The organism is Halobacillus naozhouensis, from assembly GCF_029714185.1.
Classification (GTDB): domain Bacteria; phylum Bacillota; class Bacilli; order Bacillales; family Halobacillaceae; genus Halobacillus_A; species Halobacillus_A naozhouensis.
In genome coordinates, this window is record NZ_CP121671.1 from 1153431 (window position 1) to 1614803 (window position 461373).

Consider the following 461373-nt stretch of genomic DNA (forward strand, 5'->3'; position numbering starts at 1 on the left):
TGAGTTTTTCTTTTGCCATGGCATGAAGGAGGCAAAAGCGCTTATAGCGGAAGCGGACGTCCTGATTACATATGGGGAGGATGTGACCCCTGAGATGATAGGTGAAGCGGTGAACCTCAAGTGGATCATGGTTCTTTCTGCCGGAATGGATCAAATGCCTTTTGAGGAAATCGAGAAGCGGAACATTGTGGTAACAAATGTTCGCGGGATCCACAGGAAACAGATGGCTGAATACGCCATATCCATGCTTTTGCAAGTGTATCGACAGGCGAAAACGATGATTGAATCAGAACATAACCATGAATGGAATCGGCGGATTTCGATCAGAGAGATAAATGGACAAACGATGGTTTTGCTCGGCACAGGTGCCATTGCTCAAGAGACAGCCCGGATTGCAAAGGCGTTTCGCATTAAGACAATTGGGGTATCGAAATCTGGAAAGGCGAAGGATTATTTTGATGAAACCTTACCAGTAGACAGGATAGAGGAAGCTTTGCCAAAAGCTGATCTAGTCGTCGCAGTCTTACCAAGCACACGGGAGACCTCCTATCTATTAAAGGAAGAACATTTTCAGCTTATGCCTGATCATGCGGTTTTCCTTAACATGGGCAGAGGCGACTTAGTTGCTTCACACGTAATCTTAAAGGCTGTGAGGAACCATCAAATCGGTCATGCCGTTTTAGATGTATTTGAAGAAGAACCTCTCCCAGAAGACCATACATTTTGGGGTGAAAAAAATATTACCGTTACACCGCATTTTTCAGGGAAATCACCACAGTACATTCCACGCGGGTTTGATCTGTTTGAACAAAACCTGCAGTCATTTTTAAATCGAGATGGGGAAATGAAGAATCTTATTGATCCTAAACGGAGGTATTAAGCATGCGTATTTATACAAGATCAGGGGACAAGGGGCAGACATCACTAATTTATGGAGACCGCGTTGATAAGAGTGATCTAAGAGTAGAAGCGTATGGAACGTGTGATGAGGCCAATTCGGCGATAGGTGTGGCCTTAAGCCATCTTATTCGTGAGAAATGGGAAGGAAAGACTGAATTTCTTTCCTCTATGCAAAAAATACAAACGATCCTCTTCCATGTTGGTGCTGAACTGGCTACACCTAAAGGGAAAAAGGTTACGTGGGAATTAAAAAAGGAGCATATTGACGAGCTCGAACAATATATTGATAAATGGGACGCTGATTTGGCAGAGCTAAATAACTTTATTCTGCCTTCTGGGCATGAAGCATCAGCCGGTTTGCATATGGCACGTACGATCGTAAGAAGGGCAGAACGGACAGCTGTCGCGCTGGGAGATGAGGTTAATACACTTGTAGTCTCTTATTTAAACCGATTGTCCGACTTGCTTTTTGTAGCAGCACGATACGTAAATCAGCATTTAGGAGGTAAAGAGCTGCCATTGCACCCGGATGTCTAATGAGATAGAAGGCAGTTCAGTTATGGGTATTTATTGACAATACTATTGCCAACAGGTTAAACTGATTATAAAGATTCTAATTTAATAATTTTCTAATTGAGAGAATTAATATATGAAAGCGAGGTGCATGACGGTGTCTGAACAACGACTGCAAGAAGCAATTGATACACTAAAAAGTTCTGGAGTTCGAATTACACCACAACGTCATGCGGTGCTTGAATACCTGCTGAATGCAATGACTCACCCGACAGCTGATGATATTTATAAAGCATTGGAGAGTAAGTTCCCAAATATGAGCGTCGCAACAGTGTATAACAACTTGCGCGTCTTCAGGGAAATTGGACTTGTAAGAGAACTTACTTATGGCGATTCATCAAGCCGCTTTGATTGTAACACTTCTGATCACTACCATATTATTTGTGAAACCTGTGGAAAGATCGTTGATTTTCACTATCCTAAGTTAAATGAAGTGGAAGCATTAGCTGAACAGGTGACTGGATTTACTGTAAGTCATCATCGCATGGAAGTTTACGGGACATGTTCACAATGTAAAGCGAAAACTGCTCACTAGAACTGGAAGCCTACGCTTTCAGTTTTCTTTCTATATAAAAGGGACCTGCTGTTATAGCAGGTCCCTTTTATGCTGGCATATAAAATTATAAAAACATTTAAATGTGGATAAACCTGCTTGAAGTTAGTCACGTCTAGCTCCAGCGCCCAGACACTCGAGACATAAGTCAATCGCCTCCCGGAGGAAAGTCAACTCCACTGCGCCGCTTGTCTTATGCTTGTCGTGTCTACTAGGGCGCTTGCGCTTTTGTCCTGAGCATTTATGATTGATGCTCGGCATTTTGTTTTTTATAACGCTTCGAATTATACTTCTCGTCGAATTCTTTCCCCTCAAGTGTCTTGTCCAAAGTAAGGGGCTGTTTACAGTGCATACAGGCATCTACACGCCCGAGCATTTTCGTTGGCTTCTCACAGGACGGACAAACAATTTGAATCGTCCTTGTCGAAAGCATTCCGATCCAAAAATATACTACTGTACTTAAACCAATAAACAGCATTCCGAGGATCATAAAGAGCGCCATAGCCCAAGCTGTTTCTTTAAATAATAGACCAATATACATAACACCAAAACCGGCAAAAATCAGCCAGAAAGCAAAGGAACGTATTTTATTAATTTTACTGGTGTACTTTAACTCCATCTAAGGTCCCTCCTAGATACTCTACAAAGGTAGTATAGCATATTTTACCTGGCAAATTATAATTCGAAAAAAGGATTTTAGCAAAAAGTATCGAATAAAAAAGTGAACCGAATAATGATGTGGGGGATAAATCATGGAAGATCTACTGCGCCCAATTTACCAAGAGAGGGCGAGCCAAGCGAATACATTGGGAATTCTTCTGTTAGAAAAGAAGAAACCAAACAGTCCGGTAACCGATAATTTTGACGTTATTCTATTTATTATTGTTAAAGACACAAAAGAACTCTGGTACGTGAAACATTATGAGTTCGACGACCAGTCCGCTGCTATGCATATTGTAGATGAAACCCTCTTGCAAAAATGGATTGATACAAGTTCTTATCGGAGAGCTGTCGAGTGGGTGATCAATGGAATGATAGTTTTTGAGAGAAACGACTATGTTACAGACCTCAAGGAACGGTTAAGAACTTTTCCTACCCATAAGAGGGATTTAAAGAAAGCTATCGAGTTTGCGAAATTAATTAGAAGCTATAGTGAATCCAAAGATTTATTCGAATCAGGCCAATTTCTAGATGCGTTTAGCCGGATGGTTCACTCGCTGCATTATTTAGCACGGTTAGCGGTGATTGAAAAAGGATTCCATCCAGAAGTTACCGTATGGAATCAAGTGAGGAGAATTGAGCCGGAAGTGTATAAGCTTTATCAGGAGCTTATTGAAAGTAAGGAGGATATTGATAAGCGAGTTCAGCTTATGATCCTCGCTGTAGAGCACGCCGTTAGTGTAAGGTCGCGAACTAGTGCCAAGCATTTACTTATGCTCATGGAAAGTAAAGAGGGGCCGTGGTCTTTCGGGGAGCTTAAAATACATCCGGAAATTCAAGAATACGCACTTGATTTGTCTTCAATGGTAGAATACTTGGTGGATAAGGGACTCATAGAGGTTGCCCCCCAAGAAACAAAAGGGGCAAATATATACCATAGAATGTATCAAGCTGTTCCAATAAGTTAAGAATGAATAACGGATGCCTTGCCCTTTCTTATTTGTAACAAGAGAGGGTTTTTTATTCTTTTTTAAGGAAAGTTAAAAAATACTCTTTAAAAGTATTGACTCATATTTTATAACCGTGGTATATTATTAAACGTCGCATTAAGCGAACAGAACACATCGCTTTTTGAAGAACAACATCATGAAAAAAGTTATTGACTTAACTTATTAACCATGATATATTAATTAGGTCGCTGTTTTGAAGCGGCACTCAACATTTTGATCTTTGAAAACTGAACGAACCAACCAGTACGTCAACACATTCTTTCTATTATATAGAGGGAATACAAACAAGCACATTCGGTGTGCAAAGAGTCAAAGGATCTTCAACTAGGTTCGCAACGTCCTGTTGCAACGTTGGAGGCAGTGCATCCGTGCACAAGCAAACTTAACTTTTATGGAGAGTTTGATCCTGGCTCAGGACGAACGCTGGCGGCGTGCCTAATACATGCAAGTCGAGCGCAGGAAGCAGGCAGATCCCCTTCGGGGGTGATGCCTGTGGAATGAGCGGCGGACGGGTGAGTAACACGTGGGCAACCTGCCTGTAAGATCGGAATAACTCCGGGAAACCGGGGCTAATGCCGGGTAATCTTTTCCCTCGCATGAGGGAGAAGTAAAAGATGGCCTTTGGCTATCACTTACAGATGGGCCCGCGGCGCATTAGCTAGTTGGTGAGGTAATAGCTCACCAAGGCGACGATGCGTAGCCGACCTGAGAGGGTGATCGGCCACACTGGGACTGAGACACGGCCCAGACTCCTACGGGAGGCAGCAGTAGGGAATCTTCCGCAATGGACGAAAGTCTGACGGAGCAACGCCGCGTGAACGATGAAGGTCTTCGGATCGTAAAGTTCTGTTGTTAGGGAAGAACAAGTACCGTGCGAATAGAGCGGTACCTTGACGGTACCTAACGAGGAAGCCCCGGCTAACTACGTGCCAGCAGCCGCGGTAATACGTAGGGGGCAAGCGTTGTCCGGAATTATTGGGCGTAAAGCGCGCGCAGGCGGTTTCTTAAGTCTGATGTGAAAGCCCACGGCTCAACCGTGGAGGGTCATTGGAAACTGGGGAACTTGAGGACAGAAGAGGAGAGTGGAATTCCACGTGTAGCGGTGAAATGCGTAGATATGTGGAGGAACACCAGTGGCGAAGGCGACTCTCTGGTCTGTTTCTGACGCTGAGGTGCGAAAGCGTGGGTAGCAAACAGGATTAGATACCCTGGTAGTCCACGCCGTAAACGATGAGTGCTAGGTGTTAGGGGGCTTCCACCCCTTAGTGCTGAAGTTAACGCATTAAGCACTCCGCCTGGGGAGTACGGCCGCAAGGCTGAAACTCAAAGGAATTGACGGGGGCCCGCACAAGCGGTGGAGCATGTGGTTTAATTCGAAGCAACGCGAAGAACCTTACCAGGTCTTGACATCCTTGGACCACCCTAGAGATAGGGTTTTCCCTTCGGGGACCAAGTGACAGGTGGTGCATGGTTGTCGTCAGCTCGTGTCGTGAGATGTTGGGTTAAGTCCCGCAACGAGCGCAACCCCTAATCTTAGTTGCCAGCATTTAGTTGGGCACTCTAAGGTGACTGCCGGTGACAAACCGGAGGAAGGTGGGGATGACGTCAAATCATCATGCCCCTTATGACCTGGGCTACACACGTGCTACAATGGATGGTACAAAGGGCAGCGAAGCCGCAAGGTGTAGCAAATCCCATAAAACCATTCTCAGTTCGGATTGCAGGCTGCAACTCGCCTGCATGAAGCCGGAATCGCTAGTAATCGCGGATCAGCATGCCGCGGTGAATACGTTCCCGGGCCTTGTACACACCGCCCGTCACACCACGAGAGTTGGCAACACCCGAAGTCGGTGAGGTAACACATTATGTGAGCCAGCCGCCGAAGGTGGGGCCAATGATTGGGGTGAAGTCGTAACAAGGTAGCCGTATCGGAAGGTGCGGCTGGATCACCTCCTTTCTAAGGAACTATGGAAGGCGGACACAACCTTCGGGTTGATGGATGCTGATCCATACGGAAGACGCACTGGTTGGTTGTTCAGTTTTGAGAGATCAAACGATCTTCTCAATGTGAACCTTGAAAACTGGATAAGATATTTCAGAACGTGTTTGATCGCAAGATCAACACGGGATGACAAGACATCAAACATCAATTTTCAAACGTCTTTTCACAGATAGTTAAGTGAATAAGGGCGCACGGTGGATGCCTTGGTACTAGGAGCCGATGAAGGACGGGACTAACACCGATATGCTTTGGGAAGCCGTAAGTAGGCTGTGCACCGAAGATTTCCGAATGGGGAAACCCCCTGCTCGTAATGGAGTAGGATCGTTTACTGAATTCATAGGTAAACGAAGGCAGACTCGGGGAACTGAAACATCTCAGTACCCGGAGGAAGAGAAAGCAAACGCGATTTCCCGAGTAGCGGCGAGCGAAACGGAATCAGCCCAAACCAGAAAGCTTGCTTTCTGGGGTTGTAGGACACTCCATTGGAGTTACCAAAAAAGAAGATAGATGAATCGATCTGGAACGATCAGCCAGAGCGGGTAAGAGCCCTGTAATCGACATCTTCTTTTCTCCGGAGTGGATCCTGAGTACGGCGGAACACGAGGAATTCCGTCGGAATCCGGGAGGACCATCTCCCAAGGCTAAATACTCCCTAGTGACCGATAGTGAACCAGTACCGTGAGGGAAAGGTGAAAAGCACCCCGGAAGGGGAGTGAAAGAGAACCTGAAACCGTGTGCCTACAAGTAGTCGGAGCCCATTGATGGGTGACGGCGTGCCTTTTGTAGAATGAACCGGCGAGTTACGACTGTATGCAAGGTTAAGCATCAGAAGCGGAGCCGCAGCGAAAGCGAGTCTGAACAGGGCGCGTGAGTATGCGGTCGTAGACCCGAAACCGTGTGATCTACCCATGTCCAGGGTGAAGGTCAGGTAACACTGACTGGAGGCCCGAACCCACGCAAGTTGAAAATTGCGGGGATGAGGTGTGGGTAGGGGTGAAATGCCAATCGAACACGGAGATAGCTGGTTCTCTCCGAAATAGCTTTAGGGCTAGCCTCAGAATAGAAAGTCTTGGAGGTAGAGCACTGATTGGACGAGGGGCCCCTACCGGGTTACCGAATTCAGTCAAACTCCGAATGCCAACGACTTTGTTCTGGGAGTCAGACCATGGGTGATAAGGTTCATGGTCGAGAGGGAAACAGCCCAGACCGCCAGCTAAGGTCCCTAAGTGTGTGTTAAGTGGAAAAGGATGTGGAGTTGCTTAGACAACCAGGATGTTGGCTTAGAAGCAGCCATCATTGAAAGAGTGCGTAATAGCTCACTGGTCGAGTGACTCTGCGCCGAAAATGTACCGGGGCTAAACACACCACCGAAGCTGCGGATTGATCCGAACGGATCAGTGGTAGGAGAGCGTTCTAAGGGCTGCGAAGTCAGACCGTAAGGACTGGTGGAGCGCTTAGAAGTGAGAATGCCGGTATGAGTAGCGAAAAAAGAGTGAGAATCTCTTTCACCGAAAGCCCAAGGTTTCCTGAGGAAGGCTCGTCCTCTCAGGGTTAGTCGGGACCTAAGCCGAGGCCGAAAGGCGTAGGCGATGGACAACAGGTTGATATTCCTGTACCGCCTCCTTTCCGTTTGAACGACGGGGGGACGCAGGAGGATAAGGAGAGCGCACCATTGGATGTGTGCGTCCAAGCAGTAAGACGGTCGAGGCAGGTAAATCCACTCGGCAACGTCAAGCTGTGATGGGGAGGGAACTAAAGTACCGAAGCTCCTGATTTCACACTGCCAAGAAAATCCTCTAGTGAGGAAAGAGGCGCCCGTACCGCAAACCAACACAGGTAGGCGAGGAGAGAATCCTAAGGTGAGCGGGAGAACTCTCGTTAAGGAACTCGGCAAAATGACCCCGTAACTTCGGGAGAAGGGGTGCTCCTCTGCCGAGGAGCCGCAGTGAAAAGGCCCAAGCGACTGTTTACCAAAAACACAGGTCTCTGCGAAGCCGTAAGGCGAAGTATAGGGGCTGACACCTGCCCGGTGCTGGAAGGTTAAGGGGATGCGTTAGCGCTTTTGGCGCGAAGCGTTGAACCGAAGCCCCAGTAAACGGCGGCCGTAACTATAACGGTCCTAAGGTAGCGAAATTCCTTGTCGGGTAAGTTCCGACCCGCACGAAAGGTGCAACGACTTGGGCACTGTCTCAACGAGAGACCCGGTGAAATTATACTATGCGTGAAGATGCGCATTACCCGCGACAGGACGGAAAGACCCCGTGGAGCTTTACTGTAGCCTGATATTGAATGTTGGTACAGCTTGTACAGGATAGGTGGGAGCCTGAGAAACCGGAGCGCTAGCTTCGGTGGAGGCGCTGGTGGGATATCACCCTGGCTGTACGGACATTCTAACCCAGGACCGTGATCCGGTTCGGAGACAGTGTCAGGTGGGCAGTTTGACTGGGGCGGTCGCCTCCTAAAGAGTAACGGAGGCGCCCAAAGGTTCCCTCAGAATGGTTGGAAATCATTCGCAGAGTGTAAAGGCACAAGGGAGCTTGACTGCGAGACTTACAAGTCGAGCAGGGACGAAAGTCGGGCTTAGTGATCCGGCGGTACCGTATGGAAGGGCCGTCGCTCAACGGATAAAAGCTACCCCGGGGATAACAGGCTTATCTCCCCCAAGAGTCCACATCGACGGGGAGGTTTGGCACCTCGATGTCGGCTCATCGCATCCTGGGGCTGTAGTCGGTCCCAAGGGTTGGGCTGTTCGCCCATTAAAGCGGTACGCGAGCTGGGTTCAGAACGTCGTGAGACAGTTCGGTCCCTATCCGTCGTGGGCGTTGGAAATCTGAAAGGAGCTGTCCTTAGTACGAGAGGACCGGGATGGACACACCGCTGGTGTACCAGTTGTTCCGCCAGGAGCATGGCTGGGTAGCTACGTGTGGACGGGATAAGTGCTGAAAGCATCTAAGCATGAAGCCCCCCTTGAGATGAGATTTCCCCTTACGCCAAGTAAGTAAGATTCCTCAGAGACGATGAGGTCGATAGGTCCGAGGTGGAAGCGTGGTGACACGTGGAGCTGACGGATACTAATCAATCGATGACTTAACTAACATAAAAGCACAGACGACCGTTTATGGGAGTCAAAGCTAGATTTCAAACGTAGAAGATGATGTTTGTCTTGAGTGTCTTATCCAGTTTTGAGTGTTTTCAAAAAAACTCTTGAAATTTTCCTTCAAGGATCTTATAATATATCTTGTCCTTGAAAAAGAATTACAGCAGAGATCTGGTAACGATAGCGAAGAGGTCACACCTGTTCCCATGCCGAACACAGCAGTTAAGCTCTTCAGCGCCGATGGTAGTCGGGTCGATCCCCGTGAGAGTAGGACGCTGCCAGGTTTCGCACTTATTCCACCGTAGCTCAGTGGTAGAGCAATCGGCTGTTAACCGATCGGTCGTAGGTTCGAATCCTACCGGTGGAGCCATTTACGGAGAGCTGTCCGAGCTGGCCGAAGGAGCACGATTGGAATTCGTGTAAACCGTTTTCGCGGTTTCGAGGGTTCGAATCCCTCGCTCTCCGCCATATCGAAGATATTCGTTTGGCCCGTTGGTCAAGTGGTTAAGACACCGCCCTTTCACGGCGGTAACACGGGTTCGAATCCCGTACGGGTCACCAAAAAACGCATGAAGTACATATTCACCTTACTCATGCTTTGGCACATTCCTTTTGTGGAGGATTAGCTCAGCTGGGAGAGCACTTGCCTTACAAGCAAGGGGTCGCAGGTTCGAGCCCTGCATCCTCCACCATTTATTTTCATGATAACTAGATAATAGTTATTACATTATCGCGGGGTAGAGCAGTTCGGTAGCTCGTCGGGCTCATAACCCGGAGGTCGCAGGTTCAAATCCTGCCCCCGCAACCAAAATATGGTCCGGTAGTTCAGTTGGTTAGAATGCCTGCCTGTCACGCAGGAGGTCGCGGGTTCGAGTCCCGTCCGGACCGCCACTGATTACATATTTACATACAATAGTAGATTGATCTGGCTCGGTAGCTCAGTCGGTAGAGCAACGGACTGAAAATCCGTGTGTCGGCGGTTCGATTCCGTCCCGAGCCACCATTTCAGCTTGCCGGCCTAGCTCAACTGGCAGAGCAACTGATTTGTAATCAGTAGGTTGGGGGTTCAAGTCCTCTGGCCGGCACCATTCATTTAATATGGAGGGATAGCGAAGTTGGCCAAACGCGGCGGACTGTAAATCCGCTCCCATCGGGTTCGTAGGTTCGAGTCCTACTCCCTCCACCACTTTTATAGGGGTATAGTTTAATGGTAAAACTACGGTCTCCAAAACCGTCAATGTGGGTTCGATTCCTACTACCCCTGCTTTTCTATCATTTATCATTATGGCGGCTATGGCGAAGGGGTTAACGCACCGGATTGTGGTTCCGGCATGCGTGGGTTCAAATCCCACTAGTCGCCCCATTTTTTAAAAAGAATGTTGTTGGGCCATAGCCAAGCGGTAAGGCAACGGTTTTTGGTACCGTCATGCGCTGGTTCGAATCCAGCTGGCCCAGCCATTAAATGCGGGAGTAGTTCAGTGGTAGAACACCACCTTGCCAAGGTGGGGGTCGCGGGTTCGAATCCCGTCTCCCGCTCCATTTTATATTCATAATATTGAATAGTCTGTATAGAATGTAATATGGCGGCATAGCCAAGCGGTAAGGCAGAGGACTGCAACTCCTTTATCACCGGTTCGATTCCGGTTGCCGCCTCCATGCCGGTGTGGCGGAATTGGCAGACGCGCACGACTCAAAATCGTGTTCCTCACGGAGTGCCGGTTCGACCCCGGCCACCGGTATTAAAAATGAGGGTTAAAGCCCATGAAAACAGTGCTTTGAGTAAATCAAAGTACTGTTTTTTTTATGTATAAAATTAATTAACTCAGTGCCTAATCGTGTGGACAACAAATACGGTTATTGAATGCCTTTTAAGCCTAATTATCTTAAAAGGAGCTGTTACAATGGCAAAGTTAAACAAACAAAATTTCGAGAAACGAACAAAGACTGTAAATGAATTTTATGAAGACTTTCAGTTAGGAAATAGAGTGAAAAACCTTTCTGAAATGACAATTCTTTATTACGAGCAAAACCTATCTTATTTCTTTGATTACTTAAGCGAAGTGGGTATTGAGTTATTAGAAGACATTAGAAAGTCTCATATCGACCGTTACATTATGTGGTTAAGAGATAAAGGCTTGAAGGACACGACTATTAATACTTATTTGAGAGCTGCCAGAGCGCTTCTTTATTTTGCAATGAGAGAAGACCACTTAGAGAGCTTTAGTATAAGCCTTATAAAAGCTAATGCAGAGCAAAAAGAGCCATACAGTGATGAAGACATTAAGAAACTGATTAAGAAACCAGATATGAAGTCTATTGGCTTTGTTGAGCATCGAAACTGGGTAATGGTTAATTATTTGTTGGAAACTGGGAATAGATTAAATACATTGCTTAACATAAAGATAGAGGATATTGATTTAGAGAACGGGATGGTAGTCTTAACTACCACTAAGAACAGAAAAGTACAGTATAATCCTATAAGCGAATATCTAGTCCTGATACTTAATACTTATATTAGGAGTTATAACCTTGATAAGGATGATAATTTATTTGTCAATGAAGTGAAGGAGCAACTAACTAGAAACTCTGCTCAGCATGCAATAGCACGTTTTAATAAAAAAAGAGGTGTTAAGAAGACATCGATTCACGCTTTCAGGCACACCTTTGCTAAGCATTATATTACAAGTGGTGGAGATGCTTTTAAACTGCAACGGTTATTAGGGCATTCCACCTTAGATGTCACAATGAATTATGTTAATTTATATTCCAGTGATTTAAAAGAAGGATTCAACGAGCATAGTGTATTAAACAATTTTAGGAAGAGTGATAGGTTGGAGAGAGGTAAAAGAAAGTTATAGAAGCTTCTAAGAACGATTCTTTTTTTCTGTATAAAGAACACCAGAGAAAAATTAGTTGTTAGCTAGACATTCAAAGATAGAGGTAACTAAACAGTATATATGATACTTCCAACATGAATTAAAGAAGTATTGGATGAGCATGACCCACTGAGAGGACTTTTATAAAAGGGCGATTACCGCCCTTTTATTTTTATTTACCGCTTTTGACTTGATTGCAAAACCTGTGCATCAGGCGAGCGTTTTCTGGTATTGTTTCTCCACCTTTCCAGTAAGCTACATGGTGGTCTACTACACTATCATCTATTGATTGAATCCTTTGTTTGCAATAATTACAAGTTGGAACCCTTTTAAACAATTGTTCCTTAATTTCATAACTGAAACTTCTTGGGCTCTTATTACTATTAATTATTGCTTGAAGTTCTCCGTTCCATATGTTGAACCTATACCGAACATTAGCCTTAGATACTGTACCGTCTTGTGGCAAGAACTTAGGGTCATTGAGGATAATGTTAATTAAAGCTTCTCTTATAGAATCGCTGTTTGGTACAATCTCATGTTTTGAATACTGTGCGAAACTGGTAGTTATCAAGTCAAATAAAGCTTTGTTAGGTCTGCTCCATACTAATCGTTTGTTCTTAATTGATGCAGTCTTAAATGCTTTATCACCAAAGACGATATTTGTTAGCTCTAAGGATTTTAAAAAGTCCTTTTTGTATTTCTCTAATGTTTTCTCACTATCTTCTTTTCGTTCCTTGTCAAATATGATTCTGTTATCTTTCATATGTGAATTTAGGAATTGTTTGAGGCTACCATTATAGCTAGCAACTCCATTAAGGTGAAATGAGAGGAATCTAAGTACCATTTCTGAATCGACCATTCTTTTTGTAGACCTTCCGCTGAACATCATTGTATGCAGAAGCTTATTTTTAGCCATCTTCTTAATGAATTCGTTATAGTTTCCTCTATATACACAATTTCTTAGTTCTTGGTCATTAAGATTTGCTGAGCCACTATTTATTCTCTCAAAAATTTCAAACTTTACTTCTTCGTCAGACTCAGCAGATACTTTAATCACTGAGAGAGGGTATCTAGAAATTTTTAGTTGGAATTCTCTATCAAGTTGAGAATAGGTTTTCCCATTTAACTCATGAAATATTTTCAAGCCACTAAGTTGGAATTCTCCATCCATGAAGTTGAACGTTGATGTTAGCCGTTGTTGCCCGTCAATAACTAGCTCAGTTCCCGTTTCTTTATCTTCAGCTGTGTATATTAGGGGGATGGGGACGTTCAGTAATATTGATTCAATCAGTTGAGATGCCTTATTGTTGTTCCAAACATAGTTGCGCTGGAAGTAAGGTTGTTTATCTAGCAGGCCGTCTGATTCATCATTTTTTAAATCTCTAATTCGTCTTTCAGACCTATTAAAATCAATTTTCCTACCGATTATAAATATACCATCATCTTCTTGCCCCCCTTCCTCGGTCTGTTCGTTTGTTTCTTCAGTTGCTTCTACTTCTTCTTCTATGTCTTCACTAATCTTTTCAGAAATGCTATTACTAGTTCCAACAGTTGTATCTTCAGCAGATTCGAAAAAGCTTATTTGTCTATCATTTTCCAAGAGTATTCCTCCTTTAAAGATATGCTATCAGTATAATGGCACATCATTTATTTTACTACCAACAATTGGATGGATTTTTTCTACAGTAAACAGTAAAACAGTTTTTTTGTTAGACTACTGTACTGGCAGTCCCTTTATTTGTACAATAGTTATTTCAAGACCATATATTAGAAAGTTGACCTTCTTACGAATAACAGTAAGGGGGATTTTTTATGTTAATTGAAATGAGCTTTAAAGAGCTAATTACGGAGAAAAGGTTTCAAGGGTTAACTGAGAACAGTGTGAGGTCATATGAGAATTTGGCAGGACATTTTGGTAAGTGGCTACAGTCGAATGAGGTCTATCATACACAAGACCTAACCTCTCAAACTGTTAAGTCCTACTTAATGTATTGTAAGGATAACGGAAACAAGCCAAAGACATTTAACAGTAAGCTTAAGCTTATTAGAGCTTGGGTAAGGTGGATGTTAGATGAAGAGATTATAGATAAAGGCCTATGTAAGAATATCAAGCTGGTTAGAGAAGATGATTCACCTAAGATTGTTTGAGAAGAGGATATACAACTTGCTCTTAGGCCCTTGAGGAGAAAGAAACGAAGAGAAGACAGTCTTTATTCATTAGGAATCATACAATAATGATTACGCTTATAGGTACAGGGTTAAGGGTTACAGAGCTTGTAAGCTTAAATTGGAGTGATATTGACTTCAATGATTGGCTAAATTACTATCCAGAAGAGTAAAAGCAGGAGAAGCGGCTCTGTGCCACTCTCAGAGGCTCTTGCAAAAGAATTAAAAATGTACAAGAGCTATGTAGATAACCATTTTAAAGAAGTGCCAGAAGCGGTTTTTGTGAATACTCAAGGTGAACGATTGACTAAGAATGGTGTGCAACTATTTATTAAGCGGTTGAAAAAGGATTTGGGTATTCACAGTACGTTTTCACCCCATGCTATGAGGAACGTGTTCATTAAAAGGTTATTAATGAATAAGGCTAATTTGAGGGAAATACAGTTGCTAGCTAGACATTCGAAGATTGAGGTAACTAGTATATTGGTTATTTTCAACATGAGTTAAAAGAAGTATTGGACGAACATGACCCTCTAAGAAAATTAATTTAATTTTAAAGAGTGCTTTTTTACGCATTCTTTTTTTTATGGCTACTTTTACTAGCCTATATGAACTAACTGGGTTATAAAACATATATTACCTATTAGCTATGTTACAATATATTAGTAGTTTGTGGTGCTGATGTATTGTGAGGTGGTTAATAATGAAGAAGGATTATAAGAATATAGATATAGTTGGGGAAGTAAATCACAAAATCAAAACCTTGGATATAACCAGATATAATCGAATTTATATGAGTCAACGATTAAGCAAATACAGTGAAGAGTGGAAGTTTGTTTTCTTTTTATTAAATATTGAAGCTATAATATTCGTAACACTTAGCTTAACTGGGGTGTTTGATGGAGTAGCATTTAATGCATCTTCTGGAATCTTCTCGATTTATGTAATTCTAGCACAATATTATATTAACGGTCTTAACTACAACGAGCGCTCTTTAAAAATGCACTATCACCAATTAGATATTGAAGATTTAATATTGAGGTTAAAGAATTTATTACTGAAATATAATAGTGATGTCGAAAAGTATGAACTGGATGATATGCAAAAAGATTATGAGCTTATCATGAACCAATATCAAACAATCTTAAAAAACAATGAGAATCATGACCCTGTTGATAATCAAAAAAGATTAACCTTAAATACCAAAAGTGAAGCACAAAAAGGTGAAGTATCTGAAATGCGCAATAGAGAAAACTGCAACAGTTCTGGTCAATCATCTCAAACAAACTCAAAGGGATTAGAAAGTGAGGGAGATTCTAAAGGGAATGGTTCTAAGGGGAATGTAAAATCCACAATTGACGATAAAATACTATTCCTGAATCGAATGGTTATATGTCTAATACCCATTGTGATTCTCCTATTTATTTTGCAAGGATGGTAAATAGTGATTTTAAGTGATAATAAACTTTCAGAGCTGGTTTATGATTATGTATTCGAAATGTCTATGAGCAAACAATATAACCCGCAAACTATTGCAAACATAAATGTTCTAAATGAAATCGGAAAAGAAAAATTTGTGAAAAAGATTAACACTTCGCCCTCAGATTTTTTTGAAAGCAATCCTGTTGATAAAGTTTCTGACTTTGTATTTAAGAGTGACTCTTTTACACCGAGGGAAATGTACTTAATCAACCCTATGTGTTATTGCTATTATACATTTTTGGTATTCAAAGTTGCTAGAGATTATTTAAAGTCAAGTGGCTTATTGGATTTTTCTCGAGAAAAAATGGACGTTTTTTATTCAGGAATATTAGACCTTGATAGTAAAGAAGTTGATATCAAAGAAAAAGCATCTTTTAACAAAAGCTATAATAACTTTCAAAAGTCTAAACAGGAAAAGTTTGGTCATGAAGCAGTAAAAGTTGACTTAAAAGACTTTTTTAATTCTATAATAGTCTCAGAATTAATTAGTAAACTCAGAAATATTGTTCAGGAAGAAAAGCATGTTAACGATTTGAAAGAGTTTTTTGAATTCTGTCCCTTTAACACATTACCTCAATTACACTATTCAATAGCTTCTTCGATACTGTCTCAATTTTATTTGAATAGCTTTGATGATAGCTTATCCCAAATTCTCAATAGAGAAAACCTTCACTTAATAAGGTTTGTAGATGATATGTATATTATCTTCTTGGAGGATTCTAGTGCCAGAGAAAAAAACATTCTGATAGATGAACTTAATTCCTTGTTATGGGATGATTCACTCATATTAAACACTAATAAAACGATACTTCTTAGTGCAGATGATTTTGAAAATGGTCATGAAACATTTGTAACTGATTATGGCGAAAGAACATCATTCTCTATAGAGAAGCAAGTAGACGAGAAAACGAAGTCTATTATTGAAAATGGGCTACTGGTGAATTTAATACAAGAGTTAAACGATTTAGAGGACTCAGAAGGTATAAATTTAAATGCGTACAATAACCTTGTGAAGAAATATCTGTCTATCAGTGGAGAAGATGCAAGTAAAGTTCTCACTCATGTAGCAAACAAAATAGTGAAAATGGATGCAGGCGACTTGCTTGAAATTGTACATGATTGGAGATTCATTCTATTCAACCCTAGGACGTTTACAATACTATATATTAAAGTATATAGATTATTGGAGAGAAGAAAGATAGTTACTGATAATGGTAAGAGAATACGCAAAATGCTGAACTATCTGTTTAACAAAAGAATATTTACTTTTCGGGACAGTGTTGTTTCAATGAATTATCTACTTCAGAGCAACTTAAGACATTCAGACTTATTGAATAAGATAGAAACTATCAATGAAGACTATGTTAAATTTATTGAAAATTATCTGGTTAAAAAAACGTAAAATATAGTAAAGACCACTCTACAGAATATAGAGTGGTCTTTTTAATTCTTGGACTGGCAATAAGGATTAAATTACATTTATTAATATTATAGAAATCAAAATAAGGTAAATTGATTCAAATTATTTCGAAATATAGGGTAGAAATATATAAAACATACATTTTACTCCTGTTTTATCCTGTTTATTGCTTATTTCTAACCTACTGTATACGTGGTTAAGTGAAAATCGCTTTTGATACTATAAAAACATTCTAGATGAAGGCAAGGAATTAGTACTAATAGCAAAAAATATGGAGGTATGTATATGGCTGAGTGGGAATCGATTACAAAGTTGAATGTGAAAATTCCAGAAGATGAACCAGAGGTGACACGTGAAACATATAAAAGTACACAGAGAAGAAGTGGAATATATAAAATATTTAACCAGGATGAGGAGTTAATGTATGTTGGACAAACAACAAATATTAGAAGGAGATTATATGAACACTTTTATGGTAAAAGAAAAGGGTATTTTATTGAGAAGGTCCGTTATTTTTATGTAGACTATAATGACGAATTCATAGAACAATCCTATTTAAATTTGTATGAAACATATTTAATACGAGATTTGAAACCAAGGTATAATGTACATCAGACTGCACCTATGAGGTACCTTAAGTGAATATCAAAAGTGAAGAGGAAAAAGGAGTGATTGGGCAAAGTTGCTGTATATATAAGGTATGCAAAATATGCGGAGTACTGAAATGGTATAAATCCTTTCCCGCAAAGGGTAGAAGTAGGAGAAGAACACATTGTAGACGGTGTCAAAAAAGTACTCAAAGACTAAGAAATTCGTTATTCTCACAATATACCTACGATACTAGTATTTTAAGAAATGCTGACATAAAAGTCCGTTTAAAGGTACCTTACAGAAAGAAAAGAATAGAATACAAGGTTTCGTATCAACAAGCTGTCCAAATGGTTGAGGAAGGAATGGCAGGAATTGTTCACGAAAAGTTAATTCATAAATATTACAACGAAAAAACTTTTAAAACTCTAATTTTACAAAGAGACAATAGAAAGTGCTATTTATGCGGAAAATACGGAGATACTATCGACCACATTATCCCTAAATCAAAGGGGGGTATATCAAGTTTTCAAAATTGCTGTTGTGCTTGTGAGGATTGTAACAGGAGCAAAGGTAATCTTTCTCTGGAGAGGTACTTATATTATATTAGAAACTTTAGGGAAGCTAGTTATCACTAAAACAAGCGTGTGAGCAGCAGCTTATAAAATACCTTGTAGAAACGGTGGAGTTTGAGTTAATAGAATCAATCTGAAGCAAGAACATTGGAACTTTGCCAGAAGTGTGTTTTGCAATAGAAAAGTACATAATAATGCAATGAAAAATACATAAGCTTGCCAGCCGATTTTGTTCAGTTGTTTTGCCTTGATAAAGCATGGCTGACTCTGTAACTATCTCCCGCAAATGTAAGTACATGGGCATGATGTATAACCCGGTCAACCAAAGCTGCCGTAAGTCTCGAGTCCACAAAAATACGATTCCATTGACTAAATTCCAGGTTTGAAGTGATTATGATGCTCTTCTGTTCATACCAATCGGTGATGAGTTGAAAAAGCAGCTCGGCTCCTTCTTTACTAAATGGAATGTATCCCATCTCATCTAAAATGATTAGATCCACTTTTTTAAAGCGATTCCTAAACTGTTGGAGCTTTCCTTCTCTCCACATTCTTTCTAACATATCAACTAGATCAGACACTCGGTAGAATCGGACCTCATAGCCTTTCTTACACGCCTCCCGGCCTAACCCTGTCGCTAAATGAGTCTTCCCTGTACCTGGAGAACCTGTTAGAACTACATTCTCTTTCTGAGAAATAAAGTGTAGATCTATCAATTCAGTACGATCTAGCTGAGGAGGAAACCTTATTTGATCTCCCCATTGAAAATCCGCAAGGTTTTTATAATTAACGAACTTTGCTTTTTTAATCAGACGTTCAGCTTTTGCTTCTTCTCTTAATTCAAATTCCTTACGGAAGAGTGCTTCTAAGTATTGCGTTTCATTTTCAAATGGAATTTTTTCGTAAATGTCAGCTACATAAGCCAATCGTAAGCTTTTACACATATCCCTAATGTTCATATTCGCTGCTCACCATCCTCTTTCGCGCTTGGTTGTAATAGGTCGTATTTGGACCAATCAACGTCGTAAGGATGGGAAGTAGAATCAGAGATTCTTTCAGGTTGGTGTTGGAGGAGATCATAAAACCTTTCATTAATTTCCTCCATATCATGATTGATTAATAGGTTGATCAACCAATGCAATCGTTCTTTTCGTAAAGTAAGTGATTCAATATTTAGATAAGCTGCTATGCGCCCTGGCAAATATGGGTTATATCTTGAATAAGGAACTGATCTTGGTTTGGACGCCCAGGCTCTCATAATGGAAAGCCAAGGAATATTTCGACTTTTGTTCATATATGGACGAAAGTCCGAGTGCAGAATTTCTCCGTAAGGAGAGACCACTTTATAACGGTCCCAATAAAGTACTAGATGAAGATAACTAAAATTATATCCTTTAGGAATATGCTCTTTCTTGCTGTCTATAGTGATTTCTCCATACTTGTTAGCCGTCACCTTCATTTCTTTAAATATCGGATAATCTTCCTCCGGCAGAGCTAGGGCATGGTTCATTTCTTCATCAAGCAATTCTTGAATACGGACTTCCTTTGAGTAGTGAATTCGCTGACGATCTTGTACTAGTTTTTCATTTAAGATATTGGTTAGATCCTCATAGCTTTCTATGATTGGAGAAGGAGTAACGAAGTTATATCTTACATATCCTACTTTATTTTCAACGTGCCCTTTCTCATTCCCCTTACGCACATTACACGCTTGGATTTCAAATCTATAGAAATTAGCGAACTGAAGAAATTCATCTGTAAAGATGGCTTCGCCATCCTTATCCCTTGCTTTAATAACGGCGGCTTTCAAATTATCGATTCTAAGCTTTCGCGGTACTCCACCCAGTCGCTCGAAGATCTTCTTTAACCCGTATAAAAAGCATTCCTGATTTTCCCCCGGGAGAGGAACAGTTAAAGCTGCATTACTATAAGGTAGGCTCATCACTAAACAATGAACATCGATAAATTTACCGTCTTTAACAGCTTCAGTTATTCCAAAGTCCACTTGGGCTTCAGCCGGGGGGTGATTTAACCTTTCACTATTTTTATCTTTAATTTCCTCTGAATTATTCTTTCCTTCTTTCCACTCAGCAATGAAATAACAGACGGTCCGGTAGGACCCTTCAAACCCATGACCTTGAAGTTGTTGAAATATGGTCTTATTTTTCCTTCTCAGTTTTAGCTTTAGTTTTCGATCTTCTATAAGCCAGTCCGTTACGATTTCTCCCCAATGTTCCTCATACATCATTCCTTTTCGAGCCATCTGTTTTTCTTTTGGGACTTGCTCTTCATCCGCATATTTCTTGGCGGTACGCCAATTCACTTGAGCTCGATTAGCGATTTCATTAATAGAAACGTCTTCATGATTTCGTAAAGTTTTGATATGATTGATTTTAGTCATTGCTAGCAATCCTCTCGACCTCCACTGTGTTTGATTCGACACCAATTACAGTAGAGTTATATTGGATGGCTGGCAAGGCTTTTTTTTATCTAAAAAAGAAGTGCAGAGTTATGTACGTTTTCATTGCACATCTCTGTACTTCTATATTGCACTACACAAGAAGGTTATGTATGTAGAAAGCGAGTAAAATAACATTGAATATTTAATGTTCAAGCTTAAGATACTCTGTTTGAAAATAAGCAACAACGTGGCTACCTTACTCTTTCCAAAAAAGGGGGCTTGTTTATCACATTTTACACCGTGTTGGTGGAGATGGCACTCTCATCTCCACCAACACGGTGTAAAAAACACCGATTCGAGTCACATATTTGGTGCTTTTTAACCGATAAAAACATTAAAACTATAAGTAATTCTAATGCAATTCTCGAGACACTTACCGTTATCCTTTTATATTTCGTAGGGTAATCAAGAGTGGTAAATAAATGTAGCTTTAATGAATCTATTTAATTATAAGATGAGAAGTAGTATAATTTTAAAGGCGAAAATTTATAGTTGAATTAAGCATTAACCAATAAACTGTAAAGAGTGGAATTTACATGGAACCGCCTCGCCTCATAAGGAGACACACTGATTCCTTATGCTTATGACGTAATCATAGGGAGGGCAAATTTTATTCCTATATTGGATAGGGTAAAGTGTGCTTTCTAAAGTGACAAGTTTGTCAATAACAGAGCAGATTGATAAACTCGTACAGATGTCCAAGGGTATAACCTTGAACCAGATTTAATAAAGGTGAAAAAGTAACCCCTAAAACATCAAAACAGTTATTAAAAACAAGGTGAAGCTAAGGCAATAAAACAGTGCAAGCTTTGTCCCTATATGCGTATTTTTTACACAGTAATTAGAGATAAATCTTGCACAGAAATTTATGGTCAAAATCATCAATGAAAATCAAGGGAAAGTAGGTGAAAAGGTGGCAAAAAAATGGACAGTACCAAATGCGGTTAAAAAGTTTAAACCTCATCAGAAAGGCTCATTGGATAAGAACAATGGGAATTTGAACGCACGTCAATTAGATTCTCTTATCAAAGAAATGAAATGCTATTATGAAGTTGTTGAAGTTAATGGGAAAGGTAAAAATCGAATTATCTTCACAGATAAGAAGCGAAAAGTAAAGGCTAAAAAAGAAGACAAACGACAATTCAATAAAGGAATAGCGCCGCCTCATTCAAAGCATTTAGCACTCATGGTTATGAGTAAGATAAATAGCATCGATAATATGGCAAGGACTAGAAATGGTTGGGCGACCTATTTTGGACTCGTATCCCCTGCTGAGCAAGATATCATGAAGGGCATATACAGTGTGGAAGCACTCAAGCCATACAAAAAAATTATGATTAGTTTAGACATCCTAAAGGAACACGAAGAGAAGATATTCCAAGACCTTGCTCACACATTAACCAAGGTTGCCAAAGGACATTTAGAGACCGTACTTAACCAAGCGGAAAAAATGAAGTTGATTAGAGTAATTTCTTCATGGAAGGGTAAAGTGAAAGATTCCAAAGAGCCAATTGATATAGATAAAGTCATGGCGATAGAAATCAATAACATGGAAGCTGAGTTGCTCAAAAAACATGAAATCTCTAAATCATATTCACTAATGTTTAAGAACTCCTCAAAGACCAAAGCATTTAAAGCTGAGTGGCTTGAATATATCGAGAATGTGGTAGATGTAGACGACGATGCAATGAACTTGCAGTATATCTATGAGGTGTTTCGAATTGAAGTATTAAATAAATCTGCATTTGACGAATATATCAAGGCACATTATCCTTCTGAGGCTCATTCATTCAATTTGTTTCAAAATGAAAAGGCATACCACACCAAGTTACTTGATTATGTTATAGCTAATGCCCAAAAGAAGCATGAAAATTACATGGGAAAGAAACATGATAGGGTGGTTCAGTCTGAAGAAGGTTTAAAAGAGTTTTGGATAGAGATTGGTATGTCTGAAGAAGAAGCTGTTGAATATTCTAAGCAATCGAGGGTAGAGGATGCATATATAAAAGAACTAGAATCATCACCTTACACGGCTTTACTTGAAAGTGATGTATATGTTGATTGCATTAGAAATCTTCATATTCAGTTGCATGGTATGAGTTTTATTGAATCAGGAAAAATCAAAAATGTACAACAAAAGAATGATGAACAAAAGTGGGAAGAACTTGAACGTCTAGGATTATCAAACCCAGTAGAGGAAGAGAGTAAGACAACTGTTAAGAATCAAATTCGTAATAATGATGATTCCAGACTTAATGCTATGGAGCAACAAAAGGAACTAATTAAGAGGGAACAAAGTAAGCAACATCAAGTTAATGAACCCGCCAAGAAGATTATATTAGAAAACACTTTAGAAAAAAGAGTTACCACTGCAGCCGAGTCAAATATCGAACCTTCCAATCACTATAATGAAATACAAGATGATGAATATCAAGCAGCAATGGAGGATATAAGAAACGAGATTCGTGAGTATGAAGAAAAGTATGGCGATAAAGCCATGGAATATATCAGGTTTGATTCAGTTATTAGGGAGTTGACAAGGGAAGTTACAGAAGAGAGCATAGATGAGTTTAAACAGAAATTACAACGTGAAAAGGAACGAGAGAGGAAGGAATGGGAGAAACTGTTCGAGAGAGGGCAGCCAGTTAAATGGAAACGAACCACAAACCATCCTCTAGAGGTATTTCAAAGGATTAGAGACAGTGGTATTGATAAGGAGGACTCATGATTGAGGCTCTCCTTATTTCATATTTTAGGGACGGATTCCGTAATTTACGACATCAGTTTATACAAACTAATAAAACCCTTCTTTTATTTATCTGCTTTTGTGCAATAACGTTTTGGTCGAACTGAATGAAGATATACAGAATCAGTCATTCTTTATAATTTAATAATCAGTATTCTGCGTTATCAGCAATTTTTTTATTAAACGTACAGTGGTTGGGCGTTATAATTTGTAAATTGACTCTATAAGGAAGTAATATCAAAGATGATGAAAAAATCTAGCATTTATGATTACATGACAGAAACAGACACACCTTATCGATGAAAAAGGTATGCTTATTCAAACATCAACGCCAAATAAACGGTAGTATATTCAATTTATCTTAAGAATAAGATATGTGGAAAACAAAATAAGGGGGAAATTGGATGGGCAGGATTTTCTTTTATTTAATGGTGGCTTTATTTTTGTTTTCTGGTTGTGGACTTAATACAGAGGTAGTTGATTCAGTTGAAGATAAGTTGAAAAATAATGATGAAATCGCAAAATATGTAGACTCGATTGACATAAAACACAGGAGCAATGGAAGTCATGAGGGGTATTCATTTATCGACTTTAGCGTTTACGCCTCAGCGAACGATGATTTTCTAAGTTTATCTGATAAAGAAAAGTACGATATCCTGTCTAAAGTTGATAATATACTATCTGAAGGTGCGGAGATAAGCTATCAATTTGAATGTGGTAAAAAGAAAATTTGTACATTCGAAGATATAATATTTGAAAATGGTCAAGATACATATTCCTTTAATACTCTTGAATGGTCTGATGAATTAGTAATGAATCATAATGGTGAGAGGGCGTATCCAACTGTTAGTGAAACTGTAACTACTACACCTGACGATGATGATAGTGAGTTTGATAATACAATAGTTAATAAAGAGGCTGTCTATAATTTTATGGAAAACAAGTACAAAGAAATCACGAATAACGGTGAAAATTATGTTCCTGAGACACATGACCCACTAGTGGCGCAATTAGCAAGCAAAAGGTTTGGAATCTCAGCAGAAGAAGCAGGGCAGATATATGTTGAGGTGTCTTTGGGACAATAGGCATAACGGGTACTAAATACCGAGTGGGATTGGGACAAACTCACCTAGTATGGAGGGGATATATTCCCACACTTTTAGGCTGTCTCTTATAGAGATAGGGGTATAGTTGGTTTATCCACACGCCATGAAATAAAAAAAGATAGCCAAGGGCTGCTCTTTTTTGTAATGTGTGTGGTATTATTTTCCTGAACAGATATGCCAAGTAAGAAACTTTTTTGTATTTTATAAGTATGTTGTATTTGATTAAAAGCTAAACACTCATTTAGGCAGAGGTGCTTAAAAATGCCGATACCAAAAAATATTAATACGGAGCATGTCGTAAAGGCTGTTCAAAAGATTGATAGAGAGGGAGTGCCATGGAGAAGGCAATCAACAAGGTACAGCCTTTTTTATGAAAATGAATATTATCCACCCAAATATGTATTATCTATTGCTAACTTGTTTGCCAATGGAGAAGAATATTCATCTTACGATTTTAGTGGTGGAGATGAAACTAACATCTTCCTTGAAAGACTAGGGTTTGAAATTGTTGGAAATAAAAAATCAGATGAAAATAGTTTATTTAATGTTTCAGAACTTGCACCTGTATCTCGTTCAAGGGAATATAATCTTTATAGTGATTCAATAAGAGATAAGGTTGTTTATGAATCTCTTTTTAATTCTAGAACTCGTCGCTGGCTTGATGAGCATGTCATAGGTTTAAATCCAATTGAAAGTCGTGGATACCAAGCAATGGGAATTCTACATTTTATCGGATTAAAAGATAAACACAAAGCAATTTTTAAGGATTTAAGTATAAATGAAGCTATACAATTGTTAAAGAAGCAGAATTCTGACTTTAGTTTAGTTATTGAATCTCTACAAAGGTATGCCCAACAAGATTACGATGGACGAGACAAAGAAGATATGTCTTCAGCAAACGAATATATTGAACTTGAATCAATTATAACAACTGCTCCAGAACAAATTAACATAACAGAGACTGAACAAGAACAACTCATTAAGTCTAGAATAGGCCAATCAACGTTTAAAAAGGCGTTACTAAATATTGAAAAGAAATGCAAGTTATGTGGTGTTTCTGATGAGCGTTTCCTTGTAGCTAGCCATATAAAGCCTTGGAGTCAATCTAATAATCAGGAGCGGTTAGATGTTAATAATGGGTTATTGCTATGTCCTAATCATGATACTTTATTTGATAAGGGGTACGTAAGTTTTGATAAGGACGGAACAATAATGATTTCAGATAGTCTTGACGAAGCAACTAAGGTTTTTCTAAATATCAATGAAACTATGAATTATAAAATGCATGAGAGTCAACAGCAGTATATAAAATGGCATAGGGAGTATATGTTCATAAATTGATTAATCGGAAAGTTGGTTAAATGTATATTTATTTTTTCTGAATTTCTTAGAATAAAGGAGGATTGTTGCTATTGGATGAATTGATTAAAGATGTTGTATATTCTTCCATCAAGAATCTCTTTCATAATCAACCAGATATATTTGTTAATACTAGATACACAAATTTTACAGAATGGAATCTGAGTTATCATTTATCTAACGAAATTGCAAAGTATATCTTTTGGTTAGATGTTGATTTAGATGTAACAAAACGTAATTACAATAATAGAAGGCCAGATATTATTTTTCATAAGAGAAGGACGAATTCTTTGAATTACTTAGTAGTTGAATTAAAAAAAATAAAAAATGATAATCAATCTGATATATGTAAGTTAAAAGAGGACTGGATGAGAGAACCATTAAATTATAAGTATGGAGTATATATTAATATTTGGGGTAAAGATAGATTCAAAGCAATAGTATTAAGAGATGGGGAGAGACAAGAAATAAATGACTCTTGCAATTACATAAGTGTACCAAGTGAGAGTAAGAGATTTCTAAATGAATATGATAAAATTTTAAAAGAAATTATTCAAACAAAAGAGACACCTAATTCACTTGATAACCTAATACTGGAAACTTACGAAAGAAATACATTTACTAATACATAATACTTTCTAATCCAAGAAAAATTTAATGAATTTTTGATATAATTCTTTGAAGAAGGAGGGCATAAATGGAGGATGTTAACTTTTTTTGTCTAAGATGTGGCAAAGCTAACGAGATAATGGATTTCTTTGAAAATGAGAATATCGAATTATGGGAACTTGATAATATACCTATAAGGATAATAGGTTTTAAAGAATATGGGAAATATATTTGTGATTTATGTGACAGTGACTTTGAAATAGAAGAGTACTTTGCTGATTCTATAGCTGATTATGAACAATTTATTGATATATGTGCTGAAACAATCGGAGAATTTTTATCAACAAAAGTTGAGAAGTGTAATAAATGCTCTGACGGAGAAATTATTGAGAGTTTTCATTGGGCAATGAATAAGGAGGATGGAACAGATAATTATACAGGTACGACATTTTATGACTTCATAGGGGACTATGGAATATCTGATTTTAGTTTAAAAGAAACAATATTACAATATATCCAGTGTTCTTCATGTGGATATGGGGCAGACTTTGATAAAGATGATTTTAGAATATTTGATATAAACGATAAAGTTCTAAGTGAACATGAAATAAGTGAATTTTTTGGAGATGAATATGGTCTTGATTTTACACAATTAAACAGCATATCCAACAATTACGGAATTGAATTAAGTAAAAGCGAAGTAGAAGATTTTATTAATAAAATAAGTGAGAATCCTATGTTGGCTTATCAGTATGAAACTGGAGTGAAACTATATAACTTGTTTAAAAAGATTTTCTATAATGACAAAGTATTTATTCTTGAAAGTGGAACGAAGATATTTAGGGGAAGGAATAGGAAGAAGGACGAAGATAAGTTATCGAACACCCAACTTTGGAGTCCTCCAATAGGGAACGCTGGTCACGGAAGATATAATTTAATAGGAATTCCAGTTCTCTATTGCAGTAATATAACAGAGGGTATACCTTATGAACTAAATCCTCTAAATAATGATTACATTGATATAGGAACATTTCAAATAAATACCCCCTTAAAATTATTGGATATTTCAGAAATGTTCAATGAAGAATTTGGCGAATATATAAGTTCCGTAAATAACGAGAGTAAGAAGCTAAAAAGAGGATATTTGTTAACAAACTTTATTAAAGATTGCTGTGCTTCTATAGGATTTAATGGTATTAGATATATGGGTGTTGGAAAAGAGAACTATTACAACTATGCCTTGTTTAACTATGAACAAGATAGAGAAATAAAAGTATTGGATGATGTAATGACTTTTGATTGCATTATTAGTTATTCCATTCGAAAAGCAAAAGTATAGAAGAAGTTATTATTATATTACATAACTATTATAATATATAAAAGAAAAGGGTAGCGCTAAATAGCTACCCTAATAACTTAAGAAACGCAGGAAAAACATTAGTAAAAGGTTAGACCAGACATTAATGAAGGAATACCTAGAGATTATATTGAACAACAAGTCGTACTTTGAAATTGCTTGAACCATGGTTTCCCATTCGACGTTTTGTCTTCAAAAAGCTAGTAGGGCAAGCCTGTTATGTTATAGTAACGTTAGAAAGAGGAGAATATATGTCAGGGATTAAATTCTATTCTGCATATGATATAGCTTGTGGTGAAGAACTTGAGAAAATTGTAGAGAAAATAAGAAATGAGGATATTGACTCTGAATGGAGTGTCAATGATTTATTAGACTTTCATAATGTAATAAAATACATGAGAGTTGAAAGGTTTTGCGATATTATCGTTCAACAGACAAATACTGATTTAACAACTTATAAAAAGAATATAAAACAGAAAATCGGTAAATTCTTAGGGAGTCATAAGGATGACTTCATTAATCAATATGATGAAATTGACCTCGAATTCGCAGATGACTTCTTAGAAATTATTGAAATTTATAATTTATATCAAAAAATTGAAGGGAAGAATTTCAAACAACTTCTTGAAAAGGAAAATGTGCATATTTTAGAGGTGCTAAAGTTCAAGAGATTGACTGAGTACTTTGATGAAACAGTAAAAGATTTGTTATTATCTGATTCTATGAATGCGGAGACTATTCTGTCAAAGTATCTAAACGAAGATGAATTATTTTTGCCACCTTCTTTAACAGCAGCAGATAAGTTAAGTTTGATTGATAGGTATATTGATTCGCCATTAGTTAATATCAATGTATTGAGAAGAATTATTCATTTTCCAAAGAATAAAAAGTTAAAGATACCTGATAAAATCAAATTGCATGCACAGAGAAAAGCTAAAGAAGAGGAAGAAAAAATCTTCAATGATGGAGTAGGTATTCAATCAGGAGTAAAGATTTCTTATCCGTATAACCAAGGTGATGCTATATTACTTTCTATGGAAGGTCGAACGGCAGACATTAAGGTAAGTCGAGATTGGATTGAAGAAAATCTAGATTTTCCAACACTTTGGAACAATTTTATTTATCTATTTGGATTTGTTGATGGAACGATGAGATTAGAATTTGATTCAAAAAAGAATGAAAGTAGTACGCTAGAGTCAGTATTAAGACCACAAGCAGAACACTTGTATTACCAATCTACCTCATTTAATTACAAAGAAATGTTGTCTGATGCTGAAATAAATAGTTATGTTAATGTGTTAAATGTCCTTGATATAAGATTGGAAGATATGATTGAATGGTTTTTTGGTGTATATCTTAATGACGAATTTCAAATATCCGATTTCATCGTTAAAATGCCTTCGAGCGAAGCCTCATTTTTCGAAAAATGTAGAACTATTCTTCCTGAGATAGATAGAATTCTTAAACAATATGATGCTTTAATTGAAGATGGGACGATAGACCAAGAATTAATTCAAATGTCATCTTCGAGTTTGAGATTTAAAGATGTTAAGTCGTTCAATAAAATGAAATATGTTTACTCCTCTAGTGATTGGTATAAAACCGCTTCATACTTATTGTTTTCTGACCAGAGTAGCATATTTTACCTACCCACTAAACAAGTGCAATATAAGAATTTCTTTAATTTAATGGTTTCTGAAGAATTAACCAGCGGTGATTTTCGAGAGCATCAATTGAGAAGAATGCAATGGTTATTTGATAAGAACTTAATTTGGGAAAATAATAGAGGCTATTTTGAGTTCGTTGACCATGGTGTCATATATGTTCTTAAAGAATTATATTATAAAGAAGTAATGAGTTTTTGGCATTATCCTGATGAAATAAAAGGATTAATTGAAGGATTAAGTGTCCAAAATCTTGTTAGTTTTGATAGAAGCTTGTTTTCAAGAAATGAACAAGACTATATTGATTATTATCTTAATAAATCAAAATTCACCAATGGTCATGATATTCGAAATAAATACTTACATGGGACAAACACTAATGATGAAGAACAGTATATAAGAGATTACTACTCAATTCTTAAGCTGTTCGTCGTAATAGTCATTAAAATAAATGATGACTTGTGTATAAAGAGTATGGATGACAATAAATGAAATGGCATTAGTGGAGTATGATTTAGTATTATTGTTTACTGTATTGGGTACAAGGATGCTTTATTGAAGGGGTTATCCATACAAAGGATAACTGAAATGAAACTTGACATTTTGGTAACATACAAGTACTTTAGTTGTAGGTATTCAATAATCGTATGGACAACTACACAATTAAGGTTGAATAATATTACTCAAAACACTAATATACCAACGTTTTATACGTGCATCGAACTAAGCACGACTCAAAATCGTGTTCCTTCAGGAGTGCCGGTTCGACCCCGGCCACCGGTATTAATTTATTCAGTGATAGGAAGGCTTCTACTCAAAGTAGAAGTCTTTTTTTGTGTTTTTATAACGCACGGTATTTCCTTTCTAAGTCGTGTACTCCATGTCGTACGCTCCATAGTTGAAAGGGGGTGTGAAAATGGGAAGACGAAGCAATTTCTTCTCTGCAAGTGAACTCTCAGCTCCTTGCATATGAAAGAGCTTGGCTTGAAGACTGTCACAATCAATACACGCTTGAGAGCGATACGCGAATATACCGAGAAACGCAAGGCTAATAAAAAGGCACCGAAGCGGTTCGTTTGTAGTATTTTCGAAAGGAACTAAGTGCAATGCCGTGATAGGGACGTATGAGGGGCGTCACGACAAATTAGGTTTAGTGTAGGTTTAGTAAATGAGGTTGCAGAATTCTACAGGCGATTACAAGCCGAGATCCCGATAAGATATGTAGGTGTCACAGTAATCTGAGCGAATTTAGTTAGAAGTAGTGGTTTAATAGGTGTATAGTTTAAGGAAGTAGTGGAGAGAGAAGAGGTTTTTCAGGTTTCGTTGAGCTTCTTCAACAATCTCAGAGTGGTTCCTCAAATCTTTGAGGATACATAAAGGTAACGATCATAATTTAGTGGTTTTAAACTGGAATAATTTACACCTTTCTGCGACTTTGTTACGATATTATTACAGTTATTAATGAGAATAAAGGGGGTATTGTGATAAAAATGACTTTCAAAAGAACTATGTGGACTCTTGGAATTATTGCTTTCCTGGTATTAGGTGTGTTTGTTTATCTAGTAGTCTCCGACATTATGACGAAAGAGGAAGTGGCAAGCGAATCCAACCAAACTGAGGAAGCGGAATCCGGGAAAGTTTCAACAGAGAAAATTGAAGAAACACAAGCAACAGTCGGGGAAGACAATAAAGATGTTGGTAAGTTTGTATCAAAGACCCATGATTTTTATAATGATACTACAGGTTATGGGGCCATTAATTCTTTGGATTGGAAGAAGCAGAGGGAAAAAGCAAGGACAATTCTTTCAGAGGTCAAATCGTTAAAAGCAAATGTTACCTCGGAGAGTCTTATAGTTGATTTGGAAGAGATTGAATCCTATGCATCAGCAGCTCTCGAAGAAAAAGATAAGGAAACGATCCGAAATCTTCATCGAATGTTTCACGATCTGGATATTGCGTTAAATTCTTATAGTGGAACCGACAAAGTTTGGGGGATTACCGAAACGTTGGAAAGCGCCCAATAAAGTTCTCTGCACATGGTATTTTTAACATAATTATAAAGAAAGCGAATTCATAATGTCTTGATTTGTCTAATTTTATCTTCCTTTGTCAAAAGCATTTACATAAACCATATAATCCTAGATAATAATGTCTGGTTGTGACAAAAACATATAGGAGATGTGGGGAATTGTTGAATGTAAGACAGGTAATAAAATGGTGTATCGATAAAAAGAGAATTGAAATGATGGAGCTTGGCATGGAAAAGGGACTTACCAACAAAGAAGTCATTAAATGCAGTCAGCAGCTGGATGAGCTGCTCAACGTATATAATAAGGTGATGGGTGAGAGTCAGCTTACCTCTTCTGTATAATTTCGTATAAGGGGATAACGTTGCAGACAGCTGATAATGATTAAACATAATTCAAGTATGAATGTACTTATAAATAATAGTTTCTGATCACAAGGTTTTCTGACGGTGCGTAGGTCTGGAAACCTTGTTTATTTTTTCATGTAGTTGAGTTCAGCACCGATAGACTGTAAGATTTCTTTCTTAAGTTCTCGCTTCTGTTCTAAAACTTCTCTGCTATAACCAGGGGCCAAATGGTTGATATACTTATTAAGATCCTCTAAGTCAGACTGTGCTTCTGTTTTTAATTCTTCAAGGTTGGTGATCCTCTTGTGTAATGGTTCGTTCCAATTTAACATGTAGCTCAGCTCCTGAAAAAATAAATATTTTGATCTAGTATATCCAGCTTTGCTGCTAGAATATACATTTCCGGCAGCTCACTTCTGAATAATAGATAAAAAAACGACCTGACACTCCATTGAGCGTTAGGTCGTTTTCTGGTCTTTTTCCTCAGCACCCATTTCTTTTCCTAAGAGTACGATCGATTGATTGATCCTCCATACATAGTATAGATGGTGGACGAGGTCACTTTCGCTTCCGTTATGGGCAGGCGCGTATTGTTCGATCTGTTTTCTCTCTTCATTCATATTATATGTGACTCCGCTTCGGTCTCCTGTCGACATCATGTGAGTTAAAGTCTCTATATTGTACTTGAATTTATTCTCCATTGACGTAAAGACGGCCTCGAACTCTTGCGGATAAGTAAAATGCTTTTGATAAGAAGAGGCTAGCAGATGTTTCGCGTAATAGTTGGTCGCTGTGAAAATGGTGATCCATCGCGGAAGTTCTCGATGTCTTAAGGCTCCCGGTCGTTGAAGAAGTGATTTAGATTCGTCTTTGATCGCTTGAACCTTCTCATCCATTTTAAAGGCAAGGTCCGCTAACTCCTTAATGTCCATAGGTTCATGAAAACTGCGAATGTACTGCGTAACGTATGAACTGAGTTCCTCAAGATAGTCATTAAAGGCTTCTGATACCTTTTCCATCGTTTTTTTGGGAAAAATCAAAGCCGCAATGGTTAGGGCAATGGCAGCTCCTGCAATGGTGTCAATCACGCGTGCGCCTAATAGAGTGAAGCTGATTCCGCCTAGTAATAGGTCATACATAAAAGCGATGAGCAATGTGATGAACATACTCATTAAGGTGTAAGATACAGCAAAAATATAAAAGGATAAAAATACAACGATAAAAAGAAGAACAATTTCTATTACAGAATGTCCTGAAACAGCTTTGGCTAATATAAATCCAAGTACGGCTCCAATGACTGTTCCTACTGATCGTTGCAAACCTTTCATATAAGTACGGCCAACTGTCTCTGTACCAAGCTGAACAATAAAGGTAGTTAGCAATACCCAGTAGGGCTGAACGGGTGAGATGATATGCCCGACAATAATTGCGATCGTGCCGGCAATTAACGACTGGTAGGCCTTCTTTGTAGATGGCTTTAACTTCTGACTTTCTTCTTCATCTTTGTCGTCCGTATCGCTCGTCTCATCTTTCTCTTTTGGTACATGTGTTTGACCTGATTGCAGTGACTGTTGGATGGCTAACGCTCCATTCGTTACATGTTTAGCAATCGATTCGATTCGACGTATTAAGTAGAGCCATCCCTCAGGTTGTGAATGTTGTCTCGCAAACAGATTGTTTATCATCTGGCGCAACTCTTCGGTAGCTTCTTGAGCCACTGTAAGGTTTTGTACTTCATAATCTTGTGAAAGGACTTCTGCTTTGTGGAGGGCAGTAATGACCTTAATTAAGAGTTCTCGTAATTCTTTCGCTTCTAATGCCTCCCCCTTTTTCAACTGTTGGAGGGAGTCTGTCAGGGTTACAACGAGCATCGATGTATCAAATACATACAACCTTAACTGTGCTGTAGTAAGACCAGGCCAGACTTCTTTGACATCCTGGGTGTTAAGGTCTGTTGCGACATGACTTGCATATTCCCTGAGCTTGCTGACGTTATATTGTAGTTTTTTTATACGAGAATCACTGGTCTTTGGGTCCTGAATGGTTTCAATTAAAAGACCGAACGTTAAGTTTGCCTGAATATGAAAAGAACGCATGCTTCTTTTTAACAACTGGGCTGAATCTTTAAAAATGATAAAGTTATATAAGAAAGCGAAAGATGTCCCGATTACAATTCCTAAATAAAACCAGGGGAATTGGCTAGGTGCCAGTCCTAAAAAAGAAGATAAATAAACAGTCATAAACCCAATCATGCCAAGGGAAAAATAGCGGCTCCCGAAACGTGAAAAGTAAAATCCACAAAAAATAATCAGAATCATGAGAGCGGAGACTAGGTAAGCGTTCGAGGCTAACAAAGAACCTGCCGTCACTCCGCATGCAGCTGATACTCCCAGCAGCAAGGTGGTTACTTTCTTCTTCTCTTTAGTATCATCCATAACCGTCATAATACCGAGCATACCTGTGATTCCTGCCACAATAGCCGGCATCAGCGGAGGTTGTCCTAATAAACGCAGGACAAAGATAACGGTAACGACAGAGGAAATTAAACTAATTGTCGCTTTTCCAGCCTGATTGAGCCGTTTTCTGCCAGGGTCTGAGGCGAGAAAACGGCTGATCCAATAATTCTTTCTTTGTAATAGCTTCAATGTTTCATCAACCTCTTTAATAAGTATCGCTTTTTCTACTCTCCTAATCGTAAGTCTCCTTGCCGGTCAATTCAACTGTTTTAGCTTAAAAAACTGTGATAAATACCTGTGCTTAGCAGGTAGAGGGTAATTAGAGTAAACACGAGAAGGAGGGTGAAGAATTGTTTTTTTGACAAGGAAACGATCAGGGCATTATTTGGATCGAATACATAACTCCAAATATAAAGGCCAATTACGACAAGCATGACCAACCCAATCGCTAAATTAATCATGTGAACTCTCCTCATAAGAAATAATTTATGAAAATATAGAATAGTGTATAAATTGGCAGGAGAACTACTATACTAGTAATAGATAGGGAAGAAAAGGTATGACTATTCGACAAAAATCGATAGATTCGTCTTGCATCCTCTGTATAGGGTTGTTATAATTTGAATTACGGTTTTGAAATAAGAATGAGTTTGCAGGTGTAGCTTAATGGTAAAACCTCAGCCAAGAGCGATACTTCATTGAGTATGCTTCGAGTTGCCCGCCCCGATTAGCTTCTTTGAATGGGCTAGCAGAGGTAAGGGCATGTTAAAACGCGGTTAATGAAAACATATACCATGCGGGTGTAGTTTAGTGGTAAAACCTCAGCCTTCCAAGCTGATGACGAGGGTTCGATTCCCTTCACCCGCTCCATGATTACCAATTGGGTAGGAAGCTATTATTACTAAATATGTGAGCCAACGCAGTGTTTCGTTTATTTAACTAACGAAGCATTGCGTTTTTTAATGAAACTGATAGGATACATAGATAGTAAGGAGTGACGTGCTATGAAAAAATTAAGAAGTATGCTGCAACAAATAGACGGTAAGAGTTATAAAGGTTATAAGCAAATCCAGGGGCGTTATTTTTTTTCATCTTATGAGTTGATGATTGACTATGTTCAAGGGGATCCATTTGCGGCCCCTTCAAAAATCCGGCTACGCATCCCGGATAAAACACGTAAGATCGACAAGGAATGGACGTCGACGAGGAAGCGAAAGGTTTTTGCTGAAGATGTCGTGACGAGAAAAGTAGCTGCAGTGATTGGCCAATCCAACTCTGATGTGCGCGGTTCGGGGAAAAGCGGCCTAGTTGCCATTGACCGGCCTGGGCAGGAAGTGTTAGAGCGGACAGCGGTCAGTTTTGAAAATGGGTACACAACTGTTTGCTTAACAGTTGGTCTGCCCGCAAACGGCCGCAGAATTAATGGAAAGCAGGCGGAGAAATTATTTTTCCAACTGCTTCCTGACCTCATAGAAAAGTCTGTTCTAAGTATAACAGATCAGGAAATAACAGAAGCGGTAAAATTAGCAGATCAGCATGAGGCGATTTTGAATAAAATGAAGGAAGCAGGCTACATTTCGTTTGTGGCAGATGGGGCTATTTTACCTCGTGCGAGCGGGGTAAGCGACAAACCGATGAAGGACGCGGTAGCTTTTCAAAGTCCTGAAGCCAACCGAATTTCGATTGATTTGCCGCACCGTGAACAGCCGCTGACAGGAATGGCGATTCGTAAAGGAATTGTGCTTATTGTTGGTGGAGGTTATCATGGAAAAAGTACGTTATTAAAAGCGATCGAGCGCGGGGTTTATCCGCATATTAAAGGGGACGGCCGCGAATATGTGGTGACAGATCCACAGGCTGTTAAAGTCAGAGCTGAAGATGGTCGTCAGGTGAGCAATGTTGACATTTCACCTTTTATTAAAAATCTGCCTCACGGCGTGGATACGACGCAATTTTCAACAGAGAATGCCAGTGGCAGTACTTCACAGGCCGCGAATGTGATTGAGGCGATTGAAGCTGGTGCAGATACGCTGTTAATCGATGAAGATACAAGTGCCACCAACTTCATGATTCGGGATGAGCGCATGCAGGAGCTTGTTGTTCGTGAGAAGGAACCGATCACCCCGTTTATTGATAAAATAAGGCAGATGCGTGATGAACTTGATGTATCTACCATACTAGTGATGGGCGGCTCTGGAGATTATTTTCATGCGGCTGATGAAGTTATTATGATGGATCAATATGTTCCACATCAGGTAACAGAGCAAGCCAAACAAATTGCAGCCAAATATCCAAGTAAACGAGAATCAGTAGCTGAGTCGTTTGGAACGCTGCCAGCCAGATCGTTTGAACCTCAATCCATTCAAGCGAGAAAAGGGAAGAAAGAGAAAGTGCAGGCGAAAGGCAGAACGCTCATTTTAATGGGAAGAACAGAAGTGACGCTCGATGCTGTTGAACAACTGGTCGATACATCACAAACGAGATTAGTGGCCGATCTTTTGTTACATTTAGATAAAAAAGGTTGGTTAAAGCAGAAGCAGCCTTTACATGAACTGCTGAATAAAATTGACCAACAGCTTGATGAGCAGGGACTTGCATCGTTTGCTCCTTTTAAGGATCAGCATCCAGGGGAATTAGCACGTCCCCGCCGGTTTGAAATTGCAAGTGCGCTTAATCGGCTGCGTACGGCTAAAGTAAACGATATAAGATAAATGGTTAGAAAGGAGGTAGTCAAGGTGGACATTCGCACATTCAAAGAAGAAGTCGTTGCATACAGTAAAGAAGTTGGCATAGACAAAATCGGTTTTGCCTCTGTCGATGTATTTGGAGAACTGAAAGCAAGACTGAAGAGACAACAAGACCTTGGCTATCAATCCGGATTTGAGAAAGGTAGTCTTGAGGAGCGGACTGAACCGAATCGCTTGCTTCCAGGAGCTCAATCGATCATTTCCGTTGCGCTTGCCTATCCTTCGAAAATGCACGATGCTCCCCGCAGTGTGAAAGGAGAACGGCGTGGGATTTTTTGTCGTGCTTCTTGGGGCAGGGATTATCATGATGTGCTGCGGGACCGTTTGCAGAAATTAGCTGCGTTTATTAAGGAACGTTTTCCAGAAGCAGAACTGTCTTCTATGGTTGATACGGGCGAATTATCTGATCGAGCTGTGGCCGAACGTGCTGGGATTGGTTTTAGTGGAAAAAATAGTGCAATTATTACCGAAGAATTCGGCTCATACGTGTATTTAGGCGAAATGGTGACGAACATTCCGTTTGAACCCGATGAACCAGTTGATGACAGTTGTGGGGATTGCAATATATGTGTAGATACGTGTCCAACTGGAGCACTTGTGGAGGGCGGTCAGCTGAATGCCCAGCGATGCATTGCCTTTTTAACGCAGACGAAAGATTTTCTTCCTGATGAATTTAGAACTAAACTCGGGAACAGGTTGTATGGGTGTGATACCTGTCAGACGGTTTGTCCGAAAAACAGGAAGAAAGACTTTCATAATCATAAAGAATTTGAACCGGACCCAGAAGTGGCTAAACCAAAACTGATTCCATTGCTCTCGATTTCAAATCGTGAATTTAAAGAAAAGTTTGGCCCGGTGTCGGGATCATGGCGTGGGAAAAAACCAATTCAGCGAAATGCGATTCTGGCTCTAGCTCATTATAAAGACAAAACGGCAGTAGATGAGTTGATTCGCTTGATGAAAGATGATCCGAGACCTGTTATTAGAGGAACAGCTGCTTATGGACTTGGGAAAATCGGAACAGCAGCATGCTACGCTGCCATTGAGGAAGCGCAAGCTGCAGAAGAAAATGAAGATGTGCTTTTTGAAATGGAAAAGGGCCTGCAATTTCAAAATCAATAATATAGTATACCTTTTCATTTAGAGATAGATTATTGTATAATAGAAAAAAATGTTAATAAGGGGACTATCTATGAATCATCCATCTTATTTGTATTATGACGTGTTTGATTCCCCTGTGGGCCCGATAACTGTGTTGGCTGATGACAAAGGGGTAAACCGGATTGATTATGGACAGTTTGAAGAACGAATAACATTTTACCAGGCATGGACGAAGAGGCATTTTTTAAGAGGTGAGTTTAAACAAGACGCCGAGCACCAATATGTGAAGCAAACTAAGATGGAGATTAATGAATACTTCAGTGGTGACCGTAAACAGTTTACAATTCCGCTTAATTGTTATGGTACATCTTTTCAAAGAAGTGTGTGGAGAGCACTGCTTTATAAGATCCCTCATGGCGAGGTGAAATCTTATAAGGAGGTTGCTGAAGTATTGCAGGCTCCAAAGTCAGTTCGGGCAGTAGGCGGTGCTGTCAACAAAAACCCTTTCTCTATCGTTGTTCCTTGTCACCGGGTGATTGGGAGTAATGGGAAGCTGGTAGGTTATGCTGGCGGATTAGATAAAAAGCAGAAGCTGCTGGAATGGGAAGGAAATCCACAGCTTCAGCAAGCTAAATAGTAGAATTTTTTAAAAAAGATGCGCCTGGCGCATCTTTTTTTGTGAGCGCAATAAGAGGAGAGTGAACATCGGCAAACAAAGCAATGCTCATGGTTTTAAATTTTCGCTCATAACTTAGTAAAAAGGGGCGATGTGAATGGAAGCTTTAAAGAAGTACTGGGAAGACATCATGAAGCGGTTAATGGATCAGCAGGAGGAACCTTGGCTGGAACGCAAAGTTACAAACTTGCATGAAAGAGGACAGCAAGTTAAACGTGCTACGTTCGGTGTAAAGCCTTATCATAGAGTGCGGTATGAGAATGATAGTAATATTTCATATATGTTGTCTTTGTCTCTCCTTATTAAAGATCGGCAGAATTATTACTTAGAAGAAGGGGTTTATCCATGTAAGGCATTTTTAAATGAGGGGAAGTTAATAAAACAGGTAACCGAAACTGAAACAAGTAGAGTTGGGGAAGAGCGGCTCGCGTCAGCCTTTATGAATAAGCATCAAGATCAGCGGCTTCCTTTCAAATATGATAGGAGGGCGGCTGTTCAGTATGCTGAACGATGGTGGGATAGTTACAATCCAGCTTACAAACATTTTGACGTAGATTGCACCAACTATGTTTCTCAATGCCTTCGTGCTGGCGGCGCTCCAATGTGGGGGCAGTCGAATCGTGGGAGGGGCTGGTGGTATTCAGGTTCTAGCTGGAGTTACAGTTGGGCTGTTGCCCACTCGCTTCGTTGGTACTTAAGCGGGGCAAGGCAAGGATTGACAGCAAAAGAAGTAACAGATGCAGCTCTGCTATCACCAGGTGACGTCATTTGTTATGATTTCGAGGGAGATGGGCGTTTTGATCATAATACGATTGTAGTAAAAATGACAAGTAAAGGTCTGCCTTTAGTTAATGCCCATACGACTAACAGCCGGCACCGGTATTGGGATTATGAAGATTCTACAGCCTATACTCCCTCTATTCAATATAAATTTTTCAAGATAGGAGCAGAATGAATATGGTATAATAGTCAGGTTGATTCTGTACACAACGAGGTGAACAAAATGGCTAACCATATCGTATTATTTCAACCAGAAATCCCTGCAAATACAGGTAATATTGCTCGAACATGTCTAGCTACGGATACTCAGTTGCATTTGATTCGGCCGCTTGGCTTCTCAACGGATGACAAGATGCTTAAAAGAGCTGGTCTTGATTATTGGCATGATGTGACAATAAACTATTATGATTCAATTGAAGAGCTTTATGCATCGTATCCGAACGGGGAATTTTACTATATTGAGAATTTTGGCACTCGGTCATATGCTGACTTTGATTTTAGCAATGAGGAACAAGAGTGGTTTTTCGTATTTGGAAGGGAATCAGATGGCATACCTATGGTGTTGCTGGAAGGATTAGAGGATCGCTGTTTGCGAATTCCTATGACGGAAAAAGTCCGGTCATTAAATTTAGCGAACACAGCATCAATCATACTATTCAATGCTTTAAAACAGCAGAGTTTTCCTGGTTTAATTAAATAGGATTTTTTCATGAAAAAATCGCATCCCGGTCAGGGGTGCGATTTTGTACATACATTACTTTTTAGGTCTACCTGCTTTCGTGTCATATCCTGATGAAAAAATAGATACTAAGTACGTCACACAAACCAAAATAATTAATGTTAATTTCATGTATGTCGGCCTCCTTTAAAGTCTATAAAGACAAGCATGCTGTTGTTTATTATACCCCATAACCTGATTAATGTGAATCGCTTGTCTATGGAATATCTTAAGAAATTACCAATGGCTGGGTTAAATGCCTACACAATAGGATTTTTCCCCACATAGATTGAAACGTAGGTGAATAACCAAGGTTGAAATGGAGGAATAGTAATGGATCAGTACCAGCCCTATCCTTATCAGTATGGGTATTATGATGAGGAACATGCACGAATTGCTGATCAACAGATATTTGGATATGAACACGGCTATGATGAAGATCGATTTTTTGGAGGACCTTTTTTCGGAGGTCCATTTGTAGGAGGATTCCTTGGTGGTTTGTTAGGAAGCGTCATCATCCCGCCTGGGGGATATGGAGGATATTATGGTCCTGGTCCAGGACCTGGGCAAGGGCCTGGCTACGGTCCGGGATATGGATACGGCTATGAATATCCACCGCCATATGGACGTCCGCCTTATTATGGATCTCCATGGTAAAAATAGTTGCAATAGCCGTCGAATAGGCGGCTATTTTCTTATATTATGGTACAATATGTATATATTATAAGACCAATTTATTGATATTAGGGTAATGAAAAGGAGAGTAGGTACTGTGAAGGCTGTCATGATGTCGTTCTTGTTGGGAAGCTTTTGTTTGTCTCTGGCTGCGTGCGATCATGCGCAGGGGGAAGAAGAACAAGCCAAAGATCCGATAACCGTTACTCTTGAGAAAAAAGAGGACAAGGATCAGGAATCTGACAAAAAAGTAAACAATGAAGCAAAAGAGAAAGAGGATGTTAATAACCAATCTGATGAAGAAAAAAATCCACAATCTCAAGAAACAGATGATGAACTGCTCCTGCAAGGCACCGAAGACAACCAGAGTTTAAACACTGCTGAACCAGACTACTCAACTGGCTCAACAGAGAGCAATTATACATATCAAGAAAGTGACAGGTCTGATTATAGTTCACCATCTTATAGTTATTCTGAAGAGCGTTCTCAAAGTGGAACCCCAACGACTACACCCTCTTATGACTATACAGAAAATAAGAGTGGCAGTAGTAAAACAGAAGAAGCTGACCAGAGTTCAACTGAGGAAGAGGGGAGGGAGAAGGATCCTGAGAAGCCACAAAAACCACAAAATCCAGAAGATCCTAAAGCTCCGGATACTGGAGATAAGAAAGAACCTGAACCCCAACCCGAATCAGATCCAAGCGACCAGACAGGTGGGGAGACCGGTTCCAATAACGGTACAGAAGAAGATAAAGAACAAGAAACAAGTGATGACTCTCAGGAAGCAGATAAATCAGGTGATTCCTCTGAAGAGAACCCTTCAACTGAGGAGAGCTCTTTAAATGAAGATCCGGAAAATAAACGAGAAAATTAATCAATAAAAAAGTCGCCCGATATGAAGTGAAGTGACCCCATAAAGTTAGACAATTATTTATTAAGCAGCTTGCTGGGCATGAGTTCTGAATTGTATGGGACTCATGCCTAATTTTGCTTTGATTCGTTTGTTATTGTAATAATCCATATACTTATCTAATTCTTCCTTAAAATGATCTATACTTTCAAATTCATTCCGGTAGAAAAATTCAGACTTCATAATTCCAAAGAAGTTCTCAATGACGGCGTTGTCATAACAGTTTCCTTTACGTGACATACTTTGTGTTATCCCACGTTTCTTTAAGGTATGGTGATATTCTTTCATCTGGTAATGCCAACCCTGGTCAGAGTGGATCATTAAGTTGTCATCTCCTGTTAATCGTTCAAATGACATTTCTAACATGGCTGAGACTAACGAGTAAGACGGCCTGGAAGGGATGGTATAGGTGATAATTTCTCCATTAAACAAATCAAGAATAGGAGATAAGTAAAGCTTTTCCCCGAATAATCTTATACTGCGCGGGGTAGTTTGTATAGTTCTTTACAAATACATCTTCACCAAAAGCCTCATATTGTTTTATCCATTGATGGAGGTTACTATGATGTGCACCAATGGATTGGGTAATAGCGCCCCCGCTTTCGTTGCCATATAGATATCGCTTTACGGCTTGTACTTTGTCTTCTGGAGAAAATTTCACCATAAAAAACTGCACCTCCAATTTGTTAGTTGTGTCTAACAATTGGGGTGCAGTTCAATAGAGGCGACTTTTTGCTATTAAATGTTTGTTGTATTTAACGTTTCTCCTTGAGATTCGTATCCTTTCATATACTTAATGCGACGCTGAGCAGAGGTCTCATTAACTTGCTCGTCAGCGTGATAGGAGGAACGGACCATTGGGCCTGCTTCACAATGTTTGAAGCCTTTTTCCATGGCAATTTTCTTTAATTCTTCAAACTCATCCGGGTGATAATAACGTTCGACGTTCAAGTGCTTTTTCGTTGGCTGCAAATATTGACCGATCGTCATGATATCAACGTTATGGGCAAGAAGATCATCCATAGCCTGGACAATTTCTTCTTTTGTTTCTCCAAGTCCGACCATGATACTTGATTTTGTTGGTGTATTTGGACGAATTTCTTTCACGCGTTTCAGTAATTCGAGCGAACGGTCGTACATTGCACGGGCACGAACTTTTTTAGTTAAACGGCGGACTGTTTCGATGTTGTGGTTAAAGATGTCCGGTTCACCATCCATTAGAGTGTGCAGGCTTTCGTAGTCACCTTTCATATCAGAAGGCAGGATTTCAACTGTACAGCCTGGGACTTTACGACGGATCGCCTTTACGGTTTCGCCAAAAACAGCAGCACCGCCATCTTTTAAGTCGTCGCGGGCTACTGCTGTAACGACAACGTGTTTAAGTTGCATGATTTCCACAGATTCAGCTACTCGTTCTGGTTCGCCCCAGTCTAGCTCGTTTGGCAGGCCTGTCTTAACAGCGCAGAAGCGGCAGCCACGTGTACATGTGTCTCCTAAAATCATAAAAGTAGCTGTTTTTCTTTCACTCCAGCACTCGTGAATGTTTGGGCAGCGTGCTTCCTCGCATACCGTATTTAGCTTCTTATCACGCATGAGTTTCTTTAGACCCGTGTAAGACTTGTTCGTGTTAATTTTAATTTTCAGCCAATCTGGTTTTCTTATGTAATCCTGATTCTTCTTTGCCATGATCGATCCACTCCTCAGAAGGTGATTTTTTATTTTTATATTATCGGGAATAATTCCACTTGTCATTGCTGTATTTTTCTTCAGCAATTTGATTCACTTCAGACCATTGTTCTTCATTTAAATGAAACGGCTCAAGATGCAAGTTTAATCCTTTTTCGAATCCCTTTTGAAAAGCTGCTTTTACTTCAGAATACGACCTTTTAACGGGACTCAAATTGTTAATGGAAATGGCTTTATCACTAAAGGCTTTACGAGCTCTCTCCTTGATTCGCTCATTCTTGTAAATAAACATATCGAAAAGTTTAGTTTCATCGACTTCTATTGGAATCGATCCGTGTTGGAGGATGATGCCTTTTTTCCTCGTTTGAGCACTGCCGGCAGCTTTCTTACCATCTACGATCAGTTCATACCACGAGGGTTCTTCAAAACAAACTGCCGAACCATTTGTGTCGGGTTTCCCTTCAGGGATGGCAAATTCAGCGGCGATGTCGAGTTCCTTAAAACCTTCCAATAATCCTTGTGAAATAACTAAGTAAGCCTCTTTTACAGAAGCAGGCATATCAGGGTGTTGTTCTGAAACAATGACGCTGTATGTAAGTTCATTGTCATGAAGGACAGCACGACCACCCGTTTGCCGGCGGACAAGATCATATCCATGGCTTTTCACGCTGTCCACATCAATCTTTCCGTGAACTTTTTGAAAATAACCAACGGATAGACCAGCTGGATCCCAGCCATAAAAGCGTAAAACAGGAGGAATTTTTCCTTCCCGATGCCAATTCATCAATGCTTCATCCAAAGCCATATTTAAGGCTGGAGTGAGGTGATTAGAATCGACATAATACCATGTTTCCATCATGTTAGCCTTCTTTCCACTATAAAATTCTTTACCAGGTTAAAATATTCAAGACAATTCTAACAAGGGGCAATATGTAAGTCAAAATATGTATTGAATAAAAGTAATACATTTATTAGTCAGTGTACACCCTTGTCCAATGAATGGCTAGGCTTGTACTAATCTTCATGATAACAAGTTTTAAAGACTTTCTAAATGTTCTGCGAGATTCATTTTTTTATAAGGTGGGGCATAGAATGAAATTAACTTCTGGTTGTTACGACGAGGGAGGTCGTTAAGTGGATATTTTAAAAAGAATCCAGGAACGAAGAGAGCAAGAAGAGGAATTGAAGTGGGAAGGTACCTTTCGAGAATACTTGGATCTATTAAAAGAAAAGCCGCATTTAGCCCAGTCCGCTCACTCGCGTGTATATAATATGGTTACACAAGCTGGTGTAGAAGAGGAAGAAAATGGTCATAAGAAGTATGCTTTTTTTGACGAAGATATTTATGGGCTGGATGAGGCAATGGAACGACTCGTGGAAGAGTATTTCCATCCGGCTGCCAGAAGGTTAGATGTAAGAAAAAGAATCCTATTATTAATGGGACCTGTAAGCGGCGGTAAATCAACCCTTGTAAATTTATTAAAACGAGGACTTGAAAAGTATTCGTATACTGATGATGGAGCTGTATTTGCGATTAAGGGATGTCCGATGCACGAGGACCCTCTTCATATGATCCCACATCATTTAAGGGATGAATTTAGAGAGGAGTATGGCATTCGAGTTGAAGGAAGTCTTTCTCCATTAAACACGATGCGTCTTGAGCAAGATTACGAAGGTCGTATGGAAGATGTATTGGTGGAGCGAATTTTCTTCTCGGAAGATAAACGAACGGGGATTGGTACGTTTAGTCCATCCGATCCGAAGTCCCAGGATATTGCAGATTTGACAGGCTCTATTGACTTTTCCACCATTGCTGAATACGGGTCAGAGTCTGATCCGAGGGCGTACCGTTTCGATGGGGAATTGAATAAGGCCAACCGAGGCATGATGGAATTCCAGGAGATGTTAAAGTGTGATGAGAAGTTCCTTTGGCATTTGTTAAGCCTGACACAGGAAGGAAATTTTAAAGCGGGTCGGTTTGCCTTGATTTCAGCCGATGAGCTGATCGTAGCCCATACTAACGAAGCGGAATATCGCTCTTTTATAGCCAACAAGAAAAATGAGGCACTCCATTCTCGGATGATTGTCATGCCTGTTCCATATAACCTGAAAGTCACACAAGAGGAAAGAATTTATGAGAAAATGATTCGCGAAAGTGATATACGTAACGTCCATATTGCCCCACATACATTGAAAGTGGCCGCGATGTTTACGATCCTAACACGTTTGAAAGAATCGAAGAAAGCATCAGTCGATGTGTTGAAGAAGATGTATCTATACGACGGGGAAAGTGTCGAAGGCTTTAGTGATGTAGATGTCGAGGAACTGAAGAAAGAATTTTCGGATGAAGGAATGAGCGGGATTGACCCACGTTATGTCATAAACCGAATTTCCTCCACCATTATTAAAAAAGAAATGACTTCCATTAATGCACTTGACGTCCTTCGTTCTCTTAAAGACGGGCTGGATAGTCACCCGTCAATTTCTAAGGAAGATAAAGAGCGGTATTTAGAATTTATTTCACTTGCCAGAAAGCAATATGATGACCTGGCTAAGAAAGAAGTTCAAAAAGCATTCGTTTATTCCTATGAAGAGTCTGCTCGAACACTTATGGATAATTATTTGGATAATGTCGAGGCTTATTGCAATAAGGCTAAACTAAGGGATCCGCTGACAGGGGAAGAATTGAATCCAGATGAGCGGTTGATGCGCTCGATTGAGGAACAAATCGGTGTCTCTGAAAATGCAAAAAAAGCTTTCCGGGAAGAAATCCTTATCCGAATCTCAGCTTATGCACGTAAAGGCAAGAAGTTCGATTATCAATCTCACGAACGGCTTCGTGAAGCGATTCAGAAAAAACTATTCGCTGATCTTAAGGATATTGTCAAGATTACGACTTCTACGAAGACACCAGATGAACAGCAGCTGAAGAAGATTAATGAAGTGGTAGCGACTTTAATTGATGAGCATGGGTACAATTCAACTTCAGCTAATGAACTATTAAAATATGTAGGAAGTTTATTAAATCGGTAACCAAGCTAAGGCAAAAGCCAGGCCATCGACTTTCAGATGGTCTGGCTTAACTTTTTAACCCCATGGTGGCGAACACCATTCCCTTTCCTTCATTGGAAATCCGGTTCAAGCGAACTTGTTTTTTATTATCCTCCAAACATCTAATCCAATAACTCCTACAATGCCATCTTATTCAGATGGACATCCTTTTTACTTTTCTAGTAAACAGGTTTTACATATTATAAAAATGGGAATAATAAGGAGCGGCAATCCTAGTCGTCTAGTCAAAATTCGACAACATCAGCGAGGTGGATGTCTTTTTACAATGGGTCGAGTAATAACTGAAAATATTGAATATTCCCATTACATCGCTTTAGTAATAAAAAGTGAAAAAGGCACCCCATTGCTGCATCTTTCTTGTTATAATAGAAGTGTTGTTTAGGCTTCAAAAAATAAGTGCTATATGTTGAATTTCGAGACGTTTCGACACTATAATAGAATGTGTATTTGCAAACGTTTACGTTCTAGCATTGGACAACAACTACTTGTGGGGGTATTTAGACGTGTCAAAACAAGGCTCCAGTGAAAGCTTTTGGGAAAAATTTCACGGCCCCAATATGGGGTATATTGAGGAACAATATGAGTTATATCTAACAGATGCAAATTCTGTCGACGCTACATTAAAAGAACTATTTGATGCTCACGGTGCACCAGCATGGATGAGTACATCAGCGTCTCCAGCAACGAATGGAGAAGCACAAGCTTCTTCAGAAGATATTATTAAAGTGACCTCAGCATTGAAACTTGTTGAGGCTATTCGTCGTCATGGACATCTAGAGGCAAACATCTATGCTGTAGGCGGTAAGGACCGTCAGGAATCACAGCTGACAGACATTGAGAATTATGGATTGACTGAGGATGACTTAAAGAGAATTCCGGCTGAATGGATATGGCCAGAGTCCCCTGTCAAACTAGATAACGCTTTAAATGTTGTCCGCACACTCAAAGAAAGGTACTCAGGTACAATTTCCTTTGAGTATGACCATGTAAACAATGATGATGAACGAATGTGGCTGCAAAATAAAGTAGAGTCAGCGGCCTTTCAAGTGAATTTAGGAAAAGAAGAGAAGAAACAGCTTCTTAAAAGGCTGGCCGATGTAGAAGGTTTTGAGAACTTCCTGGCTAAAACGTTTGTTGCACAAAAACGTTTCTCTATTGAAGGCCTGGATGTAATGGTCCCGATGTTGGATCACCTCGTCCAAGCTGCTTCTGCTGATAAAATTAATCATATTATGATGGGTATGGCCCACCGAGGAAGATTAAATGTGCTTGCTCATGTATTAGGCAAGCCTTACGATCGGATTTTTTCTGAGTTTCATCATTCTCCAAATAAAGAACTGGTACCTTCAGAAGGATCTACAGGCATTAACTACGGATGGACAGGCGATGTGAAATATCACTTTGGTGCCCGGCGCGAAATTGGTGATGGAGAGCAAAAGAGCACTCGTGTCACACTAAGTCACAACCCATCTCACTTAGAGTACGTAAATCCTGTGGTTCAAGGTTTTACCAGAGCCGCTCAAGATGATCGTTCAAAACCGGGATATGCTCAAATGTATGAGGACGAAGCATTCGGTGTGCTCATTCATGGTGACGCTGCCTTTATTGGTGAGGGTGTTGTCGCTGAAGGGCTGAATATGAGTGACTTACCTGGGTATCGGACAGGTGGAACTCTCCATATTATTGCTAATAACTTAGTAGGTTTCACAACGAACAGACGTGATGGCCGTTCAACAAGATATGCAAGTGATCTGGCTAAAGGGTTTGAAATTCCTGTTATTCATGTGAATGCGGATGATCCTGTAGCTTGTTTATCTGCCATCTCACTAGCTTATGAGTATCGTCAGAAGTTTCATAAGGATATTTTGATTGATTTAGTTGGTTATCGTCGTTATGGTCACAATGAAATAGATGAGCCACGCTCCACACAGCCGAAGCTTTATAAGGAAATCGATGATCACCTGACAGTGGCTAATTTATTTGAAGAGACGCTTGTGGGTGAAGGTTATGTTGAAGAAGGAACTCTTTCACAAATGAATGAGGAAATTGAGAAAAACCTTCGTGAAACTTATAATAATATGAAAGAAAATGAGAACGAAGAAGCTGATGTAAAAGGTCGGCCAGGTGGTGTTGAGCGTCCGCTTGACGAAATCGAAACGAAAGTAGACGTTGACCGTCTGAAACAGTTGAATCAGGGTCTGCTCAAACGACCAGAAGGATTTAACGGGTTTAAAAAATTAGAAAAAATTCTACAGCGCCGAAGCAATATGCTGGATGACGGAAATAAGGTAGATTGGGGTGCGGCGGAAGCTCTCGCTTTTGCATCGATCTTAGAAGATGGAACTCCAATAAGAATTACGGGACAAGATACGGAGCGAGGAACATTTGCCCATCGACATATGGTTCTTCATGATATTGAAACGGATGAAACATACAGTCCGCTTCATGGATTAGAACAGGCTAAGGCGTCCTTTGATATTTATAATAGTCCGTTGTCTGAAGCTGGCGTGCTTGGCTTTGAATATGGATACAGTGTACAAGCTGCTGAATCCCTTGTTATTTGGGAAGCGCAATTCGGTGATTTCGCTAATGCGGGTCAGGTTATTTTTGACCAGTTTGTTGCAGCCGGCCGGGCAAAATGGGGAGAGAAATCAAGTATGATATTCTTGCTTCCTCATGGATATGAAGGTCAGGGTCCTGAACACTCTAGTGCGAGACTGGAACGTTTCTTACAATTAGCTGCTGAAAATAACTGGACAGTGGCAAACGTGACGTCTTCAGCTCAATATTTTCACTTGCTAAGGCGCCAGGCAGCGATAAGTAATAAAGAAGAGGCTAGACCATTAGTGGTCATGTCACCTAAGAGTCTGCTTCGTAACCAGAGAGTGGCTGTAGAAGCGGAACGTTTTAGTGATGGAAGCTTCCAATCGATCTTAAGACAGCCTGGTTTAACGAAAGAGGGCAAAGCGAAGGAAAAAGTAAAATCATTGCTCATTGGCAGTGGTAAAATTATGGTCGAAATTGAAGATGCAGTGGAAAAGGCAGAAGACGGTAAGTTCGATACCATCGATGCAGTAAGAATTGAACAGATTTACCCATTCCCTGACAAGGCACTGGCTGAGATTCTGGAAACCTACCCAAATCTAGAAGAGCTTGTATGGGTCCAAGAGGAACCGCAAAATATGGGAAGCTGGTATTTTGTAGAAGGAATCCTTCACAAGCTGCTTAAAGAAGGACAAATTCACCGTTACGTAGGTAGACCGCATCGTGCATCTCCTTCCGTAGGTGAGCCAAACATTCATAAAACAGAACAAAACAGAATCATCCAGGAAGCATTACAGATGTCTAAAGGAGGAAAATCAAATGAAGGAAATTAAAGTTCCTGAATTAGCTGAATCCATTACAGAAGGCACGATTGCCGAGTGGCTCGTAAAAGAAGGAGATCAAGTAGAAAAAGGAGATCCAGTACTCGAGCTAGAGACAGATAAAGTAAATGTGGAAGTGAACGCTGATGCCAGCGGCGTAATCGCAGAACTTTTAAAAGAAGAAGGTGATGACGTAGAAGTCGGGGACGTGATCGCGAAAGTGGATGAGAACGGAGAAGCTGGCGGTTCTTCTGATGATAGCTCTGATAAAAAGCAAGAAGAAAAACAGGAAGAACCTAAAGAAGAAAAACAAGAACAGCAACAAAGTACTGCTGCAGAGCAAAAAGAAGAGAAGAAACAAGAAAGCAGTGAACAAGAAGGATCTAAAGGCGATGTGATTGCCACACCTGCAGCGCGTAAACGTGCGCGTGAGCTAGGGATCGATTTAAGTGAGATTTCTGCACGCGATCCATTAGGCCGAATTCGCCCGGAAGATGTAGATACTGCGGCTAGCAGCAAGAAAGAGAAAAAAGCAGCTCCTAAGCAGGAGAAGAAAGAAAGCAAGAAAGAATCAAGTGAAAAGACAGAATTTGATAAGCCGGTAGAGCGTGAGAAGATGTCCCGCCGCCGCCAAACGATCGCTAAGCGCCTGGTAGAAGCGCAGCAAAACTCTGCTATGCTTACAACGTTCAACGAAGTAGACATGACGAATGTAATGAATCTTCGTAAAGAACGTAAAGATTCGTTCTTGAAAAAGCATGATATTAAACTAGGATTCATGTCCTTCTTTACAAAGGCTGCTGTCGGGGCTCTGAAAGAATTCCCACTGATTAATGCTGAAATTCAAGGCAATGAAATTGTGAAGAAGCAATTCTATGATATCGGTATGGCTGTTTCAACAGAAGAAGGTTTGGTCGTTCCGGTTGTCCGCGATGCTGACCGTCTTGATTTCGCTGGCATTGAAAAAGGAATTGCTGATGTAGCTACGAAAGCTCGTAATAAAGAGCTTCAGCTAGAAGACTTGCAAGGCGGGTCCTTCACGATCACAAATGGTGGAATTTTCGGTTCTATGTTGTCTACACCAATCTTAAATTCACCACAAGTTGGTATCCTTGGCTTGCACAATATCGAGAAGCGAGCTAAAGTTATGCCTGATGATACGATCCAGGCGCGTCCGATGATGTACATTGCTCTTTCCTATGATCACCGAATCGTTGATGGTAAAGATGCTGTACAATTCCTACGCCGAATTAAAGAAATGATTGAAGATCCTTACGACTTATTATTAGAAGGATAAGAGATAGAAGGAAAAGCACCTTACTACTTGATGTAGTGAGGTGCTTTTTTTGCGTTTGTTGACTTTTTATCGAGGGGGCAGTGCGAATTCATGGTAATTCTACTGAAATCCGTTAGTATTCTGACAAACCCTGATAGAATTCTAGTAAGACCTTCAAAAAGTCCTGTCATAAGGAAGGGGGTTTTGACGCTTTATAACTCTGACCTTACTGCCTATCATTTTTTATTGGCCCAATGGTCGGTTTCTTACTTTAAAAAATAGGCATACATTTCTTTTTTCAGAAATAATCAAACCTTCGTTGATTTCGCTTCATCCATTGACATGGACCTGCATACGATAGAGTAATACTCAAAGCTAGGAGGGGAATTTGTAAATGGATGATAAGAAAAGTTTCGTAATTGCTGAAGACGACTGGTCCCTCCACCGGAAAGGCTATGATGATCAGCGCCGGCATCAGGAAAAAGTAAAAGATGCAATGAACAAACAGCTTCCTGATCTAATTACGGAAGAAAACATTGTGATGTCTAATGGGAAGAAAGTTGTAAAGATACCGATTCGGTCACTTGATGAATATAAGATTCGCTACAATCATGATAAGAATAAGCACGCAGGGCAAGGGGACGGAGATAGTGAAGTTGGAGATGTCTTAGGCAGGTCACAAGAGAAACAGGGCAAGCCCGGGCAAGGAGAAGGTGCTGGAGACCAGGCTGGAGAAGATTATTATGAGGCAGAAATCAGTCTCGCTGAGCTGGAAGAAGCATTTTTTAAAGAGTTGATGCTCCCGAACTTAGCTGAAAAGGAGAAAGACACGATTATTCATGAAGATATTGAATTTCGTGACATCCGTAAAACGGGTCTAACAGGAAATATCGATAAGAAGCGGACGATGTTAGAAGCGTATAAACGTAATGCGCTTGGCGGCAAAGCAACTTTTGCACCGATATACCCCGAAGATATTCGCTATAAAACGTGGACGGATCAGGAAAAGCCGGAATCAAAAGCAGTCGTTATCGCTATGATGGATACGAGTGGATCGATGGGTCAATGGGAAAAGTATATGGCCCGAAGCTTTTTCTTCTGGATGAATCGTTTCTTGAACAAAAATTATGAAACTGTTGATGTAGAGTTCATTGCACATCATACGCAGGCTAAAGTGGTCAGTGAAGAAGATTTCTTTTCTAAAGGAGAAAGCGGTGGAACGATTTGTTCCTCGGCCTATCGTCGAGCCCTTCAGCTTATTGACGAAAAATATTCGCCGGAACGTTATAATATTTATCCTTTTCACTTTTCCGATGGCGATAACTTGACTTCTGATAATAGACGGTGTATTTCATTAATTAATGACTTAATTGAAGTATCGCAAATGTTTGGGTATGGGGAAGTAAATCAATATAATCGCTCCTCCAGTTTGATGCAGGCATATAAATCCATTGATCATCCTAAATTCAGACATCATATTTTAAGAAAAAAGGTCGATGTGTTTCATGCTATGAAAGCGTTTTTTAATGATGAGGAAAGTGTAAAAGCTATGAGCTAAAGATGAGGAAAGTGTAGAAGCTATAAGCTAAAAGGGGGAGCCAGGTTCTAATGGAGCCTGGCTTCTTCGTATTTTATTAAGAAAAGGTTTTCTTTTCCACCAAAATGGGAAAGAGATAGGTACGCTGGCTCGTGGAGTTATTTGATAGAAAATAACTCACGAAAAAAGCTGAGCTTGAAGGCAGCTCAGCTTTTTTCGTAGCAGCTATGATATTTGTTGTGGTTCGTTATGATATGAAGAATACACTGTTAATTATAGTAAAGCAGGTTGAATTTGTAAAGGCTTTATCGAAAAAATTAATCCATTCCCCTTTCTAAATGGTTAAGTGATTGTAGTAGAAGTAATATTCGGATACAATGAGAGTCACAAGAAAGGGGTGTTGTGCGTGGATAAACAAATAGGTTTCCTGGGCTGCGGCTCGATGGGGCAAGCTATGATTCAAGGGATGATCCAGTCGAATGTGGTGAAGCCGGAGCAAATTGCGGCAACGGCTGTAACTGATGAAACCATTGATTTCGTCGGTGAAGAGTATGGGATTCATATCTCTACTGATAATAAAAAATTGGCACAGGAAAGCGACATTTTGTTTCTGGCTGTGAAACCGTATATCTATCAAGGCGTTATCCAGGAAATAAAGTCATCTATTCATGACCATACCGTCATTGTTACTATTGCAGCTGGAATAACGCTGGATCAGGTAAAAGAATCATTTGGATCACAAGTTAAGGTAATTCGGTCCATGCCTAATACACCATCACTCGTGGGTGCTGGAATGAGTGTCCTTTGTCCGAATGATTTCATAACAGAAGAGGATCTTCATGATGTGAAAGAAATCTTCGAAAGCTTTGGGGCAGCAGAAGTGATAGACGAGCAGTTAATGGATGCTGTGCCGGCAGTGAGCGGTTCTTCGCCAGCTTTTGTGTATATGTTCATTGAAGCGATGGCAGATACAGCCGTTCAGCAAGGCTTTCCAAGAGATAAGGCGTATAAGCTTGCCTCACAGGCGGTGCAAGGGGCTGCCAGAATGGTGCTTGAAACAGGAAGGCATCCTGGTGAGTTAAAAGATGCGGTATGTACGCCTGGCGGGGTTACTATTGAAGGTGTGAATATGCTGGAACAAACGGGGTTGAGAAGTTCTGTAATTCAAGCCATGAATGCTTGCACCAATAAAGCAAAAGAATTATCCAGTGATTCATAAGCAACGTAAAATCCAGGCTTTTTTGGCCTGGATTTTGTAACGGGTGAAACCTGATGGAGGGATCGCTCGTAAAAGATACTGCAGAGAGAGAAGGGGGTCTGTTCATGAATGCACCTAGAAAGCAAATCTCTAAACGTGCCCTTTCATTGTGGAGGGTGCATGGGGGTATCAGCACGGGGATCAGTGTCCTCGTAGCTATTGCGGTTATCATTTTAACTAACTTGTTTTCATGGCCTATCTGGCCAAGTCTTGTGATTGGGGCAGTTATCCTGTTAGAAATGATCTTTTCCATCTGGCTGATCCCTTCGATCAGATGGGAGCGGATTAGATATGAAGTGAGAGAACAGGAAATAGACTATCAATACGGTCTATTTATTGTGAAACGCACGTTAATACCAATGGTTCGTGTCCAGCATGTTGATACAGAGCAAGGACCATTGCTGCGCAAATACCGGCTGGCCACGATTAGTATTTCCACCGCTGCCACTGTACATAAAATACCAGCACTGGATGAAACAGAAGCCGAAAATCTCAGGCACTCGATTTCATCACTAGCACGGGTGGCTGAAGATGATGTCTGAACCGAAACGCCTTCATCCCATTTCAGCTGTCCTTAATTTTGCAAAAGGGTTAAAAGAAGCGATTCTGCCGATCGTGGCGATCTTCTTTTTTAATGGGAATGGCGGTGATGGGTTTCTTGCCTGGCTGCCGCTTATCCTATCAGGAGCATTTTTATTGATAATATTACTGGCTGGTTTTCTGAAATGGCTTCGTTTTTCTTATTGGATTGATGAAGGGGAGCTGCGAATCGAGCATGGGTTACTGTTTCGGAAAAAACGTTATATCCCGCTGGAACGCATTCAAAGTCTGGATTTCTCAGAGGGCATTTTGCATAGGCCTTTTCAGCTTGTCAAAGTATCGATCGAAACGGCTGCTTCCTCTGGTTTAGAGGCTGAAGCGGTACTAACCGCAATCAAACGAGTGGACGCGAAAGAGCTTGAGAAAACCATTTATGAAGGAAAATCGGAGCAGTCGTCATTTGAAAACGATGCAGAAATGCCAGAGGAAAATGACCGTTCCCTCGTTTACCAGATGAGTACTAAAGACATAATCCTTATGGCTGTAACGTCTGGTGGTGCTGGCGTGGTGATATCAGGAGTTGCTGTCTTCCTATCACAGTTTACCGAATTTTTACCGATTGAAGCCATTTATGAGGAGGTCGTGGACTGGCTGCAATTTGGTATATTCATTGTGGGGATCCTAGCGGCGTTTGTTTTGGTCATCGCCTATGGAGTAGCTGTAATTTTAACGGTTCTGCGTTTTGGAAACTTTTCTGTTTTTCATGACGGAGATGATTTAGTTATTACTCGTGGACTACTGGAAAAGAAGCAAGTCACGATCCCGCTGAATCGAATTCAGGGAATCAGAATTGATGAGAACTTGATCAGGCAGCCTTTAGGGTACGCTACGGTGTCGATCATTAGTGCCGGGGGATCGATTAAGGGAGGGGACGAGCAGCAGTTTAAGGTACTTCCTTTTATTAAGCGTAAACAAATCGAAACCGTGCTGACTGGCATTTTACCTCAGTATGCGCTTGATGTTTCTCCTGAAAGGCCTCCAAAGCGTTCCAAACTGCGTTATGTTATCAGATGTTTATGGTTACCTTTGCTCGTTTCAATTGCAGTGAGTGTGTTTTTCTGGCCGCTGGGCTTACTGTCGTTACTTATAATTCCTGCCCTTATTGGTCTGGGATTGTTAAATTATCGTGATGCGGGCTGGAATATTCGTGAAAAACAATTAATGCTTAGTAATCGGTTCATTACGAAGCAAACTTATTTTGTGAAAAAGCATCGCATTCAATCATGTGGGTATTCCATGTCAATTCCTGAACAGCGCAGCAGACTTTCTTCCATTGAGGTTATGGTCAAGACCGGGGCTGGGAAGACAAGGGCGCGTTGTCTTTACCTGGATGAAAATGATACGAAAACCATTATGAAGTGGTTTCAAACTTAATGATAGTTTAAGTGATCGATTCCTGCACCTGACACGGGAATCGATTTTTTACTAAAAGACGAACAATTCATGGTTGATACTTGAAATTTGTTCGTAAAACGAATATTATTAAGGATGTTGTGATTTTTCATTCGGAAAGTAAGGTGTTGGTGATGTTGAAGATGTTTCGTTTACAAGAAAACAATACAACCGTCCGCACAGAGCTGCTGGCAGGTCTGACTACGTTTCTGACTATGGTTTACATCGTTGTCGTTAATCCGGCAATTCTATCAGCTGCTGGTTTGCCATTTGAGCAAGTCTTTATGGCGACTGTCATTGCGGCGATTATTGGTACGTTAATTATGGCACTTGCTGCCAACTATCCAATTGCTATTGCACCAGGAATGGGCATGAATGCTTACTTTGTAACAGAAGTTGTTCAGCAGGATGTCAGCTACTCCGTAATTTTAGGTACCGTTTTCCTGGCAGGAATCTTATTTGTCATCTTAAGTTTAACGAGGTTAAGAGAAATCCTGATTATGGCCATTCCTCCTTCGCTCAAATATGGAATTACGTCTGGGATTGGTCTTTTTATTGCCTTTTTAGGGCTGCGTATGTCAGGAATTATTGTTGCAAGTGAATCAACATTGGTGACAATGGGGGATTTAACGGCACCTGGGACCGTGTTAACGATTGTCGGTTTATTTGTCACACTTGGTCTCATTGCCCGTCGTGTAACAGGAGCGCTATTTATTGGCATGGCCATAACAGCCTTGTTGGGTGTATTTACCGGCCAGCTTGAGTTTGAGCAGGGTTTCACTTCTGTACCGCCAGCACCTGTATTTTGGGATATTGATATAGCGGGTGTTTTTAGTAATGGACTTTATACGGTTATTTTTGCTTTTTTACTCGTGACCATTTTTGATACGACAGGAACGATGATTGGCGTTGCAGAGCAAGCTGGTTTTATCCGGAAAGATGGCAGCCTGCCGAGAGCACGAGCGGCTTTGATGGCTGATGCCACTGCCACCACCGCTGGTGCTATGTTTGGAACCAGTCCTTCCTCTGCTTATATTGAATCCTCTTCTGGTGTGGCTGCAGGAGGAAGAACGGGGTTAACCACCGTTGTAGTGGCAGGGTTATTTTTCATTTCTATCTTTTTCTCTCCACTGGTAGGAGCGGTTTCCAGCTTGTCCGCGATCACAGCGCCTGTATTGATTATCGTTGGCTGCTTTATGATGGAAGGGTTAGCAAAGATTAACTGGCAGGCGTTTGATGAAGCATTTCCGGCCTTTATAATTATCTTATCGATGCCGCTTACTTCTAGCATCGCAACCGGTATTGCTTTTGGATTTATTTCTTATCCACTCTTGAAAATCATGTCTGGAAGAGCGAAAGATGTTCACTGGATTCTGTACCTATTCGGTTTTATATTCATCTTACAAATGATCTTCTTCCCTGGCCATTAACCATCCACAACCACCACTGCATCCCTGCAGTGGTGGTTTTTTACATAAACTCCATCTCAGGTCATCCAGTTTTTGGGTGCGGATGCATATTTGATCATTTTTGGTGCACTCTATTTTTAGGTGATGAATATGGGATTCTTTAAAAAATTTCTAGTTGGAAAAAGTGAGCAAGGTAACAAGCAAGATGAATTAATAACATCTGAACAACCTCAGAAGCCACATTACGCTCAACCTCAACAGATGAGCTCATCTGCTCGATTATCAGAAAATATCGACTACCTTTTTTCACAGTGCAAACAGACAGGTGATTTAAAGGTTAGAGCCTTAGATGACGGTCGTGCAGCTCTGGTGTTCTACGAGACTCTCGTTGATCATGAAAAAATGCAAAACAAAATATTTTCTCCCATTGAAATGGGACATGTTGAACGGATACCGGATGTTCCTAATTCCAGAGAAATCACAAATTTAGATGAAGCTTTAAAAAAATTGTTAAGCGGCCATGTGCTGTATTTTGAAGAAGACAGCACACGAATTACTTATTTCGCCGTGACCTCGTCTTTTAATCGTAATGTAGATGAACCGGTTAATGAAAAAGTGGTCCGAGGCTCACATGAAGGCTTTGTCGAGAACATTAAAACCAATATCAATTTAGTTCGCAAGCGTATTGAAGATAAGAACTTGGTCGTTAAATATTTGAAAATCGGAAAGAAAACGAATACGAATATTGCTATTGTGTACATGGATGGGCTTGCTGATATGGATATTGTTCGTAAAATTGAACAAAGGATTAATGACATTTCGGTAGATATGGTGCAAAGCCCAGGTTTCATTGAAGAGTTTATCGAAGATTCTACCTCATCGCCTTTTCCGCAAATGCTTAATACGGAACGGCCAGATCGGGTGTCTGCAAACATCATGGAGGGGCGCATTGCGGTGTTGGCAGAGGGAAGCCCAACGAGTTTAATAGCGCCTTCTACCTTTTTTATGTTTTATCAATCTCCTGATGATTATAATATGCGTTGGTTTACCGGGACATTTATTCGTTTAATCAGATTGACTAGTTTCTTGATTGCTATTGGGCTGCCGGCTTTTTATATAGCCGTCGTCAGTTTCCATTTCGAAGTGATTCCTGATGATTTGATTATTCCTGTCAAAAATTCTATCAATCAAATTGCCTATCCACCGCTTGTAGAGGCTCTGGTTATGGTTATCATTATCGAGCTGATACGTGAAGCGGGGATAAGGCTGCCCTCCCCAGTTGGTCAAACGATCGGGATCGTAGGAGGTTTGGTGATCGGAGATGCTGTGGTACGAGCAGGTCTCATTTCAAACCTGATGATTATTGTCGTCGCCTTAACAGCTATTGCTTCCTTCGTAGTGCCTTCGAATGAACTGAGTACCACGCTAAGGCTGTTAACCTTTCCGCTCATTTTCCTAGCTGGGACTTTAGGGTTTGTGGGGATCATGTTTGGATTATTGTTTATCGCGATTCATTTAACAAAACTCGAATCTTTCGGAGTCCCTTACTTTGCCCCCATTGCTCCGTTGAGCTTTAAAGATTTAAAAGATACGTTTGTAAGAATCCCGCTTTATAAAATGAATAAACGTCCTAAAGGTGCTCGACCAGCCAAGCGGAAAGCAATGGAGGAATCGAGGGAGTGGAAGAAAAATGAGCAGTCAAAGTAAACCAATGATCTCCCGGCGGCAATTTTTTTTCATTATCGTTCAAACCCAGATTGGTGTAGGGATCTTATCGATGCCTCATGAACTTCATCGCATCGCTAAACAAGATGGTTGGATATCGCTGCTTATAACGGCTTTTTCCTTACTAATCGTGCTTTTCTTTTTGTGGATGCTTGCAAAACGTCATCCTGCTTCTAACTTTTTTCAAATTTTAGAACGCGTATTCAGCAAATGGCCTGGCAAATTCATCACAGTTGCTTATATCATCTATTTCACATGTGTCTCTGTGTTAATTTTGCTGTTATTTGGCAGGATGCTTAGTCTCTGGGTATTACCGAGTACCCCTTTTTGGGTATTATCTTTTTTAATGGTAGCAGTTTGTTTGTATTTAACAGCGAGCGGACTGAAAATGATCGCTCGTTTATATACGAGTCTCTCGCTTTTTTTATTTATTTTGATTGTTCTAATGTTGTTTTGTTTTGCTGAATTGGAGTTCCTCTACATCCTGCCCATAGCACAGTCAGGTTGGGGGAATATCATCAAAGGCGCGAACGAGGGACTGCTGTCTTATTTTGGCTTCATTGTCACGCTCGTCATTTATACGTATGTAGAAGGAAAACCGAAAGATAAATTCAAAACCGTCTTTTGGGCTCACTGCTTTGTTACTTGCTTCTACTTATTTGTTGTCATCGTTAGTTATACATTCTTTAGTACGAAGGAAATAGCACTCGTTCAAGAACCGGTTCTTTATATGTTAAAATCATTCCAGTTTCCTATTATCGCAAGAATCGATTTATTCTTTCTTTCGATTTGGGTGGTTTCGGTAGCAACATCATTTGGAACTTATCTGTTTATGACAGGGGTGGGGCTGCAATCTGTTTTTCAAAAAAAATCCAGTGTTCCGATTACGCTGGCAGCCATCAGTATCTTCATTCTTTCGTTATTCTTCGGCTTTGAAAGTGAACGAGTCGATATGTTGGGGAATGTAGTCGTTATTCTTGGGTATGCATTCGGGATTTTAATTCCAATTTTCACGTTATGTATAAGTGCTCTCAGGTTTAAAGCTGAGAGGGAAAGGGGGAGGCATGAAGTATAAGATATTGTGCGTAATGCTCTCTCTGTTAGTGCTGACTGGATGCTGGGACCAAAGACAATTTAAGAACTATAATCTCGCTCTATCTGTTGGCTTCGATCAACTAGAGGGAGGGAGAATTCGTGAAACAGTTTCCATTCCTACGATTATGGGTGGCCCACAAGGTCCCCGGGAACAAAAAGTGCAAATCGTTTCATCAAAGGCCCCTACGACTTTAGATGCCAGGGAAAAGATCGACCAAAAAATCTCTGCCTCCTTCGATCCTTCCAAAATACAGGTAGTTCTGGTGGGTGAGAACTTGGCGAAGCGTGATATCTATCCGGTACTGGATGGGTTTTACCGCAATCCGAATAGTAATCTAAACGCACAGTTAGCCCTTGTTGAAGGATCAGCACAAGAAGCTATTTCCATAAAAACACCAAACGAGGCCAGGGTCAGTCAATATTTAACGGGTTTACTTGAAGGAGTTGTGTCAGGCACCTATTCTACCGGTGAAAATCTCCAACTGATTAGCGCAGAGTTAATGGAGCCAGGAGAAGACTTCTCACTTCCGATATTGAAAGTAGAAGGGGATAAGCAGATGATTAAATATAATGGTTTGGCTCTTTTCAATAATCGTTCTTATACAGGGGAGAAAATTAAGCCGGAGGACGCTGTCTTGTTCATATTGCTGCAAGGGCAAAAAGGGAAGAGGGCGCGGATTACAAGGAAAGTCAATAATGACAAAGAGAATGAGCCATTAAACTATGTCACCATTAAAGTAATGAAAATAAAAAGGGATTTAAAGGTCACCGTTCAAAATGGTGAAGTGAAAGCGGATTTATCTCTGAAGATTTCAGCTCGGGTCCTGGAGTATCCGCATAATCAGCTTGTATCATTGAAGATTGTTAAAAATCTATCCGAGCGATTAACTCGTGTTTTAACAAAAGATGCGAAAGAAATCATCGCCAAAACGCAAGCCTCAAACAGTGACGTTTTTTCGATTGGAAGGCGCGTGAAAGGGTATTACCCTGAGGTATGGAAACAATTAGACTGGATTAAAGCCTATCCACAAATTACGATTACTCCAAAAGTAGAAGTGGATGTAAAACAGCATGGGATTATAAATTAATAAGGAGAATTGCTGATTTTTGAAACCTATGGCTCTGTTTTGTCGTCTAATAGGTAAGAATCGCTTTAAAGCGTTAGAGAATATGCTTTCGAAGTACTATCGTTTTACTGGCTAGTTGGATGAACAGGACGTTATGACAAAGACGCTCCTTTCATTATAAAAATGATATACCTCCCCTTAGGTATAGCACCTTTCGGTTGACCGCCGGAAGGTGCGTTTTAGTGTGTTCGCATGGAAGTTCAGGCGATAATAGAGACGAGAGGAAAATAATTTTTCAAATTACTCGTGAAAAATTCCTCGATTTCTAGATGAATTTATACCGTGTAAATGCTGTTATTTAGGGAATAATGTCCATATATGAGGATAAAGATCTATTTTATGAAAATTCTTTTTATTCGATATCTATTGCAAGACGTCTGACAACCTGTTAAAATCCTTAATAGAAACAGGTCATGAAAGCATTTTCATTTTGTGATTCTGACGACTTATTATTTTTGAGGGGGAACCTAAGCGTGGATATTGTAGGTATCTTATTGGGCATTTTGGGTATTGTTGTTATTCTTGGAATCGCTTTTATAATGTCTAATGATCGTAAAAATATAAATTATTTTGGTGTCGGTGTCATGCTTTTGGCTCAGCTTATAACAACCTTTGTTATGTTCGAGACAGAAGTAGGAGCCTGGCTCATTAATAAAGTTTCCTGGGTTTTTAACAAACTCATTGAATACGGAACCGTCGGGGTGAACTTTGTACTAGGCGGGGTAGCGACAGAAGATGGAGCATCTGTCTTCTTCTTTAATGTATTACTGCTTATTATTTTCTTCGCAACTATTCTTTCTGTGCTTACTTATTTAAAGATTCTTCCATTTATAATTAAATATTTGGGTCAGTTTCTATCGTATATTACTCGCCTTCCTAAGATCGAATCGTTTAACGCTGTAAACAGTATCTTTTTTGGACAATCTGAGGCAATCATAGCGATTAAATCACAGTTTAAACATTTAAGTGATAATCGTCTTTATATTGTAAGTGCTTCGGCGATGGGATCTGTATCTGCATCGATTGTAGGGGCGTATATTGGAATTCTGCCTGCTGAGTATGTTCTTGTCGCACTTCCATTAAATATGTTCAGTGCACTAATTGTTGCTTCCTTGATTGCCCCGGTTAAAGTGGCTAAGGAAGATGACTACGTAGATATTCACGATGTATCTGGTTCGAAGAGTATTTTTGAAGCGATGGGGAATGGCGCCTTAGACGGTGGTAAAATTGCTTTGATCGTAGCAGCCATGCTGATTGCGTTTATTGCTTCACTCGAATTAGTGAACGCCTTGTTCTCCTTCTTGTTTGCAGGCTTTACCTTACAGGAAGCACTTGGATATATCATTGCTCCAATCGGTTTTCTAATGGGGATCCCTGCATCGGAAGTAGTTGATGCTGGTGCCATTATGGGAACGAAGATTGTGACAAACGAATTTGTTGCTATGCTTGAATTCCAGGGTATGGTTGATCAAGTATCAGAAAAAACAGTCGGTATTGTTACTGTATTCCTGACTAGTTTCGCTAACTTCTCCTCTATTGGAATTATTGCTGGAACGGTGCAAGGTATTGACGCCGATAAAGGTGCAAGGGTATCAGGTTTCGGTATGAAACTACTGATCGGTGCAACACTTGGTTCTATGCTTTCTGCAACAATGGCTGGTTTATTTTTATAAAAAGTTTATGGACAAACCTGGACAGAGAGAATCTCTCTGTCCAGGTTTTTTGTATGGATAAGTGTTCTCTTCCCAATCTTTACGCTTTCTAAACATTTCGTTCAGCTGTTCTATTTTCTGTTATGGGTGTTTACACGGGGACGAAAAAGGCTATATTCCCTATAGATTCCATTTTGAAAGGGAGTATGTATCGTGGTGAAACAATTTAAATTATATATAGATGGTCAATGGGTAGGAACGAATGAGCTAATAGATGTAGGAAATAAATATACGCAAAACACGTATGCACAGGTAACCAAAGCTTCTGAAAAAGAGGTAGACCGGGCAATTAGTGCAGCTGAACGAGCTTTTCAAGGAGAGCCATTAACTCCTTATAAGCGTTATCAGGTGCTTAAGCGTGTGAGTGAACTGTTGCAGGAAAACAAAGAGGAGTTTGCTCAAACTATTGTGAGTGAAGCGGGAAAACCTCTTAAACAAGCCCGTACTGAAGTGGATCGTGCAACACAAACAATTGAGATTTCAGCAGAAGAAGCGAAGCGAATCCATGGCGAGGGAGTGCCAGTTGAATCCGCCCCTGGCTCTGAGAATCGCATGGCTTTTACGATCAAAGTGCCGGTAGGTGTTGTCGGTGCGATCAGCCCGTTTAACTTTCCTCTGAATCTTGTGTCCCATAAGATCGCTCCTGCTATTGCGGCGGGAAATGCTGTGGTGTTGAAGCCTGCCAGTAAAACACCTATTGCTTCATTAATGTTAGCTGAAATGTTTCATGAAGCTGGACTGCCAAAAGGGTTCTTTAATGTCGTTGTTGGCTCTGGGTCAACCGTTGGCAATCAAATGATGGAAGATGAACGCATCCAGCTTTATACGTTTACGGGAAGTGCTGAAGTCGGTCTGAAATTAAAACAAAATACTGGTCTCAATAAACTGATCCTTGAGCTCGGAAATAATTCGCCGGTTATTGTTGATAAAGAGGCAGATATTGATGCGGCTGCCCAAAACACGGCAGCTAAAAGTTTTGCTTTTGCCGGACAAGTCTGTTTATCTGTGCAGCGCCTTTATGTGCATGAGGAAGTTCGCGAGGAGTTTCAAGAGAAATTTATTAAAGCGGTCAAGGAACTGAAAGTCGGTGATCCGAGCGATGACCAAACAGACGTTGGACCGATGATTAGTGAAGATGAGGCAGAACGTGCTGAGCAGTGGATATCGGAAGCAAAGGATGCCGGAGCTGCGGTTGTTCATGGTGGGAAACGAGAGGGGGCACTTTTACACCCGACTGTGCTTCAGGACGTAGCCAATGATATGAAAGTTGTCTGTGAGGAAATCTTCGCTCCTGTTGTCAGTCTGATTCCTTTCACAGATATCAAAAAGTGTATTGATGAGGTGAATCAATCACAATATGGATTACAGGGTGGTGTTTTCACACAGAACCTTGACACTGCATTTTATGCAGCTAAACATGTCCAGGTAGGTGGCATGATGATCAATGATTCTTCCCAATATCGCGTGGATCTTATGCCATATGGCGGTGTGAAAGATAGCGGTTCTGGCAAAGAAGGTCCTAAATATTCCATTGAGGAAATGACTGAGGAACGCTTAGTTGTAATGAATTTGGATCAGTAAAGAACAAAAGGTGGTGGAGCCGCGTCCTACGGGAGCCACCACCATTTTAGTTTTGGTATCGTGTTAAATTTTTTCGCTGCAGGTAGAGCATACGCAGCATCAATGTGAGCGCCCCGGCAGTTAATCCGATAATTAAGCTCATCCAATATCCATAGGGACCAAGATCAGTGTAATTGGCCAGGAGATAGCCGCTGGGTAAACCAATCACCCAATAGGAAATAAACGACATGAGGAGCGTAATCGTGACGTCTTTGTAGCCTCGTAAAATTCCTTGGATTGGAGCACCGAAACCATCTGATAGTTGAAAAAAGATAGCGAAGAGGATAAAGTTTTTCGTCAATTCGATAACGTGTTCATTGGAACTGTAAAGACGTGCAACAGAGTCGTCAAAGATATAAAGTATGGCTCCAGCCACCACGGACATACAAACCGCAAGTGAAATCCCCAAGTAGGAGTAGGTTCTGGCATCAGTGAAACGCTTCGCTCCAACTTCATAGCCGACTGTAATCGTCAGGGCAAAAGCCACACTCAACGGCATCATATAGACAAAAGAAGCAAAGTTAATTGCGGCCTGATGTGCTGCAACTGTATAAGTATCATAGGCAGTCATAAAAAAAGTAACGGCTGAAAAGATACTGGTTTCGAAAAAGACAGCAAAGCCAATGGGAATGCCAATTTTCAGTTGTTCCCACCAGCTTTTAAAGGAAGGTGTGACCCAGCTTCTAAAAATTCCGTACGTTCTTAATGGGTAAAGTTTGTGAATCACAACGGCAATAATTGCAAAAGCCACCCAATAAGTTAAAGAGGTTGCTAAACCTGCTCCAATACCACCAAGCTCGGGAAAGCCCCATTTTCCAAAAATCAATACATAATTAAAGAAGATGTTTGTCGGTAGTGTAAGTAAAATGATCATCATCGATATTCTTGTGTGCCCAAGTGCATCGATAAATGAACGGAGTATATTAAACAAGAACAAAGGAATGATCCCTGTACCAAGAGTAATCAAATAATATTTGGCAATGTGCTGCACAGATTCTTCAAGTTCCATTAAGGATAAAATAGGGTCAATTAAAAAGAAGCCGATTCCGGCGATCACAACAGCAATGGCAATCGATAAATATACGCCTTGCTTGACTGAGTCGGGAATATCTTTATCTTGTCTCGCCCCTTTAAGCTGAGCTACGATGGGGGAAATCGCCATCAGAATTCCGTTTAATCCGGTGAAAATGGGCAGCCATATACTCGATCCAATCGCTACACCAGCCAAATCTTCCGGCCCTGCCTGCCCTGACATGATCGTATCAAAAAAGTTCATCGCATACATACCGATTTGCGTAATAAAAATAGGTATGAGAATCATGGTGAACAATTTAATTTTTTCTTTTATTGTCTTCGTTTCATACATAGGACTTCTCCTTTTTGGTACAATTCCTATAGAACATGAGGATTATAGCATATTTTGTATCATGGCATCCAAGCATAGCCACTGATGAAAGGACGATGAATGTTGAATCAGAAACGTATTTTATTTACAGGAGGAGGAACAGCAGGCCACGTCATTGTGAACCTGGCTCTCATCCCTGAATTTCAAAAACAAGGTTACGAAGTCGATTATATAGGATCTTATAATGGAATAGAAAAACAGTTAATCAGCTCTTTAGAAGGCGTGACCTATCACGGCATTTCAACAGGGAAGCTGCGCCGCTATATGTCTAAGGAAAATGTAAAGGATCCCTTTAAGGTTATGAAAGGACTCATGCAATCGCTACGAATTATCCGTAAACGGAAGCCGCAGGTTATTTTTTCAAAAGGTGGATTTGTATCGGTGCCAGTGGTGGCTGCGGCGAAATTAAACCGTGTACCTGCTATTATTCATGAATCGGATTATACACCTGGACTCGCCAATAAGTTATCCTTTCCTTTTGCAAAAAAAGTGTTAGCCACTTTTCCAGAAACGATGCAGCATTTACCAGAGGGAAAAGGCCAGTACATCGGGGCAGTCGTTCGGGAAGAATTATTTACGGGAGATAAGGGCAAAGGGCTCGCGTTCAGTGGATTAACCCCGACTAAGCCCGTCGTTTTGGTGATGGGAGGCAGTACAGGTTCCAAGAAAATCAATGACGCGATCCGTAACAATTTGTCTGAGTTGTTAAAAATGGTTCAGATCATTCATATTTGCGGCCATGGACAGAAGGATGAGTCCATCCAGCAAACTGGTTATGTTCAGTTTGAATATGTCAATGATGAATTAAAGGATTTATTTGCTGCCAGTGACTTTATCATTTCACGAGCAGGTTCGAATGCGATATTTGAATTTTTAGCCTTGAAAAAGCCAATGCTGCTTATCCCGTTATCAAGAAAAGCGAGTCGCGGTGATCAAATTTTAAACGCTGATTCTTTTGTAAAACAGGGGTATGCACATAAACTTGAGGAGGAAGACCTGACCTCCGAAAGCTTACTAAACGAGTTAAAGCGATTAATGGAAACTAAAGGGGAGCTGCTCGACAATATGGAGCAGTATGAGAGTAAGCGTACGAAAAATGAAGTCATTTCTCTAATTCAAGAGGCTGAGAAGAAATAAAGGTTTCTACACTTCTTGCCTCAAGGTTCCGAACTTTCGTGGGATTGAGGTATAATGAAGGCAGAACACATTTAAAAATCTTTTCTCAGGGGTAGATGTAGTGAATTCAAAAGCATGTCGTTATTGTTACAAACCAATTCGTGATCGTGATGAATTAGTGACAGCCTCCAACTGGTTCCGTATTAAGCCTTACCATTACAAGTGTTTTCAGGAGGTTGAACAAGAAACGAAGACAATTACAGGAACATGGACACCCATTAATGGTTACGCTGGCTTAATAACTGTACTGATCATGTTAGCCTTATCAGTTTGGATGCTCTCAACTAATACGCTTGGCCAACTGGGTAATTTAATTGGATTGTTGGCCTTGTATCCAGTGTTTTTGCGAGTTGTTTCGTTCGCCTGGATAGAGAGCAAGCTGCCTAAGTTTGTGGAAAATAAAAAACACCAATGAATCTAGTTAATCTGCTATTTACAGGAATAGCAGATTTTTTATGTTAGAAAAAATGAGTTAAAACGCTATCGTTCAGAGGTAGGGCGTTATCGACTTGTGTTTCTACCTGAGATAGGGAGTTATCTATCTGTGTTAAGGCGGTATCTTCTTACGTTAAGGAACTATAACCATATGCTCTATTGGGCAGACAATTATTTTGCCGACGCTATCTTTTTAATTATTCATGATTGCGCTTACAGTAATTTTATGGTATCTTTATTTTTCGTTGCTTCGAATAGCTCCACTTAGGCCTGTTACATAGTCATTCCGATCAAACGATGAAAGGGAGAATGGCATATGTCTATGTATGATGAGAATCTACAAAGTGAGAAAGAACGGCTAATGTTCACGAAGGAGTACATGAATCACTTAATTACCCTCCAGGAATCAGGTCAACAAGCATTAAAGGAAAAACAAGAAGATACCCTGCAAAAGCTCGACTTTAAAGATAGCAGTCTTCGCTATCAGGAAATGCTGACCCACTCGAGTTTCATGAAATTGTCTAAGGACCAATTGGAAAACCTCAAGAATCTACGTAAGAAACCGTATTTTGCCCGCATTGATTTTCACCGTAAAGAAAAACATGACAAAGAAATTTTTTATATAGGAAAAGTCTCTCTATTCGATCGTGAGACGCAGTTACCGATTATTTTAGATTGGCGCTCACCCCTGGCGAATGTTTATTATGAAGGGCGTTTAGGTGAGGTGAGTTATGAAGCGCATGGGGAGGAATATGAAGGCAATGTATCGCTTAAGCGTCAGTATCAGATTGAAGAGGGAGAACTGTTAGAATTCCGGGATATTGATTTAACGACGAAGGATGAACTATTGCAGGACTCCCTTGCACAAAATGCTGAACACCGGTTAACGGAAATTGTCTCAACGATTCAAGAGGAACAAAATCGAGTAATCCGTGCTGATTTGAGAAAGCCGATTATCGTTCAAGGGGCAGCGGGAAGTGGCAAGACTACCATTGCTTTACATCGAATCTCTTACTTTTTGTACACGATGCGGGATATTTTTAAGCCTGAAGAAATGCTGATTCTTGCCCCGAACCGTTTGTTTATTCAGTACATATCCGAGGTGCTTCCAGAACTAGGGGTGAATAAAGCCAAACAAACGACGTTCTCTGATTTTGTTCAAGAAGTGATTGAAGTAGATTGGCCTGTCGTCAGTCAGCATGATGTACTGATGGATACTATTGAAAAAACAGAAGATGGGGGCGCTCCTCATTTACTGGCAGCTGGTTTCAAAGGGTCAAAAGCCTTTAAGCAGCTGCTGGATCGATATATACAAATTGTAAAACAAACCTATATCGTTGAGGAAGATTTCATGCTTGGAGAATTTAAAATTAAAAGTGGAGCAAGTATTAAACGGCTATTTCTTAAGGACTTTCAACTTTTCCCCTATGAGGTACGGGTGGAAAAAATAAAACGTGTGCTGCAAAGTGAACTGCGACGCAAAAAGAAAATGATCCTTGAGAAAATGGCTTCTAAGTATGATGATGAGCTGGACAAAGCCTTGTTTGGTATGAAGGATAAAGCGAAACGGAAAAAGAGAGTCAGCTTTCTGATTACGAGGAAAGAAGAAAGGTTAAAAGATCTAAAGAAACAAGCGCGTACAGCTGTCTCCCGCTATATGAAGCAGTTTCCAAAGCATAAGCTGACAGCCCTTTATCAAGCGATGTTTGAGGAAAAGACGTTTCGCTCTTTGATAGAAGAAGACTCAGAGCAAATGGAGTACTTGCGCTCGATGACTAGACGCTATTTGCAAACGAAGCGGCTCCATTCAGAAGATTTGGCCCCACTGCTATACATGTACACTTTTCTAAAGGGATTACATGCGGACGATCAAATGAAAAAAGTTGTTATTGATGAGGCCCAGGATTATAGTTTTCTAGAGTTTTATAGTTTGAAAAAGGCCTTCCAAACGGACCTGTTTACGATTGTCGGCGATCTTGCACAGGGAATCTATCGCTATAGAGGGTTGCGAAGCTGGGATTCTCTCAACGAAGTATTTAAACAACCGAATTATTTAACCTTGCAGAAAACGTATCGAACGACAATAGAAATCATGGATTTAGCGAACAGGCTGCTTACCTTGATGCCCGAGGACCTGCCTACAGCTGAACCTGTGGTGAGACATGGTCCGCTCCCGACTTTTATTAAGAAGAAACCAGGGTGGCAGCAGACTTTTTTCAACATTGTTAACCAGTTGAGTGACGAAGGAATGAAGAGTTTCGCGATCGTAACGAAAACGATGAAAGAGAGTGCTGAGGCCCATTGCATTTCGGAAATCCGTTCTTTAGATTTTAAACCATTGAATGAAGAAACGGAGATGGGCGAGCGGATGATTCTGCCTGCTTACCTTGCTAAAGGGTTGGAGTTTGATGTCGTCTTTCTGTATAGTGAGAACCAGCCCTTTACAAGAAATGAATTGGACATCAAAGTATTATATGTAGCTATGACGAGGCCGCTTCACCGGTTATATATGATCGGCAAAGGCCCTGAAGATTTTTTATTAAATCATTTAGATCAGCCATGTTACCAGGAGCATACTTTATTCACTTAAAGTTTGAAATTATTCTATCGAGGGTAGGAAAAAGCAAAGGAGTGCATGAGAAAAATGAGTCTAACAGATACAACCGGATTAAATAATGGCGTCAGCATGCCCTGGGTAGGCCTCGGCGTGTACAAAATGGAAAGTGGGGATGAAGTTGTCCATGCTGTTCGTTCAGCCCTGGACCTTGGGTACCGTCATTTGGATACAGCATCCTTCTATGATAATGAAGAAGGGGTAGGCCAGGCAATTAAGGAAAGTGATCTCCCTCGTGAAGAACTTTTTATCACCACAAAGGTCTGGAATGATGAACAAGGTTATGAGGAGACACTAGAGGCATTTGATCGCAGCCTGCGTAAATTGGGACTTGATTACTTGGATCTATATCTCATTCACTGGCCGATTGAAGGTATGTATAAAGCTACATGGAAAGCGTTAGAGCAGCTTTACAAACAAGGCAAAGTGAAGGCCATTGGTGTGAGCAACTTTATGACACATCATTTGGATGATTTGTTAAAAGATGCTGAGGTGAAGCCGATGGTTAACCAGATTGAATTTCATCCTGAACTGTATCAAGAAGAGATCGTTGACTACTGTAAACAACGTGATATCCAAGTAGAAGCGTGGTCACCGATTGGTCGGGGGACATACTTAGATAACCCTATTTTACAGGATCTGGCACAAAAATATAAAAAAACATCAGCGCAAATTATCTTGAGATGGGATTTGCAGCATGGAATTGTGACGATACCAAAATCTACTCGCAAAGTGCGTCAACAGGAGAATGCTGACCTGTTTGATTTTGAATTGACTGCAGATGAAATGGGTAAAATCAATTCCTTAAACAAGAACAATCGTCTAGGCCCGCACCCTGATGAAATGGGTAAATAATATCTTGATAACCTCACTCTTTTACTAGAAGTGGGGTTGTTTATTTTTGTGATTTAGAATTAAATGATAGTAGCTGGTACAGTGCCATTTTGATTCAGTGCAGGCAAATTAATGATCAGTTGCAGGCATATACTTAGGAAGTTTCATTTTAGTGGCGTAACTACTAGGCATTGAATGATATAGGAGGGATTTCGTATGAAGCCCCAAATTTTAATTGCAGGAGCTGGTCCGACTGGCCTTGCCTTAGCATTGAACCTGGCAAAGCAGCAGATACCTTTTAAGATTATCGACAAAGAGGGTGGACCAGGGGAGGCATCAAGGGCTATGGCCGTGATGCCGAGAACGTTGGAATTCTATGATCAATTTGGTTTTGCTGATGAATTCGTAAATGGAGGTATTAAAATTGAGGGAGTTTACCTTCATGTTGAAGGTAAAGAGAAAGCACATCTTGATCTGGGAAAGGTGGGGAAAGGGATAAGCCGTTTCACCTCCCCTTACAGTTTTCCACAAGATGAGCATGAGAAAGTATTGCTGAAGCAGCTTGATCGATATAAGGTGAAGGTGGAATGGAACACGGAACTGCTATCTTTTGAGGAGACCGATGAAGGGGTACTGGCTGTATTGATTTGTAACGGAGAGGAATTCCAGCAAGAATTTCTCTATATAGCTGGGTGTGATGGTGCGAGCAGTGTGGTTCGTCATCAAATGCAGGCAGATTTTCCAGGGGGGACGTATGAGCAGGAATTCTATGTGATGGATATGAAGGCAGAAGGGGCGCCGATTGGCTCTCATCAGTTAGCGATGTGCATGCATGGGGAAGAGTTTGTCGTACTATTGCCTGTTCGCAGTACGGATACGACTAGGGCGATCGGTGTGTTTCCTGATTCTATGACGGCGAGCGCTCAAGAGGTTACGTCTGAAAAAATGGTAGATTTCATGCAGTCAGCTTTCAGAATAAACGTAAAGGAAGTCAATTGGTTCTCCACCTATAAAGTTCATCATCGGGTAGCAGAAGTCTTTCGGAAAGGGAGGGCTTTTCTAGTCGGTGACGCAGCCCATATCCATAGCCCAGCGGGCGGCCAGGGAATGAATACTGGAATTGGCGATGCAATGAATCTTGGCTGGAAACTGGCAGCCGTGGTGCAAGGGAAAGCGAAGCACGAGGTGCTCAAGACGTATGAAACAGAGCGGAAGGCCTTTGCGCAACGTCTAGTAGATACGACTGACCGTGTGTTTACACGAGTAGTCTCTAAAAAAAGGAGTAATCGATTGTTTCGAAAAAGAATTGCTCCTCTTCTGATTCCATTGGTGAATCGATCAGATCGAGCCAGAAGAAGGCTGTTTACGATTCTTTCTCAAACACAGATTGAGTACACAAAGAGCCGGCTGAGCAGGGGAAAAGTCAACGAACTCCAATCCGGTATCCGACTTCCATATAATGGTGAAAACTATGAGGTCTTACGTACGTGGGATTGGCAAGTACATGTCTATGGGGCAGCCAACTCTGAACTCCGGAACTTTTGTCAGGAACGCGGGCTCGCGCTTCATACATTCAAGTATGACTCCGCTGCTGAAAAGCATGGGTTTAGCGGAGGGGCGCTTTATTTAGTGCGGCCAGATGGACATATTGGTTTTGCCCATCCTGACCGGGACGTGGCAAGGCTTCAGAAGTATGTGGATGATTGGGGGATTATCCCCTTTAACGCTTAATGTTGTTTTTGAAGACGAATGGTCTATGGAAGACTACTTTTAGACAAGAGGAGTAGTATAACTAATGAAACAAAATAAATATGATGATCCGGAATTCTTTTCAGCCTATAACCAAATGCCTCGTTCTCTTAAAGGACTTGAAGCTGCTGGTGAATGGCCTGTTTTCAAATCTTTATTACCAGATTTGCAAAATAAAAGGGTGCTTGATTTAGGCTGTGGCTATGGTTGGCATTGCCGATCCGCCCGTAAACAAAATGCGAGTACAGTAGTAGGAGTCGATATATCTAAGAAAATGCTTGAGAAGGCTCGGGAACAAACAGACGATGCTGCAATTTCCTATGTACAAATGCCGATGGAAGACATTGACTTTCCATATTCACAATTTGATGTCGTGATCAGCTCATTAGCCTTCCATTACATCAGATCATTTAAAGCAATTTGTAAAAAGGTCCATGGTTATCTAGCTCCAGGAGGTAGTTTTATTTTTTCTGTTGAACATCCAATGTTTACCTCTCGAAAGGAACAAGACTGGTATGTGGACGATCAAGGAAACCGTCTGCATTGGCCAGTGGATAACTACCGGTTAGAGGGAATAAGGGAAACGAACTTCTTAGGAGAAGACGTTGTTAAATACCATCGGACCATTTCAACCTATCTAAATAACCTCATTGAAGCCGGCTTTATAGTAAAAGCTGTTGAGGAACCTATGCCATCAGATGAGATGATACAGAAGAATCCCATGATGAAAGATGAAAACCGAAGACCCATGTTCCTGATTATTTCAGTAGAAAAGATAAAGTGAGCTAAAAAACATGATACCTGGTAAGTCCAAATAGTAATATCAGCTCATCTTCTTCGCTCAATCTAAAGATGGGCTGATGTTTTTTTGAATATATATGGATTTATTTACACCCACATGACTTTCTTGTTATTAGGGAGGGAGGTAATTCAATGTGTTTTTTATAATCTGAATTGTTTATTTTACTTAATAGTGCATCAAAGGCCGTTCTCCCTATGATATCCGGTGGTAACATTATATTTGTTACAGGAGGATCAATAATAGGTGCGGAAGCAAAGTCGCCAAAGCCTATTAATGCAATGTCTTCTGGAATATTTAATAAAGATTCTTTTATCTGCGAGATTGCTCCTATTGTCATTAGATCGTTCTGTATGAATAGAGCAGTAATATCACTATGTCTTTTTAGTAAGGACTTTACTGCAGCAGCACCTCCTAGAACGGTTGCATGACCAAGCTCCATGTAGTTCTCATTAAAAGGGATGTTATGTTGATTTAAAGCTTCCTTATATCCTCTTATTCTATCGTCCGTAGTTGAGACATTGGAGACTCCGTATATCATACCAATTTTCTTATGACCATGTCTTAATAGGTGTATGGTCGCATCATAGCCGGTTTGGAAGTTATCTCCAGTTACTTTGGGGATATTTTTGGCTGTATCATTATAGCGATTAACTAAAACGACTGGAAACTCTTCATTAGTGAACTTGTTCAAGTATTCGATGTCATTAGAAGTAGGAGATAGGATAACTCCATCTACCATTCTCGAATAAAGAAGGTTCATGGTTTCTTCTTCGTAGTTTCTATCCTCATTTGTATTGATGAGGAGAAGGTTGTACCCCATCTCTCTTGCTCTTTCCTCTACTCCGTACACCATTTCAGTTATAAAGGTGTCAGGAAAACTGGAAACGATCAGTCCAGCTGTTTTGGTCTTTTTTTGTCTCAGATTCTTAGCTGTAGAGTTAGGCATATAGTTATATTTATTAATGATTTCCATAATTTTTTTGTATTTTTCCTCAGTAATATGCTTCGTTCCATTGATTACGTGGGAAACAGTTGCGGTTGATACGTTTGCCTCTTTGGCTATTTGTTTCATAGTTACTTTCATTTTCCTTACTCCTCAATTCTTCGGTTAAACCTTTTACTTTATTATAATTGATATTGACTTTAATATCCACATTCGAAAGGTTATTCCTCTTATTTTTTGTCACTTTATAAAATATTCAGTATTTTCGTTGACAAAAAAGCGTTTACATTGTAAGATCCTAATCAAGGTTGGTAAAACGATTAACCAATTTAATAATAGGAGGATTAGCATGACAAACAGCGTTTCTATTTCACAGGAAAAAGTAGAATTAATAAAAGAAAAAGCTAAAATGTCTAGATTAGAAACTATTAGGTTGATTTCGTTAGCAAAAAGTGGTCATTATGGATCTTCATTTTCAAGTTCAGAAATTTTCTCGACGCTGTACTATCACATTTTAAATTATGATCCCCAAAATCCTGACTGGAAAAGCCGAGATCGGTTTGTAATGGGAAAAGGGCACTCTGCTGTAGGTGTTTACCCTATTTTAGCTGATGTAGGTTTTTTCCCTAAAGAGGAATTAGATACTTATACTCAGGTAGGCAGTGCGTTTGGAGACCATCCGGATATGAACAAAATTAAAGGCATTGATTTTAGCTCTGGCTCTATTGGACATGGATTATCCGTAGGAGTTGGGATGTCACTTGGAGCACGAGTGGATAACGAAAAATATCGATCTTATATATTAATGGGAGATGGAGAGCTTCAAGAAGGACAAGTTTGGGAAGCTGCTATGAGTGCAGGCAATTTCAAATTAGGTAATCTTGTCGCCATTGTTGACAATAACAAGGTAACAGTGGATGGAAATACGGAAGAGCTAATGAATATAAATCCAATCAGAGAAAAATGGGAAAGTTTTGGTTGGAACGTAATAGATGTAGATGGACATAACGTAGAGAGCTTAATAGAAACCTTTGAGAATCTTCCATCAGTGGATTCTGATAAACCAACTGCAATTCTTTGCGACACGGTAGCGGGTAAGGGTGTCTCATTTATGGAGAATGGTTATGAGTGGCATGTTGCCAATTTAGGAGAAGACGATATTAAACGAGCTATAGAAGAAATTGAAGGAGGTAACTAAAATGACTACCCACACTTTTCATAAAGATACTTGGGAATTATATAAAAGCCTGGAAATGTCTAAGCAGTTAACTGCTGGTGAAACATTGTCGAAATTAGGAAAAGATTATCCGGAAATTGTTGCTATGTCATCAGATCTTAGCAAGCCTACGCGATTATGGGATTTTGGTAAGGAATTTCCTGAGCGTTTTTTTAACTTTGGGCTGGCTGAAAAAAATATGGTAACAGCTGCAGCAGGTTTAGCTTCTACCGGGAAAATACCATTTGTTTCTACTTATGCTTCATTCCTGGGCGTATTGGCTGCAGAAAATATTAGAACTGCAGTAGCCTATCCTAATTTAAATGTGCGTTTAATCGGCACCCATACAGGGATAGCAATGGGCTTTTATGGAACGTCTCATCATGCTACGGAAGATATTTCAATCACAAGAGCAATGGCTAATATGACCGTTATTTCCCCTGCAGATGGGGCAGCCTTGGCGGAAATGATAGAGGAATCAGTGAAAACGTACCAGGGACCTATTTATTTTCGGGTTAGCCGTGGTCGTGAGGAATCGGTTTACGAACACAATGAAAATAAAGTACAAAATAAAATTGGAAAAGCTAATATTTTAAGAGAAGGAAATGATTTAACCATAATTGCTTGCGGGATAGAGGTTAATGAAGCTTTAAAGGCGGCTAATCAACTAAAGGAACAAGGAATTAATGCTAGAGTCATAGATATGCATACCATTAAGCCAATAGACACAGAAGCTATTTTAAATGCCGCAGAAGATACTGGAGCAGTGCTAACTGTCGAAGAACATAATGTCCAAGGAGGACTTGGAAGCGCAGTATCTGAAATACTGATGGAGTCGGACCTCAATTGTAAATTTAAACGCCATGGTTTTTATGATGAATATTCATTAATAGGTAAGCCTTATCATCTTTACAAGCATTATAAACTTGACGGAGAAGGCATTGCGTCTGTTGCTAAAGAGTTTTTAGGATAACTTATACTTCGTAAGTTGAAGCAGGAAGAGGGGAAAATAATGAATTTTGAAGACCAAGTTGTGCTTATAACCGGAGCAGGTTCTAAGATGGGGATTGGAAGAGAAACAGCAAGGCAAGTGAGTAAAAGAGGAGCATCGGTTGTTTTAGCTGACATCGATGAAAACGGATTGGAATCCGCTTTTGATGAAATAAATCAATACAATAATGGTAAAACAATGACAATTAAATTAGATGTTACAAATAAGGATGAGGTGGACAAATCTGTTAAGCAAATCATAGAAAGGTTTGGCGAAATAGATATTTTAGTTAATAATGCTGGTACCTCGCGCCCTACACGTATATTGGATATACCAGAGGAAGAATGGGATTTAATTTTTAATATTAATATGAAGGGGATTTTCTTTCTGACTCAGGCAGTGCTTCCTTATATGAAGGAGGCTAACTACGGTCGTATTGTCAATTTAAGTTCAGTCTCAGGAAAAAGAGGAGGCGGCATATTTGGGGGATCACATTATTCTGCTTCTAAAGCAGCAGTTACAGGCTTTTCCAAAGCAGTAGCTAGGGAAATGGCAGAATTCGGAATAACCTGTAATACTGTTGCTCCCGGGTTAGTAGGAGGAACGAATATTACAGATGGCTTAATGACTACTGAAAAAGAAACCTCTATAAAGGAAGGAATTCCTGTTGGCAGAGTAGGAAAAGTCGAAGATATTGCCTATTCCATTGCCTTTTTAGCATCGACGGGAGCAAGTTATATTACAGGAGAAGAACTCGATATTAATGGAGGATCTCATATCGATTAGTTTTTTACTAGGCAACCAGAAAATTTTCTTCATAGGGGGTCTGGTTGCCTATGTTAAATTATTTATCTTAAAATGTAACCGCTATCATCCGTTGAGGTTTAAATTCGATTATTTTATTCAATCACTTGGTTAAACCATTAACTTACCGAGGGATTTAACAAATTTAGAAAACCTTTGTTCAGTCTTGAATTCGCAGAAGCTGTAAAGAGAAATAAACCACTAGGTTATCTGAATATTAACGTTAACGAATCCTAGACCTGTTTCCTACAGGTCTTAATAGATCCATGAGTAGCAGTTGGAGCTTTTAAATTATGTAATTCTGAAACTAATTCAAGATTAAATAAAAAAGGGGGATGGACGTGCCAAATTCAGTATGGGTTATCATTGTTGCAGCTCTAGCAATTGTGTTATTGATCTTTCTAGTGTTGCGATTGAAGATGAATGAAGTTATCGCTTTGCTTTTAGTTAGTATTCTTGTAGGTATTGGCGTAGGAATGTCACCTGCCAAAATATATGAGGTTATGGAAGAAGGAATGGGAAGTACTCTTGGCTTTCTTGCGATTGTAATTGGGGTGGGGGCAATGTTCGGGGAAGTTCTTAAAGTATCTGGGGGAGCTGAACGATTATCTTTAACGTTGTTTCAAAAATTTGGTGAAAGCAAGGTGAATTGGTCGCTCGGGTTTGTAGGAATGATTGTTGCCATCCCAATATTTTTTGAAGTAGCGATCGTCATTTTTGCTCCCATCGTACACAGTTTGACTCAAAATACGAAAAAATCTATATTGTATTTTTGTGTTCCTTTAGTGATAGGAATCGCAGTTACATTTTCTATGATTCCTCCAGCTTCGGGGGCGCTGGCAGGAGCAGCTGTATTGGGAGCCGATTTAGGATGGATGATTCTTTTCGGATTGCTTGTAGGAATACCGACTATGATCATAGGCGGCCCAATTTTCGGTAGCTTTATCGCTAAAAAAGTCCAGGTTGAAGCCCCCATGAGGGAAATAGCTGCTACCGCAGAAGAAAATGACCATAAGGAACTTCCAAGTTTCATTAATGTAGTCTGGCTGATTCTTCTTCCACTATTATTGATGGTTAGCAAAACCATTGCTGAAAATACATTGGGAGAAGGTAATTTAGTCAGAGAAATACTAACTGTAATCGGTCATCCATTTGGAGCATTGTTGATTGTTGCTCTTTTAACTATGCATTTTTTTGGAACAAAAAGAGGTTATTCTCGAGAGGACGTTCGTCAAGTTACTACAAAAGCACTCGAACCTGCGGGACTTATTATTTTAATTACCGGTGCTGGTGCAGTTTTCGGCGAAGTTCTAGTAAGTTCAGGAATTAGTGATATTATTGCTGCTGCTATTGCTGAATCAAACTTACCGCTTGTATTATTTGCCTTTTTGACTGCAGCACTTATTCGTATTGCTCAGGGTTCTGGGACAGTGGCTATACTAACAGCTTCAAGTCTGATCTTGCCTATTGTTGAAAAAAACCCGGTCTCAGAACCAATGCTAGCACTAATTGCTGTAACAATTGGCTGCGGTGCTCTTATGACTTCTCATGTAAATGATTCATCTTTCTGGCTGTTTAAACGTTTCTTTGGGCTTACTGAATTGGAAACCTTAAAGTCATGGACGATTGCTACAGGAATTACTTCAATTACCGGGTTTGCAATATGCCTTACAGTAAGCATGTTCTTGTAAAGTTTAATTATTGCGGCTGTCTTTTACTAGAAGCTGTTGAGGAACCAAGCCTACAGATGAAATGATGGCGCCAAGACGAAACTATATGAGTTACCTCTACAAAAAAGAAATGTAAAATTAAAAAGCATGAGGCCGACTGAACTATACCCCGAATAATGGAACTATAAAAAAAGTGCCATTATTCGGGGTTTTTTATTTCATGACCTCGAATGTCCCTTTATAATCGAAATAACAAATACGAGCGAGGTTATTTATATGTCCAAAATTATGTTTACTGAATCTCAGAGGAAAGAGTTAGAGTTGTATACACCACAGTAGAGAAGTTAATGGAACGCGAAAACTTTATTCCTCATCCGGAATGTCTCCTTCACTCGGACCAGGGCGTCCACTATACACATCCTGAATTCCAGAAGAGAGTGAAAGCATTCGGATTCGATCAGTCGATGTCCCGTCGTGGAAACTGTTGGGATAACGCCCCGATGGAGTCATTCTTCGGGCACATGAAGGATGAGATTAACTTCAAAGCGTGTTTGTCTTTAGTTGAAGTAAAGCAAGCGATTGAAGAATATATGGAATACTATAATCATCAGCGTTAACAATGGTCTCTACAAAAAATGACCCCGGTCCAATACCGAGGCCATCTATTAGCAGCTTAGCGCTTTTTATTAAACTGTCCATTTTCAGGGGTACAGTTCAGACAGCCCCATGCTTTTTAATTTGCTTGTACTTTCTTCTTTTTACGAGCTTTTTCTTTTTCGATCTGTTTACTACGAAGCTGACCGCATGCTGCATCAATGTCGGTTCCGTGCTCAGTACGGACACCACACTTTATTCCACGGTCCATTAAAGTCTGATAGAAGGTAAGGATCGCTTCTTTCTCACTCCGTTCGTACGGATTATCTGCGACCGGATTGTACGGAATTAAGTTAACGTACGATAAGTGGCGCTTATCGTTTAGTAAATCGGCCAACTGTTCCGCTTCTTTCTTATGATCATTCACATCTTTTAACAAAATATATTCAAAGGTAATACGCCGGTTTGTCTTTTCTAAATAGTAATCGATCGCCGGCATTAATTTTTCTAATGGGTAGGCCCGATTGATTTTCATAATTTTTGTACGCAGTTCGTTGTTCGGCGCATGGATGGAAAGAGCCAGGTTGATTTGGATACCTTCATCCGCAAATTCGTACATTTTCGGCGCGATTCCACTTGTAGAGACAGTGATGTGACGAGCACCAATCGATAAACCTTTTTGATCGTTGACTACACGTAAGAAGTCAATCAAGTTATCATAGTTATCGAATGGTTCACCAATTCCCATCACGACAATGTGGCTGACACGTTCGTCTTGCCCTTGCGCATCTAGATGGTGCTGCACTTGCATAATTTGTTCGACAATCTCTCCGCTTGATAAGTCACGGTTTTTACGCAGGATTCCACTCGCGCAGAACGAGCAGCCGATGTTACAGCCGACCTGTGTGGTTACACAGACCGATAGACCGTAGTTGAAACGCATAAGCACCGTTTCGATTACGTTACCGTCGTCTAGTTTAAATAGGAATTTAACCGTTCCGTCTTTTGATTCCTGTTTAATTTCTTCCGTTAGTGTTTCTATTGTAAAATGCCGATCGAGAAGGTCGATGCATGATTGGTTCACATTTTTCATCTGTGTGAAATCTGTGACACGTTTCTGGTAGAGCCAGTCCCAAACTTGCTTTGAGCGGAACTTCTTTTCACCGTGGTCGATCAGCCAATCCGTCAGTTGGTCAAAAGTTAATCCGTAAATGGATTGTTTCATATATACGCTCCTCTATAAAAAAATACGCTATTCCTATAATAATGGATTTACAGACTGTAAACAACCAGTATGGGAAAGTCTGAATTTTATTTTAAATTCCTTTATATACTAAGTGAACATAAAATTCTTTTACTAATGACGTCGTGAAAGCTGTGTTTATTCGTTAAGATTTTTCAGCCCTATTGAACTCTTGGGCCTAGCTGCAGCTTAGTTTATTAACTCTCATTAAAAGAAGTAATTAATTTTCAGTTAATTAACAGAGGGGATAATGGTCGAACAAGGTGGTTATTCTCTTTCAATCGAAAAATAGCTATTAGGGCTCTGTAGCTCATTTTAAACCATGGGCTTTCAAATTTGATAAAAACACCTATAACGGGCTTTTTTTACGAAAAGTTTTACTTTTGACAAGTAATACTATTCTGCGGTACTATATACCAGTAATAAGTAATACAGAATACTTGTTTTACAGAGTACCAAAAAATATAGCTTCATACAAATGGAGGAAACATGGAAAATTTTAGAGAAATGCTCAAAGGGGTGCTCGAAGGTTGTGTGCTTGAGATCATCAGCCGTGGCGAAACTTACGGCTATGAAATTACTCAACAACTACGTGAACTTGGCTTCACTGATGTGGTTGAAGGCACAGTTTATACGATTACCATGCGGCTTGAGAAAAACAATCTGGTGAACATCGAGAAAAAGCCATCGACTATGGGACCACCGAGAAAATTTTACACACTCAATGAAGCAGGGCAAGAGCGTCTTGAAACTTTTTGGGGAAAATGGGAATTCGTCTCAAGCAAAATTAACGAACTCAAAACTAAAAAAAATCAAAAGGAGAAATAATATGAGTATTTTTGAAAAAATTATCGGAAGTCTGGATGCCAAGCGGGAATGGAAGGCGCTGGAGGCACGTTCGAAGGCACTTCCAAGTGAGTATTGCAATGCTTACAATGCTATCAAAAAATATATGTGGACCTCTGGTGGCCCCTTAGAATGGAAGGACATCAGCCGTATATTTGGCGGCATTCTTGACCTTTTCGAGGAAGGTGCAGCGGACGGCAAGAAGGTCACTGACCTAACGGGTGAGGACATGGCCGCTTTCTGCGACGAGCTATTGAAGGACGAGAAAACCTGGAGAGACAAATATCGCACGAAGTTGAACGATACGATTGGTCGTGGCTAATGGCGAAACCCTAGGGGTTTTGTCTAGCAACGAGAATAACCGTGCAAACCTGAAAATATCGTTCGAGTTTAGACTGTACTAAAAACATTACCGATTTCGCCAAGTATCGTGAAGATTTGGAAGATTGTATCATAAAGCAGTTGGGAAAATTCGATAAATAATACTGACTGAATAGCTGGTTATGAATGAGAATGGCAACCTTCACTATTCAGTTTTATTTTTAATCTGGTAAGAAGTTTTCCGGAGGCGATTTCGGAATAACGGAAAAAACTTTATTCCGGCAAATTCTTCAAAGTGATGAACATTCATTGTGTAAAGTAGGAGAAAGGAAGTAATTTCCTGAATACTCTGTTGCATTAATTTTCCGAAAATTGTATAATATATAATCATTGAGAAAAGGAGGTCACGACCATGGAAAAACGAATTGTACGATCCCAATCCAATTTCATATGGTTCGTGGCCAGCCGGTAAACCTAGTCCTTCCATGAGAATAGGTGCATAGCGGGTCACGTGTGTTCGTGGCCTTTTTATGTGTTAGGGAAAGCATACGTCACGTACGTATGCTTTTTTTACGTTTATTCGGCTTTTCGAGAGGCACCTAGCCTAGTGAGTCTAAACGCTCTTATCGCTTTTTCTGGTGTTTAGCGGCTGCGGCCGCTTCACATAAATACATGTTCACAGGAGGTTTTTATGAAATGAGTAACATATGGACGCGCAAAGAATGGAACGAAGATTGGAAAGAAAGCGGTTAGCTAGTGAACAGATGAAAGGATGATAGCGATGTTTAGTGTGTTAGTAAAATTAAGCTGGTTTTTTAAGCAGTATTGGAAAAGGTATACGTTTGCCATTATCGCCTTGATAATTGTCAGTGCGATTGATTTAATCCCGCCAAAATTAGTCGGGATGGCGATCGATGAAATCCAATTTAACACGTTAACGATGGAGCACTTAATCGATGTTCTGCTTTTATATGGCGGATTGATTATTGCCAGTTATACGATTTCTTATTTATGGGATTATACATTATTCAGCGGGGCAGCCATCATGGAGCGCAGTATGCGTTCAAAACTTATGAACCAATTTCTTAAAATGACCCCGACTTTTTTCCGGAGAAATAAGGTCGGCGACTTAATGGCGCGTAGTACCAATGATCTCACCGCAATTCAAATGACGGCTGGCTTTGGAATATTGACTTTAGTAGATTCCACGATTTTCATGATTTTAATTGTAGCGATGATGGGATTTACGATTAGTTTTAAACTGACGTTGGCCGCACTGCTTCCACTTCCGATCATGGCTATTGTCATGAATAAGTATGGTGGTGTGATTCATAGGCGGTTTATGGATGCTCAAGAATCGTTCGGTCGTTTAAATAATTATGTACTGGAATCAGTGAGAGGCGTGCGGGTTGTCAGAGCGTTTGTACAGGAACGCCAGGACCAGCAGAGATTTCAGCATATAACCGAAGACGTATATGGAAAAAATGTCAAAGTGGCTAAGGTGGATGCGCTGTTTGAGCCAACTATTACCGTGCTTGTAGGAATCTCCTACACGATTGGTCTTGGCTACGGGGCCTCACTTGTTTTTCACAATGTGATTACGCTCGGTGAGATGGTTTCTTTTAACGTATATTTAGGGATGTTAATTTGGCCAATGTTTGCGGTCGGCGAGTTGATCAATGTGATGCAGAGAGGAAATGCCTCGCTGGATCGTGTCAATGAGACGCTGCAGTATAAGCCTGATGTTTTGTCACCCAATAAACCGAGAAGACTCGACTATCCCGATACGATCGAGTTTAAAGGAGTGGATTTCCAATACCCAGGGGCAGAGGTCGAAGGATTAAGCCAATTGAATGTGTCGATCAAACGCGGGCAGACGATTGGAATTGTTGGGAAGACCGGTGCGGGTAAAACCACTCTGTTTAGACAGCTTCTCCGTGAATATCCCGGGCTCAAAGGTTCGCTGCAAATTAACGGCATCGATATCCAGGACCTGGACTTAGATACGACACGATCTTGGATTGGTTATGTCCCACAAGAGCAAATTTTGTTCTCTAAGACCATTCGCGAAAACATTCAGTTTGGTAAAAAAGATGCGACGGATGAGGAGATTTATCGAGTCATGCGGTTAGCCCATTTTCTAGAAGATATGAAAATTTTACCGAAAGGGCTCGATACCATGGTCGGAGAAAGCGGGGTCACTCTCTCCGGTGGGCAAAAACAAAGGGTAGCCATCGCGCGTGCTTTCATCATGGACCCGGAAATTCTCATGCTTGATGATGCGATGTCCGCTGTGGATGGAGAAACAGAGGCGGCCATCATCGAACATCTTCGTAAGGAACGAGAAGGAAAAACAACATTGATTGCTGCCCATCGATTGTCAGCGGTGACTCACGCAGATCATATTCTTGTTCTTGAAGATGGCCGGATTGCAGAGCAAGGCACACATCGGGAGCTAATGAAGCTGAAAGGCTGGTATCAGACGCAATATGATCATCAGCAGTTGGATCGGGAGGTGAAGGAATGAAGAAGCCCTCAACAGAACGTAAATTATTAAATTTTGCTTTATTATACCGAAAGAATATCCTAATTGGACTGCTTTGTTTAGTCATTGCGGTTGCTTTGGAGCTTACGGGGCCCTTTATTGCCAAACGGCTGATTGATGAACATATCGTCGGTATCGAAGACCAGTGGCATGAAGTGGAACAGCCGGATGCCTACACGGTCTCTTATAATGGAGAACTTTATAAACGTGCGGACCGCATAGAAGAGGGGGATGAAGTTACAGACACCGCAACCATACTACAAGTGGGCAGAGATTATATGTTTGTCCCGTCTTCTGTACCCTTGACAGGCAGCCGCTCCTATCAAGATGGAATCATCACCATTACCCTAAATGGCGAAACGTTTAAAGCAGAAGCAAAGCAATTGTCTTTATCGGAGCTGTATCGTTTCTTTGAACCCGAGCAGCGATCCATCTACTGGCTGCTCGCGATCTACCTGGGGCTTCTGTTCATTGCAGCTGTTTTTCAATTCATTCACACATTTATTTTGCAAAAGACGTCTAACCGTATCATTAAGCGAATGAGGGATGACGTATTTGCTCATATTCACCGTTTACCAGTGAATTACTTTATCGATCAGCCGGCAGGAAAGATTGTGGCCAGAGTGACTAACGATACAGAGGCGATACGAGAGCTTTACGTCAAGGTGCTCGCTACATTTGTTACAAGTGTTTTTTACATGGCAGGGATCTACGTTGCCCTGTTTTTGTTAGATGTGAAGCTTGCTTTGATGTGTTTGCTGCTCATCCCGGTTATTGTGGTATGGATGAAGCTGTATAAGCATTATGGAGGCAAGTACAATACTGTTGTACGATCAACCGTCAGTGATATGAATGGGAGTATTAATGAAGCGATACAGGGCATGTCGATCATTCAAGCTTTTCGTCAGGAGAAACAAACATCGAAAGACTTTGAACGTTTGAATACGAAACACTTTCATTATCAGCGAAAGCTTGTGCGATTGAGTGCGTTAACTTCATTTAATCTAGTGAATGTGCTGAGAAACATCGCATTTGTAGCCTTTCTTTGGTATTTTGGCTCCGCGTCCATTGGAGTAGAAGGAATTGTAACAGCTGGTGTCCTTTACGCTTTCGTTGACTATTTAAACCGTCTATTTCAACCGGTAACGGATCTCGTTAACCAGCTGCCGCAGCTTGAGCAAGCGCGTGTGGCCGCTGGTCGTGTATTTGAATTGCTTGACCAGCCAGTGGAACCTCAGAATCATGATTCTGTTGCTCGTTATCGGGGAAGGATTGCATTTCAGCATGTCACCTTTGCCTATAAAAAAGGAGAAAACGTGCTCAAAGATATTAACTTTGAGGTGCAGCCTGGGCAGACTGCTGCATTCGTCGGTCACACAGGTTCAGGAAAAAGCTCTATTATGAACTTGTTATTTCGTTTTTACGATCCTCAGACAGGTGACATCACGATCGATGGTCATTCCACGAGAGAATGGTCGAGGCAGCAGGTGCGCAGTCATATGGGCATCGTTCTTCAGGATCCCTTTATCTTTTCTGGGACGATTTTGTCGAATGTTACGATGAATGATGAAAAAATTTCCCGGGAAATGGCTATCGATGCTCTTAAATCCGTGGGAGCAGATCGCTTTATTGAAAAATTACCTGATCAATATGATGCAGTCCTGCAGGAAAAAGGTGATTCCTTATCGATGGGAGAGCGTCAATTGATTTCCTTTGCCAGGGCACTCGCGTTTGATCCAGCCATCTTAATTTTAGATGAAGCAACGGCGAATATTGATACGGAAACAGAGCAAATCATCCAGCGGGCATTAGAAGTGTTAAAGCAAGGCCGGACAACGCTCGTGATCGCCCACCGATTATCAACCATTCAGCTGGCCGATCAAATTTTCGTATTAAATCGTGGTACAATGATAGAACGTGGAACGCATAGTGAACTTTTGTCTGAAGGCGGCCAATATTACCTTATGTATCAAATGCAGCAGGGGGCCGTTAAAGAAGGTGCTATGTAGTTCTTATTTTAGTGGCTTATGAGGTGTCGCGTATGAAAGACCATGATGATCAAAAGCCGGATATCATTGATGACGACTTATATGAAGAAATAGATGAAGAAGAATTGTATGAGCTAATTCAAGAAGAGAAGAGGCTGGCTTGGGAACGTGAACGGGAGGAGAAGGAGGAACGAAAATCCAAGCGTCCGTTTCCGAGATGGCTGTTTTTTCTGATCGCCTTTATGATGGTGGTAAACATCATAGCTGTGATTCCGAAAACGTTCTCGATTCCCGCTATTGACTTCTTAGTAACCTCAGCAAAGCTCTCTGCCAATCCAGAAATTGACCGTTATCAGGAAGCAGTCGTTGTGGTGGAGGCGGGACAAAGTAAAGGGACGGGTTTCGCGATCGATGCAGATGGGACGATTATCACGAACCATCATGTGGTTGAAGGCAAGAAGCGTATTTCTGTTGCTTTCCCTGAACAAGGCTTGTTTGAAGCCACGGTTGTTAAGAAGTTTCCTGAAGTTGACTTAGCCGTATTACAAGCTGAGGGAAACGGTTTTCCACATCTTGCGTTAGCTGAACAAACGTCTTTTGAAGAAGGAGAGCCTTTCTATTTTATCGGGAACCCGTTAAGCTTCACGGGAATCGCAAACAAAGGGACGATTATCGACACTATTACATTGGATGATTGGAATCAACCTGTTTTAATGCTTGATGCTCCCATTTATCGAGGAAATTCAGGCAGTCCGGTCATAAATCCTGAGGGGAAAGTGATTGCGGTGGTCTTTGCCACGTTAGACCATGAAGAAAAAGGAAGAGTTGGTCTGGCTATCCCTATCGATTATTATTATGAGCGAACGAATCAAGGAACCCCCTAGGTAATAGGTAAAGTTACGTAGGGGGATTTTTAGGTATTAGTGGCTATGATTATACAGTTCTATAGTCTTGGTTAATGGGCGAAGTTACGTTGTTAACTTAATTATGGTTATTGTGTAATTCTAAATACCTGTTTTTTGAAATGATTATTTAATAAAATGTAAATCGTGTGTGGTGGAATACAAGTCGAATATTGAGTAAAATTGTCTTGCTCTATACAATACTCGCATACCTGCTTTATAGAATTAGTGAAAAATGCTTCAGTTTTATATGGTTGATACAAAATTGTAATAAAAATGAAACTTTTATTTAAAATACACCCAAATAGATGGAATCTGAAACGAAAATATTTACTAGCTGGAGGTGATGAAGGTTGATCAGAGGTCTTTTTCGAACGAAGGACACCTCCCTTGATGAACTGGTTGCAGCTGCAAAACAGGGAGACGACAACATTAAAAATGAAATGCTTAAACAGTATCAACCTTTTATCGCCAAAAGTGTTTCTGAAGTATGTAAGAGATACATTGATCCAACGAAAGATGATGAGTACAGTATTGGTTTGCTTGCCTTTAACGAGGCCATTGACGCCTATTCATGTGACAGGGGAAGCTCATTCTTATCTTTTGCGAAGCTTGTCATTAAACGCAAAGTAATTGATTATATTCGAAATGAGCAAAAGCGTCTTAAAGTTGTTTCCCTTGACGAAGATTATGTTGAGGACGAACAAATGGAAAACCCTTCTGAGGTTAGAGCAGCGAAAGACCGCTATGTTCTTGAGACCGAAGCGTGGTATCGCAGGGAGGAGATTCGTGAATTTCAGGCTCATTTGCAGAAGTACAAGCTTTCCTTTGCTGAATTAACAGAGGCTTCTCCTAAACATGTGGATGCTAGAGAGTCAGCTATCCAGGTGGCGCGAATCGTTTATGAAAACGATGAGCTTCGTCATCAAGTGTTAGAAAAAGGCCGGTTGCCGATTAAAGATCTCATTAAAAAAGTAGAGGTCAGTAAGAAAACGCTGGAGCGAAACCGTAAATTCATCATTGCTATGGTACTCATCTTTTCCGGTGACTATGTGTATCTTAAAGATTATCTGAAGGGGGTGGGTATGTGAGAAAAGGTATTGTCATGGAGCAGAGCAGAGCGTATACGATCGTGATGACAAATGATGGAACCTTCCATAAGGCAAAGCTCTTAAAACGGGCTGAAGTAGGAATGGAAGTATATTTTCGGCCTACGGTTGCCAAACATAGAGGTTTCACTCAGTTGTTCATGTTGCGCAAAGTCAAATTTGCCGCGGTTACGTTAGCTTTATTGATAGCCTTCTTTCCAGCCTATCTGTGGTATGGGAGCAACAAAGCCTATGCCTATGTAAATATTGATATGAACCCTAGTGTTGAGCTAAAGCTTAATAAGAGAATGGAAGTCATTGATGTGATTCCGCTGAATGAAGACGCAGAGGTGCTTTTATCAAAACTCGAAAATTGGCAGCACGACCCTGCCTCAGAAGTCACCTTTGACATGATTACATTAAGTCAGAAATTAGGTTATATTAACAACCAAAATCAGGTATTGATTGGAGTAAGCTATGTAAATAAACATGATGAGGATTTTTCTGCCAAAATTGAAAGCTATTTAGCCAAACAATCCTTTAATTTGTCTATAGCTTCCTATAATGTTCCCAGTCAAATGAGGAAACAGGCTAAAAAGGAGAAGGTATCGGTTAATGAATTGATGGCAGATTCACTTAGTGAAGCAAAGAACGAGGCTTCAGCGAAAGTTACGGTGGAGGCTGACGATAAAGCCATTATACAATCTTATTACAACAAATCAGAATCGTCAGAATCAACCGGCACTGAAATGAGTAAGCCATCCCAGCAGATTAACCGTGATTCCTCTAAAGAAATGTTCATTATCCCAAGGGAAAAATTTAAGCATCTACCTTCTCAAGCTAAGGAAAACCATAATCCTCCTGGGCAGGCAAAAAAAAAGAACCATTCATCTCCCCAGGGGCAAGCAAATAGAAGTGAGCAAGCCGATGAACATGCGAATGATCACCCTGCATCAAACAAAGAAAAAGCGAACAAAAATCATTCATCAAGAGCAAAAAATAAGGAACATAGCAAAACAGATCCTTCTAAAGGACCTGACCATAAACCGGATAAGAAACCGAAGCACGACCATAAAAATGGGAAAAACAAAGATCATAACGGAAATGGTACTGGCAATAAGCATAACAATGGCAAAGTGAACAAAGAAAAGGGTAAAGGCAAAGGACCTCACTAACACTTCGGCTGAACGAAGTGTTTTTTTGTTGTTCATTCGGTGAATGGATAGGGCAGGACAGAAAAAGAAGAAAGGTCGCTGGTATGTAAAGAAGTAAATAAGTTCAGACAAGCTTTATAAAGCTGCCCCATTTGGACAAAAAGGCATTTTTATGAAGAGTTACCTATCAGCCCATAGAAGAGTAGAGAGTAAATTCATCGGTAAATTGCTACATATCGATATATACCATGATCGTGACATCGAACTAGACATCCCGATCGATTATTCAGTACGATAGAAGTGAATTGCTCATAAGACTCCTCATAGAAAGGAAACGACCTTTATGTCTAAACTTGATTTATCACTGTTTGAGAAAAAGATGATTGTCCGTAATATGGTAGTGAATGATATAGAACAAATTTTCGCGTTGCAAAAGTTGTGTTTTCCGAATATGGAACCATGGGAGAGGGCTCATCTTGAAAGTCACCTCAGGCATTTTCCTGAAGGGCAGTTTGTTGTCGAATATGATGGTGATATTATAGGAAGCTGTTCAAGCCTGATTGTTAATTTTGACGAATATGATGATAAGCATACATGGGACGATATAACGGATGAAGGATATATCACAAACCATGACCCAGATGGGTACAACCTGTACGGAATTGAAGTGATGGTTCATCCGGAATTTCGCCGGATGAAGATTGGTCGAAGGTTGTATGAAGCCAGAAAAGAATTGGCGCGCGAAATGAACTTAAAGAGTATCATCATCGGCGGCCGAATTCCGAAATACCATAAATATGAGCAGGAGATGTCTCCTAGAGAGTATGTAGAAGAGGTACGCAATCAAAATATTTATGATCCTGTCTTAACCTTCCAAATCATTAACGGGTTCACCGTAATGCGCATCAATCCGAATTATTTGCCGGATGATAAGGCTTCTTCCAAATACGCTACGTTAATGGAATGGAATAACATTGATTACCGGGCGCGAACGAAGCGCCATTTTAAGACGAGCCATCCGGTGCGCATTATGGTCATTCAATACATGATGAAAAACATCGATTCCTTCGAAGAATTCAGCAGGCAGTGTGAGTATTATGTTGATGTTGCAGCGGATTATGGATCAGACTTTGCTGTGTTTCCGGAAATCTTCACTACGCAGTTAATGTCTTTTCTCGAGGAAAAGGTACCGTCCAAAGCTGTAAGGAGACTGTCTGACTATACCGAGGACTATATTCGCATGTTTGAACATCTGGCTGTGAAGTACAATGTGAACATTATCGGCGGCTCTCATTTCGTAGAAGAAGATGAGCAAATTTATAACATATCCTACCTCTTCAGACGTGATGGTACGATTGAGAAGCAATACAAAATCCACGTTACACCGAATGAACGCACATGGTGGGGTATTCAGCCTGGCGATGCGGTGAAGGTGTTTGATACCGATTGTGGGAAAATTGCCATTCAAATTTGTTACGATATCCAGTTTCCTGAGCTGGCCCGCTATGCCGTGGATCAGGGAGCCAATATTATCTTCGTGCCATTCTGCACCGATGATCGTCAAGGCTATTTGCGAGTTCGTTATTGTGCTCAGGCAAGAGCTGTTGAAAATCAGGTATACACGGTAATCGCTGGGACGGTTGGCAATATGACACAAGTTGAGAACATGGATATTCAATATGCTCAATCTGGCATTTTTACTCCTTCTGATTTTGAATTTGCACGCGATGGTGTAGTAGGGGAGTGTAACCCTAATGTGGAAACTGTTGTGGTCGGAGATGTCGACTTGGAAGTTTTACGAAGACAGAGAAAGTCAGGTACCGTAAGACAGCTCCGTGATCGCAGACGTGATTTATTTGAGTTGAATTATCATATTGATACAGAGGTGAAACCGGATCGGACGTAAGACCCAGCCAAAAGTCGAACCAGCTATGGTTCGTCTTTTTCTATGTCGTGTTATAATCATTGTGTGAATTTTCTACATAAAGAAAAGGTGATGTTCATGCACGATTCTTCATCTCAACTGGAAACGTTAAAAAATATTGCTGAATTATTGAATGAGTCTACTAATAAAGAGGTACTCGGAGATGTGTTGAGGAAGTTCATTTCCATGACTGACTTTGAAACGGGGTGGATTTTTCTTGAAAATGAAGCGGGAGTGCAGCTTGTGGCGGATGATGGGCTTCCTCCTGCGTTAGCTCGCAATCAGAAGCAGAGGATGTGCGGGGAGGACTGCCATTGTGTATCGCGATATAAAAATGGCCGGTTGACGAAGGCTACAAGCATTATTGCCTGCAAGCGGATTGAACAGGCGCTTGAGGAAGGAAGCGAGGGGACAGATGGCATTACACACCATGCAACGGTGCCCTTGCAAACGCCGGAGAGATCATTTGGTCTGTTCAATGTCGCGATGAGACATAAGACAAGTTACTCTGAAGACCTGCAATTATTAGAGTCGATTGCGCTGCAGATTGGAACAGCGCTTGAACGAATCGAACGGTTTGAAGCGGAGGAAAAATGGAGCAGGCTGCTCATGAAATCGCACGAGTTAACGAAAAGCATCCAAGAGGCTGATACGTTACGTAGCTTACGAACCACTTTAGAACATGGATTGCAAGTAATGTACCCAAGATGTTCGGTTCAGTGGGCGAGCGGAGAAGTGGACGACGAAGCAGCTGATTCGTTCGGAAGTATGAGCCCACATCTGATCCCCATAAACGGGCGGTCTTTTTCTAAGTCAGAGGTGGAGATTTTTGAACTGGTGAAGGAATATAGTAGGGTAGCAGGGCGAAAACTGTTGCTTAATGAAAAAGAAAAAGTTATGGCCAGGAGAGAAGAAAGGTCGCGATTTGCCCAGGATTTACATGATTCCGTCAATCAATTGCTTTTTTCAATCGTGCTTACCTCAAAAGCAGCCAGCCGTTCAGCTGACTCGTTTCCTGCACTGCAAGAGCAAGTGGATTACATCCATGACATTTCTTCCCAAGCATTGAAGGAAATGCGCACATTAGTGACCGAAGAAAAGGGCGGCCGATTTAAAGAAGGAATACTGGCAGAATTACGCTCTTACGCAAACACGATTGGGCTTCGGTGTACCGTTGATTCTACGGGAACCACCTCTATTCCTTATGCTGTGGAGGAAACGCTGTTTCGGATTGGCCAAGAGGCACTGCATAATGTTTGGAAGCATGCCAAAGTTGACGTGGTCGAGGTCACATTACAAAAATTTCGTCACCAAGTGATTCTTGTGATCCATGATGAAGGGATAGGCTTTACGAATTCAGATTGTGGTGATCACTGTTTTGGGTTACCGGGGATGAACGAGAGAGCTGCCCAACATCGTGGCCAGGTTAAGATCACGAGTCAGCCCGATTGCGGGACAACGGTGCGGGTGGAGATACCCATAGAAGGGGGGAGAAGTTAACCATGATAAAGATTGTCATTGCTGATGACCACCAGGTCGTGAGAAAAGGACTGGTATTCTTCTTTCAAACTCAGGATGATATTGAAGTGGTTTATGAGGCGGCGAACGGCAAGGAAATCATTCATTATCTGGAAGATCATCCGGCTGATGTTGTGCTAATGGATATTCAAATGCCGCTGATGGATGGTATTGAAGCAACAACACAGCTTCGAAAGCAATTTCCAGCCATCAAAATAGTCATGCTTACGAGTTTTTCCGATTACGATACTGTAATTCCTGCGATTCAGGCAGGTGCTAACGGGTACCAAATGAAGGACATTGAGCCGGACCAATTGGCTGATGTGATTAGGCGAGTACATAAAGACGAAACAATGATTGATGCTAAAGCGGCTACCCAGCTGATGACACATGTGACGGGGGATCATCAACGGGAAGAAGAGAAGCGTCTTCAGGATTTAACGCGACGGGAAAAGGATGTACTGAAGGAGATTATGAAAGGATGCAGCAATAAGGAGATTGCTGATCATTTGTTTATTACCGAAAAAACAGTAAAAACACACTTATCGAACATATTCTCAAAACTGGAAGTTCACGACCGCACCCAGGCCGCCCTGTTTGGAGTCAAATACATGAAATAGTTCCTTACAATAAATCCCACCTCAGGTCATCCAGTTTCTGGATGACCTGAGGTGGTAATTTTATACATATAGGGAAGGCTGTGTCGTAGCTTGCGCGTGGTCGATATAGTGTAACAGGCTTTCATGGCTTTCGAGCAAGGTGGTCTCATGTCCGGGGTAGTGGAAAGCGTGAAGAAATGCTTCTATTTTCTTAGAGAGAAAATGGTCACGGGTTCTTACCATGAGAATAAGCAAATCGTCCCACTGTCCCCAGATCATGTAATGCAATGCTTTGTCATAATCTTGATAATACATGAATTTTCACTTCATCCTTCCTCAGAAAGGATTGTTTTTATTGTCTCCATGAAGGGTAAGAATGAATCAGAAAGTTCTTCACAGAAATGGAAAATTCGACAGTATTCTTTTTCAAAAAGGATTGGTATGATGGTATGGAAATGATTTACTTGGTAAGGATGGAAGGAGATATCAGTCATGGAAGAACGATATTGGCTATGGGTTAACCTTGGAGGAGTATGCGCATTTGGATTGTTTATCCTGATCAGTTTATGTACAGCCATTAACGGGCCTGCCCAGGGTGCCATCGTCATCATTAGTGAGATCATCGCTGTACTTAGTTTCATTTTTGCGGGAGTGACGCTGTATTACATAAAAGACCGGCAACGCTGGTTTGCGATTTCTGTACTCTCATTTATCGGTGTATGGATCGTATTTGGAATTGGCTACGAAGTTGGTGTGAATCAGGAAACGAATCATAGCTGGGTTTGGTTTTATTTATATTATGTTGTGTTTATTGCCAGCTTGGTCTTGCTGCGATATAGTTACGCCAAAATACAGGGACTATATAAATTGGCACCGGTATTTTTTATATTTTTTAATGCTATGCTGACTTTATACATGGTAACGATTCACATCTGGTTTATGCTCCCATTTGGTGACTGATCCAGCAGTCCTTTCTAGTATGAGAGGGCTGTTTTTTTATTCTGAAAAATTGTCATCTGATCTTTAGTCCTTGCTAAAGTTCTGTGAAATTTCATCTATGCAAATTTAGTATATAAGTTCCTCCAAGACACATACTACAAATAAGCTTGGAAGGAGGAATACACCATGAAAATAAAGGCAGTTGCACTTGGTCTTCTCGTTGCTTCTTCTCTCGTTGCTTGTCAAGCTGATGAAGAGCCTGGTAACGGCAACAATAATGAAGGTGCTCAAAATACGAGTTTTGAGCGAATGGCTGACGATATGAATAACCAAGGGAATAATAATAATGCAAACCGCGAAGATGATAACCGTATGGAAAATAAAGATGATAACCATATGGGAACTAGCAACGACAATAAGAATGGTGCTAACCAGCATGAGTATGATGTAGCGGAAAAGGCTGCGCAAAACATCGAAAAAAATGTTAAAGGCATTAACGAAGCGTATGTGTTAACGACAAACGATAATGCTTACGTGGCAGCGGTGCTTGATAACCAGAATGGTCAAGCGAAAGAAGAAGTTAGTAACAAGGTAGAGCAACAAATCACAAAGATTGTTAAAGAAGCGGATCAGGGTATCAACAACGTGTATATTTCCACAAATCCAGATTTTGTTGACTTAACAAATAACTACGTTAATGACGTAGGAAATGGTGAACCAATTCAAGGTTTCTTCCGTGAATTTGGCCGCATGACTGATCGTCTGTTTCCAGATGCTCAGTCATAATATAAACGGGATTCTCAGCAGAGAGAATCCCGTTTTTTTGTGGAGAAAATGGTGGTCTTGAATCACTTGCCCTCTCAGAATTGATAATTCCTTCCCTTTGTTGGACAGTTACATTTCATGTTCTTGCCAGTTCTTTCATATAGTAATGTAGGCAAAGCTTAAGGAGGGGGCATTTTTGAAACAAGAAGAACATCGTAATCTTGAGAAAGCGATACGCGAAATTACAGAGATTGCAGAAGGATTCGGTCTCGATTTCTACCCGATGCATTACGAGGTATGTCCAGATGACATTATTTATACATTTGGTGCTTATGGGATGCCAACACGGTTTTCGCACTGGAGTTTCGGAAAACAGTACTATAAGATGAAGCTGCAATATGATCTGGGCTTAAGTAAAATATACGAGCTTGTCATTAATTCTAATCCGTGTTATGCCTTTTTATTAAATTCAAATAGTCTGATTCAAAATAAACTAATTGTGGCGCACGTTTTGGCTCACTGTGACTTTTTCAAAAATAATGCACGTTTCCAAAATACAAAACGTGATATGGTCGAAAGTATGTCAGCTACAGCTGAGCGAATTACGGCGTATGAAAAGTTATATGGCAAGGAAGAAGTAGAAACATTCCTGGATGCTGTGCTCGCTATTCAAGAGCATATTGATCCGTCGCTCGTACGCCCGAAGCTGTCCTGGAGTGTCGAGGAAGAAGCCGAAGAAGAAGAGACGGGGCATACGAAACCAAGTACACCTTATGATGATTTGTGGAAGATCGGGGAATCACCGGATCAAGGACCTAAATTTAAAAGGAAGAAGAAATTCCCGCCACAGCCTGAGAAGGATTTATTGTTATTTATTGAACAACATAGCCGAGAACTGGATGATTGGCAGCGTGATATCTTAACAATGATGCGGGAAGAAATGCTTTATTTCTGGCCACAGCTTGAAACGAAGATTATGAATGAGGGCTGGGCGTCGTATTGGCATGCGAGGATCCTCAGGGAGCTGGATTTGACTAGTGATGAGGTTGTTGATTTTGCGAATCTGAATGCGAGTGTCGTTCAGCCGTCCAAAACACAATTGAATCCGTACTATCTAGGGTTGAAGATTTTCGAAGACATTGAAGAACGGTATAATAACCCAACCGATGAAATGAAAATGCACGGGATTGAGGAAGGAACAGGACGAGAGAAGATCTTTGAAGTTCGAGAAATTGAGTCGGACCAGAGCTTTATTCGTAATTATTTAACAAAGGATTTAGTCAAACAAGAGGATATGTATTTATTCCAAAAGCAAGGGCAGAAGTATAAAATTACCGATAAAGATCATGAGACAGTAAGAGATCAATTAATTACGATGCGTGTGAATGGTGGTTTTCCTTATCTTACAGTCCAAAATGGTGACTACATGAAAAACGGGGAACTGTATTTGAAACATCATTTTGAAGAAGTGGAACTGGATATATCGTATTTAGAAAAAACGCTTCCTTACATTTATCAGTTGTGGGGACGGCCCGTGCATATGGAAACCGTCATCGAAGATCGGAACGTAGCCTTTAATTATAGTGGCAAGAAGATCCAAAAGAAATACTTGTAAACACTGATTCCCAATAAAACCCACCTCAGGTCATCCAGTTTCTGGATGACCTGAGGTGGGTTTTATTGGGATATCTTATGGGTATATTGTAGGGTATTGATGAGATTTTTGATTTTGTTCCTATATGATATGATTTTTTGGTAAACTAGTCGTTAAACAAGAAGTGAAACTTTAGGAGGTTAAAGTGATGAGTGTGTATGATTATGTGCTGACAGAGTCCGATTTTGTTCATAAAGATGATTTGCACTACCCGTTTGAAGAAAGAGGTCTTCAGTTCGGTGATGGAATATATGAAGTCATTCGTGTTTATAATGGTAAGTATTATTTAATTGATGAACATGTGGAGCGGCTATACCGTTCAGCTGATGCTGTTAAATTAAAGATGCCATTTTCAAAAGAGGAAATGTATCAACAGCTGGATGCCCTTCTGCAAAAAAACGAAATTCAGAATGACGCTAAAGTGTATATGCAAATCACTCGTGGTTCAGCGCCCAGAGACCACGCTTTTCCTCTTAACGTCAAGTCTAATTTATATGCCTACGTTCAGGATCTTTCTAGAAAAATGGACTTCATGGCAGAAGGGGTATCCGCTATTACGAGACCTGATGTTCGCTGGGACTGGTGTTACATTAAAAGCTTGAACTTACTGCCAAACGTAATCGCAAAGCAGGAAGCGAGTGAACAGGGCTGTTTTGAAGCGATTCTTCATAAAGATGGAGAAGTGACAGAATGCAGTTCCTCAAACGTGTATATGGTTCGTGATGGTAAAGTTTATACACATCCTGCTAAAGAAAACATTCTCCACGGCTGTGTGCGCACACGTATGAAACAGTTTTGCGAAGATGAAAGCATTCCATTTGTGGAAGAACCGTTCCGTGTCGAAGATATCCAAGACGCTGATGAGTTGTTTTTAACAAGCAGTACAGCTGAAGTGATGCCAATTGTGCAAGTGGACGGGAAGGCTGTAGAGGGTGGCCAGGTTGGGTCCATCACAAGAAAACTGCAGCACAAGTACGAGCAGGATGCAGGTATTAAAGAATCCCAATCCATGTTTTCGCATGTAAAGGCCCAGTAATTTAAGTAGTATCCCTGTAGGAATGGAGGGTGTTTTTTGAAAAAAGTTAATTTGGAAATGAGTCAAGAGCAATACGAAAAACTAGTAGAGACAGTATTCCTTGGGACATGGATGGTCAATTCAACACAACTCGAACTGGACGAAGCATTCGAAGATGTCCGCAGCCTGGTTCTCTCTAAATACAAAGAGGCAGGGCTTGAGGATAAGATAACTTATGAGGAAACTTTCGATGTCCATGACCTAGCTGTTGAATATGAAAATGAGCTGCTTGATAAATATGTGGAAGAATACGACGAATTCAGCTTTTGGGATAAACTGATTGAAAAGTTATCGGAGAAAAAACTAATCAAGGAGTTTGGCCCGCTTCCTGATTCGTTAACGGAAGAAATGGTTGCCAAACGCGTTCAATATGAAGAAGAAATCGAAAAAGAACTTGAAGAGCGAGGTCTTACAAATCTTAATCTGAAAGCATAATAACAAGCGTGAACCTACAGATAGGTTCACGCTTGTTTTATCGCCTCCTCAGTCGTGTCTATCGGGGCGCCTGCTTTTTTGCCTTTTGAGGATGGCTCCAAAGCCTGACAATCGGCCGGGCTCCCTGGTAAGCCGCTTGGATAAAGGGACCTAACAATAAGGCGACAATCAAAGTGCCTATGCCTACAGGTGCTCCAAGCAAAAAGCCGATTAGAGCCATACCTGACTCCGTGAAAATTCGGACAGAGCTTTTAGATTGATTCGTTTTTTCATTCATAATCATCATAAAGTGATCAAGTGGAATACGCGGGAAAGGGGTTCGTAAATAAATCGCAATTCCAACGGCAGTAGCGACCAGCCCCAGGGTAAAGATGCCCCATTGCGTCCACCATACTTCAAAGGAAGCGTGATCAAGTGTTCCATAAAGAAAGATGTCAAGTGTTCGTCCACGTAATATAATTGGAAGTAATGATTCAAATTGCGGCCGCTTACGTTCAATCCAGGCATTGACGAGGAGCAAAATGACAAACGCAATGATCATAACGCTCCCTACTGTAATCGGTGCGTGTCTCGAAATACCAACAGCCACACTATCTCCCGGGCCTACACCTAGACCTGATTTAATAATCAGCGCGAGTCCAAGACTTGAAATCACTAACCCCACAACGTATATAATAAATAAATAAAAGTACTTCATCGTTGCCACCTTCAGTCTGCACTGTGCTTTTTTAATCATATACGTTGATTTCACAGATGTAAACCATTCTATGTTTTGAACGGGCCTATAAGGGAATTTTAAGACCACAAGAACGTTAAGGAGGACCACAACATGCAATATGCGATTGTTACAGGAGATTCAAGAGGGCTGGGAGAAGCAATTGCCCAACAGTTTCTGGAAAAATCGATTCACGTTATAGGGGTGTCCAGGCATGCTAACGAGCAACTGAGTCAGTTAGCTGATCGGTACGAAAGGAACTACACACACGTGGCTTGTGATTTTAGTGATCAGAATCAACTGGGGAAGGGAATCAATGAAGTGATGAGGCATGCTACAAAAGGGGATGCCCACTCCATTTATCTTGTGAATAATGCTGGTGTCATTGAGCCGATTGATACCGTGGGAAATTTCCATGTGAAAGATGTAAGCCGTCACTTTATGGTTAACGTTACAGCACCGATTATGTTCACCAATTCTTTATTGAAGGAAGCCAATGAACATGACATTAAGACGTCAATTATAAACATCACTTCTGGAGCTGCGGAAAAATCGGTCCATGGCTGGAGTGTCTACAGCAGCTCCAAGGCTGCCATGAACCGCTTTACTGAAACCACAGCCTTAGAGCAAGAAATGGCCGGACATGAACACAAGATTTTTGCCTATAGTCCTGGCGTGGTTGATACAGATATGCAAAAAGAAATCCGCTCTTCCAAGGAGTCGGCATTTGCGGACCTTGATAAGTTCAAGTCCTTGAAAGAGGAAGGGAAACTGAACTCTCCAAAAACGGTAGCTGCGGTTTTAATGGATTTACTAGATGATTACTCTTCCATTGAAAGCGGACAGGTCTACAAGCTTTACGATTTGATCGACAGGTAAAAAACTGAGCTGAGCTTAGGCTTGTAAAGGATGTTTCGCTTATCAACAGAACGGTAAAATACATGAGTAGATGGGTAACCATTTTGAGGAGGGTCTATCACTATGAACAACTTGCACAACGCGCTAAAAGAGAAAGTCGGATTCGGCACAGCACCTCTTGGAAATATGTTTCGTGAGGTTTCAGAGGAAGAAGCCCAGGAAACCATTGAGACTGCCTGGAATCAAGGCATTCGTTATTATGATACAGCACCTTTGTATGGTGCTGGTTTATCGGAACTGCGATTAGGCGAAGCTTTATCCAACTATAATCGAGATGACTATATGATTAGCACAAAAGTAGGGCGCGTCATTTCAAACGAAGCTGAGGAGAAAGAAGGGCTATTTGAAGACGCACGTAAAAACAAAGTGATTACTGATTACACCGAAGACGCCACGCTCCGCTCGATTGAGCAAAGTCTGGAGCGCCTTAAAACGGATCACTTGGATATTGTTTATGTACATGACATTTCGCCTGATTTTCACGGAGATGAATGGATTTCAAAATTTGATGAGGCGAGAAAAGGAGCATTCCGCGTGCTAACGCGCCTTCGCGAAGAGGGGGTAATCAAGTCCTGGGGAATCGGAGTCAATACGACCGAACCCATAGAACTTGCGTTGGAATTAGAAGAAGCAAATCCAGACCTATGTTTGCAGGCAACCAACTACACGCTTCTCAATCATGAGCGTGCCTTGCAGCGATTAATGCCAACTGCACAAGAAAAGGGTGTTGGCATTGTGGTCGGCAGTCCCTACAATTCAGGCGTCTTACTTGGAGGTTCTCATTATAACTATGAAAAAGCACCTTCAGAAATCCTGGCAAAAGTAGAGCAGCTAAATGAGATTGCCCGGGACCACAACGTTAGCTTAAAAGCAGCTGCCCTTCAATTTTCAACAGCACATCCAGCGGTCACCTCCGTTATCCCAGGTTCTACTCGTCCAGATCGAATTAAAGAAGACCTAGCTGCTATGAGAACGGAGATCCCATCTTCCTTCTGGCAGGAACTAGTAGAAAAACAATTTATCTCACCGCAGGCTCCGCTGCCCATAAGAAAGTGAGCAATATAATTATTTAATTACCTTATTTATATAAAAACTACTTGGCACACCAAGTAGTTTTTATTACTTTTAATTGATGCTGTAGACGATTTTTTAACGTAAAACAATTGAGACTTTGCCAGCCTGACTTATTTGTATGAATTCACTTTTTACTAGTGAAGTGCGACAGTTATCGTCACTTTGTCAGCATTCACTTCAAGCGATACTGAACCGCCGATTGGAAAAGTGAATTGAGGTGTCGTATGCCCGAAGCTGGCTTGTGCAACAACAGGAATGCGCAAAAGCTCAGGCTTAGAGTGGATGATCTGTTTAAGGTCATCCAGCCTGACGTTTGAAGCTTTTTGAAAACGTCCAATCACGAGGCCGCGCACTTGATCGAAATTCGGCTGATGAATTAATGATTGCAGATCACGATCGAAAGTAGGAACATTCGTTAGTAAATCATCTTCCAGAAATAAAATTTTTCCTTCAAGGGAAGGCATGTATTCAGTACCTTGCAGAAGATTCAAGGTACATAAATTACCTCCAATGCTCACTCCGTCTGCACGTCCCTCATGGATAACAGCATATCCCTCATGAAGGTGAAAGCAGCGGTTCTCCTGATCCATGTACCATCCGTCGTCACTCCAATGATTGGCGGGCTGAAGTTCCACAGAATTTGAGTCCATCAGGATTCTTTTGAAATACTCCGCTGTGTATTCAATTCCTTTTTCCATACCGAATGTTGAAAAATGAGGTCCTGAATAAGTAACTAAGCCCGACTTTTTGTAAATAGCATTCGCCAAGGCTGTAATGTCTGAAAATCCGCACAAAATCTTAGGGTGATCAGCAATGAGGTCATAATCCAAGTATTGAAGCAGCTGATTGCTGTTGTACCCTCCAATCGTTGTAAGGATGGCTTTTATTTGTGGATCTTTAAAAGCATCATGAATGTCAGCTGCACGTTGCTCAATAGAGGCATGCTCTTCATAGGCGTGCTTACTGAAGGAAATCGCAAGCCCCAATTGCTTAAAGCGCTGGATGGCGAGATCGCGCTGATCATCAGCGATCATAGCCATACTTTCAGCAGGGGAGATGACGCGAACTTCGTCGCCATCTTTGAGTTTTGGTGGAATCATTTTAGATCACTCGCTTTCCATTAACTTTTTGGAAAATTAAAAATGCACTACTTAATTACTCATCATATAATAAGACTGACTTGATTAGAAGGGACAATGAGAGAATATTCTGTTGCTTAGATGAGGATGAGGTCGCTAAATTGAATTTGTAAAACTATTGTACAAATGATGGAAATTTGAAATAATAGAGTACTTATAAAGGCGTCGGAAAGAAGAGAATCCATTTATTCGGTGGGATTCAAATAAACAGGAGAATGGGGAGCTTTCATGTTTACTTTGAACGTAAAGGAAGATTTATCACTTAAACTACTTGAAAAAAAAGATGCGAAAGAATTGTTTTCACTGGTAGATGAGTCAAGAGATTATCTGAGGGAATGGCTGCCATGGGTTGAGGACATAAAGCAGGAAAAGGATTATGGGCCAGTCATTGACATGTGGCTGCAGCAATTTTCCTCTCAGGAAGGATTGCAAGCAGGGATTCTCTACAAAGGAGAATTAGCGGGTGTAGCTGGATTCAACAAGATTGATTGGTCAAACAGAAAAACGAGCATCGGTTACTGGTTATCAGAAAAGTACCAGGGCCGCGGAATTGTAACAACTGTAGTGAAGGCACTCATAGACTGTGCTTTTGCAGAATATCATCTGAATCGTGTTGAAATAGAGTGTGGCGTCGATAATGAAAAGAGTAGAGCTATTCCAGAGAGAATTGGATTCAGGCAAGAAGGAATTATTAGGGAAGCTGAATATTTGTATGATCATTTTCATGACTTAGCTTTATACAGTATTCTTGCAAAGGAATGGAAGGCTTTGAGCTGACTAAAGGACTGTTTACAAAAAGATAGAGATCCGATTTTGAAAGGAAGACAGAGATGATACATAGAATGGGAATGTATAGTGAGTATTGAAACCTACACTCCAGAGCAGGAAAAACAATGGGGTGCCCTAGCAATAAGAATTGAAAATTAATTGGATAAGGCGGCCAGGAATATGGAGGTTATTTTAGAGGAAGCAACAAAAGAGGATGCACAATCTATATTAGATAATCAAGTTAGAGCTTTTAAGCCAATATTAGAAAAGTATGAGGACTATGAAACAAATCCAGCCAATGAATCGATTGAGAAAGTTGTTTCTAGAATTCGCTATTCAAAGGGTGCGTTTTATAAAATATTATCTGACAAAATCCTTGTAGGAGCTATTAGCGTACTTTGGGAGGGGGACGAATATTGGATAAGTCCAATGTTTATCCTGCCTGAATATCAAGGTAAGGGAATTGCTCAAACCATTATCAATCGTATAGAAAATTTATACCCTGCTGCTGCTAGTTGGCAGTTAGCTACTATTTTAGAAGAAAGGCGTAATTGTCATCTATACGAAAAGATGGGTTACTATAAAACAGGCTTAAATAAGAAATTAAACGAAAAAACAACCCTTATATTTTATAAAAAGACTGTATAAAGTGTGGAGGACAGATTTACAAAATATTGAAGATACCAGTCAAGGAGGACTTGGTTGATTTAGTAGGAATTAGGAACTTGTTCATGGGGAGGGGATACAGTGCCAAAAACTATACCAGGAAGGTTATCAGCATTAATGATCGTTGTGTTTATCATTCAATTTGTAGCTTTTTTATTTACTCTTACAATGAACGGGTTCGGAGCAATTGTGGGATTCATTCAAGTTACACCTTTCACGTCTTTATTAGGTCTTATGTTTGGGGTTATAGGGGCTCAGAAAGAGAAGGGGAAGGCTAAAACTATCCCTGTGATCAGCTTGTCGGTTGGAGTTCTTTATGTAATCTTCTGGTTGTACTTTTTGTATGGGTGGTCATTTGGAAGATGATATTTACTATTTCTATGACTTGAAAAACCCGAATTCAGTAACTTAATTCGGGTTTTTCGACGAAATAATCAACTTAACTCGTTGACGGGTTTCTCAGCCTTTTTATCCTTTTGATGAGAAGTGATAAACTGTTCAATCTCTTTCTTTGAAAATCCAAGTGCTTTGGCTACCCTCAACAATTGTACCCACTCTTGATCCAGCGGCCCCGACCGTTCTTTTTTCAAAGATTCCATCTGTTTACATATCCCCTAATTTCCTTATTTTGTTTCCCTCGGTACCATCCCATATAGAAAAAAGTCGACGATTTCCTTGGCTAAACCAGCAGATGTCGCTTCATTGGAGAATAGTTTCGTGATGGTGAGTCTCTCAATCGCACCTACTAACACCTGGGCAATTAACTCCATGTTCAAGTGGCTGGAAAAATAATTGTTCTGTTGCTCGGAAATCAAATTTTCATGAATCTGGTCCGCCATCGCTTGCTTGATATTTGTGGCTTCTTCCGATTCATAGAAACCGATTTTCGTCAAATGCGGGTAATCCGTGAAAAATTGAAAAATTGAAGAAAGACTCGTGGTGATTCGCTCTGGAAGAGAATTCGTATCCAGTGCTGGTTCTAACCGACTCGCTGAGGTGAGCTGCTTTAATTTTTCCTGAAAAGATTGGACCAGCTCACTATAAATATGCTCTTTGCTTGTGAAATATAAGTAGAAAGTGGGCTGACTGAATCCGGCTCGTTTTACAATTGTGCTGATTGTAGTCTTATAATAGCCTTTCTCAGCGAATTCTTCTGCAGCAATGGATAATAAACATTCTTTGCTTTCCACACCGACCGATCCTTTTTTTCTTCCTCGCGGCCCCATGATACCTGCTCCATTCCAGAATATTCGAATATTCAAATTATATTACTTAAAAGTATTATAATGTAAGATTAAGAAGAACACAACTATTATTTGGAAAAAACAAAAAATTAATAAGTCTTTTAACATCCAGTGTTGACATTAGTCCACTAGGCTTTAAGTTAAGAAGAGGGGAGAAACAATCTATTCGATATGCTTTGGATTATCGTAAGGATCCAGATGGTGAATACTTTTCCTATTTTGAGGAAGCGGGATGGACTCATGTTTGCACATCCGTAAATTATATTCATGTATTTAGCACACCGGGAGGAACGAGTCCTATTTATTCCGATCCAGTGACCACAATTGAAAAATACGAAATAGAAAAGGAAAATGTAAGGGTAGTCGCTTTACCGGCATTGCTTATTACATTCATGTTCTTCCCTCTAAAGGTAGTAAGTAATTATGGCTGAATGCACGGTATTGCAGGGAGTGCCTGTATGGTCTTGGGTCTCATCTCCATTGGTTTGTCTTATATTTTCGGGGATGCCCTATATCGCTTATCGCTTTAATATAAAAAAACTTATTTGTAATATCATCTATGATGGGCACAATGGTTATAGTCGAAGTAATCGTATAATGAGGAGGTCCAACGATGAAGGTTAGAATTGAATGTACCTATAAAACAGCAAAAGGAACAAACGCTGCATTTCGTTCAGAGGAGATGAACGCGAGTAAGGGAATAGTAATTGCTGAAGATCTGGAACGCACGGAACGTGGCAAGAATTTGCTCTTTATCGACAGCTATGAAAACACCTGGAATTTGAAAGAATTAAAAGAATTTATGAAGGAAGTCGAGACAGAACCACACAATATTACGATTTATTTTGATGGTGGTTTTAATCTCGAAACAAGAAGGTCGGGTCTCGGCTGTGCGATTTATTATGAACAAAATGGAAAATCACTTCGGCTTCGAAGAAATGCTTTAGTACAAGAACTTAATACGAATAATGAGGCGGAATATGCCGCCCTCCATCTCGGGATACGGGAATTAGACCACCTGCATGTCCATGATCTACCAGTTAGGTTAGTCGGAGATTCTCAGGTGGTCATTAATCAATTAAATGGAGAATGGCCGTGTTTGGAAGAAGAACTGTCCAAGTGGGCTGATCGAATTGAAGGGAAGCTCAGTCAGATGGGTCTCCAGCCAGAGTATGAATTGATCTCCAGAAAGAAAAACCGGGAAGCGGATAAATTAGCTTCACAAGCTTTAAAGGAAATTGAAATAACGAGTACCATAGAGACCGACACGATGTCCTAGAAGGCTGGGGGCTTGTTTTAGCAAATGGGGAGCTTAAAATGGAAATTTCATTAGTAAGGCACGGCAAATCTAAGCATACAGAAAATATCAGCATAACCTTCACGGAGTATAATCAATGGGTTGAAAAATACGATGATAGCGGGGTGGTCGAAGAGGAGTTCTATCCTTCCATTTCCATTGAAAAAATGAGAAAAGCGGATGTAGTCGTAACAAGTGATCTGCTAAGGTCGATCGAATCTGCTAAACTCTTACAACCTGGAATCCAGGCTATTTCGGATCCTCTGTTTTCGGAAGTTGCTTTGCCAACTCTCCCAGCAAACTTTCCAGGTTTAAAACTTCCACCTGGCATTTGGACAGCCCTGTTAAGGTGTTTATGGTTCGGCGGTTATTCCAAACAATGTGAGCCATTGCGCTTTGTGAAGCTGAAGGCTGGAAGGGCGGCCCATAAATTAATACAGTACTCAGAAGATAACAAATCGGTCGTGTTAGTAGGGCATGGGCTTTTCAATCTGTTCATTGCAAGGGAATTACGGAGAAATGGGTGGAAAAGTCAGTCAAAGCAGAGCACAAAACATTGGGATTGCCTTACATTTTCCTTGGATAACTAGTGTAGTGAACAATACTTACTTAGAAACAGAAAACGCAGGAGCGGAACGAGAAAAGAATCTGTAGTAAAAGGGGAGGATGAAAATGGGGAAATCACTGCTCATGAGAACAGAAGCTTCCTATTCATTGAACTTCATGATTTACCTTCAAAATATTTATTTGAATCAATACATAAGCAGAAAAGAAGACTATAAATTCCCTTATACTGCCCCTGAAACCATAGCCTTTAAAAAGGAATATGGATTAGCGTACAAGGAACTTTGGGATGTAATCGTATCAGAATTATCTAAAAGACCTGAGAATGATATGGAAATGTTCCATGAAAAGAAAGATGTGTTTTATCGTAAGCTATTTATAAAAAGTAAAGAGGGTTTGAAGCAATACCATGAATTTTATATAGCGTTTAAAACGTGGTGGGGGAGTCTGGCAGGGAGTTTTTCGATAGATCGATCCATCGATGATCCAGGGCGAAAGGTATACGTTGAGTTTGCTAATCTGTGTTTTCTCTGTTTTACCCTTAAAGAATGAGAATAAACAACTTAACGCCAGCGTAAGGCAATATATAGTCGGCAACAATCCATATTAGCTACTTCTGACCTAAATTCTAATCGTAAACCGTCTGGATTGTATTGAATATCTACATCTGACGTAACTCCTATTGAATGAATTAAGCGTTGAACCTCCTCGAGATCTGAAGCCTGTGCAGCGTACATTAATTCAGCATCAAATTCTTTTGAATCGGATAATTTATTTAGAACCATGCTGGCATCCTTCATGAGTTTTTTAGATTCATTCGCTGACTGATACAACAGATTAGGATCGACATTCGGTAATTGTCGAATTGGCCAGCCACCGGGATGAGGATAACAGGGATAATAGTACGTAGGGTGATGTAAATAATACATGAACATGCGTCCTCCTCGTAAAATACAGTACATTAAACTATATGCACAATAGCATATTATGGGAGTGAAAACTTTCCCTCACTCTCCTTACGGTGCCAACCGTGTGCGTCAGCTCTTTATTTACCTGATCCATTACACGGTTCATCATGATTGGGTACTTGTGTAGTTCGTCACATGAATGATTTAGAAGGAGCAGCATATGCGTATAGAAAGGCCAGGTCAAAATCATGAAGGAGGACTTGATGGAAGGAGTTATTTACGTTTTTATCGTTTTCCTGCTTATATCCCTGTTGAGTGATAAGTATGTGAATGGGTGGCTTAAGCTAACCCTCTTCGTGTACTATGGTGTGATCATTTTTTACTTCTCCAGAGGGTATAATAAGATTATGAGCAGCCGAATCGAGTATGCCTCGAAGAACGAATATGATTTTAGGGATAAAGCCGATGTAGAGGCATTATTTACCTTTTGGCAAACACGCTCAGATTTCGTTGATGGTTTTCTCGCGTTTTATTTTCTTCCGCTGCTAGCCTTTCTTGTGTATTCCTACTATAAACGCATTACCCAAAGAGATGATGGCAAACAAACGTTTTTAACCTATTTTAGTATGATTCCTGTTACCGTGGTTTATCTTTTGCTGCTCTTATTTTTTGAAATGCTGGGCTACCATCCTTAATAATGAGGGTTTTGAGGAGGGATAGTCATTAGGGTGATAGCCCTTTTTTGTTAATAAGGGTTGCTTAAAATACTGTAATTCATTAAACTACAACTATATTGCATAGCAACATAGTTTATTTTTTTGTTCAACTATATTGTATAACAACATAGTTGAGTGATCGTAAGGAGAGAGTGGCTTGTCTTCTAGTCAGATTTTAAAGGGTATCCTCGAGGGTTGTCTGTTATCGATTATAAGTAAAGGGGAAATCTATGGTTATGAAATGAGTGAAAAGTTGAATGACTATGGATTCTCGATGGTTAAAGAGGGAAGCATTTATCCCCTTCTGCTTCGGATGAAAAAGGAAGGACTGGTGATGACTTCACAGAAGAAGCTTCCTTCAGGAGGTCCAAAGCGAAAATATTATAAGCTGACGGACAAAGGGGCAGAGGAACTGAATGAGTTTGTTGAGAGGTGGGAGCTTATTTCATCAAGCGTTGACCGTTTATTAAGGGAGGAGGATCAGGCATGATATTATCGAATCAGAGTCGTGAATTTCTGGAAAACTTAAGGCTGTATTTAGTCTCCAGTGGAAAGAAGGAAGAGGACATTGAAGATATTGTGAGTGAATTAGGCGATCATTTGTCAGAGGCTGAAAAACAAGGCAAAAGTGTACATGATATTGTTGGACAGTCACCGAGAGAATATATGGAACAGCTGGGCGGAGAGATGCGCGTTGATAGCAAATCAATTGTTAAATATGGAACCTTTTTTTTGATGGGTGCGCTTGCTTATATTCTTCTTGGGGATGTCATTAGGGGAGGAATTGAGTTATCTGTCATGCAGCTAGTTGGTTATCCGGTTATTTTCTTTTTGTATATCGGACTGATTGCAGGGGTGTTTAGACATATTGCCAGTTCTCAACCGAGTAAAAGAAAGCAGTGGACCTTATTGGGAATTCTCGGTGTGGTGCCCATTTCTTTATTTTTAGGCTTAATCATTTTAAATGAAAAGTATGAGACACCAGCTATTCAGTTTAGCGATTCTGCCAACCTGTTGACGGCTATTAGTTCGGTGGTAATATTTATTGGAATGTCGGTTTGGAGCAAGACATGGGTTTCCATCCTTGTACCGCTTTTCATCTTTGGTCCTGAACTTTTGCTGAATATAACAGATTTTCAAGAGAGTACGAAGATAACTCTGTCCAGTTTACTAATGTTTGCAGGATTAGGCAGCTACTTTTTCTATGTTTATAAGAAGGAAAGTCGCCTCAGGAAAAGGACCAACACGTTCGCTTAGAAATTCTGGAGGCTGATAGGGATCCATCCTTTCCGAAAGACAACTTCAGACATTAGTTCCTCTTATGAAAAAAGGCTTTAGTGGAAGCGGCACTCTCCAGCTCCTCTATGGCCTTGCAGTAGGTCCCTTGTATATCCCCTTTCAACATTTTCACAGGCTTTTTCACAAAATGAAGCATTTTCTTATTTTTGAACCAGTCATCAGGAACGGCCTTCTCGTGGTCGAAATCTTTCCACACTCTGGTTAGCTGAGGGCTATAGATCTTTGGTGAAATCGGATGTAACGAACAAGGATTACTCGTTAGTTCATGCTTCTCATCAGGTGCTGTTTCTTTTATATGATTAAATAGATGTGGCCAAAAGTCGTGGCGTGACCCTGTATGTGGATAGTCTTTTGCCCAGTCGACGGTATGCTTCAGACGGCTTTGTACCGAAAATAATAAATCGTATAACCCTTTGCCGAGGTTGATGCGTTCATTCACGGACGAGAAATGGTGAACGGCACCGCCTACTAATTTGGTTTTCTTTTGAAAGGGAGTCATGTAAGGGAGCAAGATATGGTTGAATTCGAAGATATCCTGCAGCTTAAACAGGATCGTATCCAGCACAGTATCCTTATAATGTTTATGCTGGACGACGCGTTCTTCAATGTATTGCTGTTCATTAATGATCAGCGCAATGGTCAGTGCTTCCTTCGTAGACTTTTCCCAAAATTGGCTCCAGAACGGCTCCATGAATTTTGAAATCTCCAGGAAAGACAGCAGATGAAAGAGAGGAGTGCCGCGTTTTTTGCTTTCTTCATACAACAATAACTGCGGATACGCATCTTGAAAAATCAGCCAGTTGCCTCGTTCCAGAAATGCAAAAAAATCGTCCTGTTCTTTCCTTGACAGCAGAAAGGGTAAATATTCCCCTTTAAGGTCTGTCATGTTCCAGCCGGCGTTGCGTGAAACCAGATGAGCTAACAGCGCCCAATGAATTTCGGGATGCTTTTGATAAAAATCGAAGTAGGCTTGAGTACGGGTAACATTGTTGCGATTGTGTTTACGAGTAGTGGAGCGTATCGTTTGGATCAAATCTTCTTGATCATTTGTGAGTTCATGGTGTTTGATAGACCTGGGCTCTTTGATGATTTTTTTCAATTGCTTTGTTACCATCTTCTTCTGTTTTCGTGTCCGATTAAAGATGGTGATCTCCTCCTCTCCTAGGTGTTTTATAGATGACTTTATTACGTGAGGTCACCTGATGTATCTTTTGGAAAATAATTGTAATGCATAGTATTCACGTCTTCATTTGCGCTTATACAGAACTGGAAGTGAGAGAGTCGTTTGTCACGAGAGAATAAAAAAGGTGTATAGAGTCTTATACATACCTTCCTGGACTATGGATGTATAAAAACAGGCGTGCCAATCGGGATGATACTGGCTAATTCTTCCACGTCACTATTGTACATGCGGATACATCCTAGTGATACAGCCTTGCCAATCGAGCTCGGATCATTTGTTCCATGAATTCCATAGTGCTGTTTGGATAAGCTCATCCACATGGTGCCGAATGGTCCGCCGGGATTGGGAGCTTTGTTAATGATGATATAATTTCCAGTCGGGGTCCCATGTAACATTCTGCCTACTGCAATGGGATACTGTTTTTGCAATACACCGTTTCTGAATAACTGCAGCTGCCGATTCGTGAGCGACACATCAATTTGATAAGGAATTGTTTCGATCGGTGGAAATCCTGGTATCACAATAGATTGCCCAGGATAAATGAGGTTAGGGTTAATGGAAGGGTTGGCGTTTATAATTATCGCGAGCGGTGTTCGATAGTCCCTTGAGATCTGAGTGAGTGTTTCACCTGGTTTGACTGTGTGAATCAATAGTAACACCTCCATAGAATGATACGGATAATGTAGATTATGAGAAGGGTGTCAGGACGGTTAATGATTTATATCGAGGACAATTAGATGGGTATGGTATGAAAGGCAAAGGTAATTAGTTAATCATCAATCGTTTAGTATTCATTTCTGTCTTATATACCCTCGTATTTATCAGCAGTATTAGGGTATGGGAAACGAAGGGGCTGCTGCCAATTGTCATCGTTATGATTAATATGGTGTCCATTGTTATCTTGATGGGGCATTTTGGTGACCGTATTGGGGCTAAACAAGTAATTCAAGGAGGAGGGGGAAATAGAGGACGTGTTAGAAGAGCCTGAAGAAGCCTTGTGGTGGGAAGAAGAGAAAAGTAAAATAGCTGAGCGAGAGGAACCAGACTATAAACAATAACAGATGTCCTCACGGGAACCCCATTTCTAGAAAGGAAAGAGTGACGGGTCCCGTGAGTTAAAAGCTTATATCAAACTTTAGTATACCTTATCACCGTTAAATATAGAATTTTTCACAATGGCATAATCGACATTGCGGATCGCTTCAAGCTTGCTTCCTCCAGCATACGATATAGCCGATTGTAGATCCTGTTCCATTTCTTCCAGTGTATCCTTTAACGCTCCCTTGTGCTCCACATGCATTTTCTTACCTTCAACATTTTTCTTTTCGCCTTTTTGAAATTCAGAAGCTGAACCAAAGTATTCTTTATACAGCTTACCATCTTTTTCAATGGTTTCACCTGGAGATTCTTCGTGTCCGGCAAACAAGGAGCCGATCATAATCATTGAGGCGCCGAACCGAATCGATTTAGCAATATCTCCATGTGTACGAATGCCGCCATCCGCAATAATCGGTTTGCTGGCTGCTTTTGCGCACCAGCGTAATGCTGCTAATTGCCAGCCGCCTGTGCCAAATCCAGTTTTAATTTTAGTGATACACACTTTTCCTGGTCCGATCCCGACTTTTGTCGCATCTGCACCCGCGTGTTCCAGTTCTCTTACAGCTTCTGGGGTCCCGACATTTCCGGCAATTACAAAAGTTTGAGGCAAATGTTTTTTAATATATTGAATCATCTCGATTACGGCATTGGAATGGCCGTGCGCAATATCAATCGTAATAAATTCAGGAGTGAGGTGTTCAGCGGCCAGCTGCTGGATGAAATCGTATTCTTCTCTTTTGACGCCGACACTGATCGAAGCGAATAAGCCTCGTGATTGCATATCTTTAATAAAAGCAAGGCGTTTTTCCGGCTCAAAACGATGCATCACATAGAAGTAGCCACCTTCCGCCAGAGACAGGGCCACTTCTTCATCGATAATGGTCTGCATATTGGCAGGCACGACAGGTAATTTAAATGTATATCCGCCAAAGCTTACAGTTGAATCACATTCAGATCTACTATTTACCACACATTTTGCAGGAATTAATTGAATATCTTCGTAATCAAACACATTTTCCATCGTTCACACCCCTAAAACCGAATGTTTTATTATGAATAATTTTTAATGTTCGTACATAAGTTAATTTACACGATATGGAGCAGGATGTCAAAGTTATGTTGAAAATTACTGTGTATCATCTAGCCAGTTTTAATAACAGTTCTCTAAAATATCTGATTCCTTCATCTCTAGAATTCCTCATTTCGAAATAGTTCTTACTTCTATAATCGAAACAAGGATGGTAGTAGGTGTCGTTATCGGTTCAATATTTTGAACTTTTTTGGACTACTCTGGGAGCTATCTGTGTCTGTATTTATTTCAAATCTTTTTTATCATCACTGTTTTCTCTATGTTTCCGCCAGGTATTTTTCCTTGAAGAGCCTTTTATACCAGCTTTTTTCACAGGTCGGTACCGTGTCATATAGGGTGTCAAGTACGGTGTCACATCGTCATGAAAAAGGTAAGCTTATAACGGTTATTAGGAAAAAAATACGACTGTAGAATTACAGTCGTATTCACGAAGCAGCAGGTTTCGTTTCTTTATTATTTTTAATAAACATATAAAAGGAGGCTCCGAAAATAATAAAGTAGCCAAGGAAGCTCATCCAATCAGGTACCTGATTAAATAAAACGATACTAATCACGGCAGTATAGACGACCGTGGAATAGAAAAAGATTGAAATTTCTCGTGCTGGAGCAAACTTATAGGCGATTGTTAAGCCGAACTGGCCGATCGTAGCAAATCCGCCTGCGCCTAGAAGGTAGATCCATTGCTTCGTTGACATGGGCTCGTACAACGCAATTGTAAAAGGAAGCAAGGAGACCGTGGTAAAGAAGGCAAAGTAGAAGACAATTGTGTAAAACTGTTCTTTGCTTCCAAGTACACGGAGCAGCGTATAAGCCCCGGCGGCAAACACTGCCGATAAAATCCCAATAATATAAGGAATTGTTTCAACAGAGAACTGTGGTTTAATTACGAATAATGTGCCGAGGAATGCCACCAGGATGGCGACGATTTGATACGTTCTCGCTTTTTCTTTAAGGAAAATCGCTGAAAAAATAATTAAAATAAACGGGCTTAGTTTGTTAAGCATTTCAGCATCTGACAGTACCATATGATCAATGGCATAAAAAAACAAAACCATCCCAATGGTTCCCAGCGCTGATCGGGAAAGCAGAAGCCCTTGATTCTCTTTTTTACCAAAGATCCTCTCTTTATTATAGACGACTAATATAAATGCGATTACCGCAGAAACGATATTCCGCATAAACGTTTTCTGTACAGTAGGTACGTCTCCAGACAGCTTGACGAGTGCTGCCATCATGGAGAAACCAAAAGCAGATATTAATAGTAGAATAATTCCTTTGTTACGGTCGCTCATAAAAATCTTCCTCCATTACGTCCTATCATTGGCCAGAATCACCTTTCCTATCCTAATATAACTAAGTGAAGAAAGAAAGTATTGTGTTTGATTATGGTAAAGGAAGGGAAGGTTAACAAGATATTAAAATATAGGGCAGGGAAAGGAAGACGACGATTGATTTGTTCTCATCCCGTGTTTTCAACCAAAAGAGTTATTGATCATAATCAGCAGCATTTCGTGGAGGAAGAAGCTTATATCGAGTTATATGAAGATGCTGTCATCACACCAACAGCTCAGTTTAAGATAGAAGATGTTCACGATGTATCCTATCGTAATTTAACAGGGACTTATGGCTTTTTTTATTTGCATACGATTAAAGGGGTATATCCGTTTAAGGTAAAAGGTTCACCGGATGTGTGGATGCAAGAATATAAGCGGGTGCAGGTTAAATAATTACTAAAAACGGCCTCATAGTTCAATCTATGAGGCCGTTTTACATATAGGCTAGGAGGCTTTCGCTTTATTTTGATATGCAGCCAGTCGATTGACTAGCTGTGAACTAGACTGGTTGAGACCGATGATTTCGACTGATTTGTCATTTTCTTCAAATTTCATAACCAGCTTATCAATGGCTGCGACAGCCGAATCATCCCAAATATGGGCTTCGGTAAAATCAATGTGGATTTCTTTCGCTTCTGCTTGGAGGTCGATCTGAGTCATTAAACTTTCAACGGAAGCAAAGAAGACCTGTCCACTAACGGAATAAGTCATAGTTTCTGCCTGTATCTTTTCCTCCACATGCACTTTAGAAATCTTAGCCACGAAGAAGATGGCGCTTAAAATAACTCCTGCTAAGACGCCGATGGATAAGTTGTGTGTCAAGACAACGGTGACAACGGTGACCACCATCACCACAGAGTCAGAAATTGGGTTTTTATGAAATTTCGTCAAAGAACTCCAGTCAAATGTTCCAATCGACACCATAAACATCACACCGACGAGGACAGCCATTGGAATCTGGACGAGTAAGTCATTAAATGAAATAATCAGCAGGATCAGAAATACCCCAGCCACTAATGTTGATAACCGACCGCGTCCCCCTGATGAAACATTAATCACGGATTGCCCGATCATCGCACAGCCCGCCATTCCTCCAAAAAATCCTGACGTGATATTAGCTATTCCCTGGCCGCGAGCCTCTTTGTTCTTGTCACCCACAGTGTCAGTCATATCATCAACGATTTGCGATGTGAGTAAAGACTCTAGCAAGCCAACAAATGCTAAAGCGAGAGAGATCGGAAAAATAATTTGTAATGTTTCAAACGTCAGCGGAATATCGGGAATCAGAAAGATCGGAAGAGTACTCGAAAGTTCCCCCATGTCCCCTACGGTTTTTAACGATAAACCACCGGTAACGGTAATGACCGTCATTAAAATAATAGCAATAAGCGGTGCAGGCACAGCTTTTGTAAATCTAGGGAGAATATAAATGATGGCGAGAGAGCCTGCAACCATGGCATACATCACCCAATTAGCCCCCTCAAAGTGAGGCAGCTGAGCCGTAAATATCAAGATGGCCAGTGCATTCACAAAACCAATCATAACGGACCTCGGGATAAACTTCATAAACTGGCCGATTCGCAATACTCCTAGGAGAAATTGAATGATACCAGTTAAAATCGTTGCGGCCAGAAGATACTCAAGTCCATGGTCTTTGACCAGTGTGACCATAAGTAAAGCCATTGCCCCGGTAGCTGCAGAAATCATACCAGGACGGCCACCCATAAAAGCAATAACGACAGCGATACAGAAGGAAGCGTACAAACCTACCATGGGGTCGACTCCAGCTATGATAGAGAAAGCGATTGCCTCAGGGATAAGCGCCATAGCGACAACCATGCCTGAGAGCACATCGTTTTTTACGTTTCCAAACCATTGTTGTTTAATTGTAGCAGTGTTCAATACTACACCTCTTCCTATATTAAATTGACACGAACTGCTTCGTGCCTGAATCCGACAAGAACGAGATATATTATATCATGTCTTGCAGTAACTGCCTAGCTAAATTTGAATAATTTTGTTAGAAATATGTCCCCAAAAAACGAAACTTTTTAGGTTTATTAAGACTGTACAAGTGATATAAAGGACAGTAAAGGAGGCTTCAAAAATGAAAGCATTGTTATTAGGTGTTTTGACGTTATCTGTTTTTCCTTTAGCCAGTGTTGACAATTCGGAAGGACACTCAACAGAAGACGCGTTAACGAAATCAGAAGCTAAACAAGTACTCACAGATTACGAAGAGGCGTTGAAGCATGCCATTGAAGTCACGTCCGATGAAAATCAAAACAATGACTACCATTCTATTGAGGAAATGGAGAAGTATCTTCAAACTTATATGTCTGCTGACATGGCTGAAGCTTTTACAGACAGATTCTTTAAAGAAACAAATGGGAAAGTAACCGTGATTCCACAGGATGGACCAGTTACGTTTAATCACTCAGATCCCATCAGTTTGATGCAAACGGAGAAAGAAGAGTTTCGGGTGACTCAGGAGCAAAGAAGCGAGTTAAGCTGCCATGTGAAAATGACTTTCACTCTCCAATTTGATGGGGAAGACTGGATCATTCAGGACATGAAAACGGATAGATTGAGAGCATAGGAACACAGCAAATGAAAGCTAGCACCCAGAGCGAGGGTGCTAGCTTTTTTATGAAGAAAACAGGGAATAAAACTGTTTATCAATCATTGCCTTCAATAGGCGAGTACTGATTAAGATGAGAACAGTCAAGGTGCCAAACAGAATGCCTGACGTCATCCATAATCCTCCAATCCCATCTGCTTTCCACAGGATAAAAATGAGTGGAGCGAAGAGAACGATTTCCACAGCAAGGGCAAGAAGACCGATGTAACGTCCTTTGAAGATCTCCCGCTCGTCTGTCCAATGTAAAGTTGGTGAATATAAGTCCAGAATTGTTCCTATAATGCCCGTAAGCCAGCTGATCAAAAGAGAAAGAACGATCCAAATCAACGTGATCATAACAGGGATGTTAATTAGGCAGGCCATGATGAACAGGACGAGAAGGCTGAGAAAGTTAATGAAAAAAGACGCCAGAATCTTACTCAGCATGACCGTTTCTGCACGGATAGGCATGTATAAGTGATTAAACCAGCTCTTCCCATCTCGTGAAACAGAGGAGATGGAGGCGGGGTTAATGCCCAGGATAAATACTGTAAAGCCAACCATGCACAGGATAATAGTTTTTCCTTGCCACGTTTTAAGCATCGCACCGATGCCTTGTATGGACCCGCTCGTGTCCATAATAAGAATGACAATGAATAATACAGGAAGCAGAAGCGACTGCACGATAATCTGAGTAAAAAATGTAGGTGTGCGAAGCATGATTTTCATTTCACGTACCCAGCTTGAATAAAGAACATTTTTACTTTGTATTTTCTTAACCATCTTCTCTGAGCTGATCGCTTTCCTGGATCCGCCGGAAAGGCCCAGGACTCCTTTGAAATATAGCTTCTGGCCCGTTGTCATCATGAAGAAAAGGGCGACCATAGCTAGGGCGCAGGTTAAGATAAAATAACCAACTCCTGCCATAGTCATCGGTTCAGTTAAACTAATGGAACTGAAATAAGCAGGTGGATAAAACTTCGTCGTCATCTGCAGTAAACCGTTTTGGTCGGCTAATTGATGGGCCAGGTTGGATCCTGGGTTTGTCTCCGAAGAATTAAGGCGGATGACAATGTTGATTCCAATGGCGAAAATAAACGTTAATAACCCGGCAAAAACCTTGATTCTGTCTTTATTTTTAGACAGGTTGAGAAAACGCATGACAAACATAAGGAGTACTGCTGTTCCTACAAATGGGATAACTGGAGTGATCAGCCAGATAATAATAGCGAACAGGTAATACACTATTCCGGCATGGCTGTGCAGTCCATAAATAACCAGCGATGGGGCTAAAATAACCAGGTTGGTCAGATATAAGGTTAAAAAGGGAACCGCTGACTTTCCCAGCATAATTTGATAGGGCTGAAATGGCAGGGCCACAAACGATTCTATGTCTTCAGCAAAATAAAAGGAGCTTAAGATCGTCCCAATACTAATGAACACGAAAAGGATTGATATCATCACAAACAGCAGACCAAGAATTACACTTTCGTTATCCGTGGGGGCTAATACTTGGTACATTGCCCCGATGATGCTGTTTAGTATATATAAGATGAAGAGTGCAGCGGGTATTGCGAAAATTGCCAGGAATACATATCCTATTTTTTCATTAGTACTTTTGCCAACTAAAGATAGCTGCATTTTGACCATGATTCGAATCAGCTTTAACGTGTTAGCCATTTTGCGTCAGCTCCAGGAACACTTTTTCTAAATTGTCATCCTCTTTGAACTGTTGCTTCATATCAGCCATATTTCCTAAGAAATCAAGCTGTCCATTGTTAATAATAGCCACCTCATCACACAGTTGTTCAACGACTTCAAGGACATGAGTCGAGAAAAATACGGTTTTGCCTTTGCTGGCATGTTCACGCATCATTTCCTTTAACGTATAGGAAGATTTAGGGTCAAGTCCTGTGAGGGGTTCATCGAGAATCCAAACATCCGGATCATGCAGTAAAACACCGCAGACAACAATTTTCTGTCTCATTCCATGGGAGTAGGTAAGGATATGGTCGTTTAAAGCACCGTAGATACTGAACTGCTTCGTATAATAGTCGATTCTTTCACGCCTGACATCAGTGGGAACCCCGTAGACGTCCGCAACAAAGTTTAAGTATTCGATCCCTTTCAGGCGTAAAAAGATATCAGAACGGTCGGGCACATAACCGATCGTTGCTTTGGCTTTCATAGGGTCTTTGGTTATGTCAAAACCGTTCACGGTAATGCGGCCTGCTTCTACAGGTAGGATGCCTGTCATCATTTTAATGGTGGTGGACTTTCCTGCCCCATTGGGTCCTAGAAATCCGAAGATCTTTCCGTCCGGAACTGTGAGAGAAAGGTCTTTCACAGCCATATGACCTGGAAATTGTTTCGTAACTCGTTCGATTTCAATCATAAAAAAACGCTCCTTTTCGTTTCCATCTATTAGAAATACGAATGAAGAAGCTGAGATGTTTCAATCCTGAAGGAAGTACTCCATTTGAATTTCATCTAAGTAGCGGTCCTCGAGCTTAATGGCTTTATGTTCTACGCCATACTCACGAAATCCGACCTTTTCGTAGAGTCTTTTCGCTGGCAAATTGTCTTTAACAACACAGAGCTGAAGAACTTCAAGTCCAATAGCTTTAGAGAATTGGATGGCTTTCTCAAGCAGCATCTCTCCGGCCCCCAGCCCTCTGCATTCTGGGTGAACAAACATAGCAAGAATAGACGCCTTATGAGCAAACTTGGGGTGGTACTCCTTTTGTAATGTCACATTCCCGACGAGTTTTTCCTCGATAAAGACCCCAAAAGTGCGGGCGTGGTCTGAATCGAGCCGTTGAGCTGTCGTCTCGATCGCATTCGGCTTGTTCTTCTCTTGTTCATAAGTGGTAATAAAGGCATCAGGATTCGTTTGAAGGGCTTCTAATCGTAACGTTCGATATGTACTGGCATCATTTCCTGAAAGTGGACGAATAATCATTTGCAAATTCCCCCTTTGATTTCAAATAAGAATAGCGAATATGTATGATAATGTAAAGAGGGGATAGAACTTTTATAAGAAAAAGGTGATCGAATGACAGAAAAGGAGAAAATGTTGAAAGGTGAGCTCTATCAATCGTGGGATGAAGAACTCGTTCTCGACCGCACACGAGCCAGGCAAATTGTGTATTCCTTTAATCAATCAAAGCCGACAGAAAACCATCACAGGGAGCAGATGCTGCAGAGTCTGCTTGGAAGTGCAGGGGAAGAAGTTTTTATAGAACCATCATTTCATTGCGATTATGGCTATAATATTCATGTAGGAGAGCAGTTTTTTGCCAATTTTAACTGTGTGTTTCTGGATGTGTGTCCGATCACGATTGGAGATCGAGTGATGCTCGGACCGAATGTACAAATATATACGGCGACACATCCAATGGATCGGGAAACAAGAGCCAGCGGCCTTGAGTTTGGAAAACCGGTAACGATTGGCAGTGACGTATGGATTGGTGGCAGTGCCATCATTAACCCTGGTGTAACGATTGGTGATAATGTCGTCATTGGTTCTGGAGCGGTGGTTACGAAAGATATCCCGGCAAATGTATTTGTCGGAGGGAACCCGGCTAAAATTATTCGTGAGGTAGAGTAAGGGGTAATGCTGGTCGAAGCCGGATTTTTTCGTTATCATATGAAAGGATGCAAGCATATATGTATTGTGAAATATGAGGAAAGGGTTTGGAGCTATGATTAAACGAAAAAGTAAACGTGAAATAGAGCTGATGCATGAAGCAGGAAAGCTGCTAGCTAACGTACACAAAGAGCTTCGTCAGTTTATTAAACCAGGTGTCACCACGATGGAAGTTGAGAACTTTGTTGAACGTTATTTAGCAAAACATGGAGCAACCGGAGAGCAGAAGGGATATCAGGGATATGAGTTTACAACCTGTGCTTCCATCAATGACGAGATCTGTCATGGCTTCCCGAGGGATGAGAAGCTTCAAGAGGGAGACATTGTAACGATCGATATGGTCGTTAATTTAAATGGGGCACTAGCGGACTCAGCCTGGACTCATTCGGTTGGTAAAATTAGTGAAGAAGCAGAAAGGCTGCTTGATGTAACGAAAACGTCTCTGTATAAATCGATTGAGCAGGCGCAGGTTGGCAATCGTATCGGAGATTTGGGCCATGCGATTCAGTCGTATGCAGAAGGAGAAGGCTATTCCGTTGTCCGCGATTTTACTGGGCATGGCATAGGAGAGACGATTCACGAGGATCCATACATTCCGCACTTCGGCCAGGCAGACAAAGGGGCACGACTTAAAGAAGGGATGGTCATCACGATCGAGCCAATGATTAACATTGGCGGATACCAAAGCAAGATGGATCAAAATAATTGGACAGCACGCACGATTGATGGTTCTCTTTCGGCTCAATACGAACATACTATTGCCATTACGAAAGACGGACCACTGATTTTAACTGATCAGGATCATTAAAAGATCATTAAAATAACGCACAAAAAAAGCTCCCGGTTAAGGGAGCTTTTTATTATATTATGCCTTTTGAACGTTAGCAGCTTGTGGTCCGCGTTGACCTTCTTGAATTTCGAAGTTTACAACTTGACCTTCTTCAAGAGATTTGAAACCTTCTTCTTGAATAGCAGAGAAGTGAACGAATACATCGTCTTGACCTTCTACTTCGATGAAACCGAAACCTTTTTCTGCGTTAAACCATTTTACTGTACCTTCTACCATGAAAAATACCTCCTGCGTGGATCTTTAGCCACAATGTATTACTATTCTTGCTCTTCACATTCAAGACGAGAATTACTTTGAAGCAACTTCTGTTCTATGAATCGTTTCCGAACAACAATAACTGCTATCAGTATAACAAATGCACAAAATAAATGATACTCATAACAAAAATTAATTGAAAATAAATGTAAGAACAAAAAAGACTCCTGAATAGGGAGTCTTTTATAAAGTATGCTTACGCTTTTTGAACGTTAGCAGCTTGTGGTCCGCGCTGACCTTCTTGAATTTCGAAGTTTACAACTTGACCTTCTTCAAGAGATTTGAAACCTTCTTCTTGAATAGCAGAGAAGTGAACGAATACGTCGTCTTGACCTTCTACCTCGATGAAACCGAAACCTTTTTCTGCATTAAACCATTTAACTGTACCTTCAACCATGAAGAATACCTCCTGCGTGGATTAAATCCACAATGTATTACTATTCTTGCTCTTCATATTCAATCAAGACGTATCGTTATGACGCATCTTCTCTGTTATGAATCATATCGAACAACAATAATTAATTTCAATTATAACAGATGGTTTTTAAAAAGGGAAGCCCCTTGAGTAATTTTTTTTGAAGGCGGCGTTACGGCTGGACAAAATAAGCGTTATCCAGCACATCATAAAGGGTATCTTCCATGAAATTAGAGACGTGTTCTTCCGAAATCGCGGAAAGTTCCTTCAATGTTTCTCCTTGAGCAAGAAGATGTTTCACTGCTGTCCATCCTACAAATAGAGCTTCATTAAAATAGCCGGAGGCTCCGCGTCCTTTTGTAAAGGAGTATAAAGCCTCGTAATCATCCCGTTGAATATGGGGGAGCAGGTTAATCATAATTCGATTCGGCTCCTGGTTGCATACTTCCAGCCAGGAATAGGACGGCGCTGGCAGTGCCAGGGCTGTGTGAACTTTTTCAGCCGTATGTAGCGCTATCCCTTCCTGAAGTGTAATGTGACCAATACTCTTGGCTAGTGGATAGGAGGCTCCTGATTTCAGCCAATGGATCACGCGCGCTAATTCCTTAGCAAGATCCCTTTGCACCATCTCTCTTTCAATCGGGTAGTAAAGAGTTAAGAGGCTTTCCTCATCTGTTTCAAAAAAAGGATCCGATTCGAAATTCCCTACAAAAAAGACAATAGCCATGTGGATGGCGGAGTCGTAATCCAACTCTTCTTTAACCGCTTTCAAAAGCGAGAAAATTTCTTCGTGACTAGGTTCGAAATGTTCAATGTGGTCAACTGCATGGGCATACTTGGGGAAAGCGTAGTCTAACATGTCGCGCGCAAGCTGGTCGTCCTGTCCACCTGGATACGCTGCTGAAAAACCGTAAAGCTCTTTCCATAGTTCAAACCTAGTGTCAGGAGCTGCGTCTAATGTGACAGCTTGATGATAAAAAGCTAAGAATTCATCTCGTAAATGGGTAATCTTGATGATGTCCAAGGTTCTCCTCCTTTGATTTAGTGACTTAAAAATTCTAATCGTTTCGCCCAGACATTTGGGGCTTCAGGGCCAATCCAGATTAAGTGGCTGTCTGCTGGTGCATCATAAATTTCACAGTTCTGTGTATTAGACTTAAGAAGAATAGCTTGGGAATAAGGAACACTTTTGTCTTTACGGGCGTACATCCCGAGTATTGGGGCCTGGATTTTGCTCATATCTGCCAAGTCATGTTTGATATCTAACAAAAAGCCATGACCTGATTGGGAATCAGCCAGCATGTTATAGATGAATCTGCGATCGTTTAGGGAGAGACGGCTGTAGAGATCATCTGCCTCTTCGGTAGTTAGAGAAGCAAGGATCTTTTTCATGACCATATCTGGACAAACCTTTAATAATAATTTAATGGTCCCCCAAGTAGCCTTCTCACCACGCCCAAACAACAAGTTAGCCCGCATTTTTGTGCCGAATTCCCAGGGGGCTGTAACGGCAGCTTCCATTACCAATTTTTCCACCCGGTCCGGGTAGGAAGCAGCTAACGCAATCCCTGTAGGACCTGCTGATGATATGGCGATGACGGATACTTTTTCTATGTGTAAATGATCCAATATATCTACAATCGTCTCGGCAAAATCAGTTGCAGTTCGTCCGGCAGAAACATCGGTTAGATCATAGCCCGGTCGGGAAATGGTTAAAAGTGAAAATCCTTCATACATTAAACTTCTGTGGGACAAGTCAGTATCTCTTGAGCAATGCCCCCCTTTGAGGAGCAGGATGGTCGGGCCGGTTCCTTCATATGAAAATTCTACGGTCCCTTTTGCTGTATCGAATAATGTGGCGGCCACGTGTTTCATCCTTTCTTAACTTTTTTCTTATCCTAAATATAAGCTATAATGGAATAAAATGAAACATCAGAGGATTCTGAAAAAGGAAGTGATTGTATTCGAATTGTGTCGATTTGCCCCAGTAACACTGAAATTGTCGCGTATTTAGAGCAAGAGGAGATGTTGGTTGGTGTCGACAATTATTCTGATTTTCCTGAACAGGTGAAGCAATTACCGAAGCTTGGGCCGGACTTATCCATTGATATTGATGCAGTAGCCAGACTAAAGCCAGACCTTGTGCTGAGTTCGTTAAGTGTTCCGGGAATGGAAAAGAATATTGAGGGATTGCGGGAACAAAACATTCCACAACTGATTCTAAATCCAGGATCACTACAGGAAATTGCTGAAGATATAGAAAGAGTAGGGGAGGCTCTCGGGATGCCAGAGTACGGTATGAAGAAGGCGAAGGAGTTTTTGCAGGAAATCGAAACGTATCGGGCTGAGAGCATTGCCAGAGGGAAGAAGCCCAGTCTTTATTGGGAATGGTGGCCTAAACCTATTTTTACTCCTGGACAGGGGAATTGGTTAACGGAGATCAGTGAACTAGCCGGCGGGACCAATTTATTCGAGGAAGAAAAAGAAGCAAGCGTTCAAACGGATTGGGACGATGTAAGAGAACGAGATCCAGATCACATTTGTATGGTATGGGTCGGAGTGAAGGAAGAAAAAATGAATCCGGATCTTTTAAGAAAAAGACCCGGATGGCTTGAGATGAAAGCGGTCAAGGGCGACAACATCCATGTCCTTGAGGAATCGTTATACTGCCGTCCCAGCCCGAGGTTGCTGGAAGGGTTAAGAAAATTACACACTATCCTTAATTTATAGCTAATGTGGTTTCTTTTGATGAGCAGGAATGGCATAATCTTTAAAGTTTGTCGATAGCTGTGTAAGCTGCTCTTGCATAAGCTCACCTTCCATAGGCAGGCCATGGCCGGAAAGGATCAATTTCGGATGTAAGCGGGCAATCTTTTTAACGGACTTCTCGGCCTCGAGCCAATCGTGTGTAAAGTAGGCAGGAGGACCGTGTATGTGCTGGCTTTGAACAAAGACGGCCAGGCTCGACTCTTGTTTGACGGTGATAACGGCATCACCAGAAATCAGCGTGCGGTCACGATCCCTGAAAAGGGAAATGTGGCCAGGGGTGTGCCCTGGCGTGTGAACAATTCTCCAGTCGTCCATGTGAGGAACAGTACCGTCCTCAGGAAGCGGGTTGACCCATTTACCTAAATGGACGGGGTCTCTCGGAAAGAAGGGAGACAATAGAGAAAACAGTCCGCCCCCGATAGTTGAATTGGGGATCGGGTAAGTTTTTTCTCCTGTGATATACGGCATTTCCCGGGGATGGGCATAGATTGGGACATTCCATTGCTTGGCAATCTGCTTGGCAGAACCAATATGATCAAAATGACCATGTGTAAGAATAATTGCTTTAGGCGGATGGGATCCGAATCGCTTTTCAGCCGCTTCAATAATGCGTTTGCCATAGTGAGCGACACCGCAATCGACTAGGATCCAGTCTTTTGATTCTTTTTTACCAATAAAGACAACGTTGGCGATCAAGGTCCTGTAAAAAGCTAGGTCATCTAAAACTTGTTCGGCCTCAGCATGGCCCATGTGCCAGCCATCGTCCATGAGGGACTGTTGCTCTTTATCCATAACAAACCGCTCCTTTTTGATTAGTTTGTTGTCACAGGCACGGTTCTATTCATCAAACGGAAAGATTAGGAGGGTAGAAATGAAAGTTAGAGAAGCAATGGAAGATGACGCGGCAGCGATTGCCAGAATAAGTGTGGACACATGGCGAGCTGCCTATCAGGGGCTTGTCCCGAATTCCTTTTTACAGCAAATGTCTTATGGAGAGCGAACAAATAAATGGAAGCAGAAGCTTGCAGATCTTAACATGAAGACGTATGTAGCTGAAACCGAAAAGGGTGAGGTAGTAGGCTATGCTAATGGAGGTCCAATAAGGGGTGGAGGACCTGAGGAAGCTGAGCTGTATGCTATTTATATTTTTCCTGAATATCAAGGTCTCGGGGTCGGTAAACAACTGATTTCCCCACTTGTGAACATGTTTTTACAACAAAACTTTAAACAAATGGTTGTGTGGATGCTGGAAGGCAATAGAGCCGCATCGTTTTACGAATCGCTTGGGGCAGCCAAATTTGGTCATGATACGATGAAGCTTGCAGGTAAGACGTTAACCTTGCAGGGGTATCGATTTAAAGACCTTACCGAGTTACTTGCCCATGTAAAACAAAACTAAAAGCAGACCGCGATCTAGACGGTCTGCTCTCTTAGTTAGCATTATTTAAGGATTTTGCTGAGGTGGAAGCTGTGTGGGTCAGTGTTTTTCCAGTAAGCCCAAATAATATCGTTAAGATAGGGGAGAGCAGGCAGAAAAATGCGAATGGCAGGTAATCCAGCACCGGAACTCCCAGAACCCCAGATAAGAAGACACCACAGACACTCCAGGGGACAAGCGGATTGATGACGGTTCCTGCATCCTCGAGCGTTCGTGATAAATTTTTCTTTGCTAAATGAGCTTTTTCATAAATGGGCTGGTATGCTTCTCCTGTTAATAATATCGATAAATACTGTTCTCCTATAGCAATATTCACGCCAATCGCGGTGAGAGCTGTTGAAAGCGTGATGGAACGAGCTGATTTAAGGGATGCTTGAATTCTGTCCAATATGGCAGGGATTACACCTGTTGCGAAAAAGAGTCCGCCAAGGGCCAGAGCTAACAGGACGAGTGAAACGGTGAACAGCATGCTATTCATACCGCCTCTCGTTAATAGTTCGTTGACCGCCTCGTGATTCGTTTCTGCCGTGTACCCGTTAAACCAAGTTCCCCATAAATCTCCCCATGACAGCACGCCTCTGACTCCAGCGATTACTGTGGCTGAAAGGCTGGTAATCGTCAATGAGATAAAGGCAGGCTGTTTACTGACCGTTAACAGGACGAGAATCGCTAACGGTATCCATGAACTCCAATGCATTAAATTGGATTCGATCAAGCCTTCTTGAAAAGCAGATAATTCGCTGCCCGACGAACTTTGCGAAGGGGAGAGTACTGCAAATAGAACAAAACTAATCACAAAGGCCGGGATTGTAGTCCAGGCCATATTTTTGATATGTTCAAATAAATCTACTTTAACGACGGTGGAAGCCAGGTTAGTTGTATCTGATAAGGGCGACATTTTGTCACCAAAAAAGGCACCAGATACGACTGCACCAGCCGTAATCGCCAATGATATATCTGTAGACTGTGCGACCCCCATCATAGCAACACCTACTGTAGCAGCTGTTGTAAAAGAACTTCCTAACGCGATCCCGACCACAGCTGTAATCGAAAAAGTGATCGCATAAAACCATGGCCCCCCTGCAATGAGAAAGGAAGAATTCATAAGGACAGGGATAGTCCCGCTGGCCATCCAGCTGGCAATCAGGATTCCAATCAGGAAGAATAGCAGGACAGCCGCCATTCCCGATTGTGCCCCCTGGATCATGCCATGCTGGAGCTGGCTAAAGGACATCTTCTTTAGGAATCCATAAGCCAGCATAACGATAATCCCTAGTAGGATGGGGATGTGGGGCACGCTTTGTAATTCGATGATAAAGAAACTAATAAGAGCAATAATCCCAAGGAGTAATGCAACGGATTCAATAACTCCTGGTAACTTCTTTGGCTGTAGATGAAGCATCCGGCAGACCTCCTTTATAATAAACGTCATCTCATAGTGTATGGAAACTTTTTTGCTTAAACGCTTTTAAGTGATGAAGTATAAGGATACTATATGTCAGTTAATGGACCTATGTCAACCTTTTAAGACGTTTTTTGAATGACGGATGAGCCCGGAAAGAAAGATCCCCTATGATAGGCAAAGACATCAATGGATCGGGGAGAACTAAGATAAGAGTCGCTCGCCAAAATTACTTTTCAAAAGATCGGTGTCCTGCTAAATGAATGCAAAGGACTTTATCTTGGTCTGAAAATTGTATATAATAGTGGAAATTTTCAAGATTGGAGATAGGATAATGGGAACTCAAGCGATAGAAGCCGTCACAGGTACAACTCGTTCACACATGATCAAACGCGGCATGATCGCCGGTCTTCCTATCATGTTAGGGTATATGCCGATCGCATTAACGTACGGTGTACTGGCTGGACAATCCGGCATGACAAATGTGGAAATTACTTTGATGAGCGTGCTTGTTTTCGCAGGAGCGGCACAGTTCCTTGCCGTAGGGATGGTGGCTGCAGGGACGGGCGTAATCGAAATTGTTATTGCAACATTTGTCCTGAATTTCAGGCATTTTGTGATGAGTCTGTCTTTTATGAATCGGCTGAGAGGGATTGCTCTTAGAGCTAAGATACCTTTGTCATTAGGGATTACAGATGAGACGTTTACGGTCTCCATGTTATATCGAAAAGAAAGTAAAGAAGCTCATGCTTTCTGGTTTTACGCTGCCCTGATTTTGACGGCTTACGTGTCGTGGGTTGGAGGTTCATACCTTGGTGGTGTGCTCGGGGACGTTATTCCCCCTAGGCTGAGTCAGAGCATGGGAATTGCTTTATATGCGATGTTCATTGGATTACTCGTTCCTTCGGTTCGGAAACATTATCGAATTGCGCTAGTTGCCATTTTTGCAATGATGATTAATTTTCTATGTCAGTGGTGGGGAATGAACCAAGGATGGGCGATCGTGCTTGGAACCTTAATTGGCGGCCTGAGCGGCATATGGTTATTGGATATGGAGGAGGAAGAACCATGATCATTTGGATGATAATCGGCATGGCATTGGTTACCGCAGTTCCCCGATTTATCCCGGCGTTCATCATTGATCAAGCCCATTTTCCGAAGTGGGTAGATCGTTGGCTGAATGCGATTCCTTATGCTGCTTTAGGAGCGTTGATTTTTCCGGGCGTTTTATCTGTAAAACCTGATGCTCCACAAATTGGGGTGGTCGCTGCACTTGTTGCCATTTTATTAGCCTGGGTGAATGTCCATATCATTGTAGTCGTGCTCGGAGCGATTGCCTCTGTCTTTTTCATGACCTTGTAGCACGGAGTGGGTGGTTGTGCATAATGTATAGGGAAACTTTCTCGAAAGGAATTGATGGCGTTATGTACAGACAATTAGGCTTCCCATGGGGACTCCCCGGGGGTGGACCAGGTCAAGGCGGCTTCCCTGGGTTAGGCCCTCCGCCAGGTCGTCCGCCACAGGGAGGAACACAGGGCGCGCCGCAAAATTACCCCCCTGGTCCCCCGCCAGGTGACATAGAGTCTTACCCGGATGCACAAGGGTTTGGTGGTCCAGGTATTTATGCTGTGGATCCTGGTTCCATGTTTGGATGCTTGTTTCGGTTTACCAGAGTACGTTTAAATAATGGGCGAAGATTTTGGTTTTATCCCATCTTTATTGGCCGAACATCTGTAGCTGGGTATCGCTGGCGCCCGAACCGCCATTCCTGGGAATACTTCGGAATTGATACGGATCGGATTTCAAGTTTCAGTTGTTAAAAAAGATGGTGCCACGAGCGTGGTGCCATTTTTTCTGCTACACTATGAATAACAGATAGATAAAAAGGGGAGAAGAGAAATGACCTATGTCAGAGTGGCTCGATTTGAGGACGCGAAAGATATTGCTAATATCCATATTCAAAGCTGGAAATCTACATATAAAGACTTGATCGATGAAAGGGATATGAGTAATATCACTCTCGAAAATCGAGTCGTTCTATGGGAAACCATTTTACGAACCCCGGTTAACGGCCAGATTGCTTATGTGATTGAGAACGATCAAGAGGAAGTTGTAGGATTTGTATCCGGTGGAAAAGAGCGGACCAAGAATTATGGGTACGATGGGGAAATTTATGCCATTTATTTATTGGATGATTACCAGCGTAAAGGCTATGGGACAAAGATGATCGAAGCGTTCGTGGCGGCTATGAAGGAAGCAGGTTATCAATCCCTGTTAGTCTGGGTGCTAACGCGTAACCCTTCAAGCAACTTTTATCGTATCTTGGGAGCCCAGCCAGTCGAAGCTGAAGAAGTCACCATTGGCCAGGGCACATATGAAGAAACAGCCTATGGCTGGGAGCATATTGACTTGTTGTTACAGCGTTTTTCCTTGAAAAAAGAATAGTAACTGGTAAAAGCCTTCCTGACTGCAGGAAGGCTTTTTTACTCTTCTTTAAAAGGTTCGATATGAATGTGAGCATAATAAATGTTCATTTCCTGCTTAAGGAGAACCTCCACCTCATCGGTAATGTCATGGCCTTCTTGAATGGTCAGATTTGGATCAATATGAATGGTAGCATCTACAAAAGTCTGATTCCCTTGCAAGCGAGCCTTCACGTCTTCAACGGTTAAAACGGAAGGATGGCTGGCAATTACATGACGAATATTCTTAACTTCCACTTTGTTAAAGCCGTCACTAAGAGTGTGACTGGCCTCCCTGAAAATATCCCACGCAGTTTTACAAATAATCAGTCCGACAATTAAGCCTGCTAAGGGGTCGAGCCAATACACTCCTAACTGGGCACCGAAAATACCTACAGCAGCTCCGATACTGACAAGTGCATCTGAGCGGTTATCCTGGGCAGCGGCGTAGAGTGCCTGACTGCCAACTTGGCCGGCGAGATTCAGATTGTAACGGTACACGACAAACATAAACAGGGCTGCCAAAATAGCCGTCCATCCCGTTAGCATAGAAGGTTCACTGATATGCCCGTTCATGATGTCCCCAATGGTCCCCACAATAACTTCGATTCCAACAGTCATCATGATGAAGGCAGCCACTAAGGAAGCAATGGTTTCCGCCCTGAAATGGCCATAATGATGATCCTCATCAGGAGGTTTCCGGGAAATTTTTAACCCGATGAGCACGGCAATAGATGCAATGACATCTGTTGTATTATTCAGTCCGTCAGCTCTAAGCGCCTCTGAGTTCCCGATTGTTGCCACAATAAGTTTAACCGCAGCCAAGACTAGATAAGCAATGATGCTCACCCATGCTCCTTTTTCACCGCGTTTTATATTTTCGTATTCTCCCATAACGAGAACCCCCGGTTTGTTTTGTACAGCATGTTATAGCTTACCAAAGCTAGTGACATTGGGTCTAGAGAAAAAAATCTACCCGTCTACACATAGCTTGCGGACGGTAAGAATCTTTGAGCAAGGTAAACTTTTAAACAGTCCCAGTTTAGCCATGTGTCCGCTTCCTTATATAGTTTTTTTAGAATTTATTTTGTGCAAAAAAGGTTTATATTTTAAATTAAAGGGAATTATATAACTAAATATTCAGAAAAATGATTGCGAAATACATTAAAATCCTTCATAATGGAAAAAAGCAATAAGGGGGTATTCTCATTAGAAAGCAAAAGGTTATATACGTATTGCGTCGAAACCCTGGATTTAGGAATCGTGAAATCACTGCCAAAAGAGAATTGTCCTTCGGGATCCGTTTAGCCTCAAGACTGCTTCTGGATGAATTAAGCTACCAATTTAATAAAGAACAGATAGACAGACAAATTAACTTAGCCATTGATAACAATGATAGACAAGAATTTAACCGTTTAAGTGAAAAATATCAACCCTATACGTGGGAATAGATGATAAAGCGCCACTAACTTAGTGGCGCTTTTTTTTGACCCCACACGACGTAGGGGCGTCCGATGTTGACACATGCCCCATAGGATGTGGGGTAGTTCGACGTTGAGGACGTCCCGGTTTTGCCGAACTTCATTGACTCCGAACTTAGTCAAACTTCCTTATAATTTGGTCTTAGCCGCACTCCCCCTTGTCGATCAAACGGGCTATTAGTCTCAAGTTTATTTTCGTACAAAATGTTTTGTACAGAAACTTCCTGAAAATGTTATAGTGAGTAAGAAGATTAAAGGGTTAGGAAGGTATGACAATTATGAAATGGAAGTATATTGTACTAGGGGCGAGCTTAAGTGTGATACTGTCAGGATGCTCCCTTGACCAATTTACCAGTTCAGGTAATGAGGACGGGCAACAGACGTCCACCGAGCAACCTCCATCAAGTGATGAAGGTTCCACTAATGAGCAAAAGCAAACAGGTGAAGGTGGGAATACTGAACAATCCGAACAGGAACAAAAAGAGCAGCAAAAGGAAGAGCCTGAAGAACCAAACGTTCCAGCTGCCGGGGAAAAAACAGAGGAAAAGAAAGACAGTGATGGGCTGACCGTTGTCAGCGAACCTAAAAGTATGCACGTTGTGGTCAACAAACAGCGGAAACTGCCAGATGGGTACACACCACCTGACCTTGTTGTCCCGGACGTCCCGTTTTACTTCACCGAGTTTCATCCTAAAAAACAGATGCGCAAGGAAGCGGCCAAGGCCCTCGAGGAATTGTTTGCTGCTGCCAGCAAAGACGGGATTGACTTAGTTGCTGCCTCAGGATACCGCTCCTATGAGAGACAAAAAAGTATCTATCAGCAAAATGTGGCTGAGCGCGGGAAAGAAGAAGCAAATCAATTCTCTGCCAAGCCTGGAACAAGCGAGCATCAGACAGGGCTGGCTATGGATGTGACTTCTGCACAAATGGCGTTTAAATTAAAGCAGACCTTTAGTCAAACCGATGAAGGTGAGTGGCTTGCGAAACATGCCCATAAGTACGGGTTTATCATTAGATATCCAAAAGGAAAATCCGATATAACCGGTTATTCGTATGAGCCGTGGCATTTAAGATATGTAGGGACAGATATATCAACAGAAATACACAACCAGGAGGAGACACTGGAAGAATTCTTTGGATTCTACCCAGCTTCCTGATCATACATGAACAAAAAAGGAGCCTGGCTTGATCAGCACGTTAGACATAATCTAATGCGCAGTTAAGCGCCAGAGCTCCTTTTTTTATTCGCTTAATCCGACTCTAGAGCGAGGGAATCGTGATTCTTTTATTTCTTCAAAAGCAAACTGGGCTGTGTCGCCAACTGTTATTTTCTTTCCATCAACAGGTAAGTAATTGACTTCATGGCGGATTCGCCCTGCAGCCTCACCATCAGGGAGGTATGTTGGACATAAAATTGTCCAGGAAAGGTTTGATCCGGTTAAAGCCCCAAAGACAAATAAATGCTCTTCCGCTGCGAAGGTTTGACGCCGTTTCGATTCACTGGTTTGAAATCGATAGCTGCCTTCCTCAACACGGCTATTCAAAATACCTGCAGTGCCGATCGTTATGATTCGATCAACCTTGTATTTGTTCATGGACTGAATCATTGCACGGACCGCTTGCGAAAGAGTCGTAGTTTTATCCGTGCCAAGTCCGCTAAATACAATATCGCAGCCTTGTATGGTTGCTTCCACATCTTCAGGGTTTTTAGCGTTACCTTCGATAAGATGGGCATTGGGGATCATCTCTTGAGCCCTGGCACGATCCCGCACTAAGGCGTTGACTTCTATATTCTCTTCAGTAGCTTTATTGACCACACGACTTCCTACTCTTCCAGTGGCCCCAAAAACGGCAATCTTCATCAGTAGCACCTCACTATTATGAATTTTGTAAAAAATTGAACTATAATCCGGACTGATTTGATAAACTTAAATGACAGGGAGGTGGCATGGAATGAAAAAGAAACCAGTCTTAAGCTGGATGTTATATGATTTTGGGAACTCTGCTTTTGCTACAACCATTATGGCTGCCGTGTTGCCTGTTTTTTATTATGATGTAGCTGCAAAAGGGGTTGAGAATTCCCTGGCCACCAGCTATTGGGGATATTCCCAGTCTATAGCTGTGTTAATCATCGCGATACTGGCTCCGGTTCTTGGCGCCATCAGTGACTTTTCAGCGGCCAAGAAAAAGTTCTTAATGTTTTTTGCCTTCATGGGGATGACGGCAAGTGTGCTGTTAGCCTTTGTAGGGGAAGGTGATTACCTTTTAGCTTCCCTGCTCCTGATCGTAGGTACCATTGGGTTTTCCGGGGGCAATGCGTTCTATGATGCCTTCTTGCCGGAAGTTAGTAATGAGAAATCCATCGATAGAGTATCCTCCTGGGGCTATGCTTTCGGCTATATAGGAGGGGGAATACTGTTAGCCATTAACCTAATGATGATCTTAAATTATCAATGGTTTGGCTTGCCTGACACACTGACAGCTACACAGCTCTCATTTGTATCTGTCGGGGTATGGTGGCTGGTTTTTGCGATTCCGCTATTTAAAAATGTTAAGGAAGAGAAAAAGCAGCGGCCCCGGCGTACAGAATCCTACGCTAAAATCGGCTTTAAACGAGTTGGCAGAACGATTAGAGAGCTGCCTCAATTTAAACACCTGCTTATTTTCCTATTGGCGTTCTGGCTCTACAATGATGGGATCTCAACGATTATTAAAATGGCTACTATCTATGGCCGAGATATCGGGATCAACAGCAATTCACTTATTCTGGCTTTATTAATTACTCAATTTGTCGGGATTCCTTTCGCCTTCCTATTCGGGTATCTCGCAGATAAAATTTCTGCAAAGCGTGCCCTTACACTGGCACTATACATTTATTTAGCTATTGTGGCATTAGGGTATTTCATGACATCTGCGTTGCACTTTTACTTGTTAGCCATCTGTGTAGGGATGGTTCAAGGCGGGGCACAGTCATTGAGCCGGTCTATTTTTGGTAAAATGGTTCCAGCTGACCGTCACGCAGAATTTTACGGTTTTTATGGGATTTCTTCTAAATTCGCTGCTATCTTCGGACCATTTGTTTTTGCACTAGTCGGCCAGCTGTCGGGATCAAGCCGGCTCGGTATTTTGTCGTTAATGGTTTTCTTTATCGGTGGCATTGCGTTGTTGAAATTCGTAGATGTTGAAAAAGGAGCACATCAAGCTCGGGAACATACAAGAAATCAGCAAAAGACAATTGTTAAAACGTAGAAGACAGCCCTGCAGCGCGCATGGCTGTCTTAGTTTGTTAAGGGATTCATACAATAGGGTCACTGTAGTAGTTTTCAAGCTCTAGCGACAGCGGTTTTCCGGTATCATAAGAGATATCCCCGACTAAAACCTCAAGCTCTGCCAGCAGTTCTTCATTCGTACTGCTCCAATACTGAAGAATTCGTTTAATTATGTTGCAAGCCTCTGCAAAAGCCTCTTCATATAAATTAATAAAGGATGCAGTGAGGATTTCTCCGGTAGCTGAATGCTTCCATTCTTGGTTAGTTTCATTTAAGTAGTCAGCTTCCTTCTCGATCGGCCTGTGTGAAAAGGAAGAAACTAGCGACCCTAATAATTGGTTTTTCCATCCACTCGGATCAAACAATAAACGCTGAGCGAGGGCGATATCCAGTAATGATTGAACTATATAATTAGAAGGGACAGACTGAACTACTTGTGGAAATTGAATATAAATTTCCTGTTCGAGCCATTGAGCCAGTGCCTTTGCTTCTTTTTTACTCAATTGAATCTGCCGGTGAGCGGGTGTTTTCCACGTTTTTAGATCCCGATACCGATCAAGCATAATGGTGTCAATGATGACTTCAAACACTTGATGCTTATTGCCCTCATAGCCAGCACGATAATGAATATAAGGATGTGTGAAGCGGTCAAGGATATGATGGGTTATGAATCCTAGAATATAGGCCTGTGACTGGTTTCTTTCAGATTTGCCACTTTGAATGATATTGAGTAGGAAGGAACCGCATTTTTCTTTATGCAGCTTCATCCCAACTTCGGGAACGTCGTGGTTATTGAACATGGGCCAGAAATTGTAATAGAAGAATGGATCAGGTCCTTGAGCACCGAGGTTTAAAAATCGACTAGAAGTATTGATGATATCTTGGCGCTCAAGTCTGTCACATACGTCTTCTGTAAATAGAATATGTGTCCAAATATTTGGCATATCCACACCTCGTTTTTCCTTTATTATAAACGAACATAGAAAAAGAGCCCAAAGGACTCTTTTTCACCCATTTATTTACCCACTGGAAAAGACCAAGCTCAAAACAGCCCCTCTCTCGTGAGAGATAAGACTTCTTTTCGTTGGTAATTTTTATTTTATAATAAGATCAGAAAAATGTAAATAATCAGATAAGTTTCCTTTGTTATTTTTCAACAAAATTACTCGGCCTGTTTAATGAATGTTTATAAGAAAATTGATACAATTAAAAGGGATGTTAACACAAGATATAAAGGAGGATCATCATGAACTATCGAATTGAAAAAGATACACTAGGTGAAATAAAAGTTCCGAGTGACAAGTATTGGGCAGCTCAAACGCAAAGAAGTAAAGAGAATTTCCCGATTGGCAACGAGAAAATGCCGAAAGAAATTATTGAAGGCTTTGCCATTCTAAAGAAGAGTGCAGCTCGAGCCAATAATGAACTTGGTTTGCTTGAAAAAGATAAAGCTGACGCTATTGGATATGCTGCCGATCAAATTCTTGAAGGCACATTAGAAGAGCATTTTCCACTTGTTGTCTGGCAGACAGGCAGTGGGACGCAGTCTAATATGAATGTCAATGAAGTGATTGCACATGTTGGAAACAAGTGGTTAGAAGAAGTAGGAAAAGATACACGTCTGCATCCGAATGATGATGTTAACAAGTCTCAAAGCTCTAATGATACATATCCCACAGCTTTGCATATCGCGTCAGTCAGGAAGCTGGAGGATGTATTACTTCCAGGTTTAGCTCAATTAAAAGATACATTAGAAGAAAAGATGGAAGCGTTTCATGACATTGTGAAAATTGGACGTACCCACTTACAGGATGCGACACCGCTTACTCTGGGACAGGAAATAAGTGGCTGGCACCGAATGCTTGAAAAAACGGAAAAAATGCTCATGGATAGTGCAAACTATGTAAGAGAGCTTGCGATTGGCGGGACAGCTGTCGGTACTGGGTTAAATGCCCATGTTGATTTTGCTGAGCAAGTCGTCGCAAAAATTAATGACGAAACACAGAAACATTTTATCTCTGCACCGAATAAGTTTCATGCGTTAACCTCACATGATGAACTGGTTCATGCACATGGTGCCATTAAAGCCTTGGCAGCTGACGTTATGAAAATCGCGAATGATGTCAGATGGCTGGCCAGTGGGCCGCGTTGTGGAATCGGCGAAATTACGATTCCGGCTAATGAACCGGGCAGTTCGATCATGCCAGGTAAAGTTAATCCAACCCAAAGTGAAGCGATCACAATGGTTGCTGCCCAGGTGATGGGAAATGACGCAACGATTGGATTCGCGGCCAGTCAGGGTAATTTTGAGTTGAATGTATTTAAACCAGTTATTGCTTATAACTTCCTGCAGTCCGCGCAATTACTTGCTGACAGCATGGTTTCTTTCAATGACCGCTGTGTCGCAGGGTTAGAACCAAATCACGAGCAAATTGAGAAGTATCTGCGTGATTCATTAATGCTCGTAACGGCATTGAATCCGCATATTGGCTATGAAAATGCAGCTAAAATTGCAAAAACAGCGTTTGAAAAAGATCAAACATTAAAAGAAACAGCTGTGGAACTTGGCTTACTTACGGAAGAGCAGTTCGAGGAATATGTTGATCCGAAAGCTATGACAAAACCCAACGCAAAGTAATCATGTAACGTTCTAGCCACGTGCGCTTACCCTCCTGAAAAATTACCGTTTATTGGAATGAAATTTCTGTGATAAAAATGGGAGTACCCGATCATACTACTATTACACAGGACAGGAGGTGAGACAACATGGCTAACAACAGTTCTAACGAGTTAGTAGTACCTGGCGTACAACAAGCTCTAGACCAAATGAAAACTGAGATTGCACAAGAATTCGGAGTACAACTTGGTGCTGACACTACTTCCCGTGCCAACGGTTCTGTAGGTGGAGAGATCACTAAGCGTCTTGTGTCAATGGCTGAACAACAGTTCGGCGGACAAAAATAATTAAATAATTTGAGGGAGGAGAAAGGGTGCGCCCTTTCTCCTCTTTATTTTTGTAAAAAAGAGCCACAACCTGAGCAGGCGCATTTTGGGCTTTTCGTTAGAAAAATAAAACCCGTAGCTGATCGGGCAGCTGCGGGTTTTATAGTGATATGGATTAGTGAATTCGCTGTTCGGTTTCTTTATCGAAAAAGTGGACTTTGTTCATATCAATCGCAAGTTCGATGTCATCTCCACCGTTGATATCAGAGCGGGAATCAACTCTTGCGATGAACTCTTGATCATCGAGTTTAGAATATAGATAAGATTCAGAGCCCATTAACTCAGCTACTTCAATGTAGGCTTTTATTTTCTTATCCGGATTGGCATCGATAAATAATGGTTCATCGTGCATATCCTCTGGACGTACACCGAGGATGACTTCTTTACCAATATAATTCTGTTCACGCAGTGGCTTCAACTTTCCTTCTGGGACAGCAATGTTCACATCGCCTATTTCAATATGATCTTCACGAAGTGTGCCGGCAAAGAAGTTCATGGCAGGAGAGCCGATGAAACCACCGACAAAAACATTTTCCGGTTTATCATATACATCTTTAGGTGCTCCGACCTGTTGAATGATCCCGTCTTTCATAACGACAAGGCGAGTTGCCATCGTCATGGCCTCTGTCTGATCGTGGGTTACATAGATCGTTGTCGTCTGCAGACGCTGGTGAAGTTTTTGAATTTCGGCTCTCATTTGAACACGTAATTTGGCATCAAGGTTGGATAATGGTTCATCCATCAGGAACACTTTGGCATCACGTACAATAGCCCGTCCAAGCGCCACACGTTGACGCTGTCCACCAGATAGAGCTTTCGGCTTACGGTCTAATAAAGCTTCAAGTCCCAGAATATTGGCTGCGTTGTTGACGCGCTGCTCAATTTCTTTTTTATCCATTTTACGTAATTTAAGGCCGAACGCCATATTGTCATAAACATTCATATGTGGATAGAGCGCATAGTTTTGGAATACCATCGCAATGTCGCGGTCTTTAGGTGCAACATCATTCATACGCTTCTCGTCAATAATGAAATCGCCGTCAGTTATTTCTTCGAGTCCGGCAATCATTCTTAAGGTGGTTGATTTACCACAGCCTGATGGACCTACAAAGACGATGAATTCTTTGTCACTAATATGTAGGTTGAAGTCATCAACGGCTTTTACCTTTTTGTCATACACTTTTTCAATATTATTTAACTTTAACTCTGCCATGTAAGGAGCCTCCCTGGTTTTTTGAAATCGCTTTCTTTGATTAATTTAAGTCTATCGCAGTGAATAGGAAGGGTAAATGGACAACATGCACAAAGAATGCTTTCATAATTTGTGCATGTTGTTTATTTGTCTGTCTCAAGTAAGGAAAGATACGTAACAACAGCTCCTTGGAACTGTTTAATATCGACACCGGTTTTTTCAATGAATTTATCGACGCGATATTGTAAACTGTTTCTGTGCATATAAAGCCGCTTGGCTGCCAACGTAGCATTCGACCCAGATTCGAGAAAAATTTGAATCGTTTGAAGTAATTCTCGGTCGTCGCGAACACTGGCAAATAAGGCATCAGAAATCATGGTTCGTTCAGCTTCGGGCATGGCTTCAATGTATAGCGATGGGATCACATCCTGAAAAGTCGCCACAGGACCGTTACCGTTTCGCATAGAGGTATGAAAACATTTCTCCGCCCATTGAAAAAATGGGGGAGCCTCAGTTGGGAATTCACTAAATTCACTGACGTAAAAGTGAATTTTTGTATAAAAGTCACTCATTAATACGTCAATCAGTGGCTGGAACGTGATCGTCTCCTGATTGTTTTCCATGATTTCTTCGATGATCACACCTTGCTGATGGTTCTCCCAAAGCAGCGGCATCACTCGCGGAAACAAGGATTGCAGAGCTTCCCGAAAGGTTTGCCGATCAAGGTTTGGATCAGATAATGAAAAAAATACAAATCTAAACTTCTTCGGCAGTGGTTCAGCCGTAAATTTATCGGAATGACCTAGGATATAGCTGGACCAGGCCTGCTCGCGGTCTGTTTTCTGATCATCCTGTTGAGGTATGGGAGTTAAAACCAGATGGAGAAGTTGAACCTCTCTTTGATTAAGCTCTGTCTTAAGAATGGCAATTACCTGATCTTCGTCCGTATGAAAAATTTGGTACTTATTGGATGGTTCTATATCCTGCTCATCTACAGTGATAAGCGAGGGGTAGATCTGTTTAAGTTGCTCGATTTTAGTCATAGCGTCCTTCCTTTTTGAAGAAATCTCTACTATTATAGTAATACAAACAATTATTTCAGCAAACAAAGGAATTTTTTAGAATATAGGATGCAACTGAAGGAGGGGAAGGATATGGATCAAGTCGAGGAGAGAAGTCAATATGGACCAGAGTCTAAAAATCGGTTAAAACGAATTGAAGGTCAAGTTCGTGGTGTATTAAGAATGATGGAAGAAGATAAGGAATGTAAAGAGGTTGTCACTCAGCTGGCAGCTGCCCGGTCAGCTATGGACCGTGCTATCGGTTATATTGTAGCAAGAAATTTAGAAACAAGCATAAAACAGGCTCAGGGAGAAGACGACACTTCCCAAGAATATATAGAAGAAGCCGTTAAAATGATTGTCAAAAGTCGATAAAGGATAAGCGCTGTGCCTGAATTGCAGGCTTTCAGCGCTTATCCAGTCCGCTCTATGACTCTGAGTGGTCCTCCTCTGGAATCGGATGAGTTTCCCCAATCTGCTCCCTGCCATAAACAGGCCGAGTAGGCTTTCCACCAGCCATTCCTTCATTAATCATACGATCAACGTCAAGTTCCAAGTGTTTTTTTCCTTCCGGATCGTAACTTTTCTTTTCACGCATGTAATCACCCCGTTTTTATGTTGTCCAAATTGGTTTATCCTCACTAAGGCAATAATTGGACGTAACCAGACAGCTGCCTTACTTCTAGCATAGAAAATATTAAAAAGACTCCGCTTTTATTTATATTGGCATCGCTTGTTTAAGTCATATATAATTGGATCAGTTCTATGACTGAAATGAGGGTAATGCTAATGAATGTAGTTATTTTAATAGCAGGAATGATGCTGATAGGAGCTGCAATTGGAGGGGTGACGAATCACCTTGCCATTAAAATGCTTTTTCGACCATATAAACCGATAAAAATCGGAAATTTCCAAGTTCCTTTCACACCGGGTCTGATACCAAAGCGGCGCGATGAACTGTCACGTCAGCTTGGAGCGATGGTCGTCAATCACCTTCTAACGGCTGACGGACTACGAAGAAAGATTGAAGGCCAGGCTTTTGAAAATCAGTTAACGACTTTTGTTCAGGAAGAAGTAGAGAAGCTGCTGAACAATGATGAATCGATTCAGGAGATTTTATCTTCACTTGATCTCCAACTGGATCAGGAACGTTTGGAAGATTCGATTTCCACATGGGTGGAAGAACGGTATGATTCGATGATGGTGGGTGTAAGAGAGCGAAAAGCGGCCGAAATGCTGCCTGAGGAATGGAAAGATAAGCTCGAGAAAAGTGCTGACGAATTTGCTGTTTACATTCAGGAACGTGTGAGAATGTACCTTGATAGTTATGAAGGAAAAGAGCGAATCGCTGATCTTATTGATGATTACTTGGACAGTCAGGGGTTTCTCGGAAATATGATCTCTTCTTTTATGGGGTCAGAGCGGCTTATCGATCGCATCCATCCTGTACTCCTTAAATATGTCTCAGCCAGAGAGGCCACGGATTGGCTGCAATCCATGATTCAAGCTGAGTTAAGTAAAGCATTAAATCGACCTGTGAAAGAACTGGAAGATAAGATTGGAAAAACAACCATTGCCGGAGCAATTGGTCAGTTAGTTAGCCGCTGGCTGCCAATGGAGCAATGGCTCAATCGTTCTTTATCGGACTGGGTGAAACCGGTCCAATCTAAAATCATTTTGGACGTGATTCCAGCAGTAACCCCTAAGGTTACAGAGCTGCTGGCTTCACGAATGGAGCGAATGATGAATTCGATGAATCTTTCCGGGGTTGTCGAAGAGCAGGTTTCCTCCTTTCCGGTTGAACGCTTAGAAGAAATCGTTCTCGGTATTTCCAAGCGGGAATTTAAGATGATTACTTACTTAGGAGCGTTGCTTGGTGGCCTGATTGGAGTAGTCCAGGGAATTATAGCTGTTCTGCTGGGATAACAAGCTCGTCCTATACATGATTAGACGAGTTTGTTATAGTGGGGAAGGAGTTAATCACTCAATATCTAGGAGGTACGTGAATTTATGGCTAATATTTATGACAATGCTTACGATCTTGAAAAAGCGATTCGTAATAGTGAAGAATTTCAAGGACTTAAAGAAGCTTATGAGGCGGTAATGAGCGAAGAGTCTGCTAAAAAAATGTTCGAAGACTTCCGCCAAACTCAAATCACTTTGCAGCAAAAGCAAATGCAAGGTGAAGAAATTAGTGAAGAAGAAGTGGAACAAGCACGCCAGGTTGTTGAGCTAGTACAGCAGCACCCGCAAATTTCAACGCTGATGGAACAGGAACAGCGTTTGAACACGGTAATCAACGACGTGAGCCAGATTATTACAAAGCCGCTTGAAGAGCTATACGGCAATCCTGAAGAACCACAACAGTAATTTTTTGTATTAAAAGTCGTCCTGAGGGGCGGCTTTTATTTTTTTGCCCCACACGACGTAGGGTAGTTCGGTGTTGGCACAGACCCTACACGAAGTAGGGGCGTTCGGCGTTGGTACAGGACGTGCCGAACTTAGTAGAACTTCCGCTATTCCCGCTTTTAACCGAACTTCATTGGCTACAAACCTAGCTGAACTTCCGATATCTCCGGTCCTAACCGACTTTCTTGAATGCCGCTCTTGGCCGAATTCCTCCTTTTGTCTACCAGGGCGCTTGCTCCTATGAAAGTTTTTGTGTTTATTTGGCAATTTTTGCAGGAATTTTTAAGATAGAGACGAATTTTATAGTTAAGCAAAAAGCTAAGGAGGATATCATGCGCTTTATTCACATAGAGCAAGAGGATAGTTTCATCCATTTACGCTTCAACCGCGGGGAGAAATATAATGCTTTAAACGTTGAAATGCTCCAGGAACTTGCCGAAGCGGTTCAGGTAGTGAAGGAGCATGAGGCACAAATTGTTGTTTTTTCTGGCACCGGAGACGGCTTTTGTGCAGGCGGTGATATTACGATGATGAAAGAAATTCATGAACCTGACGTTTACGAGCAAGTGATGAACGATATTGAGACCATTGTGACAACGATCTTTAATATGCCTAAAATTGTCATTGCAGCCGTACATGGCCCGGTGGTCGGGCTCGGACTAAGTTTAGCACTGGCTGCGGACTACTTGATAGCTGATGCTGATGCGAACATCTCGATGAATTTCATCGGAATCGGCCTAGTTCCTGACGGTGGAGGGCATTTCTTCCTAGAACAGCGTCTCGGGACGCATCGTGCAAAACATTTTGCTTGGGAGGGTCGAAGTCTGCGGGCAAAGGAAGCGTATGATTTTAACATCGTTGATGTCGTTGTCAATGGAGAAATTCATCAGGAAGCGGCCGATTTGGCGTTAAGGTGGAGTCAGAGCCCATTAAAGTCGATGGTGACGACGAAGAGTATTTATCATCAATATCGTCAAGATCATCTATTGCAGTATTTGGCAAAGGAAAGAAAAGCCCAGTGGGAGCTGCGGCAATCAGATGACCATAAAGAAGGAGTTAAGGCGTTTCTAGAGAAGCGCAAACCTCATTTTAAGGGGAAATGAAAAAGTCGCGTGAGGGCGCGACTTTTTGAAATGGTTACCTATGGAATAAAACCAGATGTCCTTCAGGGGCTACACAACGGTGGGTATATTCACTAAATCCATGTTCCTCGAGTTTGTCCCCCCCGATTTTCTTGGCCTCTGAATCATTTTCAGCTTCAAATGATTCATCTAATACATTAGTTCCGTCTTTTTCGAATACAGTTAAAAAGTATTTCTTCATTATTGACCCTCCATGAACAAGTCTTCACTACTATTAATTTGTCATGAACGGTCGATTTTCCTGCCTGATTTTGCGTTTTCGAAAAAAGTTCATGAATTTGTGAAACTACTTTAAGGGTAACTCGTATGTTAAATGGGAAGAGAGGAGAATGATCGTGACGTTAAGATTAGATCATGTAACAAAGAAATTTGGCTCACATACAGCAGTAAATCAGTTATCACTTGAAATTCCAGAAAAACAAATCTTTGGGTTTCTTGGAGCTAACGGGGCAGGTAAAACGACAACCTTTCGAATGATTCTCGGGCTATTACAAGAGACAGAAGGGTCGATTTCCTGGAATAACGGAGAGATCGGTTATGACCAAAGCCATTTGATTGGCTACTTACCTGAGGAGCGAGGACTCTATCCGAAAATGAAGGTGCGTGATCAGCTTGTTTATTTAGCGAAACTTCGTGGGATGAAGAAATCTGACTCGCTAAACGAACTCGATTATTGGCTGGAACGTTTTAAAGTACCAGATTATAAATCGAAGAAAGTAGAGGAGCTCTCTAAAGGGAATCAGCAAAAAATTCAATTCATATCAGCTGTTTTACATAAACCCAAGCTGTTGATCTTGGATGAACCGTTCTCAGGACTCGATCCTGTGAATGTGGAAATGCTGAAAGAAGCGGTTGTTGACTTAAAGGAGTCCGGGATGTCGATTGTATTTTCATCCCACCGCATGGAGCATGTAGAGGAATTGTGTGAGAACCTGTGTATTCTTCACCATGGTACGCCAGTCGTCCATGGCCGCCTGAAGGACATTAAACGTTCTTTCGGCAAGAAAAATGTTCGCGTTAAAGCTGATTTTGACACGGAATTCTTAAAACGAATATCAGGAGTCACCAAATATAAAGCTTTTGGTGAGGGCTGCGATTTACAGGTTGAGAGTGAAGACATTTCGCAAAAGATTTTCACTGAATTAAATGGAAAGGGGTTTGTCAGGTCATTCATACTTGAGGAGCCGTCTCTAAATGATATTTTTATCGAGAAAGTAGGTGCCTCTTATGAATAAATTCTTCATTATGGTCGGTCATACATTTATGAACCGGGTTAAAACGAAATCTTTTCTGATTACAACGCTTGTTTCTCTTATATTAATTACTGCCCTGTCTAATATTCAAACGATCATTGAAGCCTTTAGTGATGGGGAAGAAGGGGACAAAATTGCCTTAATTAGTGACAATGAAGAATGGGCCAGCACGCTTGTTGATACGATCGCCGTAAATGATTCGCTTACATTAGAACGAGTTGATCAATCCTTAGAAAAAGCGAAACAAGCGGTGAAAGAAGGCACGTATGAATCAGTTGTAAAAATTACAACAGGAGAAAACGGCCTTCCAGAAGCCACTTATTTTGCAGAGCAAATTGCTTCTACTGAGAACAGTGAGCCCATCAAACAAGCTCTCCAGCAAATTAAAGTAGGGATTGCTACTGAAGAAGCAGGAGTAGACCAGGCCACATTACAGCAAATCTCCTCACCGGTAACGTTTAATACCATAGCTTTAGAGGAAAGTGCAAAATCAGAGGAAGAACTGGCCCAAACACGCGGGCTGGTGTACGTGATGCTGTTCCTGCTTTATATGTCTGTTATTATGTATGGAAGTATGATTGCAACTGAAGTGGCCACTGAAAAATCAAGCCGGGTTATGGAAATATTGATTTCGAGCGTTTCGCCTGTATCGCAAATGTTCGCCAAAATTATTGGAATTGCTCTCGTCGGAATTCTGCAGTTTTCATTAATTCTGCTAGTAGGCTACCTGGGCATCCAGCAAGGTGGCGAAGGCTCAATCATGGAAGGCTTTGGTTTATCTGATATCCAGGGCTCAATCATCGCATTCGCCATACTATTCTTTATTTTAGGCTATATGCTTTATGCTACCTTAGCGGCAACACTCGGCTCGCTTGTCAGCCGGTTAGAAGATGCTCAGCAGATGATTTCACCAATGGTGTATCTCATTTTAGCCGCTTTTTTCATTTCTATATTTGGCTTGAATGCACCCGATTCTACTTTTATAACCGTTACCTCGTATATCCCATTTTTCTCGCCATTAATCATGTTCTTGCGCGTAGGAATGCTGGATATTCCAGTATGGGAAGTCATTCTTTCGGTCGGAGTGCTGGTCGGATCTATCGCTTTGCTCGCCTGGTTTGGTGCCCGCGTTTATAGTGGTGGTGTGCTGCTTTATGGGAAGTCATCGTCATTTAAGGATATTAAGAAGGCAATGCAGTTGTCGAAGAAAGAAGGTTAATGTAATGGAAGCCTCCATCTTTTTAAAAGGTGGAGGTTTCTATTTATTATTTAGATCAATTGATAATTGATAAAGAGAGAATAATGCTCAAGAAAAGGATTCTGAAATGGCATACAGTCATAAACTGCAGTATTTGAAATGTTTATGATCAAAAATTTAGAAGTTGAAGTGTCGAACAAAGGTAATCTTCAGGGAGAATATATGAATTATCGCTTCTTTTAGTATAGGGCAATTTCTCGAGTAATCTGTTGTGCAAATGATTGGAGTTACAGATAATTGCTGGCATTTTTAATATAGGAAAAGTAACAGAAATGGAGAGAAAGATGAAGAAATTAATCCTAGTACTAGCTACTATTATGATGGTTGGCTTAATCACTGGTACTTTCTTTTACCAAAATCAAAACCAGAATTCACTGCTGCAATTGAATCAAAAAACTAATATGCTAGAGAAATCAAAATCAGCATATCAAGTAGAAAAGCTTCAACCTAAGACATTAGAACCAGTACACAATAATATGATTAGCTATACCTTGCAAAACAACGAGTTAAACATCACTTATGACAATGGAAATAATTGGGTTAAGGTCCCGGTTGAAAAAGATTTATTATTTAATGGGGAGTACAATGGGAACGAACAAGAATTGATAAATGGGAGTTACATACTAACGGAAGACCGTGCAGCATTCTTATACAAGCAGGACAGGATATTTTTAAAATACTCTCTCGATCATGGAAAAACGTGGAAAGAAAGTGTGGTTACAGAAGCATTACCAGGTATCCGCTTTAGAAAAGTAGGTTTCTTAAATGATCGGTTTGGATATGTTGTTCTTTCTGGTGATCGAACTATGTCACAAGAACTTTCCACTGTCTTTTTGACTCATGATGGTGGGGAGACTTGGGAAGAGACAGCATCTCCACCAACAACGAGGTTAATTGCGGATGGTGGTTTTGTAGATGAAAATACAGGATTTATGTCCTATGGAACGATTAATCCCCAGAAACCAAATCTTTATGTTACGCAAGATGGAGGAAAAACTTGGAGTAAAGCAGTCATCCATATTCCTGAGAGGTATGATAAAGTTTTTGTTCAGGCCGAGTTTCCGGTAAAAGAAAACAATCATTTATCTGTTTTAGTTAATCAAGGTCCTAATGGTGATTATGCAGGTGGAAAAGTGAAAGGAAAATTTATTTCTAAAGATAATGGTTTAACGTGGGATTTTTCGATGGAGGTACAGCCGAATGAAAAAACAGAACAGGGATAAACTGATTAAAATAAGTGGATGGACTCTATTTATTTTTGCAGTTGGGTTATTCTGTTTACAAGCAGGATATTTATTCGCACATGAAAGATTTCAAGTAGAGTATATTGATAATCGACTATTTTACATCATCAATATTTTATGTGTGATTTGTTTATTTCTTGCCATATTACTTTTACTTAGACTAATGAAAAGACTACTATTAATAGTAGCCGGTGTTGTGGGCATATTTGTTATAGTTCATGTCATTCTGCTTGTTGACAGTAACCAAGTCATTAAAAATATAACAAGCGTATCACCTGACTTCGAACATGTTTTTTCGATTAAAGAAAATATAGAGAGTGGGGAGGCGATTTACTATAGATCGTATTATGGTATTTTAGCTCGCCCAAAAGAAATTTTACCAAATGAAATAGGTGGAGAATATAAAGTGGAATGGTTAGCAAATGATATTGCAGCCTTTACGTATAAAACAGCTGATAATACGGTTCAGCAATTCATTGGAACTTATGGCGATCGTGGTAGTGGTAGATCTTATTATTATGTGGGGGCGGAAATACACGGGATATGGCAAGGTCATAACATCGAAGTGATAAGCAATACAGATGGGATTTCTGTTACTGAAAATGGTGAAACGGAATCTTTTGATTGGGATAATATCGTTCAGTTCGGTACGCTTGCTATTGTCTTAAAGAAGAATAATGAAGCCGTTTGGTCCATTTCATTAGATGAGAATTTTAAAGTTCTTTCTGATGCTTCCGAACAAACTGTAGGGAACATTAGTTTATATAAAGCAACAATGGAAATGAATCAGCCAACAACTCTATATTATAAAACTACAGAAAGAAAGGACAAGCTATCTTTCTAACAAGGCTAAGGCCGTTTTTGTTGCAGTATCTATTTCTTAATTCAATTTGTAAACCAAATTTCATAAAGAAGAAGTATAGAAAGGAGAATCTTAATGGAAAAAATAACGCCATTTTTAATGTTTCAAGATGGAAAGGCTGAAGAAGCCATGAATTATTACACATCCCTCATCGAGGATTCCCAAATCACAAGTATCACTCGATATGGAGAGGATGAATCTGGTGATGAAGGAACCGTAATGCAAGCTACTTTTACTATAAAAGGGCAAGAATTTATGTGCATTGACAGTAATGTGAAACATCAGTTCACATTTACTCCTTCGTTCTCAATCTTTGTGACGTGTAGTACGGAAGAAGAACTTGAGAATCTTTATAAGAAACTCAATGAAGACGGAGAAGCCCTAATGCCTATAGACAATTATGGTTTCAGTAAAAGGTTTGGTTGGATAAGTGACCGCTATGGGGTTTCGTGGCAACTTAACCTTCCATAGTTATATGGAGGGACTTCATGATTGGTTCAACCTTTTAATATCGTTTGGGGACAAATTAAGCGTAAGGATAAAGGGTGGCTGCTGGAGGAGGTAAATCAACGTACTTCTCTTTTGCAAAAAGAAGAGAATGCGGGGGATAAAGCTGATTCTTTGAAGTAGGATATAGTGCATAAAATGGGAAAACCATCCTTCAGCGGAGGATGATTCCCCCCCCACTAAACCATTATTTTATAGGTTTCAAATAGATAGATTCCGCCGGATTCTCGTTCTGCCATACTTTCAGTCCAAATTTTCCAAATGAAACCCTATGGAGCTACTTTAGAATGGGATTGGGTGAGCATAGCTGTGGAAGAATATGGATTTTTTCACGAAAAAAGGAACCTATTATTTTCAAGAACTGAGGAGGGGATTACATGAGCAATTCTACGGAAGAGACGTATAACAAGTTAGCCCATACCTATCAAAACGATATTGATGAAGCAAGTCCTTACAACGCCTTGTATGAGCGTCCAGCTATGATAGCTGCTTTGCCCCCGCAATTAAAAGGAAAAAAAGTGCTTGATGCAGGTTGTTCGGCTGGATGGTACTCCTCTCAATTGCTGCAACAGGGAGCGGAAGTTACTGGGATAGACGTGAGTCTGGAAATGGTGAAGGCAGCGAGAAAGCGTGCAGGTGAACAGGCAACATTTCTGTGCCATGACCTTCAGGACCCTTTGCCTTTTGAGGACGATTCCTTTGATGTGATTATAAGCTCACTTACGCTTCACTATTTACAAAATTGGAGTTTTACCTTTCAAGAATTCAATCGTGTTTTAACAGCTGGTGGAACGTTTATATTTTCGGTTCATCACCCTTTCATGGACTATACAAGCCACCATAGTGAAGATTACTTTAAAACTCAATGTCTGTCAGAAACCTGGAACAAGCCCACTATTACAATTGATGTCAGTTTTTACAGAAGGCCAATGCAAAACATCCTCAATGAAACCACTCAATTTTTCAATCTTGACAAGCTGATTGAACCCCAGCCGCAAGAAAAGATGAAGCAAGTGAAAGAAAGTGCTTATCACTACCTCATGACTAGCCCGCATTTCCTCATTGTAAAAGCTGCTTCAACCAAGTGAGTGGAAGGCTGGAAGTTAATTTTTTAGCTGAAGATAGTATTGAAGCAGCAGTATTCCTTTTTTAAGGGACGATCCTTCTGAAATCGGATTCATGATCTTGATAATACAAAAAATTCCTGATCCTTACCGCGTATATATCATCCGCGCGGTAAGGATCAGGAATCACACTAACAAGAATACATCTCCATCATGAAGGAGAGGAGATTATCCTCGATCTCTATTAAAATAATCGACAAAGGCATGAAAAATCTCTGTACCTTGGTACGTAAACAGAGAAATAGCCGTTAATGAGAACATCGCGATCATAATAAGTCTGAACCATATCATTGGTCGTATCCTCCTTTGAAATAACTCGTTTCTATTTCAAAGGAGATGAATCACAAAGTTCGATTGGTAAAATACTGGATTAAGGAAAAAAAGTCTTCTAATGAATGGTACCAGTCTATTTAAAAAGTTCGTGATAAGTATGATTGCAAGAGTAAACAGCATGATGACACTAATCGAAAGGTCATTCCCAGTATTATCAACTGACGGGAATGTGCTTTCCAATGTAATGCTCTCCTGCACGTCACCTTGAACGAAGTACTGCACATTATCCTGCAAAAATAAGAAGGAATAGTTGAGTATGAATAACAGGAGCAGAAAGGAAAGAATTCTTTTCATACACACACTCCCCTCTATAGGTAATATTCCAATTATACATGGAATGGATCATTTTTAAAACACTAATTTTATGCTTGAAAGAATTATGAAAACACAAATTTTAAGGAGTGAGGCATTATGAATCATAATAGCATAAAAGTAAAATGTGCTGAGGATTGCGGAAACTCCCCAAAGAAACAGCTGCTAAAGGAACTTCATATAGCATTTGCTACCAACGATGCGGGTCTGCTTATGGAAAGTGTGGACGATCAAATAGTATGGAATATCATCGGTCATAAACTGATCGAGGGCAGAGACCAGGTAGAGAAAGCGCTGGGGCAAACGGACAACGGCCACGTGACAGAAATCGAAATCAAAAACATTATTACCCACGGCAAAACTGGTGCAGTGGACGGGAATTTACTAATTGATAATAAAAGACGCTTATCGTTCTGCAACGTCTTCCAATTTACCAGTGCAGGGAAAAATTCAAACATAAAAGAAATTACTTCGTATGTTATTGCAACCGCAGGCTTATAGCCTACTCTATTCACTAGCAGACTTTTTATGTTCAAAGAAGCGGGCTTCCTTGTGAGGAGGCCCGCTTTTTTTATGTCAAAACTAGCACACGAAAAATTTTTTAATACTACCCTTGCATTATTAAGTAATCTGCTATATATTCTTATTTAGTACTTAATAAAGTTAAGTAATTGGCTGGAGGTCATGACATTGAACAAAGAAATGCTTAAGGGAACCATTGACCTTCTCATTCTTTCCTTACTGGAAGATAAAGATGGCTATGGATATGAAATCTCTAAGGCGATCAAGGAAAAGACGGAAGGAGCTTTTGAAATGCAGGAAGCCACCCTCTATTTATCGTTGAAACGTCTGGAGAAAAACGGTGCTATTTGTTCCTATTGGGGAAAGGAAAGTCAAGGAGGGAGAAGGAAGTATTATGCGATTACGGACACGGGAAGACAACAACTGCAGCAATATATTCGCGATTGGGTCCAAATGGCCGAAATGGTCAAGCACTTCATTTGAGGAGGGAGGTCCCATGAACCATCTTTCTAGAAAGGTTCTCAGTTTTCGCGATATAAACTATCAGTGGGTGCTCGTTACCTCGATTCTAATTTTTATGGCAACACTATATGCAGATCTTTATGAGGATCCTTCCTATGTCCCGCTCCTGGCTGTCTCTGGTTATGGAATAGCCTTACTGGTTGGGGGCATTTGGGGCGCCATGAATTACATTGGGCATGTTCGCGTTAACATGGTGTACAGAAAAAATAACGACATTCCTGCTTTTGTGGACAATTTGGCAATAGACCGCGAAGAAAAGCTGGAGCTGCAAGCCTATTTGGAGGATTATACTAAAGATTTGGTGAGTCAGGGAAAGGATGAAGAAGAAGCTGTCAAGTTAGCCATTGACCATTTTAAAATCAAGGAGTTTTCTTCTTTATCAAAAGACACGCAAATCTTTAACTTGCATGCTCATTACTACTTGTGGGGATACACAGGAATCGCGGGTGTATTGTGCTTAAGTTTGTTGTATGTAACAAATGCCGTGATCACATCTTCTCTGACACTTATTGTCTTAGAAGCGACATTATTTGCGTATGGGTTTGGTTTTGCCGCTTTATTTTTCGTCTATAAGCTGCTCGATACCATTTTATATAGCAAATTATAATTTTTTAATTAGAACATCGCCTGTAAGGGGAATCGGAAGAGGAGCGTAACAGAATATGAGTCTATGGGAATTTTTTGTTTCATTAATACTAGGGTTTGTGGAAGGAATGACGGAGTTTGCTCCCGTGTCATCAACAGGCCACATGATTATAGTTGATGAGTTATGGCTGCATTCAACAGATTTGTTAGGTGAATCTGTCGCCAATACTTTCAAGGTGGTCATCCAATTGGGTTCCATTTTAGCTGTTGTGGTCATATTTAAAGATCGATTTATTCAAATGCTTCATTTGGGAAAACAATCAGAACAGTCTGGGAATAAGTTAAAATTATCTCAGGTGATTGTTGGAATTATTCCAGCCGGACTTCTCGGATTTGCCTTTGAAGATTATATTGATACGTACTTATTCTCTGTAAAAACAGTAATTATTGGTTTATTTCTCGGCGCCATTTTGATGATTTTCGCCGACGTTTTTCAGAAGAAAAGAAACGTTAAGACAACGACGGTAGATCAAATTACGTATAAACAGGCTTTAGGTATGGGGCTTTTTCAATGTATGGGGTTATGGCCAGGGTTTTCCCGGTCAGGCTCAACGATGTCCGGCGGTGTCATTCTCGGTATGAGTCACAGAGCCTCAGCTGATTTCACGTTTATTATGGCGGTACCCGTTATGCTCGGGGCAAGTGGTTTATCACTCATCAAAAATTGGCAGTACTTCACACTTGAAGCCATTCCGTTCTTTGCAGTCGGTTTCATTAGTGCTTTTATTTTCGCGCTGATTGCGATTCGCTTCTTTTTGAAACTGATCAACCGGGTCCAGCTCGTACCCTTTGCCATTTATCGGATCGTTCTAGCTGGCGCTATTTTTGTTCTATATTTTTAAAACAGTAAGTGAATCAATTTCGTAATTGCTCTTTTTAATACACCAAAGACTGGTAGAATATAAGGCTCTTTTCCGAAAAGGTTCAAAATAGATTCTTATCTACGTCACAGGGAAATTTTCAGCTCTCTGATAAAAGTACTGTGAACCTGGAGTATTCCGCAATCCTGCCCTTAACCTAATAAAAATTATTTCATCATACTTGACTAGACTTTTAGGAGGTACTTCCTTTTTTACGTTTTGAACTCTCTTGGGGCACAAGGGGTTTAAATTATGATATTGATTCAAGTATTTCTTTTTTCGAAATTAATTAAAAACATATTTACATTTATTGTGTGTTCATGGATACTATAAGAAATATGAAACGCGATGAAGAGAAGAGTAGGTAAACTGAATTCTTTCAAAGAGAGCTCCAGTTGGTGAAAAGGAGTAAGAATGGGTTTACTGAACCAAGCCTCTGAGCTTCACATTGGAACCAAATGGGGATAGTGTGGCGGGAGCTCCCGATATAGAGCCAGGGTATAAGCAGACAGTCCGGTTTGTCGTACCTGATGAGTTTAATATGGCGACATATTAATGAACTAGGGTGGCACCACGATATCAATCTCGTCCCTGAGACTACGGTCTTGGGGGGGAGATTTTTTTATGGGACAGCCATACAGTTTTTGCTAAGCCTTTCCCAGAATGACGTCATAACTTATCAGGAGGATTACAATGAATCTTAAAGAAAAATGGGTGTCGTGGAAATACCCGTTCCTTCTATTGTTTGGAGTTGGGTTATCTAATGTAGGGGATTGGATCTATTTGATTGCATTAAATCTGATTATTTTAGATATGACAGGGTCTCCGCTTGCTGTGGCTATGCTTTATATTCTGAAACCATTAGCTGTATTATGTACAAACTTTTGGTCGGGGAGTATGATTGACCGCTTAAACCAACGAAATCTCATGGTAGGATTGGATATTTTGCGAGCGATTTTAATAGCTTTACTACCCATATTCTCATCTATCTGGGTCATGTATGTTCTCGTATTATTGATAAACATGGCAGGTTCGGTGTGCGAGCCCACTTCTATGGCCTACATAACAAAATTAGTATCGCCTGGAAGCAGGAGGCGGTTTAATTCACTGCGAAGTCTAGTAGATTCTGGAGGATTTCTAATCGGTCCGGCGATAGCGGGTTTATTATTCATGATTGGATCTCCCTGGATGGCGATCTACGTTAACGCCGTGACTTTTTTAGGATCAGGATTCATCATATTCTGGCTGCCTGAGCTGAAAAAATCACCGAAAGGACAATTAAGCGGGAAACTGCCTTCAATTGATCTTCTAAAAAAGGATTGGAAGATTGTTTATAAGTTTAGTCGTAACTATTCCTATGTTATGGCAGTTTATTTTTTATTTGGGCTTATGATGGTGATGGCTGCGGCATTAGATTCATTAGAAGCAGCGTTCGCAACGGAGGTATTATCTTTGTCTGATACAAAATACGGGTTTCTGGTAAGTATAGCTGGTGCCGGCATTGCATCCGGGGCAATAGTAAACGCCCTAATGGCCAGGAAGTTGAGCATTCAAGTCATGATTGGAATGGGATCACTGTTTGTGTCAGGAGGGTATATCATTTATGCATTCTCCAGTAACTTTAACATGGCGGCCTTAGGGTTCTTCATCCTTTCATTTTCGCTGGCCTTTGCTTATACAGGTTTCCACACCTTCTATCAAGAAAATATTCCAGTCGATGTTATGGGCAGGGTGGGAAGCATATACGGTATATTGGAAGCCGTCTGCATTATTGGTGTGACGGCAGCATTCGGTGTTGCTGCTCAATTGATTACTATCCAAGTCGTTGTGATTGCGGGTTCATTTCTGATGTTAGGTACGACGGTAATTTTATGCCTCGTAAGCTTTTATTCTGCTAAAAGAATAGCTAGTCAAACGATTGAGAGGAATTCTGTAAATGTTCGTTAAATGATTCAGCAGATTTGATCCATTTTGAAAAGGATAAATAGGTTGTATAAACAGAAGCGGTTCGGCTGCTGGTGAAACATGGGTTTGAGAAACTCGATTGCACCGAATTGAAGCAGGGGTAATGCCACATAATATTGGATCACTTCGGGTGGCAGAAAAGCTGGTTTTCATAAAGAAGGGATCGCCAGGAAAAATGTTAAGATAAATGGTCAATGGGAAGACCATCAGGTGTTAGCGATTATTAATCCAGAAGATTAGAATTCGCCTGCGTAAGAATATGTTCCCTTAAACAATAAGGAGGAGTTGATGGTACTTCCTTTTGGGTGCTTGATAACGGTTTGTTGTTTTTTACAAAGATATAGGCTTAAGCAGATGCTGAGAGCCGGTGATACACACGAAGACGCATGCGGAAAGCGAAGTATGTGTCACCGGCGGACCCCAGACGGCAACGATCTATCGATACGAACGTGCATTCGTTTATTTCTTCTGATAAAATAAAGAAAAACATAACGGTGGAGGATAAACATGAGTACAGTTCGATTTATACATAGTGCTGATTTACATTTGGACAGCCCTTTCAAGGGAAGGAACCAGCTTCCCGAATTGTTGAGGGAGCAAATGCGTGAGGCCACATTCGAAGCGTTTGACCGGCTAATCCAGCAGGCGATTCAACACAAAGTTGATTTTGTATTGCTTGTGGGTGATCTATTTGATGAAGAAACGAGGAGTTTAAAAGCGCAAGTGCGGCTTCGCGACGGGTTTAAACGATTAGCACAGCATCATATCGCTGTGTTTCTTAGCTATGGCAACCATGATTATACGCAAGGAATGCGCTATCCGATCACGTTCCCGGATAATGTCCATAGTTTTGAGCAGGAAACGGTTCAAGCTCTGCCTTTTTATAAACAGGGGGAGCATGTGGCAACGGTTTATGGCTTTAGTTATGGGAACCGATCGGTAGAAGATAGAAAAGCGGGGGAGTTTATCAGACAGGGCACTTCTCCTTATCATATTGCCATGCTGCATGGGAGTCTTGAAACAAATAGTGAACATGACGTATATGCTCCATTTAAACTTGATGAATTGCGTCAGCGGCACATGGATTATTGGGCGCTTGGACATATTCATAAACGCCAGCAGCTGGCTGAACAACCACCTATTGTGTATCCGGGGAACATTCAAGGACGTTCTAGGAAAGAGAGCGGGGAGAAGGGGTGTTTGTTGGTAGAGTTAAATAAAGAGGAAGCCAGACAGACATTCATTCCGCTTCACAGCTTTACATTTGAGGAAATAACTTGTTCTGCTATGGATGTGGAGCAGCCGGAAGAATTGGAAGGTCTGCTTGAGCGGGCTAAACATGACGCCCGTGCCGATACTCCGATTATGTTAAACATTGTGTTAAAGGGGAGTAACGGGCTTTTACAAAAGTGGGAGATGGAAGGGATCGTAAGGGAGTGGACCGAGCTTCTTAATGATTCAGAAGTCCTTGAGGGAAAGTCATGGGTTTGGATTGACCAGGTCACGATCGTTGACCGTCCTTCTTTTGACATGGAAGAACTTAAATCCGGAAAACATTTTGCAGGGGAATACTTAGGTTATGCGGACGCCCTGACGACAGAGGAGTTATCTCGTCAATTGTCCCCGTTATATGAGCATCGGCTTGCTTCGAAATATTTAGAGCTTCTTACGGATGGGGAGCTGAAAGAGGTATTATCTCGGGCCAAGCAGCTAGTTGTGGAACAGTTCCTGGCTGAGGAGGAGACAAAACAATGAGAATACAAGACCTACATATTTATGGGTTTGGAAAATGGCGTGATTATTCCATGACATTGCCGGCCGGCGACCTTGTGGTGATTGCAGGTGATAATGAAGCTGGAAAGTCTACCATTCGAACATTTATATTGTTTGTTTTATTCGGTTTGCCTCCGAAAAAGCGGGCGAATTATCAGCCTAAAAGGGGTGGCCTCGTCGGGGGGAAGCTCACGTTACAATCGGAAGAATTCGGGGAAGTGACAGTTGAACGTGTTCATGACCGTAATCAGGGAGCGGCTGTTTGCCGGCTTGCTAACGGTGAAGAGAGGGACGAACGTTTTCTCAGAAAAATTACTGCCCATATGTCCCAGGCAGCCTATCAGTCTATTTACAGTTTCGATGCGGAAGATCTGACAGAACTGCATGGCTTAAATGGGGAGGAATTAGGTGAGGTGCTGATTAGTGTTGGACTGACAGGCTCTGATTTAATCTATCAAACCGATAAACGCCTAGAAAAGGAACTGGATAGTCGTTTTAAACCAAAGGGCAAGAAGCCGAACCTTAATCAGCAGCTTGATTCACTGAATGAGGCTGACAAACAGCGGCTGGCTTCGGAGCGGGAAGTGGGTCAGTACGAGCAGCTGTTAGAGGAGCAGCGTGAGTTGACAATAGGACGTAAGGAAATAGAAGCACAGCTGCATCAGCTTCGCTTAAAACGATCAAGTTTGCAACAGCTTAAAAAAGTACTTCCTGTGGTCCAAGAGTACCATCAGCTTGCTCGGAAACTGAAACAAGATCCGCACAGCTATTTTCCTGAAAACGGAACAGAGCGAATGCATCAACTTCAAGAAAAGCTGCTGCCGTTAGAGAGCGAACAGCAATTCATTAAAGCAAAGCATTTAGAGGCAAAGCAGAGCCAGGCTGATTTCCAGACAATTCCTTCAACCACTCTGAATGAGGCGATAGCAGTAGCAGAAACAAAATCTCTTTTTTATCAGACTGAACAGGATATTGTGCGGCTGCAGAGCAGTATCGAGACATGGGAGCAAAGAATACAGTTAGAACTCAATGAATTGAATCTAGGCATGGAGGAGCCAGACTTTCGTGAATTTGATTTTCCTTTTTATATAGAAGAAACGTGGCGAAGCATAAAACATGAAGCCGATCGCATTAATGAGGAAGCTGCAGCGATTGACAAAGAACTGGGCTCCTTAGCCGCTCAAAAGCAGCGGTTGGAAAATCAAATGGAGAGTCTTGAGCGTGAACAGCCAGATGATGAGCAGGTAGCCGCCTGTCAGCAGATCGTCCATTCCTATGTACCATCAACGTCAGAAGAAAGGGGTGACTGGGCATCCTCATTACAGCAAAAGCAAGCAGCAAGCCGTCGTTCATTCATCGCCTCCATAGCTGCTCTGGCAGTGGGTACGGCAGCAGCGTGGGCGACCTCGAGTTTTCCTCTATTATTAGGAGGTTTAATCATGAGCGGCATTTGTGCAACAGCAGGCCTTTACTTCAGGCAAACAGCCCGCAATTTTGAACAGATGCTTGCCACAATAGGCCAACATCATACGCCTCGCATAAGTGAGTCTGATTATTTGCATGCTAAAGAGGTAATGGAAAGGTATGAGCGGACAAGGGGAGAGTATGCTCATATCAAGGAGCGCTGGAAGCAGTTAAACCATGAGTCGCTGCTGATCCATGAAAAACAGCATCACGTATCTGAACGGAAAAAACGATTAAGTACACAAATGACAGAACAGACCACCATGTATCCTTTTTTATCATCATTGAAGCCCACACATTGGGAACAACTCTTTCAGTTGTTAAAACAAACGAAAGAAAAGCAGAAAGATGTGAAGGAGTTAAAGGAGGAGCTTAGAGCGGTCCAGCAGAAGAAACAAGGTCTAGAGCAGGATATAAAAGCTTTCTTTACAGCTATGAACTGTGATGGTGTAAATCCGAACATGGCCGAGAATTACCGTCAGCTTGAAGAGTGGATTCAGAGACAGCAAGCGTCCATGTCAGAAAACAAACGTCTTCAGGAAGAGATAGAAGGGTTAGAAAAAGATCTCGAGGATCTCGACCATCAAATCGCACCGTTTACCACTGAAAAGACAGGTTTGCTTGAAAAGGCTAGTGCACAGGACCTTGATGCTTTTTATGAAAAAGCCCACGCGGCTGCACGAAAAAGAGAACAATTGCAGCGTAAGGAGCAATTAATCGTTCAAATTGAAGGAGTGTTGAATAAACACGATCAGGAGCAATTCAAGATCTGGGAAGAAGCTAAAGACCCTTCTGAGCTCGAAGTGGAACTTGAGGAAACCGACCGAGAACTTCAAACGGCTGCCGAGGAGCAAAATACTCTAATACAGGACATCGCAGCCAGAAAAAATCGTCTGGAGCTGCTCGAAAGTTCAGAGGAGCATTCTAAATATATGCACCAGCTGGCTAATCAGCGGGAAGTTTTTCAGGAACAGGCGAAAGAATGGGCGGTTTATCAAATGGCCTCTCAAATTTTAAAGGCCACCAAAACGCGTTATCAGGAGAATCACTTACCAGCTGTCATCAAAAGGGCAGAGGAATTTTTTCGACGTCTTACGTTTGAGAAGTATGGGCGTTTATTTATCGACCCTGAAGCTGGCGGGCTAACCGTTGAAGATCAATGGGGACATGTGTATAAGACCGGTGAATTGTCAAGAGGCACCGCTGATCAATTGTATGTAGCGCTCAGGCTGGCCTTAGGAGATTCTATGTCTGAAACCATCCAGGCCCCTTTTATCGTGGATGATGCGTTCGTCCACTTTGATGAAGAGAGGCGCGAGGTGATGATGGATCTTCTGGCATCGCTAGCTCACGGGAATCAAATTATTCTGTTTACCTATCAAAAGCAGCTGGCGGAAAAGTGGCATGGATCGTTTTTGCCATCTAAACGATATATATGAAGGATAAGGTCGCAAATTGCTGGTATTAATGATAAAATGTGTTCAGATTGAAAGATGACATAGCAAATGGAGGGTTTCCATTGCCAGAAAAGCATAAACAAGACTGGGCAAATTATGAAGAGACCATTGAAAAATTTATTCAGGTGATAGCGAAAAACATGAGCCTTTACGGAGTGACTCCATCTATTGGGCGCTTGTACGGGGTGCTTTATTTTGCTGAAGACCCGATGACCCTTGATGATATGCGCGCGGCCCTTGAAATGAGCAAGACGAGTATGTCTACAGGTGTACGAGCCCTATCTGATATGAAGATGGTGGAGCCAGCCTTTAAAAAAGGGGTGCGAAAAGATTTATACAAATCAGAAGAAGATTGGTATAAGTCGTTCACTTCCTTATTTGGAAGCCGCTGGAGACACCATACAGAAACGAACATTGAAGAAGCGGATGAAGCGATTCAAGAGCTATTGCAAATTAAAGGACAGACAGAAGATGAATCGTTACAGGAAAAAGTGGATCAAGACATTGATCGTCTGCATTATGCCCAGAATTATTATCGCTGGCTGATGCGGTTTATTCATGTCGTTGAATCCGGGGAAATCTTTCAGTATGTTCCTAAGATTGATCAAAAAAACAACGAGTAAAAGAGGCGCCAACCTTTAAGGTGCGCTTCTTCAGCGCATATGTAAGACTATTCCAACTTCTACTCCAAGAATGAACCGTGAGCGGATAGAAGCCTTTATTGGAATGGTCTTTTTAATTAGGGAGGAGAGACCGTATGAAGAAAGGAATCGCACAACACCAATTAGGGGAAACGTTTGATTATTTCCTATTAATAAAATCCGCTGCAAAAGGGGTAGCGAGCAACAATAAACCATTTCTTACATTATTATTAGCCGATACATCAGGAGAGATCGATGCGAAGCTTTGGGAGGCGACGCCCGAGGACGAAGCTCTCTTTCAACAAGGAGAGCTTGTCAAAGTACAGGGGGACGTTGGTCAGTTTCGTAATAAGCCACAGCTGAAGATTCAAAGTATCAGACCTGTTCAGCCAACGGATGGCGTTCAGGCCACAGATTTTATTGCAAAAGCTCCAGTGAATAAGGAAGACTTGATGGAACGTTTAACGGAAGCAATTTTTGAGATGAAAAATCCTTCGATTCAACGCATTACGAGGCATTTTTTAAAAACCTATCAAGAGGACTTGCTAAACTACCCTGCTGCTGTAAGAAACCATCATGAGTACGTATCTGGTCTCGCGCATCATATTGTCTCGATGTTAAACATAGCAAAGCAATTGACGATTCTTTATCCTGATATTAACCAGGACTTACTGTACGCTGGAATCATTTTGCACGATCTTGGGAAACTCAAGGAGCTTTCAGGCCCTACGTCCCCAAGCTATACGCTTGAAGGAAAACTGATTGGACATATCCCGATGATGGTAGAAGAAATTCGTGTGGCTGCTGATGAATTGCAAATTGAGGGAGAAGAGGTCACCATCCTGCAGCACATGATCCTCAGTCATCATGGCAAATCTGAGTGGGGCAGTCCAAAGCCGCCATTAGTACGGGAGGCTGAGCTGCTGCATCAAATCGATATGATGGATGCTGGCATGAATATGCTAAATCGGTCACTCAAAAAAGTCGGGCCAGGGGAATTTACAGAAAAGATTTATGCAATGGACCAGCGTTCCTTTTACAAACCTACGTTTGAGAAATAGATAGAGAATTATAGAAGATGGGGATATGGTTTGCGAAAATTGAAAAAGAGCCTTGTCTAATTCCTGATCATATCAGTGGACGATCGTTCATAGAATAGAGATAAATGGGACAGGGAGGATATCATGATGATCTTTGGTATTCCAATTTGGGTATATTTCTGTATTGTATTCATTTTTGTAAGTGGCTTTATGGCTTTTCGGGCAATGAGGGCTGAACAAAAGGTAGAACAGCAATTTATAGAGCGTGAGGGACGAGTATATCTGGCAAGAATGTATGAGGAAAAAGAAAAGCGTAACAAAGGAGCAAAAGATGTAGGCTGAATAGTCAGTCAATTAGCTGAGTGTTTCGTATGATTCCAAGAAAGTATTCTATCCCCTTACACAAAATATCATGTATTAAAACAGGAAAGCCAGGTGGGATCCACCTGGCTTCTTTATTCCTTATTCAGAGGAACTTTGCTCTCCTTCAGACTTGCCTTCTTTAGAAGATTCTTTCTCACCTTCAGAGCTATTCCCTTGTTCAGAACTGCTTCCTTCAGAAGATTTATTGCCGCCTTCGTTCTTAGGAGGTTCTGGCTGTTTAAATAAATCTTTGAATTGATCAAGCTTCACATCGATTTCTGCTTCCTTCATAAGTTTATCGATTTTCGCTTGTAATTGTTGCTGGTTTACTTTTTGACTAACGAGTGTACGCTTAATTTCTTTCTTCGCTTCTTCGTATGGTTTTACATCTTCGACCTTACGCTTGTCCGTTACTTTAATAATATGATATCCAAACTGCGTCTTAACAGGATCACTTATTTGGCCAACTTCCAGATTGTAAGCAGCGTCTTCAAACTTAGGAGCCATTTTACCAGGTCCAAAGTAACCGAGCTTACCGCCCTTTTTCGCAGAACCATCTTTAGAATATTCGCTGGCCAGCGTTCCAAAATCTTCACCGTTTTCAAGCTTCTGTTTCACTTCTTTAGCTGTTTTCTCATCAGACACTAAAATGTGACTTGCTTGAACTTCTGTCTTCATGCGCTCGTAGTATTGTTTCATTTCTTTTTCTGAAATATCTACTTCTTCCGCTGCAGCCTGTTCCTGCAGAAGACTTAGACGAATGACTTCCTTGAATTGCTCTTCATTTGAGAAGCCTGATTGTTGAAGGACCATCTGGAACTTGTCGCCGTATTGGTCTTTAAGGTTTTTTAACTCTTCATTTACAGCTTCATCAGAAACCTCATAATTAGCAGCTAATACTTCTTCCATCACTAGCTGTTGTAAAACTTTTTCGCCATGTTTATTTTTCAGTTCTTCGTAAAACTCTTCCTTTGTTACTTCTCCTCCGCTTGTTTCTACCACTGTTTTTGAATCTCCAGAGGAACAAGCAGATAAAGTAAATACACTTGCTGCAAGGGCAGCCGTTATAGCCAATTTCTTCATGATTACGTACACTCCTCGAACAATTTGGTAGTCTTTCTTTACGTAGAGGTTTAACAGCCCATGAGTTAATATAACATATTTTACCTCATCTGTTCCACAAGATGTATAAAAAATCAGAATAAGTCTAGGTTCAGGCCCATTCACATATGATTTTTATCGCATAGGATGTGATATGTCTCAAGGTTGGGGGTGAGTTTATGAGTTACGGATATGGTGGTGGATTTGCGTTAATCGTAGTTTTATTTATCTTGCTCATCATCGTAGGTGCAGCATGGATGTAATTTAACTTTGAAAAACAGGCTATGTTTGTAAGTTGAACATAGCCTGTTTGGTTACATATGATTGATGACGTCTACATATGAAGTGATCAGCAGTATGGTGATCAGTACGTTAATTGTTCGAAAAACCCGTGATTGTTTTTCAGTGGACATTTTAGTTTTTAAACATAAGGAATGAGTGAGAGAATTGAATACAAATAAGACGACTAGACCGTAAATAATAAATACGAATGCCACAATGAAGAACCTCCTTTATTCCTATTAACCTACTCTATCAAAATTTTATCACCTTGAACAGAAGAAACCATTATAGGGCTCGTACGAATAGTAGGCGGTAATTTATTCGCTTGCTGGTCAATCTGTTCATTATGTACCATTAGACAGGCATCTGAAAAAAAGCGCCTGCTCTACATTATAAGAGCGGCGCTTATGAATTATTACAATTCCGGTCTTTGGATCAGGATGTCGTAGCCAGATTTAGAATTGGCAATCACACAGCGGCGCGGTGCTCGCGCAAACTGATTTAAATAAAGAAAATCGGGAAGTGAAAGTCCAATATTAACAGCTGCGAAGATGACCAGGTAGGCAAAGTAGCCTGGATATATGACGCTCATCATTATAGCCGGCACAGTAATTAATAAAGTAGGTGCCATGGCCATAATGATGGATGTTTGTTTAGAAAGCTTTGACGTACATTGATACGTAAAGGTCGGTGTAAATCTTTTTCTGAATTTGAATGTTACGCGTACTCGTTTATAAAGTAATACTAATGGTAAAATATGCATGAGTCGGTGCATCGCAGGTAAGAGAAATAACCCTATCAATAAGGGAATAAATCCAAGATCGATCATCTGGGTCGTGCCATGCATGATAGATAATGGAAGGTAGATTACTAGAAACGACATTAGTCCAGTTAATAGTGAAAGTAAGCAGACACGATTAAAACCGAACTCTTTGTTAATATTTACTGATTTCCAGCAATTCATGATAGAATCCTCCTTTGCGAAACAAAAATATTGTGAATTGATTTATAATATCGGTATGATCAACTCGTAAGTGCTGTAGAGCTTTATCAGCACAAGACGTATATTAGTATGTTTCGTATGAAAAATCAATAGGTTTTTCACGAAAATAATATTAATTTTTTTATCCATTTAAAAGGGCTTATAAATACAGTAAAATGTTTTTGCTGCAGTGAAAAAAAGGAGGCAAGTGGAAGTGGTGAGAGAGGATTCTAATAAAGACCTTCATTTTCAAGTTCAGCTCCTTATGAATGTGAAGAAAATGAAGCATTATCCCTTTACTCAGATGGTCATCAAATATGGTTTAACGGAAGCGGAATATTTGGAGACGATCAGATTATTTGAGGAGCTTGAACATACATATGAGCAAGACCAGGAGAACGGGTTAATTGATCATTCTCCTCTACTTATTCATTTTGCTGGAATGCTGTGTTATAAATTGCCGGTCGAGGGTACGATCATGGCTATGTATGAAGAGAAAATACACCCGAACCTTACAGACCAGTTATTAAAGTTAATCCGTATATAAGAAAGCCCTTCCTTATAAATAGGAAGGGCTTTCAGTTTGTAGTCTATTTAATAGACCTTTCAGTGACTTTGTGTTTCTCTAAAAACTTGTAGAAAATTCCGAGGTTTCTCTACAAGTTGAAAGCTTCTCTTTCGAAACAGGAAGGCCTTTCTTATATTGATATTAAATTACAGTGGTGCATAGGCTTAATAATGTTACGGCAAAGGTGTGCTATTGGTTGGTTTGATTTCCTGAAATGTATTAGAAATATGGTGATGAAAGCTGATCATGTCTGAGAGCCGTTTTTGTAAATGGGTAACTTCGGATTTTTGCTGTTCTTGATAAGAGCCATTTTCCATTTGATGATCAATGGCTTGGAGTGCAGCCATCTGGTCATGACTGGCGTCAAGCCACTTTTGTATATAGGAAGACATGAACTTCCTATATAAATTTTCATCTGCTTGATAAAGGTCTTTTCTAACCCCTTTCTTCCACACGCGCTCGACTAACCCTTGATCAACTAAGTACCGGACACCGGTGCTCATGGAAGTTTTACTTTTACCAAGGGATTCGCTCATTTCATCAAGTGTCATAGGACGACGATGCAGATAGAGCGTCACAAACAGACGAGCATCTGCCAGGGATAGGCCAAACATTTCTAGTGTTTTAGAGAACTCCTGGATAACCTTGTTGTTAAAATGTTCAATTGTTTGATTAGAAGTAGACACCATTCGATTCTCTCCTTGCTGAAGTTAGGTTAATCTCACATTACTATACATACCAAAAATTGAAAAATTACAGATAATCTAGAAAAACGGAGATATTTGTCGAAAAATGCAGGGGTTTCGTATTTAAATTCTGTACAGAATAAACTGTACGTAATTTTTGAACTTATTTTTAAGAATTTATCGTTTGAACTTTATATTGCAAATAGGTTACAGTATATAAGTCGATGGAATGAGTACATTGGTCGTACAATGACTGAACAATAATAACATGAGGTGAGAGAAGTGCCGATCATTGAAGTGAAGGACCTCTCTAAGATCTTCGGAAGAAATGCGAAGAAAGCAACGAAGTATCTGGATGAAGGTTTATCTAAAGAAGAAATACTAGAAAAGACCGGAAACACAGTGGGTGTTAATCGAGCATCCTTTGATGTGGAGGAAGGTGAAATTTTTGTCATCATGGGCCTTTCTGGAAGTGGTAAATCTACTTTAGTTCGTTTAATTAATAGATTAATTGAACCAACAGAAGGCAGTGTGTACATTGACGGAGAAGACTTGGCGAAAATTGATAAGCAAAAGTTAAGGGAAGTACGCCGGCAGAAATTGAGCATGGTTTTCCAACGCTTTGCTCTGTTCCCTCATCGAACAATTTTGGAAAATGCCGAGTTCGGTCTGGAAGTACAAGGGGTCGATAAGGAAGAACGGAAGAAAAAAGCGAAAGAATCGCTGGAAATGGTAGGGCTTGGAGGTTACATTCAACAATTTCCTGGACAGCTCTCAGGCGGAATGCAGCAGCGTGTCGGTTTAGCCCGTGCTCTTGCTAATGACCCGGAAGTGTTATTGATGGACGAAGCTTTCTCAGCACTGGATCCACTTATTCGAAAAGAGATGCAGGATGAACTGCTCGAACTGCAAGAGTCGATGAAGAAAACGATTTTGTTTATTACCCACGATCTAGATGAAGCACTGCGGATCGGGGATCGAATTGCGCTGATGAAGGACGGACGAATTGTACAAGTCGGAACTCCAGAAGAAATTCTGGTTAATCCAGCGAATGAGTATGTTGAGAAATTCGTTGAAGATGTCGACCGTTCTAAAGTTTTAACAGCGGAACACGTCATGAAGCGTCCAGAAACAGTAGATGTTGAGAAGCATGGTCCGAGAACTGCGCTTGAACGCATGCGCAAAGAAGGCCTCTCAAGTATTTATGTTACCGATGCGAAGAGGAATCTTCATGGCTATGTCACGGCTGACGATGTAGCAGAGGCAGCTAAAAATGAAGAAAGAAGCTTAAAAACGATTTTGCGATCAGAGGTTCCACAAGTGCAAAAAAATACCTCGGTGCAAGAAATCTTTACGATTATTCACGATGCACCAGTTCCTGTTGCAGTTGTTGAAGAAGGAAAGCTGCTCGGAATTATTGTAAGAGGTTCCGTTCTGGCCGCATTAGCTGGAAATGAGGTGAATGTAAATGAAAATAATTCCTAAGTTACCAGTAGCTGAATGGGTTTCTGCAGCTACGGAATGGACCACAGATACATTTGAATTTCTATTTGATTTTATTAAAGAAGATTTCGGTAATTTTATAGAGTTTTTTGCAGAAGGACTGCTAATGGGGATTCCTATTTGGTTATTTATTGTCGTCGTTGGACTAATTGCCTTCTTTATTTCAGGCAAAAGAATAGGACTCACAGCCTTTTCTGTAATTGGACTTTGGTTTATTCAGAACCAGGAGCTATGGCCAGAGTTGATGAACACGTTTACCTTAGTTATATTTGCTAGTTTAATCTCGGTCATCATCGGTGTTCCATTCGGGATATGGATGGCGAAAAGCAAAGTCGTACAAAGCATTTTGACACCAATTTTGGATTTCATGCAGACGATGCCAGCCTTTGTTTACTTAATACCGGCTGTTGCCTTCTTTAGTATCGGGATGGTCCCTGGTGTGTTTGCTTCTGTTATCTTTGCGACACCGCCAACCGTACGTTTTACAAACCTTGGGATTCGCCAGGTTTCTCATCAGTTAATTGAAGCATCTGATGCCTTTGGTACAACAGGCTTTCAGAAGCTATTTAAAGTCCAGCTGCCTATGGCTAAGAAAACGATTATGGCAGGAATCAACCAAACGGTTATGCTGGCACTGTCCATGGTAGTTATTGCATCTATGATCGGTGCCAAGGGACTGGGTCAGACAGTTATTACAGGTCTTCAGCGTGCTGAAGTAGGTACAGGTTTTGTTGCGGGTCTGGGTATTGTTATTTTAGCGATTATCATTGACCGCTTCACACAAAATCTAAATACGCAACGCGGAGATCAAGCTTAATCCATTAGGTTATAAAGGCTTACAACAGTCTTTTGACAATAAATATATTTTATTAAAGGGGAGAAACTTTTTCATGTTTAATTTAAACTTGAAACGTCTAGGAATTGCTGCAGGTCTTTCACTTACACTTGTGGCAGCTGGTTGCGGATCTTCTGAAGAAGATAGCTCAAACGCAAGCGGAGGCGAAGGTGAAGCAAATTATGGGGAACAATTAGATTACACCATCACAGGTATTGAAGCAGGTGCTGGTGTAGTAGCAGCAGCTCAGGATGCTGTAAAAGAATACGACAGTCTTGCTGGGTGGGAAGTGTCAACTTCTTCCTCAGGCGCTATGGCGACAGCTTTAGGCGACGCGATTGAAAATGAAGAGCCAATCGTAGTAACAGGCTGGTCACCTCACTGGAAATTTGAAAAATATGATTTGAAATATCTAAAAGATCCTAAAGGTGTTTTTGGGGAAGCAGAAAAGATTAAAACAATGGTTCGTAAAGGATTGAAAGAAGATAAGCCAAATGCTTATAAGATTCTTGATCAGTTCAAGTGGTCTTCTGAAGACATTCAAAGTGTTATGTTAGATATTAATGAAGGAACAGCTCCAGAAGAAGCTGCGAAGGCATGGATTGAAAAGAACCAGGACAAAGTAAGCTCTTGGACTAAAGGCACTGAAAAAGTTGATGGAAAGAGTGTCGAGCTTGTGTATGTAAATTGGGATACTGAAATTGCGTCAACGAATGTTGTAGCAGAAGTATTGAAACAACAAGGGTTTGACGTAACGATTACACCGCTTAATAATGGTCCAATGTGGGAAGCTGTTGCAGAAGGTGAAGTAACAGGAATGGTAGCTGCCTGGCTTCCAGGAACCCACGGTGACCTATATGCAGAGTATAAAGATAGTTTAGTTGATTTAGGTGCCAACCTGAAAGGCGCTAAAATAGGACTTGTTGTACCATCTTATATGGATGTAGAATCCATTGAAGATCTTCAGCCAAAAGAATAAAAGTCATGATAAAAGCAGCACTCCGCATTTGCCGGAGTGCTGCTTTTTTCGTTGAATGTTACCTATTGGTGATTAACCACTTCATGACTCGGCTGAGTATCTGTACTCTGTTCAGCCTTCGCTTTTTCCTCAAGTTCCTTTAAGCTGTCTTCGATTTGTTCCAGATAGCTTTGAATTTTCTTCTGATGAGGTTCAACGGTTTGTTTCCAGCTTTCGATAGATTGTTTCACATCTTCTGATAATTCTTTGATGAGTTCTGCGCCTTCTTTAGAGGTTTGAGCAATTTGATCTTTCAGCTGAAATCCTTCTTCTTTCAAACTTAGGATCGTTGTTTTCAAGTTCTCGCTTTTCAGCTTGGCATTTTCACGGAAGTCACGTCCAGACGATGGTGTGTTAAGCAATGTATAAGCTGCTCCAGCGACTCCACCTACAATCATTCCGAGGACGAGTGATTTTGCGTTTGGCATAAAAAAACCCCTTTCGATTCCATCTCCTATATATTATTTTCTCTTAATACCTGAAATTGAAACCTAAAATCATGAAAAATGTTAAAAATAGTGGTGTTCTTAGAGAAAAAGACCACTACACATGATGTAGCGGTCTTTATACTGCCCGAGACCGTATCAACTTAATGGCTGTACGGGTAAGGATTGACTGATTTTTGAACGTTTCATAATGCGTTGAGCAATCGGATAAATGACTGTCATTACGACTGTATTGACCACAGCTGTTGGAAGAACAACTGTCGCAAACATAACCGTAAAGCTGGCATCCATAAGCCCAATCACAAATAATATACAACTTAAGAAAATAGTACCGCTAATGACCGTACCTATCGCTGTTAGAATTGGGGCTGTAACCTTCTTAAGCAAATTTCGCAGTGCGATATATAATCCGAAGAAGGATAATGCAGTTAACGGTTTATCAATTAAGTTAGCTATCTGTCCTCCAGGTACTGTGGTGGTTAGGGCTGAAATAAATCCAGTCGCTACAGATAAGAGCAGGACATACGGCAGTCTAGGAAATAACATAATCCCTAAAAACATCATCGCAAGCATCATATCTGGCCGCATCCCCAAGAAAAACGGGGGCATAATCGCATGCAGCACCGCACCGATCCCAATTAACAAAGACAGCATAACTAAAACACGAGTATTCATTTTTGTTCATCTCTCCTCATCTCTTCTAATCTCATCTAGTGGTAGTTCAAAAATTCACTCTTCAGACATACCCTCTTGGCCGCCTGCAAAAGTATAGCTTCATTATAGCAAAAATTAAGCACTATGCAAAGCTTTCGTGCGTGTTCAATTCTGAATATTTCGACCAATATCGCTCGCGATCTGCTGCAGATCTTCACTTGTATAGTCGTCTGTGTGCACAGTCCATTGAGGCTCAAAACCATCCTCGGCTCCATACCTTGGAATAAGGTGGATATGTAAATGGAAAACAGACTGCCCGGCAGGCTCTTCGTTGTTATTCAAAAGGTTAAGGCCAATGGGTTCAAACGATTGCTTAAGGGCACTGGCAATCTTAGGGACCTGAGCGAACAGCTTTTCAGCTACACCTGAATCGGTATGGTAAATGTCCTTCGTATGTTCTTTCGGAATAATTAAGGTGTGTCCTTTTGTAACTTGACTTATGTCAAGAAAGGCATATACATCATCGTCTTCATACACCTTAGCAGAAGGGATTTCACCGTTAACAATTTTGCAAAAAATACAATCATCTACTTGTGTCATGTCCTTCACTCCTTGGTCATATTTGTATAATTATATCATATCATAGGGCGTTTTCACGATAACCGTCCTTCTATAGTAGAAAGGTGCAACCCTCAGGAAAAGTGTGATAAAATTTGTGAAGAATGTACGCAATGGAAAAGAGGGAAAACTATGAAATCCTTGTTACATATTGATAACCTTCACGGAGGCTACACACATAAAAATGTACTGCATGGCATTTCGTTTGACGTATTTCCGAAAGAGATCGTTGGATTAATAGGTTTAAACGGGGCTGGGAAGAGTACAACAATAAAGCATGTCATTGGCATGATGCAAGCTAAAAAAGGAAAAGTAGCCATTAATGGTACGACATTTGAACAGGATCCTGAGAATTACCGGCAGCAGCTGGCTTATATCCCTGAAATGCCGATATTGTACGATGAATTGACCCTATACGAGCATCTGCATTTAACGGCCATGGCTTATAATGTGCCAGAGGATCTATTTAAAAAACGGCTTGACCCTTTATTAAAAGAATTTCGGTTAGAGAAAAAGCTCAATTGGTTTCCTGTCCATTTTTCCAAAGGAATGAGGCAGAAGGTGATGATCATGTGTGCCTTCTTGATTGAGCCTGAGCTGTATATCGTGGATGAACCTTTTGTGGGTCTCGATCCGCTGGGGATTCAATCTTACCTTCAATGGATGGATGAAATGAAGGAAAATGGAGCAGGAGTGTTAATGTCTACTCATATTTTGGCGACAGCGGAAAAATACTGTGATCGTTTCGTTATTCTCCATGATGGTAAAATACGCGCCATGGGCACGCTCGATGAGTTGAGACAGTCGTTTAATAAGCCAGGAGCTTCTTTGGACGATATTTATATTGCTTTGACGAAGGAAGAAAATCATGATTGATGCAAAAACGTTTTGGAACCAGCGCTTTCAGGAACACATGAAGGAAACAAGTCGGTACTTGCGTTATATTTTCAACGGACATATCGCGATTGCGATGATTTTCTTTATATCAGCTCTGGCCTATTACTATCAACAGTGGCTTATGGATCTGCCGGACTCGTTTCCAACTGCCTGGATTGTAGGAATTGCCTTTGGGCTAGTAGCTAGCTACAGTCCCGTTCGTACTTTGTTGAAGGAGCCGGACTTAATTTTCCTTCTGCCGGCAGAACATCAGCTTGGTGATTATTTCAAACGTTGTCTCTATTACAGTTTTATAATTCAGTTGTATTTAATTTTCCTTGTGGCTGCTGCACTTGGGCCTTTGTACTTTGCTTCTTATCCTGGGCTTGGGACACGTCATTATTTAATGATGCTCGCTGTTATCTTGATTGCAAAAGGGTGGAATATGCTGGCCAATTGGTGGATGCTCAAGGAACGCAATGCGAATATCCGCCTGACGGATCAACTGGTAAGAGGAGTCATCAGTGTACTTCTGTTTTATTTTCTGGCTCAAGGTGAATGGATCTTCGCAAGTATTGTTACGATATTCCTCGTTGCGATCATGTTGTACGCCTACTACTTATCACGGAAAAAAGCTGGACTAGCCTTTGATTTACTAGTTAGTAAGGATCAGGCACGGATGCGGACTTTTTACCGAATCGCGAATATGTTTACAGATGTTCCTCATTTGAAAAACACCGTGAAGAAGAGACATTCGCTCGTTCGGCTCTTGCTTGCTCCGGTAAGGTATCGTCAGGATCAAACCTTTACGTATTTGTACCGAATCACCTTTGTTCGCAGTAGTGACTATTTAGGAATGTACTTACGTTTAGTGGCGATCGGCTGCCTTGCGATTTGGTTTGTACCGAACTTGTGGGTAAAGATAGCCTTCGCGATCCTATTTCTGTATCTAAGCGCATTCCAAATGATGTCGCTTTGGAATCACCACCGTACAGTGGCCTGGCTTGATTTATATCCAATTAAGCAGGAATGGAAGCAAACGGCGATGCTCAAAGGGCTTACACAGCTGATGGTTGTCCAGACCGTTGTTTTTACGTTGTTGTTCGTTATTCAGGCTAACTGGTTAGGGGCGGTTATCGTATTGATAGGGGGACTCGCGTTTAGCGCTGCCTTTATTCAAGGTTATGTAAAACAAAAATTAGTGTAGTACGGTTCCTCTTTTGTGAGGAGCCGTATTTTTCAGATAGGAGGCAGTTCAATGGGCTATGAAACAGAAGCGTATAAAGAAGCAATAAGGTGGAGCAAGTCACTGGAGAAGCGTTCTTCCATCATTCAAAGATCTTCCAAGCGACTGCAGTCGTCGATCAATGAACGAATACCTGATCGGGTCCATTCGATTGTAACGGAGAGTGTCCGCAAGATGATCGAATTGGCGTTAACGTCTTCCAAATATATTCGCCCAATCGATATTGATGAAACACTGACCTTTAAGGAACGAGAAGACCTAGTTAAGCAGCGTCTTCAAGAATATAAAGGAGCTGCCTCCTGGGAAGGGGCAGGGACGGGGTTTGGAGGCTTCTGGCTTGGGGCAGCCGATTTCCCACTGCTGTTGAGTATTAAAATGAAGTTTCTGTTTGATTCAGCGCAGTACTACGGCTTTAATGTGAATGAATATGAGGAGCGAGTGTATTTACTGCACATTTTTATGCTCGCTTTTTCAAGTGATGAGGAGCGCGTGAAGGTGCGGGATATTTTGTTGGACTGGGAAGCGGCACCGCCAGAGCGTAAAGAAATAGACTGGAAAACGTTGCAAATTGAATATCGGGATACAATTGACCTCGCTAAATTGTTTCAGCTCGTTCCCGGCTTCGGAGCAATCGTAGGTTATGTGGCTAATAAGCGATTTCTTGAGCAATTAGGGGAGACGACAATGAATGCTTATCGTCTCCGAATGTTAAAAAATTAATCATGTTGTTCTTGAAAGGAACGGTAAGCTTGCACCAGCGTTTTAGCTGCATGTGGAAGAGCACGCTCGTCAAAATCAAACTTCGGATGGTGATGAGGATAGGCATGTCCGGGAATTTGGGCCCCTGTAAAGTAAAAGGCACCTGGTTTCTTTTGTAAGTAGTAGGCAAAGTCCTCGCCAGCCATCGATGGGTCCACTTCTTCGGTTCGCAGGGAGGAATCGGCTTTCGTCGCGTCCTTTAAAATCAACTCGGCCTGAGCAGCGTGATTGTCTACCGGTGGATAACCCTTTTCGTAATCAAATGTATAGTCGGCACCAGCACCTAAGCAGGCCCCTTTGATCGTTTTTTCCATTTCTTCGATGATCAGCTCTTGAACTTCAGGGTCAAATGTCCGGACTGTTCCTGTTAAGGTGGCCGTGTCGGCAATAATGTTAAACGTTTGACCTGATTCAAATGTTCCGACAGTGAGCACAGCTGTTTTGAGCGGATCGACCTTGCGGCTCACCACTTGCTGTAAAGAAGACACGAGCTGGGAAGCGATCACAAGCGCATCTTTGGTCAGGTGCGGTTGAGCTCCATGCCCGCCTTTTCCCTGGATCTTAATGGTAAAACTATCGGCTCCAGCCATAAACGGGCCTTTGGATGTTTGGATCACGCCAAGAGGTGTGCTTGCCCATAAATGTGTTCCAAATACGGCATCTACATCATCGAGTGCGCCTGTATTAATCATCGCTTTAGCGCCGCCTGGAACAAGCTCTTCGGCATGCTGATGAACAAAGATCACTGTGCCAGGAAGCTGGTCTTGAAAAGGAAGAAGGGCTTCTGCCAGGCCTAAAAGAGCAGCCGTATGACCGTCGTGTCCACAGGCATGCATAGCACCATCGTTGGTTGATTTGTAATCCACTTCGTTTTCTTCCTGAATCGGCAATGCGTCAAAATCTGCCCGCAGTGCGACTTTCTTTCCGGGCTTTCCGCCAGCTAATGTCGCAACAATTCCATTTCCTCCGACACCTTTTTGGTAAGGGATGCCGAGCCGTTCATATGTATCTGCGATAAAAGATGCTGTTTCTGTTTCATGAAACGAAACTTCTGGGTGCTTGTGTAAATACCTTCTGGTCCTCACCATGTTTTCATATTGGTCATCAATAGCCTGAAAAACGGACTCCCACATCTATATTCCTCCTTCTTGTTCTCTATGGTATTCAATATATCAAGGATTCAGACAAAAATGAAACAAAATAAGCTCGCCGCATGGCGAGCTTATTGAATCTTTATGCTTAGTGTAAACGAGAATCTTTTAACAAGCGGTCAATCTCTTCCATATGACCAGTTTCATCCGCGATTAAATCGTCAAGTTTAATGGAAAGTTCAGTAAGACCTAATTCATCAGCCTGCTCTTTACGAACCTCATAACGTTTAATCGTTTCGTATTCAGAATTTCTTGCTTCTGTTAACATTTCTTTTACCTCAGATAAAGGCTTAACCTCAGCTGGTTTCGTCGTAGGGTTACCTCCAAGGATACTGATCTTTTCCGCCAGATAAATAGCGTGTCCTTGTTCATCTGCTACTTCACTTTCAAAAAACGGTTTGAGAACAGAACGATAAAGCCCTGATACTACTGCAGCGTTGTATGTGTACATAATGGAAGCAGCATATTCATGAGCTAAGTCTTCATTTAATCCATCGATTAGTTTCTTCATTTTTTCATCCATTGATTATCATCCTTCCGAAGTAAAGTTGTCTCCACTAAAATGTATTCCCTGTTCTTTGTTCTTTAAACGTAGTTTCTGGATTATCTTCATCCTTTAGAGGAAGACACTTCAAATGAAAGAGAAAGAGAGAGGAGTGCAGATGGATAGTCGGTCTGGGCCATTATTTCTCTGGCAATAGGCGCTGCTGATCGTGTCAGCTTAGTCTGGTTTTGGATGTTTTTTGACAATAGGGAAAAAGTGGCTTTTGATAAGGCTAATTTAGTTTAATTTCAAAGCAATAACTTGTATAATAGCATGTGGAGAGAAGGAGAAGGGACGATCAGAATGAAGAAACAAAGTGAGACTTTGTTATTTATTGCTTGGGCTCAAGCCCTTGTGGCTGCACTTGGGAGTTTGTTTTATTCAGAGATATTAGGATACACCCCGTGTGAGCTTTGTTGGTATCAACGAATTCTCATGTATCCGTTAGTCATTGTTTATGGAGCTGCTTTAATTAAAAAGAAAGTGGAAATGGCAATTGCTGGGTTAATTCTTAGCGGGATAGGAATGGCTGTTTCAATCTATCACTACTTAATTCAAAAAGTACCAGCCTTTCAATCAGCGGGAGATTCCTGTGGATTAGTTCCGTGCAATGCAGAATACGTCAACTACTTAGGCTTTATTACCATTCCTTTTTTAGCGGGCACAGCATTTATTATTATTTTCGTAAGTCATGTGATGATCATTAGGTCAGAGAGGAAGAATAGCTAATGAAGAAAAATATGATTATATTTGGAACGATATTAGTTGGATTATTAATAATCCTGGCTTTTGTGGTCAACTATCAAAACTCCGAGAAAGCAGAAGGGAATCCATATGGACAGAGTAGTTTAGAGCAGGCAACTATTGAACAGCTCGATGATCCGAACTACCAAAATCAGATTCAGCCGGACGAGTTGAAAGAACAAATCAGCTCAGGAGAGCCGACGACGGTTTACTTTTACAGTCCGGAATGTGTTCACTGTCAGCGAACGACTCCTGTACTGGTTCCATTGGTACAAGAACTTGGAGTCGATATGAAAAAGCTGAATCTGCTGGAGTTCAAGAATATGTGGCAAGAATATGGCATTGAAGCGACACCGACTCTTGTACATTATGAAAATGGAGAAGAGGTAGCAAGAATTGTTGGATCACAGAAAGTTTCTACATTTGAAGACTTTTTCCAACAAGAGGTACTGGATGGCGGATCGCAAGAGCAATAAAAAAAGTGAGCGGCCTAAGCTGCTCACTTTTTTTATGACTCCTTATCAAGTTGGAGCATTTGGTATTTTGTGATATATGGCTTGCCATCAATAAAGGAAGGTTTCTGTTTGTGATCAGGGCTGGAGTTTTGATGGGCTTTCTCAAAGGACTGCGAATTCTTCCAGTCTTCAAAGCTCTGTTGATTGCGCCATTGTGTAAATACAACATAGGTGTTTCCTTTTAAGGGGCGCAAAATGCGAATGGCCTGAAATCCATCCATTCCTTCTACTGTACCTACCCGTTTCTTGAAGCGGTCCTCAAATACAGGGCGGCCTTCATAAGAAACAGGGATATTATTCATGACCACATAACCCGTGTTCTGGACGTCCCCGGCGGAATCAACTATTTCATAATCGCGTCCTTCTTCAAAAATAGAAGGTTCATCTCCCTCGTAGTAGGCAACGGTTTTGTCCTGATCCTGCATGAACAACAGATTTGCTTCTTTGTGCTGTTGATCTAGCTTTGCTAAATAGTTTAATGTACCATTTGTCATAGATACGATCATTTAGAAATGTCCCCTTTCCTGCATCAGCTTAAGTGTAGCAATTGTGCAGGATCAATCGCAAGTTTTAACGTGATAGGAAAGGATGCACAACGTGTGAACATCAAAGATTACTTAAAAAGCCGCCCCGCCTGGATGACTTCTCTTAAATGGCCGGGGATCGCTTTAGGCGCCATATTCTTGCTGGCTTTAGCAGGATACTTATTTATTGTTTTTGGCGGAAGGTTTGTCGTTTCAGAAGAAGAATTGATTCTAGATGCAGCGACAACCGTGGAAACCGTCGATGGACAAGTGATAGAACGGATTTATACAAAAAACCGAACGTTAGTCGATATTTCGGAGATTCCCAAGCATGTGCAGCAAGCCTTCGTGGCAATAGAGGACAGTCGCTTCTATGAACATGCAGGGGTCGATTTTAAATCGGTGCTCCGCGCCGTATATCGTGACATTATTGCGATGGGTAAAGTTGAAGGGGCAAGTACCATCACCCAGCAGCTGGCTAAGAATTTATTCCTGTCGAACGATAAATCGTGGATGAGGAAAACAAAAGAAGTGATGGCAGCGATCTACTTAGAAAGAAATTTTACGAAAGATCAAATCTTAGAACTTTATTTAAATCGCATTTATTTCGGCAAGGGAGCCTACGGAATCGAAGCGGCTTCGCAAACTTATTTTAATAAGTCGGTTTCAGATCTGACGGTGGCTCAAGGGGCCCTGCTTGCCGCTTTGCCAAAAGCCCCTAATAATTATTCTCCATTTGAAAACCCGGAGCGTGCCGAGGACCGAAGAAATATCGTGCTTTCTCGCATGGAGGCACTTGGAATGATCCAGGCTGAGAATATGGTCAGTTTGCAAGGGGCCACTCTCGGGGTTGAACAAGGAGAGGAAGATACGGAAACATGGTCAAACAGTTATGTGGATCTAGTAATAAGAGAGGCTGCTGATGAGTACCACCTATCCCGTGAAGAATTGAAGCGGGGCGGCTATCGCTTAATTGTCAAGATGAACCCTGAGATACAGGAAGTGGCCGCTTCTGAAATGAAGCACGGTGAATTTGTTCCGGGTTCCAAAGGGCAGGTGCAAGGTGCCTTTACGTTAATGGACAATGACAGCGGAGCCCTTGTGGCTGTAGTTGGCGGGCGCGGCTTTACACACGGTGATGTGAATCGTGTGACCGTGAAAAAACAGCCTGGTTCTGTCATCAAACCACTGGCTGTCTACGGTCCTGCTTTAATGGGACCTAAATATATTCCGTATTCCCTGCTTCGTGATGAAAAACGATCTTATGGCGAGTACAATCCTCGTAATTATAATGGAGAATACGCTGGTCTCACATCGCTTTATCAGGCTCTCGTCAAATCAAAGAATGCTCCTGCCGTCTGGTTACTCGACCAGATGGGGATTTCTTATGCCAAAGAGTATTTGGAGGAACTCGGTTTGCCAACCGAAGATCAAGGGTTAGCGATTGCACTTGGCGGATTATCAAGAGGGTATTCACCGTTGCAGCTGACGGAAGCTTATCGAAGTTTTGCACGTGAAGGGAAAGTCACCAACGCTTATACGATTCAACGAATTATCAATCGGGACGGTGAGGTGATTCATCGTCATGAGCAGGAGGAACGGCAGGTTTTTGACAAACAAACGGCCTGGTATATGACTGAAATGCTTGAGACGACTGTGTCTGATGGTACAGCAAAAGCAGGCAGCTATCCAAAAGCTTTAGCGGGAAAAACAGGGACACAACAGCATCCAACCGTAAAGGGGAAAAATAAAGAAGTGTGGTTTGCTGGTTATACGCCTGAATATACTGGCACACTATGGATGGGATACGACAAGTCAGGAGAAGAGTATTATCTATCAGGCGGAAGCTCTTATCCGACAACATTAATGAAGTCGATTTTAACAGCTGTGGATCGTCAGCAAGATCTCGCTGACACTTTTGTGAAACCAGAAGGAATGAAACGTCTGCCTGAACCGATCACGCTGCCAGTGTTAACAGATGTCGAAGGTTCAATCGGGTTCGGCGGGATTGGGCTTATCCGCGGCACGCTGTCGTGGACACCTGCTAAAGATGACAGAGTTGTGTATCGAATTTACCAGGGAACGGGCGATAAAAAAACGTTAGTGGACGAAGTGACGGGGAAAGGTGAATACCACATCGGAGTGCTGGATGTCTGGGATGAGCCGACATTTGTTGTGGTTCCCTACGATCCGTTGACGGGACTCGAAGGAGAGCCTTCAAACCCTGTTACATTAGAATGGTAAGGCATTTCAGAAAAACGTACAAAATCGTGACAATAGGAGCGTTTTCCTATACACAAAGATTATTAATCGGTATAGTGGAAAACGGATGAAGATGTTCGTGTGGGATGGAATGTTCAACGTTATTTGAACGCGCACTATAAAGGAGCAATGAACCATGAAAGAATCAAATGATACGATTTTAAAGGCTTTTAGAGGAGAGGAAACAGACTACACGCCGGTATGGTTTATGCGCCAGGCGGGCCGGTCCCAACCTGAGTATCGAAAACTAAAAGAGAAATATTCATTATTTGAAATTACCCATCAGCCGGAGCTGTGCGCCTATGTTACACGTCTTCCTGTTGAGCAATATGGGGTCGATGCTGCGATACTATACAAAGATATCATGTCACCACTTCCCGCCATCGGGGTGGATGTTGAAATTAAGAAAGGAATCGGCCCGATTATTCATAATCCTGTTAAAAATAGAGCTGATATCGCTAAACTTGGGACGATCGAACCAGAGGTGGATGTACCGTATGTATTCGATACCATCCGTCTGCTGACGCGTGAACAGCTGAGCGTTCCATTAATCGGATTCAGTGGAGCACCATTTACATTGGCAAGCTATATGATTGAGGGCGGACCTTCTAAGAATTATAATAAAACTAAATCGCTGATGTACAGTGACCCTGAAGCATGGTTTATGCTGATGGACAAACTGGCAGATATGACGATTACGTATGTTCGTTCCCAGATCGCGGCGGGAGCGCGAGCGATTCAAATTTTCGACTCATGGGTAGGTGCCTTGAATGAAACAGATTACCGGGCATTTATTAAACCAGTGATGGAGCGGATTTTTAATGAATTGCAGCCTGAAGGCGTACCGCTCATTCTCTTTGGTGTCGGAGCAAGGCATTTAGCTGGTCAATGGGATGACTTGCCGATTGATGTACTCGGGCTCGACTGGAGAATGTCGATTACAGAAGCACGGGAGATGGGCATCACAAAGCCGTTGCAAGGGAACTTGGATCCATCGATTTTACTGGCTGACTGGTCTGTGATTGAGGAACGAACGAAGCAGATCCTTGATGAAGGACGCCAGCATCCTGCTCATATTTTTAACTTAGGACACGGTGTAACGCCTGATATCAGTCCAGAAACGTTAAAACGGTTAACGCATTTAATTCACGATTACTCCAAATAAGAGGTGAAGTACTGATGGCAAGAAAACAAATAGGCCTGCTTGTGATGGCCTATGGAACTCCATATAAAGAGGAAGATTTAGAACGTTACTATACTCACATTCGCCATGGCCGCAAGCCAACCGACGAAATGCTGCAGGACTTGCGCGAACGTTATGATGCAATTGGCGGGATCTCTCCTTTAGCCCGTATTACACAGAATCAAGGTGAGGAATTAGCAAAAGCATTAAATGAACAGCAGGATGATGTGGAATTTACATTATACTTAGGACTTAAGCATATTGAACCTTTTGTCGAAGATGCCGTGGAGCAAATGGCGAAAGACGGCATACAGGAAGCGGTATCGCTCGTATTAGCCCCCCATTACTCCACGTTCAGTGTTAAATCTTACAATGGACGTGCGAAAGAAGAAGCTGAGAAGCACGGGATCACCATCCAATCAGTCGAAAGCTGGTATGATGCGCCCGGGTTTATCGATTACTGGAAAGACCAAATTCTTAAAGAGTACGCGAAAATGGGTGAAGCAGAGCAGCAGAAAGCCTGCTTAATCGTGTCTGCCCATAGTTTACCGAAGAAAATTTTGGACGGCGGCGACCCTTATCCTGATCAGCTTAAGAAAACAGCCGAATTGATTTCGGAAGCTGCTGGGATTTCCCAGTATGAAATCGGCTGGCAAAGCGAAGGGAACACACCAGATCCGTGGCTAGGCCCTGATGTCCAGGATTTGACGAGGGATTTGTACCATGAGAAAGGGTATAGATCATTTGTCTATGCTCCTGTAGGCTTCGTGTCTGACCACCTGGAGGTTCTTTATGATAACGATTATGAATGTAAAGTCGTTTGTGACGAACTTGGAGCGAGTTACTACCGTCCGGAAATGCCCAATACACACCCAGATTTTATCGGCACTTTAGCTGGGGTAGTAATGGGAAAAGTAAACGAACGGGTGTAGAGAATGGAGCAATCTAAAAAAGTAGTCATAATAGGCGGCGGAATCTCCGGATTAACCGCTGCTTATTATTTACAAAAAGAAAAGCAACAGCACAAGCTGCCTATAGATATCCAGTTGATCGAGTCTACCGACCACTTAGGTGGAAAAATAGCTACAATGAAGCGGGACGGTTATACCATTGAGCGAGGCCCAGACTCTTTTTTAGAACGAAAAAAAAGTGCGACACGATTGGCGAAAGAAGTAGGCTTAGAGGATGAGCTCGTTCCTAATGGAACTGGCCAGTCTTACATTTTAGTGGATGAAAAACTTCATAAAATGCCAAAAGGGGCTGTCATGGGGATTCCTACTAGAATTCGCCCATTTATGCTTTCCGGGCTGTTCACCCCTGCCGGTAAAGTCCGAGCTGCCTTTGATTTAGCCAAATCAAAACAGCAGGCGGGAGCCGATCAATCGCTTGGTTTGTTCTTCAGAAGAAGATTAGGCAATCAAGTAGTTGAAAACCTTATTGAGCCGCTGTTATCTGGCATTTATGCAGGCGATATTGACGATTTAAGCCTGCAGGCAACTTTTCCCCACTTTTATGAACTTGAGCAAGAATATGGCAGTCTCATTAAAGGCTTGCGGAAGACGAGAACCCGCCCACCTAAGAAGGCGAAAAAACCAAGCATGTTCCGAACATTAAGTCATGGGCTTGGCTCGCTTGTAGAAGCTACTGCTAACAGTCTGGAACCAGGGACTATCCGTAAAGGGATCCAAGTCGATCATATTGAGAAGAAACAAGATCATTATCACCTTCTTCTCAGTGATGGAACCGTTGAAAAATGTGATGCCGTAGTTATCGCCGCTCCATTTTTTGCTGCTCAGCGCATGCTGTCCCAATATGCGTTTATGGATGCTTTTAAGGAAATGAAAGCAACATCTGTCGCCAATGTCGTGATGGCTTTTGACAAATCAGCTATTAAAAAGGATATTGAAGGGACAGGATTTGTTGTATCACGAAATAGCAAATTCAGAATTACCGCGTGTACGTGGACCCATAAAAAGTGGCCCCATACGACGCCGGAAGGAAAAGTCATGCTTCGCTGCTATTTAGGGAAGCCAGGCGATCAGGAAGTAGTCGACTTACCTGATGATGAGATTGTCGCGATCGCCTTAAAAGACTTAAATCAAACCATGAATATTACAACACAGCCTGATTTCTCCGTTGTAACTCGCTGGCATAACGCCATGCCACAGTATTCCATCGGACATAAGGAACGTATGAAAACAGTAGAAGATCATATGCACCGTGAACTTCCAGGTGTTTATTTGGCGGGGGGTTCCTATAAAGGGATCGGCTTGCCAGACTGTATAGATCAGGGTGAAGCTGCTGTAGACCATGTTCTCCAACATTTTAACAGGACTTCTAATTAAACGACTGCGGTTATGCAGTCGTTTTTTCTTCGGCGGGGAACTTCCAGTTAATATTTGTAATTGTTCCTTAACAGCGATGAATTGGTCCCTAACGATGAAAGAATGGCCTCGATCCTCCAATGATTGTTCTCTATCTCCTTTTTGCTGACTTTTCTTCTTGCATCTTTTGGAATGTATTAGTATCCTTTTGTTATGAAAGCGATTTCACAACAAAGCAGTTTCGGGAGGAATAGTATGGCTACGATCGAAGATGTAGCAAAGTTAGCGGGTTTATCAAGAACAACCGTATCCCGTGTCATTAATGATCAACCTTACGTTACAGATGACAAGAAACAGCGAATCATAGATGCTATGAAAACTTTAGGGTATGTCCCCAATTCATCAGCAAGGAGATTGCGAAGGCGGTGCACAGAAACGATTGCTGTCCTGCTGCCGCGAGTTACGAATCCGTTTTTTGGTAAATTGATCGAGTCCCTGGAACAAGAAGCGTCCAGGAACGGGTATCAGGTGATTGTCTGTCAAACACATGACAACAAGCAGAAGGAACTTGATTATTTGCAATTACTGAAAACTAAGCAAGTGGATGGTGTCATTATGGCATCGTTAATCAACGATTGGCAGGATATTGAACCCTATCTCGCATCAGGACCTATCGTTCTGTGTAATGAATACAGGCCGGCTAATGGAGTATCTATGATTCATATTGATCATAAAAAAGCAGCGTATGAATCAACAGCTCACCTTATTCATGAAGGGTGCGAACAGCTCGCCTACGTCACTGGCGGGCATGACACTTTCATTGCCTCAGAGCGGAAAGCTGGTTTTTTAGAAGCGCTTGCGGAAAATGATCTTCAGTTTGATCCAAAGTTGGAGGTGAACTGGGCTCTGGATGTTAATGATGGGCAGAAGGTTTTCCAATACTTAATTGAAAATCATTCGCACGTGGATGGCGTGTTTACTGGGTCAGACGAGGTAGCAGCCGGAATTGTTTATGCTGCGAGTCAATCTAAGTTGAACATTCCGGGAGATCTTGCAGTTGTAGGCTTTGACAATCAGATGCTTTCCCTGCTTATGGTTCCGGCCATAACGACGATTGAACAGCCCGTGGAGGACATGGCAGCCAAAACCATTGAAGTATTAGTCGAGAAAATGAATGACAAAGGCACCAATCAGGAGAGACGTTTTGTTTACCCCCATCAACTAATTGTCAGGTCGTCTACCAACCGGGAGCAAATCCTTTCTCAATCCGCACCTTTGTAGGAGTGCGGATTTTTTATGTGTAAAAAGTTAGAATCAGTTGTTTTTTGGGTAGAATGAGGAGAGGTTTGGTTAGAATGGGATTGGATTAAGGAAGAGTTCTTTTAAGCTTGGACAGAATATTTCAGAGTTAGGGCAGAATCGCTTATAGGAAGTTTGGTTAAGTTCGGGTTTAAGGAAGTTCGGTTAAGACCGGCACGTCCTGTGCCAACACCGAACTACCCCACATCCTGTGGGCATGTGCCCAACACCGAACTACCCTACATCCTGTGGGGCATGTACCAACACTGAACGACCCTACGTCGTGTAGGGCATGTGCCAACGTCGAGCTACTCCACTACGCGCGAGGGCAAAAAAATAGCAGCTTATGCAGCTGCTCATATAGAGGATGTTCCAATTTTATTGTTTTGTGGAATAGGGCCTTTTAACGAGCAGGGGAGTTGCATTCATCACATAAATTACTGTAGCAGTCGGCTTGTTCTTGAATGACATTGCCACAGCTTGAACATTGTTTTTTTGGAAGATTACGAAAGAACTCGATAACATTCATCATGATAGATCGCCTCCAAATATTTATTGTAAACTCATTGTATTATAACAATATACAAAAATCAATAGGCTGTTATAAAACAAAATAAATTAGGAAAAAAGTTGGGAGGAGTGGGAAAATGAAAATAACGGTCATCGGATATTGGGGTGCTTATCCTGCTTCAGGCAGTGCTACCTCCAGCTATTTAATCGAAAAGGATGGATATGCTTTACTAATCGATTGTGGAAGTGGTGCTTTGTCAAGGCTGCAGCCGATTAAGGAAATCATGGATTTGGATGCGGTGATTCTGTCTCATTACCATCAGGATCATATCGCTGACGTAGGGGTGTTGCAGTACGCCTGGCTCGTTCAAAATTCCCTTAACGAGACGGAGCAGGTTCTGCCTATTTACGGTCATACAGAAGATGAAGCAGCGTTTAGTAAGCTTACACATCAGTATACCCGCGCAATGGCTTATAATCCCGACGAAATTCTTTATGTGGGGCCATTTTCAATTGAATTTACTAAGACGAGTCACCCTGTTCCTTGTTATGGAATGAGAATCTGTGATAGTACAGAAACGGTTGTGTATACGGCTGATACAAGCTACAACGAAGGTTGGGCTTCTTTTGCCAGAGGGGCAGATCTGCTGATCACGGATACAAATTTTTACAAAGGAATGGACGGAAGCGGACCTGGCCATATGACAAGCGCGGAAGCCGCAACGATCGCAAGGGACGCCAAGGTGGAGGCCCTTTGGTTAAGTCATTTGCCGCATTTTGGCCATCACACGCGTCTGAAACAAGAGGCGGAGGATATTTTTCAAGGATCGATTCAATTAGCAAAAGAGGGATTAACTTGGGAGAAGGATCCTAATAAATTGTGAAATCGTGTCGAATCTCGTACAATAGAATATGGGTATAAAGCAGGAAAGGATGATTAGATGCTAGTAATCGATCATGATACTAAAAGCAATGACCCGCGCATCAATTTAGCGGTGGAAGAATATGCTTTGAAAAATTTAGATATTAATGAGACGTATTTGCTTTTTTATGTGAATGAGCCTTCGATTATTATCGGAAAAAACCAAAATACGGTCGAGGAAATTAATACGAATTATGTGGACGAGAATGGGATTCATGTGGTTCGTCGTTTATCTGGAGGCGGTGCGGTTTACCACGATCTCGGGAATTTGAGCTTCAGTTTTATAACAAAAGATGATGGCGACAGTTTCCATGACTTCGCTAAATTTACGGAGCCTGTTACGCAAGCCTTGCAAAATCTCGGAGTAGAAGCAGTGCTGTCAGGGCGTAACGATATTGTTGTGGATGGCCGGAAAATCTCCGGTAACGCGCAATTTACGACGAAAGGGCGTATGTTTAGCCACGGCACCTTGATGCTGGATTCTGAAATCGAAAATGTTGTGTCGGCGCTTAATGTTAAAACAGAGAAAATCAAGTCTAAAGGCATTAAATCGATTCGCAGCCGTGTCGCTAACATTTCTGAGTATCTTGATGAACCGATCACGATTGAAGAATTTAAAAACTTGATCGTTCGTTATATATTTGATGTAGAGAACGAGGAAGATGCTCCTTACTATCATTTAACGGAAAAGGACTGGGAAGAGATTCACAAAATAGCAGATGAGCGCTATAAGAATTGGGATTGGAATTACGGCCGGTCACCGAAGTTTAATATCCAGCATACGAAGCGGATCGAAGGAGCAGGAAGCTACGATATTCGCCTTGATGTAGCAAAAGGTTATATTCGTAATGCGAAAATCTACGGAGACTTTTTCGGAATCGGGGATATTGCTGATATTGAAAATAAATTAGTCGATACAAAATATGAACGCCAGGCCATTTCTGAGGCTGTCGCTAATGTCGATATCTCGCACTACTTAGGGAAGATTACAAAAGAAGACTTTCTAGATATGATTTATTAGTACGAGAACCGGTGTTTTATTACAACACCGGTTTTTGTAATAGGGCATTGTTGCTAATTAATTGTCTGTATTTTATAATAAAATAGAATATTTTTAAAAAACAAAATGAATGAATGGTCATTCATAATTAAAGGGGAGCAGTAAATGAACTTAAGTGATCAACTGTCCGTTGTAGCTTCAGCACACCCTTCAAAGGAGGCATACTTGTTCCAGGGGGAAGGAGTATGCTATCAGGAGTTTGATGAATCTGTATCGAAATTTGCGTCAAGCTTACGCGATCTCGGCTATGGAGAAGGGGATCATATCGCTCTGGTAAGTGGAAACAGTCCGTTGTTTATGATCGGCATGTATGGAGCTATGCGGGTCGGCGCCACCGTCATTCCAATTAACCCGACATACACGACAGAGGAAATGAGTTATATTTTGAAAAATGGTGATGTGAAGGCTGTTATGACGATGGATGTATTAATGGAGAAATTCGAGCACATGGATGACGACCTGGCTATCTCACATTATTTTGTAGCTGAAACGAGAATAGGTAGTGCGAAATCTTCCTTATCGGAAAAAATGAAATCGTTTACAAAAACCGTGGCGGAGGGTGACCCATCTTTTTCAAGACCAGAATTACATGAAGAAAATGTAGCAGTTATTTTATACACGTCGGGAACTACAGGTAAACCGAAGGGAGCCATGCTTACTCACAAAAATCTCTATTCAAATGCTAAAGATGTTGCTGATTATCTGGATTATTCGCAGGACGATCGGGTCATCGCTACGCTTCCGATGTTTCATGTGTTCTGTTTGACGGTAGCCTTAAATGGTCCGCTTATGAATGCAGGAACAGTACTGATTGTGCCGAAGTTTTCGCCTCAGGAAGTTTTTGAAGTTGCCAGCACGCAAAAAGCCACGATATTTGCAGGGGTACCAACGATGTACAATTACTTAGCTCAAACAGGAAGCGGGCAAACGGAGGCTTTTCAACATATGAGAGTTTGTGTGTCAGGAGGATCCTCGATGCCTGTAGCGCTGCTGAACAAATTTGAAGAGCAATTTAATGTGCGGGTTTCCGAAGGGTACGGTTTATCTGAGGCTTCACCTGTGACAGCTTTTAACCCGCTGGACCGGCCTCGTAAGCCTGGTTCGATTGGGACGAACATCATGAACGTAGAAAATAAAGTAGTGGACGAGCTTGGTGATGAGCTGCCACCGGGGGAAGTTGGTGAATTAATCGTCCGCGGACCAAACGTAATGAAAGGGTACTACAAAATGCCCGAAGAGACAGCCGTAACATTAAGAGATGGGTGGCTGTACACGGGGGATATGGCACGAGTGGACGATGAGGGCTACTTTTATATTGTTGATCGGAAAAAGGACATGGTTATTGTCGGCGGCTACAATGTGTACCCGAGAGAAGTGGAAGAGGTCCTGTATGGCCATCCTGATATTTCCGAAGCAGCTGTTATTGGTGCTCCGGATCCAAATGCTGGAGAAACGGTGATCAGTTTTGTTGTTTCAACGAATCCAGCCTTGGATGAATCCACTCTTAAGGCATACTGCAAAGAATATTTAGCTAAGTATAAACAGCCTGCAAGAATTCACTTTATGGAGGAGTTACCGAAAAACACGACAGGTAAAATCTTGAGAAAGAATTTACGGGAAAAGCTGGCGCATTAACAGAGTGCTGCGCTTCTAAAATGATAGGATTTGGGAATGCCGAAAGATGTAAGGATGTCATAAACTAGTAATGGCGCAAGGGTTTGCGGTCTTCCGCAAAATCTTTTCGGTGAATAGGGCAGGAAGATGTATTACAATAGATTTAGATAAGCGATCGCGCTTATTTATTACACACCATCTGTGGTAATTACATCACATTTGGGGGTCAGTAATCATTACTGATGAGTGTAGTTATGAAGGAGCTATATATCGTTTCTTCATACAATTAATTCCCTCACTCAAAAGTTAACCAGTCGTCTCATTGGCCAATGCTCAAAGTAGCATTGGCACTTTTTTTGCAGTACAAACTCTTTTAGCCGAATTTCTTCTGTCGTGTCAACGAAGGCGTTTGCGCTCCTGTTCTATGTTAGTCCGGTTTTTTGTACGTAATCATAAATTCTTCATTTGTTAAATAAAAATCACGTTCAGGACGTTCTGGTAACAGCCCTAACCCCTCAAGCTTAAAATAATTGATCTTTTTATAAGGATCGCCTTCAATCACAGGAGGCTCTTGTGTTTGCTGTATATACTGGTCTACAGCATGTTGGACGGCGTCTATATCATAGGCCAATTGTTTGTCTTCTTCGGTGAATATTTCGTAAGTTTCCCGTGACATATAATAGTTTTGTTTGGGTATTCCGTGCAGATAAGGTGCCAGTAATGCATAATCGAGTGTTAAGTCGTTATTGATTAAGACTTTTAGCGGGATTTCGTCTGGTTTATCAGCTGCATACTTATGGATCGCCCGCCGTACTTCATCTAATGATAAATCTTTCACCTCAAGAGACTGTTCTTGCTTTTGCTGGTGCTTCTCCTTCTTTTTTTTCCACATGCACTTGCCCTCCTTATTAAAATTTTCAGACCCCGATATACCATAAATTACCCTTTTCAAGAGGATTGTACTCCCGTAAAAAAAGTTTCAACTTTTTTGAAAGAATATTTAGACTTTCGGAGCATTTTTTGGTAAATTTAAGAAGTATAAGTTACTTGTTCCATTTTACCATGGAAAAAGTCACATGATTATGGAAAGGAAGTTGAGAGATTTGGATTATATTCAAGACAGAGAATATGAGGTAAACCCGCAAACTATGGCTTTAATCGCTAAGTATGATCGGCATGGTCAGGTAATTACGGAAGTGATTGAAAGCGAGGAGCAATTTGACTTACCTTTTCAGCCTGGTCGAATTATTGATCAATCCTGCCGATATTTTGCCAGCAGCCTTGAAGGGCGTATGGCCGGGACTAAACAAGTAGCTGGGTTTACGCATAAGCCACCAATTGTCATTTCCCAGAAAATGGGCATGTATTTCTTCCCTATTATTTCCCCAAAAAGAAAAGAGTGCTCCTGGATCGCCCACAAGTATATTCGTTCTTATAAAGGAGAAAAAGATCATACCACGACCATCTGCTTTATAAATGGGACGTCCGTTAATGTTCCAGTGTCCGCGGGGATGATTGCGAACCAGGTCCAGCGAACAGCACAATTCCGATTCATCCTTGAGGATCGTTTAAGTCACACGCCAGCGGCTTCTGCTTCCCAGACTGACCGGGTTGCTGAGAATTTAGCATAAGAGGCCGTTCACAGACTCGCCCAGATCACTCAGCAGGCTTATAAACATCTTCCATTAGTTTAAACAAAATACTTTCTACTTTTTTTCTAATAGCTGGATTAAAGTAGTTGCGTTTTTCTTCATAGCCGTGGGCTAGAAATAAAAAAGAAGTAAATGAATCATTGCGTCCCGACTCGATCACTTGCAAGTGCTGATGATCCATTTGGGCTTTGAGTTTCTGCCTTTCCTTTCTAGCCGCGAGCTCCATTTTGTTCAGCTGCTCCATATACGGCTCTTTAATTTTAAATGGCCCGCGTTCGAAGTGTTTTCGGTCCTGACGAATGACTGCAATGGCCATTGTCAAAAATAAATGATGTGAGGCAATCTCCAATTCTTCTTGTTTTAAGTGCCGCATGAGGCTCCCTCCATGTGATGAGAACGTTTGTTCTTGTATTATTATATCACGATTTTGAAAAATGTATGCAAGAATATTTTTCAAAGGTTAAACATGGCACTGGAGGGGGAAACTGTAGATGGGCTCATCTTTCAGTAGGCAGGAGCTCGTGTATCTATTAAAATAGAAGAAGCATCTGCTGTTTTCCGGTAATAATAAGGGGCGCCATCATGTATTTATTGAATATAAACGTAGATAAAATAAAAAAATTAGCCGAAGATGATCGCTTATTCGAATATGTTATTAACCAATTGGAGCAATTACAGAGTTTCGGGCCGCTGCCTGGAATTATACTGCCTATGCTTGAAGCATTCTTGCCGATCTTACCGCTAATCGTCTTTGTCCTGGCAAATTCGGTTGTGTATGGCCTGTTTAAAGGGTTTTTGTATGCGTGGATAGGAACGGCTTTTGGGTCTATTCTTGTTTTTATGCTCGTTCGACGTTTGGGGCAGAAGAGGTTCTTTAAAGTAATTAGGAAAAATAAGCAAGTTCGGCGGGTCATGACGTGGCTGGAGGATCACGGGTTCGGGCCCCTGTTTCTATTAATGTGTTTTCCATTCTCGCCTTCCTCCGTTATTAATGTCGTAGCAGGTCTGTCTACGGTGAGCCGCCAGCAATTTATCCTGGCTGTTCTGCTAGGAAAGTCCGTTATGATCTTTACGGTGGCCTATGTGGGCAGCAGCATCGTTTCGTTCGCTCAAAATCCGGTCAAGTCGATCGTGGTAGGTGTCTGTATTCTATTGTTTTGGATTCTTGGGAAATTTATTGAAAAAAGATTGCAGCGCAAAGCGGAAAAACGTACAGGTCAGAACGGTTAGATTCATGTTCAAAGGGGTAGAATAATAGGAGAAGAACATGTGCTGGAGGATAGAATGATGAAAAAATTCCATAAGATCATTCAGGCTGTGCTGGTGGCGTTTCTGTTGGCATTCGTGTTTAAATCTTATTTATTTGCAAGTTACGTAGTCGATGGAGAGTCGATGGAACCTACTCTCGAGGACGGGAATCTATTAATGGTTAATAAAGTAGTCTATGACTGGCAGAGCGTAGACCGGGGAGATGTGATCGTATTTCATGCCAATGAAACGGAAGATTACGTGAAACGGGTCATTGGCACCGAAGGGGATCACGTTGCTTTCCAGAATGATGTATTATATGTAAACGGCCAGCGTGTTTCCGAACCTTATTTGGATGAATTAAGGCCAAGGGATGGGAGGCTGTTTACGACCAATTTTACGCTTGAAGAAGTAACTGGAGAACGTGTAGTTCCAGATAACCATTTGTTTGTGATGGGAGACAATCGAAGAGACAGTCTGGATAGTCGATATTTCGGCTTTGTGTCGACTGAAAGTATTGTCGGGAAAGTAGATGTCTGTTATTGGCCGGTTTCACAAGTAGATTTACAGTTTAAATAAGATGGTCAGACATCGTCCGGGGCTGGGCGGTTTTTTTGTGGAAAAATCTTGACAATTGATAGGAGGAGGTGGTAATTGGGCAGGAGAACAATCCCTCTGAGATAATAATAAAAGCAACCCTATCCTAACTGAATATAAATGGTATAAAAATCAATAGACGGTTCCAATTTCCTTAGCCGGCAAATGGCCGCAATGATTGACCAGTACCTCCCAAATAGAGGATACTATAATAAGAGAAAAAATTATCGAAAAGGGGTACATGACATGGCGATACAGTTTTTACTTGGACGTTCCGGGGCAGGCAAGGGCGTGCGAGTGCTTGAAGACATTGAAGCAAAGTTAAAAGCTGATCCAAAGGGACGGCCGATCATGTATATCGTTCCCGATCAAATGACCTTCCAGCAGGAATATACGCTGCTGAAACGAGACGGTGTGGAAGGATCAATTAGAGCTCAAGTGTTCAGTTTCTCACGCCTGGCGTGGCGTGTTTTTCAAGAAACGGGCGGCGGAACAAAGAAGTTTATCAGCTCGACTGGCATACAGATGATGCTGCGAAAGATTGTGGAAGAACGGACGTCAGAGTGGAGAGTTTTTCAGAAGGCCATTGAAAAACAAGGCTTTATTGAGCAGCTTGAAGGGATGATCACGGAGTTTAAGCGTTATAACATTTCACCGCAAACCTTGCACATGCAAATGAATGCTATGGACCAGATTGTCCATAAAACAAGTCATGAAGAAGGATTACGGGATAAGCTTGATGATTTATCCTACATTTTTGAGTACCTCACTGATGCACTGAAAGAACAATACATAGATGGGGAGGACCAGCTGCAGCTGTTGGCTGATAAAATTCCAGAAGCCCAATTTTTAGAGGGAGCTGAGGTTTACTTAGATGGGTTCCACAGTTTTACCCCGCAGGAATATACGGTTATCGAGGCACTGCTGAAAAAGGCTGATCGTGTTGTAGTATCGTTAACGACAGAAACGCCTGAGCTTGAGGAAAATCAGGAACTGGATCTGTTTCATGAAACGAAGGAAACGTACTTTACATTAAAGCAGATGGCTGAACAAGCAGGAGTAGAAATCGAGGGCAGTGTTGAACTGGATCATAACCATGGACGTCTGAAAGGCCAGCCAGCTTTATTGCACCTTGAGCGTTATTTTGATCAGCGCCCGGCTCCTGGGTTTGAAAGAGAAGCACCGATCCAAATTGCTGAGGCCGCTCATCCCCGGGCTGAGGTGGAAGGGGTTGCTCAGGAAATCCTCCGTTTGGTGAGGGATGAAGGTTACCGCTACAAGGACATGGCGGTGCTGATTCGAGAGCCTGAAGTGTATCATAGTTTAATTGAGACGTTGTTCGTGGATTATGGAATTCCGGTCTTTATCGATGAAAAAAAGACGATGCTGAACCATCCCGTTATGGAATTAATTCGGTCAGGGCTTGATGTAATCGAAGGAAACTTTCGTTATGATGCGGTGTTTCGTTTACTGAAAACAGGACTGATCCCCTCGAGTAATCCAACCTTTCCGTTAACAGAGGATGCGATTGATGAACTAGAAAACTATGTGCTGGAATACGGGGTACGCCGGCGGGATCGCTGGTTTAGTGAAGAACCGTGGATTTATCAGCGGTTTAGAGGATTCGAGCAGTCCTCCCAAACAGATGAAGAAAAACAGAAACAGAAGCGGATTAATGCTTATCGCAGGCAAGTCACGAGGGTGCTGGAACCATTTGATAAAGAACTCAGAGAGGCAGCGACGGTTGAAGAACGTTCCCGAGCGGTTTACGGCTGGCTGGAATCGATGGAAATCCCTGCTCAATTGGAGAAATGGCGAGACCGCTATGATGAACGAGGAGACATCGAGAAGGGGCGTGAACAGGAGCAAGTTTGGGATGCTCTCTTGCAGCTTTTAGATGAAATGGTCGAGATGGCTGGAGATGAAAAAATTTCGCTTCAAGTATTCAGAAGTATTATCGAGAGTGGTCTCGAGTCGCTGACATTCGCTCACGTTCCACCGAGCATGGATCATGTGATCATCGGAAACGTGGATCGTTCCCGTATTACTGGAATCAAAGCCTCCTTTTTATTAGGGGTTACAGATGGAGTCTGGCCGATGAAACCAACGGCGGACGGTATGATCTCAGAGCGGGAACGTACGCTGCTAGCCGAAGGCGGTATCAAACTGGCTGACGGCACCAACCGCCAGCTGCTTGATGATCGCTTCTATATGTATTTGGCGTTGACGATGGCGTCGGACCATTTATGGCTCAGCTATCCATTAAGCAATGAAGAAGGGAAGTCTAAAGTTCCTTCACAGATCATTCAGCGCCTTGATGAGCTATTTCCAGCTGTGCGGGACAGTCATGTGCTGCTGAAAGATGCGGATGATGAAGAAGACGCCACGCGTTTCATAACAAACCCTGTGAAAACGAGATCAGCATTAACATCACAGCTGTCCCGTTATTTACGAGGCTACCCGCTACCCTCTACCTGGTGGGATGTCCTGAATTGGTATATCAAGGCGGAAGATAAAAATGGTCTAACCAATCGAATCTTACACAGTTTATTTTATAAAAATCAGCCGGTGGATTTAGCACAAGATACGAAAAAGCGGATGTTTGATGGCCCGCTGAAGACGAGTGTATCACGATTGGAAACGTATCATCGTTGCTCGTATCAATATTTTTCACGGCATAGCTTGAATTTAGAGGAGCGAAAAACGTACAAGCTTGATGCACCAGATATCGGTCAGCTATTCCACGAGGCTTTGAAGCAGATTACCGAATGGGTCCAGCAGGAGGGGCGTGACTTTGCTGAGCTGAATAAAAACGAAACGGCTCATTATGCTGAAAAAGTGATGTCCAAACTCGCGCCGATTTTGCAAAACCAAATCTTGCACAGTTCGAATCGGCATCATTATATTAAGCACAAGCTTCAAGGTGTCGTGTCACGGGCTGCCTTCATATTGAGTGAGCAGGCTAGAAAAAGCCGGTTCTCGCCGGTCGGCCTTGAGCTTGGATTTGGGACAGGGAAGGATGCTAAGCTGCCGCCATTGTCCCTCGGTCTGCCGAACGGCCATGAGTTAATGCTTCGCGGCCGAATTGACAGGGTAGATCGGGCCTTGCACGAGCAGGCACTCTATCTAAGAATCATCGATTACAAATCGAGTGAAAAAGGGTTGAATTTAACCGATGTCTACTATGGACTGGCTTTACAGATGCTGGCCTACTTAGACGTTGTGTTAACAAATGCTGAGCACTGGCTGGGCACACCGGCTCTGCCGGCCGGAGTTCTTTATTTCCATGTCCATAATCCAATGGTGTCAGGGAAGCAGATCCTCGGTGATGATCAGATCGAAGAGGAGATTTTTAAGAAGTTTAAAATGAAAGGTCTCCTGCTTGAGAATGAGCAGTTAGTAAACATGATGGATACGAGTTTGGAAAAAGGACAAAGTCAGATTATTCCGGCTGGGCTTAAAGCCAACGGTGGTTTCTATAAAGGGTCAAAAACAATTGAATCTGATCACTTTAATGAATTACGAGGTTATATCCGTGATGTTATGATCGAAGCCGGCCAACGAGTAACGGAAGGTGAGGTTGATCTCAATCCTTACCAAAAAGGACAGCAGCGAGCTTGTGACTACTGTCCATTCCGCTCCGTTTGCCAATTTGATCCTTCCCTCGAGGATAACGACTACCGTAAGCTCAAGAAATGGAAGGAAGAAGAAGTCATTCAGCAGATAGTGACGAGAGAGGAGAATCGATTTGGTAAGCTGGACTAAAGAACAAGAACGGGCGATCTATACAGAAGGGACCAATATCCTCGTTGCAGCGGCCGCAGGATCGGGGAAAACAGCTGTCTTGGTTGAGAGAATCATTCAGAAGCTTCTCCATAAAGCGGCACCAGTGGACATTGATTCTCTGCTCGTTGTGACATTTACGAACGCCGCTGCTCAGGAGATGAGAAACCGGGTCGGCCTGGCATTAGGGCAGGCGCTTGAAGAGAATCCTGGTTCCCAGCATTTAAAGAAACAACTGTCCCTATTGCAAAATGCTTCGATTTCCACATTGCACTCTTTTTGCATGGAAGTGGTCAGAAAAAATGCCTACATGCTTGATCTGGACCCTGGATTTCGCATTGCAGATGACATTGAAGCAGATCTCATCAGGCAAGAGGTCCTTGAGGATTTATTTGAAGATTGGTATGGCAAAGAAGGGGAGGAACGAGATCGTTTCTTTGACGTGGTGGATCGTTTTTCAAGTGACCGTAGTGATTTAGACGTTGAAAAACTCGTGCTCGATTTATATACCTTCGCGATGCAAAATCCATGGCCTGAACAATGGCTGGATGAAATGGTGGAGATGTATGACGTTGATCGAGTGGAAAATGAAGAGGAGCTCGTCTGGCTCACTCATTTGAAGCGTGATGTCACAAGCCAGCTCCATGCGATTGAAGACGAGGCGTACCAGCTGCTTGAGCTTACGCGTGAGCCGGATGGGCCGTCAAGTTATGGGGAAACGGCAACCCAGGATTTAGAAATGATTCAACAGGCCAAAGGAGCACATGCTGTTTCCTGGAGCGAACTGCAAAAGGTGATGACGACAAGCAAATTCTCGGCCTTGTCTCGTAAGAAAATGGATTGTGATGAAGCGAAAAAGGAACGGGCTAAGAGCATTCGAAATAGCTACAAAAAACGCTGGAATGATATGAAAGATGAATGGTTTCAGCGTACACTAGAGAGCTATTTGAAAGATATGAAAGAGCTCCATCCCGTAATGGAACAGCTTGCAGTTGTCATTAAAGATTTTCACGAACGATACCGGCTTTTGAAAAAGGAAAAAGCGCTTGTTGACTTCTCTGACCTTGAACACTACTGTCTGGAAATTTTGTTAGATGAATCGTCAACAAAAGAAAATCCTATGCCATCGCCTGTTGCGAAAAGCTTTCACGATCAGTTCAGTGAAGTGTTAATTGATGAATATCAGGATACGAACCTCGTTCAGGAGACGCTTCTGCGGCTGTTAACAGATGGCCAGCAGGCCGGTCACCTGTTTATGGTTGGCGACGTCAAGCAAAGTATTTATCGATTCAGGCATGCCGAGCCGTCGTTATTTTTAACAAAATATAAGACCTATGGAGAGCGCCCCGAGGACGGGGAACGGATCGATCTGGCACGTAACTTCCGCAGCCGCAGACAAGTACTTGATGCGACGAACTACATTTTCCGTCAGCTCTTAGACGAAGAGGTTGGCGAGATGAATTATGAGCCGGAAGCTGAACTCATCTACAGTAATTCGATCTATGATGAATTAACGAGTGAGGATGCTCGGGCTGAGCTGATGATTATTGACCGTGAGGCGAAAGAAGATGATTCTGAGGATGAAGAAGGATATGAGGATTTAGAAAAAGCTCAAATTGAGGCCAGAGCTTATGGCGAGAAGATCCGGCAGTGGCTCGGTCATGGAGAGGAGTCCCCACTGCTGGTCATTGATAAAGCCACCAGCATGAAGCGGCCGGTGCAATACCGGGATATCGTGATTTTAATGCGGTCGATGACATGGGCTCCGACCATCGTCGATGAGTTGAAAAAACAGGGAATCCCTGTTTACGCGGAACTGTCGACAGGTTATTTCGAAGCGATCGAAGTTAAAATCATGCTGAATCTATTAAAAGTGATTGATAATCCGATGCAGGATATTCCGCTTGCTTCTGTGCTTAAATCACCGATTGTCGGACTTGATGAAGATGAATTGATGCAGCTTCGTCTGGAAAATCAAAAAGTGAGCTATTATGAGTCGATCCGCTCCTATCACGCCGATCCCGAAACGAGGCATAAGGTGCAGGAGTTCTTAAACCTGTTAAGCAGCTTTCGAGAACGGGCGCGCCAGGGGGCGTTAGCTGATTTGATTTGGGATATTTTCCGAGAAACCGGCTACTATGATTTCGTCGGCGGTATGCCAGGCGGCAGGCAGCGTCAAGCTAACTTGCGAGCCTTATATGACCGGGCCAAATCATATGAATCTACTTCCTTCCGTGGTCTGTTCCGTTTCCTTCGGTTTATTGAACGAATGGAGGAGCGCGGAGATGATCTTGGAGCAGCGAAAGCTCTCGGGGAACAGGAAGATGTGGTACGAATCATGACGATTCATAAAAGTAAAGGCCTGGAATTCCCTGTCGTGATCCTGGGAGCCATGGATAAGCAGTTTAATATGATGGATTTACGTCATCGTTACTTGCTTCATAAGGATTATGGATTTGGTTCACGATATATTAATCCAGAAAAACGGTTGATGTTTCCAACTTTGGCCTATCATGCCTTAAAACGCATTAAACTCAGGGAACTATTAGCTGAGGAAATGCGAGTGCTTTATGTAGCTTTAACGAGAGCAAAAGAGAAGCTTATTATGGTTGGAAATGTTGCTTCTTTTGAGAAAAAACAACAGAAGTGGCAAAACTTTGTCGATCGGCAGGACTGGGTGCTGCCGCCATATGACCGACTTGAGGCGAAGTCCTACCTTGACTGGGTAGGAGCGGCACTGATCCGTCACCATGATACCAGTCTTCTTCGTGAAGAACATATCACGGTCAAAACAGCTGAAGCGATCGAACAGGACATTTCCCAGTGGCAAGTCATGCTAAAGCATAAAAAAGATTTTGCCGATGTGAGTGAGCTTGAGAAGCAGCGGGATGAGCAATTACAAGAGTATATTTCCGAGTGGAAGCCGATGCCGACTGAAGCAGAAAACGAGTTGCCCCAGTTAAGACTCAATTATCAGTATCCACACAAAAAGGCAGCCATGTCCCGAGCCAAGCAATCCGTAACTGAGATTAAACGACAGCGGGAGGTGAAGGATGAGTATTCCAGTGACCAGCTACTTATTCCTCACCGAGCTCCGATTGCCAAGCGGCCGCGTTTTATGCAGGAAAGCGAACGACTGACAGCCGGGGAAACAGGGAGTGCTATGCATACTGTTATGCAACATATTCCTCTTTACAAGGACCATACAGCTAAAGAAGTATTAGAATTTGTCGAACATCTTGTTATGAAAGAGATATTGCGAAGAGAAGAAGCTGACGTCATTGATGCTGAGGCGATTACAGCCTTTTTCCAAACACCGATAGGCAAACTCGTGCAACAGGCAGAACAGGTCGAACGGGAAGTTCCATTTAGTTTGACGCTGCCCGCAGATGAGGTGTACAAAGATTGGAACGAACCAACGGAGGAGCGAGTGTTTATCCAGGGGGTCATTGATGCGGTCATTCCGTATGAAGATGGCTGGCTCATCCTTGACTATAAAAGTGATTCATTCGATGCAAAAGATCCAAACGCTCCTGAACAGCTTAAGAAACGTTACGAAACTCAGCTTCAACTCTATCAAACAGCCTTAGAAAAAATCTGGCAGCAGCCAGTCAAGAAAAGCTGCCTCTATTTCTTTAACGGTCCCTTGCTAGTGGAGGTCGATGGCAGTGGCAAACACGTGTGATCTATGTGGAAGAACACCGATCACCACGACCGAGCATCATTTGATTCCTAAACAATACGGCGGGGTTGACGGTCCGACAGCGATGCTTTGCAGTGCCTGTCACCGTCAAATTCACGCCCTTTTCACGAATGAAGAGCTGGCGGGCTTTTATTATACTCTTGAACGGCTTGCGGATTATCCTGATATGGTGAACTATTTGCGCTGGGTTAGGAAGCAGGATCCAGAGAAGAGAATTACGACGCGCAAGGCGAATCGAAGGAAAAAGCGTTAGGACTGTTTTTTCAGCGAAATAAAAAAACGAGGATCTAATGACGGGGGGAGAATATGGCAGTTATATTATTCCTTTTAGCTGGATTAGCTGAAATTGGCGGCGGTTATCTTATTTGGCTATGGCTTAGAGAAGGAAAGCCTTTTTATTGGGGGTTACTAGGCGGCTTATCCCTAGCAATGTATGGAGTTATAGCTGCGTTCCAATCCTTCCCCTCATTTGGAAGAGTATATGCAGCTTATGGAGGAGTTTTTATCCTATTATCTATACTTTGGGGATGGGGAGTTGATAAAAAAACACCAGATACATACGATTGGATAGGTGCCGCCATATGTTTAGTGGGGGTGTCGGTGATCTTGTGGCCTCGTCATTAATCCATATCCTAATGATTGAATCATTATAGCAACTATATAAGTTAGGTGGCGGCTGAACTCCCTGCATAGAAAGGGGGTGAGGCTTATGACGGCATACGAAGCATTCAATCTAATTGCTCAATTTAGCTTAGTGCTAATGGCTGCATTGACGTTGATTGCTACAATTGTCGTTTATTTAAACAAAAAGAAATAGCCACCTGCTCCACAAAGTGAGGTGACTATTTCTTATAGAGTAAACTTACTTTGTCAGCCGCTGCTCGAGCGGCATGTAGTTGCTTCGACCGGGTGTTGACGCACTCGGTCTCTTTTTATTATAGGCTTCATCTACTTGAATTATAACCGATAGCAGCTGTGTTTTCAATATTACTAAGCCTTTAAGATTTTTCTTTTAGTAGTTATTAACCCGGGTGAAAAAGGTTTGACAGTGTAGTAAGCATAGGCTAATAGTTGAAACCTCCTGCTATTAGGAAGCTTCATAAACCCTCAATCAGCATCCCATCTAGTTCTCGTACTCTGTCATAGGAGTTTACTAGTTGTTCAGGTACCATGGTTCTGCCATATTCCCAGGCATTCGTTTCTATTTCAGATTTCAATGCTGCTATTTCTTCATCCTCCCCATACATGAGAGTCTTTAAATCATGTTTGTGTTTTTTAAAAGTTAGATAATACCCAATCTCGTGATAGAGGATAATCTTAACAAAGTTTTCATCGGTCTCTTTCCATTTAATTTTACTAATATAGCCATTGATTTGCAGATAATGAAATTTTATCGTATTCGTCGATACGTTATAATTCATAGGTGTAGACAGATCATTATTAAATTCATAATTTATATCTAAATTGTGCTCTTGTAAGGTATTTTTAATAATCTTCTCGATATCCCATATGTATAGCATCTTATTCATCACTATCCTTTCAAATCAATTATTTCCCACCTAATAATAGTTTTGCTTCGTCCATATAATTGAATATTTCATCAATTAGAATTATTACAGAACCCACTAAGAAATTCAAAGTTTTTTGAAAAACAACAGTTCAATAGAACAGTGAAGATATAAATAAGACCTCTTATGACGAGTAAATATCAGACTATTTAAAAAATGAATTGAAAGGGCTTTCAACTAATGGTAACGTAGTTAGTGATGTAAGTTTAAGTAAGGAAAGGAGGGATTTGAGAGAATAGGAACTTTTTTTATGCCTTTTGTGCAAACGATTGCTCAAAATTCAAACTTAGATTCTTTATGAATTAATAGGGAGGGTGTTAATGAGAAAAGTGATGAAAAAAAGTGTTCTTATATTGCTGGCATTTGTTATGGTTTATTCATCATCAGGCAGCATTGCTGCTAGTAAATTTAGTAAAGAAACTGCCTCTACATCAATTACTGAACCGATTCCAGAGGATCATATCAGAGTTTATTACCAAAGGACAGATAGTGATTATAGTGGTTGGGGGTTGCATCTTTGGAATCAGGATGACAGCAACCCTGCAATTGATTTTGTTGTGGACTGGTCAGCGCCTATTATGTTCGATCAGAAGTCTGATTGGGGAGTCTATAAAGATATCAAAGTAAGTAATATTAAAAATGGTTTAAACTTTATTGTTCATAAGGGTGATACAAAAGATATCACAAAAGATCGCTCTTTTCCGACATCGGGGCAGCAAGAATTTTGGCTTGTTGAAGGGCAGGAAAAAGTTTATTTAGAAAAACCTGATATGGTTACTAAATTGACATATGCAGAAATAACCAGCAAAAATCAAATTACTGGTCATTTAAATTGGAGTGGTGAAGAGATATCACGTGATCATCTAAAGATTATTGATCAAAATGGCAATGAGATTGAAATAAAAAGCATCCATGTAAAAAATTTGCAAATCACCCTGACTACTTCTAAAAATCTTGATCTATTGAAGGGATACACTATTACTTATAATGGAACTGAAACACACGCGAGACTCTCTTGGAAACTAATGGATAAGGTGTTTGCCTACGAAGGTGATGATCTTGGGGCTACCCTGCATGATAATGGAGAGGCAACCTTAAAGTTCTGGTCACCTCCCGCTACAAATGTTTCCGTTATTCTCTATGATAAAGACAATCAGTATAAAGTGATTAAAGAAGATATCCCGATGTCTAAGAGTGAAAACGGTGTATGGCAAGTCCAACTAGATCAATCGAATACTGGGATTAGTGACTTGAGTGGTTATTACTATCAATACAAAATCGACGTCTATGGGCGAACGAATATAGGACTTGACCCTTATGCAAAATCTATGGCTGCATGGAGCAACGAAGATGGAGATAGCGTGGGTAAAGCTGCTATTATTGATCCCTCGTCGATTGGACCACAATTGGATTACGCAGATATAGATGGGTTTGAAAAGCGAGAAGATGCTATTATTTGGGAGGCTCATGTCAGGGACTTCACCTCTGATCCGAGCATTGATTCAGAGCTAAATTCACAATTTGGAACATTTAATGCGTTTGTTGAGAAACTGGATTATATTAAAGAATTAGGCGTAACACATATTCAACTGCTTCCAGTGATGAAGTACTATTTTGGAAATGAGTTTAACAGTGATGAAAGAGAAATGGAGTATTCTTCGCGAGGCAATAATTACAATTGGGGATATGATCCACACAGCTATTTTTCTCCGACGGGAATGTACTCTGAACAACCAAAAGATCCAAAAGCACGGATAGCCGAACTAAAGAATCTCATTAATGAAATTCATAAAAGAGATATGGGAGTCATCCTTGATGTAGTATACAACCACACTGCGAAAGTAAGTATTTTGGAAGATCTCGTTCCTAATTATTACCACTTCATGGATGAAGAGGGCAATCCTAAAGTCGGCTATGGGGGTGGAAAAGTAGGAACTACGCATGCCATGTCCAGAAAATTAATGGTTGATTCGATTAAATATTTGGTCGATGAATTTAAGGTGGATGGATTCAGATTTGATTTGATGGGAGATTTGGATGCTAAAAGTGTACAAATAGCCTATAACGAGGCTGAAAAATTAAATCCGAATATCCTTATGATCGGAGAAGGATGGAGAACTTTTGTTGGGGACGGCGGCCCTGAGGATGAGGTTACGCCTGCCGACCAGGATTGGATGAATGACACGAATAGCGTAGGCGCATTCTCAGATGATATTAGAAATGAATTAAAATCAGGATTTGGGATTGAAGGTGAGCCAAGATTCCTGACAGATGGACCACGTGATATACAAACCATATTCAATAACATTAAGGCCCAACCAGGAAACTTCAAGGCAGATGACCCGGGTGATGTGGTTCAGTATATAGCAGCTCATGATGATTTGACCCTTCATGATATGATTGCCTATTCGATCAAAAAAGACCCAGCAACTCATGAAAAAGAAATCCAAAAACGCATCAGATTAGGAAATTCCATGATCTTAACTAGCCAAGGAATCGCGTTTCTTCATGCCGGACAAGAATATGGACGAACCAAACAATGGAAAGGAGATGACAAGCCTGAACATGCAGCAACATATATGGTAGACAAAAGTGGTGAGCCTTTTGAGCATCCCTACTTTATTAATGATTCTTATGATTCTTCTGATCGTATCAATATGTTTGATTGGAGCAAAGTGACAGAGAAAGGTGTTCACAGGAAGACCATGGAATATACGAAAGGTTTGATAGAGTTGCGCCGCTCCACGAATGCTTTTAGATTAGCGACGATGGACAAAGTTAACTCCAATGTGTCGATGATCGATGTGCCGGAGATTAATAAACGAGACCTGGTAATCGCTTATAAAGCTGAATCTACTGATGACACGGGGAATTACTTTGTATTCGTTAACGCCGATAATCAAGAGCGTAAACTTACATTACATGACTACAATTTAGCAGCAGGTAAAGTTATAGTAGATGACGATGAGGCAGGAAAGGAAAAAGTAAGCGATCGTTCAGGTTTCAAATTGAATGCCAATGAGATTACATTGGAGCCTTTAACAACGGTTGTAGTGAAGTGTGATTCTCCTGGTAATGGGCATGATCCCTGTGAAAAACCAAAAAGAGGAAGGTAAGAGTCATAACAGAATGGGCGATTTTGTGAAATCAGAAACAGATATTTTAGAATCTGACTAGTTATTTTAGAATACTAACTGTCTATTTTAGAATCACCAGTCGTTAATTTAGAAACACTTCGGGTTATTTCAGCATCCTCGAATGTTACTTTAGAATAAGTGGAATCACTCACTAAAAGCTGGTTAAATGATTTGCAGAAGGTATAAAAGATAGAAAGTAACTGTACCATCCACTCATCACTTCTTCTTTATGTAATGAGTGGACGGTACCATTCGTTTTTTTATACCCTGCTTAGGCATTTTTATATTTTATAAAGTCTTCGGTTCTCTTTGCTCGGTGTCCACGAAGGACTTCCCTTCTCGTTTTAACCATCTTGGAATCAGCCACATGGAAAACAAAGCAACGACAATATGAACAGGATGAGCAACGATTCCAAAGTTCTCTGCCGGAGGATTAGCGATATCGAAAACAGTCAGCAAAAGAGTAACTCCAGCTGTAAGCAGTACATAATATAGTTTCGGCCTGGACGTTTTTTGAAAAAACTTAGTAAAGATAACTCCACCTATAATGTTTGAAATAAGAGAGGCCAGCAGAATAGAAACCACATTTAATTGGGAAAACCAAAGACCTGTGAGGGCGCTGACCAAATAAGCTGTCGCCGCAGCCGCAATCCCTGAAAGTAAACCAACATACAACCCAATGAGCACACTCTTATTCATGTTAATAATTCTCCTCTACTTTTATTAAACTCCTCTGGCGTGATAGGAAAGGAAGCCCTGATGACGCCAGAAATAAAAGACAATTACCTTAATAAATCCCTCTATTTAATATGCTTCAGATCATCATTAAGTTTTCTACATTCATATTTAAAATATAGATAGAACCCGAGCCAGGCAATACTATAAGTGATGACAGCTATAATAAGATAGATGAGGATGTTCGTGATATCGACTGCAATCCAGCCTATCCCTAACGCAAAAATTAAGTAGAGAATAGTAACGGTGATAAAATGGAGTGCTGTTTGTTGAGAAAGACGTAGTGATCTTATTTCAAAATATAGTGGAGTGACGGTGAATAGCCAGCCGCAAAAAATAAATCCAAGCGAGTTTTTTAGAAAAAGATCTCCGTCGATAAGGCTCTGTTCACCAAAGTAGATATGGGCGATTGTTGTAAGTGTTGCAATAAATCCACCGAAGAAGATGCCCAAAATACTTCTGAATAAAAATCTTCTCATTTATTCTCCCTCCTATTCATCTTTAAAAATTCCTTAATCTTAGTTACATAATGTCTTGAAGCGTACTCTTTTACTCCTGATTTGAAATACACACAGAGTGTGCCGTTAAATGAGGACTCAAAGTGGCTCACTTCATATAAGTTGGCGATGACAGACTTTGAAAGTCGAATAAACTGTTTAGACGGAAGTAGCTGTTCCAGCTCATACAATTTTTCTTTTACTTTGAAGCCTCCATCAGAAGAGGTGGCAAACACTGTATCTCCTTCAGAATGGAAATAATGGACTTCACGAGGCATTAAAATGTGCTGCTTTTCTCCCTTTCTGCCCACAATAAATTCGGTTTCCCTCTCATTAAGGAAGTCGAGAATTTCTTTGACGGAAGCGTCCATTTCTTTACAATGAATCGTAACTTTCGTTTCTTCATGGGCAGGATCTATGTCTAACGAGATCTTCATGGCGTTAATCCCTCCTTCGATATGAAGCTTTCTAAAAATAGTATAGATGCGGCGCATTCAAATGTCACCATAATGGGGGTGAAACGTAGATCTGATGATGTGAAATGCGAATTTAACTGTCCATCTTGCGGGGGAATTTTGGTTTATGGAAGGAATTTATGAGTTGGGTGAATGGTTCTTGCCCTCTGAAAACAGTATTTGTTTTACTAAATCATCAGATATGGGAAACTAATTAATATGTAATACGTATAACTTAAAGAAGGGATTATTACTAGAAAACACAAGTTTTAGAGGAGGGGATTTTTTGAAAGAAAGTAATGCTTTTCGAATAGTTAAGACTTTCCTACTCTCTGGAATATTAGTGTTGATGGTCGGCTGCTCTTCTTCTGATACTTTAAAAACTGAACCTCAAGATGAAAATATTACCACCATAAAGACCGTTTTAGAACATCAATTTACGGCTCCAGATCCAGAATTAATTGAACTATTAGAAGATCCCAATAACCAAACCATCATTGGAAAAGAAGGGGATAAAGGGGCTTCGGAAACAAAACCAACTGAATTAGATTTATATTTAGAGGAAACTTATAAGTCTTATTTTACTAGAGATATGTATAATAAATTTATTGGCACCTATGCGTTAGGCTATCATACAGTCTCATACAATAATGGCTATCAATTAGAAGTGAAAAATATTGAAATTAAACAAAATGATACAACAAATAATGCTTACGGTTTCACTGTGGATGTTCAATACCAAAAAGAAAATAACCCGAAAATGACCTCCGAAGTAACTGGTAGGGCGCACATTTATGAAGAAGGGAAAATATCTAACATAGTTCTTTCTGATGATGACGGCTTATTAAAAGCACTAAAAGCTAAATAGAAGTTAATCTTCTGTATTCAGGTGCTTATCAGCAATAAGATAAGGCTCATTTTTCCTATGAAAACAATTTGTTGAATAACCGATTTCCTAAATTCAGGAAATTAGAGGTGATGGTTAATAGGTTTTAATTATAACAATGGGTGAGTAGGGCCATTTTGTGGAGTAGTGAATTGATTTATAGTTGAATCAATTTCATAATTTAAGCTCCTTGTGCCCCAAGAGATTCAAAACGAAGACTCGATTCCGATACTTTAGTTTGTATAAGGGGCTCCGGGGAAACGGTTCGCTTTCCGTGGCCCCACAGGACGTGGGGGCGTTCGGCGTTGAAACAGGACGTTTCGGTTTTAGCCGAACATCCTCTAAACGCTGAGTCTTCTCAGGCTTCGTCCTTCCGGGGTCTCATCTATCCCGCGTATCCCACAGGAATCTCACCGTTTTCCTCCACCCCTTTACCATTGGATTTAATTTGGATCAATCGACAACCGATTCATGTTGGATGGCGGGAAGAAGCTCCAATAAATAGGACAGAGCTATATCCAGCAGGTTCCGTGACGTTCTTTATACACCGAAACTCTGCTGGATAAGAACCCATTTTGAACCTTTTCGAAAAAGAGCCTTATATTCTACTAGTCTTTGGCGTTTTAAAAAGAGCAATTATGAAATTAATTCAATTAAAAAATCTTAGAAAAAATAAAACAGGAGAGTATTATGCCAGATTGGAGTTATCACCCGTTATTCAAGCCCTGGTTAACTAAACTGCCGCCAGGAATTTCAAGAGAATTTATATACAGAAGTATGGGCTGTATTTCATCGATCCGAGGAGGCCGTTCATTTATTGAACTGCTCGGTCATTTGGATCCCCCAACCGAGTTAAATTCCACTGTTGATGGAGTGCCTTATGCAAGTTCAATCGGTGTAAGCGCTCGGCTTGATCCAAAAGGAACAGGGGCAAAAAGTTTTTCGTCATTAGGAATTAATGTCATTGAGGCAGGCCCTGTTTCTCTTACTAGCAGCTCTGCAAAAGAGTCTATAATGAACAAAGATCGTGAGGAAATCTGGTTTCCTTTTCCCGAGCCTACAAAGACAGTTGAGGAGTGTAGAAATCAGATTAAACGCTTTAGCGGACCTGTCATTGTTACCATAGATGAGCAGATGACAGGTGAAGAAGCACATATCATCATTAATAAACTAAGTGACGAGGCGGATTCGTTCTCGATCAGTCTAGAACAAGCTTTCGAGTTAAGAACAGCTGCCATCGATAAAAATCTATACATACATCAGATTGCGGATTGTCTGAAAGCTGACCAACTTTCTTCTTTGATGAGCTCAAACCAGTTCAATGGGGTAATGATAGAACCTACTAAGGTATGGGATGAGGAATATTTTACGGAAAGTAGGGATGCTGCCAAGTCGCTCGTCAAGGCGGTCCGTATGATTCAGGAGAAAGTATCCCAAACATGCACGGTGATCACCAAGGGGGGAATAAGGGAACCGATTGAGGCGCATGAGCTCCATCAGTTGGGAGTCTCTCTTCTATTACTAGAGGAAGGGTATGTTTTCACGGGACCAGGTTTGCCGAAGCGAATCAATGAACTGTGGTTATCTGATGGATTTACAGAACGGGATGATTCAGGGGCTCGCTGGGGATTGCTGTTTGGATTAGCGATTTTATTCGCTGGCATTATTGCCTTAGTGTTCAGTATGACGCGGGTTATTTTACCGTATGATGAAGCTTTTATTGGGATGAGCCGAGATCAGATTGCGGTGTTTAACCCTAGAATTCTAGCTTTCATGGCGCATGATCGAATGGCCCTGGCAGGAACGATGATCAGCGGAGGAATTCTTTATATCCAGTTGGCCCGACATGGATTGGTCTATAGGATGCGATGGGCAAACCGTGCCTTTCATGTTGCAGCTATTTTAGGTTTCCTGGGGATTTTTGCTTTTATTGGCTATGGATATTTTGATTGGCTCCATGGTGTATTTTGGCTGCTGCTTCTTCCAATTTATATAAAATGTTTTCGACTTACAAAGCGTTCCTATGCCCACCCTGGCTCAATCAACCGTTCCAATCACTCGGCATGGCAAAAAGCGAATTGGGGTCAGTTGTTATTTGTGCTCCTAGGTTCTCTTATTGCAATAGGCGGGGTGGTGATTATGTTCATTGGGATGACTCATGTATTCGTACCAACGGATATCACCTTTTTGTGTGTAACACCTGACATGCTGCAATCACTCAATGAACGTCTGATACCTGTTATTGCGCATGACCGTGCGGGCTTTGGTGGAGCGTTAGTCAGTGTAGGAGTTTTAGTGCTTCTTTTATCACTATGGGGATTTCGAGAGGGAGAGAGCTGGGTATGGAATACGCTGGCAGTAGGCGCACCGCCGGCATTTGTCGCAGGTCTCGCGACTCATTTTGTAATTGGGTATACCTCTTTCTATCATCTACTTCCAGCCTACTTACTGGTTGTCATTTATGTTCTAGGATTAGTGTTATCCTACCCTTATTTAAAAAGAAGGCAGTCGGTCAATTTGTAAAATAGTCATTACAGTATGGCAGAAAACGAGGGGGCGGTTTAATTATGAAAACAGAGATAGATAAAATGATGAAATCCCTATCAGGGGAAGAAGTCCATTCCTTGCTGAAACAAGTATTACTACGAATAGACATCTTCGAAACGACTGGCTACCCAGAAAAGCAATTGATTACAGATTTACTGGATTTAAAGAAAAGGATTTCAAAGATACACGGGCTTCGGGCAAATCCACGAAAAGAATATGAGAAGCAAACGGTTAGGAAAGTTCATATTACTTTCGATGAATCCAGTGGAGGGGCATTGAGATTTGCTCTTAGAAACAATTTGAAAGCAGATGGAGAGAAAGTTATAGCTTTTCCAGATAAATTTTCAAGGGGCCCCGTTTGGAAATTACATACTAAAGAAGGGCTGAACTATCGAAAAGACTGGCTATATTATCATATTAACCTGGATGATAAATATTTCGATGAATACGAGGAGAAATTTAACAAGATTCGTGAACAAATAGAAGCCATTCCCACACACATTCCCATTACAATTTGGTTTGGTGATAATGCCCACGAACAGACAGGTTTACTTTTTGCCCTTTACTTGTTGCAGCAAGCGCCTAATCCCACATTTCTCATCAATGCTACGAGTGAGTATCATAGAACTTTTCCGGGAAAGTGCATAGCTGGCTATCCGTTAAGTACGAGTGAAATCTCTTCAGACAAGCTAGCCGCAATTTATCAAAGGACTACAACTGAAGAGGTTGATTCTGTAAAGCGAACAGATCTAGGGAACGAATGGAATAGTCTATCTTCAAGTAGGAAGAAACTGAGGATCTGGCAAAATGGTCAAATTGATGCCGTGCCAGAAGACCTCCTAGATGATTTTATCATCGAATCACTGCGAAACATTCATAAAGAGCGGGGAAACGGTGATTTTGTTAAATCAGCCCGATTAATTGGAGAAGTGATTGGTCACTCTACACATGTGGTAGGAGATGGTTTTATAGAATACAGGGTTAGACAACTCATTATAAACGGAATCTTAGATTTAAAAAGTGTTCCAAAAGCTATGAGGTGTTATGAGGTTAAGCTTCGTTCTTCCTGAGTGAACTTGATTTAAGGAGAGGAGCGTTAGGTAAATTTAACTTAAAAAGGGGAGAGGAAACAATGTCGCAATCACTAATCTTTGATATGGACGGAACGTTATTTCAAACCAACAAAATTTTAGAGTTGTCACTGGTGGGTACCTTTGACTATTTAAGATTACTCGGTGAATGGGATAAAAAAACACCTACTGAAGAATATCGTGAAATGATGGGTGTACCATTGCCTGAAGTGTGGGAAACACTATTACCTCATCATTCAAACGAAATTCGCGATAAAGCTAATAATTTATTCCAGGAAAAATTGATTAACAATATTTTTAAAGGAAACGGTGCTCTGTTTCCGCATGTTGAAGAGATATTTAGTTACTTAAAAGAGCTTGACTACAAAATATACATAGCCAGTAATGGTCAACCAGCCTATTTACATGCAATTGTTGATTATTATCGCTTGAATAATTGGGTGACTGAAACCTTTAGTATTGGTCAAATCCAATCGCTGAATAAAACGGATTTAATTGCATCGATCATTAAAAAATATAGGATTAAAAAAGGAGCAGTCGTTGGGGATCGTATATCTGATATCAAGGCAGCTCAGGAAAATGGTTTAGTGGCAGTAGGCTGTAAATTTGATTTTGCAAAAGAAGAAGAACTCGCGCAGGCTGACCTAGTTATTGAGGAGCTAAATGAGATTAAAGTGATTCTAAGCAGGTTAAAGGAACTAGTTGATGCCTGAATGGTATATTAATCTTTGATTGAACGACAATTGGTATGATGGAGCCAGAGATAGAAAAAGGTTGTTCTGAAATGAATCAGAACAACCTTATTTTTACTTCATGAAGTTTTCTTCTCTTCTACAAGATTTTTGTCTTTCCGCTTTACAGGGGCTACTTCTTGCTTTGCAGCCCGGAAGAAGGAGTACCCCATTAAAAGGACGATAATCGAGAATGGTAAGGCTGCAATGATAAGCACATTTTGCAAGCCCTGGGTACCGCCAAAGTAAACAATAATAGCGGCCATCGCTGATAAAGCAAGTCCCCATAGGATCTTTACGGGTCCTGCTGGATTCAAGGAACCTGATGTGGACAGCATTCCTAGCACAAATGTTGCCGAGTCAGCAGATGTAATAAAGAATATCGCAATGACGAAAATGGTCACAAACGACATCAGTGTTCCGAGTGGGTAATGTTGTAGGGTAGCAAATGTAGCAGTCTCCATCGGAAATTGAGAGATAGCTTCGATTCCTTGCTGTTGAAGATTTAACGCTGAAACTCCAAATACGGCGAAAAAGATGAAGCAGACGATGGCTGGAACAAACAGCACACCGAGCATAAATTCTTTAATGGTACGTCCTCTGGAAATGCGGGCAATGAAAATCCCCACAAATGGTGACCAGGAAATCCACCAGGCCCAATAGAAAATGGTCCAGCTGTTAATCCATGAGCGGCCTTCTTCGTTCAGTGGAGCAATTCGGAAGCTCATGTCGAAGAAATTTGAAAGGTAGCCCCCAATTGAACTTGTAAACATATTGAGAATATATAAAGTAGGTCCAACGATCAAGAGGAGAAGCATTAGCAGAAATCCGAGAACCATATTGATGTTACTCAAGTGTTTGATCCCTTTGCTGACGCCTGACCAGGCTGAATAGATAAATAGAATTGTAGAAACGACCAGAATGATCAATTGTACGCTGTAATTACTCGGTACATTGAATAGAAAGGCTAGTCCTTCGTTGATTTGGGCCGTACCAAACCCTAGCGTTGCTGCCACTCCGACGACGGTTGCAACGACAGCTAATGTGTCGATGACGATTCCCGTCTTCCCTGACATTTTTGCTTCACCGAATACGGGGATAAGGGTAGCACTAATTAATCCAGGATACCCTTTGTGGAATTTAAAATAAGCGAGTACTAAAGCGACTAGAGCATATACTGCCCATGCATGAATCCCCCAGTGGAAAAAAGAAAACTGCAGAGCTTCTTTAATGGCGTCCTTACTTCCTTCTTCTGAAACAGGACTGCTTTTGAAAGCGTGTGAGATTGGTTCTGCTGTTGTCCAGAAAACGAGTCCCATTCCCATGCCCGCACTGAATAACATGGCAAACCAGGTTGGCAGGCTGAACTCGGGCTTGTCATCTTTTTTACCTAGCTTGATGTGACTGAAGCGGGAAAAAATTAAGTACACACAAAATACGAGCATCAATGTGACAATTAATAAGTAATACCACCCAAACTTAGTGGAAATGAATTTGGTTACCTTAGCTGTAGTCATTTGTAAATGTTCAGGTCCCATTACTCCCCATAGGACAACTAGTCCACAAGTAGCAAGACCATACCAAAAAACGGCTGATACATTTTTCATTTCATCACCTCTATGTCATGTATTTTTTCTATAAAACTTTGATAAAAGAAGAAGGTCGTCTACAACATTTTCAAATGTTACATAGGTTTTATTTGAATTGCAAACCCGCTTCCTTGAAAAAGTGAGGGAGGACACTTTCTTTCAATTCCTGTTTGCAAGTTGGGGGAACCCTTGTCATTTCAGTTTTTTCGACATGTTTCTTAAGCGGGAAATTCGGATAAATAACTTATTAAAAAAATTTTTTGTACAAAACAAAAAGTTATCACTGAACGTTACTGAGCGTTACTGAACGTCACTGAAGGATCTAAATGCTACTCAGTGCCTCTCAGCGGGTTTGGCGATCTGCACTTGCCCCTGATACGATTTGAACTATTCGCCAAGCAAATGACAAGGGGGACTTTCCTATGACGAAGAATAAAATTTCACTAGTAGATACGGATATTCATGAACGAGTTCAATATCGAGATATTGTAGATCGACTGGATGAGCCGTTTCGCCATTACATTGAAAATTGCCACTGGATTCAGGAGAAACATATGCCTTATACCCAACCATCTGTAGCTGGTGTGGATCGGGCCGATGCGATTCTTCCAGACGGTCGGCCGGCAGGGTCAGATCTCGGTTTTATGCAAGAGCAGCTGCTGGACGAAATCGGACACGAGTTCGGAATATTGACAAGTGCTCTGGACCCTTCACCATCCTCGATGCATGGATGGCACGAAATGGCCGCGGCCCTGGCGACGGCTTACAATGACTGGCAAATTGAAAATTGGCTCGATAAAGATGAACGCTTATACGGCTCCGTGCATATTGCAGCACAGGATCGTGATGAGGCAGTCAAAGAAATCGAACGAGTTGGTTCTCATCCGAAAATGGTGCAGGTATTGCTGCCGATTGATGACATTATGTGGGGCGAGCCTTACTATCATCCAATTTTTGAAGCGGCCGAAAAACACAACTTAATGATTGGTATGCACCACAATGAACCGCCTGTCTATTATGGGAAATGGCCAAGATACTTTATCGAATGGCATACCTTAATTCCGACGGCACATATGAAACAAATTACGAGCATGATGTTTAATGGGGTGTTTGAAAAATTCCCTAATCTCGGCTTAATGATGATCGAAGGCGGCTTCACCTTTATTCCGCATTTGATGTGGAAAATGGATCAGCAGTTCCGTGATTTGCGTCATGAAGTACCGTGGCTGAAAAGAAAACCGAGCCAGATTATGAAAGAACAGGTCCGCTTCACGACACAGCCTGCTGAAGAGCTGACGAAGAAGGAGTTTATGTCGCTTCTCGAACAAATGGGTACAGATGAGATGCTGTGTTTCTCAACAGATTACCCTCACTGGGATTACGATTCACCTCATCGTGCTTTACCGAATATGGATCCCGAACTGAAGCGAAAGATTTTCTCAGAAAACGCCAAGAATTTTTATCCGAAATTACCGAATCCAGAGGAGGGATAACATGAGAGAGCAAGTGGTATGTAAAAAATCTGATATTGAGCCAGGAGAAATGAAAAAATCTACCTTTGGGAAGCAGGATGTACTCATTTGCCGGACGCCCGACGGGGAATTCTATGCTTTCATGAACCAATGTATCCACCAGGGAGCGCCGCTGGATCGCGGGATGATCTGTGGAGCTACAACCGAGGAAAGTGAACCGGGCGGCTATGAATACTGTCATAAAGGTGAAATTATTCGCTGCCCGTGGCATGGCAGAGAGTTTGATATTAAAAATGAAGGAAGAATGCTTGCGAATCCTGATAAAAAGATTCCGAGTTTCAAAGTTCGCGTAGAAGATGAAGACGTCATCGTTTATAAATAATGAAACAAGAAGGTGTTGACCATGTACAGTTCTGAAAATGTTAGTGATGTGATCATTATAGGGGGAGGTCCGACGGGAATATTTGCGGCTTTCTATGCCGGCATGAGAGAAATGTCAGTGAAAGTCATGGATAGCCTGCCACAGCTCGGAGGCCAGCTCATGGCTTTGTATCCTGAGAAGTACATTTATGATGTAGCAGGAGCACCTAAAGTGTTAGCGAAAGATTTAGTGCACCAGCTGGAAGAGCAAGCGATGCAGTTTGACCCTGACATCTGCCTCGAGGAAAATGTCCAGGATGTTGAAAAGCTTGAGGAACGGCTTTTTAAAGTTACCACGACGAAACAAGTGCATTATGCGAAGACCGTGTTAATAACGAGTGGGGCAGGTGCCTTTCAGCCACGGCGTCTTAAACACGAAGCGGCTCAGCAATATGAAGGCAAGAACCTCTTCTATGCTGTAACAGACCTGGAAGCACATAAAGGGCAAAGAGTCTGTATTTCAGGTGGCGGCGATTCGGCTGTCGATTGGGCATTGATGCTGAAGGATGTGGCGAAAGAAGTGACGCTGGTTCACCGTCGTGATCAGTTCAGGGCTCACGAGTCCAGCGTTAATCAATTAAGAGAAACGAGTGTTCAAATCAAGACACCCCGCGGAATCGATCAACTGGTCGGAACAGAAGATTATATTGAATCCGTTGTCTTAAAAGAACCAAAAGGGGATGCGACAGAGAACCTTGAAATTGATTCCTTGATTGTAAATCATGGGTTTCTTTCCAGTCTTGGAGCGATAAAAGAATGGGGATTGGAACTCGAAAAGAATTCGATCGTGGTCAATCAGAAGATGGAAACCAATATTTCGGGAATTTACGCTGCGGGTGACATTACAACCTACGACGGGAAAGTAAAATTGATTGCGACCGGTTTTGGAGAAGCTCCTACTGCGATTAGTCAGATCAAGCATTACATTGACCCGGATGCAAGGGTTCAGCCTCCTCACAGTACTCGTGTCTTAGGCGGAGAATAACTTTTGTCACTACAAACCATGAAAGCCAACACAGTCAACTATGAATTACCGGTGCTGTTCAGGATCTTTATAACGTTTATGAAAATAAGCCCGCTTACCTTTGGCGGTGGAATTGCCATGATTCCTCATATTGAAAGGGAGATTGTTCAGAAACGAGGATGGTTTGCCAAGGAAGATGTCCCGAGCATTGTAGCGATTGCGCAATCAGCTCCAGGATCCATCGCTATTAATGCCTCCATTTATATGGGGCACAAAGTCCAGGGAATTCCAGGAGCCATAGCTGCCATGGTCGGAATGCTGCTGCCAGCAAACTTGATTATCATTGTGCTGACCTATCTGTATGTAACCTATCAGGACCTTGCCATTGTGCAGGCTGCCTTTAAAGGAATACGTCCCGCTATTATCGGACTGATCTTGTATGCCGCTTGTAAAATAGGCAGAGTATCGATTCGTGATCCGTTTACGCTGCTGCTGTTTGCCGCCGCAGCTGGTTTGCTTTTCGGGCTGGCTATTTCCCCTGTTTATTTAATTATCGGTGGAGGGTTGGCAGGCTGTCTCTACTCCATGTGTCGTAACAAAAGGAGCTGAAACGAATGGTTTTGTTCAATCTCTTCGTCGAGTTTTTTAAAATAGGTCTGTTTGGTTTCGGCGGGGGATATGCGATGATTCCGCTTATGGCCCAAGCGGTCCGTGAACATCAATGGATTTCCCAGCAGCAGTTCACAGATATTATCGCTATTGCTGGTTCGGCACCTGGTCCGATTGCGACGAATACAGCATTATTCATCGGCTATCAAACCTCAGGAATACTAGGAGCTGGGATTGCGGCGGCAGGGAATTTACTGCCTTCCCTAATCATGGTCCTGTTGTTAATCAAAGTGATCACAAAAAATGCCCGATCAAATGCAGTAAACCACAGTCTATATGGTATTCACCCTGTGATTACAGCATTGATCTTGTACGCAGGTGTTCGAATGGGGATCGAGAATGATCTGTTTTCACAAGTAGCCGATTATCCCCAATATGGAATTATGGCACTCGCGATCATCCTGTTTTACAAAAAGGTATCCCCTCTTTGGGTAATCGGCCTTTCCGGAATTGCAGGCATCCTGATTTATAGTTGATAAGGAGGAATAAGAAAATGACGAAAATGTACATTAACGGCCAATGGGTCGCCGCTGCGAGTGGAGATACACGAACCATCATCAATCCGTTTAATCAAGAAAGTATTGCAGAAGTGGCAGAAGGAAATGAAACGGATGCCCAATTGGCGATTGATGCAGCCAGAAAAGCCTTTGATGAAGGCAGCTGGCGACATGTGCCAGGTTCGGAACGAGGAAAATTCGTCTTAAAAATTGCTGAACTTATCGAACGTGACCAGCAGGAATTAGCGGAATTGGAAACGATTGATACAGGTAAAACGTTGACGGAAAGCCTGGCGGACATGGCAGATATTGCGGAAGTGTTCCGTTATTACGGAGGGCTTGCTGATAAAGATGGCGGCGAAGTGATCGAATCGCCTATCCCTGAATCGAGAAGTAAAGTAGTACGTGAGCCTGTGGGGGTTTGTGGCCAAATTACACCATGGAATTACCCTTTACTGCAGGCAGCTTGGAAACTGGCCCCTGCGTTAGCGGCGGGAAATACGTTGATCATTAAGCCGAGTGAAATTACACCTTTAACGACGATTAAAGTTACTGAACTGATTGAAGAAGCCGGGGTCCCTGAAGGCGTAGTGAATTTGGTGCTGGGATCTGGTGCGAAGACGGGACAAACCCTAGCAGAAAGCCATTCGGTTGATCTCATTTCATTTACTGGCGGAATTGAAACCGGACGGAAGGTCATGACAGCGGCAGCAGTGAACTTTAAAAAAATCGCTCTTGAACTTGGCGGTAAAAATCCGAATGTTGTATTTGCAGATGCTGACTTTGAGACAGCCGTTGATCAGGCCATGAATGCGATCTTTTTCCACTCTGGTCAAGTATGTTCAGCTGGTGCGCGTTTACTCGTTCAAGACAGTCTTCACGATGACTTTGTGGAAGCGTTGGTGGCACGGACGAAGCAAATCAAACTCGGAAATGGCTTCGATGACACTACACAGTCCGGTCCGCTCATTTCCAAAGAACACCGGGAAAAAGTGGAGCAGTATATTGAGATTGGGTTAGCGGAAGGAGCTGACTTAAGGACTGGCGGGAAACGGCCGCAAGCTACAGATCTGCAGGCTGGTTTTTTCCTGGAACCGACGATTTTTACAAACTGTCAATCATCAATGAGGATTGTACAGGAAGAAACCTTTGGTCCGCTCTTGACGGTAGAACGATTCAGTACTGAAAACGAGGCCGTGCAATTGGCTAATGATTCTAAGTACGGACTTGCTGGAGCCGTATGGACGAAAGATATTAGAAAAGCCGAACGAGTATCGAGTGAGCTTCGAATGGGAACCGTGTGGATCAATGACTTCCATCCTTATTTTGCCCAGGCCCCATGGGGAGGGTATAAATCCTCCGGAATCGGCCGTGAGCTCGGTAAGCAGGGACTCGAGGAATATACGGAAGTAAAGCATGTATTTGAAAATACAAATCCTGCGCCGCTCCACTGGTTTAACTAAACGATCACGAAAAGGTGCCAGACTTTCAGCAACTTGAAGGTCTGGCACGTCATTATGTCTTATGAAAAATTGGCCAGGCAACCGGTTTTACCATAACGAAAGAGCAGACCTTGAAAAGTCCGCTCCATTGAGTATGCGCAAAAAAGTGTTATTTGTTAGCCGTCACATTTTGATCATTTACATCAGGATCAAACGGATTGGTTGAACTGAGCCCATTATTTGTACATATAAAGTCACCAGTATTTAATGCTCCTGAACCGGCATTCGTTTTACTTGTGCTTTTAGGTGCAAGATAGAAAGCATCCCCGAAGTTCACTACACCTCCACCTACACTATTAATACGAATCGGGCCGACTATGGCTGGCATAAAAAGCCCTCCTTTTTTAGCCTAATGATACAAAGTATGCACGCTCTCTATTGTTCGTCACTTAGGATTCGGATATGTTTAACCCGGGCGTGGGCATCGATGTGGTCAATGCCTCCTATTTGAATGGCTGAAGCCGTGGACGCCCCGAGTATGAACATCGAGTCTACGCAAATTTCGTGATCAACGTGGTGAAAGGAGGACGAAATCGTAAGGGGAGGGAGCATAGGCGATGGTTCCCGCTGGAAGATAGGGTAAGTAGTAAAGGACACGTGATCTTCAATGGTATGTGGACCTTCTCTTTGGACAGCGATAGCTCTTGAGCGTGGGTTCAGTTGATTTACGTCACCAATCAGAAGCCCGGAACCTATGGTAACTGAATTGACTTGCGCGGTATGTGCTACGGCGAGGCGCTTATCCCTCATCTTGAGATCTCTCCTCCACAAAAGTACCTTCTTCTTCGATCGGAACAAATGGACCGATAATTAACGATTCCGGCGGGGTGTCAAAAAAGGATTGAAGTCGGATGGTCTCACTGTCGCCGACTAAAAAAACAGAGGAGGAAGCTACACCTGTGACATCAATCTTTCCGACATGCAACCCGTAATTGTACACGGTGTAATTCATACGAAATCCTCTCCCTTTTTCGATGTGAAGTATTGAGCCACGGAATGACGGACTTCTTGGTGCAGTTTCTGAACAATTGCTGTAGGGTCAAGGTCAGGGTTCTGGTTTTGGTGAAAAGTAAAACGTTCGGGAAGCTGTTTATTGATATCCGCAATCATGTGCTCCCGGTGTTTTTCGCTAAGCTGAAGTCCATTTTCACGTACGTAGTTATCTATATATTGCGGCACAGCATCGTTCATCAATTCATCCAAGTATGGGGCGGCTTCTTGGGGTTGAGATTCCGGGGTGTAAAGGTCTTCAAGAATGTCTCCCTCTGTCCCATTTGGAGTCAGTCCAATTTGCAGGGTCCCTTCAAGTGTTTCTATTTTTAATTGGTCAAAATGATATTCGATTTTTTCAATAACGGTCTTAGGGTGTTGTTGCGTTTGTAAGTGTTCGATTTGTTGAGTAAGGCGGTCAATGGTTTGCTGCTGATCCTGTATTTGTTTCATAATTTGGCTGAACCAGTGATTCCATGACTGGTAGTAGTTGTTGTTCAATGGCATTCACCCCCGTACTATCCTATGCGATAACATCGTGATATGTGCCTAGGTTACGGAAAGTGGAACAAGAGTACCACCGGCGTCCAGTTCTGGAACAGTAACCTGACCTGAAATCGGTTGAGGTTCTTCTCCAGGCGCCGTGTATCCGCCGGTATTATAGAGGTCTGCTTTCGCTTGAATGACTCCGGAACTCCCAATTTGCACAATCGATGAGTTAGCTACCGACCCAATCCGCAAGAAGCGGATCGAAATGGTTTGGTGGACAGTTAAATTCAATTTGTTTCCCTCCTAGGAGTTAACGATGGATTGATCAACAACTTCGCGATCATTAATATATGTGGCTGATCGATCTATATTGACACGAATCCCAGTACCTGTGTTAAAGGAACCGCCTCCAGCGAATGTTTTAACAGAAGCAGCAGGGGCCATGCTGTAGACATCTCCAATGTTGAAGATACTGGAGGTGGACACATTTAGTACTTTTACCATTCCAACTTGTGCGGGCATCATAAAAAACCCCTTCTATATAAATATGAAACTCAAATTGTGAAAATGTCGTAATACAAGTAAAATAAAAGTAATCGGGGGGATAGATTACGATGAAACAACATCCAACACCACTTCAAGAGGCAGATCGGTTCGGCTGGATTGATGCAGCCAGAGGCTTTGCGATATTCGGTATCTTCATGGTAAATGTACCAGCGTTTAATGCTCCATACTTTTTATATGGCGGAGAGGAGTATTTCTGGTCATCACCACTAAGTCATAGTGTTCAAACTTTCATCGATATTTTTTTTCAGGCTAGTTTCTACACATTATTTTCATTATTATTTGGCTTTGGTCTGCAGATGATGAAGGACCGCTTGGATCAGAAAGAAATTCCCTACCGTCCCGTGCTTTTTAGAAGGCTGCTTCTATTGATCGGCTTCGGCCTTATTCACAGCTTTCTCATTTGGCATGGTGATATTTTATTATCATATGGTGTGTTTGGTTTAGTGTTATTTGCTTTTTTCCAAGTCTCAGAACGTACACTTTTATTATGGGCTTATGCTATGCTTGCGTTTCTTGTCCTCCCGCTCACGCTTTCCTTGTATTCTATTCGAGATCGCCTGGGAGGTTTTTTTAATCAGGAAGCGATTAATGCTGCCAAGCGGAATTATGGTGAAGGAAGTTTGCTTGATATATGGCAGCAAAATGCTGTGGACTGGTCGTATGTAAATAATGTAGGTTCCATTCCATTTCTGGCTTTCAGTCTCATCCCTATATTTCTGTTCGGAATGTATTTAGCTAGAAAAGGATGGCTTCATAGGCCCGATCAATATGTAACTCCCATGAAACGGTTATGGGCAGTGACAGGTGTAATTTTTATCCTATTTAAAGCTGTACCTTATTTGTTTGGAAACCCTGAATGGTTCCAGCTCCTTCAAGACAATGTCGGAGGTACAGCATCAGCTTTCTTTTACGTGTTATCTGTTACGCTGTTGTTCCGAACAAATGCAGGGAAGAGGCTGTTGGGACCGCTCAAGTGGGTGGGGCGAATGTCTTTATCCAATTATATCTTTCAGTCACTGGTTAGTTTTATCCTTTTTTACTCTGTCGGTTTGGGATGGTATGGGCAAGTTCCACCTTTGATGAGTGTCGTGATCGTACTGGTCGTATTCACATTACAGGTCATACTAAGCAAAGCCTGGCTTACGACATATCGTTTTGGTCCTCTGGAATGGCTTTGGCGGTCATTAACTTATGGGGGAAAACAGCCGTTGAAGCGAAAAGGAAAACAGTCCGCATAAGGGAGGAAGGGCAATGAGACGGGTCCAGTTAGAGAAAGAGTCAAAGCATTGGGTGCATGACGGTATTATAACAGAACAGCAAAGAGAACAAATTCTGAACCGTAATTCTTCAGCACAGCATCCATTGTTGTTTACGTTTGCAGCGATTTTCATCGGCCTCGGATTTCTTACGTTTATTGCGTCAAACTGGTCGGCCATCCCGGACATGGGGAAACTATCAATTATTATCGGGTTTTTACTGCTCTTTTCTATCGGTGGCGAGGTGATTTATCGAACTTACTCTAAACCGATGGGACGCAGTTTGCTGCTGCTCGGAATTCTCGTGTTCGGCGCAGGTCTGTTTTTAATCGGACAAATGTATCACTATCATTCTTTTAGTGCCATTCCTTTTTTCATCTGGTCTGCTGCAGCTTTCCTCGTGTTTCTCATATTTTCTGAACAAAGCTTTTTCATAGCCACGCTCGTGATCATGACGGTCGGGCAGGTGTACAGCGGAATTGTATATCAGGATTATCACTTTGGCATGGGCGGTTTGTTTCTAATTGGATTAGGATGGTTTGTTTATAAACGACAGGATCCGGTAAGCAGTCTGCTATTTGCGGCAAGCTATGTGATTCAGTGTCTTATTCTGATTTTCTCTTTGCAATTCTCCTATTACTGGCTGATCTTGCTCTTTTTCGCTTTGTATATAGTCAGTCATCTCGTGCGTGGCCAGTCACATTTAAAGTCGTTTGGCGGCCTCGCTGTCTGGGCGATTTTTATCTTGAATGTATTTCAAGTATTCTTGTTAGGCCAGGAAAGTGAACAAGTCGAGTATTCAGAGATTTTCTTCTTGATTTGGACCGTGTTCTTTGTCTATGCGGTGCTCCAGTCTGCTCTCGAGTCTACGAAATTTTACTGGATTGACCTTGTCTTGTTTATCCCTGTTTTCAGAATAGGGGCCGGAGGTTTTCTTTCTCTATGTATTCTATTTATCTATTCACTTGGCTGGCTGTTGGCCGGATATAAGAGGGAACGATCAGAATGGGTAAATAAAGGGACCTTTGCCTTTCTCTTCACGACGTTTGTGGCTTATTTCCAACTAGCCTGGGACTTTATGGATCGTTCGTTATTTTTCTTTATCGGGGGTGTGCTCTTGTTTCTATTAAGCTACTTCTTAGAACGTAAGCGGCGAGCCATCGGGAAGGAGAGGGTGGTGTCATGAAGCGGGTTTACTTTTATATGATTGTAGCCTTACAAGTTCTTTTTCTTGCGGGAATGGCATTCTCTTACTATGCGATGGATATGTATGGCGAAACGATACGCTTGAAAACAGCGCCTGTCGATCCCAGAGATCCCTTCTACGGGGACTATGTCACGCTAAGCTATGAAGTAGAAGAAATCCCCGAGGAAAAGTGGGTGGGCGAACCTCCAGAACGACGAGAAGTCGTACATTTACTGTTGAGTCCAAATGAAACAGGAATTTATGAACTGACCAAAGCATCGTCCCATTCGCTTGCGGCGTCAAATGATCAGGTCATCATTAAAGCACAGCATCAGTGGCATAACGAACGCCTCAACTTTTATAACGTGAGTATCGGCTTAAACCGATATTATGTTGAAGAGAATACAGGAAGACAGATTGAGCGGGCAGGAGGGAACCAGGAGGTAGAAATTGTTGTAGCTCCGTGGGGGCAAAAGAAAATCACTGGAATTGATTCACTTGACCACTGATGACTGATGTAGCAAAAATAGAAACAGGACCTGGTGATCTCTCACCAGGTCCTCTGTTATTTCATCTTAATCGTAATTCTTCTGGTTGTTGCCTGAATGATCCATAATGTAATCCCAATTAAAAAGAAAGTGCCTAGAAAGGATACAGTTAATGGGAACTCCCAGTGGTAGTTAAAGTCGAGAAAGATCTTCAACGGATTCTTAAGATCAAATTCCCAAAGAATATCAGAGATGGATACCAAAGCAACCGCTAAGATGATATAAAACACACCACCGCCTTCAAAACGGTAAAACCCGGATCCAATTAGCCAACCCGCGATATAATAAACCAAGATATTCAAACTGTAGACAATGATCATGATCAACCAGGAAGCTTCAGGTCCTAAGAACGAGCTGGTTTCCAGTGAAGGAAAAAAGAATTGTTCAACGGCACCGGTAACACCAGCCATTGTGTTGAGAAGGAGTGCAACAATAAATGCGGCTATCGCTGCTCCAAAGAAATAATCCCTTCTCGTTATCCCTTGTTTTACATAAAAAGTAAGAAATCCGGAGACAGAGATAATCCCGATCACGAGCATGAATATTTTGGAGGGCTGATAGACAAACGTGAAAAAGCTTTCCTGAGTTACGTCGGGTGCAGCAAATACTGTTCTTGCAACAATACTTATAAGGAAAGCTATGAGAAGAAAAATGGCGCTCCAAGATAATTGAATGGCGGACATATCTGTGGCTATCTTTCCAATGTTATTTCGTGATTTCATTCTGATTCTCCTCACTCGTCAAATGTATAAATAAATCCTGTAACGAAACAGGGCCGACCTCAACCCCGATTCTTTCTGCTTCCTTTCGTTTCTCATCTGTAAGTTCCCCGTACACCATCACAGACTTCGTTCCGCCTAATTGCTGGGTACTTAATACGTCCATATCACGCGCAAAGGTATTTACCTGCTGAGCAGCGCCTGTAACAGAGGCCCCGCGCTCCATCAGCTCGTCAATCGGTTCATGGATGAGGACTTCTCCCTGGTTCAGAATGACGACTTCTTCAAACAAATAATCCATCTCTGAAACGAGGTGGGTAGACAGAATAATCGTACGCGGATGCTTCGTATGATCCTCGAGCACCTCTTTATAAAATATTTCCCGTGTAGGTGCATCCATGCCAAGATAGGCTTCATCGAATATGGTGATGGAAGATCTGTTTGCCAGCCCAATTGTTACGTTAAGTGCAGACTGCATCCCACTGGACAATTTCTTCACTTGTCTATCTAAAGGAAGATTAAAAAGTTTCACAAGCTCATCAGCGTATTCCCTGTCAAAGTTTGGACGATAACGCTCTGCTGCTTCTAACATGCCTTTAACTTTTTCAGTTTCTTCACTATAATCCGTTTCATAGACTAGGGTGACCTGTGACATGATAGCAGCGTTCTCAAAAGCATTCTCTCCACCAATTGTAAGGTCGCCTTGACTGGGTTCGGCAAAGGAAGCCAATAAAGAGAGTAGAGTAGATTTTCCTGCACCATTTCTGCCAATTAAGCCGTAAATTTTCCCAGGCTGCAGGTGTACATTGATATTCTTCAATGCTTCGACATCCCCGTACTTCATCGTGACTTGATTCATTTCTATATCAAACTTCATCGCTTTTCACGTCCTTTTTGTTGTTTCACAAGCTTTATCGTTTCATCTTCTGATATCCCTAATTTTCTGGCTTCTTGCAGCATTGGCCAGATAAACTTATCAACAAAGGCCTCTTTCCGCTGTTCAAGCAGCCTATCCTTAGCCCCTTCAGCAACGAACATTCCCACACCCCTTTTCTTATAAATAATCCCGGTGTCCACGAGGATATTGATCCCCTTTGCAATAGTTAAATGGTTAATCTTATAAAAGTTTACGAGCTGGGTGGTGGATGGAATCTGGTCATGTTCATTGAGCTGATCGTTGACTATTTGGTCTTCAATTCGTTCCTTAACTTGCAGGAATATCGGTTTGTTCTCATCGAATGATGAATTCAAGGTTGATCACAGCCTTATTTTTGATGTGTTATATGGTTATATAGTTATGTATATAACCATATAACGTTAAAGTGTATTTGTCAACGAAATAGGAAGGAGAAGATTTTTATGGCAAAGCATTGGGGAGGGGTTCAATTCTTTACAAAAGTATTAAGTAAGAAGTGGAACAAAAAAAGGCATCAGGATTTTCCTGACGCCTTTGGGACTGTTGTAGCTTATATGTTTTAGTGGAGAACCTCTTTTATCTGATCGATCGCCCACTGTAAATCGTCTTTCTCAATTACAAGCGGCGGGGCAAAGCGAATCACATTTTCGTGTGTTTCCTTACAAAGCAACCCTTTTTCTTTTAATTTTTCACAATAAGCACGTGCCGGTTCAGTTAATTCGACTCCGATAAACAATCCTTTCCCGCGCACTTCTTTAATGACAGGGTTATCGATTTTCCTAAGCTCGTCCATCATGTATTGCCCGAGTTCAAGAGAACGATCTACTAAATTCTCTTCTTCAATCACATCAAGTGAGGCGACTGAAACGGCACAAGCGAGCGGGTTTCCTCCGAATGTCGATCCGTGCGACCCAGGGTTAAAGACGCCGAGTACATCCTTGTTCGCGACTATACAGGAAATCGGGAAGACTCCTCCGCCTAGTGCTTTTCCGAGAATCATCATGTCTGGTGTTACATCTTCCCAGTCACAGGCGAACATTTTGCCGCTTCGTCCTAAACCAGCCTGAATTTCATCGGCAATGTAAAGCACGTTTTCTTTCTGACATACGTCGTATGCTTCTTTCAGAAAGCCCTCAGGAGGCATGACAATTCCTGCTTCTCCTTGGATTGGTTCGAAGAGGAATCCAGCTGTATTTTCGTTAATGGCTTCTTTCAGTGCTTCAATGTCACCGTATGGAATAACTTTTATTCCAGGCAGCATCGGTCCGAATCCGCGTTTGTATTCTTCTTCTGATGATAAAGAAACCGCTGTCATTGTACGGCCATGAAAGTTTCCTGTACAGGCAATAATTTCAGCCTTGTCTTCGGCAACGCCTTTGACATCATAAGCCCAACGACGTGTAGCTTTAATAGCTGTTTCTACAGCTTCTGCACCTGTGTTCATGGGCAGGGCCATTTCTTTATTGGTCAATTTACAGATTTTTTCATACCATGGTCCAAGCTGATCATTATGGAAGGCGCGTGAAGTCAGGGTGACACGGCTTGCCTGGTCATGAAGCGCCTGGATAATTTTTGGATGGCGGTGGCCCTGATTCACTGCGGAATAAGCGCTCAGCATATCCATAAAACGATTTCCTTCAGGATCTTCTGCCCAAACTCCTTCTGCTTTCGCGACTACGATCGGCAGGGGATGATAGTTTTTAGCTCCGTATTCTTGCGTTTGGTCGATGATTTGTTGACTAGATACAGTCATCGTATCCCTCCATTTCAATTAAGCATCAAAACTCATTATAACAGGTTTAATTGAAATTTTCTCACTTATGGAAAAGTGTTTGAAATGTTTTGTATTAGGAAAAGCAACTTATAAAATGGTATGATGATTTTGAGAATGATGTAAAAAGGAGGGAACACAAATGGCACATTTACATATTACCTCATGGGTAATTGCCTTTGTTCTAGTAGGACTTGTAACGACATTTACGAGAAGTGGAAATGAAAAAGCAGCGAAAATCTCACATATGATTTTGCGACTGGACTATTTATTGGTTCTTTATTCAGGTGGTTCACTTTTTGCAGCCTATGCCAACTACAACGCGCTAGTTATTATCAAGCTGTTAGTAGGGCTTTGGGTGATCACAGCGATGGAAATGGTTTGTATAAAGTATAAGAAGAAAAAGCCGGCAGGAGGATGGTGGACACAGCTCCTGATTGCTGGTGTCATCGCTCTGATCCTCGGTTTCGGTTTCTTAGAATTAGGACTTCTGCCTGCCTAAGATACTAACCCGATCGCTCTGGTAGACACGAAAGAGGGAGTTCGACTAAAAAATTCCTGCATGCTATTTGCGTGCAGGAATTTTTTATGGAAAAAGGGGTTTTTAATAGGAAAAGCAACAACTACCCGTTATTTGGGGGGACGGGTAATTATTATTCTTGCTAACAATGATAATCATTCTCAACAAATTAGTCAAGCATTTTTCGTCACAACTTTCCACTTCATCATATATTGCTATATGGTGCTTTTTTTGTGGAAAGGATGGTGGTTGGATGTGTGGAATTGTAGGGTGGATTGATTTTCACTCAAAAGAAGGGTACAAAAGAGAAACGATTAATAAGATGGCGGAAACCCTTGCTCACCGCGGTCCGGATGAGCATCAAAACTGGGTGAAAGGTCCGGCTGCGTTTGGGCACAGGCGCCTCGTTGTAGTCGATCCCGCCGGAGGAACACAACCCATGGTTCGTAAAGCGAATGATGAAGAATATGTGTTGATTTATAACGGTGAATTGTATAATACAGATGAAGTAAGAGACAGGTTAAAGGCTAAAGGCTGGGGGTTCCAATCACACTCAGACACTGAGGTTGTACTCGTAAGCTATATGGAGTGGGGCAGTCAGTGTGTGGAGCAACTAAATGGAATCTTTGCGTTTAGCATATGGGAGTCGAAGAAGTCGAGGCTGTTTATAGCCAGAGACCGTCTTGGAGTAAAACCGCTGTTCTTTAGTGAGCACCAGGGCGGACTCCTGTTTGGTTCAGAAATAAAAGCCATTTTGGCTCACCCTTCGATAGAAACCAGTATTTCAGCAGAAGGGATACATGAAATTCTGGCTTTAGGTCCGTCTCGCACGCCGGGCCATGGCATTTTTGACCATATTCATGAACTGCGCCCGGGCCATCGTGCGATTTTCGAACAGGGCCAATTGACAATCAATCGCTACTGGGATGTAAAAAGTGAAGAGCATACTGATTCATGGCAGGAGACAGTTGAGCGTGTTCGGGAGTTGTTCACCGATTCGGTAGAACGACAGCTTGTCAGTGATGTGAAACTTGGGACGTTTCTGTCTGGTGGTGTGGATTCAAGTGCCATTACGGCTATTGCTGCGGATCATTATCAAAAAAATAACAAGGGGCCATTGCAGACGTATTCGATTGATTATGAGGAGCAGGAGAAGTTTTTCGAAAAAAATGCCTTTCAGCCAGACCAGGATAGTGAATATATTAAACTGATTAGTGATCAAAACAAAACTCATCATATGACGATGGAGGCAAGTGTGGAAGACCTCATTACAAAGCTTTCAAAGGCTGTGGAACTTCGAGATCTGCCTGGTATGGCTGATGTAGATTCTTCGTTGCTTTGGTTTTGCGAGGAAACTAAAAATCAGGTTACTGTAGCTCTCTCGGGGGAGTGTGCAGATGAAATTTTCGGCGGTTATCCGTGGTTCTATCGGAAAGAGGACCGCGATCGGAAAGGGTTCCCGTGGATTCGTTCCCTAGATGAGCGAAACCAGCTCGTTCGTCATGATTTAAAACAGGACATTCAGCTAGAACAGTACATGATGAGACGTTACCAAGAAACGGTTGATGAAGCCCCGCTGCTTGAGGGAGAAAGTGCGATCGATGCGAAACAAAGGCAGTTATTTTATTTAAATATGAACTGGTTTATGCAAACATTACTGGAGCGGAAGGACCGCATGAGTATGGGGGCAAGCCTTGAGGTTCGTGTTCCATTTAGTGATCATCGGCTTGTGGAATACGCCTACAATATTCCGTGGAAGATGAAACATCATGGTGATTTGGAAAAAGGACTGCTGCGAGAGGCCTTGCGAGGAATTTTGCCAGATAAAGTATTGTTTAGAAAGAAAAATCCTTATCCAAAAACGTTCCATCCTCAATATACTGCCGGTGTGAAGAAGTGGATGAAGGAGATTATTGCTGACACCCAATCTCCGCTGTTTGATCTCTTCGACCGCAATGAAATCATGCAGCTGAATGATTCAGGGGGAACGTCGCTCAATACGCCGTGGTTCGGCCAGCTGATGGCGGGACCGCAATTGATCGCTTATTTATGTCAGATTAACCATTGGCTGAAAACCTATCAGATTAGTATAAAATAGAATCCATTTCATAATCGCTCTTTTTAAACCGCCTAGAAATGGTACAATATAAGGTTCTTTTCCGAAAAGGTTCAAAATGAATTCTTATCCAGCATATTTTAGTTTCGGTTTTTAAAGAAGTTTGATCATTTTCTAGCAGTGTTGCTCCACAATCGCTCCCGTTTATTGAATTTGAGTTATGTTCCGTCGTTTTTAATAGGAGAATGGGGGTGGGGGAACCACTCGCTTTCCACGGGGAAGACGGCAAGCCTTCTCGGCCTCCCACCCCCCATTTCGATAATGAAATTAACGGAACCATCTTAATGAAAATAGGAGTTATATAAGTCTAGAGAATAGGTGCTTCAACGGATCCCCTATGTAGTCCTGTTCTACTCCTAATCAGGTATTCATTATATAAAAAAATCGGAGGCGGTGTCTTTGCGATAGTCATTTGAATAATTGTCCAAATGGAAGGGTCATTTTGAGATGATTTCGAAAAAACATATGGCAAGGGGAGAGGGCCCCACTTCCCCTTCTCCACTCAAACATCTCGAAATCGAGTCTTCCGCAAACTGCTCCTTAACCTAATAAAAGTGATTTCAAATTTCCTACTTGACTGGACTTTTAGGAGGTACTTCCTTTTTTTCGGGTTGAATCCCTTGGGGACAAGGGGCTTAAAATATGAAATTTCTCCATAGTAAAATCCGCACAAATGCGTGCGGATTTTACTATGGAGAAATTTGACGGGGGAGAGGCAAAAGGATACGCTTAGAGGCGGATATTATTTTATTAAAAAGATGGGGGAACGGCGATGAGAAAACTAACAACGATTCTCATAATCATCCCGTTTCTTCTTTTGGGCGCGCTTACGACAGAGGCCGTTGAAAAAGAAGAGCGAACATGGCAGGGGGAAAGCGTCTATCATATTATGGTAGATCGATTTATGAACGGTAGTAACAGCAATGACCACAACGTTGATCCAAAAGACCCGAAAGCCTATCATGGCGGGGATTTGCAAGGGATTATAGAGAAGCTTGATTATATTAAAAAAATGGGCTTTACGACAATTTCCCTCTCCCCGATTATGGCGAATCAGCCAGGTGGTTTTCATGGCCACTGGGTAGAAGATTTTACCTCGGTTGAGGAGCATTTCGGTACATTAGCGGATGCCAAGCGGCTGGTAGAAGAAGTACATAAGCGTGACATGAAGATTCTGTTTGAGTTCATTGTCAATTACACAGGTCAGCAGCACCCGTGGCTGAATGAGCAGCAAAAGGCAGACTGGTTTCAAGATGAATCACCACAGGAACAGGAGGGGGAAGGCTGGAAGTCAGGGCTGCCTGATTTGAACACAGCGAACCCGGAAGTTAAACAATATTTATTTGAGGCTGCTGAATTTTGGATTACAGAGACAGGAGTAGATGGATTTTGGTTAGACAGTGCGGGAGAGGTTTCTAAAGAATTTTGGTCGGATTTTTCTCAACATGTGAAGACGGTTGACGAGGATTTCTTCTTACTAGGAGAAGTTCAAAGTGGTGACATTCAAACGATCGCTAGTAATCAATCCACAGGGCTCGATGCTTTTATGAGTGTTCCATTCTCCCAATCAGCATCCGAAACCTTCAAACAGGCGGGACAGCCATTGAATGAATTGTACTCCGTTTGGGAGCAAAGCAAACAGCAGGAAAACGCTCCAAAACTGATGGTGAACGTCCTTGATCATGCTAGTAGTGAACGGTTTACTAGGATGGCCGTTGAAGCTGGTCATAATCCAATCACACGCTGGAAGTTGGGGTTAACCTATCTGTTTACCTCTCCGGGAATTCCTTCCGTGTTGTATGGTTCAGAAATTCCTCTTGATGGCGGAGAACCGCCAGCTAATTTAGGTATGATGAATTTTAAAGTGCAGAATGAGGAGCTTAACCGTTATCTTGAAAAGTTGAATTCGATTCGAAAAGAATTTCCAGCGATCACCAAAGGGGACTTTGTTGAGCTCTACAATAAGGATGGATTAGCTGTATTCAAGCGAACATATGAGGATCAAACGATGGTGATTGCAATTAACAACTCGACAAAAACAAGAGTCGCCAATCTGACCAATCTTCCTGGGGATATGCAAATGCGGGGACTAATGCTCGATGGCCTTGTCCGCCCATCTGATCAAGGAGTCTACAAGCTTGGTATGGATCGTGAAACGGCAGATATCTTTGTGATTGAACCAGACCAGGGACTGAATTGGGCATTTATAAGTTTTGCGGGAGGAATTTTCCTGCTGTTTGTTGCCGGGGTCATTGTCGTTAGTGTGAAGAACAGGCAGAGCGATAAATCGTAAGCGTACAGATTTTGCAAAAAATTACTGGAACACAATCAAACCGATCTGGATGAGAAAAAGAAGCATTGGCTAACACATGTTGGCCGATGCTTCTTTTTGTTCCTATTTAGGTGGGGCGTTTAGGAAGAACAAGGCAATTGTTCCCGGACCGGCATGGGCACCAATCACGGCACCGATCATATCAATTTCCACATGACTGGCCCCGCATTCAGATTTGATTAAGTCAGCTAGTTTTTCAGCGGTTTCAAGGTCGTCACCGTGACTGATGGCAATCCGCTGCTGCTCCAAATGCTGGCCTCTCTCCTGCATGACTTCAACCATTCGTTTCAATACTTTTTTGGAGCCGCGGATCCTTTCTAAGGGAACGAGTTTCCCGTCCTCCACGTGCAGGAGAGGTTTAATTTTTAATAGACTGCCGACAAAGGCGGCTGTTTTGCTCACGCGGCCTCCACGGTATAAGTATTCGAGGTCATCGACTGTGAAAATATGTTCCATATGTTCGATATAGTAACGGCTGAGTTCCATAACTTCATTGAAAGATCCGCCATTCTCAGCTAATTCAGCGGCTCTGATGGCAATGAGACCGTAGCCTAAAGAGGCAGCTTTTGTATCGATGACTTCAAACTGGGAATCGGGATACTCTTCTTTAATTTCCTGTTCAATCATCTTAGCCGTTTGGTAGGTGCCTGAAAGTTCTGAAGAGAGGGCGTAATAAATAAAAGGCTGACGGTTCTCAACATAGTTGAGGAAGGTGTCCCGAAATAGTTTTGGCGAAACTTGTGAAGTCTTCGGTGCTTCCCCCTCCTTCATAAGTTTATAAACCTCTTTAGGGGTGATCGTTTGTCCGTCCTGATATTCCTGGTCACCAATGGTTACTCCAAGCGGAACTCGATCCAGATTATATTTATGTAGCGTTTCTTGTGATAGGTCACTGGCTGAGTCACATAGGATTTGAATACTCATGGTTATCACCTGCATTCTTTTAAATTTGTTACGTTAAGTTTAGAGTGAAGAGACTGGTTAGTCAAAGCATATTCGAAAAGATGGGATTATTGTCGTTCTTTTATGGGAATCCATAAATAAAGGCTTGATTTTAGCTCATCCCGGTGGTAAAAAAGAATAGTGTTATATGAATGGCAAGGAGGTTGCTATGTTTTCATTTGAATTTAGACGAATCATAATTGTTATTTTTGGGGCAGTACTTAATGCGATTTCATTGAACTTCTTTCTAATAGAAGCAAATGTGTATGCAAGTGGGTTTACTGGGGTAGCCCAGTTAATGACGAGTATACTGCAAGACTTTTTTAATGTATCGGTTGCCAGTACTGGTCTTATTTTATTTATTCTTAACATACCTGTTGCGATTCTAGGCTGGTTTAAGGTTGGGAAAGGGTTTACGGTCTACAGTGTCATCTCTGTAGCCTTTACAACTCTTTTTCTTGAACTTATCCCAGTGATGCAGCTGTCAGAAGATATCATCCTGAATGCTGTATTTGGCGGTGTAATCGGTGGTGTTGGTGTTGGGATCACTCTGAAATGGGGTGCTTCTACTGGCGGCCTCGATATTATTGCGATGATTTTATCGCGTATGAAAGACCGCCCAATCGGAATTTACTTCCTGATCATTAACAGTGTGATTATTGCGGTAGCCGGTATTTTGTACTTACCGGAAAATGCTTTATATACTCTTCTGACACTCTATGTCACAACACGAGTCATTGATGCGGTCCATACTCGTCACGAGAAGCTGACAGCAATGATTATTACGAGCAAAGCAGCAGATTTAGAAAGAGCTATTCATGCTAAAATGGTAAGAGGGATCACGACACTACCTGCAAAAGGGGCATTTACCCAGCAGGACAAGAATATGCTTGTAATGGTTATTACAAGGTATGAGTTGTATGATTTGCAGCACATTATTACAGAGGAAGATCCTCAGGCCTTTACTAATATTGTGCAGACGACCGGCATATTTGGCTTTTTCAGAAGAGATGACAAATAACTGCAGGGGAATTACCAAAAGGATGTGATGATGCTGAAGAAGCTGTCGCCTATCATGATAGGACTTATGATCATATTATTAGTGGCATGTTCAGAATCAAATTCGGATTCAACTTCAGGTGGGGATGAGGAAGTGAACAAGAAGGATCAACCCGTTGGAAATGAGGCTCCTCAGTACAATGTGATGCCTTTCATTGAACAACTTGCGTTTGATGCCAGCGTAAAAGCGGATGAGAATCAAGTTAATGTCCAATTCTCATTAACGAATGGAGCGGAAGAAGCAGTGATTCTCGGGTTTAAATCCAGCCAACTGTACGAAATCACCATAGTAAACGAGGCAGGGGAAAAGGTCTATAAATATTCTGAGGGTCAAATGTTTGCTCAAAGCCTGACGACGAAGGAGCTGCAGCCTGGTGATAAGCTTAAGGCTGAGGAGCTTGTGAAGAAGGAATTGCCTGACGGCCAATATGAAGCGAGGATGACATTTTTAGTGGCCACGATTAATGATCAGCCTCTTGAATCCCGTCCCTTTCAAATTACAAAACCTTTTGCGATAGGTGAAGAGGTTGAATCAAATCCTGACACTGGATCGGGTAAGAAAGCAGCGGATGATAATTCAGCCGATGCTGGAGTAAGTCTTGATGTGGTCGGTGAGGTTTTTCGTAACTTTACGTTAACGGGTGAAAATGGTCAGTATGAAGTAACTGGAGAAGCCAGTGTTCGTAAAGGGAAGTTTTATTATAGTGTAGATGACGGGCATAATGTGCTAATTGACAGCAAGGCCGTTAAAGTAGAAAAGGCAGCTCCTGAATGGGCTGAGTTTACGATCCAATTGGACATTCCTAAAGATAAGCTTCCTGAACAAGGTGCTCTCGTGATGACGATTTATCAATTGGACGAAAATGGCCAGCCTGTTAACCTGAATTATGTTCCTTTAGAAAATTTCGGTTAGAAAGGTAAAGAAAAAGGCTGAGATGTCGGATGTGGAATCCAACGTTTCAGCCTTTTGTCATTAATAACCTTTTTCTGTAAGCAGTCCTTCTACTTTAGGTGTCAGAGCTTCCCAGTCTGCATCAGGTAATTTATTTACCGTAATGAAGTTCTGAAAGCCAAATACATTATCGACACCCTCAAGTGCCATTAATTCATTCATTACATCATGATCGCTGGTTTGTCCAGGCATTACAGATACACTGCCGTCTCCTTTGAAAATAAGAGAATCAGTTGTGAATTTGCGTGCGTTCGGGTTCGGTGTTTCTTCAACTTTGATAGCCATAAAAAAGTCCCTCCTCTACTACTTGTCTCACCTATTTTAGCAGAAAAAGCTCCTGCACAAAACTGACAGCATAACGTTTGCATTAATTATTGTCCTTTATGGTACAATGATATCACTTTAAGGGAGGGGTTAAATGGAGAATAAATTGATAGATGTGCTTCAACCCATCAAGGATAATGATTTTATATTGCCTGAGGGGAAGAGCCTGCAAGAACTTACAACTCTGATGCTTCAAAGGATTGGCGTTGTTCATCCTGTTCTCCGTGATGATTTGATACACCAGATTATTACGGCCTTCATTGAACGTGGCCATTATAACAATGAACAGGTAAAGAACATTCTACAATCCGTTTTAAATAAAAATTATTTATTTTATCGAATAGGAACCTCAAAGAAGGAAGAGGACGCTGTCTTTAAGAGAAGTTTCTCCGTTTTGCTCATTCCGCCGATAATGAAAAGGCACCGTGAACAGCCCTTTCTAAAGGAAGAAGAGATACACAGGGTATGGGATAACTTAAAAAAATATATGCAGCAGGAATCGGACCATAGAGGATATGTTCCTGGTAAAGGTTGGGCCCACGCGATGGCTCACGCTGCTGATGCCCTTGAGAGTGTGGCTGCCTGTGATGAAATTACATCGGAGGAAGTTAAACAGATGCTTCCGATCATTCGAACACAATTTTTAATTGATCAGCCTTATTTATTTGATGAAGAGGAACGTATGGTTACGGCGATTTTAACGATGTTTAAAAAAATCGAACGTCAGGAACGTCTGGAATGGGTTGAAACGCTGCTCTATATTCGCGAGAGCTGGGATAACCCAAATGAAGATATTATTATTAATAACTGTAAACATTTATTACGTGCTCTCTACTTCAGAGTTCTTGAAGGGGATTACAGTCAGCTGCGCCATGTCGTAGAGAATCTGCTCCGTGAATTACGGAAGCAGGAGGCCTACTAATTAACTGAATTTGAAAAAAGGACCAGACCCGGTAAAAGGGTCTGGTCCTATTTGAATCGTCAGCGCATGTTCTGGTGATCGCTGTCAAGCTTCTGTTCTAACTGCTGTAGCTGTTGTTTCTCTTCTTGAGAACATTGGCTATATGCAGATTGAATCGCTTGCTTGGCTGCTTGCATATCTTGTGCATTCGCAGTATGACCACCATTCTGGCGTCTGTTTTGTGTGAAACGGCTAACAGCTTGTTTGGCATTCTCAAATAAGGAATTTTCCATTTTTAAAAGCCTCCTACCGTGTGCTGGTCAGCTTCGATTTCCTTACGCTTAGCATCAGTCAGCCTCTTGGGCTCCATTTGACTCTCTTCAAATGGTTTAACTTCCACCCAGCGTTTGTCTTCCTTTTGCTTTTTCTCATCCATGACAAGTCCCTCCTGTCACTAAAAAAAGCCTGAACGCTTTCTTTCGCGTCCAAGCTTAGTATGGCTTGATGCTCCATAACTACTCGAGGTAAAAATTAACTTACATTGCTTTCGATTGCAGTTGTAAGTAATTACTTAGAAACTCTGCAATGCCATTGTTTTCATTCGTACCCGCAACGTGATTGGCTCTGTTTTTCAGCTCATCAATCGCATTTCCCATCGCCACGCCAACACCAGCATAATCAATCATTTCAAAGTCATTATCTTCATCTCCAAACGCGATAATGCGCTCCTTGGGAATATGATAATAATGAGAAATTTTTTCTAAACCAACGGCTTTGTTCATACCGGCACGGACAATTTCAATGACATGCCATGGTGCTCCCCATTTTCTATGTTCAATAATAGAGGCATGTACATCCAGTTCGTCACGTAAGGCTTGGATTTTATCTTCTTCCGGGTGGATAAGCAGGGAGGTCGGGTCTTCCGTCAGATTGGCTTGTAAACGGCCGATCGTGATCGGGTTATCATCGGTTGTATGGAAAATTTCCATGATTTCTTCGTCGTGCTGATCTAAGTACACCTCATCTTTTACTTCGGCAAGAATGTTTTTTACACCAAGTTCGTGACAAGTATGAATAATCTTATGAGCAGTGCGAACAGATAATGGGGAGTGCAAGGCATCCCAGCGCTTATCCTTCGGGTGGTGGATTAAGGCACCGTTAAAGTTAACCATTGGAGTGTTTAACCCTAATTCGTGATAAAAATCAATACTAGCACGATGCGGGCGTCCTGTTGCGATGCATACGATATGTCCTTGTTCGATCGCAGTAAGAACCATCGTTTTCGTCTCTGGACTGATCGTTTTTTCATCTGTTAATAACGTTCCATCTAAATCAAGAGCAATTAAGTGCTGTTCCGTCATTTTCTTCACCTCATTTATGTATCGTCAATTCTAGCGAGTATAATGGATATATGTAAACAAATACTATCACGAAAACCTAATACTTTCCAAGCAAACATATGCAGTGTTACGATTATCTATAGTGTATACCATAATTATTAGCTTAATCTTAACAGAAGGTAAAGAATCAACAAGAAAGGACTCGAGAAAAATGATTGGCATCTATAGAGAGCGTTATAAACAAATCCCTGTGCTGGTAATTGTAGACGGTATGAAAAAAGACGAAGCGTTGCCTGTGTTTACATATTTCCACGGTTTTACATCAGCCAAAGAGCATAACCTTCCGCAAGCTTATTTGCTGGCTGAGAAAGGATATCGTGTAATCTTGCCGGATAGCCTCTACCATGGAGAAAGGGAAAACGGAATTTCCAAACACACATTAAATTTTAAATTTTGGGATATTGTGAATCAAAATTTGCAGGATTTACAAGCTATAAAAGAGGAGCTTGACCGCCGAAATCTAGTGAAAGACCATCGCTTTGGCGTGGGCGGAACATCTATGGGCGGTGTTACGACAAGCGCGGCCTTAACACTTTATCCTTGGATTCAGTCGGCTGCTGTAATGATGGGGTCACCCAAACTTGTCGACTTCGCTAAAAAGTTAATCCAGGATGTTGAAAAGACAGGGATTGAGCTGCCGATTGGTGAAGATGAATTGGATGAGCTTTATCAGTCGCTGCAAACCATTGATTTATCTACACAGATGGACAAACTGCGAGGCCGGCCATTGTTTTTCTGGCATGGTGATGCTGATCCAGTTGTACCGTTTGAGCATTCGTATGATTTCTATAATCATGCAATTGAATATTATAAAAACCCTGAAGATATTCAGTTTCTCCGCGAAGCGGGTCGTGACCATAAGGTAAGCCGTTTTGCCATTAAAGAAATGGTGAACTGGATTGAAATTGTTCTCTAGCAAGGTTTAGTGGTTTAATCTTTGTGAAAATATGTTTATAATAAGGTATGAATTTTATTTATGTGAAGGGGGAAGTATTTGTGGATACAGCACTTGAAGAAAATATCATGGGTGCCCTTGAGAATGTGATTGACCCTGAACTTGGGATTGATATCGTAAATCTCGGCCTCGTATATGGTGCCGACATGGATGATAATGGAAATACAACAGTAACAATGACATTAACAGCAATGGGCTGCCCATTAGCGGGTCATATCGAACAAGATGTAAAGCGAGTCCTTGCTGATCTTCCGGAAGTAAACGAAATAACCGTGAATATTGTTTGGAATCCGCCTTGGACGAAGGACCGTATGAGTCGTTATGCTAAAATAGCTCTCGGTATTCCGGATTGATCCAGAAGGAATGCCCCTGCCCTTTTAAGGCAGGGGTTTTTTCGTAAAAAAAGCATATGCCAACGCTGAACTACCCCGCACCTGCGGGGCAAAAAAGGATGAATGCCCATGTCACAAGCGCCTGTTTTTCAAATCGTTGGCTATAAAAATAGTGGGAAGACAACGGTTTTATGCGAACTCATTGAATACGGGTCTTCTATGGGAGAGCAAGTAGCTTCTATTAAGCGGCACGGCCATCATCAGCCGCTTGAACCGATGCACGAGCATACAGATAGTTATCAATTACAAAAAGCTGGTTCATTTTTAACAGGGATAGATAGCTCAGGTACGTTCCAATTAGAATTCAATCATAACCAATCGTTCCCACTCCAGCGGCTCATCGACTTGTATCAAACCTTTGACCCGGATTTAATTATAGTGGAAGGATACAAACAAGAAAGCTATCGAAAAGCCGTGATTATAAAAGACGAAGCAGATCTTGCTCTTCTGCAATTGGATGGGGTGCAGTTCGTTCTGACTTGGAATAAAGAGTGGACGAGCCATCTCGACATTCCGGTATTTACGATGGAGCAATGGAAACAATCAATTAGATCTATTTATGAGATGATAAAGAGGGAGGGCAGAGAATGAGTAAGCTATTCTGCATAACAGACGACCCTATCTCAGTAGAGGAGGTTGTCCAGCTTGTCTCAAGGCGTGAGGCGGGAGCAATCAATACGTTTATTGGGACAGTACGAGAATTTACATACGGAAAGCGAACGCTTCATCTAGAATATCAAACGTATCGTTCCATGGCTGAAAAGAAACTTGAGCAATTAGGTGTGGAAATTGAAGAGCGCTGGCCTGAGGCGAAGACGGCGATTGTCCACCGAGTTGGCCGCTTAGACATAGAAGATGTTGCTGTTGTTATTGCTGTCTCGACCCCGCATCGGGCGGATTCTTATGAAGCAAGCCGCTATGCCATTGAGCGGATTAAAGAGATGGTTCCGATCTGGAAAAAGGAACATTGGGAAGATGGGGATGCATGGATCGGGGATCAAACAGAAACGAACCCATACCCTGAGGGCGCACCGCAAAAGGAGGATTTGAAGTGAATCGAATACTATTATTCGCCGGATTACAAGAGAAGGCGGGGCAGGAAAGTATTGAACTGGATGCTGTAGGGAAAACAGTCGAAGAGATTAAAAAGAAGATTGGCCAGCAGTATCAACTTGATCGTCTTCATGAAGCCATGACGGCAGTCAATGAAGAATATGCAGCCCATGATTATAAAATTGCTGATGGAGATGTGATTGCCTTTATTCCTCCGGTAAGCGGAGGGTAAAACCAAATTGATGCATCCTCGTTAGACATGGCGAGCTATATCCTAAATAAGGAGAAAGCAGGTGTAAGGCAGCCCGCTTTCTCCTTTTCATTTTATAGAAATATCAATACTAGCCCTCCAACGATAAAACAATAGATCGCGAAGTATTTTAAGTTTCCGTGCTCCATAATGTTCATGAACCATTTCAATGAAATGTAAGAAGCAAAAATCGAAGCGATAAAAGCTAACAGGTAAGGCAGCCAAAGGGTTGATAGGTCGCTTCCCATTAAATCGCCAATTGATAAAAGCATCGTTCCTAAACTAACCGGAATATATAATAGGAACGAGAATCGCAGAGCCGTCTGCTGTTTCATGCCAAGCAGCATGGCTGCTACGATCGTTGCCCCTGAACGGCTGATGCCGGGAGTTAAGGCAACTGCCTGAGCTAACCCTACGATCAGTGCGTCCTTCCACGTCAACATCCCGTCACTTTTGACACCTCGAATATTGCGAATGATCCAAAGTGCAAACCCGGTGATGATCAGAGCTATCGCTACAACTTCAACTGTCTTTAATTGATCAAACACATCTTTGAATAGCACTCCCAGGACGCCTGCTGGCACAGTCCCGATGAATAAATAGAGAACAAAGTCAAAGTCATCTTTTTGCCGAGAATCCTTGGTAATCAAATAACCAATTCCATTTTTAAATAAGCGGACAATATCGTCCCAGTAGATCATAAAGACGGCGATGAGTGACCCGAAGTTCACGAGTACTAAAAAGTCTAATCCCTCAATTTTCAAGTTCATCAAATGTTGGACAATGACGAGGTGACCACTCGATGAAATCGGGATCGGTTCTGTAATCCCCTGGAATAACCCGAGAAATAAATACTTCACTATAAGCAAAAATTCTTCCATTTATGTATCCTCCTTAGTCAGCAAAAAGGTAAGCGGCTTATGGATGGCCAATCTTCTTTTTAAAAGGGCACGAGACCGCTCATCCCCACATTATACAATAAAAAAACGCTGCTTATAATAGTACATAAGCAGCAGCGTTTTTCTCGAACTATTTAAGCCTCTTCTTTAATTAAACCTTCACCTAGTGCAAAAGCTGTTCCACTGAACACAATCGTCATTACCACCGTTTGAAGGAAAGAAAAATCTGATTGCGTCATATTACTAATGACATATGCAGCCATCAGGCTTAATAGGAAAGCCCAAACCACTGTCCACACAAAACGCATAATAGTCACCTCATTTTTTAGACAATCTGTAATCATTTTATCAGAGTCCTGCTGAAAAATAAATATGGAATCGCTTAATTAAGCATGAGGCGAGCCATTCCCGAATAAAATGTTAGGTGAGAAGGGGGAGTACAGACATGGCTTCTGTTTTATATAATTGCTTTCACTGGATTGGTTATCATTGCATCCAGCACTTGCTTCAAGAGGGGAAAGAAGTAGTAGGGATCGACAAAATAGATACAGCACTAAAAGAACATTTGTATATGAATGTTGGCAGAAACAGCAATTTTCAGCATTTTAATACATCGGAGGATCGTGAAAATCATAGTCATCAATCAGATGAAGATCAGCGTCTTTATATTTATAATGATATGATCGAGTTTTGCCCGACTGGGCGCACGTCGAACCGATTGTGTGTGGAGCTCCCTGTCTTATATGGAGAATGGATGGATGTCGAGGCAGATACGTATGAAGAATTTTGTGAGGATATGGAAAAGTCAAAAGCAGTTTATGTAGGGGATTATCTCCAGAAAATATTTTATTACGTTCGTAACGGTGATGTCCTGCAATTAAATGAGAAGCGGTTTTCCCGCGGTTCCTTAGCAGGAGAGAAAGATAAACAGAACTTGGAAAATGTTTGGAAAACGTATCAGCAATATAAACAAACCGTCGATCATTTTACTTTATAAGAAGATTGCGTTTACTTTCCTTGCGAAAAACATGTAAGATAAAGGAGGTGAATGAAGAAAAGTAGGAGTGCTTTCTCTTGAGGATATATTCTAGTTTACTAATTCTAATTCTGGCACTGATGATGCTGACAGGGTGTCAGTATGCGTTTGTGTCTGGTCATACAGATAAAGTCGGCATGCTTGTAGAGACCACAATTCACGATCAAGCGTGGGGGCAGCAAGGATATAAAGGTTTACAATTGATCCAGGAAGAGTATGGGGTCGACGTGTACTTCAAGGAAGGGGTAAAAACAGCACCGCAGACTGCTCAGGCTGTAGCTGAACTGGTCGATAAAGGTGTCACCGTCATCTTTGGTCATAGCAGTGTGTATGGGAATTATTTTAGGGATCTTCATGAAGCCTACCCCGATGTACACTTTATTTACTTTAATGGGCAATTTTCCGCCGACAATGTAACCAGTTTAAACTTTAGTGCAGATGCTATGGGGTTTTTTGGCGGCATGATAGCCGGTGAAATGACGGAAACGAATAAGGTCGGTTTAGTGGCAGCATTCGAATGGCAGCCTGAGGTAGAGGGGTTCTATGAAGGAGTTAAATTTCAAAATCCTGACGCCAAAGTAGACATTGCTTTTACAAATAGCTGGGAAGACACGGAAAAAGCGCTGGCTTTATACAGGCAAATGGAAGAGGATGGAGCGGATGTGTTTTACCCGGCCGGCGACATCTTTAATATTCCTATGATCCAGGCAGCTCAGGACGATGGACACTATGCAATTGGTTATGTGACAGACCAATCTTCTATAGCCCGGAATACGGTGTTGACTAGTACAGTACAGCGCGTTGATCGCGTCTATAATATTGCCATGAACCGTTATGTGGAAGGAGAACTTCCAGGGGATGTCCTGAGCTTTGACTTTCAGGAAGGTACCATTGAGATGGGAACTTATAGCCCTATGGTTCCTGAAGACTTTCAAAAGAAGATGGAGAAGGTCGTTCAAAAATATAAAGAAATAGGACGACTTCCTGGTCAATAGAGCTCAGAAGCTGACACGCCTCTGAGCTTTATTTTGTTGGGATAGATAACTGAGGTGCGTCCATTCTGATCTGATCGTAAGGGGTGTTTATTTCTTAAATTTTTTTACGATTGGCTGCACTAAGGGGGAAACGGCTTTCCAGGTTTGTTGTACCTCTTTGGCCAAGGACATCCAGTCTGGCTGCTGATCTTCCTTATTTACGGATTCACTGGGTTGCTTTGTCTCTTCAGAGTGGTCATTGGATGAATGCTTACTGCCCCACATGAAGGAATCAAAAGACGAAGGGTTTTCTTTCTTCATTATTTCATCACCTCCCCTTATACGGTATGCGAAAAACATAGGGACTGTAGAAGCGAGGTGCCTAGCAATACTCCTATTTTGATAACTTGCAGAATAAAAAGATATGAATTAAAATTAGTACCAAGTCATAATATTTGATATAAGGTCTTGTTCAGTTGTGGGTGAAATTAAACAGAGAGGTCACTTCTCAACGTGTATAGATTTGAACAAGTACTAGAAGATACCTTTAAGGGGATGAAAATATGAATGCTGGAATCATCGGAACGGGTCATTATGTGCCAGAAAAGGTACTGACCAATCATGACATGGAGAAAATTGTGGATACTAGTGATGAATGGATTCGGACACGTACCGGAATAGAAGAAAGAAGAATTGCATCTGATGATATGGACACATCTGATCTTGCGTTTCGTGCCGCAGAAGATGCTCTTAAGGATGCAGATGTGAAAGCTGAGGATTTGGACATGATTTTAGTGGCTACAGTTACACCTGATCAGCCTTTTCCGTCTGTCTCCAACATGCTTCAGCATCGTTTAGGAGCAACAAAAGCAGCATCTATGGATGTAGCTGCAGCATGCTCAGGCTTTATGTATGGTCTTATTACAGCTAAGCAGTTTATCGAAAATGGAGCTTATGAAAATGTCCTTGTTATCGGGGTTGAAAAACTTTCTAAAATCACGAACTGGGAGGACAGAAATACGTGTGTTCTTTTCGGTGATGCAGCCGGAGCCGCTGTCGTAGGCCCTGTAAGTGATGACAAAGGAATTCTTTCCTTTGAACTAGGCTCAGAAGGCAGTGGAGGACCTCATTTGTATCAAGGTAAAGAAGATGATTTACTTTATATGAATGGAAGAGAAGTTTTCAAATTTGCCGTTAGACAAATGCCTGAGTCTTCAGTAAATGTCGTGAAGAAAATTGGTCTGAGTGAACAGGATGTAGATTATCTCATTCCACACCAGGCTAATATTCGCATTATGGAAGCAGCCAGACAGCGACTTGGTGTTCCGGAAGAGAAAATGGCTACAGCCGTGAAGCGGTATGGGAATACATCATCAGCTTCGATTCCGCTGGCTTTGTCAGAAGAAGTAAAAGCAGGTAAAATAAAAGAAAATGATCTTGTCGTACTTGTAGGATTTGGTGGCGGACTTACTTGGGGCGCCGTTGCACTCAGGTGGGGTAAGTAATCAAGGAGGAATATAGTTATGGATAAACGTCGTGTCGTCATTACCGGCATGGGTGCAGTCACACCTGTCGGTAACTCAGTCGAAGAAATGTGGAAAAATATTAAAGCCGGTCAGTCAGGCGTTGGTGAAATCACCAAGGTGAATAAAGAAGATTACCCTGTCAGTGTTGCGGCTGAATTAAAGGATTTCGACCCATCGTCATACATTGATCGCAAGGAAGTACGCCGGATGGATCCTTTTGTCCAATATGCAATGGTCGCTTCACACATGGCTGTTGAGGATGCCGGGTTAGAAATTAATGAGGACAATGCAGATAGAACGGGTGTATGGATTGGTTCAGGGATTGGCGGAATGAACACGTACGAATCACAGTTTGAAACCTTTCAGAAAAAAGGGTACCGTCGTGTCAGCCCATTCTTTATTCCGATGATGATTCCGGATATGGCTGCTGGACAAGTTTCGATTGCACTTGGAGCCAAGGGAATTAACTCCTGTACGGTAACAGCATGTGCCTCAGGAGCTAACTCGATCGGTGATGCTTTCAAAGTGATACAACGTGGAGATGCGGATATTATGGTAACAGGCGGAACTGAAGCCCCTATGAATAAGATGTCCTTTGCTGGATTCGCTTCAGCCCGGGCGCTTTCTTTAAATGAAGACCCGAATACAGCCAGCCGTCCTTTTGATCAGAATCGAGATGGTTTCGTCATGGGCGAAGGCGCAGGCATTTTAGTTCTGGAAACACTTGAATCTGCTAAAAAACGTGGCGCAAAAATCTACGGAGAACTGACAGGCTACGGTGCCACTGGGGATGCTCACCACATTACCGCTCCTGCGCCAGAAGGAGAGGGAGCAACACGTGCTATGAAACAGGCACTGGATGATGCGGATATCGCCCCTGAATCCGTTGATTATGTAAATGCCCACGGAACATCAACAGATCTTAATGATAAATTTGAAACGATCGCAGCGAAGTCTGTCTTTAAAGATCATGCCTACAATTTATCAATGTCCTCAACGAAGTCGATGACAGGACACTTATTGGGGGCTGCTGGAGCGGTAGAATCGATTATTTCGCTGTTGGCTATTAATGAAGGGATTATGCCGCCTACCATTAATTATGAAACACCGGATCCTGAATGTGACCTTGACTATGTACCGAATGAGGCTCGGGAGAAAGTGCTGGATATTGTTATGAGCAACTCTCTCGGTTTCGGAGGTCATAACGCATCACTTATTTTCAAAAAATATAATGATTAACGAAAGAGAAATCCCAATGTCATATGACATTGGGATTTCTTATTGGTCCGTTTATGAAGTGTGAGTACAGTTCTTTTTTTATTCAAGGAACTCTTGTATGGTTTGAGCCGTTTCCTGCTCATCGTGTGCAAGTACCAGTCCAACCGGGTAAGGCTTGCGCTGGTTCCGTACATTATCATCTGTTGGAATAGATAATGTCTCAATATCCTTAGGTGGATTTAGTATAAAATCCTTTCCGAGCGATAGAATCTTAGAAGTTCCCAGGTTTGTATCTACATACGGCTGCAATGTACCGATCAAACGTGGTGCTTTCAATACCCCACTGAATGACAGAAGTTCATCTTTTAATAGTTTAATAACTTTTTGCTGTCGTTCAACACGGGCAAAGTCACCTCTGGCATCCCCTCGATAGCGGGCATATCCAAGCAGCTCGTCCCCGTTAAGTCGCTGGGTACCTGCTTTAAGATCGATGTTTGTGTCTTTTCCGCCGTTATAGTGCATATCCTTTTCAATATCAACTTTTACACCATTTGGAGCTAGTGTATTTACAATGTGTGTAAAGCCGTTAAAGTCAATAATAGCGTAATATTCAGGTTTTACCCCGAAGTTCTCTACAATCGTCTTTCGAAGTAGTTCGGGCCCGCCAAACGCAAAGGCGGCGTTAATTTTGTTATATCCATGACCCGGAATATTAACATAGGTATCCCTCATGATCGAAACAAGTTTGGCTGTCTCATTTTCAGGATCATATTGGGCAATCATAATCGTATCAGACCTAGGTGTTTCACTGCCTCGCTGGTCAACACCCAGCAGCAGGACATTGGTTACACCGTCATGATTGTCAATGCCTTTAAATGCTTCTTTATATTTACTAGACATTTCTTCTAGTTGAACTTCTCCATCTTCTCCGGATACTTTTCCAAGGGAGTCCTGTTTTCCCATCATATATTCATAACCTGCATAACCTATAGATGTAATAAAAATTAGGAGTAATGCAGCTACGAACACCCTTTTCTTGCGTAGACGCCTTTTCCGTCTGCGCGTGGAGCGTTTAGCTGTCATACATCATCATCCTTTCTTAATGAAAGCTCCTCCATTAAATTTACCTGTAATTTCGATTGAAGTAAAGGGGAATTATGTATGAAATGCTCGATTATTGGAAGGCATGTCCACTTGCTGACTTTCATACTATAAATAAAGGAACAAAGGTCGGGAGGACAAGCAATGGGACGGTGGTTGTTATTTTTAACTGGTTTTGGGTTTTCAGTGGCAGGCGGAACCGTGACGATAACCTATTTAAACATGATTCCTGCTGGTTTAAGCTGGATCGAATTCTTACTTTTTATCAGGTCCCGTCCAGAGTGTTATCTGTTTCCGCTGGGAATATTATTGGTATCCCTTGCACTCTTATTAATGAATGATTCCTTTACTAAATAATGGTTTGAAAGAATAAAAAAGCCAGTATTGGTCATAATGTAACCTAAAGAGATCACTGTAAGAAAGTGAGGGTGCACGATGCTATATATGCACGATTTATGGGTTAACTGGTTTGAAGGAGAAGAGAATGGTTATAACGTATGCCGATTTCACGAGTGGCGTAAGGAGGATGGAATTGAGATTGTAGACCAAATTCCGCTGCTGCTCGTAGAAGAACAGCTTTATGAAAGTATTGAGAATGATCTGCAGGATTTACCCATGTCACTACTTCAAGATGTACAAAAAAGAACTTACATGAAGAGGAACCAAGAGCGACATACCATTGAATATGCTGCCGTTGTGACAAATGGGCACGATGTCATAGTATTTGATACCTTGGGGTACACACTTCCTGTTAAAAAAAGCAGGTTAATCCCGAGACAAGAACGACTGGTCTTTGAAATGGTCCAAGGCAAAAAGCCAGCTACTTACAACATGGAAGAGCAATTCACCAAAGAATATCATATCCTTTCATTAGAGCCAGAAAAAATGTCAGGCTTAACCAGACGTGAACGACAGTTGAAGCAATTGTTAATGATGGCCCTGGATCAATTAAAACATTCTGATTATCCTGAAGAAATCCGTTACTGGTTAACAGAATGGAATCCTGTCGAGTATCATTCGATTAAAGAATTAACGACTGATGAGGCGTGGGAGCGTCTATATCAGGGCACATCTCATGGCTGGACCATACATCATGAAGAATTATGCGGAAAACTTGTTAAAGGGCAGCCTTTTTTTGAAACGATATGGCAGGGAGAACATCAAAAAGCTGAAAAGCACATAAAAAGCCAGAATTGAGTGTTTAGCTCAATTCTGGCTTTATTCTTGGTTCGGAAAATGGTTAGGGAAGAATCAGTCCGCTCCAGGTCAGACCATGTAAGGAAGACCTTCTACTTTTTCCTCACACGACCAAGCCCCATAGCTTTCTTTGCCTTCTTCAAAATTTTATCTGCATGGAAACTCGCGTGTTCAGCTCCCTGATCTAACATGTCATCAAGCTCATCGGAATGAATCAACTGATCGTATCGCTCCTGAATCGGCTTCAAAGTGTCGACGACAGCTTCGGCAACATCGGCCTTAAATATTCCGTAGCCGGCATCCTTGTATTTTTCTTCAAGTTCCGCTATAGAAATTCCTGAGCAGACCGAGTAAATGGTAAGTAAGTTCGCGATTCCTGGTTTATTTTCCTTATCATATTTCACAATCCCCTCAGAATCGGTCACAGCACTTTTAATTTTTTTGGTAATTTTCTTCTCATCATCAAGCATGGAAATGAATGCTTTCTGGTTGGTATCAGATTTACTCATTTTTTTCGTTGGTTCTTGAAGCGACATAATGCGAGCACCTGATTTAGGAATTCTCACTTCTGGTACGGTAAAAATATCATTGTATTTATTGTTAAACCGCTGAGCCAGATTTCGAGTTAATTCGAGATGCTGCTTCTGATCCTCTCCGACAGGAACGATATCCGTTTTATATAAAAGAATATCAGCTGCCATTAACGGAGGGTAAGTAAGCAGGCCTGACGTAACTCCTTCTTTACCGCCCTGAGATTTATCCTTGAACTGGGTCATCCGCTCAAGCTCCCCGATGTAACTGACACATTGCAGCATCCAGCCAAGCTGTGTATGTGCCGAAACCTCTGATTGAATAAACAGGGTAGATTTGTTTACATCGATTCCTGAAGCGACATACAAAGCTGCCAGAGACTTAATATTATCTCTTAACTTCAGACGCTCCTGTGGAACAGTGATGGCATGTTCATCAACAATGCAAAAGTAGCAATTGTATTCGTCCTGTAAATCGACAAAATGTTTCATGGCTCCTAAGTAGTTTCCTAACGTCAGTGTTCCGCTAGGTTGAATCCCTGAGAAAATTGTTTTCATTCTCTTCACCTCATTTATTTTTATACAAAAAAACATTCGTCCCTTCCACAATTGGAAGGGACGAATGTTTCGCGGTGCCACCCTTATTACTTTTATCAAAGAGATCGAATGCCGGCAGCATTGATTCCCTCTAAAAAGTCAGCTCACATTCGTTATCGCCGAACTTACGTAAACCTGCTCCCAAGCCCCAATTTCATTTTATCCCGCTTCACTGTTTCCACCAGCCACAGTTTCTCTGTAAGCAATAGAATAAAATTACTCCGCCTGATCTTTGCCGTTTAACTGTATAAGTATCTTTTCAAAAATTATAGAAGAGTTCGTTCCTGTTTGCAAGCCCGATTTGATTACCTGTAATAAACGATCAACAAAATGATGGAGAATAGGGCTAATAGGACTCCCTGAAATAAGAAGAAACTTAGAAACGAACGTTGAATAGTTTTGGAGGGGAGAGGACGGTCTTTCCAGTCGTCGAGATAATCCTTGTTTCTAGACATTTCACTGACGAACCGCCGCATGCCAAACGTAACACCATCGAATAAACCACCGCGGACTACCCATAAAACCAAACCCGTAAATAAGTAAAAACAGGAAAAGTAAAATAAAAAATTTATGAAATAAAGGAGGTTGTTAGCTGGAGCCCAGATCCAAAAAAAGATCGTACATAAGAACAAGTTCAAGATCACGCTCGTCCATTTGCTGCGAACGATGCTCATTTCGTATTCCGCCTTTCTAAAAAACTCCTACACATTATAGCATGTTTTGATAACAATATTTCTATGATAATTTAGATTATTTTCTTAATTTTTTAAATTAGAAGATGCAAAATAATTTGATTAATTGTATAATACGCAACGTGTGTAGTTCCCACATAATTTAACTTCACAGGAGGTCATTTCCACATGAAAAACACAAAATGGTTGCTGCTGGCCCTAGGGCTCGCCATCAGCCTATTGCTTGGTGCCTGCTCGGGTGGATCATCAGAAACAGGGTCTTCCGACAGCGGGGATGAACAAAAGTCATCCTCAGAAAGCGAACAAGTACTTAATTTGATTGAAACAGCCGAGATTCCTTCCATGGACTCATCACTAACTATTGATGCACTTGCCTCACAATGGCTGGGCTCAACGAAAGATGGACTTTATCGTCTAGGCCCTGATGGTAAACCAGAGCCGGGGATCGCGAAAAATCATGACGTAAGCGAAGATGGTTTAACGTGGACATTCCATTTGCGTGAAAATGCAACATGGTCGAATGGAGACCCTGTAACGGCACACGATTTCGTTTTTGCATGGCAGCGTGCGGTTGATCCGGACACAGGTTCAGAATATGGCCCTTATATGATGGGCGGCGTTATTAAAAACGCAACAGCCGTTTCCGAGGGAGAAGTACCAGTTGATGAACTGGGTGTAAAAGCTGTAGATGATTATACATTTGTAGTAACACTAGAGAAGCCAACGCCATACTTCGAATCCATGACCACATTCGGCACATTCCTGCCGATGAATGAAGCATTCGTCAAAGAACAAGGTGACAACTACGCCATGGAGGCAGATGCCTTACTTTCAAACGGACCATTCATTATGACGGAGTGGGACCATGGTGAAGGCTGGACCGTTGAAAAGAACAAAGATTACTGGGATGCAGACAAAGTTAAGCTTCAGCAGATTAATGTCAGTGTTGTAAAAGAAACTTCTGCTGCTGTTAATCTTTATGAAACTGGAAAAGTAGATCGCGTCAATCTTTCCTCGGAATTCGTCGATGAATATCGCTCTTCAGAAGAATTTCAAGTAGAAAAAGAGCCTTCAACTTTCTTCCTGAAAATGAATCAGGAAAATGAAATACTCGCCAATAAAAATGCCCGCAAAGCCATTCAAATGGTCATCAATCGCCAGGCTATGGTTGATGTTATTTTAAATAATGGTTCTGTCCCAATCGGTGGAATTGTACCAGGTAATTTTGTGAAACATCCTAAGACAGATGAAGATTTCAGAGAGGTTAACGGATCTCTCGTTGAAACCAATGTAGAGAAAGCTCAAGAACTTTGGGCGAAAGCAAAAGAAGAATTAGGTATTGAAACAGCAGAATTGAGATATCTTGGCGGTGATACAGAAGTAGCTCAGAATCTTGATGCTTATATTAAAGATCAGCTTGAAAAGCTTGAAGGATTGAGCATTAAAGTTGAAAGTGTGCCTTTCCAAGTTCGATTAAAACGAGACAAAAACATGGACTATGACCTTGAGAATTACGGTTGGGGCCCTGACTATATTGACCCGAACACTTACTTGAACATTTGGGTGACAGGCCAAGCCAACAATAAAACGGGTTATTCAAGTGAAAAATATGACAGTTTAATAAAAAAAGCAGCCACAGAGCTTGCTCTGAAGCCTGCAGAACGTTTTGAAGCTTTTCTTAAGGCTGAACAATTATTAATTAAAGAGGATGCAGTCCTGGCACCACTCTACCAGCGTGCAAGGGCGCAGCTTGTAAAGCCATATGTGAAAAATGTCACCCCGAATCCAATGGGCCCTGACTACACTTACAAGTATGCATATATTGAAGGCAAATAGGTTTACGGGAGAGTATTTGGCAGTGTGCCAGTACTCTCCTTTTACTTTTTATTGCTTTTATCTAATAAAGTAGTCCGAAACTATCCTAAAGTTTTAATAGTTAAATTGATTTTCTGTAAATTAAACTAGGTAATTAGTCATGTTTTGTGTTACCTAAACGTAATAATAGCAGGCATTCTGCAATTTTTTTAAAAAAAAGGTAATGCAAAATAGTTAGAAAAATTGTATAATTCGTAATGTGGACAAAACGCCACATCAAAATTCATATTTATTTAGGGGAGGTCATTTTCTACATGAAAAAGACAAATTGGTTGCTGCTAGTATTAGCACTAGCGCTAAGCATGTTCCTCGCTGCTTGTTCTGGAGGCGGAGATTCAGAAACTGGATCTGAAGGCGGAAGTGGCAGTGAAGGAGAAGGTACAAAAGAAGCTGGTGGCGACAGCGAACAAGTACTTAATCTATCGGAAACAGCAGAAATTCCGACAATGGATTCATCTTTAGCTACAGATGCCGTTGCCTTCCAATGGTTAGGATCCACGAAAGATGGTCTTTACCGTTTAGGCGAAAATGGTGAACCTGAGCCAGGGATTGCGAAGAGTCATGAAGTTAGTGAAGACGGTCTGACTTGGACGTTCACACTTCGTGAAGATGCAAAGTGGTCCAACGGTGATCCTGTAACAGCACACGACTTCGTGTTTGCTTGGCAGCGTGCGGTTAACCCGGATACAGGCTCTGAGTATGGTCCATATATGCTTGGCGGAGTAGTTAAAAATGCTTCTGCCATTGCAGGTGGGGAGATGCCTGTAGAGGAATTGGGAGTTAAAGCTGTTGATGATTATACATTTGAAGTAACATTAGAAAAACCAGTTCCTTATTTTGAGTCTATGACTACATTTGGTACTTTCTTGCCGATGAATGAAGAGTTCGTAAAATCAAAAGGTGATGCTTACGCAACAGAAGCGGATGCTATGCTTTCTAACGGTCCGTTCATCATGACAGAATGGAACCACGGAGAAGGCTGGACAGTTAAGAAGAATAAAGATTATTGGGATGCTGACGCTGTTAAGCTTCAACAAATCAATGTCAGCGTTGTAAAAGAAACGGCTTCAGCGGTTAACCTTTACCAAACAGGTAAGATTGATCGTACAACTTTAACATCAGAATTCGTTGATGAATATCGTTCTTCTGAAGAGTTCCGTGTTGAAGAAGAGCCAACATTGTTCTACTTGAAAATGAATCAGGAAAATGAAATTTTGTCTAACGTAAATGCACGTAAAGCGATTCAAATGGTGATCGACCGTCAAGCGATGGTTGACGTTATTCTTAATAACGGTTCTATCCCTGCCGGCGGAGACGTGCCTAAGAACTTTGTGAAACACCCTGAAACTGGGGAAGATTTCCGTGAAATTAACGGACCTCTTGTAGAGCACAATTTAGAGAAAGCTCAAGAGTTATGGGCGAAAGCTAAAGAAGAGCTTGGAATTGAAACAGCTGAACTTAGCTACCTTGGTGGCGACACGGAAACAGCACAAAACCTTGATGCTTACATTAAAGACCAGCTTGAGCAGCTTGAAGGTCTTTCGATTAAAGTAGAGAGTGTTCCATTCCAAATTCGTATCGAGCGCGATAAGAATATGGACTATGAATTACAAAATGCTGGTTGGGGTCCTGACTACATTGACCCGAACACATTCCTTAACATGTGGGTAACAGGCGGTGGAAATAACCACACTGGATATTCTAGCGAAGAGTATGACTCTTTAATTAAGAAAGCTAATACAGAGTATGCTATGGATCCGGTAAAACGTTTTGAAACATTCCTAAAAGCTGAGAAAATGCTGATTCAAGAAGACGCAGTACTTGCACCTCTTTATCAGCGTGCACTAGCACAGCTTTGGAAGCCATATGTGAAGAACGTATTCGTTCAGCCAATGGGACCAGATTACACTTACAAGTATGCTTATATTGAAGGTAAATAAGTTTAACCACATATAGGCTGGCTAATAGGGAGAGAGTATATGTCCAAAAAAGTTGGCATATGCTCTCTTTTTCCCTGTAGAGGAAATATTCTAATAATAGACAAATTTCAGTAAATTTAGACAAAGGTAGAGATAGGGTTATTTTTTAGGAGGTGTTCGTATGGGACGTTATATTGTTCAGCGTTTAGTATATATGTTCTTAACATTGGTTTTAATTGCAACTTTGTCATTCTTCTTAATGAAGTTCTTACCCGGCACTCCCCTAAGTGCTGCAGATAAATTGTCAGAAGAACAACAGCAAATTGTATTGGAAAAGTACGGATTGGACGAACCTGTTCCAGTTCAATATTTTAATTATATGGTTGGGTTAGCTCAGGGTGATATGGGGATCTCTTTCCAGTTTGATAATCGTGAAGTGACAGATATTTTGATGTCTCGAATCGGGCCATCTATTCAATTAGGGGTCCAGGCTATGATTATTGGAACAATCCTCGGTATGCTGCTGGGATTAGTATCAGCGCTTTATCACAATGGACCGCTTGATTATGGGTCTACTTTTACGGCTATTCTGGGACAATCGATTCCTTCCTTTGTATTTGCAGGGTTATTACAGTATTATGTTGGCGTAAAGCTAGGATGGTTTCCTGTTGCCCTGTGGGGAACATGGCAGCACACGGTATTGCCAACAGTGGCTTTAGCTATTTTTCCAATGGCGATTGCAGCCCGCTTTATGCGAACAGAAATGCTTGAGGTTATGGGATCTGATTACATTACTACAGCAAGAGCTAAAGGTGTAAATAAATTCGGCGTAGTGTTTAAGCATGGATTACGTAATGCATTAATTCCATTAGTTACTGTTCTAGGTCCGCTCGCAGTCGGGTTGATGACAGGAACGCTTGTTATTGAAAACATTTTTGCCGTCCCTGGAATAGGGGAGCAGTTTGTTAAGTCTATTAATACAAACGACTATCCGATTATTATGGGAACGACATTGTTACTAGCGTTTATGTTTATTTTTATCGTATTTGTAATTGACCTGCTGTATGGTGTTATTGACCCTAGAATCCGACTGTCAGAAGGAGAGTAGTACCTATTATGGATAATCACAAACCAAATAAGGATTTATTTGTACCTGTAGATATTAAGGATGATGAGAATGAAAAGATAGCCAGACCGGCCCTTTCTTTCGCGAAGGACTCATTTATTCGCTTGCGTAAAAACTTAGGCGCAATGGCTGGGCTTGTTATCTTAATCATATTGGCGTTCTTCGCCATATTCGGCCCATATATGAATGATTTCGGACAGTATGATCAAGATTTAACGGTTGCTAAGATGCCGCCTAAAATTGATGGACTGGGCTGGTTAGGCTTTGATGGTACGTTAAGCACGGTAGAAAGTGCTCCTACCGTCGAGGAAGCTCGTGAAAAAGCTTTAATGCGTTATAACAATCAGAAACAGTATATTGACACAACTATTGTGAATGAAGGAAATAATGGAGAGCCCGCACAAGTCGAAGCAGAATATGATGTATATGCTGCAAAAGATCAGAAAACTAACTATTGGTTTGGTACAGACGGACTTGGACGTGACTTATGGTCAAGAACGTGGCACGGCACCAGAGTCTCCTTGTTTATCGCCATTGTTGCTACAGCCATTGATATGTTAATCGGTGTAGCTTATGGTGGAATATCAGCCTATTATGGCGGACGTGTCGATAATTATATGCAGCGTGTTATTGAGATTTTAATTGGCATTCCGAACTTAGTCATCGTTATTTTGATGATCTTGATTTTAGACCCCGGGATTTTATCGATCATTATCGCCCTTGCCTTAACTGCCTGGATATCGATGGCCAGGATAGTCAGGGGGCAAATTCTTAAGCTGAAAAACCAGGAATTTGTCCTAGCTTCTCAAACATTAGGGGCACCGGATAACCGTATCTTAAGAAAACACTTAATTCCAAACGTTCTGGGATTAATCGTCATCAATACGATGTTTACCATCCCTAGTGCCATTTTCTTTGAAGCTTTCTTAAGTTTCATTGGGCTTGGGCTACCGACACCAATGGCATCTCTGGGTACATTAGTTAATGCTGGGTTCTCATCTCTGCAAATATACCCACATATGCTAGTATTCCCGGCTGTCGTCATTTCATTAATTATGATTGGATTTAATGTACTAGCTGATGGTCTTAGAGATGCATTTGATCCGAAGATGCGTGAATAGGAGGTAGGTGTAATTATGGAAAAATTTCTTGAAGTAAAAAATATGCATGTATCCTTTGACACCTATGGAGGTGAAGTGCAGGCTGTACGTGGGGTTAACTTTGATTTGAAACGAGGAGAAACACTGGCGATCGTAGGAGAGTCAGGTTCTGGTAAATCAGTTACAACGAAAGCCCTCATGAAGCTGATTCCTATGCCGCCCGGCCGGATTAAAGAAGGGGAGATCCTTTTTGAAGGCCGCGACCTTGCTAAAATGAGCGAAAAGCAGATGCAGAAGATTCGCGGAAAAGAAATCTCTATGATTTTTCAGGATCCGATGACGTCCCTTAATCCAACGATGAAGGTAGGCAATCAAATTGCCGAAGGACTTATTAAACACCAGAAAATGAGTAAATCACAAGCACGTAAAAGAGTACTGGAATTACTTGAACTCGTTGGTATTCCTGATGCGGAAAACCGTATGAAGCAATATCCGCACCAGTTTTCAGGGGGGATGCGTCAACGTGTGGTTGTCGCAATTGCCCTGGCTTGTAATCCGAAGTTACTGATTGCGGATGAGCCAACAACGGCCCTTGATGTTACCATTCAAGCTCAAATTTTAGAGCTTATGAAAGATATTCAGAAGAAGACTGATTCTGCCACTATTTTTATTACCCATGACCTTGGTGTTGTGGCTAACGTGGCGGACCGTGTAGCGGTTATGTATGCAGGACGTATTGTAGAAATTGGAACGGTTGACGACATATTCTACAATCCGAAACACCCATACACGTGGGGACTGCTCGGTTCCATGCCTTCATTGGATAGCGCGAATGAAGAGTTATATGCGATTCCTGGTTCACCACCAGATCTGCTTGATCCGCCAAAAGGGGACGCCTTCGCCCCTCGTAACGAATATGCTATGCAAATCGACCTGGAGCAGGAACCTCCGATGTTCAAAGTGTCGGATTCTCATTATGCTGCAACATGGCTGCTGCATGAGCATGCTCCTGATATTGATCCGCCTCCGTCCATTAAGAAACGTATGGAGGGCATGGCTAAAACGGCTAAGGCAACGGAAGGTGATCGTGTATGAGTCAAGAAAAACTACTAGAAATAACAAATTTAAAACAACATTTTAAAACGGGCCGTCATAGTGTTGTTAAAGCTGTTGATGGATTGACGTTTGATATTTATAAAGGTGAAACATTCGGTCTTGTAGGAGAATCAGGCTGTGGAAAATCCACAACAGGCCGTACAATTATCCGCCTTTATGATGCAACAGATGGTGAAGTTTTATTCAATGGTGAAAATGTTCATGCTAAGAAAAGCCGCGACGACCTTAAGAAATTCAATCGCGAAATGCAGATGATTTTCCAGGACCCATATGCATCCTTAAATCCGCGTATGAAAGTTGAGGATATCATTGCAGAAGGCATGGACATCCATAACCTTGCTGAAGATGAGAGTGCCCGAAAAAAGCGTGTTTATGAACTTCTCGAAACAGTTGGTCTAAATAAAGAACACGCCAACCGTTACCCTCATGAATTTAGTGGCGGTCAACGTCAGCGTATTGGGATAGCAAGAGCACTTGCTGTTGACCCAAGTTTTATTATCGCAGACGAACCTATCTCTGCTTTAGATGTATCCATTCAGGCACAGGTGGTTAATTTGCTTAAGCAATTACAAGCGGAGCACGGGCTTACGTATTTGTTCATCGCCCATGACTTATCGATGGTTAAATATATTAGTGACCGTATAGGGGTTATGTACTTCGGTAAAATGGTTGAGTTAGCGAGTGCAGAAGATCTTTATAAGCACCCGATTCATCCATATACACAATCTTTGCTGTCGGCGATTCCTTTGCCGGACCCGGATTACGAGCGGAACCGCGAACGTTTCACATATGATCCTAATGATCACGATACAAGTGAAGAGCCGGAATTCAGAGAAGTACGTCCAGGTCACTGGGTGTTATGCACAACGAAGGAATATGAACATTATCAAAAAGAACATGGAACTACTGTAAACAGTTAGTAAATGTTAGAAAAGACCTTGCACAGTAATAAAGCAAGGTCTTTTCCTATTTTTGTACGGTGAGAATATTCTTGTAAAAAAATCTACAAAAATTGTCATAAAGTACTATCCAATGTGCTGGTTATTCTTATATACTTAAGAGAGCATATTAAATAGGAGTAGGATATCATGAATAAGAAACATCTCGTGCTTTTTTTTACAAGTCTGCTTTTGTTAGTTTGCGCGTTTCCTATACATAATGTAAGTGCAGATGAAGCGGCTACTAAAAAAGTACAATTGCTTGCCGGTAAGAAACTTGGGCTGAGTACCCTTAAGATGCCAGATACTGCAGCTCGTTTTATGTACGATTCTGGTTTAGACTTTGAGTATCCTGAAGCTGTTCGGGGAATCTATGTAACTGGTCCCTCAGCAGGTGGATCAAACATGGAGGAATTGACAAACCTGGTAGAGTCAACGGATTTAAATGCGATGGTTATTGATATAAAAGAGGACCACGGCAATATCACCTTTGCTCCCCCGGAGGATTCCCCCTATGCGGATATAGCGCAGCCTTATATTGATGATCCGCGGGCTATGCTTGAAAAGCTGGAGGAAAAAGGGATCTATCCAATCGCTAGAATTGTCGTTTTCAAAGATTCATTACTTGCTAAGAAACGACCTGACCTTTCCTATACAAAAAATGGAGAGGTATGGGTGAACGGACGAGGCGAGGCTTTCGTAAATCCATTTATGAAGGAAGTATGGAAGTATAATTTAGAGATTGCGAAAAAAGCTGCTGAACTGGGATTCCAGGAGATCCAATTCGATTATGTACGTTTTCCGGAAGGGTTCGGAACACGTGATGAAGAGCTGGATTACAGTCAAGGTGATTATGCAGATCTGGAAATGAGCAACGTGGATAAACGTGTAAAAGCAGTCACTGATTTTGTAGCTTATGCCGAAGAGGAACTGAGCAATTATGATGTTGACGTATCCGTCGACATTTTCGGATATGCAGCCACGATCGAGGAAGCTCCTAATATCGGCCAGAACTTTACGAAAATCTCAAGTCATGTTGATGTCATTTCATCAATGATTTATCCGAGTCACTGGGGACCATTTTTCGGATTAGATAAGCCTGATATGCATCCATACAAGACGATCAGTTCATACGCCAAAATAGAAAATAAAGTCCTAAGTAAACTGGAGGATCCTCCAACATCGAGACCGTGGATACAGGATTTTGAAGCACCATGGCTCTATTCTGGTCCTGCGAAACAATATGGGAAAGCAGAGGTAGAAGCGCAAATTAAAGCCTTACAAGAAAATGGTATAAATGAGTATTTAATTTGGAATGCTACGAATAATTATACGCCTAATGTAGATTATACACCGTAGTGTTCTGGAAAAAGCACTGGGGGTTCCCAGTGCTTTTTTGATTAGAGAATAGAACAATCGGGAAAGTAGATCATAATCGCTTTTTTAAATGTATTTAACAATTATGCGATTATTCTGTATAATGAAGATGAAAATGACTAAAGGGAGTAGATTCATGAACTGGTATGAAAAGTTAAATCAATATTTTCCGGTAGAGGAAATGAAATCACAAGAACACATGGAGGCTTTGCTGAAAGAAAAAAGCGAAGTTTACTATAAAGATGAAGGTGAATACCATGTGTTAATGTATGCAGAGTTTAACTCGTTTATTTTCATTGACTATGTGTATGTATCAGCTGCCTCCCGTGGGCAAGGCTTAGGTCATAAGCTAATTGAGAAAATGAAAGCAAAAGGAAAACCAATTATTCTGGAAGTAGAGCCGATAGATTATGAAGATTCTGATTCGGCAAAACGTCTTCATTTTTACCAGCGAGAAGGCTTCAAGCACGCTCAATCGATTGGGTATACGAGAAGGTCCTTAGCAACAAATGAGCCGACTCCGATGGAAATTCTTTATTGGTCTCCTGAAGATGCTTCTGAAGAAAGTATTTATGAACAAATGAAGAGAATGTACGAAGAGATCCATACGTATAAGGATAGTGAATTTTACGGAAAGTCCTATCAGCCAGTGGACGAGGTACTAAAACTGGATGAAGATCGTGATTCAGATGATATTTTGAAAGATTTAAAATAATATATGGCCAGATGGAGTCCCCGGCCATTTTCAGGTGGGGATTTTCAATCGCTTGGGATAGTTGAAAATATGATCATGTCCGAAGTAGATGATTTTTGTAAAAAACAGGTTTAGATCATGGTGGTTAGTGGTACTGCGTATAGTACAGTTTAGTTATTTTGCAGGATTATAAGTGATTTACACTAATTTTTACTTAGGTGTTATAGATTTCAGTTGACATGTGTGTTATAGTTATAATATAAGATTAGATTATACTAATTTTAAATTAATAAGCAGTCAAATAATGAAATACAATACATTTTGAGGAGTGAAGTTTCAGTATGGTAACACTTTATACCTCACCAAGTTGTACATCATGCCGGAAAGCAAAAGCGTGGCTTGAGGAGCATAACATTGCTTATACGGAAAGAAATATTTTTTCTGAACCATTAACGATCGATGAGATTAAAGAAATACTAAGAATGACTGAAGATGGCACAGAAGAAATTATTTCTACACGCTCTAAAGTCTTTCAAAAGTTAAAAGTTGATTTCGATCAATTGCCTATGCAGGATCTATTTGATCTTATCCAAGAAAATCCAGGGTTGCTACGCCGCCCGATTATTATTGATGATAAGCGATTGCAAGTAGGTTATAATGAAGACGAAATCAGACGTTTCTTACCACGAAGCGTACGTACCTTCCAGCTTAGAGAAGCACAACGCTTAGTCAATTAAATAAAAAGCTGCATCTCTGATGAATACGGAGGTGCAGCTTTTTTTCATTTGTCCCACATAACGTGCCTAACTGAGTCGAACTTCCTCTGCGGTGTCAGCCGGATTGCTTTTGTCTTGATTTAAGCAGCAGCATGGGGTTTTCTATTCATGAAATAACCGACAGCAATGGTAATTAGCACTATGAGGGCAGGGAAGATGTAGTGAATCATGGAATCTGACTGAAGGTAGATCATGATTCTCCGATCTTCCAGTATCATTTCACCAGCTGTAAAGGCGAGGATACCTGCCCCTATATAGATGAGAATCGGAAATTTATCCATTAATAATAAGATGAACCGACTTCCAAAGATAATAATCGGTACAGAAATCAACAAGCCGATAATCACAAGAAAGACCTCACCATGTGAAGCTCCAGCAATCGCAAGAACATTGTCAAATCCCATGACGATATCAGCAAACACGATGGTCTTTACGGCGGTAAAAAGGTTATCACTACTTTTAATATTTTGCGAATCATCTGTATCAGTCAGCAATTTAATCGCAATATATATAAGAAGGATTCCACCAATTAATCGTAGAAATGGTACGTGCAACAAGTATAAAGCGACCGTAGTTAACAAGACGCGGGCAGCGATGGCTAAGCCTGTCCCTAAAAAGATCGCTTTATTTCTTTGATGTTTAGGAAGATTTCTACTTGCTAAAGCTATAACTACTGCATTATCTCCACCTAAAATAAGATCAATTGACACAATGATAAAAATAGGTTCAAGCAAGTCCCAATTCATTCGAGAATCCTCCTACAATTTAATGACAAACGACTTAAAATAAGCTACAATGGAAAATCAACCTCTCCAACAAGCTTGGTTATGGTCAAACGTTGAATTCAAGCAATTTGTTTTCCATTTGCTGATTCCTGTCATACAATAAAAGTAACATCAATCTTTATAAGTGTTACCCATCACAGTGGTTGAAGTTTTTGCCTAACGGGTAAGGTAAAAGTAAGCGTATTAGGGTGAACGATCCCTTCCGCCATACTAAAAGATAGAAGGGAGAGAGACACATGGAAATCGAACGCATTAATGAGAACACTGTTAAATTTTACGTTTCTTATCATGATGTTGAACAGCTCGGATTTGACCGTGAAGAAATTTGGTACAATCGTGAGCGAAGTGAGCAGCTTTTCTGGGAAATGATGGATGAAGTAAACGATCAGGAAAACTTTCAGGCTGATGGACCGCTATGGATTCAGGTTCAGGCTATGGACAAAGGTTTAGAAGTGATCGTCACTAAAGCGCAGGTTTCCCAAGATGGTCAAAAGCTCGAACTCCCAAGTGATGACGGCAAATCGATTGATGTTCCGATGGATGAGAAACTAGAATCTTTACTTGATGATAAATACAGTCACACAGAACAAAATGAATCAGAACCACTCAAAGATGATAATGAATCACAAGAGGGTGTCTTTGAACCATTGAACTTTACGTTGCGTTTTAATGAATTTGAAGATGTCATTCAGCTGAGCCATTATATGACGAATGAGCAAAATATGGATAATTCTCTCATTCATTTTGAAGACACCTACTATTTATATATTCAATTCAATGATGAAAATATGAGTGATGATGAACAAGAAAATATTTTAAGTCAGCTGATGGAATATGGACATGAGTCTTCTGTAACCATTTATCGTCTTCAAGAATACGGTAAAGTCATTTTCGCTGAGAATGCTTTAGCGCAAATTAAAGATTATTTCCCATCCCATTAATGAATGCACACTGCATGAAGTGTGCTTTTTTTTGTCCAAAAAAGAAGGATATTTCAGCTTTATGGCGAATAAGTGAATTTAGAGGTGATGTTATTGCTGTATGCTTACGATCATCATGGAAAGCTTTGCTCCTTATATCAACTGTCCAGACAGCGCATTGAACAGATGAGGCACGAGGTGACATACTTTTGCCCAACCTGTAAAGAAGCTCTTCAAATTCGCTCCGGCCGCCATCACATCCCACACTTTGCTCATTTTCCAGACAGTCAGTGCGAACGAAATTCCCAAGGTGAATCAGACGATCATGAATCTGGAAAATGGCTGCTCTACAAATGGCTGAAATATCAGGGATACAATGTTGAAATCGAGTATTTTGTAAAGGAAATAAATCAGCGTCCTGATTTATTTTTTACGAGTGGTGATAAGCGGCAAATTGCTGTGGAATTCCAGTGCTCTACTATTCCCCCTGATATCATTGAGAAACGAACGAACAGTTACTACAAGGCAGGTATTTTCCCGTTATGGATTGTCGGGAACCGTCACTTCCAACGAAAGGGGAAGAATCTTCTGCTCCACACTTCCTTTCATCGCTCCCTCCTCTATTACTTTCATCATTCTTACTGTATGTACTATTTAAACGTAAATGCTCAGTCCGTCATAATTGTTGATCATATCCTCGGATTTACACATTCTTATTGCTTTGGCAGACCTCGCTCTTATTCGCTCGACTCGATTACATTTCCTCAACTGTTTGCCCCTTCAGCTTCTCCATCGACTCCCTACATATATTTCTGGGAAAAACAATTATACAAACTTCGGACGTTCTATCAGAGATCGGTTGGAACTGAGGAGCGTCAATGGCGCCAGTTCCTTTACTTAAAAGGGAAGCATTTCTCTTTAATTCCTTCTGTCTGCTTTCTGCCCGTTCCCAGTCAGTCCACTTGCTCTATAAAGGCCTATATGTGGCAGACGAAGTTTGTTCTTGAGCACTTTATGGAGGTACGGATAGGAAACATAATTAAACTCGGACGTAACAAGTGCCTGACAGTCAATCGTTACCAAGCAGACCCTGTACAGGAATACCTTCAATTACTTGGACAAATGGGTTTTGTGGCACACACTTCTAACGGCAGCTGGGTGAAACGAAAAGAAATTACCTTTCCGACTCATATTACCCAGGCTTTGGAAGAAGATAAAAAAGTGATGAACGTTTTGAGAAATATCCTGTACACACATAATAATGTATCCTTATAGGAAGGAATTTTCACTTGAGAGAGCGAAATTTCTAAGTGGCGACATAATTTGGAGGAGGATGTACACATGGCATCGACAACGAAACAGTTACCAAAAAGGGAAGAGATCCCTGAGGAGTTAACATGGAATCTTGAGACGATTTTTGCTAGTGATGAAGAATGGTACAAGGAATTTGAAGAAATTAAGAAGCTGATTCCAGAGGTACAGGCTTATAAAGACACGCTGGGTGATTCTGCCGACCAATTGTACCAATTGTTAACACTGCAGGATAAGGTATCAAACAGAATTGGGAAATTATTCACATATGCGCATATGCGCAGTGATCAGGATACGACCAATTCTCACTATCAGGAGATGAATGCGAAAGCGGAAAGCCTGTTGACACAGGTTTCTTCCTCTATGAGTTTTATCGTTCCAGAAATTTTGTCCTTGTCTGAAGAAATGGTAATGAAATATTTGAAGGAGCATGAGGAATTACAGCAGTATGAACATACGCTCCATGAAATTTTGAGAAGAAAAGAGCATGTACTTAGTGAAGAAGAAGAGAAGCTGCTGTCAGGATTCTCTGAGATCGCTTCTAATCCTTCCCAGACGTATGGGTCTCTAAGTAACGCTGATTTAACATTCCCGACGATTAAGGATGAGGACGGGAATGAAGTTGATTTGACTCAAGGCCGCTTTGTAGGTTTCTTGAAATCAGAGGATCGTGAAGTAAGAAAGAATGCGTTCAAGGAGATGTATGACACGTATGGTTCTTTTAAGAACACCTTTGCTTCTACGCTAAGCGGGCAAGTGAAAAAGGATAACTTCTTTGCGGAAACGAAAAAATATGAGAGTGCACGGGAAGCGGCCCTGGATGGAAACAAAATCCCTGAATCTGTGTATGATAATTTAATTGAGGCAGTGGAAGAGCGGCTTCCGCTCATGCATCGTTATGTAGCTCTGCGTAAGAAAGTACTTGAACTAGATGAGTTGCATATGTACGACTTGTACACACCGCTTGTGAAAGATGCTGAGATGGAAGTCTCCTATGAGGAAGCACAGCAGGTTGTCCTAAACGCTCTTGAGCCATTAGGAAAAGATTATGTGGACGTAGTGAGAGAAGGACTGACCAACCGCTGGATTGATGTTGAAGAGAATAAAGGCAAGCGGAGCGGCGCCTATTCTTCTGGCCATTATGGAACGAACCCGTTTATTTTAATGAACTGGCAGGATGACGTCAATAATCTTTTCACGCTGGCCCATGAACTGGGACATTCGCTGCACAGTTATTACACTCATAACAATCAGCCGTATCGCTATGGAAATTATTCTATTTTTGTGGCGGAAGTGGCTTCAACGTGTAATGAGGCACTGTTGAACGATCACCTTACGAAGAAGACGGATGATAAGAAAGAGAAACTTTACTTATTGAACAACTTCCTGGAAGGATTCAGAGGTACGGTTTTCCGGCAGACGATGTTTGCTGAATTCGAACATGAAATTCATATTCAAGCACAAAAAGGCGAGGCTTTAACAGCCGATAAACTGACACAGCTGTACTACGACTTGAATAAAAAGTACTTCGGAAACGATCTCGTTATCGATGAAGAGATCGGGCTAGAGTGGGCAAGAATTCCTCACTTCTATATGGGATACTATGTATATCAATATTCAACAGGATATGCAGCAGCCACTACCCTCGCTGAGCAAATTTTGACTGAAGGGGAACCTGCTGTTGAGAGGTACATGAGCTTCTTGAGGGCGGGGAGCAGTGATTACCCTATTGAAGTGTTGAAGAAAGCTGGGGTAGATATGACCTCGAAAGAGCCTATCTTAAAAGCATTGGATGTATTTGAGCAAAAGCTTGATGAAATGGAAGCGTTATTGCAATAAGATTTAATAAACAAGCTGCCTCTTTAAAAGGCAGCTTGTTTTATTTTATAAATCCTCGGAATTTCTTCTGGTGAAAAATAAAACTAATAAACATATAAATAGAAACGAATAGGAGAGGGGCGGTAATGTAGAGTGGAAACAGGAACATTAAACCGAAAATGTGAAACATAATTAACAACAAGAATAAAGGGATGTAGCCCAAAATGACCCACCGTTTCATGGCAGAAACCTCCTTTTTATCTACTTTATGAGCCAGTTTCTAAATCATTCCCTGAAGAATTCTTCCATTGACAACATTGTGAACAATAGCTTGACCGCATTGTTCATTGCTGAAAGGATTGATATACTTAAATAGTGAAGCAATTCACATAAATGCTGTACTGTGTAACCACCCCCTAAAAATAGAAGCATTAGCAGTTACCTGCTAATGCTTCCTACATAAGAATTCTTCTGTTTTAGCGCTATTCTAATCTTGACTTGCGAATAAGCTTGATGAAGTTTATCTACATCCAGCTCCAACGCACTTGCACTTTTGGTTTAAGAACTGATATATTCCCAGAAAGTACCGTATTTCACTGGAACTTCTCGTACCTTTTGTCGTAACACTAACTTCTTCAATTCTTTTTTTGTTTGTTGTTCTGTCCAATCGTAGACGACGGATATTTCTTTATTTGCGACAAAACGATAATGATGTAAAAAATCCTCTAACTCAGGTTTGATGGCAGGCTTCGGATCTTTTTGAAGCATTTCCTTTAATACCTTCACGTAGACATCATAAGAATAGAGGCCGGTAATCTTAAGCCCTGCATCTTCTTCCGATTCATTAAAAACAACCATAGTGGGTGTGGAATCTACATCCATTTCCTTTGTTAATTTTAAGTCACATCTAAGGGCTCTGTGTGCAGCTTCCCCACGTAAGTCTTTTTTGAATTCATTTACATCCAAGCGGCTTTTGCCAGCGCATTCAATAAGAACGTCTTCGTCCGAAATATCTTTTCTTTCTAGGAACACATATTCCTGCACTTTTCTAAGGAAACGCATACCCGCTTTCTTACCCTGTAATTCAGCAGCTTTTACTGCTAAAGCCGTTACGAGAGGAGAAGAAATTGGGTTTTCGATCCACACGTCCCCGTCACAGCACATTCCTGTCCGTGTTCCTGTTTTATCCCATACTTTCTTGAGTATTTCCCGTTTTTCGGACTTAAATTGTTGCAAGGAAGCTAAATTCCCGCTAATAATGGGACGAATCGTAAAGAAACGTCCGTATTCGATTGTGAGCTTTTTCAAAAACGGTTCAAGCGACCAGCATTCAGGACAGAGAGGATCAATAAATACATAAATCTCAATAGGCCGCTTTAGCAGATCAAAATAACCACTAGCGGTATTCTGGTTCTCTGAAGGGCTGCTCGTACTTTTCCAACTCACATCGATTCTCCTTTCTCATCTTCTGGTGTATTCATCATATGATTAGCTGTCATCGTTAAGCGTTCAAATATTGCATGACGGTATGGGTTTTGAATGTCAGCTTCTTCGAGCGCTTTTGCCATGCAGGACAGCCAGGCATCTTTTCTTGTTGGAGTGATCTCAAAAGGGAGATGTCGTGCTCTTAGCATGGGGTGACCATGCTCCTGGATATAAAGAGGGGGACCTCCGAAAAATTGAGTTAAAAACTGTTTCTGTTTACGAGCCGTTTCCGTTAAATCATCCGGAAAAATAGGGATGAGGTCCGGATGCTGGCTGACGTGCCGATAAAAGCAATTCACTAGCACATTGATTTTGTCTTCGCCTATAGCCTCATAAATGCTGCCGGGTTTTTCGTTCATATAATCCCTTCCTTGTCTGTTAATTCATTTTAGCAACGGTGAAGATGAACGGCAACTATTCTGATTTTAGTTTGGCCTGAAAGAACCTTTTTATTTTATTATCTGTTGCTCGTTTTGAAATATGGAAGGTGTTTAATATGTCTTCAAAGACTTGCTCTCCATGCTGTTTAGAACGCGCTTCTAGCTCCAGTTCATAATCCGATTGTCCACAGTAAAAACTATGGTCCAAAACGACTAGTGTATGGTTATACTCGCGCTCTTGTCTTTTTGTAGTTAAAGCCCCGATGTATCGCAGATCAGCTGCTGAAATCCCGAGCTGCTCTAACTGCCTGTTGATTTCAGATGGTGCAGACAATTGATTCTCAAGCCAGAGCATGGCTGTTTCTTTTGACAGGGTACTATGTGTTTCCAAGAGGCCATCAGGATGAGGCTCCTTCAAAGTTAGTGTCCACGTATCGGCTTTTTGCCTTATTCGTAAAGCTGCTCCTTTATCGCGCAGCTTGTAGTCATCTGTTTCAAAATAATGATTCGTTTGCTTTACCTGTTCTATGGTTGCAAACTCCAGTTGTGTATAAAGAGTATGATACTCTGTCTCTGTTAACAGGTTCTTAAATTCGATTTCAATTTCTTGTGCCATAAAATGTGTCACCTCACCTTTAATTATGATTTATAATAGGTTAGAATTGCAAAAGTTAGCCATTACAATGAGTTAAATTCTGAGATGGAATAAGATTATGATACAATGTTTGTGAGTCTTAACACACATATGGAATATACAGTTGGTACATAAAGGTGGTGCTCGAATGAATTGGGATACTTTTTTAGCACCTTATGCACAGGTAGTTGACGAACTTAAGGTTAAATTAAAAGGAATGCGGCAACAATTTGAATATGAACGTGAACAATCTCCCATTGAATTTGTCACAGGAAGAGTGAAACCAAAGACAAGTATTATAGAGAAAGCGCGCAGGAAAGCCATTAACCCCGAAGACATGAGGGAAGAGCTCCAGGATATTGCCGGAGTGAGAGTGGTTTGCCAGTTTGTAGATGATATATATTCTGTCGTCACAATGTTGAAGAATCGCAACGATTTCAACATTTTGGAAGAAAAGGATTACATTACGGAAAAGAAAGAAAGCGGATATCGCTCTTATCATATTATTATTCAGTATCCAGTTGAAACGATTCATGGAAAGAAAATGGTATTGGCCGAGATTCAAATTCGTACATTAGCGATGAATTTCTGGGCGACTAATGAGCATTCCCTTAATTACAAATATGCGGGTAAGATCCCTAAGGATATTCAGGCACGTTTAAAGCGAGCAGGTGAGGCTGCTTTTTTACTTGATGAAGAAATGTCAAAGATCAAGCACGAAATCCAGGAAGCCCAAAAAATATTTAACCGCAAAGAAGACCAAAAAAGGAAAACGAAGAAACCATAGAGGGGTGGAAGGCAAATGAAATTCTCTATACTCTCAAAAGGAGATAAAAAGTCGAACGAAATCCGTACAAAAATTAAAAGTTACTTGACTGAATTTAATTTGGAGTATGATGAGGAAGAGCCGGACCTCGCGATTTCTGTCGGCGGGGATGGGACTTTATTGGAAGCGTTTCATACGTATGTTCACCGGCTCGATCAAACCGCCTTCATCGGGGTACATACCGGGCATTTGGGCTTTTATGCGGATTGGATGCCAGAGGAACTCGAGAAGTTGATTATTGAAATTGCGCGCACACCATTTCAAGTCGTTGAATACCCGCTTCTTGAGGTGACAATTCGGCCTAAGGATGGCGGGGAAGAGGATCGTTACCTGGCCCTTAATGAGTGTGCCATTAAGACATCGGAGGGCTCTGTAGTATTTGATATTGAAATCAAAGGAGATCACTTTGAAACCTTTCGGGGAGACGGTCTTTGTATTTCTACCCCTTCCGGAAGTACTGCATACAACAAGGCACTGGGTGGCGCCATTCTCCATCCATCCCTTGAAGCGATACAAATTGCCGAGATGGCTTCGATCAATAACCGTGTCTTCCGGACGATCGGTTCGCCTCTCATCTTACCTGGCCATCACACATGCCTTCTGAAGCCGCTGAATGAACGCAGCTTTTTATTTACAATTGATCATATTACGAGAACGTACAAAGACGTGAAATCCATTCAATGCCGGGTTGCGAAAGAACGAGTCCGATTCGCCCGCTTCCGTCCGTTCCCATTTTGGAAAAGGGTTCACGATTCCTTTGTGGCGGATGATTATTCACCTGAATGAGTTATCAAAAAGAGTGGGACATTGATCAAGAGTTTTCAGGGAAAACCGTCCAGACTTTTTTAAGAGAAGAAGCGCTTTTTTCCAGACAGCTGTTAAAAAACGTTAAGGCTGGAGGCTTGATCTTAATTAACAACGAGGAAGTTCCCGTTTCGACCATGTTATCGACAGCGGATCGACTGACGGTCGTATTTCCTGAAGAAGTGCGCTCAAAGGTACTGATTCCAGAACCCATTCCTCTCCAAATTGTGTATGAGGACGAGGATGTACTCGTACTTGATAAGCCAGCAGGGTTGGCGGTGTCACCTACTGCCGATTACCGTTCCGGAACGCTCGCGAATGGAATCGTGTATGATTATGATCAGAAAGGCTATGACTACACGGTCCATATTGTCACGAGGCTGGACCGCGATACATCAGGTCTGCTTCTCGTTGCAAAACAACAGTACAGCCACGGGAAGCTTGCGGTAGTTGGAGATATCAAAAGGGACTATACGGCGCTTGTTGAAGGCAATCTCTCGCCTTCCTCAGGTATGATCACGGCCCCGATTGGAAGAAAAGCCGGATCGATTATTGAGCGAGAGATAACGCCTGAGGGGAAGGAAGCGGTAACGGAGTACGAAGTGGCAGAAATGTTTCCATCCGCTAGTCTGGTCCATATGCGATTACATACCGGGCGAACTCATCAAATTAGAGTACATATGAGTTCTATAGGCTGTCCGCTGGTCGGGGACACGTTATATGGCGCATCTAGCTCTGATGAAGTCAAGGGGCATGCGCTGCATTGTCATCGGTTAGCATTTAACCATCCTTCTCTTGGAGAACATTTGAGTTTTCAATCTCGGCCCCCGCAAACATGGCTAAAGCCAGAAAAATAGCAGTTCCCGGCTGGGGGCTGCTATTTTTCTTGAGAGATAGTGGAAACCCGTACCCAGGTTAGCCAGTTCTCACGTATGATAATTGAATTTTTCCTCCACAAACGGCATGGAGGAGGGGACGGTTACGATCTTTTCTTCTGGGAGACGGAAAGCCGTAAGTTTGTTTCCGAATACACACCCTGTATCAATATTGACGGTTCGATTAACGAAACGTGGTTCGTAAACAGGAGTATGGCCGTACACAATCCATGTATCGGCTTTGTAGGTTTGCGCCCAGTCCCTTCGCTCAGGACGTCCATCTGGAAGCTTCTCGCCTGTGATATCACCATACAGCACAAACGTCCTAATCCGTTTGTTTTCCTTGCCGATATCCTCAGCTCGAATGCCGGCATGAGCCACAACCGCTCCGACTTCGGGAAGCTGTAAATAAAGCGGAGATGTTTCAACTAACTCCATAAACATCTGCTTAATCGCTTGCTGTTCAGCTGTGGAAAGCTGGCGGTATTCGGCTGTTGTCGTTTCGAGGCCGTGTTTTTCCTGAACAGGGTTTCCGAGAAAATAGCGATATAACTTACTGCAATGATTGCCGGGGACATACTGGGCAAGCTTCTGTTCCATGACTAAACGGTAAACGAACCGAATCGTCTCAATGGAGCGAGGGCCGCGGTCGGTAATATCACCGACAAAGACAGGGATTCGACCTTCAGGATGAACAGGGAGGCCATTTTCCCATTGATAACCGAGCTGATTAAATAAATCAATAAGTTCATCGAGACAGCCATGCACATCTCCGATAACATCTATTTGCATAATAACCCTCCTTGTTCGAAAAATATAGTTCGAAAGAAAAAAAGGTGGATTGACTATTAAAGCTTTTCCACCTTTTTGCATTATTATTCAAACATATATGTTCTCGTCCGTGATTTAACATTTAGTACAATGCCAATAGCGAGCAAGTAAGCGAGTGTAGAACTTCCTCCGTAACTTAAGAGAGGCAGAGGCAGCCCTGTGATCGGCAGCAGCTGGAGCGACATGCCGATATTTTGAAAAACTTGAAACGTGATCATGCCTACGATTCCGACAATGATATAACTCCCGAAGGAATCATTACTTTCCATAGCGATCTGGATCATTCGATAAAGCAGTAAAAAGAATAATGTCAGTACTAAACTTGCTCCGATAAACCCGAATTGTTCTGCGACGGCTGTGAAGATCATATCTGTGTGACGTTCGGGAACAGAAACCTGGAAGTTACCGATCCCTTTTCCAGTCAGCTGTCCGGAACCGATTGCGGTGATTGATTTAATGAGCTGTAACCCGTAACCTTGTGCGTATTGCTCTGGTTGAAGCCATCCGTAAAACCGTGAATCGACGTGAGCAAAAATAGATTCCTCCAAATAGTCGGTTACGACCGTGAAATTTAAGAAAAACATTAAAATGGTTACACCGATTACTATTAAAACTGAGGCAAAAATGGAAATAAGAATTTTCCATCGAATCCCTGAAACGAGAATTAAGAAGCTGGAAATCGCTACAAGAACGAGAAACGAGCCAAGGTCTGGCTGAACAGCGATTAATCCCATCGGTGGAAGGGAAAGACCGATCAATTTACCTAATAGCAAAAAATCAGATTTAACGGTTTTTGTGCGATGTTTTTCATTATGTCTAACAATCACATGGGATAGCGTAAGGACTAAAAAGACCTTTACAAATTCGGCAGGTTGTACGGTTACACCTCCTGGAAGACTGAACCAGCTAGTTGCACCTCCTGAAGTAACAATGATTTGTGGCGGGAAGTTAAAAAACAACATCAAGAGCATGAATACACCGAAACCGTATAAGAACCAAACGAGATGATGCAGGCGGTCATAATCCATGATCATGACGATGGCGGCTCCAATTCCGCCTAAGATATACCAGACGATCTGTTTTAAGTATGAGCCCTGATCCGTTGGCGATAAGAGTGGATCCAGTGTGTATAAAGTAAAACAGCTTACTATTCCTAATGCGACTACTACGAAAATGATCGTATAGTCTATTGGTGATGTTTGTTGAGTTTCATTCATCTTTGTTCCCTTTCTCTAAACATTCTCTAAAACAACGTGTATCATTGTAAGTGTACAACATTCACGGACTTTTTTTAAGTAAGGTTTTTCAATTTGAAAAAAGAAACGACATTTATTGACAAAAGTATGGCGTCCTATTAGTATAATAAAGGTTTAAGAGTACGAAGGGGAGGGAGACGTATGGAACATTTAGATGATCAAGAACGACGCGATGTTTGGCAAACCATTCAAGATGCTTTGTTTAACGATCAAATCGACCAATTCAGGGCGGAATTTCTTGAACTTCATCCATATGATCAGGCGAAAATTTTTGAAGAGGTAGCGGATGACGTCCGGATGCAAATCTATACGTACTTATCTCCTGATGAGGTCGCGGAAGTCATGGAACATATTGATTATGAGGAAATTGAGCCGTTTTTCTCTGAAATGGATCCAAGGTTTGCGGCCCAGGTTCTTGCGGAAATGTCTACCGATGATGCCGTGGATATCCTAAACGAGCTCGATAAAAACAAAGTGGCCAGCTTTTTAACGATTATGGACGATGAGGCAGCAGAAGAAATTAAAGATTTGCTTCATTATGAGGAAAAAACGGCCGGCTCGATTATGACGACTGAGTTTGTTGTTGTCAAAGCAGGCATGACGATACGAGAAGCTATGCTTCATCTAAGACAAGAAGCACCTGATGCCGAAACGATTTACTATACGTATGTTATCGATGAGGACAAGCGGCTCGTTGGGGTGATCTCGTTACGTGATCTGATCATTTCAGAAGAGGATTGGTTCATTTCTGATGTCATGAGTGAACGTGTCGTTTCGGCTCCCGTTGGGGAAGATCAGGAAGAAATTGCCCGGATGATGCGCGATTATGATTTTCTTGCCTTACCAATTATTGATTTTCAGGAGCATTTATTAGGGATCATTACTGTCGATGATATTATGGATGTTATGGAAGAGGAGGCTAGTGAAGACTATTCGAAACTGGCAGGGATCTCGGATGTAGATAGTCCGGATGAAAATGCCTTTGTCTCTGCGAAAAAAAGACTGCCGTGGCTCGTGATTTTGCTATTCCTCGGAAGTTTAACAGCCAGTCTAATAGGGCGCTTTGAGGATACATTAGACAAAGTAGCGATTTTAGCTATTTTTATTCCGCTAATTGCGGGCATGGCTGGGAATACAGGAACACAGGCGCTGGCTGTTGCTGTTCGCGGAATTGCTACAGGAGAGATTGATAAACAGGGCAAGCTGAAAATGATTATGCGTGAAGCGGGTACTGGGCTTATTACAGGAGTAAGCTGTGGTGTGATTATTACGCTTGTCGTTTACTTTTGGCAAAATAATATCTATTTAGGATTGTTAGTGGGATTATCGATTATGTCCACTTTGATTGTAGCAACGCTTGCTGGTTCTCTGGTGCCGCTGGTCATGCACCGGTTTAACATCGATCCAGCAGTAGCCTCTGGGCCCTTTATTACGACCATCAATGATATCATCTCGATTTTAATCTACTTTGGAATGGCTACAGCATTTATGAGCTTACTTATATGACAAAGAATCCCGGGCTTCCTTTAATAGCGAAATCCGGGATTAAGTTTATTGTTTTTTAGCTAGTTCATCACGGTCTGGGTTTAGCGGGGGCTGTTCCATCCAATTGTGATCGATCATCAGATTTGCTCCATCTTCAGCATACTTTCCGATTTCCGCGGTCAGGCGTGAATATTTAAAATGAATGTCTCGTCTCATAGTCGTCGCCATACTCGTACCGTAATACCCAATGCCGATAGCAATTAACGCTGTGACGTGAAACATCATCAACTTATCGGAAAATGGCGGTGCAGTCGAGGTAGTGACTTCCGAATCCCACGTCATCGCTGCCGGAACATGGTCCTTGCTCAGGGCACTTCTAAACGCTTCGACATGTTTGGCCGCGATCTTTCTGCCTCTAACCATGTATTGGGAAACTTTCTTCGATTTGGCGGCTTGACTGAAACCCATCAGGACAGCCTCTCCTAAACTATTTCGTTGCATGTTGTCGTAAAGATTCGTAATCTCTAATGAAGTTAACGGTCGTCTTTCCCCAAACCAGCCCGCAAGAAAATGCTGGCTTGATACAAACTCGACTTGTTTAGGATAAGGAATATGAGGGGGACGAATGTAAAGCCCTTTCGACAACAGGATTTGATTGGCCTTTTTATGAAGATCGCCATATTCATGTAAACATTCAAGAAAAAAGGAATGGAGGTCCGATCGTGCTGCGAGAGCCGTTGAAACACTATGTGCATTCAAACCTAACTTCCCTATTTGTTGTACATAGGCTAGCATGAATGTATCAGAGTAAAGTCTTGGTGCTTTCACATTGACGTCGTCTTCCGTAAAACCTACCGGCACAGCGAAATTTTCCTTGCGCATTATTGTCGTTAATTTTTGAACATGGGAGTATGAGATCTCAAGCGTGTACTGCAGGAGACGGCGAATCTCATCATCTTCCACATGGTTCAAAAAGTAACGAATCATACAGATGGTTAACGTACCGTTTTGGTAGGATCCCCAAATTTGGGAGATCTCAGCTGATGTCAGACGAGCGTTATGTTCTGCTTCCATATTATAACCTCCCATCGAAAATTATGTTATTGGAGCGGATTGTGGACCAGTTTATCTCTGTCAGCCGCTAACGGAGGTTGTTCAAGCCAACCTCGGTCAATCATCATTTGTTGACCATGATTCGAGTAGACGCCAATTTCCGCCATGAATTTAGCATACTTGGCATGGATGTCATGTCTTAGGGTTCTCGACATGGAGATGCCTATGTTTTCGAGTCCAAGCTGATTCGCCAAACCTCCCTGGTACAACATTAACTTGTCGCTAAAGGGGGGGACCTTGGAGTCTGTTACATGCGGATCCATTGTCATAGGGGATGGAATGTTATCATTGGCTAACATGCTCCCCATTTGCCTGATGATCTTATCCGAAAGTTCCCTGCCCTCCTGAAAATACTTTCTCAGCTTTTTGGAGGATGCGACCTGGCTGAAGCCCATCGTTAACGACTTCCCTAGAATATTCATTGTCATATTTAAATTCATATATTTAATCTCAATGGAAGCCAGTGGTCTGTTTTTACTTGAAAAAAAAGACGTAAAGGAATTGTTTTCTACAAACTCGACTTGTTTAGGATAAGGTATTTTTGGCGGTTTAAGGATCGTTCCTTTTTCTGATAAGAGGTGAGTGCTCCTCTCGTACAATTCATTTAACTCATGAATCCCCTGACGGTAATAATCGATAATGTCCTGCCGAGTAGAACTAGTAAGCGCCCTTGCGTATTGCCCGTACCCACCTACGGCCATTTGCTGCAGGAAAAAAAGTATAAAGGTGTCATCAAACAAACGCGGGGCTGCTTTATGAAGGTCTGATTCGCCAAACCCGGCTGGAACTGGAATACCTTCCTTAGTGAACAACTCTGAAATGGTCGTGATGTGCCGTTTGGACAGACCTTGACTAAAAAGAAGAAGCTCTTTAACTTCCTCGTCCTCCACAATTTCTATAAAATGTTCAAAAATCACAACATACATGGAATCCCCCATATAATTGCTCCATAAGTCTGCCAGCTCTGAAGAGGTAACGGCTGAGTGTTGCTGATGTTCTAGTATCTGAGATTCCAGTTGCTTATCTTTGTTAGCATGCTGATCAGCAGGATCCATGTTCGTACCCCTCTCTATAGATGATGATTTTTAGATTTTTAGAAACCTTGCGGCGTAACAGGATCGATTTATAGTGTGTGTTTATGGGGGAAACATTATTCCTGAGGTAACCAATTCCAACTAAATCTTGAAGACTCACAACTGCTTCAATAACTGATTACCAGGCTGTAATTGTAATTTGAATGGAGATCATATAAAATGAGATCAGGTACTAATAACAAACCATAATACTTAGTAAGACCCCAAGGAGGACTTGTTTTATGAATGGATCTTTAGAAGGCCGCACTTATGTCGTCATGGGTGTTGCGAATAAGCGCAGTATTGCATGGGGAATTGCACAATCATTAAATAAAGCAGGAGCGCGACTGATCTTCACTTACGCTTCGGAACGATTCGAGAAGCCAGTCCGTGACTTATCTAACACCCTGGAAGGGCCTGAATCCTTATTTTACGAATGTGATGTAACGGATGACGAGGCCATCAATCAAACGTTTGCTGCGATTCAACAGGATGTCGGAGTGATTCATGGTCTGGCTCACTGTATCGCATTTGCCAACCGTGACGAGCTGAAAGGGGAGTATGTTGACACTAGCCGGGACGGTTTTCTTACTGCCCATAACATCAGCTCCTACTCCTTAACGGCTGTTGCCAGAGCAGCTAAACCTGTCATGTCTGACGGTGGAGGGATCGTCACGCTTACGTACCTTGGCGGGGAAAAAGTAGTGGAGAACTACAACGTCATGGGAATTGCGAAGGCAAGCCTTGATGCAAGTGTGAAATACTTAGCGAACGATCTCGGTAAACATCAAATCCGTGTCAATGCGATCTCAGCCGGGCCGATTCGTACGCTGTCAGCTAAAGGCATCGGTGATTTTAACAAAATTTTAACAGAAATCGAAGAACGAGCTCCACTTCGCCGCGCTGTGACACAGGAGGAAGTAGGAGATACAGCTTTCTTCTTAATGAGCGATCTTTCAAGAGGAGTTACCGGTGAAATCATTCACTGTGATTCTGGTTATAACATTGTAGGTTATTAATTGTCCTGCCCCTGATTTTAATGTATCCATTAAAGTCAGGGGTTTTTTATGGACATTAAGATCAGCTGATGTGTGTTTGAATGTATCATTACTTATTATTTCGTGCCATTAAATTAGAATATCTATCGTTTGATGAAATAATCAGTCCTATAACATGGTTCATGGAATCCGCTGGCGGAAAAAATACAGAGTGGGCAGGTAAGTCACAGCACATGAAAAGATATGTAGGCATATACATAGAATGACGACCAAATGAAAAAGGGGAGATACCTAAATGGCAAGTAAAAAGAAAACGGCAAAGCCTCCTGTTCTGTATATTACACAACCCCACCTTGAACCAGCTGAAATATCCATGCAAACGAGCTATCACAGCGATGCAGCAACAAACCAATCACCGACCCAGCAACAATCGTCAGACCGACCACCTTCGTCACAACAACCACGGCGAGTGTCAAACTTTGAAAATCAATTGCGTCAACGAAGCCCGTACCGTAAAAAAGTAACCGGAAATCAAAAGGATTTACCTAAACAGCAGGATGCAGTGCAGGAGGGTCAATCCTCTGACAATAAAGAGAATCGAACAAAATTTCGTGATATGACAATCGAGGAAAAGGTAAAGTATTTCGTCAACCTTCCTGCACAAGTTCCGAAAATGAAATGTGAGGTAGCAACCGAAGAAGAAGGCCAATTTCGTGGGTTTATTGAAGGGTTTAATGAAGGCATAGTTGTGATGAAGACACTACAGAAGCCGTTCGAAAAGGAAATAAAATTAGAAGATATTCAATCCATTCGTTTATTAGGGTTCTAACCTGTCCTTTCGCATCGCAGCGGAATGGAAGGGTTTATTCAGCTTAATGAGTACCAACAAGATGACCTCGGCCCAGCCCGAAGTCATCTTTTTTTGCCGTTTGAAAATAGACCCTCACCTATAACACCCATACTGTTTCTGAGTCATATACTATACAAGAGAAAAATAGGAGGTGGATGGATTGAGTAACAATAATGATGACTTCCAGAATATTTCCGGAAGAATTATCGATATGATTGTAGGCTCGACATTGAAGAAACACGGCGTAAAGCTCGACCCTAATAGAATAGATCCTGAGCAAAGAGAAGAAATCAAAAAAATTGTTGAAGATTTAAGGAAAAGTGCGGATTCGTTAACTAAAAAAACAAGTGAAGAAGATAATAGTGAAAAAGATAATAAGGATGAAACAGATAAATAGATCGCTAAGCTGAAACCGGATAATGGCCTCCATTGTCCGGTTTTTTTATGGTCGGTGAAGGGGAGGGGCGTTCCCACCATCGAAATCGTCGTACGTCACATTTACGACAGCTGATCCTTCTCCTTTTTCACGGTGACGATTTGAAAAAAATCATCAATATTTTAAGAAAATAGGTATGTATATAGAGACAATCACCCTTCCCCTTTAAGGCTATCCGCGTAGGATAGTATTAAATAGCAAGAAGGAGGTGACGTAACATGGGAATGTCAAGTTATGATAAAAAGAGATTGTTAATGCTTGAAAGAAGAAATGATGAAAGGTGCCAAGATCAAGAGCCGGTTACGCGCGAGGATAAGTGTGACCATAGCTGTGATCATCACTGTGATCATCACTGTGATGACCATTGTAATGTCTGTGACCAGGGTCCAAAACAGTGGAATGCACTAGACCCGACTATGGATTTTCCTTTTGGGAATAGTATTGATCAAGACGCTGAGGCAGAACTGAAAAATGTTCAAAAGTCTTTTGAATCGATTGTAATCAAAGATTCATGCGATGTAGACGTTAGAACAACTGATACGCAGTTAGCTGTAAATATTCAGGTGGCCATCCAGGTTGCTATTGCCTTGATTATCAGCATATCAATTGCAGATAGTGAAAGAGCTAACTCAATCACACAGGATATAGAAGCACAATTGAAATCAGCACAGGTAAACAAACAGCAAACGTATATCGAGAATTCACGCAACGTAACGGTCGCAACAGACGATTCAGATGTTGCAGTAAACGTTCAAGTAGCGATCCAAGTTCTAATCGCATTGGTGGTTCGACTAGGTATCTTGTAATGTAACGGTATATTTATGTAAAAGAGGTAGAGTACCCTCAAAGTTGATGACTAAATCTATTTAAGGGAGATGCCTTACCTCGTACTTTGGCATCTCCCTTTTCCTTTGTTTAAGCTGAAAGGAAGGACTATGTATAAAAAAGGATAAGAACATTAGAGTGAATTGACTTCCGACTTCATATAGGCATGGTCGAGCGAAATTGGCTGCATAATTGAAAACCCTTCAAGGCCAGAGTCACCTTTCCAAATGTTTTGATGAACGGAATTTTACGGTCGAAAAGTGGGGTTTCCATTATGTTCCTCCTTCACCGTTTCAAAGTCAATGGCTCACAATCTTTGAATGAAGTCAGTGCTATCTTACTCGAAAATGTTCATAAGCTAAACATGGATTGACTTCCATTTTGGATTAAGCGAGAGTTACCGGGATCAGCTTGTCCCATATATGAATGCTGTTCGGATTACAGCATAACCTCTTCTTTATACAAGAAAGTCAACATGACTGGTTATTAAATAGAGGGGGTATCCGACCTGTATGGTTGGATCCCCCCTCCATTTCTAACCAATTCTGAAGTCAAAAGACTGGTCAGACATGACAAACATCAGTTTATTCATTTAGGCTGACAGGGGATTAATAAAGATGACTTCGGCTAACACCGAAGTCTCCTTATAAGTTCATAATCCCTTTTAAGCCTGTTTTTCCAGTTGATTGGTTGAAGTTACTTTCCATGAAGCTGCTTTCTTAAAACATTGCGGAAATGGCAGGCAAGCAAGTCACATGGCAGAAGCAATTTAGATCAACTGTAATACATATTCCGGTAGAGCTTAGATCTTCAGTACACTGTTCTGCAGGACAATCAAGCTTACAATCATGTTTATCGTCTTCGGAAGGTGAAAGAAGTAATTCCAAAGTGGCGCAGCAATCGTCATCTACATCTTTCACACGGAAGAAGAAACTTTCTTTAACATCAAAGTCATCACTGCCATTCTCGCAGCGTTTCCCTCCGAACCCTTTAAATGGTTTGCATGTTCCTTCGCAGTAAAGAATAACTGGAATGGTATCACGGCCATTTCCTCCGCCGGCACCGCCAACCAAGTCATCGATAGACTGTCTGCATCCGGAATCACAGCAGTTGTTACCAACTACATCATCTTGTGCTGCTTTGATATCTCTAAGAATATCGCAAACACAACTCTCAACATCGTTTTTTCTTTCTTTACAGCCCATTTATTTAACTCCTTTCTGATTTCCAAACGTATTGACGTATTGTCCTTAATAGACTATGTAATTATGCCCTGTGGGTGTGGGCATCTGACTGTTTTATAAGAATTGCTGATGAGAACGGGAATATTGGGCAGTTGACCATACCAATTAATGAATCTGACCATAAAATAACAATGACTTTTAATAAGGAGATGAAATGAATGTCTGAAAAGAAAAAAAAGGTGATCCATGTTAAGGATCTTGTCATTAAAGCAGACAATGTGTTCATTGAACCGCAGGATCATGACAAACATGATAAACACGACAAACATGATAAACACGACAAACATGATAAACATCATGACTGGCGCGATAATGATCCTTTCTTTGGCGGACGCAGAAGGGAACAGGATAAGAAGAAGGATAAAGGTCATGATGACGAATCGAGTTCACACGGAGGGTTTTCCTGGCTCTAATTTATTGGTAATGGTGAGGTCACTACAAGGTAGTGGCCTTTTTCTAACGATTAAGGAGGAAACGACATGGATATGGGATGGTTTGCATTTATCGTATTAATCTTTGCCAGCTTTCGTTTTACAAGACTAGTCGTCGATGATCTTATTATGGAATGGGCTCGCCAGCCTTTTGAAAAAGTAGTAACCACTACGGATTCAAGCGGCCACACGGAGGAGTGGAGAGAGCCAAGGGGAATAATCGGTGAATTTCTTCACTGTCATTGGTGTGTAGGGGTGTGGTCAGCCTTCCTTATGATCGTTATTTATTATTTGATTCCTTACGGTGAAATAGCTCTGCTGATATTGGCAGTAGCCGGTCTACAATCGATTATTTACGAATGGAGTGAGCACTGATCGAAAAAAAACAAAAGCCTCTCGTCAAGCTGCTGCAGGAAATCGACAAGGAAGTAAATCAATCAGACGGTTTAATGAAGAAACCGGAAAAGCGTTTCACGGAGTGGCAGCGAGATTTTGATGCATGGGAAAAGCGTTTTTCAAAAAGGATGACGAAAATAGAGAAGGAACTGAATAAGCAAATGAAGAAGGTGGAAAACTTTTTTGAATAGTTCGAGATAGAACAGGAATACTTTTAAGCAAAAGGGGTATCTACTTATATAGAAGGAAAGGGGAGAGGCTTCAATGGGATACATTCTTCCAATCAACCACTATCAGTATATGGATTATAAGAAACGAGTTACCCAGACGGCGCGGTCGCCTTTTGTTTTAGATGCTGTTTTTAAAGCTACTCTCGATCAAAAATTACAAGGGAACGAACACCAGCAGCAAGAACAACAGGAAAAAGACGTAAAGAATGAACGTTTTCACCCCCTTTACACCCCGGCAACGATTCACTATCATACCGTACCCCAGACCGAGAACATCTCAGAAAAGGTTTATTCTAATGTTACAGGGAAAGGGCTTCACTTCAGTGAGAAGGTGTAGCCCTATTCCAGGTCATCAATCAAGGAGTCCTTACTATGTCATTTAAACAAATTAATGAACATTGCTACTATTACCATAGTGCTGTGAATGTCGGTTATATCAATGAGGGAGCGACTGGAGTGCTTATCGATACCGGAATTGATCGTTCCTCCGTAAAAAAAGTGCTCAAGGAACTCAAATCCAGAGAGCTTCCCTTGACGCACTTATTTATTACGCATGCCCATGCTGATCATTATGGCGGGGCTTCCTATATTCAGGATCATTATAACGTACATACAGTAGCACCTATGCTCGAAGAGGCGATTCTAAGAAATCCTCGGCTTGAACCTCTTTATTTATTCGGTGGAAACGATCCATTGGAAGAATTGCAAAATAAATTTTTACAAGGCCCTGAGATGAAGGTAGATCAAGTAATAACAGAAGGGACATTGTTCTTAGGTTCGCTGCAAGTCGAAATACATCTGTTACCCGGACATAGTTATCATCAGCTCGGTCTTCACTTCAATGGCGTCTTATATGCGGCCGACGCCTATTTTAGTGAGAGTCAATTGCATAAGCATAAAATTCCGTATGTGACGGATGTGGATTTGACACTAAAAAGCCTGCATAAGCTTTTAGAAATTTCCTGTGAAGGGGCATTGCCTGGCCATGGAGATTATGAAGAGCAATTTAAAGCGACCGTAGGGGCGAATATCTCCTACCATGAGCAAGTCTTACACTGGCTTGAAACTTATTTGCAGCAACATCCAGAAGGTGTCAGTCACGAACATATTATTTCATCTATGTGCGAGCACTATGAGGTAAATGCTCCGCAATTATCACAATGGCTTTTATATAGAACGGCCGTCACGGCTTATCTCATTGCTTTAAGGAAACAGAAGCGGGTACGGGATAAGGTGGAGAAGTTTCGCTGGACTTTTTACCCTGTTAATAAGGCATAATAAATAGCTCTTCACCCGGAGTATATTCAGCCATCAGGACTTGATCAACACTCGAAATATTTTGATTGCGTAATTCATTTTGCAGCCATTGCTTATCAAATCCGGCTTCTTTAAGATTATCCCAAATGACTTCTCCATCGCTTATAAAAATACTTGATAAAGAGACCGTGGATAGAGGGAGGTTCAAATCCTTCCTCGTCGGAGTCTGATGATCTGATTTCTTTAACACGGAGATCGATCCATCTGTTTCGAGTACAGCATATTGTACGTCTTTTATCGTGAACACATCTTTGGAGCGCAATAAATGCTGGAGTTGGTTAATATCTAATTTATTCTTCTTCAACTGCTTTTTCATAATCTTACCTTCATGAATGACTAGGGAGGGGCTACCTTCGAGAAGGTGCCTTGTTCCTTTGAATTTTTGTGTTATAAGTTCTGTTACAGAGATCAGAATACCCCAAAGCACAATCATAAACGCCATTTGTCTTAGTCCAACATTGCCATCATAAAGAGCATTCCCCACTAGCTCGCCTAATACTAAAGCAGAGATAAAGTCAAAGGGTGTAATTTGAGTAATTTGAGTTTTCCCAAGGAGCTTGGTTATAAGAAATAGGGCGAAGAATCCAAATATAATTTCAACGAACATTTGTACATAAGCCATACCATCACCTGTTCCTCTAGCGTATTGTATAGCTATCATTCTAGACGAAAAAGGTGGCCTTTATACAAAAAAGGATCTGCCTGAAGAGAGGCAGATCCTTTTCCATTATAAGTCTTTTACCATAGTAACATGGGGGATGCCGGCATCCATAAATTCTTCAGAAATGGTCCGATACCCCAGGCTTTTATAAAAACCTTCCGCATGGGTTTGCGAATTCAATTTCGCTTTAGAATATCCTTTGTCTTTAATGACCTTTTCCATATGATGAATCATTTGTTGGCCGTACGTATGCCCGCGTTGAGCTTTTTCCACGCAAATTCTCTCAAGCTTAGCATAATCTTCGATGAATCGAAGTCTGGCTGCAGCAAATGGCTCTTCATCCAGGTATCCGATAAGATGTGTAGCAGTATCGTCAAAGGCATCGTGCTCATCTGCTTCTGATACACCCTGTTCGTCAATGAACACGTTCCGGCGTATTTGGTAGGCATCGGTTTGTTCATGAGGTGTGGTAACGGTCCGGAAATCCGCCTTCATTACTGGTCACCAAATCGAAAGGTTTCGTAAACACTCCAGGCTCCATTTTCTAACTGGTAAAGCAGTTGAAAACGATCCACTTTGTCTACGATATTAAAGCTATCCATACTTAAACTGCCATATACGTCTGAAAACTCTTCATCCGAAAGTTTCTGAGCAATTGTGATGTGCGGAACAAATGAATACTCCTGATTGTCAGGAAGGGTGCCATCGCGCAATTTTTCATTCAACTTTATAATCGGTTCAGTTGGATTAATTTTTAAATAGATCGTGTTGGTCACTGGTGAAAAGGAGCTGACCTTTGTGATTTCCACATTAAATGGTGTGATACCTTTCGCGATATTTTCTAATTCAGGAACAATCTCTGATTCAAGCTTCTGTTCGTCTGCTTCGAATGGTTCTTTGAGAGTAATATGTGGTGGAATCAGAGCGTAATGCGGGTCATAACGTTTACGATAAGAGTTCGCTTCATCCTGTACTTTTTTTGATGGAAAAATTGCTATACCATATTTCATTCGTTTGATCCCTCCTAAATCTTTCTTTACACGCTACTTACGGCAATTAACCAAATATCGTTAGCAAAGCTCGTTTGAAATCCTGCTGCCAGGACTTCCATGTATGGTCACCATCGAGCTCATGAAACACATAAGATAATGACTGCTGAGATAAGTATTGTTGTAGATCGAGATTGGGCGTTAAGAAGTCTTTAGTCGCCCCGTCTGTCGTTTCCACAGCGGTTTCTGAATTTCCAATCGTATGGTAAATCGTCAAGGATGACAAATCTTTAGCTGCTTTCACAACTTCCATCACATGAGGATCTACATAAGGGCTTTGCATAATCACATTGCCAAATACGTTTGGAAATCGGGTTGCTGTCATCAAGGCCAGCGTACCCGCCAGTGAATCACCAGCGAGTGTACGGCCATTCCCCATATGAAAACCAGGAAGTTCCTCATCCAGAAAAGGAACAACTTCCCTTACTAGAAAGTTCACATAATCACCTTGCCTGTTTCCATCAGGATGGTACTTGTCCCGGCGATCATGCTTATTATGATAATGAATGCCGATGAAAATTGTGTTTTCAATCTCTTTATCTGCATGAAGCTGATCACTCAGCGTCGCAGCGCGTCCCATCTGAAAGTAGTCGTTTCCATCCTGCATAATACAAAAATGGTATTTATACAGAGGCGAGAAATTTTCAGGTGTGTACACTTTTAGCTTCATTTCTTCATTGAGATACTGGCTGTCGATGCTGTACTCCGTCATCGTCCCGTCTCTCCCCATTTGACCACCTCCTAACGTCCGATCAAGTTCGCGCGTGGAAATTCCCGTATCGTAAATCGTGTAACGTATCCCTTTTATTTTATCATATAATTGTGAAAAAAAGGAGAAATGAACCTATTTGAACGAGGAGAAAATTTTCCAAGGTAAAAAAATATCAAATATTGTTGACATCAATGTCATAGCATTGTATATTAATAGTTGTCCTAACAACAAGATGTTACATAATATGATTCCGTAGCTCAGCTGGGAGAGCGCCACCTTGACAGGGTGGAGGTCGTTGGTTCGAGCCCAATCGGAATCATCCATCAAAGTGCCGGAGTGGCGCGGTTTCCTAACAAAGAGGAGGCCGCGTCACTTCTTTTGTTTTTCTGATTTGTGGACCAATTGTGGACCAATTAATGAATTAGCTGTTTTTTCGCGAGTAAAATACTTCATCCATTTTACTTGCAGCTTCTTGATCAGCCGTTCTGATAGCGTGACCATATGTATCCATCGTAATTCGAATATCTGAATGGCCTAGTCGCTCAGAAATAATTTTTGCGTGAATCCCTTGGTTAATTAAAGTAGTAGCTGACGTGTGTCTTAAATCGTGCAGACGTATAAATCTAACATCTGCTTTTTTAATGAATCTTCTCCACCATGTGGTAGGAGTAGTAGGATAAAAATGCTGACCATCCTCATTACAGAACACAAATTCGTGGTTCTTTTCTATCCACCATTCGCCAGCTTTGATTTTTTCCTTCTTCCAATGTATTCGAAAGAGCTTTAATTCTGCTATAACTGATTTGGGAAGGGAGATAATGCGTTTAGAAGTTTCCGACTTCGGTTCTTTAATAACGGCTCTTCCTTTTTCTCCTCGAGTTATAACTTGTTCAACTTCAATCGTTCCTTCAATTAAATCGACGTGTTTCCATTCTAGTCCCAATAATTCGCTTCTCCTCATAGCACATGCGAGTGCCAAAGACAGAAAAAGCCTCCAATGCTTTGGTTGGCTTTGTGCCACTTCAAACAATTGTTGTACTTCTTCAGGCTCGTATATGTTAACCTTGCGTTTTTTATTATCCTTCGGGCGTCCAACAGACGCCAACGGATTTTTTTTAATTAGGTCCCAATCTTTTGCTCTCTGCATTACATTACGAAATACTCGATAGATATATTGAATTGTCCCTTGAGATAATCCGGAGTCTTGCTCCAGTTCGCTGATAAAGTTTACGACATGGATTGTTTTAATTTGATCGACACGTTTATCACCGAAGGCAGGTAAAATATGATTTCTCAGATTTCCTTTGTAAGTTTCGAGTGTTTGTGCACCTAGATTCCTTTGAGCATACTTAATCTCCCAATCTTCAACGAAATCTTTTAATTTCAGTTTACCTGGAGATATATATTCTCCTGCTTCAACTTCAATTTTAAATTTGACTAATTCATCATTTAAATGGTTTTCCAGTTTTCGCTTGGTCTTAAGCAACGATTCGTCAACTTGGATGGTTTTCCGTTTTCTCTTACGCCTTCCTTTACCGTCGTAGCCTAACTCAACAGTTAATAGGAAAGATTTCTTTCCTCTACATTCGTAGCTCGCCATTAATTATAACCTCCTTACTTTTAACATAGCTCATAAGCTTTCTTATTCGCGGTACAACTCTCGTTTACTGCTGTTATGTATCTTCGCCTGATTTGATCAAGCCGTTCTTTACATAATTTTTCCCTCACTTTAAAATCATGTGACCATCTTTCTATGATATCTGTATCTTCTATGTCGTATCTTCTAATCATGTGATAGGGGAGAGCTGCATAAAGGGTAAAATGTTTTGCATCTCTTTCTTGTAGCTCTCTAAATGCTTCTGGCATCATAGTCTGTTTGCCAACATGCCGCACTGCATGGCATAACTCATGGAAGAACTGTTCACGCTGAATTAATTTATTTAGATTAGAGTTAAGGACTATTTCTTTGTACCGACCAAAACGTGTATAACGTGTCTCTAAAGGCTTATAGTGGATAAAGATTTCAAATTGCATGGCTATTTTTCTTGCTTTTAGATCTACAGGGTAGAGGAAATTACGTTTTATGTACCACTGAGACACCCAATCTTCTAGGGCAGTTGTCGTAAATTGTGGGAAATTCATACTAGTCACCTTCCTTAAGGATATTATAGGAACAAATGTTCGTAATATGCAAATGAAAAAGGCGCGTTACTAAGTAACGCGCCTGATTTGCTTAAGCTTATCTATCAATTATCCTGCCTATTATTAAATAAAGAAAAGCTGGAGACCACTTTATTATTGTACCCATGCTTAATAAGAATAATATTTTTAACAAGTTTTATACATCTTTTTGAATTATTGTGTCCAATCAAAATGAGAGATTAGCTATTAAAAAATTAACCATCAAACCCCCAATCATTCTGGCATTCATAACCTTACTAAATCTTTCTGAAATGTCTAGTAATGAGTTTGAAGGCAATGCTCGTTTCCTCTTTAACTTGGTGGTCGAAAGTCAATAATATAGGATATCCCCTTGCTTCTATACTACTATCCCATTAGCTTATATAGAATATATAAGCAACGAATAATCGGATCATAAATAACCGGACTAAGGGCTTCTCACATCCTCTATGTAACAAGTTTATAACTAATTAAATTTATCATTTTATGAATATCTATTCTCGGTTTTAGGGTTAATAAGCTCATGTAGATTTAATAGTTTTTTTTCTGCTTCTGTATCAAAAATAGAACAAATAACTATATAATTTCCTTCTAAACTATTTGTATATAAGATACCTTCTTCATCACAAAAAATATATCCACTAACCCTATCGCTGAATTTAAACTTTTCAATTTTGAAATTAGGCTTTTCATCATTTAAAAAAAATAATGTTTCGTCAAAACCTTCATTTGAAATTTCAAATGTTTCTCTTTTTCTTTTAGCAGCAGATAGTGGAAAGAATTGATAGATGCTCCATCTTTCAATACTATTAAAGCTCTTCAAGTAATTATATATATCATATATGGCATTTTTATTTTGTTTAGTTAGTATAGTGTTTATTTTAAGTTTTGTATTTATGTTATTTTTATCTAAAGTCTTAAGAACGGAATTAACCTTAGTAAAGAGTTTTTTTGATTTTCTGAATTCATTATATTCTTCACCAATGCTGTCAAGTGATATTCCTATTAAATCTACATACTTATCTATAAAATCATGGTCATTTAATCTAATAGCTATTCCATTAGTATCTACTTGTGTAAAAAGATTATTTTCTTTCGCAAGTATACATGAATTTCTAAAACTCTTTTTACTAAACGCATCACCACCTCCAAAGGTTATTACATCAAAATTTAGTAATATAGCCTTTTTTATTATCTCGTACGTTTTGTCCTGTATTTTTTTATGATGGAAATTCACATAACAAAAATCGCAAGAGAGATTGCAACTTTGATTATAAGTCATAATAAGCCTTCTCATTATTTAATCACCTCTTTAAACGACAGTGCATACTTCCAACAATTGTTAAAGTGGCTTTTGAGGATATTATAATTACGGTTATCACAGTTAAATTCAATAGCAATAAAATTATTTTCAATCCTGTCTGCAATCTTACCTAGATGATATGGATCATAAATCATGTATTTATCTGTAAAAAATAATGAACAATAAACTTGGTCAGTAAATTTTATTTCTAGATTTTCATATCTTTTCATTAATTTTATTATGTTTTCAATATCTAATTTTCGATCAGCCCCTTCAACGTTATTCATTTCATTTCTAATCGATTTATTATCGCAATAGGGATTTATTAATAATACACGAAAATGAATACCTTCATCTAACTTTTCTTTAATATTCTTCCAATGTCTATCAGTAGGAATATCTAAATAGGACTTACCAGTTTCAGCGATTAAATGCATCTCATTTGATTTGTCTATGGCTTTGGCAGTCTCGGAATTCCTAACGCTTTTTGATTCGTTGTTATTCATAAAATATTGGTTTGTAATCCCGTGATTTTCGATTTGTTTAATTTTTTGCTCTCTTTTAGTTGCTTGTTTTATTATAGGATTATACTCTTTATGTTTAATAAAAATTTCCAAAGTTAGTATAATAATTGCTACAACTAAAACCCACCAGTATAATTTTTCGCTTAATAGGATATTAATCAATACTACAGAGCAACTAAACAATATTACTTCCGATATTTTATTAATTTTATAAAGGTTAATTATTCCTCTTTTATTCATATACTAATCCTCGCTTTAATTTCTTATAGATGAATTTATGCACAAATGGATACATTCTTTTAAAAATGTTTCAAAATACTAATTCGGAACTTTTGATATCCTTACATTAATTATTAGATTCAATAAACGAATATATTCTTTGACAAAGTTCTTTGGACTCGTCTGATAGATCTTCAAAAGTATTAGTATGGTGTACAACTTTTTTACAGAAGTTAAGCTTGTCAGATACAGTACCAGATGAGGAGTTATATTTACCTTTCCTTTGTTTATCCTCTAAATTGTTTTCAATAAAAGACCCAAGATAAGCATTTTTATAGTCAGCATAGGAGAAGTCGGTTTTAAAATCTAAACCTTCAGGGCTTTTTCCTTCATAATCTGCTACAACTTTTAATAGGATATCTTTCGTTATCAGATTTTCAATTTCCCTGCAGCTCAAGCAAAAATAGTCATCGCCTAGAGCCTCATTTAACTTCGCTTGTCTTTCATTTTTTCCCTCTCCATCTTGATCAGTTATTAAAAATATTTTTTTAGTGATCTCTTTAAAAGATATTGATTTAAAAGCCTTCTCCTTGGGAGTATCATCTTCATCTAAAAAGGACCAGTGAGTAATATTTCCTCCACTATATTCAATGAAAGAATAATGTTGATCCTCTCTGTAATATTTGGATATGTCACCTTGAAACAGATGCATTTGGTATAGTTTTAGGAAGTGACGTATATAGTATCTATCTGTAATCCCCTCAACCCAAATTGTGCAGTTAGATAGGAATACTGAAGAATCTTTTACTCCTAACATTTCAAGTGTTGACGTCTCTTCGTTGTTTACATTCACAACATTGAATTTAGGAGTTTTCTCATTACTACCGTCATCTTTTAACTCTTTATTAAATGTGTAAATTGATATTTGGTCAATGTCTAATGTTAAATCTAAAAAATGATTGGAGTGAGTTGTTAAAAAGTATTGATGAGGTGCAAGTTCATTACTCATAAAAGTTTCTAGAAGTGTTCTTTGCATTCCAGGATGAAGGAACATTTCAGGTTCTTCGATAAATAATAACAGGTTTTCATCTTTGTACTTAAATAAAGGGAAAGTCATAATTATGATTGATTGAATTCCGTCCCCCAGGTCATATATTGGCCTCTCATTCTCTGTACCTATTTTCACATTAACAACATCCGAGTGAATTGAAGGAATCAAGCTAATATTTTCACCACTAAAGAATTTTTCACCTAGGAACTTTTCGAATTCTCTGATTAACTCTCTATCCCTCAAATTACCTAATAATAAATTTTTAATCTCCTTATATAAATTTAGTCCAGTAAAGACCTCAAAATTGGAATTATTTTTACTAAAATAATCGTTTATTGTACGTTCATGATATATATCTGATTCCTTACTTTCAAAATCCTCTTTGCTGAATCCACGTAGTCCTCTTAACGTTGGAATATAAACTCTGCTAAACTGAAATTTATTTGGCGTATTTTGAGGTATTTCTGAAGAAAAATCTTCGAGGAGTTCTATGTATTTATCACCCAATTGTTTTATTTCTTCGTTGATAATATCTGTATTGAGTGATGTGAAACCGCCTTTTGATGTAACACTTAAAGAACCCTGAATATTGTTTATTTCATTTAAAAAATCCTCAAAAGGGCGTATAAAGTCTTCCTTAGTCGTTAGAAATTCATTCTCGACTAATGATTGCTTTGATTTACTCAGAACTTCTCCATAATCTAAAATCCCTTTTGTAGTCATAATGCTCTCTAATTCTTCTTTAACTTCTCTTTTCAAATTACTTAGTTTCTCTAGATTTATGTTATTGGGTTTAAACATTATATCTTCAATAGAAACGATTCTCCGCATGAAATTACTTTTTCCAGAATTGTTACTTCCTACTAATATATTGACTTTCGATAAGTTACTAAATAAAAAGTCTTCACCAAACATATAATTTTCGAACTCTGGACTATCTAATAATAGAGATTCTACAAAATATGACATTATAATCACCAACCGATGTATTATTTTTTGTATGTAATGAAATGAATGATAATTAACAAAAAATAGCGCACAATAATGCGGGCTATTTTTTGTTTGAGTGATTAGTTTAATATCTAATATTGTAAGTATTTTTCGATTTCCTATTGAACAGAAGTCTATTTTAAGCTATCACACGCTATTCCATCAGTATCCCTATTTAGATCATGTGGATCAGAAGCGGGACCTCCAGCTGCCTCAAAGAATGCCTGAGCTGCAGCATGATTCCCGTTAAAATCACCACAATCACGGTCAGGACCAAAAGGATCAAACATTAAACCATTATTAGATGGTTCTTCAGGCTCTGACTGAGGTTCCGGTTCGGGCTCCGGCTCGGGTTCTGGTTCAGGAGCGGGCTCTTCTTTTTCTTCCTCGTAGTGATACCCGTGATCATGATCTTTGTGCGCGTATCCAGGAATAGACCAAACACCTGTACCTGAATCCATGGCTGGTTGTTGTGCTTCATGAAACTCATCAAGCATAGTGAGATCATTGTATAAGTATGCTGTTCGGGCTAGGCCTTTACTAAGAAGTTTCTCCTGAATTGTTTCTCCATCTATAAATACATAAGCGAGCAAGCGACCGTATTTATCTCTTTCTTCAGTTCCCACCTTTACTCTCACATCTTCTCCAGATAGAGTTTCTTCTACGAATTGTGATGCTTCAGGACCGAAGGGTTGAACTGGTTCGCTAGGGTGGACCGTTTCAGGAGTGTCTATAAGTAGTAAGCGGACATCTTCCGTTTTTCCATTCATATTAACTTCAATAGTGTCTCCATCTATGACTCGTGTGACTGTAGCGTTTGTGTCATTCTGCTTTTTCTCTTCTGCAGCAGCTTTAGCCTTAGCTTCTTCTTCAGCCTTTTCTTTTTCTGCTTGGGCTTTTTCCTCAGCTTCTTTGGTTCTTTCCTCTTCGTCTTTTTCTGATTCTTTACTAGAAGTATCTTCATTTGAATCGGTGTCAGTCATTACTTCTTCAGTAGTGTTTTCGGTTTCTTCACTGTTTTTAGAAGTATCATTGCTGTCACCAGACAGCGCATCTACGCTAGATCCAATTAATAAAAGATAAATTAAAACAGCAGTAACCATCTTCCATGCTTTCCCTGTTCTAAAGCCTACAACTTTTTGATGCCATTTCCTCCCTAAGATATGAATCTCAACATCGCTCTTATCTTTTGCTGTATTTAAAACTTTTTTACTGTCGTTAACAATTTTATAGGTTACTCCATTTAAAGTTAACAATGCAGTCATTGCCCTAAAATCTATGGAAGCTTTACTTACTTCTTTCCAATAGGTTTGTTTTAGTTTAATAATTTCATTGTTTTTGAATTGATAAACAAAAATCCCAGATTGAGTAATAGCAATATATTGGGAGGTCTCGTTTGTTTTATATAACTCCCCCTCAACCATGTATAGAAAATCATCATGTTTACTATCCAACAAAGCTTTTACTATATTTTTCTTAGATGAACCTTTCGCTTTAAAATCAGGTTTTTGAGGGATAGATTTTTCATCAGTATTACCAACCTGAGGAGTACTCTGTTTAGTTGTGTTTTGAGAATATATTTCATTATTTTTCTTGAAAGATGTAAATATTATTTCTTTAAGTGATTCTTCATCATCATCCAAATGGGCAAGTAAGCATCTGAAGCAGGAATATTCATCTAAGTAATGTTGGGGGAGTGATGGTCTAACTTGTTTCCAAGAGTAATTGAATTTTTCCTCCAACTCATTTTCATTTAAATCTAAAATTTCCGTTAGTTGAATTAAACGATAGCTTTGGGGAGTGGCAAAGATTTCTTTTGGTTCTTCTATAAAACCATTGTGTAGGCCACTGGTACTTATAATGAATTCTTGTAAGTGGTAGTTAAGTGAATCCTGATAATTTTCTTCTTTACGTAATTGGTTTGCCATATTTCTAATTACATTAGCCAACAATCCAAATTTATTCTCTTTGAGAAATCTTTCTTTCGCTTGGGTATATAACCCCCATGATATTTCACTGTTAGTAGGTTTAGTTAAGCTCCTATTCACAAAACGGATAGCACTAGCAGGATCATAAACACCATCCTTTGAAGAATTCTTGTGAGCAGGGATTATATAGTAATAATTATCAAGTAACTTCTCACCTTTGTCTGTTAACTTCAACGAAGTTTCAGTAATACGGAGTTGAATAGCACTTAAGGGAACATCCTCTATAATACGTTCAATTAGTTCGGCTTTTTTTCCAGAAACTTTAAGGTTATGATCTTTTAGAATCTCTTTTAATTGAGTTACTTTAAGAGAAGGAAGGGACTCATATATAGAGGCATGTTCTAGGTGTTTTTCTCTAATCAATTTTTCTGCCGACTGTTCCGCATCTATCCCATACATATACTTAAAATACCCGGGGAAAGTTGCATCAATGCTTTTCCCAGTAATCCAATCTAGTAAAATAACTTCACCAGGGAGTAAACCACTCTCTAAAGGTTTCTTATAAATAACATCGATCTCATAACGAAATTCATCGTCTGACAATTAAATCATCCTTTCTCTAATTTGTTTTTAAGGTATACGGGTGGTTAAATTATCCTTAGTGACATTGTTCACACAAATAATACAATATTTTCCGAAGTAGGTAAAAAGAAAGCACGTCGTATAGACGTGCTGTTCTATTTGTCTTGTTCCTCAAGTTCTTTAGATTTCTGAACTAAATATTGAAAATAGCTCTCTAACTCACGAATCTGCTCAGGACTCATTGATTTCCATTTTTCAATGTCAAAGAAAGACATATCGTCAATTTCATATTTATCTAATAGCCTGTTTATCTCTTGGATTGAGTCAAAATCTTTATTTTCATTAACTTCGTTATAGTGGTTGTCTGAGCGCCCCAATAAATAATCAGTAGTTACACCATAATAATCTGCTAACTTACTTAAAGTTTCATAATCAGGATTTCTATTTCCACGTTCATAGGCTGTATAAGCAGGGCGGGAAATACCTAATAAGTCTGCTAGCTCTTGTTGAGTTTTGTTTTTACTTTTTCTTAAAGAAATTAAACGGTTCTTTAACAATAGCAACTCACCTCACCTATTTAATATTTTACAGTAACAATGCGTTACATTTAAACAAAAGTAACGAAAAGAAACATTTTTTTACTTTGTCTGTTGACTATGTAACGAAATGAAACTATAATCATAAATGTAACGAAATGAAACGAAAATTAGTTAAGGTGGTGAGATAATATTGAGGAACTGGTTAAAGAAAATCAGGTTGAGTAAGAAAATGACTCAATATGATGTAGCTATGAATTCTGGAATACAGAGGTCATACTATACAATGATTGAATCAGGATCACGGACGCCAAGTGTAAACACCGCAAAACTAATTAGTAAAACACTTGGATTTGATTGGATTATTTTTTTTGAAGATAAATGTAACAAATCGAAACATAGATCTAAGGAGGTGATCTAAATGGCAAGGCGCACAATGACCGTTAATGATGCAGCTGAATATTTAGGAGTATGCACTGACACGATCTACACCATGGTCAAACAAAAACAAATCCCCCATTTCCGTTTGCGTCGTCGCATTCTGTTCTCTCAGGAAACGATCGATGCATGGATCAGGGAGCAGGAGACCAATCAAATAGAAGCAATGTAACTAAACTTTACCAATAACTAGGAACACATGACTAGATAAACCGTGGTACGAAAGGAGAAAGCAATGACCATTAAAGATGAATTGGTCAAAGCAAGACACCGACAAGACTTTAAACAGCTAGAACTAGCCTTTGAATCCAATTATTCAAGAGAAACCATATCAAAAGTTGAGACAGGGGATCGAAAATATCAACCCGAAATGAGGAGGCCTTTTGCTGAATCGGTAGATGATCCGGAATTTTTCTTTCATACCTGGGAGGATGCAGCAGGGCATGTACACATTCCGTACTTTGACGGTGATCACATTTATCAAGACCCCTTGGCCTTACATCACCTTGTTGATCAGGAAGCACAAGAAGCGATGGAGAAACTGGACCAAGTGAAATGGCATAAGCCACATTCTTCTCGTAGTGATGTAGAGAAAGAGGAAATAAAACGATTAATTTATGAGCTGCTGGATGCAGCTGCTTCTATGGTTAATCTTGTTGCTATCTTGTGTAGGGATTACGGGTTTTCTATGAAGGGTTTATTTAAAGATTGGATTATTACGTTGAAGGCGAGGCGCTATAAGAAATGAATAATCTAAACAATTACTTACCACAAGATGTTGGACAAGCAGCAAGGGAAACAAAATGCTTCTGGGATTTATCAGAGCAAGTGCAAAAAGCTTTTACTCAAGGTGATATTGATACAGCCGTGACCCGAACAGTTGACTTGCTGAACACACTTAACAACCTGAAATACCTAAGAACTCGGAAGGCCGAGCAGGAAGAGAAAGAATACACCAAACGCATGGCGCACTATCACAAGGTTGGCAAATTAGCGATCGAGCTAGAACAGCGAGGAATCACTTCAGCAGTCGTGAGGTGGGAAGATGCGGAACATTAATTGGTTAGATGTTACGTACATCCTTCTTTTTATAGCAAGCCTGGCATTTCTATACCACGCAATCATTTATGCAGGGGAGATATTGCTATGAAAAAAGCACATAAAAAAAGCTACCAGGGCTGCAACCCATAGTAGCACTCTTGAACTAACTCCTAATATACCATGTATGTTTGGTCGCAGACAAGGTACTTATGGAGGTGATCATTATGAAGTAATCAGCACATGTTTCCATTCTTCACACGACAGGCCTTATCCAGCCTGTCGTCATGGGTAGAAGGCGCCCTCCCATACCAGTGATTCATCTAGCCTTCTGCCTGTGACGATGCGCTGGCATCAATAATTTACAAATCTGAAGGAGGACAAGTACATGAAAAGTACAGGAATTGTTCGAAAGGTAGATGATTTGGGGCGAGTAGTTATCCCGATGGAACTACGGCGCACGTTAGAAATTAAGGAAAGGGATCCCTTAGAGATATACGTGGACAGTGACCAAATCATTCTTAAGAAATATGAAGCAAGTGAGGAAAAGAAGCAATTGCTAATAAATCTTAATTGGCTAAAAGAAAGCAGCATAAGTACCGCAGCCAAAAACAAAATAGAAGAAGTTATTGCTTATCTGGAAAAGTAAAAGCTACCCAGTTCTAATTATGTACTGGAGTAGAGGAAGGAGATAATCATGAACCATCCAGTAGTGGAGCAGTTAGAACGTACAGGCTATTCATTTCGAGTAAAGGACTCGATTCTATATGGATTGGATGGCCTTGGAAATGAAGTCTATGAAGGAGACACGATCTTAACCTTTAACGAGGAGTTCTTTCTTAAAGAAACGTTGCCCTCAGATGCAATTGAAATACTTGAGGTCATTGGAGCAGAAGAAAAGAAGGCATAAAAAAAGCCACACGGCAATGTGGCACTTTAAAAAATATTTGACTTATATTATCTCACGAAATTATTAGGAGGGCAAATATGGGTGTAAAAGCGCAAGTGCTAAGCAGTACAGCAGATATGGAACATAAGGAATGGCTTGAATCACGTAAAAAGGGGATTGGTGGAAGTGATGCTGCCTCTATCGCCGGACTAAACAAGTGGAAATCACCAATGGTTGTTTATATGGAAAAGATCGGAGAAGCACCAAACACAGAGCCTACTAATGAAGAAGCTGCTTACTGGGGCAATGTTATGGAAGCGACAGTAGCCCAAGAGTTTAGTCGTCGGACAGGCTTAAAGGTTCGAAAACGAAATGCGATTCTCCAGCACCCTGAGCATGAATGGATGCTTGCTAACGTAGACCGGCTGATTGTTGGAAAAAATGAAGGCCTTGAATGCAAAACAGCCAGTGAGTATTTAAAGGGTGAATGGGATGGGGAGGAAATTCCTGGTGCCTACTTGCTTCAATGCCAACATTATATGGCTGTAACCGGGGCAGATGCCTGGTGGATCGCTGTCCTAATCGGAGGTAATAAATTTGTCTATAAAAAGATTGACCGTGATGAAGAACTTATTGCTTATCTGATCGACATTGAAAAAGAGTTTTGGGAAGGACGTGTGGTGAAGCAAGAACCTCCTGAAATTGATGGATCAGAAGCTTCCAGCGAATTACTTAAAGCATTGTATCCTCAGTCAGAGCCAGAGAGTGAAACAGATCTTGATTCTGATACAGATAAGCTGATTGAGGGACTACAGCAAGTGAAAGAAGAAATGAATGATTTAAATACTCGTAAGAAAAAGTACGAGAATCAATTGAAACAGATTCTAGGAACCTATGAAAAAGGATTCTCTAATCATTATGTTATCACTTATAAATCTCAGGAACGTCGAACGGTAGATTCCAAACGATTAAAAGCTGAAAAACCTGATCTCTATGATGAGTATTCAAAAGTAAGCTCATCCAGGCCACTAAAATTTAAGGAGGCTAAATAATGGCTACCAACTCAACAACGAAAAGCCAGCTTGCCAAACGTAAAAATAACAATTCGGTAGAAAAGCAAAACAATCCAGCTAACACAATCCAAGCTTACATGAAGAAGATGGGTCCAGAATTTGAAAAGGCACTTCCTAAGCATATGGATGCGGATCGCTTAGGGCGTATTGCACTCACAACTATCCGTCAGAACCCTAAACTACTAGAATGCTCCATTCCTTCTCTCATGGGAGCTGTGATGCAATCAGCACAATTAGGACTGGAACCTGGCTTGATCGGTCACTGTTATCTGGTTCCTTTTTATAACGGTAAAGCAAAGCAAATGGATGTCCAGTTCATCATTGGCTATAAGGGCATGATCGACCTTGCTAGACGCTCTGGGCATATCGAAAGTATATATGCCCACACAGTGCATGAGAACGACGAGTTTGAATATGAGCTAGGGTTGCACCCTAAACTCGTTCACAAACCAGCTACAGGTGAACGTGGGGACATGGAATTTGTTTATGCAGTAGCTCACTTTAAAGACGGTGGTTATCAGTTTGAAGTGTTCAGCACCAATGATGTGGAGAAAGTGAAGCAACGTTCTAAGGCAGGAAATAACGGCCCTTGGAAAACGGATTATGAAGAAATGGCTAAGAAAACGGTTATTCGCCGCATGTTCAAATACTTGCCGATCAGCATTGAAATTCAGCAACAAGCCTCACAGGATGATACAGTCCGGAAAGGTATCACAGAAGAAGCGAACTCAGTTCATGATCAAGAGTACATTAATATGCCAACACCCGAAGAACCAGGGGAAGAGCAACCAAAAGATAATCCAGAAATAACAACTGAGCAAGCAGCTATGGACCTTAAGTAATGAGACAAGTTATCGCCATCCCATATCACTACGTGTGGATGGTACAAGATCATCAAAACCCTGGGCAGTCATTCAAGCGTTATGTGGCGTCTTACGTAAGACACAACTTCCCAGGGTGGAGGTTGGTGAAAATTAAAGGTATGAAAGCAATTTGTGAACGAGATTAAATGCTAAGGAGGCAACCATGAAGAATACTTATTACTTCTCTCATGATGGAAATGCAAGAAATGACCCCAAGATCTTATCCATGAGGAGTGTTTATGGTTCAGAAGGATATGGATGGTATTGGATCATTATAGAAATGCTTCGTGAGCAAAATGATTACAAAATAAAGATCAATAAATACACATGGAATGCACTTGCAATGCAACTGCAATGCGACGCAGATGCGGCGCATAGGTTTGCATCAGATTGCATAAACGAATTTGAACTCTTGCATTCAGACGGAGAATATTTTTGGTCAGAATCACTCCTTAAACGCATGGAAGTGAAGGATACAAAATCAGAAAAAGCGAAGAAAGCGGCTCAAGCAAGATGGAACAAGAAAGTCCGCAACGACAAGGATTCAAGCGATTCTAAAGCAAATAAAAAATCTAGCAATGCTGAAGGTATGCAAGCGCATAGCGAACGCAATGCAACCGCAATGCCTAATAAAGTAAAGAAAAGTAAAGAAAATGAAAGTAAAGAAGTAGTTGAAGATGAAAAATCGTCAACAACAACGGATGCCATTCAATTCTATCAAAGCAATTTCGGGATGATTCGTCCTCAAACCTCTGAGGAGATTTTAGCATGGATTGATGACCTTGGTGATGAAATGGTTCTTGTTGCCATGAAACGATCTCTGGATCGTAATAAACCCAGCTGGGGGTATGTGAAGAGCATTCTCCAATCATGGGTAAACAAAAATATTACCACGGTCAAGCAGGCGCAGGCTGAGGAAGTTGAATTCAGAAATAGAAAGCAAGGCAATTCCTTTGGGAAACAAAGCAATGAGGTTATTCCAGAGTGGTTTAATCAACGCAGTGTGCAGGACAGGGGCGAAAGTGAAGGGAAGCAACCAACTCAAATTCAGAGCGACGCTACTAAACTCGATATCGGTGTAAGAATTGGACGATCCCTTGAGAGAATTGTAACTGAAGGTGGTCTCGAGGGTTATGGACTAACTGAGAATGATATTGAACTTGTTAAGAATAAAAAAGCTACAGCTTTAGATGTATTGCAGTCAAGGTCTGAGCTTAGAGTCGTGGGCTCATAGGGGGAAGCATCTATGAATCTATCAACAGAAGATCAACTGGAACTAGAAGTTAAAGAACGTAAGAGATTTTTGAGAAATTCACTAAAACGAATGGGAACAACGATTATACCAGATGGAAGGTCCATATATGATTTGAGTTTATTCCAACTGGAGCATTCGTACATTGCCGTTACATCTCGAATAGCGAAGGAGAGGAAAAACAAAAATGAAAATGTACCAGGGCAACAGAGGGATGGGCTTAGAAAACCTGATTAATCTAACGAATGATACTTACAACCGAAAAGGACTAGCTGTGATTAACAAGCGACCAACTCCTGTAAAGGTTATGAAGTCTAAAGGCACAAAGGTGTTGAGCGGGTTTTATGAGTCTAAATCAACCGTAGACTATGACGGTGTATATCAGGGGCGGGCCATCTGTTTTGAAGCTAAATCAACCGGAGAGAAGCGGTTCCCACTGAAAAATATCCATCAGCACCAACTCGACTACTTATACTTAGCTGAGAATGTAGGGGCACTTTGTTTCTTCTTGATCGAGTTCAGGAAATTGAATCAAGTATTCTTAGTGCCTTTCTCAGTCGTGCAGCACTATGTAGAACATGCTAAGTTAGGCGGTCGCAAATCGATCACTTTCGATGACTTTAATTTCTATGCAGCTGCGGAGGTACGGACAGGGAATGGTGTTCCTTTGGATTACCTGCCTGTGCTTGAAAAGCTGATCCGGGAGGGGGCTGCATGAAAGCCCTTTGCCTAGATTCTTCTGGAACGACAACCCTTGATCAGGGCAGGGATTATTATGTGTTTCCTGGTGGCCCGGGGGCTTACTACGTGTCGAAGGTCGAGAGGCAGACGGCGCACATGGGGTGTTATCAAGCTGATCGATTCGAAGTGGTGGAGGATCAAGTGGACATCACAAAATCAAAGGCGCCCCCCACCATCGAAGAAGATTATGAGCAACTTTCCCTCTTTGGTGAACCGGAGTTCAAGTCATTTAAAAAGGAGATCATACCTAAAAATGTTCTTTGCCCCTTGGAATGTGATAAGAGTCCTAGATCAAAGGCATTTAAAGAAGTCCAGAGGGTTTGGAAGGCATATGTAAATGCTGTTGAAAAGAGCCATAATTGCTCTTTCTTTGAAGCTAGAAAGTTAGTGTTCAAGCATCGGGATAATCAAGAACCTATTGAGTTAGGTGAATTGGAGGGTATATGAGGAAAATCAAATGGTGGATTGATTGTAAATTCTTTAATAAGCATCGTTATGACTTTTATAGCGGTAAGTGCCTGGTATGTGGAAAGAGAGCTAAAAAGCATTAAAAAAGCCGGCATAAAGGCCGGCCCCAGAGGCCGGCCGCATTCATCATTATAGACGCTATGGTGAGGGATTATACAAATAAGCTGAGGGTTGGGTTAGTCGGTTAGGGGGCAAAAGTCTGATTAACAATCCTTTTTATCATTAAAAAGTGCTGCTCCTACAATTATTAGGAGAATAAATAATACTACGATCAGCGCAAAGTCATTACCTTTTTTGTGTCTGTAACCACCATAGCCGCCGAAACCGCCGACGCCGCCAAAGTTACCACCACATCCGTAACTCATTAAATCACCACCTTCATAATCTTTATAGCATCTTATGAGGCTGGAGTATGAATTGGAAAGGCTAATAGCATAAAAGGACATAAAAAAAGCCAAGAGCACAGCCTTGGCAAAGTTACTTTTTGTAAATTAAGTTGATTAGCTCTTTTTGTGCAAAGGTGGCAAAACTAACCAGCCTTTTTCCTTATTTAATCTAAGAGCTTTGGCACCGGCTTGAGCTTTATTCATGTGGAACTGTCCAAATAACATAGCTATATCTTCTCGAGTTGATTGACCAATTGCTTGACTGCATGCGACAAGCCCTTGAGCAATATTTAAGGACACAGTTGCACTTATTTCCGGGTCATTTAATCTAGCACCTACGGGAATGTCTTCAAGGTCTGCTACTGAGCGCTCAGGAGGTGATGGAGGTAAAACAACCCCATTGATTTTAAGAATTTCTTCAATATCCTGTGTTTCCTGTTTAGCACCTTGGACTAGCTCTTCCAAAAGGCGCTTTAACTCTTTATCACCTGCATGATTGTACATGGTTTGGTAACTTGCCGAGTTCCCTTTTGCAACAGATAAATAGCTCCAGAGACTGAATACTTCACCATAATGTAGAGGTTCTTTTTGTTGATTACCACTAAGAATACCCATAGTCCTTCACTCCTTTAATTAAGTTTCAAGGGTAGTGTTGTTAAAAAAGGATATTTTATACATTTTACAAATAAAATAAGCCGGCTCTAAGGCCGGCAATTGGATGAGTCGGGCGAGGGGTATGTAAATCTGAGCAAAACACACCTTGCCCACTTCTATTATAAACACGGTATTGAACAAATATACTTAAATGGACGACTACGTTTAAAAGATCAAGTGAAAAAGCCGGCGCAAAGGCCATTGGATAAAGATAGGTCAGAGAGGGCTCAATCTTAGGCCATGAACAAAATGTGGTCGGGGCTAGCAAGAATATGGAAAGGTGACGTATGGGTTAGTCCGCTAGCCCCTTTCGAGTAGTATGAGTCAGTGGAACCATAATATGCAAAAAAAGCCAAGAGCAGTGCTCCTGACTAATGAAATATGACAATTTAATTATAACATGGGGGTCTGCTTGATGCGATTAAACGAAGCAAATGTAAATATAGATAATGGAAAGCTAAGTATAGAAACTGATTTACTAGGAGGAAATTCCCCTTTCTGTGTCGTATATTGTGGAGGTAAGGCGAAAATAACCACTCTACCTGATCATGGTGAGACAAAGGTCATTACTCATCAGGGTAAAGTGAAGAGGGTAAAGTTTGATGAGGGGGAAGAGTTTTGAGTTTTGTAGAAAGTCTATTAAGTGATCCTGGGTTTTGGGGCGCGTTTCTTGGGTCAGTCCTTACCGGATCAATCGCGCTTGTGGTTTATAAAGGGAATTTAAGTAGTATGGAACAAAAAGAAAAGAAAGAACAGGAAAAAAATGATTACAAGGAATTTAGAATTATAAGTAATCTAGTAAATGACTTGCTCACTTCATTAGAAATAATTATTGAGCAAGAAAATAAAGATAAGCCAGACCTTCCAAAAATAGTTACCACGATGACTGTAATTGTATCTGGAGATGAAAAGTATAATTCCTTAGAGACAAAGAATATGACATATGAAAATGAAATATTTATTTTTGCCGAACTTTTTAAAGATGATTATAGATTCTTAGTAGACCGTTTTAAAGAAATATTGGATGATGATAAAAAAAAGGCAGCCATAGTTGATCCTGGACGCAAGGACGAATTTAAACAATTTATTTTAACCTATAAAAAATTAATTAGGGATACGTTTAATCATTTAGAAAAAACGTTAAAAAAACACAATTCACTTTTTAAATAAAGTTCTACCAGCTCAATGGAGGACACAGATCAAGAGCAAACGCCCATGATTTGTGCTCTAAAACGAATTGATGGAGTACGATTAAGGAGAATTACAATAAATGAGGGAAAAATTAATTGAAGTGATGGAAGATTACCAAGAATTCTATTATACAAGTAGAACTCCCAGCACACACCGTGTAGGAAAGAATTTAGGAGTTGAGTTGCCCAGAGTAATTGCTAGTCAACTAAGCCTCGATGATAATAAATATATGGTTACCGGATCATATGGAGCTGGAAATTTAACAACTACTCCGTGGGTGGCAATATTCGATCGTAACATTACAGACAGCGCTCAAAGAGGGTTTTACATAGTAATTATATTCTGCAGTGATATGAGCGGGTTTTACCTCTCATTGAACCAAGGGACAAAATATCTACAAACTAAATTTAAGGGTAATAAACCTAAAGAAAAAATGGCTTATGTTGCAAGGTATTTGAGAGATAGTTTAGAGCTGCCCCAAGAAAGATTTCCTCTAACTAGTATTGAATTAAAATCTCATACGCAAAATGCTAAAAATTATGAGGCTGCTAATATCTGTGCAAAGTATTACGGCATTGATGATAGTTTCGATAATGAACAACTAAGGACCGATATCCGCGCATTACTAGCAGGTCTAGACAAAATAAAACACTTTATGGGAATAAAATCTCTTGATCAAGTTATTGACGACATAATTTATGATGAAGAAATTGAGGATACGAAGTTTCAAGAGGATATTTCAATCACTGAGGCTGATAATACACCAGAAGAGCCACAAACTCCTCCTCGTACTAGCAGTAGGTTTAATAGCGCTGCCTATAATAGAAATCCAGCTAAAGCAAAGGAAGCACTGGAGAAGGCAAACCATCGATGCGAGTTTGATAGTACTCACATTACCTTTCTGTCCTCGAGAACTGGTGAAAATTTCGTAGAAGCACACCATCTCGTCCCAATGGAGCGTCAAATTGATTTTACATATAGTCTTGATGTCCCTGGAAATATAGTTGCTTTATGTCCGAATTGTCATCGATGTATCCATCACGGGACGAAACGACAGAAAAACGGAATGCTTAAGGAATTGTTCAATATAAGGAAAGGAAAACTAGCTAAATTTGGTATAGACGTAGATTTAGCTCAACTTGCTAGTTATTATATAATGAAAAGTCATGCATGAATCCTGTCCTCAGGGGAAGTTAAGGATAAAAGGAAACCTTAACCTGAGTATGAGAGGTCGGAAACACACAAGGAAAAGTGAATGGGTTAAGTTTGATGAGGGGGAAGATTTTTATGGGAACATCTCAAATAAAAAGAATGAAAGAGTTCAGAGAAAACATCCCAAAAAGTGGAGTTAATCAAGGAGATAAAAAGGATGATTATTCGGCTCAAGACAAGATCAGGAACAGAAACAGTTGGCTTTTAGTATTTGTTGTAGTTGTAATTACATTAGTGATATCTTCTGTAATATTCTTTAGGCTTATTATAGAAAATGATGCACTTAATATCGATATAGCAACTATTCTAACGACATTATTAGCATTTTTCTCTATATATTTGTCTGCTACCTTTTACTTTAAGACTACTGAACAAAGTAATAATTTTTATGACCGTTCTTATAGTCATACGAAAGATATTGCTGAATCCTTAAGTAATATGAGAGGTGAATTCGGAAAATCACTAGATTTAATAGAAAAAAATAGTGATGCTATGAATCAAAGGTTTGACAATATGCCTTGGGAACAAATATCCGAAAAACGTAAGGAAATTGAGGATGTAGAAAAACAGAGGGACGATTCCCTTAAAAGAATACTTGAAGAAGCAGGAGTTGAGCAAAGTAAACAGTCAGAATACATGCGGAAATTAAATGAACAAGAAAAACATATTTCACACTTAAACAACGAAATCAATAAATTAAGACCACCAAAAAATATTCAGGAAAAATATATTATGAGTTGTTTATTGGATTTTATTTATGAGGTTGGTGCAAATAAAATAATTGAAGCAGATGCAAATTATCTAATTGAGATGTTTCATAAAACAAAAAGAGATCTCTCTCTAGATGATTTGAAAATTCTAATTGAAAATAACATAATAGATTCATCAGAAAACCTTACTAATAAAGGAATTTTATTCATAAAAGATATTGCTATTAACTATACCAAATAATTAGTTCTACCAGCCAACTGGAGGACACAAATCAAGAGCAAAACGCTCGTGGTTTGTGTCCTTTTTTATTTATCTCAAAGGGATGTGATGTAAATGGTATATTTATTTCTTTATCTAATTGTCGGATTGATCTGCTGTTCTCTACAGACTGAGCCGAAGCAACAAAGCAGAGAGCAGAAGTATTACTACATGTACGCTTTAATAGCTCTTATGTGCTTTTGGCCATTGTTTATTGTATGGATGATGGTGAGACGGACATGAGAAATCAAACCTATAAGCTGCGTTGGAAAGTCAGCAAGGAGCGACGGGATAAACGTGTAGGTGTTACACAAGCTAGATCTCGTATTAAATACTTGAAAAGCTTGATGGAAGGGGCGAGGTTTAAGGATGAATAAGAAGCAGATTGAGGAAGCATTACGTGATTATAACTGGATGATCAATGAGATCAAGAGACAAAGAGGATTACTTGAGGATGCTGGGACGAATCTAGTTGCTCAGTCTGGCATTGAATCCATCCTTCCTAAAGCGCAAGGGGAGTCTGGGGATCCAGTCGCTCAGGAAGTCGTTAGGAGAGATAAGAAGTTTACGTGGGTGCACAAGTTGGAAAAGAAAGTGTTGTTTATTCAGGAGCGCATGTCTGTGATTGAGAACGAGCGTGAGAGGGCTGTGCTTGAGTGCTTATTGGACGGAATGAGTATGATTGCTATTAGTAATCATATGGGACTATCCAGAAGGCATATTTACAACATCAAAGAAACTATAGTGGACAGAATTGCACACTTTTCACACTTTGCCCAGGAATCGACAACCCAAAAGCAGTGCGTTTAAAATGGAAGGCAGGACAGGTGAGGCAAAGCTGTCTTAATACGTCCTCCCAACTTACATAAATTAGTATAACTTCGGAAACTTTATCATATGTAGGAAAGGAGGAATTAAAATGGACAAAACTCAAATCCAGGAATGTATCAGTGAGTGTGAAAGTGCTATATCACACTTGAAACTCGCTATGAATCATATGGATGGTGGACAATCCAGAGATAAAATGCAGCACGCACAGCAAGATTTAGAAGCATGTATTTCTGAATGCCAAAGCATGCTGTGAAAATGGAGGCACCCTTTCGGGTGTCTTTCTTTTATCAAAGTTTTTCATAGCTTTGGAGAAGCTTTTCGATTTTTATACACTAGAATCTTTGCCAGAATTGGCAATAAAAAATGTGAATTTTGTTGTTGAAAACTATTAGTAAATGTCAACGTTAAATCTAATATAAGGGGCTAGCAAGTAAAGCATGGTAACATTAACTAAAAGTAATTGACCAAAAGAGGATTAAAAAGTAAAAGAGAGGAGAGCCCCCTCTTTTATAAAAATTCTTTAAGGTAATTGATTAAATCATCATATTTCTCTTGTGTCGGTTTCTTGTGCTCTGCATTAGTCGTCCTTTGTAGTAAACGTATGTTTGCCGTATCTATTGAAAATTCTAAATTTGCAACCACAGCTCCTGACTCGAAGCTTTTTGTGATTTTCAAAAATTCAACCATTTTACGATTGTGTAGTACAGGTAAATTCAGCCAATATAAATTGTTTGTTGAAATGCAATTATATCCTTTGTCAGAGATTGTTATTTCAGCATATTTCTTATCGTTATCATTTTCTTGATTATTTCTGAATTTTATTCCTACCACATCCCCTATTTCATTATCATTTAGGGTTGTTGCAATAATTGATAGGACACCATTAGAGATATATGTTTTTACAGAGATATCGTTATCACTGGGTGGGTTAAACTTTTCAGTAACTTTGTTGGAGAAATCAATAATTTGTTCATCGAAATCTCTCAGTTTACTAAGAGCTTGGTCCCGTTTTTCTTGTAAAAGGTTTTCCTCCATCTTGTATAAAGAAGACCTGAAACTTTCAAATTTCGAATAATGGATATGAGGTTGGAAGGAATCTATAAAATGCAAGGTGTTTTCAATACGACCTGACATTGTTCTTATTTTGTCTTCGGCATTAATGATGTTATCCACATCTTTTAGCCTTATATGAAGTAGGTCCCTTGCAAAATCCACTTCAATAATCGTAGGGTAGACAGACTCTTTTGTATCGCCATTCTTATCGCTTAGATTTACTGGTGCTCTATCAAGAATTAACATCCGGATAGAGTCAATGTTCCTATCCGTTTTGCTGCTACTTTGCGTTCTATAACCACACATGATGAAGTCCTTGTGGTAACCTTTTTTCTTTACATTACTTAATAACTCATTTTTTTCGGGCAATTCCCACGAACTTAATAGTTGATTTACTTTTTCAGGAGTCTCAATGTTCAGATTTCTATGTTCTAAAGGGAAAATATAGGAGTTAAACAAGGAATCTTCCAGCAAGAGAAATAAAAGCTCGTCTATTTCTTCAACTTTGATTTTTTCTTCCCTAAGTCCTTGGTTTAGGGTTTTTGCTACTAACAAGGAGGTTTCATTTTGTTCATTATCTTTTCTGATTTTTGTATAAACCTCATTAAAATCTGGGAACCTTTGAATAAAGGTTAACTTTCGTATAACCTCTCCTTTTTTTAAGTATGGAAAAAAGAGCATTAAATTTTGAAGCTGATCATTGGTTCCAGTAGTCATAAATGAAACTCTCCCTTTTTAAGGTGGTAATAACTTAATGAAATGTGAAATTTACAGTAACTCAACTTTTATAGGTGAATATTTACTTTCTGAGGTAATCGATAAGGAAAACATCCTTTCTACAGGTAGTATAATAAACATTGATAAGCAGTCTTATTGTGTTGGGACCATATATATTAGATGGGATGAGTCATTAGTATTGGAAGTCTCATAATGTAAAGCAGTGACAAGTGACAATAAGACTATATATAGGTTCTTATTCTACAAAAAACTTCAAATACCTTCTAAAAATATAATTTTATTGCACTAATCGCGATTTCGAAACAAACGAATGACAGTGGATGTGGGTGAGATATGTAATGCCGAGGAAGCTAGATCCGCGGAAAGATAAAGCATTTGAGTTATGGAAAAGAAGCAAGGGTAAACGTAATTTAAAAGGTATTGCTGATGAGTTAGATTGTTCCCCCTCTCAAGTCTGAAAATGGAAAAGCCAGGGCAAATGCAATACGCACAGCAAGATTTAGAAGCAAGTATTTTCTGAATGCCAAAGCATGTTGTGGAAATGGAGGCACCCTTTCGGGTGTCTTTTCAATTTAAAGGAAATGTCCTTCTTCTGTCGAAATAGTCCGATAGAAGGGGGTGCCATATTGGAGACGTACTATATTAATTTTCACATGGTGGATGGAAGTAAAATCCAAGTCACTAAAGAAGAAGATGAGAATTACGATTTCTACATTAGGCTTCGGAAGTTAGACAATCGATGGTATAACAATGGAAACCAATTGATCAATCTTGATAATGTTAAAAGTATTTTTATTCAGACTCAAACTGAAAAAAATGAGATATCCAGAAAAAATTCTCAAGATGTAGAGGCGTTATCTAAACTGAATTTATAACAGCGGGCATCCCAACTGGGGTGCTTTTTTCGTTGAAGGAAATTATCTCCTTCTGTCGAATTAGTTCGATTAGAGGGGGTGAGAGAATGCCAGAAGTAAACCTGCAAACCTTTAAGGAAATGATGAATAAGGCTACTTTTCACGACTTAAGTATTGAGGGTCAACTTCATTCGCTCAATCATGTAGTTGAAGAAGAAAAAATTGAAGTATTCTATGCTAAAAATGCTTTTAGAGACAAATCCTTTTCAGAAGTTGAGGTTCTCATTTTTGAAAAAGATGCTTTATTGAAGTTTGATTTTTCAATAGAAAGAAGTGTAAATGCTACAATTCACCACTATAGAAATATAGAAGATGTAAAACTAACATATAATGCTGAAGGTCAAGGGATGTTGAATATCAAGTTTGCCGGCAACGAGCAAATTTTATTAGATAGCTCTGAAGATTTAGGAAGAAGAAATGAAGAGTGTAAGAAGAAAATTTTATCGGTATTTAAGCTGTTAAAATAAAGGGCATCCCACTACGGGGTGCTTTTTCTATTCACAGAACAAACGAATACATAACGGAGGTGGCGGTGATGTGAAGTGGCAGACAAACATAAATTAGCCGAGCAGGATTATGTCAAAGGGACGAAATATAAAGAAATAGCTGAGAAACATAATGTCTCGATCAACACGGTAAAGTCGTGGAAACAACGTCATGGATGGTCACGCGAAAAGGGTGCACCCAAACAAAAAAGTGTGCACACAAAACGAAAGGGTGGTCAGGTTGGCAATCAGAATGCAAAAGGACATGGAGCTCCTTCAGCAAATACGAACGCTGTCACTCATGGATTATTCTCGAAATACTTACCGGAAGAGACACGGAAGATTGCAAACCAGATCAATGATATTACCCCCTTAGACATCCTCTGGATGAATATTAAGATGCAGTTCGCTCAGATAATGCGGTCACAGCAGATCATGCATGTTGAAAGTAAAGATGATCTAACAAAAGAAATAAAGAAAGAAAAAGAAAGCTGGGGGGATGCTTCCAGTAGTTCTGAAACAGAATGGGAGATCGAGTTCGCTTGGGATAAACAGGCGAACTTTTTAAATGCTCAAAGTAGGGCGATGGGTGAGCTACGAAGCATGTTGAAGCAATTTACTGAAATGGCGAATTACGATGATGATCGTGCTCTAGAAGCTGAGAAGATGAAAGCAACTATCGATAAAACGAAAGCTGATACAGATCGATCAAAGGCTGAAATTGATAAGCTCCAGAACGATGATAGTGACCAACCAATCGAGATCATGATCAAAAGAAAAGGTGATGGGGAATGATTGAAAAAGAAGTGAACCCACACTTTGAAGACTTCCTCTTTGATTGGAATCAGAAGTTTCAGTTTCTAGTCGGTGGTTATGGATCCTCGAAAAGCTATCATGTGGCCCTGAAGATCATTCTTAAATTATTTGAAGAAAAGCGAACGGCACTTGTAGTTCGTGAAGTATATGATACTCATAGAGAATCTACCCATTCCTTATTTGAAGAGATTATTGAGGACCTGGGGCTTAGTCATAAAGTTAAGTGCCCGACCTCACCATTACAAGTTAGATTCCCTAACGGCTCAAAGATCATATTTAAAGGAATGGATAAGCCAGTAAAGCTGAAATCCATTAACAACATATCTCTCATATGGTTAGAGGAATGTTCAGAGATTAAATATGCTGGTTTTAAAGAACTTCTTGGTCGTTTAAGGCATCCCACTTTAAAGCTGTACATGATTCTTTCGACAAACCCTGTAAGTGAGGATAATTGGACCTTTAAGCATTTCTTTAAGGATAATCGTAATAAACGTACTGTTCTTGACGATGAAGAACTTTATAAGAAAAGAACCATCGTCGTTGGTAATACGTATTATCATCACTCTTTAGCAGACGATAATTTATTCCTGCCGGAAAGTTATATCGACCAGCTGGAAGAGATGAAAGAATACGACCCAGATTTATACCGCGTTGCTAGAAAAGGTCGCTTCGGCATTAACGGTATTCGAGTCCTCCCTCAGTTTATAGTGAAACCGCATGACGAAGTGATGAAGGAAGTTACAAGAATGCGGCCTTCTATGAAGAAGGTGGGCATGGACTTTGGGTTTGAGGATTCTTACAATGCTGTTATTCGAATGGCCATCGACCATGATAAAAAGTATCTCTATATCTATTGGGAGTATTACAAGAACAAGATGACCGATGATAAAACCGCTGAGGAATTAGCTGAGTTTAAAAAGACAAGGGAACTGATCAAGGCTGATTCAGCGGAGCCCAAGACCATTCAGTTTTTTAAGCAAAACAGATTCAACATGGAGGGCGCTACGAAGTTCCAGGGCTCTCGATTGCAAAATACTAAGAAGGTCAAACGATTTAAGAAGATCATTTGCTCTGATAATTGTCCAAATACAATATATGAGCTTAAGGATCTAACCTACAAAAAGGATAAGTTAGGGGAAATTATTCAAGATGAATTTAATATCGATGCCCACACATTTTCAGCTGTCTGGTATGGATTAGATGACTATGAAGTTGCTGATCTAAAAGGTGGGGGAATGGCAAGTGGAGCAAGCGCCTGGTAATAGGCGTTTTTATTTTGCGTAAAAGGCAGGTGATCTAATGACAATCAACTGGACCAAGTGGAATAATGACATCATTGAAAAATCGCATGGAAAGGTGTACTTCTTCCGTGATTTATACGAGGGTGAGCACTCGAAAATCTTTACCAGGGCGCAGGATTTAATACGTAAAGGCGAAATCATAGACAACATAGTCGAAGGAGCACGTAAGGCTCAAAATGTGCAAACTCCCTATATAACAGCGAACATATCAAAGCTCATACCTGAGATTCCTGCCATGCTCGTTAGTCGTTCAATTGGCAGCATTAATTCCACTCAGGAGAATGAGGAAAAAGCCAACCAGGAAACGGAAGACGAGATCGACAATCCGGAAAGCGCGGACATCATTGATCCACAGCAACAGATGATCGAACAGATTGAGAAAAATTCAACGCTGCAGTTTGAACATTGGTCCAATATTGTTCAGCAGCAAGTAGATGGTGGGCTAGTTGGTGTTCCATGGAAAGACGAGGTAGGCATCAGAATCGATTTCAAACAGCGTGATGTGTATTTCCCTCATGAAGATGGTTTAGGCGCCGATTTAGCTTATGAGAGGGAGTTTGATGAGGAGAAATTTCTTCATATCTATAGAGAGCGTGTGGAGGATGGAGATCTTATTGCAAGCAACATTCTATATATGCTCGAAGCTGGTGACAGACTTGAGGAAGTGGATGAAGAATGGGCGAAAGAACTGCTTGGTATGGATGAGTTAGAAACTGTGTATAACGGTCGCACTCGTCCTTTTATTATGTATTGGCCAAACGAGAAGACTTTCACCAATCCCTTAGGGGTTTCCTGTCTTAAAGGTCAGGAAGGTAAGCAGGATGAGATTAACTGGACACTCACACGCAATGCTATCACTTTTGAGCGTAATGGTAAGCCACGTCTTGCTGTCTCAAAAGAGATATTCCAAGCCCTTCAGGATAAGGCGCATGAACGCTATGGTGACGAAAGCAAAATTGATCACCGAGACTTAGAGATTACTACGCTTGATGAAAACGGAAATGCCATGGAAGTTATTCAAATTGATATTACGAAGATCGGTGATATCCAATGGATCAAGGACCTTATGAAAATGATGTTTGTTGAAACCAAGACATCCGAGAAAGCTGTTGATTTCTATATGGATGAAGGGGGTAGAGCTGCTCAAACAGGAGTGGCCAAGTTCTATGATTTATTCATCTCTATTGTAAAAGCAGAGCAACTCCAGGGTGAATACATTTACTTCCTGCAACAGTTATTTGAAAGCTGTCTATGGCTTGCGAATGAGGATGATCGATCGATTATTGTAGAGGAGCCAGAGATCACTATTAAGTCCATGATTCCTATAAGTCGCAAGGAGCTTATAGAAGAGAACAACAAAGGTTATGTAGATGGTGCTCAGTCACTTGAAACCACCGTTCGAAGAAATAATCCTCATGCTTCTGATGACTGGATTCAAGAGGAAGTCACAAGAATCGAGGAAGAGAAAGCAGCTGATGACACGGCTTCTTTAGTTGGCGGTCGAAGTAGCCTTATGAGTTTTATGGATAATAGGGATTCTAGTGGAAATCCCATAGAAGATGATCCAGATGAACAATAAGATACTCAAGTACATTTCCAATGTTGTTCAAAGGATCATCGGGTTAGTTGCTGAAGCTCGTGATCTAGGGGATGAAAAGAAAGCTCAATCGCTCATCGATGAGGTTACCGGTATCCTGGATCAATTCGGTTTAGAAATGGAAGTCGTTATTCCTAAAGCAGTCATTGAGAATTACTTTGGTGGTGTCGATCAGGCAACTAAGTTAATGTCCCAGGCAGGGTTAGAAGTAAATCAAACATTAACTCTGACTAAAAGTGGCCAAGTTGCTAAAGGATTTCAAAAGAAGATTCACATGGAAGCCTTAGAGCAAATCGCGGACGACACACTCCTTGATTTCAAGGCGGCTATACGTACAGCGAAGAAAAGCTCCAAAGCTTCTATCACTGGAGCGTTGGAAAGTGTGAAGCGGGATCTTGCGGAAGGCTATATTGCAGGTAATACCAGGAAGGTCATTAACAAACGAGTAGCAGACTCATTTGCAGAGAATGGCTTGACGGCATTTACTACTGTTGATGGCAGAAACTTGCCCCTAGACTTCTATGCTAGTACAGTCACAAAAACCAAAATGAAGGAAGCTAATGTTAAAGGTTCAACCAATCGATACACCGAAAGTGGTGTCAATTTAGTACAGATAAGTACTCATTATCCAACGTGTCATGAATGCGCTCGTTATCAAGGACTAGTGGTGAGTTTAACGGGTGAGCATGATGGATTTCCGAGTATAGTAGCTGATATAGCCTTGCCTCCGTACCACCCAAATTGTTCACATGGAATTTCGCCTTATGTACTAGAATTCAAAACAGAGCAAGAGATTGGAGAGGCTAAGAGTCGTTGGCAGAACTTCAAACCTGAAAAGGATACTCGTTCAGCTACTCAAAAGAGAGAGTACAACAAAGAGCAGGATGCGAGAAGGCGAGCAAATGAGGAGAAAAAGCAATACGCACGCTGGCAGATGGTTCTCGGTAAGGGCGCACCTGCCACATTGGGAGCTTTCAGGCGAATGAAAAGGCAGAATACAGCCAAGTTCCAAGAACTTCAAAGTGAATACAGGAGTATTGCTCAGGAAGTAGTGAGGGATAGGAGCCAATAGGCTTCTTTTTTTATTGTCCAAACCATGCTGATGACGTAAAAAGCAGCATGAGAAAAGGTGCCTGCTACCAGAAAGCAGAGGAAAGGAGCAAGATGCATGTTTAAAGCTATTTATGTTTGGGTCGTTTTACCAATCAAAGGGATGTTCCATAAAGGCGGCCTTCCGGCTGAACAAGAAGAGAAATCTTATCCTATGAAGCTTGACCTTCAGTTTTTCGCTAAAGAAGATGATCCTGAGGACGACCCCGAGGATGATCCGGAAGACGATCCAGAAGATGACCTTGAGGATGATGAACCGGATTTAAACGAGTTGCTTAAAGACAAGCGTTTCAAAAAGCAGTATCAAAAGAAAATGAAAGAGCAGCTTGGCAAACGCATGAAGAAATACGAAGACGTAGATCCGGAAGAATATCGTCGCCTAAAGGCAAAGGAAGATAAGCAGAAGGATAAAAATGATAAGAAAGATGATCCAGAAGACGAAGAACTGGATACCCTCAAAAACGAACTGAACGACCGTGACAAAAAGCTCCTGCGTGCTGAACGTAGAGAAAAGACAGCTCTTGTTAAAGAGTTTGCAGCTGACAACGGTCATAATCCTCGACTGTTAGCACGTCTGATCAACGTGGATGACATTGAATTGGATGATGACGGAGACGCTGAAAACCTTGATGAGCTGTATGAAGAATTGGAAGAAGAATTCCCTGAATACTTTGGGGAGCAAGATGATGATCCGGAAGAGGATGAGGAAGAAGAAACAACTCGTAAGAAGAAAAAGAAGAAAGCCTATCGTCCAGGTTCTCGTCAGAAAAGTAACAGTAAAACAAAAGAAAAAGACCCTTATCAAGCGGGCGTCTCTGCTTACAAGAATCTGAAAGAAAAAGGCAGAATCAAATCAAAAAGAAAAAAGGAGGAATAAACAATGCCTTACACACCAAAATCAAGTCGAACTGATTTTAAAGGCGGCATAAACATCTTGGCTTCTGAACATTTCCAGTTTATCGAAGCGGGTGCTACGTTAGATGCCATGGCCATCGGAGAAACTTATCTTCCGGTAGGAACACCGGTTGCCCGCAATACAACAACAGGTAAATTTGAAGTCTACTCTGAAACCACAGCTGGAACATTGGAACCAGGGTTCGATGAGTTTTCCATCTTGAACATTGATGTAAACGTTGACGGTCAAAATGACTTAATCGTTGGCGAGGTTCTTGTTCGCGGTTCAGTTTATGAAGCGAAGTTACCGGCTGGGTTTACAGATGCATTTAAAGCAGCTACAAGACCACAAATTCGATATGTAAGACATATTTAATTAGGGAGGAATTTAAATGGCTGGGATTACACATTTAGAAGCTTTCCAAGGCCCTGCTTTAAGGGCTTTGGTTGACGAAACAGAAAGAGACGTGGAATTGAACATTGCAGATCGTTTTTTGCCGACTGAAGAAACATTCTCACGTCAATTTGCTTATGACATCGTGAAGAACAATCGCTATATCGCTGCGTACATCGGATATGGTGCTGAACCACCGGTGATGGACCGTAACGCCGTTGCATCAAAAATGGGGGAGATCGCTTACTTTGGTTTAAAAGATATCGTGACCTATGAAGAACTACAAGCAATTAACGAAGCCCGCAATGATGATGAGCAAGCTGCAGTTATAGAAAAGATTTTAATTAAAAATATCGATTTATTGGACAGTCTTAGGCGTTTGATGTTTGTAGCTAAGATGGAGGCCCTTGCAAAAGGTAGCCATTCTTACAATAAAAACAATGTTAAATATACTTTTGATTTCGGTATTCCGGCAGAAAATAAAGTCGCTCTAACTTCCGGTAATGACTTTGAGACTCCTGATTTCGATATTATTGGCTTCTTGCTTGAACAAGTGGATGCTTATGCTAATGCCAATGAAGGTAAGACTCCTGATGTTATGTGGATGTCCCGCGAAATGAACGCTAAGCTGCTTAAAAACTCGAATATTGTATTAGAATCTGGACGGCCAGAAGGTTCTACCCGTGTTTCTCAATCCGAATTAAGAGATGTACTTGATTCATTTGGTATTCCACCTATTCAAATTATCTCAGAACGCACAACTCAGGTGAAAGACCTTTATTCCGGGGAATTGGTTACAATCGAGTTATTACCTGTGAACCGTATTGTAATGTTGTCTGAAGGGATAGGAAGTTATCTACTCGGTCCTACACTGGAAAATAACTTCCGCCCAGGTCTATTTCTGGATGCTTACGATAAGAAAGAACCTATCCAGTCAGTATTGCGTGCAGTAGGGGCAGGATTCCCAGCACCAGAAAAACCAGGGCTTATTTTTCATATTGATGCTTATACACCAGCATAAAATAGAGGGGGTGACGTTGTTATGGCGAAGGTGAAAGTTGAAGTACTAGACGCGATTGTCGATGGAAATACAAAGGGGGAGCAGCTAAGCGTGGAAGAACGATCTGCTAAGTACCTGGAGAGCATTGGATATGTTGAAATTATCGATAAGTCAAAAAGCAAAGAGACGAAAGACAAGGCGTAAAAGCTTTGTCTTTTTTTATGTCTCAGTAAGGGGGGCATTCACATGCCAGTATATGTTGCACAAGCGTATTTAACAAAGGATGGAAAAGTCTTCGAACCTGGTAAAGAAATTGAACTTACTGAGGAACAGGGCAAGAAACTCAAGGATAAAGTGGAACTGCGAGAGACTGAAGAAGTGAAGGCTCCGGACGAAAACCCAGAGAAATACACAGAGAATTCTCTTAGAAAACTTAGCGCTGATGAACAGAAAGAGATTGTAACAGAGTTAGACGGCAACCTTGAGGAGCTAACCAACGAAGATAAACGGGTTGAATTCATCCTAGAAAATCAAGAGTAAAGAAGGTGGTTAAATGGACTTTACAGCCATTGACGATTACCTTCATAAACTTTACTATGCCGATCACTACACGGAACTAGAGGAATCGGTCCGGGAAAAGATCACTTTTACAGCTAATGAAATGCTTGAGCGTCATTTGGAAACGGAGCTCATCACTGATAAGATTGTAGGCCTACAATCTTTGTATATGATCGAGGGTGAATCTGAGGAGTTCGCCATGTTCAAAAGGCAAGGTGTTAAAAACATGAAGGTAGGAGATCTAAGTTTCTCTTTCGACAATCCTAATAATATTTCTCCTGAGGTTGTGGCCATCATCAAAAAGAAAAAGGCGAAGAGTGGCGTCCAGGCTGGAATCGGGAGGCTCATCTAATGCCTAAACCACCTATGAATGATGATATTAAGGTGTATAACCCTATGCTTGATAAGAGTGGTGACAGAGTAACCAATGATTATGGACGTTACCAATACGAACGTGCCCAATCTTCCAAGGCTCGAGTGAAATACAAGGTGGAAACCGATGAAACGCTGGATGGGATTAATTTCGTTGAAATAGCTGAGATTAATATCCCTACTAAAACGAAGATACTGAAGGGGGCTCGTATCTCCTGGGTAAGCCGTTTCGGGGAATTGATAGAGAGTGACGTTGAAGGGGTTGAAGAAGTGCTGAATTACTCAGGAAAGAAAGTGTATTACCGAACGGTCTACTTCAATCAATCTCCTTCTTAAAGGGGGCTTTTTTTTATGGCCGGAGATTTCTTGTTCGATATTGAATGGGGCGGTCTTCAGGAACTGGAAGAGGAATTCGACAAGATGGAAGAAGAGTTTGAAGAAATCTTAGTCGATGAGTATACCAAATACGGTCTACTAGTTGAAGAAGGGTCTAAGGCTCTCGTTCATCGTGATCATGGGGATTTGGAAGAGTCGATCCACTTTGATAAAGGAGAAATCGAAGGCGAATCTGTTGTTGTGGAAGGCGGATCCAATCTACCCTATGCATTACGACGACACGAAGAACCTTACCGCATGGGTGTCTACGATAAGTATGATAATGGCACCAAATATCCCGGCTACTATGTAAATGGTAGAGGCCGTAAAACGCACAGGAAACCAAACTGGCGGGGTTATAAGCCAGGTCGCAAGTATTTGGCCAACGCTATCATTGCGACGGAAGAAGACTACAACATTATGAATCTCAGAGTCTTAAATAGAACGTTTGGTGAAGAATCATGATCCAGAAGTACTTGAAAGATGAATTGAAGCTGCTAATTCCTGATCTGACTTGGACAATCGATTTTCGGTCGGCTCCAGATCACACGGGAACAGTATATAGCGAGGGGGGAGGAGCACCTGGCCAATATGATGTCGGGATGCGTTACCCCACTTATATGGTGTATATCCGTTCCTCTAATTGGGGCTATGCGAAGACTGTAGCCGAAAAGGTTTATAAAGCCCTTCATAAGAAGAAAGATTTCACAGCAACAGTGGAACAGCATGATAGGCAAGGAAACGTGACCGGTTCAACAAGCTATCACGTCTTTTTTGTGTCTGCTGTTTCCGATCCCATTCCTATTGGTGTGCAAGACGACATCATGGATTACAGCATCAATTTTGATGTGACTTTAACAGAAATAAAGGAGGAAATGACAAATGGCACTTGATGCAGAGAAAATTCCATTTGGACTTGCTGATGTAACGATTGGTGAAGATACCGATGCTATTCACTTTGATGGAAAGGAAGAGTTTCAGTTTGAAGGTGGAGAGTTAACATTCACGCCTATCTTACAAGACATTACGGTCGCAGATTTTGGTGAGTCCGTATTCGACCAACGCGTTACAGGGTATGAAGGTTCCCTTTCTCTCTCAGGAGCACAGGAAACACTACAAAACCTTAAGTTGGCCATGAGTTATATGGAGGAAATCACGGATGCTACGACAAGTGAAGTAACGGGGCTTATGGATGGCAAGATCGGAACGTCTATGCGTTCAAAAGCTCAAAAGATCACCATTCACCCGCGTATTATGGGCACCGATACCTCATTGGATATTGTTGTTTATAAGATGGCTTCTAACGGTGAATATACTCGTTCCTATGCTAATGAACAGGGTAGCATCCCAATGCAGTTCACCATGTATCCCCGTGACGGTCTTGATGTAAGTAAACCAGGTAACTTCTTCTATGTAGGCGGCACTGATCCAAATGCACCAGCAGCATAATTATAAATTCATAAAGAGGGAGCTCTTGAGGCTCTCTCTTTTTTAGTAGGAGGAAAAACTATATGTCTACAACAGTTACTTTGAAAGTGAAAGGCGAAGCCGGAGATATTCAAAAACAACAAAATGAAATTGAAGCTATTAACTTACTTCAATTCGAACAAACAATGAAAGTGATCAAAGACGTATTTGTTCAAGTTCAAGAGGATGAAGGACTGAAACAACTCTTTGCTAACATTTTTAAAGAAGAGCAAAAGCCAGAAGGGGAAGAAAAGGACGAGGAATCGCAAGAAGATGATGAAGATGCGCAGTTCATCATGAATTTGATCGACTCCTTCGATACTATTGCTGTTCATTTGCCGGCAAAGGCAGTTCATTTATTGTCTGTCCTTAGTGATATTGAGATTAACACCTTACAAAAACAGAAGATGTTAGATGTTATGGATATTTATGATGCTGTCATCGAGGAGAATGACTTGGAACGTTTATGGAAACGCGCAAAAAAGTCTTTGGCCACAACCAAAGCGAAAATGGCATTCGTGAATCTGAGGAAGAAAGCTACAAGCAAGAACTCCGCGGAGAAAACGCAAGCCTAAGTGAGGCCTTCATATTCAAGCTTTCCAATCCATTAGGAGGGCGCATGGAGGTTCTGACTAGTCCATTCCTGGAGCTCCTTAAGTACATGGATATGGAGCTCGAGAAAGATGAGGGGGAAGTTGAAAAAGAGCAGCATCGATTATGGATGAACTATCTATCCCTCATCTACTCTCAGCGTCCAGAAGAAAAAGAACCCCCTAGTAAGAAACGTGCTCGTGAGGAGTTTGTGGAAACTCTTAAACCAAAACAAAAACCATCCTCGCAGCAACAACTAGGGCCAGCAGAGGTCTATGATTGGGACTTTGAACGCTTGAAACGAATTCAGCAAAAGCAGAAGGGAGGTTAAATGAATGGCTACAGTACGCGAATTGCGAACAAAGTTTGTTGGGCAAGCGGAGAGTTTAAAAGCCACCTTCAGGCAAATCAAAAAAGATATTCGTGAGCTTGGCCCGACCACGGAGAAAGCCGTCGATAAGTCGAAAAAGAGCTATAACGAGCTGGCGAAAGAAACGGAAAACCTTCAGAAGGAAATTGATAAACTGGACAATTCCAAGGCCTTTGACGGATTAAACAAGGCATCTAAGAAGGTTCGTAAGGAATTCAAGGAAACCGGTAAAGTCAGCGAAAAGACTATGGAGGAATTCGAGAAAGCCGTTTCTTCAGCTGGTCGCAATCTTAACGAGATGGGGGCTGAGGGGTCTAGGTCTTTTCAAGATTTAGAATCTGCTATTTCAGGTGCAAAACGAGAAGTGCAGCAACTAAACAACACGAACCTAGATGATCTTGAAGATGAGATCGAAGACGCAACCGATGGAACCAAGGGTCTTAATCGCGAAGTGGAAAATCTTCAGATAAAGCTCCGCAAAAAAGATGACGGTGGCGGGTGGTTTAGTGATTTCAGAGAAAGCGTTATGAACGTAACCGTATCGCTTAGAGGTCTGAAATATGCTTTAGCAGGATTAGCGCCTGCTGCTATACCTGCTTTATCGTCCGTGACAACCGGACTTATGGGGTTAGCATCGTCGGTAACGGCAGCTGGAGGTGGTATAGCAGGACTAGTCGCTGTTGCCATCCCAGCTATTAACAACTTGATAAAGATGGATCAGAATCTCAAGCGGAATTCAGAGCAATGGTATGCTACAAGCCAAGCGACAAGAGATGCGATTAATGCTCTGGGACAATTCCAGCTTAAACTAGGGGAAACGGTAGTTCTTTTTACAGATCCTGTTTATAAAATCGCAGCACAAACTATGCACACCTTGATGGATGTTATAGATATGTTTACCCCCGTTGTACAAGCCTCTGCTGATGCCGTCTACAACTTATCGAAAGAATTCGATAAGTTTGTGAAAACCGATGATGTGGAAGCTTTCTTCAATTTCATGGCTAGTAGGGCTGGGCCATCGATCGAGGCATTTGGTAGCTCTGCTATTAATATTCTTGATGGATTTATGGAGTTAATGATTGCCTTTGATCCAGTTGCTCAAAAGATGGAAGCAGGTTTATTAAGAATGACACTAGGATTTTCCCAGTGGGCGTCAAGCTTAAGTGAAACACAGGGATTCAAGGATTTTATTAACTACTCTATGGAAATGGGGCCAGTATTCCTGGACCTCCTAAAAAACATGACCATGTTCTTAATCAACTTTTCTGTCTTACTATCTCCAGTTGGAGATGCAATTCTGATGCTTTTGAACCAAGCTTTCAGGGGGCTCAATAAGTTTGTAAACTTCTTACAGACTCAAATGGACAAGATCGAAGGACCTGTTAACAGGGCAAAGCAAGTCATTAAAGGACTGTTTGCTTTATTTATCGGGAACAAAGGAAAAGGTGTTAGCATTCTTTCTCGATTAGGGCTTACCTCTGGTGAAGTAAATCAGATCATTAACATGATCAACAAGATTCACGACTGGATAAACCGTTTCAGGCAAGGCGCGGTCACTGGATTTAAAGCTATCGGAACAGCTTTCAAAAGAATCTGGTCAACGCTTTGGCCATTCCTCAAACCGTTATTATTACGTATTGTTTCTTTCGTGGGTCAAATCGTGGGTCAGATCTCTGATTTCTGGAACAAAAACGGATCACAGATCATGAAAGCAGTGAAAAACGCCTTTAATTTCATCCTTTCAACTGTGAAATTCGTCATGCCGGCTGTGATGGCCATTATAAAAGTTATCTGGGGTGCGATAGAAAACATCATCCAGGGTGGATTGAAGTTCATCATGGGAGCCATAAAGCTATTCACCGGTATCTTTACAGGTGATTTTAAAAAGATGTGGCAAGGTATTAAGGATATGTTCTTTGGCGCAATCCAACTCATTTGGGGTTGGATTAATTTAACGTTCTTTGGACGTATCATCAAGGGTGCGAAGCTGTTCATCTTAGGGTTTAGAACGGCCTTTATTTCCATGTGGAAAGCAGTCAAGTCTCTGTTCTTAGGTAATGTCCGGGCTATCTGGATAAACTTGAGAGCAGCCTGGGATATGATTGCGAAAACAACACGAATCACCTTCAGGGCAATTGGTAGATTTTTTAAGGCTATTTGGAATACCATTGTTTCGCTGTTCCGTGGATCCATTAAAATTCTTTCAAAAGCAATTGATACTGGGTGGAATTTCATAACTAATACCACGTTTAAAGTTTTCCGTGGGATTTGGAAATTCTTGAAGAATATCTGGAGTACGGTCAGTGGATTTATTTCTAGAACGGTAACATCAATCTGGACTAAGGTGAGTGACACCTGGAGTGGTCTATGGAGAAGTACGAGAGATATATTCAAGAGAATCTATAACTCTATTCGTGACCGATTCAATAACATTGTTGATCGAGCTAAGGAATTGCCGGGTAAAATTGGTGACGGAATTGGAAACATGGCCAGCAAGGTCAAAGGCGGGATCACTAGTGTTATTAACACTATGGCTCGCACGTTAGGTAAAGGTATTAATGGTGTTATTGGAGGCGTTAACTGGGTCCTAGATAAGATAGGAATTGACTCCCAAGTACCTAAGTGGGATGTTCCTCAGTATGCACAAGGAACAAAAGGCCATCCTGGAGGGTTAGCAGTTGTCGGTGATGGAAAGGGAAGCAATTCCGGATCCGAGTTAATTCAAACACCTGACGGACAGTTGAGTCTATCCCCTGATTCAGATACGTTGGTAGATCTTCCTAAGGGATCAAGCGTGTTGTCTGCAAAGGATACAAGGGAATGGTTAGAATCTGTCCCTGCCTACTCTTGGGGTGTTGGAACACTCAAAAAAGCGTGGAAAGGCACGAAAAACATTGCTGGCAACGTGAAAGATACAGCTCTAGATGTATGGCAATATATTTCCGATCCTACCAAATTATTTAATAAAGCTCTTGATCTGTTTGGCGTTGAAACACCAAGCTTATCAGGAATCTTTAAGGGATTCGGAAGTGGATTATTTAATAAAGTCAAAGATGGGTTCATAGGGTTCCTGAAAGATAAGGTCGGTGACTTCGGTTCATTTGACAGCAATGCACCCGGTAACGTCAGAAGTTGGATTGCTGCAGCTATGAGAAGAACCGGTGTTCCTGCATCTTGGATGGGACCGTTAACGACTATAGCCATGAGAGAATCCGGCGGACGTACCGGTCCTTCTACCATTAATAGATGGGATAGTAACTGGAGACGCGGTACACCTTCAATGGGGCTTATGCAAACCATTCGTCCTACTTTCTTAGCGCACATGGAAAGTGGTATGGGGAATATCATGAACCCGATCCATAACGCAGCTGCAGCTATCAATTACATTAAGTCCCGTTATGGCAGTGCCTTTAATGTGCCTGGTATTCGTAACTTGGCCAGAGGTCTCCCTTATGTGGGCTATGAAAAAGGCGGGATCGTTGATCAAGAGCACACGGCTATGGTTGGCGAAGGAAACAAAGAGGAAGTTATTATCCCTCTGGAACAACATAGAAGCAGAGCTATCGGCTTGTGGAAGGAAGCAGGTCGACGTCTTGGACTGTCCGGCCAATCTATAGCCATTCTCTACAATGCACAAGAAGATGTGACCAAAGCTATAGAAAACCTTATTACGCGAACTAAAGACCAAACTCAGAGGATCATTAATCAAAGTCCGTTCCTACGAAGAATTGTGAATTCGGTTAATCAAGGGAATGCAATGGCTTCAGCTGAACTAAGCAGTATTCAGGCTACATTAACTTCTGGTAATACCAAACTAATGACGACAATTAATACTTTAGGGGAGAACATCAAAACTGCAACTGTACAAGCCATTGAAAAAGTTGCACAAACGAAAGATAAGCAATCACAACCAGCTGATTCAAACAGTCTTCAAGATCGAATAGATGCTATAACACGTAAAGGTGGTAAACACGCACGTGAATATTTCCAATTCATTAGAGAACATGGGGACTGGCTGAATGATAGCGCCATGAGTATCTTCGATAAAGGTCTACGCCGACAGTTACTTATGGCTGGACATGATCTTGCGGTGCAACGTGGTGAAGATCAAGGAAAGTATGGAGAGAAGCATTATCAGAATATAGTTGACGGGACATTTGAAGCCATTCGAGGATATAACGATCCAAAACACAAGAGTGTTGGCAATGCCATCAGATCGTTGATTCAAAAAGGTGGAAGTGCTGCATGGAAATATTTCAATGCTATTCAAGTAGATGGGGACTGGGCAAACGATTGGATTACGCATTTACCTTCCTCGCTACGTTCAAGGGTTAGAGAAGTAGGCAAGAAGTTTGCGAATCTAAATGGCTATGCCAGCGGAGCATACGGGATAGATACGGCTCAGTTAGCCTGGATTGCTGAGGGAGGTTGGGCCGAGTCCGTCATCTCATTTGATCCAGCGAAGCGCGCATCTCAACAAGCTATTTGGCGTAAGACCGGGGATGAACTTGGCTTTAATTATCCAGGAGAAGGTGGAAGAGGTCGAGGTGGCCATGAATTTAATCAATATCTAACGTTCAACAGCCCGACTCCATTGAAACCTTCAGAAATATCAAGAAAAACACGCCAAGCGTCCAGACGTATGGCTGAGGAATGGGGGGAGTAATCATTCCTACTATTACATTTACCAATGCAAGAGGGGAGAGGGTCACTTTCACAAGTGGCGCTTACCCCTATTTACTGCAAAGTTATGAAGGGGTTGGTGAGTTAGATGCGGATATTCAATCCCAACGAGCTCCTTATCAAGATGGAAGTACGTATATCGATACGTTGTTACAGAATAGACCTCTAACTCTCAGGGTTATGATTGATGCTAATAATCCTAACACGTTGGCTTCTATGAAAAGGCATATCAGTAAAGTGTTTAACCCGAAACTTGGCGAGGGTCTTCTGAGCTTTGAAAGATATGGTGAAGTATATGAAATCCAGCCAGTAGCAGATGGCACTCCGGTTTTTCTGTCGGGTCCACAAAACAGTGCCCCAACTTTCCAAAAGATCATGATTAACCTCATTGCTCATGATCCTTATTGGAAAGATCCGCAGGAAGTATCTAGAGCATTAAAGGCATATGAGGGATTATTCGAGTTTCCGTTTAATTTTCCTATTGAATTAGGACAGGAAGGGGATTCGACAATCCTTGAAAATGAAGGAAGTGTAGAAACTCCTGTACAAATCAATATTCAGGGTCCAGTTAAAAACCCAAGGATTACGAATAGGACCACAGGAGAATATTTGCAACTTAACAGGACGTTATCGTCTGATGAGATTCTTCATATAGATACGAACGAACAGAATAAGCGGGTGGAAATTTATCGTGAGGGCAGGGTCATTGAAAAAGCGTGGGGGTATCTCGACGATTATTCAGATTTCTTAATGTTGTTAGTTGGGAGTAATGAAATCGCATATACAGCAGACTCCGGGACTACTGGAGCCATCGAAGCAATTGCTTGGAAAAATAGATACGCCGGAATTTAAAAAAGTTATAGCATCCCCAATGAGGATGCAATTATTTTGCTCTAAAAGGAGTGATAAGAAATGGAACGCAGTTATTTTTTTAATACACCAGATGGTGGACCTAAGTATAATTACGAGGCAACTGATATGGCGAGATTTCATGCTCAGATCATAGGAGATGGAGTCTCTAACACCGATACGTTAGATGATCTATTTGTTTCAGAAAAAACGAATATGACTGTGTCATTATCTGCTGGATATGCCTTTGCTAATGGATACATGCATGAAAACACGGCAGCTATGGATTTAACACATGAAATAGCTGAACCGACTGAAGATCGGATTGATCGAATCATTATAGCGTTTGATAATACGCCTGCCCAGCGTAAGACTTACGCTTATGTAAAAAAAGGAACACCATCCTCATCTCCAGTACCACCTGGCCTTACAAGAGATAGTTACGTTTTTGAAATGAGTGTAGCTCAGGTAAGAATATTGGCGGGGAAATCCTTTATTGAACAATCAGAAATTACAGATGAGCGAGCAGATAATACCGTATGTGGATATATTCCACTTCACAATATCTATCGAGCTTTAAAAATTTCTCCAAGTGGAACAGCAACATTTTTAAATCAATCGTTCATTAAAACTTATAACGATTCGGCAAACGTACCTTTTGTAGAAGGTACAACAAGAACCATTCCTTTTGGACAGATCCGAGAAGATACACAAGGGGAAATCAGTTCAGATTATTCTTTTACAGCTAAACAAGATGGTGTATATCATTTTTGGGCTGAGATTGGTTTTTATGCAGCTGATTTTCCGGTGGGTTTAGACGTACAGATATATCTGTACATCAACGGTCAAAACTCATTTCCCTTGGTGGCCAAGGTATTTAATTCAACAAATGATAACTATGCCATCGCAAGCGGGCTAGATAAGATCCATGCTGGTGATGAGGTTACAATTAGAGCTCTAATGTATAACACTGGCGGGCAAACGCTTTATCCGGATCTGATTCAGCAAAGGATCGCTAAAATCTCTTAGTAAGAAGATGGTGATATAAATGAAAAAGCCAATTAGGATCTATACACCGTTTATTGATCTAGTGATGGAAACGGATAACTATCAATCTTTGCAATTTCCTCGGAGCTTCTATGGGATCGGGAACTTTGAACTTCATGTTAATAAGTATGTTCACGGTGCTGATACGTTTGAAAAAGGGAACATTATTGTCTTAGATAAACAAGACAACAAAGCAGGTATGATTCTATCGAAAGAAATTGCCTTAGACGAAAATGGTAAAGCAACGGAGAATTGGAAGATTACTGGTTATACTTTAGATGGATTGTTGAGTCGTAGAAGAACTGTTCCAAGTGAAGATGATGCAGGTGGTTATGATCGGAAAAGCGGCGATTCCGAAACGGTCATGAAACATTATATTCAAAAGCATTTTATTAACCCTGAAGATCCAAAACGTAAAATGCCCCAGTTGGAAATCGCACCGAACAAACACCGTGGTGATCATATAGATTGGGAATCCCGTTTTAAAATTGTATCAGAGGAATTCACCAAGATAGGTAAGCGCAGCGGGTTAGGTTGGATTGTTAAAATCGATACCAAAAACAAGAAATTTGTTTTCGACGTGATCGAATCCAAGGACCTAACTAAAGGAAATCCTTATGGAAACACACCTATTGTCTTTTCTCCAGACTTCGGAACAGTGAAAGGGCAAAGTTTCACTAACAGCGATAAAGAATATCGAAATATCGCTTATGTAGGTGGACAAGGTGAAGGTGAGAATCGAAGAATTGTTGTCGTAGGAAATCAGGAAGTAGAGGGCCTTAACCGAATAGAAACATTTGTTGATGCTCGCGATCTTGGCAATGATAAAGGAACAGAAGAAGATCAAAAGCTTACCGAAGAGGAAATAGAGCAGCAATTAAGAGAGCGCGGAGATCAGCAACTTTCAGACATGCAAAATAAACTTTCATTTGAAGCGGAAATCCTAACACCTATTACTAAAAGGGTCAACCGTATACCTAATGGTGAAGCTATCGCAGAAACACCCTTTGAGTATGAAGTCGATTTCGATTTAGGAAACAGAGTGACTATTCTTAATAAATCATGGGGAGTCATTATGTCAGCTCCCATTACTGAATTTTTAGAGGTTCATGAACCAGGCGGATTCCGACTAGAAGGCACATTCGGAGAATCAAAACCAACGCTTGTTACTAAGATCCAAAATAAATTCGATGAGATCAGTGGTATAGAACAACAAGAGTTGCCAGCCAAATATACTCAGATTCAGGTGGAAAAAGCCAAGGAATATAGTGATCAACAATTATCTAAAGAACAAAAAGCACGTATAGAACAAGCTAAGGAAAACTTGAAAGAAGCTAAGAATTACACGACTGAATATGCTGAACAAAAGTTCCATGAAGGTCCTACCCCACCTGAAGATAAAACCAAGAAGTGGATCGACACCTCAGATCCTGACAACATTGTATGGAGAACATGGGACGGATCTGAATGGGTAGCTGGCCCAAGTGGTCCGAAGGGTGTGCCTGGTCCTCCAGGAGAAGATGGGCAATCTCTTTACACCTGGATTAAATATGCGGATGATGCCCAAGGTGGAGGCATGGCTGATTTACCAGATGGAAAAGAGTATTTAGGGATAGCTTACAATAAAACGGATCCAACTGAATCGTCCAACCCTGATGATTACACCTGGTCTAAAACCGAAGGCCCTAAAGGGGATCAAGGGATACCAGGCCCTACTGGTGAGGATGGGAAGCCTAGATATACGTGGATCAAGTATGCGGATGACAATATAGGCACCGGACTATCAGATGATCCAACAGGGAAGCCGTATTTAGGAATCTCTTATAACAACCTAGAACAAACCGAATCAGATGATCCAAATGACTATACGTTTAGCAAAATTGAAGGCCCACAAGGTCCTAAAGGGGAGCAAGGTCCACGTGGTTTGCAGGGAATTCAAGGTGAGCAAGGTGAACAGGGAATCCAGGGGCCTCCTGGTGAGGATGGTTTATCTTCATACACCCATATTGCTTATGCAAACAGTGCTGATGGGACAACCGGTTTTAGTGTTAGCGATAGTCAAAACAAATTGTATATCGGTATGTATGTGGATCATACTGCCAGTGATAGCACCAATCCAGTTGATTATAACTGGACCTTGATTAAAGGGGCAGATGGTGAGCAGGGTATACCTGGGCCAGCCGGTGAGGATGGAAGGACCCCTTATCTCCATATTGCATATGCGACAAATAGTGACGGGACAGCAGGATTTAGTACAACGGATTCAACCGGAAAAGCGTACATTGGTCAGTATACGGACTTTAATGCTACTGACAGTACAAATCCCTCCAGTTATTCTTGGTCTTTAATTCAGGGACCACAAGGCCCTGTAGGTGATCAGGGACCAATCGGACCAGAGGGCCCACGGGGGCCGCAGGGGATTGAAGGACCGCCTGGACCAAATGGTGAAACGTATTACACCTGGATCAAGTATGCTGACACTGCTTCAGGAAGTGGGATGTCGAATGATCCAACAAATAAAGAGTATATCGGGATTTCCTATAATAACCTCGACCAAACTGAATCTAGTAATCCAGCTGACTATACTTGGTCTAAGATTCTAGGCCCACAAGGACCGACAGGAGATACAGGACCTCAAGGGCCGCAAGGTCCACAGGGACAGCAAGGTATTCAAGGTCCGCCGGGCGAAGACGGTAAGCCTCGTTATACATGGGTAAGGTACGCTGATGATGCGAGCGGCAACGGTATGACGAACGTGCCCGGTGATAAAGAGTACATCGGGATAGCTTCCAATAAGCTAACTGCAACTGAGTCAACGAACCCTGCTGATTACACATGGGCTAGAATTAAAGGTCCAATAGGACCACAAGGGCCCACAGGTGATCAAGGTCCACAGGGGCCGCAAGGTGAACAAGGGCCAAGGGGTCCGAACATTGTAGACACTAATACTTCATTTGGCGTTAATTGGTTAGTTGCAGACTATATTCAGTCGCTTGCAGGATTAAACGTAGGAAACGGTCAGTTTGTTGTTGACGAGTTAGGTAACGTAACCTTTGCCGGTACGTTAAGCGGTGCAGACGGAGATTTTACAGGTACACTTGAAACAACTTACGACAACCGTTCGCTGCAAATTTCAGGTGGAGGTTGGACGTCATGGTCTAGCGGAAAACGTGTTATAACAATGTTTGACAACGCTATGTGGTTCTACGACCCCGGAAACCTCGATGAATATGGTAATAGTGTAGAGGTAGCCAGTATCAGCGGAACCAATTTTAGTGGAACTGAAGGCATATCGGTAGGTTTTTCTATTTCAGGTGACGCTGATTATGTAAGTATTTCAAGGAAGCAATCAACATTAATGGAGTTTAACTGGGAAGACCTAGAACACCAATACACACATTTATTTGGTGCTGAAAGTTATAGCGAAAACGGTTATGTAATGGTGAAGTCAGCAGACTACATTTTTCACGACACTCCAAATATTTTAGTGCAGCAAGATACTGTGGTCGGTAGTAGTGACTATGCACGTGTAAAAGTAACAATCGGTAACGCCGAGCAGACGTTAGCTGACTCATACAATGCCGGGCAAACTTCTATTGACTATGGGTTTTCGATACACCAGTTAGTAGGCGACGATTCAGACTTCACTACGCAGTTATTTATGGTTAGTTCAGACCTTAATAACGAAACGTACACCCAAATAGACACAGACTTGGTAAACATGCCAGGTATTGTTGGCATAGGTAACTTAACTGTAACAGGTAGTTTAACTGCTGATGCCGGTACTGTCGTAGATTTATTTAGTCCCATACTTTCAGGTACCACAAAGGCCAATAGCCTTACGGTAACAGGGACTCTTGCTGTAGATGGAGCTATATGGGGAGGGCTTGTTGTAAACGGTAAGCTTGACGCCAGAGGAGTGGTTGATGCCAATAGTCTTGATGTACTAAACGCAGCGAATGTTGGTAGCTTAGAAGTAGATAACTCGGCAACAATAGGTGAAGGCTTAACGGTAGGTGGAGACCTTACTGTTGACGGTACTACTCTTTACGTGGGTACTAACCAAGGTCGCTTCACTATTTACAATTCCGATTTTTGGATGCAGTCTGAGTCAGGTACCGTTCATGTCTCTAAATATCAATCGACAACGCACGCACGCTTTGAAGCCGGCAACATCGTATCGCATGGAGGATCCCGACCGATGGAACTACGCGGCAATATGGCGAACGGCGCGGTCATCTTCGGATTAGGATCGGAGTCCAACGCGGAGTATATTGCAACTCACGACTCCTCGGCATCCCCAGGCGTATTCTACTTTTGCGCTGACGCACCTACCGTCGGGGAAGGGAAGAACCCGTATGACCACGCAAATGCTTTGATATATTGCGGGAGCGTAACTGAGAAATCAGAAAGAGATGCTAAAACGAACATTGAGCCCCTTCACAGTAAAACTTTAGAAGGCGTTAAAAACACACCTGTTTATAGGTATACGTATAAAAAACACCTGACACACAGGGGAGACGCCGTTGAAACTCCGTTAAGGAAAACAGGGTGGATGTTTGATGAAGCTCCAGAAGAAATAAAGCATGAACCTGGCGGAATCGGGATAAGTTCTGCGGTTGCTTATGTATGGAAGGCGTTGCAGGAAGAGAATGAAGAACGTGAAGTTGCACAAGCGGAGTACGAACAACGAATAGCCGCGTTAGAGAAAAGAATCGCAGAGTTAGAACAGCAGACATAAAACTGGAGGTATTTAACATGAAAATTATCGAGTCTCTAACTTATGAAGAGGCGCTAGAGATAACTCTCGACGCTCACATTCAGAAATACGAGGATGACTACGGAAACATAGAGTACGGTATGCCTAGAGCCGAGGATGTTCCGGATAAAATCGAGGGGATGATGGGCGGAAGTTGGAGTGTAGGCGATTTTATTGCTATTTTCGCTAGACTTACGCAGGAACAACAGAAAAGAATCGATGCACTTGAACAACGTATTACCGAATTAGAAGGAGGAGTTTTATAATGGAACAGCAACAATTAGATGTAAATAAAGTTATTGAGGTTTTGTCAGCTCGACACTCACATACGGTAGCAGCATTAGAAAGGGAAATTGCCGTATTGGTTGTGCAAAGAGAGCATCTTGCAGAAGAAAATAAACAATTAAAAGAAGGAAAAACAAACGCCAAGAAATAAGGGCGTTATTTTTATGCGCATAAACCCGTCCACTTGGTACATGGGCGGGTTTTAATATAAAAAAATGTTTTATTAAGGGGGTCAAGAATGCCACAGGAGGAGATGAAGAATCAAGAACGACTGGCTGTTGTCGAAACAGAATTACGGCAGCTTACCAAGATGGTAATCAACATGAATGACAAGCTAGACGTTTGGAACCAGAATTATGTTCCGAGGAATGAGATTAATGAAGCATTCCGGGCAAGAGATCAAGATATTAAAGAGATCAGGGATGAAGTCAAAGAGAAAGCAGGTAGTAAAGAAGTGGAAAGGATCGTAAAGGACAAAGACAATTGGAAAAGAAATTTACCAGCATGGGCAGCCTTCTTTTTGGCTGTCTTTACTTTATTGCTTCGATATATCTAAGGAGGAATTCACATGAAAGAACTATTAACGAAAATCAATAACAAATGGGTTCGATTAGCACTAATGGTTATCGTCGGAGTTAATACTGGCGCCATGATGTTTGGATATCAATTATTGCCGTTTTCCAGTCAGGAAATTGCTACTGGTGTATCAATGGCCGCGATGGTCGGAAGTGAAATATGGAATCATTACAAGAACAACAATTACAGCCAGGCAGCTAAATACGCTCAAAACTATTTAGAATCAATCAAGGGGGATAAATAATTATGGCATATTTAATCGCTTTAGATGATGGGCACGGAATGGAGACACCAGGTAAACGCACACCTTATATTAGCAGTCTTGGTCGTTTCGTCCATGAAAATGAGTTTAACCGGGCAGTTGTAAAACACCTAGATGAGGAACTAAGAAGAAGTGGTTTTGAAACATTGCTTGTGGCCCCTGGGGACGAGGATAACTCTTTAATTTTTAGAACAAACCGTGCAAATGATGCAGGGGCAGACGCTTATATTTCTGTGCACTATAATGCCTTTGATGGTTCATTCTCTGGAGCTGATCCAGAAGGTAATGAGATTTATGTTTATCCAGGACACACGAATCGTGCTGCAGGTGAACTGGCAGCATGTATTGGCAAGTATCTACGTCAGGGAACTTCTCAAAACTGGCGGGGTATTAATGAGGCAAACTTCCATGTACTACGTGAAACAGCTATGATTGCCATTCTTTCTGAGAACGGCTTTATGGATAATGAACGTGAAGCCTTGCTTATGGTTGATCCAGATTTTCAAAGAGAAGTGGCTATTGAGCACGCTAAGGGGATTTGTGATTACTTTGGAGTTTCCTATGTACCTGGTAATTCTGCACCAAGTGGTACCTATATTGTCCAGCAGGGTGACACTCTTTGGGGGATTGCTCAGAAGTTCAATACGACAGTTGAGCGATTGAAAGAACTTAATCCAGGAGTGGATCCACAAGCCCTTCAAATCGGAAGTGTCTTGATCGTAGAAGGTAGTTCGAATTATTCCACACCCTCATATGTTGGGAGGCGTGTAGAATCAATTTATCAAGGGGAATTACGTTTCTACAGTGTACCGTCCTGGGATGATTCAGATATTGCTGGCTATCTTCAATATGGGTATGGATTTCCGAACGTACTTGCAATAGTTGATGTAGATGGATCACCACAGTATAAGGTTGAAAATTCTAATGGTGAGGTTTATTACGTCACTACAAGTGAAACGTATGTAAAGCTAATATAAAGCAAAGGCCCTGGTCTATGCCAGGGCTTAAATTTTTTAATAGACAAACCCCCTTTTAGTGGTAAAATGGTATTAGTCTTTAATGCTTATAAGGGGGTGGTAACAGTAATGGAGTACATTATTAGATATGACGGGTTTGGATGTACCCGTGAATACCCCGCACAAGGTCCTCTTGAAATTCATTACACTTATGTAGTGAACAATGAGCGACATATTATTGTGCAATATCTGGCCACGCCGTTCTGCTACAGAAAAGTCCTTCAATCAGACATTCCTTCATTAGAATCCCACTTACGCGAGTTCCTCGAAAAGGAAAAAGCATGGATCGAATTGGGATCGTATGATCAGCAGTATGAGTTAGTTAGATAAATCAATAAGTAGTTTCGTACGAAGAGGCCCCTGTCATGGGGCCTTTTGCATAATTAGTTAAGGAAATATTTTTTCAACTTTAACAATCGCACCCGATTCCAGAGTAGTTTCTATAAGCTATTTTAGATCAACTTTTTGGTCAAAATACACACTTTTCCGGTTATGTAGTCGATGCCTTATTAGGCATACGGCTTTAATGGAAATACCTTAATAGAAAAAACTTCATGAGGAACCCTGAGATACAGCCGGGTATTACAAAGAGCATAGGTAACCAAACCGGCCCCAACAATACTCCAAATAATGTGAATGTCATAGAATATATTAATCCAACTGTGACCGAATAAGCCGAGAAGACGAAGGGAAGAAAAGAATAAGGCTGTTGTCCACCCCCGGCGTCCCTGTAAGCATCCCACATGGCAAAAAAGTATAAACAAGGATAAAACATCAGCCATCCATAATTAGTTTGCTGAATCGCTTCATCAACTTTTCCATGAAAACTTAATAAGATGACTTGGTTAAAGTTTGCCTGTATATTAATTAAGAACTCAAGTAATATGAGCCCGATACCTTTTATATATTTTCTATTGAGTATTTGCCCAAAACCTGGAAGACCAATGCTCCAAAACAGTTTTTCCATCGGTTGTTAATCTTTTTTCCTTGCTAGAGTTTTTCGGTCAACTCCTATAGATGGTTGCTCCAACCAACCTTTGTCGATCAAAATGTTTGCCCTGTATTCGGAGTACTTGGCAATCTCTCCTGCCAAACGAAGGTAGTGTAATCCTAAGTCTCTTCTCGGACTGTCGGACATAGCAATCCCGTGTTGCCCTATTCCTGAAGCAATCAAGGCCGTAATATGAAACATCATTAATTTGTCTGAAAAAGTATAAACAATAGAGTCCATAACGGTGTGATCCCACGTTTGAGGGGAGGGCAAATGTTCCTCTTCAAGTAAGGAAGAGAAGACTTTATCCAACGCATAGCCTAGTACCCCTGATATTTCTGGGTCTTCTACTTTCGCCAAAAAATACCTCAGACCACAAATCATCATTGTCCCCTGAACATACGATGTCCAAAGGTTTGAAATTTCAGCAGATGTTAGTTCTACATGAGCATTAGTTTCCATGGTTAACCTCCTAATCACTCTTATGAACTTTTTTTCATAATGTTTTAATGGTTCTTGCTGATCATGAGATCTATCCTTGGCAGTTTCTTTCCATTGTTGCTACGCCCCCTTAAAATAGGTCCTACTGTTTTTTCGGTCGCTGATGGATCAATTGATTTCGATCTGCAGCAGTTGGCGGTTTTTCCATCCATCTCTCGGCAATCATGATCTCCATTCCTTTATCCCCGTATTTTCCAAGCTCCGCAGCGAGCTTCCCATACATCGGTATTAAATCGTGTCTCATACTTGTAGACATACTTCCCCCATACGTGGCTATGCCGCCCATACTAAGTGCTCTAGTATGGTATACCATCAACTTGTCCGAAAACGGGGCTTGAGTGGATTCCGTGACCTCCGAATTCCATGTTTGGGGGGAAGAGAGGTCTTCTTTTGTTAGGAGGTCCGCGAATACTTTCGTATGCTTGGATGCGATTTTCTTTCCGCTTTTAAGGTATTCTCTTGCTCTTTCGGTTTTAGCGACCTGGGCGTAGCCAGTGAATAACACCTTCGAGAATATATTTGTTAACTCGCACATGAAAACATCGTTGATTTCCACGGCGTTTAAGGGGTACTGTTTCCCCACCCAACCGTTCATGTATTGCTGATCCCGGATATATTCTATTTTCTCGGAAACAGGGACATAAGGAGATCTTGTATAGATGCCTTTCTTCAACATTACTTTCGTTATTTTCTTTGAAAGATCGGCAGATGAGCCGATACATTTATGAAAATAATCGTTTGTGTCTTCCCGTGGAGAAAGTGGTAAGGTTGCACCATAAGCCATTAGACCAAGACGTGACATGTTTTGTAAATAAACAAGTCCAAAGGTATCCGAGAAAAGTCGTGGTACTGTAGTATCAACATCATTATCCGTAAATCCTTCAGGAACGGGTTGATTTTCTCTTTTAAAGATTTCTGCAATTTCCTCTACATGCTTTTGAGAGAGATTCAAAGCAAATTTTAAAACTGGTATTACCTCTTTATCATCCGCCTTGGCAAGAAAGTGTTTCAATACGCAAATCGCCATGCTGTCATTGATATAAGAAGTCCAAAGCATTCCTAACTCTGAGGCAGTTAGCCTTAGATTCGGCTGAGATTTATTTTTCACTGTCGTTCCCCCTAAGTAAGTACTGACCATATTGTTCCGCATGAGTGGGACGAATATTCCATTGAGTTACAGCAAGTTATTTCTTGGACATATCTAACAGAAGATGTGGATACCCAATATTTACACCCAAACAATATGAATAATGAATTGAAGCGTTTATAATAAAAATAGGGTTAGGTTATTGACCGTGAATAGACAGAGAAAAGTAGAGACTTTTTCATTCATAGAAAAAGAGAACCGAATGGGGAAAATAGGAGGATAGCTAATGGCGACCAGTATTGTATTAATTGATGATCATAAATTATTTCGTGAAGGTGTGAAGCGGATATTGGATTTTGAATCCAGCTTTAAAATCGTTGCAGAGGGCGATGGTGGAACTGCAGCGCTCGACCTAATCGAAAAAAATAAACCTGATATTGTATTGATGGATATTAATATGCCCAATATGAACGGTATTGAGGCAACGAGGGAGATTACATCTCGTTATCCAGACTTAAAAATTATCATTCTTTCCATTCATGATGATGAAAACTACGTAATTCACGCTCTGAAAATGGGGGCCCGAGGGTTCTTGTTAAAGGAAATGGATTCTGATGCTCTAATAGAGGCGATTAAAATAGTCAGTGGTGGAGGATCCTACTTACACCCGAAAGTCACCCACCATTTAGTGAGTGAATATCGTCGTCTATTAAAAAGCGCAGAGGCGAACTCACTCTCATTCCAAATGAAAGAGTATCGTAAGCCCTTTCATCTGCTTACACGCCGTGAATGTGAGATACTCCAACTAATGGCAAATGGAAATAGTAACCGTGGTCTTGCTGAATCGCTTTATATCAGTGAAAAAACAGTTAAAAACCATGTGAGCAATCTTTTGAGAAAGATGAAGGTTAATGACCGTACACAAGCTGTCATTTCAGCCATTAAAAACGGCTGGGTCGAAGTGGTCTGACAGTTAAAAAACGAGCAATGGAGAACACTTTTCTCCATTGCTTTTTTAATAGCCTGCCACCATAAAGCCATGCATAAACCATTGCGGTCTTAACTAGTTAATTGGTTTGTTAAATCAATAATTTTCTTAAAGGCTTCCTCTCTAGTTGTTATAGATGAATTTGGATCCTGAAATTGGTAAATTAAATCTTGAATTTCAGCAATAAGGTATAAATCATCTGGTTTGTTGTATTGGGCCATTTTTGTTGGAAAATTAATTAGATTGTCTCGCACAGGAAATCTCCTAGGTTGAAATTTATCTTAATTTTCCTATTACCTCTTTATAAAAAGCTAAAACCCATAAAATGCTATAAATAAAAGATGGAATCCTGAGTAGCTCCCTCTCTGTGTAATTCCTTTACTTAGACCCGGCATTTAATCTTTGGCCGATTAAAGCCCACGCCTACGTAGTCAGTTTAGACAAATAAAAAGGTATATTACTCACTTATTTTGCGTTAACTATTAAATAGAGGGTCATCCATATTAGCCTTGACTAACTTGGGTAACCCTTTTCTATCTTTTGAATAATCGCGCCACGTTTATTTAATAAATGAAGAGTACCTATTAGCTGGTATTGTTGAAGACTTGAAATCAAAGTAATTGCCTAAATTAACTCCCACATTAAGCCATTATCATAATAAATGTGATAAACGAATCGAGGATTTTAACTTGTTTTTGACAAAGTGTTGCTCCTCTTTGAAAGTACTTACGAAGATCTTTTGATGTGGTGACCTGACTGAATTCGATTTACAGTACGATTTTTACCATAAGCTTTTGTACATTAAAAAATAAACCACAATTTCCACTGCATTTAAAGGTCTTTGCTTCCCAAACCACCCCTTTAAATAATTTTGCTTTTTCACAAAGTCAATCTGTTCCGGTGCGTTGATGGAAGGAGGTCTACTTAAATTTCCTTTTTGTAACATCACCTCTACGATTTTATCGTATAGTTGCAAGGATTCCATATTACACTGAATAAAGTAGCTTCTTTGGTCAGCACGGACGGAAGTGATTTAAATGGCGATGGAAGGGGATGCTGCCCTGCCTCTGTTAAAAATAATTTAGATTGTTCTGCTTCTTTGATTACCATTTCTTCAGCCAATTTAAGCATTTTCAATAAATCTTGACTTTGAGTTGTAGCCATAAAGTGACGCGTTACAAATATCCCCATCGTATTCGTCACATAAGAGCTCCAAAGGTTGGAAGTTTCTGCTGGTGTTAATTTTCTTATCTCCATATTGAAAGTAACATTCCAAACTTATGTCCATTGATCAAAAAGGAGTTACAAAAGAGGGGACCTTTTAACTTTTAACCTGCTTACTTCCCCTTTGATAAGCGAGTTCTATCTTCCATTTGAGGTGGTTCCTCCAACCATCCATGTTTAGCCATCAGGTCTCCTCCTTCATTTGCAAACTCGAAAATATCTTTAGCAGTCGTTACCATCTTTAACGGTAAATCTTTTCTAAGACTGAATGATGTACCTAAAGCATTGCTGCCTAAACCAAAGCTATTTAGAATGGATGTATTGTACATCATAAGCTTATCTGAGAAAGGGGAGATTGTAGATTCCGTAACCAAACCGGCTGACGTAGCTGGAACTATGATGTCACTTTCTAACAGGATCTCACTAAATTTGGAGTTGATCGATTTGGACAATTCTTTTCCTTTGAAAAAGTAATTACGAGTATCCTTTTTTTCAGCAACCTGGGAAAAGCCTGTCATTAATTTCATCCCTGTAACGTTGGCTTCAATCGCCTGATAGAGATAAGCTACTTCCACAGTATTTAAGGTTCTTTTAGGACCTTTTAATTTAAACCCTTGACGATAATCTTTCCCTTCCGCAATTTCAGCATGATTTGGCATGTTGACACTCGGAGATTTGGGAAGTGCGCCTTTGCTGAGCAAATATTGCGTTGTTTGTTCGCAGAGATCCTCCGCAAATGCAGAAAATCTCCTGTATAAATCCATAATGTCTTTTCGATAGCTCATACTTAAATGTAAGGCGTGAATTCCTGTGGCAATTTTCATCATCATACGCAAATATATGATTTGAAAAATATCATCATACAGTGGTGGCGCATTATAATTTACATCATTCTCTGTAAACCCAATTGGAACCGTTGCCCCTTCTGCTTTGAAAATCCCCTTTAATTCCTGGACAAGTTTCTTTTCCTCATCGTTAAAGGTTTGAAGGATTTCGGCAGCCTTTGGCTCTTGACTATTTTTCAAAAAATAGTCAGTTACTTGGACCATCATGGTCTTTTTTTGATACACGATCCAAAGGGTTCCAAGCTCGGATGACGTTACCGGTATACGTCCTGTTGTCATTTAACCACTCCTTCAAGAGACTCCATTTCAAATCAAAAGGATATTTACCAGTAGGATTCACTCCACCCCAATAAATATTCTTATTTTCAGGGGAGTGAATCAGAAAAGGTGTTTAAAATTTAAGATTTCAATTAAAGTAATTAATCGACAAATATTATTGAACAACTCCGAATGAACATTTTATACCCTGAATTACAGAGTTTTGCTTATCAATTTATTATTTATTTTGCACGAACAAAAAATAGAGGATCATCCATATTAAGCAAAACTAATGGACGATCCTTTTATATTTTTTTCTTCAACAAAAGCTCCATATTGTTGAATACTGTAATAAAGATAATTGACTTCGCTGGTATTTAATTAAGCGCCCCGTTAATTGAATTTTTTATTTTAATTACCAAATTAAATTATTTAAAAATGTAAGAATATCTTTGTCCACTTCTTCGATGTCTAAACCTATTGGCATCAAGTGGATGGAATTAGGATAACCTTTAATCGATTTTGACTCGATATAACACTTCGATATACAAGATTTGCACTCTCTTTGTACAGTAATTCATCTAATTCACCATAAAATATACTAATCGGTGAAGTAATACGAGCTAATTTAGCTATTGTCGCATCAATTAGCTGTTGAAACTCGACTAATGGAGCTACAGACATATTTTGAATCCGTTTGATTTCTAGATTTATTTGTTCTCCATTTTCCCCCTCAATTTGTTTGTATCTCTTTGCGTAATGGAAGACGCGCTCTTGTAATACAGCAACTTCCCGATGGGCAGGGACAGAGATTGTCACAACACTAAGTTAGGTGATATAAGACACTGCCTTATTTTCTATAAATTAACAGTATGTAAAAATCAAAAAAGTTTAGAAATCGAGATAATTATGGTAATATATCCTTTTACGCTACATATACAAAACAAAAGATATATAGAAATTAGAGACGACTTTGATAAAATATAGGTATAGGTAGTGTAGCCCTACATCATTAGATTGGTGTGGGGCTTCTTATTTTGTAATAAATTTCATGTATACGCATCCTTGCTTTTTGATATAATAGAACAAACGTTCGTATTAAGGAGTTGAGGAAATGGATGGTTTACTAAATCGCGCAGTTGGCCAAAACCAGAAGCTTGAAATGATTTACCTGGATAGCAAGGGAGAAATGTCTCAAAGGATTGTTAGGGTTGTTCATGTGAGGGAAGATGATCTGCTTGCTTTCTGCAATTCACGTAGAAAGGTAAGGACCTTCAAAAAGGAAAACATTTTATCTATTGCCCGAGTACGGAAGAAAGTGGGGGCTTAGATTATGGAACCGAAAGACAGAGGTACAATTAAGTGGACTGCACTAATGATGCCAGAGCATGTTGAAATGATTCAAAAACTTTGGAAAGAGGATGAAGGGGAAGAAAAGAAGGTCCTTGATGAATCACAGGTAGAAGAGAATTCTTTTGCTCTGCAACGCGCGATGAATGACGGTCTGCCTGTAGAACTTAAATATCATAACGGTTTTAAATACATTAGTGTCAAAGTAAAGATTAAAGGATTGGATCCGTACACAAAGAAGGTAAGGTGCGCTGCTCCCAACAAAGAAAGTTTAAAAGTTAAGTTTGAGGATATTTTTAAAGTCATTTTTCTTTAAAAGAAGGAAAAAGGTTTGTTTATCCTAATAAAGAAATAATCCGAGAAAAAGCATTATACCATAATCAATTTGAAAAATGAATAAATTATTGCTTTTTCGGAAAAATAATGTATAATTATAATCAGATAAAAAGGTGTTGTCTTTTTATCAGCGTTTTGTTATAATATTAGGTTTCTTGGAGGTGTTATCATTATGAAGCGTGGAGTTTTGAATAAATTCTTACTACTTTACCTTATTGAGTCTGCTGGCCAAGGTGGGATCAGGGGGGCAACACGTCTTCAAAAAATGGTGTTTGCTTCAGAAGCTTCTACAAGAGAATCAGGGGATACTAATACTTTTAATTATAAATTTATTAGGTGGCATTATGGACCATACAGCAAGGAACTAAAAGAGGATATTGAATTTTTAGTGTCTAATAACCTTATCCATGCCAACACATCTAACAGGTTTACACTAACCGCTTTAGGTCAAAGAGCCCTAAATAGAGTTAGGGGTTCTCTTCCTAACTTTGCTGATATTGACACAGTCAGTAACATTGTGGAAGAGTTTAGGGCCTCAAGTTTAAGAGAACTTTTAGAAGGTGTGTATGAAGAATACGATGTTACAACTTATAATATGGGTGAGATAATTGAACCACTAAAATATTTTCAAATAAGTGAGTCACCAAATGTTTAGAAATAAAGTCAAACCTTTTCGCAATTTAAAATATCTTACTGGGAACGGCATTTTAACTATAGCGATAGCGTTAATTATTGCTATAGCTCTTTTTTTGTTTGTTTATTTTATTGACCACCCAAAACCTGGTTTTGAGTATATTAATAAAAACATTGAGCATTTACTTTCATTTAGAGAAGGCATTCAACAAATTTTGTTTCGTTTCTCCCCCTTTATAGTTACAGTAGTAATCGCTATATCATCTTTAACTGTAAACTCTTTTACAGGCTCTTTTTTTGCGAATCTTATTAGTGATTTAACCTTAAAAATTTTAGTGGGTTACACAACAGGTTTTTTACTTTTTCATACATTAACTGCTTGGTTTATACCGATCAATTTAAAGGATCAAACCACTATAGATTTGAAAGAGAATTTAGTGTCCCTTATTTTTTTTGATGCTTCTATAGCATTTATCAACATTCTGTTGGCAATATTGGTCAGTATACATATATTTTTTTATTCTTGGCCAAAAACTTTAAAGGATAAGTTTGCATTATCCATTAAATATTATTTGAATAAATTAGATATTGGCTATTCTGAAAAAAATACGAAGAAGAAGAAGAAAATTGATAAGTATAAAAGTATAATGAATCGCTATATAATATGGTTTACAAACCTACTATCTAACTCAATAAAATCAAAAGATTTTGAAGTGATTGAGGGGATTGTAGTTGAGTTAATAGATGTTTGGAAGTTCATGATACAAATTAATGAGGAAAAGCAATCCAAATTAGATAAAGAGTTTTATAAACTTCTAGACTTGATTGACGAAAATGGTGATTACATCGAAAAAAATAAAGTCAATGATGAATTCGCTGAAGTGTTTGAAGAAAGTCTTGAAACAATTATTTCAGTTTTTACAAACGCTTTTAAGCAAGGTTATGAAGAAAAAGAATATTTTGTTTGTGAAATTATTATCGATAAATTATATCAATTTACAATAGGCAATTCAGGGACGCTAAGTAGAGATGATTTGGAAAAGGTTTTAGATATTTATAGTAGGTTATTTGAAATATCTATAAAAGATGAAAGTGATAAAGACTCTCTTCTATCCACAAAAATAATAAAAAGTACTAATTCCATTTATGCTGATAACATACATAAAATAAATGATTTAAGTATCTATTTTAGTTATCTATATAATAGTGTCGATAATGGGGAATATAGGTTTCTAAATACTGCCTTAGAGTACTTCGGGAAAATATTTGATGAAGAAAATCTTAATAGCAGTATGTACAATGACACACTTAATCAGTTATATAAACTAATGCTATTTTCATTGAAAAAGAAGAGAATGCGTAGCTTTGCAAACTTAGTTAGGTTTTGTGTTACTTCTAATCTTAACTTAACTAAAATTAATGATATTTTGGTAAAGAATATTAAAACCGAAGATTCATCAATATTTGATGATGTATTTGAAGAGTTTGGGTTGTCTGATAAAAGATTAAATAAAGATCCGGACTACTACAATAATGTGAAAATTTATGTTGTCTGGTACAGTTATTATCTATTGCAACGTCAAATTAGTTCTGACAGAATTGCTCAAGAATATCATAATCTTACCGTGGCTAATATAAAAAACAATGTTCCATTTAAGTTTGTAAGAACGTTGTTACTAGATTTAGAAACACATTCTGACAGCTGGAATACTCTATTTGTAAATCAGTGTTCTCACTTTTTTCTATTAACGTGTGGATTGTTGGTGAATAAACGAGATATTAATCAGAAAGTAGAAAACCAATTAAAAAAATTGGCGGAATCTTCATATCTTAAGGAATTAACTTCTTATGTAATAAAGGGTAAGACTTAGATTCATAAGTAATGGAGATAAGAAGGCAAGTATGATTTCTCCCAGCGTACAAGGTTTTTTGTGGCTAACAACGTTCCTTATTTTATACTCTTAGAACCCCAGTTGCTAACTTCTAACTTTATAAAAAAGAATTCCTCCTATCTTTACTATCGAAAGTTTAGGAGGGTGTCAAGAAGAACTAGGTTACTTTTTTATGAGCTCTCAATAATTTGAGAGCTTATTATTTTTGCTGAAGTGGACCATTTGTGGACCAAAAACATAATAAACTTTCAAAAGTCATCCTAATTAGTCTGATTTACAGTTCATAAAAACTGATATAACAGCGTTCTTTACTGGAACGTCTGAAGGCTTCCTACCCGGTCATTCACCTTGACAGGGTGGAGGTCGTTGGTTCGAGCCCAATCGGAATCATCCATCAAAGTGCCGGAATGGCGCGGTTTCCTAAAAAGGGGAGGCCGCGTCATTTCTTTTTATGGGAATAGGATTACATGGGCGTTACCCTCATTAACCTGGGTAGAAAATAAACCTCTCTTTCTGATATAAGCACGTTGAGGGTAACTCTGATTTGAATGAAACAAACACGAATGAATATGATTAACTCATTAAAAATATCCGTATTTGATCACAACTCCTTCACACCAACAAGGAAAGCGCTATCATTAGACTGGCGGGGAAAAATGTTTGGTTCACCCCTCTTGAGATGTTGAGCCAGATGATTTATAATCCAATAATACAATCTTTATTATTTTCAAAAAACGAACGATGTTTTTTGGATCTATTAATCTCATACTTTTACAAATGCATAGTTAGCTAGCGTTGATTGTTATGGGTCACACTATAACAGGAGCAATTTCTGGAGAGAATGCAATTCGTTGCATCGCCGAAGGGTTCACAATCTCAGGCAAAGGGACAGAAGAATAATAAATACTTATTTGTTATTCTGACATCTAAAGAGGCTGGGGACCCCCAATCTCTTTTTTTTATATTCTATATCGAATATAGAGGAGTTCTAAACAATTGAATGAGGGAGTTAGGATAACATGGAGAGAATTTATAATTTTTCAGCAGGTCCTTCCATACTGCCACTGCCAGTATTAGAGAGGGCGCAACGGGAATTAGTGAATTATGCTGATTCAGGCATGTCTGTGATGGAGTTAAGTCACCGGTCTGAATTATTTACAGAAATTATTACGGAAGCAGAGCGGCTGCTTCGGGAACTAATCGGGATCCCGAAGAATTACAAAGTATTATTTGTGCAAGGCGGAGCTTCACAGCAGTTTGCCATGGTGCCCATGAATCTTCTTAATAAAAGTGGAAAAGCGGATTATGTCAATACAGGGTCATGGTCGAAGAAGGCGATTAAAGAAGCTGAGAAATATGGTGATATTCGCGTCATCGCTTCTTCAGAAAATGCGAAATTTACGCATATACCGACTGTCGACAGCAGTATGATAGATCGAGAAGCCGATTATGTTCATATTACGACGAATAATACCATAGAAGGTACAGCTTTCCACGATATTCCTGATACGGGAGAAGTGCCACTTGTAGCGGATATGTCATCTAATATTTTATCTGAGGAATTAGATGTCTCTCAATTCGGACTGATTTATGCGGGGGCGCAAAAAAATATTGGTCCTGCTGGCCTGACCGTTGTGATTATTCGCGAAGATTTAATCGGGAAAACTCCAGAAAACTGTCCGGCCATGCTCAATTATGAAACGCACAGTGACAGCGGATCTTTATATAATACGCCGCCGACATTTGGAATTTATATGGCAAAATTGGTTTTTGAATGGCTCAAGCAAGCTGGCGGGCTTAAGGAAATGGAGCGTATGAACCGTGATAAAGCTCAAATCCTTTATGATTCCATTGAGAAGTCAGATCTGTTTACTTCTCCTGTAGATAAGGGCAGCCGTTCGATCATGAACATTCCATTTGTCAGTACGTCGGCTGAGGCAGATGCTGCTTTTATTAAGGAAGCTAAAGCGAAGGGGCTTGAGACGTTGAAAGGCCATCGTTCTGTAGGCGGCATGCGTGCCAGCCTTTATAATGCGATGCCGATAGAAGGAGTCGAATCATTGGTTACGTTTATGGAAGAATTTGAACATAAATATAAATAAAAGGGGAGATCAAAATGGGCACGGTAACGGTAAATCAGGTAAATACGATCAAAACGTTTAATAACATTGCACAGCGTGGCTTGGACGTATTCGACAAGGTGAATTATACAATAGATAATGAGAGTCAAAGTCCTGACGCGATTGTTGCTCGCAGCTATAACATGCATAATATGAAGTTTGACAAAAATCTAAAAGCCATTGCAAGAGCAGGGGCTGGTGTCAATAATATTCCCGTTGAAGATTGCACAGAACGTGGAGTCGTCGTGTTTAACACACCGGGTGCTAATGCGAATGCTGTAAAAGAAATTGTGCTGACCTCATTGATGGCATTATCTCGTAACCTATTTTCAGGTGTATCCTGGGCCAAGACGTTAAAAGGAAAAGGTGAAGAGATACCGAGTCTTGTGGAAACGGGTAAGAAACAATTTATCGGGCAAGAAATTAAGGGAAAGACTCTGGGTGTCATCGGTTTAGGAGCGGTTGGTTCTCTCGTAGCAAATGATGCACTGGACCTCGATATGGATGTGATCGGGTTTGATCCCTTTATTTCTGTCAACACAGCCTGGAATCTTTCACGCAATGTACAACGCGCGATGTCCATGCAGGAGCTGTTTGCTTATTCTGATTACATTACTGTTCATGTCCCATTAACGAAGGATACTAAGGACATGTTCAATGAAGAAACATTTAACACGATGAAACAAGGTGTAAACATTTTAAACTTTTCACGCGGCGGTTTGGTGAACGAAGAGGATATGGCTGCTGCCCTTGAAAGTGGTAAGGTTGGTAAGTATGTGACTGATTTTCCGAATGAAAATATCCTGGAAATGAAAAATGCGATTCCGCTTCCGCATCTTGGTGCCTCCACTAAAGAATCAGAGGAAAACTGTGCCATTATGGCGGCGCGTCAGGTTCAGGACTTTCTGGATACAGGAAACATTAAAAATTCAGTAAACTTCCCAAATGCATCTCTTCCTTATACAGGGAAGCGGCGTGTGACAGCATATCACCAAAACGTTCCAAATATGGTGGGTCAAATTACGTCTGCTTTATCCAATTACAACTTGAACATCGCTGATATGGTGAATAGAAGCCGAGAAGGTTATGCCTATACGATGATTGATATTGACAATGAAGTAAACGGGGATGTTCTTCCTGAATTAGCAGATAACATTGAGGGGATTGAAGGGATGGTTTCGGTCCGGATTATTTAAATAAGTAAAATTAATTGCCAGAACATTTATGCGCTTTTTGCAATAATGTTCTGGCTATTTTTGGGTTTGTGAAAGTTTTTGGGAGGCTAAACCAGGTATTTAAGAATCACGCTGGAAAAACTTCACTACAAGTTAACAAGGTGGTTCAAGAGATTTAAAAGTATTTCTTATAGATTTGCTCGGCAGTCCTTACGGCTATAGCTTGAGTGGTTAACGTTGGATTTGCACTACCCAGTCCATTGTTCAGGACACTGTTATCTGCTATAAACAATCGGTTGACTTGAAATGATTCACAGTTTTGATCAACAACATAACCCATTCTCATAGTACTCATGATATGAATCATCATACCGTCGGGCCAATCTGAATGGATCACTTTTCTTGCCCGAGCTTGAAGGAGAATGTCTGCTGCGATTTTTACTAATTTTCGTTTTTTTCTTAGTGTGTTTGTGGTCGGAGTATAGCGTATCGATGGGATGGGTCCATTTTCGTCAGGAGTTTCGGTTAAAACCGAGACGCCGTTTCTTATATCAACTTCGTCATCCGTACAAATTAGGATATTAAGAGAGGATTTATAATCTCCCATTAACTCTATTAATTCTTTCCCCATTACCCGTCCTTTTTGAATACCATATTGTTCCGACTGCGTTGCTCCTGATTTTCCTAACGCATAGGTAAAGCTTGCCATTAACCCTGGGCTGGTTCCAATGGTTTGAATAGATCCTAATCCGGGGTGATCTAACCTGGCACCTGATGTATGGCCGACAAAGGGATTAACCTCAGAACATCCCAGTATGGGGAGCAGATCTTTTTCATTAAAAATTCCAGTAACCATATCCATCTGATGATTCACTAGGCCCCGGCCAACCCATTGATTAACAGGCAGAGAGGAATTGAGCCACAATCGTGGGGTTTCAATCGCACCAGCAGCGACAATAATGCAGTCGGCAAATAATTCATCCCGTACCCCTGTCCATGTGTTTCTCACTTTTACTCCAATAGCCTTTAGCCCTTCTTCAGGGTGGTATTCAGTGATGATGTTATACGAAAATGTGTTAGGGAGGATTTCCACATTACCGGTTTTTAAAGCTAAAGGCACATAGCTGACATTGGTAGAACGCTTAGCAATTTTATCAACGGATGGGCCTATGGGACAGCCATTTATACAATGGCCCGCAAGTGTACAGCCTTCCATCCATGATAGCTGCTCCTCAGAGTACGCTGGATTAAGAAAATTTGCATTGGGAGGCAAAATCGCATTGGGCTGCGGGCGGAATCCAGGAGCCTCCACATTAAGAGTAGCTAATAGATCCCAGCCGGCTTTTCTTGCTCCAAAATAAAAAAGCTCTTCTTTAGAGGTAGTGGGAGCAAATTCTACGGGAAGTTCAGCTTCAACTTTCTCGTAATAAGGAACTAATTCATGATAGGTCAGCGGCCATTCACTATCAATTGAGGCTGGAAATGCACGGGGCGAATTGGCTAAATAGTGCTGAGTAGTGCCTCCCACCCCGGAATTTTGCCATACAAATCCCCTTTGCTGGTATGATCGATTCCAGGGCGGGTGCTCACGGTTGGCAGGCCCCCAACGCAGTTTGCCTGTTATTTGGTTATTCATATTATTTTCCAATCTATTATAATTCTCCTTAAACAGCCCCACATCTAAATCATTAGGACATCTGCTGGAAACGCCACCTGCTTCGGTATTCGGATGTGGCCACATCTTATTTCCGTACCATGGGCCAGCTTCCAGTATAAGCACATGCAGCCCCTGTTCACCAAGTTCCTTTGCAATAACGGCTCCGCCGCCACCTGCCCCGATCACGATCACGTCCTGTTTTTGCATAAGTAATCACTCCGACTTTAAGTTTTGCATCTTTAATAAAAAACCTCTGAAATCTCGATAACCAAAAGAAGGTCCGGGATATCCTGTATAGGTCCAACTGATGGGATAGGTGCGAAGCTGTCTAAAACTAGGTGGATTACACCGAGTATCACCATATCCAAACCATTCAGAATAATAGCCGAAATAGGTTAATTGATAGATAGAATCGATCATTATCCGTATTAAGACAGGATTATTTTGATAAGGAACTGGAAGAGTATCAAGAGGCACTTGTAGATTATGTAAGCGGTCGATGGCCATTAGTCGGTCCTTCCTGGGTAACGTTGAAAATAGTCCGTTGCAGGGAGGAAAGGAATAGGCGGACAGTAAATTGTAACGTTCCTGATATTCATAAAAAGCTGATAAATCAAGAAGCTGAGAGGTTTCGCTCGCTAATGGTGTTGGCAGGTTGTCAAACAACATAAGCAGGTACTCCCAAACATACAAATCCACCCCGCCATACTGAAATGTCCACCCAGATGGGGATGTCCTCACAATAGATGGAATAAGAACATCCACAATAGCCATAAAATTTAATCGAGTAGTGTACGCCCAATTACGGGGGTTAGTTGATGATAGCATGTCACACCTCTTTATTTATCGATTCTTAAGGGGATACTTTATTTTAGACTTTGAGGGGAATAAATATGATATTAATTGGTCGATTTCGCCGTAGAGCATGTCATCCTATATTGGAAGGATTATTGAAAAAACTGACTGTACATATTTAGCGGCCAAAATATGGTAAAATATAGTCGGTATCACAAAGGTTTTTTAAAAAGAAGTATTGTTAGGGAAGGTGGGAGTTTAGATGAATCGTAAAACAAAATCAATAATTGGATTAATAGGGTCTCTGATCGTATGTCTATTTGGTTCATACCGCCTAGTGGTTGAAGCCCCTTACACTGAGAGTTTATTGATTGTTCCAATAGCGTTTGCGGTAACAGGTTTTATAGGGATTATTGGAAATGCAGGTAATTTAAAAAAGATAAATAACAATTCTCATTAAAAAAAGCAGTGAAGTTTATTACCAGATTTAGGTGGTGTCCCGTTTTGAAAAGGAATTTCCCTAATAAAATCCATATTATTGGTTCAGTGGGGAGCGGAAAAACAACGTTAGCAAGGGAGTTGTCTGAAAGCTAAATATCCCTTTTTATGAATTAGATAATGTAGGTTGACAACGAAACAAATATGGTGATAAAAGAAGAACAGATAAAGAAAGGGAGGAATATTTGGGTTCAATTGTTCGTTCCAAAAAGTGGATTATAGAGGGCGTGCATAAGGTCTATCAGGATGGACGCTATACGTTACAAAATTGATCTTTATGATCGGTAGTTAGGTCACCCAACGCTATGCTTAGGAGTGTGAAGCAATGAACGTTTTGATAGAACAGTATAATTGGATTCGATGTACGAGAGAAAAACTATTTCATTATTGTGAAACGATAACCCCAGAAGATTATACGTGCGAACTTGATCAATTTGGCTGGGGATCCATACGTAATTTGCACGTACACGTAGCGGAATGTTATCAATCCTGGCTTGGGAACTTTGGCCTTGAAAAAGGTCTTTCGTTGGCGACGCCGGACCTTGTGAGCAATGTGGGGGAGATGAGGCGGATTTTTGAAAAGGTAGACAGGCTTGTTATTGAGTTTCTTGAGAAGTTTGAAGGGCAGTGGAACCTTGGTATTTCAGGGTCTGTACCATGGCATGATGAGGAAGAAGAGCTAACTCCTCTCTGGCTTTACACTCATGCAGCTACTCATGAATTTCACCACAAAGGGCAAATCGTAGCGATGAGCAGGCAGTTAGGGTACACCCCGGATGATACCGATCTAATCGAGCCGTAATCAGAAGAATAGGCTAAAAGGCTTCATGTTAAATTTTATGGATGAAACCATTCAAGCAAAATGGCAGAATGACACGGTTTCCTATTAGAAGGAGGACCGTGCCATTTTTTATAATATGTAAATATTTTCTTTACTGGCTTGGATTGCTTGCAGTGTCACCTTGCTAAATATGCTGCTTTAGAAAAGTTAAGCCTGCTTGCGTGATGCGAGGATCTGATAAAGAAACAGTTAGAAAATCATCTGGCCCTTTGTTTAAGCCAAAACCTGATGCGAGACGGCATTTGAGCGTATGTTCCAGGACATCATAAAAGGATTCCTCACTTAGGTGACCTTGCCAGCGGTCGATCTGCTTTGGGTACTGATGAATTTCATTAAGGATTCGCGCGACTTCGCCATTAAATTCCTCACTCGATTTAAATATGATGAACACTCCTTTCTAGTATCTAGTCTACTAGAATTGCGTTGACTATCATAGCTCAAAAAAGAGAGCTGATGAATAGGTGTCTGCTTCTTTGTACAGGTAACCCTGCACAATGGAGCACGAAATGTCGGGGGGAGGCCATCTATTCCTGTTACTCTGAAAAGGAAGGAGGTCAGCTAATGGATTCGGTTAAGAGTATGAATGAAGCCATTGATTATATTGAAGAACATCTTCTGGACACCATTGATTTGAAGGAGACGGCGAGAAGGGCGTTTTGTTCTGAGTATCATTTTAGTCGGATGTTTTCGTTTCTTGCCGGTGTTTCGTTATCGGAATATATACGCCGCAGACGACTGACTCTGGCGGCATTTGAGCTCAAAAACAGCTCGGGAAAGGTTATCGATATAGCGTTGAAATACGGCTATAACTCACCAGATTCTTTTGCCCGCGCATTTTACAACGTTCACGGCCTTACACCGTCTGAAGCTAGAAAAAATGGCCATTCTCTCAAAGCTTATCCGCGAATGACCTTTCAATTAGCCATTCAAGGGGGAGAAGAAATGAACTATCGAATCGAAGAAAAACAGCCATTTCGGATTGTGGGCACGAAGAAAAGGGTTCCGATTATTTTTCAGGGTGAGAATCCGGAGATCGCAGCGATGTGGAAAACGTTAAATGAAGAGACAATTCGTAAACTTAAGGATCTTTCTAACGTCGAACCTGAAGGATTGATTCAAGCATCGACGAATTTTTCTGAGGGCAGGATGGAAGAAAAGGGGGAGTTAGATCATTATATCGGCTCCGCTACAACTAAGGAAGCGCCGGAGAACTTCGATCAGCTTGAAGTCCCGGCAACGACGTGGGCAGTATTTGAGGCGGTCGGTCCGTTTCCTGAGACGCTGCAAAACGTGTGGGGACGCATTTATTCGGAATGGTTCCCGTCCTCCACCTACGAACAAACAGAGGGACCTGAAATGTTGTGGAACGAGCATATGGATGTCAAGTCCTCAACTTTTACAAGTGAGATTTGGATCCCCGTTGTAAAAAAAGTATAAGGGCTTACACTCAAAAATCCCCATTCCTGGGTGCAGGAGGGGATTTTTGTGTTGCCTATTGATCGATCAGTTCAATTCTGTAAGTCCCACGCTCTGTGATTAACGAGAAACATGATTCATCAAATTGATATAAGCTCGTGTCTTCGAGGGGGATTTCGTAAAAGGATGACGGCAGCGGCTGGGGGGCGGGCGTTTCCGTTTGAATGGTTCCCGTGCCGTTTAATTGTAAGGCATGCATCGGTTCGTACTCGTCGAGGCGTCTCGTATTCGTTTCATAAGAGATTGAATTCAGCTGCATGAAGGTTTCGTCGTGATCTTCGAGTTCTTGTTTAGACACCTTAATCGTTTTTCCACTCCACTGCTGCAGCAATTCATTAAATTCCTCAACGGATAAGTAGTCTCGGCTCATAATAATCCCTCCTAATCCTTAGATTTTCCTAAGTGGCCTGAAATCATACGAAGGAGGGTCTGGAACGCTTTTGTTCTTGAATTGTCAGACAAATTAATTGACGACAGTTGTGTATAACAGCTAAAGTTACCGATAATAGGAACTATTTTATTCCAATCTAGAACGTGTTCATTAAAGGGGAAAGCTATGTTGGAAAAAATGACTAAAAACATCGATAGACTGGTGATTCCATTTCCATCAGGGATGCAAGAAGTGAATTGTTATTTGATCGAAGGCGATCAAGGCTACACGGTGATGGATACAGGCACTTATTCCAACGAGGCCAAAGCAGGGTGGGAGAAAGTGCTGAGGTCAGGGATGGTAATCGAAAAAGTTGTCTTAACTCACACCCACCAGGATCATATTGGGCTTGCGAAGTGGTTTCAGCAGGAGAAAGGTGTTCCTGTCTATACTTCGACGATTAGTTACAATGCAATGAAGAAACGCCGAGAGACGAATGTCAGGCACAACATAGATCATTTAATCAAACGTCACGGTGGACTTGGAGTTCCCGAGAAAATGGCTGATGATTCGTTTATTTATGATTTTGAACCCGATGGATTGTTTGAGGAAAACGACAAGATTCTGCTGGGGAATGATGTCTATGACACGATTTGGACGCCAGGCCATGCTCGCGATCATGTTTGTTTTTACAGTGAAGAGAAGCAAGTAATGATTATTGGCGATCATCTGTTGAAACATATTTCACCTGTGATCGGGCTCTGGTTAGGCGAGGAAAGTGATGTCTTACAGGATTACTATGATTCGCTTGAGCGCATCAAGACGTATCATGTCCGCGTCGCGCTGCCTGGTCATGGAGAGCAGATCGATCATTTAGCTGAACGGGTGGATGAAGTCAGGGAGAGACATGACCAACGCCTTCAGGAAGTGTTAGATGGAATTCATAATCAGTGGAAAACAGCCCATGACATCTGTCAGGACATGTATGGGATGTTACATATTGTTTTATGGTTAAGCCCGTTCATGGCGACGCTCACCCGATTAATTTATTTAGAAGGGCTTGGAAGAGTAGAACGGAAAACGGTTGATGGAGAGGTGTTGTTTCGGGCATGTTGAACGGGTTTTGCAAGACTTCAACAGGGTATAAAACTTGAAGGAGTTATTTTTTTACAAATGAGGGAGTTAAGTATGGATGTGCTAGAAGCAATTAAGGCTCGAAGGGAAATTACATCTTATAAGGAGAAGCCGGTTCCCGATGATATCCTGCGCCAAGTGGAGGATGGGGGCGTTTTTGCTCCAACAGGCAATAATCTTCCGTCTAAACACTTGATTGTAGTGAAGGAGCGGGAAACGTTGGATAAGTTAGCTGAGACCACACCATATATGACTTGGTTGAAAGAAGCTCAGGCAGCTATTGTGGTGGTCGGGAAGCCGGAAGTGAGCAAATATTGGCTGCAGGATGCTTCGTTTGCGTGTGCGTTTATCTGGCTTGAGGCTGTTGAAGTAGGTCTTGGTTCAGCTTTTGGAGCGATCTATCATGCGCAGGATGAGCAAGAATCTGTGAATCGGGAAACGCATGTTAGGAAACTTCTTGGAATCCCCGAGGACTGCCGCATTGTAGCCGGTTTGGGACTCGGTTATCCGGATCAAACGCCAAAGCCAAAGACTCACATGCCGAGAGATGAAATCGTCCGTTATGAAACTTTTTAAAGGAATGTGAAGGAATCCCTCTGCAGATTTATGCAGAGGGATAGTTTTTCAGGTGAGTTTTGATAAGGCTTGTTCATAAGCTGCGAGTGTGTCTTGTATTTCCTTTTCCCCGTGAACCGTTGATAAACTGTAACGGTTTAACGGCTTCGTATAAATGCCTTCATTTAACAGAAGAAAATCTAATTCTTTTCTCATAGAAAAATTCGCCTGTTGAAAATCACGGTGATTCCCTATCGTTTCCTTATCGGTGATCACTACATTGAAAATAGAACCGAGGCCAATTGTCTGCATGGAAATTCCGTGTTTCCCAAACAGCTCGCTGAGGCCTTTCTTTAACTTATTGGTCATGGTCACGACATGGTCCATTTCCTGTTCAAGTACGTTAATGGTGGCGAGTCCGGCGGCGAGAATAGTTGGATGGCCGTTGTATGTGCCGCTATGAAACAGGACGTCTTTTGCTTGGGATGATTTACTGTGGCTTGAGTCGAACACATCCGAATTGGAAGTAGGAGCACTCGTCATGAGTACGTCCTGCTTTCCTCCCACAATCCCCACAGGAAAACCACCGCCAATTACTTTTCCTAATGTAGTAAGATCAGGGGTGGTTCCATAAACGGCTTGGGCACCGCCGAGCCCAACACGAAACCCTGTCTTGACTTCATCAAAAATTAGCAGAATGCCGAGCTCTTCTGTGACCTCTCGGAGTCCTTTCATAAAGGATTGATCAGCTGGAATAAACCCGCTTTGAATAGGCTCCAGGATCACCGCTGCGATATCATCTTTCTTTTTCCTCAAAATCTCTGCCGTGGCATCGAGGTCATTAAATGGCAGCACAACAGTGTGTTGCTGGTGATACGGATCGACTCCTTTTGATTCGATGACGGATGCCGGCTCCGTAGCGGGGCCGGCGTTGTCGAGTGAAGGATTAACACTTAAGAGGACCTGGTCGTAACCTCCGTGGTAATGACCTTCAAACTTGGCGATTTTATGCTTGCCTGAGTAAGCATGTGCCATACGGATGGCTAAAAGGGTCGCTTCTGTACCTGAGTTTGTGTAACGAACTTTCTCCATACTCGGATAGTGCTGCATGATTTTTCTCCCCATTTCCACCTCGAGTCGGTGTGGAGTTCCAAATAAAACTGTTCCATTGGCCTCCATCTGGGACTGGATGGCATTGGTTATGGCTGGATGTCCGTGTCCAAGCATCAGGGCACCGTAGGAGAGGAGGTAATCCACATATTGATTGCCATCGATATCATATAGTTGCGCGCCAGCTCCTTTATCCATAATAACCGGATAAGGATCAAAGGCTTTAATATTAGCCGTGACCCCGCCGGGCATAACGTGTTTGGCTGCTGCTGAGAATTCCTTGGATTTGGGTGTTCTTCTTAGGAATTCGGACAACGCTTCGTTTTTTGTTTGATGCATACACTCCACCTTCTTCAGGAATATTATATTACCTAATTTATTTATTATGAAATTTATATTTCATTTTACATCGCTGACTCGAATTTGTGAATACTAATTTTCTTTTATATAATGAATATGAAATTTATATTTCATAAATGCTTGGAAATTTTGTAATAAAGGGATAGATAATGTATGGAACACAATGTTTATCAGCTCATGGCTGAAAAAATGCCGCTCATGAGTAAATCACAAAAGAAAATAGCGTCCTATGTATTGGAGCGAACCAGTACCGTTCCATTTCTAAATGTAGCTAAACTGGCGGCGGAGGCTGAAGTAAGTGAGGCAACGGTTGTACGGTTTGCTGTTTTTTTAGGGTACTCCGGCTACCCAGAACTTCAGCAGGCTATGCAGCATGCTGTTAAGCAACAATTGTCCACGACAGAAAGACTGAAGATGTCTTCGGAAATGGGGGAGGGAAGAGAGCAGGCGGTCTATGATCTGTTTCATAGTGACCAGGAAAATATTCGCTTAACAATGGAACAGTTAGATGTAACAGCCTTTTTCCGGGCTGTTGAGGCATTACTTGAGGCAAGGAACATTTATATTTCTGCCAATCGAAGTGCCGCTTCACTCGGTGTATTTCTTCAATACTATCTCAGTGTCATGTTAGGCAACGCTGAAAGAGTCGGGACGGTTGAAAATAGTGCGGAACAGTTGTACAAACTTGGGGAAGGAGACGTGGTATTTGCGATTAGTTACTCACGTTATACACGAAGTACGATCAACATGGCATCCTATGCAAAGCAGCAGGGCGCCACAACGATTGCCCTTACTGATTCCTTATTGTCCCCGCTCATCCCGAATGCGGACATAGCGTTGACGGCTTCAAGCCAGCTTCCGTCGTTTATTGATTCATTCGTTGCCCCATTTAGTGTAGTCAATGCGCTGGTGGCAGCGATTGGGAAGGAAAGAATGGCTGAAGTAGAGGAGCGTCTTGGGAAATTTGAAGACATCTGGGATGAGCTGGATATTTTTTATAAGGAAGAGAGAAAAACATAAAAACACAACCCTTACGCAGGGTTGTGTTTTTTTAGATCCGAGCTACAGGCTCTGATTGTCTTTTTTAGAGTTTTTTAATAACGTCATCGTCTTGCGTAGATACGCAAATGCCAAATAGCCGAATCCGATCACAAGCAGACCGCTCAGTACCACCCAAGCTCCGTTCAGCCATTGTGGAACAAAGAGGGTAAGAAGCGTTAGCAGAATCGCTGCGACCATAAAGGCAGATAATAAGCGAACGATCATAAGGCTCCCTCCAGAACTTAATCTATTTTCTTTATTATAACGCTACGAGATCTCTTTTGTCGAAGAGGGATGGAAGAAAATCAGGGTGAGCCTATAAAATAGAGGAACCATACCGCATGATTTTGTTCATCTGCTGATGCGCGTCTGAATGATTCTTTGATAAACACATCGTGTGCTTTATCGGCTATTTCTAAATAAAAGTCCACTGTTTCCTGTTCATCTTTAAAGGCTGCTGTTATCCCTTCCCTATATGCGTTCGGGCATTCTTCGATAATTTGAGGGACAGGTTGTCGTCCTGTCAGGATGGTGTAGATTTTCTTAAAGGTTTCCAAATGATCCTTTTCATCTTGAAGGATTTCGCGAATCTGCTGCTTCTCTTCTTTCTTTGGTGCGATCTCGATTAGTTGGCTGTAACACGCGACTGCACTGTATTCCCCATCGATGGCCTGTTTAATGTCCCGAATTAGGGGAGCATCGTATGGAGTACGATAATTTCCATAAGGATTGTAATATTGGTTTTGATACATGAGTTTAATCCTCTCCTATATTGACGGTCTCATGATTCAGCATATGCCCTGTCGTCAGGCAAGTGTACTTTCTTTTTTTAGTGTGGTGTAAGTTTCCAGTATACATCTTGAGGTCCCTTACATATAATAGGAACAAATGTTCGTGGAAAAGGTGAGGAAGAATGGACTATTCAATTTATCCTAGAAATGATGTTTTGTGCATTGATATGAGATCTTTCTATGCAAGTATCGAGTGCGTCAAGCGCGGGCTCGATCCGAAGACCGCATTGCTGGCGGTGGTGGGGGACACAAACAGACGCGGCAGTATCGTTTTGGCTGCCTCGCCCTTTCTTAAAAAGAAGCATGGGATCAGTAATGTCAGCCGCTTTTTTGAATTGCCGGAGGATCCGGAATTGGTGATTGCTCCTGCGCATATGGGTGACTATCTGGCCGTATCCGTAGAGATTACAAAGATGATGAAGAATTTTGTACCCAAGGAAGCGATTCATGTCTATTCGGTAGATGAGCTATGGGTAACGGTGAACGGATTGCGGAAACTTTATGGTTCTCCTTATGAGATTGCTAAGCTGATTCAGTCCCGGATTCGGGAACAGTTTGGAATTGAGTGTGTCGTGGGCATCGGAGATAATAAGTTCTTGGCAAAAGTCGTTATGGATATTCATGCGAAAAAGGCGAGTGACGGGATTGCCGAATGCCGCTATGAGGATGTCGAGGAGCTGTTATGGCCAAGGGATATCCATGAGATATGGGGGATTGGTTCACGGATGACGAGCAACTTGAATCGTATGGGTATTGTAACGCTCGGGCAGCTGGCTCAGCATCCGTTGAAATATCTGAAGAAGAATTATGGAATCATGGGTGAACAATTATATTGGCACGCCTGGGGAATTGACCTCAGTCCTGTGTGTGGAGATTTTGGTAAAACGGAACAAAAGTCATATGGCCACGGAATTACTTTGTTGAGGGATTATCAAAAAGAGGAGATCTTTGCCTGTCTGCTTGATTTGTGTGAAGAAGCCTGCCGGCGGGCGCGTCATGATGGCAAGGAAGGCAGGACCGTACACCTTGGCATCGGCTATTCAACCGAAACGGGTGGCGGGTTCAGTCGGTCATTGTCTGTCCAGATGCCGACAAATTCTACGATGGAGGTCTATCATATGTGTCTGCGCCTATTCAATCGGTTTTACGATGGCTCAAGCAAGATTAGGAGAGCCTCTGTAGCCCTTACCAATTTGGGAGAAGAAACCGACGTCCAGTTGAGCCTGTTTGAAGATCGGTCAAAAGAGAAAGAAATCGGGGCTGTGATGGACACCATTCGTGATCGCTATGGATCGACAGCTTTGCTGCGAGCCAGCAGCTATACGAGCGGCGGGATTATACCAGAACGCAGCCAAAAAATCGGCGGTCATTACGCGTAAAGAGGTGAAGAAGATGGAAGGGGTACTGATTCGTGCCATTGAACAAAAACAGAAGCTCGAAATGATTTATTTGGATGCGGATGGTCAAATGTCGCAAAGAATCATCAGAGTTCTCGGAGTCAGGAATGAGGATATCCTTGCTTACTGTTATTCGCGAAGAAAAGTGCGAACGTTTAAAAAAGTAAGGGTATTGTCTGTGGCACCTTTAGTGTTGCAAGGAAGACGATTGGAGGCACAGTAATGGATGATCGAAATCGGGATAGAGGGACAATCAAATGGACGTCGTTAATGCTGCCGGAACATGTTGAGCTCATTAAAGAAGTTTGGCAGGAGGATGAAGGCGTACCGAAGAAGGTGGTTGATGAACAGCAGGCAGAGGAGAATGAAGCAGTGATTCAGCATGCGATCCATGACGAATTATTGGTCGGAATCACCTATTACAATGGATTTAATTATAGCTATAGGAAAGCGAGGATCTTACATATAGATCCTCATAGAAAGAGACTCTCCTGCAGGAGCACCAGCAATGAACAATTGACAATTGAGTTTGAGCAGATTTATGAGGTTGTGCTGGTATAAGGGCACTTGGTGAAACTTCGTTAGTACGTTTGCACAAATAATCCATCCTCCTCCAGCCACTCTGCTATGAGAATCGATTGGGGGTCGTAAACGCCCTGGGCGGTAAGCTGTGTTTGTAACCAGGCTTCATCAACACCTAAATCGGCAAGCTCATCCTGTAGTATCTTTCCGTCCCGAATCAGAGTGACAGGGACATGGACAGAGGCAACGGGCATACCGAAATCCCCCTGTGTTGTTTTTTGATACTTCGTTTTTTTCAATATACTAATAGATCCGTTTGCTTCTAAATAACAAAAAGCCACTTCTCGGATGGAAAAAGTTTCACTCTGTCTGAGCAAGCTTTGCAGTTGATTCAGGTTCATGTGATTTTTCTTTAACTTCTCCCGGTCTACCACTCCATTTTTTATTAAAGCAGATGGTTTTCCCTCAGAAACACCTCGGAAGGGCAGAAACTTTTGTCCGAGATATTCTACGAGAAATAATAAAACCCCCCACAGGCTCAGAGAGTAGATAATATAAAAGACGCCAATTTTGTGATCATAGAGAGCGTTTCCCAGTAACTCGCCGAGCACGATAGAGGCAATAAAGGTGAAAGGCGTAATTTGACTAATGATTTTCTTCCCGACGAACTTCACGATGATAAAAAGCAGGATAAACCCTACCAACAGCTCGGTGGTCAGATAGATGATTTTCATTTATAGTTGCTCCCATCTAATTAAACAGTCAACCATAGGTTTCCCGGTTACGAAGTGTTATACAATCATTTGTATTCAAGGTCCGAAAGCTGTCGATCATTGATAGATCCTTGAGGTATAAAACTCATATAGTAGGTCAACAATTCTATTATGTGAGGGGGGATTGTCCGTGTTTTTTAAATCACCTAAAAAAAATAAGCGAAAAGAGCAGGATCATTCAAAACAAGAGGACTTTTCCACGGAGTTATCAACGAGTCTGGAACAGAACATAGTTAATATTAAGAAAATGCTGGATCAACCAAGTGATCTGATTACCAGACCTTTTATTGTCGGGGAAACTGGTCCCGCATGTGCGATTATTTATATAGATGGACTAACCGATACGAAGGTCATAAACGACAGTATTATGAAAAATCTTCAAATTGGAGTAGATGAAATCGAGAGCAGGTCTGAGGAGACAGAAACGGCTTTATTAGATAGGCTCTCCCATCATTTCATCTCCAGTGGCAGTGTGAAAAAGGTAACGACAATGGACGAGGCATCACTAGCTATTCTATCTGGGGATACAGCCCTTTTCGTAGAAGGAACTGACCAGCTGTTAGTAATCGACACAAAAGGCTGGAAGAGCAGAAGCATCGAACAGCCTACTACCGAGGGGACTATCCGCGGTCCTAGAGACGCTTTCACAGAAAGTATTCGTACGAATACAATGCTGATTCGCCGCCGTATCCGGGATGCGAACTTACGATTTAAATCACAACAAATCGGACGACGTTCAAAAACCCGCCTAACCGTAGCTTATATTGACGGCATTGTTCATAACGATTTATTACAAGAGGTAAATAAAAGACTCGAATCCATTGATTTGGATGATGCCCCAGAGTCTGGATACATCGAGCAATGGATTGAAGATAGCTTTTTATCTCCTTTTCCACAAATGCATAATACAGAGCGGCCGGACAAGGTGGCTACGGCATTGACAGAGGGGAAGATTGCCATCCTGTTAGATGGGACCCCATTTGTACTGATCGCCCCCGCCACATTTGGGGCTATGATGCATTCTCCTGAGGATTATTATGAACGCTGGATGATTGGGACCTTACTGCGAATTTTAAGGTATTTTGCTGCATTTCTTGCTGTTTTTTTACCTGCTTTGTATATTGCACTCGTTTCCTACCATCCAGGGCTGATTCCTTCAAAGCTCGCTTTTTCGATTGCGGCTACAAGGGAGGGGTTGCCATTCCCTGCCGTAATTGAAGCTTTTTTGATGGAGATTACGATGGAGCTTCTTCGTGAAGCTGGGATACGCTTGCCGAAGCCCATTGGCCAGACAATTGGTATTGTTGGCGGGCTGGTTATCGGAGAAGCGGCTGTATCCGCCGGAATCGTCAGTCCGGTTATGGTGATCATTGTGGCAGTTACAGCGATTGCTTCGTTTTCTCTCCCTAGCTATAGTTTTGCGATTTCAATTCGGATGCTGCGTTTTAGTTTTATGCTGGCAGCGGCTTTTTTGGGACTGTACGGAATTATTCTCGCTTACATCATGGTTAATATTCATATCGTCAACTTAAAAAGCTTTGGCATTCCTTATTCCACTCCTTTTGCCCCAGCATTTAAGTCGGATTGGAAGGACCTCGTATTACGCGTTCCTATTCCAATGATGAACAGACGTCCTAAGTTCCTGCAGCCAGAAGATGAAAAACGCATTGACAAGGAGGACCAATCATGAAGTCGTTTGAATACGCAGATGAAGAAATTGGTCAAAATGAAATAGGGTATGTGATTCCCTCCGTTGTCATTGGCGCTGGTATTCTTTCTCTTCCACGTGTCTTGTCAGAAGACACAGTTAATGCAGACGGATGGCTTGCTATCCTTGTAGGAGGGATCATAGCCGTCTTTTTCACCTGGGTGGTTACTAAACTGGCGTCACGCTTCCCAAAGAAATCTTTTTTCGATTATTGTTCGTTACTGATTTCAAAGCCACTTGCTTTTATACTAACAGCCTATATGGCCATGTACTTTATGCTCTTTGCCTCTTACGAAATACGCTTTGTCGCCACTTTATCTCAACAATATTTATTCGCTTCGACCCCTAAAGAAGTGTTAGCTTTTGTCTTTCTCCTTGTGGTGACCTATGCGGTTGCAGGGTCAAGGGTTGCTTTATTCCGGCTGCATCAATTATTTTTACCTATCATTATTGGCATTTTATTTATTGTTCTATTGATGGCGGTTCCATTAATTGATATGAACCATTTTTTCCCTCTCTTTAAGACCTCTGGCACAGGATATTTGAAGGGGACAAAATCCACTCTGCTATCGTTCATGGGGTGGGGGGCTTTATTATTTTATACAAGCTTAATGAATAAGCCTAAAAAGGCGACTAAAGCAGGAATGATTGGGATGTGCGTGCCCATCATTCTCTATATTCTCCTTTATGTTGCTGCTATTGGAGTTCTTTCAAATGTTGTGGCGGCTAACCTCACATACCCTACGAATGAATTAGCAAAAGTGATTGAGGTTCCAGGTGGTTTTTTTGAACGTATGGAAATTGTATTTTTCACTATATGGGTGATGGCTCTTTTTACATCCTCTATTGTATTTTTTGATGTGTCGGTGGTGGCCCTGAATTCTCTTTTTAAGAAGGTGAAAAAAATCACCCTCATTCTTGTTTTAGCACCCGTGATTTTCCTGGTTGGTATGATGCCTCAAGATCGCCTTCACCTTTCTAAATTTAGTGAGATTCTTGGTTATGGAGGAATTACTGTATCTATAGTTATTCCAACTATATTATTAATCGTAGCTAAAATGAGGGGAGTTAAAGGGCATGAGTAAAAAAGGAATTTCTTTATTTTTTTCTTTTTTATCGATCGTAATCTTGACGGGATGTTGGGATCAAGTACAAATTGAACAGCGCGGTTTCGTTTTGGGAGCGGCTATTGACCTTTCGGAATCTGAGAAGGTGACTCAATCAGCAGAAGCCCCATCTTTTGCCTTAACCTATCAAATAGTCTCACCAGGAGGTATGGGAGGAGCAGGAGGAAAAAAACAGGGTCAGGGCGGGCAGCAAAAACCCTATTTTAATGTCACCGGTCATGGTAGTAATATTTTTGATATTACGAGAGAAATGGCAACCAAAACGAGTCGGACACCATACCTTGGACATAATCAAATCATTGTTATCTCGAGTGAAGCTGCCAAAATACCTCACGCATTTGCTAATGTTCTTGATCTTTTTATGCGTGACCATGAAATGCGGAGAACTGTAAAGGTTTTTATCGCAAAAGATAGGGCAAAGAGTGTATTTGAATTCAAACCCCAAACCGAAAAATTGCCAGTCGTCCATATAAATTCCCTTACAGAAAATTCCCGTAAAAATATTGCCCTCACTCCGCCGTTACAAATTGGAGAGATTCACGAATATTTGCTGACGGGAAGAAGTGTAGCCATCCCTGGTATAGCTATTACTGAGCAAGGCAGACCTAAGATTAATTGGACGGCTGTGTATCACGGTCCCTCTCACAAAATGATAGGTGTTCTTAATAATGAAGAAACGCAAGGATTAAATTTAATTATGGGTAAGGTGGATGGTGGGGCGGTAACCGTAAATATTGAGGACCACTCCGTTGTTTATGAGATTAGACGTGCGAAGGCGAATATCAGAACAGAAATAAAGGGAAAAGATGATATTCATTTTACTGTAACCATTGAAACAGAAGGAAGGATAGCAGAGTCATTTGGGAATATCGATTATAGTGACCCAGCTAACGTTTCTAAGGTGGAAAAAAAGGTAGAAAAAGAGCTTAAACGGCTAGCTAACGTTTCCCTGGAAAAATTGCACGAGGATTTACAAGTTGATGTATTTGATTTTGGGAGGAAAGTTAAGGCAAGTGATTATGCTCTATGGACATCCATAAAGCAGAACTGGGACTCAGGGGAAAATTATTTTGCCAAAAGTAACATAACCGTTAAAACTAAAGCTGTGGTTAGGAGCGAAGGTTCCGTCATTAAAACAGAGAAATAATCGAGATGAGGGTGTATCCGATGTGGGAATATATTATAGGCCGTTTTCCAACAACCATGATTATTAGTTGTACAGCTCTCGCTTTTGGGGTTCCCGTGACTATATATAAAATCAATCAATTATTACACCATCATGGCGATCCTCCGTGGAAGAAAAAGAGTGGAAAAAAAGACCGTTAAGAGACAGCTCGTTTCGTGCAGAAGGGTGATCGATGCCATATGTAAAGAGGGTTTCTACCCTCTTGTAAATCCCTAATGATTTTTAGGTGTTTGGCGAATTTGGGGCATCCTCATAAGGTTGCTCTGTGTCTTTACCTTTTTCGTCATGTGTTGGATGCGCTCCTGGAACTTGCCTTGGGAGATTCTGGTGTAAGTTACGGTTTTCGTAGGTGAAGGCGCTATAGAATTGTTGATCACCTTCCCAAGGTGTTTCTTTGTTTTCCACGGGATCCATCTGTCCATCTGGAGAGCCATAAGGCCCCTCTACAAACTCTTCGGAAGTTAAGAAATTCCTCTGAGTCTCCACATTTGAAAAGTCGGTATATTGCCTTTCTTTTTTACGTGCCATTGAACCACCTCTATCATTGGATTTAGTTATAGTGTAGCCATCTAAGAAAATTATATAAGGGGAACAAAAGTATGGTTATGCAGGCGTGAAGTCTGAAAACAAGTCCCAGGGCGGTTACATCAAACAGGCTTTTTGAATAAAATATGAACAAAGTATGGAGCCATTATTATGCTTTAATAAATTACACGATAGGGGATTCGTTATGGAGAACGAAATCATGCAGCAGGTTCTTCTTTTCATTACAATGATTAGTCCATTTGTGTTTGGGGTGATCGAGGTCGTGAAAAAAGCGTTTCGAATCCCTAAAAACTACATCCCGCTGTTAAGTGTGGGGATTGGTTTATTCGCAGGGATTGCGGCTTTTCCGTTCACAGATATGAGCCTTATGCTCAGAATTTGGGCGGGTGTCGGAGCTGGATTATCCGGAACCGGGCTGTTTGAAATGGTCAAGAAACGTGGAGGTTTTTCAAAACAAAATAGTCATGAGAAAGAATAATCACACATTCGGGTAGCGTGTGATTTTTTTTGCGAAATTCACGAGAAGGGGAAGACGGGCGCGATGGGCAATCATCCTCGAGATAATGAGGCCAACGAATTGTACTTTTAAGATAAATAAGAAAAAAACTCAGACGATAAATAGTTCATAATTCTTTTCATAGCTTGAATGTAAACGCTTAACTTAAAAATAGAATAATCGAATAGTTCAGAAAACTTTCAAAAAACCTGTTGACCTTCTGTGAAAATGGAGTTAAAGTAGTCCTCAATCAACTTCATCGCTTTCCGAAGATTGCGCCTAGTTGATTCATGTGGAAGACCGACCCCGGACCCTGACAAATGTAGGAATGATCATACACAGGGTCCCCCATATTATTTAGGGCCTTTGCCCAGTTTAAACATTAAATCACTAAAAGAAAGGAGTGCTTTGAATGAGCAGCCAGTGGATTTATTTAAGTGGCGAATACGTCGACAAAAGTGAAGCCGTTGTCTCGGTTTATGACCATGGTTTTCTCTATGGAGATGGGGTGTTCGAAGGTATTCGCGTCTATGACGGCAACATTTTCAAACTGGAAGAGCATCTCAATCGTCTCTACGATTCAGCAAAGTCCATCATGCTTCACATTCCATATGAGAAGGAGGAACTGGAGCAGATTATTGCTGAAACCGTCCGCAAGAATCAACTGGAAACGGCGTACATTCGTGTGGTTGTCTCTAGAGGAGCTGGCAATCTCGGGCTGGACCCGACAAGTTGTGCTGAGCCACGAGTGGTTGTCATTGCCGAAGCACTTGCTTTATTTCCTAAAGAATTATATGAACGCGGTGTTCGGCTGGCCTCGGCATCGAGCCGCAGAAACAGACCGGACATTTTACCGCCACAAGTGAAATCATTAAATTATTTAAATAATATTCTGGTAAAAATGGAAGCCAATCAAGCAGGTGTGGATGAAGCACTCATGATGAACGATCAAGGGTACGTGACGGAGGGTTCAGCGGATAATATTTTTATCGTCAAGAATGGCACGATTTACACTCCGCCCGTGTACCTCGGAGCGTTGGAAGGAATCACGCGCAATGCGATTATTGACCTTGCTGAGGAAAAAGGGTACGAAATGAAGCAGGAACCGTTCACAAGGCACGATGTCTATGTGGCTGATGAAGTCTTTTTAACAGGGACGGCTGCTGAAGTCATTGCGGTAGTTGAAGTAGATCAGCGAAAAGTGGGAGACGGAAAGCCTGGTGTCGTTACGAGCCACTTGCTATCTGAGTTTAGAAAGATTACGACAACGGATGGCGTTCAAGTGTATCCGCCTAAAGATAAAGTGCAAGTTAGTTAGGTGCAATTTTTTACTAAACAACTGAATCCAAAAACTCGAAGACAGGAATAAAGGAATAAGATTAAGCTTTCCCAGAGAGCCGGGGTTGCTGGAAGCCCGGAACTGCTGCTTATTCCGACATCATCCTTGAGTGTCCCAACTGAACGATTTCTTTAAGTAGGTGGGATCAGGTGTTATTCGAACACCTGTTATCAAAACGAGAGCTTGAAAGCGATAAGCTCCTTGAGGCGTACGTTTGTACGCGAATGAGGGTGGTACCGTGGAATAACAAGAAGACCTTTTCACCCCTCTTTCTCTCTACCAATCTGTGTAGAGGAGAAGAGGGAGGAAAAGGTCTTTTTTTATAACTAAAGTACTCATCATTATTACTTTTTAGGAGGGATTAAAAATCTATGAAGGCTGAAGCAACTTACAACGTGAAGACAGCACCACGCACGGGAGCGGATTTGTTAGTGGAAGCACTAATTGAACAGGGGGTTGATACGTTATTTGGATATCCGGGTGGAGCTGTGCTCCCGATTTACGATGCGATCTACCGGGCTGGAGGGTCTTTCGATCATATATTGCCGCGTCACGAACAGGGCGCGATTCATGCTGCTGAAGGCTATGCGCGAGTATCGGGGCGTCCGGGAGTTGTAATCGGCACTTCAGGTCCGGGTGCTACCAACTTAATTACCGGAATTGCTGATGCCATGATGGATTCTCTGCCGGTTGTCATTTTCACCGGGCAGGTGGCCAAGGGAGTGATCGGAACTGATGCTTTTCAGGAATCAGATGTGATGGGGATCACAACTCCAATTACGAAGCATAACTACCAGGTTCAGCGTATTGAGGAGCTGCCGAGGATCGTTAAAGAAGCGTTTCATATCGCTACAACAGGACGTCCAGGACCGGTTGTTGTGGATATTCCAAAAGACATTTCATCGACGGTTCACGAAGCAAAAGTAGATGCTAGCTTCCACTTGCCGGGATATCAGCCGACACTTAACCCCAACCCGCTGCAAATTAAAAAATTACATGACGCCTTGCTGCAAGCGAAAAAGCCGGTGGTTTTAGCCGGAGCGGGAATCATTCATGCAGGCGGATCAGAGGAACTGAGCAAGTTCGTCGAGGCTTATGAACTGCCGGTAACGACGACGCTATTAGGGTTAGGGAGTTTTCCAGGCAGCAGCCAACTCTCACTGGGTATGGCCGGTATGCACGGAACGTACACAGCGAACATGGCGCTGTATGAAAGTGACTTGCTCATCAATATCGGGGCACGGTTTGATGACAGGCTGACAGGGAATTTACAGCATTTTGCCCCACACGCGAAAGTTGCTCATGTGGATGTTGATCCGGCTGAAATTGGTAAAAACGTTCCAACGGATATCCCGATTGTATCGGATGCAAAAGCTGCTTTAGAAGCGTTGAATCATCATCCTTCATCAAAGCTTAATCACAATGACTGGCTCGAAAAGACTCAGGCCAATAAAGATGAGTTTCCGCTATGGCATCAAGATGTTGACTCAGAAATTGCACCACAGTGGCTTATGAAAAAAGTTCATAATTATACAAACGGGGATTCGATCGTGACAACAGATGTAGGCCAGCATCAAATGTGGGCGGCACAATATTACAGCTTTCATCAGCCCAATCGCTGGGTAACGTCAGGGGGACTTGGGACAATGGGCTTTGGCTTTCCGGCAGCAGTTGGAGCTCAAGTTGCTGATCCTGATGCAAAAGTTATCGCCGTTGTCGGGGATGGCGGATTTCAAATGACGATGCAGGAACTTTCGCTTCTTCAGGAAAGGAAGCTGCCTGTTAAAGTCCTCATCGTAAATAACCAGGCACTAGGCATGGTAAGGCAGTGGCAGGAGAGTTTTTATGATAAACGTTATTCCCATTCGATTATTGATACGCAGCCAGATTTTGTGAAATTAGCAGAAAGTTATCAAATTCCAGGCTATCGATTGGATTCGAGAGACCAGGTAGAGGAAATTCTACCGTCCGTATTAAATGACCCTCATCCAGCCGTAATTGACTGTCGCGTCATGCAAGAAGAAAATGTCTATCCAATGATTGCACCAGGAAAAGGGCTGCATGAGATGATCGGGGTGAAACGATGAAACGTATTGTCACAGCGATCGTTCACAACCGAAGCGGCGTATTAAACCGGGTGACCGGCTTACTGGCCAAACGACAATTTAATATTGAAAGCATTTCGGTAGGCCGCACCGAAACAGAGGGAGTTTCCAAAATGACCTTTGTCGTGGAAATCGAGGATGAACGAAAGCTTGAGCAGTTGACGAAACAGTTAAATAAACAGGTAGATGTCCTAAAAGTTTCTGATATTACCGATAAAGCGATTGTCGCTCGCGAGCTGGCAATGATCAAAGTTATCAGCAACCCGCAAGTTCGCAGCGAGATTCAAGGCATCATTGAACCATTCAGGGCAACAGTGATCGATGTCAGCCGCGAGAATACAACGATTCAAGTGACCGGCAACTCAGACAAAGTAGATGCCCTGATTGACTTGCTCCGCCCATACGGAATCAAGGAATTAGCCAGAACAGGGTTGACCGCATTCACAAGAGGTCATCAAAAACAGGTAGCAGAGATTAAATCATATTCGTTATTAAAATAAGGCTATTTTTATAGATTGTTGTTTTTAAAAGAGTTTGTGAAAGCAAACCATTGATATAGAAGTTGATTGGAGCGGAAAGCGAGCATCTGGAGAGAAATCAACCACTCTCTTTAATATAGCAAAAAGTTTACGAAAACAGCCTAAAATAAAAATGGGAAAGGATGAATGAACAATGGCACAAGTTTACTATCACAATGATATCAAAGATGAGGTACTAAAAAACAAAAAGATCGCAGTTGTAGGGTATGGCTCCCAAGGACACGCACACGCACGGAATTTGAAGGACAGCGGCTATGACGTGGTAGTTGGATTGAGAAAAGGGAAATCATGGGATCAAGCAGTGGAAGATGGTGTAGAAGTAAAAACCGTCGCAGATGCAGTAGCTGAAGCAGATGTCGTGATGGTTCTGCTTCCTGATGAGCATCAGCCTAAAGTGTATGAGGAACAAATCAAACCAAACCTGAAAGCAGGAGCAGCTTTAGCTTTTGCCCATGGCTTTAATGTTCATTTCAACCAAGTGGTCGCTCCTGATAACGTAGACGTTTTCCTCGTGGCTCCGAAAGGACCAGGACACCTAGTACGCCGTACATTTGAAGAAGGAGCAGGTGTTCCATCATTGTTCGGTGTTGAGCAGGATGTTACAGGATCAGCCCGGGAAGTAGCTCTCGCCTATTCAAAAGGAATCGGCAGCGGGCGTGCAGGTATACTAGAAACAACCTTCCAGGAAGAAACCGAAACTGATCTATTCGGAGAGCAAGCCGTACTGTGCGGCGGACTTACAAGCTTAGTAAAATCAGGATTTGAAACGCTGACAGAAGCGGGTTATCAACCGGAAGTTGCTTACTTCGAATGTCTGCACGAGTTGAAGTTGATCGTCGATCTCATGTATGAAGGCGGACTTGAAGGCATGCGTTATTCCATCTCGGATACAGCCCAATGGGGAGACTTCGTTTCAGGACCGCGTGTCGTAAATGAAGAAACCAAAGCTCGTATGAAAGAAGTTCTTAATGAAATCCAATCCGGCAAGTTTGCAAAAGGCTGGATCCTTGAAAACCAGGCAAATCGCCCTGAATTTAACGCCGTGAATGCCCGCGAGAGTCAACATCAAATCGAGAAAGTAGGGAAGGAGTTACGTGAATTAATGCCTTTTGTTAAGAAATCTCAATCAAAAGAAAAGGAAGTGGTCACACATGGCTCACGTTAATGTATTCGATACAACGCTACGAGATGGGGAACAATCTGCAGGCGTTAACTTGAATCGTTTAGAGAAGATTGAGATTGCTAAGCAATTGGAACGGCTGGGTGTAGATATTATGGAGGCGGGCTTCCCCGCTTCCTCTCAGGAAGATTTTGAAGCGGTGAAAGAGATTGCCAATACGGTTCGGAATTGCTCGGTAACCGCCCTTGCCAGGTCGTATAAAAGTGATATCGACACGGCCTGGGAAGCGCTGAAAGGAGGCGCCGAGCCCCGGCTTCACATTTTTCTAGCCACGTCACCGATTCACATGACGCATAAGCTGAAAAAAACACCGGATGAAGTCATCGAAACAGCGGTCGAATCGGTTGCTTATGCGAAAGAGAAATTCCCATTTGTTCAGTGGTCAGCAGAAGATGCAACTCGCTCGGATTACGATTTTCTTGTTCACATTATCGAAAAAGTGATCGAGGCAGGGGCAGACGTGATCAACTTGCCGGATACGGTTGGTTATGCAACTCCTGTTGAATACGGCAAACTTTTCAACTATGTTCGAGAACACGTGAAGAATATCGATCAGGTTACCTTGTCTGCTCATTGTCACGATGATCTTGGGATGGCGGTCAGTAATTCGCTGTCTGCGATTGAAGCGGGAGCAGGGCAAATTGAAGGAACGATCAATGGAATTGGAGAACGCGCCGGTAATGCAGCGCTTGAAGAAATTTCCGTAGCGCTTGAAATCCGGAAAGACCACTATGATTTTCATACAGGATTGGTCTTGAAAGAAATTAAAAGAACGAGTGATCTCGTCAGTAAGCTGACGGGCATGCAAATACCGGGTAACAAAGCAGTCGTTGGCCGTAATGCCTTTGCCCATGAATCAGGCATTCACCAGGATGGCGTGCTGAAAGAGGCCACGACATACGAAATTATCACTCCTAATATGGTTGGTATCGATTCCAATAACCTTGTACTCGGAAAACATTCTGGTCGTCACGCCTTTAAGCAAAAGGCAGAATCATTAGGATTCCAATTGACAGACAGCAAACTAAAAGAAGCTTTTCTTTCGTTTAAAGATTTAACAGGCAAGAAGAAAGAAGTGACAGACGGGGACCTGTTTGCGATTCTTACAGATAAACAGACGGAAAATGAAGATGTGGCGAAATATGAATTGAAAGCTTTTCAAGTTCAATATGGAAGTATCAATCGTCCAACGGCGACAATCCTGCTCACGAGACCTGACGGCAAGGAAGTGGAAAAAGCGAGTACTGGAGAAGGAAGCGTTGAGGCGATCTACAACACACTGGATGAGCTGCTGGATGAAGAAGTGCATTTGCAAGATTACCAGTTGAGTTCAATTGGTAAAGGAAGAGATGCTCTAGCTGAAGTGTATGTTCAATTGACCGTTAATGAGGTCACAACATCAGGCCGAGGGTCGGCACAGGATGTACTGGAAGCTTCAGCTCACGCCTTTTTAAATGCTGTGAATCGTACACTGCAATCCAACGAGCAGCCAGTTAATAAAGTTCAAGCTTAAGGAGGGAAAACGAATGAAAAAGCATATTGTTCTATTGCCTGGTGACGGTATTGGTCCTGAGGTAACAAAAGCGGCAAAACGAGTGCTGGAAACGACAGCGGAACAGTTTGGTCATACCTTTACGTTTGAAACACAGGACATCGGAGGAGCGGCGATCGATCATCAGGGCACTCCTCTTCCTGAGGATACTCTGGCTGCCTGCCGAAAAGCAGATGGCATCGTGCTCGGGGCTGTGGGCGGACCAAAGTGGGAGCACCTGCCTGGTCACCTTCGTCCGGAGAAGGGGCTGCTTGGGATCCGTAAACAACTTGGCTTGTTTGCGAATCTTAGACCGATAAAAGGGTTTCCATCGCTTTTACATGCGTCCCCTCTCAAGCGGGAAGTTGTGGAAGGCAGTGATTTGCTGATTGTAAGGGAGTTGACTGGCGGCCTTTATTTCGGGGAACCGCGGGAGCGCCGCAATCAGAATACAGAAGTCGTAGACACGTTGACGTACACACGAGCTGAGATTGAGCGGATCGTTGATCAAGCATTTCAAAGTGCACAGCTACGGCGCCGTCATCTAACTTCAGTCGATAAAGCGAATGTCCTGGAGTCAAGCCGGATGTGGAGAGAAATCGTGGAAGAGAAGAAACATGACTATCCGGATGTAGAAGTGGAACACATGCTCGTGGATGCAGCGGCGATGAAATTGATTACGAATCCAACTTACTTTGACGTATTGGTGACGGAAAATATGTTTGGTGATATTTTAAGCGATGAAGCTTCTGTTTTGACTGGGTCGCTTGGAATGCTGCCGTCTGCAAGTATTCGGGAGGATGGCCTCGGGTTATATGAACCTGTGCATGGATCAGCACCAGACATTGCCGGTCAGGATAAGGCCAACCCGCTGGCAGCCATTTTGTCAGCAGCCATGATGCTGCGTTATTCATTCCAAATGAGTGAGGAAGCAGATGAAGTGGAAGCAGCAGTCCACGCAGTGCTGCAAGATAAATATCATACAGCTGACCTTAAGGTAGCTGGAGGAATTCAAGTTAGTGGGAGCGTACTTGCTAACAAGGTATCTGAACAAATGAGCTCACATGATACGACGGAAAATATTATGCGATGTTATGTCTAAGCATGGAAAGGAGTGGCCATAAACATGGGGCAGCCGAAGACGATCATTGAAAAAATTTGGGAGCAGCACGTCGTGCATCAGGAAGAAAATAAGCCAGATTTGCTTTATATCGATTTGCATTTAATTCATGAAGTTACCTCTCCTCAGGCGTTTGAGGGACTGAGAATGAGTGGGCGAGACGTTCGTCGGCCGGATCGTACGTATGGCACAGTGGATCACAATGTGCCCACGGTTCATCGAAATGTCATTAAAGATGCCGTTGCTAAAAAGCAAATGGACACATTAAAACAAAATTGCGAGGAATTTGGCATCCGTCTTGCGGATATCAACCATCCTGATCAGGGGATTGTACACGTGATTGGCCCTGAGCTTGGATTAACGCAGCCGGGCAAAACGATAGTATGTGGAGATAGTCATACGTCTACACACGGAGCTTTCGGAGCATTAGCTTTTGGCATTGGTACGAGTGAAGTGGAGCATGTACTAGCAACACAATCACTTTGGCAGGCTTCCCCGAAAACGCTGGAAGTGAAAGTGGATGGTGTGCTCGGTACAGGGGTAACAGCTAAGGACTTGATTCTGGCTATTATTGCTAAATTTGGTGTTCGCTTTGGCACAGGCTATGTGATTGAATATACTGGCGAGGCAATTCGGGACTTGTCGATGGAAGAGCGGATGACGATCTGTAATATGTCGATTGAAGCCGGAGCTAGAGCTGGACTGATCAGCCCTGATGAAACAACGGTTGACTACTTGAAAGGTAAACGATACGTGCCAGACGGTGAAGAATTTGAGGCAGCCGAAAAAGCATGGAAAGCTTTAGCGTCAGACCCGGAGGCTGTTTATGATGCCACGGTCGAGATTGATGCCTCCAAGGTAGAGCCCCAGGTGACGTGGGGAACCAATCCGTCACATTGTGTGCCGGTAGGAGCCTCAACACCGGATCCATCAGCTCTAAAGGATGTCCAGGATCGGGATAGTGTGCAGCGAGCTCTTGATTATATGGGCCTACAAGCCAATCAAGCGATTCAGTCGATTCCAGTTGAGCACGTATTTATCGGCTCCTGTACAAATTCAAGATTAAGTGATTTGCGAAAAGCTGCACACATTGTCAAAGGCGGCAAAGTTAACGAAAATGTCAGAGCTCTCGTTGTTCCAGGTTCGCAATCGGTCAAAGAGCAGGCCGAGGCAGAGGGGCTTGATACCATTTTCCTCACCGCCGGTTTTGAATGGCGTGACGCAGGTTGCAGTATGTGTCTGGCTATGAATGATGATATTGTCCCACCTGGAGAACGTTGTGCCTCTACGTCCAACCGCAATTTTGAAGGACGGCAGGGGAATGGGGCGAGAACTCATCTTGTCAGTCCAGAGATGGCAGCAGCAGCGGCGCTGGAAGGTTATTTTGTCGATGTAAGAAAATATGCCGCAGCCGTAGGAGGGTAAGCGATGGAACCATTTCAGCGACATAAAGGATTGATTTATCCGCTTGACCGGTCCAATGTCGATACAGACCAGATCATCCCTAAGCAGTTTCTTAAACGGATCGAACGACAAGGGTTCGGACAGTTTCTATTTTACCATTGGCGTTTTCACGATGATGGAACTCCGCGTGAAGACTTTTCCCTGAATGATCCGAAGTATAAGCAGGCCACGGTGCTGGTGGGCGGAGAAAACTTCGGATGCGGCTCTTCTCGCGAGCATGCACCATGGGCAATTCAGGATTTTGGATTTAAAGTAGTGATCGCACCAAGTTTCGCTGATATTTTTTATAACAATTGTTTTAAAAACGGGATTCTTCCTATTGCATTGCCGAAGGAGAAAGTCAATGAATTGTTAAAGCAGGCTGAGGAAGAATCATTGCAGATCGAAGTGGATTTAATCGATCAATTCGTAAAAAGCGAAAATGGCGTAAAAGCGTCATTTGAGATTCAGCCTTATCATAAGAATATGTTAGTAAATGGCTGGGACGAAATATCGGTAACGCTCAACTATGCAGCGGCCATTGATCAATATGAAGCACAGCATGCAAAATAATTTTCTGCGAGGAGTGAAGACATTGGGGATTTCTTAACATTACCAAGGGTGTTTGAGGCGAAGGAGCATTTATATAATGTTGTCCATCAAACACCGTTCAAAACATCGGAAACATTCAACCAATCAACAGGAAGCCAAGTGTACATGAAGATGGAGAACCAGCAGAAGACTGGTGCCTTCAAAGTGAGGGGGGCATCCTTTAAGATCGCTCAATTAACTGAGGTAGAAGCGCGGTGCGGAGTGATTGCAGCTTCCGCTGGCAACCATGCTCAAGGCGTCGCCCTAGCGGCCGCTAAACGCGGAATTTCGGCGAAAATCTTTATGCCGGAAGGAACACCAAGAGCCAAAGTGCAAGCCACCGAAGCTTATGGAGCAGTTACCGTTCTTACTGGAGAATCTTTTCAGGAAGCTTACGGAGCTGCTATGAAGGAGCAGCAACGCTCGGGGGCGACTTTTATTCACCCATTTGACGATGTCGATATTATGGCAGGGCAAGCGACAGTGGCGGTGGAGATGCTGCAGGAGCAGCCTGATCTCGATACGATTGTTGTACCGATCGGCGGGGGAGGGCTCATAGCGGGAATTGCTTATGCTGCGAAACAAATAAAGCCTTCCGTTAACGTCATTGGTGTTCAGTCTGCGCAAGCCTCAGCTACCTGTAATGCTTTTTATAAAACAGGTCCTAAAAAGTTGACCACTGTGTCGACGATTGCAGATGGCATCGCCGTGAAGGAACCTGGAACATTGACCTTTCGCTATATTAAAAAATTTGTAGACGGAATTGTCACGGTCAACGAACAGCAAATTGCCAGTGCGATTGTTCATTTGCTTGAGCGGGAGAAGACACTCGTAGAAGGGGCTGGAGCTGCCGCACTCGCAGCTGTGCTAGCGGATAAATTGGCACTAACCGGCGAAAAATGTGGCGTCGTCGTCAGTGGCGGAAATATGGACGTTTCTCGATTACCCCATGTACAGGAATTGGCTTTAGCCAAACGAATGGTAATGGTTTAAGGTGATCCAAGTCAAAGACACCATTCAGAATGGTTCTGAGTGGTGTCTTTATTCGTGAAAAAAAGCTTCACCTAGGCATACCAGGCGAAGCTGTAATTAGTCGTCAAGCTGTTTTTTAATTGTAATGTGCTCTGGATTTAATCCATTGCCGAGAGATCCGTAAAGACTCCCTTGTGAGGGATCAATTAATTCCCGATTGTCAAAGTAAGGCCGTGGTGTTTTCCATAAAGCGATCAGGGCTTTGCCAATAGGCATTTCGTGATAGCGTTCCGGCCACATTTTTTTAATATGATATTTAACCAAGGGATAATGTTTCGAACTCATACCAGGAAACAAATGGTGCTCGGTATGATATGAAAAATTAAAGTGAATATAATCGACCCATTTTGGCACGGTAACAGTCAAACTGTTCGCCAGTGGATCATTGACAGGTACGAGCGGGTTTAATCGGTGGTTGGTTGAAATGTAACCCATCACGATCAAATTTGCCAACAGTAGTGGAAGAAAGAAGGCAAATAACCACTTTTCCCAGCCGATCAGAAACAGAAGCCCAATCCAGGTGGCCCACGGCAGTATCATTTGCAGCCAGACTTCGGGCTGTTTCTTTGGTTTAAAATCCTTAATATAAGCAAAAAACATTTTCAGCGAGTGGGCAGAGAACTGAATGGCCAGCGACGCAAATGCGAAAAAGGCTCGAATGAACAGGGGCAGTTTGTATATCCAGCGAACCATTTTACTTTTGCTCAATCGTTCAAGTGTCGGCCATGAATCTGGATCATTCTCCTCGTGCTGTGTATGAATATGGTGATTTAAATTATGCCACTTTCTCCAAAGCTTCGGACCTGTACTGAGCGGCCAAAACGCAATGGCACCCAAGAGGTCCCGGATCCAAGGTTTCTTAACCACGGTACCGTGCAGAATTTCGTGACCGAGAAATCCCATCCCGGCAAAACTCGCTCCAAGCACAAGCGAAATCGGTAAGTAAATGAGTGGATGCCAATCAAACAAACTGATCAGCAATAAACCAGCAACCACAATCGCTAAGTAGGCTAATCCTCCCCACAGACGTTTCGGAACAGGTTTGAAAACGCCCTTCGGCAGATGTTTTGCGATACGCTTTGCGTACCAGCCGTATGAATGAAAGTCTTCCATGGAATTCTCCTTTTTTACGAGACCGGAGAGCTGCAAAGACTTACCGGAATCCTAATTCTCTTAATGGTAGCAAGTTGGGCATACCGTGTCAATTAATATGTATAGGCTGGTCCTAAGAATAAGTCTTAATAATTGCGGGTGAAATTGAGGATTGACACAAGTCTGAGTCTTAGGTATGATTACATTGGTGATAATGATAATCTTTATCATTTAGATTTTGAGCTCGAGAAAGAGATAAGATTGAACAGGTTGGAAAGCCTAACGATACATACATTATGAACCTGTTTTGTTTTTAATATATTTATGTTTTTTGTTAAAAGGTCCTACAATAGAAAGGGTGGAGGAAACGTGAAGAAACTAGGATTTATCTGTTTATTTGTTATGATGGCTGTCTTGGCAGCTTGTAGTGGAGGTAACGAGAATTCCAGCGAGGAAAGCAGCAGTGATTCTCAGTCAAATGAAGATACACGTTCTGTAACCATTACGGATGCAATGGGTGAGCAGACAATTGAGGGAACTCCTAAGAAAGTGGTCGTATTAGAATGGACGTATGCTGAAAATCTTCAGGCTTTAGGTATGGAACCTGTAGGAGTGGCGGGGCTTGACCAATATAGCAAGTGGGTAAACGTCGGAATCCCTTTCAGTGATGAGGTGAAAAGTGTAGGAACGCGTGCTGAACCTAACCTTGAAGCCATCGCTAGACTCGATCCGGATTTAATTATCGGGGTAAAATTCCGCCATGAACAAATTGCGGATCAACTTAAAGATATCGCCCCAACGGTGATGTTTGCGCCGTACTCAGAGGAGAGTGCGAAAAATCAGTTTAAGAATATGAAAGATGAATTCAATACAATGGCTAAAATTCTCGCCAAACAGGAAAAAGCTGACGAGGTTTTAACAGCTATGAAACAGACGTTTAAAGAGCAGCAGGCTCGGCTTGAAAAGGCCGGATTTTCAGATATGAATTATTTGATCACTCAGGCATTTACAGCCCAAAATACTCCAACATTACGGTTGTTTACCGACAATTCAATTGTGGCGCACGTGATGAAAAACATGGGGATGAACAACGTCTTTAAATCAGACAAGCTGGAAGTCTACGGATATACACAAACGACGGTTGAAACGTTACAAAATTATCAAGATGCCCATTTCTTTTATATTGTACAGGAAGAGGACAACATCTTTAGCGAACAGCTGGCCGGGAACCCAGTTTGGGAAGAGTTAGCTTTTGTGGAAGAAGGCCGGACCCACAAGCTTCCTGGTGACACATGGACATTCGGAGGACCGTTATCCGCTGAAGTTCTAGCCAAACAAATTGTAGATTCTGTGGTAAAATAATTTAGGTTGTTTACTGAACCTTCATGAAGTGAAATCCCGTCTTGATCTTTTCTCGTTCAAGTACGGGTTTTTGCTTATATACATAGATTACGTTTAATTGTATCCATCCGCGTTTACTTTATCTAGCTTCTCAAGGCAGAGGCGGGTGATATAAGCAGCTCCACGTATAATATCGTAGAGCCGATCTCTCCAGTGTTTTTGCTTATGCAGTCGCCCCTAAGCGCTTTGATCCGCTTTTAAGAGAGTAGTGATGTTATGAATCAAATGATGAAACAGACAATAATTGGTGTCCTGACTTTTGGAGGCGGGGCTGCTTTGTTGTGTGTGTTAACTTTTATCCACATTAATCAGGGAAATGTGTCGATACCGGTTGGGACTGTAGTCGAAGCTATCTTTAACCCGCAGGACACTTTAAACCACCATACGATTAGGATACTAAGGCTGCCGCGTGCTGTTATGGGAATTCTTGCCGGTGGAGCGCTTGCGGTGTCAGGGGTTGTGCTGCAAACCGTCACGAAAAACCCGCTGTCCTCAAGCAGTACGCTCGGTATTCATTCAGGAACCTACTTTGCCGTCGTCGTGTCCACGATCTTTTTCCCGTTTGCGATGTTCGGAAATGGTATTGTGACCGCCTTTGTCGGAGGAGTCGTCACCTTTCTGATTGTTTACTTGTTATCAGGGGCAGGCAATGCCACTCCTGTACGAATGGTGTTAGCGGGGATGATCGTCACCTTTTTATTTTCCTCACTGACGTCGGTGTTGCAAATTTTTTACGAAAATGAAGTACAGGGGCTCTTTCTATGGGGGTCTGGTACGCTGGTGCAAAACAACTGGAACGGTGTACAGTTTTCCTCCCCGTTTATCTTGCTATCGATCGTCTTATTACTCATCTATGCAGGAAAACTCAATACGCTGACCCTCGGAGATGATGTGGCGACCGCATTAGGGCAAAATGTCCGTTCTGTTAAATTCATTACGGTTATCGCAGCTGTTTTATTAACGGCTGTGACGGTGAGTGTCGTTGGACCGATCGGTTTTGTCGGTTTGGTGGCCCCGCATATTATCAAGCTGATCGGCTATCGCTCTCATATTCCGCTAATGATTGGTTCCTTTATTTGGGGAGGCAATGTTCTGTTGATGGCTGACGTGATGGCGAGAATCATTGACCCTTCCTTTGCTGAACTGCCGGTCGGAGCCATTACTGCTCTTGTAGGATCGCCATGGTTGATTTGGCTTGTCCTTCGGATGAGAAATGACAACAATACAGAGGAGAACGGAACGATTATGGCTGGTAAGGGAGCAGCCAATATTTCCTTGAAAAAAATTGTTCCGACCCTATCCGTGGTCATCCTTATCACGGTTTTCGTAAGTATGGCGTCAGGTAATTTCGGCTTTGAGCCTGTACTAACGATCAATGCCCTGTTTGGAAATGCGAATGAATTTATTCGAAATTTCATCCTTGAGTTAAGGCTGCCACGCTCAATGGTGGCCCTGTTCAGTGGGGCAATTCTCGCGGTCAGCGGATTAATTTTTCAAGGGGTGTTACGAAACCCACTGGCTGACCCTTCTGTGATCGGGATTACGTCAGGAGCCGGGGTTGGGGCGTTGACAACCATGTATTTATTCAGTGTGTCAGCTGTCTGGATCCCTGTTGGTGCGATGGCGGGAGCTTTTGTGTTCTTTCTGCTCGTCATGGTGCTCGGGGCAAAAGCCAACTTCTATCCAACAACACTTGCCTTATTAGGAATTGGTATTTCCGCATTTGGCTCGGCGATCATTCAAATCCTGGTTGTCCAGGCTGATATGGGTGTAGCCTCAGCTTTAACCTGGCTGTCTGGAACCACATATGCTAGAGGGTGGCCGGAATTGCTGCAATTCCTAATTTGGCCGGTGATTTTATTTATTCCGATCTTAGCGGTTCATATCAAGACATTGGATGTTCTGTCCCTTGGCGATGAAACGGCTAAAGGGTTAGGTCTCGGGGTTACATCGGTTCGTTTTCAAATGGCTCTCCTGGCTACGTTACTTGCTGCATGCAGCGTGGCAGCTGTTGGTTCGATCGGGTTCGTCGGCTTAATTGCCCCGCACTTTGCACGGTTGATAGTCGGCAGTGCCAATCAAAAGCTGTTGCCTGTCACGATGTTGATTGGCGGCTTCTTACTTGTATTGGCTGATTTATTCAGTCGCACTTTGCTCGCCCCGAACGAAATTCCTTCAGGGATTTTAGTGGCCTTGATCGGAGCGCCTTATTTCTTATGGCTGATGAAGCGCCGTTCGATATAAATGAGAGAAATATGCTATGATGGATAAAAAATTAAAGGGAGCTTACGTATGATAGAGTTTATAAAATGTCATGGATCAGGCAACGATTTTATTTTAATAGATGAACGACTTGAAACGTATTCGTTTTCAGAACAGGACCGTTATGACCTCTCGAGATTACTTTGTCATCGTGCGAGCGGCATCGGTTCTGATGGCATCCTATTTGTTCTTGATAGCGATAAAGCCGAGGCGAGAATGCGAATGTTTAACTCAGATGGGACCGAGGCGGAAATGTGCGGCAATGGCTTGCGCTGTGTGGCCCGCTATATAATAGAAGAAACAGGTAAGCAGGCGGTTGATATTGAAACAGACAAAGCAGTGCTTGCCGTAAGTCAAGTCGACCCAATTTACACAGGAATTGATACGTTTTCGGTAGCAATTGAACCGGTTTCTTTTGCTGCAAAATCTCTGCCGATGAATTTTCCGGCTGACGAAGCGGCAAACGTTGAAGTACCAGCATTGTCGAAGGACTATCGTTTCACCGCGTTAAGTGTACCCAACCCGCATATCGTCGCTGTTGTCGAGGATTATCAAGAAGAAGATTTAGCTGCGGTCGGTGAAAAAGCCAATCAGCTGCCGGACGTTTTTCCAAAAGGAGTTAATGTCAGCTTTATGAAGCTGCTCGCTCCGAATAAAGTGTTCGTTCAGACATATGAGCGCGGTGTTGGATTAACGAATGCCTGCGGAACCGCCATGTCAGCCTCCTCACTTGTATCAACTCTAATCGGAGGAAACGATCTTGATACGCCGATCATGGTCATCAACAAAGGTGGACTCGTCAATTGTGTCGTGAGCAAAGAAAAAGAACGTTATTCTATTCAACTGCAAGGGAATGCGACCTATGTGTACCGAGCTGCAATTGAAGTAGACTTAGAAGAGATGACTTGGAAACAAGCAAATTCCGAAACCTTTGATAAGGAAATAGCTACCTACACGCAGCTTGAACAGTACGCTGCATCACAAATCTGATGGATGGGAGAGGTGATTGAATGATTACAACGTTCTCAGTAAAAACAGACCATCATGATCAAATGATTGATATCACTCAGGATATTGCCGATTGGATTAAACAAGAAGGGGTGGAGGACGGAGCTGTTATTGTATCCTCCATGCATACAACGGCCGGCATTACCATCAATGAAAATGCTGATCCTGACGTGAAAACGGACATGTTGAGAAGGTGGAGCGAAATTTTTCCTTGGGAACATCCAGAGGACAAACATATGGAAGGAAATACAGCGGCTCATATGAAAACGAGTTTTGTCGGCCATGCTCAAACGATTATCATTGAAAAAGGTGAGTTAGTGTTAGGGACATGGCAGGGGATTTACTTCTGTGAATTTGATGGGCCAAGGCAGAGAACAGTAAGCGCGAAATTGCTGCGGTAATAATAAATAAAAAGCGTAAGATCCTTATTTAAGTGAGGATCTTACGCTTTTTTACTCCACAGGAGGTGGCAGTTTTGTTCTTGGTTTTAGTCTAACCTTCTCTTGGCGTGTCTTCTAGTGTCGAGGGACAATAAAATCGTTTCTCTTACTACATGAAGAGGCTCCTTAGGTTTGGGAGAATCATATCTTTTTAAGACGTTATGTAGAATGTAGGGAAGAGGTAACGACAAAATTTCAGGAAGCAACCCGTTAAGTATTGGTTAACGGGAGCTTTTACTAACCAGCTTTTTTAAAAATAGTCCAATGACTACCCCCGGAATCACGGATAACAGGGGTAACCATACAGGACCTAGTAGCATCCCCATCATCTTGAAGGTTGGCGAAAAGATTAGACCAACCGTTACAGAATAGGCGGAAACTACAAATGGCCAAAAGGAAGATGACGATCTCCCTCCACCTGCATCTTTGTATGCATCCCACATCGCAAAAAAATACAAACAAGGGTAAAACATTAACCATTGATAATTCGTTTGTTGAATTGCTTTTTCAATTTCTCCGTGAAAACTTAAAAAGATCACTTCGTTAAAGTTGGATTGAACATTAATTAGTAACTCCAATGCAATGAAAAGGAATCCTTTAAGAAACTTACCGTTTAAAATTTGACCAAGACCTGGTAACGCGATACTCCAAAAGAGTTTTTCATGTTTATTTTTTTTATTCATATGACCCCGTCCAAGTATCGATGTTATTTCATAATTTTTTATACATTGCTCTGTCTATAGGGGACAAAAGAGTAGGTAACGCAATTAAGCATTACCCGATTCCTTGTTTTTATTTATTGGTTTGTCCTTTTGATAATTTTGCTCTGTCCTCTGATTGAGGGGGTTCCTCTAACCATCCATTTTTGATCATAACTTGCCCGCTATTCTTAGCGAAACTGAAGGTGTCTTGTGCAATTTTTGCCAATTTTAAGGGTAAATCACTTCGTAAACTAAATGCTGACCCAAGAGCATTGCTGGTAAGACCAAAGCTAGAGAATACACTGGTTTGATACATCATCATTTTGTCTGAAAAGGGTGCGTTGGTGGAATCAGTCGCTGTCCCCGCCCATGGTGAAGGGGTGTGTACATCACTTTGACGCAAGAGGTCACTTAAAGTGGAAGTAATTTTTTTCGCAAGATCTTTTGCTTCAAAGAAAATCTTTGCTGCTTCTTTATTTTGGGCCGATTGGGCGAAACCCGTCATAAGTGTTTCACCTATCGTGTTTGCCTCGATGGCTTGGTAAAGATGACCAATTTCCACGGCATTTAAGGTCCTTTTATGAGTTAACAGATTAAATCCAGTCATATATTGTTTGTTCTTTGCAAATTCTACTTGCTTTGGCATCGTGACATAAGGGGGGCGGGGAATAGCCGACTGCTCTAACAGCAAACCTGTCGTCTGGTCAAAAGCTTCTTGGGCATCCGCGGTAAACCGTTGGTACAACTTTCGTATGTCATCCCTATAGGCCATTGAAAAGTGTACTGTAAAAAGGCCCATATTAATTTCTGTAATCAAACGTAAATGCATGATATCAAACATTTCATCGTAAAGACGAGGGGCTCCTGGAGTGACATCTTTTTCAGTAAAGCCTATAGGCAAAGCGGCTCCTTCGTCCTGAAATATTTTTATCAAAGTTTTTACATGTTCACTTTCCTTATTATAATAGGATTCCAAAAGTCTTTTGGCTTCTTGTTTTTCCGCTTTTTCAATGTAATATTCTAAAAACCTCATGTTCATCGTTTTATTTTGGTAAGCCATCCATAGCGTTCCTAATTCTGATGCAGAAATGGACAGGTGATCTGAGGTAGTCATGTTTTAAACCCTCCAAAGTTGTTGTTACCTTTAATCTTTCTCTAAATATGAACTTTATTACTTTCTGGGGGAAATAAATGAATGAGCTATGCTTTTATGATCTTCAACAAGTGGATCTTTTAATAGTAACCAGGGTAGTAAGCGAAGTGTTTTTCTAAAACAATAAGTTGAAATGTTGGTCCACTATAAACCACCTCCTACTAAGGGAGATGGTTTACAGTTATTTGTCTTTTGCAATCTCTTTTCTGTTTGGAGCAAGTGGCGGTTGTTCAAGCCATCTATTTTTTGTCATTATATTGAACCATTCTTTTGTAACCATGATGTTTTTTAATAGGATTTTTTCATAACTCATGACGAGGTCTGTTCGCATAGCTGATGCAAGTCCTACTCCGTGATAAGCTTGTGCGGCCTGTAATAAAAACCCAATGTGATATAACATTAACTTATCTGAAAAGGGAGAATCCTGGGATGTTGTGACTTCAGATTCCCAAGACATAGGTACAGGTAAGTTATCTTTTTTAAGTATTTTAACCAATGATTGAATTTGGTTATTTGAAGTATCTTGGGCAGATTTCAAAAACTTCCTAACCTCCTTGGATTGTGTCACTTGGCTAAATCCAATGGAAAGGGATTTCTCCATTATTTTCTTTTTGATATTAAACGAAAGACTAATAATTTCTGGTGCGGATAAAGGGCGTTGACCCCCAAAACCATCCACAAATTGTTGTCCAGAAATAAATTCAGGACGTTTATCAGGGTAAAAGTAAGGAGTTCTTTGATAATGCCCCTTTTCGAGTAATAATTCAATCGTTTGATGGTACATTCTCTTCCCATCATTATCACAGGAATCATAAAATTCTCTCAGGTCTTTTCTTACAGAAGAGCTAAGCGATGTGGTATGCCCTAATAAACCGTGTAGCGTCATAATGTGCAAATAGTGTAAGCAGAATATGTCAGAGAATAACCTTTTTGCTCCCTTAGTGAGGTCCGATTCAGTAAAACCAACTGGAACTGGGAACCCTTCGTTTTTAAGGAACGTTTCTATTTGCTTCTTTTGTTTACTAAATGTCTGTATAGCATCCTCGAAAATGCCCCGTATCTTTTCATCTTTAACAATGGAAACCATATACTTGTTTATAATATCAATCGCAGTTCCATTTACATATTCTCCCCACAATGTCCCAATCTCAGAAGAAGTAAGTTTTAAATCCTCTTTATCCATATCATCACCTCATTTTTATAGTCCCCAAGTTATAGCAAAGTATTTGAGCCTACCTACAGCCCTTTCTACAAATTGATCCTTATAGGTGTTATTCCAAGATACCTGTTATATCAGCCTTTAAAATTACATGAAAAGTAAAATGTGAGATAGGATATGAAGAAATATTAAGGGGAAACTATTTAAAAGGATTGTCTTTTCAATGATGAGACTCATTTTAGCTATTATTCTTTTTAATGTTAATGGGAAATATTACGGGTAATCCCTTTAAACACCTTATTTTTAGATCAGATGGAATAAGCAGTGTATTTGATGCTGAGTTAGTGTTCAAAGGAGGTCAAAATGCTTTCTTCGACTAAAAAAATGTGCAAGTAAATAAATGACCACTTGAATGGGAAGGGAGTATATAAATCTCCAGTTAGTTGGTTCATAAATATCCAACCAAGTCATCAAGGGCAGTCCGATAAATGAAGTAAACGCGCCTAATAGTAGAGCCTTGAGTGAAGGGTGAATATGTGGTTTAAATAGTAATAAAAGCATGATAATAGTGGGGAGCATGAAAGCATCCCAAGGTAAATAAGCAAAGGCGGGGAATACTTCATATTGTTGACCCCAAATACCAAAATACTCGCCAATTGAATCTAAGAATGTTGCAGTGAATGCCACAAAAAAACCTACATAAAACAAACGGTCTGAGTACCCTTTCTTCCTTAGCCAAATCCATACCCCTATGCAAATTAGAATCACTATAACGCCTATCCACCAGCGCCAAGTAAAAACAATGTGATCCAGCCAAATCTGAAATTGTTGGTCATAGGTTTGCCTTAAAACAGCGTCGTTTTTTTCAATCAATTCCTGAGTGTTCTCCATTTTTGTCACTCCCGACTATAACTTTGTTTTAGTTATCCCATAGTAAAGAGTGATTATGAATATAATCCCCTTAACCCGGTGGAAAATTATTTACTGTTAAATAATGGAGTGGGTCACCAATGTAAGGGAAACGTTATATCGAGGATGTACAAAGGGAGGAAGGCGTTGAGCCAAAAGAAAAAAATTTTAAGCATGATCGATCCAATCGAGGAAGCTGGAAAGATTAAAGATGAGTATTTCAATTAAAAGAGGCAACTGATAACGAACCTTGTGTTGCAGCTGCTTTCTTGGATGGTTGAAGAAGAGAGGAAAAATATTCGGGGAAAATCAGAAACAAGGAATTGCAATTGCTAAATTAGGAGAAAATTGGTTGCAGGTTCCTATATAAATTCGTATGGCTTTAAAAGATTTTTTATGATTGGACGTTTCACGTTTGTAAAAGCTTACACGGTATAATTACAATACAATTCTGGTTATTAAACTCCCCAAAATTCTTTAATTTGGGGAGTATTAATAAACTTAACAACACGGTGCACAACAAACAGTATTGATGTTTTTATTTTTCCAAAGATTCATTGGCAGTTTCAGTTTCTTCTTAGGGGTCGCTTCTAATTTCCAACCATTAAGGTTAACTTCACTCAATTGTTGTTTGTTGTCTTCAATTCTTTTAGCTATCGCATAGATATTTTCCATCCTATTTCCTCCTAGCTTAAGCGTCTTGTTTCGTGTAGAAAAATTCCCACTCGTTACCGTCAGGATCAGTAATCCAGAACTTATCTTGGATGGCGTAACAACAATTGGTATTCATTTCATCCCGAGTGAAAAAACCGAATTTTTCTAGACGCTGTTTATGATGATTAATGTCTTCTTGATTCTCAACCTGGATTCCAAAATGCCCTACTCGGTTGCCGGATACTTGAGATTTTACATTCAGCGTAAAGTTTAATGACAAATCTTCAGGCATGTACTTAGCGTAATCTTCTTTTATTTTTACAGGCTCTTCACCGAAAACCTTCGTATAAAACACAATCGACTTTTCAAGATCCACTACGTTTAACCCAACATGTACATTCATTTGAATTCCTCCATTAATCAATTTTTTTGATTTATAAGATAAAAAAATTAATCTCGACGAAATAGGCAACAAAGCTCTTCGGACAGTAGATGGTTGATCTCGGAATGATTAAGTGTATAGTAGCTCCAAGTACCACGTGTTTCTTTTTCAATAACTTGGGCATCCATCAATATCTTTAGATGGTACGATAACTTCGATTGAGGCAACTGTAACTTTTCTGATAGGTCACAAACACATACTTCACCATTCTCTGTGATTTCGTGTAAGATGTGGAGCCTTCTTTGATCAGCAAGGGCCTTAAATTTCTTTTCATATTTACTAAACGTGCTCTCTAGGGATACATCGGTTAGTTGGAAGTGTTTGTTCATTTCGAACCCTCCTTTAATCAATTTATTTTGATGTAATAGGTAGAGTGTAATGGATTGTGTTCTGAAAAGCAAGTATTAAATCAAAAAAAATTGATATTAAAATAAGGTGTGGAAGATTAGGGAAATAATAAGAATAATCATTTGTTGCAAATATAAGTATATACTAATATACTAATCGTGCGAGGTGATGTTCATGGAAAAAACAACGATTGAATTAGAAAATGCTGCTCAAACATTGAAGCTATTAGGCGATAAAACACGCTTAACGATTATGGGATTAGTGAAGGGTGGGGAGTGCTGTGTCTGTGAGTTTGTAGAGGTCTTGCAAATGAGTCAGCCTTCCATCAGTCAGCACTTGAGGAAGCTTCGGGATGCGGGGCTTGTGAAAGAGCAACGGAAAGGTCAATGGATCTTTTACTCATTAAACAGTTCCCATCCGACATACCCAATCATTCAACAAGTTTTAGAACAAATACCTGATCAGAAAGAGAAATTACGTGCATTGGAGGAAGCTGGTTTACGTATCCAATGCGACTAGTAGGGGGATTTATTTGAATTTAGCGATTGTAGCAACAATAATTTTTGTACTTACGTTGGTGCTAGTGATTTGGCAGCCGAAAAACTTAGGAATTGGCTGGTCCGCATGTGGGGGAGCGATCCTAGCATTACTCTTTGGTGTGGTTGACTTCCAAGATGTATTGGCGGTAACTGATATCGTATGGAATGCAACCTTAGCCTTTGTAGCGATTATTATTATATCGCTTATTCTCGATGAAATTGGCTTTTTCGAGTGGGCCGCCCTTCATATGGCGAGAGTAGCCAAAGGAAATGGGAAGAAGATGTTTGTGTATGTCATTCTTCTAGGTGCGGTTGTTGCAGCTCTCTTTGCCAATGATGGGGCCGCGCTCATTCTCACACCAATCGTTCTAGCGATGGTGAGAAACTTAAACTTTAAAGAAGCCATGATTTTGCCATTTATTATGGCAAGTGGATTTATCGCAGATACGGCTTCACTACCCCTTATTGTGAGTAACTTAGTGAATATCGTTTCGGCGGATTTCTTTGGCATTGGATTTATTGAGTATGCGACACGGATGATTGTCCCGAACTTCTTTTCAATAGGGGCAAGTATCCTCGTGCTTTATCTTTTCTTTAGGAAGAGCATTCCAGACAATTATGATTTAGGCCAACTTAAAGAACCTAAGCAGGCGATTCAGGATCCTAAGATGTTCCGTGTATCTTGGGGTGTACTTGCGGTATTATTGATTGGCTATTTTGCAAGTGAACCATTGGGCATCCCGGTTTCGATCATTGCTGGAATTGTAGCGATCTTCTTCCTTCTCATGGCGAGGAGAAGCGCTGCGGTTGAGACAGCAACAGTTGTAAAAGGAGCTCCTTGGGCGATTGTTTTCTTCTCTATAGGAATGTATGTGGTCGTTTATGGTTTGCGTAATGTAGGCTTAACGGATGTGCTGGCCAGTGTTATTCAATATACGGCTGAACAAGGACTATTTGTGGCCACCGTTTCGATGGGATTCATTGCAGCCATCTTGTCATCGATTATGAACAATATGCCGACGGTTATGATTGATGCGCTTGCGATTGCGGAAACAAACACGTCGGGAATTATGAGGGAAGCATTAATTTATGCGAACGTGATTGGCTCCGATTTAGGTCCAAAAATCACACCGATTGGTTCGTTGGCGACACTGCTTTGGCTGCATGTTCTTTCGACCAAAGGCTTTAAGATTTCGTGGGGATACTATTTTAAGGTAGGTATTCTCCTTACTGTACCGACGTTGTTCATTACGTTAACAGGTTTATATTTATGGCTAACGCTCATTTTATAAGAAAACGAGGGTCACTTTTAGCTTAATAGATAATGCGATGTCCCAAGGAGGACGAAAGAATGCCACCTTCTATTAAAGTTGCTGTGTTACTAAGTTTCTTGAGTATTAGAAGAAAAAGAAAAAAACAATAAGAAACGAAAAGGAGAATTCACCACATGTCTAAAAAATCAATATACTTTTTATGTACGGGTAACTCTTGTAGAAGTCAAATCGCAGAAGGATGGGCTAAAAAACATCTTGGCGATGAGTGGGATGTAAAAAGCGCTGGCATCGAAGCCCACGGATTAAATCCAAAAGCAATTAAAGCCATGGAAGAGGTAGACATCGATATTTCAAACCAACAATCTGATGTCATAGACCCTGAAATCTTCAATACGGCAGATCTAATCGTAACGTTATGTGGAGACGCGGCAGATAAGTGCCCGATCACGCCTCCTCATGTTAAACGAGAGCACTGGGGATTTGACGATCCAGCTAAAGCTAAAGGAACTGAAGAGGAAAAATGGGCTGTTTTCCAGCGTGTTCGTGATCAAATTGGAGAACGTATTCAACGATTTGCTGAAACTGGTGAATAAAACTTTCATAGCCAAGACATCTATGTTTTGGCTATTTTCCTAAACAATATATAAGTATATAGTTATTTAATAATGGAGGGATCATATGAATAAGCTTGAAATTTACGATCCAGCGATGTGCTGTTCTACCGGGGTCTGTGGTCCAAGTGTAGACCCGGAATTAACTCGTGTGGCAAGTGCTGTTTTTTCTCTACAAAAAAGAGGTTTTGATATAGAGCGATACAATTTAGCCAATGAGCCTGGCAAATTTACTGAGATTAAAGCCGTGACAGATTTTCTTCAGGAGAAAGGCCCTGATGCACTCCCTGTCATTTTATTAAATGGAGACATTGTAATGGAATCCACGTATCCAAGTAATGATGAGCTATCAAAGTGGTTTGACATCGATACAGAAGAATTAAATGATCGACCTAAAAACAACAGTGTCACGATCGATATTAGTGAACTGAAATAATAAAGGTGTGGGAATGTATGTTTCAATCGTTTAATCCAAAGTCTTTTGTGAACACCCAATTCTTGTTTTTTACAGGAAAAGGAGGGGTCGGAAAAACATCTACAGCATGTGCAACGGCCATCCATTTAGCAGATGAGGGAAAGAAAGTGCTGCTTGTCAGCACGGACCCTGCATCCAATTTACAAGATGTATTAGAAGTTGAGCTAACCAATACGCCAAAGCCTGTTCCTAATATAAACAACTTGGATGCATCTAACATCGATCCGGAAGAAGCAGCTGAAATGTATCGGGAAAATGTTGTTGGGCCTTACCGTGGTACATTGCCTGATGCAGCTATAAAAAGTATGGAAGAGCAGTTATCTGGTGCATGTACAGTGGAAATGGCTGCATTTGATGAGTTCTCAAGTATTATTTCAAATCCAGCCATAAGGAGTCGTTATGACCACGTGATATTCGATACAGCACCAACCGGACACACGTTGAGATTGTTACAACTCCCAACGGCTTGGAATGAATTTTTGGAAGAAAGTACCCATGGGGCCTCCTGTTTAGGGCCTTTATCAAGATTGCAAGAGAAAAAGGAGCTGTATGAACAAACCGTAAAGTCCCTTTCAGATAAGGATAAAACGGCTTTAATTTTGATTACAAGGCCTGAAACTTCGTCGTTATATGAAGCGAATCGCTCTGCCAATGAGTTAAAGGAAATTGGCATAAAGAACCAAATGCTTATAGTTAATGGATTATTGCAAACGCATCTTTCCTATGATGAAGTTTCATCGGCTTTTTACCAGCGACAACAGGAAGCTCTAAAAGACTTTCCAAATGGACTCAAGCAAATGCCGGTTTATTCGCTGCCGTTTGTTTCCTACTCGCTTACAGGGGTTGAGAATCTTCGTTATCTATTCAAGCAATATACCATGCCGGCAAAAGTAGAGACTCAATCACAACAAGAGAACCTTCAGTTACCTAAATTGAGTTCTGTAATTGATCGCTTTTCTGAAAGTCATACAAGAGTTATCTTAACCATGGGAAAAGGGGGAGTTGGGAAAACAACGGTCGCTTCCTCCATTGCCGTAGGGTTAGTTGAAAAGGGTCATAAAGTGCATCTAACGACGACGGATCCAGCTGCGCATTTGGAGTACACGTTTTCAGATACGTTCGATCATGAGAAGCTATCGATTAGCTCGATTAACCCTAAAGATGAAGTGACAGCTTATAAAGAAGAGGTGTTGTCACAAGCAAGCGAAAGTTTGGATGAACAAGGTCTCGCCTATCTCAAAGAAGATCTTGATTCCCCTTGTACGGAAGAAATTGCTGTCTTTCGAGCTTTTGCTGAGCAGGTCGCGAAGTGTGATGATGAAATTGTTGTCATTGATACGGCTCCTACAGGGCACACGTTATTACTTCTTGATTCCGCCGAGGAATACCATAAAGAGCTGACTAAATCGACAGGAGAAGTACCGGAAAGTGTCAGAGCATTACTTCCACGGCTACGAAATCCTAAGGAAACAAGTGTCGTCATCGTTACGCTAGCTGAAACGACACCGGTACTTGAAGCAGAAAGACTGCAAAAAGATCTGGTTCGAGCTCATATTAACCCTGAGTGGTGGGTTATAAATCAAAGTTTACACGCAACAGAAACCCTAGACCCTGTGTTAGCCGGAAGAGCCAATACCGAAAGAAAATGGATTGAAAAAGTAAGAGATGAATTGGCTCAAAACACTGCTATTATCCCATGGATCAGTGAAGAGAAAATCGGTTATACCAAGCTTAGAGAATTTACAATAAACTAACTAAGTAAGGAGGCATCAACATGGAGAAAGTCATCATTTTAGGAACAGGACCAGCTGGATTAACGGCAGCTGTCTACCTAGCTAGAGCAAATATGGAACCATTAGTCATAGAGGGACCTGAACCAGGAGGTCAACTTACACTAACAACAGAGGTAGAGAATTTCCCAGGGTTTCCTGATGGCATTATGGGACCAGAACTTATGGATAATATGAAGAAACAAGCTGAGCGATTTGGAGCCACGTTCAAACGAGGCTGGGTAACCGATGTACAAGTGGAGCAACGACCTTTCCAATTATCTGTAGACGGTTTGGGAGAGCTTGAAACGCAATCATTGATTGTCTCTACAGGAGCATCAGCCAAATTGTTAGAAATCCCCGGGGAGAAAGAAAACATCGGAAAAGGTGTAAGCACTTGTGCAACCTGCGATGGCTTCTTCTTTAGAGGGAAGAAAGTCGTGATTGTAGGTGGAGGAGACTCTGCGATGGAAGAAGCAAATTTCCTTACGAAATTTGCAAGCGAAGTCCAAATCGTTCACCGTCGTAACGAATTAAGGGCGTCTAAAATCATGCAGGATCGTGCCCGTGATAATGAGAAAATCACCTGGGCTCTTAACAAAACCCCCGTTGAAATGGTCTCGGACGGGATGAAGATTTCTGGGTTAAAAGTAAAAGATAACGATAAAGGTGAAGAAGAGCTCATCGAGACAGATGGCATTTTCGTAGCGATTGGACACAATCCAAATACCGAATTTTTGAAAGGTAAGCTGGATATGGATGAAAAAGGCTATCTCTTAGTCGAGCCCGGGATGACGGACACCAATATCCCTGGCGTATTCGCTTGTGGGGATGTTCAGGATCAAAAGTATCGTCAAGCTATTACGGCAGCAGGAACAGGATGTATGGCTGCTATGGACTCTGAACGATTTCTAGAAGGAGAAGCCGTAAAAGATTGGAGTCAAAGTCTGTAGATCGATTTTCTAGATATTCAACTAATGAGAGGAGAAAAATGATGAAAATTACTGAAGATGCAAAACAAACTTTAAGTAAACTTATAGGGGAAAAGGGAGCCGAAGGAATCCGCGTTCACTCCGTGGGAGGAGGTTGTTGCGGTCCCCAGATTGGGCTATCCCTTGATCAACCAGAGGAATCCGATACGGTTGAAGACGTGAATGGAATTCGCGTCGCGATCGATCAACAAGTAAAAGGCACTGTTGACCAGGTAACTTTAGATAAAAATGGAGAACAATTGGTGTTGTTAGGGTTAGATAATTGTTGTTAAAAAGGTCTCTTTTGAGGCCTTTTTTGTTTCCATTTTTAATAATTAATAAATATGGAATTACAACATTTTAAGAACGTTCTCTGTATTTATTGGAGTTCATTTGACAGATAAGGAGTATTAGTTCATACTTCTAAACATGTCGAATTATAATAATAAAGACCTAAACCAATTCAGTGATATTTTCAAAGCACTTTCTAATGTTCATCGGTTAAATGTTTTCCTTTATTTAGCTGAATACTGTAATCCGGGAGAGCCTAGCACAGATAAGGAAATGCGGATGACGGTGGGAGAGTTGGGGGAGGGGTTAAATATTGCGCCTTCTACTGTTTCACATCATTTAAAGGAGCTGCGAAGAGCTGGATTAATACGCATGGATCGAAAAGGAAAAAATATTGAGTGTTGGGTAGAACAAGAGACAATAGATAATATGGTTATGTTTTTCCAACAATCTACTAAAGGGGGACAATAATTTTTTTGCTATACAATTTCATAGTTATCGAAATGTAGAATTGTATCAGAGAGGAGTTTTAAGATGCTTCGTTTGTTATTAAGTGGTCTTATCATTGGCTTTGTCTCCTCACCAACTTGCCCGAGTAACGGAGAAGAAATAAAACATGGCACGAAATATGGTTTCTCTTCGTCGCTCATAGTGGGGGTAGGAGCTGTAATGGGGGATGCTATCGTTCTGGCAGCTATCTTACTTTGGCTAATGCCATTTATTGACTCAGAATCTTTAATCGTTACCTTTCTCTGGCTGTTTGGAAGTATAGTACTATTTTATGTATCCTGGGGTATATTTAAAGAGATCAAGACCGTCGAAGGCGTAGAAGTAAAACAAATCAAGAATATTAAGAGACCATTCCGACATTATTTTAGAGCGTTTTGGACAGGTACGGCTATCACAGCCTTTAATCCGTTTACCGTATTGTGGTGGATGGGACTGCTTACCCCAATCGTAGACTCCGGAAGCAGTATAACTGTTGTTTACCCGTTAGCTGTTTTACTAGGTGCGTTCGTCTGGTTTGTATCGCTGGCAGTACTACTTCACCTTGGAGAAAGATGGCTTAACAGAAAAAGAAGACAATTTATACTCCTAATAAGTGGTTTGGCAGTTCTGTTTTACAGTATTTATTTCTTGATTCAATTCGCTAATGAAATTTAAAGAGAAGAAGTAATGGCTAAAGTCAAATTGATTATTCAAACAATCCTCCATGTGGGACAGTTTAATTGTAGGTGTAGTAGGTTTGGATGTCTTAAGATTCACCAAATAGCGTTTTACTCCGGGGATTTACTGGTCCTTTCCGGAAACAAACTTTATTATCATTAATCTTATTGGGATACTTAAATTAAAAACAAAAGCAAAATAACTATTAAAAAAACCGCATTATTCTGTTGAAAATGCGGTTTTTCGTTGGTGAAAGAAATAATATTTATTTGTACGGAACACCTGGAGTGCTTTTATTCTTAACAGATGGAATCCTTCGGGTTTGGATTACTTAGTCCAAAGATCGGCCGGATAAACAGAGCCAGATATGTTCCGGCAAGGGCCATGCTCATCCATACCCATCCGTGAAGGCTGAAGGAAGCAATTCCGCCGAAATAGGCGCCGATGTTACAGCCAAACGCCAGACGTGCTCCGTAACCCATTAGAATTCCACCTAAAATAGATGAGGTAGCTACTCCGGGTTTAATTTTCTTCGGTTTAAAATTGCCCTGGAAGCTTGCTGCAATGAAGGAACCTAATATGATCCCGAAGTTCATCACGCTGGTTGAGTCAGCGAGGACGGTTTGATTTAAAGCTGCTGTGTTGCCTTGCCAATACCCCCAGCTGGCGACGTCTACTCCGAAGGTTTGCAGGAACTTGGACCCCCACAATGCGAAGGCGGAAGTAATGCCCCACGGGTTACCGCGTACAGAGAGTGTGATGGCATTGAGAACAGCTAATACAACTGCTGCCACGAGCAGCGGCCAGGCACCGCGCCAAATCTTTTTCCAACCTGAAGTCGTCTTCAGCGGAGCCATCTGCGGCGGGTTCCTTTTGCGGGCGATCTTGACCGTGATCGCATAAATTCCAGCAAATACAGCGAGTTGCAGCACCCATCCACCTAAATAGCCAAGGCCTGTGCTTTCAGCCAGTGAAATCGCAGGCAGGGCAGGGAGCTCACGCCAAAAAACGATGTGGTAGGCACCAAGCACAGAGCCGCCGATAAAGCCTAGCAGTGTCAGGACCATAGACGATTGCCCGCCGCCCACTGTATAAAGGGTGCCAGAGGCACAGCCTGATCCCATTTGCATTCCGATTCCAAACATAAAGGCACCGGCAATCACACTAATGCCGACAGGAGATACGTAGCCAGAAGGCGTCGTTCCGGTAAAACTAAAGCCGGTGGAGAGAATGACAGCAAATAGTGTTGTCGCTACAGCGAGCATTACCATATGTGCTTGCAGCCCCTGGACATTTCCGACAGACATTAAACGCCTGAAGGCTGAAGTAAAGCCAAAACGGGCATATAAAAGGGCTAGACCAAAGGCGATTCCGATGATAAATAAAATTCCTTGAGTAATGGTTGTTACGGAAACGATCGTTATGAGTAAAAGGAGTGCAGCTAGAATACCTAGAATCACCAACGGCTTTTGCACGGGGTTTAATGGAGCAACCATCGTCGTGGATTGCTTATTCCATGGTTTTAATTGGGTTGCCATATTAATCCTCCTTATTCCTAGTTGTAAACTATGTTTTTAAATCGTCATTTATCATAAAATAACTGAATCCATTTGTAAAACTATTAAGCTTGAAACTAATTTTTTTATAAAAAATGTCGAATAATTTTTCATTTTAAGGTTAAATTGAAAAAAGAACGGGTATAAAAATGGATAAGTTACATAAAGGATGGTGAATGAATTGGCAACAAGTAAGAAATCCTGGCATGTTATTTTTTTATTAAACAGTGAACGGATTGTTGCTCATGACCTTGAATTAAGTGAGGAAATGACAGAACGAGAAACCTCTGAGTTTATTGTGAAACAGCTTGATAAAGGGGAGTGGTGGTTTTTAGAGGATGGAGTAGCGATTCAAACAAATAGTGTGCAAAGCTTCTATTTAGATAAGGCCGCCAGACGGACGCGCTTTTCTCGCGAATAATAAGGTTAAACAAAAGGAAGGCCAGCTCAATGTCAGGAGCTGGCCTTTTTTGGCTCGCTGTAAGTGCGAGACAGTCTCATTCTCAGGATTCTAATATTTCCACCTGAATGTGCTGGCGTCCAAATTGCAAGGCCTCATCAAGCTCACTCATGAAGATGTCAATTCGGTTTCCGTCAATCGCTCCGCCAATATCCCCGGCAACAGCTACACCATAACCAGGAACTCTGACCTTAGAGCCTAGCGGGATCACATCAGGATCTACGGCGATTACTTTTCTGTCAGGATTGGCATGGAGATCGATGCCGGTATAGGTTGTCCCACTGCATCCTTCACAATTAGCGGTATAAGCTGTTGCCTCCACATTTACAACTCTCTTCACCTTGTCAAAGCGTTCATGATTTGGCGACTTTTTACCAAGGTCAAGAGCTTTCGTTTCAGCTTTATGAATGATTTCCTCTTCGGTAACTTCATCGGCTTGAATAGCTGAAGAGTCCGGATCTATATACGGTAAACCAATTAAATAAATGAATAGAAATGATAGCGTAATAATAGATGCTCTCATGACTTATGTCCCCTTCCTTTTTCAGTCACTTGAGCATTATAACAACCGTGATGGAACTGAACAATTAAAAAAGTCCTACAATATGATTACGCTTCTGTTACAAAACAACCATCCTTTACATGGTCAGGAAGGACTTGCTAACTATGCTGCAAATTGGCTGTCACAAGGTGAAGTCCAATAGTAGTTTGGGATGCTATTCCAGTTTGTGCACCTCTATGGAGTTAAGTGCTGGTTTGCTATAGATACTTTCCTCGCCAAAGTCGATAAAGGCCGATAGAACCAGCTCGTTATCAGGCCTGTCCATAGGAAATTCAAGATGCAATTGTTCGATTCGGACTTTCTGATTGCGTTGTAACCAGGATGCTGTCTGGGGAGGCTGTAACCTTATTTGCCGATCCCTTTCTTCAACTTTTCCCCATCGATTAGTTGTGGACCATGCAGACGTGTTCTTCGCCAGGAATCCCCCTTCCCAATTGGCTGTATTAGAAGAATCAAGGGTGAAGATCAGCTCAGGCATTGGTAAATCATGCTGGGTTAGATTTTCTACTGTAAATTTGATGTGGAGTCGAATTTTCTCATGGCGGTGGTCCATGAACAAACTATGGGTGAAATAGCCATACACGAGTCTCGGCTGATTAAGAATGTTGTCCAAGTGTTGAATACGGCTGTTGAGCCTGTCCGTAAATCGTTCTCCATTCATTACGTGCCCCTCCTTGTGGTCAATAAAAAGATTGAATGATTACTAGTATATGAGAGCCAGGACGGATTATGGCTATTTCAGCTAAATGGACCGCTCTTTAAGCAGGAGCGGTCCATAATTGATTGTTACATAACATCATCGTTCCTTTCGGCGTTTCTTTCCACAGCAGGATGTACGCTTCCTTGGTGTTTTTTTCTGAGGGCGTACTTTTTCTGGACGGTCGCTCAAGGAAAACACTCCTTTCGAAAAAGTATGGATCTGGATATGAAAGACTATTGTTTATCTTATGCAGCTTGGTAAGAAGGGGCCCGTGTGTTCAACTAATTTGTCAAAAAAGCTAAAAATATAAGTCGAAAATGCCAAATTTGACGGTCGGAATTGGAGAAAATCATGATATAATATTCATACTATGTTCGTTCATTCAATCAAGATTTTTAGAAAATAAAAGGAGGACGGGCCCATCAAATATTGTGAAGAATGTGGAAGTGGAAATAGCCCGGGCTCGCATTATTGCTCCCAATGTGGAGAGAAATTAAATGGTGATGATACATTTATTCCCGCGAACTCTGAATCCACCCCAGGTGTCAAGCAGAAGTGGACGATCATTGCTCCTCTTCTAACCTTCGTTTTTGCTTTAGGGGTAATAGGCTTTACATATATGTATGAAAAGAATGTGAATGAAGAAACGCTGACGATTAAGGAAGACGCCGAACAGATGGCGCTGAAAGGGAAGTACGAAAAAGCAGAGTCGATGTTATCCGAGGCAGTCGAGAAGCGGCCTGATTTTGAAGCACTGCAACAGGATTTAACAAGTGTGCGTTCTGTACTTGTCATGAATAATGACCTCAATAAAGTGTCTGAATATATTAAAAATAATAGGCTGGAAGATGCCCAAACAAGTTTATCAACCATTCAAAAACAAATTTATAATGCGCAAAGTCAGCTATCTGTTACGCTGATTCCAAAAGTTGAACGATTGGCTTCCAGAATTACAATTGGCGAAATTAATAATCAAATTAAGCATCTGACAAATATCGATGAGTTAGCCGATAAGCTAAATACGCTGTCAGGACTGGATTTGAAAGAGGCCGCTCAAGCCCGTAGTAAAATTAATGAGAAAATTGTGGCGATTGCGGCTAAAAAAGCGGAAGCGGCCATGGCAGATAAGCAATTTAATGAGGCCATTGCTACGGTAGATGAAGGACTGCAGTATGTCGTGAACAATGAGAAACTGATTCAATTAAAGAACCGGGTTAAACAGGAACAGCAAGCTTTCGAGCAACGGCAGCAGGAACGAATAAAGCATGCCATGGAGAAAGCGGCAGAAGAAGATCTTAAGAATCGAAAGCATGCGGTAAAAGTACTTGAAGTCAAAGCGACTAAAGATGAGTATGGAGATATCAAAGTAACCGGCGAAGTCGGCAGCGAAGCGACGAAAATTGTCAGCTCGATTAAAGTAACTTTTGAATTGAAAAATAAAGACGATGATGTTGTGAAAACGGATACGGCTGAAGTTTATCCGATGTATGTGAACCCAGGAGACAAAGGGACGTTTGAGAAGATCTATTATGATCTTAAAGAAGAAGTCACAGTAAACATTACGAATGTCGAGTGGTACGTAGAATAGGAGGACGGCGTATGGACCGGAGATGGCTCATGAGCCTGCTCGCGATGCTAGTATGTATAGGGGCGGGAATTGCGGGAACCGTTTACGTAAAGCATAGTGTTCCGAAGCAACTCGAAGCAAGCTCGCTGCTCAATCAGCCCGTCTCGAAGCAAGACAGTAAGACAGTAGCAAAGAGCACCCAGGATATTATCTATGAATCTCAGAAATTGGTTGTCCAAATTGAACTTAAAAATGGATCGATCGGATCGGGGTTTCTCTATAATAAAAAAGGCGATGTGATCACGAATGCTCACGTGGTGGCCAATGCTAAACAAGTGACCATTGTCACAGCGGATTCCAAGGAAATGAAAGGGGAAGTTATTGGGATAAGCCGGACAACAGATATAGCGGTTGTCCGAGTTCCAGGTCTAAAAGGTCGAACTCCACTTCCTATTGACAAGACAGCCGATGTAGAACTTTTGACGGAAGTACTTGCGCTTGGAAGTCCGCTTGGTCTGCAAAATACGGTAACGACCGGGGAAATCAGTGGTCTCAACCGAAACTTTGAACTCCCGCCATTTACCTATGAAAATGTTTACCAAATTTCTGCCCCGATTTCACCAGGAAATAGCGGAGGTCCGCTCCTGAACGGGAACACGGGGGAAGTAATGGGAATTAATTCGGCGAAGCTAGGTCAGGAAACGATTGGCTTCAGCATCCCGATTCTCGACATCCTTCCAATGGTTAAGAAGTGGTCGCAATCTCCTATGAAGGAATTGCCTGAATTTCCCGAGTTAAAGACCAATGGGAACGAAAATTCATCTGTTCATAGCACGGATGCTGACCAAGCCACCTATATTGTGCAATACTTTTACGATAGTATTAACCAGGGAGACTTTGTGACCGCCTACTCGTTAATAGGGAGCAAGTGGCAAAACAACACAACGTATGAAGAGTTTCGTGCGGGCTATAATCAGAAATTATCTGTAGCAATTGATCATATCGTAGCTGACCCAGTAGAAGGGGAAAAGGTGGAAGTAACGGCCTTTGTTACAACGAAAGAAACGAAAAATGGCAGTGTTGAAATGAAAAAATACAAATATCATTTTGTAGTAGGCTATGAAAATGATCAGATGAAAATAATCTCTGGCAGTGGAGAACAAATTTAAATCTAGAAATGATCCCTTTCAACATGGAAGAGGATCATTTTTTTACTCCAATTGCAAAAATATGTGACGAAATTTTAATAGGCACATAAAATGTAACTATAACTAAAAAAGTTGCACTAAGGAAAGATTTACACTACACTATGTTTAGGTTAACGAAAAGGAGAGAGGATGTATGGAAGAATTATTGCTTGCTTTTGGCCTGACATTAATGGCTGGATTAGCTACAGGAATCGGCAGTGTGCTGGCTTTCTTTACATCAACCACCAACACTAAATTTCTGTCGGTAGCGCTCGGCTTTTCAGCAGGAGTCATGATCTATGTATCGATGGTGGAAATTTTCTTTAAAGCGAAAGAATCACTTGTCGGGAGCATGGGCGTGGAAGCGGGAAGCTGGGTCACGGTGGCAAGTTTCTTCGGCGGGATGCTTGTAATTGCTATTATCGATAAAGCCATTCCGAAACAGGGTAACCCGCATGAACCGAAGAGTGTAGAAGATATGTCAAAACCACATGATGAGGTAAAAAATAGTCAATTATTAAAAATGGGAACGTTCACGGCACTGGCGATTGCAATCCACAACTTTCCAGAAGGAATTGCAACGTTTACTTCTGCTTTGCAGGATCCGTCGCTTGGTATAGCCATTGCGATCGCGATTGCTATTCATAATATTCCAGAGGGGATTGCTGTGTCGGTACCGATTTATTATGCCACTGGTGATCGCAAAAAAGCTTTTAAGCTATCTTTTCTTTCAGGGTTATCAGAACCTGTTGGGGCGATCGCTGCATACTTATTATTGATGCCATTTCTAAGTGATACGTTATTCGGAATCCTGTTCGCCGGGGTGGCAGGGATTATGGTATTCATTTCATTAGATGAGCTGCTGCCAGCTTCGAGACAATATGGAGAAGCCCATTTGTCCATATATGGCGTTGTCGGAGGTATGGCGGTAATGGCTGTGAGTTTATTATTATTTATATAAGAAATAAAGAAGCTGTGCGGAAACTTGATTTTCCGCACAGCTTTATTAATAGGTTCGTTCTTCGATTAAGTCATCGACCACGGTGGCTATCTTTTGTTTGGGGCGTTGAATTAACCGCCAATTTAAATAGATCGTTCGCTCTTCCTTATACCCTAACCGCAGTTTGTCGGGCTCGGGTAAGATCGTCCATTTATGGAGGGAGTTAAACTTTTCTTCAGCCTTTTCCTTCAGCCACTCTTCTTTCGCTCGTTCAAGCTCACTTTGTATTTCTTGCTGTGTGAGTTGCTCCGGGTATGTGAAAAAAAACTTACCCTTGCTAAAATAGAACCTGGTTTGAGTGCCAGGCTCCATCATCACTTGATAGGCCCTGCCTAAATACGTAATTCGAACTGGCTGATCCGAATCCCATTCGACTGATTTATAAAGATCCTGATGGAGCTTCTGCCATTTTTCCTTCATCCATTGCGTCTTTTTATGTAAAAAGTCATCCACTTTGTCAGTTGATTTAGCCTCAGGTGCTGTCACATGCGCGCCATTTAAATCATCCAGATAAATTTTAATAAAATGGACATCTGACAATGTCGTTAGCGTGTACTCAATTGTTCTTTGTTCGTCTTCGATGATGGGCATGGTAATCCCCTTTCTCGTAATCTATTATTTTATTTTAATAAAGAAGGGGGAAGGCGTCAAAACAGACACATAGACCAGAGAAAGGGATCTCTGGTCTATAAGTGTTATTTGCATACCGCTGCCCCGATGATAATTAAAAGGATAAACAGGATAATGATCAGAACAAATTCATCGCCGCGACGACGTCTTCCACAACCACATCCTCCGTAGTAACCCATTAACATCCCTCCTTTTAGTCATACGATATTGTATGAATGCCCAGTTAGTTGGTAAAGGCGGATGTCTAGGTAGATAAAAAATTTAGTTTCTTTTTTTTCTATAGGGAAAGTATCTATAGAGTGATGTTGGTTTGACGTTGCTGGAAATCTTCTTCCGGGTAGTACGTGTTTTTGACTAAAATGTTTGGTCCCAGGCATTTAACGGCAGGGCAATGACAGTTCAGGCTAGCTGCCGTCTCGGTACGGTTCCATGCCTCATACGCATCCTCTAAAGAGGTGTCCTGAATATTGCCAAGCCCAGGCTCATCACCGAAGTCGGTGACAATGATATCACCGGTGAAAATATTTACATTCAAACGAGAACGTCCGTCGGGATCGTTTCTTACGGTCACGTTACGCTCTCTGTAGAGACGCTTCAGCATCGCTAAATCTTTCTGGTTTGAACTGCAGGGATAATAGGGTAATGTTCCAAAAAGCATCCATGTGTCCTGGTCCCTGTGATCAAGCAGGCGGGTAATCCCTTCGCGCATTTCTTCAAGGGTTAATGTTTCCAGACTTGAAGCAAAGTCAACGGGGTACATAGGGTGAAGCTCATGTCTGGCACAGCCCATTTCCAGAACGTGATCATGAATTTCTTCCAAATAAGGATAGGTGCGTTTGTTTAACATCGTTTCCGCTGAAACCATCACGCCTTCCTTTGCAAGACGCTGGGAGTTTTCCACCATCCGGTCAAAAAATTTCTGGCGATTGGCTTCAGAAGGTTTTCGTTCCATATTCGCAAAGCCGGTATGGATAAACTCCTCGATCGTCCCCCAGTTATGGGAAATATGTAGAACATCTAGATAAGGGATGATCGGCACGTAACGGTTATAAGGCAGTGTTAAATTGGAGTTAATTTGGGTTCGGACGCCCCGCTCGTGCGCATAGGCAAGCAGCGGCAATACATATTGCTCCACGGACTTTTTCGACATCATTGGTTCTCCGCCAGTAATGCTCAATGTCCGTAAGTGAGGAATTTCATCTAATCGCTTCAGTATGAGATCAATAGGTAGCGCATCAGGGTCTTTATCCTGCAGCGTATATCCGACAGCGCAATGTTCACAGCGCATATTGCAAAGATAGGTAGTAGTAAATTCAACATTCGTAAGCATCATTTGACCATGCTCATCAACATCCATATAAGCCTCCCATGGATCATAAGCAGGGGAAAGCTTTTGTAACTTGTGGTTCATGAAAAACGACCTCTCTTGTAGAAGTATTTCTGAAAATCACTCTCTAGTTTATCATGATTAGCCCATCAATAGGGGGGATGATAAAAATCAATCCAGAAGAAGGAAATCGTCTGTTAATCTTGAATTTTATAAAAGAAACAGTAGGAGGAGGATTGCTTTGCAAACGACGGTGATCATTACAGGAGCTTCAAGTGGCTTCGGCTACCAGACGGCATTAAAGACTGCTGAAAAAGGGATGCGTGTTATTGCCACCATGAGAAATATGGACAAAGCAGAAGTGTTTGAAACCGAAGAGATTCCTGGGCATATACGGGAAAACATCGACGTGTGGCCACTTGATGTAACAGAGGACGCCTCCCTTGAAAAATTTAAGCAGCATTTGAACCGATTAGAGCGGGTTGATGTGTTAGTCAATAATGCCGGGTTTGCTATCGGTGGCTTTCTCGAACAAGTGCCACTCGAATCTTATCGGCGCCAGTTTGAGACGAATCTGTTTGGGGTGATTGCCGTTACCCAATCTGTCCTGCCAATGATGCGTCAACATAGAAGAGGAAAGATCATTAACGTCAGTAGTATAAGTGGACGCATCGGATTTCCTGGTTTGTCACCTTACGTTGCTTCTAAACATGCGCTAGAAGGCTTGACTGAAAGTTTGCGTTTTGAAGTGAAGCCGTTTGGGATTGATGTGTCCCTGATCGAACCAGGTTCCTATGAGACGAATATTTGGGGCAGCGGCATGGAGCTGCCAAAATCCGCTTATGACCCTGAGTCTCCATATGCTTTTTATGTAAAGGCGCTGTGGAGAGCATTGAATCGCGAAGCACACGGGGACCCAGTGAAAGTTGCTGATCTATTGACTAAACTGGCCAGTCCGTCAACGGCGAATAAACTTCGCTACCCGATTGGTCCAGGTGTCCGCATGAATTTATTTTTGAAAAAAGTACTGCCATGGTTTTTGCTTGAGCGTACGGTGTTGAAAAAATTGCTAGGTTGAAGCTACTAAAAAAGAATAGTAGATAGGAGAGATGTGTCATGATGCAAGGGGCTGAACCGATTTTTACAGAGGGAAATGAAGTCGGAATTCTCGTGAGTCACGGCTTTACGGGGACGACTCAAAGTATGAGACCGCTCGCTAATGCCTACGTCAAAGCAGGCTATACTGTTGCTTGCCCACGATTGGAAGGGCATGGAACGACACCTGAGGACATGGAAGTCTCCAACCAAGAGGATTGGATTCAATCCGTCGAAGCTGCCTATCAGTGGCTTGATGAGCGTTGTACCAACATCTTTGTAGTGGGGTTATCTATGGGGGGGACCTTGACCTTATACCTGGCTGAGAAGTACGAGAAGATTAAGGGAATTGTGCCGATTAATGCGGCGATTGACATTCCCGCCATGGAAGAAGTGATGGAATCAGCGGAAGATCGATTCGTGGATGCCATTGGCTCTGATATTAAAAAGGCAGGCGCGGAGGAATTGGCGTATGATCGAACTCCGGTCAACGCGATCCGTTCCCTCATGGCTTTGATGAAAGAAGTTCATGAAGGACTTGCTGCCATCCACTGCCCGGCATTAATTTTTGTTTCGGACGAAGATCATGTCGTTCCGCCGGATAATTCGGAAAACATCTTTGACTTGATTTACTCTGAACATAAAGAGCTCGTTCGGTTGGAAAACAGCTATCATGTGGCCACGCTCGATAACGATCAAGATTTAATCATTGAGCGTAGTCTGGAATTTTTTCAAATGTATGAAAGGGCTATGTAAATAACAAAAGTGTAAGCGGCCTTGGGACACGACAAAGGGAGGTTAGGCATTCAAGGAACAACCTTTTGGGGAGTTGAAGGTCGTTATTTATATTATATGTATGGAATTGTCTTATCGAAGTTCGGTAAGCTAATTTTTTAGGATAAGGAATAATTACAGAAGTTTTATACAACTTAAAGTCCATATAATGGAATAACTGCTTGTGAAGATTATAGGAATTTGAAATAATTGGTATCAAGTAAAGGGCAGGTTAGTTATTCTTGGAATAGGAAGTGGGGGTGTTTTTTATTGAGTAAAGATAAAGAAACTCCTGAAGAAAGAAGAGAAAGATTGAGACAAGAAGAATCAAAAAAACCTGCTGGGAGTATTCATGGTGGAGGACTCCCAGATTTAGTTGGGAAATTAGGTTGGAAAGGTACTGGAATACTTATTTTTTTATTACTAGTAGGTTTTATAATTTATTCCGTCTTTTTCAACTAAAGGGTACGAGAGAGCTAAGAAAATTAAGAACAAAGAAAATGAAACACCAGATCAATTACTTGCAACAGTAATGTTAATAATCTCTCCCCCTGAGTTTAAAGGGAATTTATCCAACTCTGGGGGACTTTCCATTTTTATCTGAGAAAAAGGTTTAATGAGCTCGAGTATTAAATGTGGAAGCCTCGAAAAATTTCATAACTGAACATACAGAAAAGGAACTGAAATATGCAAATGACATTTACACAAAATTGTTAAAAGATATCTATCCATGAGAAATCAAAATAATTTTTGAATGATATAATTGAAAAACAATTAATCTACATTACATGAAAGGGAGGATGTATCATGACCAAACATAAGATTTATACAATGAGTGTCGCAAATGTCTATCCCCACTATATTACGAAAGCGGAGAAAAAAGGACGTACGAAAACAGAAGTCGATGAAATCATCCGTTGGTTGACAGGGTATAGCCAGGAAGAGTTAGAAGCGCAACTGGAAAAACAGACAGACTTTGAGACCTTCTTTGCGGAAGCTCCCCAACTGAATTCTTCACGGACTTTGATCAAAGGTGTGATCTGCGGTGTCCGAGTGGAAGACATTGAAGAATCAACTATGCAGGAAATTCGCTATTTGGATAAGCTGATCGATGAGTTAGCAAAGGGAAAAGCGATGGAGAAGATTTTGCGGAAATAATAATTAAAACGAAGAAACACTGCTTCCATTTATAAAATATAAAAGAATCGGTGTTTTTTTGTTGAATAAATAGTAAATGGAAAAGGTGGTATACATATGAAGGTGTTTTTTCGAACACTATATTCCATCCTCTTAGTTGGAGCCGGCATCTTGCATTTCGTCCATGAACGAAGCTTTCGCAGGATTGTCCCGAAAACACTTCCCTCACGACGGTCCATCGTGCTGGTGTCAGGTGTTTTTGAAATGATTTTTTCCGTCTTGCTTTGGGTGAAAAAAGGACAACATATCACAGGGAAACTCTTAGCACTATTTACGACCGCTGTTTTTCCAGCAAATGTGTACATGGCTGTGAAAAAAATATCATTCCGGCCGGGAGAACAAGCGAATCCTTGGATTCTATGGTTGCGTTTACCCTTGCAAGTTCCACTGGTTGCTGGGGCGTTAACGCTGGGAAGAAAAGATAATAGATAGACTGTTCCAGAATCAGGGTGCCTTGTTGAATAAGGTGTCCTTTTTTGAATAGGACCATATTCTTGAGTGTTAAATAATGGGGCGCATTCTGGAATTGGAATAGGGAACTGCACCCTTTTTATATTTTAAGGACTATATTGTGGAATAAGATTGGTGATATTTAACGATTTCGATAGCCGAAGAAATGAAATAAAAATGTAGGAATCTTCATATGGTAAAAGACAAACTTTTTAGGAGGTACATATGAAGAAAATTGTGGTTGGCATTTCGATATTAATGGTTTTAGCCATTGGTGCGACACTAGTTTTCATACCATCGACGGCCTCTGAGAAGGCAGAGGGCAATATTTTCATGAGTCGGCATATTGATGACGCTGGTGTAAGGGCGGCTGTGAAATCGGGACAAGGCCAAGTGCTAGATCAAAAATATTATGATGAAAGGTATGACATAACCGTCCATTTCAAAAGGGTTTTAACCGATGATAAAGAAACAAAACTCCTTTTGACCTATCATAGTGAAGAGAAAAATTTAAAGAATTATTATATTGACCTTTGGGAAGGTGTCAGTAAGGTTAATTTGATTGTCGGCCATGAAAAGATATCATTAGAAAATGTGGGCTGGGGAAGCCGATATTACAGTAAAACAGAGAACACAGTATACGAGGCCTTATCCTTCGAATCAATAAAAGAATATGAGGGACAGAACATTCGTTTAGAGATTGAAGATTTGACCATCTGGAAAAACGGTGGAAATGGCAGTGTACGGACAACTTGGCCTCTAGAATTCAAGCTTAAGCCTTCTGCCACCTTTGCCAGAGAAAAAACTGAAATCAATAAAGAATTCACTTTTAAAGGTGAAACATACAACATTAAGCAGGTGGAATTTTCTGCCTTAGAAACAAGAGTCGTCGTTACTGGATCTGATATTAAAATTTATACGGATGAAAGTGGAAGACAATATGAAAAGAGAAGTAAACTAGAAAAACTATTCCTTAATCCTAGAGAAACAGGTAAGGAATATGGATACAGAGCTAATAAGAAAAAAGCGGGTGTCTTTTTGAGGTCAGCTGGGAAGAAGGTTGTGCCGATCTATAGTAAGGAAGAGGTACATGATGCAGATAACTATGTAATGGTTTTTGCACCAGTGAAGGATCGGCAAAATTTGATTCTTGAGGTTGGTGAGGATATCGAAATTCCATTAATCGAATAGGACGTCGGTTTACGAAAATTCATGTGACCTTGTAGCAACAGTAAAAAACTCAGAAGCTAAAATAGGCTTCTGAGTTTTTTACCAGCTGGCTTTTTTTACGCCAGGAAGCTGGCCTTTATGGGCAAGTTCACGAAACTTAATTCTTGATAGTCCGAACTGTCTCATATACCCATGAGGTCTTCCTGTAGCGGCACAACGATTATGAAGGCGAGTAGGGGATGAATCCCTTGGCAGTTTGCGCAATGCTTCATAATTACCTTCTGCTTTTAGTTGCTTACGTACTTCTTTATATTTTTCATACGTCGCCTGACGTTTGCGTTCTTTTTGGACCATAGCTTGTTTGGCCATGACAGTTCTCCTCCCTTTAAATAGTAATAATTACGATTTACATTGTATAACTTTGTCCTTTTTTTGTCAAACAGAGAAAGGTAGCCAGTGTCCTCTGATCTTCTTAGTCATTGATAGAATCTAGAGATTGCTTTATAATAGATCCATAGCAAAAAGAGCGAAAGAATATAAGCCTTCAAGGGGAGCTTTAAGCTGAGAGTGAACAGACTTGTTCAGACCCTTCGAACCTGTCAGTTAGTACTGACGTAGGGATGGTGGCTTTTTTGATGGCGATGCAACGGGACTCCTCCATCAGGAAGCTTCCCTGTGGCATCGCTTTTTTTCTATGGAAAAAGGAGGTTGAGGGATGCGAAATAAACGTGTTTTGTTTTTAGTAGAGGTAGCGATTTTTTCGGCATTAGCCATCTTACTTGATATTATTCCATTTCTTTCGTTTAAACTTTGGGCCCAGGGAGGCTCGGTGTCGTTTGCAATGGTTCCCGTATTTATCATGGCGTTTAGGTGGGGGCTTGGCGGCGGAGTGCTGACGGGGCTGCTGCTCGGTTTCTATCAAATTTTATTTGGAGCTTATATTTTGACACCAATGCAAACGTTCCTTGATTATTTTGTAGCGTTTGGTGTGATTGGTCTCGCCGGAATTTTTGCCAGGCCGGTATGGGAAGCGGCCCGCTCGAGAAAGGTAAAGCGAATGGCTGTCTGGCTGGTGTTAGGCGCATTTATCGGCAGTCTGTTCCGCTTCTTAGGCCACTTCGCTGCAGGGATTGTTTTTTATGGAGAATTTGCTCCGCCAGGCCAGCCGGTATGGTTATATTCTCTACTTTATAATGGGGGATATATGCTGCCGGCGTTTATCGTTAGTGCGATTGTATTATGCTTGCTGTTCTCACAGCGGCCGACTTTACTGCTCAATCGCTCGTAAATCAAGAACCTATTTTTTACAGCTTCGTGCTGTGAAAATAGGTTTTTTCTTTTCTCGAGAAAAAATAGAAAGGGAAATCGTTAAAAAAGGTCGAATGAGTGTAGTAGGAAGGGAGTAGAAGACGATGAACCAATCAAACATCATTGCTACGTATTCAATTGTCGGATTTGACCCGGAAACAGAAGAACTTGGGGTTGCTGTTCAGTCGAAATTCTTAGGGGTCGGAGCCGTCGTCCCATGGGCAAAGGCCGGAGTTGGGGCAATTGCCACACAAGCTTTTGCTAATCCAGCTTATGGTCCAGAAGGACTGGAGCTATTAAGTAAAGGCTTGACCGCTCAGGAAGCCGTTGACACATTAATCGCTGGAGATGCAGGTGCTCCTGACCGACAAGTGGGGATTGTGGACGCGCAAGGAAGGGCAGCTACATTTACAGGAAACCGCTGCTATGACTGGGCTGGCGGAGTAACTGGTCAACACTATACCGCCCAAGGCAATATTCTAGTTAATGAAGCCACCGTCACTGAAATGGGAAAGGCTTTTGAGACAAGCATAGGTTCGTTAGCAGACCGTTTGTTGAAAGGGCTTGAAGCCGCGGAACAAGCTGGTGGTGACAGCAGAGGAAGGCAGTCGGCCGCAATTTATGTGGTGAAAGATCAAGGGGGTTACGGTGGGCTGAGTGACGTCTTTATCGATCTAAGAGTTGACGACCATCCCGAACCAGTCCAGGAGTTATTCCGAATCTACCAGCTTCAGCAACTTTATTTTGGGGAATCGAAACGTGAGAATATAAAGGCGCTTGAAGGGGAATTGAAAGATAGGGTCGTCCACCATTTGTATCGAACTGGGTTTTTATCGAATAATGACCCTGATTCTGACGATCTCTACCAGGCCCTTTCGACGTTTCTGCATAGGGAGAACTTTGAAGCCCGTGAGCAGGAACGTGGGTTCATAGATCTTGAAGTCTATGATTTTCTAGATAAAATGGTTGTATAACAGGAAAGGGGAATAGAGATGTTTAAAAAATTAATGGCGCGTGCCGGTATTGGCGCTGCCAAAGTGGATACACAGCTTGAGAAATTGGATTTTCAGCCTGGCGAAGCAGTTGATGGAAAGGTAGTCGTGCAGGGCGGCGAGGTAGATCAAGAGATTGACCAAATCACTGTATTCCTGATGACCGAAGCATTGAGAGAAGCGGACGATAAGAAAATTAAAGAAACAGTCAAGCTGGATGAATATCGGATCTCCGGCGCATTCGTTATTCATGCCAAAGAGACGAAAGAGATTCCGTTTACGATTGAAATTCCGATCCATGCTCCGGCTACATTAAACAGGCTGCCGCTATGGTTTGAAACAGGACTTGATATGCCGATGGCTCTTGACGCGGGGGATCGAGATTACATAAAAATATCTGTCCACCCGTATACGGAATCGATCCTGCAAGCTGTAGAAAGAGAGCTGGGTTTCCGCCTGAAAAAAGTAGAGATGGAATACTCAAGAAGACATGGCTATGTTCAGGAATTTGAGTTTCTCCCTGGCGGTGAATTCAGAGGATATTTAGACGAATTAGAACTGATCTTCTTCCTAGATCATCAAGGCGCTCGAGTATTTTTACAAGTCGATCGTAAGGCAAGAGGCTTGGGTGGCTTGTTCGCGGAAGCGTTAGAAATGGACGAATCCAATATCCAATTATACTTTTCAAAGGAGGAGTTGGAGTCTGGGGCGCCCTCACTGGCGAGAAAGTTAGGCACAGCTATACGGGAACATGCTGGATAAGAACAAAAGCGCGGGACATGCTGGTAGACAGAGGAAGTTCCTCTAAACGGTGAGCTTCTCCAGGCTGGCGCTTTGCAGGATCTCACTCTGCACACTAGTCCCACTGGAGTCTCCACCTTTCCCATCTTCACTTGCCATATGGGGGTTAGGAATTAGCTCGAATGATTCCGTTTGCTGTTTAGTAACACAATTATTTAAAGACATTTGCAAAGGGACTACCTTCGATTTTTATTAAGATGGTTCCGTTGATCTCATCATCGAAATGGGGGATGGGAAAACTGCGAGACTCCTACGGGAAAGGAAAGACTGGCAAAACCCGGGAGGTCACAGACCGAGGAGGCTTGCCGTCTTCCCCGTGGAAAGCGAGTGGTTTCCCACCCCCATTCTCCTATTGAAAAATATGGAACCTTAATCAAATTCCACACAATCGAGGGTAATTACGGAATAACGGTAAACCACTGAAATTTTTATAAGTTCCTATGCTATTACATAGAGCTGCCGGATCGAATCGATCTGGCAGCTTATTTTTTTGACTTTCATACAAGGTTAGATTATTATCTAATTAGATACTTATTTAATAAGGGAGGGGAAACGATGCAATTAAACAAGATGGTCGACTTTCATAAAGCTGTAGGAGACCCGACGCGATTAAGGATTGTTTCACTCTTGCTTCATGGGCCGCTCCATGGTCAGGCGATCGCCCAAAAACTCGGACTAAGACCTCCTACGATTACCCATCATATAAAAAAGTTAAGAGATACAGGGATGGTGTATTCGCGACGGGATAGAAATACGATTTATTTCTACTTAGATGAAAAGAAACTGGAATTTATGGCCACAGCGATTTTACGAATGGGAGATGAGACCGTGAAGAAAGACGAACTGCATGTAAACGAAGCTGAACAGCGCAAAATTCTCAACAACTTTATAACAGAAGAAGGCATGTTAAAACAGATGCCAAGTCAACTGAAGAAGAAACTTGTGATTTTGTCATACTTCGTTCAAGGGTTTGAACGAGGAACAGTTTATGAAGAGCACGAAGTAAACGACTATATTAAACAGTTTTATGGGGATTATGCAACCATGAGACGCGAATGGATTATGCAACAGTTTATGTATCGTGAGAATAATAAATATGAGCTTAATCCAGAAGAAATGTGGCCAATGGTTGTAAAAAGGTGATCACGCTGTCACCTTTTTTTATTTGGGTAACTAATTAGATGGTTGTCTAATTTAAGGGGGGAAGGGTTATTTTTCTTCATCACCATTCTTACAAGTATTTATTTTACTCAGGTATTGTTAACGGGGTGGGGGATCGGTTCAGCCAGGTGGCTGTATTAGCTTTATTGCTGGAATTAACAGGGTCTGGTTTAGCGGTAGGTATTTTAATGGGGATGCGTGTTTTGCCTTACTTGATTTTGTCTCCTGTTGCAGGAAAATTCGCAGATATTTGGGATCGCCGCAAGATGATGATGGTGACAGATATAGCCAGAGTCCCTTTTGCCTTTTCGTTCCTCTTCGTTCAATCGCAAGATGATCTCTGGATTCTCTATAGCAGTATGTTTGTCTTAGCTTGCGGAGAAGCCATTTATCAACCGGTTAGAAAAAGCAGTATTGGTGTGTTGGTCGAAGAGCAGCATTACGCCAAAGTAAATGGATTCGAACAAGTGGTCATCGGGATTGTGCTTATTATCGGTTCAATTACAGGCGGACTGGTTGCTTTTTTAATCGGAAAAGATGTGGCGTTTATCCTTAATGGATGTACGTTCATGGCCGCCGCGTCTCTCATTTATCCTCTTAAGTTTAAACGGCAGAAGTCGCAACAGTCACCGGCAATACCCGTTCAAAAGCCCCGAGCCAAACTGGATCCTATGGTTCTATTCATCGTGGTCATCCTGGGGGTTAGTGCTGGATTGGATGGTTTATTTAACATACTGATCAGTTACTACGGAGCAGAAACGTTCAATTTGGGTGAGTTAGGAATCGGTCTGCTTTATGGAGCATTAGGAATAGGCCTGGTGATGAGTTTCTTTATTTCTAAGCAAGTGAAAGGGAAAATGCTCCTCATCGGAATCATTACAATTGGAATGGAAGGAGTATTACAAATGTTGGCCAGTCAAGCTTCTGTAATATGGGCGGCTGCTCTAGCTTTTACAGGGATTTCACTTTTTGGCGGGGTAGGAGCTGCATGCTTTGATACTTTGGTGATGGCCCGGACGCCGAAATCCGATCAAGGAAGAGTATTCGGGTTCATCGAGTCGTTAACGAATGTCGTGATTGGACTGGCGATGTTTGGGTCCGGATGGCTTCTCGATTCGTTTGCTGCTAGGCAGGTGGGGTTTATCGGCGGAATCGCTGCTATTGGGTCAATGGTTTTATTTATAGTCTTATATAGTTTTTATTTTCACAAAATTATAGAAAATTCTCGAAAAATGGTAAAAAAATATGAAAAAAGGTCGATAAAACATACAGAAGAGTAAAGGGGGAGAGTAAGTGAAGCTATTAAAAAAAAGTTATGGATTTTTTACGAAGAGAATCCAACGACAGATTCTTTTTCCATTTTTATTTTTAATTTTATTAACAGGATTTGTAGTAGCTGGAACGAGTTATTGGTTTAGTTTGAACAACATGAAGGAAACGATGACGAAGAACGTCGAACAACAAATGACTATGATGAGTGATTCATTTGATACCTTGTTTGACAGCATCAGTCACAACGTGAATCGTTATGCAGAAGATAATCAGCTAGCGAATCCACAGGAAATGAGCGAGGACATTCTTGCGAGTTTTGCAAGTACCAAAGAAGCTAACCCATACATTTTAAATATTTATATGGGCGACAAGGATACGAAGGATATGTTTATCTTTCCCGAAACCGAGCTAGGCTCAGACTATGATCCGACAACGCGCCCCTGGTTTACAAAGTCGGTAGAGCAGACAGGTGAAGTCATCTGGACAGAGCCCTACACAGATGCTGCGACAGGCGATACGATCGTAAGTGCTGCCCGGGCAATCGAACAAAATGGCAGTGTTACCGGAGTTTTTTCGATCGATTTTACGGTGAATACGTTATTTAACATGATCGAGAAAGTAGAGGTGGGGCAGACAGGTGACGCGATGTTACTTAGTGAAACAGGGATTTATCTGGCGCATCCAAACGAAGAGATGATCGGTAAAACGGCTGAGAAAGCACCTTTTTATGACACATTAATGTCAAGTGAAGCGGGGTCTTATGAGTACAGTAAAGGTGGAAAACAGAAAATTATTGCCTTTGCCACCAATCCTAAAACAGGATGGAAAATGGCCGGGACGGTGAATGTATCAGACTTTGTGGCCCAGGCCAACACGATTATTTTACCGATCGTGATTGTGCTCGCGATTGTGATTTTAATTTCCCTGGGGATAGCCGTATTAGTGACGCGTTATCTTACCAAACCGATCAAGCACTTGCAGAAATTAATGAATAAAGCCGGGCAAGGGGATTTTGCCATTGCGGTAAAAATTGTTCGAAATGATGAAATTGGTGAACTGTCAGAGGATTTTGAGAGAATGATGGCATCGATTCGTGAACTGATTGCAAACGTGAAATCGTCTTCTAATCTTGTAAGCAGTTCTGCTGAAAATGTAGTCGCCAATGCCGAGCAGAACGCAGCTGCTTCGAACGAGATTTCCCGGGCAATACAAGATATCGCAAGTGGAGCTCAGTCTCAGGCGGAGTACATGGAAAGCAGTGTCAATTCATCCCAAACACTCGCTTCAACCATTAACGATGTCGTCACTCAAAGTGAACGAATTAAAACGCAGTCTGATGAGTTGCTCGATCGCTCTGAAGAAGCGAAATCGATCGTTGAGAAGCTGCGCAGCCACTCTAATCAAACGACAAACATGACAACTGAAATGAAAGAATCGATTCATGAATTACAAGATAGTTCAGAAAATATTAATCAGGTCGTAAGCACGATTTCTGGGATTGCCGGGCAGACGAATTTGCTGGCCCTAAATGCCGCTATTGAAGCAGCCAGAGCCGGAGAAGCCGGAAAAGGATTTGCTGTCGTAGCTGAAGAAGTGAGGAAGCTGGCTGAACAGTCGGAATCAGCTCTGACCGATGTTGCGAAAATGATCCATCATATGCAAACCCGAACAGCAGCGATCGTAGAGTTGATCGAACAAACTGGGGATGTCGTGGTAGAGCAAGAGCAATCTGTGAATGCGACCGAGCAATCCTTCGAAGGCGTGTTTGCGAATATTTCTGATAACGTTCAGTCCATTAACCAGATTATTTCTTCCATGAAGCAAATGGATAAGGAGAAGAATCAACTTGTGGCGACGATTGATGAGATTAGTTCTGTAACGGAAGAAACAGCGGCAGGGGCAGAGCAAGTGTCAGCCTCCATTCAGGAAAGCAATTCTGCGATGGAACAGCTCAACCACTTGGCTGAGGAACTGGAGAATGTCGCCTCATCAATGAACGATTCCTTGCAGAATTTCAAGTTAGATAAGGACCATGGCGCAGAAGGGGAAGTTGTACCATTAGAGAAAGATAACAAGTGGGGCCAAAAAGCAGGATAATTTTTAAATGTGACCCGATCACGGGTCACATTTTTAATTCTTTAGAGGTTTGAAAACTAGGTAAACAGGGAACTTTTCAGTAAATTGTTCGAAGTGGAGGGGGCTTATGATCTAACTATTCTGCCAATTGGATGTTGCAGCAGGGAGAATCTTAATCTCGCTGCGGAGTGGTCTCTTTTGATTGGCGTGATAAATGATTACTTAAAGAAGGAGGAACTACAATTGTTAGAACGTGACCATACAGTAGTAACAATTAATGAAAAGGAATATTTAGCAGATCCAGGTCAAAACCTTGTGGAACTGCTTAACACAACGGATGAGAATGTACCGCAGATTTGTTACAACGAGTCACTAGGGCCAATTGAGACATGCGATACTTGCATTGTTCAAGTTAATGGAGAGCTGGTGCGAGCTTGTGGAACGAAAGTAGAAGCGGGGATGAAGGTTCAAACGAAACTGCCTCATGTACATAAAGCACAGAAAGAGTCGTTGGACCGTATCTTAGAAAATCATGAGCTTTACTGCACGGTATGTGATTACAATAACGGTTCATGTGAAATCCATAATACGATGGCGGAATTTGGCCTCGAGCACCAGTCCAGACCATTTGAACCCAAGCCGTACAATCGCGATGAATCCGGTTCCTTTTATCGGTATGATCCGGATCAATGTATACTTTGCGGGCGTTGTGTGGAAGTATGTCAGGATATCGAAGTTAACGAGACCCTGACAATTGATTGGGAACGCCAGGAGCCGCGCGTTATTTGGGATAATGATGTGCCGATTGATCAATCCTCCTGTGTCAATTGCGGTCAGTGTGCCACGGTCTGTCCTTGTAATGCCATTATGGAAAAAGGAATGGAAGGGGAGGCCGGATTTCTTACGGACCAGCAGCCAGGGATTTTAAGGTCGATGATCGAATTAACGAAGAAAGCTGAAACAGGTTATGGCCCCCTTTTTGCCGTATCAGATACGGAAGCGGAAATGCGTGAAGAGCGGATTAAGAAGACGAAAACGGTTTGTACCTATTGTGGTGTCGGATGTTCGTTTGATGTGTGGACAAAGGATCGGAAAGTTCTTAAAGTCGAACCGAGTGCCGAATCTCCAGCCAATGGGATTTCCACGTGTGTGAAAGGGAAGTTTGGCTGGGATTACGTCAATAGTGAAGATCGCTTAACGAAACCGTTGATCCGCAGAGGTGATTCGTTTGAAGAGGTCGAATGGAATGAGGCCATTGCTTATGTCGCTGAACGAATCAAAGAAATTAAAGCAGAAAAAGGTGCAGATGATTTAGGATTTATCTCTTCTTCTAAAGCCACGAATGAAGAGTCTTACCTTATGCAGAAACTGTCCCGGCAAGTCATTGGGACGAATAACGTGGACAATTGTTCCCGTTATTGTCAATCTCCAGCCACTAAAGGATTATTCAGAACGGTAGGACATGGAGGAGATTCCGGTTCGATCGACGATATCGCCAAAGCAGACCTCGTCATCACGATCGGTTCCAATACGGCGGAGTCACACCCTGTGCTGGCTTCCAGAATCAAACGGTCTCAAAAGCTGTTTGGCCAGAAACTCTATGTCTTTGACCTAAGAAAATATGAAATGGCTACAAGAGCTGATCGCTTTTATCAGCCAAATTCCGGAACAGATTTAGTGTGGCTGTCGGCGATAACGAAGTATATTTTAGATCAGGGATTAGAAGATAAAACATTCCTAGACGAATGGGTCAATGGTTTTGATGAATACAGAGAAAGCCTGGAACCATTTACGATGGACTATGCCTCGGATTTAACGGGCATCCCGAAAGAGGAACTTATGGAAGTAGCCGAAGAAATAGCTTCATCCGAACGTGTAGCCATTTGCTGGGCAATGGGAGTGACGCAGCATACCCGTGGAAGTGATACGAGTACCGCGATTTCAAACTTGCTGCTGGTTACGGGTAACTATATGAAGCCGGGCTGCGGTGCATATCCACTAAGAGGCCATAATAATGTTCAAGGCTGCAGTGACTTTGGCAGCATGCCGAACTTCTTCCCAGGTTATGAGAAAACAGAAGACGACGAGGTTCGCAAGCGTTATGAACAAGCGTGGGGTGTCGACCTTCCAAAAGAACCGGGAAAAGATAATCACCAGATGATTGAAGCGATCCATGATGACAATCTTAGTGCCATGTATGTAATGGGTGAGGACACAGGAATAGTAGATGCTAATATTAACTATGTAACCGCCGCCTTTGAAAAACTCGATCTCTTTATTGTCCAGGATCTGTTTTTAACCAAAACAGCTGAGTATGCAGATGTGGTGTTACCTGCGTCACCGAGCCTCGAGAAAGAGGGCACCTTTACGAATACAGAACGCCGTATCCAGCGGTTATACAAATCCCTGGACCCTCTCCCTGGATCTAAACCAGATTGGGAGATTCTCCAGCTGATTGCGAAAGAGCTTGGGCATGACTGGGGCTATGAGCATCCTGGTGAGATAATGGAGGAAGCGGCCAGCCTGACTCCACTGTTTGCCGGCGTATCGTATGAACGATTAGAAGGGTATAAATCCTTGCAATGGCCAGTTGCTGAAGATGGAACAGATGAGCCGCTTCTGTTTCTGGATGGGTTCCCTTTTGACGATAAAAAAGCGAAGTTGTTCCCGCTGGATTATGAACTGGAATACAAGACGACAGAAAAATATGATTTACACGTAAATAACGGTCGTATCCTTGAACATTTCCATGAAGGGAATATGACTTATAAGTCTGAAGGGATTACGAGGAAAACACCAAGTGCCTGGATCGAGGTTTCAGAAAAACTAGCGAAAGAACGCGACCTGAACGAGGGTGCAACTGTGAAGTTATACTCTGATGCTGGGGAAGCTGAGGGTGTTGTGACCATTACAGATCGAGTCAGAGGCAAGGAACTGTACATTCCGTTAAATGATAATGGAAAATCAGCGATTAATTTCTTGACAGATAACAGCGTAGATAAGGATAGTAATACGCCGGCCTACAAAGAAATAGCGGTTTACATGGAAGTCGTGAAGAAAGAAGGAAAGTCACCGATCCCTCCTAATAACCATCGAAGAGGAAATCCTGTTCCCCAAATCAGTGTGCAAGTTCAGAAGAAGTGGGAGCGTAATGATTATGAATTCCCAGGAAATCAGGTGAATAAGAATGGCTAAGTCGATCAGAAGTGTGAAACCGATGGAAGTGCCTCGGGAGGAACAAATCGAAAAAGATGTTTCTGAAGTAAAAGAAGCAGTTGCTGATAATAAGGATGCCATATTAAAAGGGATTAAACTGCTGAAGGCGTTAGAAGAAGGCGGGACGCTCGATTCCGCCTACGCCTTCACGAAGAAGAAGAAAGAGGCTTTAGGTTATGTGGCCAATGAATTAAACAAAGAGCAGTATACTCCATTGATTGAGAACTTACCGGAGCTGGTTTTCCTGCTCGGCGAACTTGATGTGAAATCGTTACGTGAATTAACAGATCGAGTGAATCAGGGAATTGAACAAATGAATACAGAGGACCCAGCTAAAAAGACCTCCGTCTTTGATTTAGCTAAGGCCTTGAAGGACCCTGAAATCAACCGAAGTATCACGATGATGATGCAGTTCTTAAAAGGGATGGGCCGTCGGTAATTAAAAAGAGCTTCTCGACCAATAGTATGTCGAGAAGCTCTTTCTCATTTAGAGCCAAGTTTCGATAAAGAACCAGATAATCATAATTAATTGGATCATGACTTTCGCCACTGACCCACTAAGAAAACCAAATAAAGAACCTAAAGAGGCTTTAAAGGCTTCTTCTGTTGAACGCTTTTGAACGAGTTCAACGATGAGAACGAGAACGAAGGGAAGGATGATAATTCCAAACGGCGGTATAATAAAGGAGCCGATAATCACACCAATGGCAGCGGAGCGTTCTCCCCACTTACTGCCACCGTAGCGTTTCACGAAGTAGCTGTTCGCAATGATATCAGCGACAATTAAAATCACTGTTAAAATGACCATGCCGATCCAGAATAAAACCGATAATTCCTCTCCATTTATAAAGAAAAAGTAGGCGAGGAAGCCAAGCCAAAGCACGAGAGGCCCTGGGATGATCGGGAAAATGATACTAGCAAAGCTGGCTAGAAATAAGGCCATAATAATGACCCAAATCAGTATGTCCATGTAATAGTTTTCCTCCTATAGAAACCGTATACTGTGCCTTTATACGTTGCACATCCTCGTTTAGTTTCAACCATTTTTTAATCGTGACCACATCCATTCTATCACATGCATAAGAAAAACCGGACTTCATATAACTGAGTCCGGTTTTTTCATGTTATTTAATTCCTAAATTCTGTCGATCAGGTGGTGCCATAAACTCAGGTCCTACTGGTTCTTTAATGTGTTTTAAGAGAATCTCATCAATATCGTGCATGCTTTCCTCATCAATGGTAAAGCTGTTGACCTCTTCGACGGGGTCCAATTGATCGGGGCGTCGTCCGCCCATAAGTGCGATCCCTGAACCTGGTTGTTGAAGCACCCATTTTAACGCTAGGTGAAGAACATGTTTGCCAAATCGGTCCTGGGCCAGCTTATCGAGTTCCTCTACAGCATTCAAATATTGGCTGAAGCGTGGCTGTTGGAACTTCGGATCATTATTTCTCAAATCGTCGCCTTTGAACTCCCGATCCGCTGTCATTTTGCCTGACAGTAATCCGCGGCATAGTGAACCATAAGAGACAGTGGTGATATTGTGTTCTTTCGTGTACGGCAGCACTTCATTTTCAATCCCGCGTTCAAATAAGTTGTACGGAGGCTGCAACGTATGAATCGGGGCGGCCTCCTTGAACACGTCCATTTGTTCTGGAGAGAAGTTGCTCACGCCAATAGCTCTGATTTTCCCTTGTTTGTACAAGTAATGAAGAGCCTCTGCGGTTTCATGGAGTGGAATCATCGGATCAGGCCAGTGAAGCTGATAAAGGTCAATGTAATCTGTTTGCAGACGATTCAATGAATCTTCAATCTCTTGATGGATGCGCTCTTTGCTTCCATTTCGAAAGACCGTTTCGTCCTGCTGCCACTCCATGCCTACTTTAGTGGCCAGCAGGACCTCATCACGGCTGCCTTTCTCTTTTAGCGCTTTGCCAATAATCTCTTCCGACCGTCCAAACCCGTAGGCAGGAGCCGTATCAATCAGGTTAATTCCTTTATCTAGCGCGGAATGGATTGTTTTGATGGACTGTTGTTCATCTGTTCCACCCCACATCCAGCCGCCTATGGCCCACGTTCCCAGGCCAATTCGACTGGCTTCTAAGTTAGTATTACTTATATTCAGTGTTTCCATCTTTCCACCTCCAAGGGGCTTAAGAAAATCTTCTCAGGGAATGTACCCGTTATTGGCGGTGGTTAATCAGCGGGGGTTACGGTTCAATCTGTATCAGTTAGTGTCACTCCCTATCTAACTAGTGATGTGTTATGATTAATTTTAATCGATTATAACCGTGGTTCAGGCAATTGTACGAGGTGGTATTTCAATGAGAAGAAAAGATTCTGATAAAGAAAGACACATATTAATAACGGCGATGAAGCTTTTCTCATCTAAAAATTACAATCGAACATCTATGCAGGAAATCGCTGATAGTTGTGGCATTTCTAAGGGAAGTCTGTATGTATACTTTAAGTCAAAAGAGGACTTGCTTTTAAATATTCTTCACTATTACTTCCAATATATTGAGGACCAGATCATGCTTGTTGAGGAAGATTCTTCTTTGTCTCCAACAGAAAAATTCACGAAAGAAATTGAAATCAAATTAGGGCATTATATTGAAAATCAGGAGTTCTACAGACTACAGGGTCAGGAAATTTCGGGGTTGTCGGATAAAAATATTTATCGGTATTTGCATCAGCAAAATATTGATCAAGTTAAATGGTTTGAACAATATTTAATCAAAATCTATGGAAATCAAATTAAACCTTACGCCGCCGATGGAGCCTTCTTTTTTATAGGAATGATCAGACAATACATGGAATTGATTGTCTTGAATCAGTTTCCTCTAAATATAAAAAAGGTCGTTCGATTTTTAATGATCCAAATTGATTTTATCATCAAAGGGCTGGTGGATCGTGGTGTTGAACCGTTAATGAACGAAAATTTATGGTCTTTATATTTAGAAGAAGCCAGTGAAGAAAAGATCCATCCTCTTGAATTGATTAAGCAAATGAAAAACCAGCTAAAATCTGACTCGATTTCTGAAATACAAAAAGAGGAAGCGGTTCAGTCGCTGAGCATCATGGAACAGGAACTGATAAGCATGCAGCCAAGATCGGCTATTCTAAAGGGGATGCTTCACAACCTTGAATCGATTCATTCACTTAAAGAGACAAGGGTGAAACTTGCCGATAGTTTGCAGGTGAATGAAATACAATGAGGTATTAAGTAAATGGCCAAGGTGGAGCTGCGACTTCACCTTGGCCATTTTATGACGGCTTCTATTTATACACTTTTATAGGAAGTTGAGTTAAGGACTGACCTGGAGCTGAAGTAGTTAAGCTTTTCTCCAAATCAAAGGATTCCACGGGCTCGATACGAGAAAATTTCTGTAAAAATGTCCTTAAGGCAGTCGTTAATTCTAAACGTGCCAAAGGTGCACCCAAACAAAAATGCGGGCCTTTTCCGAATGTCAAATGCTTCTTGTTGTTTGAACGATGAATATTAAGAGAGAACGGATCATCAAACATGTCTCCATCCATATTGGCCGCACTCATCCATGCGACGACAACATCCCCTTCTTTTAGTTCATGGCCTAATAAACTGTTGTCTTTTTTTACTGTACGGTCTCGTTTTGAGCTTTGAAAACGATAGCGAAGCATTTCTTCTACAGTTTTTGGAACCAATTCTACATCATTTCGAAGTTCTTCATAGAGGGATGGATCATCGTAAAGCAATGAATAAAAGGTATTTGCCAGTGCGTGACTGGTTGTTTCAACACCTGCTCCCAAAATAGCCATCGTTGTTCGGACAATTTCATCATCGGTAAATTTCTGACCCTCTACTTCAGCATTTATTAAGTCAGAGATGATATCCTCAGATGGGTTTGATCGTTTTTCAACAACAATAGGATAGAGGTATTCGTAATATTCTTTGGCAGCTGCTTGTTTCTTCAGCTCCATTTCCTCCTGATTTTCTTTGTCAAAAGGCTGGAACAGGATATCCACCCAGTGTTTAAACTTTGATTGATCTTCTATGGGAACTCCAAATAATTCCGTGATCACCATACTGGGCAATGGAGCTGCCAAGGCTTGTACGATATCAACAGTAGAGTTTCCCTCGATGTCTTCAACAAGTTCAGCCGCAATCCGCTCAATCCGGGGTTCCCAATTTTTTAAACTGCGGGGTGTGAAAGCTGCCGATAACAGGGAACGTCGCTTTCGGTGATTCGGGGGATCTACCATCGTTACGTTCACCGCATCCGGAATCGATCCTTCTTTATTTTTCGCTCCGACAGGAATGGTTGTTCTAGATCCCTCACTAGAAAAGAATTCATAGTTACTTAATACTTCTTTCACGTCTTCATACTTAAAAACATGCCACGTATTCGTTTCCTCATTGAAATAAACAGGGTTATGATGGAGCATTTCTTTATACCAATTAATTGGAAAAAACTCTTCTGAACGTGTCTGAAACGACTTGACTTCTTTCAGTGAAATGACTTCTTTGTTCATAAAAATACTCTCCCTTCAAGAATTATCAACACAATTTTTAAAATGCTGCGGTCTCCTAGTTAGTCCTGATTTTGATACTGACTACTTCACCTGGTCAAATGGTAAGTTACATAAGGCAAGTGAAGCTAAACGATTCAGTCTTCCTCACCAAAAGGCTGATCGGATACCTTAATTGCATCCGTAGGGCATTCCTCCACGGCCTCTTCCAGTTTCTCGACTTTATTCTCCGGTATTGGGACAGATCCTTGATTTCGATCTAGTTTCACAAACGCTAATCCATCTTCATCAAGGTCGAAAATATCTGAATCTAATCCCTCACAATTTCCACAGCCGATACATGTTTCCTGGTCAACGATCGCGTATTTTGCCATCGAAAAACCTCCCAACTTAAACCATTTTACTTTATAAACCTGTCCTTTTTTATGACTTAACAGTTCTATTTTTGACCATTAAGTCATTTAAAGAGTAACATACCCATTAATTCCCAAGCATGAGTCTTTCGAATAGTTTTGAAACGAGTTTATGCAAGTATCGAAGGAGCTTATGGTCCCGGAATCTTTCTATTAAACAGAAACAAATGCCTGTGTAACACGAATTGAAACGTATTAAACGGCAGTTTTTGGTATGAGAAATTAGTACTGATCATGAGGGGCACAGGTACTATATGGGAAAGAATTCATTGATTTACCTAGAAAAGACATGTCATATAAAAAGGCAACTGACTCGTTATAGGAGTCAGCTGCCTTTTAATGGTCTTATCTTCAGCATCCTTTTCTGCGGTATGCTTCAATATAGTAATGAAAATGGTATAATATGTAATGATGGTGTGATACTCGCGAACCCCCAAAAGTGCTTAATAAAGCACAGATAGAAACAAAGGTCCGTTGGTTAGGAGTGGGGATTTTTCGTTTACCTTCGTGATAAGCTTTGTGCTAACTATCTAGAAAGGAGGAGAGCAACATTTATTCCTATCTGTTTATGGTGCTAGTCGTTATTATATATGCGGGCAATATTCTTACTGGAAAAGCAATTAATGATTTACCTCCGTTTACGATTGCATTTTTTCGACTGCTGATTGCCTTCCTCATCTTATTTCCAATTGGATATAAAGCTGCGTGGAAATATCGATTAACTTTTAGGGAAAATAAACTGCCTTTTTTAATCATGACTTTGGCCGGGATCACTTTCTTTAACACGTTTATTTACAGTGCCCTGCAGTTCACGACAGCAACAAATGTGTCCGTACTGGAAAGTGTTATACCAGTTGTGACGGTTATTTTAAGTGCTTTTTTATTAAAAGAAAAACTGAACTTTGTACAATGGTTAGGGATTATTCTTTCCTTTCTTGGGGCTGTGTGGGTAGTGCTGGACGGCAGAGTTTTTCAACTTACATCTATGACCTGGAATATCGGTGACGGAATAATGGCAGGAGCGATCTTGTCCTGGGCTGTTTATTCGATATACGTGAAGCGATACATGCATTTATTTCCATCTTTCGCTGCTCTTCTCCTCATGACAGGTATTTCCGTTATCTTATTGATCCCGGTTGTTTTAATCGAATGGTGGGTGACAGGAGTCCCCTCATTTGAACGCTCAAGCCATGTGATCGGGCTGCTATATCTGGGAATCTTTCCTTCGTTTATAGCGTTAATCCTGTATAATCGAGCGGTTGATGCACTTGGTCCTTCCCAGGCTTCTGTGTTTTTGAACTTTTTACCCGTTGTAACTATGCTCGGAGCTTATTTCTGGCTGGAGGAAACGATTACGGTCATGCAAATTATTGGGGCACTGATTGTAATAGGCGGAGTGATTTTAACAACACAGTTTAATAAACTTGGCCGGAGGAAAGCAGATCACCAGAAGCAAAATTCTAACGTAAGTGTTTAGTTGAAAGGAAGGATTAGAGGATGTTTTTCGTATGAAAGTTAAGCCTACACCTCTTTATAGGGAAGGGAAAGGGTTTGAGGTTTTTAAAGAGAGAGTAACTAATAAAAAGTGGGAGGCAAGGTGGCCAATGGTCGAAATTGTACACCCAGATGGTCTCTGATTTTTCATTATGTCCTACAAAATTCGTTAATCTGGCTACAGCGCATTTCGAATTGAAGAAATGCGCATTTTTTGTCTTCAATCGCCTTTTCGATATCTCATAAAAAATTGAAAATCCATGTAGTTTATGAAGGATTTTGTAAGGTTGAACAAGAAGGTATAAATAGTCAGAAAGAGGGAGGAAATAGGGATGGTGCAACCATTAATGAAAGGGTTGGAAGGAGCATTTATTCCGGTACGTGATCCAGCACGATCAGCTGTATGGTATGAGGAAATTCTGGGGTGCACACCTCTTTACGTGGAAAAAGAGGCTGTAACGATGAAGTTGGCAGAAGAATCACAGACTGTCATATGCCTAGTTCGAACTCCCGATCACAAACCTATGGAGTTTCCGGAAAACCACTTTGGTGTGACAAAATATTATAATTTTTTGCCCGAGGATATTGAAGAGACGCACAGGCTATTGTGTGAGCGTGGAGTAAGGGTTAATCCCATCGGAGGAGAAGGATCTATGAGATATTTCACATTTTTTGATCCTGATGGTAACCCTCTGGGGTGCTGTAATTAATTCATATCCATATCAAAAGGAGGATGCATGAATAGTGAAAAGTCCAATTAAAAACAAAGTCAATTTAGTTTTCATTCCGGTTACGGATATTGAAAAATCGAAGAAATGGTATTCTAAAATGCTCGGGATAGAGGACGGAGAATTCCATTTTGATCATTTGTTTGTAGCGAAAATGGATGGGGCGGGGATGATTCTGGATACTATGCCGATGTGGCGAGATGAGAAGGGAGAACTTCCAAGATTAAATGTCCCAGCCATTCAATTTGGGACTGATAACATCCAGGAGTCTTATCAATTTATGAAAGAGAATGGGGTTGAGCTGGTAACGGATATTCAGCATGATCATTTTTTTGTTATCAAGGATCCTGACGGTAATATGCTTATGGTTTGTGAGGATTAAGTATAGGAGGGGACGCTTATATGGATTAAAGTTAAGGGGAGATGGTAGTGAAAAAAATTGTTTACTTGGGCCTGCTCCTCTTTATTTTGGGAGGATGCACTGACGGCACCTCGTCAGCTGAATTAGTAGATTACAATAAAGCTAAAGTTATTCACTCATTAGAAAAATTATCTTTCAATCCTGAAATACCGAATGCTCTTCCTTTTAAACCGGCAGAAATAAGAGTGAACGTAGAGGGAGTAGGAAGCAGGGAAGGGAGATTCTTTAAAGTCTCATTTTTAAGTGAAGACCGAGATGAAATCACTTTTAGGGCGTTAGAGAGTCAAAATGCAATTGACTTTTCGGATGAAACCGTACAAATAAATGAAAACCTTGAAGGCAGTTATGGAGAGAAAGACAACATACAAATTTTAAAATGGGAAAAAGACGATATTTATTACGAATTATTTGTTGATAGTGACTCCGTTTCCAAGAGAAAAATGTTAAAAATTGCAGGTGATTTTTATCGTCCTAAGTAGACATCACCAATAAAAATGAAGCTAGTGTTACTGAATAGCTAAATGGACGGGAAAAGTAAGAAGAAAAGGCAGTTAGGAGGGGCATGTATCTATCATGATCAAGACTGTCCTATTTGACCTAGATGGTACTTTACTAGATAGAGATGCATCACTAAATAAATTTATAGAAAGTCAATATGAGCGACTAATTGAATGGCTGGGGCACATTTCCAAACAAAATTACATGCAAAGGTTTACTGAACTTGATAACCGAGGGTACGTTTGGAAAGATAAAGTATATCAGCAGTTAGTTATGGAGTATGATATCAAAGACATAACATGGGAAGAGTTACTACAGGATTATCTCGATCATTTTAAGGAGAACTGTGTGCCATTCCCACATCTTATTCGTACATTAAAACAATTGAAAAAAAGGAACTTTTCAATCGGGATCATTACTAATGGAAAAGGGAAGTTTCAAATGGACAATATTAAGGTCTTAGGCATTGATAACTATACTGATATCATTCTCGTTTCAGAATGGGAAGGCGTAAAAAAACCTGATCCAATTATTTTTAAGAGAGCATTAGCGCAACTAAATGTCTCTCCAGAAGAAAGCATATTTGTTGGAGATCATCTTGAAAAAGATGTCCAGGCTGCTCAAAAGGTTGGGATGAAAGGTGTTTGGAAAAGAAACGATCATTGGGAGAAGGAGCTGCAAACAGATCTTATAGTAGATGACTTGGCAGAAGTACTCACCATTACAAATAAATTGAATTCCGTACTTTTTTAATTCTAGGAGCCATTAAAAGGTCGAATAGTAAGGAGGGAGTATCCTGGAAGTTGTTAGCAAAGGTGAAATCAAATTAATCGGCATTCGACTAGTCTGCACAACACTTGAAGAATATCAGCAAAAGATACCACAGATTGTTCAGTCTCTTCATGATCGATTAGATGAAATACCAAATAAGGTTAACTCGCACCTGTTTACCGGTATCCATATGGTTGATGCGACAAATGAAACGGACGGATACTGGAAATGTGTGGAGGTGACAGAAATTAATGAAGTTCCAGAGGGCATGGATGCGATTGTTGTGCCATCCCAAACGTATGCTTCAATCGATCACCATGGAATTCCTTGGGATATTCACCTGGCCTACAGCAAGATGCATGAATTTATTGAGCAATCCGGGTATAAACGAGTTTTTGATGCCTGGACATTGGAAAGGTTTGATCAGACCCAACAATTAGAAGGGAAGATTTGCTGTAAGTTGTATGATCCGATAATCAAGTAAAAGGAGATGGATGCCTTGAAAAACAAGATGGTAAGAAAGATCACAAATGTTGAGATTCCCGTTACAGACCTCAAGCAGTCTCTAAAGTGGTACACGGAGATGCTGGGTCTTGAAGTCCAACACCAAGATAACGACTCAGCTATGCTTTCATTCGAGTTGCATGGAGCGGCTACTATTTTTTTAGTAAAAACCGAGAAGCCTTCAAAGTTGGTGTTTCATAATACGAGCTGGGGAATAGCGGAAAACAGTGTGATCGATTTTTATACCGAGGATCTGCAGGATTGTCACCAATGGATGAAAGAGCAGGGAGTCAAAGTAAGTGAATTAAATGGTCATGAAGATGGGTTATCTGGATTTGGTGTGACTGATCCTGATGGCCATGTTTTTGGAATTTGTAATGCAGATCATGATCGGTAAGGGACTATGGTTGCTAATAGATTGAAGGAAAGTGGTGGGGCTAAAATTATTACTGGATCGATAGAAATTTTACCGATCGCTAAGTCTTTTGAAGAAAAAGCCAGGGGACTGATTTTGGACGGGTTACTAGAGCGTTTTGGCTATATCGATGTTACCCTTAACCCAGACCTAAAGGATATTATGTCTACGTATCATAATATTGGACATGTATTCTTAGTAGGTGAGGAACTTGTAGCTACTGGAGTCTTGACGAATCGAATCGTGTGGGGCGAATTTTACGTATGTCGGTAAAGTTGTCTTACAGAAGAAATGGTTTTGGAAAAAGAATGCTGCAATCTCTTGAAGAACATGCCAAAGTATTGGAATATAAAAAAGTTGTATTAGAAACGAACAATGATTGGGAAAGTGCCCTGAATTTTTATACATCAAATGGTTATCAGATGGTTGCAGAGGATGGCGAATGCATGCATTTTGAAAAGTTCCTATCTTAAAGGAAGAGGTGAACAATGAAGATTACTGATTACACTGAAGTAGCCAACGTTTATGATGAAAACCGGTATAGATTTGAAGAAGTACAAACAGATACTGAACTAGAAAACTTTATCAAACAAAATCCTCGATCCTCCTACAACGTATTGGATTTAGCTTGCGGGACAGGAATATATCTTCATTACCAAGCTACCAACTTTAATGACGTTCAGATCCAGTGGCACGGCCTCGATGCTTCTATGGATATGCTTCACAAAGCAAAGGAGAGGTTAAAAGGTGTCTCATTGGAGCATGGGTTAGCTGAGGAAATGCCTTATGAAGAGGAATCGATGAACTTCATCTTGAATAATTATGCCTTCCATCATTTTACTGAAAAAGAACAAGTCCTGGATGAAATTCAGAGAGTGCTTAAAAAGGAAGGAGTTTATAAGTTACATAATATCGATATCCATGGGATGAAAAACTGGTGGATTTATCATTACTTTCCTTCAGCGTACAGGGAGGATTTAAAAAGATTTTGGACTAAGGAGCTTATCTTCGCAGAACTTGATCGAAGAGGGTTTAACGTCAAAATTGACTGTAACTATCAAATGAAAAAGGTCAAAGTAGCTGATTACTTGGATCACGTTAAAAACAGAGATATATCTGTTCTAACTCTACTTGATGATAAAGAGTATGCTGAGGGCTTGGATAGAATAATATACGACTTAAATAGAAATTCAGATAAAGAGATAATCAATGACTTTTCCGAACTGATTTGTGTAGCTCAGAAGATTTAAGTGGTTACAATATCAGTTCAGTTTCTGAAGGAAAGTGGACGCGTTAAATACATAACGCGCCCTAAAGAAGTTATTTCACATGCTCCTCGTAGTAATTTCCCCAGTGGGGCTGCGTTCCATCAATGTCTTTAAAATCATAGATCTCAGACAATCCCCATGTACTTAACGTTTTGCCGTTAAATCTTCGGACTTGTGGGTCTAGGGCAAGGTGTTTCAACGCTTCTCCAATGTAAAAAGGCGTTTCAGAAGCAATAAAGTGTGGTTCAACTTTCGCGCCCTCCTCCCAGTTGTCTTCTGTCACTCCGAATAGTTCTAACATGGCTTCTGAACGAAGGAATCCTGGTGTTAACGCAATCGAGGTAATGTTGTAGTCTTTAAGGTCTTGGGCCGTAGCGTAAGCCATATGGATGTTTGAGATTTTGGCTAGGCTATAATAGAAATTCCCTCGATATTGATAATCTGTTCCGTCCGTAATTTCGATGATGAGGCCTTTATTGTTTTTCTTCATAAGTGGGACAGCATAATGGGAGGTGATGATATGGGATAGCACAGCTTGTTTATGCAGCTGCAAGCCCATGTCTAAGCTGTGTTCTCCGATGTCTTTGCCCCACTCTGTCAGTGGATCTCCTCCCCAGATATCGTTGACCAGGATGTCTAATTGGCCATTTTGGTCTTTCTTAACTTTTTTTATAAATTGTTGAACTTGTTGTTCGTCAGTATGATCCACTTGTACAGGAATGCCATGCCCTCCTGCCTCATTCACCAACTCAGCTGTTTCCTCGATCGTTTCCCTTCGCTGCATCGGTGATAATTCGTGTCTGGTCGTACGTCCCGTGACATAGACGGTTGCTTCAGTTTCGCCGAGTTTAGTGGCGATCGCTCGTCCTGCTCCTCTCGTTGCCCCCGCTACAATCGCTACTTTATTCTTCAAAGTCGTCATGTTCATCCATCCTTTCTATTTCGTTACGGTTAGTATAAAGTGAATATATGACATCTCGTGTCATGATTTAAAAAGTTTTCTTAAGGAGATTACAGATGAAAGCTGAAAGAATGATGAAGATATTAATCCTTCTGCAGTACGGGAAAACCATTTCTACACCGACGCTTGCAAAAGAGCTGGAAGTTTCAGAACGAACGATTCATAGAGATATGGAATCGTTACATGCTGCCGGCATTCCTGTTTTTTCGGAAAGGGGAAAAAGCGGAGGCTGGAGACTTGTAGATGACTGGAAGCAAAAATTAAGCTGGTTAAAAGATCATGAAGTATTGACGCTGTTTTTGCCACATGCAGAGAAGCTTCTTTCCGACTTGAATATGGATGCGTCCATAGCCGACTTAGGAGATAAGCTGGCATTATCGCTCCCCGAGCCATCAAGAGAGCGAGCCCTTAATCTTTGGGAACGCGTGTATATAGATATGGGAACCTGGAGAGATAAGAAAATCGATTTAACTTCCGTGATGGGTGTCTTACAGGAAGCGGTCATGAACAACAAGCAGGTAAGCATTCATTATGAAAAGGCAAATGGAACGAGCAAAGAAATAAGCATTAAACCTTTAGGATTAGTGGCCAAAGGCAGCACATGGTATATCGCCGCACAGAACGAGAATGATGACTTTCGCAATTACAAGGTGGAGCGGATCGTTAAGGCTGTCCTGCTGGATGAGCATTTTGACAGACCCAGCGATTTTAAATTAGCCGACTACTGGGAGGGATCCAAACAGGATTTTGTTCAGAACCTTCCCGAATTTAATGTAAAAGTGAACGCTTCCCCTTCAGCGAGGGAGAGAATCATGTTTACGGGTCGTTTCGTTCAAACGAGCGAGTTTGATAAACTAAAGCAGAAGGGCTGGACAGAAATGGAATTAATTTTTCCGACAGAAGAGGAAGCTGTAAACTTCTTGTTAGGCTTTGGAGATCAGTTGAAAGTCAAATCCCCGACGTATTTAATTGATGAAATCACGGAGAGAGCACGGAAAGTCATTCGTTTTTATCAATAGCAAAATGTTTATTGTATTTTTAGGCGAGGTTATCCTCGGGGGTGTTATAAAGAAGTTAAAACAAAAGTATAATCCGAGAAGCTGGTTATTCTTTTTTTAGGGGGGAGCTCAAATATGTATCAGGGAAAAGAGAGAAGCACATCTCAAAAAATAACAGTAGTGCTTCTAGAATCAGTCATATTAATAATTGCTGGATGGTTTTTATTTCTGGAGGGCGGACAACAATTAAGCAATTGGTTTGGGTGGAGTTTTACAGAAGGGAATGAGATAAGAAATACGACCTTATTTATATTGTTTTTAATCGTATATGGACGTATGGGTATTACATTATTTTATCTCCTGAAAAGAAAAATGCCATGGGCTGAAGCCTTTTCCGTTCCTCTAGCTTTTTCACTATATTATATTGGATTTTCCCTTTTTTCCTTAACTACTCATAAACCTCTAACCACTTTGGACTTTGTTTACATTCTGTTATTTCTGTTTGGTTCATTTATTAACACATATTCAGAATTGCAGAGGCATGAATGGAAAAAGAACCCTGAACATAAGGGGGAATTATACACGGAAGGATTATTTAACTATGCGATGCATATTAACTACTTTGGTGATTTGGTATGGGTTACAGCTTTGGCTTTATTAACCAGGTCCCCTTGGGCGATGAGCATCCCAATCATTTTGTTCTGCTTCTTTGCATTTTATAACATCCCGCTATTAGATAAATACCTGGCTGAGAAATATGGGAGTCAATTTGATACATATAGAAAGCACACGAAAAAGTTCATTCCTTTTATTTATTAATGATTAAATCACTAAAACGAGGGAATTATTTATAAGCATCTATGATTTTTGGGTTTTTGTAGAAGAATATAGATGGATAGTAAAATGACAAACCAAACAAAGGAGATACGATGACACATACTAAAGAAATAGGATGGAACTTTGACAACAGTTATGTCCGTCTTCCGGAATTATTTTATAAAAAAACCGAGCCAACTCCTGTGGAATCACCGGAGCTGGTCATTCTCAATGAATCTTTGGCTAAGTCATTGGGGCTGGACGTTGAGAAGCTGCAAAGTGAAGAAGGTGTAGAGGTTATGGCTGGTAACGAGGTTCCTGAAGGTACTGAAACGATCGCCCAGGCTTATGGTGGCCATCAGTTTGGGAACTTTACTATGCTGGGTGACGGCAGGGCTGTGCTATTGGGCGAGCAGGTGACTTCTTCAGGGGAACGGTTTGACATTCAGCTCAAAGGGTCGGGCCGGACACCATTTTCACGCGGTGGTGATGGACGAGCGACACTTGGCCCAATGCTGCGCGAATATATCATTAGTGAAGCTATGCATGGGCTTGGAATTCCGACCAACCGAAGCCTTTCTGTGGTAACAACTGGAGAGTCCGTCAGGCGTGAAACGGAGCTGCCTGGTGCGATTCTGACTCGTGTAGCTGCCAGCCATTTGCGAATTGGTACTTTTGAGTATACGGCTAACTGGGGCACAGTGGAGGATTTGCGTCGGCTTGCTGACTATGCGCTAGAGCGTCATTTTCCTGATATTGAGGATAATGAAGATCGATATCTTGCCCTGTACCAGGAAGTGGTGAAGCGTCAGGCTGCCCTGCTTGCCAAATGGCAGCTGGTCGGCTTTATTCATGGTGTGATGAACACAGACAATATGACCATCAGCGGTGAAACCATTGATTACGGGCCATGTGCTTTTATGGATGAATATGACCCGGCCACGGTATTCAGTTCGATTGATGTTCAAGGTCGTTATGCCTATCGAAATCAACCGCCCATCGGCCAATGGAATCTCGCACGCTTCGCGGAAACCCTTTTGCCGCTGCTTCATGACCAGCAGGATCATGCCGTCGAACTTGCACAGGAGACACTAACAGGGTTTGAAGATTTGTATCATCGTCATTGGCTTGAGGGAATGCGGAACAAATTAGGTCTTCAAACCGCAGAGGACCAGGACGAACCTCTGATCGAGGATCTTCTCGGGATTATGGAAAAGCATCGTGCTGATTTTACCAATACGTTTCGTGCTTTAACGCTAGAGAAGCCGGAGGACACGGCTATGAGTGGGTCAACTGAATTTACTAATTGGTATGAGCAGTGGCAAGCGAGACTGGATAGACAGAAAGAATCGAAAGCTTCTGCTTATCAATTGATGAAGCAATCGAACCCTTCGGTAATTCCGCGCAACCACCGGGTAGAAGAGGCACTTGAGGCTGCCGTGGAAAAAGGTGACTACAGTGTATTGGAGCAGCTTACGGATGTTCTTTCAAACCCATACGCGTATTCGCCTGAGCAGGAAAAATATACGAAGTTGCCTGAACCTACAAACCGTCCTTATCGAACCTTCTGTGGAACTTGATGCAGTTACCCTGTGGTGTCAATAGTTTCCAAACGATTTCACTTAGACGGTTGGAGATTCATGTGTGAAGGGAAAGAGCTAATGACAGGAGAAATCATCTATAGGAACACTTAGCGCGAATTTTCTTTTGAGTAACGTTTCCTCAGTTTATATTCCGCAGGGAAAGTTAAGGCACATCCAACTATTGTTCCGACTACGAATATATATGAAAAGCCAAAAAAACCACCTTTGGTTATTAGTCCATCCATTATCATTGAAACGAGTACGATAACAAAGCCAGACCATCTATAAAAATTAAGGTTATGTTTTTTAGAATGATTCACCTAAGCATCCCTCCCCCTCTGTAATTAATTATTAACTTAACATTAGATTGAATTTTTAACCAATATTGTGTTCTTAACTATCAGACCGCTTATCTTTCATAAGATAAGCGACTTTTTTTTTAATCAAAAGTCTCGCTTTAAAAGGAGTTTCAGCAACATAAGACGAAATTCTATAAAGAGCATAGTTAAAGCGAGGTGGAATAATGATAGAAAAAAATCTGGTCAGTGCAGATTGGTTAAACGATCATATCGGGGATGAGAAGGTTGTAGTGGCCGACTGCCGCTTTGATCTCAGTAACCCGGATAAAGGACGTAATGACTATAATGAAGGACATATTCCTGGAGCGACTTATTTTGACCTTGAAAAAGATTTGTCAGGGCAGGTGAAAAAGCACGGCGGCAGGCATCCGCTGCCGCAGATTGATGAATTTGCAGCAAAGTTAAGTAGCGCCGGTATTGGGGAGACAAAATATGTCGTAGCGTATGATGATCAGGGAGGTGCCATGGCAGCGCGGCTATGGTGGCTGTTGAAATATTTAGGTCATGACCAAGTCGCAGTGCTTGAGATCGGCTATTCGGAGTGGGCCAACCAAGGCTATCCGACAACAATAGATGAAGGAACGCCAGAAAAAGCTGTGTTTACGCCTAATATACGGCCAGGGATGGTTGTGGGAATGGAAGAAGTAAGCGAAAAAAAGGAGAGCAGCAATGTAGCTCTCATTGATGCCCGCGCTCCGGAACGTTACCGTGGTGAAGTGGAGCCGATGGATAAAAAAGCAGGACATATCCCTGGTGCGGAAAACTTGTTTTGGAAAGAAAACATAAGCAGCGAAGGAAAATGGAAGTCAAAAAGTGAATTGCAAGGACGTTTCGACTTTTTGCAAAACAAAGAGGAAATTATCGCCTACTGCGGTTCAGGCGTGACGGCAAGTGCGAATGTGCTCGCATTGAAGGAAGCCGGCTTTGGTGATCAAGTCAAGCTTTACGTGGGCAGCTGGAGTGACTGGTCTTCTTATGATGAGAATCCAGTGGAAACCGAAGAAAAAAAGTAACTTGGATCAAAGGAGATTTTGTATATGTATGAATTAAAAACGAAAGAAAATGATAACAGTGTGATTGAATTTATTGAAAATGTCGATAGTCCAAAGAAACGTGAGGATGCCTATAAGTTATTAGATGTTTTTACAGAAACAACGGGGTACCCTGCGAAAATGTGGGGGCCGAGTATCATTGGATTTGGTGCTTATCATTATAAATATGCGTCTGGACACGAAGGTGATGCCCCATTAGTCGGCTTTTCACCGCGAAAAGCAAAAATTAGTTTATATTTTGCGACAGGTGACACAGAACGTGAACAGTTATTGGAGGACTTTGGAAAACATAAGACGGGAAAAGCATGTGTGTACATTAATAAAACCGCAGATATTGATGTGGATGTATTGAAAGCGTTAATCAACCAATCTGTTAAGTTTTTGAGAGAAACGTATCCAGAGCAAGAAGGATGATGTATTTTTATTTTCCCGGCCCCTATCTCTGCCCATACAAACAACAAGTTTGCAACATGACAATGTAAAGAAGATAAATTTCATAGCTAGGACGTAATCTGTAATAATTTATAAAGAGGGATGTAGGATGAATACGGAAATCATTACGAAATTAAAAATTAACAAACCGGCTAGTGAGGTGTTTGAAGCATTTGTATCACCTGCAAAAATCGGAAACTTTTGGTTTTCTTCTAGTTCAGAAAGGTGGCAGCAAGGTAAGACTATTACATTGAGGTATGATGAATACAATGCTGAAGGAAAGATTAAGGTGCTGGAGGTCGAGGACAATAAGAAAATAGTGTTCTCATGGGGAGAAGAACATAATGAAGAAACGGTTGTTGCCATCACACTAAAAGGGTCTGATACAAGTACAATTGTTAAAGTAATTGAATCAGGTCTAAAGGAAGACGACCCCGAAATTGTGGCGAAAATGATCGGCCAAAAAGAAGGCTGGGTATATACGTTAACTTGTTTAAAGGGATATATGGAAAATGGCGTTAACAATTTGAGAGCCTCATTAGTTCATGAATAAATAAGTCTTATTAGTAGACGAGTTCCAATTGATTTCCTGGACAAATAAAACTAACACCGTTATTTGGTCACATGGCGTAATATGATTTTTTAAAAACAATAACTGGATGATGAAGGTTTTTAAAAATTAAAGATCGAAAGGTTTAAGGAGGGCAGCTTTTCTCATGCTAATTAAGGTGAGTCGGCTGTCACTATTTTTTAGAGGGAGTGATTAGTATAAAATTGTACAGGAAGCATTAGGACAACCGATTTGGAGTGAATGGCGATAGGAGTACATAAGTAAGAAGCGGTTTTTTTCTATGAAACTATGTAAGGAGGGGCTTAACCGTGAAGAAGAGAAATAAATTAGCGACGAGACTGATGGTTATTTTAATGTTTTCGTCAGCATTGTTTGGCTCAGGGTATGTAATTGAGGCAGCAACCGATTCACAAAAAGGTGAAGATACGACTCAACCGAAAACGGATATACCAGTGGCAGGACAGCCGAATTCAAGCTTTACACCGTACTTTGATAAGATTTACAGCTTGCCCGAACAAGTTGAGGCGTTATATCCAACCCCAGATGTTGACTTTAAAACACCCGGATTCAAGCCGGGAAAGAAGAATTTTACAACTCAGCAAGAAATGATGTCGTTTTTAAAAGAGTTAGATCGTTCAAGTGACGTGATGAAGATGAAAATTGCGGGTCATTCCCTAGAGGAACGCGCCATTCCTTTATTGGTTTTATCAACCAGTCATGGAAATATGGAAGACTTCAAAAATAAAACAACCGTGATGCTGGAAGGTCAAGTTCATGGAGATGAGCCAACGGGCGGGGAATCCGTGCTTGTCATAGCCCAGAAGCTGGCAGAAGGGAAGCTCGGAGAGAACGTCCTTGATGAGATTAATGTCATTTTAGTTCCCCGTATCAACCCGGACGGTTCTTATTATTTTCAACGCCAGACCGCGAATCAGTTGGATGCCAATCGTGATCACGTGAAATTAGAGCTTCCAGCCATTCGAACGCTTCATAAGATTTTCAACAACTATCAGCCGGAAGTGGTCATCAGTGCGCATGGGTATCTGGGGCTTCCGAGCAAATTTCCTAACCCGGAAAAATTACCGGGAATAGGGGAAGAGGGGGCCATTCCTTACCATGATATTCTATTGGCGCCCGACTTGAATTTAAATATTCCCAAATCAGTTCGAAAGAAAGCCGCTAAATGGTTTGTGAAACCAACGCATAAAGCGCTTGAAGATAAAGGTTTTTCGTCCTATCCGTACTACCTGCTTAAGAAGTCTGCGGATAAGCCAACTATTACAGGAGGCAGTCTGGCTGCCGGAATAGATACCAACGCCTATGGTCTCCAACCTGCTTTCACAATTTTAGTCGAGAGCCGGGGATACGGGTTGGGCCGTGAAACCTTTAAACGCCGTGTTGCTGCATCAGTAACGGCACATACCAATATCATCAAGACGGCGGCAAAACGTGCGAATGCCATCGAATCTGTGATTGAGCATGCCAAAGCGAAGATTACACGTCAAGGTGCAAAGATAGGGAAACAAGATAACATTGTGTTGGATAGTAAACGGCAAGAACTTCCGGGTCAGCAGTACTTGGATGTCGTTGACATTGCTGAAGGGGCAGTCGAGCGAATCCCCGTGAATTTTTTAAGTTCACAACAATCGGTTCCGACAGAGGAAATCGTACGTCCAACTTCCTATATTATGCCTCCAGCCTATCATGAGATCGCGAAGAAACTTAAGCTGCAAGGCGTTGAGGTGAAAAAGCTGAAAGAAGCGAAAACATTGGAGGTAGAACGCTATAAAGTGACAGATAAAGAGGTAGATGAAACATACTATCAGGGTCATCTGCTTACCCATGTTGAAACGGATAGGAAGAAGAAAACTTATCGCTTTCCAGAAGGCAGCTATGTCTTCAGCTCGGCTCAGCCAGCGGCTAATCTGATTGCTTTGTCACTCGAACCGGAGTCTGAGGTAGGTTATGTTACCTATAACTACCTGCCTGTTAATGTGGGGGAGATTGTACCCGTTTTTAGGTATATGAAAGAAGAAAAATTAGTAGAAGGTTGAATGACAAACATTAAAAAATAACAAATGACCTGAACGACTCTTAAAAAGTCCCTGAGATTCCTGGTGAATGTCAGGGACTTTGTGTATGTTCGCCTGAAGCAAAACGTTTATTCAGAAAAATCCAGGTAAAAAAACATTAATCGTAAGCAAGTTCACCTTACATCAGACCCGTAGGTTCTTATTCAATCCTGAGATTGAATAAGAACCATTTCCCTTGCAAAAGCTATCCCTATGATAGTCCATGGGGGGGATAGTTATGAGGGAAACACAGCTTTATGAAAAGATTTATGAACAAAAAGAACAGCTAAATAAATTAGTAAATAATTATTGGGATTTGTACTCAGGTATAGATACATGGTTTTTTTGGTTTAATATGGCGAGTGTTGTGATCCCGCTCATCATTCTATATTTTAAAGTGGACAAGGCTAGATTATTTGAAATCTGCTTTTTTGGTTACACAGTCCATGTATTATGGTCAAATGTGGATAATGTTTTATCCAAGAAAAATTTCCTCGTGCATCCGCACACGCTATTCCACTTGTTCCCTGTTGGCATAACCGTTACAGCAGTGTTATTTCCGGTTACATTTCTGCTGTTATATCAGTATTGTACGAATAGGGAGAAAAACTTTTACATATACGGTATCATTGGCTCTTTGATTTTCGCATTCGGATTTGGCGGTTTATCAGTTGCCGTGGATCTGTTGAAAATGGACAAGGGGATGAACTTAATGTATCTGTTTCTTATTGATGTAGCTATTGTTTTCACAGCTCTTTGGATGACAAAGCTTTTCCTCAACTTCAAGCATCGAATGAATTATTCTTGATTTCAGGTAAATATGGAGGTGTTTTGAGCAAGTATATACCGTGAATTGTGCAAATAATTATTTCTCTGTGTAATTATTGCCTTCCTCATCACCTGCACATAAGGAATTATCTCCTTGTGCCTTAATAAGAAATGTAGTATCCCGAATGTTCAAGGTTCGAAACCAGGTGCAGCCGGGATTTTGTACATCCATCTAATCATAAAACATTATTCAGGTATCTCAATGATAATTTCGTTCCGCTCGCTCCCATCCTTACTGACTCTCCAATATTCATAATCAGGAAGACCACCAGCAAAATTCTGGTTCACCGTGACGAGTAAGTCTTCACCTTCTGGAAAAAAAGCAGGTGATGTCACATGTTCATGGAAGTTTGTGACTTGTTCGACATCGTCACCATTGATGTTCATAGTGAAGACTTCATATAGATACGTGCCATTCTCTGAACTGGTTGCTACATCAGAGAAGGCAATGGAATTTCCATCTGGGGATAGTGCTGGAGATCCAATAGTAGGCCCGTTCGCAGCACCTGATTCATACTCAGGCCCTGGCATGATCGTTTCCACTTTTTTGGTTTCTAAGTTAAGAAGCTGGACTAAATCCTTCCCATTATAAAGTGAAAACATTAAATGCTTTCCATCATTCGAGACTTGCAAAGAGGAAAGACTATAAAGATTGAATGTTGTGATTCGGTCCGTTTTGTACGTATCGAGATTCATTTTATAGATATCATAATCCTCTGGCATAACTCGTTCACTGTTGGGACTCTTCTGGTAGCCTTCTGCTTTGATAAAATAAATATGAGTCCCGTCAGGAGCAAATACTGCTTCTTTAATATAATGATCTAAATCCTTCAGAGGCAGGCTTTGTTCCTTTTCGAAGTCATACATCATTAATTGACTATACGGTTTCCCCTCAACTTCCCATTCTTTGATGTACAAAAGTTTCGTTCCATTGGGAGAATAGGCTGGCCGGACGTATGAATCAAACGTCTTTGGTTGAAGGAGCAGGTGAGCTTTCCCTCCTGAAGCGGGAGCGGTATAGAGCGCGGCATCGCCCTTTTTATAATAGGAAAAAATGATTTCTTCTCCATCTGCGGAAAGAACAGGGGAGCGGCCGAGTCCCGTTCTTTTTTTTGGTCCTTCTGCAAATGTGCCCATCCAATAAAGCAAACCGAAAGAAACGGCGACGATCAATAGAAAGATCGTATTCTTTTTTTTCAAAGACATGTGATCACCCTTTTTCAATAAGATCTTTGGTCGATATGTAGATGACTAGACCGACAAGTATGACGATTACTCCATACACACCCAGGTGCTGAAAGTGAATCAGCCCTAAAATCATGGAGGCGGTTCCAAATGCAATCATGATCATGGATGAATAGAGAACTTTTTTCCTTTGTTTGAAAAAGAGAAGAACTCCGTGAATGATTAAAAACAGGATGAAAATGGGCCAGCTTACTAATTCAATAGAGAATTCCATAGTCATTCATCTCCTTACATCGCTGCTGCGATGGCGAAAGGGGACACCGATACAAAGACTAAAAATCCAAACCCTACAGCGATTGCCGTTAAAGGACGGTCTTGTATTAGCTTCATCTGGAACTTAAAGAAGATCAACCAGGCAATAATACTGGATAAGGGAAACAATAAGGTCCAGCCGAACCCTCCAAATATAAGAAATCCGTAGGTGAAAAACAGAGCAGCTGCACAGATCATGACGCCGAATATAATGTTCACGACGTAGCTGATCTTCAAGATACTCCGGCTTTTTTTCGTGGTTGTAGTTTGAGTTGAGGAGTAATATGAATTTCGTATTACGAACAAAATGCATAATAAAACGACGATAACCAAGTAGGACCAGAATAAAATAGCCTGCCTACCGGGGACTTGCTCCACAATCATCCCATTGAACCCGTTCCACATAGCCGTGATGAGAACAAGGACATTCAATGACCAGTAGTGGCGTCCCATAAAGGCAATATTGATGGCTGATAGTGTGACGGCACTTCCAATAATCATTTGAATGAGAAGCCAGATCGGTTCGACTTCGCCGACTACGAATGTCAGGCTTATATAGAAAAAGACACCGAACAATAGTGTGGCAATCCCAATCACATACAGTAAGCTGCGTTGATGGGGATACAAGCTTTCCTGAAGCCCATGTCCGATCAAGTTCGGATCCCCGAAATCATTCAATGCTTGCATTTCTGCTTTTTTTTCAGAGTTTCCTTGATTCACATAATCGTTCTTTGACGACTCCAAGTGGGCCATAAGCTCTTCTTTGATATCTTCTCGCTCATCAGGCGGACTTTGCATCTGGTCCAGGATACGGTTTACGTGCTTCTCCATCCGATTCATGGCAAATCCTCCGATGTTTTCATAATCAGCTCATTTACGCTTTTCCATTGGCCAAGCTTCTGATCGAGCACCGTACGACCTTCCTCTGTGATTTTATAATATTTCCTTCGTCCACTAGATGTTTCTGCCCAATACGAGGTCAGCCATTCCTTCTTCTCTAAGCGCTTCAATGCAGGATAGAGAGTACCCTCACTCATGTTGTAAAGGTTACCACTCTGTTCTTTTAAATGCTTGACGATTTCATAACCATACATATCGTGTTTTGATACTAAGCCGAGCATAAGGATGTCGATGCTGCCTTTCATGATTTCTCGATCCATCGCTTTCGCCCCTTTACCAATATTTGACGATAACATTGTATAACGATGTGCATCGTATTGCAAGGGTAATTGTTTAAAATAACTCTAACAAAAATTAGCGCCCAAACGATTAATAGTATTTTTAAAACCAAATAAAGTTTGTAAAAAGACAGAAAACCATCAAGCGGGTGGGGCGAGTATTTTTTGTGGAGAAAATTATTCATGGAGATGATCTATAAGCGTTTGCGCCCATATTTAATAGAGGGTAAGCCCTACGTCATATGTGAGAATTTATACCTTATTAGGGGGAATAATGTGGTGCTTTCATCTCGTTATAAAAGGTATCCCTTTAATAACGACAAATCCATCATTTTTCAGACAGTTTATTCAAGGGGGATTCCCCCCATTTACAGGAAACGGAAATCAGCTTATGGTTTCCCTATGACGAACGAAAAGTTAATAGAGGTCAATAGAATCATGAGAATGCGGGTGAAAGAATGAATCTCAAAAGTTTTACAGTGCTGGCATGCTTATGGAGCATCACTTTTTATTTAGTCTCCTGCGTAGTGGATGAAACAGAGGCCGAATTTTCCGACCAGGAGGTGGTAAGTTCGACGATTACCGCTGCTGCTGTGTTTCCTGAAACTATTGAAGAACTGGTGAAGGAGGCTCAAGGTATAACCAACCAATTGAGCAGTACTTATGATGATCTTTTAACGATCACTGCCGATAGTCTTACTATAGATCAGGCTAAGGCTAAATTAGAAAAAATACAGAAGAAGCGGAAGCAGATGAACACTAATTTTCAACGATTAAGCTCCATTCGCGATGAAATCGCAGAGTATGAGAGGAGAGCTCAGTCGTCTGGAAAGGACCCGACCAAGTATGTTCAAGCAGGCTTGAATGAGATCCACCAGATCTATGAAAAATCGAACGAGAGAATAGATTTCCAACGAATAGAAGATCTTATCACTGATTTACGGCAAAGAATTGAGGAACTCAAGCAGGAACAGAATAAGCCCGCACCGTTGCCACAGACGACAACAGATGAACAATCTGACACAGCGAGCGAAAATACAACTAGTCGAAAAAGTCAACCTGCCAACGAATCAGCACAAAAGGAACCAACCGACGAGGAATCATCGAAGCAAGCTAAGCCCGCCAAGAAGTCATCAACTCAGAAATCAGAGTCCACCAAAGAAGCTACACCACAACAAGAAAAGCCTGCCAACGAATCCACACAACAAAAACAAGCTTCAAACCCACCAAGAGAAGAACAGTCAGAATCCGCAAAGACGAATGATAAGGGAAAAACAAAAGAGGGGGAAATCGAAAACAATGATGAAGAAAACGTGGAAAGTAATTAGCAGCCTGATTACATTTCTCATGATTGGAGTCATGATCTGCCTGGCTATTGTAGTCATTTCCTCAAAGGCAAGCGGCGGAGAACCAACGCTATTTGGGTATCAATTCAAGACCGTGCTCTCCGGATCAATGGAGCCGACTTTCGAGACTGGTTCTATCATAGCGATTAAGCCGTCAAATGAAGGGATGACCTATGAAAAGGGGGACGTGATTACGTTTTTCGCAGAGGACGATAAAGTCATTACCCATAGAATTATTGATACTAAACAGGTTGATGGGAATGTGACCTATGTTACAAAAGGTGACCACAATGAATCAGCTGATGTTAATCCTGTACTCGGCAAGAACGTGATAGGTGAATATGTCGGCTTTACCATCCCATACGCAGGTTACCTGCTAAACTATGCTAGTTCAAAGGCCGGTGCTGCTTTATTACTCATTGTGCCGGGAGTCATTCTATTCTTGTATTCTATCGTTTCCATGTTTCAAGCGATCAGAGAAATAGATGGAAAAACAGAAAGCCGTTCTGCTTAATTTGGTTATTCTTCTGATGTATTTCTCAAAATACATTAAGAGTTTAATATAACATTTCATAGGGAGGAGATTGAAAATGGGTATGAAAAAGAAATTGGGGATGAGTGTTGTCACGGCATCACTCGGATTATCGTTAATCGGGGGAGGTACATTCGCGTATTTCAGCGACACAGAAACGACAAACAATACGTTTGCAGCGGGGACGTTGGATTTATCTGTGGATCCACAGAAGATTATTGACATCAGCAATTTGAAACCAGGGGATACGATGGTCAGGGAATTTAAGCTAACCAACGATGGCAGCTTAAAAATTGACACAGTGAATCTACTAACTGACTATACCCTTGTGGATGCGCAAGGCGATAACGGATCGGCAGATTTAGGCAAGCATATCAGAGTAAATTTCCTATTCAACTGGGATAAGGAAAGCGAACCTGTCTTTCAAACAACCCTTCATGAATTAAAAAACATGGACCCTGACATTGTTCAAAAGGAAGTATGGGATCCATTGTGGGAGCAGAAAGGCGGGCTTACTACAGGTACTATGAATGAATTATGGGTAGAATTCGAGTTTGTTGACAACGGCGAAGATCAAAACGTGTTTCAGGGTGACCAGCTTGAAGTGGAATGGAAGTTTAACGCAACACAAGGAGAAGGCGCAGAGAAATAAGGGAATGGAGCAGCATTTTCATGGTATTCAAGAAAATATAAGGAGTGATTTATTTTGAACAAGAAAGTCGTTTCCTCTACATTAGCTATCTCCCTTGCATTAGGAGGATTTGCTTCAGCCGGCACGGTCTTTGCAAGTGAGAAAAAGGTTGAAATGAACGAGAAATATAATACGCCCTCTTATATTGTTGGAAATTGGCAAGCCCCGCAGCCTAAGTCATTAACAAAATCAGACCCACTGAGCGAAAAGGAGGTTGCACTGTCCTTCCTGACGGCCAATGCTGAATTGTTTAAGTTAAAAGGGGACGCGAAACAACACTTTAAAGTGGTTAAGCAAACAGAAGATAAGAAGAACGGAACCCACCATCTCAGACTTGTTGAACAGTATAAGGACATTCCCATATACGGCTCGGACCAGACCATTACCCTGAATGAGAACAATCATGTAACATCTTTCTTTGGCCAAGTTATCCCTAATTTGGAAGAGAAAGAGATTCCAACAGAAGCTTCGATTTCAGAGAAGGAAGCAGTAGAAATCGCTAAAGCTTCGATCGATAAGAAAATCGGTCATGTAGAAAACTATGACGGTGACATAAGCAGCGAATTATATATCTATGAACATAATGGTGAATTTCATCTGTCTTACCTTGTGAAGGCATCCACTTCAGAACCTCAACCAGGCTACTGGCACTATTTCATTGATGCTGAGAATGGTGATGTAATTAAAATGATCAACGCCATCGATCAAGTAACCGGTTTTGGAAAAGGTGTTCTTGATCAAAAACAGATGTTTGAGATGACAAAGGGGGAGAACGGGAACTATTTCCTGTTTGATGGTACACGAGGGGATGGGATCCACACGTTCCATGCCCAGCATATCAACCCGTTAATTTTCAATCTACTCTCCCAGCTTGCTGACTATACTGGGGAAGAGCTGACGAGTGACCATAAATATTTCTCTGACCCTGCAGCGGTTTCAGCGCAAGTAAATGCAGCGGATGTATATGATTATTATAAAGAAACATTTGGACGAGATTCTTACGATGACCAAGGTGCGAAGCTGATTTCATCTGTCCATGTGGGTACAAACTGGAATAATGCTGCATGGAATGGAAAGCAAATGATGTATGGTGACGGGGACGGTGAGACATTTATCCCGTTGTCTGGAGCAAAGGACGTCATCGCTCATGAGCTTACCCATGCTGTTACAGATACAAGTTCTTCTCTAGTTTACCAGGATGAATCAGGCGCATTAAATGAATCCATTTCTGATATCATGGGTACCATGGTTGACCGTGAAGATTGGAAGATGGGAGAAGATGTTTACACACCGGGAATTGAAGGAGATGCCTTACGTACATTGAAGGATCCTGCTTCTTACACAAACGCTTTGACCGGTCCGTACCCTGATCATTACAGTAAAAGGTACACGGGTGAAGCGGACAACGGCGGCGTTCATATTAACTCAAGCATTAACAACAAAGCAGCCTACCTGATTTCCGAAGGCGGTACACACTACGGAGTTACCGTCGAAGGGATTGGGCGTGAAGCTACAGAACAAATCTATTATCATGCCAATACACAATATTTAACGTCAACGTCTGATTTCAGCATGATGCGACAAGCAGCCATCGAAGCCGCTGCCGCCCTTTACGGAGAATCATCAGCAGAAGTAGAAGCTGTCAAAAAGGGGTATGATGCGGTAGGCGTACAATAAGATTTCGTAAGACGACACCGTCACATTCAAGGCGGTGTCGTTTAGTTTTGATAATTCATTACAGGCTTCGCAAGGTCAACGGCTTTTTTAAATTGTCCGATTTTAGAGTAATAGTTGAAGAGTTCTTTTGCGGAACGTTTGACTAAATACACATGGCCGGATAATTTAAAGAAAGGCAGGGCATGGTCATTTAAATACGTATAGTACTTTACGTGTTCTTTTTTTATTAAAAATGTTGTAAGAGTAAGGAGATAAACATACAGTGGTGCATTCATGTCTTCGGCAATACCAATTCCTTCATGGGCAAGGTCTAATAGTTCACTGAGAGATGAGCGTTTCTTTCGTAAGCAGCTTTGAATATAACCCTCTAAAGACAATAAATATTTACCGGACTTCTTGTCCTTCAAATCTATAGATTGCTTGTAAAGTTTCCCTGCTGTTTCATAATCCTTCATGATAAAGTATTCTAACGCTAAATTATGTAGAACGCATGCTTTCCTCGCAACAGTATGGCATAACTCGCAACTTTGGATTAAAGCTTCGTATTTTCTGCGCCTGTCCTTGAAATCGTGATGTTTATCCTGACTTTTCAAAATTAACAGAAGCATCTCTACGTCAATTATTCTTAAGAAGTTACTAGTTTCTTTAAAAAACTGAAGTGCCTCTTGGGCGCATGAGTAAGCCATATGTTTCGCGTCATTAGCATCATAGGCAATCGCCAAATGATAATAATATTCAGGGTTATTGTACATTTCGTTATCGATGGATTTCAAAATTTCGATCGCTTGCTGGTACTCCTGATTTTTCAAAAAAAGGATTCCCCGTACGTGCTTATACAGGCTGTTTTCATATGGAGGAAGACTTGTCTCGCAACCTTCAATGGTTCTTATAATATCGCATGCCTTTTTATTATTTTCATGTAAAAGATAGTATCTGGCCAAAAGCAATTGATAGTAAGAATGATACTCAGAAATTTCAATGACTTTACTGGTCTCAAATTTACTTTTGATTGCTTCGATTTCCTGTGTCCTTTCCATAATCATGGCGTAAAGCCATTGATCAAGCTCTTGCTTCACCGTTTCAAAAGTGTTGATTTCCTCCTTGATATTGATATTAAGCCGTTCGGCAACCAATGATATGATTTCTGCTGAGTAATGAGTTTGCCCGAGTTCAATCTTGCTGATATGGGTGGTCGAACAAATTCCTCTGCCAAGCTGCTCTTGGGTCATTCCCGACTGCTCACGATAATACTTTATGATTTTCCCTTCATTCATAATGAGATCCCCTTGTAAAATAATGAAGTTAGTAATGAGTCTTAATATCAATGTTCATAACAACTTAGAAGTGATTACTGCATCATGAGTGGGTGATGGGGGGGAGATAGTCCCGCAATTTTAGTTTTTCTCCATATACTAACAATTTTACATGAAGGTCTTCTGTTGTGCCACTGAAAAAAGGAAATTATTGGAGGGTTCGGTGCCGGTGGTGGTTAGTACCTTATGTATTTTTAAGAAATCGTTCAACCCATCAACAGTATGTGTATTTGGGGCATAAAATCGTAACCAATTAGTATGAAGGTGGACGGTGGCGTCTAACCCTTCCAATCGTTCTTTAAATTGTTCAGTTGTAATATAATGGACGTCGTCTCCACGATCTGTAAATCCTTTGACCATTCCCAGCGTCGGATTAACATGCCCTTCGGCCGGAAAGTTTACCATTAAGATCTTCATAAGAATCCCTCCTTGTTGTCTAGGATATCATTTGAATAGAAAATTTCCTTGAGTAAAAAGAAAGGGGGAATGAAGATAGCATTATTATTTTATGCAATTGAATAGGGGGCTTATCTGGATGATCTCTTTTTATGATATAAAGTAAAGTTGTACTAGAGCGGCAATGTTGAACTTCATTTAAAGAGCTGGCTTCCATATATCACGGGGTTTTCACTAATGGAAAAATAGTATTAATCTAACAAAATGGCTGCCCCTTTAGGCAGCCACTTTATTATGTCTATTCTTCCTCATCATCTTCAACCATATGCTTCAGTATAGAAAGCTTATTATCCCAGAACTTTTCAAAGTAGGAGACCCATTCTTTGACTTCCATTAATTGTGCAGGCTGAAGAGAGTAAATTTTCTTACGGCCTGATTTACGATCAGTTACCAGGTTCGCATCTGATAAAACATTTAGATGCTTTACAATCGCCGTACGACTGATTGAAAAATGGCCACTAATCTCTTTTATGGAATAGTCATGTTCAGCAAGCAGCCTCAGCATTTCTCTTCTGGAGGAATCAGCAATTGCCTGAAATACATCATGCTTAGGCACTGCAGTCATTAGCCCTCGACAACCTTTCGCAATCTTTCATTTACTATACTGTCCCAGCCATTGTTCATCGTATGACGTGTTTCCAGGTGAGTTTTATTTGTTGGATGCATCTTCTCATCTGGATGTCCCCAGCCTGCGTGAATCAGCGTAAATTCAGTTTTCCCTTCAACCTCTTTTAACAAAAAGTGTACGATCCAGCCTTGGTTACCCCAGGAGAAAGAAAGTTCTTTTGGCGGGTTTACCGTTAAGACTTTACATGAGGATGTTTCAAAAGGTGTTTCCAGATAAAATTCATGTCCTTCAACTGGTTTAAAGTTATTTGGCATAAACCATTCAGCAATTCCTTCTGAAGAAGACACGGCTTGCCATACTTTTTCGACGGCTGCATTAAATGTAACTTGCTTTTTAATCTCTGGTACTGTTTGATTCTGCATAGGTAGCCTCCTAAATATAACACCATTTGGTTTCAAATAAACTATAACACTATAAGGTTATATATTCAACTTAAAATCTTTTTACTAAAGAATTTTTTCTATAATAGCTCTTCGGTTCTTTACGTAAGTTCCAAAGATTCGTTTTGATAAATAAAAGATTGAGTTTATCTAAATATTTTGAAATAATTGGCATTAATGGATGGCAATGACGCCGTAAATAGCTTTTTTGATATTACGATATAAATAGAAGAAATTACAAGTTCTTTTTTAAAGATAATTGCAATACGAAATACTGCACAAATTAAGGAAACAGAGGTGGTTTCATGAATTTAACCATTAGAAATATGGACGAAAATACAGCTAGGGAGATACTGAGTTGGAGATATGAAAAACCCTATGACTTCTATAATAATCAAGAAAATGAAGAAGAAATAAAAGAACGACTAAATGGTTCCTATCGTGCTGTCATTGACAATAATGGTGATGTGTTTGGCTTTTTATGTACAGGTGAAACAGCTCAAATACCAGTGGGTCACCACTATGGTGTGTATCATGAACATTTGATAGATATTGGCTTAGGTATGGACCCTGATTATGTAGGAAAAGGCTACGGGTATGGTTTTTGTACATTTATACTGAATTACATAAGAGAAAATCATACGGGAACTCCTATTAGATTATCTGTTGCAACGTTTAACGGAAGGGCCATTCATTTATATGAAAAACTAGGCTTTGTACAAAAAGACAAGTTTACAACTGATTTTGCAGAGTTCATCACGATGATTAAAGATTAATTAAGCCATTGTTATAGTTATGAAAATTTCCTCATTTTTTGAAGGGATCGTCGAAGGTTTATCGAACCTATTCAAGGTATGTAAATGCCTTAGTAGAAAAAGGAGTGCTTCAAAAAATGAGAAAAATGGTTTTGTTGATGGTTAGTTTCATGTTCATGGTCTCAACTCCTGTCCAGGGGGCCGGCGTTCTATCTGTTCAGGAAGCGATGAATCAGCCGAACGGTGCAGATGTATCAGTGGAGGGTTATATTGTCGGTGTACCCACAGCGATTGATTATGTGCAGCAAAGTAATTTCACGAGTAACTATGCACTTGCTCTGGCTGATGACCCAAATGAAACCCAAGTGAATGATATGATTTTTGTGAAGCTTGATGCTGAGTATAGAAGTGAGTATGGACTTGCGAACAATCCAGGAAACATGGGGAAGTTCATTCAAGTTGATGGAACGAGGGATCCTTATTTCAGTCATCAAGGAGTCGAGGATGTCAGCTCGATCACAACTGTATCAGACGACAGCAATGATGGTGGGGATGGCGGGACAGACCCGGCCGGCTATTATGAGAATGCTTCCGGACTTTCTGGTTCCGCGTTAAAACAGGCACTCCATAACATTATCGATGACCATACCGAATTATCCTATAGTGAAGTGTGGAGAGCATTACGACATACAGATGAGGATCCAAACAACTCGAACCATGTTATTCTTCTATATTCTGGAGACTCTCTCTCTAAATATGATAATGGCGGGAATGTAGATGAATGGAATCGTGAGCATGTATGGGCGAAATCCCATGGAGATTTCGGGACTTCAATGGGCCCGGGGACAGATATTCATCATCTTCGTCCAACCGATGTGACGGTCAACTCTGCACGCGGTAACCTTGATTTTGATAACGGTGGGTCAGCATTTTCCGAAGCCCCAGATACGTACCATGATTCTGATTCTTGGGAACCTCGTGACGAAGTGAAAGGGGACGTGGCACGAATGATTTTTTACATGGCTGTTCGCTATGAAGGCGACTCTGGAGAGCTGGACTTAGAAGTGGCTGATTATGTGGGGACAAGTGGGCCGAGCATCGGGAAGCTGACGACCTTAAAACAGTGGCATGAGAGTGATCCTGTTAGTGTATTTGAACAACATCGTAACGACATTATTTTTAGCGACTATCAAGGCAATCGTAACCCATTTATAGATCATCCAGAATATGTTGAACGGATTTGGTAAACAGGTTCTCATAAATAATGGGGGAGTGGAGAAAATCAAAACCAAAGCAGAATGTCTGCTTTGGTTTTGATTTTTTTATGAAGGTTATACATTAGCTCATCGTTCCACGGTTGACCTGCTGATTTAGTAGATTCATATTGCCGAGCGCACTCTCAGATACTTTCCTTAGGGCCACAATCGAATCCGCTTTGTGATCAGATAATTGATAGACAATGTCTTGAAAAAGCATTTTCATTTCGTTGATGATGGACATGGCTGCGACATTATAAAGATGGACGTTTTGATAGCCGGAGTCATGAAACAAGGCTGTATCGATGTAAGGTTTTAAATTCGTCAATAAAACGGGATAATTCACTATGAGATTGTCAACGCCTCTTCGAATTCCCTCAATATTGGCAGCGACTTCATCGAGTGGCTGCAATGTGTTTGCGACGCTGCTTTTTACTTTTTCATCGAAGTCAGTAAAAATACTTATCAAAGCTCCCGGCACACTTCCGTGAAGGATCAGGTTGGTCGCTCCTTTAACAGCACCGGATAAGATTTCCAATGTGCTTTCAATCGTAGTGAGAAACCATTTTAAACCATTGAGTATTGGAAATAATAGACCATAGGTGGAACTAGTAAAAGCTCCAAATGCCGTATCTAGATGGATATCTTTCAAAAGCATTTTCTCTAGCATGTATGGAGATTCCTCGATGGTGTAGATATTCGTTGGCTGGACCTTGACTTTTCCTTCAACCCCACCTGTGTTTCCATTAATAGCTGCCCCTAAACCTTGCTCCTGACTTTCAAAGGCGTTGGCAACTTCCTGAACCTGTTTTTGGTATTCCTTTAATTGCTGCAGAACCTTATCTTTGTTTCCGTCAATGATATGATAATGAGCCTGTAATTCGTCAACAACTGCATCAACGAACAACTCTTTTCCACCTTCAAACAATTCGGGGATTTTATCGTAGATGATATGGCCGGCAGCACCCGTCAGTTCACTGACTTTGTCTTTTAGGCTGTACAAATAACTTCTGGCTTCGCCAAACATACTCTCAACGCTGATATTTGTTGAGGTGATATGCTCAAGCAGTTCGGCCGGGGGGGAGTTCAGAATGCTATTTAGAAATCTGCACTGATCCTCAGCAATATGCAGTAGATCTATAAGACCATCAATGTGGGCCTGGAGGATGTATCCTGACGTCGCTATGCCTTTAAATAACGGGTTGCTGATTGTTGCTTCAAAAGCCTCTTCAAATATTTCCTGAAGTTTGGTGACACGAATATTAAATTGATGACCTTCATGCTCTACAATATCAGTCGAGTTATCTAAGTAGTCTTGAACGAAACTTACTTTATGGATTACACGGTCTTCTAAGGCGGTGGCCAGCAAATTTAGATTCTCAGGATTGATATCAATTCGTTCGCTTTGTCCTCCACCATAAAGAGGCAACCCCGACCAAATACTTGTCACGATGTGTTCGTCCGCAGCCATATAAATTTTCCCGAACCCTGGCTGGCCCTTAATCCCAATTGTGTAAAACTGCCCTTCAGCTCCGCTGCTGATTCCGTTGCCTTTTTTATAGCCGGTATGGTTCGTTGCGAGGTGGGAAAGCTCGGGAACGCCGTTATTAATTTCATACTGATGACCGGGAATGCGATGTCCCAAATCCAGCGAAACTTCCGTCTTGGTTAGAATGTCGTATTTACTAAAATAGTTGGTAATGTTGTCGTATGTCTTATTGGGGTCAACCATCCCGGCGGGTAAAAGAGCCGGGTTAAGGTTAACGGCTTTAACATCTGGGTTTTTGATGGCTACGGCATTTGTGTAAGCTCCTGCTAAGGAGTTTCCGCAAATTGAAGATACCCCGAACTTTTTATCCATTTCGTTATAATAATCCACGGCGTGCTCAAGTTGAGCAGGAGGTACATCACCGAGCAGTTTGGCGTCGGTGATCATATCTTGTTTGTCTCCTGTTCCTGTGTAGACGATGGTAAAATCTTTTGTTTCTATGTTTTGAACGGTTATAGCGTCCATGCCTGTTGGGTTATCATAATTAGTATCTACTACAGCAAAATCTTTCCCATTAACTTTAAGAATACTATGACTGTCATGCTCTAAATATGCGCTGTATCCAGATAACTCCACCAAATCTTTGTCGCTTGTAACAGGTTTTTTTATGTTTTCTGGTACAGAGCTTGATCCACCCATTTGATCCACCTCTAATCCTTAATTATTTGGTTGGGTATTCCTCTTTCTAATGAATTATCTTTAATTCCTTTACCTGATGTTTTAGTTATACTGTTGTCATTTAGAAAAACAGCATAGGCCCCTTTTGGAATATTTGTTGCTTTTTCTAAATAAGTACATATTTCCTCAAATATTTTTTCGTCTGGTTGAGCTTGTTTTTCTTCCATGAATAATTGTATGGTAATAAATATCTTTTCTGCCTCTACGATATCCGGCTGATAAACACTTTGAAGCTCTTCTTTTGTTATTTGAGGATTACCCATATAAGCTGTATATAAATGCTTCAATGAGTCGCCGGCAATGTCTGCATAGTAATAAGGAGTCATAAGACCGACAGCCCCGGTGTTTTCAATTGCTTCCTCGGTTTTCCCGACAACTTGTTGATTTTGCACTAAGTCTTCAAGGTATTTGTCTAACTGGTTAAACGCTTTTTCATTAACCATTCGATAAAGGCCTGTTTGGATCGCTTGTTCCACTTGGCCTTCCTGGGACCATACACCCTCTAATACAGGTTTCTCATCCTCTATAGGAACAATGGCATAGGTGTGGAAATGGGGCTCGCCTTTAGATTCCACAAATACAGTGGCTCCGCCTTGCGCACCTACTACGTTATGAACCGTTACATCGGTTTTATATTCCTCCATAAAAAACGTCTTAACGGCTTTATCAATTTCTTCACGATGCGCTTCCGCAATTTTGTCCGTTTGCTCACCACCATTAAGATCATATCCTTGCCCTGTGTAGTTCTGGACGCTTACGTACCTATTCTCTTCCTGTTTTCCCTCCGCTGAGTTGCTGTCGCCATTTTGGTTATTACCTGATTCGCTCACACCACAACCTCCGATCAATAACGATATTCCGATAGTTAATGCCATTACTTTTTTCTTGTGTTTCATTCAGATAAGCCTCCCTGAGTATGTAGGTAGCTACAGAGTTATTATGTAAAACATTCTAGTTGATTCTCAACATAACATGGAAAAATTCCATGAATATCCACTTCATTATAATAAAATGAGGAGTCCTTGTGAACATGAGATGGGAATTTAGTAATAACTAACCCCCTTCAAATACCTGTTACAGGACTTTTCACCTCTGTTTGGGTAGTTTTTCGCACTAACCTAATATGAAAGTGAGAACTAGTAATTCATTAATGAGGGGTATTTGAGAATCTTGGCTGTTATTTAAGAATCTTTTTGAAACCACCCTAAAGTTTCAGCTTCTTCAACTAACTAAAATTATAGTGGTGAAGTCTAATTGATGAAGGGACTTTTGTGAGGGTAAATAGATAGATGAGAGGGTATAGTCTTCTTACGGTTCATTTTTTATATTATTTTGGTTACCGAGAAAGAGGGGCATTCTTTTGAAAATATATACGATTGGGCATTCGGACTATTCGCAGGAACATTTTCTGGAGATGCTGAAAAAAGCTGATATTGACTTTGTAGCGGACATTCGAGCTTTTCCTGCAAGCCGCAAGTACCCTCAGTACAAGAAGGAAAACATGGAGCAGTGGCTTCGGGAAACGGGAATCGAATACCGTCATTTTCCATTGCTCGGCGGCAGGCGGAGCCAATCGAGCCAGACTGGAGAGGGGCTCAATGACGGGTGGAACAATCGCTCGTTTCACAATTATGCGGATTATACGCTGACTGAAGAGTTCAAGAGTGGTCTGAAGAAACTTAAGGCACAGGCAAAAGATAGCAATCTGGTCTACATGTGTTCGGAACATCATCCAGCAAGATGCCACCGCTTGCTTGTCAGTAACTGGCTGCAGGCGAATGGTTGGGAGGTTTCCCACATTATTGATGGGTCAAAGAGGGGCCCTGAGCTCGTCAGTCATGAACTGGGCAAATGGGGGGCCATGCCGATTATCGAAGAGGACGGTACGGTGGTGTATCCGGAACTGGAGGAGTAGCGGTCATTAGTGGAGATTAATCCTATTATTTATGGAACGAAAAAACACCTCTCAGTTTACGAGGTGTCCTTGAATGATATATCGGTCTGGTGCGTTACCAATGAAATCAAAAGGGTAGCATGTCGTTAGCGTTAAAGTCGGTTGATCTTTTTTAACGATTACGGTTCGGTCGTTTGCATCGGTAATCCAAATCTGGTCCACTTTATAATTGTATTCGTTACCGTCATAAACTACTGTCAACAAATCGCCTTTTTCAACACGGCCTAACTCAGTAAATACGGTATCCCGATGTCCACTTAATACAGTATGACCCTTTTTACGATTTGGAACAGTAGTCCATTTGCTGACATACATGCCAACCCCTTTATTCAGTGTATCCTCGCCTGTTCCCCAAAAGACTTCAAACTGTTGGCTTATCGAAGGTATTTTTAATTGGGCTATATTTTCACCTTTGTCATGGTTGTATGAGAGAGTTTGAATAGGGGTGTCTAATGGTTGTTCAGTCTCTTTGGCCGCCTCAGTTTCCGCCGCTTGAACCGATTCAGGCGACTTATCAGACTCAGGATCGATCTTGGACACTGATTGTGTGCCTTGCCACCACTGAAAACCACTCCACCCAGCAAGAGCAAGACCTATGACAACAAATGCGGCTGCTATATACTTCATGGGTTCACCAACTTTTTGTTTAAGTTAATCAAGTTAAGGATTATTTTAACATAAATTCAATGATGTCAATGTAAAACTTGAGGGGTTATGAGAATAAAAGGGCAGGCATCGGCCCGCCCAATAAGGGATGATTATGTATAGATTATTGGATTCTCTTACGGAATGCGAACAGTCCTCCACCTAAAACAATAAGAGCTAGACCAAACAATGTATATCCAGCGTATGATGTAGAAGTGTTTGGAAGTTCTCCGCCCTGTACTTCTTCTGAATCATTTCCTGCAGTTGCAGTGTCGTCTTGTTCAGTTGAGGTACCTTGCTCATCTGATGAACTAGCAGCACCCTCGTCATCTTCACATGGAATAGCATCGCCATCTCTGTCTAAACGCTGTGGGTCATTTCCCTTGGTGAAACCATTCTCGTCCCAATAGGCTTGAGCTTCTTCTTGGGAGGCGAAATGTTTACAATCTTTGTCAACAGTTGAAGATGTCTCTTCTGAAGCTGGCTCCTCGGTATTGCTTTCCTCGTTGGATTGGTTATCTGAATCACCTGAAGGAAGGCTTTCACATGGAACTCCATTATTGTTATTTCCATCTAACCCATGTGGGTCATTATTTACGCCGTAACCATTCTCATTCCAAAATTGCTGTACTTCTTCCTTTGTTTCGAAGTCACTACAGTTTTTAGTATCAGCGGCACTAGCCACATTTACCCCAGAAAAACCACCAAGTGTCAAAAATAAAGCAAAAAGACCTGCTAATAATTTTTTCATCCTTAATAATTACCCCTTTCCAGATAAATCATCCCTATAGAAGAATATATTTCCTCCTACCGATAAGGGTAAAAGAGATTCCTATATTTGTAAAGGTGAAAAATGGTTTTTTAGTACTACATTTAAATAGAAAAATAGTTTCCTATAAAGTTAAATTAACTATTTTCCTGTTAAATATGGGGTTTGAAGGGTTATTTTCAGCTCATGACTTAAGGCGTTACATGAGTTAAATTTTATATGGTAAGAATATTTTCCCTGTCCTCTATCATCTGAAAAACTTATGGCTGCAGATATAATTAATGATTGGAAATAAAATAGGTTAACTGTATGGCTTTAGAACTAATGCTTTCTATTAATCAATTTCAATAGTTATAGTTATGAAAGAGATATAAGATTTTACGAGGTAAAAAAGTGTAAACCTTTAATGTTCAAGGGTCCTCTCGTAAAAGATTCCTTGTTTTTTTGTATGGTGATTGATATCTTTTAACAATAATGAACGGGCAGTTATTATGGAAGGGAGATGTTCTCTATTTCAGCAGATAAAGTAGCTATCATTATTGATGATATGATGCAACAAATCATGAAGAAGTCATTTGAACCCGGAACGAAACTTCCTTCTGAAAATGCGCTTGCGGAAAGGTATCGGGTCCCTAGAGTCACAGTGAGGAATGCGCTAGCAAAGTTAGAAGAACGCGGTTATATTTATTCGAAGCAGGGCAAGGGCCGCTATTTAAAAGATACATCGATTCAGATTGAATTGCATTTGACGGGTAAAACCAGTTTTACGGATAAGATGAAGCGGTTGGGATATGATTTGACCACACATAATATCGGCTGCGAAAAAATTAGTTATGACGCTAAAATCTATCAACTATTACATGTAAATGAAGGCGAGGATGTCTATAAAATTGGCAGGATACGCTATATTCAGAATGAACCGATCGCTCTTCATCATTCCTTTGTCAGTGCAGCAAGATTTCCAACTATAGCGGAAGACGGTCCGCATATTGAATCCATGTTTGCTTACTATCGATTGCACGGTTATCAAGAGTTTGATAGTCATAAGACGCTGCTTAGTACCACCTTTCCGACACTCTATGAACAGGAATTCCTTTCCTGCAACAGTATGGTGCCGCTTATTATAGTGGAAAGTGGCTGTATCGATTTGAACTCAAAGAAGGTATTGGAACATACGAAAATTTTATATCGAAGTGATCGGTTTAAATATGATATTACCAATATTTAAAAACAGGCTTAGAGCTTTTACTAGTTCTTAGCCTGTTTTTTGCTTTTTTTAATGGAATCATTACGGAGGTAGTTCTTTTAAGGTTCAATAAAAGTGGTTATAGAAATCAGCCAGTACCAATTTCCATATTTAAACATTATAACGTTATGTTTACTTTTGAAATATTCCATGCTATGATGCCTGTATGAAAAATGAAAGCGCATTTAAATAGAGCTTAAGAAAAGGTGAAGTAAAAATGGAAGACCATTTCGTATTGCGAAATCTAAAACTTGTGAACGAAGAAGAAATCGATATTGTAGTTGAAAACGGCCAAATCGCCGGATTAACGAAGGCTGGGTGTGGGAGTGGTCATCAAACATTCGACTGCTCAGGTGTGTATGTATCAAGTGGCTGGATTGACTTACATGTTCATGCCTTTCCTGAGTTTGATCCTTATGGTGATGAGATCGATGAAATTGGAGTAAAACAAGGGGTAACGACGATTGTGGATGCAGGGAGCTGCGGTGCTGATCGAATAGAAGACTTAGTTGCAAGTCGAGATCAAAATAGAACCAACCTGTTTGCCTTTCTGAACATTTCCCGAATTGGTATGAAAAGGGTAGATGAATTATCAAACTTAGAATGGATAGATAGAGAAAAGGTCATAGAAGCAGTAAAAAAATATAAAGATGTCATTGTTGGATTAAAGGCTAGGATGAGTAAAAGTGTTGTCCATGATAGTGGACTTGAACCTTTACGAATGGCTAGAGAATTTTCTAGTGTAACGTCCTTGCCATTAATGGTCCACATCGGTTCTGGTCCCCCTAGTATTGAGGAGGTTGTGCCGCTCCTAGAGAGAAAGGATGTTATCACGCATTATCTTAATGGAAAATCAAATAACCTTTTCAATACAGATGGAGAACCTCTTGAAGTGTTGAAAGATGCAATCAACCGCGGGATCCATTTAGATGTTGGGCATGGGACATCAAGTTTTTCATTTAAGTTTGCGGAGGCAGCCAAACGACATGGAATCGGTTTGGACACAATCAGTACAGATATTTATCGAGGCAACCGTTTAAACGGTCCGGTCTATAGCATGGCAAATGTCCTATCCAAGTTTCTCTACTTAGGGTATTCGCTTGAAGAGGTTATCCAGGCGGTCACAACCCATGCAGCCAATTGGCTCAACAAACCTGAACTTGGACGTATAAAAGTCGGCGAAGCTGCAAACCTAACATTATTTTCAATTGAAAACGATCCGATCACACTGACTGATTCTGAAGGGGAGCAGCGTGTATCGAATAGAAGAATAGAAACAAAAGGAGTGGTTTTGAATGGCGAATTCATTGAGTGCTAAGTATGGTCTTAAGCGGGTCGTGAATGCAAGTGGCCGTATGAGCATCCTTGGGGTATCCTCCCCGACAGATACAGTGATGGATGCGATGAGGCACGGCGGGCAAAATTATGTTGAAATTGCGGATTTAGTAGATAAAGCAGGGGATTATGTTGCAGGTATCCTTGGCTCAGAATCAGCTGTGGTTGTGAACTCTGCGTCAAGTGGTATTGCGCTATCAGTCGCTGCGCTCATCACTAAAGGGCACCGCCGCACAAGTGAGCGGCTTCATCAAGAGGACATTCCTAATAATGAAGTCGTAATGCTCAAAGGTCATAACGTACAATACGGTGCTCCTGTTGAAACCATGATCTATTTAGGCGGAGGTAAACTCGTTGAAGCGGGCTATGCTAATGAGGGAAAAGCAGAACATATGGAAGAGGCTATTTCTGAGAACACAGCAGCCATCCTCTATGTCAAGTCACATCACGCCGTTCAAAAAAATATGATTTCTGTCGACGAAGCTTGGGAGGTTGCCCAAAGGAATGGTGTTCCCCTTATTGTAGATGCAGCCGCAGAAGAAGATATCCAAAAGTATGTAAACCATTCTGATCTCGCCATTTACAGTGGTTCAAAGGCCATTGAAGGACCCACTTCAGGGATCGTTGGCGGGAAGCGAAAGTATATTGAATGGATAAAGGTTCAACTGCATTGCATTGGCCGGAGCATGAAAGTCGGTAAAGAGACCACTTTTGGGTTACTTCAAGCCTTAGAAGAATACGGTCATAAAGAGGATAAAAGTGAACAAGAAAAAGAAA

485 protein-coding genes, 17 tRNA genes, 3 rRNA genes, 6 pseudogenes, 2 riboswitches and 2 other annotated features (2 of these 515 running past the window's edge) are annotated in these 461373 nt (G+C 41.2%); of the genes and pseudogenes, 357 read left to right on the top strand and 154 right to left on the bottom strand.

Translation table 11 applies throughout. The features are described from left to right. From P9989_RS05970 to perR, 3 genes are all read left to right on the top strand, one after another. Positions 1 to 880, top strand: partial view of a D-2-hydroxyacid dehydrogenase gene (locus P9989_RS05970; protein ID WP_283077889.1) — the 3' portion only. The gene continues 74 nt to the left of window position 1, outside the view; 880 of the gene's 954 nt are visible here — the last part of the coding sequence; the start codon falls outside the window, past its left edge; its stop codon occupies positions 878 to 880. A gap of 2 nt (positions 881 to 882) precedes the next feature. Beyond that, entirely contained in the window at positions 883 to 1437 is a 555-nt protein-coding gene (locus tag P9989_RS05975) for a cob(I)yrinic acid a,c-diamide adenosyltransferase (protein ID WP_283077890.1), read from the top strand. A gap of 127 nt (positions 1438 to 1564) precedes the next feature. Beyond that, positions 1565 to 2008, top strand: coding sequence for a peroxide-responsive transcriptional repressor PerR (perR, locus tag P9989_RS05980; protein WP_390306651.1), 444 nt, complete (start codon positions 1565 to 1567; stop codon positions 2006 to 2008). A 259-nt stretch (positions 2009 to 2267) separates the two neighbouring features. Here the strand turns inward: perR and P9989_RS05985 are convergent, their stop codons facing one another. Further along, entirely contained in the window at positions 2268 to 2645 is a 378-nt protein-coding gene (locus P9989_RS05985; RefSeq protein ID WP_283077892.1) for a YgzB family protein, read from the bottom strand. Between the two features lie 133 nt (positions 2646 to 2778). Here P9989_RS05985 and P9989_RS05990 point away from each other — a divergent pair, with 133 nt between their 5' ends. The 20 genes from P9989_RS05990 (at position 2779) to P9989_RS06085 (ending at position 11653) form a co-directional block, all read left to right on the top strand. Next, entirely contained in the window at positions 2779 to 3654 is an 876-nt protein-coding gene (locus tag P9989_RS05990; protein WP_283077893.1) for a nucleotidyltransferase-like protein, read from the top strand. A 430-nt stretch (positions 3655 to 4084) separates the two neighbouring features. Beyond that, positions 4085 to 5653, top strand: a 16S ribosomal RNA gene (locus tag P9989_RS05995). A gap of 216 nt (positions 5654 to 5869) precedes the next feature. Then, positions 5870 to 8793, top strand: a 23S ribosomal RNA gene (locus P9989_RS06000). 172 nt (positions 8794 to 8965) lie between these two features. Continuing rightward, positions 8966 to 9079 (top strand): 5S ribosomal RNA (gene rrf / locus P9989_RS06005). The 16S, 23S and 5S rRNA genes sit together here with 15 tRNA genes alongside, the layout of an rRNA operon. Positions 9080 to 9090: 11 nt before the next feature. Further along, positions 9091 to 9165 (top strand) — tRNA-Asn (locus P9989_RS06010). Positions 9166 to 9170: 5 nt separating this feature from the next. Beyond that, positions 9171 to 9263 (top strand) — tRNA-Ser (locus P9989_RS06015). 18 nt (positions 9264 to 9281) lie between these two features. Then, positions 9282 to 9356: transfer RNA gene (locus P9989_RS06020), tRNA-Glu, on the top strand. A 55-nt stretch (positions 9357 to 9411) separates the two neighbouring features. Further along, positions 9412 to 9487: transfer RNA gene (locus tag P9989_RS06025), tRNA-Val, on the top strand. Between the two features lie 39 nt (positions 9488 to 9526). Continuing rightward, positions 9527 to 9603, top strand: a tRNA-Met gene (locus P9989_RS06030). A 6-nt stretch (positions 9604 to 9609) separates the two neighbouring features. Then, positions 9610 to 9686: transfer RNA gene (locus P9989_RS06035), tRNA-Asp, on the top strand. A gap of 36 nt (positions 9687 to 9722) precedes the next feature. Beyond that, a tRNA-Phe gene (locus tag P9989_RS06040) sits at positions 9723 to 9798 on the top strand. A gap of 9 nt (positions 9799 to 9807) precedes the next feature. Further along, positions 9808 to 9883, top strand: a tRNA-Thr gene (locus tag P9989_RS06045). Positions 9884 to 9895: 12 nt separating this feature from the next. After that, positions 9896 to 9981, top strand: a tRNA-Tyr gene (locus P9989_RS06050). Between the two features lie 7 nt (positions 9982 to 9988). Continuing rightward, positions 9989 to 10059, top strand: a tRNA-Trp gene (locus P9989_RS06055). A 23-nt stretch (positions 10060 to 10082) separates the two neighbouring features. Continuing rightward, a tRNA-His gene (locus P9989_RS06060) sits at positions 10083 to 10158 on the top strand. 20 nt (positions 10159 to 10178) lie between these two features. Then, positions 10179 to 10253 (top strand) — tRNA-Gln (locus P9989_RS06065). Positions 10254 to 10259: 6 nt separating this feature from the next. Beyond that, positions 10260 to 10334 (top strand) — tRNA-Gly (locus tag P9989_RS06070). Positions 10335 to 10377: 43 nt separating this feature from the next. Beyond that, positions 10378 to 10451, top strand: a tRNA-Cys gene (locus tag P9989_RS06075). A 1-nt stretch (position 10452) separates the two neighbouring features. Further along, positions 10453 to 10534 (top strand) — tRNA-Leu (locus tag P9989_RS06080). 162 nt (positions 10535 to 10696) lie between these two features. After that, on the top strand, positions 10697 to 11653 hold the full coding sequence (locus P9989_RS06085) for a tyrosine-type recombinase/integrase (RefSeq protein WP_283077894.1): 957 nt from the start codon (positions 10697 to 10699) through the stop codon (positions 11651 to 11653). 190 nt (positions 11654 to 11843) lie between these two features. On the opposite strand, the gene P9989_RS06090 is transcribed toward P9989_RS06085, so the two are convergent. Further along, positions 11844 to 13271, bottom strand: coding sequence for a GmrSD restriction endonuclease domain-containing protein (locus P9989_RS06090; RefSeq protein WP_283077895.1), 1428 nt, complete (start codon positions 13269 to 13271; stop codon positions 11844 to 11846). Between the two features lie 212 nt (positions 13272 to 13483). Here P9989_RS06090 and P9989_RS06095 point away from each other — a divergent pair, with 212 nt between their 5' ends. The 7 genes from P9989_RS06095 (at position 13484) to P9989_RS21645 (ending at position 17965) form a co-directional block, all read left to right on the top strand. After that, complete coding sequence (locus P9989_RS06095; protein WP_283077896.1) at positions 13484 to 13819, top strand: phage integrase N-terminal SAM-like domain-containing protein; 336 nt, start codon at positions 13484 to 13486, stop codon at positions 13817 to 13819. 86 nt (positions 13820 to 13905) lie between these two features. Continuing rightward, positions 13906 to 14010 carry a hypothetical protein gene (locus P9989_RS21640; RefSeq protein ID WP_428841946.1) on the top strand — a complete coding sequence of 35 codons (105 nt, stop codon included), beginning with the start codon at positions 13906 to 13908 and terminating at the stop codon, positions 14008 to 14010. 19 nt (positions 14011 to 14029) lie between these two features. Beyond that, positions 14030 to 14344, top strand: a complete 315-nt coding sequence (locus P9989_RS06100) for a tyrosine-type recombinase/integrase (RefSeq protein WP_283077897.1) — start codon at positions 14030 to 14032, stop codon at positions 14342 to 14344. Between the two features lie 196 nt (positions 14345 to 14540). Next, the gene (locus tag P9989_RS06105; RefSeq protein WP_283077898.1) at positions 14541 to 15278 is read left to right on the top strand and encodes an SLATT domain-containing protein; all 738 of its coding nucleotides are present in this window, start codon (positions 14541 to 14543) and stop codon (positions 15276 to 15278) included. A gap of 3 nt (positions 15279 to 15281) precedes the next feature. Further along, positions 15282 to 16721, top strand: coding sequence for a reverse transcriptase domain-containing protein (locus tag P9989_RS06110; RefSeq protein ID WP_283077899.1), 1440 nt, complete (start codon positions 15282 to 15284; stop codon positions 16719 to 16721). A gap of 303 nt (positions 16722 to 17024) precedes the next feature. Beyond that, positions 17025 to 17381: a GIY-YIG nuclease family protein gene (locus P9989_RS06115; protein ID WP_283077900.1), complete on the top strand. Its 357-nt coding sequence runs from the start codon at positions 17025 to 17027 to the stop codon at positions 17379 to 17381. A 311-nt stretch (positions 17382 to 17692) separates the two neighbouring features. After that, on the top strand, positions 17693 to 17965 hold the full coding sequence (locus P9989_RS21645) for an HNH endonuclease (protein WP_428841952.1): 273 nt from the start codon (positions 17693 to 17695) through the stop codon (positions 17963 to 17965). A 170-nt stretch (positions 17966 to 18135) separates the two neighbouring features. Here P9989_RS21645 and istB read toward each other — a convergent pair whose 3' ends face one another. Then, positions 18136 to 18858 carry an IS21-like element helper ATPase IstB gene (gene istB / locus P9989_RS06120; RefSeq protein WP_283075641.1) on the bottom strand — a complete coding sequence of 241 codons (723 nt, stop codon included), beginning with the start codon at positions 18856 to 18858 and terminating at the stop codon, positions 18136 to 18138. Further along, positions 18855 to 20300 carry an IS21 family transposase gene (gene istA, locus P9989_RS06125; protein WP_346274861.1) on the bottom strand — a complete coding sequence of 482 codons (1446 nt, stop codon included), beginning with the start codon at positions 20298 to 20300 and terminating at the stop codon, positions 18855 to 18857. Before istA ends, istB begins: the two co-directional genes overlap by 4 nt. A gap of 928 nt (positions 20301 to 21228) precedes the next feature. Here istA and P9989_RS06130 point away from each other — a divergent pair. The 8 genes from P9989_RS06130 (at position 21229) to P9989_RS06165 (ending at position 31572) form a co-directional block, all read left to right on the top strand. After that, positions 21229 to 23088: a hypothetical protein gene (locus P9989_RS06130; protein ID WP_283077901.1), complete on the top strand. Its 1860-nt coding sequence runs from the start codon at positions 21229 to 21231 to the stop codon at positions 23086 to 23088. Between the two features lie 422 nt (positions 23089 to 23510). After that, on the top strand, positions 23511 to 24191 hold the full coding sequence (locus P9989_RS06135; RefSeq protein ID WP_283077902.1) for a hypothetical protein: 681 nt from the start codon (positions 23511 to 23513) through the stop codon (positions 24189 to 24191). Positions 24192 to 24473: 282 nt separating this feature from the next. Next, the gene (locus tag P9989_RS06140; RefSeq protein ID WP_283077903.1) at positions 24474 to 25553 is read left to right on the top strand and encodes an HNH endonuclease; all 1080 of its coding nucleotides are present in this window, start codon (positions 24474 to 24476) and stop codon (positions 25551 to 25553) included. Between the two features lie 71 nt (positions 25554 to 25624). After that, a complete protein-coding gene (locus tag P9989_RS06145) occupies positions 25625 to 26203 on the top strand; it encodes a hypothetical protein (protein WP_283077904.1) in 579 nt (192 codons plus the stop codon). A 65-nt stretch (positions 26204 to 26268) separates the two neighbouring features. After that, on the top strand, positions 26269 to 27519 hold the full coding sequence (locus tag P9989_RS06150; RefSeq protein ID WP_283077905.1) for an RES domain-containing protein: 1251 nt from the start codon (positions 26269 to 26271) through the stop codon (positions 27517 to 27519). 173 nt (positions 27520 to 27692) lie between these two features. Next, the gene (locus P9989_RS06155; protein ID WP_283077906.1) at positions 27693 to 29693 is read left to right on the top strand and encodes a hypothetical protein; all 2001 of its coding nucleotides are present in this window, start codon (positions 27693 to 27695) and stop codon (positions 29691 to 29693) included. Positions 29694 to 30691: 998 nt separating this feature from the next. Continuing rightward, a complete protein-coding gene (locus P9989_RS06160) occupies positions 30692 to 31225 on the top strand; it encodes a hypothetical protein (protein ID WP_283077907.1) in 534 nt (177 codons plus the stop codon). A 164-nt stretch (positions 31226 to 31389) separates the two neighbouring features. Further along, a complete protein-coding gene (locus P9989_RS06165) occupies positions 31390 to 31572 on the top strand; it encodes an aspartyl-phosphate phosphatase Spo0E family protein (RefSeq protein WP_283077908.1) in 183 nt (60 codons plus the stop codon). Between the two features lie 128 nt (positions 31573 to 31700). On the opposite strand, the gene P9989_RS06170 is transcribed toward P9989_RS06165, so the two are convergent. From P9989_RS06170 to P9989_RS06180, 3 genes are all read right to left on the bottom strand, one after another. After that, a complete protein-coding gene (locus tag P9989_RS06170; RefSeq protein ID WP_283077909.1) occupies positions 31701 to 31907 on the bottom strand; it encodes a hypothetical protein in 207 nt (68 codons plus the stop codon). A 126-nt stretch (positions 31908 to 32033) separates the two neighbouring features. Beyond that, positions 32034 to 34220: an FUSC family protein gene (locus P9989_RS06175; protein WP_283077910.1), complete on the bottom strand. Its 2187-nt coding sequence runs from the start codon at positions 34218 to 34220 to the stop codon at positions 32034 to 32036. Positions 34221 to 34300: 80 nt separating this feature from the next. After that, positions 34301 to 34492 carry a hypothetical protein gene (locus P9989_RS06180; RefSeq protein ID WP_283077911.1) on the bottom strand — a complete coding sequence of 64 codons (192 nt, stop codon included), beginning with the start codon at positions 34490 to 34492 and terminating at the stop codon, positions 34301 to 34303. Positions 34493 to 34827: 335 nt separating this feature from the next. Between P9989_RS06180 and P9989_RS06185 the strand changes: the two genes are divergently transcribed. The 8 genes from P9989_RS06185 (at position 34828) to P9989_RS06220 (ending at position 41602) form a co-directional block, all read left to right on the top strand. Continuing rightward, positions 34828 to 34901: transfer RNA gene (locus P9989_RS06185), tRNA-Gly, on the top strand. A gap of 134 nt (positions 34902 to 35035) precedes the next feature. Further along, positions 35036 to 36742, top strand: a complete 1707-nt coding sequence (locus P9989_RS06190; protein WP_283077912.1) for an ABC-ATPase domain-containing protein — start codon at positions 35036 to 35038, stop codon at positions 36740 to 36742. A 24-nt stretch (positions 36743 to 36766) separates the two neighbouring features. Then, positions 36767 to 37900: a tRNA epoxyqueuosine(34) reductase QueG gene (gene queG, locus P9989_RS06195; RefSeq protein WP_283077913.1), complete on the top strand. Its 1134-nt coding sequence runs from the start codon at positions 36767 to 36769 to the stop codon at positions 37898 to 37900. A 70-nt stretch (positions 37901 to 37970) separates the two neighbouring features. Continuing rightward, positions 37971 to 38516: a methylated-DNA--[protein]-cysteine S-methyltransferase gene (locus P9989_RS06200; protein WP_283077914.1), complete on the top strand. Its 546-nt coding sequence runs from the start codon at positions 37971 to 37973 to the stop codon at positions 38514 to 38516. Between the two features lie 136 nt (positions 38517 to 38652). After that, positions 38653 to 39510: an amidase domain-containing protein gene (locus tag P9989_RS06205; protein WP_283077915.1), complete on the top strand. Its 858-nt coding sequence runs from the start codon at positions 38653 to 38655 to the stop codon at positions 39508 to 39510. 48 nt (positions 39511 to 39558) lie between these two features. Further along, the gene (trmL, locus tag P9989_RS06210; protein ID WP_283077916.1) at positions 39559 to 40035 is read left to right on the top strand and encodes a tRNA (uridine(34)/cytosine(34)/5-carboxymethylaminomethyluridine(34)-2'-O)-methyltransferase TrmL; all 477 of its coding nucleotides are present in this window, start codon (positions 39559 to 39561) and stop codon (positions 40033 to 40035) included. Between the two features lie 351 nt (positions 40036 to 40386). After that, a complete protein-coding gene (locus tag P9989_RS06215) occupies positions 40387 to 40710 on the top strand; it encodes a hypothetical protein (RefSeq protein ID WP_283077917.1) in 324 nt (107 codons plus the stop codon). 115 nt (positions 40711 to 40825) lie between these two features. Then, positions 40826 to 41602 carry a hypothetical protein gene (locus P9989_RS06220; RefSeq protein ID WP_283077918.1) on the top strand — a complete coding sequence of 259 codons (777 nt, stop codon included), beginning with the start codon at positions 40826 to 40828 and terminating at the stop codon, positions 41600 to 41602. A 60-nt stretch (positions 41603 to 41662) separates the two neighbouring features. Here P9989_RS06220 and P9989_RS06225 read toward each other — a convergent pair. The 4 genes and pseudogenes from P9989_RS06225 to P9989_RS06240 form a co-directional block, all read right to left on the bottom strand. Continuing rightward, positions 41663 to 42112, bottom strand: a pseudogene (locus tag P9989_RS06225) (IS3 family transposase); the annotation flags it as partial. Beyond that, positions 42072 to 42302, bottom strand: coding sequence for a transposase (locus tag P9989_RS06230; RefSeq protein ID WP_283077919.1), 231 nt, complete (start codon positions 42300 to 42302; stop codon positions 42072 to 42074). The gene P9989_RS06230 and the pseudogene P9989_RS06225, both read right to left, overlap by 41 nt. Positions 42303 to 42376: 74 nt before the next feature. After that, positions 42377 to 43324 carry a lipoyl synthase gene (lipA, locus tag P9989_RS06235; protein WP_283077920.1) on the bottom strand — a complete coding sequence of 316 codons (948 nt, stop codon included), beginning with the start codon at positions 43322 to 43324 and terminating at the stop codon, positions 42377 to 42379. Positions 43325 to 43364: 40 nt separating this feature from the next. Next, on the bottom strand, positions 43365 to 44180 hold the full coding sequence (locus tag P9989_RS06240; RefSeq protein WP_283078850.1) for a lipoate--protein ligase family protein: 816 nt from the start codon (positions 44178 to 44180) through the stop codon (positions 43365 to 43367). Positions 44181 to 44458: 278 nt separating this feature from the next. Between P9989_RS06240 and P9989_RS06245 the strand changes: the two genes are divergently transcribed. From P9989_RS06245 to P9989_RS06305, 13 genes are all read left to right on the top strand, one after another. After that, complete coding sequence (locus tag P9989_RS06245) at positions 44459 to 46357, top strand: PrkA family serine protein kinase (RefSeq protein WP_283077921.1); 1899 nt, start codon at positions 44459 to 44461, stop codon at positions 46355 to 46357. Positions 46358 to 46953: 596 nt separating this feature from the next. Continuing rightward, the gene (locus tag P9989_RS06250) at positions 46954 to 49773 is read left to right on the top strand and encodes a 2-oxoglutarate dehydrogenase E1 component (protein WP_283078851.1); all 2820 of its coding nucleotides are present in this window, start codon (positions 46954 to 46956) and stop codon (positions 49771 to 49773) included. After that, positions 49760 to 51058 (top strand): 2-oxoglutarate dehydrogenase complex dihydrolipoyllysine-residue succinyltransferase, encoded by a 1299-nt coding sequence (odhB, locus tag P9989_RS06255; protein ID WP_283077922.1) that lies wholly within the window; start codon positions 49760 to 49762, stop codon positions 51056 to 51058. The genes P9989_RS06250 and odhB overlap by 14 nt, the downstream gene beginning before the upstream one ends. 373 nt (positions 51059 to 51431) lie before the next feature. Beyond that, complete coding sequence (gene yhbH / locus P9989_RS06260; RefSeq protein ID WP_283077923.1) at positions 51432 to 52595, top strand: sporulation protein YhbH; 1164 nt, start codon at positions 51432 to 51434, stop codon at positions 52593 to 52595. Positions 52596 to 52980: 385 nt separating this feature from the next. Then, positions 52981 to 53793 (top strand): pyrroline-5-carboxylate reductase, encoded by an 813-nt coding sequence (proC, locus tag P9989_RS06265; RefSeq protein ID WP_283077924.1) that lies wholly within the window; start codon positions 52981 to 52983, stop codon positions 53791 to 53793. Between the two features lie 104 nt (positions 53794 to 53897). Next, positions 53898 to 54374 carry a PH domain-containing protein gene (locus P9989_RS06270; RefSeq protein ID WP_283077925.1) on the top strand — a complete coding sequence of 159 codons (477 nt, stop codon included), beginning with the start codon at positions 53898 to 53900 and terminating at the stop codon, positions 54372 to 54374. Then, positions 54364 to 55806 carry a PH domain-containing protein gene (locus tag P9989_RS06275; RefSeq protein ID WP_283077926.1) on the top strand — a complete coding sequence of 481 codons (1443 nt, stop codon included), beginning with the start codon at positions 54364 to 54366 and terminating at the stop codon, positions 55804 to 55806. Before P9989_RS06270 ends, P9989_RS06275 begins: the two co-directional genes overlap by 11 nt. Positions 55807 to 55958: 152 nt before the next feature. Next, positions 55959 to 57254, top strand: a complete 1296-nt coding sequence (locus tag P9989_RS06280) for an NCS2 family permease (protein WP_283078852.1) — start codon at positions 55959 to 55961, stop codon at positions 57252 to 57254. Between the two features lie 129 nt (positions 57255 to 57383). After that, positions 57384 to 58940 (top strand): spore germination protein, encoded by a 1557-nt coding sequence (locus P9989_RS06285; protein WP_283077927.1) that lies wholly within the window; start codon positions 57384 to 57386, stop codon positions 58938 to 58940. Further along, positions 58924 to 60033, top strand: a complete 1110-nt coding sequence (locus P9989_RS06290) for a GerAB/ArcD/ProY family transporter (protein WP_283077928.1) — start codon at positions 58924 to 58926, stop codon at positions 60031 to 60033. The genes P9989_RS06285 and P9989_RS06290 overlap by 17 nt, the downstream gene beginning before the upstream one ends. Next, the gene (locus tag P9989_RS06295) at positions 60023 to 61141 is read left to right on the top strand and encodes a Ger(x)C family spore germination protein (RefSeq protein WP_283077929.1); all 1119 of its coding nucleotides are present in this window, start codon (positions 60023 to 60025) and stop codon (positions 61139 to 61141) included. The genes P9989_RS06290 and P9989_RS06295 overlap by 11 nt, the downstream gene beginning before the upstream one ends. Before the next feature lie 578 nt (positions 61142 to 61719). Continuing rightward, positions 61720 to 62853 carry a NupC/NupG family nucleoside CNT transporter gene (locus tag P9989_RS06300; RefSeq protein WP_283078853.1) on the top strand — a complete coding sequence of 378 codons (1134 nt, stop codon included), beginning with the start codon at positions 61720 to 61722 and terminating at the stop codon, positions 62851 to 62853. Positions 62854 to 63042: 189 nt separating this feature from the next. Beyond that, the gene (locus P9989_RS06305; RefSeq protein ID WP_390306188.1) at positions 63043 to 64473 is read left to right on the top strand and encodes an aldehyde dehydrogenase family protein; all 1431 of its coding nucleotides are present in this window, start codon (positions 63043 to 63045) and stop codon (positions 64471 to 64473) included. 46 nt (positions 64474 to 64519) lie between these two features. Here the strand turns inward: P9989_RS06305 and P9989_RS06310 are convergent, their stop codons facing one another. Beyond that, the gene (locus P9989_RS06310; RefSeq protein ID WP_283077930.1) at positions 64520 to 65878 is read right to left on the bottom strand and encodes an MATE family efflux transporter; all 1359 of its coding nucleotides are present in this window, start codon (positions 65876 to 65878) and stop codon (positions 64520 to 64522) included. A 99-nt stretch (positions 65879 to 65977) separates the two neighbouring features. Here P9989_RS06310 and P9989_RS06315 point away from each other — a divergent pair, with 99 nt between their 5' ends. The 6 genes from P9989_RS06315 to P9989_RS06340 all read left to right on the top strand — a co-directional run bounded on the left by P9989_RS06315 (position 65978) and on the right by P9989_RS06340 (position 73509). After that, positions 65978 to 67054 carry an undecaprenyldiphospho-muramoylpentapeptide beta-N-acetylglucosaminyltransferase gene (locus tag P9989_RS06315; RefSeq protein ID WP_283077931.1) on the top strand — a complete coding sequence of 359 codons (1077 nt, stop codon included), beginning with the start codon at positions 65978 to 65980 and terminating at the stop codon, positions 67052 to 67054. A gap of 100 nt (positions 67055 to 67154) precedes the next feature. Beyond that, the gene (locus P9989_RS06320) at positions 67155 to 67508 is read left to right on the top strand and encodes a hypothetical protein (protein WP_283077932.1); all 354 of its coding nucleotides are present in this window, start codon (positions 67155 to 67157) and stop codon (positions 67506 to 67508) included. Positions 67509 to 67844: 336 nt separating this feature from the next. After that, positions 67845 to 70118 (top strand): RNA polymerase recycling motor HelD, encoded by a 2274-nt coding sequence (gene helD / locus P9989_RS06325; protein WP_283077933.1) that lies wholly within the window; start codon positions 67845 to 67847, stop codon positions 70116 to 70118. A gap of 54 nt (positions 70119 to 70172) precedes the next feature. Then, positions 70173 to 70997: an aldo/keto reductase gene (locus P9989_RS06330; protein ID WP_283077934.1), complete on the top strand. Its 825-nt coding sequence runs from the start codon at positions 70173 to 70175 to the stop codon at positions 70995 to 70997. A gap of 195 nt (positions 70998 to 71192) precedes the next feature. Next, on the top strand, positions 71193 to 72707 hold the full coding sequence (locus tag P9989_RS06335) for an FAD-dependent monooxygenase (RefSeq protein ID WP_283077935.1): 1515 nt from the start codon (positions 71193 to 71195) through the stop codon (positions 72705 to 72707). Positions 72708 to 72771: 64 nt separating this feature from the next. After that, positions 72772 to 73509, top strand: a complete 738-nt coding sequence (locus P9989_RS06340; RefSeq protein WP_283077936.1) for a class I SAM-dependent methyltransferase — start codon at positions 72772 to 72774, stop codon at positions 73507 to 73509. A gap of 100 nt (positions 73510 to 73609) precedes the next feature. On the opposite strand, the gene P9989_RS06345 is transcribed toward P9989_RS06340, so the two are convergent. Further along, positions 73610 to 74611: a LacI family DNA-binding transcriptional regulator gene (locus P9989_RS06345; protein ID WP_283077937.1), complete on the bottom strand. Its 1002-nt coding sequence runs from the start codon at positions 74609 to 74611 to the stop codon at positions 73610 to 73612. Between the two features lie 208 nt (positions 74612 to 74819). Here P9989_RS06345 and P9989_RS06350 point away from each other — a divergent pair, with 208 nt between their 5' ends. The 5 genes and pseudogenes from P9989_RS06350 to P9989_RS06370 form a co-directional block, all read left to right on the top strand. Continuing rightward, positions 74820 to 75668, top strand: coding sequence for a transketolase (locus P9989_RS06350; RefSeq protein ID WP_283077938.1), 849 nt, complete (start codon positions 74820 to 74822; stop codon positions 75666 to 75668). Beyond that, complete coding sequence (locus P9989_RS06355) at positions 75652 to 76659, top strand: transketolase family protein (protein ID WP_283077939.1); 1008 nt, start codon at positions 75652 to 75654, stop codon at positions 76657 to 76659. The genes P9989_RS06350 and P9989_RS06355 overlap by 17 nt, the downstream gene beginning before the upstream one ends. Positions 76660 to 76695: 36 nt before the next feature. Further along, entirely contained in the window at positions 76696 to 77463 is a 768-nt protein-coding gene (locus P9989_RS06360; RefSeq protein ID WP_390306185.1) for an SDR family NAD(P)-dependent oxidoreductase, read from the top strand. 353 nt (positions 77464 to 77816) lie between these two features. Continuing rightward, the gene (locus P9989_RS06365) at positions 77817 to 79172 is read left to right on the top strand and encodes a GntT/GntP/DsdX family permease (RefSeq protein WP_283077941.1); all 1356 of its coding nucleotides are present in this window, start codon (positions 77817 to 77819) and stop codon (positions 79170 to 79172) included. Positions 79173 to 79483: 311 nt separating this feature from the next. Continuing rightward, positions 79484 to 79765 (top strand): annotated as a pseudogene (locus tag P9989_RS06370) (integrase core domain-containing protein); the annotation flags it as partial. A 119-nt stretch (positions 79766 to 79884) separates the two neighbouring features. Here P9989_RS06370 and rlmN read toward each other — a convergent pair. Beyond that, entirely contained in the window at positions 79885 to 80970 is a 1086-nt protein-coding gene (gene rlmN / locus P9989_RS06375) for a dual-specificity RNA methyltransferase RlmN (protein ID WP_283077942.1), read from the bottom strand. 507 nt (positions 80971 to 81477) lie between these two features. On the opposite strand from rlmN, the gene P9989_RS06380 reads away from it, so the two are divergent. From P9989_RS06380 to P9989_RS06425, 10 genes are all read left to right on the top strand, one after another. After that, positions 81478 to 81816, top strand: a complete 339-nt coding sequence (locus P9989_RS06380; protein WP_283077943.1) for a PadR family transcriptional regulator — start codon at positions 81478 to 81480, stop codon at positions 81814 to 81816. Position 81817: 1 nt separating this feature from the next. Continuing rightward, on the top strand, positions 81818 to 82156 hold the full coding sequence (locus P9989_RS06385) for a DUF1048 domain-containing protein (RefSeq protein WP_283077944.1): 339 nt from the start codon (positions 81818 to 81820) through the stop codon (positions 82154 to 82156). A gap of 780 nt (positions 82157 to 82936) precedes the next feature. Beyond that, a complete protein-coding gene (locus P9989_RS06390; RefSeq protein WP_283077945.1) occupies positions 82937 to 84682 on the top strand; it encodes an ABC transporter ATP-binding protein in 1746 nt (581 codons plus the stop codon). Further along, positions 84679 to 86709 (top strand): ABC transporter ATP-binding protein, encoded by a 2031-nt coding sequence (locus P9989_RS06395; RefSeq protein ID WP_283077946.1) that lies wholly within the window; start codon positions 84679 to 84681, stop codon positions 86707 to 86709. The genes P9989_RS06390 and P9989_RS06395 overlap by 4 nt, the downstream gene beginning before the upstream one ends. Positions 86710 to 86741: 32 nt before the next feature. Further along, entirely contained in the window at positions 86742 to 87572 is an 831-nt protein-coding gene (locus P9989_RS06400; RefSeq protein ID WP_283077947.1) for a S1C family serine protease, read from the top strand. 371 nt (positions 87573 to 87943) lie between these two features. Further along, on the top strand, positions 87944 to 88681 hold the full coding sequence (gene sigI, locus P9989_RS06405; protein WP_283077948.1) for an RNA polymerase sigma factor SigI: 738 nt from the start codon (positions 87944 to 87946) through the stop codon (positions 88679 to 88681). Continuing rightward, a complete protein-coding gene (locus P9989_RS06410; protein WP_283077949.1) occupies positions 88678 to 89853 on the top strand; it encodes an anti-sigma factor domain-containing protein in 1176 nt (391 codons plus the stop codon). Before sigI ends, P9989_RS06410 begins: the two co-directional genes overlap by 4 nt. Before the next feature lie 322 nt (positions 89854 to 90175). Continuing rightward, positions 90176 to 91738 carry a GNAT family N-acetyltransferase gene (locus P9989_RS06415; protein WP_283077950.1) on the top strand — a complete coding sequence of 521 codons (1563 nt, stop codon included), beginning with the start codon at positions 90176 to 90178 and terminating at the stop codon, positions 91736 to 91738. A 96-nt stretch (positions 91739 to 91834) separates the two neighbouring features. Further along, positions 91835 to 93256 carry a GAF domain-containing sensor histidine kinase gene (locus P9989_RS06420; protein ID WP_283077951.1) on the top strand — a complete coding sequence of 474 codons (1422 nt, stop codon included), beginning with the start codon at positions 91835 to 91837 and terminating at the stop codon, positions 93254 to 93256. A gap of 2 nt (positions 93257 to 93258) precedes the next feature. Beyond that, positions 93259 to 93894: a response regulator transcription factor gene (locus tag P9989_RS06425; protein ID WP_283077952.1), complete on the top strand. Its 636-nt coding sequence runs from the start codon at positions 93259 to 93261 to the stop codon at positions 93892 to 93894. A gap of 60 nt (positions 93895 to 93954) precedes the next feature. On the opposite strand, the gene P9989_RS06430 is transcribed toward P9989_RS06425, so the two are convergent. Further along, positions 93955 to 94188, bottom strand: a complete 234-nt coding sequence (locus P9989_RS06430; RefSeq protein WP_283077953.1) for a YhdB family protein — start codon at positions 94186 to 94188, stop codon at positions 93955 to 93957. A gap of 177 nt (positions 94189 to 94365) precedes the next feature. On the opposite strand from P9989_RS06430, the gene P9989_RS06435 reads away from it, so the two are divergent. The 5 genes from P9989_RS06435 (at position 94366) to P9989_RS06455 (ending at position 98741) form a co-directional block, all read left to right on the top strand. Continuing rightward, positions 94366 to 94833, top strand: coding sequence for a hypothetical protein (locus P9989_RS06435; protein WP_283077954.1), 468 nt, complete (start codon positions 94366 to 94368; stop codon positions 94831 to 94833). Positions 94834 to 94998: 165 nt separating this feature from the next. Continuing rightward, entirely contained in the window at positions 94999 to 95598 is a 600-nt protein-coding gene (locus tag P9989_RS06440) for a YhcN/YlaJ family sporulation lipoprotein (protein ID WP_283077955.1), read from the top strand. 175 nt (positions 95599 to 95773) lie between these two features. After that, positions 95774 to 97192 carry a SpoVR family protein gene (locus tag P9989_RS06445; RefSeq protein WP_283077956.1) on the top strand — a complete coding sequence of 473 codons (1419 nt, stop codon included), beginning with the start codon at positions 95774 to 95776 and terminating at the stop codon, positions 97190 to 97192. Positions 97193 to 97379: 187 nt separating this feature from the next. Further along, positions 97380 to 98267, top strand: coding sequence for a D-amino-acid transaminase (gene dat / locus P9989_RS06450; protein WP_283077957.1), 888 nt, complete (start codon positions 97380 to 97382; stop codon positions 98265 to 98267). A gap of 36 nt (positions 98268 to 98303) precedes the next feature. Continuing rightward, on the top strand, positions 98304 to 98741 hold the full coding sequence (locus P9989_RS06455; protein WP_283077958.1) for a hypothetical protein: 438 nt from the start codon (positions 98304 to 98306) through the stop codon (positions 98739 to 98741). A 58-nt stretch (positions 98742 to 98799) separates the two neighbouring features. On the opposite strand, the gene P9989_RS06460 is transcribed toward P9989_RS06455, so the two are convergent. After that, complete coding sequence (locus P9989_RS06460; RefSeq protein WP_283077959.1) at positions 98800 to 99477, bottom strand: YczE/YyaS/YitT family protein; 678 nt, start codon at positions 99475 to 99477, stop codon at positions 98800 to 98802. 93 nt (positions 99478 to 99570) lie between these two features. Here P9989_RS06460 and P9989_RS06465 point away from each other — a divergent pair, with 93 nt between their 5' ends. Both P9989_RS06465 and P9989_RS06470 read left to right on the top strand, forming a co-directional pair. Continuing rightward, positions 99571 to 100335 carry a (S)-benzoin forming benzil reductase gene (locus P9989_RS06465; RefSeq protein ID WP_283077960.1) on the top strand — a complete coding sequence of 255 codons (765 nt, stop codon included), beginning with the start codon at positions 99571 to 99573 and terminating at the stop codon, positions 100333 to 100335. Between the two features lie 102 nt (positions 100336 to 100437). Then, complete coding sequence (locus P9989_RS06470; protein WP_283077961.1) at positions 100438 to 101430, top strand: aldo/keto reductase; 993 nt, start codon at positions 100438 to 100440, stop codon at positions 101428 to 101430. Positions 101431 to 101582: 152 nt separating this feature from the next. Here P9989_RS06470 and P9989_RS06475 read toward each other — a convergent pair whose 3' ends face one another. Then, on the bottom strand, positions 101583 to 102548 hold the full coding sequence (locus tag P9989_RS06475; RefSeq protein ID WP_283077962.1) for a S66 family peptidase: 966 nt from the start codon (positions 102546 to 102548) through the stop codon (positions 101583 to 101585). A gap of 267 nt (positions 102549 to 102815) precedes the next feature. On the opposite strand from P9989_RS06475, the gene P9989_RS06480 reads away from it, so the two are divergent. The 3 genes from P9989_RS06480 to P9989_RS06490 all read left to right on the top strand — a co-directional run bounded on the left by P9989_RS06480 (position 102816) and on the right by P9989_RS06490 (position 104387). Continuing rightward, positions 102816 to 103364: a GNAT family N-acetyltransferase gene (locus P9989_RS06480; protein WP_283077963.1), complete on the top strand. Its 549-nt coding sequence runs from the start codon at positions 102816 to 102818 to the stop codon at positions 103362 to 103364. A gap of 171 nt (positions 103365 to 103535) precedes the next feature. Continuing rightward, positions 103536 to 104003, top strand: a complete 468-nt coding sequence (locus tag P9989_RS06485) for a GNAT family N-acetyltransferase (RefSeq protein ID WP_283077964.1) — start codon at positions 103536 to 103538, stop codon at positions 104001 to 104003. A gap of 99 nt (positions 104004 to 104102) precedes the next feature. Beyond that, on the top strand, positions 104103 to 104387 hold the full coding sequence (locus tag P9989_RS06490; protein ID WP_283077965.1) for a hypothetical protein: 285 nt from the start codon (positions 104103 to 104105) through the stop codon (positions 104385 to 104387). Positions 104388 to 104455: 68 nt separating this feature from the next. On the opposite strand, the gene P9989_RS06495 is transcribed toward P9989_RS06490, so the two are convergent. Then, positions 104456 to 104620, bottom strand: a complete 165-nt coding sequence (locus P9989_RS06495) for an anti-repressor SinI family protein (protein ID WP_283077966.1) — start codon at positions 104618 to 104620, stop codon at positions 104456 to 104458. A gap of 24 nt (positions 104621 to 104644) precedes the next feature. Continuing rightward, on the bottom strand, positions 104645 to 105247 hold the full coding sequence (locus tag P9989_RS06500; RefSeq protein ID WP_283077967.1) for a TetR/AcrR family transcriptional regulator: 603 nt from the start codon (positions 105245 to 105247) through the stop codon (positions 104645 to 104647). Between the two features lie 194 nt (positions 105248 to 105441). Here P9989_RS06500 and P9989_RS06505 point away from each other — a divergent pair, with 194 nt between their 5' ends. The 4 genes from P9989_RS06505 (at position 105442) to P9989_RS06520 (ending at position 107678) form a co-directional block, all read left to right on the top strand. Further along, on the top strand, positions 105442 to 105696 hold the full coding sequence (locus P9989_RS06505; RefSeq protein ID WP_283077968.1) for a DUF2812 domain-containing protein: 255 nt from the start codon (positions 105442 to 105444) through the stop codon (positions 105694 to 105696). A 182-nt stretch (positions 105697 to 105878) separates the two neighbouring features. Further along, positions 105879 to 106544 carry a reverse transcriptase-like protein gene (locus P9989_RS06510; protein WP_283077969.1) on the top strand — a complete coding sequence of 222 codons (666 nt, stop codon included), beginning with the start codon at positions 105879 to 105881 and terminating at the stop codon, positions 106542 to 106544. Between the two features lie 38 nt (positions 106545 to 106582). Next, a complete protein-coding gene (locus tag P9989_RS06515; RefSeq protein ID WP_283077970.1) occupies positions 106583 to 107152 on the top strand; it encodes a histidine phosphatase family protein in 570 nt (189 codons plus the stop codon). Positions 107153 to 107234: 82 nt separating this feature from the next. Then, entirely contained in the window at positions 107235 to 107678 is a 444-nt protein-coding gene (locus P9989_RS06520; protein ID WP_283077971.1) for a hypothetical protein, read from the top strand. 11 nt (positions 107679 to 107689) lie between these two features. Here the strand turns inward: P9989_RS06520 and P9989_RS06525 are convergent, their stop codons facing one another. Then, positions 107690 to 108055 carry a YuzC family spore coat inner layer protein gene (locus P9989_RS06525; protein ID WP_283077972.1) on the bottom strand — a complete coding sequence of 122 codons (366 nt, stop codon included), beginning with the start codon at positions 108053 to 108055 and terminating at the stop codon, positions 107690 to 107692. A gap of 242 nt (positions 108056 to 108297) precedes the next feature. Between P9989_RS06525 and P9989_RS06530 the strand changes: the two genes are divergently transcribed. From P9989_RS06530 to P9989_RS06540, 3 genes are all read left to right on the top strand, one after another. Beyond that, positions 108298 to 108729, top strand: coding sequence for a hypothetical protein (locus tag P9989_RS06530; protein WP_283077973.1), 432 nt, complete (start codon positions 108298 to 108300; stop codon positions 108727 to 108729). 178 nt (positions 108730 to 108907) lie between these two features. Beyond that, positions 108908 to 109240, top strand: a complete 333-nt coding sequence (locus tag P9989_RS06535) for a PadR family transcriptional regulator (RefSeq protein WP_283077974.1) — start codon at positions 108908 to 108910, stop codon at positions 109238 to 109240. After that, positions 109237 to 110007 carry an HAAS domain-containing protein gene (locus tag P9989_RS06540; RefSeq protein ID WP_283077975.1) on the top strand — a complete coding sequence of 257 codons (771 nt, stop codon included), beginning with the start codon at positions 109237 to 109239 and terminating at the stop codon, positions 110005 to 110007. The genes P9989_RS06535 and P9989_RS06540 overlap by 4 nt, the downstream gene beginning before the upstream one ends. A 52-nt stretch (positions 110008 to 110059) precedes the next feature. Here the strand turns inward: P9989_RS06540 and P9989_RS06545 are convergent, their stop codons facing one another. From P9989_RS06545 to P9989_RS06560, 4 genes are all read right to left on the bottom strand, one after another. Continuing rightward, positions 110060 to 111163 carry a DUF2515 domain-containing protein gene (locus P9989_RS06545; RefSeq protein ID WP_283077976.1) on the bottom strand — a complete coding sequence of 368 codons (1104 nt, stop codon included), beginning with the start codon at positions 111161 to 111163 and terminating at the stop codon, positions 110060 to 110062. Positions 111164 to 111387: 224 nt separating this feature from the next. Continuing rightward, positions 111388 to 111882: a L,D-transpeptidase family protein gene (locus tag P9989_RS06550; RefSeq protein ID WP_283077977.1), complete on the bottom strand. Its 495-nt coding sequence runs from the start codon at positions 111880 to 111882 to the stop codon at positions 111388 to 111390. Positions 111883 to 112367: 485 nt separating this feature from the next. Next, positions 112368 to 113351 carry a GMP reductase gene (gene guaC / locus P9989_RS06555; protein WP_283077978.1) on the bottom strand — a complete coding sequence of 328 codons (984 nt, stop codon included), beginning with the start codon at positions 113349 to 113351 and terminating at the stop codon, positions 112368 to 112370. Between the two features lie 494 nt (positions 113352 to 113845). Then, positions 113846 to 114712: a DMT family transporter gene (locus P9989_RS06560; RefSeq protein WP_283077979.1), complete on the bottom strand. Its 867-nt coding sequence runs from the start codon at positions 114710 to 114712 to the stop codon at positions 113846 to 113848. Between the two features lie 156 nt (positions 114713 to 114868). Between P9989_RS06560 and P9989_RS06565 the strand changes: the two genes are divergently transcribed. Further along, a complete protein-coding gene (locus P9989_RS06565; protein WP_283077980.1) occupies positions 114869 to 115147 on the top strand; it encodes a hypothetical protein in 279 nt (92 codons plus the stop codon). A gap of 51 nt (positions 115148 to 115198) precedes the next feature. On the opposite strand, the gene P9989_RS06570 is transcribed toward P9989_RS06565, so the two are convergent. After that, entirely contained in the window at positions 115199 to 116656 is a 1458-nt protein-coding gene (locus P9989_RS06570) for a SulP family inorganic anion transporter (RefSeq protein ID WP_283077981.1), read from the bottom strand. 205 nt (positions 116657 to 116861) lie between these two features. On the opposite strand from P9989_RS06570, the gene P9989_RS06575 reads away from it, so the two are divergent. Then, positions 116862 to 117353, top strand: coding sequence for a hypothetical protein (locus P9989_RS06575; protein WP_283077982.1), 492 nt, complete (start codon positions 116862 to 116864; stop codon positions 117351 to 117353). A 48-nt stretch (positions 117354 to 117401) separates the two neighbouring features. Here P9989_RS06575 and P9989_RS06580 read toward each other — a convergent pair whose 3' ends face one another. The 3 genes from P9989_RS06580 to P9989_RS06590 are packed head-to-tail and all read right to left on the bottom strand — an operon-like array spanning position 117402 to position 120336. Further along, a complete protein-coding gene (locus tag P9989_RS06580) occupies positions 117402 to 119054 on the bottom strand; it encodes a putative ABC transporter permease subunit (RefSeq protein ID WP_283077983.1) in 1653 nt (550 codons plus the stop codon). Beyond that, a complete protein-coding gene (locus P9989_RS06585; RefSeq protein ID WP_283077984.1) occupies positions 119047 to 119769 on the bottom strand; it encodes an ABC transporter ATP-binding protein in 723 nt (240 codons plus the stop codon). The genes P9989_RS06580 and P9989_RS06585 overlap by 8 nt, the downstream gene beginning before the upstream one ends. A 60-nt stretch (positions 119770 to 119829) precedes the next feature. Beyond that, positions 119830 to 120336: a GNAT family N-acetyltransferase gene (locus P9989_RS06590; RefSeq protein ID WP_283077985.1), complete on the bottom strand. Its 507-nt coding sequence runs from the start codon at positions 120334 to 120336 to the stop codon at positions 119830 to 119832. Positions 120337 to 120429: 93 nt separating this feature from the next. Between P9989_RS06590 and P9989_RS06595 the strand changes: the two genes are divergently transcribed. Together P9989_RS06595 and map are read left to right on the top strand one after the other, a co-directional pair. Next, on the top strand, positions 120430 to 120984 hold the full coding sequence (locus tag P9989_RS06595) for a sugar O-acetyltransferase (RefSeq protein ID WP_283077986.1): 555 nt from the start codon (positions 120430 to 120432) through the stop codon (positions 120982 to 120984). 94 nt (positions 120985 to 121078) lie between these two features. Further along, the gene (gene map / locus P9989_RS06600) at positions 121079 to 121831 is read left to right on the top strand and encodes a type I methionyl aminopeptidase (RefSeq protein ID WP_283077987.1); all 753 of its coding nucleotides are present in this window, start codon (positions 121079 to 121081) and stop codon (positions 121829 to 121831) included. A 57-nt stretch (positions 121832 to 121888) separates the two neighbouring features. Here the strand turns inward: map and P9989_RS06605 are convergent, their stop codons facing one another. The 4 genes from P9989_RS06605 to P9989_RS06620 all read right to left on the bottom strand — a co-directional run bounded on the left by P9989_RS06605 (position 121889) and on the right by P9989_RS06620 (position 124409). Beyond that, complete coding sequence (locus tag P9989_RS06605; RefSeq protein ID WP_079529279.1) at positions 121889 to 122089, bottom strand: cold-shock protein; 201 nt, start codon at positions 122087 to 122089, stop codon at positions 121889 to 121891. 235 nt (positions 122090 to 122324) lie between these two features. Continuing rightward, positions 122325 to 122525: a cold-shock protein gene (locus tag P9989_RS06610; protein ID WP_079529279.1), complete on the bottom strand. Its 201-nt coding sequence runs from the start codon at positions 122523 to 122525 to the stop codon at positions 122325 to 122327. Between the two features lie 190 nt (positions 122526 to 122715). Beyond that, a complete protein-coding gene (locus tag P9989_RS06615) occupies positions 122716 to 123567 on the bottom strand; it encodes a hypothetical protein (protein ID WP_283077988.1) in 852 nt (283 codons plus the stop codon). 17 nt (positions 123568 to 123584) lie between these two features. Further along, on the bottom strand, positions 123585 to 124409 hold the full coding sequence (locus tag P9989_RS06620; protein ID WP_283077989.1) for an alpha/beta fold hydrolase: 825 nt from the start codon (positions 124407 to 124409) through the stop codon (positions 123585 to 123587). A gap of 96 nt (positions 124410 to 124505) precedes the next feature. On the opposite strand from P9989_RS06620, the gene P9989_RS06625 reads away from it, so the two are divergent. Further along, positions 124506 to 125273: a cobalamin-binding protein gene (locus P9989_RS06625; RefSeq protein WP_283078855.1), complete on the top strand. Its 768-nt coding sequence runs from the start codon at positions 124506 to 124508 to the stop codon at positions 125271 to 125273. Here the strand turns inward: P9989_RS06625 and P9989_RS06630 are convergent, their stop codons facing one another. Then, positions 125274 to 126104 carry an MBL fold metallo-hydrolase gene (locus tag P9989_RS06630; RefSeq protein WP_283077990.1) on the bottom strand — a complete coding sequence of 277 codons (831 nt, stop codon included), beginning with the start codon at positions 126102 to 126104 and terminating at the stop codon, positions 125274 to 125276. Between the two features lie 79 nt (positions 126105 to 126183). On the opposite strand from P9989_RS06630, the gene P9989_RS06635 reads away from it, so the two are divergent. Continuing rightward, the gene (locus P9989_RS06635) at positions 126184 to 126711 is read left to right on the top strand and encodes a GNAT family N-acetyltransferase (protein WP_283077991.1); all 528 of its coding nucleotides are present in this window, start codon (positions 126184 to 126186) and stop codon (positions 126709 to 126711) included. 31 nt (positions 126712 to 126742) lie between these two features. On the opposite strand, the gene nhaC is transcribed toward P9989_RS06635, so the two are convergent. Then, the gene (nhaC, locus tag P9989_RS06640; RefSeq protein WP_283077992.1) at positions 126743 to 128152 is read right to left on the bottom strand and encodes a Na+/H+ antiporter NhaC; all 1410 of its coding nucleotides are present in this window, start codon (positions 128150 to 128152) and stop codon (positions 126743 to 126745) included. 334 nt (positions 128153 to 128486) lie between these two features. Here nhaC and P9989_RS06645 point away from each other — a divergent pair, with 334 nt between their 5' ends. The 4 genes from P9989_RS06645 (at position 128487) to P9989_RS06660 (ending at position 130597) form a co-directional block, all read left to right on the top strand. Further along, positions 128487 to 129224: an AzlC family ABC transporter permease gene (locus P9989_RS06645; RefSeq protein ID WP_283077993.1), complete on the top strand. Its 738-nt coding sequence runs from the start codon at positions 128487 to 128489 to the stop codon at positions 129222 to 129224. Next, positions 129221 to 129514 carry an AzlD domain-containing protein gene (locus P9989_RS06650; protein WP_283077994.1) on the top strand — a complete coding sequence of 98 codons (294 nt, stop codon included), beginning with the start codon at positions 129221 to 129223 and terminating at the stop codon, positions 129512 to 129514. The genes P9989_RS06645 and P9989_RS06650 overlap by 4 nt, the downstream gene beginning before the upstream one ends. 23 nt (positions 129515 to 129537) lie before the next feature. After that, complete coding sequence (locus tag P9989_RS06655; protein ID WP_283077995.1) at positions 129538 to 129972, top strand: hypothetical protein; 435 nt, start codon at positions 129538 to 129540, stop codon at positions 129970 to 129972. A gap of 79 nt (positions 129973 to 130051) precedes the next feature. Beyond that, positions 130052 to 130597 carry a GNAT family N-acetyltransferase gene (locus P9989_RS06660; protein ID WP_283077996.1) on the top strand — a complete coding sequence of 182 codons (546 nt, stop codon included), beginning with the start codon at positions 130052 to 130054 and terminating at the stop codon, positions 130595 to 130597. Between the two features lie 38 nt (positions 130598 to 130635). On the opposite strand, the gene P9989_RS06665 is transcribed toward P9989_RS06660, so the two are convergent. After that, the gene (locus tag P9989_RS06665; protein ID WP_283077997.1) at positions 130636 to 131508 is read right to left on the bottom strand and encodes a cation diffusion facilitator family transporter; all 873 of its coding nucleotides are present in this window, start codon (positions 131506 to 131508) and stop codon (positions 130636 to 130638) included. A 341-nt stretch (positions 131509 to 131849) separates the two neighbouring features. On the opposite strand from P9989_RS06665, the gene P9989_RS06670 reads away from it, so the two are divergent. Both P9989_RS06670 and P9989_RS06675 read left to right on the top strand, forming a co-directional pair. Then, complete coding sequence (locus P9989_RS06670) at positions 131850 to 132065, top strand: IDEAL domain-containing protein (RefSeq protein ID WP_283077998.1); 216 nt, start codon at positions 131850 to 131852, stop codon at positions 132063 to 132065. A gap of 308 nt (positions 132066 to 132373) precedes the next feature. Further along, positions 132374 to 133252 (top strand): M15 family metallopeptidase, encoded by an 879-nt coding sequence (locus tag P9989_RS06675; RefSeq protein WP_283077999.1) that lies wholly within the window; start codon positions 132374 to 132376, stop codon positions 133250 to 133252. A gap of 84 nt (positions 133253 to 133336) precedes the next feature. On the opposite strand, the gene P9989_RS06680 is transcribed toward P9989_RS06675, so the two are convergent. Next, positions 133337 to 133957, bottom strand: a complete 621-nt coding sequence (locus tag P9989_RS06680; RefSeq protein WP_283078000.1) for an NAD(P)-dependent oxidoreductase — start codon at positions 133955 to 133957, stop codon at positions 133337 to 133339. Between the two features lie 91 nt (positions 133958 to 134048). Here P9989_RS06680 and P9989_RS06685 point away from each other — a divergent pair, with 91 nt between their 5' ends. Further along, a complete protein-coding gene (locus tag P9989_RS06685) occupies positions 134049 to 135344 on the top strand; it encodes an MFS transporter (protein WP_283078001.1) in 1296 nt (431 codons plus the stop codon). Positions 135345 to 135390: 46 nt separating this feature from the next. Here the strand turns inward: P9989_RS06685 and P9989_RS06690 are convergent, their stop codons facing one another. Further along, entirely contained in the window at positions 135391 to 136308 is a 918-nt protein-coding gene (locus P9989_RS06690; RefSeq protein WP_283078002.1) for a zinc dependent phospholipase C family protein, read from the bottom strand. A gap of 302 nt (positions 136309 to 136610) precedes the next feature. Between P9989_RS06690 and fumC the strand changes: the two genes are divergently transcribed. Both fumC and P9989_RS06700 read left to right on the top strand, forming a co-directional pair. Beyond that, positions 136611 to 138002 carry a class II fumarate hydratase gene (fumC, locus tag P9989_RS06695; RefSeq protein WP_283078003.1) on the top strand — a complete coding sequence of 464 codons (1392 nt, stop codon included), beginning with the start codon at positions 136611 to 136613 and terminating at the stop codon, positions 138000 to 138002. Between the two features lie 128 nt (positions 138003 to 138130). Beyond that, on the top strand, positions 138131 to 138328 hold the full coding sequence (locus P9989_RS06700) for an alpha/beta-type small acid-soluble spore protein (protein ID WP_283078004.1): 198 nt from the start codon (positions 138131 to 138133) through the stop codon (positions 138326 to 138328). Between the two features lie 154 nt (positions 138329 to 138482). Here the strand turns inward: P9989_RS06700 and P9989_RS06705 are convergent, their stop codons facing one another. Both P9989_RS06705 and P9989_RS06710 read right to left on the bottom strand, forming a co-directional pair. After that, complete coding sequence (locus tag P9989_RS06705) at positions 138483 to 139580, bottom strand: ABC transporter ATP-binding protein (protein ID WP_283078005.1); 1098 nt, start codon at positions 139578 to 139580, stop codon at positions 138483 to 138485. 122 nt (positions 139581 to 139702) lie between these two features. Beyond that, positions 139703 to 140602, bottom strand: a complete 900-nt coding sequence (locus P9989_RS06710; RefSeq protein WP_283078006.1) for a PucR family transcriptional regulator — start codon at positions 140600 to 140602, stop codon at positions 139703 to 139705. A gap of 111 nt (positions 140603 to 140713) precedes the next feature. On the opposite strand from P9989_RS06710, the gene P9989_RS06715 reads away from it, so the two are divergent. Beyond that, complete coding sequence (locus P9989_RS06715) at positions 140714 to 140995, top strand: metal-sensitive transcriptional regulator (protein WP_283078007.1); 282 nt, start codon at positions 140714 to 140716, stop codon at positions 140993 to 140995. A gap of 52 nt (positions 140996 to 141047) precedes the next feature. Here P9989_RS06715 and P9989_RS06720 read toward each other — a convergent pair whose 3' ends face one another. Then, positions 141048 to 141218 (bottom strand): hypothetical protein, encoded by a 171-nt coding sequence (locus tag P9989_RS06720; RefSeq protein ID WP_283078008.1) that lies wholly within the window; start codon positions 141216 to 141218, stop codon positions 141048 to 141050. Positions 141219 to 141409: 191 nt separating this feature from the next. Here P9989_RS06720 and P9989_RS06725 point away from each other — a divergent pair, with 191 nt between their 5' ends. From P9989_RS06725 to P9989_RS06735, 3 genes are all read left to right on the top strand, one after another. Next, positions 141410 to 142546: a DUF445 domain-containing protein gene (locus P9989_RS06725; protein WP_283078009.1), complete on the top strand. Its 1137-nt coding sequence runs from the start codon at positions 141410 to 141412 to the stop codon at positions 142544 to 142546. Positions 142547 to 142630: 84 nt separating this feature from the next. Then, the gene (locus tag P9989_RS06730) at positions 142631 to 142990 is read left to right on the top strand and encodes a YlbF/YmcA family competence regulator (RefSeq protein ID WP_283078010.1); all 360 of its coding nucleotides are present in this window, start codon (positions 142631 to 142633) and stop codon (positions 142988 to 142990) included. A 371-nt stretch (positions 142991 to 143361) separates the two neighbouring features. Further along, a complete protein-coding gene (locus P9989_RS06735) occupies positions 143362 to 144132 on the top strand; it encodes an enoyl-CoA hydratase (RefSeq protein WP_283078011.1) in 771 nt (256 codons plus the stop codon). A 34-nt stretch (positions 144133 to 144166) separates the two neighbouring features. Here the strand turns inward: P9989_RS06735 and P9989_RS06740 are convergent, their stop codons facing one another. Next, the gene (locus P9989_RS06740; protein ID WP_283078012.1) at positions 144167 to 144352 is read right to left on the bottom strand and encodes a YhzD family protein; all 186 of its coding nucleotides are present in this window, start codon (positions 144350 to 144352) and stop codon (positions 144167 to 144169) included. Between the two features lie 154 nt (positions 144353 to 144506). Here P9989_RS06740 and P9989_RS06745 point away from each other — a divergent pair, with 154 nt between their 5' ends. The 6 genes from P9989_RS06745 (at position 144507) to P9989_RS06770 (ending at position 149418) form a co-directional block, all read left to right on the top strand. Next, positions 144507 to 145406 (top strand): ABC transporter ATP-binding protein, encoded by a 900-nt coding sequence (locus P9989_RS06745; protein ID WP_283078013.1) that lies wholly within the window; start codon positions 144507 to 144509, stop codon positions 145404 to 145406. Beyond that, a complete protein-coding gene (locus P9989_RS06750; protein WP_283078014.1) occupies positions 145399 to 146643 on the top strand; it encodes an ABC transporter permease in 1245 nt (414 codons plus the stop codon). Before P9989_RS06745 ends, P9989_RS06750 begins: the two co-directional genes overlap by 8 nt. A gap of 323 nt (positions 146644 to 146966) precedes the next feature. Beyond that, positions 146967 to 147905, top strand: coding sequence for a WD40/YVTN/BNR-like repeat-containing protein (locus tag P9989_RS06755; protein WP_283078015.1), 939 nt, complete (start codon positions 146967 to 146969; stop codon positions 147903 to 147905). Beyond that, positions 147883 to 148770: a hypothetical protein gene (locus tag P9989_RS06760; RefSeq protein ID WP_283078016.1), complete on the top strand. Its 888-nt coding sequence runs from the start codon at positions 147883 to 147885 to the stop codon at positions 148768 to 148770. Before P9989_RS06755 ends, P9989_RS06760 begins: the two co-directional genes overlap by 23 nt. Positions 148771 to 148863: 93 nt before the next feature. After that, positions 148864 to 149259: a VOC family protein gene (locus tag P9989_RS06765; RefSeq protein WP_283078017.1), complete on the top strand. Its 396-nt coding sequence runs from the start codon at positions 148864 to 148866 to the stop codon at positions 149257 to 149259. Positions 149260 to 149280: 21 nt separating this feature from the next. Continuing rightward, positions 149281 to 149418, top strand: a complete 138-nt coding sequence (locus P9989_RS06770) for a hypothetical protein (protein ID WP_283078018.1) — start codon at positions 149281 to 149283, stop codon at positions 149416 to 149418. Positions 149419 to 149474: 56 nt separating this feature from the next. On the opposite strand, the gene P9989_RS21650 is transcribed toward P9989_RS06770, so the two are convergent. Further along, complete coding sequence (locus P9989_RS21650; protein WP_428841953.1) at positions 149475 to 149534, bottom strand: hypothetical protein; 60 nt, start codon at positions 149532 to 149534, stop codon at positions 149475 to 149477. Positions 149535 to 149672: 138 nt separating this feature from the next. On the opposite strand from P9989_RS21650, the gene P9989_RS06775 reads away from it, so the two are divergent. Next, a complete protein-coding gene (locus tag P9989_RS06775) occupies positions 149673 to 150383 on the top strand; it encodes a class I SAM-dependent methyltransferase (protein WP_283078019.1) in 711 nt (236 codons plus the stop codon). A gap of 204 nt (positions 150384 to 150587) precedes the next feature. Here the strand turns inward: P9989_RS06775 and P9989_RS06780 are convergent, their stop codons facing one another. Together P9989_RS06780 and P9989_RS06785 are read right to left on the bottom strand one after the other, a co-directional pair. Continuing rightward, complete coding sequence (locus tag P9989_RS06780) at positions 150588 to 150710, bottom strand: hypothetical protein (RefSeq protein ID WP_283079022.1); 123 nt, start codon at positions 150708 to 150710, stop codon at positions 150588 to 150590. Between the two features lie 36 nt (positions 150711 to 150746). Then, positions 150747 to 151046, bottom strand: coding sequence for a hypothetical protein (locus P9989_RS06785; protein ID WP_283078020.1), 300 nt, complete (start codon positions 151044 to 151046; stop codon positions 150747 to 150749). Between the two features lie 117 nt (positions 151047 to 151163). On the opposite strand from P9989_RS06785, the gene P9989_RS06790 reads away from it, so the two are divergent. From P9989_RS06790 to P9989_RS06840, 11 genes and pseudogenes are all read left to right on the top strand, one after another. Continuing rightward, entirely contained in the window at positions 151164 to 151565 is a 402-nt protein-coding gene (locus P9989_RS06790) for a nuclear transport factor 2 family protein (protein WP_283078021.1), read from the top strand. Between the two features lie 183 nt (positions 151566 to 151748). Continuing rightward, on the top strand, positions 151749 to 152069 hold the full coding sequence (locus tag P9989_RS06795; protein ID WP_283078022.1) for a PadR family transcriptional regulator: 321 nt from the start codon (positions 151749 to 151751) through the stop codon (positions 152067 to 152069). Between the two features lie 13 nt (positions 152070 to 152082). Continuing rightward, positions 152083 to 152715 carry a hypothetical protein gene (locus tag P9989_RS06800; RefSeq protein ID WP_283078023.1) on the top strand — a complete coding sequence of 211 codons (633 nt, stop codon included), beginning with the start codon at positions 152083 to 152085 and terminating at the stop codon, positions 152713 to 152715. Positions 152716 to 152770: 55 nt separating this feature from the next. Continuing rightward, positions 152771 to 153595 carry an undecaprenyl-diphosphate phosphatase gene (locus P9989_RS06805; protein WP_283078024.1) on the top strand — a complete coding sequence of 275 codons (825 nt, stop codon included), beginning with the start codon at positions 152771 to 152773 and terminating at the stop codon, positions 153593 to 153595. Positions 153596 to 153952: 357 nt separating this feature from the next. Beyond that, positions 153953 to 154209, top strand: a binding site (T-box leader). Between the two features lie 97 nt (positions 154210 to 154306). Next, positions 154307 to 155560 (top strand): MFS transporter, encoded by a 1254-nt coding sequence (locus P9989_RS06810; protein WP_283078025.1) that lies wholly within the window; start codon positions 154307 to 154309, stop codon positions 155558 to 155560. 50 nt (positions 155561 to 155610) lie between these two features. Continuing rightward, a pseudogene (locus P9989_RS06815) lies at positions 155611 to 155818 on the top strand (GNAT family N-acetyltransferase); the annotation flags it as partial. Between the two features lie 267 nt (positions 155819 to 156085). Beyond that, positions 156086 to 157333, top strand: a complete 1248-nt coding sequence (locus P9989_RS06820; protein WP_283078026.1) for a metallophosphoesterase family protein — start codon at positions 156086 to 156088, stop codon at positions 157331 to 157333. Beyond that, a complete protein-coding gene (locus P9989_RS06825; protein ID WP_283078027.1) occupies positions 157330 to 160254 on the top strand; it encodes an ATP-binding protein in 2925 nt (974 codons plus the stop codon). Before P9989_RS06820 ends, P9989_RS06825 begins: the two co-directional genes overlap by 4 nt. 80 nt (positions 160255 to 160334) lie before the next feature. Next, a complete protein-coding gene (locus P9989_RS06830) occupies positions 160335 to 160895 on the top strand; it encodes a GbsR/MarR family transcriptional regulator (protein ID WP_283078028.1) in 561 nt (186 codons plus the stop codon). A gap of 134 nt (positions 160896 to 161029) precedes the next feature. After that, positions 161030 to 161974: a 3'-5' exoribonuclease YhaM gene (gene yhaM, locus P9989_RS06835; RefSeq protein ID WP_283078029.1), complete on the top strand. Its 945-nt coding sequence runs from the start codon at positions 161030 to 161032 to the stop codon at positions 161972 to 161974. Positions 161975 to 162097: 123 nt separating this feature from the next. Next, complete coding sequence (locus P9989_RS06840; protein ID WP_346274893.1) at positions 162098 to 162295, top strand: sporulation YhaL family protein; 198 nt, start codon at positions 162098 to 162100, stop codon at positions 162293 to 162295. 120 nt (positions 162296 to 162415) lie between these two features. On the opposite strand, the gene P9989_RS06845 is transcribed toward P9989_RS06840, so the two are convergent. Next, a complete protein-coding gene (locus P9989_RS06845) occupies positions 162416 to 163399 on the bottom strand; it encodes a peptidylprolyl isomerase (protein WP_283078030.1) in 984 nt (327 codons plus the stop codon). A 197-nt stretch (positions 163400 to 163596) separates the two neighbouring features. Between P9989_RS06845 and P9989_RS06850 the strand changes: the two genes are divergently transcribed. Next, positions 163597 to 163680, top strand: coding sequence for a YjcZ family sporulation protein (locus P9989_RS06850; RefSeq protein WP_079529326.1), 84 nt, complete (start codon positions 163597 to 163599; stop codon positions 163678 to 163680). 51 nt (positions 163681 to 163731) lie between these two features. Here the strand turns inward: P9989_RS06850 and P9989_RS06855 are convergent, their stop codons facing one another. Then, a complete protein-coding gene (locus P9989_RS06855) occupies positions 163732 to 163914 on the bottom strand; it encodes a hypothetical protein (RefSeq protein ID WP_283078031.1) in 183 nt (60 codons plus the stop codon). 200 nt (positions 163915 to 164114) lie between these two features. Beyond that, positions 164115 to 164663, bottom strand: a complete 549-nt coding sequence (locus P9989_RS06860) for a DUF3267 domain-containing protein (RefSeq protein WP_283078032.1) — start codon at positions 164661 to 164663, stop codon at positions 164115 to 164117. Between the two features lie 232 nt (positions 164664 to 164895). Here P9989_RS06860 and P9989_RS06865 point away from each other — a divergent pair, with 232 nt between their 5' ends. After that, positions 164896 to 165228 carry a DUF1878 family protein gene (locus P9989_RS06865; protein ID WP_283078033.1) on the top strand — a complete coding sequence of 111 codons (333 nt, stop codon included), beginning with the start codon at positions 164896 to 164898 and terminating at the stop codon, positions 165226 to 165228. A 194-nt stretch (positions 165229 to 165422) separates the two neighbouring features. Here P9989_RS06865 and P9989_RS06870 read toward each other — a convergent pair whose 3' ends face one another. Then, the gene (locus tag P9989_RS06870; protein WP_283078034.1) at positions 165423 to 165938 is read right to left on the bottom strand and encodes a GbsR/MarR family transcriptional regulator; all 516 of its coding nucleotides are present in this window, start codon (positions 165936 to 165938) and stop codon (positions 165423 to 165425) included. A gap of 279 nt (positions 165939 to 166217) precedes the next feature. Here P9989_RS06870 and P9989_RS06875 point away from each other — a divergent pair, with 279 nt between their 5' ends. The 3 genes from P9989_RS06875 (at position 166218) to P9989_RS06885 (ending at position 169252) form a co-directional block, all read left to right on the top strand. Next, positions 166218 to 167420 (top strand): quaternary amine ABC transporter ATP-binding protein, encoded by a 1203-nt coding sequence (locus P9989_RS06875; protein ID WP_283078035.1) that lies wholly within the window; start codon positions 166218 to 166220, stop codon positions 167418 to 167420. Further along, complete coding sequence (locus tag P9989_RS06880; protein WP_283078036.1) at positions 167404 to 168255, top strand: ABC transporter permease; 852 nt, start codon at positions 167404 to 167406, stop codon at positions 168253 to 168255. Before P9989_RS06875 ends, P9989_RS06880 begins: the two co-directional genes overlap by 17 nt. Before the next feature lie 73 nt (positions 168256 to 168328). Continuing rightward, positions 168329 to 169252: a glycine betaine ABC transporter substrate-binding protein gene (locus P9989_RS06885; protein ID WP_283078037.1), complete on the top strand. Its 924-nt coding sequence runs from the start codon at positions 168329 to 168331 to the stop codon at positions 169250 to 169252. Positions 169253 to 169314: 62 nt separating this feature from the next. Here the strand turns inward: P9989_RS06885 and P9989_RS06890 are convergent, their stop codons facing one another. From P9989_RS06890 to P9989_RS06900, 3 genes are all read right to left on the bottom strand, one after another. Further along, positions 169315 to 169719 (bottom strand): YtxH domain-containing protein, encoded by a 405-nt coding sequence (locus P9989_RS06890; protein ID WP_283078038.1) that lies wholly within the window; start codon positions 169717 to 169719, stop codon positions 169315 to 169317. A 156-nt stretch (positions 169720 to 169875) separates the two neighbouring features. Continuing rightward, positions 169876 to 170412 carry a tryptophan transporter gene (locus P9989_RS06895; RefSeq protein WP_283078039.1) on the bottom strand — a complete coding sequence of 179 codons (537 nt, stop codon included), beginning with the start codon at positions 170410 to 170412 and terminating at the stop codon, positions 169876 to 169878. Between the two features lie 144 nt (positions 170413 to 170556). Then, complete coding sequence (locus tag P9989_RS06900; RefSeq protein ID WP_283078040.1) at positions 170557 to 170991, bottom strand: HIT family protein; 435 nt, start codon at positions 170989 to 170991, stop codon at positions 170557 to 170559. A gap of 150 nt (positions 170992 to 171141) precedes the next feature. On the opposite strand from P9989_RS06900, the gene P9989_RS06905 reads away from it, so the two are divergent. From P9989_RS06905 to P9989_RS06915, 3 genes are read left to right on the top strand one after another with little or no spacing between them, the layout of a single operon-like run. Continuing rightward, the gene (locus P9989_RS06905) at positions 171142 to 171885 is read left to right on the top strand and encodes an ABC transporter ATP-binding protein (RefSeq protein WP_283078041.1); all 744 of its coding nucleotides are present in this window, start codon (positions 171142 to 171144) and stop codon (positions 171883 to 171885) included. Then, complete coding sequence (locus P9989_RS06910) at positions 171878 to 173092, top strand: ABC transporter permease (RefSeq protein WP_283078042.1); 1215 nt, start codon at positions 171878 to 171880, stop codon at positions 173090 to 173092. The genes P9989_RS06905 and P9989_RS06910 overlap by 8 nt, the downstream gene beginning before the upstream one ends. Positions 173093 to 173143: 51 nt before the next feature. Continuing rightward, positions 173144 to 173851, top strand: coding sequence for an EcsC family protein (locus P9989_RS06915; protein WP_283078043.1), 708 nt, complete (start codon positions 173144 to 173146; stop codon positions 173849 to 173851). Here P9989_RS06915 and P9989_RS06920 read toward each other — a convergent pair. Continuing rightward, on the bottom strand, positions 173848 to 175023 hold the full coding sequence (locus P9989_RS06920) for a M20 metallopeptidase family protein (RefSeq protein WP_283078044.1): 1176 nt from the start codon (positions 175021 to 175023) through the stop codon (positions 173848 to 173850). The two genes, P9989_RS06915 and P9989_RS06920, sit on opposite strands and share 4 nt — an antisense overlap. A gap of 106 nt (positions 175024 to 175129) precedes the next feature. After that, positions 175130 to 175564, bottom strand: coding sequence for a ferritin-like domain-containing protein (locus tag P9989_RS06925; RefSeq protein WP_283078045.1), 435 nt, complete (start codon positions 175562 to 175564; stop codon positions 175130 to 175132). A 324-nt stretch (positions 175565 to 175888) separates the two neighbouring features. On the opposite strand from P9989_RS06925, the gene P9989_RS06930 reads away from it, so the two are divergent. Both P9989_RS06930 and P9989_RS06935 read left to right on the top strand, forming a co-directional pair. Next, complete coding sequence (locus tag P9989_RS06930; protein ID WP_283078046.1) at positions 175889 to 176314, top strand: disulfide oxidoreductase; 426 nt, start codon at positions 175889 to 175891, stop codon at positions 176312 to 176314. Next, positions 176314 to 176805, top strand: a complete 492-nt coding sequence (locus tag P9989_RS06935; RefSeq protein WP_283078047.1) for a thioredoxin family protein — start codon at positions 176314 to 176316, stop codon at positions 176803 to 176805. The genes P9989_RS06930 and P9989_RS06935 overlap by 1 nt, the downstream gene beginning before the upstream one ends. Positions 176806 to 176837: 32 nt before the next feature. On the opposite strand, the gene P9989_RS06940 is transcribed toward P9989_RS06935, so the two are convergent. Beyond that, positions 176838 to 177350 carry an antibiotic biosynthesis monooxygenase family protein gene (locus P9989_RS06940; protein ID WP_283078048.1) on the bottom strand — a complete coding sequence of 171 codons (513 nt, stop codon included), beginning with the start codon at positions 177348 to 177350 and terminating at the stop codon, positions 176838 to 176840. 93 nt (positions 177351 to 177443) lie between these two features. On the opposite strand from P9989_RS06940, the gene P9989_RS06945 reads away from it, so the two are divergent. From P9989_RS06945 to P9989_RS06965, 5 genes are all read left to right on the top strand, one after another. Next, positions 177444 to 179612, top strand: a complete 2169-nt coding sequence (locus P9989_RS06945; RefSeq protein WP_283078049.1) for a transglycosylase domain-containing protein — start codon at positions 177444 to 177446, stop codon at positions 179610 to 179612. 154 nt (positions 179613 to 179766) lie between these two features. Beyond that, on the top strand, positions 179767 to 180795 hold the full coding sequence (hemE, locus tag P9989_RS06950; RefSeq protein WP_283078050.1) for a uroporphyrinogen decarboxylase: 1029 nt from the start codon (positions 179767 to 179769) through the stop codon (positions 180793 to 180795). Between the two features lie 14 nt (positions 180796 to 180809). After that, positions 180810 to 181745, top strand: a complete 936-nt coding sequence (gene hemH, locus P9989_RS06955; RefSeq protein WP_283078051.1) for a ferrochelatase — start codon at positions 180810 to 180812, stop codon at positions 181743 to 181745. Positions 181746 to 181748: 3 nt separating this feature from the next. Then, the gene (gene hemY, locus P9989_RS06960) at positions 181749 to 183158 is read left to right on the top strand and encodes a protoporphyrinogen oxidase (protein ID WP_283078052.1); all 1410 of its coding nucleotides are present in this window, start codon (positions 181749 to 181751) and stop codon (positions 183156 to 183158) included. Positions 183159 to 183392: 234 nt separating this feature from the next. Next, positions 183393 to 184418, top strand: coding sequence for a LacI family DNA-binding transcriptional regulator (locus P9989_RS06965; RefSeq protein ID WP_283078053.1), 1026 nt, complete (start codon positions 183393 to 183395; stop codon positions 184416 to 184418). Positions 184419 to 184839: 421 nt separating this feature from the next. Here P9989_RS06965 and yhfH read toward each other — a convergent pair whose 3' ends face one another. Further along, positions 184840 to 184968, bottom strand: coding sequence for a protein YhfH (gene yhfH, locus P9989_RS06970; protein WP_176142493.1), 129 nt, complete (start codon positions 184966 to 184968; stop codon positions 184840 to 184842). Positions 184969 to 185083: 115 nt separating this feature from the next. Here yhfH and P9989_RS06975 point away from each other — a divergent pair, with 115 nt between their 5' ends. From P9989_RS06975 to P9989_RS06985, 3 genes are all read left to right on the top strand, one after another. Then, entirely contained in the window at positions 185084 to 185830 is a 747-nt protein-coding gene (locus P9989_RS06975) for an MBL fold metallo-hydrolase (protein WP_283078054.1), read from the top strand. Positions 185831 to 185887: 57 nt separating this feature from the next. Then, the gene (gene lplA, locus P9989_RS06980; RefSeq protein ID WP_283078055.1) at positions 185888 to 186889 is read left to right on the top strand and encodes a lipoate--protein ligase; all 1002 of its coding nucleotides are present in this window, start codon (positions 185888 to 185890) and stop codon (positions 186887 to 186889) included. Between the two features lie 144 nt (positions 186890 to 187033). Continuing rightward, positions 187034 to 188563 carry a fatty acid--CoA ligase family protein gene (locus tag P9989_RS06985; protein ID WP_283078056.1) on the top strand — a complete coding sequence of 510 codons (1530 nt, stop codon included), beginning with the start codon at positions 187034 to 187036 and terminating at the stop codon, positions 188561 to 188563. Between the two features lie 406 nt (positions 188564 to 188969). Here the strand turns inward: P9989_RS06985 and P9989_RS06990 are convergent, their stop codons facing one another. After that, positions 188970 to 189434 (bottom strand): DUF3939 domain-containing protein, encoded by a 465-nt coding sequence (locus P9989_RS06990; RefSeq protein ID WP_283078057.1) that lies wholly within the window; start codon positions 189432 to 189434, stop codon positions 188970 to 188972. Positions 189435 to 189624: 190 nt separating this feature from the next. Between P9989_RS06990 and P9989_RS06995 the strand changes: the two genes are divergently transcribed. Further along, positions 189625 to 190173, top strand: coding sequence for a competence protein ComK (locus P9989_RS06995; RefSeq protein WP_283078058.1), 549 nt, complete (start codon positions 189625 to 189627; stop codon positions 190171 to 190173). Positions 190174 to 190198: 25 nt separating this feature from the next. Here P9989_RS06995 and P9989_RS07000 read toward each other — a convergent pair whose 3' ends face one another. Beyond that, positions 190199 to 190567, bottom strand: a complete 369-nt coding sequence (locus P9989_RS07000; RefSeq protein WP_283078059.1) for a YhjD family protein — start codon at positions 190565 to 190567, stop codon at positions 190199 to 190201. Between the two features lie 209 nt (positions 190568 to 190776). Between P9989_RS07000 and P9989_RS07005 the strand changes: the two genes are divergently transcribed. From P9989_RS07005 to P9989_RS07035, 7 genes are all read left to right on the top strand, one after another. Further along, on the top strand, positions 190777 to 191424 hold the full coding sequence (locus P9989_RS07005; RefSeq protein ID WP_283078060.1) for a TVP38/TMEM64 family protein: 648 nt from the start codon (positions 190777 to 190779) through the stop codon (positions 191422 to 191424). 57 nt (positions 191425 to 191481) lie between these two features. Further along, complete coding sequence (gene lepB, locus P9989_RS07010) at positions 191482 to 192021, top strand: signal peptidase I (protein WP_283078857.1); 540 nt, start codon at positions 191482 to 191484, stop codon at positions 192019 to 192021. Between the two features lie 264 nt (positions 192022 to 192285). Beyond that, on the top strand, positions 192286 to 195804 hold the full coding sequence (gene addB / locus P9989_RS07015; protein ID WP_283078061.1) for a helicase-exonuclease AddAB subunit AddB: 3519 nt from the start codon (positions 192286 to 192288) through the stop codon (positions 195802 to 195804). Continuing rightward, complete coding sequence (addA, locus tag P9989_RS07020; RefSeq protein ID WP_283078062.1) at positions 195788 to 199507, top strand: helicase-exonuclease AddAB subunit AddA; 3720 nt, start codon at positions 195788 to 195790, stop codon at positions 199505 to 199507. The genes addB and addA overlap by 17 nt, the downstream gene beginning before the upstream one ends. Next, a complete protein-coding gene (locus tag P9989_RS07025) occupies positions 199485 to 199778 on the top strand; it encodes an HNH endonuclease (protein ID WP_283078063.1) in 294 nt (97 codons plus the stop codon). The genes addA and P9989_RS07025 overlap by 23 nt, the downstream gene beginning before the upstream one ends. Positions 199779 to 199831: 53 nt before the next feature. Beyond that, a complete protein-coding gene (locus P9989_RS07030) occupies positions 199832 to 200149 on the top strand; it encodes a YnfA family protein (protein WP_283078064.1) in 318 nt (105 codons plus the stop codon). A gap of 85 nt (positions 200150 to 200234) precedes the next feature. Continuing rightward, positions 200235 to 200342, top strand: a complete 108-nt coding sequence (locus P9989_RS07035; protein ID WP_283078065.1) for a putative holin-like toxin — start codon at positions 200235 to 200237, stop codon at positions 200340 to 200342. A gap of 280 nt (positions 200343 to 200622) precedes the next feature. Here P9989_RS07035 and P9989_RS07040 read toward each other — a convergent pair whose 3' ends face one another. Then, positions 200623 to 201045 (bottom strand): hypothetical protein, encoded by a 423-nt coding sequence (locus tag P9989_RS07040; protein WP_283078066.1) that lies wholly within the window; start codon positions 201043 to 201045, stop codon positions 200623 to 200625. A 368-nt stretch (positions 201046 to 201413) separates the two neighbouring features. Between P9989_RS07040 and P9989_RS07045 the strand changes: the two genes are divergently transcribed. Next, positions 201414 to 204209 carry a pullulanase gene (locus P9989_RS07045; RefSeq protein WP_283078067.1) on the top strand — a complete coding sequence of 932 codons (2796 nt, stop codon included), beginning with the start codon at positions 201414 to 201416 and terminating at the stop codon, positions 204207 to 204209. Positions 204210 to 204518: 309 nt separating this feature from the next. Here P9989_RS07045 and P9989_RS07050 read toward each other — a convergent pair whose 3' ends face one another. The 3 genes from P9989_RS07050 to P9989_RS07060 all read right to left on the bottom strand — a co-directional run bounded on the left by P9989_RS07050 (position 204519) and on the right by P9989_RS07060 (position 205899). Further along, positions 204519 to 204929, bottom strand: coding sequence for a hypothetical protein (locus tag P9989_RS07050; RefSeq protein WP_283078068.1), 411 nt, complete (start codon positions 204927 to 204929; stop codon positions 204519 to 204521). Between the two features lie 101 nt (positions 204930 to 205030). Next, positions 205031 to 205444, bottom strand: a complete 414-nt coding sequence (locus P9989_RS07055) for a DUF3021 domain-containing protein (RefSeq protein WP_283078069.1) — start codon at positions 205442 to 205444, stop codon at positions 205031 to 205033. Next, positions 205441 to 205899: a LytTR family DNA-binding domain-containing protein gene (locus tag P9989_RS07060; protein WP_283078070.1), complete on the bottom strand. Its 459-nt coding sequence runs from the start codon at positions 205897 to 205899 to the stop codon at positions 205441 to 205443. Before P9989_RS07060 ends, P9989_RS07055 begins: the two co-directional genes overlap by 4 nt. A 304-nt stretch (positions 205900 to 206203) precedes the next feature. Here P9989_RS07060 and P9989_RS07065 point away from each other — a divergent pair, with 304 nt between their 5' ends. From P9989_RS07065 to P9989_RS07080, 4 genes are all read left to right on the top strand, one after another. Further along, complete coding sequence (locus tag P9989_RS07065) at positions 206204 to 206785, top strand: hypothetical protein (RefSeq protein WP_283078071.1); 582 nt, start codon at positions 206204 to 206206, stop codon at positions 206783 to 206785. Positions 206786 to 207493: 708 nt separating this feature from the next. After that, positions 207494 to 209326, top strand: a complete 1833-nt coding sequence (locus tag P9989_RS07070) for a dihydroorotate dehydrogenase (protein WP_283078072.1) — start codon at positions 207494 to 207496, stop codon at positions 209324 to 209326. A 44-nt stretch (positions 209327 to 209370) separates the two neighbouring features. After that, positions 209371 to 210420 carry a DUF1835 domain-containing protein gene (locus tag P9989_RS07075; RefSeq protein ID WP_283078073.1) on the top strand — a complete coding sequence of 350 codons (1050 nt, stop codon included), beginning with the start codon at positions 209371 to 209373 and terminating at the stop codon, positions 210418 to 210420. A 62-nt stretch (positions 210421 to 210482) separates the two neighbouring features. Continuing rightward, positions 210483 to 211154 (top strand): HAD hydrolase-like protein, encoded by a 672-nt coding sequence (locus P9989_RS07080; RefSeq protein ID WP_283078074.1) that lies wholly within the window; start codon positions 210483 to 210485, stop codon positions 211152 to 211154. A gap of 98 nt (positions 211155 to 211252) precedes the next feature. Here P9989_RS07080 and P9989_RS07085 read toward each other — a convergent pair whose 3' ends face one another. Continuing rightward, on the bottom strand, positions 211253 to 212779 hold the full coding sequence (locus P9989_RS07085; protein ID WP_283078075.1) for a BCCT family transporter: 1527 nt from the start codon (positions 212777 to 212779) through the stop codon (positions 211253 to 211255). A 404-nt stretch (positions 212780 to 213183) separates the two neighbouring features. Here P9989_RS07085 and P9989_RS07090 point away from each other — a divergent pair, with 404 nt between their 5' ends. The 6 genes from P9989_RS07090 to betB are packed head-to-tail and all read left to right on the top strand — an operon-like array spanning position 213184 to position 218246. Continuing rightward, complete coding sequence (locus P9989_RS07090) at positions 213184 to 214254, top strand: amidohydrolase family protein (RefSeq protein WP_283078076.1); 1071 nt, start codon at positions 213184 to 213186, stop codon at positions 214252 to 214254. Between the two features lies 1 nt (position 214255). Continuing rightward, positions 214256 to 214615 carry a Rieske (2Fe-2S) protein gene (locus P9989_RS07095; RefSeq protein ID WP_283078077.1) on the top strand — a complete coding sequence of 120 codons (360 nt, stop codon included), beginning with the start codon at positions 214256 to 214258 and terminating at the stop codon, positions 214613 to 214615. A 21-nt stretch (positions 214616 to 214636) separates the two neighbouring features. Then, the gene (locus tag P9989_RS07100; protein WP_283078078.1) at positions 214637 to 215638 is read left to right on the top strand and encodes an NAD(P)/FAD-dependent oxidoreductase; all 1002 of its coding nucleotides are present in this window, start codon (positions 214637 to 214639) and stop codon (positions 215636 to 215638) included. 18 nt (positions 215639 to 215656) lie between these two features. Then, complete coding sequence (locus P9989_RS07105) at positions 215657 to 216226, top strand: chromate transporter (protein WP_283078079.1); 570 nt, start codon at positions 215657 to 215659, stop codon at positions 216224 to 216226. A 5-nt stretch (positions 216227 to 216231) separates the two neighbouring features. Next, positions 216232 to 216762 (top strand): chromate transporter, encoded by a 531-nt coding sequence (locus P9989_RS07110; protein WP_283078080.1) that lies wholly within the window; start codon positions 216232 to 216234, stop codon positions 216760 to 216762. Between the two features lie 17 nt (positions 216763 to 216779). Continuing rightward, positions 216780 to 218246, top strand: coding sequence for a betaine-aldehyde dehydrogenase (betB, locus tag P9989_RS07115; RefSeq protein WP_283078081.1), 1467 nt, complete (start codon positions 216780 to 216782; stop codon positions 218244 to 218246). Between the two features lie 148 nt (positions 218247 to 218394). Here the strand turns inward: betB and P9989_RS07120 are convergent, their stop codons facing one another. Genes P9989_RS07120 through P9989_RS07145 form a run of 6 tightly spaced genes read right to left on the bottom strand, consistent with a single transcriptional unit; the run spans position 218395 to position 220289 of the window. After that, positions 218395 to 218613, bottom strand: coding sequence for a spore germination protein (locus P9989_RS07120; protein WP_283078082.1), 219 nt, complete (start codon positions 218611 to 218613; stop codon positions 218395 to 218397). A gap of 47 nt (positions 218614 to 218660) precedes the next feature. After that, complete coding sequence (locus P9989_RS07125) at positions 218661 to 219035, bottom strand: spore germination protein GerPE (protein WP_283078083.1); 375 nt, start codon at positions 219033 to 219035, stop codon at positions 218661 to 218663. Then, on the bottom strand, positions 219025 to 219237 hold the full coding sequence (locus P9989_RS07130) for a spore gernimation protein GerPD (RefSeq protein ID WP_283078084.1): 213 nt from the start codon (positions 219235 to 219237) through the stop codon (positions 219025 to 219027). Before P9989_RS07130 ends, P9989_RS07125 begins: the two co-directional genes overlap by 11 nt. Next, positions 219234 to 219776 (bottom strand): spore germination protein GerPC, encoded by a 543-nt coding sequence (gerPC, locus tag P9989_RS07135; protein ID WP_283078085.1) that lies wholly within the window; start codon positions 219774 to 219776, stop codon positions 219234 to 219236. The genes P9989_RS07130 and gerPC overlap by 4 nt, the downstream gene beginning before the upstream one ends. Before the next feature lie 48 nt (positions 219777 to 219824). Then, complete coding sequence (locus P9989_RS07140; RefSeq protein WP_283078086.1) at positions 219825 to 220055, bottom strand: spore germination protein GerPB; 231 nt, start codon at positions 220053 to 220055, stop codon at positions 219825 to 219827. Positions 220056 to 220067: 12 nt separating this feature from the next. Beyond that, positions 220068 to 220289: a spore germination protein gene (locus P9989_RS07145; protein WP_346274894.1), complete on the bottom strand. Its 222-nt coding sequence runs from the start codon at positions 220287 to 220289 to the stop codon at positions 220068 to 220070. Between the two features lie 89 nt (positions 220290 to 220378). On the opposite strand from P9989_RS07145, the gene P9989_RS07150 reads away from it, so the two are divergent. Genes P9989_RS07150 through P9989_RS07160 form a run of 3 tightly spaced genes read left to right on the top strand, consistent with a single transcriptional unit; the run spans position 220379 to position 223282 of the window. Continuing rightward, a complete protein-coding gene (locus P9989_RS07150) occupies positions 220379 to 221569 on the top strand; it encodes a DUF418 domain-containing protein (protein ID WP_283078087.1) in 1191 nt (396 codons plus the stop codon). A gap of 13 nt (positions 221570 to 221582) precedes the next feature. Continuing rightward, entirely contained in the window at positions 221583 to 222773 is a 1191-nt protein-coding gene (locus P9989_RS07155; protein WP_283078088.1) for a DUF2157 domain-containing protein, read from the top strand. Continuing rightward, the gene (locus P9989_RS07160) at positions 222770 to 223282 is read left to right on the top strand and encodes a GDYXXLXY domain-containing protein (protein ID WP_283078089.1); all 513 of its coding nucleotides are present in this window, start codon (positions 222770 to 222772) and stop codon (positions 223280 to 223282) included. The genes P9989_RS07155 and P9989_RS07160 overlap by 4 nt, the downstream gene beginning before the upstream one ends. A 56-nt stretch (positions 223283 to 223338) precedes the next feature. Here P9989_RS07160 and P9989_RS07165 read toward each other — a convergent pair whose 3' ends face one another. From P9989_RS07165 to P9989_RS07180, 4 genes are all read right to left on the bottom strand, one after another. Further along, positions 223339 to 224043 carry a hypothetical protein gene (locus tag P9989_RS07165; RefSeq protein ID WP_283078090.1) on the bottom strand — a complete coding sequence of 235 codons (705 nt, stop codon included), beginning with the start codon at positions 224041 to 224043 and terminating at the stop codon, positions 223339 to 223341. After that, positions 224027 to 224917 carry an ATP-binding cassette domain-containing protein gene (locus tag P9989_RS07170; RefSeq protein ID WP_283078091.1) on the bottom strand — a complete coding sequence of 297 codons (891 nt, stop codon included), beginning with the start codon at positions 224915 to 224917 and terminating at the stop codon, positions 224027 to 224029. Before P9989_RS07170 ends, P9989_RS07165 begins: the two co-directional genes overlap by 17 nt. After that, positions 224914 to 225291, bottom strand: coding sequence for a GntR family transcriptional regulator (locus P9989_RS07175; protein WP_283078092.1), 378 nt, complete (start codon positions 225289 to 225291; stop codon positions 224914 to 224916). The genes P9989_RS07170 and P9989_RS07175 overlap by 4 nt, the downstream gene beginning before the upstream one ends. Before the next feature lie 224 nt (positions 225292 to 225515). After that, a complete protein-coding gene (locus P9989_RS07180; RefSeq protein ID WP_283078093.1) occupies positions 225516 to 226709 on the bottom strand; it encodes an ornithine--oxo-acid transaminase in 1194 nt (397 codons plus the stop codon). 160 nt (positions 226710 to 226869) lie between these two features. Between P9989_RS07180 and P9989_RS07185 the strand changes: the two genes are divergently transcribed. From P9989_RS07185 to P9989_RS07195, 3 genes are all read left to right on the top strand, one after another. After that, positions 226870 to 227229 (top strand): YisL family protein, encoded by a 360-nt coding sequence (locus tag P9989_RS07185; RefSeq protein WP_283078094.1) that lies wholly within the window; start codon positions 226870 to 226872, stop codon positions 227227 to 227229. Positions 227230 to 227500: 271 nt separating this feature from the next. Beyond that, a complete protein-coding gene (asnB, locus tag P9989_RS07190) occupies positions 227501 to 229345 on the top strand; it encodes an asparagine synthase (glutamine-hydrolyzing) (protein ID WP_283078095.1) in 1845 nt (614 codons plus the stop codon). A 790-nt stretch (positions 229346 to 230135) separates the two neighbouring features. Beyond that, positions 230136 to 231656 carry an alpha-amylase family glycosyl hydrolase gene (locus tag P9989_RS07195; protein WP_283078096.1) on the top strand — a complete coding sequence of 507 codons (1521 nt, stop codon included), beginning with the start codon at positions 230136 to 230138 and terminating at the stop codon, positions 231654 to 231656. A gap of 102 nt (positions 231657 to 231758) precedes the next feature. Here P9989_RS07195 and P9989_RS07200 read toward each other — a convergent pair whose 3' ends face one another. Beyond that, positions 231759 to 232619 carry a DegV family protein gene (locus P9989_RS07200; RefSeq protein ID WP_283078097.1) on the bottom strand — a complete coding sequence of 287 codons (861 nt, stop codon included), beginning with the start codon at positions 232617 to 232619 and terminating at the stop codon, positions 231759 to 231761. A gap of 187 nt (positions 232620 to 232806) precedes the next feature. Between P9989_RS07200 and P9989_RS07205 the strand changes: the two genes are divergently transcribed. Together P9989_RS07205 and P9989_RS07210 are read left to right on the top strand one after the other, a co-directional pair. Then, positions 232807 to 233658: a YitT family protein gene (locus tag P9989_RS07205; protein ID WP_283078098.1), complete on the top strand. Its 852-nt coding sequence runs from the start codon at positions 232807 to 232809 to the stop codon at positions 233656 to 233658. 66 nt (positions 233659 to 233724) lie between these two features. Then, the gene (locus tag P9989_RS07210) at positions 233725 to 234609 is read left to right on the top strand and encodes a BsuPI-related putative proteinase inhibitor (RefSeq protein ID WP_283078099.1); all 885 of its coding nucleotides are present in this window, start codon (positions 233725 to 233727) and stop codon (positions 234607 to 234609) included. 60 nt (positions 234610 to 234669) lie between these two features. Here P9989_RS07210 and P9989_RS07215 read toward each other — a convergent pair whose 3' ends face one another. After that, a complete protein-coding gene (locus P9989_RS07215; protein ID WP_283078100.1) occupies positions 234670 to 234933 on the bottom strand; it encodes a NifU N-terminal domain-containing protein in 264 nt (87 codons plus the stop codon). A 133-nt stretch (positions 234934 to 235066) separates the two neighbouring features. Here P9989_RS07215 and P9989_RS07220 point away from each other — a divergent pair, with 133 nt between their 5' ends. Beyond that, the gene (locus P9989_RS07220; protein ID WP_283078101.1) at positions 235067 to 235894 is read left to right on the top strand and encodes a DUF2785 domain-containing protein; all 828 of its coding nucleotides are present in this window, start codon (positions 235067 to 235069) and stop codon (positions 235892 to 235894) included. 59 nt (positions 235895 to 235953) lie between these two features. Here the strand turns inward: P9989_RS07220 and P9989_RS07225 are convergent, their stop codons facing one another. The 3 genes from P9989_RS07225 to P9989_RS07235 form a co-directional block, all read right to left on the bottom strand. Further along, on the bottom strand, positions 235954 to 236166 hold the full coding sequence (locus P9989_RS07225) for a DUF3813 domain-containing protein (protein ID WP_283078102.1): 213 nt from the start codon (positions 236164 to 236166) through the stop codon (positions 235954 to 235956). Positions 236167 to 236168: 2 nt separating this feature from the next. Then, positions 236169 to 236309: a hypothetical protein gene (locus tag P9989_RS07230; protein ID WP_283078103.1), complete on the bottom strand. Its 141-nt coding sequence runs from the start codon at positions 236307 to 236309 to the stop codon at positions 236169 to 236171. Positions 236310 to 236409: 100 nt separating this feature from the next. Next, positions 236410 to 237234, bottom strand: coding sequence for a Cof-type HAD-IIB family hydrolase (locus P9989_RS07235; RefSeq protein WP_283078104.1), 825 nt, complete (start codon positions 237232 to 237234; stop codon positions 236410 to 236412). A gap of 190 nt (positions 237235 to 237424) precedes the next feature. Here P9989_RS07235 and P9989_RS07240 point away from each other — a divergent pair, with 190 nt between their 5' ends. From P9989_RS07240 to moaD, 5 genes are all read left to right on the top strand, one after another. Then, complete coding sequence (locus P9989_RS07240; protein WP_283078105.1) at positions 237425 to 238189, top strand: alpha/beta fold hydrolase; 765 nt, start codon at positions 237425 to 237427, stop codon at positions 238187 to 238189. A gap of 80 nt (positions 238190 to 238269) precedes the next feature. Further along, a complete protein-coding gene (locus tag P9989_RS07245) occupies positions 238270 to 238581 on the top strand; it encodes a metal-sulfur cluster assembly factor (RefSeq protein ID WP_079529396.1) in 312 nt (103 codons plus the stop codon). A 108-nt stretch (positions 238582 to 238689) separates the two neighbouring features. Further along, positions 238690 to 239211, top strand: coding sequence for a molybdopterin-guanine dinucleotide biosynthesis protein B (gene mobB, locus P9989_RS07250; RefSeq protein ID WP_283078106.1), 522 nt, complete (start codon positions 238690 to 238692; stop codon positions 239209 to 239211). Next, complete coding sequence (locus P9989_RS07255; protein WP_283078107.1) at positions 239208 to 239675, top strand: molybdenum cofactor biosynthesis protein MoaE; 468 nt, start codon at positions 239208 to 239210, stop codon at positions 239673 to 239675. Before mobB ends, P9989_RS07255 begins: the two co-directional genes overlap by 4 nt. Beyond that, positions 239672 to 239905, top strand: coding sequence for a molybdopterin converting factor subunit 1 (moaD, locus tag P9989_RS07260; protein WP_283078108.1), 234 nt, complete (start codon positions 239672 to 239674; stop codon positions 239903 to 239905). The genes P9989_RS07255 and moaD overlap by 4 nt, the downstream gene beginning before the upstream one ends. A gap of 92 nt (positions 239906 to 239997) precedes the next feature. Here the strand turns inward: moaD and P9989_RS07265 are convergent, their stop codons facing one another. After that, positions 239998 to 240804, bottom strand: a complete 807-nt coding sequence (locus tag P9989_RS07265) for an undecaprenyl-diphosphate phosphatase (protein WP_283078109.1) — start codon at positions 240802 to 240804, stop codon at positions 239998 to 240000. Positions 240805 to 240956: 152 nt separating this feature from the next. After that, positions 240957 to 241130, bottom strand: coding sequence for a YjzD family protein (locus P9989_RS07270; protein ID WP_283078110.1), 174 nt, complete (start codon positions 241128 to 241130; stop codon positions 240957 to 240959). 137 nt (positions 241131 to 241267) lie between these two features. On the opposite strand from P9989_RS07270, the gene P9989_RS07275 reads away from it, so the two are divergent. Together P9989_RS07275 and P9989_RS07280 are read left to right on the top strand one after the other, a co-directional pair. Next, on the top strand, positions 241268 to 241819 hold the full coding sequence (locus P9989_RS07275) for a hypothetical protein (protein WP_283078111.1): 552 nt from the start codon (positions 241268 to 241270) through the stop codon (positions 241817 to 241819). A 77-nt stretch (positions 241820 to 241896) separates the two neighbouring features. Continuing rightward, a complete protein-coding gene (locus P9989_RS07280) occupies positions 241897 to 242853 on the top strand; it encodes a BMP family ABC transporter substrate-binding protein (RefSeq protein WP_283078112.1) in 957 nt (318 codons plus the stop codon). Between the two features lie 87 nt (positions 242854 to 242940). On the opposite strand, the gene P9989_RS07285 is transcribed toward P9989_RS07280, so the two are convergent. After that, positions 242941 to 243153, bottom strand: coding sequence for a hypothetical protein (locus tag P9989_RS07285; protein ID WP_283078113.1), 213 nt, complete (start codon positions 243151 to 243153; stop codon positions 242941 to 242943). Positions 243154 to 243395: 242 nt separating this feature from the next. Between P9989_RS07285 and P9989_RS07290 the strand changes: the two genes are divergently transcribed. Both P9989_RS07290 and fabF read left to right on the top strand, forming a co-directional pair. Continuing rightward, positions 243396 to 244337 carry a beta-ketoacyl-ACP synthase III gene (locus tag P9989_RS07290; RefSeq protein ID WP_283078114.1) on the top strand — a complete coding sequence of 314 codons (942 nt, stop codon included), beginning with the start codon at positions 243396 to 243398 and terminating at the stop codon, positions 244335 to 244337. Positions 244338 to 244355: 18 nt separating this feature from the next. Then, entirely contained in the window at positions 244356 to 245597 is a 1242-nt protein-coding gene (fabF, locus tag P9989_RS07295) for a beta-ketoacyl-ACP synthase II (protein ID WP_283078115.1), read from the top strand. Positions 245598 to 245675: 78 nt separating this feature from the next. Here fabF and P9989_RS07300 read toward each other — a convergent pair whose 3' ends face one another. Further along, positions 245676 to 246659, bottom strand: a complete 984-nt coding sequence (locus tag P9989_RS07300; protein WP_283078116.1) for an LCP family protein — start codon at positions 246657 to 246659, stop codon at positions 245676 to 245678. 162 nt (positions 246660 to 246821) lie between these two features. Between P9989_RS07300 and P9989_RS07305 the strand changes: the two genes are divergently transcribed. Together P9989_RS07305 and P9989_RS07310 are read left to right on the top strand one after the other, a co-directional pair. Beyond that, the gene (locus P9989_RS07305; protein WP_283078117.1) at positions 246822 to 247034 is read left to right on the top strand and encodes a YuzI family membrane protein; all 213 of its coding nucleotides are present in this window, start codon (positions 246822 to 246824) and stop codon (positions 247032 to 247034) included. A gap of 78 nt (positions 247035 to 247112) precedes the next feature. Further along, the gene (locus tag P9989_RS07310) at positions 247113 to 247874 is read left to right on the top strand and encodes a DUF3603 family protein (RefSeq protein WP_283078118.1); all 762 of its coding nucleotides are present in this window, start codon (positions 247113 to 247115) and stop codon (positions 247872 to 247874) included. Positions 247875 to 247966: 92 nt separating this feature from the next. Here the strand turns inward: P9989_RS07310 and trpS are convergent, their stop codons facing one another. Continuing rightward, positions 247967 to 248962 carry a tryptophan--tRNA ligase gene (gene trpS / locus P9989_RS07315; protein ID WP_283078119.1) on the bottom strand — a complete coding sequence of 332 codons (996 nt, stop codon included), beginning with the start codon at positions 248960 to 248962 and terminating at the stop codon, positions 247967 to 247969. A 53-nt stretch (positions 248963 to 249015) separates the two neighbouring features. Beyond that, positions 249016 to 249243, bottom strand: a binding site (T-box leader). A 63-nt stretch (positions 249244 to 249306) separates the two neighbouring features. Further along, positions 249307 to 249675: a DUF3899 domain-containing protein gene (locus P9989_RS07320; RefSeq protein WP_283078120.1), complete on the bottom strand. Its 369-nt coding sequence runs from the start codon at positions 249673 to 249675 to the stop codon at positions 249307 to 249309. 186 nt (positions 249676 to 249861) lie between these two features. Here P9989_RS07320 and P9989_RS07325 point away from each other — a divergent pair, with 186 nt between their 5' ends. The 9 genes from P9989_RS07325 to spxA all read left to right on the top strand — a co-directional run bounded on the left by P9989_RS07325 (position 249862) and on the right by spxA (position 260575). Further along, entirely contained in the window at positions 249862 to 251529 is a 1668-nt protein-coding gene (locus P9989_RS07325; RefSeq protein WP_283078121.1) for a peptide ABC transporter substrate-binding protein, read from the top strand. Positions 251530 to 251822: 293 nt separating this feature from the next. Next, positions 251823 to 253508 carry a peptide ABC transporter substrate-binding protein gene (locus P9989_RS07330; RefSeq protein WP_283078122.1) on the top strand — a complete coding sequence of 562 codons (1686 nt, stop codon included), beginning with the start codon at positions 251823 to 251825 and terminating at the stop codon, positions 253506 to 253508. A 160-nt stretch (positions 253509 to 253668) separates the two neighbouring features. Beyond that, a complete protein-coding gene (opp3b, locus tag P9989_RS07335; RefSeq protein ID WP_283078123.1) occupies positions 253669 to 254595 on the top strand; it encodes an oligopeptide ABC transporter permease in 927 nt (308 codons plus the stop codon). Positions 254596 to 254603: 8 nt separating this feature from the next. After that, positions 254604 to 255734, top strand: coding sequence for an oligopeptide ABC transporter permease (gene opp3C, locus P9989_RS07340; RefSeq protein WP_283078124.1), 1131 nt, complete (start codon positions 254604 to 254606; stop codon positions 255732 to 255734). Positions 255735 to 255749: 15 nt separating this feature from the next. Further along, positions 255750 to 256808, top strand: a complete 1059-nt coding sequence (locus P9989_RS07345) for an ABC transporter ATP-binding protein (RefSeq protein WP_283078125.1) — start codon at positions 255750 to 255752, stop codon at positions 256806 to 256808. After that, positions 256805 to 257749 carry an ABC transporter ATP-binding protein gene (locus tag P9989_RS07350; RefSeq protein WP_283078126.1) on the top strand — a complete coding sequence of 315 codons (945 nt, stop codon included), beginning with the start codon at positions 256805 to 256807 and terminating at the stop codon, positions 257747 to 257749. The genes P9989_RS07345 and P9989_RS07350 overlap by 4 nt, the downstream gene beginning before the upstream one ends. Before the next feature lie 168 nt (positions 257750 to 257917). Beyond that, complete coding sequence (locus P9989_RS07355) at positions 257918 to 259126, top strand: putative glycoside hydrolase (RefSeq protein WP_283078127.1); 1209 nt, start codon at positions 257918 to 257920, stop codon at positions 259124 to 259126. 154 nt (positions 259127 to 259280) lie between these two features. Beyond that, a complete protein-coding gene (locus P9989_RS07360) occupies positions 259281 to 259859 on the top strand; it encodes a GNAT family N-acetyltransferase (protein ID WP_079529417.1) in 579 nt (192 codons plus the stop codon). A gap of 320 nt (positions 259860 to 260179) precedes the next feature. Then, the gene (gene spxA / locus P9989_RS07365) at positions 260180 to 260575 is read left to right on the top strand and encodes a transcriptional regulator SpxA (RefSeq protein ID WP_079529418.1); all 396 of its coding nucleotides are present in this window, start codon (positions 260180 to 260182) and stop codon (positions 260573 to 260575) included. Positions 260576 to 260694: 119 nt separating this feature from the next. Here spxA and P9989_RS07370 read toward each other — a convergent pair whose 3' ends face one another. Further along, positions 260695 to 261360, bottom strand: a complete 666-nt coding sequence (locus P9989_RS07370) for a TerC family protein (RefSeq protein WP_283078128.1) — start codon at positions 261358 to 261360, stop codon at positions 260695 to 260697. Between the two features lie 275 nt (positions 261361 to 261635). On the opposite strand from P9989_RS07370, the gene mecA reads away from it, so the two are divergent. From mecA to pepF, 3 genes are all read left to right on the top strand, one after another. Next, positions 261636 to 262340 carry an adaptor protein MecA gene (mecA, locus tag P9989_RS07375; protein WP_283078129.1) on the top strand — a complete coding sequence of 235 codons (705 nt, stop codon included), beginning with the start codon at positions 261636 to 261638 and terminating at the stop codon, positions 262338 to 262340. Between the two features lie 72 nt (positions 262341 to 262412). After that, a complete protein-coding gene (locus tag P9989_RS07380) occupies positions 262413 to 263594 on the top strand; it encodes a competence protein CoiA (RefSeq protein ID WP_283078130.1) in 1182 nt (393 codons plus the stop codon). A 66-nt stretch (positions 263595 to 263660) separates the two neighbouring features. Continuing rightward, positions 263661 to 265469 (top strand): oligoendopeptidase F, encoded by a 1809-nt coding sequence (pepF, locus tag P9989_RS07385; protein ID WP_283078131.1) that lies wholly within the window; start codon positions 263661 to 263663, stop codon positions 265467 to 265469. A 537-nt stretch (positions 265470 to 266006) separates the two neighbouring features. On the opposite strand, the gene P9989_RS07390 is transcribed toward pepF, so the two are convergent. The 3 genes from P9989_RS07390 to P9989_RS07400 are packed head-to-tail and all read right to left on the bottom strand — an operon-like array spanning position 266007 to position 267929. Then, entirely contained in the window at positions 266007 to 266894 is an 888-nt protein-coding gene (locus tag P9989_RS07390; protein WP_283078132.1) for a ClpXP adapter SpxH family protein, read from the bottom strand. Beyond that, positions 266891 to 267292: a globin domain-containing protein gene (locus tag P9989_RS07395; protein WP_283078133.1), complete on the bottom strand. Its 402-nt coding sequence runs from the start codon at positions 267290 to 267292 to the stop codon at positions 266891 to 266893. Before P9989_RS07395 ends, P9989_RS07390 begins: the two co-directional genes overlap by 4 nt. A 55-nt stretch (positions 267293 to 267347) precedes the next feature. Next, positions 267348 to 267929 carry a CYTH domain-containing protein gene (locus P9989_RS07400; RefSeq protein ID WP_283078134.1) on the bottom strand — a complete coding sequence of 194 codons (582 nt, stop codon included), beginning with the start codon at positions 267927 to 267929 and terminating at the stop codon, positions 267348 to 267350. A gap of 166 nt (positions 267930 to 268095) precedes the next feature. Between P9989_RS07400 and yjbM the strand changes: the two genes are divergently transcribed. From yjbM to P9989_RS07415, 3 genes are read left to right on the top strand one after another with little or no spacing between them, the layout of a single operon-like run. After that, positions 268096 to 268734, top strand: coding sequence for a GTP diphosphokinase (gene yjbM, locus P9989_RS07405; protein ID WP_283078135.1), 639 nt, complete (start codon positions 268096 to 268098; stop codon positions 268732 to 268734). A gap of 15 nt (positions 268735 to 268749) precedes the next feature. After that, on the top strand, positions 268750 to 269559 hold the full coding sequence (locus P9989_RS07410; protein ID WP_283078136.1) for an NAD kinase: 810 nt from the start codon (positions 268750 to 268752) through the stop codon (positions 269557 to 269559). Continuing rightward, the gene (locus P9989_RS07415; protein WP_283078137.1) at positions 269556 to 270434 is read left to right on the top strand and encodes an RluA family pseudouridine synthase; all 879 of its coding nucleotides are present in this window, start codon (positions 269556 to 269558) and stop codon (positions 270432 to 270434) included. Before P9989_RS07410 ends, P9989_RS07415 begins: the two co-directional genes overlap by 4 nt. 69 nt (positions 270435 to 270503) lie before the next feature. Here the strand turns inward: P9989_RS07415 and prpE are convergent, their stop codons facing one another. Together prpE and P9989_RS07425 are read right to left on the bottom strand one after the other, a co-directional pair. Next, positions 270504 to 271244, bottom strand: a complete 741-nt coding sequence (prpE, locus tag P9989_RS07420) for a bis(5'-nucleosyl)-tetraphosphatase PrpE (protein WP_283078138.1) — start codon at positions 271242 to 271244, stop codon at positions 270504 to 270506. Between the two features lie 83 nt (positions 271245 to 271327). After that, the gene (locus tag P9989_RS07425; RefSeq protein ID WP_283078139.1) at positions 271328 to 272500 is read right to left on the bottom strand and encodes an FtsW/RodA/SpoVE family cell cycle protein; all 1173 of its coding nucleotides are present in this window, start codon (positions 272498 to 272500) and stop codon (positions 271328 to 271330) included. 180 nt (positions 272501 to 272680) lie between these two features. Here P9989_RS07425 and mgtE point away from each other — a divergent pair, with 180 nt between their 5' ends. After that, entirely contained in the window at positions 272681 to 274045 is a 1365-nt protein-coding gene (gene mgtE, locus P9989_RS07430) for a magnesium transporter (RefSeq protein ID WP_283078140.1), read from the top strand. A 45-nt stretch (positions 274046 to 274090) separates the two neighbouring features. Here the strand turns inward: mgtE and P9989_RS07435 are convergent, their stop codons facing one another. After that, a complete protein-coding gene (locus P9989_RS07435; protein ID WP_283078141.1) occupies positions 274091 to 275098 on the bottom strand; it encodes a DUF3231 family protein in 1008 nt (335 codons plus the stop codon). A gap of 26 nt (positions 275099 to 275124) precedes the next feature. Further along, complete coding sequence (locus P9989_RS07440) at positions 275125 to 276192, bottom strand: DUF3231 family protein (protein WP_283078142.1); 1068 nt, start codon at positions 276190 to 276192, stop codon at positions 275125 to 275127. A gap of 260 nt (positions 276193 to 276452) precedes the next feature. Here P9989_RS07440 and fabI point away from each other — a divergent pair, with 260 nt between their 5' ends. From fabI to P9989_RS07460, 4 genes are all read left to right on the top strand, one after another. Beyond that, on the top strand, positions 276453 to 277229 hold the full coding sequence (fabI, locus tag P9989_RS07445) for an enoyl-ACP reductase FabI (protein ID WP_283078143.1): 777 nt from the start codon (positions 276453 to 276455) through the stop codon (positions 277227 to 277229). Between the two features lie 274 nt (positions 277230 to 277503). Further along, positions 277504 to 278037 carry a CotO family spore coat protein gene (locus P9989_RS07450; protein WP_283078144.1) on the top strand — a complete coding sequence of 178 codons (534 nt, stop codon included), beginning with the start codon at positions 277504 to 277506 and terminating at the stop codon, positions 278035 to 278037. 181 nt (positions 278038 to 278218) lie between these two features. After that, complete coding sequence (locus P9989_RS07455; protein ID WP_283078145.1) at positions 278219 to 278455, top strand: hypothetical protein; 237 nt, start codon at positions 278219 to 278221, stop codon at positions 278453 to 278455. 455 nt (positions 278456 to 278910) lie between these two features. Beyond that, positions 278911 to 279300 carry a spore coat protein gene (locus P9989_RS07460; protein WP_283078859.1) on the top strand — a complete coding sequence of 130 codons (390 nt, stop codon included), beginning with the start codon at positions 278911 to 278913 and terminating at the stop codon, positions 279298 to 279300. 738 nt (positions 279301 to 280038) lie between these two features. On the opposite strand, the gene P9989_RS07465 is transcribed toward P9989_RS07460, so the two are convergent. After that, positions 280039 to 280524, bottom strand: a complete 486-nt coding sequence (locus P9989_RS07465; RefSeq protein ID WP_283078146.1) for a CotY/CotZ family spore coat protein — start codon at positions 280522 to 280524, stop codon at positions 280039 to 280041. A 197-nt stretch (positions 280525 to 280721) separates the two neighbouring features. On the opposite strand from P9989_RS07465, the gene P9989_RS07470 reads away from it, so the two are divergent. The 5 genes from P9989_RS07470 (at position 280722) to P9989_RS07490 (ending at position 282898) form a co-directional block, all read left to right on the top strand. Next, complete coding sequence (locus P9989_RS07470; RefSeq protein ID WP_283078147.1) at positions 280722 to 280976, top strand: hypothetical protein; 255 nt, start codon at positions 280722 to 280724, stop codon at positions 280974 to 280976. Between the two features lie 66 nt (positions 280977 to 281042). Next, positions 281043 to 281369, top strand: coding sequence for a DUF1360 domain-containing protein (locus P9989_RS07475; RefSeq protein ID WP_283078148.1), 327 nt, complete (start codon positions 281043 to 281045; stop codon positions 281367 to 281369). Positions 281370 to 281443: 74 nt separating this feature from the next. Beyond that, complete coding sequence (locus P9989_RS07480) at positions 281444 to 281581, top strand: hypothetical protein (RefSeq protein WP_283078149.1); 138 nt, start codon at positions 281444 to 281446, stop codon at positions 281579 to 281581. A gap of 73 nt (positions 281582 to 281654) precedes the next feature. Continuing rightward, a complete protein-coding gene (locus P9989_RS07485; protein ID WP_283078150.1) occupies positions 281655 to 281957 on the top strand; it encodes a hypothetical protein in 303 nt (100 codons plus the stop codon). A 35-nt stretch (positions 281958 to 281992) separates the two neighbouring features. Continuing rightward, positions 281993 to 282898, top strand: a complete 906-nt coding sequence (locus tag P9989_RS07490; protein WP_283078151.1) for an MBL fold metallo-hydrolase — start codon at positions 281993 to 281995, stop codon at positions 282896 to 282898. On the opposite strand, the gene P9989_RS07495 is transcribed toward P9989_RS07490, so the two are convergent. From P9989_RS07495 to P9989_RS07510, 4 genes are all read right to left on the bottom strand, one after another. Beyond that, positions 282885 to 283598 carry a DUF421 domain-containing protein gene (locus P9989_RS07495; protein WP_283078152.1) on the bottom strand — a complete coding sequence of 238 codons (714 nt, stop codon included), beginning with the start codon at positions 283596 to 283598 and terminating at the stop codon, positions 282885 to 282887. The two genes, P9989_RS07490 and P9989_RS07495, sit on opposite strands and share 14 nt — an antisense overlap. A 66-nt stretch (positions 283599 to 283664) precedes the next feature. Continuing rightward, entirely contained in the window at positions 283665 to 284093 is a 429-nt protein-coding gene (locus P9989_RS07500; protein WP_283078153.1) for a GNAT family N-acetyltransferase, read from the bottom strand. Beyond that, complete coding sequence (locus tag P9989_RS07505; protein WP_283078154.1) at positions 284093 to 284608, bottom strand: YjcG family protein; 516 nt, start codon at positions 284606 to 284608, stop codon at positions 284093 to 284095. The genes P9989_RS07500 and P9989_RS07505 overlap by 1 nt, the downstream gene beginning before the upstream one ends. A 46-nt stretch (positions 284609 to 284654) precedes the next feature. After that, positions 284655 to 285377, bottom strand: a complete 723-nt coding sequence (locus tag P9989_RS07510; RefSeq protein WP_283078155.1) for an alpha/beta hydrolase — start codon at positions 285375 to 285377, stop codon at positions 284655 to 284657. A 228-nt stretch (positions 285378 to 285605) separates the two neighbouring features. Between P9989_RS07510 and P9989_RS07515 the strand changes: the two genes are divergently transcribed. After that, positions 285606 to 285678 (top strand) — tRNA-Val (locus P9989_RS07515). A gap of 102 nt (positions 285679 to 285780) precedes the next feature. On the opposite strand, the gene P9989_RS07520 is transcribed toward P9989_RS07515, so the two are convergent. The 7 genes from P9989_RS07520 to P9989_RS07550 all read right to left on the bottom strand — a co-directional run bounded on the left by P9989_RS07520 (position 285781) and on the right by P9989_RS07550 (position 294694). After that, entirely contained in the window at positions 285781 to 286959 is a 1179-nt protein-coding gene (locus P9989_RS07520) for a tyrosine-type recombinase/integrase (protein ID WP_283078156.1), read from the bottom strand. A 20-nt stretch (positions 286960 to 286979) separates the two neighbouring features. Then, the gene (locus P9989_RS07525) at positions 286980 to 287501 is read right to left on the bottom strand and encodes an ImmA/IrrE family metallo-endopeptidase (protein WP_283078157.1); all 522 of its coding nucleotides are present in this window, start codon (positions 287499 to 287501) and stop codon (positions 286980 to 286982) included. A gap of 523 nt (positions 287502 to 288024) precedes the next feature. Continuing rightward, entirely contained in the window at positions 288025 to 288822 is a 798-nt protein-coding gene (locus P9989_RS07530) for a radical SAM protein (protein WP_283078158.1), read from the bottom strand. Between the two features lie 14 nt (positions 288823 to 288836). Further along, positions 288837 to 289607 carry a hypothetical protein gene (locus P9989_RS07535; protein WP_283078159.1) on the bottom strand — a complete coding sequence of 257 codons (771 nt, stop codon included), beginning with the start codon at positions 289605 to 289607 and terminating at the stop codon, positions 288837 to 288839. A gap of 106 nt (positions 289608 to 289713) precedes the next feature. Further along, positions 289714 to 291606, bottom strand: a complete 1893-nt coding sequence (locus P9989_RS07540) for an AAA family ATPase (RefSeq protein WP_283078160.1) — start codon at positions 291604 to 291606, stop codon at positions 289714 to 289716. Between the two features lie 155 nt (positions 291607 to 291761). Further along, on the bottom strand, positions 291762 to 294158 hold the full coding sequence (locus P9989_RS07545; protein ID WP_283078161.1) for a thermonuclease family protein: 2397 nt from the start codon (positions 294156 to 294158) through the stop codon (positions 291762 to 291764). 134 nt (positions 294159 to 294292) lie between these two features. Next, positions 294293 to 294694, bottom strand: a complete 402-nt coding sequence (locus P9989_RS07550; RefSeq protein WP_283078162.1) for a helix-turn-helix domain-containing protein — start codon at positions 294692 to 294694, stop codon at positions 294293 to 294295. A 169-nt stretch (positions 294695 to 294863) separates the two neighbouring features. Between P9989_RS07550 and P9989_RS07555 the strand changes: the two genes are divergently transcribed. The 12 genes from P9989_RS07555 to P9989_RS07610 all read left to right on the top strand — a co-directional run bounded on the left by P9989_RS07555 (position 294864) and on the right by P9989_RS07610 (position 301414). Next, complete coding sequence (locus P9989_RS07555) at positions 294864 to 295094, top strand: helix-turn-helix transcriptional regulator (protein ID WP_283078860.1); 231 nt, start codon at positions 294864 to 294866, stop codon at positions 295092 to 295094. Beyond that, positions 295095 to 295283: a helix-turn-helix domain-containing protein gene (locus tag P9989_RS07560; protein ID WP_283078163.1), complete on the top strand. Its 189-nt coding sequence runs from the start codon at positions 295095 to 295097 to the stop codon at positions 295281 to 295283. A gap of 63 nt (positions 295284 to 295346) precedes the next feature. Beyond that, positions 295347 to 295859: a helix-turn-helix domain-containing protein gene (locus P9989_RS07565; RefSeq protein ID WP_283078164.1), complete on the top strand. Its 513-nt coding sequence runs from the start codon at positions 295347 to 295349 to the stop codon at positions 295857 to 295859. Then, positions 295856 to 296170: a hypothetical protein gene (locus tag P9989_RS07570; RefSeq protein WP_283078165.1), complete on the top strand. Its 315-nt coding sequence runs from the start codon at positions 295856 to 295858 to the stop codon at positions 296168 to 296170. Before P9989_RS07565 ends, P9989_RS07570 begins: the two co-directional genes overlap by 4 nt. Before the next feature lie 367 nt (positions 296171 to 296537). Further along, positions 296538 to 296798 carry an AbrB/MazE/SpoVT family DNA-binding domain-containing protein gene (locus P9989_RS07575; RefSeq protein WP_283078166.1) on the top strand — a complete coding sequence of 87 codons (261 nt, stop codon included), beginning with the start codon at positions 296538 to 296540 and terminating at the stop codon, positions 296796 to 296798. Positions 296799 to 296846: 48 nt separating this feature from the next. After that, positions 296847 to 297059: a YqaI family protein gene (locus P9989_RS07580; RefSeq protein WP_283078167.1), complete on the top strand. Its 213-nt coding sequence runs from the start codon at positions 296847 to 296849 to the stop codon at positions 297057 to 297059. A 77-nt stretch (positions 297060 to 297136) separates the two neighbouring features. Then, positions 297137 to 298090, top strand: a complete 954-nt coding sequence (locus P9989_RS07585; RefSeq protein WP_283078168.1) for a YqaJ viral recombinase family nuclease — start codon at positions 297137 to 297139, stop codon at positions 298088 to 298090. Continuing rightward, the gene (gene recT / locus P9989_RS07590) at positions 298090 to 298953 is read left to right on the top strand and encodes a recombination protein RecT (RefSeq protein ID WP_283078169.1); all 864 of its coding nucleotides are present in this window, start codon (positions 298090 to 298092) and stop codon (positions 298951 to 298953) included. The genes P9989_RS07585 and recT overlap by 1 nt, the downstream gene beginning before the upstream one ends. A 184-nt stretch (positions 298954 to 299137) precedes the next feature. Continuing rightward, on the top strand, positions 299138 to 300208 hold the full coding sequence (locus P9989_RS07595) for a DnaD domain protein (protein ID WP_283078170.1): 1071 nt from the start codon (positions 299138 to 299140) through the stop codon (positions 300206 to 300208). A gap of 12 nt (positions 300209 to 300220) precedes the next feature. After that, positions 300221 to 300463 carry a hypothetical protein gene (locus tag P9989_RS07600; RefSeq protein ID WP_283078171.1) on the top strand — a complete coding sequence of 81 codons (243 nt, stop codon included), beginning with the start codon at positions 300221 to 300223 and terminating at the stop codon, positions 300461 to 300463. Next, positions 300414 to 300944 carry a Holliday junction resolvase RecU gene (recU, locus tag P9989_RS07605; protein ID WP_390305993.1) on the top strand — a complete coding sequence of 177 codons (531 nt, stop codon included), beginning with the start codon at positions 300414 to 300416 and terminating at the stop codon, positions 300942 to 300944. The genes P9989_RS07600 and recU overlap by 50 nt, the downstream gene beginning before the upstream one ends. After that, positions 300941 to 301414 carry a hypothetical protein gene (locus P9989_RS07610; RefSeq protein WP_283078172.1) on the top strand — a complete coding sequence of 158 codons (474 nt, stop codon included), beginning with the start codon at positions 300941 to 300943 and terminating at the stop codon, positions 301412 to 301414. Before recU ends, P9989_RS07610 begins: the two co-directional genes overlap by 4 nt. A 224-nt stretch (positions 301415 to 301638) precedes the next feature. Here P9989_RS07610 and P9989_RS07615 read toward each other — a convergent pair whose 3' ends face one another. Continuing rightward, positions 301639 to 301800: a YjcZ family sporulation protein gene (locus P9989_RS07615; protein ID WP_283078173.1), complete on the bottom strand. Its 162-nt coding sequence runs from the start codon at positions 301798 to 301800 to the stop codon at positions 301639 to 301641. Positions 301801 to 301935: 135 nt separating this feature from the next. Beyond that, the gene (locus P9989_RS07620) at positions 301936 to 302436 is read right to left on the bottom strand and encodes a DUF3231 family protein (protein WP_283078174.1); all 501 of its coding nucleotides are present in this window, start codon (positions 302434 to 302436) and stop codon (positions 301936 to 301938) included. 454 nt (positions 302437 to 302890) lie between these two features. Here P9989_RS07620 and P9989_RS07625 point away from each other — a divergent pair, with 454 nt between their 5' ends. The 7 genes from P9989_RS07625 to P9989_RS07655 all read left to right on the top strand — a co-directional run bounded on the left by P9989_RS07625 (position 302891) and on the right by P9989_RS07655 (position 306931). Beyond that, on the top strand, positions 302891 to 303097 hold the full coding sequence (locus tag P9989_RS07625; RefSeq protein WP_283078175.1) for an XtrA/YqaO family protein: 207 nt from the start codon (positions 302891 to 302893) through the stop codon (positions 303095 to 303097). Continuing rightward, positions 303094 to 303645: a hypothetical protein gene (locus P9989_RS07630; RefSeq protein ID WP_283078176.1), complete on the top strand. Its 552-nt coding sequence runs from the start codon at positions 303094 to 303096 to the stop codon at positions 303643 to 303645. Before P9989_RS07625 ends, P9989_RS07630 begins: the two co-directional genes overlap by 4 nt. A gap of 100 nt (positions 303646 to 303745) precedes the next feature. After that, the gene (locus P9989_RS07635; RefSeq protein ID WP_283078177.1) at positions 303746 to 304840 is read left to right on the top strand and encodes an MrcB family domain-containing protein; all 1095 of its coding nucleotides are present in this window, start codon (positions 303746 to 303748) and stop codon (positions 304838 to 304840) included. A gap of 113 nt (positions 304841 to 304953) precedes the next feature. Continuing rightward, positions 304954 to 305829, top strand: a complete 876-nt coding sequence (locus P9989_RS07640) for a hypothetical protein (RefSeq protein WP_283078178.1) — start codon at positions 304954 to 304956, stop codon at positions 305827 to 305829. Positions 305830 to 306086: 257 nt separating this feature from the next. After that, positions 306087 to 306224 (top strand): hypothetical protein, encoded by a 138-nt coding sequence (locus P9989_RS07645; RefSeq protein WP_283078179.1) that lies wholly within the window; start codon positions 306087 to 306089, stop codon positions 306222 to 306224. Then, the gene (locus P9989_RS07650) at positions 306217 to 306657 is read left to right on the top strand and encodes a helix-turn-helix domain-containing protein (RefSeq protein WP_283078180.1); all 441 of its coding nucleotides are present in this window, start codon (positions 306217 to 306219) and stop codon (positions 306655 to 306657) included. The genes P9989_RS07645 and P9989_RS07650 overlap by 8 nt, the downstream gene beginning before the upstream one ends. Before the next feature lie 109 nt (positions 306658 to 306766). Beyond that, complete coding sequence (locus P9989_RS07655) at positions 306767 to 306931, top strand: hypothetical protein (protein ID WP_283078181.1); 165 nt, start codon at positions 306767 to 306769, stop codon at positions 306929 to 306931. A gap of 254 nt (positions 306932 to 307185) precedes the next feature. On the opposite strand, the gene P9989_RS07660 is transcribed toward P9989_RS07655, so the two are convergent. Then, positions 307186 to 308448, bottom strand: a complete 1263-nt coding sequence (locus P9989_RS07660; protein WP_283078182.1) for a hypothetical protein — start codon at positions 308446 to 308448, stop codon at positions 307186 to 307188. 359 nt (positions 308449 to 308807) lie between these two features. Between P9989_RS07660 and P9989_RS07665 the strand changes: the two genes are divergently transcribed. The 29 genes from P9989_RS07665 to P9989_RS07805 all read left to right on the top strand — a co-directional run bounded on the left by P9989_RS07665 (position 308808) and on the right by P9989_RS07805 (position 334520). Then, complete coding sequence (locus tag P9989_RS07665; protein ID WP_283078183.1) at positions 308808 to 308927, top strand: phage terminase small subunit-related protein; 120 nt, start codon at positions 308808 to 308810, stop codon at positions 308925 to 308927. Positions 308928 to 309095: 168 nt separating this feature from the next. After that, on the top strand, positions 309096 to 309344 hold the full coding sequence (locus P9989_RS07670; protein WP_283078184.1) for a hypothetical protein: 249 nt from the start codon (positions 309096 to 309098) through the stop codon (positions 309342 to 309344). An 86-nt stretch (positions 309345 to 309430) separates the two neighbouring features. Beyond that, positions 309431 to 309850 carry a DUF3908 family protein gene (locus P9989_RS07675; RefSeq protein ID WP_283078185.1) on the top strand — a complete coding sequence of 140 codons (420 nt, stop codon included), beginning with the start codon at positions 309431 to 309433 and terminating at the stop codon, positions 309848 to 309850. Between the two features lie 75 nt (positions 309851 to 309925). Beyond that, a complete protein-coding gene (gene terS / locus P9989_RS07680) occupies positions 309926 to 310663 on the top strand; it encodes a phage terminase small subunit (protein ID WP_283078186.1) in 738 nt (245 codons plus the stop codon). Further along, entirely contained in the window at positions 310663 to 311946 is a 1284-nt protein-coding gene (locus P9989_RS07685) for a PBSX family phage terminase large subunit (RefSeq protein ID WP_283078862.1), read from the top strand. Before terS ends, P9989_RS07685 begins: the two co-directional genes overlap by 1 nt. Before the next feature lie 37 nt (positions 311947 to 311983). Further along, entirely contained in the window at positions 311984 to 313564 is a 1581-nt protein-coding gene (locus P9989_RS07690; RefSeq protein ID WP_283078187.1) for a hypothetical protein, read from the top strand. Beyond that, on the top strand, positions 313554 to 314654 hold the full coding sequence (locus tag P9989_RS07695) for a phage minor capsid protein (RefSeq protein ID WP_283078188.1): 1101 nt from the start codon (positions 313554 to 313556) through the stop codon (positions 314652 to 314654). The genes P9989_RS07690 and P9989_RS07695 overlap by 11 nt, the downstream gene beginning before the upstream one ends. Positions 314655 to 314750: 96 nt before the next feature. After that, positions 314751 to 315569, top strand: coding sequence for a hypothetical protein (locus tag P9989_RS07700; RefSeq protein ID WP_283078189.1), 819 nt, complete (start codon positions 314751 to 314753; stop codon positions 315567 to 315569). A gap of 3 nt (positions 315570 to 315572) precedes the next feature. Then, positions 315573 to 315962: a hypothetical protein gene (locus P9989_RS07705; protein WP_283078190.1), complete on the top strand. Its 390-nt coding sequence runs from the start codon at positions 315573 to 315575 to the stop codon at positions 315960 to 315962. A gap of 16 nt (positions 315963 to 315978) precedes the next feature. Beyond that, entirely contained in the window at positions 315979 to 317001 is a 1023-nt protein-coding gene (locus P9989_RS07710) for a major capsid protein (RefSeq protein ID WP_283078191.1), read from the top strand. A gap of 21 nt (positions 317002 to 317022) precedes the next feature. Next, positions 317023 to 317184, top strand: a complete 162-nt coding sequence (locus tag P9989_RS07715; RefSeq protein WP_283078192.1) for a hypothetical protein — start codon at positions 317023 to 317025, stop codon at positions 317182 to 317184. Between the two features lie 42 nt (positions 317185 to 317226). Then, positions 317227 to 317520 carry a hypothetical protein gene (locus tag P9989_RS07720; RefSeq protein ID WP_283078193.1) on the top strand — a complete coding sequence of 98 codons (294 nt, stop codon included), beginning with the start codon at positions 317227 to 317229 and terminating at the stop codon, positions 317518 to 317520. Positions 317521 to 317533: 13 nt separating this feature from the next. Further along, positions 317534 to 317890: a hypothetical protein gene (locus P9989_RS07725; RefSeq protein ID WP_283078194.1), complete on the top strand. Its 357-nt coding sequence runs from the start codon at positions 317534 to 317536 to the stop codon at positions 317888 to 317890. Further along, the gene (locus P9989_RS07730; RefSeq protein ID WP_283078195.1) at positions 317890 to 318246 is read left to right on the top strand and encodes a hypothetical protein; all 357 of its coding nucleotides are present in this window, start codon (positions 317890 to 317892) and stop codon (positions 318244 to 318246) included. Before P9989_RS07725 ends, P9989_RS07730 begins: the two co-directional genes overlap by 1 nt. Positions 318247 to 318261: 15 nt before the next feature. After that, positions 318262 to 318750, top strand: coding sequence for an HK97 gp10 family phage protein (locus P9989_RS07735; RefSeq protein ID WP_283078196.1), 489 nt, complete (start codon positions 318262 to 318264; stop codon positions 318748 to 318750). Continuing rightward, a complete protein-coding gene (locus tag P9989_RS07740) occupies positions 318747 to 319178 on the top strand; it encodes a phage tail terminator protein (protein ID WP_283078197.1) in 432 nt (143 codons plus the stop codon). The genes P9989_RS07735 and P9989_RS07740 overlap by 4 nt, the downstream gene beginning before the upstream one ends. Continuing rightward, a complete protein-coding gene (locus tag P9989_RS07745; protein WP_283078198.1) occupies positions 319168 to 319734 on the top strand; it encodes a hypothetical protein in 567 nt (188 codons plus the stop codon). Before P9989_RS07740 ends, P9989_RS07745 begins: the two co-directional genes overlap by 11 nt. A 62-nt stretch (positions 319735 to 319796) precedes the next feature. Next, complete coding sequence (locus P9989_RS07750; protein WP_283078199.1) at positions 319797 to 320327, top strand: hypothetical protein; 531 nt, start codon at positions 319797 to 319799, stop codon at positions 320325 to 320327. A gap of 44 nt (positions 320328 to 320371) precedes the next feature. Then, positions 320372 to 320674, top strand: coding sequence for a hypothetical protein (locus P9989_RS07755; protein ID WP_283078200.1), 303 nt, complete (start codon positions 320372 to 320374; stop codon positions 320672 to 320674). A gap of 4 nt (positions 320675 to 320678) precedes the next feature. Then, positions 320679 to 325379, top strand: a complete 4701-nt coding sequence (locus P9989_RS07760; RefSeq protein WP_283078201.1) for a transglycosylase SLT domain-containing protein — start codon at positions 320679 to 320681, stop codon at positions 325377 to 325379. After that, entirely contained in the window at positions 325367 to 326248 is an 882-nt protein-coding gene (locus tag P9989_RS07765) for a phage distal tail protein (protein ID WP_283078202.1), read from the top strand. The genes P9989_RS07760 and P9989_RS07765 overlap by 13 nt, the downstream gene beginning before the upstream one ends. A gap of 60 nt (positions 326249 to 326308) precedes the next feature. After that, a complete protein-coding gene (locus P9989_RS07770) occupies positions 326309 to 327274 on the top strand; it encodes a hypothetical protein (RefSeq protein WP_283078203.1) in 966 nt (321 codons plus the stop codon). Positions 327275 to 327293: 19 nt separating this feature from the next. Further along, positions 327294 to 332033, top strand: a complete 4740-nt coding sequence (locus P9989_RS07775; RefSeq protein WP_283078204.1) for a Gp37-like protein — start codon at positions 327294 to 327296, stop codon at positions 332031 to 332033. A 17-nt stretch (positions 332034 to 332050) separates the two neighbouring features. After that, on the top strand, positions 332051 to 332317 hold the full coding sequence (locus tag P9989_RS07780) for a hypothetical protein (protein WP_283078205.1): 267 nt from the start codon (positions 332051 to 332053) through the stop codon (positions 332315 to 332317). After that, positions 332317 to 332487 (top strand): hypothetical protein, encoded by a 171-nt coding sequence (locus tag P9989_RS07785; RefSeq protein WP_283078206.1) that lies wholly within the window; start codon positions 332317 to 332319, stop codon positions 332485 to 332487. The genes P9989_RS07780 and P9989_RS07785 overlap by 1 nt, the downstream gene beginning before the upstream one ends. Positions 332488 to 332574: 87 nt before the next feature. Then, complete coding sequence (locus tag P9989_RS07790; RefSeq protein ID WP_283078207.1) at positions 332575 to 332892, top strand: hypothetical protein; 318 nt, start codon at positions 332575 to 332577, stop codon at positions 332890 to 332892. Positions 332893 to 332904: 12 nt separating this feature from the next. Continuing rightward, positions 332905 to 333156 (top strand): phage holin, encoded by a 252-nt coding sequence (locus tag P9989_RS07795; RefSeq protein ID WP_283078208.1) that lies wholly within the window; start codon positions 332905 to 332907, stop codon positions 333154 to 333156. A 2-nt stretch (positions 333157 to 333158) separates the two neighbouring features. Then, entirely contained in the window at positions 333159 to 334151 is a 993-nt protein-coding gene (locus P9989_RS07800) for an N-acetylmuramoyl-L-alanine amidase (protein WP_283078209.1), read from the top strand. 108 nt (positions 334152 to 334259) lie between these two features. Then, complete coding sequence (locus P9989_RS07805) at positions 334260 to 334520, top strand: hypothetical protein (protein WP_283078210.1); 261 nt, start codon at positions 334260 to 334262, stop codon at positions 334518 to 334520. A 193-nt stretch (positions 334521 to 334713) separates the two neighbouring features. Here the strand turns inward: P9989_RS07805 and P9989_RS07810 are convergent, their stop codons facing one another. The 3 genes from P9989_RS07810 to P9989_RS07820 all read right to left on the bottom strand — a co-directional run bounded on the left by P9989_RS07810 (position 334714) and on the right by P9989_RS07820 (position 336790). Further along, entirely contained in the window at positions 334714 to 335157 is a 444-nt protein-coding gene (locus tag P9989_RS07810; RefSeq protein WP_283078211.1) for a hypothetical protein, read from the bottom strand. Between the two features lie 6 nt (positions 335158 to 335163). Then, positions 335164 to 335643, bottom strand: a complete 480-nt coding sequence (locus P9989_RS07815) for a DUF3231 family protein (protein WP_283078212.1) — start codon at positions 335641 to 335643, stop codon at positions 335164 to 335166. 121 nt (positions 335644 to 335764) lie between these two features. After that, the gene (locus tag P9989_RS07820) at positions 335765 to 336790 is read right to left on the bottom strand and encodes a DUF3231 family protein (protein ID WP_283078213.1); all 1026 of its coding nucleotides are present in this window, start codon (positions 336788 to 336790) and stop codon (positions 335765 to 335767) included. 265 nt (positions 336791 to 337055) lie between these two features. Here P9989_RS07820 and P9989_RS07825 point away from each other — a divergent pair, with 265 nt between their 5' ends. Continuing rightward, the gene (locus P9989_RS07825; protein WP_283078214.1) at positions 337056 to 337739 is read left to right on the top strand and encodes a response regulator; all 684 of its coding nucleotides are present in this window, start codon (positions 337056 to 337058) and stop codon (positions 337737 to 337739) included. Positions 337740 to 337828: 89 nt separating this feature from the next. On the opposite strand, the gene P9989_RS07830 is transcribed toward P9989_RS07825, so the two are convergent. The 4 genes and pseudogenes from P9989_RS07830 to P9989_RS07845 all read right to left on the bottom strand — a co-directional run bounded on the left by P9989_RS07830 (position 337829) and on the right by P9989_RS07845 (position 340903). Beyond that, complete coding sequence (locus P9989_RS07830) at positions 337829 to 338011, bottom strand: hypothetical protein (protein WP_283078215.1); 183 nt, start codon at positions 338009 to 338011, stop codon at positions 337829 to 337831. Between the two features lie 527 nt (positions 338012 to 338538). Beyond that, positions 338539 to 339014: pseudogene (locus P9989_RS21655) on the bottom strand (DUF3231 family protein). 80 nt (positions 339015 to 339094) lie between these two features. After that, positions 339095 to 340105: a DUF3231 family protein gene (locus P9989_RS07840; RefSeq protein ID WP_283078217.1), complete on the bottom strand. Its 1011-nt coding sequence runs from the start codon at positions 340103 to 340105 to the stop codon at positions 339095 to 339097. A 465-nt stretch (positions 340106 to 340570) separates the two neighbouring features. Beyond that, the gene (locus tag P9989_RS07845) at positions 340571 to 340903 is read right to left on the bottom strand and encodes a hypothetical protein (RefSeq protein WP_283078218.1); all 333 of its coding nucleotides are present in this window, start codon (positions 340901 to 340903) and stop codon (positions 340571 to 340573) included. Positions 340904 to 341198: 295 nt separating this feature from the next. On the opposite strand from P9989_RS07845, the gene P9989_RS07850 reads away from it, so the two are divergent. From P9989_RS07850 to P9989_RS07875, 6 genes are all read left to right on the top strand, one after another. After that, positions 341199 to 341414, top strand: coding sequence for a WYL domain-containing protein (locus tag P9989_RS07850; RefSeq protein WP_283078219.1), 216 nt, complete (start codon positions 341199 to 341201; stop codon positions 341412 to 341414). 3 nt (positions 341415 to 341417) lie between these two features. After that, positions 341418 to 341750: a YolD-like family protein gene (locus P9989_RS07855; RefSeq protein ID WP_283078220.1), complete on the top strand. Its 333-nt coding sequence runs from the start codon at positions 341418 to 341420 to the stop codon at positions 341748 to 341750. A 192-nt stretch (positions 341751 to 341942) separates the two neighbouring features. After that, positions 341943 to 342425, top strand: coding sequence for a type II toxin-antitoxin system antitoxin SocA domain-containing protein (locus tag P9989_RS07860; protein WP_283078221.1), 483 nt, complete (start codon positions 341943 to 341945; stop codon positions 342423 to 342425). Beyond that, positions 342406 to 344274, top strand: coding sequence for a hypothetical protein (locus P9989_RS07865; RefSeq protein WP_283078222.1), 1869 nt, complete (start codon positions 342406 to 342408; stop codon positions 344272 to 344274). Before P9989_RS07860 ends, P9989_RS07865 begins: the two co-directional genes overlap by 20 nt. An 843-nt stretch (positions 344275 to 345117) precedes the next feature. Further along, positions 345118 to 345197: riboswitch (glycine riboswitch) on the top strand. Between the two features lie 117 nt (positions 345198 to 345314). Then, entirely contained in the window at positions 345315 to 346397 is a 1083-nt protein-coding gene (gene serC / locus P9989_RS07870; protein ID WP_283078223.1) for a 3-phosphoserine/phosphohydroxythreonine transaminase, read from the top strand. A 14-nt stretch (positions 346398 to 346411) separates the two neighbouring features. Continuing rightward, entirely contained in the window at positions 346412 to 347611 is a 1200-nt protein-coding gene (locus tag P9989_RS07875) for a phosphoglycerate dehydrogenase (RefSeq protein WP_283078224.1), read from the top strand. A 154-nt stretch (positions 347612 to 347765) separates the two neighbouring features. Here the strand turns inward: P9989_RS07875 and P9989_RS07880 are convergent, their stop codons facing one another. Next, on the bottom strand, positions 347766 to 349454 hold the full coding sequence (locus P9989_RS07880) for a GMC family oxidoreductase N-terminal domain-containing protein (RefSeq protein ID WP_283078225.1): 1689 nt from the start codon (positions 349452 to 349454) through the stop codon (positions 347766 to 347768). A gap of 6 nt (positions 349455 to 349460) precedes the next feature. Continuing rightward, positions 349461 to 350075: a hypothetical protein gene (locus tag P9989_RS07885; protein ID WP_283078226.1), complete on the bottom strand. Its 615-nt coding sequence runs from the start codon at positions 350073 to 350075 to the stop codon at positions 349461 to 349463. 229 nt (positions 350076 to 350304) lie between these two features. Here P9989_RS07885 and P9989_RS07890 point away from each other — a divergent pair, with 229 nt between their 5' ends. From P9989_RS07890 to P9989_RS07905, 4 genes and pseudogenes are all read left to right on the top strand, one after another. Then, positions 350305 to 350502, top strand: a complete 198-nt coding sequence (locus P9989_RS07890) for a hypothetical protein (protein ID WP_283078227.1) — start codon at positions 350305 to 350307, stop codon at positions 350500 to 350502. Positions 350503 to 350546: 44 nt separating this feature from the next. Next, positions 350547 to 350773, top strand: a pseudogene (locus tag P9989_RS07895) (shikimate kinase); the annotation flags it as partial. Positions 350774 to 350865: 92 nt separating this feature from the next. Further along, entirely contained in the window at positions 350866 to 351342 is a 477-nt protein-coding gene (locus tag P9989_RS07900; protein WP_283078228.1) for a DinB family protein, read from the top strand. Positions 351343 to 351942: 600 nt separating this feature from the next. Further along, the gene (locus P9989_RS07905; RefSeq protein ID WP_283078229.1) at positions 351943 to 352818 is read left to right on the top strand and encodes an AraC family transcriptional regulator; all 876 of its coding nucleotides are present in this window, start codon (positions 351943 to 351945) and stop codon (positions 352816 to 352818) included. 55 nt (positions 352819 to 352873) lie between these two features. Here the strand turns inward: P9989_RS07905 and ymzB are convergent, their stop codons facing one another. Continuing rightward, entirely contained in the window at positions 352874 to 353227 is a 354-nt protein-coding gene (ymzB, locus tag P9989_RS07910) for a protein YmzB (protein WP_283078230.1), read from the bottom strand. A 186-nt stretch (positions 353228 to 353413) separates the two neighbouring features. Here ymzB and P9989_RS07915 point away from each other — a divergent pair, with 186 nt between their 5' ends. After that, positions 353414 to 354343, top strand: coding sequence for an MBL fold metallo-hydrolase (locus P9989_RS07915; protein WP_283078231.1), 930 nt, complete (start codon positions 353414 to 353416; stop codon positions 354341 to 354343). Between the two features lie 72 nt (positions 354344 to 354415). After that, positions 354416 to 354937, top strand: coding sequence for a nitroreductase family protein (locus tag P9989_RS07920; RefSeq protein ID WP_283078232.1), 522 nt, complete (start codon positions 354416 to 354418; stop codon positions 354935 to 354937). A gap of 48 nt (positions 354938 to 354985) precedes the next feature. On the opposite strand, the gene P9989_RS07925 is transcribed toward P9989_RS07920, so the two are convergent. Further along, positions 354986 to 356365, bottom strand: a complete 1380-nt coding sequence (locus P9989_RS07925) for an aspartate aminotransferase family protein (protein ID WP_283078233.1) — start codon at positions 356363 to 356365, stop codon at positions 354986 to 354988. Positions 356366 to 356539: 174 nt separating this feature from the next. Between P9989_RS07925 and P9989_RS07930 the strand changes: the two genes are divergently transcribed. Then, positions 356540 to 357406: a MurR/RpiR family transcriptional regulator gene (locus P9989_RS07930; RefSeq protein WP_283078234.1), complete on the top strand. Its 867-nt coding sequence runs from the start codon at positions 356540 to 356542 to the stop codon at positions 357404 to 357406. A 42-nt stretch (positions 357407 to 357448) separates the two neighbouring features. Here the strand turns inward: P9989_RS07930 and P9989_RS07935 are convergent, their stop codons facing one another. Both P9989_RS07935 and P9989_RS07940 read right to left on the bottom strand, forming a co-directional pair. Next, on the bottom strand, positions 357449 to 357652 hold the full coding sequence (locus P9989_RS07935; protein ID WP_283078235.1) for a hypothetical protein: 204 nt from the start codon (positions 357650 to 357652) through the stop codon (positions 357449 to 357451). An 80-nt stretch (positions 357653 to 357732) separates the two neighbouring features. Continuing rightward, positions 357733 to 358179 (bottom strand): ferritin-like domain-containing protein, encoded by a 447-nt coding sequence (locus P9989_RS07940; protein WP_283078236.1) that lies wholly within the window; start codon positions 358177 to 358179, stop codon positions 357733 to 357735. A 161-nt stretch (positions 358180 to 358340) separates the two neighbouring features. Here P9989_RS07940 and P9989_RS07945 point away from each other — a divergent pair, with 161 nt between their 5' ends. Genes P9989_RS07945 through P9989_RS07955 form a run of 3 tightly spaced genes read left to right on the top strand, consistent with a single transcriptional unit; the run spans position 358341 to position 360176 of the window. Further along, positions 358341 to 359597, top strand: a complete 1257-nt coding sequence (locus P9989_RS07945) for a DNA polymerase IV (RefSeq protein ID WP_283078237.1) — start codon at positions 358341 to 358343, stop codon at positions 359595 to 359597. 13 nt (positions 359598 to 359610) lie between these two features. After that, positions 359611 to 359838 (top strand): WYL domain-containing protein, encoded by a 228-nt coding sequence (locus P9989_RS07950; RefSeq protein WP_283078238.1) that lies wholly within the window; start codon positions 359611 to 359613, stop codon positions 359836 to 359838. Beyond that, positions 359838 to 360176 (top strand): YolD-like family protein, encoded by a 339-nt coding sequence (locus P9989_RS07955; protein ID WP_283078239.1) that lies wholly within the window; start codon positions 359838 to 359840, stop codon positions 360174 to 360176. Before P9989_RS07950 ends, P9989_RS07955 begins: the two co-directional genes overlap by 1 nt. 20 nt (positions 360177 to 360196) lie before the next feature. On the opposite strand, the gene P9989_RS07960 is transcribed toward P9989_RS07955, so the two are convergent. Then, complete coding sequence (locus P9989_RS07960; RefSeq protein WP_283078240.1) at positions 360197 to 360871, bottom strand: YetF domain-containing protein; 675 nt, start codon at positions 360869 to 360871, stop codon at positions 360197 to 360199. A 169-nt stretch (positions 360872 to 361040) separates the two neighbouring features. On the opposite strand from P9989_RS07960, the gene P9989_RS07965 reads away from it, so the two are divergent. The 3 genes from P9989_RS07965 to P9989_RS07975 are packed head-to-tail and all read left to right on the top strand — an operon-like array spanning position 361041 to position 364892. Then, positions 361041 to 362600: a spore germination protein gene (locus P9989_RS07965; RefSeq protein ID WP_346274895.1), complete on the top strand. Its 1560-nt coding sequence runs from the start codon at positions 361041 to 361043 to the stop codon at positions 362598 to 362600. Next, positions 362597 to 363703, top strand: a complete 1107-nt coding sequence (locus tag P9989_RS07970) for a GerAB/ArcD/ProY family transporter (protein WP_283078241.1) — start codon at positions 362597 to 362599, stop codon at positions 363701 to 363703. Before P9989_RS07965 ends, P9989_RS07970 begins: the two co-directional genes overlap by 4 nt. Next, positions 363696 to 364892 (top strand): Ger(x)C family spore germination protein, encoded by a 1197-nt coding sequence (locus P9989_RS07975; RefSeq protein WP_283078242.1) that lies wholly within the window; start codon positions 363696 to 363698, stop codon positions 364890 to 364892. The genes P9989_RS07970 and P9989_RS07975 overlap by 8 nt, the downstream gene beginning before the upstream one ends. A 261-nt stretch (positions 364893 to 365153) precedes the next feature. On the opposite strand, the gene P9989_RS07980 is transcribed toward P9989_RS07975, so the two are convergent. Next, positions 365154 to 365459, bottom strand: coding sequence for a hypothetical protein (locus P9989_RS07980; RefSeq protein WP_283078243.1), 306 nt, complete (start codon positions 365457 to 365459; stop codon positions 365154 to 365156). 202 nt (positions 365460 to 365661) lie between these two features. Here P9989_RS07980 and P9989_RS07985 point away from each other — a divergent pair, with 202 nt between their 5' ends. From P9989_RS07985 to ilvA, 10 genes and pseudogenes are all read left to right on the top strand, one after another. Next, the gene (locus P9989_RS07985) at positions 365662 to 365955 is read left to right on the top strand and encodes a holin (RefSeq protein WP_283078244.1); all 294 of its coding nucleotides are present in this window, start codon (positions 365662 to 365664) and stop codon (positions 365953 to 365955) included. Between the two features lie 430 nt (positions 365956 to 366385). After that, the gene (gene ilvE / locus P9989_RS07990; RefSeq protein WP_283078245.1) at positions 366386 to 367291 is read left to right on the top strand and encodes a branched-chain-amino-acid transaminase; all 906 of its coding nucleotides are present in this window, start codon (positions 366386 to 366388) and stop codon (positions 367289 to 367291) included. Positions 367292 to 367683: 392 nt separating this feature from the next. Beyond that, complete coding sequence (ilvB, locus tag P9989_RS07995; protein ID WP_283078246.1) at positions 367684 to 369399, top strand: biosynthetic-type acetolactate synthase large subunit; 1716 nt, start codon at positions 367684 to 367686, stop codon at positions 369397 to 369399. Further along, a complete protein-coding gene (ilvN, locus tag P9989_RS08000; protein WP_283078247.1) occupies positions 369396 to 369917 on the top strand; it encodes an acetolactate synthase small subunit in 522 nt (173 codons plus the stop codon). Before ilvB ends, ilvN begins: the two co-directional genes overlap by 4 nt. A gap of 172 nt (positions 369918 to 370089) precedes the next feature. After that, a complete protein-coding gene (gene ilvC, locus P9989_RS08005; RefSeq protein ID WP_283078248.1) occupies positions 370090 to 371121 on the top strand; it encodes a ketol-acid reductoisomerase in 1032 nt (343 codons plus the stop codon). Further along, positions 371108 to 372649: a 2-isopropylmalate synthase gene (locus tag P9989_RS08010; RefSeq protein WP_283078249.1), complete on the top strand. Its 1542-nt coding sequence runs from the start codon at positions 371108 to 371110 to the stop codon at positions 372647 to 372649. Before ilvC ends, P9989_RS08010 begins: the two co-directional genes overlap by 14 nt. A 13-nt stretch (positions 372650 to 372662) precedes the next feature. Further along, the gene (gene leuB / locus P9989_RS08015) at positions 372663 to 373769 is read left to right on the top strand and encodes a 3-isopropylmalate dehydrogenase (RefSeq protein ID WP_283078250.1); all 1107 of its coding nucleotides are present in this window, start codon (positions 372663 to 372665) and stop codon (positions 373767 to 373769) included. Positions 373770 to 373793: 24 nt separating this feature from the next. Then, the gene (gene leuC / locus P9989_RS08020; protein ID WP_283078251.1) at positions 373794 to 375212 is read left to right on the top strand and encodes a 3-isopropylmalate dehydratase large subunit; all 1419 of its coding nucleotides are present in this window, start codon (positions 373794 to 373796) and stop codon (positions 375210 to 375212) included. A gap of 3 nt (positions 375213 to 375215) precedes the next feature. Then, positions 375216 to 375840 (top strand): annotated as a pseudogene (leuD, locus tag P9989_RS08025) (3-isopropylmalate dehydratase small subunit). Continuing rightward, positions 375825 to 376814: a threonine ammonia-lyase gene (ilvA, locus tag P9989_RS08030; protein WP_283078864.1), complete on the top strand. Its 990-nt coding sequence runs from the start codon at positions 375825 to 375827 to the stop codon at positions 376812 to 376814. The pseudogene leuD and the gene ilvA overlap by 16 nt, the downstream one beginning before the upstream one ends. Positions 376815 to 376910: 96 nt before the next feature. Here the strand turns inward: ilvA and desB are convergent, their stop codons facing one another. Continuing rightward, complete coding sequence (gene desB, locus P9989_RS08035) at positions 376911 to 377966, bottom strand: Delta(10) desaturase DesB (protein WP_283078252.1); 1056 nt, start codon at positions 377964 to 377966, stop codon at positions 376911 to 376913. Between the two features lie 348 nt (positions 377967 to 378314). On the opposite strand from desB, the gene P9989_RS08040 reads away from it, so the two are divergent. The 4 genes from P9989_RS08040 (at position 378315) to P9989_RS08055 (ending at position 383017) form a co-directional block, all read left to right on the top strand. Next, the gene (locus P9989_RS08040) at positions 378315 to 379307 is read left to right on the top strand and encodes an ABC transporter substrate-binding protein (RefSeq protein WP_283078253.1); all 993 of its coding nucleotides are present in this window, start codon (positions 378315 to 378317) and stop codon (positions 379305 to 379307) included. A gap of 255 nt (positions 379308 to 379562) precedes the next feature. Continuing rightward, on the top strand, positions 379563 to 381590 hold the full coding sequence (locus P9989_RS08045; RefSeq protein WP_283078254.1) for an iron ABC transporter permease: 2028 nt from the start codon (positions 379563 to 379565) through the stop codon (positions 381588 to 381590). A 48-nt stretch (positions 381591 to 381638) separates the two neighbouring features. After that, entirely contained in the window at positions 381639 to 382598 is a 960-nt protein-coding gene (gene dapF, locus P9989_RS08050) for a diaminopimelate epimerase (protein WP_283078255.1), read from the top strand. Positions 382599 to 382618: 20 nt separating this feature from the next. Then, on the top strand, positions 382619 to 383017 hold the full coding sequence (locus P9989_RS08055; protein ID WP_283078256.1) for a secondary thiamine-phosphate synthase enzyme YjbQ: 399 nt from the start codon (positions 382619 to 382621) through the stop codon (positions 383015 to 383017). Positions 383018 to 383277: 260 nt separating this feature from the next. Here P9989_RS08055 and P9989_RS08060 read toward each other — a convergent pair whose 3' ends face one another. The 7 genes from P9989_RS08060 to P9989_RS08090 form a co-directional block, all read right to left on the bottom strand. Beyond that, on the bottom strand, positions 383278 to 383739 hold the full coding sequence (locus P9989_RS08060) for a hypothetical protein (RefSeq protein WP_283078257.1): 462 nt from the start codon (positions 383737 to 383739) through the stop codon (positions 383278 to 383280). Between the two features lie 109 nt (positions 383740 to 383848). Then, positions 383849 to 384871, bottom strand: coding sequence for a DUF3231 family protein (locus P9989_RS08065; protein ID WP_283078258.1), 1023 nt, complete (start codon positions 384869 to 384871; stop codon positions 383849 to 383851). 220 nt (positions 384872 to 385091) lie between these two features. Further along, on the bottom strand, positions 385092 to 386093 hold the full coding sequence (locus P9989_RS08070; RefSeq protein ID WP_283078259.1) for a DUF3231 family protein: 1002 nt from the start codon (positions 386091 to 386093) through the stop codon (positions 385092 to 385094). Positions 386094 to 386417: 324 nt separating this feature from the next. After that, on the bottom strand, positions 386418 to 386960 hold the full coding sequence (locus P9989_RS08075) for a CBO0543 family protein (RefSeq protein ID WP_283078260.1): 543 nt from the start codon (positions 386958 to 386960) through the stop codon (positions 386418 to 386420). A gap of 519 nt (positions 386961 to 387479) precedes the next feature. Further along, positions 387480 to 387653: a hypothetical protein gene (locus P9989_RS08080; RefSeq protein WP_283078261.1), complete on the bottom strand. Its 174-nt coding sequence runs from the start codon at positions 387651 to 387653 to the stop codon at positions 387480 to 387482. A gap of 16 nt (positions 387654 to 387669) precedes the next feature. Then, on the bottom strand, positions 387670 to 388035 hold the full coding sequence (locus tag P9989_RS08085; protein WP_283078262.1) for an ArsI/CadI family heavy metal resistance metalloenzyme: 366 nt from the start codon (positions 388033 to 388035) through the stop codon (positions 387670 to 387672). A 47-nt stretch (positions 388036 to 388082) separates the two neighbouring features. Further along, positions 388083 to 388403: an ArsR/SmtB family transcription factor gene (locus P9989_RS08090; protein WP_283078263.1), complete on the bottom strand. Its 321-nt coding sequence runs from the start codon at positions 388401 to 388403 to the stop codon at positions 388083 to 388085. A 193-nt stretch (positions 388404 to 388596) separates the two neighbouring features. Between P9989_RS08090 and P9989_RS08095 the strand changes: the two genes are divergently transcribed. From P9989_RS08095 to P9989_RS08135, 9 genes are all read left to right on the top strand, one after another. Further along, positions 388597 to 388941 carry an ArsR/SmtB family transcription factor gene (locus tag P9989_RS08095; RefSeq protein WP_283078264.1) on the top strand — a complete coding sequence of 115 codons (345 nt, stop codon included), beginning with the start codon at positions 388597 to 388599 and terminating at the stop codon, positions 388939 to 388941. Positions 388942 to 388954: 13 nt separating this feature from the next. Then, positions 388955 to 390253: an arsenic transporter gene (locus P9989_RS08100; RefSeq protein WP_283078265.1), complete on the top strand. Its 1299-nt coding sequence runs from the start codon at positions 388955 to 388957 to the stop codon at positions 390251 to 390253. Between the two features lie 155 nt (positions 390254 to 390408). After that, positions 390409 to 390828, top strand: coding sequence for an arsenate reductase (thioredoxin) (gene arsC, locus P9989_RS08105; RefSeq protein ID WP_283078266.1), 420 nt, complete (start codon positions 390409 to 390411; stop codon positions 390826 to 390828). A gap of 85 nt (positions 390829 to 390913) precedes the next feature. Next, a complete protein-coding gene (gene arsD, locus P9989_RS08110; protein ID WP_283078267.1) occupies positions 390914 to 391282 on the top strand; it encodes an arsenite efflux transporter metallochaperone ArsD in 369 nt (122 codons plus the stop codon). A gap of 17 nt (positions 391283 to 391299) precedes the next feature. After that, positions 391300 to 393075, top strand: coding sequence for an arsenical pump-driving ATPase (gene arsA, locus P9989_RS08115; RefSeq protein ID WP_283078268.1), 1776 nt, complete (start codon positions 391300 to 391302; stop codon positions 393073 to 393075). 20 nt (positions 393076 to 393095) lie between these two features. Next, positions 393096 to 394043, top strand: coding sequence for a thioredoxin-disulfide reductase (gene trxB / locus P9989_RS08120; RefSeq protein ID WP_283078269.1), 948 nt, complete (start codon positions 393096 to 393098; stop codon positions 394041 to 394043). 38 nt (positions 394044 to 394081) lie between these two features. After that, on the top strand, positions 394082 to 394354 hold the full coding sequence (locus P9989_RS08125; RefSeq protein WP_346274896.1) for an iron-sulfur cluster biosynthesis family protein: 273 nt from the start codon (positions 394082 to 394084) through the stop codon (positions 394352 to 394354). 136 nt (positions 394355 to 394490) lie between these two features. Continuing rightward, a complete protein-coding gene (locus P9989_RS08130; protein WP_283078270.1) occupies positions 394491 to 394823 on the top strand; it encodes an ArsR/SmtB family transcription factor in 333 nt (110 codons plus the stop codon). 63 nt (positions 394824 to 394886) lie between these two features. Continuing rightward, on the top strand, positions 394887 to 395516 hold the full coding sequence (locus P9989_RS08135) for a LysE family translocator (RefSeq protein WP_283078271.1): 630 nt from the start codon (positions 394887 to 394889) through the stop codon (positions 395514 to 395516). 302 nt (positions 395517 to 395818) lie between these two features. Here P9989_RS08135 and P9989_RS08140 read toward each other — a convergent pair whose 3' ends face one another. Beyond that, positions 395819 to 397057 carry a YeeE/YedE family protein gene (locus tag P9989_RS08140; RefSeq protein WP_283078272.1) on the bottom strand — a complete coding sequence of 413 codons (1239 nt, stop codon included), beginning with the start codon at positions 397055 to 397057 and terminating at the stop codon, positions 395819 to 395821. Between the two features lie 199 nt (positions 397058 to 397256). On the opposite strand from P9989_RS08140, the gene P9989_RS08145 reads away from it, so the two are divergent. After that, on the top strand, positions 397257 to 397496 hold the full coding sequence (locus P9989_RS08145; protein WP_283078273.1) for a hypothetical protein: 240 nt from the start codon (positions 397257 to 397259) through the stop codon (positions 397494 to 397496). An 82-nt stretch (positions 397497 to 397578) separates the two neighbouring features. On the opposite strand, the gene P9989_RS21660 is transcribed toward P9989_RS08145, so the two are convergent. Beyond that, positions 397579 to 398058 (bottom strand): 3D domain-containing protein, encoded by a 480-nt coding sequence (locus P9989_RS21660; protein WP_390305928.1) that lies wholly within the window; start codon positions 398056 to 398058, stop codon positions 397579 to 397581. On the opposite strand from P9989_RS21660, the gene P9989_RS08155 reads away from it, so the two are divergent. Further along, the gene (locus P9989_RS08155; protein ID WP_283078274.1) at positions 398057 to 398239 is read left to right on the top strand and encodes a hypothetical protein; all 183 of its coding nucleotides are present in this window, start codon (positions 398057 to 398059) and stop codon (positions 398237 to 398239) included. The two genes, P9989_RS21660 and P9989_RS08155, sit on opposite strands and share 2 nt — an antisense overlap. 12 nt (positions 398240 to 398251) lie before the next feature. Here P9989_RS08155 and P9989_RS08160 read toward each other — a convergent pair whose 3' ends face one another. Beyond that, on the bottom strand, positions 398252 to 398758 hold the full coding sequence (locus P9989_RS08160; protein WP_283078275.1) for a hypothetical protein: 507 nt from the start codon (positions 398756 to 398758) through the stop codon (positions 398252 to 398254). A 658-nt stretch (positions 398759 to 399416) separates the two neighbouring features. Here P9989_RS08160 and P9989_RS08165 point away from each other — a divergent pair. From P9989_RS08165 to zupT, 3 genes are all read left to right on the top strand, one after another. After that, positions 399417 to 400385: a hypothetical protein gene (locus tag P9989_RS08165; protein WP_283078276.1), complete on the top strand. Its 969-nt coding sequence runs from the start codon at positions 399417 to 399419 to the stop codon at positions 400383 to 400385. Between the two features lie 11 nt (positions 400386 to 400396). Beyond that, entirely contained in the window at positions 400397 to 401533 is a 1137-nt protein-coding gene (locus P9989_RS08170; protein WP_283078277.1) for a S1C family serine protease, read from the top strand. A gap of 172 nt (positions 401534 to 401705) precedes the next feature. After that, positions 401706 to 402512: a zinc transporter ZupT gene (gene zupT, locus P9989_RS08175; RefSeq protein ID WP_283078278.1), complete on the top strand. Its 807-nt coding sequence runs from the start codon at positions 401706 to 401708 to the stop codon at positions 402510 to 402512. Between the two features lie 45 nt (positions 402513 to 402557). Here zupT and P9989_RS08180 read toward each other — a convergent pair whose 3' ends face one another. The 3 genes from P9989_RS08180 to yfkAB all read right to left on the bottom strand — a co-directional run bounded on the left by P9989_RS08180 (position 402558) and on the right by yfkAB (position 404592). Next, positions 402558 to 403142, bottom strand: a complete 585-nt coding sequence (locus P9989_RS08180) for a YgjP-like metallopeptidase domain-containing protein (protein WP_283078279.1) — start codon at positions 403140 to 403142, stop codon at positions 402558 to 402560. Positions 403143 to 403246: 104 nt separating this feature from the next. Further along, positions 403247 to 403360, bottom strand: a complete 114-nt coding sequence (locus P9989_RS08185) for a YjcZ family sporulation protein (protein ID WP_283078280.1) — start codon at positions 403358 to 403360, stop codon at positions 403247 to 403249. A 113-nt stretch (positions 403361 to 403473) separates the two neighbouring features. Further along, the gene (gene yfkAB / locus P9989_RS08190; protein WP_283078281.1) at positions 403474 to 404592 is read right to left on the bottom strand and encodes a radical SAM/CxCxxxxC motif protein YfkAB; all 1119 of its coding nucleotides are present in this window, start codon (positions 404590 to 404592) and stop codon (positions 403474 to 403476) included. 157 nt (positions 404593 to 404749) lie between these two features. Here yfkAB and P9989_RS08195 point away from each other — a divergent pair, with 157 nt between their 5' ends. The 6 genes from P9989_RS08195 (at position 404750) to P9989_RS08220 (ending at position 409215) form a co-directional block, all read left to right on the top strand. After that, positions 404750 to 405586: an SDR family oxidoreductase gene (locus P9989_RS08195; protein WP_283078282.1), complete on the top strand. Its 837-nt coding sequence runs from the start codon at positions 404750 to 404752 to the stop codon at positions 405584 to 405586. Between the two features lie 38 nt (positions 405587 to 405624). Further along, entirely contained in the window at positions 405625 to 406359 is a 735-nt protein-coding gene (locus tag P9989_RS08200; protein WP_283078283.1) for an alpha/beta hydrolase, read from the top strand. A gap of 288 nt (positions 406360 to 406647) precedes the next feature. After that, positions 406648 to 406839, top strand: a complete 192-nt coding sequence (locus tag P9989_RS08205; protein WP_283078284.1) for a DUF6366 family protein — start codon at positions 406648 to 406650, stop codon at positions 406837 to 406839. A gap of 345 nt (positions 406840 to 407184) precedes the next feature. Then, a complete protein-coding gene (locus P9989_RS08210) occupies positions 407185 to 407535 on the top strand; it encodes a DUF2200 domain-containing protein (protein WP_283078285.1) in 351 nt (116 codons plus the stop codon). Between the two features lie 96 nt (positions 407536 to 407631). Beyond that, on the top strand, positions 407632 to 408006 hold the full coding sequence (locus P9989_RS08215) for a DoxX family protein (RefSeq protein ID WP_283078286.1): 375 nt from the start codon (positions 407632 to 407634) through the stop codon (positions 408004 to 408006). A gap of 243 nt (positions 408007 to 408249) precedes the next feature. Then, a complete protein-coding gene (locus P9989_RS08220) occupies positions 408250 to 409215 on the top strand; it encodes a hypothetical protein (protein WP_283078287.1) in 966 nt (321 codons plus the stop codon). Positions 409216 to 409293: 78 nt separating this feature from the next. On the opposite strand, the gene rpsN is transcribed toward P9989_RS08220, so the two are convergent. Beyond that, on the bottom strand, positions 409294 to 409563 hold the full coding sequence (rpsN, locus tag P9989_RS08225) for a 30S ribosomal protein S14 (RefSeq protein ID WP_283078288.1): 270 nt from the start codon (positions 409561 to 409563) through the stop codon (positions 409294 to 409296). Between the two features lie 168 nt (positions 409564 to 409731). After that, positions 409732 to 409832: riboswitch (TPP riboswitch) on the top strand. A gap of 77 nt (positions 409833 to 409909) precedes the next feature. Here rpsN and thiT point away from each other — a divergent pair. The 8 genes from thiT to P9989_RS08265 all read left to right on the top strand — a co-directional run bounded on the left by thiT (position 409910) and on the right by P9989_RS08265 (position 420459). Further along, positions 409910 to 410482: an energy-coupled thiamine transporter ThiT gene (gene thiT, locus P9989_RS08230; RefSeq protein WP_283078289.1), complete on the top strand. Its 573-nt coding sequence runs from the start codon at positions 409910 to 409912 to the stop codon at positions 410480 to 410482. A 124-nt stretch (positions 410483 to 410606) separates the two neighbouring features. Continuing rightward, a complete protein-coding gene (locus tag P9989_RS08235) occupies positions 410607 to 411476 on the top strand; it encodes a DUF1028 domain-containing protein (RefSeq protein ID WP_283078290.1) in 870 nt (289 codons plus the stop codon). Positions 411477 to 411494: 18 nt separating this feature from the next. Further along, positions 411495 to 412256, top strand: a complete 762-nt coding sequence (locus P9989_RS08240) for a sporulation protein (protein WP_283078291.1) — start codon at positions 411495 to 411497, stop codon at positions 412254 to 412256. Between the two features lie 594 nt (positions 412257 to 412850). After that, entirely contained in the window at positions 412851 to 413438 is a 588-nt protein-coding gene (locus P9989_RS08245; RefSeq protein ID WP_283078292.1) for a DUF2087 domain-containing protein, read from the top strand. Positions 413439 to 413563: 125 nt separating this feature from the next. Next, complete coding sequence (locus P9989_RS08250; RefSeq protein ID WP_283078293.1) at positions 413564 to 414736, top strand: MFS transporter; 1173 nt, start codon at positions 413564 to 413566, stop codon at positions 414734 to 414736. 13 nt (positions 414737 to 414749) lie between these two features. Beyond that, entirely contained in the window at positions 414750 to 416825 is a 2076-nt protein-coding gene (locus P9989_RS08255) for a methyl-accepting chemotaxis protein (RefSeq protein WP_283078294.1), read from the top strand. Positions 416826 to 417047: 222 nt separating this feature from the next. Then, positions 417048 to 419999, top strand: coding sequence for a formate dehydrogenase subunit alpha (fdhF, locus tag P9989_RS08260; RefSeq protein WP_283078295.1), 2952 nt, complete (start codon positions 417048 to 417050; stop codon positions 419997 to 419999). After that, the gene (locus P9989_RS08265; protein ID WP_283078296.1) at positions 419992 to 420459 is read left to right on the top strand and encodes a helical membrane plugin domain-containing protein; all 468 of its coding nucleotides are present in this window, start codon (positions 419992 to 419994) and stop codon (positions 420457 to 420459) included. Before fdhF ends, P9989_RS08265 begins: the two co-directional genes overlap by 8 nt. A 48-nt stretch (positions 420460 to 420507) precedes the next feature. On the opposite strand, the gene P9989_RS08270 is transcribed toward P9989_RS08265, so the two are convergent. Beyond that, positions 420508 to 420990, bottom strand: coding sequence for a DUF456 domain-containing protein (locus tag P9989_RS08270; RefSeq protein ID WP_283078297.1), 483 nt, complete (start codon positions 420988 to 420990; stop codon positions 420508 to 420510). A 154-nt stretch (positions 420991 to 421144) separates the two neighbouring features. After that, on the bottom strand, positions 421145 to 422152 hold the full coding sequence (locus P9989_RS08275) for an aldo/keto reductase (protein ID WP_283078298.1): 1008 nt from the start codon (positions 422150 to 422152) through the stop codon (positions 421145 to 421147). 190 nt (positions 422153 to 422342) lie between these two features. Between P9989_RS08275 and P9989_RS08280 the strand changes: the two genes are divergently transcribed. Further along, positions 422343 to 423236 (top strand): TetR/AcrR family transcriptional regulator, encoded by an 894-nt coding sequence (locus P9989_RS08280; RefSeq protein ID WP_283078299.1) that lies wholly within the window; start codon positions 422343 to 422345, stop codon positions 423234 to 423236. Between the two features lie 61 nt (positions 423237 to 423297). On the opposite strand, the gene P9989_RS08285 is transcribed toward P9989_RS08280, so the two are convergent. Together P9989_RS08285 and P9989_RS08290 are read right to left on the bottom strand one after the other, a co-directional pair. After that, on the bottom strand, positions 423298 to 424530 hold the full coding sequence (locus P9989_RS08285; RefSeq protein WP_283078300.1) for a cytochrome P450: 1233 nt from the start codon (positions 424528 to 424530) through the stop codon (positions 423298 to 423300). A gap of 134 nt (positions 424531 to 424664) precedes the next feature. Further along, complete coding sequence (locus P9989_RS08290) at positions 424665 to 424901, bottom strand: ferredoxin (protein ID WP_283078301.1); 237 nt, start codon at positions 424899 to 424901, stop codon at positions 424665 to 424667. Between the two features lie 607 nt (positions 424902 to 425508). Here P9989_RS08290 and P9989_RS08295 point away from each other — a divergent pair. The 11 genes from P9989_RS08295 to P9989_RS08340 all read left to right on the top strand — a co-directional run bounded on the left by P9989_RS08295 (position 425509) and on the right by P9989_RS08340 (position 431021). Next, positions 425509 to 426417, top strand: a complete 909-nt coding sequence (locus P9989_RS08295) for a DMT family transporter (protein WP_283078302.1) — start codon at positions 425509 to 425511, stop codon at positions 426415 to 426417. A gap of 31 nt (positions 426418 to 426448) precedes the next feature. Beyond that, positions 426449 to 426577, top strand: a complete 129-nt coding sequence (locus tag P9989_RS21665) for a hypothetical protein (protein WP_428841947.1) — start codon at positions 426449 to 426451, stop codon at positions 426575 to 426577. Between the two features lie 189 nt (positions 426578 to 426766). Beyond that, the gene (locus P9989_RS08300) at positions 426767 to 427144 is read left to right on the top strand and encodes a VOC family protein (RefSeq protein ID WP_283078303.1); all 378 of its coding nucleotides are present in this window, start codon (positions 426767 to 426769) and stop codon (positions 427142 to 427144) included. 34 nt (positions 427145 to 427178) lie between these two features. Further along, the gene (locus P9989_RS08305; RefSeq protein WP_283078304.1) at positions 427179 to 427544 is read left to right on the top strand and encodes a VOC family protein; all 366 of its coding nucleotides are present in this window, start codon (positions 427179 to 427181) and stop codon (positions 427542 to 427544) included. A gap of 47 nt (positions 427545 to 427591) precedes the next feature. Then, positions 427592 to 428062, top strand: coding sequence for a DUF4367 domain-containing protein (locus tag P9989_RS08310; protein ID WP_283078305.1), 471 nt, complete (start codon positions 427592 to 427594; stop codon positions 428060 to 428062). Between the two features lie 94 nt (positions 428063 to 428156). After that, positions 428157 to 428834, top strand: a complete 678-nt coding sequence (locus tag P9989_RS08315) for an HAD family hydrolase (protein WP_283078306.1) — start codon at positions 428157 to 428159, stop codon at positions 428832 to 428834. Between the two features lie 82 nt (positions 428835 to 428916). After that, a complete protein-coding gene (locus P9989_RS08320) occupies positions 428917 to 429336 on the top strand; it encodes a GyrI-like domain-containing protein (protein ID WP_283078866.1) in 420 nt (139 codons plus the stop codon). 15 nt (positions 429337 to 429351) lie between these two features. Beyond that, complete coding sequence (locus tag P9989_RS08325) at positions 429352 to 429753, top strand: VOC family protein (RefSeq protein WP_283078307.1); 402 nt, start codon at positions 429352 to 429354, stop codon at positions 429751 to 429753. Between the two features lie 6 nt (positions 429754 to 429759). Then, positions 429760 to 430044 carry a hypothetical protein gene (locus P9989_RS08330; RefSeq protein WP_283078308.1) on the top strand — a complete coding sequence of 95 codons (285 nt, stop codon included), beginning with the start codon at positions 429760 to 429762 and terminating at the stop codon, positions 430042 to 430044. Further along, positions 430035 to 430244 (top strand): GNAT family N-acetyltransferase, encoded by a 210-nt coding sequence (locus tag P9989_RS08335; RefSeq protein ID WP_283078309.1) that lies wholly within the window; start codon positions 430035 to 430037, stop codon positions 430242 to 430244. Before P9989_RS08330 ends, P9989_RS08335 begins: the two co-directional genes overlap by 10 nt. A 15-nt stretch (positions 430245 to 430259) precedes the next feature. Then, complete coding sequence (locus P9989_RS08340; protein WP_283078310.1) at positions 430260 to 431021, top strand: class I SAM-dependent methyltransferase; 762 nt, start codon at positions 430260 to 430262, stop codon at positions 431019 to 431021. 70 nt (positions 431022 to 431091) lie between these two features. Here the strand turns inward: P9989_RS08340 and P9989_RS08345 are convergent, their stop codons facing one another. Continuing rightward, the gene (locus tag P9989_RS08345) at positions 431092 to 431961 is read right to left on the bottom strand and encodes an SDR family oxidoreductase (RefSeq protein WP_283078311.1); all 870 of its coding nucleotides are present in this window, start codon (positions 431959 to 431961) and stop codon (positions 431092 to 431094) included. 95 nt (positions 431962 to 432056) lie between these two features. Between P9989_RS08345 and P9989_RS08350 the strand changes: the two genes are divergently transcribed. The 3 genes from P9989_RS08350 (at position 432057) to P9989_RS08360 (ending at position 435394) form a co-directional block, all read left to right on the top strand. Further along, on the top strand, positions 432057 to 433019 hold the full coding sequence (locus tag P9989_RS08350) for a helix-turn-helix transcriptional regulator (protein ID WP_283078312.1): 963 nt from the start codon (positions 432057 to 432059) through the stop codon (positions 433017 to 433019). A 114-nt stretch (positions 433020 to 433133) separates the two neighbouring features. Further along, a complete protein-coding gene (locus P9989_RS08355) occupies positions 433134 to 433817 on the top strand; it encodes a methyltransferase family protein (RefSeq protein WP_283078313.1) in 684 nt (227 codons plus the stop codon). A gap of 110 nt (positions 433818 to 433927) precedes the next feature. Further along, on the top strand, positions 433928 to 435394 hold the full coding sequence (locus tag P9989_RS08360; RefSeq protein WP_283078314.1) for a protein adenylyltransferase SelO: 1467 nt from the start codon (positions 433928 to 433930) through the stop codon (positions 435392 to 435394). Positions 435395 to 435504: 110 nt separating this feature from the next. On the opposite strand, the gene P9989_RS08365 is transcribed toward P9989_RS08360, so the two are convergent. Continuing rightward, a complete protein-coding gene (locus tag P9989_RS08365; RefSeq protein ID WP_283078315.1) occupies positions 435505 to 435717 on the bottom strand; it encodes a hypothetical protein in 213 nt (70 codons plus the stop codon). A 203-nt stretch (positions 435718 to 435920) separates the two neighbouring features. Between P9989_RS08365 and P9989_RS08370 the strand changes: the two genes are divergently transcribed. The 5 genes from P9989_RS08370 (at position 435921) to P9989_RS08390 (ending at position 440691) form a co-directional block, all read left to right on the top strand. Beyond that, a complete protein-coding gene (locus tag P9989_RS08370; RefSeq protein ID WP_283078316.1) occupies positions 435921 to 436769 on the top strand; it encodes a sulfurtransferase in 849 nt (282 codons plus the stop codon). 24 nt (positions 436770 to 436793) lie between these two features. Continuing rightward, positions 436794 to 437222 carry a DUF1801 domain-containing protein gene (locus P9989_RS08375; RefSeq protein ID WP_283078317.1) on the top strand — a complete coding sequence of 143 codons (429 nt, stop codon included), beginning with the start codon at positions 436794 to 436796 and terminating at the stop codon, positions 437220 to 437222. 127 nt (positions 437223 to 437349) lie between these two features. Continuing rightward, a complete protein-coding gene (locus P9989_RS08380) occupies positions 437350 to 437793 on the top strand; it encodes an SRPBCC family protein (protein WP_283078318.1) in 444 nt (147 codons plus the stop codon). 326 nt (positions 437794 to 438119) lie between these two features. After that, the gene (locus P9989_RS08385) at positions 438120 to 439865 is read left to right on the top strand and encodes a M14 family metallopeptidase (RefSeq protein WP_283078319.1); all 1746 of its coding nucleotides are present in this window, start codon (positions 438120 to 438122) and stop codon (positions 439863 to 439865) included. A gap of 256 nt (positions 439866 to 440121) precedes the next feature. After that, on the top strand, positions 440122 to 440691 hold the full coding sequence (locus tag P9989_RS08390) for a hypothetical protein (protein ID WP_283078320.1): 570 nt from the start codon (positions 440122 to 440124) through the stop codon (positions 440689 to 440691). A 206-nt stretch (positions 440692 to 440897) separates the two neighbouring features. On the opposite strand, the gene P9989_RS08395 is transcribed toward P9989_RS08390, so the two are convergent. The 4 genes from P9989_RS08395 to P9989_RS08410 are packed head-to-tail and all read right to left on the bottom strand — an operon-like array spanning position 440898 to position 443368. Continuing rightward, positions 440898 to 441917: a TolB family protein gene (locus tag P9989_RS08395; RefSeq protein WP_283078321.1), complete on the bottom strand. Its 1020-nt coding sequence runs from the start codon at positions 441915 to 441917 to the stop codon at positions 440898 to 440900. 4 nt (positions 441918 to 441921) lie between these two features. Next, positions 441922 to 442170, bottom strand: a complete 249-nt coding sequence (locus P9989_RS08400; RefSeq protein ID WP_283078322.1) for a hypothetical protein — start codon at positions 442168 to 442170, stop codon at positions 441922 to 441924. Positions 442171 to 442184: 14 nt separating this feature from the next. Beyond that, positions 442185 to 443048: a permease prefix domain 1-containing protein gene (locus P9989_RS08405; protein WP_283078323.1), complete on the bottom strand. Its 864-nt coding sequence runs from the start codon at positions 443046 to 443048 to the stop codon at positions 442185 to 442187. Next, positions 443045 to 443368 carry a PadR family transcriptional regulator gene (locus P9989_RS08410; protein ID WP_283078324.1) on the bottom strand — a complete coding sequence of 108 codons (324 nt, stop codon included), beginning with the start codon at positions 443366 to 443368 and terminating at the stop codon, positions 443045 to 443047. Before P9989_RS08410 ends, P9989_RS08405 begins: the two co-directional genes overlap by 4 nt. 476 nt (positions 443369 to 443844) lie before the next feature. Here P9989_RS08410 and P9989_RS08415 point away from each other — a divergent pair, with 476 nt between their 5' ends. The 4 genes from P9989_RS08415 (at position 443845) to P9989_RS08430 (ending at position 447632) form a co-directional block, all read left to right on the top strand. Beyond that, positions 443845 to 444714, top strand: coding sequence for a DUF4047 domain-containing protein (locus P9989_RS08415; protein ID WP_283078325.1), 870 nt, complete (start codon positions 443845 to 443847; stop codon positions 444712 to 444714). Further along, a complete protein-coding gene (gene sipW, locus P9989_RS08420; protein ID WP_283078867.1) occupies positions 444689 to 445246 on the top strand; it encodes a signal peptidase I SipW in 558 nt (185 codons plus the stop codon). Before P9989_RS08415 ends, sipW begins: the two co-directional genes overlap by 26 nt. 76 nt (positions 445247 to 445322) lie before the next feature. Continuing rightward, positions 445323 to 445916 carry a CalY family protein gene (locus P9989_RS08425; RefSeq protein WP_283078326.1) on the top strand — a complete coding sequence of 198 codons (594 nt, stop codon included), beginning with the start codon at positions 445323 to 445325 and terminating at the stop codon, positions 445914 to 445916. A 54-nt stretch (positions 445917 to 445970) separates the two neighbouring features. After that, on the top strand, positions 445971 to 447632 hold the full coding sequence (locus tag P9989_RS08430; protein WP_283078327.1) for a M4 family metallopeptidase: 1662 nt from the start codon (positions 445971 to 445973) through the stop codon (positions 447630 to 447632). Positions 447633 to 447673: 41 nt separating this feature from the next. On the opposite strand, the gene P9989_RS08435 is transcribed toward P9989_RS08430, so the two are convergent. The 4 genes from P9989_RS08435 to P9989_RS08450 all read right to left on the bottom strand — a co-directional run bounded on the left by P9989_RS08435 (position 447674) and on the right by P9989_RS08450 (position 450391). Further along, a complete protein-coding gene (locus P9989_RS08435) occupies positions 447674 to 448906 on the bottom strand; it encodes a helix-turn-helix domain-containing protein (RefSeq protein ID WP_283078328.1) in 1233 nt (410 codons plus the stop codon). Between the two features lie 147 nt (positions 448907 to 449053). Beyond that, positions 449054 to 449362 carry a glycosyltransferase gene (locus P9989_RS08440; protein WP_346274897.1) on the bottom strand — a complete coding sequence of 103 codons (309 nt, stop codon included), beginning with the start codon at positions 449360 to 449362 and terminating at the stop codon, positions 449054 to 449056. A gap of 277 nt (positions 449363 to 449639) precedes the next feature. Further along, complete coding sequence (locus P9989_RS08445) at positions 449640 to 449966, bottom strand: ArsR/SmtB family transcription factor (RefSeq protein ID WP_283078329.1); 327 nt, start codon at positions 449964 to 449966, stop codon at positions 449640 to 449642. Beyond that, positions 449966 to 450391 carry an SRPBCC family protein gene (locus tag P9989_RS08450; RefSeq protein WP_283078330.1) on the bottom strand — a complete coding sequence of 142 codons (426 nt, stop codon included), beginning with the start codon at positions 450389 to 450391 and terminating at the stop codon, positions 449966 to 449968. Before P9989_RS08450 ends, P9989_RS08445 begins: the two co-directional genes overlap by 1 nt. Before the next feature lie 323 nt (positions 450392 to 450714). Here P9989_RS08450 and P9989_RS08455 point away from each other — a divergent pair, with 323 nt between their 5' ends. After that, entirely contained in the window at positions 450715 to 451185 is a 471-nt protein-coding gene (locus P9989_RS08455) for a GNAT family N-acetyltransferase (RefSeq protein ID WP_283078331.1), read from the top strand. Between the two features lie 116 nt (positions 451186 to 451301). Beyond that, on the top strand, positions 451302 to 452411 hold the full coding sequence (locus tag P9989_RS08460; RefSeq protein WP_283078332.1) for an endonuclease: 1110 nt from the start codon (positions 451302 to 451304) through the stop codon (positions 452409 to 452411). 91 nt (positions 452412 to 452502) lie between these two features. Here P9989_RS08460 and P9989_RS08465 read toward each other — a convergent pair whose 3' ends face one another. Next, on the bottom strand, positions 452503 to 454608 hold the full coding sequence (locus tag P9989_RS08465; RefSeq protein WP_283078333.1) for an SA1320 family protein: 2106 nt from the start codon (positions 454606 to 454608) through the stop codon (positions 452503 to 452505). Positions 454609 to 454619: 11 nt separating this feature from the next. Beyond that, entirely contained in the window at positions 454620 to 455543 is a 924-nt protein-coding gene (locus P9989_RS08470; RefSeq protein WP_283078334.1) for a DUF1672 family protein, read from the bottom strand. Between the two features lie 464 nt (positions 455544 to 456007). Here P9989_RS08470 and P9989_RS08475 point away from each other — a divergent pair, with 464 nt between their 5' ends. Continuing rightward, complete coding sequence (locus P9989_RS08475; RefSeq protein ID WP_283078335.1) at positions 456008 to 456562, top strand: DUF488 domain-containing protein; 555 nt, start codon at positions 456008 to 456010, stop codon at positions 456560 to 456562. A 51-nt stretch (positions 456563 to 456613) separates the two neighbouring features. On the opposite strand, the gene P9989_RS08480 is transcribed toward P9989_RS08475, so the two are convergent. Together P9989_RS08480 and P9989_RS08485 are read right to left on the bottom strand one after the other, a co-directional pair. Beyond that, the gene (locus P9989_RS08480; RefSeq protein ID WP_283078336.1) at positions 456614 to 457228 is read right to left on the bottom strand and encodes a class D sortase; all 615 of its coding nucleotides are present in this window, start codon (positions 457226 to 457228) and stop codon (positions 456614 to 456616) included. 142 nt (positions 457229 to 457370) lie between these two features. Further along, positions 457371 to 457997 (bottom strand): excalibur calcium-binding domain-containing protein, encoded by a 627-nt coding sequence (locus P9989_RS08485; protein ID WP_283078337.1) that lies wholly within the window; start codon positions 457995 to 457997, stop codon positions 457371 to 457373. Positions 457998 to 458517: 520 nt separating this feature from the next. On the opposite strand from P9989_RS08485, the gene P9989_RS08490 reads away from it, so the two are divergent. The 3 genes from P9989_RS08490 to P9989_RS08500 all read left to right on the top strand — a co-directional run. Continuing rightward, a complete protein-coding gene (locus P9989_RS08490) occupies positions 458518 to 459243 on the top strand; it encodes a GntR family transcriptional regulator (RefSeq protein WP_283078338.1) in 726 nt (241 codons plus the stop codon). 235 nt (positions 459244 to 459478) lie between these two features. Then, positions 459479 to 460579, top strand: a complete 1101-nt coding sequence (locus tag P9989_RS08495; protein ID WP_283078339.1) for an amidohydrolase/deacetylase family metallohydrolase — start codon at positions 459479 to 459481, stop codon at positions 460577 to 460579. After that, on the top strand, positions 460557 to 461373 hold the 5' portion of the coding sequence (locus P9989_RS08500; protein ID WP_283078340.1) for a DgaE family pyridoxal phosphate-dependent ammonia lyase. The gene runs 287 nt beyond the window's last position; only the first 817 of its 1104 coding nucleotides appear in the window; its start codon is at positions 460557 to 460559; the stop codon falls past the right edge of the window. Before P9989_RS08495 ends, P9989_RS08500 begins: the two co-directional genes overlap by 23 nt.

Coding starts and splice junctions, on each gene's coding strand:
- P9989_RS06775 (WP_283078019.1), top strand. CDS start 149,673: ATGAGCAATTCTACGGAAGAGACGTATAACAAGTTAGCCCATACCTAT.
- P9989_RS07040 (WP_283078066.1), bottom strand. CDS start 201,045: ATGCTATACATATGGGATATCGAGAAGATTATTAAAAATACCTTACAA.
- P9989_RS08180 (WP_283078279.1), bottom strand. CDS start 403,142: ATGCCCATCATCGAAGACGAACAAAGAACAATTGAGTACACGCTAACG.
- betB (WP_283078081.1), top strand. CDS start 216,780: ATGACGAAAATGTACATTAACGGCCAATGGGTCGCCGCTGCGAGTGGA.
- P9989_RS07645 (WP_283078179.1), top strand. CDS start 306,087: ATGAGAAATCAAACCTATAAGCTGCGTTGGAAAGTCAGCAAGGAGCGA.
- P9989_RS06965 (WP_283078053.1), top strand. CDS start 183,393: ATGGCTACGATCGAAGATGTAGCAAAGTTAGCGGGTTTATCAAGAACA.
- P9989_RS07600 (WP_283078171.1), top strand. CDS start 300,221: ATGAATCTATCAACAGAAGATCAACTGGAACTAGAAGTTAAAGAACGT.
- P9989_RS06270 (WP_283077925.1), top strand. CDS start 53,898: ATGAATGCACCTAGAAAGCAAATCTCTAAACGTGCCCTTTCATTGTGG.
- P9989_RS07810 (WP_283078211.1), bottom strand. CDS start 335,157: ATGGAAAAACTGTTTTGGAGCATTGGTCTTCCAGGTTTTGGGCAAATA.
- P9989_RS07350 (WP_283078126.1), top strand. CDS start 256,805: ATGAGTCAAGAAAAACTACTAGAAATAACAAATTTAAAACAACATTTT.
- P9989_RS06390 (WP_283077945.1), top strand. CDS start 82,937: ATGTTTAGTGTGTTAGTAAAATTAAGCTGGTTTTTTAAGCAGTATTGG.
- P9989_RS08085 (WP_283078262.1), bottom strand. CDS start 388,035: ATGAATGTACATGTTGGGTTAAACGTAGTGGATCTTGAAAAGTCGATT.
- P9989_RS07305 (WP_283078117.1), top strand. CDS start 246,822: ATGGGACGGTGGTTGTTATTTTTAACTGGTTTTGGGTTTTCAGTGGCA.
- P9989_RS07290 (WP_283078114.1), top strand. CDS start 243,396: ATGAATGCTGGAATCATCGGAACGGGTCATTATGTGCCAGAAAAGGTA.
- P9989_RS06975 (WP_283078054.1), top strand. CDS start 185,084: ATGAAAATAACGGTCATCGGATATTGGGGTGCTTATCCTGCTTCAGGC.
- P9989_RS07360 (WP_079529417.1), top strand. CDS start 259,281: ATGAACTGGTATGAAAAGTTAAATCAATATTTTCCGGTAGAGGAAATG.
- P9989_RS07980 (WP_283078243.1), bottom strand. CDS start 365,459: ATGGCACGTAAAAAAGAAAGGCAATATACCGACTTTTCAAATGTGGAG.
- P9989_RS08340 (WP_283078310.1), top strand. CDS start 430,260: ATGAAGATTACTGATTACACTGAAGTAGCCAACGTTTATGATGAAAAC.
- P9989_RS06275 (WP_283077926.1), top strand. CDS start 54,364: ATGATGTCTGAACCGAAACGCCTTCATCCCATTTCAGCTGTCCTTAAT.
- P9989_RS07690 (WP_283078187.1), top strand. CDS start 311,984: ATGACAATCAACTGGACCAAGTGGAATAATGACATCATTGAAAAATCG.
- P9989_RS06780 (WP_283079022.1), bottom strand. CDS start 150,710: ATGATATGGTTCAGACTTATTATGATCGCGATGTTCTCATTAACGGCT.
- yfkAB (WP_283078281.1), bottom strand. CDS start 404,592: ATGAACCACAAGTTACAAAAGCTTTCCCCTGCTTATGATCCATGGGAG.
- P9989_RS07460 (WP_283078859.1), top strand. CDS start 278,911: ATGGATTTTCCTTTTGGGAATAGTATTGATCAAGACGCTGAGGCAGAA.
- P9989_RS06605 (WP_079529279.1), bottom strand. CDS start 122,089: ATGGTAGAAGGTACAGTAAAATGGTTTAACGCAGAAAAAGGTTTCGGT.
- P9989_RS06735 (WP_283078011.1), top strand. CDS start 143,362: ATGCGCTTTATTCACATAGAGCAAGAGGATAGTTTCATCCATTTACGC.
- P9989_RS07005 (WP_283078060.1), top strand. CDS start 190,777: ATGTATTTATTGAATATAAACGTAGATAAAATAAAAAAATTAGCCGAA.
- P9989_RS06510 (WP_283077969.1), top strand. CDS start 105,879: ATGAAGGTTAGAATTGAATGTACCTATAAAACAGCAAAAGGAACAAAC.
- P9989_RS06385 (WP_283077944.1), top strand. CDS start 81,818: ATGAGTATTTTTGAAAAAATTATCGGAAGTCTGGATGCCAAGCGGGAA.
- P9989_RS08495 (WP_283078339.1), top strand. CDS start 459,479: ATGGAAGACCATTTCGTATTGCGAAATCTAAAACTTGTGAACGAAGAA.
- fabI (WP_283078143.1), top strand. CDS start 276,453: ATGAATGGATCTTTAGAAGGCCGCACTTATGTCGTCATGGGTGTTGCG.
- P9989_RS06460 (WP_283077959.1), bottom strand. CDS start 99,477: ATGATTAAAAAAGCACAGTGCAGACTGAAGGTGGCAACGATGAAGTAC.
- P9989_RS07890 (WP_283078227.1), top strand. CDS start 350,305: ATGAATCGTAAAACAAAATCAATAATTGGATTAATAGGGTCTCTGATC.
- P9989_RS08315 (WP_283078306.1), top strand. CDS start 428,157: ATGATCAAGACTGTCCTATTTGACCTAGATGGTACTTTACTAGATAGA.
- P9989_RS07325 (WP_283078121.1), top strand. CDS start 249,862: ATGAAAAACACAAAATGGTTGCTGCTGGCCCTAGGGCTCGCCATCAGC.
- P9989_RS06540 (WP_283077975.1), top strand. CDS start 109,237: ATGATATTATCGAATCAGAGTCGTGAATTTCTGGAAAACTTAAGGCTG.
- P9989_RS07165 (WP_283078090.1), bottom strand. CDS start 224,043: ATGAAATCACGAAATAACATTGGAAAGATAGCCACAGATATGTCCGCC.
- P9989_RS06890 (WP_283078038.1), bottom strand. CDS start 169,719: ATGCCAAACGCAAAATCACTCGTCCTCGGAATGATTGTAGGTGGAGTC.
- P9989_RS08045 (WP_283078254.1), top strand. CDS start 379,563: ATGAATCAAATGATGAAACAGACAATAATTGGTGTCCTGACTTTTGGA.
- P9989_RS06465 (WP_283077960.1), top strand. CDS start 99,571: ATGCAATATGCGATTGTTACAGGAGATTCAAGAGGGCTGGGAGAAGCA.
- P9989_RS07585 (WP_283078168.1), top strand. CDS start 297,137: ATGGGTGTAAAAGCGCAAGTGCTAAGCAGTACAGCAGATATGGAACAT.
- arsD (WP_283078267.1), top strand. CDS start 390,914: ATGAATAAGCTTGAAATTTACGATCCAGCGATGTGCTGTTCTACCGGG.
- fumC (WP_283078003.1), top strand. CDS start 136,611: ATGAACTATCGAATTGAAAAAGATACACTAGGTGAAATAAAAGTTCCG.
- P9989_RS08470 (WP_283078334.1), bottom strand. CDS start 455,543: ATGAAACACAAGAAAAAAGTAATGGCATTAACTATCGGAATATCGTTA.
- hemH (WP_283078051.1), top strand. CDS start 180,810: ATGGCAAGAAAACAAATAGGCCTGCTTGTGATGGCCTATGGAACTCCA.
- P9989_RS07125 (WP_283078083.1), bottom strand. CDS start 219,035: ATGAGGGATAAGCGCCTCGCCGTAGCACATACCGCGCAAGTCAATTCA.
- P9989_RS07285 (WP_283078113.1), bottom strand. CDS start 243,153: ATGAAGAAAGAAAACCCTTCGTCTTTTGATTCCTTCATGTGGGGCAGT.
- P9989_RS07970 (WP_283078241.1), top strand. CDS start 362,597: ATGAAGTCGTTTGAATACGCAGATGAAGAAATTGGTCAAAATGAAATA.
- P9989_RS06930 (WP_283078046.1), top strand. CDS start 175,889: ATGAAGAAACAAAGTGAGACTTTGTTATTTATTGCTTGGGCTCAAGCC.
- P9989_RS08055 (WP_283078256.1), top strand. CDS start 382,619: ATGATTACAACGTTCTCAGTAAAAACAGACCATCATGATCAAATGATT.
- P9989_RS07235 (WP_283078104.1), bottom strand. CDS start 237,234: ATGACGGAACAGCACTTAATTGCTCTTGATTTAGATGGAACGTTATTA.
- P9989_RS07825 (WP_283078214.1), top strand. CDS start 337,056: ATGGCGACCAGTATTGTATTAATTGATGATCATAAATTATTTCGTGAA.
- P9989_RS06790 (WP_283078021.1), top strand. CDS start 151,164: ATGAATCATAATAGCATAAAAGTAAAATGTGCTGAGGATTGCGGAAAC.
- P9989_RS21665 (WP_428841947.1), top strand. CDS start 426,449: ATGAAAGTTAAGCCTACACCTCTTTATAGGGAAGGGAAAGGGTTTGAG.
- P9989_RS05975 (WP_283077890.1), top strand. CDS start 883: ATGCGTATTTATACAAGATCAGGGGACAAGGGGCAGACATCACTAATT.
- leuC (WP_283078251.1), top strand. CDS start 373,794: ATGGGGCAGCCGAAGACGATCATTGAAAAAATTTGGGAGCAGCACGTC.
- yhaM (WP_283078029.1), top strand. CDS start 161,030: ATGAAGAAAGGAATCGCACAACACCAATTAGGGGAAACGTTTGATTAT.
- P9989_RS08410 (WP_283078324.1), bottom strand. CDS start 443,368: ATGGATCGAGAAATCATGAAAGGCAGCATCGACATCCTTATGCTCGGC.
- P9989_RS06985 (WP_283078056.1), top strand. CDS start 187,034: ATGAACTTAAGTGATCAACTGTCCGTTGTAGCTTCAGCACACCCTTCA.
- P9989_RS07740 (WP_283078197.1), top strand. CDS start 318,747: ATGATCCAGAAGTACTTGAAAGATGAATTGAAGCTGCTAATTCCTGAT.
- prpE (WP_283078138.1), bottom strand. CDS start 271,244: ATGCAAATAGATGTTATCGGAGATGTGCATGGCTGTCTCGATGAACTT.
- P9989_RS07935 (WP_283078235.1), bottom strand. CDS start 357,652: ATGATCGTTCGCTTATTATCTGCCTTTATGGTCGCAGCGATTCTGCTA.
- P9989_RS06650 (WP_283077994.1), top strand. CDS start 129,221: ATGATCATTTGGATGATAATCGGCATGGCATTGGTTACCGCAGTTCCC.
- sipW (WP_283078867.1), top strand. CDS start 444,689: ATGAAGAAAACGTGGAAAGTAATTAGCAGCCTGATTACATTTCTCATG.
- P9989_RS07860 (WP_283078221.1), top strand. CDS start 341,943: ATGAAGCGTGGAGTTTTGAATAAATTCTTACTACTTTACCTTATTGAG.
- P9989_RS06525 (WP_283077972.1), bottom strand. CDS start 108,055: ATGTATTATTTACATCACCCTACGTACTATTATCCCTGTTATCCTCAT.
- P9989_RS07090 (WP_283078076.1), top strand. CDS start 213,184: ATGACGAAGAATAAAATTTCACTAGTAGATACGGATATTCATGAACGA.
- P9989_RS06630 (WP_283077990.1), bottom strand. CDS start 126,104: ATGGATAAAGAGCAACAGTCCCTCATGGACGATGGCTGGCACATGGGC.
- P9989_RS07070 (WP_283078072.1), top strand. CDS start 207,494: ATGCCAGATTGGAGTTATCACCCGTTATTCAAGCCCTGGTTAACTAAA.
- P9989_RS07170 (WP_283078091.1), bottom strand. CDS start 224,917: ATGAAGTTTGATATAGAAATGAATCAAGTCACGATGAAGTACGGGGAT.
- P9989_RS07755 (WP_283078200.1), top strand. CDS start 320,372: ATGGAGGTTCTGACTAGTCCATTCCTGGAGCTCCTTAAGTACATGGAT.
- P9989_RS06840 (WP_346274893.1), top strand. CDS start 162,098: ATGATGATCTTTGGTATTCCAATTTGGGTATATTTCTGTATTGTATTC.
- P9989_RS08070 (WP_283078259.1), bottom strand. CDS start 386,093: ATGGATAAAGAGGATTTAAAACTTACTTCTTCTGAGATTGGGACATTG.
- P9989_RS07320 (WP_283078120.1), bottom strand. CDS start 249,675: ATGAGCATCGTTCGCAGCAAATGGACGAGCGTGATCTTGAACTTGTTC.
- P9989_RS07210 (WP_283078099.1), top strand. CDS start 233,725: ATGATCATATTATTAGTGGCATGTTCAGAATCAAATTCGGATTCAACT.
- P9989_RS06300 (WP_283078853.1), top strand. CDS start 61,720: ATGTCTAATGATCGTAAAAATATAAATTATTTTGGTGTCGGTGTCATG.
- P9989_RS07535 (WP_283078159.1), bottom strand. CDS start 289,607: ATGAATAAAAGAGGAATAATTAACCTTTATAAAATTAATAAAATATCG.
- P9989_RS07180 (WP_283078093.1), bottom strand. CDS start 226,709: ATGACTGTATCTAGTCAACAAATCATCGACCAAACGCAAGAATACGGA.
- P9989_RS08265 (WP_283078296.1), top strand. CDS start 419,992: ATGGCTAAGTCGATCAGAAGTGTGAAACCGATGGAAGTGCCTCGGGAG.
- P9989_RS07775 (WP_283078204.1), top strand. CDS start 327,294: ATGAAAAAGCCAATTAGGATCTATACACCGTTTATTGATCTAGTGATG.
- P9989_RS06395 (WP_283077946.1), top strand. CDS start 84,679: ATGAAGAAGCCCTCAACAGAACGTAAATTATTAAATTTTGCTTTATTA.
- P9989_RS07370 (WP_283078128.1), bottom strand. CDS start 261,360: ATGAATTGGGACTTGCTTGAACCTATTTTTATCATTGTGTCAATTGAT.
- hemE (WP_283078050.1), top strand. CDS start 179,767: ATGAAAGAATCAAATGATACGATTTTAAAGGCTTTTAGAGGAGAGGAA.
- P9989_RS07130 (WP_283078084.1), bottom strand. CDS start 219,237: ATGAATTACACCGTGTACAATTACGGGTTGCATGTCGGAAAGATTGAT.
- P9989_RS07215 (WP_283078100.1), bottom strand. CDS start 234,933: ATGGCTATCAAAGTTGAAGAAACACCGAACCCGAACGCACGCAAATTC.
- P9989_RS08140 (WP_283078272.1), bottom strand. CDS start 397,057: ATGGCAACCCAATTAAAACCATGGAATAAGCAATCCACGACGATGGTT.
- P9989_RS08075 (WP_283078260.1), bottom strand. CDS start 386,960: ATGGAGAACACTCAGGAATTGATTGAAAAAAACGACGCTGTTTTAAGG.
- P9989_RS08460 (WP_283078332.1), top strand. CDS start 451,302: ATGAGAAAAATGGTTTTGTTGATGGTTAGTTTCATGTTCATGGTCTCA.
- P9989_RS08010 (WP_283078249.1), top strand. CDS start 371,108: ATGGCTCACGTTAATGTATTCGATACAACGCTACGAGATGGGGAACAA.
- P9989_RS08375 (WP_283078317.1), top strand. CDS start 436,794: ATGTATGAATTAAAAACGAAAGAAAATGATAACAGTGTGATTGAATTT.
- P9989_RS06280 (WP_283078852.1), top strand. CDS start 55,959: ATGTTGAAGATGTTTCGTTTACAAGAAAACAATACAACCGTCCGCACA.
- P9989_RS07925 (WP_283078233.1), bottom strand. CDS start 356,365: ATGCATCAAACAAAAAACGAAGCGTTGTCCGAATTCCTAAGAAGAACA.
- P9989_RS07620 (WP_283078174.1), bottom strand. CDS start 302,436: ATGGGTATTCTTAGTGGTAATCAACAAAAAGAACCTCTACATTATGGT.
- P9989_RS06310 (WP_283077930.1), bottom strand. CDS start 65,878: ATGTATGAAACGAAGACAATAAAAGAAAAAATTAAATTGTTCACCATG.
- P9989_RS06610 (WP_079529279.1), bottom strand. CDS start 122,525: ATGGTTGAAGGTACAGTTAAATGGTTTAATGCAGAAAAAGGTTTCGGT.
- P9989_RS07080 (WP_283078074.1), top strand. CDS start 210,483: ATGTCGCAATCACTAATCTTTGATATGGACGGAACGTTATTTCAAACC.
- rlmN (WP_283077942.1), bottom strand. CDS start 80,970: ATGAAACAATCCATTTACGGATTAACTTTTGACCAACTGACGGATTGG.
- P9989_RS08480 (WP_283078336.1), bottom strand. CDS start 457,228: ATGAAGTATATAGCAGCCGCATTTGTTGTCATAGGTCTTGCTCTTGCT.
- P9989_RS08160 (WP_283078275.1), bottom strand. CDS start 398,758: ATGAATGGAGAACGATTTACGGACAGGCTCAACAGCCGTATTCAACAC.
- P9989_RS07205 (WP_283078098.1), top strand. CDS start 232,807: ATGTTTTCATTTGAATTTAGACGAATCATAATTGTTATTTTTGGGGCA.
- P9989_RS21645 (WP_428841952.1), top strand. CDS start 17,693: ATGGCAGGAATTGTTCACGAAAAGTTAATTCATAAATATTACAACGAA.
- P9989_RS08380 (WP_283078318.1), top strand. CDS start 437,350: ATGAATACGGAAATCATTACGAAATTAAAAATTAACAAACCGGCTAGT.
- P9989_RS06330 (WP_283077934.1), top strand. CDS start 70,173: ATGAGTCTAACAGATACAACCGGATTAAATAATGGCGTCAGCATGCCC.
- P9989_RS07765 (WP_283078202.1), top strand. CDS start 325,367: ATGGGGGGAGTAATCATTCCTACTATTACATTTACCAATGCAAGAGGG.
- P9989_RS07625 (WP_283078175.1), top strand. CDS start 302,891: ATGCGATTAAACGAAGCAAATGTAAATATAGATAATGGAAAGCTAAGT.
- lplA (WP_283078055.1), top strand. CDS start 185,888: ATGCTAGTAATCGATCATGATACTAAAAGCAATGACCCGCGCATCAAT.
- P9989_RS07475 (WP_283078148.1), top strand. CDS start 281,043: ATGGATATGGGATGGTTTGCATTTATCGTATTAATCTTTGCCAGCTTT.
- P9989_RS06810 (WP_283078025.1), top strand. CDS start 154,307: ATGAATCTTAAAGAAAAATGGGTGTCGTGGAAATACCCGTTCCTTCTA.
- recU (WP_390305993.1), top strand. CDS start 300,414: ATGAAAATGTACCAGGGCAACAGAGGGATGGGCTTAGAAAACCTGATT.
- P9989_RS06885 (WP_283078037.1), top strand. CDS start 168,329: ATGTTTAATTTAAACTTGAAACGTCTAGGAATTGCTGCAGGTCTTTCA.
- P9989_RS06760 (WP_283078016.1), top strand. CDS start 147,883: ATGAAAAAACAGAACAGGGATAAACTGATTAAAATAAGTGGATGGACT.
- P9989_RS07960 (WP_283078240.1), bottom strand. CDS start 360,871: ATGAAAATCATCTATCTGACCACCGAGCTGTTGGTAGGGTTTATCCTG.
- P9989_RS07400 (WP_283078134.1), bottom strand. CDS start 267,929: ATGGCACAAGAAATTGAAATCGAATTTAAGAACCTGTTAACAGAGACA.
- P9989_RS07415 (WP_283078137.1), top strand. CDS start 269,556: ATGAGTTATCAAAAAGAGTGGGACATTGATCAAGAGTTTTCAGGGAAA.
- P9989_RS07975 (WP_283078242.1), top strand. CDS start 363,696: ATGAGTAAAAAAGGAATTTCTTTATTTTTTTCTTTTTTATCGATCGTA.
- leuB (WP_283078250.1), top strand. CDS start 372,663: ATGAAAAAGCATATTGTTCTATTGCCTGGTGACGGTATTGGTCCTGAG.
- P9989_RS07575 (WP_283078166.1), top strand. CDS start 296,538: ATGAAAAGTACAGGAATTGTTCGAAAGGTAGATGATTTGGGGCGAGTA.
- P9989_RS07560 (WP_283078163.1), top strand. CDS start 295,095: ATGGCAAGGCGCACAATGACCGTTAATGATGCAGCTGAATATTTAGGA.
- P9989_RS06765 (WP_283078017.1), top strand. CDS start 148,864: ATGGAAAAAATAACGCCATTTTTAATGTTTCAAGATGGAAAGGCTGAA.
- P9989_RS06820 (WP_283078026.1), top strand. CDS start 156,086: ATGAGTACAGTTCGATTTATACATAGTGCTGATTTACATTTGGACAGC.
- P9989_RS06315 (WP_283077931.1), top strand. CDS start 65,978: ATGTTGAATCAGAAACGTATTTTATTTACAGGAGGAGGAACAGCAGGC.
- P9989_RS08490 (WP_283078338.1), top strand. CDS start 458,518: ATGTTCTCTATTTCAGCAGATAAAGTAGCTATCATTATTGATGATATG.
- P9989_RS06675 (WP_283077999.1), top strand. CDS start 132,374: ATGAAATGGAAGTATATTGTACTAGGGGCGAGCTTAAGTGTGATACTG.
- P9989_RS05985 (WP_283077892.1), bottom strand. CDS start 2,645: ATGGAGTTAAAGTACACCAGTAAAATTAATAAAATACGTTCCTTTGCT.
- P9989_RS06200 (WP_283077914.1), top strand. CDS start 37,971: ATGAATCATCCATCTTATTTGTATTATGACGTGTTTGATTCCCCTGTG.
- P9989_RS06805 (WP_283078024.1), top strand. CDS start 152,771: ATGAGTCTATGGGAATTTTTTGTTTCATTAATACTAGGGTTTGTGGAA.
- P9989_RS07110 (WP_283078080.1), top strand. CDS start 216,232: ATGGTTTTGTTCAATCTCTTCGTCGAGTTTTTTAAAATAGGTCTGTTT.
- P9989_RS06920 (WP_283078044.1), bottom strand. CDS start 175,023: ATGTGGGAGTCCGTTTTTCAGGCTATTGATGACCAATATGAAAACATG.
- P9989_RS06575 (WP_283077982.1), top strand. CDS start 116,862: ATGAAAGCATTGTTATTAGGTGTTTTGACGTTATCTGTTTTTCCTTTA.
- istA (WP_346274861.1), bottom strand. CDS start 20,300: ATGACTAAAATCAATCATATCAAAACTTTACGAAATCATGAAGACGTT.
- P9989_RS06095 (WP_283077896.1), top strand. CDS start 13,484: ATGTTAATTGAAATGAGCTTTAAAGAGCTAATTACGGAGAAAAGGTTT.
- P9989_RS08405 (WP_283078323.1), bottom strand. CDS start 443,048: ATGAATCGGATGGAGAAGCACGTAAACCGTATCCTGGACCAGATGCAA.
- P9989_RS07440 (WP_283078142.1), bottom strand. CDS start 276,192: ATGGATCCTGCTGATCAGCATGCTAACAAAGATAAGCAACTGGAATCT.
- lipA (WP_283077920.1), bottom strand. CDS start 43,324: ATGGCAAAGAAGAATCAGGATTACATAAGAAAACCAGATTGGCTGAAA.
- P9989_RS08300 (WP_283078303.1), top strand. CDS start 426,767: ATGGTGCAACCATTAATGAAAGGGTTGGAAGGAGCATTTATTCCGGTA.
- P9989_RS06705 (WP_283078005.1), bottom strand. CDS start 139,580: ATGGCAGAGTTAAAGTTAAATAATATTGAAAAAGTGTATGACAAAAAG.
- P9989_RS07850 (WP_283078219.1), top strand. CDS start 341,199: ATGGATGGTTTACTAAATCGCGCAGTTGGCCAAAACCAGAAGCTTGAA.
- yhbH (WP_283077923.1), top strand. CDS start 51,432: ATGGATGATAAGAAAAGTTTCGTAATTGCTGAAGACGACTGGTCCCTC.
- P9989_RS06665 (WP_283077997.1), bottom strand. CDS start 131,508: ATGGGAGAATACGAAAATATAAAACGCGGTGAAAAAGGAGCATGGGTG.
- trpS (WP_283078119.1), bottom strand. CDS start 248,962: ATGAAAACAATTTTCTCAGGGATTCAACCTAGCGGAACACTGACGTTA.
- P9989_RS07745 (WP_283078198.1), top strand. CDS start 319,168: ATGGCACTTGATGCAGAGAAAATTCCATTTGGACTTGCTGATGTAACG.
- P9989_RS06870 (WP_283078034.1), bottom strand. CDS start 165,938: ATGGTGTCTACTTCTAATCAAACAATTGAACATTTTAACAACAAGGTT.
- P9989_RS07490 (WP_283078151.1), top strand. CDS start 281,993: ATGTCATTTAAACAAATTAATGAACATTGCTACTATTACCATAGTGCT.
- P9989_RS07185 (WP_283078094.1), top strand. CDS start 226,870: ATGGCACATTTACATATTACCTCATGGGTAATTGCCTTTGTTCTAGTA.
- P9989_RS06230 (WP_283077919.1), bottom strand. CDS start 42,302: ATGGTGAAATTTTCTCCAGAAGACAAAGTACAAGCCGTAAAGCGATAT.
- P9989_RS07945 (WP_283078237.1), top strand. CDS start 358,341: ATGGACTATTCAATTTATCCTAGAAATGATGTTTTGTGCATTGATATG.
- P9989_RS07790 (WP_283078207.1), top strand. CDS start 332,575: ATGCCACAGGAGGAGATGAAGAATCAAGAACGACTGGCTGTTGTCGAA.
- yhfH (WP_176142493.1), bottom strand. CDS start 184,968: ATGATGAATGTTATCGAGTTCTTTCGTAATCTTCCAAAAAAACAATGT.
- P9989_RS07610 (WP_283078172.1), top strand. CDS start 300,941: ATGAAAGCCCTTTGCCTAGATTCTTCTGGAACGACAACCCTTGATCAG.
- P9989_RS07525 (WP_283078157.1), bottom strand. CDS start 287,501: ATGAATTTCCCACAATTTACGACAACTGCCCTAGAAGATTGGGTGTCT.
- P9989_RS08235 (WP_283078290.1), top strand. CDS start 410,607: ATGAACCAATCAAACATCATTGCTACGTATTCAATTGTCGGATTTGAC.
- opp3b (WP_283078123.1), top strand. CDS start 253,669: ATGGGACGTTATATTGTTCAGCGTTTAGTATATATGTTCTTAACATTG.
- addB (WP_283078061.1), top strand. CDS start 192,286: ATGGCGATACAGTTTTTACTTGGACGTTCCGGGGCAGGCAAGGGCGTG.
- P9989_RS07735 (WP_283078196.1), top strand. CDS start 318,262: ATGGCCGGAGATTTCTTGTTCGATATTGAATGGGGCGGTCTTCAGGAA.
- P9989_RS08200 (WP_283078283.1), top strand. CDS start 405,625: ATGATGCAAGGGGCTGAACCGATTTTTACAGAGGGAAATGAAGTCGGA.
- P9989_RS07915 (WP_283078231.1), top strand. CDS start 353,414: ATGTTGGAAAAAATGACTAAAAACATCGATAGACTGGTGATTCCATTT.
- P9989_RS08275 (WP_283078298.1), bottom strand. CDS start 422,152: ATGGAAACACTGAATATAAGTAATACTAACTTAGAAGCCAGTCGAATT.
- P9989_RS07465 (WP_283078146.1), bottom strand. CDS start 280,524: ATGGGCTGTAAAGAAAGAAAAAACGATGTTGAGAGTTGTGTTTGCGAT.
- P9989_RS07485 (WP_283078150.1), top strand. CDS start 281,655: ATGGGATACATTCTTCCAATCAACCACTATCAGTATATGGATTATAAG.
- P9989_RS06470 (WP_283077961.1), top strand. CDS start 100,438: ATGAACAACTTGCACAACGCGCTAAAAGAGAAAGTCGGATTCGGCACA.
- P9989_RS07255 (WP_283078107.1), top strand. CDS start 239,208: ATGAGTAAGCTATTCTGCATAACAGACGACCCTATCTCAGTAGAGGAG.
- P9989_RS06335 (WP_283077935.1), top strand. CDS start 71,193: ATGAAGCCCCAAATTTTAATTGCAGGAGCTGGTCCGACTGGCCTTGCC.
- P9989_RS08065 (WP_283078258.1), bottom strand. CDS start 384,871: ATGACTACCTCAGATCACCTGTCCATTTCTGCATCAGAATTAGGAACG.
- P9989_RS07930 (WP_283078234.1), top strand. CDS start 356,540: ATGGAACACAATGTTTATCAGCTCATGGCTGAAAAAATGCCGCTCATG.
- P9989_RS06345 (WP_283077937.1), bottom strand. CDS start 74,611: ATGAAAGTAACTATGAAACAAATAGCCAAAGAGGCAAACGTATCAACC.
- P9989_RS06925 (WP_283078045.1), bottom strand. CDS start 175,564: ATGGATGAAAAAATGAAGAAACTAATCGATGGATTAAATGAAGACTTA.
- P9989_RS07275 (WP_283078111.1), top strand. CDS start 241,268: ATGGCTTCTGTTTTATATAATTGCTTTCACTGGATTGGTTATCATTGC.
- P9989_RS07760 (WP_283078201.1), top strand. CDS start 320,679: ATGGCTACAGTACGCGAATTGCGAACAAAGTTTGTTGGGCAAGCGGAG.
- P9989_RS08345 (WP_283078311.1), bottom strand. CDS start 431,961: ATGACGACTTTGAAGAATAAAGTAGCGATTGTAGCGGGGGCAACGAGA.
- P9989_RS08445 (WP_283078329.1), bottom strand. CDS start 449,966: ATGACTGCAGTGCCTAAGCATGATGTATTTCAGGCAATTGCTGATTCC.
- lepB (WP_283078857.1), top strand. CDS start 191,482: ATGAAAAAATTCCATAAGATCATTCAGGCTGTGCTGGTGGCGTTTCTG.
- P9989_RS06480 (WP_283077963.1), top strand. CDS start 102,816: ATGTTTACTTTGAACGTAAAGGAAGATTTATCACTTAAACTACTTGAA.
- P9989_RS07035 (WP_283078065.1), top strand. CDS start 200,235: ATGACGGCATACGAAGCATTCAATCTAATTGCTCAATTTAGCTTAGTG.
- P9989_RS06590 (WP_283077985.1), bottom strand. CDS start 120,336: ATGATTATTCGTCCACTTTCAGGAAATGATGCCAGTACATATCGAACG.
- arsC (WP_283078266.1), top strand. CDS start 390,409: ATGTCTAAAAAATCAATATACTTTTTATGTACGGGTAACTCTTGTAGA.
- P9989_RS07230 (WP_283078103.1), bottom strand. CDS start 236,309: ATGGATGAGAAAAAGCAAAAGGAAGACAAACGCTGGGTGGAAGTTAAA.
- P9989_RS07435 (WP_283078141.1), bottom strand. CDS start 275,098: ATGGAAGCAGAACATAACGCTCGTCTGACATCAGCTGAGATCTCCCAA.
- P9989_RS06685 (WP_283078001.1), top strand. CDS start 134,049: ATGAAAAAGAAACCAGTCTTAAGCTGGATGTTATATGATTTTGGGAAC.
- P9989_RS08185 (WP_283078280.1), bottom strand. CDS start 403,360: ATGGGTTACTACGGAGGATGTGGTTGTGGAAGACGTCGTCGCGGCGAT.
- P9989_RS07695 (WP_283078188.1), top strand. CDS start 313,554: ATGAACAATAAGATACTCAAGTACATTTCCAATGTTGTTCAAAGGATC.
- P9989_RS21660 (WP_390305928.1), bottom strand. CDS start 398,058: ATGAGAGCATCTATTATTACGCTATCATTTCTATTCATTTATTTAATT.
- P9989_RS07045 (WP_283078067.1), top strand. CDS start 201,414: ATGAGAAAAGTGATGAAAAAAAGTGTTCTTATATTGCTGGCATTTGTT.
- P9989_RS06750 (WP_283078014.1), top strand. CDS start 145,399: ATGAATAAATTCTTCATTATGGTCGGTCATACATTTATGAACCGGGTT.
- P9989_RS06740 (WP_283078012.1), bottom strand. CDS start 144,352: ATGAAGAAATACTTTTTAACTGTATTCGAAAAAGACGGAACTAATGTA.
- P9989_RS07595 (WP_283078170.1), top strand. CDS start 299,138: ATGAAGAATACTTATTACTTCTCTCATGATGGAAATGCAAGAAATGAC.
- P9989_RS07950 (WP_283078238.1), top strand. CDS start 359,611: ATGGAAGGGGTACTGATTCGTGCCATTGAACAAAAACAGAAGCTCGAA.
- P9989_RS06935 (WP_283078047.1), top strand. CDS start 176,314: ATGAAGAAAAATATGATTATATTTGGAACGATATTAGTTGGATTATTA.
- P9989_RS07060 (WP_283078070.1), bottom strand. CDS start 205,899: ATGAAGATCTCGTTAGACATAGATCCTGCCCATGAAGAAACGAAAGTT.
- P9989_RS07675 (WP_283078185.1), top strand. CDS start 309,431: ATGCCAGAAGTAAACCTGCAAACCTTTAAGGAAATGATGAATAAGGCT.
- P9989_RS06160 (WP_283077907.1), top strand. CDS start 30,692: ATGACTTTCAAAAGAACTATGTGGACTCTTGGAATTATTGCTTTCCTG.
- P9989_RS07905 (WP_283078229.1), top strand. CDS start 351,943: ATGGATTCGGTTAAGAGTATGAATGAAGCCATTGATTATATTGAAGAA.
- serC (WP_283078223.1), top strand. CDS start 345,315: ATGGAGAGAATTTATAATTTTTCAGCAGGTCCTTCCATACTGCCACTG.
- P9989_RS07470 (WP_283078147.1), top strand. CDS start 280,722: ATGTCTGAAAAGAAAAAAAAGGTGATCCATGTTAAGGATCTTGTCATT.
- P9989_RS06500 (WP_283077967.1), bottom strand. CDS start 105,247: ATGGGGCCGCGAGGAAGAAAAAAAGGATCGGTCGGTGTGGAAAGCAAA.
- P9989_RS07530 (WP_283078158.1), bottom strand. CDS start 288,822: ATGACTTATAATCAAAGTTGCAATCTCTCTTGCGATTTTTGTTATGTG.
- P9989_RS06420 (WP_283077951.1), top strand. CDS start 91,835: ATGCACGATTCTTCATCTCAACTGGAAACGTTAAAAAATATTGCTGAA.
- P9989_RS07150 (WP_283078087.1), top strand. CDS start 220,379: ATGAAACAACATCCAACACCACTTCAAGAGGCAGATCGGTTCGGCTGG.
- odhB (WP_283077922.1), top strand. CDS start 49,760: ATGAAGGAAATTAAAGTTCCTGAATTAGCTGAATCCATTACAGAAGGC.
- P9989_RS07240 (WP_283078105.1), top strand. CDS start 237,425: ATGATTGGCATCTATAGAGAGCGTTATAAACAAATCCCTGTGCTGGTA.
- P9989_RS08095 (WP_283078264.1), top strand. CDS start 388,597: ATGGAAAAAACAACGATTGAATTAGAAAATGCTGCTCAAACATTGAAG.
- P9989_RS07160 (WP_283078089.1), top strand. CDS start 222,770: ATGAAGCGGGTTTACTTTTATATGATTGTAGCCTTACAAGTTCTTTTT.
- P9989_RS06430 (WP_283077953.1), bottom strand. CDS start 94,188: ATGTATTATCAAGATTATGACAAAGCATTGCATTACATGATCTGGGGA.
- P9989_RS08165 (WP_283078276.1), top strand. CDS start 399,417: ATGTATGAAAAGAATGTGAATGAAGAAACGCTGACGATTAAGGAAGAC.
- P9989_RS07795 (WP_283078208.1), top strand. CDS start 332,905: ATGAAAGAACTATTAACGAAAATCAATAACAAATGGGTTCGATTAGCA.
- P9989_RS06580 (WP_283077983.1), bottom strand. CDS start 119,054: ATGGCTAACACGTTAAAGCTGATTCGAATCATGGTCAAAATGCAGCTA.
- P9989_RS06825 (WP_283078027.1), top strand. CDS start 157,330: ATGAGAATACAAGACCTACATATTTATGGGTTTGGAAAATGGCGTGAT.
- P9989_RS06645 (WP_283077993.1), top strand. CDS start 128,487: ATGGGAACTCAAGCGATAGAAGCCGTCACAGGTACAACTCGTTCACAC.
- P9989_RS07900 (WP_283078228.1), top strand. CDS start 350,866: ATGAACGTTTTGATAGAACAGTATAATTGGATTCGATGTACGAGAGAA.
- P9989_RS07505 (WP_283078154.1), bottom strand. CDS start 284,608: ATGAAATATGGTATAGCAATTTTTCCATCAAAAAAAGTACAGGATGAA.
- zupT (WP_283078278.1), top strand. CDS start 401,706: ATGGAAGAATTATTGCTTGCTTTTGGCCTGACATTAATGGCTGGATTA.
- P9989_RS06905 (WP_283078041.1), top strand. CDS start 171,142: ATGAAATCCTTGTTACATATTGATAACCTTCACGGAGGCTACACACAT.
- arsA (WP_283078268.1), top strand. CDS start 391,300: ATGTTTCAATCGTTTAATCCAAAGTCTTTTGTGAACACCCAATTCTTG.
- spxA (WP_079529418.1), top strand. CDS start 260,180: ATGGTAACACTTTATACCTCACCAAGTTGTACATCATGCCGGAAAGCA.
- P9989_RS06440 (WP_283077955.1), top strand. CDS start 94,999: ATGAAAATAAAGGCAGTTGCACTTGGTCTTCTCGTTGCTTCTTCTCTC.
- nhaC (WP_283077992.1), bottom strand. CDS start 128,152: ATGCTTCATCTACAGCCAAAGAAGTTACCAGGAGTTATTGAATCCGTT.
- P9989_RS06660 (WP_283077996.1), top strand. CDS start 130,052: ATGACCTATGTCAGAGTGGCTCGATTTGAGGACGCGAAAGATATTGCT.
- P9989_RS06085 (WP_283077894.1), top strand. CDS start 10,697: ATGGCAAAGTTAAACAAACAAAATTTCGAGAAACGAACAAAGACTGTA.
- pepF (WP_283078131.1), top strand. CDS start 263,661: ATGGCATCGACAACGAAACAGTTACCAAAAAGGGAAGAGATCCCTGAG.
- P9989_RS06350 (WP_283077938.1), top strand. CDS start 74,820: ATGACAAACAGCGTTTCTATTTCACAGGAAAAAGTAGAATTAATAAAA.
- P9989_RS07565 (WP_283078164.1), top strand. CDS start 295,347: ATGACCATTAAAGATGAATTGGTCAAAGCAAGACACCGACAAGACTTT.
- P9989_RS06595 (WP_283077986.1), top strand. CDS start 120,430: ATGACAGAAAAGGAGAAAATGTTGAAAGGTGAGCTCTATCAATCGTGG.
- P9989_RS07665 (WP_283078183.1), top strand. CDS start 308,808: ATGCCGAGGAAGCTAGATCCGCGGAAAGATAAAGCATTTGAGTTATGG.
- P9989_RS08435 (WP_283078328.1), bottom strand. CDS start 448,906: ATGAATGAAGGGAAAATCATAAAGTATTATCGTGAGCAGTCGGGAATG.
- P9989_RS06205 (WP_283077915.1), top strand. CDS start 38,653: ATGGAAGCTTTAAAGAAGTACTGGGAAGACATCATGAAGCGGTTAATG.
- desB (WP_283078252.1), bottom strand. CDS start 377,966: ATGGAAGACTTTCATTCATACGGCTGGTACGCAAAGCGTATCGCAAAA.
- P9989_RS07100 (WP_283078078.1), top strand. CDS start 214,637: ATGTACAGTTCTGAAAATGTTAGTGATGTGATCATTATAGGGGGAGGT.
- trxB (WP_283078269.1), top strand. CDS start 393,096: ATGGAGAAAGTCATCATTTTAGGAACAGGACCAGCTGGATTAACGGCA.
- P9989_RS06520 (WP_283077971.1), top strand. CDS start 107,235: ATGGGGAAATCACTGCTCATGAGAACAGAAGCTTCCTATTCATTGAAC.
- P9989_RS07155 (WP_283078088.1), top strand. CDS start 221,583: ATGAGACGGGTCCAGTTAGAGAAAGAGTCAAAGCATTGGGTGCATGAC.
- P9989_RS06655 (WP_283077995.1), top strand. CDS start 129,538: ATGTATAGGGAAACTTTCTCGAAAGGAATTGATGGCGTTATGTACAGA.
- P9989_RS07410 (WP_283078136.1), top strand. CDS start 268,750: ATGAAATTCTCTATACTCTCAAAAGGAGATAAAAAGTCGAACGAAATC.
- P9989_RS07220 (WP_283078101.1), top strand. CDS start 235,067: ATGGAGAATAAATTGATAGATGTGCTTCAACCCATCAAGGATAATGAT.
- mgtE (WP_283078140.1), top strand. CDS start 272,681: ATGGAACATTTAGATGATCAAGAACGACGCGATGTTTGGCAAACCATT.
- P9989_RS07105 (WP_283078079.1), top strand. CDS start 215,657: ATGAAAGCCAACACAGTCAACTATGAATTACCGGTGCTGTTCAGGATC.
- P9989_RS07955 (WP_283078239.1), top strand. CDS start 359,838: ATGGATGATCGAAATCGGGATAGAGGGACAATCAAATGGACGTCGTTA.
- P9989_RS07200 (WP_283078097.1), bottom strand. CDS start 232,619: ATGAGTATTCAAATCCTATGTGACTCAGCCAGTGACCTATCACAAGAA.
- mobB (WP_283078106.1), top strand. CDS start 238,690: ATGTCACAAGCGCCTGTTTTTCAAATCGTTGGCTATAAAAATAGTGGG.
- P9989_RS08155 (WP_283078274.1), top strand. CDS start 398,057: ATGACTTATGTCCCCTTCCTTTTTCAGTCACTTGAGCATTATAACAAC.
- P9989_RS07495 (WP_283078152.1), bottom strand. CDS start 283,598: ATGATAGCTATACAATACGCTAGAGGAACAGGTGATGGTATGGCTTAT.
- helD (WP_283077933.1), top strand. CDS start 67,845: ATGTCTATGTATGATGAGAATCTACAAAGTGAGAAAGAACGGCTAATG.
- P9989_RS08245 (WP_283078292.1), top strand. CDS start 412,851: ATGCAATTAAACAAGATGGTCGACTTTCATAAAGCTGTAGGAGACCCG.
- P9989_RS06850 (WP_079529326.1), top strand. CDS start 163,597: ATGAGTTACGGATATGGTGGTGGATTTGCGTTAATCGTAGTTTTATTT.
- P9989_RS06475 (WP_283077962.1), bottom strand. CDS start 102,548: ATGATTCCACCAAAACTCAAAGATGGCGACGAAGTTCGCGTCATCTCC.
- P9989_RS07725 (WP_283078194.1), top strand. CDS start 317,534: ATGGACTTTACAGCCATTGACGATTACCTTCATAAACTTTACTATGCC.
- P9989_RS08170 (WP_283078277.1), top strand. CDS start 400,397: ATGGACCGGAGATGGCTCATGAGCCTGCTCGCGATGCTAGTATGTATA.
- P9989_RS08215 (WP_283078286.1), top strand. CDS start 407,632: ATGAAGGTGTTTTTTCGAACACTATATTCCATCCTCTTAGTTGGAGCC.
- P9989_RS06180 (WP_283077911.1), bottom strand. CDS start 34,492: ATGATTAATTTAGCGATTGGGTTGGTCATGCTTGTCGTAATTGGCCTT.
- P9989_RS06715 (WP_283078007.1), top strand. CDS start 140,714: ATGGATCAAGTCGAGGAGAGAAGTCAATATGGACCAGAGTCTAAAAAT.
- P9989_RS06250 (WP_283078851.1), top strand. CDS start 46,954: ATGGGGTATATTGAGGAACAATATGAGTTATATCTAACAGATGCAAAT.
- P9989_RS08360 (WP_283078314.1), top strand. CDS start 433,928: ATGACACATACTAAAGAAATAGGATGGAACTTTGACAACAGTTATGTC.
- P9989_RS07450 (WP_283078144.1), top strand. CDS start 277,504: ATGGCAAGTAAAAAGAAAACGGCAAAGCCTCCTGTTCTGTATATTACA.
- P9989_RS07195 (WP_283078096.1), top strand. CDS start 230,136: ATGAGAAAACTAACAACGATTCTCATAATCATCCCGTTTCTTCTTTTG.
- P9989_RS07985 (WP_283078244.1), top strand. CDS start 365,662: ATGGAGAACGAAATCATGCAGCAGGTTCTTCTTTTCATTACAATGATT.
- P9989_RS06415 (WP_283077950.1), top strand. CDS start 90,176: ATGTCTAAACTTGATTTATCACTGTTTGAGAAAAAGATGATTGTCCGT.
- map (WP_283077987.1), top strand. CDS start 121,079: ATGATTAAACGAAAAAGTAAACGTGAAATAGAGCTGATGCATGAAGCA.
- P9989_RS07395 (WP_283078133.1), bottom strand. CDS start 267,292: ATGAACGAAAAACCCGGCAGCATTTATGAGGCTATAGGCGAAGACAAA.
- P9989_RS08060 (WP_283078257.1), bottom strand. CDS start 383,739: ATGAATAAAAAAAATAAACATGAAAAACTCTTTTGGAGTATCGCGTTA.
- P9989_RS07940 (WP_283078236.1), bottom strand. CDS start 358,179: ATGTATCAAAACCAATATTACAATCCTTATGGAAATTATCGTACTCCA.
- P9989_RS07540 (WP_283078160.1), bottom strand. CDS start 291,606: ATGTCATATTTTGTAGAATCTCTATTATTAGATAGTCCAGAGTTCGAA.
- P9989_RS06380 (WP_283077943.1), top strand. CDS start 81,478: ATGGAAAATTTTAGAGAAATGCTCAAAGGGGTGCTCGAAGGTTGTGTG.
- P9989_RS07660 (WP_283078182.1), bottom strand. CDS start 308,448: ATGACTACTGGAACCAATGATCAGCTTCAAAATTTAATGCTCTTTTTT.
- P9989_RS07075 (WP_283078073.1), top strand. CDS start 209,371: ATGAAAACAGAGATAGATAAAATGATGAAATCCCTATCAGGGGAAGAA.
- P9989_RS06795 (WP_283078022.1), top strand. CDS start 151,749: ATGACATTGAACAAAGAAATGCTTAAGGGAACCATTGACCTTCTCATT.
- P9989_RS07655 (WP_283078181.1), top strand. CDS start 306,767: ATGGACAAAACTCAAATCCAGGAATGTATCAGTGAGTGTGAAAGTGCT.
- P9989_RS07730 (WP_283078195.1), top strand. CDS start 317,890: ATGCCTAAACCACCTATGAATGATGATATTAAGGTGTATAACCCTATG.
- P9989_RS06585 (WP_283077984.1), bottom strand. CDS start 119,769: ATGATTGAAATCGAACGAGTTACGAAACAATTTCCAGGTCATATGGCT.
- hemY (WP_283078052.1), top strand. CDS start 181,749: ATGGAGCAATCTAAAAAAGTAGTCATAATAGGCGGCGGAATCTCCGGA.
- P9989_RS07615 (WP_283078173.1), bottom strand. CDS start 301,800: ATGAGTTACGGATGTGGTGGTAACTTTGGCGGCGTCGGCGGTTTCGGC.
- P9989_RS06940 (WP_283078048.1), bottom strand. CDS start 177,350: ATGATCGTATCTATGACAAATGGTACATTAAACTATTTAGCAAAGCTA.
- ilvC (WP_283078248.1), top strand. CDS start 370,090: ATGGCACAAGTTTACTATCACAATGATATCAAAGATGAGGTACTAAAA.
- P9989_RS08210 (WP_283078285.1), top strand. CDS start 407,185: ATGACCAAACATAAGATTTATACAATGAGTGTCGCAAATGTCTATCCC.
- P9989_RS06800 (WP_283078023.1), top strand. CDS start 152,083: ATGAACCATCTTTCTAGAAAGGTTCTCAGTTTTCGCGATATAAACTAT.
- yjbM (WP_283078135.1), top strand. CDS start 268,096: ATGAATTGGGATACTTTTTTAGCACCTTATGCACAGGTAGTTGACGAA.
- P9989_RS07000 (WP_283078059.1), bottom strand. CDS start 190,567: ATGCGGCACTTAAAACAAGAAGAATTGGAGATTGCCTCACATCATTTA.
- P9989_RS06495 (WP_283077966.1), bottom strand. CDS start 104,620: ATGGAATCTTTGAAAAAAGAACGGTCGGGGCCGCTGGATCAAGAGTGG.
- P9989_RS08355 (WP_283078313.1), top strand. CDS start 433,134: ATGTATCAGGGAAAAGAGAGAAGCACATCTCAAAAAATAACAGTAGTG.
- ymzB (WP_283078230.1), bottom strand. CDS start 353,227: ATGAGCCGAGACTACTTATCCGTTGAGGAATTTAATGAATTGCTGCAG.
- P9989_RS06995 (WP_283078058.1), top strand. CDS start 189,625: ATGGAAAGGAAGTTGAGAGATTTGGATTATATTCAAGACAGAGAATAT.
- P9989_RS07520 (WP_283078156.1), bottom strand. CDS start 286,959: ATGGCGAGCTACGAATGTAGAGGAAAGAAATCTTTCCTATTAACTGTT.
- ilvN (WP_283078247.1), top strand. CDS start 369,396: ATGAAACGTATTGTCACAGCGATCGTTCACAACCGAAGCGGCGTATTA.
- P9989_RS07800 (WP_283078209.1), top strand. CDS start 333,159: ATGGCATATTTAATCGCTTTAGATGATGGGCACGGAATGGAGACACCA.
- P9989_RS08335 (WP_283078309.1), top strand. CDS start 430,035: ATGTCGGTAAAGTTGTCTTACAGAAGAAATGGTTTTGGAAAAAGAATG.
- P9989_RS06105 (WP_283077898.1), top strand. CDS start 14,541: ATGAAGAAGGATTATAAGAATATAGATATAGTTGGGGAAGTAAATCAC.
- P9989_RS06680 (WP_283078000.1), bottom strand. CDS start 133,957: ATGAAGATTGCCGTTTTTGGGGCCACTGGAAGAGTAGGAAGTCGTGTG.
- P9989_RS08425 (WP_283078326.1), top strand. CDS start 445,323: ATGGGTATGAAAAAGAAATTGGGGATGAGTGTTGTCACGGCATCACTC.
- P9989_RS08390 (WP_283078320.1), top strand. CDS start 440,122: ATGAGGGAAACACAGCTTTATGAAAAGATTTATGAACAAAAAGAACAG.
- P9989_RS08455 (WP_283078331.1), top strand. CDS start 450,715: ATGAATTTAACCATTAGAAATATGGACGAAAATACAGCTAGGGAGATA.
- P9989_RS07480 (WP_283078149.1), top strand. CDS start 281,444: ATGAAGAAACCGGAAAAGCGTTTCACGGAGTGGCAGCGAGATTTTGAT.
- P9989_RS07225 (WP_283078102.1), bottom strand. CDS start 236,166: ATGGAAAATTCCTTATTTGAGAATGCCAAACAAGCTGTTAGCCGTTTC.
- P9989_RS06190 (WP_283077912.1), top strand. CDS start 35,036: ATGAAAAAATTAAGAAGTATGCTGCAACAAATAGACGGTAAGAGTTAT.
- trmL (WP_283077916.1), top strand. CDS start 39,559: ATGGCTAACCATATCGTATTATTTCAACCAGAAATCCCTGCAAATACA.
- P9989_RS07270 (WP_283078110.1), bottom strand. CDS start 241,130: ATGCGTTTTGTGTGGACAGTGGTTTGGGCTTTCCTATTAAGCCTGATG.
- P9989_RS07095 (WP_283078077.1), top strand. CDS start 214,256: ATGAGAGAGCAAGTGGTATGTAAAAAATCTGATATTGAGCCAGGAGAA.
- P9989_RS06400 (WP_283077947.1), top strand. CDS start 86,742: ATGAAAGACCATGATGATCAAAAGCCGGATATCATTGATGACGACTTA.
- P9989_RS07750 (WP_283078199.1), top strand. CDS start 319,797: ATGTCTACAACAGTTACTTTGAAAGTGAAAGGCGAAGCCGGAGATATT.
- P9989_RS08090 (WP_283078263.1), bottom strand. CDS start 388,403: ATGAACAAACACTTCCAACTAACCGATGTATCCCTAGAGAGCACGTTT.
- P9989_RS07265 (WP_283078109.1), bottom strand. CDS start 240,804: ATGGAAGAATTTTTGCTTATAGTGAAGTATTTATTTCTCGGGTTATTC.
- P9989_RS07720 (WP_283078193.1), top strand. CDS start 317,227: ATGCCAGTATATGTTGCACAAGCGTATTTAACAAAGGATGGAAAAGTC.
- P9989_RS07635 (WP_283078177.1), top strand. CDS start 303,746: ATGAGGGAAAAATTAATTGAAGTGATGGAAGATTACCAAGAATTCTAT.
- P9989_RS07500 (WP_283078153.1), bottom strand. CDS start 284,093: ATGAAGGCGGATTTCCGGACCGTTACCACACCTCATGAACAAACCGAT.
- P9989_RS06215 (WP_283077917.1), top strand. CDS start 40,387: ATGGATCAGTACCAGCCCTATCCTTATCAGTATGGGTATTATGATGAG.
- P9989_RS06130 (WP_283077901.1), top strand. CDS start 21,229: ATGGTCAAAATCATCAATGAAAATCAAGGGAAAGTAGGTGAAAAGGTG.
- P9989_RS06785 (WP_283078020.1), bottom strand. CDS start 151,046: ATGAAAAGAATTCTTTCCTTTCTGCTCCTGTTATTCATACTCAACTAT.
- P9989_RS08280 (WP_283078299.1), top strand. CDS start 422,343: ATGAGAAGAAAAGATTCTGATAAAGAAAGACACATATTAATAACGGCG.
- P9989_RS07875 (WP_283078224.1), top strand. CDS start 346,412: ATGGGCACGGTAACGGTAAATCAGGTAAATACGATCAAAACGTTTAAT.
- P9989_RS06545 (WP_283077976.1), bottom strand. CDS start 111,163: ATGGTAACAAAGCAATTGAAAAAAATCATCAAAGAGCCCAGGTCTATC.
- P9989_RS06730 (WP_283078010.1), top strand. CDS start 142,631: ATGGCTAATATTTATGACAATGCTTACGATCTTGAAAAAGCGATTCGT.
- P9989_RS07030 (WP_283078064.1), top strand. CDS start 199,832: ATGGCAGTTATATTATTCCTTTTAGCTGGATTAGCTGAAATTGGCGGC.
- P9989_RS07025 (WP_283078063.1), top strand. CDS start 199,485: ATGGCAGTGGCAAACACGTGTGATCTATGTGGAAGAACACCGATCACC.
- perR (WP_390306651.1), top strand. CDS start 1,565: ATGACGGTGTCTGAACAACGACTGCAAGAAGCAATTGATACACTAAAA.
- P9989_RS08080 (WP_283078261.1), bottom strand. CDS start 387,653: ATGGAAAATATCTATGCGATAGCTAAAAGAATTGAAGACAACAAACAA.
- P9989_RS08285 (WP_283078300.1), bottom strand. CDS start 424,530: ATGAACAAAGAAGTCATTTCACTGAAAGAAGTCAAGTCGTTTCAGACA.
- P9989_RS07120 (WP_283078082.1), bottom strand. CDS start 218,613: ATGCCAGCCATAGTCGGCCCGATTCGTATTAATAGTGTAGGTGGAGGT.
- P9989_RS07770 (WP_283078203.1), top strand. CDS start 326,309: ATGGAACGCAGTTATTTTTTTAATACACCAGATGGTGGACCTAAGTAT.
- P9989_RS07885 (WP_283078226.1), bottom strand. CDS start 350,075: ATGCTATCATCAACTAACCCCCGTAATTGGGCGTACACTACTCGATTA.
- P9989_RS08290 (WP_283078301.1), bottom strand. CDS start 424,901: ATGGCAAAATACGCGATCGTTGACCAGGAAACATGTATCGGCTGTGGA.
- P9989_RS06895 (WP_283078039.1), bottom strand. CDS start 170,412: ATGAATACTCGTGTTTTAGTTATGCTGTCTTTGTTAATTGGGATCGGT.
- P9989_RS06530 (WP_283077973.1), top strand. CDS start 108,298: ATGGAAGGAGTTATTTACGTTTTTATCGTTTTCCTGCTTATATCCCTG.
- P9989_RS07425 (WP_283078139.1), bottom strand. CDS start 272,500: ATGAATGAAACTCAACAAACATCACCAATAGACTATACGATCATTTTC.
- P9989_RS06560 (WP_283077979.1), bottom strand. CDS start 114,712: ATGAGCGACCGTAACAAAGGAATTATTCTACTATTAATATCTGCTTTT.
- P9989_RS08485 (WP_283078337.1), bottom strand. CDS start 457,997: ATGAAAAAATTATTAGCAGGTCTTTTTGCTTTATTTTTGACACTTGGT.
- P9989_RS07050 (WP_283078068.1), bottom strand. CDS start 204,929: ATGAATAAGAGTGTGCTCATTGGGTTGTATGTTGGTTTACTTTCAGGG.
- P9989_RS07705 (WP_283078190.1), top strand. CDS start 315,573: ATGCCTTACACACCAAAATCAAGTCGAACTGATTTTAAAGGCGGCATA.
- P9989_RS21640 (WP_428841946.1), top strand. CDS start 13,906: ATGATTACGCTTATAGGTACAGGGTTAAGGGTTACAGAGCTTGTAAGC.
- P9989_RS06135 (WP_283077902.1), top strand. CDS start 23,511: ATGGGCAGGATTTTCTTTTATTTAATGGTGGCTTTATTTTTGTTTTCT.
- P9989_RS08400 (WP_283078322.1), bottom strand. CDS start 442,170: ATGGAATTCTCTATTGAATTAGTAAGCTGGCCCATTTTCATCCTGTTT.
- P9989_RS08130 (WP_283078270.1), top strand. CDS start 394,491: ATGTCGAATTATAATAATAAAGACCTAAACCAATTCAGTGATATTTTC.
- P9989_RS07715 (WP_283078192.1), top strand. CDS start 317,023: ATGGCGAAGGTGAAAGTTGAAGTACTAGACGCGATTGTCGATGGAAAT.
- P9989_RS06880 (WP_283078036.1), top strand. CDS start 167,404: ATGAAAATAATTCCTAAGTTACCAGTAGCTGAATGGGTTTCTGCAGCT.
- P9989_RS07855 (WP_283078220.1), top strand. CDS start 341,418: ATGGAACCGAAAGACAGAGGTACAATTAAGTGGACTGCACTAATGATG.
- P9989_RS07580 (WP_283078167.1), top strand. CDS start 296,847: ATGAACCATCCAGTAGTGGAGCAGTTAGAACGTACAGGCTATTCATTT.
- istB (WP_283075641.1), bottom strand. CDS start 18,858: ATGAACATTAGGGATATGTGTAAAAGCTTACGATTGGCTTATGTAGCT.
- P9989_RS06725 (WP_283078009.1), top strand. CDS start 141,410: ATGAATGTAGTTATTTTAATAGCAGGAATGATGCTGATAGGAGCTGCA.
- P9989_RS06435 (WP_283077954.1), top strand. CDS start 94,366: ATGGAAGAACGATATTGGCTATGGGTTAACCTTGGAGGAGTATGCGCA.
- P9989_RS06290 (WP_283077928.1), top strand. CDS start 58,924: ATGAGCAGTCAAAGTAAACCAATGATCTCCCGGCGGCAATTTTTTTTC.
- P9989_RS07710 (WP_283078191.1), top strand. CDS start 315,979: ATGGCTGGGATTACACATTTAGAAGCTTTCCAAGGCCCTGCTTTAAGG.
- thiT (WP_283078289.1), top strand. CDS start 409,910: ATGCGAAATAAACGTGTTTTGTTTTTAGTAGAGGTAGCGATTTTTTCG.
- P9989_RS06690 (WP_283078002.1), bottom strand. CDS start 136,308: ATGCCAAATATTTGGACACATATTCTATTTACAGAAGACGTATGTGAC.
- P9989_RS07145 (WP_346274894.1), bottom strand. CDS start 220,289: ATGATGCCCGCACAAGTTGGAATGGTAAAAGTACTAAATGTGTCCACC.
- P9989_RS07780 (WP_283078205.1), top strand. CDS start 332,051: ATGAAAATTATCGAGTCTCTAACTTATGAAGAGGCGCTAGAGATAACT.
- P9989_RS06365 (WP_283077941.1), top strand. CDS start 77,817: ATGGACGTGCCAAATTCAGTATGGGTTATCATTGTTGCAGCTCTAGCA.
- P9989_RS07650 (WP_283078180.1), top strand. CDS start 306,217: ATGAATAAGAAGCAGATTGAGGAAGCATTACGTGATTATAACTGGATG.
- P9989_RS06700 (WP_283078004.1), top strand. CDS start 138,131: ATGGCTAACAACAGTTCTAACGAGTTAGTAGTACCTGGCGTACAACAA.
- P9989_RS05990 (WP_283077893.1), top strand. CDS start 2,779: ATGGAAGATCTACTGCGCCCAATTTACCAAGAGAGGGCGAGCCAAGCG.
- asnB (WP_283078095.1), top strand. CDS start 227,501: ATGTGTGGAATTGTAGGGTGGATTGATTTTCACTCAAAAGAAGGGTAC.
- P9989_RS08125 (WP_346274896.1), top strand. CDS start 394,082: ATGATGAAAATTACTGAAGATGCAAAACAAACTTTAAGTAAACTTATA.
- P9989_RS06860 (WP_283078032.1), bottom strand. CDS start 164,663: ATGAATTGCTGGAAATCAGTAAATATTAACAAAGAGTTCGGTTTTAAT.
- P9989_RS06140 (WP_283077903.1), top strand. CDS start 24,474: ATGCCGATACCAAAAAATATTAATACGGAGCATGTCGTAAAGGCTGTT.
- opp3C (WP_283078124.1), top strand. CDS start 254,604: ATGGATAATCACAAACCAAATAAGGATTTATTTGTACCTGTAGATATT.
- P9989_RS08220 (WP_283078287.1), top strand. CDS start 408,250: ATGAAGAAAATTGTGGTTGGCATTTCGATATTAATGGTTTTAGCCATT.
- guaC (WP_283077978.1), bottom strand. CDS start 113,351: ATGGAAAATGTGTTTGATTACGAAGATATTCAATTAATTCCTGCAAAA.
- P9989_RS06150 (WP_283077905.1), top strand. CDS start 26,269: ATGGAGGATGTTAACTTTTTTTGTCTAAGATGTGGCAAAGCTAACGAG.
- P9989_RS08330 (WP_283078308.1), top strand. CDS start 429,760: ATGGTTGCTAATAGATTGAAGGAAAGTGGTGGGGCTAAAATTATTACT.
- P9989_RS06710 (WP_283078006.1), bottom strand. CDS start 140,602: ATGACTAAAATCGAGCAACTTAAACAGATCTACCCCTCGCTTATCACT.
- rpsN (WP_283078288.1), bottom strand. CDS start 409,563: ATGGCCAAACAAGCTATGGTCCAAAAAGAACGCAAACGTCAGGCGACG.
- P9989_RS08295 (WP_283078302.1), top strand. CDS start 425,509: ATGGTGCTAGTCGTTATTATATATGCGGGCAATATTCTTACTGGAAAA.
- P9989_RS06990 (WP_283078057.1), bottom strand. CDS start 189,434: ATGTGGAAAAAAAAGAAGGAGAAGCACCAGCAAAAGCAAGAACAGTCT.
- P9989_RS06900 (WP_283078040.1), bottom strand. CDS start 170,991: ATGACACAAGTAGATGATTGTATTTTTTGCAAAATTGTTAACGGTGAA.
- P9989_RS06910 (WP_283078042.1), top strand. CDS start 171,878: ATGATTGATGCAAAAACGTTTTGGAACCAGCGCTTTCAGGAACACATG.
- P9989_RS08415 (WP_283078325.1), top strand. CDS start 443,845: ATGAATCTCAAAAGTTTTACAGTGCTGGCATGCTTATGGAGCATCACT.
- P9989_RS06485 (WP_283077964.1), top strand. CDS start 103,536: ATGGAGGTTATTTTAGAGGAAGCAACAAAAGAGGATGCACAATCTATA.
- P9989_RS07355 (WP_283078127.1), top strand. CDS start 257,918: ATGAATAAGAAACATCTCGTGCTTTTTTTTACAAGTCTGCTTTTGTTA.
- P9989_RS07345 (WP_283078125.1), top strand. CDS start 255,750: ATGGAAAAATTTCTTGAAGTAAAAAATATGCATGTATCCTTTGACACC.
- P9989_RS07300 (WP_283078116.1), bottom strand. CDS start 246,659: ATGACAGCTAAACGCTCCACGCGCAGACGGAAAAGGCGTCTACGCAAG.
- P9989_RS07640 (WP_283078178.1), top strand. CDS start 304,954: ATGGGAACATCTCAAATAAAAAGAATGAAAGAGTTCAGAGAAAACATC.
- P9989_RS06720 (WP_283078008.1), bottom strand. CDS start 141,218: ATGCGTGAAAAGAAAAGTTACGATCCGGAAGGAAAAAAACACTTGGAA.
- P9989_RS06285 (WP_283077927.1), top strand. CDS start 57,384: ATGGGATTCTTTAAAAAATTTCTAGTTGGAAAAAGTGAGCAAGGTAAC.
- P9989_RS07330 (WP_283078122.1), top strand. CDS start 251,823: ATGAAAAAGACAAATTGGTTGCTGCTAGTATTAGCACTAGCGCTAAGC.
- P9989_RS07510 (WP_283078155.1), bottom strand. CDS start 285,377: ATGGGGAGAGACGGGACGATGACGGAGTACAGCATCGACAGCCAGTAT.
- mecA (WP_283078129.1), top strand. CDS start 261,636: ATGGAAATCGAACGCATTAATGAGAACACTGTTAAATTTTACGTTTCT.
- P9989_RS06755 (WP_283078015.1), top strand. CDS start 146,967: ATGAAGAAATTAATCCTAGTACTAGCTACTATTATGATGGTTGGCTTA.
- P9989_RS07840 (WP_283078217.1), bottom strand. CDS start 340,105: ATGACAACAGGACGTATACCGGTAACGTCATCCGAGCTTGGAACCCTT.
- P9989_RS06340 (WP_283077936.1), top strand. CDS start 72,772: ATGAAACAAAATAAATATGATGATCCGGAATTCTTTTCAGCCTATAAC.
- P9989_RS08240 (WP_283078291.1), top strand. CDS start 411,495: ATGTTTAAAAAATTAATGGCGCGTGCCGGTATTGGCGCTGCCAAAGTG.
- P9989_RS07570 (WP_283078165.1), top strand. CDS start 295,856: ATGAATAATCTAAACAATTACTTACCACAAGATGTTGGACAAGCAGCA.
- P9989_RS06515 (WP_283077970.1), top strand. CDS start 106,583: ATGGAAATTTCATTAGTAAGGCACGGCAAATCTAAGCATACAGAAAAT.
- dapF (WP_283078255.1), top strand. CDS start 381,639: ATGATAGAGTTTATAAAATGTCATGGATCAGGCAACGATTTTATTTTA.
- P9989_RS06845 (WP_283078030.1), bottom strand. CDS start 163,399: ATGAAGAAATTGGCTATAACGGCTGCCCTTGCAGCAAGTGTATTTACT.
- P9989_RS06915 (WP_283078043.1), top strand. CDS start 173,144: ATGGGCTATGAAACAGAAGCGTATAAAGAAGCAATAAGGTGGAGCAAG.
- P9989_RS06295 (WP_283077929.1), top strand. CDS start 60,023: ATGAAGTATAAGATATTGTGCGTAATGCTCTCTCTGTTAGTGCTGACT.
- P9989_RS08270 (WP_283078297.1), bottom strand. CDS start 420,990: ATGGACATACTGATTTGGGTCATTATTATGGCCTTATTTCTAGCCAGC.
- P9989_RS07055 (WP_283078069.1), bottom strand. CDS start 205,444: ATGAGAAGATTTTTATTCAGAAGTATTTTGGGCATCTTCTTCGGTGGA.
- P9989_RS06635 (WP_283077991.1), top strand. CDS start 126,184: ATGAAAGTTAGAGAAGCAATGGAAGATGACGCGGCAGCGATTGCCAGA.
- P9989_RS07785 (WP_283078206.1), top strand. CDS start 332,317: ATGGAACAGCAACAATTAGATGTAAATAAAGTTATTGAGGTTTTGTCA.
- P9989_RS06240 (WP_283078850.1), bottom strand. CDS start 44,180: ATGGAAACATGGTATTATGTCGATTCTAATCACCTCACTCCAGCCTTA.
- P9989_RS07920 (WP_283078232.1), top strand. CDS start 354,416: ATGGATGTGCTAGAAGCAATTAAGGCTCGAAGGGAAATTACATCTTAT.
- P9989_RS08440 (WP_346274897.1), bottom strand. CDS start 449,362: ATGAAGATCTTAATGGTAAACTTTCCGGCCGAAGGGCATGTTAATCCG.
- P9989_RS07815 (WP_283078212.1), bottom strand. CDS start 335,643: ATGGAAACTAATGCTCATGTAGAACTAACATCTGCTGAAATTTCAAAC.
- P9989_RS08135 (WP_283078271.1), top strand. CDS start 394,887: ATGCTTCGTTTGTTATTAAGTGGTCTTATCATTGGCTTTGTCTCCTCA.
- P9989_RS08450 (WP_283078330.1), bottom strand. CDS start 450,391: ATGCAGAATCAAACAGTACCAGAGATTAAAAAGCAAGTTACATTTAAT.
- P9989_RS08465 (WP_283078333.1), bottom strand. CDS start 454,608: ATGGGTGGATCAAGCTCTGTACCAGAAAACATAAAAAAACCTGTTACA.
- recT (WP_283078169.1), top strand. CDS start 298,090: ATGGCTACCAACTCAACAACGAAAAGCCAGCTTGCCAAACGTAAAAAT.
- ilvB (WP_283078246.1), top strand. CDS start 367,684: ATGAAGGCTGAAGCAACTTACAACGTGAAGACAGCACCACGCACGGGA.
- P9989_RS07700 (WP_283078189.1), top strand. CDS start 314,751: ATGTTTAAAGCTATTTATGTTTGGGTCGTTTTACCAATCAAAGGGATG.
- dat (WP_283077957.1), top strand. CDS start 97,380: ATGAGTGTGTATGATTATGTGCTGACAGAGTCCGATTTTGTTCATAAA.
- P9989_RS07880 (WP_283078225.1), bottom strand. CDS start 349,454: ATGCAAAAACAGGACGTGATCGTGATCGGGGCAGGTGGCGGCGGAGCC.
- P9989_RS06115 (WP_283077900.1), top strand. CDS start 17,025: ATGGCTGAGTGGGAATCGATTACAAAGTTGAATGTGAAAATTCCAGAA.
- ilvE (WP_283078245.1), top strand. CDS start 366,386: ATGAGCAGCCAGTGGATTTATTTAAGTGGCGAATACGTCGACAAAAGT.
- fabF (WP_283078115.1), top strand. CDS start 244,356: ATGGATAAACGTCGTGTCGTCATTACCGGCATGGGTGCAGTCACACCT.
- P9989_RS07310 (WP_283078118.1), top strand. CDS start 247,113: ATGCTATATATGCACGATTTATGGGTTAACTGGTTTGAAGGAGAAGAG.
- P9989_RS07085 (WP_283078075.1), bottom strand. CDS start 212,779: ATGAAAAATGTATCAGCCGTTTTTTGGTATGGTCTTGCTACTTGTGGA.
- P9989_RS08350 (WP_283078312.1), top strand. CDS start 432,057: ATGAAAGCTGAAAGAATGATGAAGATATTAATCCTTCTGCAGTACGGG.
- P9989_RS08395 (WP_283078321.1), bottom strand. CDS start 441,917: ATGTCTTTGAAAAAAAAGAATACGATCTTTCTATTGATCGTCGCCGTT.
- P9989_RS06170 (WP_283077909.1), bottom strand. CDS start 31,907: ATGTTAAATTGGAACGAACCATTACACAAGAGGATCACCAACCTTGAA.
- P9989_RS07805 (WP_283078210.1), top strand. CDS start 334,260: ATGGAGTACATTATTAGATATGACGGGTTTGGATGTACCCGTGAATAC.
- P9989_RS08370 (WP_283078316.1), top strand. CDS start 435,921: ATGATAGAAAAAAATCTGGTCAGTGCAGATTGGTTAAACGATCATATC.
- P9989_RS06425 (WP_283077952.1), top strand. CDS start 93,259: ATGATAAAGATTGTCATTGCTGATGACCACCAGGTCGTGAGAAAAGGA.